General features: G+C 64.0%; 443 protein-coding genes, 3 tRNA genes, 2 other RNA genes, 1 pseudogene and 2 riboswitches (2 of these 451 running past the window's edge). Of the genes and pseudogenes, 206 read left to right on the top strand and 243 right to left on the bottom strand.

Features of this window, described 5'->3' with window-relative positions:
• Positions 1 to 798: the 3' portion of a uracil-DNA glycosylase gene (locus DSM104635_RS13135; RefSeq protein WP_228445687.1), read on the top strand. 15 nt of this gene lie to the left of the window's left edge; 798 of the gene's 813 nt are visible here — the last part of the coding sequence; its start codon lies off the left edge, out of view; the stop codon is at positions 796 to 798.
• A gap of 22 nt (positions 799 to 820) precedes the next feature.
• The gene (locus DSM104635_RS13140) at positions 821 to 2,407 is read left to right on the top strand and encodes a lytic transglycosylase domain-containing protein (RefSeq protein ID WP_158766638.1); all 1,587 of its coding nucleotides are present in this window, start codon (positions 821 to 823) and stop codon (positions 2,405 to 2,407) included.
• Positions 2,408 to 2,423: 16 nt separating this feature from the next.
• Here the strand turns inward: DSM104635_RS13140 and DSM104635_RS13145 are convergent, their stop codons facing one another.
• The 5 genes from DSM104635_RS13145 to DSM104635_RS13165 are packed head-to-tail and all read right to left on the bottom strand — an operon-like array spanning position 2,424 to position 8,452.
• Positions 2,424 to 5,651 (bottom strand): hypothetical protein, encoded by a 3,228-nt coding sequence (locus DSM104635_RS13145; RefSeq protein ID WP_158766639.1) that lies wholly within the window; start codon positions 5,649 to 5,651, stop codon positions 2,424 to 2,426.
• Between the two features lie 45 nt (positions 5,652 to 5,696).
• Positions 5,697 to 6,407: a MotE family protein gene (locus DSM104635_RS13150; protein ID WP_158766640.1), complete on the bottom strand. Its 711-nt coding sequence runs from the start codon at positions 6,405 to 6,407 to the stop codon at positions 5,697 to 5,699.
• The gene (locus tag DSM104635_RS13155; protein ID WP_158766641.1) at positions 6,407 to 6,727 is read right to left on the bottom strand and encodes a DUF6468 domain-containing protein; all 321 of its coding nucleotides are present in this window, start codon (positions 6,725 to 6,727) and stop codon (positions 6,407 to 6,409) included. The genes DSM104635_RS13150 and DSM104635_RS13155 overlap by 1 nt, the downstream gene beginning before the upstream one ends.
• Positions 6,724 to 7,797 (bottom strand): flagellar motor switch protein FliM, encoded by a 1,074-nt coding sequence (gene fliM / locus DSM104635_RS13160; RefSeq protein ID WP_158766642.1) that lies wholly within the window; start codon positions 7,795 to 7,797, stop codon positions 6,724 to 6,726. Before fliM ends, DSM104635_RS13155 begins: the two co-directional genes overlap by 4 nt.
• Before the next feature lies 1 nt (position 7,798).
• The gene (locus tag DSM104635_RS13165) at positions 7,799 to 8,452 is read right to left on the bottom strand and encodes a flagellar basal body-associated FliL family protein (RefSeq protein WP_158766643.1); all 654 of its coding nucleotides are present in this window, start codon (positions 8,450 to 8,452) and stop codon (positions 7,799 to 7,801) included.
• Positions 8,453 to 8,635: 183 nt separating this feature from the next.
• Here DSM104635_RS13165 and flgF point away from each other — a divergent pair, with 183 nt between their 5' ends.
• The 4 genes from flgF to flgH all read left to right on the top strand — a co-directional run bounded on the left by flgF (position 8,636) and on the right by flgH (position 11,508).
• Entirely contained in the window at positions 8,636 to 9,361 is a 726-nt protein-coding gene (gene flgF / locus DSM104635_RS13170) for a flagellar basal-body rod protein FlgF (protein ID WP_158766644.1), read from the top strand.
• A gap of 13 nt (positions 9,362 to 9,374) precedes the next feature.
• The gene (gene flgG / locus DSM104635_RS13175) at positions 9,375 to 10,160 is read left to right on the top strand and encodes a flagellar basal-body rod protein FlgG (protein WP_158766645.1); all 786 of its coding nucleotides are present in this window, start codon (positions 9,375 to 9,377) and stop codon (positions 10,158 to 10,160) included.
• An 11-nt stretch (positions 10,161 to 10,171) separates the two neighbouring features.
• On the top strand, positions 10,172 to 10,711 hold the full coding sequence (locus DSM104635_RS13180; RefSeq protein ID WP_158766646.1) for a flagella basal body P-ring formation protein FlgA: 540 nt from the start codon (positions 10,172 to 10,174) through the stop codon (positions 10,709 to 10,711).
• A gap of 113 nt (positions 10,712 to 10,824) precedes the next feature.
• Complete coding sequence (gene flgH / locus DSM104635_RS13185) at positions 10,825 to 11,508, top strand: flagellar basal body L-ring protein FlgH (RefSeq protein WP_407703513.1); 684 nt, start codon at positions 10,825 to 10,827, stop codon at positions 11,506 to 11,508.
• Positions 11,509 to 11,681: 173 nt separating this feature from the next.
• Here flgH and DSM104635_RS13190 read toward each other — a convergent pair whose 3' ends face one another.
• The 3 genes from DSM104635_RS13190 to DSM104635_RS13200 all read right to left on the bottom strand — a co-directional run bounded on the left by DSM104635_RS13190 (position 11,682) and on the right by DSM104635_RS13200 (position 14,249).
• Positions 11,682 to 12,032, bottom strand: a complete 351-nt coding sequence (locus tag DSM104635_RS13190) for a hypothetical protein (protein ID WP_158766648.1) — start codon at positions 12,030 to 12,032, stop codon at positions 11,682 to 11,684.
• Positions 12,033 to 12,161: 129 nt separating this feature from the next.
• Positions 12,162 to 13,760: a fatty acid--CoA ligase gene (locus tag DSM104635_RS13195; RefSeq protein WP_158766649.1), complete on the bottom strand. Its 1,599-nt coding sequence runs from the start codon at positions 13,758 to 13,760 to the stop codon at positions 12,162 to 12,164.
• A gap of 30 nt (positions 13,761 to 13,790) precedes the next feature.
• Positions 13,791 to 14,249, bottom strand: coding sequence for a DUF2214 family protein (locus DSM104635_RS13200; protein ID WP_158766650.1), 459 nt, complete (start codon positions 14,247 to 14,249; stop codon positions 13,791 to 13,793).
• Positions 14,250 to 14,325: 76 nt separating this feature from the next.
• On the opposite strand from DSM104635_RS13200, the gene DSM104635_RS13205 reads away from it, so the two are divergent.
• Positions 14,326 to 16,194, top strand: a complete 1,869-nt coding sequence (locus DSM104635_RS13205; RefSeq protein WP_158766651.1) for a tetratricopeptide repeat protein — start codon at positions 14,326 to 14,328, stop codon at positions 16,192 to 16,194.
• On the opposite strand, the gene dksA is transcribed toward DSM104635_RS13205, so the two are convergent.
• Both dksA and DSM104635_RS13215 read right to left on the bottom strand, forming a co-directional pair.
• Positions 16,191 to 16,607: an RNA polymerase-binding protein DksA gene (gene dksA, locus DSM104635_RS13210; protein WP_158766652.1), complete on the bottom strand. Its 417-nt coding sequence runs from the start codon at positions 16,605 to 16,607 to the stop codon at positions 16,191 to 16,193. The two genes, DSM104635_RS13205 and dksA, sit on opposite strands and share 4 nt — an antisense overlap.
• 112 nt (positions 16,608 to 16,719) lie before the next feature.
• Positions 16,720 to 17,148: a flagellar assembly protein FliX gene (locus DSM104635_RS13215; protein ID WP_158766653.1), complete on the bottom strand. Its 429-nt coding sequence runs from the start codon at positions 17,146 to 17,148 to the stop codon at positions 16,720 to 16,722.
• 114 nt (positions 17,149 to 17,262) lie between these two features.
• Between DSM104635_RS13215 and DSM104635_RS13220 the strand changes: the two genes are divergently transcribed.
• The 4 genes from DSM104635_RS13220 to DSM104635_RS13235 all read left to right on the top strand — a co-directional run bounded on the left by DSM104635_RS13220 (position 17,263) and on the right by DSM104635_RS13235 (position 20,533).
• Positions 17,263 to 18,366 carry a flagellar basal body P-ring protein FlgI gene (locus tag DSM104635_RS13220; protein WP_407703490.1) on the top strand — a complete coding sequence of 368 codons (1,104 nt, stop codon included), beginning with the start codon at positions 17,263 to 17,265 and terminating at the stop codon, positions 18,364 to 18,366.
• Complete coding sequence (locus DSM104635_RS13225) at positions 18,366 to 18,731, top strand: rod-binding protein (RefSeq protein WP_158766654.1); 366 nt, start codon at positions 18,366 to 18,368, stop codon at positions 18,729 to 18,731. Before DSM104635_RS13220 ends, DSM104635_RS13225 begins: the two co-directional genes overlap by 1 nt.
• A complete protein-coding gene (locus DSM104635_RS13230; RefSeq protein ID WP_158766655.1) occupies positions 18,715 to 19,158 on the top strand; it encodes a flagellar basal body protein in 444 nt (147 codons plus the stop codon). The genes DSM104635_RS13225 and DSM104635_RS13230 overlap by 17 nt, the downstream gene beginning before the upstream one ends.
• A 112-nt stretch (positions 19,159 to 19,270) precedes the next feature.
• On the top strand, positions 19,271 to 20,533 hold the full coding sequence (locus DSM104635_RS13235; RefSeq protein ID WP_158766656.1) for a hypothetical protein: 1,263 nt from the start codon (positions 19,271 to 19,273) through the stop codon (positions 20,531 to 20,533).
• Here DSM104635_RS13235 and DSM104635_RS13240 read toward each other — a convergent pair.
• From DSM104635_RS13240 to flbT, 5 genes are all read right to left on the bottom strand, one after another.
• Positions 20,530 to 21,261 (bottom strand): flagellin family protein, encoded by a 732-nt coding sequence (locus DSM104635_RS13240; RefSeq protein ID WP_158766657.1) that lies wholly within the window; start codon positions 21,259 to 21,261, stop codon positions 20,530 to 20,532. The two genes, DSM104635_RS13235 and DSM104635_RS13240, sit on opposite strands and share 4 nt — an antisense overlap.
• A 139-nt stretch (positions 21,262 to 21,400) precedes the next feature.
• Complete coding sequence (locus tag DSM104635_RS13245) at positions 21,401 to 21,703, bottom strand: hypothetical protein (protein WP_158766658.1); 303 nt, start codon at positions 21,701 to 21,703, stop codon at positions 21,401 to 21,403.
• A 62-nt stretch (positions 21,704 to 21,765) separates the two neighbouring features.
• Entirely contained in the window at positions 21,766 to 22,962 is a 1,197-nt protein-coding gene (locus DSM104635_RS20090) for a flagellin N-terminal helical domain-containing protein (protein ID WP_158766659.1), read from the bottom strand.
• A 203-nt stretch (positions 22,963 to 23,165) separates the two neighbouring features.
• Complete coding sequence (flaF, locus tag DSM104635_RS13255; RefSeq protein WP_158766660.1) at positions 23,166 to 23,513, bottom strand: flagellar biosynthesis regulator FlaF; 348 nt, start codon at positions 23,511 to 23,513, stop codon at positions 23,166 to 23,168.
• Complete coding sequence (gene flbT / locus DSM104635_RS13260; protein ID WP_158766661.1) at positions 23,473 to 23,904, bottom strand: flagellar biosynthesis repressor FlbT; 432 nt, start codon at positions 23,902 to 23,904, stop codon at positions 23,473 to 23,475. The genes flaF and flbT overlap by 41 nt, the downstream gene beginning before the upstream one ends.
• Before the next feature lie 333 nt (positions 23,905 to 24,237).
• Here flbT and DSM104635_RS13265 point away from each other — a divergent pair, with 333 nt between their 5' ends.
• From DSM104635_RS13265 to DSM104635_RS13280, 4 genes are read left to right on the top strand one after another with little or no spacing between them, the layout of a single operon-like run.
• Positions 24,238 to 25,161 (top strand): hypothetical protein, encoded by a 924-nt coding sequence (locus DSM104635_RS13265; RefSeq protein ID WP_158766662.1) that lies wholly within the window; start codon positions 24,238 to 24,240, stop codon positions 25,159 to 25,161.
• A 22-nt stretch (positions 25,162 to 25,183) separates the two neighbouring features.
• Positions 25,184 to 26,041, top strand: a complete 858-nt coding sequence (locus tag DSM104635_RS13270; RefSeq protein WP_158766663.1) for an AAA family ATPase — start codon at positions 25,184 to 25,186, stop codon at positions 26,039 to 26,041.
• Positions 26,041 to 27,213, top strand: a complete 1,173-nt coding sequence (locus DSM104635_RS13275; RefSeq protein WP_158766664.1) for a vWA domain-containing protein — start codon at positions 26,041 to 26,043, stop codon at positions 27,211 to 27,213. The genes DSM104635_RS13270 and DSM104635_RS13275 overlap by 1 nt, the downstream gene beginning before the upstream one ends.
• A gap of 31 nt (positions 27,214 to 27,244) precedes the next feature.
• The gene (locus DSM104635_RS13280) at positions 27,245 to 28,330 is read left to right on the top strand and encodes a S1C family serine protease (protein ID WP_158766665.1); all 1,086 of its coding nucleotides are present in this window, start codon (positions 27,245 to 27,247) and stop codon (positions 28,328 to 28,330) included.
• A 3-nt stretch (positions 28,331 to 28,333) separates the two neighbouring features.
• On the opposite strand, the gene DSM104635_RS13285 is transcribed toward DSM104635_RS13280, so the two are convergent.
• A complete protein-coding gene (locus DSM104635_RS13285; RefSeq protein WP_158766666.1) occupies positions 28,334 to 28,876 on the bottom strand; it encodes a lipocalin family protein in 543 nt (180 codons plus the stop codon).
• A 65-nt stretch (positions 28,877 to 28,941) separates the two neighbouring features.
• Between DSM104635_RS13285 and DSM104635_RS13290 the strand changes: the two genes are divergently transcribed.
• Positions 28,942 to 29,949 (top strand): serine hydrolase domain-containing protein, encoded by a 1,008-nt coding sequence (locus DSM104635_RS13290; protein ID WP_158766667.1) that lies wholly within the window; start codon positions 28,942 to 28,944, stop codon positions 29,947 to 29,949.
• On the opposite strand, the gene DSM104635_RS13295 is transcribed toward DSM104635_RS13290, so the two are convergent.
• Positions 29,946 to 30,251, bottom strand: a complete 306-nt coding sequence (locus tag DSM104635_RS13295) for a hypothetical protein (protein ID WP_158766668.1) — start codon at positions 30,249 to 30,251, stop codon at positions 29,946 to 29,948. The genes DSM104635_RS13290 and DSM104635_RS13295 overlap by 4 nt on opposite strands.
• 283 nt (positions 30,252 to 30,534) lie before the next feature.
• Here DSM104635_RS13295 and DSM104635_RS13300 point away from each other — a divergent pair, with 283 nt between their 5' ends.
• Positions 30,535 to 31,314: a hypothetical protein gene (locus DSM104635_RS13300; protein ID WP_158766669.1), complete on the top strand. Its 780-nt coding sequence runs from the start codon at positions 30,535 to 30,537 to the stop codon at positions 31,312 to 31,314.
• On the opposite strand, the gene DSM104635_RS13305 is transcribed toward DSM104635_RS13300, so the two are convergent.
• Positions 31,315 to 31,773 (bottom strand): NUDIX domain-containing protein, encoded by a 459-nt coding sequence (locus tag DSM104635_RS13305; protein ID WP_158766670.1) that lies wholly within the window; start codon positions 31,771 to 31,773, stop codon positions 31,315 to 31,317.
• 71 nt (positions 31,774 to 31,844) lie between these two features.
• On the opposite strand from DSM104635_RS13305, the gene DSM104635_RS13310 reads away from it, so the two are divergent.
• Both DSM104635_RS13310 and DSM104635_RS13315 read left to right on the top strand, forming a co-directional pair.
• Positions 31,845 to 32,633 carry an SDR family NAD(P)-dependent oxidoreductase gene (locus DSM104635_RS13310; RefSeq protein WP_158766671.1) on the top strand — a complete coding sequence of 263 codons (789 nt, stop codon included), beginning with the start codon at positions 31,845 to 31,847 and terminating at the stop codon, positions 32,631 to 32,633.
• Positions 32,634 to 32,657: 24 nt separating this feature from the next.
• Complete coding sequence (locus tag DSM104635_RS13315; protein ID WP_158766672.1) at positions 32,658 to 32,999, top strand: DUF4282 domain-containing protein; 342 nt, start codon at positions 32,658 to 32,660, stop codon at positions 32,997 to 32,999.
• Here DSM104635_RS13315 and DSM104635_RS13320 read toward each other — a convergent pair.
• The 3 genes from DSM104635_RS13320 to DSM104635_RS13330 are packed head-to-tail and all read right to left on the bottom strand — an operon-like array spanning position 32,996 to position 34,463.
• On the bottom strand, positions 32,996 to 33,397 hold the full coding sequence (locus DSM104635_RS13320; RefSeq protein ID WP_158766673.1) for an acyl-CoA thioesterase: 402 nt from the start codon (positions 33,395 to 33,397) through the stop codon (positions 32,996 to 32,998). The two genes, DSM104635_RS13315 and DSM104635_RS13320, sit on opposite strands and share 4 nt — an antisense overlap.
• A gap of 23 nt (positions 33,398 to 33,420) precedes the next feature.
• On the bottom strand, positions 33,421 to 33,735 hold the full coding sequence (locus DSM104635_RS13325) for an Hpt domain-containing protein (protein WP_158766674.1): 315 nt from the start codon (positions 33,733 to 33,735) through the stop codon (positions 33,421 to 33,423).
• Positions 33,736 to 33,758: 23 nt separating this feature from the next.
• On the bottom strand, positions 33,759 to 34,463 hold the full coding sequence (locus tag DSM104635_RS13330; protein WP_158766675.1) for an NnrU family protein: 705 nt from the start codon (positions 34,461 to 34,463) through the stop codon (positions 33,759 to 33,761).
• 89 nt (positions 34,464 to 34,552) lie between these two features.
• On the opposite strand from DSM104635_RS13330, the gene DSM104635_RS13335 reads away from it, so the two are divergent.
• A tRNA-Lys gene (locus DSM104635_RS13335) sits at positions 34,553 to 34,628 on the top strand.
• 336 nt (positions 34,629 to 34,964) lie between these two features.
• Here DSM104635_RS13335 and DSM104635_RS13340 read toward each other — a convergent pair.
• Positions 34,965 to 35,930 carry an AraC family transcriptional regulator gene (locus DSM104635_RS13340; RefSeq protein WP_158766676.1) on the bottom strand — a complete coding sequence of 322 codons (966 nt, stop codon included), beginning with the start codon at positions 35,928 to 35,930 and terminating at the stop codon, positions 34,965 to 34,967.
• A 101-nt stretch (positions 35,931 to 36,031) separates the two neighbouring features.
• On the opposite strand from DSM104635_RS13340, the gene DSM104635_RS13345 reads away from it, so the two are divergent.
• The gene (locus DSM104635_RS13345; RefSeq protein WP_158766677.1) at positions 36,032 to 36,958 is read left to right on the top strand and encodes a hypothetical protein; all 927 of its coding nucleotides are present in this window, start codon (positions 36,032 to 36,034) and stop codon (positions 36,956 to 36,958) included.
• A 53-nt stretch (positions 36,959 to 37,011) separates the two neighbouring features.
• On the opposite strand, the gene DSM104635_RS13350 is transcribed toward DSM104635_RS13345, so the two are convergent.
• Positions 37,012 to 40,260 carry an autotransporter outer membrane beta-barrel domain-containing protein gene (locus DSM104635_RS13350; RefSeq protein WP_158766678.1) on the bottom strand — a complete coding sequence of 1,083 codons (3,249 nt, stop codon included), beginning with the start codon at positions 40,258 to 40,260 and terminating at the stop codon, positions 37,012 to 37,014.
• Between the two features lie 274 nt (positions 40,261 to 40,534).
• Positions 40,535 to 42,835, bottom strand: coding sequence for a putative bifunctional diguanylate cyclase/phosphodiesterase (locus DSM104635_RS13355; protein ID WP_158766679.1), 2,301 nt, complete (start codon positions 42,833 to 42,835; stop codon positions 40,535 to 40,537).
• A 313-nt stretch (positions 42,836 to 43,148) separates the two neighbouring features.
• Between DSM104635_RS13355 and DSM104635_RS13360 the strand changes: the two genes are divergently transcribed.
• A complete protein-coding gene (locus tag DSM104635_RS13360; protein WP_228445688.1) occupies positions 43,149 to 43,892 on the top strand; it encodes a hypothetical protein in 744 nt (247 codons plus the stop codon).
• On the opposite strand, the gene DSM104635_RS13365 is transcribed toward DSM104635_RS13360, so the two are convergent.
• The 4 genes from DSM104635_RS13365 to DSM104635_RS13380 form a co-directional block, all read right to left on the bottom strand.
• Positions 43,889 to 45,715, bottom strand: a complete 1,827-nt coding sequence (locus DSM104635_RS13365; RefSeq protein ID WP_158766680.1) for a putative bifunctional diguanylate cyclase/phosphodiesterase — start codon at positions 45,713 to 45,715, stop codon at positions 43,889 to 43,891. The genes DSM104635_RS13360 and DSM104635_RS13365 overlap by 4 nt on opposite strands.
• A gap of 141 nt (positions 45,716 to 45,856) precedes the next feature.
• Positions 45,857 to 46,234, bottom strand: coding sequence for a response regulator (locus DSM104635_RS13370; protein WP_158766681.1), 378 nt, complete (start codon positions 46,232 to 46,234; stop codon positions 45,857 to 45,859).
• 12 nt (positions 46,235 to 46,246) lie between these two features.
• On the bottom strand, positions 46,247 to 48,970 hold the full coding sequence (locus tag DSM104635_RS13375; RefSeq protein ID WP_158766682.1) for a PAS domain-containing hybrid sensor histidine kinase/response regulator: 2,724 nt from the start codon (positions 48,968 to 48,970) through the stop codon (positions 46,247 to 46,249).
• 69 nt (positions 48,971 to 49,039) lie between these two features.
• Positions 49,040 to 49,291: a hypothetical protein gene (locus tag DSM104635_RS13380; RefSeq protein ID WP_158766683.1), complete on the bottom strand. Its 252-nt coding sequence runs from the start codon at positions 49,289 to 49,291 to the stop codon at positions 49,040 to 49,042.
• A gap of 245 nt (positions 49,292 to 49,536) precedes the next feature.
• Between DSM104635_RS13380 and DSM104635_RS20050 the strand changes: the two genes are divergently transcribed.
• The 3 genes from DSM104635_RS20050 to DSM104635_RS13390 all read left to right on the top strand — a co-directional run bounded on the left by DSM104635_RS20050 (position 49,537) and on the right by DSM104635_RS13390 (position 53,430).
• A complete protein-coding gene (locus DSM104635_RS20050; RefSeq protein WP_267129033.1) occupies positions 49,537 to 49,665 on the top strand; it encodes a hypothetical protein in 129 nt (42 codons plus the stop codon).
• A 110-nt stretch (positions 49,666 to 49,775) separates the two neighbouring features.
• Complete coding sequence (locus DSM104635_RS13385) at positions 49,776 to 51,449, top strand: hypothetical protein (protein ID WP_158766684.1); 1,674 nt, start codon at positions 49,776 to 49,778, stop codon at positions 51,447 to 51,449.
• A 166-nt stretch (positions 51,450 to 51,615) separates the two neighbouring features.
• Positions 51,616 to 53,430: a hypothetical protein gene (locus tag DSM104635_RS13390; protein ID WP_158766685.1), complete on the top strand. Its 1,815-nt coding sequence runs from the start codon at positions 51,616 to 51,618 to the stop codon at positions 53,428 to 53,430.
• On the opposite strand, the gene DSM104635_RS13395 is transcribed toward DSM104635_RS13390, so the two are convergent.
• The 5 genes from DSM104635_RS13395 to DSM104635_RS13415 form a co-directional block, all read right to left on the bottom strand.
• Positions 53,400 to 54,044 carry an ABC-type transport auxiliary lipoprotein family protein gene (locus DSM104635_RS13395; protein WP_158766686.1) on the bottom strand — a complete coding sequence of 215 codons (645 nt, stop codon included), beginning with the start codon at positions 54,042 to 54,044 and terminating at the stop codon, positions 53,400 to 53,402. The two genes, DSM104635_RS13390 and DSM104635_RS13395, sit on opposite strands and share 31 nt — an antisense overlap.
• Positions 54,041 to 54,892 (bottom strand): MlaD family protein, encoded by an 852-nt coding sequence (locus DSM104635_RS13400; protein ID WP_158766687.1) that lies wholly within the window; start codon positions 54,890 to 54,892, stop codon positions 54,041 to 54,043. The genes DSM104635_RS13395 and DSM104635_RS13400 overlap by 4 nt, the downstream gene beginning before the upstream one ends.
• A gap of 4 nt (positions 54,893 to 54,896) precedes the next feature.
• Positions 54,897 to 55,646, bottom strand: coding sequence for an ABC transporter ATP-binding protein (locus DSM104635_RS13405; protein ID WP_228445689.1), 750 nt, complete (start codon positions 55,644 to 55,646; stop codon positions 54,897 to 54,899).
• Complete coding sequence (locus tag DSM104635_RS13410) at positions 55,643 to 56,776, bottom strand: ABC transporter permease (protein WP_158766688.1); 1,134 nt, start codon at positions 56,774 to 56,776, stop codon at positions 55,643 to 55,645. The genes DSM104635_RS13405 and DSM104635_RS13410 overlap by 4 nt, the downstream gene beginning before the upstream one ends.
• A 119-nt stretch (positions 56,777 to 56,895) precedes the next feature.
• Entirely contained in the window at positions 56,896 to 58,098 is a 1,203-nt protein-coding gene (locus tag DSM104635_RS13415; protein ID WP_158766689.1) for an MFS transporter, read from the bottom strand.
• An 86-nt stretch (positions 58,099 to 58,184) separates the two neighbouring features.
• Between DSM104635_RS13415 and pip the strand changes: the two genes are divergently transcribed.
• Positions 58,185 to 59,165 carry a prolyl aminopeptidase gene (gene pip, locus DSM104635_RS13420; protein WP_158766690.1) on the top strand — a complete coding sequence of 327 codons (981 nt, stop codon included), beginning with the start codon at positions 58,185 to 58,187 and terminating at the stop codon, positions 59,163 to 59,165.
• Here pip and rodA read toward each other — a convergent pair whose 3' ends face one another.
• The 5 genes from rodA to DSM104635_RS13445 are packed head-to-tail and all read right to left on the bottom strand — an operon-like array spanning position 59,166 to position 65,022.
• A complete protein-coding gene (gene rodA / locus DSM104635_RS13425) occupies positions 59,166 to 60,311 on the bottom strand; it encodes a rod shape-determining protein RodA (protein ID WP_158766691.1) in 1,146 nt (381 codons plus the stop codon).
• Positions 60,308 to 62,311, bottom strand: a complete 2,004-nt coding sequence (mrdA, locus tag DSM104635_RS13430) for a penicillin-binding protein 2 (RefSeq protein WP_158766692.1) — start codon at positions 62,309 to 62,311, stop codon at positions 60,308 to 60,310. Before mrdA ends, rodA begins: the two co-directional genes overlap by 4 nt.
• Positions 62,308 to 62,826: a hypothetical protein gene (locus DSM104635_RS13435; protein ID WP_158766693.1), complete on the bottom strand. Its 519-nt coding sequence runs from the start codon at positions 62,824 to 62,826 to the stop codon at positions 62,308 to 62,310. The genes mrdA and DSM104635_RS13435 overlap by 4 nt, the downstream gene beginning before the upstream one ends.
• A complete protein-coding gene (locus DSM104635_RS13440) occupies positions 62,823 to 63,953 on the bottom strand; it encodes a rod shape-determining protein MreC (RefSeq protein ID WP_158766694.1) in 1,131 nt (376 codons plus the stop codon). The genes DSM104635_RS13435 and DSM104635_RS13440 overlap by 4 nt, the downstream gene beginning before the upstream one ends.
• Positions 63,954 to 63,975: 22 nt before the next feature.
• Positions 63,976 to 65,022 carry a rod shape-determining protein gene (locus DSM104635_RS13445; RefSeq protein ID WP_158766695.1) on the bottom strand — a complete coding sequence of 349 codons (1,047 nt, stop codon included), beginning with the start codon at positions 65,020 to 65,022 and terminating at the stop codon, positions 63,976 to 63,978.
• A gap of 345 nt (positions 65,023 to 65,367) precedes the next feature.
• Between DSM104635_RS13445 and DSM104635_RS13450 the strand changes: the two genes are divergently transcribed.
• Complete coding sequence (locus DSM104635_RS13450) at positions 65,368 to 66,942, top strand: S1 family peptidase (RefSeq protein WP_228445690.1); 1,575 nt, start codon at positions 65,368 to 65,370, stop codon at positions 66,940 to 66,942.
• Here the strand turns inward: DSM104635_RS13450 and DSM104635_RS13455 are convergent, their stop codons facing one another.
• The 3 genes from DSM104635_RS13455 to DSM104635_RS13465 form a co-directional block, all read right to left on the bottom strand.
• Positions 66,943 to 68,259 (bottom strand): PQQ-dependent sugar dehydrogenase, encoded by a 1,317-nt coding sequence (locus tag DSM104635_RS13455; protein ID WP_158766697.1) that lies wholly within the window; start codon positions 68,257 to 68,259, stop codon positions 66,943 to 66,945.
• Between the two features lie 77 nt (positions 68,260 to 68,336).
• Positions 68,337 to 69,107 carry a TVP38/TMEM64 family protein gene (locus DSM104635_RS13460; RefSeq protein ID WP_158766698.1) on the bottom strand — a complete coding sequence of 257 codons (771 nt, stop codon included), beginning with the start codon at positions 69,105 to 69,107 and terminating at the stop codon, positions 68,337 to 68,339.
• A 41-nt stretch (positions 69,108 to 69,148) separates the two neighbouring features.
• Entirely contained in the window at positions 69,149 to 69,586 is a 438-nt protein-coding gene (locus DSM104635_RS13465) for a GIY-YIG nuclease family protein (RefSeq protein ID WP_158766699.1), read from the bottom strand.
• A 94-nt stretch (positions 69,587 to 69,680) separates the two neighbouring features.
• On the opposite strand from DSM104635_RS13465, the gene DSM104635_RS13470 reads away from it, so the two are divergent.
• Complete coding sequence (locus DSM104635_RS13470) at positions 69,681 to 70,619, top strand: isopenicillin N synthase family dioxygenase (protein WP_158766700.1); 939 nt, start codon at positions 69,681 to 69,683, stop codon at positions 70,617 to 70,619.
• Between the two features lies 1 nt (position 70,620).
• Here the strand turns inward: DSM104635_RS13470 and DSM104635_RS13475 are convergent, their stop codons facing one another.
• The 5 genes and pseudogenes from DSM104635_RS13475 to DSM104635_RS13495 all read right to left on the bottom strand — a co-directional run bounded on the left by DSM104635_RS13475 (position 70,621) and on the right by DSM104635_RS13495 (position 76,476).
• Positions 70,621 to 72,291 carry a SpoIIE family protein phosphatase gene (locus tag DSM104635_RS13475; protein WP_158766701.1) on the bottom strand — a complete coding sequence of 557 codons (1,671 nt, stop codon included), beginning with the start codon at positions 72,289 to 72,291 and terminating at the stop codon, positions 70,621 to 70,623.
• A gap of 43 nt (positions 72,292 to 72,334) precedes the next feature.
• Positions 72,335 to 72,673 carry an STAS domain-containing protein gene (locus DSM104635_RS13480; protein WP_158766702.1) on the bottom strand — a complete coding sequence of 113 codons (339 nt, stop codon included), beginning with the start codon at positions 72,671 to 72,673 and terminating at the stop codon, positions 72,335 to 72,337.
• A gap of 103 nt (positions 72,674 to 72,776) precedes the next feature.
• Complete coding sequence (locus tag DSM104635_RS13485) at positions 72,777 to 74,375, bottom strand: sensor histidine kinase (protein WP_158766703.1); 1,599 nt, start codon at positions 74,373 to 74,375, stop codon at positions 72,777 to 72,779.
• Positions 74,376 to 74,483: 108 nt separating this feature from the next.
• Positions 74,484 to 75,479 (bottom strand): annotated as a pseudogene (locus DSM104635_RS13490) (serine hydrolase domain-containing protein).
• A gap of 31 nt (positions 75,480 to 75,510) precedes the next feature.
• Positions 75,511 to 76,476 (bottom strand): oxidoreductase, encoded by a 966-nt coding sequence (locus DSM104635_RS13495; RefSeq protein WP_158766704.1) that lies wholly within the window; start codon positions 76,474 to 76,476, stop codon positions 75,511 to 75,513.
• A gap of 216 nt (positions 76,477 to 76,692) precedes the next feature.
• Here DSM104635_RS13495 and DSM104635_RS13500 point away from each other — a divergent pair, with 216 nt between their 5' ends.
• Entirely contained in the window at positions 76,693 to 77,763 is a 1,071-nt protein-coding gene (locus tag DSM104635_RS13500) for a fatty acid desaturase (protein ID WP_158766705.1), read from the top strand.
• A gap of 30 nt (positions 77,764 to 77,793) precedes the next feature.
• Here the strand turns inward: DSM104635_RS13500 and DSM104635_RS13505 are convergent, their stop codons facing one another.
• Both DSM104635_RS13505 and purT read right to left on the bottom strand, forming a co-directional pair.
• Complete coding sequence (locus DSM104635_RS13505; RefSeq protein WP_323368362.1) at positions 77,794 to 77,988, bottom strand: DUF3140 domain-containing protein; 195 nt, start codon at positions 77,986 to 77,988, stop codon at positions 77,794 to 77,796.
• Positions 77,989 to 78,183: 195 nt separating this feature from the next.
• Positions 78,184 to 79,371 carry a formate-dependent phosphoribosylglycinamide formyltransferase gene (purT, locus tag DSM104635_RS13510; RefSeq protein ID WP_158766707.1) on the bottom strand — a complete coding sequence of 396 codons (1,188 nt, stop codon included), beginning with the start codon at positions 79,369 to 79,371 and terminating at the stop codon, positions 78,184 to 78,186.
• A 44-nt stretch (positions 79,372 to 79,415) separates the two neighbouring features.
• Between purT and DSM104635_RS13515 the strand changes: the two genes are divergently transcribed.
• Positions 79,416 to 80,027: a hypothetical protein gene (locus DSM104635_RS13515; protein WP_158766708.1), complete on the top strand. Its 612-nt coding sequence runs from the start codon at positions 79,416 to 79,418 to the stop codon at positions 80,025 to 80,027.
• A gap of 1 nt (position 80,028) precedes the next feature.
• Here DSM104635_RS13515 and ilvC read toward each other — a convergent pair whose 3' ends face one another.
• Positions 80,029 to 81,006, bottom strand: a complete 978-nt coding sequence (gene ilvC / locus DSM104635_RS13520; RefSeq protein ID WP_158766709.1) for a ketol-acid reductoisomerase — start codon at positions 81,004 to 81,006, stop codon at positions 80,029 to 80,031.
• 61 nt (positions 81,007 to 81,067) lie between these two features.
• On the opposite strand from ilvC, the gene DSM104635_RS13525 reads away from it, so the two are divergent.
• Together DSM104635_RS13525 and DSM104635_RS13530 are read left to right on the top strand one after the other, a co-directional pair.
• Positions 81,068 to 81,451, top strand: coding sequence for a hypothetical protein (locus DSM104635_RS13525; RefSeq protein ID WP_158766710.1), 384 nt, complete (start codon positions 81,068 to 81,070; stop codon positions 81,449 to 81,451).
• Between the two features lie 11 nt (positions 81,452 to 81,462).
• Positions 81,463 to 81,999: a DUF924 family protein gene (locus DSM104635_RS13530; RefSeq protein WP_158766711.1), complete on the top strand. Its 537-nt coding sequence runs from the start codon at positions 81,463 to 81,465 to the stop codon at positions 81,997 to 81,999.
• Between the two features lie 102 nt (positions 82,000 to 82,101).
• Here DSM104635_RS13530 and DSM104635_RS13535 read toward each other — a convergent pair whose 3' ends face one another.
• Positions 82,102 to 83,046 (bottom strand): DUF4440 domain-containing protein, encoded by a 945-nt coding sequence (locus tag DSM104635_RS13535; RefSeq protein ID WP_158766712.1) that lies wholly within the window; start codon positions 83,044 to 83,046, stop codon positions 82,102 to 82,104.
• A gap of 79 nt (positions 83,047 to 83,125) precedes the next feature.
• Complete coding sequence (locus DSM104635_RS13540) at positions 83,126 to 83,632, bottom strand: DUF6438 domain-containing protein (RefSeq protein WP_158766713.1); 507 nt, start codon at positions 83,630 to 83,632, stop codon at positions 83,126 to 83,128.
• Positions 83,633 to 83,754: 122 nt separating this feature from the next.
• Between DSM104635_RS13540 and DSM104635_RS13545 the strand changes: the two genes are divergently transcribed.
• A complete protein-coding gene (locus DSM104635_RS13545) occupies positions 83,755 to 84,690 on the top strand; it encodes a tetratricopeptide repeat protein (protein ID WP_158766714.1) in 936 nt (311 codons plus the stop codon).
• Positions 84,666 to 85,583 (top strand): hypothetical protein, encoded by a 918-nt coding sequence (locus DSM104635_RS13550; protein WP_158766715.1) that lies wholly within the window; start codon positions 84,666 to 84,668, stop codon positions 85,581 to 85,583. Before DSM104635_RS13545 ends, DSM104635_RS13550 begins: the two co-directional genes overlap by 25 nt.
• Here the strand turns inward: DSM104635_RS13550 and miaA are convergent.
• Complete coding sequence (miaA, locus tag DSM104635_RS13555; RefSeq protein WP_158766716.1) at positions 85,572 to 86,480, bottom strand: tRNA (adenosine(37)-N6)-dimethylallyltransferase MiaA; 909 nt, start codon at positions 86,478 to 86,480, stop codon at positions 85,572 to 85,574. The genes DSM104635_RS13550 and miaA overlap by 12 nt on opposite strands.
• A 51-nt stretch (positions 86,481 to 86,531) precedes the next feature.
• Between miaA and serB the strand changes: the two genes are divergently transcribed.
• The 3 genes from serB to DSM104635_RS13570 are packed head-to-tail and all read left to right on the top strand — an operon-like array spanning position 86,532 to position 88,845.
• Entirely contained in the window at positions 86,532 to 87,425 is an 894-nt protein-coding gene (gene serB / locus DSM104635_RS13560) for a phosphoserine phosphatase SerB (protein ID WP_158766717.1), read from the top strand.
• Positions 87,422 to 88,204, top strand: a complete 783-nt coding sequence (locus tag DSM104635_RS13565; RefSeq protein ID WP_158766718.1) for a hypothetical protein — start codon at positions 87,422 to 87,424, stop codon at positions 88,202 to 88,204. Before serB ends, DSM104635_RS13565 begins: the two co-directional genes overlap by 4 nt.
• Positions 88,201 to 88,845, top strand: coding sequence for an HAD family hydrolase (locus DSM104635_RS13570; protein ID WP_158766719.1), 645 nt, complete (start codon positions 88,201 to 88,203; stop codon positions 88,843 to 88,845). Before DSM104635_RS13565 ends, DSM104635_RS13570 begins: the two co-directional genes overlap by 4 nt.
• Here the strand turns inward: DSM104635_RS13570 and DSM104635_RS13575 are convergent.
• The 3 genes from DSM104635_RS13575 to hflK form a co-directional block, all read right to left on the bottom strand.
• Positions 88,842 to 90,215 carry a Do family serine endopeptidase gene (locus DSM104635_RS13575; RefSeq protein WP_228445691.1) on the bottom strand — a complete coding sequence of 458 codons (1,374 nt, stop codon included), beginning with the start codon at positions 90,213 to 90,215 and terminating at the stop codon, positions 88,842 to 88,844. The two genes, DSM104635_RS13570 and DSM104635_RS13575, sit on opposite strands and share 4 nt — an antisense overlap.
• Before the next feature lie 101 nt (positions 90,216 to 90,316).
• Entirely contained in the window at positions 90,317 to 91,171 is an 855-nt protein-coding gene (gene hflC, locus DSM104635_RS13580; RefSeq protein WP_228445692.1) for a protease modulator HflC, read from the bottom strand.
• Positions 91,168 to 92,289: an FtsH protease activity modulator HflK gene (gene hflK, locus DSM104635_RS13585; RefSeq protein ID WP_228445693.1), complete on the bottom strand. Its 1,122-nt coding sequence runs from the start codon at positions 92,287 to 92,289 to the stop codon at positions 91,168 to 91,170. The genes hflC and hflK overlap by 4 nt, the downstream gene beginning before the upstream one ends.
• A gap of 119 nt (positions 92,290 to 92,408) precedes the next feature.
• Between hflK and DSM104635_RS13590 the strand changes: the two genes are divergently transcribed.
• Positions 92,409 to 93,485 (top strand): Mrp/NBP35 family ATP-binding protein, encoded by a 1,077-nt coding sequence (locus DSM104635_RS13590; RefSeq protein WP_158766722.1) that lies wholly within the window; start codon positions 92,409 to 92,411, stop codon positions 93,483 to 93,485.
• Here the strand turns inward: DSM104635_RS13590 and DSM104635_RS13595 are convergent.
• Together DSM104635_RS13595 and DSM104635_RS13600 are read right to left on the bottom strand one after the other, a co-directional pair.
• Positions 93,482 to 94,612: a serine hydrolase domain-containing protein gene (locus tag DSM104635_RS13595; protein ID WP_158766723.1), complete on the bottom strand. Its 1,131-nt coding sequence runs from the start codon at positions 94,610 to 94,612 to the stop codon at positions 93,482 to 93,484. The two genes, DSM104635_RS13590 and DSM104635_RS13595, sit on opposite strands and share 4 nt — an antisense overlap.
• The gene (locus DSM104635_RS13600; RefSeq protein WP_158766724.1) at positions 94,612 to 95,886 is read right to left on the bottom strand and encodes a cytochrome P450; all 1,275 of its coding nucleotides are present in this window, start codon (positions 95,884 to 95,886) and stop codon (positions 94,612 to 94,614) included. Before DSM104635_RS13600 ends, DSM104635_RS13595 begins: the two co-directional genes overlap by 1 nt.
• A gap of 210 nt (positions 95,887 to 96,096) precedes the next feature.
• Between DSM104635_RS13600 and cysK the strand changes: the two genes are divergently transcribed.
• On the top strand, positions 96,097 to 97,545 hold the full coding sequence (gene cysK, locus DSM104635_RS13605) for a cysteine synthase A (protein ID WP_158766725.1): 1,449 nt from the start codon (positions 96,097 to 96,099) through the stop codon (positions 97,543 to 97,545).
• Positions 97,546 to 97,614: 69 nt separating this feature from the next.
• Here cysK and DSM104635_RS13610 read toward each other — a convergent pair whose 3' ends face one another.
• From DSM104635_RS13610 to DSM104635_RS13635, 6 genes are all read right to left on the bottom strand, one after another.
• Positions 97,615 to 98,163 carry an NADPH-dependent FMN reductase gene (locus DSM104635_RS13610; RefSeq protein ID WP_158766726.1) on the bottom strand — a complete coding sequence of 183 codons (549 nt, stop codon included), beginning with the start codon at positions 98,161 to 98,163 and terminating at the stop codon, positions 97,615 to 97,617.
• A complete protein-coding gene (gene pyk, locus DSM104635_RS13615; protein ID WP_158766727.1) occupies positions 98,164 to 99,576 on the bottom strand; it encodes a pyruvate kinase in 1,413 nt (470 codons plus the stop codon). It abuts the gene before it with no gap.
• Positions 99,577 to 99,663: 87 nt separating this feature from the next.
• Entirely contained in the window at positions 99,664 to 100,296 is a 633-nt protein-coding gene (locus DSM104635_RS13620) for a glutathione S-transferase family protein (RefSeq protein WP_158766728.1), read from the bottom strand.
• A 136-nt stretch (positions 100,297 to 100,432) separates the two neighbouring features.
• The gene (locus DSM104635_RS13625; RefSeq protein WP_158766729.1) at positions 100,433 to 101,344 is read right to left on the bottom strand and encodes an SMP-30/gluconolactonase/LRE family protein; all 912 of its coding nucleotides are present in this window, start codon (positions 101,342 to 101,344) and stop codon (positions 100,433 to 100,435) included.
• Positions 101,345 to 101,381: 37 nt separating this feature from the next.
• On the bottom strand, positions 101,382 to 102,023 hold the full coding sequence (locus DSM104635_RS13630) for a lysophospholipid acyltransferase family protein (RefSeq protein WP_158766730.1): 642 nt from the start codon (positions 102,021 to 102,023) through the stop codon (positions 101,382 to 101,384).
• Entirely contained in the window at positions 102,023 to 103,006 is a 984-nt protein-coding gene (locus DSM104635_RS13635) for a phosphatidate cytidylyltransferase (protein WP_158766731.1), read from the bottom strand. The genes DSM104635_RS13630 and DSM104635_RS13635 overlap by 1 nt, the downstream gene beginning before the upstream one ends.
• Positions 103,007 to 103,045: 39 nt before the next feature.
• Here DSM104635_RS13635 and DSM104635_RS13640 point away from each other — a divergent pair, with 39 nt between their 5' ends.
• The 3 genes from DSM104635_RS13640 (at position 103,046) to DSM104635_RS13650 (ending at position 104,665) form a co-directional block, all read left to right on the top strand.
• Complete coding sequence (locus DSM104635_RS13640) at positions 103,046 to 103,480, top strand: hypothetical protein (RefSeq protein ID WP_158766732.1); 435 nt, start codon at positions 103,046 to 103,048, stop codon at positions 103,478 to 103,480.
• On the top strand, positions 103,470 to 104,174 hold the full coding sequence (locus DSM104635_RS13645; protein ID WP_158766733.1) for a CDP-alcohol phosphatidyltransferase family protein: 705 nt from the start codon (positions 103,470 to 103,472) through the stop codon (positions 104,172 to 104,174). The genes DSM104635_RS13640 and DSM104635_RS13645 overlap by 11 nt, the downstream gene beginning before the upstream one ends.
• A 107-nt stretch (positions 104,175 to 104,281) precedes the next feature.
• Positions 104,282 to 104,665 (top strand): VOC family protein, encoded by a 384-nt coding sequence (locus tag DSM104635_RS13650; RefSeq protein WP_158766734.1) that lies wholly within the window; start codon positions 104,282 to 104,284, stop codon positions 104,663 to 104,665.
• Positions 104,666 to 104,713: 48 nt separating this feature from the next.
• Here the strand turns inward: DSM104635_RS13650 and DSM104635_RS13655 are convergent, their stop codons facing one another.
• The 4 genes from DSM104635_RS13655 to DSM104635_RS13670 all read right to left on the bottom strand — a co-directional run bounded on the left by DSM104635_RS13655 (position 104,714) and on the right by DSM104635_RS13670 (position 107,944).
• Positions 104,714 to 105,214: an SspB family protein gene (locus DSM104635_RS13655; RefSeq protein ID WP_228445694.1), complete on the bottom strand. Its 501-nt coding sequence runs from the start codon at positions 105,212 to 105,214 to the stop codon at positions 104,714 to 104,716.
• Between the two features lie 342 nt (positions 105,215 to 105,556).
• Positions 105,557 to 106,660, bottom strand: a complete 1,104-nt coding sequence (locus tag DSM104635_RS13660) for a hypothetical protein (protein ID WP_158766735.1) — start codon at positions 106,658 to 106,660, stop codon at positions 105,557 to 105,559.
• A gap of 122 nt (positions 106,661 to 106,782) precedes the next feature.
• Positions 106,783 to 107,138: a transfer-messenger RNA gene (ssrA, locus tag DSM104635_RS13665) on the bottom strand.
• Positions 107,132 to 107,944: a CmcJ/NvfI family oxidoreductase gene (locus tag DSM104635_RS13670; RefSeq protein ID WP_158766736.1), complete on the bottom strand. Its 813-nt coding sequence runs from the start codon at positions 107,942 to 107,944 to the stop codon at positions 107,132 to 107,134. Before DSM104635_RS13670 ends, ssrA begins: the two co-directional genes overlap by 7 nt.
• Positions 107,945 to 108,118: 174 nt before the next feature.
• Here DSM104635_RS13670 and DSM104635_RS13675 point away from each other — a divergent pair, with 174 nt between their 5' ends.
• From DSM104635_RS13675 to DSM104635_RS13690, 4 genes are all read left to right on the top strand, one after another.
• Entirely contained in the window at positions 108,119 to 108,829 is a 711-nt protein-coding gene (locus DSM104635_RS13675; protein WP_158766737.1) for an aquaporin, read from the top strand.
• Positions 108,784 to 109,515, top strand: coding sequence for a DUF2459 domain-containing protein (locus DSM104635_RS13680; protein WP_158766738.1), 732 nt, complete (start codon positions 108,784 to 108,786; stop codon positions 109,513 to 109,515). Before DSM104635_RS13675 ends, DSM104635_RS13680 begins: the two co-directional genes overlap by 46 nt.
• A 131-nt stretch (positions 109,516 to 109,646) precedes the next feature.
• On the top strand, positions 109,647 to 110,489 hold the full coding sequence (locus DSM104635_RS13685; protein WP_158766739.1) for a thymidylate synthase: 843 nt from the start codon (positions 109,647 to 109,649) through the stop codon (positions 110,487 to 110,489).
• A 38-nt stretch (positions 110,490 to 110,527) separates the two neighbouring features.
• Entirely contained in the window at positions 110,528 to 111,196 is a 669-nt protein-coding gene (locus DSM104635_RS13690) for a spermidine synthase (RefSeq protein WP_158766740.1), read from the top strand.
• Between the two features lie 294 nt (positions 111,197 to 111,490).
• Here the strand turns inward: DSM104635_RS13690 and DSM104635_RS13695 are convergent, their stop codons facing one another.
• The gene (locus DSM104635_RS13695) at positions 111,491 to 112,066 is read right to left on the bottom strand and encodes a hypothetical protein (RefSeq protein ID WP_158766741.1); all 576 of its coding nucleotides are present in this window, start codon (positions 112,064 to 112,066) and stop codon (positions 111,491 to 111,493) included.
• Positions 112,067 to 112,146: 80 nt separating this feature from the next.
• Positions 112,147 to 112,506: a hypothetical protein gene (locus DSM104635_RS13700; protein ID WP_158766742.1), complete on the bottom strand. Its 360-nt coding sequence runs from the start codon at positions 112,504 to 112,506 to the stop codon at positions 112,147 to 112,149.
• A 113-nt stretch (positions 112,507 to 112,619) separates the two neighbouring features.
• Here DSM104635_RS13700 and DSM104635_RS13705 point away from each other — a divergent pair, with 113 nt between their 5' ends.
• On the top strand, positions 112,620 to 113,141 hold the full coding sequence (locus DSM104635_RS13705) for a dihydrofolate reductase (protein ID WP_158766743.1): 522 nt from the start codon (positions 112,620 to 112,622) through the stop codon (positions 113,139 to 113,141).
• A gap of 102 nt (positions 113,142 to 113,243) precedes the next feature.
• On the opposite strand, the gene DSM104635_RS13710 is transcribed toward DSM104635_RS13705, so the two are convergent.
• Positions 113,244 to 113,597: a RusA family crossover junction endodeoxyribonuclease gene (locus DSM104635_RS13710; protein WP_158766744.1), complete on the bottom strand. Its 354-nt coding sequence runs from the start codon at positions 113,595 to 113,597 to the stop codon at positions 113,244 to 113,246.
• A 78-nt stretch (positions 113,598 to 113,675) separates the two neighbouring features.
• Here DSM104635_RS13710 and fumC point away from each other — a divergent pair, with 78 nt between their 5' ends.
• The 3 genes from fumC (at position 113,676) to DSM104635_RS13725 (ending at position 115,580) form a co-directional block, all read left to right on the top strand.
• Complete coding sequence (fumC, locus tag DSM104635_RS13715; RefSeq protein ID WP_158766745.1) at positions 113,676 to 115,061, top strand: class II fumarate hydratase; 1,386 nt, start codon at positions 113,676 to 113,678, stop codon at positions 115,059 to 115,061.
• A gap of 122 nt (positions 115,062 to 115,183) precedes the next feature.
• A complete protein-coding gene (locus DSM104635_RS13720) occupies positions 115,184 to 115,363 on the top strand; it encodes a DUF4169 family protein (protein WP_158766746.1) in 180 nt (59 codons plus the stop codon).
• A complete protein-coding gene (locus DSM104635_RS13725; protein ID WP_158768102.1) occupies positions 115,353 to 115,580 on the top strand; it encodes a ribbon-helix-helix domain-containing protein in 228 nt (75 codons plus the stop codon). The genes DSM104635_RS13720 and DSM104635_RS13725 overlap by 11 nt, the downstream gene beginning before the upstream one ends.
• Before the next feature lie 3 nt (positions 115,581 to 115,583).
• Here the strand turns inward: DSM104635_RS13725 and DSM104635_RS13730 are convergent, their stop codons facing one another.
• From DSM104635_RS13730 to DSM104635_RS13755, 6 genes are all read right to left on the bottom strand, one after another.
• Positions 115,584 to 116,615, bottom strand: a complete 1,032-nt coding sequence (locus DSM104635_RS13730) for a toll/interleukin-1 receptor domain-containing protein (RefSeq protein ID WP_158766747.1) — start codon at positions 116,613 to 116,615, stop codon at positions 115,584 to 115,586.
• A 62-nt stretch (positions 116,616 to 116,677) separates the two neighbouring features.
• Positions 116,678 to 117,616, bottom strand: a complete 939-nt coding sequence (locus DSM104635_RS13735) for a DUF805 domain-containing protein (protein ID WP_228445695.1) — start codon at positions 117,614 to 117,616, stop codon at positions 116,678 to 116,680.
• 54 nt (positions 117,617 to 117,670) lie between these two features.
• Positions 117,671 to 118,141 (bottom strand): SRPBCC domain-containing protein, encoded by a 471-nt coding sequence (locus DSM104635_RS13740; protein ID WP_158766748.1) that lies wholly within the window; start codon positions 118,139 to 118,141, stop codon positions 117,671 to 117,673.
• The gene (locus DSM104635_RS13745; protein WP_158766749.1) at positions 118,138 to 118,443 is read right to left on the bottom strand and encodes an ArsR/SmtB family transcription factor; all 306 of its coding nucleotides are present in this window, start codon (positions 118,441 to 118,443) and stop codon (positions 118,138 to 118,140) included. Before DSM104635_RS13745 ends, DSM104635_RS13740 begins: the two co-directional genes overlap by 4 nt.
• Positions 118,444 to 118,463: 20 nt before the next feature.
• Positions 118,464 to 118,637, bottom strand: a complete 174-nt coding sequence (locus DSM104635_RS13750) for a hypothetical protein (RefSeq protein ID WP_158766750.1) — start codon at positions 118,635 to 118,637, stop codon at positions 118,464 to 118,466.
• A 53-nt stretch (positions 118,638 to 118,690) separates the two neighbouring features.
• Positions 118,691 to 119,146, bottom strand: a complete 456-nt coding sequence (locus DSM104635_RS13755; protein ID WP_158766751.1) for a hypothetical protein — start codon at positions 119,144 to 119,146, stop codon at positions 118,691 to 118,693.
• A gap of 112 nt (positions 119,147 to 119,258) precedes the next feature.
• On the opposite strand from DSM104635_RS13755, the gene DSM104635_RS13760 reads away from it, so the two are divergent.
• Entirely contained in the window at positions 119,259 to 121,643 is a 2,385-nt protein-coding gene (locus tag DSM104635_RS13760; RefSeq protein WP_407703491.1) for a UvrD-helicase domain-containing protein, read from the top strand.
• Here DSM104635_RS13760 and DSM104635_RS13765 read toward each other — a convergent pair.
• On the bottom strand, positions 121,640 to 122,482 hold the full coding sequence (locus tag DSM104635_RS13765) for an SIMPL domain-containing protein (RefSeq protein WP_158766753.1): 843 nt from the start codon (positions 122,480 to 122,482) through the stop codon (positions 121,640 to 121,642). The two genes, DSM104635_RS13760 and DSM104635_RS13765, sit on opposite strands and share 4 nt — an antisense overlap.
• A 132-nt stretch (positions 122,483 to 122,614) precedes the next feature.
• Between DSM104635_RS13765 and DSM104635_RS13770 the strand changes: the two genes are divergently transcribed.
• Positions 122,615 to 123,460 carry a 50S ribosomal protein L11 methyltransferase gene (locus DSM104635_RS13770; RefSeq protein ID WP_158766754.1) on the top strand — a complete coding sequence of 282 codons (846 nt, stop codon included), beginning with the start codon at positions 122,615 to 122,617 and terminating at the stop codon, positions 123,458 to 123,460.
• Here DSM104635_RS13770 and DSM104635_RS13775 read toward each other — a convergent pair.
• Positions 123,457 to 123,906, bottom strand: a complete 450-nt coding sequence (locus DSM104635_RS13775) for a hypothetical protein (protein ID WP_158766755.1) — start codon at positions 123,904 to 123,906, stop codon at positions 123,457 to 123,459. The genes DSM104635_RS13770 and DSM104635_RS13775 overlap by 4 nt on opposite strands.
• Before the next feature lie 118 nt (positions 123,907 to 124,024).
• On the opposite strand from DSM104635_RS13775, the gene DSM104635_RS13780 reads away from it, so the two are divergent.
• Genes DSM104635_RS13780 through DSM104635_RS13795 form a run of 4 tightly spaced genes read left to right on the top strand, consistent with a single transcriptional unit; the run spans position 124,025 to position 127,328 of the window.
• Positions 124,025 to 125,836 (top strand): aminopeptidase P family protein, encoded by a 1,812-nt coding sequence (locus DSM104635_RS13780; protein ID WP_158766756.1) that lies wholly within the window; start codon positions 124,025 to 124,027, stop codon positions 125,834 to 125,836.
• A gap of 10 nt (positions 125,837 to 125,846) precedes the next feature.
• The gene (locus DSM104635_RS13785; RefSeq protein ID WP_158766757.1) at positions 125,847 to 126,251 is read left to right on the top strand and encodes a nuclear transport factor 2 family protein; all 405 of its coding nucleotides are present in this window, start codon (positions 125,847 to 125,849) and stop codon (positions 126,249 to 126,251) included.
• Positions 126,252 to 126,270: 19 nt separating this feature from the next.
• The gene (locus DSM104635_RS13790; protein WP_158766758.1) at positions 126,271 to 126,933 is read left to right on the top strand and encodes a hypothetical protein; all 663 of its coding nucleotides are present in this window, start codon (positions 126,271 to 126,273) and stop codon (positions 126,931 to 126,933) included.
• On the top strand, positions 126,933 to 127,328 hold the full coding sequence (locus DSM104635_RS13795; protein ID WP_228445696.1) for a nuclear transport factor 2 family protein: 396 nt from the start codon (positions 126,933 to 126,935) through the stop codon (positions 127,326 to 127,328). The genes DSM104635_RS13790 and DSM104635_RS13795 overlap by 1 nt, the downstream gene beginning before the upstream one ends.
• A 70-nt stretch (positions 127,329 to 127,398) precedes the next feature.
• Here DSM104635_RS13795 and ligA read toward each other — a convergent pair whose 3' ends face one another.
• The 3 genes from ligA to lpxC form a co-directional block, all read right to left on the bottom strand.
• Positions 127,399 to 129,729 carry an NAD-dependent DNA ligase LigA gene (gene ligA, locus DSM104635_RS13800; protein ID WP_158766759.1) on the bottom strand — a complete coding sequence of 777 codons (2,331 nt, stop codon included), beginning with the start codon at positions 129,727 to 129,729 and terminating at the stop codon, positions 127,399 to 127,401.
• Positions 129,730 to 129,752: 23 nt separating this feature from the next.
• The gene (locus DSM104635_RS13805) at positions 129,753 to 130,613 is read right to left on the bottom strand and encodes an outer membrane protein assembly factor BamD (protein WP_158766760.1); all 861 of its coding nucleotides are present in this window, start codon (positions 130,611 to 130,613) and stop codon (positions 129,753 to 129,755) included.
• A 113-nt stretch (positions 130,614 to 130,726) separates the two neighbouring features.
• Positions 130,727 to 131,653: a UDP-3-O-acyl-N-acetylglucosamine deacetylase gene (lpxC, locus tag DSM104635_RS13810; RefSeq protein ID WP_228445697.1), complete on the bottom strand. Its 927-nt coding sequence runs from the start codon at positions 131,651 to 131,653 to the stop codon at positions 130,727 to 130,729.
• Positions 131,654 to 131,792: 139 nt separating this feature from the next.
• On the opposite strand from lpxC, the gene DSM104635_RS13815 reads away from it, so the two are divergent.
• The 4 genes from DSM104635_RS13815 (at position 131,793) to DSM104635_RS13830 (ending at position 136,619) form a co-directional block, all read left to right on the top strand.
• On the top strand, positions 131,793 to 133,511 hold the full coding sequence (locus DSM104635_RS13815) for a hypothetical protein (RefSeq protein ID WP_158766762.1): 1,719 nt from the start codon (positions 131,793 to 131,795) through the stop codon (positions 133,509 to 133,511).
• A gap of 55 nt (positions 133,512 to 133,566) precedes the next feature.
• On the top strand, positions 133,567 to 133,959 hold the full coding sequence (locus DSM104635_RS13820) for a DUF2946 family protein (RefSeq protein ID WP_158766763.1): 393 nt from the start codon (positions 133,567 to 133,569) through the stop codon (positions 133,957 to 133,959).
• A 70-nt stretch (positions 133,960 to 134,029) separates the two neighbouring features.
• A complete protein-coding gene (locus DSM104635_RS13825; RefSeq protein ID WP_158766764.1) occupies positions 134,030 to 136,060 on the top strand; it encodes a TonB-dependent receptor family protein in 2,031 nt (676 codons plus the stop codon).
• A 10-nt stretch (positions 136,061 to 136,070) separates the two neighbouring features.
• Positions 136,071 to 136,619 carry a YcnI family copper-binding membrane protein gene (locus DSM104635_RS13830; protein ID WP_158766765.1) on the top strand — a complete coding sequence of 183 codons (549 nt, stop codon included), beginning with the start codon at positions 136,071 to 136,073 and terminating at the stop codon, positions 136,617 to 136,619.
• A gap of 72 nt (positions 136,620 to 136,691) precedes the next feature.
• Here the strand turns inward: DSM104635_RS13830 and ftsZ are convergent, their stop codons facing one another.
• Entirely contained in the window at positions 136,692 to 138,035 is a 1,344-nt protein-coding gene (gene ftsZ / locus DSM104635_RS13835; protein WP_158766766.1) for a cell division protein FtsZ, read from the bottom strand.
• A gap of 249 nt (positions 138,036 to 138,284) precedes the next feature.
• On the opposite strand from ftsZ, the gene DSM104635_RS13840 reads away from it, so the two are divergent.
• Positions 138,285 to 139,046, top strand: a complete 762-nt coding sequence (locus DSM104635_RS13840; protein ID WP_158766767.1) for a DoxX family protein — start codon at positions 138,285 to 138,287, stop codon at positions 139,044 to 139,046.
• On the opposite strand, the gene DSM104635_RS13845 is transcribed toward DSM104635_RS13840, so the two are convergent.
• From DSM104635_RS13845 to DSM104635_RS13855, 3 genes are all read right to left on the bottom strand, one after another.
• Complete coding sequence (locus DSM104635_RS13845) at positions 139,043 to 139,699, bottom strand: protein-L-isoaspartate(D-aspartate) O-methyltransferase (RefSeq protein WP_158766768.1); 657 nt, start codon at positions 139,697 to 139,699, stop codon at positions 139,043 to 139,045. The genes DSM104635_RS13840 and DSM104635_RS13845 overlap by 4 nt on opposite strands.
• Before the next feature lie 266 nt (positions 139,700 to 139,965).
• A complete protein-coding gene (locus DSM104635_RS13850) occupies positions 139,966 to 141,339 on the bottom strand; it encodes an Hsp70 family protein (protein WP_158766769.1) in 1,374 nt (457 codons plus the stop codon).
• A 174-nt stretch (positions 141,340 to 141,513) separates the two neighbouring features.
• On the bottom strand, positions 141,514 to 142,746 hold the full coding sequence (locus tag DSM104635_RS13855; RefSeq protein ID WP_158766770.1) for a hypothetical protein: 1,233 nt from the start codon (positions 142,744 to 142,746) through the stop codon (positions 141,514 to 141,516).
• 39 nt (positions 142,747 to 142,785) lie between these two features.
• Here DSM104635_RS13855 and DSM104635_RS13860 point away from each other — a divergent pair, with 39 nt between their 5' ends.
• Together DSM104635_RS13860 and DSM104635_RS13865 are read left to right on the top strand one after the other, a co-directional pair.
• Positions 142,786 to 143,604 carry a helix-turn-helix domain-containing protein gene (locus DSM104635_RS13860; protein WP_158766771.1) on the top strand — a complete coding sequence of 273 codons (819 nt, stop codon included), beginning with the start codon at positions 142,786 to 142,788 and terminating at the stop codon, positions 143,602 to 143,604.
• Positions 143,605 to 143,690: 86 nt separating this feature from the next.
• Positions 143,691 to 144,137, top strand: coding sequence for a nuclear transport factor 2 family protein (locus DSM104635_RS13865; RefSeq protein ID WP_158766772.1), 447 nt, complete (start codon positions 143,691 to 143,693; stop codon positions 144,135 to 144,137).
• 525 nt (positions 144,138 to 144,662) lie between these two features.
• Here DSM104635_RS13865 and DSM104635_RS13870 read toward each other — a convergent pair.
• The 4 genes from DSM104635_RS13870 to DSM104635_RS13885 form a co-directional block, all read right to left on the bottom strand.
• The gene (locus DSM104635_RS13870; protein ID WP_158766773.1) at positions 144,663 to 145,124 is read right to left on the bottom strand and encodes a DUF1801 domain-containing protein; all 462 of its coding nucleotides are present in this window, start codon (positions 145,122 to 145,124) and stop codon (positions 144,663 to 144,665) included.
• A gap of 65 nt (positions 145,125 to 145,189) precedes the next feature.
• A complete protein-coding gene (gene ftsA / locus DSM104635_RS13875; RefSeq protein WP_158766774.1) occupies positions 145,190 to 146,524 on the bottom strand; it encodes a cell division protein FtsA in 1,335 nt (444 codons plus the stop codon).
• The gene (locus DSM104635_RS13880; protein ID WP_158766775.1) at positions 146,524 to 147,483 is read right to left on the bottom strand and encodes a cell division protein FtsQ/DivIB; all 960 of its coding nucleotides are present in this window, start codon (positions 147,481 to 147,483) and stop codon (positions 146,524 to 146,526) included. Before DSM104635_RS13880 ends, ftsA begins: the two co-directional genes overlap by 1 nt.
• The gene (locus tag DSM104635_RS13885) at positions 147,471 to 148,391 is read right to left on the bottom strand and encodes a D-alanine--D-alanine ligase (protein WP_158766776.1); all 921 of its coding nucleotides are present in this window, start codon (positions 148,389 to 148,391) and stop codon (positions 147,471 to 147,473) included. Before DSM104635_RS13885 ends, DSM104635_RS13880 begins: the two co-directional genes overlap by 13 nt.
• A 300-nt stretch (positions 148,392 to 148,691) precedes the next feature.
• On the opposite strand from DSM104635_RS13885, the gene DSM104635_RS13890 reads away from it, so the two are divergent.
• On the top strand, positions 148,692 to 149,291 hold the full coding sequence (locus tag DSM104635_RS13890) for a hypothetical protein (protein ID WP_158766777.1): 600 nt from the start codon (positions 148,692 to 148,694) through the stop codon (positions 149,289 to 149,291).
• A 4-nt stretch (positions 149,292 to 149,295) separates the two neighbouring features.
• Here the strand turns inward: DSM104635_RS13890 and DSM104635_RS13895 are convergent, their stop codons facing one another.
• The 5 genes from DSM104635_RS13895 to murB all read right to left on the bottom strand — a co-directional run bounded on the left by DSM104635_RS13895 (position 149,296) and on the right by murB (position 154,711).
• Positions 149,296 to 149,484: a hypothetical protein gene (locus DSM104635_RS13895; protein WP_158766778.1), complete on the bottom strand. Its 189-nt coding sequence runs from the start codon at positions 149,482 to 149,484 to the stop codon at positions 149,296 to 149,298.
• A 6-nt stretch (positions 149,485 to 149,490) separates the two neighbouring features.
• Complete coding sequence (locus DSM104635_RS13900) at positions 149,491 to 150,648, bottom strand: cystathionine gamma-synthase (protein ID WP_158766779.1); 1,158 nt, start codon at positions 150,646 to 150,648, stop codon at positions 149,491 to 149,493.
• A 146-nt stretch (positions 150,649 to 150,794) separates the two neighbouring features.
• The gene (locus tag DSM104635_RS13905) at positions 150,795 to 152,162 is read right to left on the bottom strand and encodes a pyridoxal-phosphate dependent enzyme (RefSeq protein WP_158766780.1); all 1,368 of its coding nucleotides are present in this window, start codon (positions 152,160 to 152,162) and stop codon (positions 150,795 to 150,797) included.
• An 86-nt stretch (positions 152,163 to 152,248) separates the two neighbouring features.
• Positions 152,249 to 153,805 carry a cation:proton antiporter gene (locus DSM104635_RS13910; protein ID WP_158766781.1) on the bottom strand — a complete coding sequence of 519 codons (1,557 nt, stop codon included), beginning with the start codon at positions 153,803 to 153,805 and terminating at the stop codon, positions 152,249 to 152,251.
• The gene (murB, locus tag DSM104635_RS13915) at positions 153,806 to 154,711 is read right to left on the bottom strand and encodes a UDP-N-acetylmuramate dehydrogenase (RefSeq protein ID WP_158766782.1); all 906 of its coding nucleotides are present in this window, start codon (positions 154,709 to 154,711) and stop codon (positions 153,806 to 153,808) included. It lies immediately after the preceding gene.
• Positions 154,712 to 154,807: 96 nt separating this feature from the next.
• On the opposite strand from murB, the gene DSM104635_RS13920 reads away from it, so the two are divergent.
• Both DSM104635_RS13920 and DSM104635_RS13925 read left to right on the top strand, forming a co-directional pair.
• On the top strand, positions 154,808 to 155,170 hold the full coding sequence (locus tag DSM104635_RS13920; RefSeq protein WP_158766783.1) for a DUF6491 family protein: 363 nt from the start codon (positions 154,808 to 154,810) through the stop codon (positions 155,168 to 155,170).
• A gap of 27 nt (positions 155,171 to 155,197) precedes the next feature.
• Complete coding sequence (locus DSM104635_RS13925; protein WP_158766784.1) at positions 155,198 to 155,566, top strand: DUF6491 family protein; 369 nt, start codon at positions 155,198 to 155,200, stop codon at positions 155,564 to 155,566.
• Here the strand turns inward: DSM104635_RS13925 and DSM104635_RS13930 are convergent.
• The 19 genes from DSM104635_RS13930 to rnpB all read right to left on the bottom strand — a co-directional run bounded on the left by DSM104635_RS13930 (position 155,563) and on the right by rnpB (position 172,430).
• Complete coding sequence (locus tag DSM104635_RS13930) at positions 155,563 to 156,423, bottom strand: HAD family hydrolase (RefSeq protein WP_158766785.1); 861 nt, start codon at positions 156,421 to 156,423, stop codon at positions 155,563 to 155,565. The genes DSM104635_RS13925 and DSM104635_RS13930 overlap by 4 nt on opposite strands.
• Before the next feature lie 199 nt (positions 156,424 to 156,622).
• The gene (locus tag DSM104635_RS13935; RefSeq protein ID WP_158766786.1) at positions 156,623 to 157,060 is read right to left on the bottom strand and encodes a hypothetical protein; all 438 of its coding nucleotides are present in this window, start codon (positions 157,058 to 157,060) and stop codon (positions 156,623 to 156,625) included.
• A 114-nt stretch (positions 157,061 to 157,174) separates the two neighbouring features.
• Positions 157,175 to 157,525, bottom strand: coding sequence for a hypothetical protein (locus tag DSM104635_RS13940; RefSeq protein ID WP_158766787.1), 351 nt, complete (start codon positions 157,523 to 157,525; stop codon positions 157,175 to 157,177).
• On the bottom strand, positions 157,525 to 157,671 hold the full coding sequence (locus tag DSM104635_RS13945) for a hypothetical protein (protein ID WP_158766788.1): 147 nt from the start codon (positions 157,669 to 157,671) through the stop codon (positions 157,525 to 157,527). The genes DSM104635_RS13940 and DSM104635_RS13945 overlap by 1 nt, the downstream gene beginning before the upstream one ends.
• 75 nt (positions 157,672 to 157,746) lie before the next feature.
• The gene (gene murC, locus DSM104635_RS13950) at positions 157,747 to 159,162 is read right to left on the bottom strand and encodes a UDP-N-acetylmuramate--L-alanine ligase (protein WP_158766789.1); all 1,416 of its coding nucleotides are present in this window, start codon (positions 159,160 to 159,162) and stop codon (positions 157,747 to 157,749) included.
• Positions 159,163 to 159,209: 47 nt separating this feature from the next.
• The gene (locus DSM104635_RS13955) at positions 159,210 to 159,536 is read right to left on the bottom strand and encodes a hypothetical protein (RefSeq protein WP_158766790.1); all 327 of its coding nucleotides are present in this window, start codon (positions 159,534 to 159,536) and stop codon (positions 159,210 to 159,212) included.
• A complete protein-coding gene (locus DSM104635_RS13960; RefSeq protein ID WP_158766791.1) occupies positions 159,533 to 160,078 on the bottom strand; it encodes an RNA polymerase sigma factor in 546 nt (181 codons plus the stop codon). The genes DSM104635_RS13955 and DSM104635_RS13960 overlap by 4 nt, the downstream gene beginning before the upstream one ends.
• A 5-nt stretch (positions 160,079 to 160,083) precedes the next feature.
• On the bottom strand, positions 160,084 to 160,476 hold the full coding sequence (locus DSM104635_RS13965; RefSeq protein ID WP_228445698.1) for a hypothetical protein: 393 nt from the start codon (positions 160,474 to 160,476) through the stop codon (positions 160,084 to 160,086).
• A 173-nt stretch (positions 160,477 to 160,649) separates the two neighbouring features.
• A complete protein-coding gene (locus DSM104635_RS13970; RefSeq protein WP_158766793.1) occupies positions 160,650 to 161,741 on the bottom strand; it encodes a UDP-N-acetylglucosamine--N-acetylmuramyl-(pentapeptide) pyrophosphoryl-undecaprenol N-acetylglucosamine transferase in 1,092 nt (363 codons plus the stop codon).
• Positions 161,742 to 161,748: 7 nt separating this feature from the next.
• Positions 161,749 to 162,891: an FtsW/RodA/SpoVE family cell cycle protein gene (locus DSM104635_RS13975; protein ID WP_158766794.1), complete on the bottom strand. Its 1,143-nt coding sequence runs from the start codon at positions 162,889 to 162,891 to the stop codon at positions 161,749 to 161,751.
• Positions 162,888 to 164,321 carry a UDP-N-acetylmuramoyl-L-alanine--D-glutamate ligase gene (murD, locus tag DSM104635_RS13980; RefSeq protein WP_158766795.1) on the bottom strand — a complete coding sequence of 478 codons (1,434 nt, stop codon included), beginning with the start codon at positions 164,319 to 164,321 and terminating at the stop codon, positions 162,888 to 162,890. The genes DSM104635_RS13975 and murD overlap by 4 nt, the downstream gene beginning before the upstream one ends.
• Positions 164,322 to 164,459: 138 nt before the next feature.
• Complete coding sequence (mraY, locus tag DSM104635_RS13985) at positions 164,460 to 165,605, bottom strand: phospho-N-acetylmuramoyl-pentapeptide-transferase (protein ID WP_158766796.1); 1,146 nt, start codon at positions 165,603 to 165,605, stop codon at positions 164,460 to 164,462.
• Positions 165,598 to 167,004: a UDP-N-acetylmuramoyl-tripeptide--D-alanyl-D-alanine ligase gene (locus DSM104635_RS13990; protein ID WP_158766797.1), complete on the bottom strand. Its 1,407-nt coding sequence runs from the start codon at positions 167,002 to 167,004 to the stop codon at positions 165,598 to 165,600. The genes mraY and DSM104635_RS13990 overlap by 8 nt, the downstream gene beginning before the upstream one ends.
• 147 nt (positions 167,005 to 167,151) lie before the next feature.
• Positions 167,152 to 168,600, bottom strand: a complete 1,449-nt coding sequence (locus tag DSM104635_RS13995; protein ID WP_158766798.1) for a UDP-N-acetylmuramoyl-L-alanyl-D-glutamate--2,6-diaminopimelate ligase — start codon at positions 168,598 to 168,600, stop codon at positions 167,152 to 167,154.
• 9 nt (positions 168,601 to 168,609) lie between these two features.
• Entirely contained in the window at positions 168,610 to 170,250 is a 1,641-nt protein-coding gene (locus tag DSM104635_RS14000) for a peptidoglycan D,D-transpeptidase FtsI family protein (RefSeq protein WP_158766799.1), read from the bottom strand.
• A complete protein-coding gene (ftsL, locus tag DSM104635_RS14005; RefSeq protein ID WP_158766800.1) occupies positions 170,247 to 170,570 on the bottom strand; it encodes a cell division protein FtsL in 324 nt (107 codons plus the stop codon). The genes DSM104635_RS14000 and ftsL overlap by 4 nt, the downstream gene beginning before the upstream one ends.
• Positions 170,552 to 171,529: a 16S rRNA (cytosine(1402)-N(4))-methyltransferase RsmH gene (gene rsmH / locus DSM104635_RS14010; protein ID WP_158766801.1), complete on the bottom strand. Its 978-nt coding sequence runs from the start codon at positions 171,527 to 171,529 to the stop codon at positions 170,552 to 170,554. Before rsmH ends, ftsL begins: the two co-directional genes overlap by 19 nt.
• A 109-nt stretch (positions 171,530 to 171,638) precedes the next feature.
• Positions 171,639 to 172,034 carry a GFA family protein gene (locus tag DSM104635_RS14015; protein ID WP_158766802.1) on the bottom strand — a complete coding sequence of 132 codons (396 nt, stop codon included), beginning with the start codon at positions 172,032 to 172,034 and terminating at the stop codon, positions 171,639 to 171,641.
• Positions 172,035 to 172,055: 21 nt separating this feature from the next.
• Positions 172,056 to 172,430: RNase P RNA component class A (gene rnpB / locus DSM104635_RS14020), an RNA gene on the bottom strand.
• Positions 172,431 to 172,514: 84 nt separating this feature from the next.
• Between rnpB and DSM104635_RS14025 the strand changes: the two genes are divergently transcribed.
• Positions 172,515 to 173,060, top strand: coding sequence for a hypothetical protein (locus DSM104635_RS14025; RefSeq protein ID WP_158766803.1), 546 nt, complete (start codon positions 172,515 to 172,517; stop codon positions 173,058 to 173,060).
• Here the strand turns inward: DSM104635_RS14025 and DSM104635_RS14030 are convergent.
• The 3 genes from DSM104635_RS14030 to DSM104635_RS14040 all read right to left on the bottom strand — a co-directional run bounded on the left by DSM104635_RS14030 (position 173,041) and on the right by DSM104635_RS14040 (position 174,907).
• Positions 173,041 to 173,826 (bottom strand): N-acetylmuramoyl-L-alanine amidase, encoded by a 786-nt coding sequence (locus DSM104635_RS14030; protein ID WP_228445699.1) that lies wholly within the window; start codon positions 173,824 to 173,826, stop codon positions 173,041 to 173,043. The two genes, DSM104635_RS14025 and DSM104635_RS14030, sit on opposite strands and share 20 nt — an antisense overlap.
• A gap of 33 nt (positions 173,827 to 173,859) precedes the next feature.
• Positions 173,860 to 174,132: a hypothetical protein gene (locus DSM104635_RS14035; RefSeq protein ID WP_158766804.1), complete on the bottom strand. Its 273-nt coding sequence runs from the start codon at positions 174,130 to 174,132 to the stop codon at positions 173,860 to 173,862.
• 82 nt (positions 174,133 to 174,214) lie between these two features.
• Complete coding sequence (locus DSM104635_RS14040; protein WP_158766805.1) at positions 174,215 to 174,907, bottom strand: TerB family tellurite resistance protein; 693 nt, start codon at positions 174,905 to 174,907, stop codon at positions 174,215 to 174,217.
• Between the two features lie 86 nt (positions 174,908 to 174,993).
• Between DSM104635_RS14040 and DSM104635_RS14045 the strand changes: the two genes are divergently transcribed.
• On the top strand, positions 174,994 to 175,563 hold the full coding sequence (locus tag DSM104635_RS14045) for a fasciclin domain-containing protein (RefSeq protein WP_158766806.1): 570 nt from the start codon (positions 174,994 to 174,996) through the stop codon (positions 175,561 to 175,563).
• On the opposite strand, the gene DSM104635_RS14050 is transcribed toward DSM104635_RS14045, so the two are convergent.
• On the bottom strand, positions 175,560 to 176,462 hold the full coding sequence (locus tag DSM104635_RS14050) for an ion transporter (RefSeq protein ID WP_158766807.1): 903 nt from the start codon (positions 176,460 to 176,462) through the stop codon (positions 175,560 to 175,562). The genes DSM104635_RS14045 and DSM104635_RS14050 overlap by 4 nt on opposite strands.
• Positions 176,463 to 177,005: 543 nt before the next feature.
• Between DSM104635_RS14050 and DSM104635_RS14055 the strand changes: the two genes are divergently transcribed.
• Positions 177,006 to 177,257, top strand: a complete 252-nt coding sequence (locus DSM104635_RS14055) for a hypothetical protein (RefSeq protein WP_158766808.1) — start codon at positions 177,006 to 177,008, stop codon at positions 177,255 to 177,257.
• Here DSM104635_RS14055 and DSM104635_RS14060 read toward each other — a convergent pair.
• On the bottom strand, positions 177,254 to 177,925 hold the full coding sequence (locus DSM104635_RS14060; protein ID WP_158766809.1) for a CHAP domain-containing protein: 672 nt from the start codon (positions 177,923 to 177,925) through the stop codon (positions 177,254 to 177,256). The genes DSM104635_RS14055 and DSM104635_RS14060 overlap by 4 nt on opposite strands.
• Positions 177,926 to 178,137: 212 nt before the next feature.
• Positions 178,138 to 178,707: a CHAP domain-containing protein gene (locus tag DSM104635_RS14065; protein WP_158766810.1), complete on the bottom strand. Its 570-nt coding sequence runs from the start codon at positions 178,705 to 178,707 to the stop codon at positions 178,138 to 178,140.
• A gap of 108 nt (positions 178,708 to 178,815) precedes the next feature.
• Between DSM104635_RS14065 and DSM104635_RS14070 the strand changes: the two genes are divergently transcribed.
• The 6 genes from DSM104635_RS14070 to DSM104635_RS14095 all read left to right on the top strand — a co-directional run bounded on the left by DSM104635_RS14070 (position 178,816) and on the right by DSM104635_RS14095 (position 183,277).
• The gene (locus DSM104635_RS14070) at positions 178,816 to 179,355 is read left to right on the top strand and encodes a GNAT family N-acetyltransferase (RefSeq protein WP_158766811.1); all 540 of its coding nucleotides are present in this window, start codon (positions 178,816 to 178,818) and stop codon (positions 179,353 to 179,355) included.
• Positions 179,356 to 179,491: 136 nt separating this feature from the next.
• Complete coding sequence (locus DSM104635_RS14075) at positions 179,492 to 180,181, top strand: hypothetical protein (RefSeq protein WP_158766812.1); 690 nt, start codon at positions 179,492 to 179,494, stop codon at positions 180,179 to 180,181.
• Positions 180,182 to 180,295: 114 nt separating this feature from the next.
• Positions 180,296 to 180,970, top strand: coding sequence for a hypothetical protein (locus DSM104635_RS14080; protein ID WP_158766813.1), 675 nt, complete (start codon positions 180,296 to 180,298; stop codon positions 180,968 to 180,970).
• Positions 180,971 to 181,302: 332 nt separating this feature from the next.
• Positions 181,303 to 181,692, top strand: a complete 390-nt coding sequence (locus DSM104635_RS20185; protein WP_407703492.1) for an excalibur calcium-binding domain-containing protein — start codon at positions 181,303 to 181,305, stop codon at positions 181,690 to 181,692.
• 190 nt (positions 181,693 to 181,882) lie between these two features.
• Complete coding sequence (locus DSM104635_RS14090) at positions 181,883 to 182,920, top strand: ribonucleotide-diphosphate reductase subunit beta (protein WP_158766814.1); 1,038 nt, start codon at positions 181,883 to 181,885, stop codon at positions 182,918 to 182,920.
• Positions 182,921 to 182,929: 9 nt separating this feature from the next.
• Positions 182,930 to 183,277 (top strand): hypothetical protein, encoded by a 348-nt coding sequence (locus tag DSM104635_RS14095; RefSeq protein WP_158766815.1) that lies wholly within the window; start codon positions 182,930 to 182,932, stop codon positions 183,275 to 183,277.
• A 109-nt stretch (positions 183,278 to 183,386) separates the two neighbouring features.
• Here DSM104635_RS14095 and DSM104635_RS14100 read toward each other — a convergent pair whose 3' ends face one another.
• Positions 183,387 to 183,872, bottom strand: a complete 486-nt coding sequence (locus tag DSM104635_RS14100) for a hypothetical protein (protein ID WP_158766816.1) — start codon at positions 183,870 to 183,872, stop codon at positions 183,387 to 183,389.
• An 86-nt stretch (positions 183,873 to 183,958) separates the two neighbouring features.
• On the opposite strand from DSM104635_RS14100, the gene DSM104635_RS14105 reads away from it, so the two are divergent.
• Complete coding sequence (locus DSM104635_RS14105) at positions 183,959 to 184,315, top strand: hypothetical protein (RefSeq protein WP_158766817.1); 357 nt, start codon at positions 183,959 to 183,961, stop codon at positions 184,313 to 184,315.
• 211 nt (positions 184,316 to 184,526) lie between these two features.
• Here the strand turns inward: DSM104635_RS14105 and DSM104635_RS14110 are convergent, their stop codons facing one another.
• From DSM104635_RS14110 to DSM104635_RS14140, 7 genes are all read right to left on the bottom strand, one after another.
• Positions 184,527 to 185,357 carry an alpha/beta fold hydrolase gene (locus DSM104635_RS14110; protein WP_158766818.1) on the bottom strand — a complete coding sequence of 277 codons (831 nt, stop codon included), beginning with the start codon at positions 185,355 to 185,357 and terminating at the stop codon, positions 184,527 to 184,529.
• Positions 185,358 to 185,436: 79 nt separating this feature from the next.
• Positions 185,437 to 186,201 (bottom strand): tyrosine-protein phosphatase, encoded by a 765-nt coding sequence (locus DSM104635_RS14115; RefSeq protein WP_158766819.1) that lies wholly within the window; start codon positions 186,199 to 186,201, stop codon positions 185,437 to 185,439.
• Positions 186,202 to 186,252: 51 nt separating this feature from the next.
• Positions 186,253 to 188,478: a spermidine synthase gene (locus tag DSM104635_RS14120; RefSeq protein WP_158766820.1), complete on the bottom strand. Its 2,226-nt coding sequence runs from the start codon at positions 188,476 to 188,478 to the stop codon at positions 186,253 to 186,255.
• 59 nt (positions 188,479 to 188,537) lie between these two features.
• Complete coding sequence (locus DSM104635_RS14125; protein WP_158766821.1) at positions 188,538 to 189,980, bottom strand: AMP nucleosidase; 1,443 nt, start codon at positions 189,978 to 189,980, stop codon at positions 188,538 to 188,540.
• A 41-nt stretch (positions 189,981 to 190,021) separates the two neighbouring features.
• Complete coding sequence (locus DSM104635_RS14130) at positions 190,022 to 190,561, bottom strand: TadE/TadG family type IV pilus assembly protein (RefSeq protein ID WP_158766822.1); 540 nt, start codon at positions 190,559 to 190,561, stop codon at positions 190,022 to 190,024.
• Entirely contained in the window at positions 190,558 to 191,100 is a 543-nt protein-coding gene (locus tag DSM104635_RS14135) for a TadE/TadG family type IV pilus assembly protein (protein WP_158766823.1), read from the bottom strand. Before DSM104635_RS14135 ends, DSM104635_RS14130 begins: the two co-directional genes overlap by 4 nt.
• Positions 191,101 to 191,170: 70 nt before the next feature.
• Positions 191,171 to 191,608: a pilus assembly protein N-terminal domain-containing protein gene (locus tag DSM104635_RS14140; protein WP_158766824.1), complete on the bottom strand. Its 438-nt coding sequence runs from the start codon at positions 191,606 to 191,608 to the stop codon at positions 191,171 to 191,173.
• Between the two features lie 256 nt (positions 191,609 to 191,864).
• Between DSM104635_RS14140 and DSM104635_RS14145 the strand changes: the two genes are divergently transcribed.
• The 9 genes from DSM104635_RS14145 (at position 191,865) to DSM104635_RS14185 (ending at position 200,874) form a co-directional block, all read left to right on the top strand.
• Complete coding sequence (locus DSM104635_RS14145; RefSeq protein WP_158766825.1) at positions 191,865 to 192,032, top strand: Flp family type IVb pilin; 168 nt, start codon at positions 191,865 to 191,867, stop codon at positions 192,030 to 192,032.
• Positions 192,033 to 192,205: 173 nt separating this feature from the next.
• Positions 192,206 to 192,703, top strand: coding sequence for an A24 family peptidase (locus DSM104635_RS14150; protein ID WP_158766826.1), 498 nt, complete (start codon positions 192,206 to 192,208; stop codon positions 192,701 to 192,703).
• Between the two features lie 72 nt (positions 192,704 to 192,775).
• Entirely contained in the window at positions 192,776 to 193,585 is an 810-nt protein-coding gene (cpaB, locus tag DSM104635_RS14155; RefSeq protein WP_158766827.1) for a Flp pilus assembly protein CpaB, read from the top strand.
• Positions 193,582 to 195,243 (top strand): type II and III secretion system protein family protein, encoded by a 1,662-nt coding sequence (locus DSM104635_RS14160; RefSeq protein WP_158766828.1) that lies wholly within the window; start codon positions 193,582 to 193,584, stop codon positions 195,241 to 195,243. Before cpaB ends, DSM104635_RS14160 begins: the two co-directional genes overlap by 4 nt.
• An 8-nt stretch (positions 195,244 to 195,251) precedes the next feature.
• Positions 195,252 to 195,941, top strand: coding sequence for a CpaD family pilus assembly protein (locus DSM104635_RS14165; RefSeq protein ID WP_158766829.1), 690 nt, complete (start codon positions 195,252 to 195,254; stop codon positions 195,939 to 195,941).
• A 9-nt stretch (positions 195,942 to 195,950) separates the two neighbouring features.
• Positions 195,951 to 197,396, top strand: coding sequence for a CpaE/TadZ family protein (locus DSM104635_RS14170; protein WP_158766830.1), 1,446 nt, complete (start codon positions 195,951 to 195,953; stop codon positions 197,394 to 197,396).
• A 10-nt stretch (positions 197,397 to 197,406) separates the two neighbouring features.
• Positions 197,407 to 198,906 carry a TadA family conjugal transfer-associated ATPase gene (locus DSM104635_RS14175; RefSeq protein WP_158766831.1) on the top strand — a complete coding sequence of 500 codons (1,500 nt, stop codon included), beginning with the start codon at positions 197,407 to 197,409 and terminating at the stop codon, positions 198,904 to 198,906.
• Positions 198,906 to 199,886, top strand: a complete 981-nt coding sequence (locus tag DSM104635_RS14180) for a type II secretion system F family protein (RefSeq protein WP_158766832.1) — start codon at positions 198,906 to 198,908, stop codon at positions 199,884 to 199,886. Before DSM104635_RS14175 ends, DSM104635_RS14180 begins: the two co-directional genes overlap by 1 nt.
• A gap of 10 nt (positions 199,887 to 199,896) precedes the next feature.
• Positions 199,897 to 200,874, top strand: a complete 978-nt coding sequence (locus DSM104635_RS14185; RefSeq protein ID WP_228445700.1) for a type II secretion system F family protein — start codon at positions 199,897 to 199,899, stop codon at positions 200,872 to 200,874.
• 34 nt (positions 200,875 to 200,908) lie between these two features.
• Here the strand turns inward: DSM104635_RS14185 and DSM104635_RS14190 are convergent, their stop codons facing one another.
• The gene (locus DSM104635_RS14190) at positions 200,909 to 201,703 is read right to left on the bottom strand and encodes a tetratricopeptide repeat protein (RefSeq protein ID WP_158766833.1); all 795 of its coding nucleotides are present in this window, start codon (positions 201,701 to 201,703) and stop codon (positions 200,909 to 200,911) included.
• Between the two features lie 77 nt (positions 201,704 to 201,780).
• On the opposite strand from DSM104635_RS14190, the gene DSM104635_RS14195 reads away from it, so the two are divergent.
• Positions 201,781 to 203,160, top strand: a complete 1,380-nt coding sequence (locus DSM104635_RS14195) for a leucyl aminopeptidase family protein (protein WP_158766834.1) — start codon at positions 201,781 to 201,783, stop codon at positions 203,158 to 203,160.
• A gap of 2 nt (positions 203,161 to 203,162) precedes the next feature.
• Here DSM104635_RS14195 and DSM104635_RS14200 read toward each other — a convergent pair whose 3' ends face one another.
• Positions 203,163 to 203,537 carry a DUF6768 family protein gene (locus DSM104635_RS14200; RefSeq protein WP_158766835.1) on the bottom strand — a complete coding sequence of 125 codons (375 nt, stop codon included), beginning with the start codon at positions 203,535 to 203,537 and terminating at the stop codon, positions 203,163 to 203,165.
• Positions 203,534 to 204,079: an RNA polymerase sigma factor gene (locus tag DSM104635_RS14205; RefSeq protein ID WP_158766836.1), complete on the bottom strand. Its 546-nt coding sequence runs from the start codon at positions 204,077 to 204,079 to the stop codon at positions 203,534 to 203,536. Before DSM104635_RS14205 ends, DSM104635_RS14200 begins: the two co-directional genes overlap by 4 nt.
• A gap of 232 nt (positions 204,080 to 204,311) precedes the next feature.
• Between DSM104635_RS14205 and DSM104635_RS14210 the strand changes: the two genes are divergently transcribed.
• Positions 204,312 to 204,686: a MarR family transcriptional regulator gene (locus tag DSM104635_RS14210; protein WP_158766837.1), complete on the top strand. Its 375-nt coding sequence runs from the start codon at positions 204,312 to 204,314 to the stop codon at positions 204,684 to 204,686.
• A 75-nt stretch (positions 204,687 to 204,761) separates the two neighbouring features.
• On the opposite strand, the gene DSM104635_RS14215 is transcribed toward DSM104635_RS14210, so the two are convergent.
• Entirely contained in the window at positions 204,762 to 205,406 is a 645-nt protein-coding gene (locus tag DSM104635_RS14215) for a c-type cytochrome (RefSeq protein WP_158766838.1), read from the bottom strand.
• A gap of 124 nt (positions 205,407 to 205,530) precedes the next feature.
• On the opposite strand from DSM104635_RS14215, the gene DSM104635_RS14220 reads away from it, so the two are divergent.
• Entirely contained in the window at positions 205,531 to 206,247 is a 717-nt protein-coding gene (locus DSM104635_RS14220; RefSeq protein WP_158766839.1) for a 3-deoxy-manno-octulosonate cytidylyltransferase, read from the top strand.
• Between the two features lie 117 nt (positions 206,248 to 206,364).
• On the opposite strand, the gene DSM104635_RS14225 is transcribed toward DSM104635_RS14220, so the two are convergent.
• Both DSM104635_RS14225 and DSM104635_RS14230 read right to left on the bottom strand, forming a co-directional pair.
• Entirely contained in the window at positions 206,365 to 206,919 is a 555-nt protein-coding gene (locus DSM104635_RS14225) for a hypothetical protein (RefSeq protein WP_158766840.1), read from the bottom strand.
• A gap of 31 nt (positions 206,920 to 206,950) precedes the next feature.
• On the bottom strand, positions 206,951 to 207,823 hold the full coding sequence (locus DSM104635_RS14230) for an alpha/beta hydrolase (protein WP_158766841.1): 873 nt from the start codon (positions 207,821 to 207,823) through the stop codon (positions 206,951 to 206,953).
• A 51-nt stretch (positions 207,824 to 207,874) separates the two neighbouring features.
• Here DSM104635_RS14230 and DSM104635_RS14235 point away from each other — a divergent pair, with 51 nt between their 5' ends.
• From DSM104635_RS14235 to DSM104635_RS14280, 10 genes are all read left to right on the top strand, one after another.
• On the top strand, positions 207,875 to 208,711 hold the full coding sequence (locus DSM104635_RS14235) for a prephenate dehydratase (protein ID WP_158766842.1): 837 nt from the start codon (positions 207,875 to 207,877) through the stop codon (positions 208,709 to 208,711).
• Positions 208,712 to 208,752: 41 nt separating this feature from the next.
• Positions 208,753 to 209,295, top strand: a complete 543-nt coding sequence (locus tag DSM104635_RS14240) for a sigma-70 family RNA polymerase sigma factor (RefSeq protein ID WP_158766843.1) — start codon at positions 208,753 to 208,755, stop codon at positions 209,293 to 209,295.
• Complete coding sequence (locus DSM104635_RS14245; protein WP_158766844.1) at positions 209,292 to 209,927, top strand: NrsF family protein; 636 nt, start codon at positions 209,292 to 209,294, stop codon at positions 209,925 to 209,927. Before DSM104635_RS14240 ends, DSM104635_RS14245 begins: the two co-directional genes overlap by 4 nt.
• 33 nt (positions 209,928 to 209,960) lie before the next feature.
• The gene (locus DSM104635_RS14250) at positions 209,961 to 210,329 is read left to right on the top strand and encodes a hypothetical protein (protein ID WP_158766845.1); all 369 of its coding nucleotides are present in this window, start codon (positions 209,961 to 209,963) and stop codon (positions 210,327 to 210,329) included.
• Positions 210,330 to 210,429: 100 nt separating this feature from the next.
• Positions 210,430 to 210,978 carry a hypothetical protein gene (locus DSM104635_RS14255; protein WP_228445701.1) on the top strand — a complete coding sequence of 183 codons (549 nt, stop codon included), beginning with the start codon at positions 210,430 to 210,432 and terminating at the stop codon, positions 210,976 to 210,978.
• Between the two features lie 50 nt (positions 210,979 to 211,028).
• Positions 211,029 to 211,487 (top strand): YHS domain-containing (seleno)protein, encoded by a 459-nt coding sequence (locus DSM104635_RS14260; protein WP_158766846.1) that lies wholly within the window; start codon positions 211,029 to 211,031, stop codon positions 211,485 to 211,487.
• Positions 211,488 to 211,656: 169 nt separating this feature from the next.
• A complete protein-coding gene (locus tag DSM104635_RS14265) occupies positions 211,657 to 212,421 on the top strand; it encodes an electron transfer flavoprotein subunit beta/FixA family protein (RefSeq protein WP_158766847.1) in 765 nt (254 codons plus the stop codon).
• 1 nt (position 212,422) lies between these two features.
• Positions 212,423 to 213,367 carry an electron transfer flavoprotein subunit alpha/FixB family protein gene (locus DSM104635_RS14270; protein WP_158766848.1) on the top strand — a complete coding sequence of 315 codons (945 nt, stop codon included), beginning with the start codon at positions 212,423 to 212,425 and terminating at the stop codon, positions 213,365 to 213,367.
• A 5-nt stretch (positions 213,368 to 213,372) separates the two neighbouring features.
• Positions 213,373 to 213,582 carry a hypothetical protein gene (locus DSM104635_RS14275; protein ID WP_158766849.1) on the top strand — a complete coding sequence of 70 codons (210 nt, stop codon included), beginning with the start codon at positions 213,373 to 213,375 and terminating at the stop codon, positions 213,580 to 213,582.
• A gap of 93 nt (positions 213,583 to 213,675) precedes the next feature.
• On the top strand, positions 213,676 to 214,554 hold the full coding sequence (locus DSM104635_RS14280; protein ID WP_158766850.1) for a 3-hydroxybutyryl-CoA dehydrogenase: 879 nt from the start codon (positions 213,676 to 213,678) through the stop codon (positions 214,552 to 214,554).
• 380 nt (positions 214,555 to 214,934) lie between these two features.
• Here the strand turns inward: DSM104635_RS14280 and DSM104635_RS14285 are convergent, their stop codons facing one another.
• The gene (locus DSM104635_RS14285; RefSeq protein ID WP_158766851.1) at positions 214,935 to 215,537 is read right to left on the bottom strand and encodes a DUF938 domain-containing protein; all 603 of its coding nucleotides are present in this window, start codon (positions 215,535 to 215,537) and stop codon (positions 214,935 to 214,937) included.
• Positions 215,538 to 215,632: 95 nt separating this feature from the next.
• Between DSM104635_RS14285 and DSM104635_RS14290 the strand changes: the two genes are divergently transcribed.
• Complete coding sequence (locus DSM104635_RS14290) at positions 215,633 to 216,142, top strand: hypothetical protein (protein WP_158766852.1); 510 nt, start codon at positions 215,633 to 215,635, stop codon at positions 216,140 to 216,142.
• Here DSM104635_RS14290 and DSM104635_RS14295 read toward each other — a convergent pair.
• Positions 216,139 to 216,813, bottom strand: coding sequence for a Fe2+-dependent dioxygenase (locus DSM104635_RS14295; RefSeq protein ID WP_158766853.1), 675 nt, complete (start codon positions 216,811 to 216,813; stop codon positions 216,139 to 216,141). The two genes, DSM104635_RS14290 and DSM104635_RS14295, sit on opposite strands and share 4 nt — an antisense overlap.
• Positions 216,814 to 216,927: 114 nt before the next feature.
• Here DSM104635_RS14295 and DSM104635_RS14300 point away from each other — a divergent pair, with 114 nt between their 5' ends.
• The gene (locus DSM104635_RS14300) at positions 216,928 to 217,773 is read left to right on the top strand and encodes a hypothetical protein (RefSeq protein WP_158766854.1); all 846 of its coding nucleotides are present in this window, start codon (positions 216,928 to 216,930) and stop codon (positions 217,771 to 217,773) included.
• Here the strand turns inward: DSM104635_RS14300 and DSM104635_RS14305 are convergent.
• The gene (locus tag DSM104635_RS14305) at positions 217,770 to 218,288 is read right to left on the bottom strand and encodes a GNAT family N-acetyltransferase (protein ID WP_158766855.1); all 519 of its coding nucleotides are present in this window, start codon (positions 218,286 to 218,288) and stop codon (positions 217,770 to 217,772) included. The two genes, DSM104635_RS14300 and DSM104635_RS14305, sit on opposite strands and share 4 nt — an antisense overlap.
• A complete protein-coding gene (locus tag DSM104635_RS14310; RefSeq protein ID WP_158766856.1) occupies positions 218,285 to 218,905 on the bottom strand; it encodes a TlpA family protein disulfide reductase in 621 nt (206 codons plus the stop codon). The genes DSM104635_RS14305 and DSM104635_RS14310 overlap by 4 nt, the downstream gene beginning before the upstream one ends.
• A gap of 25 nt (positions 218,906 to 218,930) precedes the next feature.
• On the opposite strand from DSM104635_RS14310, the gene argH reads away from it, so the two are divergent.
• From argH to DSM104635_RS14335, 5 genes are all read left to right on the top strand, one after another.
• On the top strand, positions 218,931 to 220,304 hold the full coding sequence (argH, locus tag DSM104635_RS14315) for an argininosuccinate lyase (RefSeq protein WP_158768107.1): 1,374 nt from the start codon (positions 218,931 to 218,933) through the stop codon (positions 220,302 to 220,304).
• A complete protein-coding gene (lptM, locus tag DSM104635_RS14320; protein ID WP_158766857.1) occupies positions 220,301 to 220,498 on the top strand; it encodes an LPS translocon maturation chaperone LptM in 198 nt (65 codons plus the stop codon). The genes argH and lptM overlap by 4 nt, the downstream gene beginning before the upstream one ends.
• On the top strand, positions 220,495 to 221,754 hold the full coding sequence (gene lysA, locus DSM104635_RS14325) for a diaminopimelate decarboxylase (RefSeq protein ID WP_158766858.1): 1,260 nt from the start codon (positions 220,495 to 220,497) through the stop codon (positions 221,752 to 221,754). Before lptM ends, lysA begins: the two co-directional genes overlap by 4 nt.
• An 89-nt stretch (positions 221,755 to 221,843) precedes the next feature.
• A complete protein-coding gene (locus DSM104635_RS14330; protein ID WP_158766859.1) occupies positions 221,844 to 224,393 on the top strand; it encodes a DUF4175 domain-containing protein in 2,550 nt (849 codons plus the stop codon).
• A 59-nt stretch (positions 224,394 to 224,452) separates the two neighbouring features.
• A complete protein-coding gene (locus DSM104635_RS14335; protein WP_158766860.1) occupies positions 224,453 to 224,977 on the top strand; it encodes a hypothetical protein in 525 nt (174 codons plus the stop codon).
• Here DSM104635_RS14335 and DSM104635_RS14340 read toward each other — a convergent pair.
• Both DSM104635_RS14340 and DSM104635_RS19950 read right to left on the bottom strand, forming a co-directional pair.
• Positions 224,974 to 225,480, bottom strand: a complete 507-nt coding sequence (locus DSM104635_RS14340) for a phosphoribosyltransferase (RefSeq protein ID WP_228445702.1) — start codon at positions 225,478 to 225,480, stop codon at positions 224,974 to 224,976. The genes DSM104635_RS14335 and DSM104635_RS14340 overlap by 4 nt on opposite strands.
• A gap of 7 nt (positions 225,481 to 225,487) precedes the next feature.
• Positions 225,488 to 226,369, bottom strand: a complete 882-nt coding sequence (locus DSM104635_RS19950; protein WP_158766862.1) for an MJ0042-type zinc finger domain-containing protein — start codon at positions 226,367 to 226,369, stop codon at positions 225,488 to 225,490.
• Positions 226,370 to 226,436: 67 nt separating this feature from the next.
• Between DSM104635_RS19950 and DSM104635_RS14350 the strand changes: the two genes are divergently transcribed.
• The 5 genes from DSM104635_RS14350 to DSM104635_RS14370 are packed head-to-tail and all read left to right on the top strand — an operon-like array spanning position 226,437 to position 230,359.
• A complete protein-coding gene (locus DSM104635_RS14350) occupies positions 226,437 to 227,171 on the top strand; it encodes an ATP-binding cassette domain-containing protein (RefSeq protein ID WP_158766863.1) in 735 nt (244 codons plus the stop codon).
• The gene (locus DSM104635_RS14355) at positions 227,168 to 228,016 is read left to right on the top strand and encodes a hypothetical protein (RefSeq protein ID WP_158766864.1); all 849 of its coding nucleotides are present in this window, start codon (positions 227,168 to 227,170) and stop codon (positions 228,014 to 228,016) included. The genes DSM104635_RS14350 and DSM104635_RS14355 overlap by 4 nt, the downstream gene beginning before the upstream one ends.
• Complete coding sequence (locus DSM104635_RS14360; RefSeq protein WP_158766865.1) at positions 228,016 to 228,633, top strand: YdcF family protein; 618 nt, start codon at positions 228,016 to 228,018, stop codon at positions 228,631 to 228,633. The genes DSM104635_RS14355 and DSM104635_RS14360 overlap by 1 nt, the downstream gene beginning before the upstream one ends.
• Entirely contained in the window at positions 228,630 to 229,358 is a 729-nt protein-coding gene (locus DSM104635_RS14365) for a lysophospholipid acyltransferase family protein (protein ID WP_158766866.1), read from the top strand. Before DSM104635_RS14360 ends, DSM104635_RS14365 begins: the two co-directional genes overlap by 4 nt.
• Complete coding sequence (locus DSM104635_RS14370) at positions 229,355 to 230,359, top strand: DUF2125 domain-containing protein (protein ID WP_158766867.1); 1,005 nt, start codon at positions 229,355 to 229,357, stop codon at positions 230,357 to 230,359. The genes DSM104635_RS14365 and DSM104635_RS14370 overlap by 4 nt, the downstream gene beginning before the upstream one ends.
• Here DSM104635_RS14370 and DSM104635_RS14375 read toward each other — a convergent pair.
• Together DSM104635_RS14375 and DSM104635_RS14380 are read right to left on the bottom strand one after the other, a co-directional pair.
• Positions 230,356 to 231,276 carry a prephenate/arogenate dehydrogenase family protein gene (locus tag DSM104635_RS14375; protein ID WP_158766868.1) on the bottom strand — a complete coding sequence of 307 codons (921 nt, stop codon included), beginning with the start codon at positions 231,274 to 231,276 and terminating at the stop codon, positions 230,356 to 230,358. The genes DSM104635_RS14370 and DSM104635_RS14375 overlap by 4 nt on opposite strands.
• Entirely contained in the window at positions 231,276 to 232,091 is an 816-nt protein-coding gene (locus DSM104635_RS14380) for a chorismate mutase (protein ID WP_158766869.1), read from the bottom strand. The genes DSM104635_RS14375 and DSM104635_RS14380 overlap by 1 nt, the downstream gene beginning before the upstream one ends.
• Positions 232,092 to 232,214: 123 nt before the next feature.
• Between DSM104635_RS14380 and metX (DSM104635_RS14385) the strand changes: the two genes are divergently transcribed.
• From metX (DSM104635_RS14385) to DSM104635_RS14395, 3 genes are read left to right on the top strand one after another with little or no spacing between them, the layout of a single operon-like run.
• The gene (gene metX / locus DSM104635_RS14385) at positions 232,215 to 233,354 is read left to right on the top strand and encodes a homoserine O-acetyltransferase MetX (RefSeq protein WP_407703514.1); all 1,140 of its coding nucleotides are present in this window, start codon (positions 232,215 to 232,217) and stop codon (positions 233,352 to 233,354) included.
• Complete coding sequence (locus tag DSM104635_RS14390) at positions 233,354 to 234,001, top strand: methionine biosynthesis protein MetW (RefSeq protein ID WP_158766871.1); 648 nt, start codon at positions 233,354 to 233,356, stop codon at positions 233,999 to 234,001. The genes metX (DSM104635_RS14385) and DSM104635_RS14390 overlap by 1 nt, the downstream gene beginning before the upstream one ends.
• Positions 233,998 to 235,092 carry a T6SS phospholipase effector Tle1-like catalytic domain-containing protein gene (locus tag DSM104635_RS14395; protein WP_158766872.1) on the top strand — a complete coding sequence of 365 codons (1,095 nt, stop codon included), beginning with the start codon at positions 233,998 to 234,000 and terminating at the stop codon, positions 235,090 to 235,092. Before DSM104635_RS14390 ends, DSM104635_RS14395 begins: the two co-directional genes overlap by 4 nt.
• On the opposite strand, the gene DSM104635_RS14400 is transcribed toward DSM104635_RS14395, so the two are convergent.
• From DSM104635_RS14400 to DSM104635_RS14410, 3 genes are all read right to left on the bottom strand, one after another.
• Positions 235,089 to 236,354 carry an acetyltransferase domain-containing protein gene (locus tag DSM104635_RS14400; protein ID WP_158766873.1) on the bottom strand — a complete coding sequence of 422 codons (1,266 nt, stop codon included), beginning with the start codon at positions 236,352 to 236,354 and terminating at the stop codon, positions 235,089 to 235,091. The genes DSM104635_RS14395 and DSM104635_RS14400 overlap by 4 nt on opposite strands.
• Before the next feature lie 81 nt (positions 236,355 to 236,435).
• A complete protein-coding gene (locus DSM104635_RS14405; protein WP_158766874.1) occupies positions 236,436 to 237,053 on the bottom strand; it encodes a ChrR family anti-sigma-E factor in 618 nt (205 codons plus the stop codon).
• Positions 237,050 to 237,607: a sigma-70 family RNA polymerase sigma factor gene (locus tag DSM104635_RS14410; protein ID WP_228445703.1), complete on the bottom strand. Its 558-nt coding sequence runs from the start codon at positions 237,605 to 237,607 to the stop codon at positions 237,050 to 237,052. Before DSM104635_RS14410 ends, DSM104635_RS14405 begins: the two co-directional genes overlap by 4 nt.
• Positions 237,608 to 237,792: 185 nt before the next feature.
• Between DSM104635_RS14410 and DSM104635_RS14415 the strand changes: the two genes are divergently transcribed.
• A complete protein-coding gene (locus DSM104635_RS14415) occupies positions 237,793 to 239,142 on the top strand; it encodes an NAD(P)/FAD-dependent oxidoreductase (RefSeq protein WP_158766876.1) in 1,350 nt (449 codons plus the stop codon).
• A complete protein-coding gene (locus tag DSM104635_RS14420) occupies positions 239,139 to 239,918 on the top strand; it encodes a DUF1365 domain-containing protein (protein ID WP_158766877.1) in 780 nt (259 codons plus the stop codon). Before DSM104635_RS14415 ends, DSM104635_RS14420 begins: the two co-directional genes overlap by 4 nt.
• A gap of 40 nt (positions 239,919 to 239,958) precedes the next feature.
• On the opposite strand, the gene DSM104635_RS14425 is transcribed toward DSM104635_RS14420, so the two are convergent.
• The 3 genes from DSM104635_RS14425 to DSM104635_RS14435 all read right to left on the bottom strand — a co-directional run bounded on the left by DSM104635_RS14425 (position 239,959) and on the right by DSM104635_RS14435 (position 243,001).
• A complete protein-coding gene (locus DSM104635_RS14425; protein ID WP_158766878.1) occupies positions 239,959 to 241,800 on the bottom strand; it encodes a DUF885 domain-containing protein in 1,842 nt (613 codons plus the stop codon).
• A gap of 92 nt (positions 241,801 to 241,892) precedes the next feature.
• Entirely contained in the window at positions 241,893 to 242,237 is a 345-nt protein-coding gene (locus DSM104635_RS14430; protein ID WP_158766879.1) for a P-II family nitrogen regulator, read from the bottom strand.
• Positions 242,238 to 242,251: 14 nt separating this feature from the next.
• Complete coding sequence (locus DSM104635_RS14435; RefSeq protein ID WP_158766880.1) at positions 242,252 to 243,001, bottom strand: class I SAM-dependent methyltransferase; 750 nt, start codon at positions 242,999 to 243,001, stop codon at positions 242,252 to 242,254.
• 24 nt (positions 243,002 to 243,025) lie between these two features.
• On the opposite strand from DSM104635_RS14435, the gene gloB reads away from it, so the two are divergent.
• Positions 243,026 to 243,787 carry a hydroxyacylglutathione hydrolase gene (gene gloB, locus DSM104635_RS14440; protein WP_158766881.1) on the top strand — a complete coding sequence of 254 codons (762 nt, stop codon included), beginning with the start codon at positions 243,026 to 243,028 and terminating at the stop codon, positions 243,785 to 243,787.
• Between the two features lie 670 nt (positions 243,788 to 244,457).
• Here gloB and DSM104635_RS14445 read toward each other — a convergent pair.
• From DSM104635_RS14445 to DSM104635_RS14475, 7 genes are all read right to left on the bottom strand, one after another.
• Positions 244,458 to 245,228, bottom strand: a complete 771-nt coding sequence (locus DSM104635_RS14445) for a DUF4908 domain-containing protein (RefSeq protein ID WP_158766882.1) — start codon at positions 245,226 to 245,228, stop codon at positions 244,458 to 244,460.
• 88 nt (positions 245,229 to 245,316) lie between these two features.
• The gene (locus tag DSM104635_RS14450) at positions 245,317 to 245,652 is read right to left on the bottom strand and encodes a hypothetical protein (protein ID WP_158766883.1); all 336 of its coding nucleotides are present in this window, start codon (positions 245,650 to 245,652) and stop codon (positions 245,317 to 245,319) included.
• Between the two features lie 93 nt (positions 245,653 to 245,745).
• Positions 245,746 to 248,574: a M16 family metallopeptidase gene (locus DSM104635_RS14455; RefSeq protein WP_158766884.1), complete on the bottom strand. Its 2,829-nt coding sequence runs from the start codon at positions 248,572 to 248,574 to the stop codon at positions 245,746 to 245,748.
• A gap of 97 nt (positions 248,575 to 248,671) precedes the next feature.
• Positions 248,672 to 251,446, bottom strand: a complete 2,775-nt coding sequence (locus tag DSM104635_RS14460; protein WP_158766885.1) for a vitamin B12 dependent-methionine synthase activation domain-containing protein — start codon at positions 251,444 to 251,446, stop codon at positions 248,672 to 248,674.
• Positions 251,443 to 252,504 carry a homocysteine S-methyltransferase family protein gene (locus tag DSM104635_RS14465; RefSeq protein WP_158766886.1) on the bottom strand — a complete coding sequence of 354 codons (1,062 nt, stop codon included), beginning with the start codon at positions 252,502 to 252,504 and terminating at the stop codon, positions 251,443 to 251,445. Before DSM104635_RS14465 ends, DSM104635_RS14460 begins: the two co-directional genes overlap by 4 nt.
• A complete protein-coding gene (gene metF / locus DSM104635_RS14470; protein ID WP_158766887.1) occupies positions 252,501 to 253,409 on the bottom strand; it encodes a methylenetetrahydrofolate reductase [NAD(P)H] in 909 nt (302 codons plus the stop codon). The genes DSM104635_RS14465 and metF overlap by 4 nt, the downstream gene beginning before the upstream one ends.
• Complete coding sequence (locus DSM104635_RS14475) at positions 253,406 to 254,383, bottom strand: ArsR/SmtB family transcription factor (protein WP_158766888.1); 978 nt, start codon at positions 254,381 to 254,383, stop codon at positions 253,406 to 253,408. Before DSM104635_RS14475 ends, metF begins: the two co-directional genes overlap by 4 nt.
• Before the next feature lie 246 nt (positions 254,384 to 254,629).
• Here DSM104635_RS14475 and DSM104635_RS14480 point away from each other — a divergent pair, with 246 nt between their 5' ends.
• A complete protein-coding gene (locus DSM104635_RS14480; protein WP_158766889.1) occupies positions 254,630 to 255,529 on the top strand; it encodes an MlaA family lipoprotein in 900 nt (299 codons plus the stop codon).
• Positions 255,526 to 256,194 (top strand): MlaC/ttg2D family ABC transporter substrate-binding protein, encoded by a 669-nt coding sequence (locus DSM104635_RS14485; RefSeq protein ID WP_158766890.1) that lies wholly within the window; start codon positions 255,526 to 255,528, stop codon positions 256,192 to 256,194. Before DSM104635_RS14480 ends, DSM104635_RS14485 begins: the two co-directional genes overlap by 4 nt.
• Here the strand turns inward: DSM104635_RS14485 and DSM104635_RS14490 are convergent.
• Positions 256,191 to 257,258, bottom strand: coding sequence for a quinone-dependent dihydroorotate dehydrogenase (locus DSM104635_RS14490; RefSeq protein WP_158766891.1), 1,068 nt, complete (start codon positions 257,256 to 257,258; stop codon positions 256,191 to 256,193). The genes DSM104635_RS14485 and DSM104635_RS14490 overlap by 4 nt on opposite strands.
• A gap of 161 nt (positions 257,259 to 257,419) precedes the next feature.
• On the opposite strand from DSM104635_RS14490, the gene DSM104635_RS14495 reads away from it, so the two are divergent.
• The gene (locus DSM104635_RS14495; RefSeq protein WP_158766892.1) at positions 257,420 to 258,046 is read left to right on the top strand and encodes a S24 family peptidase; all 627 of its coding nucleotides are present in this window, start codon (positions 257,420 to 257,422) and stop codon (positions 258,044 to 258,046) included.
• 563 nt (positions 258,047 to 258,609) lie between these two features.
• Positions 258,610 to 259,158, top strand: coding sequence for a hypothetical protein (locus DSM104635_RS14500; protein WP_158766893.1), 549 nt, complete (start codon positions 258,610 to 258,612; stop codon positions 259,156 to 259,158).
• Here the strand turns inward: DSM104635_RS14500 and DSM104635_RS14505 are convergent.
• Entirely contained in the window at positions 259,155 to 259,652 is a 498-nt protein-coding gene (locus tag DSM104635_RS14505; protein WP_158766894.1) for a SixA phosphatase family protein, read from the bottom strand. The two genes, DSM104635_RS14500 and DSM104635_RS14505, sit on opposite strands and share 4 nt — an antisense overlap.
• A gap of 89 nt (positions 259,653 to 259,741) precedes the next feature.
• Between DSM104635_RS14505 and DSM104635_RS14510 the strand changes: the two genes are divergently transcribed.
• A complete protein-coding gene (locus tag DSM104635_RS14510) occupies positions 259,742 to 261,334 on the top strand; it encodes a lysine--tRNA ligase (protein WP_407703515.1) in 1,593 nt (530 codons plus the stop codon).
• On the opposite strand, the gene DSM104635_RS14515 is transcribed toward DSM104635_RS14510, so the two are convergent.
• Both DSM104635_RS14515 and DSM104635_RS14520 read right to left on the bottom strand, forming a co-directional pair.
• A complete protein-coding gene (locus DSM104635_RS14515; RefSeq protein ID WP_158766896.1) occupies positions 261,331 to 261,534 on the bottom strand; it encodes a hypothetical protein in 204 nt (67 codons plus the stop codon). The two genes, DSM104635_RS14510 and DSM104635_RS14515, sit on opposite strands and share 4 nt — an antisense overlap.
• Before the next feature lie 72 nt (positions 261,535 to 261,606).
• Complete coding sequence (locus DSM104635_RS14520) at positions 261,607 to 263,019, bottom strand: pyridoxal phosphate-dependent decarboxylase family protein (RefSeq protein ID WP_158766897.1); 1,413 nt, start codon at positions 263,017 to 263,019, stop codon at positions 261,607 to 261,609.
• 194 nt (positions 263,020 to 263,213) lie between these two features.
• Here DSM104635_RS14520 and DSM104635_RS14525 point away from each other — a divergent pair, with 194 nt between their 5' ends.
• Entirely contained in the window at positions 263,214 to 264,605 is a 1,392-nt protein-coding gene (locus DSM104635_RS14525) for a glycosyltransferase family 2 protein (RefSeq protein ID WP_158766898.1), read from the top strand.
• On the opposite strand, the gene DSM104635_RS14530 is transcribed toward DSM104635_RS14525, so the two are convergent.
• Positions 264,602 to 265,618 carry a threonine aldolase family protein gene (locus DSM104635_RS14530; protein ID WP_158766899.1) on the bottom strand — a complete coding sequence of 339 codons (1,017 nt, stop codon included), beginning with the start codon at positions 265,616 to 265,618 and terminating at the stop codon, positions 264,602 to 264,604. The two genes, DSM104635_RS14525 and DSM104635_RS14530, sit on opposite strands and share 4 nt — an antisense overlap.
• Before the next feature lie 161 nt (positions 265,619 to 265,779).
• On the opposite strand from DSM104635_RS14530, the gene DSM104635_RS14535 reads away from it, so the two are divergent.
• Positions 265,780 to 268,086, top strand: a complete 2,307-nt coding sequence (locus DSM104635_RS14535; RefSeq protein WP_158766900.1) for an ATP-binding response regulator — start codon at positions 265,780 to 265,782, stop codon at positions 268,084 to 268,086.
• On the opposite strand, the gene DSM104635_RS14540 is transcribed toward DSM104635_RS14535, so the two are convergent.
• Positions 268,083 to 269,504: a M20/M25/M40 family metallo-hydrolase gene (locus tag DSM104635_RS14540; RefSeq protein ID WP_228445704.1), complete on the bottom strand. Its 1,422-nt coding sequence runs from the start codon at positions 269,502 to 269,504 to the stop codon at positions 268,083 to 268,085. The two genes, DSM104635_RS14535 and DSM104635_RS14540, sit on opposite strands and share 4 nt — an antisense overlap.
• A 105-nt stretch (positions 269,505 to 269,609) precedes the next feature.
• Between DSM104635_RS14540 and DSM104635_RS14545 the strand changes: the two genes are divergently transcribed.
• Together DSM104635_RS14545 and DSM104635_RS14550 are read left to right on the top strand one after the other, a co-directional pair.
• Positions 269,610 to 269,684 (top strand) — tRNA-Gly (locus DSM104635_RS14545).
• Between the two features lie 100 nt (positions 269,685 to 269,784).
• Entirely contained in the window at positions 269,785 to 271,107 is a 1,323-nt protein-coding gene (locus tag DSM104635_RS14550; RefSeq protein WP_158766901.1) for an NAD(P)/FAD-dependent oxidoreductase, read from the top strand.
• A 6-nt stretch (positions 271,108 to 271,113) separates the two neighbouring features.
• Here the strand turns inward: DSM104635_RS14550 and thrC are convergent, their stop codons facing one another.
• From thrC to DSM104635_RS14580, 6 genes are read right to left on the bottom strand one after another with little or no spacing between them, the layout of a single operon-like run.
• Complete coding sequence (gene thrC, locus DSM104635_RS14555; protein WP_158766902.1) at positions 271,114 to 272,406, bottom strand: threonine synthase; 1,293 nt, start codon at positions 272,404 to 272,406, stop codon at positions 271,114 to 271,116.
• A 2-nt stretch (positions 272,407 to 272,408) separates the two neighbouring features.
• Positions 272,409 to 273,353 carry a homoserine kinase gene (locus tag DSM104635_RS14560; protein WP_158766903.1) on the bottom strand — a complete coding sequence of 315 codons (945 nt, stop codon included), beginning with the start codon at positions 273,351 to 273,353 and terminating at the stop codon, positions 272,409 to 272,411.
• Positions 273,350 to 275,833, bottom strand: a complete 2,484-nt coding sequence (gene thrA, locus DSM104635_RS14565) for a bifunctional aspartate kinase/homoserine dehydrogenase I (protein WP_158766904.1) — start codon at positions 275,831 to 275,833, stop codon at positions 273,350 to 273,352. Before thrA ends, DSM104635_RS14560 begins: the two co-directional genes overlap by 4 nt.
• A 60-nt stretch (positions 275,834 to 275,893) precedes the next feature.
• Positions 275,894 to 277,054 (bottom strand): cystathionine gamma-synthase, encoded by a 1,161-nt coding sequence (gene metB, locus DSM104635_RS14570; protein ID WP_158766905.1) that lies wholly within the window; start codon positions 277,052 to 277,054, stop codon positions 275,894 to 275,896.
• Positions 277,047 to 278,018, bottom strand: coding sequence for a homoserine O-succinyltransferase MetX (gene metX, locus DSM104635_RS14575; protein ID WP_158766906.1), 972 nt, complete (start codon positions 278,016 to 278,018; stop codon positions 277,047 to 277,049). Before metX (DSM104635_RS14575) ends, metB begins: the two co-directional genes overlap by 8 nt.
• On the bottom strand, positions 278,018 to 278,194 hold the full coding sequence (locus DSM104635_RS14580) for a hypothetical protein (protein WP_158766907.1): 177 nt from the start codon (positions 278,192 to 278,194) through the stop codon (positions 278,018 to 278,020). The genes metX (DSM104635_RS14575) and DSM104635_RS14580 overlap by 1 nt, the downstream gene beginning before the upstream one ends.
• 220 nt (positions 278,195 to 278,414) lie before the next feature.
• Positions 278,415 to 278,492: riboswitch (SAM riboswitch) on the bottom strand.
• Positions 278,493 to 278,644: 152 nt separating this feature from the next.
• On the opposite strand from DSM104635_RS14580, the gene proB reads away from it, so the two are divergent.
• Together proB and DSM104635_RS14590 are read left to right on the top strand one after the other, a co-directional pair.
• Positions 278,645 to 279,751, top strand: a complete 1,107-nt coding sequence (proB, locus tag DSM104635_RS14585) for a glutamate 5-kinase (protein WP_158766908.1) — start codon at positions 278,645 to 278,647, stop codon at positions 279,749 to 279,751.
• A complete protein-coding gene (locus tag DSM104635_RS14590; protein ID WP_158766909.1) occupies positions 279,748 to 281,010 on the top strand; it encodes a glutamate-5-semialdehyde dehydrogenase in 1,263 nt (420 codons plus the stop codon). The genes proB and DSM104635_RS14590 overlap by 4 nt, the downstream gene beginning before the upstream one ends.
• Positions 281,011 to 281,019: 9 nt before the next feature.
• Here the strand turns inward: DSM104635_RS14590 and DSM104635_RS14595 are convergent, their stop codons facing one another.
• The 6 genes from DSM104635_RS14595 to DSM104635_RS14620 form a co-directional block, all read right to left on the bottom strand.
• A complete protein-coding gene (locus DSM104635_RS14595) occupies positions 281,020 to 282,324 on the bottom strand; it encodes a TolC family outer membrane protein (protein WP_158766910.1) in 1,305 nt (434 codons plus the stop codon).
• A 13-nt stretch (positions 282,325 to 282,337) separates the two neighbouring features.
• Positions 282,338 to 283,579: an ABC transporter permease gene (locus DSM104635_RS14600; RefSeq protein ID WP_158766911.1), complete on the bottom strand. Its 1,242-nt coding sequence runs from the start codon at positions 283,577 to 283,579 to the stop codon at positions 282,338 to 282,340.
• Positions 283,563 to 284,276, bottom strand: coding sequence for an ABC transporter ATP-binding protein (locus DSM104635_RS14605; protein ID WP_228445705.1), 714 nt, complete (start codon positions 284,274 to 284,276; stop codon positions 283,563 to 283,565). Before DSM104635_RS14605 ends, DSM104635_RS14600 begins: the two co-directional genes overlap by 17 nt.
• Positions 284,276 to 285,865 (bottom strand): efflux RND transporter periplasmic adaptor subunit, encoded by a 1,590-nt coding sequence (locus tag DSM104635_RS14610; RefSeq protein ID WP_158766912.1) that lies wholly within the window; start codon positions 285,863 to 285,865, stop codon positions 284,276 to 284,278. Before DSM104635_RS14610 ends, DSM104635_RS14605 begins: the two co-directional genes overlap by 1 nt.
• 108 nt (positions 285,866 to 285,973) lie before the next feature.
• Positions 285,974 to 286,588 carry an EF-hand domain-containing protein gene (locus DSM104635_RS14615; protein ID WP_158766913.1) on the bottom strand — a complete coding sequence of 205 codons (615 nt, stop codon included), beginning with the start codon at positions 286,586 to 286,588 and terminating at the stop codon, positions 285,974 to 285,976.
• Between the two features lie 297 nt (positions 286,589 to 286,885).
• Positions 286,886 to 287,371, bottom strand: coding sequence for an EF-hand domain-containing protein (locus DSM104635_RS14620; protein ID WP_158766914.1), 486 nt, complete (start codon positions 287,369 to 287,371; stop codon positions 286,886 to 286,888).
• A 174-nt stretch (positions 287,372 to 287,545) separates the two neighbouring features.
• Between DSM104635_RS14620 and DSM104635_RS14625 the strand changes: the two genes are divergently transcribed.
• The gene (locus DSM104635_RS14625; RefSeq protein ID WP_158766915.1) at positions 287,546 to 288,268 is read left to right on the top strand and encodes a response regulator; all 723 of its coding nucleotides are present in this window, start codon (positions 287,546 to 287,548) and stop codon (positions 288,266 to 288,268) included.
• Complete coding sequence (locus tag DSM104635_RS14630) at positions 288,265 to 289,662, top strand: sensor histidine kinase (protein WP_158766916.1); 1,398 nt, start codon at positions 288,265 to 288,267, stop codon at positions 289,660 to 289,662. The genes DSM104635_RS14625 and DSM104635_RS14630 overlap by 4 nt, the downstream gene beginning before the upstream one ends.
• Here the strand turns inward: DSM104635_RS14630 and DSM104635_RS14635 are convergent.
• Genes DSM104635_RS14635 through DSM104635_RS14645 form a run of 3 tightly spaced genes read right to left on the bottom strand, consistent with a single transcriptional unit; the run spans position 289,634 to position 291,811 of the window.
• Positions 289,634 to 290,569 carry a TraB/GumN family protein gene (locus tag DSM104635_RS14635; protein ID WP_158766917.1) on the bottom strand — a complete coding sequence of 312 codons (936 nt, stop codon included), beginning with the start codon at positions 290,567 to 290,569 and terminating at the stop codon, positions 289,634 to 289,636. The genes DSM104635_RS14630 and DSM104635_RS14635 overlap by 29 nt on opposite strands.
• A gap of 10 nt (positions 290,570 to 290,579) precedes the next feature.
• Entirely contained in the window at positions 290,580 to 291,587 is a 1,008-nt protein-coding gene (locus DSM104635_RS14640; protein WP_158766918.1) for a 2'-deoxycytidine 5'-triphosphate deaminase domain-containing protein, read from the bottom strand.
• Positions 291,587 to 291,811: a DUF6980 family protein gene (locus DSM104635_RS14645; protein WP_228445706.1), complete on the bottom strand. Its 225-nt coding sequence runs from the start codon at positions 291,809 to 291,811 to the stop codon at positions 291,587 to 291,589. Before DSM104635_RS14645 ends, DSM104635_RS14640 begins: the two co-directional genes overlap by 1 nt.
• A gap of 85 nt (positions 291,812 to 291,896) precedes the next feature.
• Here DSM104635_RS14645 and apaG point away from each other — a divergent pair, with 85 nt between their 5' ends.
• Both apaG and DSM104635_RS14655 read left to right on the top strand, forming a co-directional pair.
• Positions 291,897 to 292,268, top strand: coding sequence for a Co2+/Mg2+ efflux facilitator ApaG/CorD (gene apaG, locus DSM104635_RS14650; protein WP_228445707.1), 372 nt, complete (start codon positions 291,897 to 291,899; stop codon positions 292,266 to 292,268).
• Positions 292,268 to 292,813, top strand: coding sequence for a cupin domain-containing protein (locus DSM104635_RS14655; RefSeq protein WP_158766920.1), 546 nt, complete (start codon positions 292,268 to 292,270; stop codon positions 292,811 to 292,813). The genes apaG and DSM104635_RS14655 overlap by 1 nt, the downstream gene beginning before the upstream one ends.
• Here the strand turns inward: DSM104635_RS14655 and DSM104635_RS14660 are convergent.
• Genes DSM104635_RS14660 through DSM104635_RS14670 form a run of 3 tightly spaced genes read right to left on the bottom strand, consistent with a single transcriptional unit; the run spans position 292,810 to position 295,859 of the window.
• Positions 292,810 to 293,697, bottom strand: coding sequence for an Hsp33 family molecular chaperone HslO (locus DSM104635_RS14660; protein ID WP_158766921.1), 888 nt, complete (start codon positions 293,695 to 293,697; stop codon positions 292,810 to 292,812). The genes DSM104635_RS14655 and DSM104635_RS14660 overlap by 4 nt on opposite strands.
• Positions 293,698 to 293,739: 42 nt before the next feature.
• The gene (argF, locus tag DSM104635_RS14665; RefSeq protein WP_158766922.1) at positions 293,740 to 294,669 is read right to left on the bottom strand and encodes an ornithine carbamoyltransferase; all 930 of its coding nucleotides are present in this window, start codon (positions 294,667 to 294,669) and stop codon (positions 293,740 to 293,742) included.
• A complete protein-coding gene (locus DSM104635_RS14670; RefSeq protein WP_158766923.1) occupies positions 294,666 to 295,859 on the bottom strand; it encodes an aspartate aminotransferase family protein in 1,194 nt (397 codons plus the stop codon). Before DSM104635_RS14670 ends, argF begins: the two co-directional genes overlap by 4 nt.
• 83 nt (positions 295,860 to 295,942) lie before the next feature.
• Between DSM104635_RS14670 and DSM104635_RS14675 the strand changes: the two genes are divergently transcribed.
• Together DSM104635_RS14675 and DSM104635_RS14680 are read left to right on the top strand one after the other, a co-directional pair.
• Positions 295,943 to 296,950 carry an alpha/beta hydrolase-fold protein gene (locus tag DSM104635_RS14675; protein WP_158766924.1) on the top strand — a complete coding sequence of 336 codons (1,008 nt, stop codon included), beginning with the start codon at positions 295,943 to 295,945 and terminating at the stop codon, positions 296,948 to 296,950.
• Positions 296,951 to 297,027: 77 nt separating this feature from the next.
• Entirely contained in the window at positions 297,028 to 297,375 is a 348-nt protein-coding gene (locus DSM104635_RS14680) for an endonuclease domain-containing protein (protein WP_158766925.1), read from the top strand.
• A 63-nt stretch (positions 297,376 to 297,438) separates the two neighbouring features.
• On the opposite strand, the gene DSM104635_RS14685 is transcribed toward DSM104635_RS14680, so the two are convergent.
• Positions 297,439 to 298,272 carry an ABC transporter permease gene (locus DSM104635_RS14685; RefSeq protein WP_323368325.1) on the bottom strand — a complete coding sequence of 278 codons (834 nt, stop codon included), beginning with the start codon at positions 298,270 to 298,272 and terminating at the stop codon, positions 297,439 to 297,441.
• Between the two features lie 255 nt (positions 298,273 to 298,527).
• Here DSM104635_RS14685 and DSM104635_RS14690 point away from each other — a divergent pair, with 255 nt between their 5' ends.
• Positions 298,528 to 299,034: a GcrA family cell cycle regulator gene (locus tag DSM104635_RS14690; protein ID WP_158766926.1), complete on the top strand. Its 507-nt coding sequence runs from the start codon at positions 298,528 to 298,530 to the stop codon at positions 299,032 to 299,034.
• A gap of 173 nt (positions 299,035 to 299,207) precedes the next feature.
• The gene (locus tag DSM104635_RS14695; protein ID WP_158766927.1) at positions 299,208 to 299,723 is read left to right on the top strand and encodes a hemerythrin domain-containing protein; all 516 of its coding nucleotides are present in this window, start codon (positions 299,208 to 299,210) and stop codon (positions 299,721 to 299,723) included.
• Between the two features lie 75 nt (positions 299,724 to 299,798).
• Here the strand turns inward: DSM104635_RS14695 and DSM104635_RS14700 are convergent, their stop codons facing one another.
• Positions 299,799 to 300,326 carry a glycine zipper 2TM domain-containing protein gene (locus DSM104635_RS14700; RefSeq protein ID WP_228445708.1) on the bottom strand — a complete coding sequence of 176 codons (528 nt, stop codon included), beginning with the start codon at positions 300,324 to 300,326 and terminating at the stop codon, positions 299,799 to 299,801.
• 83 nt (positions 300,327 to 300,409) lie between these two features.
• Positions 300,410 to 300,715 carry an MliC family protein gene (locus DSM104635_RS14705; protein WP_158766928.1) on the bottom strand — a complete coding sequence of 102 codons (306 nt, stop codon included), beginning with the start codon at positions 300,713 to 300,715 and terminating at the stop codon, positions 300,410 to 300,412.
• 126 nt (positions 300,716 to 300,841) lie between these two features.
• Between DSM104635_RS14705 and DSM104635_RS14710 the strand changes: the two genes are divergently transcribed.
• On the top strand, positions 300,842 to 302,548 hold the full coding sequence (locus tag DSM104635_RS14710; RefSeq protein ID WP_158766929.1) for a toll/interleukin-1 receptor domain-containing protein: 1,707 nt from the start codon (positions 300,842 to 300,844) through the stop codon (positions 302,546 to 302,548).
• Positions 302,549 to 302,590: 42 nt separating this feature from the next.
• Positions 302,591 to 304,336, top strand: coding sequence for a M14 family metallopeptidase (locus tag DSM104635_RS14715; protein ID WP_158766930.1), 1,746 nt, complete (start codon positions 302,591 to 302,593; stop codon positions 304,334 to 304,336).
• On the opposite strand, the gene DSM104635_RS14720 is transcribed toward DSM104635_RS14715, so the two are convergent.
• Positions 304,312 to 305,544 (bottom strand): flavin monoamine oxidase family protein, encoded by a 1,233-nt coding sequence (locus DSM104635_RS14720; protein ID WP_158766931.1) that lies wholly within the window; start codon positions 305,542 to 305,544, stop codon positions 304,312 to 304,314. The two genes, DSM104635_RS14715 and DSM104635_RS14720, sit on opposite strands and share 25 nt — an antisense overlap.
• 102 nt (positions 305,545 to 305,646) lie before the next feature.
• Here DSM104635_RS14720 and DSM104635_RS14725 point away from each other — a divergent pair.
• Positions 305,647 to 305,722 (top strand) — tRNA-Ile (locus tag DSM104635_RS14725).
• A gap of 68 nt (positions 305,723 to 305,790) precedes the next feature.
• Here DSM104635_RS14725 and DSM104635_RS14730 read toward each other — a convergent pair.
• Both DSM104635_RS14730 and DSM104635_RS14735 read right to left on the bottom strand, forming a co-directional pair.
• Entirely contained in the window at positions 305,791 to 306,246 is a 456-nt protein-coding gene (locus tag DSM104635_RS14730) for a DUF3861 family protein (RefSeq protein WP_228446063.1), read from the bottom strand.
• Positions 306,247 to 306,289: 43 nt separating this feature from the next.
• Entirely contained in the window at positions 306,290 to 307,171 is an 882-nt protein-coding gene (locus DSM104635_RS14735; RefSeq protein ID WP_158766932.1) for an SDR family oxidoreductase, read from the bottom strand.
• Between the two features lie 103 nt (positions 307,172 to 307,274).
• Here DSM104635_RS14735 and DSM104635_RS14740 point away from each other — a divergent pair, with 103 nt between their 5' ends.
• Positions 307,275 to 307,691 carry a winged helix-turn-helix transcriptional regulator gene (locus tag DSM104635_RS14740; RefSeq protein ID WP_158766933.1) on the top strand — a complete coding sequence of 139 codons (417 nt, stop codon included), beginning with the start codon at positions 307,275 to 307,277 and terminating at the stop codon, positions 307,689 to 307,691.
• A 213-nt stretch (positions 307,692 to 307,904) separates the two neighbouring features.
• Here DSM104635_RS14740 and DSM104635_RS14745 read toward each other — a convergent pair whose 3' ends face one another.
• A complete protein-coding gene (locus DSM104635_RS14745; RefSeq protein ID WP_323368326.1) occupies positions 307,905 to 308,741 on the bottom strand; it encodes an oxidoreductase in 837 nt (278 codons plus the stop codon).
• 71 nt (positions 308,742 to 308,812) lie between these two features.
• On the opposite strand from DSM104635_RS14745, the gene DSM104635_RS14750 reads away from it, so the two are divergent.
• The 11 genes from DSM104635_RS14750 (at position 308,813) to DSM104635_RS14800 (ending at position 319,857) form a co-directional block, all read left to right on the top strand.
• Entirely contained in the window at positions 308,813 to 309,451 is a 639-nt protein-coding gene (locus DSM104635_RS14750) for a TetR/AcrR family transcriptional regulator (protein WP_158766935.1), read from the top strand.
• Positions 309,452 to 309,481: 30 nt separating this feature from the next.
• Positions 309,482 to 310,075: a 2-hydroxychromene-2-carboxylate isomerase gene (locus DSM104635_RS14755; protein WP_158766936.1), complete on the top strand. Its 594-nt coding sequence runs from the start codon at positions 309,482 to 309,484 to the stop codon at positions 310,073 to 310,075.
• On the top strand, positions 310,072 to 310,770 hold the full coding sequence (locus tag DSM104635_RS14760; RefSeq protein ID WP_158766937.1) for an SDR family NAD(P)-dependent oxidoreductase: 699 nt from the start codon (positions 310,072 to 310,074) through the stop codon (positions 310,768 to 310,770). The genes DSM104635_RS14755 and DSM104635_RS14760 overlap by 4 nt, the downstream gene beginning before the upstream one ends.
• Positions 310,771 to 310,775: 5 nt before the next feature.
• A complete protein-coding gene (locus tag DSM104635_RS14765) occupies positions 310,776 to 311,249 on the top strand; it encodes a PaaI family thioesterase (protein ID WP_158766938.1) in 474 nt (157 codons plus the stop codon).
• Entirely contained in the window at positions 311,246 to 312,241 is a 996-nt protein-coding gene (locus DSM104635_RS14770) for an NADP-dependent oxidoreductase (protein ID WP_158766939.1), read from the top strand. Before DSM104635_RS14765 ends, DSM104635_RS14770 begins: the two co-directional genes overlap by 4 nt.
• Positions 312,242 to 312,260: 19 nt before the next feature.
• Positions 312,261 to 313,130: an alpha/beta fold hydrolase gene (locus DSM104635_RS14775; RefSeq protein ID WP_158766940.1), complete on the top strand. Its 870-nt coding sequence runs from the start codon at positions 312,261 to 312,263 to the stop codon at positions 313,128 to 313,130.
• A gap of 205 nt (positions 313,131 to 313,335) precedes the next feature.
• Complete coding sequence (locus DSM104635_RS14780) at positions 313,336 to 314,571, top strand: multidrug effflux MFS transporter (protein ID WP_158766941.1); 1,236 nt, start codon at positions 313,336 to 313,338, stop codon at positions 314,569 to 314,571.
• A 36-nt stretch (positions 314,572 to 314,607) separates the two neighbouring features.
• Positions 314,608 to 314,904 carry a YciI family protein gene (locus DSM104635_RS14785; protein ID WP_158766942.1) on the top strand — a complete coding sequence of 99 codons (297 nt, stop codon included), beginning with the start codon at positions 314,608 to 314,610 and terminating at the stop codon, positions 314,902 to 314,904.
• 482 nt (positions 314,905 to 315,386) lie between these two features.
• Positions 315,387 to 316,040 (top strand): TetR/AcrR family transcriptional regulator, encoded by a 654-nt coding sequence (locus DSM104635_RS14790; protein ID WP_158766943.1) that lies wholly within the window; start codon positions 315,387 to 315,389, stop codon positions 316,038 to 316,040.
• A gap of 113 nt (positions 316,041 to 316,153) precedes the next feature.
• Entirely contained in the window at positions 316,154 to 318,361 is a 2,208-nt protein-coding gene (locus DSM104635_RS14795; protein WP_158766944.1) for a TonB-dependent receptor, read from the top strand.
• Positions 318,362 to 318,378: 17 nt separating this feature from the next.
• Positions 318,379 to 319,857: an AMP-binding protein gene (locus DSM104635_RS14800; protein WP_158766945.1), complete on the top strand. Its 1,479-nt coding sequence runs from the start codon at positions 318,379 to 318,381 to the stop codon at positions 319,855 to 319,857.
• Here the strand turns inward: DSM104635_RS14800 and DSM104635_RS14805 are convergent.
• Positions 319,854 to 321,188, bottom strand: a complete 1,335-nt coding sequence (locus DSM104635_RS14805; RefSeq protein WP_158766946.1) for an MFS transporter — start codon at positions 321,186 to 321,188, stop codon at positions 319,854 to 319,856. The two genes, DSM104635_RS14800 and DSM104635_RS14805, sit on opposite strands and share 4 nt — an antisense overlap.
• Before the next feature lie 150 nt (positions 321,189 to 321,338).
• Between DSM104635_RS14805 and DSM104635_RS14810 the strand changes: the two genes are divergently transcribed.
• Positions 321,339 to 322,913, top strand: coding sequence for an AMP-binding protein (locus DSM104635_RS14810; RefSeq protein WP_158766947.1), 1,575 nt, complete (start codon positions 321,339 to 321,341; stop codon positions 322,911 to 322,913).
• Here the strand turns inward: DSM104635_RS14810 and DSM104635_RS14815 are convergent.
• Positions 322,910 to 323,710: an enoyl-CoA hydratase/isomerase family protein gene (locus DSM104635_RS14815; protein WP_158766948.1), complete on the bottom strand. Its 801-nt coding sequence runs from the start codon at positions 323,708 to 323,710 to the stop codon at positions 322,910 to 322,912. The genes DSM104635_RS14810 and DSM104635_RS14815 overlap by 4 nt on opposite strands.
• A gap of 313 nt (positions 323,711 to 324,023) precedes the next feature.
• Between DSM104635_RS14815 and DSM104635_RS14820 the strand changes: the two genes are divergently transcribed.
• The 9 genes from DSM104635_RS14820 (at position 324,024) to DSM104635_RS14860 (ending at position 335,568) form a co-directional block, all read left to right on the top strand.
• Positions 324,024 to 325,193: an NADH:flavin oxidoreductase gene (locus tag DSM104635_RS14820; protein WP_158766949.1), complete on the top strand. Its 1,170-nt coding sequence runs from the start codon at positions 324,024 to 324,026 to the stop codon at positions 325,191 to 325,193.
• Between the two features lie 151 nt (positions 325,194 to 325,344).
• Entirely contained in the window at positions 325,345 to 326,973 is a 1,629-nt protein-coding gene (locus tag DSM104635_RS14825) for a GMC family oxidoreductase (RefSeq protein WP_158766950.1), read from the top strand.
• Between the two features lie 13 nt (positions 326,974 to 326,986).
• Positions 326,987 to 328,417: an NAD-dependent succinate-semialdehyde dehydrogenase gene (locus DSM104635_RS14830; RefSeq protein WP_158766951.1), complete on the top strand. Its 1,431-nt coding sequence runs from the start codon at positions 326,987 to 326,989 to the stop codon at positions 328,415 to 328,417.
• A 226-nt stretch (positions 328,418 to 328,643) separates the two neighbouring features.
• Entirely contained in the window at positions 328,644 to 329,135 is a 492-nt protein-coding gene (locus DSM104635_RS14835; protein ID WP_158766952.1) for a MarR family winged helix-turn-helix transcriptional regulator, read from the top strand.
• Positions 329,136 to 329,244: 109 nt separating this feature from the next.
• The gene (gene cysQ, locus DSM104635_RS14840) at positions 329,245 to 330,039 is read left to right on the top strand and encodes a 3'(2'),5'-bisphosphate nucleotidase CysQ (protein WP_158766953.1); all 795 of its coding nucleotides are present in this window, start codon (positions 329,245 to 329,247) and stop codon (positions 330,037 to 330,039) included.
• A gap of 17 nt (positions 330,040 to 330,056) precedes the next feature.
• Positions 330,057 to 331,004, top strand: a complete 948-nt coding sequence (gene cysD, locus DSM104635_RS14845) for a sulfate adenylyltransferase subunit CysD (protein ID WP_228445709.1) — start codon at positions 330,057 to 330,059, stop codon at positions 331,002 to 331,004.
• Positions 331,004 to 332,899: a sulfate adenylyltransferase subunit CysN gene (gene cysN, locus DSM104635_RS14850; RefSeq protein ID WP_158766955.1), complete on the top strand. Its 1,896-nt coding sequence runs from the start codon at positions 331,004 to 331,006 to the stop codon at positions 332,897 to 332,899. The genes cysD (DSM104635_RS14845) and cysN (DSM104635_RS14850) overlap by 1 nt, the downstream gene beginning before the upstream one ends.
• Positions 332,900 to 332,920: 21 nt before the next feature.
• Complete coding sequence (locus DSM104635_RS14855; protein WP_158766956.1) at positions 332,921 to 334,180, top strand: sulfotransferase family protein; 1,260 nt, start codon at positions 332,921 to 332,923, stop codon at positions 334,178 to 334,180.
• A gap of 17 nt (positions 334,181 to 334,197) precedes the next feature.
• The gene (locus DSM104635_RS14860; protein WP_158766957.1) at positions 334,198 to 335,568 is read left to right on the top strand and encodes a DUF1254 domain-containing protein; all 1,371 of its coding nucleotides are present in this window, start codon (positions 334,198 to 334,200) and stop codon (positions 335,566 to 335,568) included.
• Here the strand turns inward: DSM104635_RS14860 and DSM104635_RS14865 are convergent.
• Both DSM104635_RS14865 and DSM104635_RS14870 read right to left on the bottom strand, forming a co-directional pair.
• The gene (locus tag DSM104635_RS14865; RefSeq protein WP_158766958.1) at positions 335,565 to 336,716 is read right to left on the bottom strand and encodes an epoxide hydrolase family protein; all 1,152 of its coding nucleotides are present in this window, start codon (positions 336,714 to 336,716) and stop codon (positions 335,565 to 335,567) included. The two genes, DSM104635_RS14860 and DSM104635_RS14865, sit on opposite strands and share 4 nt — an antisense overlap.
• A gap of 9 nt (positions 336,717 to 336,725) precedes the next feature.
• Entirely contained in the window at positions 336,726 to 337,946 is a 1,221-nt protein-coding gene (locus DSM104635_RS14870) for a DUF1214 domain-containing protein (RefSeq protein ID WP_158766959.1), read from the bottom strand.
• A gap of 155 nt (positions 337,947 to 338,101) precedes the next feature.
• On the opposite strand from DSM104635_RS14870, the gene DSM104635_RS14875 reads away from it, so the two are divergent.
• Genes DSM104635_RS14875 through DSM104635_RS14885 form a run of 3 tightly spaced genes read left to right on the top strand, consistent with a single transcriptional unit; the run spans position 338,102 to position 340,393 of the window.
• Positions 338,102 to 338,896, top strand: coding sequence for an SDR family oxidoreductase (locus DSM104635_RS14875; protein WP_158766960.1), 795 nt, complete (start codon positions 338,102 to 338,104; stop codon positions 338,894 to 338,896).
• Positions 338,897 to 338,904: 8 nt separating this feature from the next.
• Positions 338,905 to 339,726, top strand: coding sequence for an SDR family NAD(P)-dependent oxidoreductase (locus DSM104635_RS14880; RefSeq protein WP_158766961.1), 822 nt, complete (start codon positions 338,905 to 338,907; stop codon positions 339,724 to 339,726).
• A complete protein-coding gene (locus tag DSM104635_RS14885) occupies positions 339,719 to 340,393 on the top strand; it encodes an SDR family NAD(P)-dependent oxidoreductase (protein WP_158766962.1) in 675 nt (224 codons plus the stop codon). The genes DSM104635_RS14880 and DSM104635_RS14885 overlap by 8 nt, the downstream gene beginning before the upstream one ends.
• 3 nt (positions 340,394 to 340,396) lie before the next feature.
• On the opposite strand, the gene DSM104635_RS14890 is transcribed toward DSM104635_RS14885, so the two are convergent.
• The 7 genes from DSM104635_RS14890 to DSM104635_RS14920 all read right to left on the bottom strand — a co-directional run bounded on the left by DSM104635_RS14890 (position 340,397) and on the right by DSM104635_RS14920 (position 349,643).
• Positions 340,397 to 341,557, bottom strand: a complete 1,161-nt coding sequence (locus DSM104635_RS14890) for a sulfotransferase family protein (protein ID WP_158766963.1) — start codon at positions 341,555 to 341,557, stop codon at positions 340,397 to 340,399.
• Between the two features lie 16 nt (positions 341,558 to 341,573).
• On the bottom strand, positions 341,574 to 342,398 hold the full coding sequence (locus tag DSM104635_RS14895; protein ID WP_158766964.1) for a metal-dependent hydrolase: 825 nt from the start codon (positions 342,396 to 342,398) through the stop codon (positions 341,574 to 341,576).
• Positions 342,399 to 342,489: 91 nt separating this feature from the next.
• Positions 342,490 to 343,284 (bottom strand): SDR family NAD(P)-dependent oxidoreductase, encoded by a 795-nt coding sequence (locus tag DSM104635_RS14900; protein WP_228445710.1) that lies wholly within the window; start codon positions 343,282 to 343,284, stop codon positions 342,490 to 342,492.
• Positions 343,281 to 343,982 carry an SDR family oxidoreductase gene (locus DSM104635_RS14905; protein ID WP_158766965.1) on the bottom strand — a complete coding sequence of 234 codons (702 nt, stop codon included), beginning with the start codon at positions 343,980 to 343,982 and terminating at the stop codon, positions 343,281 to 343,283. The genes DSM104635_RS14900 and DSM104635_RS14905 overlap by 4 nt, the downstream gene beginning before the upstream one ends.
• 6 nt (positions 343,983 to 343,988) lie before the next feature.
• Complete coding sequence (locus DSM104635_RS14910) at positions 343,989 to 344,960, bottom strand: SDR family NAD(P)-dependent oxidoreductase (protein WP_158766966.1); 972 nt, start codon at positions 344,958 to 344,960, stop codon at positions 343,989 to 343,991.
• Between the two features lie 2 nt (positions 344,961 to 344,962).
• The gene (locus tag DSM104635_RS14915) at positions 344,963 to 347,302 is read right to left on the bottom strand and encodes an arylsulfatase (protein ID WP_158766967.1); all 2,340 of its coding nucleotides are present in this window, start codon (positions 347,300 to 347,302) and stop codon (positions 344,963 to 344,965) included.
• A 79-nt stretch (positions 347,303 to 347,381) separates the two neighbouring features.
• Positions 347,382 to 349,643 carry a TonB-dependent receptor gene (locus tag DSM104635_RS14920; RefSeq protein WP_158766968.1) on the bottom strand — a complete coding sequence of 754 codons (2,262 nt, stop codon included), beginning with the start codon at positions 349,641 to 349,643 and terminating at the stop codon, positions 347,382 to 347,384.
• A gap of 209 nt (positions 349,644 to 349,852) precedes the next feature.
• Between DSM104635_RS14920 and DSM104635_RS14925 the strand changes: the two genes are divergently transcribed.
• From DSM104635_RS14925 to DSM104635_RS14950, 6 genes are read left to right on the top strand one after another with little or no spacing between them, the layout of a single operon-like run.
• On the top strand, positions 349,853 to 351,142 hold the full coding sequence (locus tag DSM104635_RS14925) for a phenylacetate--CoA ligase family protein (protein ID WP_158766969.1): 1,290 nt from the start codon (positions 349,853 to 349,855) through the stop codon (positions 351,140 to 351,142).
• A complete protein-coding gene (locus tag DSM104635_RS14930; RefSeq protein ID WP_158766970.1) occupies positions 351,139 to 351,912 on the top strand; it encodes a hypothetical protein in 774 nt (257 codons plus the stop codon). The genes DSM104635_RS14925 and DSM104635_RS14930 overlap by 4 nt, the downstream gene beginning before the upstream one ends.
• On the top strand, positions 351,912 to 352,967 hold the full coding sequence (locus DSM104635_RS14935) for a phosphotransferase family protein (protein WP_158766971.1): 1,056 nt from the start codon (positions 351,912 to 351,914) through the stop codon (positions 352,965 to 352,967). The genes DSM104635_RS14930 and DSM104635_RS14935 overlap by 1 nt, the downstream gene beginning before the upstream one ends.
• 11 nt (positions 352,968 to 352,978) lie before the next feature.
• Positions 352,979 to 354,265 (top strand): acyl-CoA dehydrogenase family protein, encoded by a 1,287-nt coding sequence (locus DSM104635_RS14940; protein ID WP_158766972.1) that lies wholly within the window; start codon positions 352,979 to 352,981, stop codon positions 354,263 to 354,265.
• A 3-nt stretch (positions 354,266 to 354,268) separates the two neighbouring features.
• Positions 354,269 to 355,027: an SDR family NAD(P)-dependent oxidoreductase gene (locus DSM104635_RS14945; RefSeq protein WP_158766973.1), complete on the top strand. Its 759-nt coding sequence runs from the start codon at positions 354,269 to 354,271 to the stop codon at positions 355,025 to 355,027.
• A complete protein-coding gene (locus DSM104635_RS14950) occupies positions 355,024 to 355,794 on the top strand; it encodes an SDR family NAD(P)-dependent oxidoreductase (protein ID WP_158766974.1) in 771 nt (256 codons plus the stop codon). Before DSM104635_RS14945 ends, DSM104635_RS14950 begins: the two co-directional genes overlap by 4 nt.
• Here DSM104635_RS14950 and DSM104635_RS14955 read toward each other — a convergent pair.
• Together DSM104635_RS14955 and DSM104635_RS14960 are read right to left on the bottom strand one after the other, a co-directional pair.
• A complete protein-coding gene (locus DSM104635_RS14955) occupies positions 355,791 to 356,528 on the bottom strand; it encodes an SDR family NAD(P)-dependent oxidoreductase (protein ID WP_158766975.1) in 738 nt (245 codons plus the stop codon). The genes DSM104635_RS14950 and DSM104635_RS14955 overlap by 4 nt on opposite strands.
• 12 nt (positions 356,529 to 356,540) lie before the next feature.
• Positions 356,541 to 357,770 (bottom strand): MFS transporter, encoded by a 1,230-nt coding sequence (locus tag DSM104635_RS14960; RefSeq protein ID WP_158766976.1) that lies wholly within the window; start codon positions 357,768 to 357,770, stop codon positions 356,541 to 356,543.
• Between the two features lie 212 nt (positions 357,771 to 357,982).
• Here DSM104635_RS14960 and DSM104635_RS14965 point away from each other — a divergent pair, with 212 nt between their 5' ends.
• Both DSM104635_RS14965 and DSM104635_RS14970 read left to right on the top strand, forming a co-directional pair.
• Entirely contained in the window at positions 357,983 to 359,248 is a 1,266-nt protein-coding gene (locus tag DSM104635_RS14965; RefSeq protein WP_158766977.1) for a spinster family MFS transporter, read from the top strand.
• A 48-nt stretch (positions 359,249 to 359,296) separates the two neighbouring features.
• Positions 359,297 to 360,094, top strand: a complete 798-nt coding sequence (locus DSM104635_RS14970) for an IclR family transcriptional regulator (protein ID WP_158766978.1) — start codon at positions 359,297 to 359,299, stop codon at positions 360,092 to 360,094.
• Here the strand turns inward: DSM104635_RS14970 and DSM104635_RS14975 are convergent.
• The 8 genes from DSM104635_RS14975 to DSM104635_RS15010 form a co-directional block, all read right to left on the bottom strand.
• A complete protein-coding gene (locus tag DSM104635_RS14975; RefSeq protein ID WP_158766979.1) occupies positions 360,082 to 361,452 on the bottom strand; it encodes a DUF1214 domain-containing protein in 1,371 nt (456 codons plus the stop codon). The genes DSM104635_RS14970 and DSM104635_RS14975 overlap by 13 nt on opposite strands.
• 15 nt (positions 361,453 to 361,467) lie before the next feature.
• The gene (locus tag DSM104635_RS14980) at positions 361,468 to 362,637 is read right to left on the bottom strand and encodes a sulfotransferase family protein (protein WP_158766980.1); all 1,170 of its coding nucleotides are present in this window, start codon (positions 362,635 to 362,637) and stop codon (positions 361,468 to 361,470) included.
• A gap of 11 nt (positions 362,638 to 362,648) precedes the next feature.
• Positions 362,649 to 363,878, bottom strand: a complete 1,230-nt coding sequence (locus DSM104635_RS14985) for an amidohydrolase family protein (protein ID WP_158766981.1) — start codon at positions 363,876 to 363,878, stop codon at positions 362,649 to 362,651.
• 159 nt (positions 363,879 to 364,037) lie between these two features.
• Positions 364,038 to 364,964: an SDR family NAD(P)-dependent oxidoreductase gene (locus DSM104635_RS14990; protein WP_158766982.1), complete on the bottom strand. Its 927-nt coding sequence runs from the start codon at positions 364,962 to 364,964 to the stop codon at positions 364,038 to 364,040.
• 5 nt (positions 364,965 to 364,969) lie between these two features.
• Entirely contained in the window at positions 364,970 to 365,401 is a 432-nt protein-coding gene (locus DSM104635_RS14995; RefSeq protein ID WP_158766983.1) for an acyl-CoA thioesterase, read from the bottom strand.
• Positions 365,398 to 366,534: a thiolase family protein gene (locus DSM104635_RS15000; RefSeq protein ID WP_158766984.1), complete on the bottom strand. Its 1,137-nt coding sequence runs from the start codon at positions 366,532 to 366,534 to the stop codon at positions 365,398 to 365,400. The genes DSM104635_RS14995 and DSM104635_RS15000 overlap by 4 nt, the downstream gene beginning before the upstream one ends.
• 2 nt (positions 366,535 to 366,536) lie before the next feature.
• On the bottom strand, positions 366,537 to 366,965 hold the full coding sequence (locus DSM104635_RS15005) for a Zn-ribbon domain-containing OB-fold protein (protein WP_158766985.1): 429 nt from the start codon (positions 366,963 to 366,965) through the stop codon (positions 366,537 to 366,539).
• A gap of 5 nt (positions 366,966 to 366,970) precedes the next feature.
• A complete protein-coding gene (locus DSM104635_RS15010) occupies positions 366,971 to 367,777 on the bottom strand; it encodes a crotonase/enoyl-CoA hydratase family protein (RefSeq protein ID WP_158766986.1) in 807 nt (268 codons plus the stop codon).
• A 192-nt stretch (positions 367,778 to 367,969) separates the two neighbouring features.
• Between DSM104635_RS15010 and DSM104635_RS15015 the strand changes: the two genes are divergently transcribed.
• Genes DSM104635_RS15015 through DSM104635_RS15035 form a run of 5 tightly spaced genes read left to right on the top strand, consistent with a single transcriptional unit; the run spans position 367,970 to position 372,682 of the window.
• A complete protein-coding gene (locus tag DSM104635_RS15015) occupies positions 367,970 to 369,196 on the top strand; it encodes a CaiB/BaiF CoA transferase family protein (protein WP_158766987.1) in 1,227 nt (408 codons plus the stop codon).
• 15 nt (positions 369,197 to 369,211) lie between these two features.
• Complete coding sequence (locus tag DSM104635_RS15020; protein WP_158766988.1) at positions 369,212 to 369,997, top strand: enoyl-CoA hydratase; 786 nt, start codon at positions 369,212 to 369,214, stop codon at positions 369,995 to 369,997.
• Between the two features lie 11 nt (positions 369,998 to 370,008).
• Positions 370,009 to 371,196: an acyl-CoA dehydrogenase family protein gene (locus tag DSM104635_RS15025; protein WP_158766989.1), complete on the top strand. Its 1,188-nt coding sequence runs from the start codon at positions 370,009 to 370,011 to the stop codon at positions 371,194 to 371,196.
• An 11-nt stretch (positions 371,197 to 371,207) separates the two neighbouring features.
• Positions 371,208 to 372,122, top strand: a complete 915-nt coding sequence (locus DSM104635_RS15030) for a crotonase/enoyl-CoA hydratase family protein (RefSeq protein ID WP_158766990.1) — start codon at positions 371,208 to 371,210, stop codon at positions 372,120 to 372,122.
• Positions 372,122 to 372,682: a nuclear transport factor 2 family protein gene (locus DSM104635_RS15035; protein ID WP_158766991.1), complete on the top strand. Its 561-nt coding sequence runs from the start codon at positions 372,122 to 372,124 to the stop codon at positions 372,680 to 372,682. The genes DSM104635_RS15030 and DSM104635_RS15035 overlap by 1 nt, the downstream gene beginning before the upstream one ends.
• Here the strand turns inward: DSM104635_RS15035 and DSM104635_RS15040 are convergent.
• Positions 372,679 to 373,683: a GlxA family transcriptional regulator gene (locus tag DSM104635_RS15040; protein WP_158766992.1), complete on the bottom strand. Its 1,005-nt coding sequence runs from the start codon at positions 373,681 to 373,683 to the stop codon at positions 372,679 to 372,681. The genes DSM104635_RS15035 and DSM104635_RS15040 overlap by 4 nt on opposite strands.
• A 135-nt stretch (positions 373,684 to 373,818) precedes the next feature.
• Between DSM104635_RS15040 and DSM104635_RS15045 the strand changes: the two genes are divergently transcribed.
• The 3 genes from DSM104635_RS15045 to DSM104635_RS15055 are packed head-to-tail and all read left to right on the top strand — an operon-like array spanning position 373,819 to position 377,490.
• The gene (locus DSM104635_RS15045; protein ID WP_158766993.1) at positions 373,819 to 375,165 is read left to right on the top strand and encodes a hypothetical protein; all 1,347 of its coding nucleotides are present in this window, start codon (positions 373,819 to 373,821) and stop codon (positions 375,163 to 375,165) included.
• Positions 375,162 to 376,547, top strand: a complete 1,386-nt coding sequence (locus tag DSM104635_RS15050; protein ID WP_158766994.1) for an acyl-CoA reductase — start codon at positions 375,162 to 375,164, stop codon at positions 376,545 to 376,547. The genes DSM104635_RS15045 and DSM104635_RS15050 overlap by 4 nt, the downstream gene beginning before the upstream one ends.
• 13 nt (positions 376,548 to 376,560) lie before the next feature.
• A complete protein-coding gene (locus tag DSM104635_RS15055; RefSeq protein WP_158766995.1) occupies positions 376,561 to 377,490 on the top strand; it encodes a TauD/TfdA dioxygenase family protein in 930 nt (309 codons plus the stop codon).
• Here the strand turns inward: DSM104635_RS15055 and DSM104635_RS15060 are convergent.
• Entirely contained in the window at positions 377,487 to 377,987 is a 501-nt protein-coding gene (locus DSM104635_RS15060) for a PaaI family thioesterase (RefSeq protein WP_158766996.1), read from the bottom strand. The two genes, DSM104635_RS15055 and DSM104635_RS15060, sit on opposite strands and share 4 nt — an antisense overlap.
• A 5-nt stretch (positions 377,988 to 377,992) precedes the next feature.
• Positions 377,993 to 378,763, bottom strand: a complete 771-nt coding sequence (locus DSM104635_RS15065) for a FadR/GntR family transcriptional regulator (RefSeq protein WP_158766997.1) — start codon at positions 378,761 to 378,763, stop codon at positions 377,993 to 377,995.
• Between the two features lie 125 nt (positions 378,764 to 378,888).
• Between DSM104635_RS15065 and DSM104635_RS15070 the strand changes: the two genes are divergently transcribed.
• The 8 genes from DSM104635_RS15070 (at position 378,889) to DSM104635_RS15105 (ending at position 387,237) form a co-directional block, all read left to right on the top strand.
• Positions 378,889 to 379,977 carry an amidohydrolase family protein gene (locus tag DSM104635_RS15070; protein WP_158766998.1) on the top strand — a complete coding sequence of 363 codons (1,089 nt, stop codon included), beginning with the start codon at positions 378,889 to 378,891 and terminating at the stop codon, positions 379,975 to 379,977.
• Positions 379,974 to 381,131 (top strand): thiolase family protein, encoded by a 1,158-nt coding sequence (locus DSM104635_RS15075; RefSeq protein ID WP_158766999.1) that lies wholly within the window; start codon positions 379,974 to 379,976, stop codon positions 381,129 to 381,131. Before DSM104635_RS15070 ends, DSM104635_RS15075 begins: the two co-directional genes overlap by 4 nt.
• Positions 381,132 to 381,920 (top strand): SDR family NAD(P)-dependent oxidoreductase, encoded by a 789-nt coding sequence (locus tag DSM104635_RS15080; RefSeq protein ID WP_158767000.1) that lies wholly within the window; start codon positions 381,132 to 381,134, stop codon positions 381,918 to 381,920.
• Between the two features lie 13 nt (positions 381,921 to 381,933).
• Complete coding sequence (locus tag DSM104635_RS15085; RefSeq protein WP_158767001.1) at positions 381,934 to 383,571, top strand: MFS transporter; 1,638 nt, start codon at positions 381,934 to 381,936, stop codon at positions 383,569 to 383,571.
• Between the two features lie 121 nt (positions 383,572 to 383,692).
• A complete protein-coding gene (locus tag DSM104635_RS15090) occupies positions 383,693 to 385,249 on the top strand; it encodes an AMP-binding protein (RefSeq protein ID WP_158767002.1) in 1,557 nt (518 codons plus the stop codon).
• Positions 385,242 to 385,655, top strand: coding sequence for a Zn-ribbon domain-containing OB-fold protein (locus tag DSM104635_RS15095; protein ID WP_228445711.1), 414 nt, complete (start codon positions 385,242 to 385,244; stop codon positions 385,653 to 385,655). Before DSM104635_RS15090 ends, DSM104635_RS15095 begins: the two co-directional genes overlap by 8 nt.
• Positions 385,652 to 386,479 carry an enoyl-CoA hydratase-related protein gene (locus tag DSM104635_RS15100; protein WP_158767004.1) on the top strand — a complete coding sequence of 276 codons (828 nt, stop codon included), beginning with the start codon at positions 385,652 to 385,654 and terminating at the stop codon, positions 386,477 to 386,479. The genes DSM104635_RS15095 and DSM104635_RS15100 overlap by 4 nt, the downstream gene beginning before the upstream one ends.
• Positions 386,476 to 387,237 carry an SDR family NAD(P)-dependent oxidoreductase gene (locus tag DSM104635_RS15105; RefSeq protein WP_158767005.1) on the top strand — a complete coding sequence of 254 codons (762 nt, stop codon included), beginning with the start codon at positions 386,476 to 386,478 and terminating at the stop codon, positions 387,235 to 387,237. Before DSM104635_RS15100 ends, DSM104635_RS15105 begins: the two co-directional genes overlap by 4 nt.
• Here DSM104635_RS15105 and DSM104635_RS15110 read toward each other — a convergent pair.
• Both DSM104635_RS15110 and DSM104635_RS15115 read right to left on the bottom strand, forming a co-directional pair.
• Positions 387,234 to 388,385 carry an acyl-CoA dehydrogenase family protein gene (locus DSM104635_RS15110; RefSeq protein WP_158767006.1) on the bottom strand — a complete coding sequence of 384 codons (1,152 nt, stop codon included), beginning with the start codon at positions 388,383 to 388,385 and terminating at the stop codon, positions 387,234 to 387,236. The genes DSM104635_RS15105 and DSM104635_RS15110 overlap by 4 nt on opposite strands.
• Before the next feature lie 9 nt (positions 388,386 to 388,394).
• Positions 388,395 to 389,576, bottom strand: a complete 1,182-nt coding sequence (locus DSM104635_RS15115) for an acyl-CoA dehydrogenase family protein (protein WP_158767007.1) — start codon at positions 389,574 to 389,576, stop codon at positions 388,395 to 388,397.
• A 208-nt stretch (positions 389,577 to 389,784) separates the two neighbouring features.
• On the opposite strand from DSM104635_RS15115, the gene DSM104635_RS15120 reads away from it, so the two are divergent.
• The 3 genes from DSM104635_RS15120 to DSM104635_RS15130 are packed head-to-tail and all read left to right on the top strand — an operon-like array spanning position 389,785 to position 394,145.
• Positions 389,785 to 391,863: a 3-hydroxyacyl-CoA dehydrogenase NAD-binding domain-containing protein gene (locus tag DSM104635_RS15120; RefSeq protein ID WP_158767008.1), complete on the top strand. Its 2,079-nt coding sequence runs from the start codon at positions 389,785 to 389,787 to the stop codon at positions 391,861 to 391,863.
• A gap of 3 nt (positions 391,864 to 391,866) precedes the next feature.
• Positions 391,867 to 392,958 (top strand): acyl-CoA dehydrogenase family protein, encoded by a 1,092-nt coding sequence (locus DSM104635_RS15125; protein ID WP_158767009.1) that lies wholly within the window; start codon positions 391,867 to 391,869, stop codon positions 392,956 to 392,958.
• Positions 392,955 to 394,145, top strand: coding sequence for an acyl-CoA dehydrogenase family protein (locus DSM104635_RS15130; RefSeq protein ID WP_158767010.1), 1,191 nt, complete (start codon positions 392,955 to 392,957; stop codon positions 394,143 to 394,145). Before DSM104635_RS15125 ends, DSM104635_RS15130 begins: the two co-directional genes overlap by 4 nt.
• A gap of 3 nt (positions 394,146 to 394,148) precedes the next feature.
• Here the strand turns inward: DSM104635_RS15130 and DSM104635_RS15135 are convergent, their stop codons facing one another.
• Genes DSM104635_RS15135 through DSM104635_RS15170 form a run of 8 tightly spaced genes read right to left on the bottom strand, consistent with a single transcriptional unit; the run spans position 394,149 to position 402,363 of the window.
• Positions 394,149 to 395,078, bottom strand: coding sequence for an SDR family NAD(P)-dependent oxidoreductase (locus DSM104635_RS15135; RefSeq protein ID WP_228445712.1), 930 nt, complete (start codon positions 395,076 to 395,078; stop codon positions 394,149 to 394,151).
• 22 nt (positions 395,079 to 395,100) lie between these two features.
• Positions 395,101 to 395,913, bottom strand: coding sequence for an enoyl-CoA hydratase/isomerase family protein (locus DSM104635_RS15140; protein ID WP_158767011.1), 813 nt, complete (start codon positions 395,911 to 395,913; stop codon positions 395,101 to 395,103).
• A gap of 18 nt (positions 395,914 to 395,931) precedes the next feature.
• Entirely contained in the window at positions 395,932 to 397,155 is a 1,224-nt protein-coding gene (locus tag DSM104635_RS15145) for an acyl-CoA dehydrogenase family protein (protein ID WP_158767012.1), read from the bottom strand.
• 10 nt (positions 397,156 to 397,165) lie between these two features.
• Positions 397,166 to 398,230 carry an acyl-CoA dehydrogenase family protein gene (locus DSM104635_RS15150; protein WP_158767013.1) on the bottom strand — a complete coding sequence of 355 codons (1,065 nt, stop codon included), beginning with the start codon at positions 398,228 to 398,230 and terminating at the stop codon, positions 397,166 to 397,168.
• Entirely contained in the window at positions 398,230 to 399,045 is an 816-nt protein-coding gene (locus tag DSM104635_RS15155; protein WP_158767014.1) for an enoyl-CoA hydratase/isomerase family protein, read from the bottom strand. The genes DSM104635_RS15150 and DSM104635_RS15155 overlap by 1 nt, the downstream gene beginning before the upstream one ends.
• Positions 399,045 to 400,226: an acetyl-CoA C-acyltransferase gene (locus tag DSM104635_RS15160; RefSeq protein WP_158767015.1), complete on the bottom strand. Its 1,182-nt coding sequence runs from the start codon at positions 400,224 to 400,226 to the stop codon at positions 399,045 to 399,047. The genes DSM104635_RS15155 and DSM104635_RS15160 overlap by 1 nt, the downstream gene beginning before the upstream one ends.
• Positions 400,223 to 401,227, bottom strand: coding sequence for an acyl-CoA dehydrogenase family protein (locus DSM104635_RS15165; RefSeq protein WP_158767016.1), 1,005 nt, complete (start codon positions 401,225 to 401,227; stop codon positions 400,223 to 400,225). Before DSM104635_RS15165 ends, DSM104635_RS15160 begins: the two co-directional genes overlap by 4 nt.
• On the bottom strand, positions 401,224 to 402,363 hold the full coding sequence (locus tag DSM104635_RS15170; RefSeq protein WP_158767017.1) for an acyl-CoA dehydrogenase family protein: 1,140 nt from the start codon (positions 402,361 to 402,363) through the stop codon (positions 401,224 to 401,226). Before DSM104635_RS15170 ends, DSM104635_RS15165 begins: the two co-directional genes overlap by 4 nt.
• Before the next feature lie 155 nt (positions 402,364 to 402,518).
• Here DSM104635_RS15170 and DSM104635_RS15175 point away from each other — a divergent pair, with 155 nt between their 5' ends.
• Genes DSM104635_RS15175 through DSM104635_RS15185 form a run of 3 tightly spaced genes read left to right on the top strand, consistent with a single transcriptional unit; the run spans position 402,519 to position 404,818 of the window.
• Positions 402,519 to 403,289, top strand: a complete 771-nt coding sequence (locus tag DSM104635_RS15175; RefSeq protein ID WP_158767018.1) for an enoyl-CoA hydratase/isomerase family protein — start codon at positions 402,519 to 402,521, stop codon at positions 403,287 to 403,289.
• Positions 403,290 to 403,292: 3 nt separating this feature from the next.
• The gene (locus DSM104635_RS15180) at positions 403,293 to 403,667 is read left to right on the top strand and encodes a Zn-ribbon domain-containing OB-fold protein (protein WP_158767019.1); all 375 of its coding nucleotides are present in this window, start codon (positions 403,293 to 403,295) and stop codon (positions 403,665 to 403,667) included.
• Positions 403,664 to 404,818, top strand: a complete 1,155-nt coding sequence (locus DSM104635_RS15185) for an acetyl-CoA acetyltransferase (protein ID WP_158767020.1) — start codon at positions 403,664 to 403,666, stop codon at positions 404,816 to 404,818. Before DSM104635_RS15180 ends, DSM104635_RS15185 begins: the two co-directional genes overlap by 4 nt.
• Before the next feature lie 16 nt (positions 404,819 to 404,834).
• Here the strand turns inward: DSM104635_RS15185 and DSM104635_RS15190 are convergent, their stop codons facing one another.
• The gene (locus DSM104635_RS15190; protein WP_158767021.1) at positions 404,835 to 405,641 is read right to left on the bottom strand and encodes an IclR family transcriptional regulator; all 807 of its coding nucleotides are present in this window, start codon (positions 405,639 to 405,641) and stop codon (positions 404,835 to 404,837) included.
• Between the two features lie 104 nt (positions 405,642 to 405,745).
• The gene (locus DSM104635_RS15195; protein WP_158767022.1) at positions 405,746 to 406,585 is read right to left on the bottom strand and encodes a GntR family transcriptional regulator; all 840 of its coding nucleotides are present in this window, start codon (positions 406,583 to 406,585) and stop codon (positions 405,746 to 405,748) included.
• Positions 406,586 to 406,681: 96 nt separating this feature from the next.
• Between DSM104635_RS15195 and DSM104635_RS15200 the strand changes: the two genes are divergently transcribed.
• A complete protein-coding gene (locus DSM104635_RS15200; protein ID WP_158767023.1) occupies positions 406,682 to 408,157 on the top strand; it encodes an AMP-binding protein in 1,476 nt (491 codons plus the stop codon).
• On the opposite strand, the gene DSM104635_RS15205 is transcribed toward DSM104635_RS15200, so the two are convergent.
• Genes DSM104635_RS15205 through DSM104635_RS15230 form a run of 6 tightly spaced genes read right to left on the bottom strand, consistent with a single transcriptional unit; the run spans position 408,145 to position 412,969 of the window.
• The gene (locus DSM104635_RS15205; RefSeq protein ID WP_158767024.1) at positions 408,145 to 408,567 is read right to left on the bottom strand and encodes a MaoC/PaaZ C-terminal domain-containing protein; all 423 of its coding nucleotides are present in this window, start codon (positions 408,565 to 408,567) and stop codon (positions 408,145 to 408,147) included. The two genes, DSM104635_RS15200 and DSM104635_RS15205, sit on opposite strands and share 13 nt — an antisense overlap.
• 2 nt (positions 408,568 to 408,569) lie before the next feature.
• A complete protein-coding gene (locus DSM104635_RS15210; RefSeq protein WP_158767025.1) occupies positions 408,570 to 409,013 on the bottom strand; it encodes a MaoC family dehydratase N-terminal domain-containing protein in 444 nt (147 codons plus the stop codon).
• 3 nt (positions 409,014 to 409,016) lie between these two features.
• Complete coding sequence (locus tag DSM104635_RS15215) at positions 409,017 to 410,237, bottom strand: cytochrome P450 (RefSeq protein ID WP_187448152.1); 1,221 nt, start codon at positions 410,235 to 410,237, stop codon at positions 409,017 to 409,019.
• The gene (locus tag DSM104635_RS15220) at positions 410,234 to 411,274 is read right to left on the bottom strand and encodes an aldo/keto reductase (RefSeq protein ID WP_158768117.1); all 1,041 of its coding nucleotides are present in this window, start codon (positions 411,272 to 411,274) and stop codon (positions 410,234 to 410,236) included. Before DSM104635_RS15220 ends, DSM104635_RS15215 begins: the two co-directional genes overlap by 4 nt.
• Positions 411,275 to 411,324: 50 nt before the next feature.
• A complete protein-coding gene (locus tag DSM104635_RS15225) occupies positions 411,325 to 412,224 on the bottom strand; it encodes an NmrA family NAD(P)-binding protein (protein WP_158767026.1) in 900 nt (299 codons plus the stop codon).
• Between the two features lies 1 nt (position 412,225).
• Positions 412,226 to 412,969 carry an SDR family oxidoreductase gene (locus tag DSM104635_RS15230; RefSeq protein ID WP_323368327.1) on the bottom strand — a complete coding sequence of 248 codons (744 nt, stop codon included), beginning with the start codon at positions 412,967 to 412,969 and terminating at the stop codon, positions 412,226 to 412,228.
• 5 nt (positions 412,970 to 412,974) lie between these two features.
• Between DSM104635_RS15230 and DSM104635_RS15235 the strand changes: the two genes are divergently transcribed.
• From DSM104635_RS15235 to DSM104635_RS15250, 4 genes are all read left to right on the top strand, one after another.
• On the top strand, positions 412,975 to 414,903 hold the full coding sequence (locus DSM104635_RS15235) for a feruloyl-CoA synthase (RefSeq protein ID WP_158767027.1): 1,929 nt from the start codon (positions 412,975 to 412,977) through the stop codon (positions 414,901 to 414,903).
• An 88-nt stretch (positions 414,904 to 414,991) separates the two neighbouring features.
• Positions 414,992 to 415,417, top strand: coding sequence for a VOC family protein (locus DSM104635_RS15240; protein WP_228445713.1), 426 nt, complete (start codon positions 414,992 to 414,994; stop codon positions 415,415 to 415,417).
• A 519-nt stretch (positions 415,418 to 415,936) separates the two neighbouring features.
• The gene (locus DSM104635_RS15245; RefSeq protein ID WP_158767029.1) at positions 415,937 to 416,368 is read left to right on the top strand and encodes an RrF2 family transcriptional regulator; all 432 of its coding nucleotides are present in this window, start codon (positions 415,937 to 415,939) and stop codon (positions 416,366 to 416,368) included.
• 215 nt (positions 416,369 to 416,583) lie between these two features.
• On the top strand, positions 416,584 to 419,175 hold the full coding sequence (locus tag DSM104635_RS15250; protein WP_158767030.1) for a TonB-dependent receptor: 2,592 nt from the start codon (positions 416,584 to 416,586) through the stop codon (positions 419,173 to 419,175).
• A 114-nt stretch (positions 419,176 to 419,289) separates the two neighbouring features.
• On the opposite strand, the gene DSM104635_RS15255 is transcribed toward DSM104635_RS15250, so the two are convergent.
• The 16 genes from DSM104635_RS15255 to DSM104635_RS15330 form a co-directional block, all read right to left on the bottom strand.
• Positions 419,290 to 420,291, bottom strand: coding sequence for a cysteine synthase A (locus DSM104635_RS15255; protein ID WP_158767031.1), 1,002 nt, complete (start codon positions 420,289 to 420,291; stop codon positions 419,290 to 419,292).
• Between the two features lie 46 nt (positions 420,292 to 420,337).
• Positions 420,338 to 421,147: a ferredoxin--NADP reductase gene (locus DSM104635_RS15260; RefSeq protein ID WP_158767032.1), complete on the bottom strand. Its 810-nt coding sequence runs from the start codon at positions 421,145 to 421,147 to the stop codon at positions 420,338 to 420,340.
• A gap of 7 nt (positions 421,148 to 421,154) precedes the next feature.
• Entirely contained in the window at positions 421,155 to 421,940 is a 786-nt protein-coding gene (locus DSM104635_RS15265; protein ID WP_158767033.1) for a sulfite exporter TauE/SafE family protein, read from the bottom strand.
• Between the two features lie 12 nt (positions 421,941 to 421,952).
• The gene (locus DSM104635_RS15270; protein WP_158767034.1) at positions 421,953 to 422,501 is read right to left on the bottom strand and encodes a precorrin-2 dehydrogenase/sirohydrochlorin ferrochelatase family protein; all 549 of its coding nucleotides are present in this window, start codon (positions 422,499 to 422,501) and stop codon (positions 421,953 to 421,955) included.
• Positions 422,498 to 423,241 carry a uroporphyrinogen-III C-methyltransferase gene (gene cobA, locus DSM104635_RS15275; RefSeq protein WP_228445714.1) on the bottom strand — a complete coding sequence of 248 codons (744 nt, stop codon included), beginning with the start codon at positions 423,239 to 423,241 and terminating at the stop codon, positions 422,498 to 422,500. Before cobA ends, DSM104635_RS15270 begins: the two co-directional genes overlap by 4 nt.
• Positions 423,238 to 424,488: a sulfate adenylyltransferase subunit CysN gene (gene cysN / locus DSM104635_RS15280; protein WP_228445715.1), complete on the bottom strand. Its 1,251-nt coding sequence runs from the start codon at positions 424,486 to 424,488 to the stop codon at positions 423,238 to 423,240. The genes cobA and cysN (DSM104635_RS15280) overlap by 4 nt, the downstream gene beginning before the upstream one ends.
• 11 nt (positions 424,489 to 424,499) lie before the next feature.
• Positions 424,500 to 425,453, bottom strand: coding sequence for a sulfate adenylyltransferase subunit CysD (gene cysD / locus DSM104635_RS15285; protein ID WP_228445716.1), 954 nt, complete (start codon positions 425,451 to 425,453; stop codon positions 424,500 to 424,502).
• The gene (locus DSM104635_RS15290; protein ID WP_158767036.1) at positions 425,420 to 426,661 is read right to left on the bottom strand and encodes a phosphoadenylyl-sulfate reductase; all 1,242 of its coding nucleotides are present in this window, start codon (positions 426,659 to 426,661) and stop codon (positions 425,420 to 425,422) included. Before DSM104635_RS15290 ends, cysD (DSM104635_RS15285) begins: the two co-directional genes overlap by 34 nt.
• Entirely contained in the window at positions 426,658 to 428,310 is a 1,653-nt protein-coding gene (locus DSM104635_RS15295) for a nitrite/sulfite reductase (protein WP_158767037.1), read from the bottom strand. Before DSM104635_RS15295 ends, DSM104635_RS15290 begins: the two co-directional genes overlap by 4 nt.
• 114 nt (positions 428,311 to 428,424) lie before the next feature.
• The gene (locus DSM104635_RS15300; RefSeq protein WP_407703516.1) at positions 428,425 to 429,333 is read right to left on the bottom strand and encodes a LysR substrate-binding domain-containing protein; all 909 of its coding nucleotides are present in this window, start codon (positions 429,331 to 429,333) and stop codon (positions 428,425 to 428,427) included.
• A gap of 248 nt (positions 429,334 to 429,581) precedes the next feature.
• Positions 429,582 to 429,659, bottom strand: a riboswitch (SAM riboswitch).
• Between the two features lie 789 nt (positions 429,660 to 430,448).
• Positions 430,449 to 431,855 (bottom strand): glycoside hydrolase family 53 protein, encoded by a 1,407-nt coding sequence (locus DSM104635_RS15305; RefSeq protein WP_158767039.1) that lies wholly within the window; start codon positions 431,853 to 431,855, stop codon positions 430,449 to 430,451.
• 16 nt (positions 431,856 to 431,871) lie between these two features.
• Positions 431,872 to 434,508: a TonB-dependent receptor gene (locus tag DSM104635_RS15310; RefSeq protein ID WP_158767040.1), complete on the bottom strand. Its 2,637-nt coding sequence runs from the start codon at positions 434,506 to 434,508 to the stop codon at positions 431,872 to 431,874.
• Between the two features lie 104 nt (positions 434,509 to 434,612).
• Entirely contained in the window at positions 434,613 to 437,108 is a 2,496-nt protein-coding gene (gene galA, locus DSM104635_RS15315) for a beta-galactosidase GalA (RefSeq protein WP_158767041.1), read from the bottom strand.
• A complete protein-coding gene (araH, locus tag DSM104635_RS15320) occupies positions 437,108 to 438,067 on the bottom strand; it encodes an L-arabinose ABC transporter permease AraH (protein ID WP_158767042.1) in 960 nt (319 codons plus the stop codon). Before araH ends, galA begins: the two co-directional genes overlap by 1 nt.
• A complete protein-coding gene (gene araG, locus DSM104635_RS15325) occupies positions 438,064 to 439,572 on the bottom strand; it encodes an L-arabinose ABC transporter ATP-binding protein AraG (protein ID WP_187448153.1) in 1,509 nt (502 codons plus the stop codon). Before araG ends, araH begins: the two co-directional genes overlap by 4 nt.
• On the bottom strand, positions 439,569 to 440,552 hold the full coding sequence (locus DSM104635_RS15330; RefSeq protein ID WP_158767043.1) for an arabinose ABC transporter substrate-binding protein: 984 nt from the start codon (positions 440,550 to 440,552) through the stop codon (positions 439,569 to 439,571). The genes araG and DSM104635_RS15330 overlap by 4 nt, the downstream gene beginning before the upstream one ends.
• A gap of 151 nt (positions 440,553 to 440,703) precedes the next feature.
• On the opposite strand from DSM104635_RS15330, the gene araD reads away from it, so the two are divergent.
• The 8 genes from araD to DSM104635_RS15370 all read left to right on the top strand — a co-directional run.
• Positions 440,704 to 442,425: an L-arabinonate dehydratase gene (araD, locus tag DSM104635_RS15335; RefSeq protein ID WP_228445717.1), complete on the top strand. Its 1,722-nt coding sequence runs from the start codon at positions 440,704 to 440,706 to the stop codon at positions 442,423 to 442,425.
• The gene (locus tag DSM104635_RS15340) at positions 442,425 to 443,306 is read left to right on the top strand and encodes an SMP-30/gluconolactonase/LRE family protein (RefSeq protein WP_158767045.1); all 882 of its coding nucleotides are present in this window, start codon (positions 442,425 to 442,427) and stop codon (positions 443,304 to 443,306) included. Before araD ends, DSM104635_RS15340 begins: the two co-directional genes overlap by 1 nt.
• A 2-nt stretch (positions 443,307 to 443,308) precedes the next feature.
• Positions 443,309 to 444,220 carry a 2-dehydro-3-deoxygalactonokinase gene (locus tag DSM104635_RS15345; protein WP_158767046.1) on the top strand — a complete coding sequence of 304 codons (912 nt, stop codon included), beginning with the start codon at positions 443,309 to 443,311 and terminating at the stop codon, positions 444,218 to 444,220.
• Positions 444,217 to 444,843 (top strand): 2-dehydro-3-deoxy-6-phosphogalactonate aldolase, encoded by a 627-nt coding sequence (locus DSM104635_RS15350; RefSeq protein WP_158767047.1) that lies wholly within the window; start codon positions 444,217 to 444,219, stop codon positions 444,841 to 444,843. Before DSM104635_RS15345 ends, DSM104635_RS15350 begins: the two co-directional genes overlap by 4 nt.
• 56 nt (positions 444,844 to 444,899) lie before the next feature.
• Positions 444,900 to 445,631: a FadR/GntR family transcriptional regulator gene (locus DSM104635_RS15355; RefSeq protein ID WP_228445718.1), complete on the top strand. Its 732-nt coding sequence runs from the start codon at positions 444,900 to 444,902 to the stop codon at positions 445,629 to 445,631.
• 3 nt (positions 445,632 to 445,634) lie between these two features.
• Positions 445,635 to 446,558: a Gfo/Idh/MocA family protein gene (locus DSM104635_RS15360; RefSeq protein WP_158767049.1), complete on the top strand. Its 924-nt coding sequence runs from the start codon at positions 445,635 to 445,637 to the stop codon at positions 446,556 to 446,558.
• 116 nt (positions 446,559 to 446,674) lie between these two features.
• The gene (locus DSM104635_RS20095) at positions 446,675 to 447,496 is read left to right on the top strand and encodes an AraC family transcriptional regulator (RefSeq protein WP_323368329.1); all 822 of its coding nucleotides are present in this window, start codon (positions 446,675 to 446,677) and stop codon (positions 447,494 to 447,496) included.
• Positions 447,497 to 447,749: 253 nt separating this feature from the next.
• Positions 447,750 to 448,207, top strand: the beginning of a protein-coding gene (locus tag DSM104635_RS15370; RefSeq protein ID WP_158767051.1) for an efflux RND transporter periplasmic adaptor subunit. The gene runs 661 nt beyond the window's last position; only the first 458 of its 1,119 coding nucleotides appear in the window; it begins with the start codon at positions 447,750 to 447,752; the stop codon falls past the right edge of the window.

Consider the following 448,207-nt stretch of genomic DNA (forward strand, 5'->3'; position numbering starts at 1 on the left):
TCCCCCCAGCACGCCGCACGCGCCCTGCTCGCCTTCTGGCGCGCCGCGGGCGTGGACATGGATGGGGCAGAGGCGGTGTTCACGGGCGCCCCGGCGGCGACGGCCCCAGTTCGGGCGCGGGCGCCGGAGCCTGCGCCGATCACCACGCCGCGGCCGAAGAAGACAGTCTCGGCCCCTGTAGATAACGCTCGGACGCTGGCGGTGGCGGCGAATTCCGTGGCGGAGCTCAGGGCGGCGGTGGCGGCGTTTGACGGCTGCGCACTGAAGGCCACGGCCCGCAACACCGTGTTTTCAGACGGAATTGACGACGCTCCGGTGCTGATCATCGGCGAAGCGCCGGGCAAGGACGAGGACGAACAGGGCAAGCCGTTTGTGGGCCGCTCGGGCCAGCTGATGGACAAGATGCTGAGCCATATCGGCCTCAACCGACAGTCCAACATGATGATTTCCAACACGATTTTCTGGCGGCCACCAGGCAATCGAGACCCAACCCAAGGCGAGATCGTGGCTTGCCTGCCGTTCGTGGAGCGGCTGATCGCGCTCAAGCAGCCCAAGCTGCTGATCCTGATGGGAAAAAATGCCGGCAATACGGTATTGAGGCGCGAGGAGGCGGTGAGCCGGCTTCGCGGCCGGCGGCTGCTCTACACCCGCGACGGGTTGGACACGCCCGTCAACGCGATGGTCATGCTTCATCCGGCATATCTCCTGCGCCAGCCGCAACAAAAGCGGCAGGCGTGGGCGGACCTCCTGCTCGCCGAATCCTGGCTCGAAGAGCTGGGCGTCGCGCGGCACCCCTAAGTTTACAGAAAGACGGGCTCCGATGACGTTCCGCGCCGCCTTCGCCGCCCTCTCCGTCGCCGCCATCGTCGCCCCGGCCACGGCCGAGGCGCAGACGAGCATTGTGGCGCTCTCCGAACATGACGAAGCCGCGTATCGCGACGCGTTCGCAGCGATCGAGTCCGGCAATTGGCGCGGTGTTGGTTCGGCGCTGACGCGGACCGAAGACGACGTGCTGGAGGGCGCGGTGCGCGGACGCTTGCTCCTGTCGCGTTCCTATCGCGCCAGCTGGAGCGATTACACGAGCTGGCTCAATCGCTACGGCGAATACGGCATGGCGGAAGCGGTACACGACCGCGCCATGGATTCACGTTCGCGCCGAGCACGGCGCAACGGCACGCGTGCGCCTGACGCAGTCGCTGGGCCCGGACGTGTGCTGCCGGGTACGCCGCCGCCGATCCCCGGCGACAGCGCTTCGGCGCGCGCGGGCATCGAGCGCATCGTGCAATCGATTGCGGCTGGCGATTTTGAAGGCGCGCGCAACCAAGCGTACGCGCAAGTCGGCGGCGCGCGCAGTGGCCAAGCGCAATGGCAGCTTGGCCTGATCGCCTATCACCAACACGATTATGAGGAGGCGGCTCGTCAGTTCGAAGCCTCGGCGCAATGGGCGCATCATGGCGGGTGGGCGCGCGCGGCGACGCACTATTGGGCAGCGCGGGCGCGGCTGGCGGCCGGCGAACCGAGTGGCATCGCGGCGCACTTGGAAGCCGCGGCGGATCGGCCGTGGACGTTCTACGGTCAACTTGCGGAAGCACAGCTTGGGCGCGAGAGCGGCTTATCGTTTGAAGCGCCGGTCGTGGATTCGGAAACACTGCAGCGTTTCATCGAGCGCTATCCCGGCGCACGCCGCGCGGCGGCGTTGGCGCAGCTGGGGCGGCTTTCCGAAGTCGAAAGCGAATTGCGCCGGCTGCATGCTGATCTTTCGCGCGAAGACGATGTCACATTCCTCGGCCTCGCCATCGCCCTGCGGGCGCCGGCGGCGCAGTTGCGCGCGGCGGAGTTTGGCGGCCCGGAAGTGGCGGCGGGCTTCTGTCCTGCTACCTCGTTCGAGCCGGACGACGGCTTCTCACTTGACCGCGCGGTGCTCTACGCGATCGTGCGGCAAGAGAGCTATTTCAATCCGAAAGCGGTCAGCGTTTCGAATGCGCGCGGACTGATGCAGCTGCTGCCTTCGACGGCGCGCGACATGGATCGCTCCACCAACTATCGGCGCAATCCTTCGGCGTTGTTTGAGCCCGGGCTGAACATGCGCTTGGGTCAGAGCTACATTCGCTGGCTGATGACTGAGTTTCACAACGACGGCGATCTTGGCCGCGTGTTTGCCGCGTACAATGGCGGGCCCGGTTGGCTCTCGCGTTGGCTGGCGACACAACCGGCGGACATCGATCCGCTGCTGCTGTTGGAAATGCTGCCGCGCGCGGAAAGCCGCGACTACGCCGAGCGGGCGCTGTCGCACATGGCGCTCTGCCGCAAGAGCTATGGTCAGCCGACGCCGGAGCTGGATCGTCTGGTGAGCGGCGAGCCGGCGCTTTACACGCCGCTCGATGTGGCGCGGATCGCACAGCGCTGATTTTTTCTCTGAAGGTTTAAGCGCCCGGCGCGGGCGTTGGGCGTGACGCTTGCGGCGCGGGCAGCGCTGCTTGCGGCGGCGCCGTTGGCGCCGGCGTTGGCGCGCTTGGCGTTGCCGGTGTGTTGGCGGCTTGCGCGGCGGATGCGGCGGCTTCCGCGGTCAGGTTGGTGCGCAGGCGATCGACGAAGCGTTGCAAGAGATCGGTGCGCGCGACAGCGCGGGCGACGTCACGGATGGTGGCGCCATCGGCGCTGACGCCAGAGGCGATGACTTCGAAGGCGTCGGCCTCCGCCGTGTTGGCGAGGTCGCCGGCGTATTCGCGGTAGAGCGCGCGCACGCCCTCTTCGTTGCCAGCAAGCGTCAGCGCGACGCCGGTGCGGAGCACAGCTTGGCGGCCGTAGCCGTCGAGCGGCGCGCCGCGGCCGCGCATGTTCAAGAGATTGCGCAGTTCGACGGCGGCGCGTTCCCAGTCGCGTGCACGCCATGCCGCTTCCGCGCGCACGCGTTGCGCATCTTCGCTGCGGTCGCGCTCGACAAGTTCGGCGGCGCCGTCGAGGCGGCCGAGATCGAGTAGCGCGCGCGCTTCGAGGATGCGGCGATCCGCAAGCAGTGCTGCCGGCATGTTGGGTTGACGTGTCGAGGCGATGGCGACCAGAGCCTGGTCGGCCTTGTGATCCATCAGGTAGATGGCGGCGAGATCGGCGCCGGTTTGCGCTTTGCTCAGACCCTGCAGGCGTTCATCGACTTGGTGTTGCAACAGTTGCGCAGCTTGTTCGAGCAGATCGACGTGCACGAGCCGGCCGGCGAGCAAGCGCACGATGCGGTCACCGTTGGGACCGACCGGCGTCAGATCGCTGAACTCGTAGAACAAGCCGAGCGCCTGGATCGGTTCGAGTTGATCGGCTTCGCCGTCGAGGAAGAGGCGTTCGAACAACGTCGCCATGTCGGCGCGGAGTTGACGCGCGGCGGGATTGGTGGGGAAGCGATCTGAGGCGACGCGCATGGTGGCGAGCGCTTCGCGCCAGCGGTCGAGTTCGGAATAGGCTTCGCCCAGCATGCCGACGACGGCGAGTTCGGTTTCGTCGCCGCGCCAGCGGAAGCGCAGCGCTTCCAGCGGCTCGACGGCGTCGATGGCGCGCATCACGCCGGTGCTGCGGCGGATGCGAATGCCTTCGACTTGCGCGCGCACGGCGACTTCCTCGTCACGGACGCGGGCGAGTTCGTCGTACATCGCAAGCGCGCGGGCGGTGTCGCCACGGAGCGCCACGACGTGTGCTTCGGCGAGACGCGCGTGCAGGCGCATGGATTGGTCCGGCGCCTGGCCCATGGCGGCGCGCGCGGCGGCTTCGGCAGCGGCGGGATCATTGAGTTCAATCGCGGCTTGCGCCAGCGCGAGTTGGAAGCGCGCGCGCCAAGCTGGCGATTGCTCTTCGAGGGCGCCGCCGCCGCGTTCGAGTTCGCGCCGCGCGGTGGACCAGTCTTGCGCGATCGAGGCGGCGTAGCCGCGCCACAATGCGGCGGACGGATTGCTTGCAAGCGAAGAGGCGGAGAGATCGGTTTGCGCGGCGTGGGTGCGGCCCATCATGACGTTGGCGGCGGCGCGCATCAGTCGATACTCGGGATCGATCTCGACCAGCTCGCCTTGATTGATGGCGACGATACGGAGCGCGCCGAGCGCTTCGGCGGCGAAGTCGTGCTGCAGGAGATAGCGCGCGAGCGCCATACGGGCTTCGACTGGCGCGCCCTCGCCTACACCTTCGTCTGCAGCTTCGCGCATCAACCGATCGATGGTCTCGCGAACCTGCACGAGATTAGCGGCGGATCGCGCGGTGAGGGGCGCGTCGGCGCTGGCGCCTTCGGCGGCCATGGCGTCGGCGAGGCTTTGTTCGAGGTCCGATGTCGGCGCTTGCGCCGCGATCAGGCCCTCGCCGCCCCGCGTAACGATGAGAACACCGCCATTGAGCGTCACGTTGACGCCATCGGCGCGCGGTTCAATGACGGCGCCGTGCGCCGTGGGCAGCACCGCAGCCTCGAGTGTGGCGCGGCGGACATTGACGCCGCGCGCGGGACCGCCGACGAGCGCGACGGCGATGCGGTCGCCGATCTCTGGATCGTTGATCCAGCGCACGCTGCCTTCGCGACCGAACTGTGCGGTGAGACGGCCGCGGCCGTCTTGTAGCGTTTCACGCGTGAGCGTTGCGGGTGAGCCGGCGTCGGCGCGGGCGCCGAGCGTGAAGGTCCAGGAGTTTTCGTTTGCGGATGCGGAGACGAGCACGTCGGCCGATGCGGGGATGCGCAGGCCGATGATGCCCTCGCCGCGCACGACTTCGATGTCGTCGTGGCGGCGGCCGGCGCGGTTGATGCCTTGCAAGCCGATCTGGCCGCTCGCGTCGAACAGCACCCAAATCGCTTCGCCACGGCGGAAGGCGGCGGCGCGCGTCGGCGCGGGCCAGGTGACGGTGACGCGCGTGACGTTGGCTTCTTCCACCAGCTGCACGCGCGCATTGCCGCGCACCGGCTGCAATGCAGGCACCGGCGCTTCGCGGGTGGCGGCGTCGGCCGCGGTCGCGGGTTGGAGGCCGCCTTCGGGCGGCAGGATATCGACGACGACACGATCGCCATCAACGAAGTGACGCTGGCGTGCGCCGGGTTCGAGCGTGAGCGCAAGGCGCACCGGCGCGCCGGCGGCGCTGACGCGGCGCACTTCGCGGACGAGGCGCGGCGGCGTGGCGCGCAGTTCGGCGATGTCGATATCGGCAGCGCGCGAGAAGCGGAGATCGAGGCGGTTGCCTTGTAGTAGCGGCGTCACTGTCGTCGCGGCGGAAAAGCGGAAGACGATGCGGGTGCGATCTTCCTGCACGCCGACGGTGACTGTCGCCGTGGGCGCCGCCGTCATGCGCGGTGGCGGCGGTGGAGGCGGCGGCGGGGGTGGCGGCGGTGGAGGTGGAGGCGGCGGTGGTGGGGGCGGCGGTGGCGGAGGCGGCGGCGCGGTCGCGAGTGTGAGATCGTTCGGCAGCGGGCCGACAGGACCGCGCAGTTCGGCGGGCGGTTCAGTTGTCGCTATCGCAGGCGCAGGCGCAGGCGCAGGCGCGGCTTCCGCGACTTGCGGCGCAGGTGTTTCGGCGGGCGTCGGTTGCAGCGGTTGCTCACGAGGCGGCGTCAACGACACCGGCTGCGCGCCGACGGGCGGCGCGACCAGGGCCAAGGCCGCTGCGATCGCAATCGGGGGGCGCAGAGACTTCATCGCCGACGTGTGCTCAACAATCCTTCACTGCGCTTAAGCGCGCGTTTAACCGCCTGAATTCGGCGCCGGTGTCGTGCGCGAGCGGGCCAACAGATCGTCGCCGTTGGTCGGCGGCCGCGCTCGGTCGGCTAACAATTCGGTGAGCGCGCGGGCGCGCGCCGGCTCCATGCGGCCCATGACTTCGGCCAGGTTGGCTTGGCGCATGCGGCTGGCGACTTGGACCAGCACGCCATCGTCGAGCCCATCGAACACGGTGGCCGCGTCCTTGGCGCGCATGCGCTGATAGACATCGACGAGAGCGGCAACACGCGTTTCCTGGGCTTCATCGAGATGACCTAGGAGATCGTTGACGTGGGTTTCGAGCGTGCGCAGTTCGGCCAGGCGCTCATTCAATCGCTGTTCGGCGGCGAGCATAAGTGCGTCTTCGGTTTCGAGCTGGGTGCCGCGCAGGTCTAACGCTTCGCGGCGTTCGCCGAGGGCTTGCAGAACTTGCACTTCTGCTTGGCTCAAGCCCGCCATTTCCGCGAGCGTTGCTGGCGCGCAGGAGTTTGCGGCCGGCGCGGCGGCGGCTGCTGCTGGCGCCGCAGCGGCTTCGGCGTGTTCACCTTCGGTGGAGACGGTTGCAGCGACATCTTCCGCCATCGCCACGGCTTTGACGCCAAGCACGGCGGCGACCGTAATCATCGCGGCGGGGATGAGCCGCGCGCGCGCCGGTGCTTTCGGCGCTTGGGGTGAACGCTTTAGCAGATCGAGCATCAGAGCCTGCCGCGCACGGCGCCGACATCGGCGCTTGAGCGCAGACGCCCTGCGCCGAGGCCGAGGCGATCGGCGGTGGCGCGCGCGTCGTTGATGCGCGATTGCAGATCGCGCCCTGCTTCCTGAGCAGTGGCGCGGAGATTGCGCACGGCAGAATCGGCCGCTTGCGTGGCGTGCACGAGTTCGGCGGCCGCGGCGCGGATGCCGTCTTGGCCGGTGCGCAGCGCGGAGAGCGTGCGGTCGAGGCGCCAGAAGTAAAACAGGCACGCCGCGAGCATCACCGCGAGTACGATTTCGATGCCGAATGTGATCGGGCTCATGGTTTGCCTCCGAGTTTCATGACGGCTTGTTGCGATGCGGGCGCGATCGGTCGTTCGACGCGCACGGCGAGCGACTGGCCCATGCGGCCGACGCGGCCTTGGCTCAGTTCAACCGAGCCGCATTTCAGCATGACTGGGCTGTCAGGCGCGGCATCGAGCAAGAGCGTGTCGCCAACCTTGAGGTTCAGCACCTTGTGCAGCGGCTGCTTCAGCTCATCGAGCACGGCGCGGACTTCGAGTTTGGTGGCCCAGAGTTCGCTGGCGAGGTGACCCTCCCAGATGTTGTCGCGACCAAACTTCTCGCCCATGAATTGCTGCAACAGCATTTTGCGGATGGGTTCGAGCGTCGCGTAAGGCAACATCAGCTCGAGACGGCCGCCGCGATCTTCCATGTCGATGCGCAGCTTGACCAGGATCGCGGCGTTCGGCGGGCGCGCGATGGCGGCGAAGCGCGGGTTGGTCTCGATGCGGTCGAGTGAGAAATCCACTTCCGTCAGCGGTGCGAAGGCTTGGCTCGCATCCTTCAGCACCACTTCGATCATGCGCGTGACCAGCATGCGCTCGATGGTGGTGTAGGGCCGGCCTTCGACGCGGGTCGCGGCGGCGCCACGCCGGCCGCCGAGCAGCACGTCGACGACAGAATAAATCAGGCTGGAATCGACGGTGGCGAGGCCGAAATTGTCGAGCTGTTCGGCGCGGAACACGGCAATGATCGCGGGCAGCGGGATGGAGTTGAGATAGTCGCCAAAGCGGATCGAGCTGATCTGATCGAGGCTGACTTCGACGTTGTCGCTGGTAAAGTTGCGCAGGCTTGTCGTCATCAACCGCACCAAGCGGTCGAAAACGATTTCGAGCATGGGCAAGCGTTCGTAGGAGATGAGTGCGGAATTGATGATGGCGCGCACACCGGTGCGGCTTGCTGAATCTTCTTCGCCGAGGCCGAAGCCAAGAAGGCTGTCGATCTCGTCCTGATTGAGGATGCGCTCGTTTCCGGAGGCCGGCGCTTCAGCGCTGGCCTCCTCTGTCGTCCAGTCTTTGTCGGGCGCGGCTTCGGCCGCTTCGGCGCTCATGTTACTGCACCAGCATTTCTTCGATCAGCACGGCGTTGATCTGCTTCGGTGCGATGGTGAGATTGACGCGGCGCAGTAGCTCGAGACGCAAGCGATAGGCGCCAGCGGAGCCGGAGAGATCGTCGGTCCGCAGTTCGCGAAGGAAGCCGTTGAACTGATCGCTGACGCGCGGGACTTGCTCGGTGAGTACGGCGACGGTTTCGTCGTCCGACGCTTCGAGTGTCAGCTTCAGCTTGAGATAGGCCGGGCGTCCGTCTGGACCCTGGATGTTCACCAGCATTTCCGGCAGCTCGACGAAGACGACGTCTTCGCCGTGGCTGATCATGGTGCCGTTGGGGCCGGGCACGGCTTCGGCGGGCGCTTCGCCATGGCCGCCTTTGGCTTTGCCGTGATCGCCGCCGGCCTCAGCGTGCTGTTCGCCGCCGGGCTTCAGCAACAGGAATGCAGCAGCACCGCCGCCGCCGAGAACGAGAACCGCGGGCAGCACAATGAAGAGGATGAGCTTCTTGCCCGACATCTTCTTCTTGGCCGGCGCGCCCTCAGCGCCTTCCGCGCCCTCGACGCCTTCGCCTTCGGCAGGCGGCGCAGCACCCTCGGCCTCGGTATCGGCCTCCGGCGCATCGCCCTTCTTCTTTTTCTTGCCCTTACCGAACATGGAATCGCCCGCGCATTAATCCGTCATCCTTGGTGGCGCGCGCTGGTTAAGGATGTGTGGAGGCTAGGCAGAACTTGCCGGGGCGCGGCAGGTTTGGGGCCGGTGGTTCACCACGACGCCGACTCGCCGCCCTTGAAAATCAAGCGATTAACCACTGGCACGAAGCTTGCGTCGTTAACGCGAATGGATAACGCACTCATGCTCGGCCTGCAGACGCAACGCGTACTGCAACGACGCATGGATGTTGCGGCCAACAATCTCGCCAACGTCGCAACCTCGGGCTTCAAGGCCGATGCGCTGGTGTTGGAAGAAGCCGAAGAAACCCAAGCGCACGCCGAGGAAGATCCGCGTCAGATCCGCTTCGTTCGCGACATCGGCATCGTCCACCAGATGGAGCAAGGTCCAGTCGCGATGACGGGCAATCCGCTGGACGTCGCGCTCGAAGGCGACGGCTTCATCATGGTTCAAGGCCCGAACGGGCCGCAGTTTACGCGCGATGGCGCGTTCACTCTAACGGGGGAAGGACGGCTCGTGACCAGCGATGGCCGCGCCGTTCTTAGCTCCGGGGGGGCGCCGATCGTGCTCGATCCGCAAGGCGATACGCCTTCGATCGGGCGCGACGGCGCAATTCGCGTGGCCGGTGTCGAAGCCGGCCGTATCGGTGTGGTTTCGTTCGCCGCGCCGGGCGCGCTCTCAAAGGTCGGGGACAACCTTTGGGACGCGCAAGGACAAGCACCGGGTGAATTCGAGGGCGTCGTCGTTCAAGGCGCCCTCGAAGGCTCCAACGTACGCCCGGTGGTCGAACTGACGAGACTGATTGAAATTTCGCGCGCTTACCAAAACGCAGCCAAGATTGTTTCGGGTGCGGACGATTTGCGGCAGCGCGCGATCGAACGGCTTGGCCGTTAGGAGTTAGGTCCCCATGCGCGCACTATCGATCGCAGCTTCGGGCATGCAAGCCCAGCAGCTCAACGTCGACGTCATTTCGCACAACATCGCGAACATGAACACGACAAGCTACAAGCGCCAACGCGCCGAATTCCAGGACATGCTCTACCAGAACATGGAGCGGCCGGGCTCGACGTCGTCGGCGTCCGGTTCGATCCTGCCGCTGGGCATCCAGATCGGCGTCGGCGTGCGCGCCGATGCGGTTGGGCGCAACACGGAACAAGGCGGCATTGCCGCAACGGGCAATCCGTACGACATCGCCATCAACGGGCGCGGCTTCTTTCAGATCACGCTGCCGTCGGGCCAAACCGGTTACACGCGCGCGGGCAACCTCGCGGTGAACGCGGACGGGCAGATCGTGACAGCGGATGGGTATGCGGTGGAGCCCGCGATCACGGTGCCGCAAGAAGCGACGGCGGTTCAGATCACGCGCGACGGTCTCGTCGAAGTGACGACGGCCTCTTCGCCCGATCCGCAGCAGATCGGCCAGCTTGAAATCGCGAGCTTCATCAACCCAGCGGGTTTGGAAGCAATCGGCGACAATATGTATCTGGAGACGCCGGCTTCTGGTTCGCCGAACACGGCGACGCCGGGCTCTCCTGGTCTTGGCACGCTGATGCAAGGCTATCTCGAACTCTCCAACGTCAACGCGGTGGAAGAAATCTCGGCCCTGATCGTGGCGCAGCGCGCTTACGAGATGAACGCGCGGGTGATCACCGCCGCTGACGAGATGATGCAATCCACCACCAACCTGCGCTGAGGAGGATCGTCATGGGTATTCTTCGCGGCCTCGCCCTCTTCGCGGCGTTCTACATTCTCATCGGCGTTGGCGCTGCATTCGCGGACACGGTTACGCTGCGCACGCGTGTGGAGGCGAGCGGGCCGGCTGTCACCATGGGCGACATCTTCGTTGGCGCGCCTGCGAACATCGCGGCGCGCGCCATCGCGCCGGCGCCGCCTTCCGGACAAGCGTCCACGCTTTCTATGCCGGTGATTGCGGCGGCCGCTTCGGCCGCCGGCTTGGATTTTACGGTGCCGGCTGGCGTCAACTCGATCGTGATCGTCCGCCCCGGCGGAGCGCGCGCGACATTGCCGTCTGCAAGCGGTGCGCGGACGATTGCCGATGCGGCCGTGCGGCGCGGTGAGACGGTGAACCTGGTTTATGCCGCGCCGGGCATTTCGCTTTCGATGCGCGTGCGGGCGCTGGAGGACGGCGTCGTCGGCCAGAGCGTGCGCTTTCTCAATACAGCTTCCAACAGAACCATCGATGCTGTCGTGACCGGACCGGGTGCGGCGCAGGCTTCTCCATGAGCAGGGACAAACTCATGCGCACACTCGCTTTGATCGCGCTCGCCGTTAGCGCCAGTGGATGCGCAAGCGTCGACACCGCAGAGTTTCGCGAGGACGCGCTGGCGGCGCCGGGGATGGCGTACAACGCCGCGCGCCACGCGATGTCGGGCCCGCAACTCACGCCGGTGGGCACGCCTGCCCCGCTCACGGGCGGCGCGCAGCAAACCATGCCGCAGCCCGAGCCGGTGTCGTACGAGGCGGCGCGGCCGAATTCGCTGTGGCGTTCGGGTTCGCGCAGCTTCTTCAACGATCAACGCGCATCGCGGATTGGCGACATCATCACCGTCAACATCGAGATCGACGACCGGGCTGAGTTGTCGAACTCGTCCAACCGTTCGCGCGAGAGCTCGACTTCGGCCGGTTTGACCAACTTCTTCGGGCTTGAGGACACGATCGGCGACATCCTCGGGACCGATCCCACGACGTTGGTCGGCGCGGACGCGGAGTCGCAGCACAGCGGCACTGGCGCGATCAATCGCGAAGAGAAGATCGAGCTGACCATAGCTGCCGTGATCGTGGACCGGTTGCCGAACGGCAATCTGGTGCTGGCGGGCCGTCAGGAAGTGCGGATCAATGGCGAACTGCGCGAGCTTACGGTGTCGGGCATCATCCGGCCCGAGGACGTGACGGCGTCCAACACGATCAGCCAGACGCAGATCGCGGAAGCGCGAATCTCGTATGGCGGGCGCGGCCAGTTGAGCGCGATCCAGCGGCCGAACTGGGGTCAGCGCACAGCGGATGCGATCACGCCGTGGTGAGGAACACCAAGTCGCTCAGTTACGTTTCATGGAGATGAACGTGCGCGACCAACTGACCGGCATCTCAAACTGGGCGAAGTCACGGCTACGTGCGGGTTCGGAGCCGCCATGGACACACTACCGTCTGATGCAGCTCGTGGAAGCGGCGGATGAACTTGTTGCCGGGATGGACGCTAAGCAGCCCACGGCAGATTTACTGGAATCGCCTGCGTCGACGGAAAGCGATCGCCTACAATCGGCGCAAGTGTTTCCGCTAGATACCGTTCGACGCCGTCGATCGAAGTCGCCGGTACAGCTGCCCACGTGACGTAGAGTCCGTCGTGACCGAATGCGAGGATTTCATCGTCGAGGCGATGAACACACAAGCGATCCGCCACGTCCCCTTGTCCAACCCTAACCACACGCGGCGCTGGGCCGCCGTGCCAGATAATGTAGACCCCGATCGTGGTGACGCGCGTCAGGATCACCCGATCGAGAGATGCGTAGTCGCCGCCAGCCAACGCCGCCCATTTCAAATTCAACATCGAACTCAACTCCCCCGCAAAGCGCGGGCGATTGGGAATAGCGCGATTCGCCGAAACGCCGTGACTCTAGAACCACAGGCAAGGCGCCTAAGCCCGCAATCCCCACTAGTTTCGAATCGGAAACAACCCCTAGTTCACGCGGCGCTCTTTGCCGCTCCAATACGGTTCGCGGAGTTCTCGGCGCAGGATTTTTCCGGTGGCGTTTCGCGGCAGCGGCGCGTCGCGGATATCGACGCTCTTTGGCGCTTTGTAGTGCGCGATGCGTTCGCGCGCGTGCGCGATGATGCTCTCGGCGTCAGGGGTGACGCCCGGCTTGGCGACGACAATCGCTTTCACAGCTTCGCCCCATTTTTCGTCCGGGACGCCAATGACGGCGACTTCAGCGACGTGCGGATGGCCGTGGATCGCGTTCTCGACTTCGGCGGGATAGATGTTCTCCGCGCCGGAGATGATCATGTCCTTGATGCGGTCTTGGATAAAGAGATAGCCGTCTTCATCGAGATAACCGGCGTCGCCGGTGCGAAGCCAGCCTTCGGCGTCGACGGTTGACGTTGTTGCATCCGGTTTGCGCCAATAGCCGAGCATGTTGGCGGCGGAGCGCGTGCAGATTTCGCCGGTTTGGTTCGGGCCGAGGACGTTGCCGGCAGTGTCGATGATGCGAAGCTCGACCCCCGGCATCGGCAAGCCGGCGGAGGCCATGCGCTTTGCGCCTTTGGGATCGTGATCTTGCGGCGGCAGATAGACGATGGTGCCGGTCGTTTCTGTCATGCCATATTGTTGGCAGAACTGGCAGCCGAACACCTCCATGCACTCTTGCAGCAAAGCGACGGGCATCGGCGATGCGCCGTAGAGGATATGCGTGAGACTGGAATAATCGATCTCACGCGCGCGCGGCATGCGGATGACGAATTGGAGCGCCGCTGGCACCATGAACATCTTGGCGATGCGTTCGCTCTGGATGAATTCGAGCACGTCGACCGGATTGAACTCGCGCGTTACGACGTTCTTCACGCCATTGATCAGACCAACCAAGCCCCAGCCAGTGCCGCCGATGTGCGCGGCCGGCATAGCGACAAGATTGACCTCGCCCGCGCCCCACTCGTTCCAGCCCATGGCGTGTTCGGCGATCTTGCGGCGCGAACGCAAGAGGTTCGCGCTGGTCAGCATCACGCCTTTGGGACGGCCAGTGGTGCCAGAGGTGTAGAGGAGCAGCGCTGTATCTTTCGGCGCGACGGCGCGCGGTGTGCCCGGCGTTTGCGCGTTGCGCCATGCTTCGTATGCCGGCAGCGCGTGCTCGCCAGCTTCCATAGCGATGAGCTGCGGCTTGGTCTCGGCTTGCTTCAGAGCATCGTGCGCGCAGGCGATGCATTCGGAACCGACGAACAGCAGCTTGGCTTGGGTGTCGTCGATGATGTAAGCGGCCTCCGCCAGTGAGAGCCGCCAGCCGATCGGCGCCATGATCGCGCCGGCTTTCGAAGCGCCCAGCACGAGTTCGAAATAGTGGTCGCTGTTCTTGCCGAGGTAAGCGATGCACTCGCCGGGCTGGACGCCGCTGGCGGCGAGCGCTGCTGCGACTTGATCGGTGTGGCGGTCGAGCGCGGCGTAGCTGGTGAGCCGGCCTTCAAAACTCAGCGCGATATGGTCTGGACGCGTGCGGCCGTGATGGCGGGCGATATCGCCCAAAGTCGCCATCGCGTCGAATTCACTAGGCTGAAGCGACGCCGCCATGCCCTGCCTCCCGTCTTGTTTTGACGGAGCCTAGCTCTGGCCGATGCCGCGCGCCATCAAAGTTGCGAACAGCAGCAAGAGCGCAATCAGGTGCACTTCGATGGTGACGAGGCGGCGGACCTTCTTCACTTCCGCTTCGGGCGGTGTGAAGGCCGCATCAGCGTTGTAGGCTTTGACCCAGCGCGTGAAGGCGCGCGTCGGCGTGATGGAGAGAAGCGCGATGACGACAAAGGTCGCTATCTTGGCCCAGAAGAAAGGCTGTACCTGATAGTATTCCCACCCCTTCTCGCCCCACAGCACGCGCGAGATCCCGGCGAGGATCAGCAGCACCGCCGAGACACCGTAGAACATGTCCACGCGCAACAAGAGGCGTGCGACGCGGCCGTCGATGGGTAAGCGCAGAATAAAGGCTTCGGCCGCAAGCGCGCCGACTAGGATGAAGGCGAAAACGAAGTGGAGCCAGGAGAGGCTGGCGTAGTGCAGGAGCATACTGATACCCACGGGTCGCGTTCTATCTGACGTCCGGCGCAGCGAAGTCAATCCGTGGCTTGGGGCGGCGCCGCCGGTGTGCGATAATCGCGCGACGGAGATGATCGTGGAGCGCAGGCTGGCGGCAGTGCTTTCGGCGGACATCGTCGGCTACGGCGCGCTGATGGAGCGCGACGAAGCCGGCACGCTTGCGCGCGTCAGCGCGGTGCTGGTCGAGATCGTCGAGCCGGCTGTCGCCGCGCAGGGCGGGCGGGTCGTGAAGCTGATGGGCGACGGGGCGCTGATTGAGTTCTCCAGCGTCGTCGGCGCGGTGCGGTGCGCACTCGATATCCAGAGCGCGATGGCCGAGCGCAATCAGGCGGCCAAGGACGGCCAAGCGCTGAGCTACCGCATCGGCGTCAATGCGGGCGACGTGATCGTACAGGGCGAAGACATATTCGGCGAAGGCGTCAACGTCGCCGCGCGCCTCCAGAGCATGGCGCAGCCGGGCGGCATCACGCTCTCGCGCGCTGCGCGGGAGCAGATCGCGGGGCGGATCGCGGCCGAATTCGACGATCTGGGCGAACACCAGGTCAAGGATATCGAGAAGCCGGTGCATGTGTTCGCGGTCCGCTCCGGCATCGCAAACCGCGCCCCGGTGGCGACCTCGCGCGTAACGATCTGTGTGCTGCCGTTCGCCAATATCAGCGGCGATCCGGAGCAGGAATATTTCAGCGACGGCATCACCGAGGACATCATCACCGACCTGAGCAAGGTGTCCTCGCTCTCCGTGGTGTCGCGCAACACGGCGTTCACGTTCAAGGGCAAAGCCGTCTCAGTGGCGCAGGCGGCGCGGCAGCTTCGTGTCACGCACATCCTGGAAGGCAGCGTGCGCAAATCGGGCGATCGGGTACGGATCACGGCGCAGCTGGTGGAAGGCGCGAGCGACAGCCATCTCTGGGCCGAACGCTATGACCGCGAGCTCAAGGACATTTTCGCGCTGCAGGACGAGATCGCCCAGGCGATCGTGGCGGCGCTGAAGCTGAAGCTCGCGCCGGAGGAGAAGAAGGCGATCGAGATGCGATCGACGTCAGATCCCGAGGCGTACAAAATATATCTGATGGCGCGGCAGTTCGACCTGCTGGCGCATGCCCGCCACCGCGAACTCATCGTTCAGCTTTGCAAGAAGGCGGTCGAGATTGACCCGAACTACGCGCGGGCTTGGGCTTTGATGGCGATCGCGCAGAGCAATGTCGCGTTGTTCGTCGCCAATAGCGAAGAAGGCTGGGCAGCGGCCGAGCGCGCGCTCTCGTTGGACCCCGGTCTGGCGGAGGCGCATTCAGCCAAGGGCCGCATGCTGGGCGACTACGGCCGGCTCGAAGAGGCGTTGCCGTTTCATCAGACCGCGCTTCGGCTCGATCCCGAGTCTTATGAAGTGAATTGCGCGGCGGCGCGGTGCTTTGTGCCGATGCGCCGCTTTGAAGAGGCCATCGCATGCCTGGAACGGGCCACGCGGGACTTCGAAAACGACATCTGGGCGGCGGGAATGTTGATCCAGTGCTACGAGGCGATTGGCTCGCCGCTGACGGCGGCTTCCGCACGCCACGCGCTGGCGCGCGCAGAGAAGCTGATCGCGATCGAGCCCGATCACGGCTTGAGTTTGAGTTTCGGCGTTGGCGCTCTGGTTGTGCTCGGCGACATCGAGCGGGCTAAGGAATGGGCGCGGCGCGCGCTGCTCGTCGATCCCGGCAATCGCAACATGCTCTATAATATCGGCTGCGGGCTGATTAAGGGCGGCGAGATCGATTGGGGACTGGACATGATCGAGGCCGTCGCCAAGGCGACGCTGCGCGGCAGTTTGAATTGGATCGCAACGGATAGCGATCTCGATCCGGTGCGCGAGCACCCGCGCTACGTTCAGATGATGGCGGACGCTGAAGCGCGGCGGGACGCCAGAGAGCCTTAGTCGTCCCGATGCACGCGTTCGCGGCGTTCGTGGCGCTCTTGGGCTTCGAGCGAGAGCGTGGCGATCGGGCGGGCTTCGAGACGCGAGAGCGAGATCGGCTCGCCGGTCTCTTCGCAATACCCGTAGGTCCCGTCCTCGATGCGGCGGAGCGCTTGATCGATCTTGGCGATCAGCTTGCGTTGGCGATCACGCGTGCGCAGTTCCAAGCCCCGATCGGTTTCGCTGGTGGCGCGGTCGGCGAGATCGGCTTCGGCGACAGTATCCTGCTGAAGCGTCGCGATGGTGCCGCGGCTCTCCTCAAGGATCTCGTCTTTCCAAACCAAGAGCTTCTTGCGGAAGTAATCCCGCTGCCGCTCATTCATGAACGGCTCGTCTTCCTTGGGCCGATATTCTTTCGTCACGGTAGAGGCCATTTCCGCACTCCCGGCGCCGTCGCGAGGCGCCTTATAGCTGCCGTCCTTGGGCGCGTCCATCGAGCAAGACTGATGCCAAACATCCCCTGTTTTCCGACAGTTGGGTGACAAATCAGCCCCTTGTTAACCCGCGTTCAAGCTTGGCGACCTCGACGGCGAGTCGGATGTCGATCTCCAGCAACACCGCATCGAGACCCGCCTCCCCGGTGAGTTCGCCACCGTGCTGCAGGCTTTCCAATTCAACCTTGAGCGCGCCAGGCGCACTGCCCATCACTAGGCCGCGCTCCAGCTTTTCCAGCGCGTCCAAGGCGTCGCGGCCGCGTTTGGTTTGGCGGGCGCGGCGCTGGGCTGGTGGCTCATCTGTCTGCAGCGCTAGGATGGCGTCGAGCGCTGTAACGCCGCCTACAGATGTCGCCGCCGTCGTTTTGGCCGGCGCTTCAGCGGCTACCGTGAAGCCCGGCGCGGCCGACTGGCCTGCCTTCTTCGTGGTCGACGCCGCGCCGACGGGACGGCCGCTCTCGATCTTCATGAAGCGGGACACTCCGCTGCTCCTGTTTATGAGCGCTTAACGTTTCGGACTTGAACGGGTCGTTAACCGAACTGGTGGCGTGTCGGTCAGATGGGATTTGCATCACGTGCGGCGCGCGCGGGGCTCATGGCGGTCGCCTCGATCGCGGCCATGACCGCGCCGTTCGCGACCCTGGCCGCCTGGGCCGGGCCGCGGATCAAGGATGTCGCCGACTTTGAAGGCGTGCGGGAAAACCAGCTGGTGGGCTACGGCCTGGTGGTGGGCTTAGCCGGCACCGGGGATTCGCTGCGCAATTCACCGTTCACGCGCCAATCGCTGGCGGCGATGCTGGAGCGGCTGGGCGTCAACGCCTCGAACGGTAACCTGAACACACGCAACGTCGCCGCCGTGATGGTAACGGCCAACTTGCCGCCGTTCGCGAGCCAGGGGGCGCGGATCGACGTGACTGTATCGGCGCTAGGAGACTCGCGGAGTTTGGCCGGCGGGCAGCTGCTTGTCACACCACTGATGGGTGCGGACCAGCAAGTCTATGCTGTTGCCCAGGGTCCGTTGGCGATTGGCGGGTTTGCCGCCTCGGGTCAGAGCGGATCTTCGGTGACGCGCGGGGTGCCCACAGCGGGGCGCATTGCGTCAGGAGCGCTGGTTGAGCGCGAGATCAATTTCGACATTGGCGCGATGCGCGAGTTGCGGCTCGCGCTGCGCAATCCGGATTTCACCACGGCGCAGCGCATTGCGGCGGCGATCAACGGCGCTATCGGTACACCAGTAGCGCGCGCTTCCAACCCCGGCACTGTTATCCTCACGCGTCCGCAAGACTACGCAGGCGACATGGTTTCGCTGGTTGGTCGGATCGAAAATCTGGAAGTGGAAGTCGACACCGCGGCGCGGATCGTGATCGACGAAAGCTCCGGCATCGTCGTGATGGGCGAGAACGTGAAGGTTTCGACCGTCGCGATCGCGCAAGGCAATCTCACGATCTCGATCCAGGAAGACCCATTTGTTAGCCAGCCCGAGCCGTTCAGCCGTGGCGGCGAAACGGTTGTGGTCCCCTCTTCTGCTGTTGATGTTGAGGAAGAAGAAGGCGGCCTGGTCGTGGTGCCGGGTGGCGTGCCGCTTCGCCAGCTGGTCAACGGCCTAAACGCGCTCGGCGTCACGCCGCGCGACATGATCTCGATCCTGCAGGCGCTGAAAGCTGCCGGCGCGATCCAGGCTGAAATCGAAGTGATGTGATGACGGACGGACCGATCCCCCTTTCTGCTCCTCTCGCTGGTGCACCACTACCGTTGCGCACGGGCGTGAATGCGGCGCGGCCGACGGATCAGGGCATCGACGAAGCGCGGCGCGCGGCGGAAGAGTTCGAAACTGTGTTCTTGGGCGAGATGTTGGGGCCGATGTTCGAGAGCCTCGACACTGACGGGCTCGGCGGCGGCGGCATGGGCGAACAGATTTTCCGGCCGATGCTGGTGGAGCGCTACGCGGAGGCGATCTCGCGCTCCGGCGGCGTCGGCATTGCCGACAGCATCGTGCGTGAACTGATTCGGATGCAGGAAATGCAGGTCATGCCAGAGGAGAGCGACGATGGTGCTGCTCGCTGACGACGCCAAGGACCGCGCCGAGCAGCTGGTTCTAGTGACCGAGCGGCTCACCGTGCTGGTTGCGGAGGACACGCGGCGAATGGAGGCGCGGTTGCCGCCGCTCGACGGGGCGGAAGGCGACGAGAAGGCCCGGCTGGCGAACACTTACCGGCTGGAGCTTACCCGCATCAAACACGACCGCAGCCTGGTCGAAGGGGCGCCGCCGGCGACGCTGAGCCGGCTGCGTGAAAGCACGGTAGCGCTGAACGAGGTGCTTGCGGCGCACGAACTCGCGCTAGGCGCCATTAAGCTCGTCAGCGAAGGCTTGGTGCAGGCGATGGCGGAGGAAGTCTCGCGTCAGCGCACCGGCGAAGCGAACTATGGATCGACCGGCGGACGAGCCGCGGCGGTCTCCCCTAGTCCGACTGTTATAGACCGAAGCGCTTAACAGCCGCCGCAATGACACCCCGATCTGGGGACGTTTTCGCCTTTCCTGTAATTCATCTTGCGGACAGCCGTTTCCCACGGCTCTTTAGACGTGGCTGCGGTCCGGGACAGGAATGAAGCACGCGAGGGTTTCTGGCGCATGGCGCGCCGGTCAAGACTATGGCGACCGGCGATCCTCGTCGGGCGTGTTGACAGCGTTTGTCTTCAACGTCTGTCTGTTGGTGCTGCCGCTGGTGAGCGCCTTCGCAGTGCTCGTGATCGGGCGAGACCATCTCTACGCGTACGAGTATTCCGAAGCCGGCTCCCGCGCGATCGGCGCGCGGGTGGCGAAGATGAACGCCGACCTGATCCAGCTCGACTTCGACCGTGTGCGCCAATGGGACGATCTGGTCGCGATGGAGCTGATGGCGGGCGATATACCCGCCGCGCGCGGGTTCTTGTTGTCAGGCGGGCAGATGTTGCCGTCACGCTATGGCGGCGCGATCAATCGCGCCTCGGCGCGGGGCGATGCAGCCACCGAACTGGCGGCGCTGGAAATCCTGACGCCGGGCACGCGTGGGCGGTACGAGACCACGGTGCCTTTGCTGTCGCGGCGCGCAGCGAACACGACGGCGCAAGCGCTGCAGGCGGGCGCGGCGGCGCCAGTCGGCGACCGGCAAGACTTCGAGCTGATGTCGCGCAATCTGCTGGCGGAGCCGAATACCGACGCGACGCAGTTTGTGCTCACGGGTTTGACGCTGGGTCTTGCGGGCGACTTCAGCCGCGCCGCCAACGACGGCGCCTCCGCCCTGCTCGCGGCCAGCCGGCGGGCAGATTATCAGCAAGCGTTCGGCGAACAGATGGATGCGCTCATCAATCGCGCCGTGCCGATCGAAGAATTCAGAAGTGCGGCGCTGGCATCAGCGCCCGCTGACGAAGCGGGCGCTTTCGCCAATGCGGCGGCTGCGTTTCGCGCCGCGGCAAACCCACAGCGCGTGGCTCAAGTGCGCGCGGCGCTCGAAGAAATCGGCGGCATGAGTGAGGCGATCTCAGCGTCGGCGGCGACGGATCTGGTAACGCACGCGACGGCGCTGCGCGACTTGCCGCGGCTTCGCCTCATCGCGCAGGCCGCCGGCGACCGTGCGGCGGCGGCGGCGAAGCGCTTGCCGCGCGACGGCGAGTTGCTGCGCGCCGCGCGCGGCGACCTAACCGTGACGCGCGAACTGGCGATCGCACTGGCGCTGATGGGACTGGCGCTTGCGGGCTTGATCGGGATCGTCGCGTGGAAAGGCTACACCGCCGGGCGGCGCATGTTCTTTGCGCAGATCGAGGACGACGATTACAGCGATCGCGGCGATCTGGTCGAGATCGGCGCCAGCAACTGGCGCCCGCTCTAAGCTCTGAACAACGACAAGACGGCTTGCGGCTCGACGTTGGCGATCGCGGGGGAACCCACGGCTTCCAGCCCTTGGCGTACTTGCAGCGCCAGAAGGCGCGCGCTGTCAGCGTCGAGATCGCCGCGCACGTTGGCAGCACCCTCGACGGCGCCGAGGAAGCCTTGATGGGCTTCGAGAGCGCGGACGCTTTCGAGCAGGCGCGTCATCGCTTCTTGCAGCTTTTCCATCGAGCGCTGCACGGTTTGTGGCAACGCCGGATCGTCGGCTTGGGCGTTGGTGGAAACACCGATGACGTCTTCCTCGGCTGGATCCGCCTTCAGTGTGAGGTCAACGCCATCGATCACAACAGGCGCACCGCCCGGCTCGGCTTGAACCTGCACTTGCTCGCCTGAAACCAGCTTGGCGCCCCGCGCCATGGCGGCTTCGAGGCGCTCGGCGAACGCTGACAGCGCTGTGTCGAGGTCGGCCTGCGAGCCGCTTTTGGCGGCGGCTTGCGCTTGAACCAGCATGGCCTGGGCTTCGTGACCCAGCGCCAGTGCTTCCTGCACCTGCGCGATGCCGTTGCGGACGCTTTCGCGCGAACCGGCGACGGCAGCGCCGCTCAGCTCGACACGATCACCCTGGACGGCTTCATCGCGCCGCGGCGCCAGCGGCGTCGGACGGGTGTAACGCTGATCAACGCCGAGCGCGCCTGCGCCCGTCGTGCCTGGGAGAATGCTCGAAACCATGTATGCCCGCTCCTTCGGATCGCGCGTCTCAAGCTCAGAGAGACGCGCGGCGCGCTTCGCCGCAGGCGTGAAGAAAGCGTAAATGCGTTAACGAAACGTTAACGGCGCCGCTCTCGAAACGAATAAATTTACGTTCTGTTTACTTTGCGAGCTGCGCGCGGAGATACGCCATGACGGCGCGTGAGTACGCGAGCTGCGATTCACTCGGGTAGCGGCGCAACATTTCCGACGTCGCGGAGTCCGTCAAGGTCGCAACGAAACGCTGCGCGTCGGGATCGAGGCGCACCAGCACTTTGTCGGGCTGCAATTCAGCGTGCTGCATCGCTTCGTATTGCGCGATGCGCCGCGCCGCCGCTTCCGCGGCGGGACTAGGCTCAGACGGCTGCGCCGGCGCGGGCGCCGGCAGCGGGTCGATGGCCTTCGGGGGAGCGATGGAAGCCATGGCTCATGCTCGGGCTGGAAACTGGCGGGAGGCCGAAGCCTCCCGCCCCTTCCGTTATCCGCTTAGCGGAAGAACGACAGCACGATCGACGGCGCCGAGTTGGCGATCGACAAGGCTTGCGCGCCGAGCTGCTGCTTAACTTGCAGCGATTGGAGACGGGCAGATTCCTTGGCGAGGTCGGCGTCGACGAGGTTGCCGATACCAGCTTCGATCGAGTCCGACAGCTTGCCCAAGAACGTCTTTTGGACGTCCAGCGCCTTGGCTTGCGAACCGAGCGTGGCGAGCTGCTTGTTGAGCAGCGTGGCCGCCGTGTCGATGGCCGCCGACGCCGATTCAGCGTTGGAGACGTTCGACAGCGAGAGAGCGGATGTCACTGTGGCCAGCGCGCCAGCGCCATCGACGGTGAAGTCGAGGTCGGTGACGGACGTGGTCACGGCGGAGTTCGTCACTGCGCCAGCAGCGACGCCCTGGCCGAGCCACGAGCGGTTGTTGGCCGGCGTGCCGGTCGCGATCGACAGTTCGTTCGTGGTGATGACCGCTTCCGGCGCAACATACGTGAACTGGCCGTTGGTTTGGTTGTAAGAAGCCGAAACGCGGCCGCCCGTGGCGGTCGAAACCGCTGTCAGGTAGTCGGCGATCGTCATCGTAGCGGTGATATCGACGGTGCCGATGGCGACGCCGTTCAGGCTGAAGATTGAATCTTCAGCTGCGGTGACGCTGCCGTTGCCGACGACGTAAGCAGAAAGCGCCGGAACCGTGCCCGCGATGGCGGTCGATGCAACTTGGCGGCCCGTGGTCGCGCCGGACAGATCCGACATCAACACCGAGAGGTTGGCACCGCCAGCGGCGACAAGGTTGGCGCCGTTGAAAGTCGCCGCACCGGCGATCTGGTTGATCTGCGAACGCAGCGCGCTGAAGTCGGCAGAGAGAGCCGCGCGTTGATCCGTGGACAAGTCTCCGGCTTGCGCGGCGACGGCCTTGTCTTTCAACTGGATGAGCAGGTCCGAGATCGACTGACCGGCCGAGAGGGCAACGTCGATCGTCGAGCTGGCGCGAGCGATGCCGTCATTGACGGACGCGAGCGCTGCGACGCGGCCACGTTGTTGCTGGGCGATGGCGAAGACCGCGCCGTTGTCCTTGGCGGTCGCGACCTTGAGGCCCGTGCTGATCCGGTTTTGAACTTGGTCGAGTTCTTTGGTGGTTTGGTTGAGGCTTTGCAGCGCGACGAGCGCGCCATAATTGGTGTTTACGCTGGCCATAGTTTTTGGTCCTTCTGGACATTGTTAACCGGCCGTTTTGGCCGGCTGGGCTCCCCGCCCGGTACGCGCGGAAATTTCCGCACGCCCTACCCCTCATGGAGCGAGACGCTTTGCGTTGGCAGTGTTTGTAAGGTTGGACGGTTAACAACGCGTCACCACCGAAACGATCGTCGGTATTTTGCGATCGGCAAATTGTGCCTAACTCAGCGCGCGAGCAGGCCTTCCATCATGGTGCGGTTGATGTCGATCAAGGGTTCGACATCGGCGCCGTCGCGCAGCACTTCGCCGGAATAGCGCGCCACCCACATGGCGAGCGAGATGATCTGGCCGCGTAGCGCCAGCGGCAGCTGGTTTTCCGGCACGGCGCAATCGGCGGAGAACACGTTCCAGAGCCGGCGGTTGGCCTCGATGGCTTCGGCGACGACGGGCGTCGACGCCGCGTCCTCTTTCACGCGCAGCAATGCCGCGGTGACTTGGCCGAAAGCACGGTACTCAAGCTCGCGCGGATTCTCAGCCTGTGTGGCTGCGCGCTGGTACGCTTTGATCGACATGCCCAAGCCCCAGGCGCTCGGCCTCATAAGAGATGAGTTTCCGGCACCGCATCAGCGCACGGTAGTATTCGCCGCCCATTACTTCTTTGGAAACGCCGATGCATTCAGCCAGCACGGCCGGATCGCGGACAGCGCCCATGAATTCGGCAAGCCTGGCGGCGAACTCGCCATAGGCTTTGTCCCGGCCCATTTCGTCGAGATACATGAGCATGATCGGGAAATAGATCCGCTTGGCCGGCGTATCGGCCTCGTCGGGCTGCATGATGTCTTTCTCGCGCAGCACGGAGGCCTTGTTTTGCAAGACCAAGGCAGCGCGGCGATCGCCATTTTGCACGACCGCGCCGTTGACGACGAACTTCTCGCCCGGTCGCAGGGACAGTTTCAGCGGCATGAGCCCTCTCCTCCCGGTTCTGGGAGTCCATCGCGTTAACACTCGCCCACGATGGTTAATGCGGTGTTGCAAAGGTTGCGTTGGCGCATCGGTTCGCCTGCGAATTGCGCTCGGGCGCATGCGGCGCCCGTTTGTGCGTGTCGTGCGCGCCGCAAACGCACCGGATAACGCGCCAACAGCAGCGGCGCGATTGATCTCACCGTTAACCGGCGCAAAGGTTCGTCGACCGGAACAACCGGCAGCGCCGTGAGAGCGCACGCGCCGCGGAGATCGCGCCGCACCGAAAACAGAGCGCGAATTTTTGACCCTGCTTTTTGGCGGGAAGGAGACCACATGCCCAATGTGCTCGACATCGCACCCCTGCGCGCGCTGGCGCGGCGGGCGGCGGCGAAAATCAGGGACCAGAAAGTCGCCGCGCGGTTTGAGAAACTGGCGATCGGCGCGCTCTTGAAGGACGAGAACAATTTTCGCGCCGCGAACGCGATCGAACTCGAATACGCGGAGGAGTGGGCCCAGCGCGCGGCAGCGCGTGGCGAGGCGGTCGCGGTGTTCAAGCTGCAGCGCTCAGTGTCGACAAAACTACACGCGGTGGCGCGGCGCTTGGCCGAGACCTGCCGCATGGCGGCGATGGATGAATCGGCGCGGCCACATGATGCGGCTGTGATTACGGCGGCGCGGGAATTCTTGGCGAAGATGGATCGCATGAACTTCGCGTTCGTGGCGGCAAGGACTCAGCGATACGCGCGCCTGCTCGCGGCCTGGGAGGATCAGCGCGAGATCGAAGAATGCTGCACGCGGCGCGTCATCGATGCGACGCAGGGGCGGACTTGGCATCGCGTGACGTCGGTCGCCGAACTGCGGCTGATCGGGCGCGAGTTTCACAATTGCCTGGCGCGTACGACACGCGTCAGCGCCGCGTATGGCGGCGGGCTCTACAATGGCGTGAGCCAGTTCTGGGTTTTGCGCAGCGCGCAAGGCGACGGCTTGATCGTGGCGATGGCGACGGCGCCGTTGGCGACGCGGTTCGCCGAAGTGCGCGGACCAAACAATGCGACGATCTACAGCGATCATCCAGATCTCACGCGCCTCGCGCACGCGCTTGGCATGCGGCCCGGCTCCCCGCCTCCACCGCCGCCGATGAGCGGCGCCGCGTTGGCGTTGGCGGCGCGGCAGTTCTGCCAATGCTTGCGATGTATGCCACCGCCGAACGAAGGCTTCCTGCGCGTGAGCTTGCACCGGAGGGCCGCCCCGCTTTAAGTCGCTCCGACAAGGAGCGCAGATGCGGTTTGAAGGCACCAAGGACTATGTCGCTACGGAAGACCTGAAGGTCGCCGTCAATGCGGCCATCACGCTCGAGCGCCCACTGCTGGTGAAGGGTGAACCCGGCACCGGCAAAACCATGCTGGCGATCGAGGTCGCGAAGAGCTTGGGCATGCCGCTGATCGAGTGGCACATCAAGTCGACGACGAAGGCCGTGCAAGGCTTGTACGAGTACGACGCGGTGATGCGACTCCGGGACTCTCAGCTTGGCGACGAGCGCGCGAGCGACATCGGCAACTACATCAAGCGCGGCAAGTTGTGGGAGGCATTCGAGGCGCCGGTGCGGCCGGTGCTGCTGATCGACGAAGTCGACAAGGCCGACATCGAGTTTCCCAACGACTTGTTGCAAGAACTCGATCGCATGGAGTTCTACGTCTATGAACTCAATCGCACGGTGAAGGCGGCGGTGCGGCCGATTGTGATGATCACGTCAAACAATGAGAAGGAATTGCCGGACGCGTTCCTGCGCCGCTGCTTCTTCCACTACATCCGATTCCCCGACGACGAGACAATGCGCGCGATCGTGGAGAGTCACTTCCCTGGTGTGAAGACGCGACTGATCAACGAGGCGCTGAAGATTTTCTACGACATGCGCAAAGTGCCGGGACTGAAGAAGAAGCCGAGTACGAGCGAGCTGCTGGATTGGTTGAAGCTGCTGCTGACGGATGACGTCGATCCGGAGACGCTGAAGAGCCGCGATCCGTCCAAGCTGATCCCGCCAATGCACGGGGCGCTGTTGAAGAATGAAGCAGATGTGATGTTGTTCGAGCGCCTGGCGTTCTTGGCGCGGCGCGAGCAGCGAGGCGGCACGAACTAGTGTTCCAACGCTTCTTCACCGAACTGCGCGCGGCGCATTTGCCGGTCAGCCTCAAGGAATACCTTGTGCTGGTCGAGGCGCTGGAGAAGGACGCCATCGCGCCGAACGTGGAGGAATTCTATTACCTCTCGCGCGCTGCGCTGGTGAAAGACGAGCGGCATCTGGACAAGTTCGACCGCGTGTTCGGGCACGTGTTCAAGGGGCTGGATAAAACCGACGAAGCCATCAACGCGGAAATCCCGGCGGAATGGCTGAAGTTGCTGACGGAAAAATTCCTGACCGACGAAGAGAAGGCGCAGATCGAAGCGCTGGGCGGTTGGGAGAAGTTGATGGAGACGCTGAAAGAGCGGCTCGAAGAACAGAAAAAGCGCCACGAGGGCGGCAACAAGTGGATCGGCACTGGCGGCACCTCCCCGTTCGGCAATGGCGGCTACAATCCTGAAGGTGTGCGCATTGGCGGCGAAGGCGGCCAGCGCAAGGCCGTGAAGGTGTGGGAAAAGCGCGAGTACAAAAACCTCGACGATTCCGTCGAGCTTGGCGTGCGCAACATCAAGCTGGCGCTGCGGCGGTTGCGCAAGTTCGCGCGCACCGGCGCGCCGGATGAATTGGACCTCGGCGGCACCATCAAGAAGAGCGCGAAGGAAGGCTATCTCGATATCGTGCTGCGGCCGGAGCGGCGCAATGCGGTGAAGGTCCTGCTGTTCCTCGATATCGGCGGCTCGATGGATTCGCACGTGAAGCTCTGCGAGGAGCTGTTCTCGGCGGCGCGCACCGAGTTCAAGAGCCTCGAATTCTTCTATTTCCACAATTGCCTCTATGAGAGCGTGTGGAAGGACAACCGTCGGCGTCACGACGAGAAGACGTTGACTTGGGACGTGCTGCACAAGTTTCCGCACGACTACAAAATAGTGTTCGTCGGCGACGCGACCATGAGCCCGTACGAGATCACCTACCCTGGCGGCTCGGTAGAGCATTGGAACGAAGAGCCGGGCGCGCTGTGGCTGCAGCGGTTGGAGCAGGTCTATGAGCGGCTGGTCTGGCTCAATCCGACGCCGCGCGCGCATTGGGACCACACGCCGTCGATCCAGGTGGTGCGCGAGATCATCGGCGACCGCATGTTTCCGCTGACGATCCAGGGGCTCGACGCGGCGATGCGTGAACTCAGCCGGTAGCGAAGGCCGGGCGGAAATGCAAAATAGCGGCATGCAGAACGCCCCCCTCCGCGCCCTCGCCGCCCTTACCCTTGTCGCGCTCGCCGCCTGCGGCCGGCCGCAGGCGATTGATACCGAAGGCGCCGATCCGCGCGTAGTGCAAGCGCGGGGCACGCTAGCGGAGAGCGAACAAGCGACAATCGCGATCTTTCAATCGGCGGCGCCGTCTGTGGTGCTGGTGATCAGCGGCGATCCGAGCGGGTTCAGCGGCGAAGTTGGCGCCGGCACCGGATTCGTGTGGGACGCGGCGGGGCACGTGGTGACGAACAACCACGTCGTGCAAGGCGCGCAGACTGTGATCCGCTTGCCGGGTGGAGAAGACATTCCCGCCGAAGTGATCGGCCGCGCGCCGCAATACGACGTCGCGGTGCTGCGCTTGCAGCGCGCGGTGGGCTCGCCGGCGCTGCCATTGGGAACGTCGAACGATCTGCAAGTCGGACAAGCCGTGTTTGCGATCGGAAATCCGTTCGGGTTCGATCGCACGATCTCAGCGGGCATCGTCAGCGCGTTGGGACGGCAGTTGCCGACCCAAGAAGGCCGCGAGATCGCGGACGTGATTCAGACTGACGCGGCAATCAATCCTGGCAATTCCGGCGGACCTTTATTGGATTCTGCGGGCCGGGTGATCGGGATGACGACGGCGATCTTCTCGCCATCTGGTGCGTACGCTGGCGTTGGCTTTGCGGTGCCGATCGACACCATCGCGCGCGTCGTGCCGCAATTGATCGAGACCGGCCGCGCGCCGATTGCCGGGATTGGCATTGTCGCGGCGGATCAATCGGTGGCGACGCGGCTCGGCGTTGAAGGCGTGCTGGTCTGGCAGACCTCCGGCAGTTCGCCGGCGGCACGCGCCGGGTTGCGCGGCACCAACCCGCAAGCCGGCGAATTGGGTGACGTCATCGTCGCCGCCGAAGGCGCGCCGGTGCGGCGGCTTTCGGATCTCACCAACACGCTCGACCGCTTGGGCGTGGGCGGCACCGTGAATCTCACGGTTCGTCGCGACGATCGCAACGTGGATGTGCAAGTTCAGATCGAAGACATCGGCGGCCGCGAAACCGCGGTGACAATCCGGAAGTGATCGCTAGCGGCTCGCGGTCTCCGCGGTGGGCGGCGCTGCCCACACCAGTTCAGCGGGGCGATAGCCAAGGCGTACGATGCGGCTTTCGAAATCGCTGCGCTGATCGGGTGTGATGGTCTCGGCGCGCGTGAGCAACCAAAGGTAACGGCCCTCCGGTTCGCCGACGATACTCCACGAGTAATCGTCGGCGCGTTCGAGCACCCAATAGTCGGCCCAGAACGGACCGAAGAAGCTCACTTCAAGCTTTCCCTCGCCTGCTTCGCCTGCGGGACGTGCGCGGCCGTTGGCGACACGCTGTTGACCGCTGGCTTGGGTGCAGGTGTTCTTGACTGAGATCAGGCCATCGTCTCGGAGCGCGTATTCGGCGGTGGCGCGTTGGCAGCCGTTTTCGAACCTGTTGGGCAGCCGCGCTTGCTCATGCCAGAGGCCGAGATACCACTCCTGGGTAATGTAAGCGACGGGCAGCGGCTCTTCGGATTGACGATAAACCGGATTTTGCGAGCATGCGGCCAAAAACAGGGCGATGAAGGGAATCAGGAAACGCATAGCCGCTGGTACGCGCGGCTTGTGGGTTCGGTTCCCTTTTGGGAAAATATGCGCTGGGGAGTCGCATGGATCGCCGCGCCTTCATTGCAGCTGCAGCATGCAGCGTGGTCAGCGCGTCGACGACGCAATGGGCGCGCGCGCAATCGGCTGGGCGTTTCGCAGACGCCGCGCGCTATAGCGCCGACCGCGACGGCGCGACGTTCCTGGCGGTGCGCCACGGCGTCGTGCTGGCTGAAGAGTATCCCGGCGGTTCGCGCGAGGCGCGCTGGGGCGTTGGCGAAGGCACGCGCGCGTTTGCGCCTTTGCTGGCCGCGTCACTGATCGAAGACCGGTTGATGACGCTGGATGAGCCGGTTGCGTTGACGATCGGCGATTGGGGCGCGCACCCGGTCAAGAGCACAATCTCGATCCGCGCGCTGCTCGCGGGATCGAGCGGAATTGCGTTCGGGCGGCGTGATGAGCGAACGCTGGCGAACGCGATCGCGCTTGAGCCGTCCGATCCTCCGGGCGTGCGCTTCCATGACGACGCGGCGAGCTATCTGGTGTTCACGGAAATCGCGCGACGCAAATTAGAAGCGTCCGGACGCGAGCCGGATCCGGCGCGATATCTCACGACGCGCACATTGCTGCCGATCGGGTGCGTGCCGATCGGCTGGACGCGCAACCGCGAAGGCGCCGCGCGGTTTGACGACGGAGCGGCGGTTTCGGCGCGCGGCTGGGCTCAAGCGGGCGAACTGATCCGGCGCGAAGGCGTATGGCGTGCACAGCAATTGGCAGATGACGGCGCATTGCGTGAGGCCGTGCGTGGCTCGTTTGCGGAGGCGCGAGCAGGGTTCGGACTCTGGCTCGCGGCGCCAGGACGGACGCGCGATCAGCTCAGCGTCGATAGCGATCTGTGGCGCGGCTCATCGCCAGCGCCGACCGATCTTGCGATGGCCGCGGGCGCGGGTGGACAACGGCTCTATCTCTCGCCGTCGCAAGGCATCGTGATCGTCCGCCAAGCGCGGTCCCTGGACGGAAACGCGCAATGGTCGGACGCACAATTCTTGTCGTTGGTCTGGCGCGGGTTTTAGGCGCGTGGGCGGATTAGGAGCCCGCTGATCAAGCCGAGAATGCCGCCGCCAGCAGCGCCTGTAATCAAGTTCGAGAGGTGGACGCCGTTCTCGCCTTCGATGAGGTTGCTCCACATTGAGGTGACGCCGCTTACGGCCTCAACGTTGCCGCCAGCGAAGCCAGCCGCCACGCCGCCGAGCGCGCCGATAACGGTGCGGCCTACAATGCCGCCGCCGCCGCGCGTGAGTGCGCCCAGAACGTTGCCGCCGATCGCGCCGCCTACAGCCTGCACGATGAACGGAAGGATGGTCGCCAAATCCATTGTTATTCTCCCCGAGCGCGGCCCTACCCCCGCGCGCTGATGGGCAGCTTAGAGGTTCCGTGGTCGGACACAACGAAGATTGCGTGTTGGTAATCCGCCGCGCGAATGTATCGGGCGCGATACACCATCTGGGTGATGCGATTTCGCCTTTGTTTTGAAGGCGCGTCGTTTGCGCCATAGCTGTCACAGACCAGTCATTTATTCACAACAGCCTGCAATGCCACATCGTGGCGCGGCGTCAGGCGCATGCTATGCCAAGCCTCAACTTAGGCCCCCCGCCCTAATGACGGACGTTCGCATCATCTGCACATACGACGCGGCGAAGCTCGCGGAGACGCTGACGCGTCTTCTCGAGGCTGAGCAGCATCGCGTGCAGCTGACGATCGGGCGCCAAACCATGGGCGAACTCGAAGGCGCGCGCACATCGCGCGATGCGGTGATGCTGATCTGGTCGCCCGATGCGCGCAGCCAGAGTTACATGATCGAGTGGCAGCACAAGATTGATCCGGTGCGCCTGGTTGAGATCGCCGTGGCGCCGGGCGCACCGCGCTTTGCGCGTAAGGCCAATGTAATCGATTTCGCACACTGGCGCGGCGAACGCGGCGGCGGCGCCTGGCATGGCCTCGTCGATCGCTTGCGCGCGGTTGAAAACGTTCTCAATCCACCGAAGCCGCCATCGAAGTACGCGATGTTCGCCATGGGCATGGCAAGCGCGGCAGCGGTCACCGGCGCTGTCGTCATGCGTGTGAACGACACCTCGCTGCCGATCATGCCGCAAGACGCCGCGGACGAACAACTCGTCGCCGAGGATCCGAACACCGGTTTGGGCGGACCGCTGAGAGCCATCGAACCCGCATCCCTTGATGAAGATCCGCTGCGCATACGGCGCATGCCGCAGCTTCCACAATTGCGCGATACGCGGCGCGTTGCGCTGAACGACGTGCCGGAAGTGCGTTACATGGCACTGCGGGACGAAACGCTGCTTGAGCGCTTGAATGCGCTGAACCCGCTGCAGGGGATCGAAGACTTCATCGACGGCGACAACGAAGAAGAGCCGACCTGATTAGGCGCCGCGGCGTCCGCGCAGCCAATGCAGGATCGCCCACGCATGCGCTTCGTGGCGCATTTTGGTCAGCGCATCCGTTGGCGGCATCCAAACCAGTGCGTGGTCGGGTTCAGTCGGCGCGTTGTCGTCGGCGGAGAGTTCGACTTCGTAGAAGGTCGCCAATGAATTGCGCGGCTCGCCTTTGTTGATCCAGTACTGGCCGGCACGCCCGATGACGCGCGTGGGCCACACGGTGAGGCCGGTTTCTTCCTGGTATTCGCGCATTAGCGCCGCCGCCTCGTCCTCGTCCGCCTCGATGCCGCCGCCGGGCAAGTCGTACTCGTAGGGCGCCTTCTTGCCGATCTGGACGATGGCCAGATTGGCTTCGCCGCGCGGGCAGATGCCGTAGGCGGTCATGCGCTCCTGATAGGTGAGGCCGGACTGGGTGTTGCCGAATTGGAGCGCGAAACGGGTCATTGCGCGCGATATAGCGCGCGCGCCTGGGGCTGACCATTGAAACCAGCCCCGCCCCGTGGCGTAAGCGCTCCATGGATCTGGACCGTCTCAACGCGGTGGCGCTCATCACCGGCGCCGCCACCGGCATCGGCGCCGCGCTCGCGCGCGATATCGCTGGCCGCGCCGAGGGCGGGCTGATCCTGGTCGATTCCGACGAAGCGGCGCTTGCCGCACTAGCGGACAAGATCGAGGCCAGCACTGCCGCGCCAGAACGCATCTCCACCCTCGCCTTCGATGTCAGCGATCCAGACCGCTGGGCGCAGGCGACCGAGTTCGTGAAAGCGCAATATGGGCGGGTCGACTGGGCGCTGGTGCGCTCGGTGGAAGCGGCGAGCGCGGAAGAGAGCGATCTGGTCGATTGGGGGCGCGTGATGCCCACCAGCCTCGACGGCGTCCTCAACTCGCTGCGCGCGGTGATGCCGTTGATGCGCAGCAATTTTCAGGGCGGCGCCATCGTGGTCAGCGCGCCGGCGGCGTCGATCAAATTGGACAAGGGCGGCGGTTTCGCCCCGAAGGCGGGACTATTGCACTTGATCCAGACGGCGGCGCAGCAGGCTGCGCCGCACCCGATCCGCGTCAACGCCATTGCCCAGGGCGCTGGCGATGCGGCGCCGTGGAATGGGCTGCCATTGTTTCAAAAACTGGCGCAAGACGCCGGCGGCGCACGTGCCGCTTTCGAGAAAATTGCGGCGCTTGCGCCGCCGCTTGGGCGCTATGCGGCAACGGATGACATCACCAAGCTGATCGTCATGCTTTTGTCCGACGATAATCCCATGACGGGCGCCACGCTTGTCGCCGAGGGCGGCTATACGCTTTCATAAGCGACGCGATTCGCGGGGTTCGCCATGCAGTCCATCTTTCAGCGCTTCTTGAGCTTCGACCGTCTGATCGGGCCGACTTTGGTGCGCTTCGTGTATTATGTCGGCGCCGCCGTGATCGTGGTGTTTGCGTTGGGCGTTCTGCTGATGGCGGTGTTTTCCCTCGCGGGCGGAAATCTCGGCGCCGGCGCGATGCAGTTGCTCGCAGTGCCGGCGGTGGCAGCCGTGGCGCTCGTGTATTGGCGCTTCCTGTGCGAGCTCTTCATGCTGGCGTTCTTGGCGTTCGATCGGTTGGGCGAAGTGCGCGATCTGATGCGCATTGCCGCTGGCCTCGATGCGCCGTCGGATCCGAACCATCCTGAGTTCTAATCTTTAAAGCGCGCGACGAGTACTGGCGGCACGCGGTTTACGCGGCGCGTTTTTGCGTCGAGCATGGCCCAGTTTGATTTGATCTGAACGGCGGGCTTCTCGCTTCCCCCTTTGTAAATATCGACAAAGCGTCCCCATGTGGCGCCTTGCGGCGCATCATCAACATGCGTGCGAACTTCGACGTCGTCGCCAAGCGTGAGCGCGGCGCGATAATCCGCTTCATGGCGCAGCACGACCCAGACGTAGCGATCCACCAACTCCGCGCCCGCGCGGGCGCGCCAGTGTGCGGTGGCGATGTCTTGCGCCCAGCGCAGATAGACGATGTTGTTGACGTGGCCGAGTTCGTCGATGTCGGCTGCGTCGACGGGAAAACGCTGGATGAAGGTTTCAGCGACCATGGCGGCACGCTAGCGCGAAAAGCTCAGGCCGCCTCAGCGGCGAATTGTTCCAGTGCGGCGAGCGCGTCTTCGAGATGCGCCTGCAGGCTTTGCATGGCGTCGGCATGATCGGCGTTGGAGGCTTGTTCCGCAGCTTCGCAGGCGGCGGCGAGCGCCATCAGGCCGATGCCGCGCGCGGAGCCTTTCATGGTGTGCACGGCGTCGCGCCAGCTCTCGCCTGTCCCGAAGGCGGCGCGCCAGGCGTCGATCTGCATACGAAAGAGCCCCAGCACTTCGAGCTGCAAGGCGCGATCGGCGCCGGTCATGTGGTCGAAATGGGCGCGGTCGAGGACGAGCATTGGATTGTTTTCGCGCCGGTGCCTTAAGGCGAGGTTGAGAAGGCGGGCGCGCCGAACAGCGATTGATGGAAAAGCGCGATGCCGACAGCAATGGTAACGCCGGCGAGCCCGCGCCAGCCGATCTCTCCTAGGGCAAGCTTGTTGCGGCCCTGCACGATCGCCGCGAACGGGATGTTGGAGGTGACGGTCTCGAAGCGCGCGAACGCTTCTGGATCGCGTGCGCGGCCCTTGCGGTCGATCGAGCGCGTGCCGTAGAGCACCATCACGCCGAGTGCGCCAAACAGCATCAGCGCGAAGCGTTCGCCGTTCACGAGCAGGTGCCCAAGCGCCCAGAACGCCACGCCCCACATGAAGGGATGGCGCGTGATGCGCAGCACGCCATATGCGGGCTTGGCCAGACCGGCCTTTTCGTAACCGGCGAGCGTCGGGCCCGGCGTGAGCACGCCCGCGGCGGCAAGGGAGATGCCGAACAGCGCCAGCACCACAGCCGGCCAGTGCAGCCATGCCGGTGGCGCCCAAAACGGCGCGTTCAGTGCATCGAACGGATCGGCGCGCATCACGCCATAGCCGTGGATGAGCCAGAGCAGCAGGCCCAACGAAACCAAGGAAAAAGCGATCCGGTAGGGTCCGATACCGATGCTGCTGACCAGGCGCGTCCGGAGACCGGTGGCCGAGATCCCGACATGGATCAGCACGAACACCGCCAAGGCCCAGGCAAATCCGTTCATGGCCGCATCCTCCGCCGCTTTTGCCGCAATCTGCCCACACTGGACGGCGCGCGCCAATCCCCCTATGTCGGGCCGCTCTTCGAGTCTTCGGGTGATTAGCTCAGTTGGTAGAGCAGCTGACTCTTAATCAGCGGGTCACAGGTTCGAATCCTGTATCACCCACCATCTTTCGCTCGCGATAGCGAGAGAAGGATGTCCTCCGTGGCCTTTGCGTAGGAGGACTGGGCGTTCCACTTGCGAGCTTCGGATGGCAGGCCATCCACACTCTCGTTTGCAACAGCGGAGCGTAGATGCGGCGTCACGATCAAGCCAGACGGCGGATCGATCATTCAAGCCACGCGCGTCGCGCTCTAGCCCTGTAACCGCCGCTCCTGCTGGCGGCGCTGACAGGATAACCAACATGCTCGGCTCCCGACCGCCTGCCGCGTTTCGCGCGCTCGCCTATCTGGTTTCCGCGATGTTGTTCATCGGCGTGCAGATCGCCGTTGCGCATGCGCCGCTCTAATGCTGCGGCGCTTCGATCTGCTTGCGCCACGCCGCCGGCGGCTGGCCCATCTCGCGCCGGAAGGCGCGGGTGAAGGCGGCTTCGGACTCATAGCCAACGCCGAAGGCGATCTGCGCAATGGTCTGGCGCCGCTCACGCAATTTCACGGCGGCGACCTGCATGCGCCAGTTGGTGAGATACTTCATCGGCGGCGTACCAATGAGTTGCGTGAAACGGTCAGCGAAGGCGGAGCGCGACATGTTGACGGCGTTGGCGAGCTCTTCCGCGGTCCAATCGTGCGCAGGCTTAGTGTGCATCAGCGCGAGCGCGCGGCCGATATGGGGATCGCGCAGGCCGGCGAGCCAGCCCGCTTCCTGCGGCGGCAATTCGTCGATGTAGCGGCGCACCGCTTCGACGAACATAAGTTCGGAGAGCTTGCCGATGATGGCGCCCTCGCCCGCCTCTTGGCGCGCGAGTTGTTGAGCGGCGAAGGCGAAGGATTCGGCGATCCAGTTGCCAGCCGGTGTATCGGCCACGTTGAGCGTGAGCATTTTGGGCAGCGCTTGCAGCAGCGGATTGGCGCCGCCGTCGCTGCCGAGGAAGCCGCACACGATGTGTGTCTCATCGCCCCCGCCGCCGTGCGCTACGTTGAAGATTCCCGTGCCAGGCGGTTGAAATACGATATCGCCCGCTGGTTCCGGCGTCAGGTTGAGCGCGCTCGCCAGCACGTGCGCGTCGTTGCGCGGAAACAGGATGATGTCGCCAGGCTTCATCTCCGTGGGGGCGGCGCCGTCCATCGCGGCGACAAGGCGACCCGACACGACGTAGTGGAAACAGATCACTTGCTCGGGCGTGGGCAGGAATGGCTCAAGTTTGAACGGCTCAACGCGGCCCGCCACGCTCCAGGGCGCGGTGAAACGGGCGTCGAGAAAAACTCCGCCCGTCAAGCGCACCACGCGCAGCACATCCGAAAGCGCATCCATGCCGGCATTCGCCGTCGCGGACGCCCTTCGGTCAAGAGGCAGAGCGCACCAGTTCGCGCGCGAAGCAACGCCTATGCCCACCAACCTCCCGGAGAAGCATCATGACCTACCAATATTCATTCAAGGATTGCCTGGCGCGCGCCGAGCGCATCACCTGGCGCGTCGAGGATTTGATCGGCGGCGACAAGACGCTCGATTTCTCCAAGCCCTTCATGCCCGAAAGCTTTGCTCGGGTCGTGGATCTCGATTTCCTCAGCGCCGACGAGAAGCGAACGCTGAACCAGATCCGCGGCAACACTTATCTCGCCATGTTCGGGCTGATTGAGGAATTCATCCTGCCGTTCGTGATGGATCACGCCGGGCCGCTGATCGTGAAGCCGATGACGGCGGGCGACGACTATCAGGCGCGCGCCTATCTCGAATTCGCAGCCGAAGAAGCCAAGCACATTCACCTCTTCCGTCGCTTCCGCGAGGAGTTCACCAACGGCTTCGGCACGCGCTGCGACGTGATTGGCCCGCCGGAAGCAGTCGGCAAGGTCGTGCTGGCGAAACCGGCGTTGTCGGTATCGTTGCTGGTGCTGATGATCGAGTGGATGAGCCAGCGTCATTTCATGGACAGCATGAAAGACGATCAGACGCTCGATCCGCAATTCAAAAGCTTGCTGTTGCACCATTGGATGGAAGAGCATCAGCACGCTCAGCTCGACGCGCTGATGACGCTGGCGATCGCCGAGAAGCTCGACGCCGCGGCGATCAATGCCGGCATCGACGGCTTCTGGGAGCTGGGTACGTTCTTCGATGAGGGCTTGAAGCAACAGACTGCGTTCGATCTCGATGCACTCGAACGCGCCACAGGACGCAAGCTCGGCGATCCTGAACGCGCGCGATTCCTGGAGCAGCAGCACCAGGCCAATCGCTGGACCTATTTGGGCTCCGGCCTCACGCACCCGCGCTTCATCGATGTGATCGAGCAGATCGCGCCGGCGCGGCGGGCGGAATTCGAAGTTGCGGCGCCAGTGTTCTCGTAGGCAAAGGGCCGGCGTTTGCGCGCCGGCCCTCAAACTTTGCTCCGATCCGCCGCTTAGAAGCGGAAGCGGATCGAGGCGTTGACGCTGTGGCGCTCGATCTGATCGCCAAACTCGCCTTCGTAGCCCAACGTAAAGGTTGAAAAGCCGTTGGTGGCGTCGATACCGATGCCGACCAGCGGTCCGCCATCGCCCAAAGCCTCGTCCGTCAACGTGAACTCGTTGCCCGGCGCCGAGACGAAGCGGAAGGTGCGCTCGGCTTCTTCGTCGATCAGGTTGGTGCGATAGCCCGCGAACAGGCGCGGCGCGATGTAGCTGTTCTCGCCGCCAAGACGCAGGCGGCCGCTGAACTCGACGCCGGCATCGCCCCACAGACGCTGCGAGTTCGCGTCATCGACTTCGTAGTCGATCGCGGTGCCGCCACCTTCTTCGGTGTAACCCTCTTCCGTCAGGTACGCGTAGGTCAGCTGCGCCTGCGGCGTCATGATCATCCAGTTCGACACCTGCATCGGCGCCGAGAGGCGGATCGAGCCGTGGCCTTCATAGGTCCACCAATCGGCTTCCGAGAGTGCAGCAAACGTAGATCCGATTTCGACGTTGCGCTGAGAGCTAAACTTGCCGACGCCCGCACCCAGGATAACGTCCAGATCGAGCGGGCCCACGCCTGCGCCGAAATAGGCGTTGAACTGCCCAATCGAAATCGCGATCTCGCTGTCGGGACGGCCCTCTTCTTCGACTTCCGACGCGATGAACGAAGCTGAGAGACCAAAGAGCGCGCCGTTCTCAAGCGGGCCGTCGATGCCGGCGGCGACGCCGAAGCCATTGCCCGAGTATTCCTGGCCGTTCGAAGTCGGCGGCGTGCGCGTGAGGCTGTAGCCGATCTCCTGCGCCCACACCGATGTGTCGTTCAGATCGTGTAGACGCGTTGCGGCCAGACGGTTTGCCGTGGCTGACTGCATTTGCTGGATCGCCGTGGCCGACACTTCCGTCGCCGCCGACGAGAAGCTCGGCATCAGGTCTTCGTAGGCGTCGAAGAATTCGTCGGCGCTGTCGAGCGACGTCAGCGCGGCGCTGGCGTCGAGATCGGTGCGAAGCGCCTCGACGATAGGGTCAAATGCCGTCGTCTCATTGTCGGTGAGACCGAGTTGCACCGGCGTCTTCAACGAGTAGGTCGCTTGCAGCGAGTTTGGATCGCCAGAATTGGCTGCAGGATTCGTGAGGGAGACTTCGATATTGTAGACGAATGGCGTGCCCTCGCCGGTCACCAGACCGGTAACAAGGTCGCCGTTGTTCATGCTCGTGGTGGCCGTCATGAAGACGTGGGTGTCTTCCAGCAGGCCTGCAGGGATCGCCGGCAGGATCGAAGCGTGGTTGTTGATGTCACCGGCAAAAGTGATAGTGTCGGCAACGATTAGCGCCGGATCACCAGCGGCCAGCACGGGAACGAACGTGACGTCCGCGCCGAAATCAACAGTTGTGGCCTGAAGATTTGTGCCTTCGTTCAAGCGGAGGATCGATTCACCGAGCACGTCGAGGTCAAGCGTGCTGTCGAGGTCGTCGAGGACGCCGGCGAAGCTTGCATCCCCATTGAGCAGGAAGGTGTCGGCGCCATTGCCGAACGACCACGTCCCGGTTCCCGTCCCAGCAAGCAGGCTGATCGTGTCATTGCCATCACCCAAGAGCACGTCGCCGGTGATGATCGCTATAACATCTTCGTCGGCGTTCGCTGTTTGGGTGATCGTCACATCTTGGGTCGACGCGGACAGGTCGATGGCCCGGCTGAAACCGGTGGCCGTTTCATCTGCGGCCACAACGAACGCAATCCCGGAAATCGTGCCCGAGTTGTTGATCGTGGTGAGCGTATCCGACCCGTCGTAAATGGCCGTTGCATTCCCAAGCTCACCGACAAATTGCGACCGGATCGTGCTTGAGTTGTCAATCGCCGCCAACGACGCGTTTTCGTCGATGTAGATGGCGTAGGCATCAAAGGCGAGCTCGCCGCTCGAGATCGCCGAGATCGAATTTTGGTTGTGAAGGGTCGGAACGGTGACTCCCTCGCCCACGAACAACCCGTACGCGTCGGCGTTAGAAAACGCCGTAGCGGTGATAAGGCCATCGTTGAAGATGCCCGCGCTTGTGTCGACCGAAGAGGAGCCAAAAATGGCCTGGAGCCGGAGCCCCGTCGCGGAGAAGTCTTCATAGGCGCCAATGCCGCTGATGGTGCCGCGGTTCACAAAGCCATACCCACCGGCAGGAGCGCCAGGCCCCGTCACGGCGCCCAATACGATGCTGACCCCCGCCGCGGCGTTGATGTCCACGGCCGGCGCGGCGCCAAAGGAACGTATTGCGGCTGTTAGGTCGTCGTCGGTGTCGGCGTCGTCGCCTAAGTCGTCGATGCCGTCTCCGTCGTCGTCCGGGTCGTCGGCGAACCCAAGACCTTCGACATAGACACCGCCCGTCACGGACCGATTGATCGCGAGCGCAGCACCGCCGCTCAGCAAGTCGTCCGGATCGAGCACGGATGTGTCGGCCGGCGGGCTCGTACTGCGGAAGCCTGTCGACGCGTAGGTATTGTTGAGCCGCAGGAAGCCGCTGATAACGCCATCCACGATGACAGCCGACGCGCCGTCGCCCCGCGCACTGACTGAGCCTCGGAGGGCGACATCGCCTGTGACGCCGCCGGCGCCGTTGTTGCCAAGCACGATGCCGTGCGAGTTGTCGCCGACGACCACGATATTGCCGCTCGTGGTGAGATCACCGATGAGAGTCCCGCGCAACGCGATGCCGCCGGAATTGTTGCCTTCAATGCTGACCGAGCCGCCGCTGGTGATGTCGCCCGTGTAAGTGTCGCCTGCGTCCTGCAGTATCCCGAAGCGATTGATGCCCTCCGCAAAAGGTTCGTCGGCCTCAGTGTCAGTGTCGCCGGCCAGATCCGCGGGCGTGTAGTCTTCGGTGAACGTGATGTTGCCGATGCTGGAAATGTTTCCGGTGAAGCCGTTGCCCAGCAGGATGCCGATGACGTTGTCTTCGTCTACGGCGCTGATCGTGCCCTGGACTTGAACGAACTCGGAATCGGCGTCCGCGTTGCTCGAATTGACCGTGATAGCGGCTTCGCCATCCTCGATCGCGATCGACCCTGCGGACGTCACCGTGACGTCGCCAGGCGTGCCGTTCTGGGCGGTTGCGGTGAACACAGGGTCCGTGCGCGCCGTGCTTACGGTCAGATCGTCGGCCTGCGCGTTCGTGGCTGCGCCGCCGGCAAGTGCGGCCATCAGACCAGCCAAATGAACTTTGGAAATACGCATGCCGGCTCCGTCCCCTTCCGTGATGCGGTGTGCGGCGCCCTCAAGCCACCTTGCGGGCCTGTCCTGTCCGGACACGCCCGATGTCACCCCGCTTGACGCTGAGCCTATCCGGGCCCTCGCGCATCCGAGTGGCATGCAGGCTTAGCTTAATTTTGTCCAGAGCGGGGCGCACGCGCGAAGCGGTTGCAATGGATGCAGAAAAGCGACACCGGGCGGCGTTCGTCGCAGGCGCGAAACGGTGGAAAAGGCGCGCCCTTTTGGGGTGCAATTCGCCTTAGCTGCGGCGCTGGCCACGGAGGTCGGTCACAGACGCCGGCTGGGCCGTTTCGGCCTTGGGACCGAAGCTCTGCACCAGCGCCTCGACGCGGTCGGGCGCGACGGCATGAGAGAAGAAGAAGCCCTGCAACTCGGTGACGCCCACCAGACGCATGACCGAGGCCTCGGCTTCGGTTTCCACACCTTCGGCGACGATATCCATGCCAAGGCCGCGGCCCAAGGTGACCACCGACTGGATGATAGTCATGGCGCGCTTGCGCTCGTGGATGTCGGTGACAAAGGCGCGGTCGATCTTGATCTTGTCGAAGCGGAAATCGCAGAGGTAGCGCAGCGACGAATAGCCAGTGCCGAAATCGTCGAGCGCGATCTTGAAGCCCATGCCACGCACGGTTTCGAGGATCTGGCGATTGCGGTCGGTGGATTCCATCAGCACGCCCTCGGTGACCTCGAGGACAATGCGCTGCGGATTGATGTCGTGCTTGGCGACTAAGGCTTCGAGCAGCTCGACCAAGTCGACGTGCCGGAATTGAACCGGTGAGAGGTTGATGGCCACTTCGAGATCGGGCCAGCGTTTGGCTTCAGCGAAGGCGCGCTCCAGCACATAAGCGCCGAGCGCCGGCATCAGACCCGCCTCCTCCGCGATCGGCACGAACACGGCGGGCGAGATGTCGCCTTTGGTCGGGTGCTTCCAGCGCAGCAGCGCTTCAACCCCGGTGACGCGGCTCGTCGCGCAGGAGATCAGCGGTTGATAGTGCAAATGGAGTTCGCGCGCGAGGAGCGCATCGTGGAGTTCAAGTTCGATTTCGCGGCGCTGTTCGACCTCGGCCGCCATCTCGGCGCAGAACAGCATGGCGCGGTCGCGGCCCTGGTTCTTGCCCTGATAAAGCGCGATGTCGGCGTGGCGCATCAATTCTTGCGGAGAAGCGCCATGGTCCGGCGCCATGGCGATGCCGATCGAGGCGGTCATGCGCACGTGCTGGCCGTAGACGTCGAAGCTCTCCTCGAACGCGGCGCGCAGACGGTCTGACAATTCGTTGGCGGCTTCGGTCGTGTGGGCGCGGCGCAGGACAGCGAACTCATCACCGCCGAAGCGCGACAGGAAATCCTCCGGCGCCAACGCTTTCTGCAGGCGCGCGGCAACCGACATGATGAGCGCGTCGCCTGCGGCGTGGCCCATAGTGTCGTTGATGTCCTTGAACCGATCGACGTCGATATAGGCGACAACGACGCGCCCGTTGTTGCGAGACTGGATCAGACCATCGAGCGCTTCTTGCAGGCGCTCAACGAAGTGATGCCGGTTCGGCAAGCCCGAAAGTGAGTCATGCTGCGCTTGGTGGCGTGAAAGCTCTTCGCGGTCGGCGAGTTCGCTGGACGCTTTCTTCAGGCGACCGATCATGAGCCAGGTCAGCACCCCTGCTCCGATCACGCCGAGCGCGACCATGGGCAGGATGAAGAGCAGCAGCGACTGACCCGGACGGCGAGGCGTCCAGGCAATGTGGCCAACGGGAGCGCCATCGTCAGCGCTGAAACGCTCGGTGACGACGCCGCCGGCTTGGTTGGCGTGCGCGGAAATCGAGAGATCCGGCATCAGCAGCGAGCCGCCGACTTCGCCCATGAAGGCTTGGTCGATCTTGACCACGCTCAGCAGCAAATGCGGTTCGCCGTGCAGCAGGTTCGCGTCAAGGTTCGGCACGATGGAGAGCGCGGCGACAACGGCGGGTTCGCCATCGACCATCATGATGTGGCCTGCCCAACGGCCAAAGCTCGCACCAAGAAGCGCGCTATAATTGCCTTGGCTTTCAACGAAAGCGGTGTCACGGCGGCGCAAATGTCCGTCGGCGCCCTGGCGGGCCTCAGCGACGACTTGATCCCAGACTTCGCGGTGATTGGCATACGCCTGCGCGGCGTTGCTGAGTTCGCCTTCAACGTTGGCGTAGACTGGGCGGTTCTGGGCATCGACGATGATGACTTCGTCGTGGCCGTAGGTCTCGTAGAAATAGACGCCGACATTGGTCTCAAGCCACTCGATGTTCAGCGGCCGGCCCTGGGCGTTGATGACGGCGTCATCCCACCAGGCGATGGCCTTCTGTTGGTCGAGCACCCGGCTCACGCTCTGGTCGAGCGCGTTTTCCACCAGCTGGCGTTCACGAGCGACGGCGGTCGCGTTCGCCGACCAGCCGGCATAGGCGACAACCGCGACCATGACGGTTCCGAAGACGACCAGCGCCATGCCGATCATCGCCGTCAGACGGCGCAGATCGTTCTTATAGTGAACCGTCTTGGCGTTTGCGGGCGTCATTTTGACTAGCCAAAGTAAACAGGATTTCTGCCGATTAGGGATCAGATATGCCCTCGCCAATACCAAGATACCGTTACGAACAGCTCATTCTTAGCAAATAACGTTGGATCGAATACTTTGCTAACCACGTTGATGCGGCACCCCACCAAGCCGCGAAAATCCCTCGTTAATAAAGGTAAACACATATTCGGGCTTGTAATTTTCCAGTTTACGCTTTATTAGGGAACTCGCATCCGCTGAAGCATCGCTTGGGGCAATTCGGGTAATCGCGGCGCCGGGTGCAAATATTGGTTAACAAGAACTTGGGTGACCCATGAGCCGGTACGCCGTGAAAACGCGCGCCGACAGTCCAGAGCTGCGCAAAGCGGCGATGGCGATCGAACAAGCGGCCTGGGGCGCGCTTGGCTTTTTGAATTTCACGCGGGCGCATTTCCTCCACTACCAGGAGTTGCTGGAGGAGCACGCCGATTGCCAACTTGTCCTCGTTGATGAGCTGACCGGCTATCCGGTTGCCGTCGGCAACTGCGTGCCGCTGACGTGCGATTTCAACAATCTGCCGCCCGAGGGCTGGGACTGGATCGTTGAGACCGCCGCGAACGACCGCGCCCGCCCCCGCAACGCACTGGGCGCGCTGGCGATCTCGGTGCCGGGCATTCACCGCAGCAAGGGCTTGGCGCGGCGCATGATCGACGAATTCCAGGCTCTGGCCGTACGCAAGAGCCTCGACGGCGTCATAGCGCCGGTGCGGCCTTCGGCAAAACATCAACACCCGTTCATCTCGATCGACGAGTACGTCAGCTGGACCGACGACAAGGGCCGCTTGTTCGATCCTTGGCTGCGCAGCCATGCCGCCGCGGGCGGTCGCATCATCAAGCCGGCTTCGCGCTCCATGGTAGTCGAAGAACCGGTGGGCTTCTGGGAGATGTGGACCGGTCGTCCATTCGAGCAGAGCGGCGACTATCCGGTCGATGGCGCGCTTGTGCCGGTTTCGATCGATCTGGATCGCGGTGTTGGGCGCTACGTCGAACCGAACGTCTGGTTCGCTTACGCGGCTTAGCCCGTCGCGCGCACTTCCATGTCGCCGTAGTGCGGGAATTCGATGGCGGCGCCGAACAGGTAGCCCTGCGCCAGCTGGCAGCCCATGGCGCGCAACGCCTCGGCAGTCGCTTCGTCTTCGACGCCTTCGGCGGTGACCTCGAGGCCGAGCGCTTTGCCGAGGCCAACAAGCGCGCCGACGATGGTGGCGTTCTCGCGATCGGCGGTCATCGTGGAGACGAACGAGCGGTCGATCTTCAGTTTGTCGATCGGCAACGCGCGCAGCAGGAACAGTGACGAATAGCCGGTGCCGAAATCGTCGAGTGCGATTTTCACGCCCTGGTTCTTCAACGACATCAGCGCCAATTTCGCGCGCTGGATATCGCCGATCATGGCGCTTTCGGTGACTTCGATTTCGAGCCGTTGCGCCGGGAATCCGGTTTCGCGCAATGTGCGCAAAACTTTCTCGGGGAACCACTGATCGCGCACTTGGCTGGGCGATATGTTCACGGCCAGCATGAAGTTGCCCGGCGCTTCGAGCGCCTTGGAGCAAGCTTGAGCCAGCAGCGCCCAGAACATGGCGTCAACCAGGCCCGCCTCTTCCGCGACCGGGATGAATTGCGTCGGCGAAATCATGCCGCGTTCGCGGTGCGGCCAGCGCGCCAGCACTTCGAAGCCGGCGAGTTCACCAGTGTCGAGACGCAGCACCGGCTGAAAATACGGCACGATGTCGCCACTCGGGATCGCGGTGCGCAATTCTGTTTCGAGCGCGGCCTTGGACTTCAGTTCTTCGTCGATGGATGAATCGAAGAACTTGTAGGCGCCACGATCTTCCTTGGCGCGCAGCATGGCGGCGTCGCCGCGTTGCAGCAGATCAGCGGCGCTGCGGCCGTCTTCCGGGCAAAGCGAAATACCGATCGACGCGCCAACGGTAAGTTTCAGGCCGTTGACGAGGATCGGCGCGGAAAGCTCGTGCAAGATGCGCCGCGCCGCAGCTGCAACGCCTTCGCGGCCGCCTGGCCCTTCGAGCAGTACAGCGAACTCGTCGCCGCCGAGGCGGGCGGCGAAGCTATCGTCGCGCAAGCAATTCGAGAGCCGCGTGGCGATGACTTGCAAGAGCTGGTCGCCGATGGCGTGGCCGTGGACGTCGTTGATCGGTTTGAAGCGGTCAAGGTCGACGAACAGCAGCGAGAACGCGATTGCCTCTTCGCCAACCAGCGACAGGCGCCGGTCGAGATCTTCCAGAAAATGGCGGCGGTTGGCGAGGCCGGTCAGTGGATCGTGGCGGGCCAACGATTGGGCGCGCGCTTCGGCGGCTTCGCGTTCGCTGATTTCGGCCCACAGCGTTTCGTTGACGCTGCGCAGGTCCTGGGTGCGCTCTTCAACGGTGCGTTCCAGATCGTTGCGGATGGCGTCGAGATCGAGGACGGCCTGGCGGCGGTCGAGCTGAGCCTTTACGCGCGCGGTGAGCACGCGGAGGTCGATCGGTTTCGGGATGTAGTCATTGGCGCCGGCTTCCAGCGCGGTGGAGACGATATCGCCGTCATCCAAGGCCGTGACAACGATGACCGGCACGTGCTCGGCGTCGTGGCGGGCGCGGATGCCGATCAATGCATCGTGGCCCGAGCGCTCGGGCATCATCCAATCGAGCAGAACGAGTTCGATGTTTTCGTTGGCGATGACGTCTTCGATGTCGATGGCGCTCTCGCGCAACACGACTTCGTAGCCGCGACGCTCCAGGCGGCGGCCCAGCATGTCGCGGTTCTGCGACTGGTCATCGACCAGCAGAATACGTCCAAGGCGCGTCGATGCGGACGCGCCATCATCGCCTTGCGCCGGAGACATTCGCCCCACCTGCTTCCCTAAATCGGGACCACACCAAGGGACGAGATTACAATGCTTAGGTTGAAGGCGCGCTAATACGCGCGCCGACGATCACTTATTTGCGATACAGTTTTTGCTAACCTTAGCGCGCGTTAACCACGTTTAGACATTGCGGTTGGCGACGGGCGCGTGCTTTTCGATCAGCGCGATCAAACCGGCGAAATCCACGGGCTTGGTAGCGAAGTCATCGCACCCCGCTTCCATGCATTCCCGGCGCGCGCTCTCCATCGCGTGCGCGGTGAGCGCCACGATCTTCACGGCGCTCGTGTCCGGCGTCTGGCGCAGCATCTTGGTGGCCTCGATGCCCGACATCACCGGCATGGAGATATCCATCAGGATCAGATCCGGCAGACTCTCCTTGGCCATATCGACAGCCTCCGCGCCGTTTTCGGCGCAGCGCACTTCGTAGCCGCGGCGTTCGAGTCGGCGAGTCAACATCTCTCGGTTGTCCGGATGATCTTCAGCGATGAGTATGCGCATTGTTTATGCCTTTCACGCCGTCTTCGTTCGAGTTGCGATCACCGGCGCAATTGCCGGCTTGGAAAGTTCAGGTGCGCGCGCGAGGCGCAATGCTGCCGCAGCCAATACATCACGATCGGCCGGCTTGACCAGATGTTCGCACGCCCCCGCGGCTAACGCGCGTTTACGATTATCGTCGATTGAATGAACAAGGACGGGGATGTCGCCGGTATCGCCGGTGAGCAGAACCGTCAGGACGTCCCAACCGGTGACGTCCGGCAGATTGATGTCAAGCACGATGAGGCTGGGGCGCAGCGTGCGCGCGAGCGCGATGCCCTCTTCGCCGGTGATGGCGGCTTTAACCTTGAAGCCAAGACGCGTCAGTGAGCGCGCGGCGAGATCGCGCGCGCTTTCTTCGTCGTCGATCAAAAGCACGATGCGTTCGCGACCTTGACCGGCGACAGCGCTCGACTCAATACGCGCGGCTGGCGCCGGCAACGATTGGAGAGCGGTCGGGAAGCGCAACGTGAACGTTGAGCCCTTGCCCTGAACGCTCTTCACCGCGACATCGCCACCGAGGAGCTGCATCATGCGACGCGTCAGCGCGAGACCGAGGCCGGTGCCGCCGTAGCGGCGCGCCGTGAGCGCGTCAGCTTGAACGAAAGCGTTGAAGAGGCGCGAGACCTGGTCTTCGCTCATGCCGATCCCGGTATCGGCAACGGCGATCTCCACCCATTCGCCTTCGCGGCGCGCCGTGACGGTGATAGCGCCGTCGCGCGTGAACTTCGCGGCGTTGGAGAGAAGATTGAGCAGGCACTGATTGAGCTTGAAGGGATCGCTCACGCCCTCGCCGACGTCCGGCGCGATGTCGAGTTTGAGCGCGCTGCCGTTCTTTTCGATGCTTGGCCGCACCGTCGCGGCTGCTTCCTTAATCACTGAAGCGATTGCGAACTCAGACGCGACCACATCCATGCGGCCGGCCTCGATCTTGGACAGGTCGAGAATTTCGTTGATCAGATGCAGCAATTGGCGCGCGGCGCTCAAGACGCGATCGATGTCCGCGATATCCGTGGCGCGCTCGTCCGCCTCGGCTTCTTCGCGCAGAATTTCGGAGTAGCCGATAATGGCGTTCAGCGGCGTGCGGAGTTCGTGGCTCATCGAAGTGAGGAACTGCGACTTTGAGACGTTGGCGGCGTCAGCGGCCTCGCGCGCGGCGCGCAGGCTGGCCATCGTCTGCGCCAGCACGGAATCGCGCGTGTTCATCTCTTCCATCAGGCCGGCGAGGTGATCGTACATGTCGGCGACGCTGATATCGGCTTCGGCGATCGAGGTTTCGCGCTCGGGGATGACATCGCCGACGTCTTCGAACAGTGCGCGTTTGTCGCGCAACGCAGCCTCGGCGCGCTGCATGGCGGCGATGAAGGCGGCCTCCTGTGCTTTGCGGTCGGTGATGTCCTTCGACATCACGACGAACTTGCGCACGCTTCCGGAACGGCCAAGCACGCGACGCGCGTAACTCTCGACCCAGGCGACGGAGCCATCCACACGCATGACGCGGTGTTCGACGCTGTGGCTTTCGCCGGCCGCGATCTCCGTGAAGTACGCTGCGAGCATGTCGCGATCGTCGTTGTGGATGACGCTGGTGGTGTTGATGTCGAACTGTTCGAACGTGAACCCTTCCGGGCCGAAGATCGCGGTGTGATCGCCGTACCAGTGGATCTGCTGCTCTTTGTAGTCGACTTCCCAAACCACACTGCGGCCTGCGTCGAGCGCCATGCGGAGGCGATCCTCATTGGCGACGACAGCCTTGCGCGCTTCGACAAGCGAGGTGATGTCACGGCCCGCGGCAAAGACGCCGCAGATCTCGCCGGTCTGGTCGCGCCACGGGCGCGTTTCCCAATCGAAGTAGTGACGCCCGGTGGGGAGAATGATCTCGTCTTCCGGATGGCGCACACCCTCGCCACGCAGCGCGGATTCGAACGCGGCGCGCCAGCGTTCGCGCGGCATCGGCACGATATCTTCGAACGTAAGACCGCGCACGTCGTCGCGGCCGAGGTTCTTGAGCAAGCCGTCGCTTGCCGCGATGATGCAATCGTTGCGATCCATCAGCAGGACCGCGACGCCTTCTGTTTCGAGCAGCAAGTTCGCTAGCGTCTGTTGTGGCGAGAGAGCGAGCGTTGCAGTGCGCAGAGCGCGCTCTGCTTCACTGGCGCTTACACGCGCAAGCGTCACGTAAGCCATCAGCGCGCCACCGCCAATCGCGGCGATGACGGCGATATCCCAATCCGGACGGCTCGCCATGGCTGCGATCAAAAACGGGGAGACCAGCAGAGAGAGCGCAGGCGGCGCGGCGCCCGCGAGAGCAATCGGCCATGCGCCGGAAACGCCAGGGCTGAAATGACGGACAACGCCCGCGACCCACAGCAACATCGCAGCGGCGGCGCCGGCAGCTTCACCGTGGAGCCAAAGTGCGATGGGCAACGTGGCGTAAAACGCGGAACTCACGAACGACCACGCCGACAACGCGGTGATCGCACGGCCTTCGATCTTCACATCCGCGCTGTCGAGGCGGCGATAGAGTTCGGTATCGAGCACCAGCAGCAGCGACATCGCCGCCGCCCAGCCGACCGGCCCTGCCCCGCCCATGATCGCCGCGGCGATGCCGCCGGTCAGGATCACCAGCGCGACGGACGCCGGCATCTCGCGGCGGCGCGTTTCGGCCGCGCTGGCGAGCGCCGTAGGCGGTCTGTTGAACATAAAAGGCCCTGCGCAGCTGACGTCGGGGCGACGCTGCCAGGGTTCGGGTAAATTTCGCTTAAACCTGCGTCAGGCGCGATGGACGGCGATGATTACGACGTTGGCCAGGAAGCAGAGGGCCGAGAAGGCGAAGAGCCAAGGGAAGCCACGGCGATGCGTGCCGCGACGAGCCACAAACTCGAGGTATCCCCCTGCCGCCACAAGCGAGGCTGACAAGGCCAAGATCCACAGCTCGTGGGCGTGCAGGAACCGGTGAAATTCCGTAACAAAACCAGAGAGAAGCGTAAATCCGGAGGTCGCGCCGGCGGCGACAGCGATCATTAGCAGCGCAGGCAGGCCACAACACAACGCGTGCATGCCCACGACGGCGGCGTGGGCCAGGTGGGCCTGTCGCGGCGCCTGATTGTTATGTTGTAACATTACGCTGTAATTAGCGCTCTGAGCGCCTGCGATCAAGCCGAGGCTCGGTGTGTGGCGGCGAATTCGGCGCAACAAACCGCAGGCGCCGCTTGTCGTCGGAACAACGCGGGCGCACATACGCGACGCTGCTTTGAGGGAGGCAGGACATGCTGGCAGTCCTGATTTTGATCCGCGATGTGCTGGTGGCGGCGGCCCTGGCCTGGGTCGGCGTGAGCCTTGAGGCGCGCGAAGCGCCGTCTTGCGCGACGGCAACCTGCGAGCAGCCGAGCGAGTAACCAACTCGCGTAACTGCCGTTCGCCCTTGAATGGCCTCACTTCTTTCGTTTCCGTTGATGCTCGGCGCGTGCGATGACGCGCGCGCCTCCGTTGGTGGGAATTTCTCCGAATGACGACGCCTGCCCCAAACGCCGAACGCCCCCGCGACCCGGGTGCCCTGCTTGGGCTGCTGGCGCTCATCGTGGGTGGCGTCTGGATCGTCGGCGGACTGGCCGCAACGGTGGCGCTTTTGGGTATGGAGCGAGTCCAAGCGCTCACCGGCGTAGAGATCGCTGCCTTGGCGGCCGCTCTCTTCCTGCCTGCGATGATGGCTTGGTTTTCGGGGCTGGCAGCGCGGGATAGCGCCCGCGCACGGGCCGAGGCGAGCAGGCTTGCGGACGCCGCCGACCGGTTGATGAATCCCGAACGCAGCGCCGAGGATGCTGCGCGTCAACTCGCAATAACGGTGCGCGGTGAGATCACGACGTTGGATCGCGCACTGGAAGCGACGCTGGCGCGGCTGAAGGAAGTCGAAGGCCGGATCGCGCAGCAATCCGATGCGGTCGACAATATGGGCGACCGCGCCAAGGCCGGCGCTAACCAGATGATCTCCGGCATGGAGCACGAGCGCACCGAGCTGCTGCGCATCTCCGAAGACCTGACACGGCAGGCGCAGACCATCGGCAATAGTATCTCACGGCATACCGGCGCGATCTCCGAAGCGGCGCTGCAAGCCGAAGTGGAAGTGCGCGCGGCGGATCAGGCGCTTGACCATCGCTTAACCTCGTTCGGCGCGGCCGCCGCGTTGATCACGGACCGCACACAGCACCTCGCTGGCGCGGCGCAAGCGAGCGCGGACTCGGCGCTCCGTTTGGAGACTGCGCTCTCGAACGCGCTCGATATTTTGACCAAGGCGACAAGTCTGACCGACGCGGCACGGCAATCGGCCGATGCGGCATCGCTTGCGGCCAACTCCACAGCTGGAGCGATCCGCGACACTACGGTGCGCGCCATTGATGACGCCAAGCGTGCGGCGGACCTGATCCGCGGCGAAGCCGTTAACGTTGAACGCGAAGCGTCGATTGCGCTGGAGCGCCTGCGCGAAGCCGCTGAAGAAGCGCGCTCGGCCGCCATCGGCGCGCGCCACGCAGTGGAAGATATGCCGTCGCCGGGGACGCCGGCGCGCTCACGGCAGCCGGTGCGCATGCGCGAAGCGCCGGATGCCCCTGGCTACGACACCTCATGGCGCGATCAACCGGATTCGATGGAAAGCCGCCCTCTGCCGCGCGTGCGCAGCAGCGAACAACAGCCCTCCCCGTTTGGTGAACGCGGCGACCGTGAACCGCCGCAGGGCGATTGGACGTGGCGGCAACTGCTCTCCAATGTCGACGACGGCGGCGCCCAACAGCCGGCGCGTCGCGAGCCGGCGGAAGATCCGGTTGCGCACCTGCGCCGCCAGATTTCCGATCCGCGCGCCAATGCGCCGAGTTTGCCGATCGTCGCGGTGATCGAGCAGGCAGGGTTAAAGCTTGACGAGGTGTTTTCACCATCCGGCCTTGAGCGCATTGCGCAGCGCGCACGTTCCGGCACGCAATCGCGCCGCCGCGCGGTGCGGGATGCGGCGCCGGATGCGTCGCGGAAGCTGGGCGATTACTTCGCGCGCAATCCGCAAGCTAACCAAGATGCGATGCAATTCCTTCGTCACGAGGGCGGGCGCATTGCTGAACTGATCGGTCGTGGCCGCGCGGCGATGGGCGCGGAAGCCACGCGTGCGTTCCTGCTGATCGACGCCGCCGCGGGCTAAGCGGGACAGCCATTAAAGTTACTTTGAACGCGCGTTGGTGAACCGGCGCGCGTTTTGCTCCGATTTGGCGCACGCGCTCCGCGCGAACTCCACTCGCTCCGTTGGCATGGCCGTTGCAGCCAGGCGGGTTAACGCCTGTGAACCCGGGCGCTCGGGAGTTTGCGCAATGTATTTTAACCAAGACGACGACGAACGCGATCCGTTCGAGTTGTTCGGCGACGAAGTCGCTGAAGACTCGCGCGGCGACATCGCGTTGCAGGAGTTCGAGAACACGACCGAAGAGCCGGCCGTGATCGAACCGCAGCAACCTGCGAAGGTTAAGACCGGTTTCTCGTGGGCGGGTTTCGCCGGCGGCCTCGCGGCCCTGGTGTGGATCGCCGGCGCAATCGGCGGACCGCTTTCATATTTTGGCGTCACCGCCGTGTTGGCGATGGACCCGGCGATGCAAGCCGGTCTGCTCGCTTTGGCGTTCGGACCTGCTCTGCTGTTCTGGGTTTCTGCTTCGGCCGCCGGTGAATCGCTGAAGACGCGTTACCTGACGACTGAACTGACGCGCCTCAGCCAGCAAGCGCGCTTCCCGACGGAAGCGGCTGAGCTGGAAGCACAACGCGTTTCCAACACGGTGAAGAACGAGATCGAGTCGCTGAACGACGCGGTGTCGGCCGCACTGGATCGTCTCGCGGAACTGGAAACGGTCGCTCAGCGCAACGCCAACTTGTTCGGTGAAGCCATCAACGCTTCGCGCGATAACGCCGCTCAGCTCTCTTACGCCCTCAAGGTCGAGCGCGACGCCATCGTCGAACTCAACACCGACCTCAAGGGCCAGACCGAAGTGATCGCGCACTCGGTGGGCCGCCAGGTCCGCCTGATGCGTGAAGCGTCGAAGATCGTGAAGACGGAAGTCGGCGCGGCTGAGGACGCGCTGCAGTCGCACTTGTCCTCGTTCGCCGCTTCGGCGCACGAAATGGGCGAGCGCACTGCCGCCTTCCATCACGCCGCCGACAGCGCCGCTCACGCGACCGCTTCGCTCAACGGCTCGATGACCGAAATGCTGGACGGCCTAACGCAAGCCACGCGTCTGACCGAAACCGCGAAGAAGTCGACTGCCGAAGCCGTGCTGGCCGCCAACGAAACCGCGAGCGCGGTTCGTGAAACGACCCGCACCGCCGTGCAGGAGGCCAAGCGCGCTGCGCAGCTGATCCGCGCCGAAACGGTTGCGTTGCAAGACGCCGCCGCCGAGACGCTGGCCAAGCTGCAAGACGCCGCTCACGCCGCTCGCATGGCTTCGGAAGAAAGCCAAGCCGCCGCCGACTATCACGCCGCGTCGATCGAGAAGCGCCTCGGCGCCCTCGCCTCGGCCGCTGGCGCGAAGAAGGTTGCAGCACCTGCGCCGCGTCCGGTTGCACAGCGTCCGGTCGAGCGTCAGCCGGAGCCGGTCATGGTGCGCGAAGAAGTGACGACGTTGCACGCCGCGGCGACCGCTGCGGTGGGCCGTGGTTCATCGCGTGGCCGCGTTGACGTTGCCGAGCCAAAGCGCGTGTTCAAAGGCTTCGGTTCGTGGGGCAACTTCATGCCGCAGCGCGACGACGGGCCGACGCCTACCGCCGCCAACGAAAGCGCGTTCGAACTCGCTGACTTCGGTTCGTCCACGACCCGCAAGGATCCGGACACCGAGCTCAAGTCTGGCGCGATCGACCTGGTGACAGACGCCGGTGTTGATCTCGGCGACATTCTGAACGCTTCGGACCTTGAGCGCATCGCCCGCAATTCGCGGGATGGCGCTTCGGCCCGCCGCCGTTCGGTGATCGATGCCGCTCCGGGTGCGGTTACCCGCATCTCGCGCCACGTTCGCCGCAACGCGAAAGCGCACGATGTAGCAATTGCCTTCCGCGCCCGTCCCGATCTCGCCAAGAGCGAGAAAAAGGGCGAAGGCTCGGAGTTGGTCCGCGCTTACCTGTTGATCGACGCCGCGCTGGGTTGATCAGCCTCTTCGGCGATCCGGGCTTGTTCCTGGGTCGCCGCATCTGCCGCAAACATCCCAATGCGCGCGCTGCCTTCACGGGCGGCGCGCGCAAGCGCTTGAGCGGCTATCGATGACGAGCGGTCGGAGACCGGCGCTTCAGCGACAACCAGTTCCGACGCGATGATGCGCCGGCCTTGGGCGACAAGGCGCACATCCGCGGAGAAACGTGCAGTCATAGTCTCTTCGCGCACCTCGAAGTCGAGCACTTCCCAGCGAATTTCGTAGTCGGCACGCGCTTCTCCGGATCGCGTCGAGGCGCGGAAGCGGCCTTGGCGGATCACGGTTTCAGCTAACACTTGCTGCAGCGCGTCCGAGGCGCGGTTCGACCACTGCGATTCCGCCACGTAGGCGATGGTGTCGCCGGTGCGCCAGATCAAATCAGCGCCGAGCAGCGCGCGTTCGCCGGTCGGCGCCGCGACGGCCACCACAGCATCGAGCGGTTCGCCTTGCAGCTCTTGCACGTCCTGCGCTTCCAGCACGTAGGTGCGCGGCGGTGGCGGCGGTTTCGGCAGCAGAGAGATACAGCCGCCGAGGGCGCTCGTCGCGGCGAGAAGAAGGATGAGGCGCTTCATGGCCGCAGCTCCACGGTGGGCCGCGGCGCGCGCGGCGTAAGGACGGATGGGTTTTCTTCAAGATTGTTGGCGACGCGGCTGATGCCGGCGGCGGCGCGTCGAATTTCTTCCGCAGCGAGCGCCAGCTCCGGCAACGTTTCACCGGCTGCGACGCCGGCTGCGGCGTTGACTTGGCTCAGCACTTGGTCAAGTTCAGCCAGATCGCTCTGCATCTGGCGCGCGAGTGTGGCGACCTCGGTAGCGGCGACGCCGGATTGCGTGATGACGGAGCGCTGATCGGCAAGCTGGTTGGAAACCGTTTCCAGGTTTTCAACGATGCGCGTGACGCGCGCGATGTTTTCGTCGGTGAGGAGATCGCGCACGGCGGCCATGGCTTCGCTGGCGCGCAGTGCAATATCTTCCGAGCGCGCGAGCAGTTCGTCGACTTGGCTGCCGCGGCCGACGATGCGCGGCAGCGGGCCGCCGAACATGTCGCTGCGCAGCAATTCAGACTCAGCGCCGCCGGGTGAAAGCTGGATCAACGTCACGCCGGTGAGACCGATCGGCTCAAGCTGAGCCTCGGTGTCTGTCTTGACCGGCACATCGCTGGAGACGCGGATGCGGGCGATGACGCGGTTGGTGTTGTCGGGATCGATGCGCAGCGACTCCACTTCGCCGACCTTGATGCCGTTGAAGCGCACTTCGCCGCCTTCGGTGAGCCCGCGCACCGGGTCGTCGAAGACGACGTCGTATTGATTGAAGCCGCGGCGGAGGTCACCGGTCGACATCCACATCGCGAACAACATGATGAGGACGGCGCCGATCACGGTCGCCGCGCCTATCATTACGTAGTGTGCCTTCGTTTCCATCTCATCACCCTCCGGCGGCGCGCCCTGCTGCGCGTCCGCGCGGTCCTGAGAAATATTCCTTCACCCAGCCGTCAGCGTCGGCGACGATCTCTTCGATCGTTCCGAGTGCCGCGACTTTGCCTTCGTAGAGAACAGCGACGCGGTCGCAGATCGCGTGCAGCGTATCGAGGTCGTGCGTAACCAAAAAAACCGTGAGGCCCAGCGAGCGTGCGAGTTCCTCGGTCATGCGATCAAAGTTCTCGGCGCCGATCGGATCCAGGCCCGCTGTCGGCTCGTCGAGGAACAACAGTTCCGGATCTAGCGCGAGTGCGCGTGCGACGGCGGCGCGCTTGCGCATGCCGCCGGAAATTTGCGCCGGCTTTTTGTAGAACGCGTCAGGACCAAGGCCGGCCATGGTGAGCTTCAGGCCGGCGATCTCGCTCCGGAGGTGTGCAGAAATACGCGTGTGCTCGCGCAGCGGCGCTTCGACATTTTCGAGCACGGTGAGATTGGAAAACAGCGCGCCGTCCTGGAACATGACGCCGAGGCGCGGCTTGCGCTCGTCCTCTTCAAAACACGGGAAGCTGATCTCGCCTTCCGTCGGCGTCTCCAGGCCGACGACCTCTCGCAGCAACACAGACTTGCCAGTACCGGACGGGCCGACAACGCCCATGATCTCACCACGGCGCACATCGAGGTCGAGCCCGTTGTGTACGGTCTGCTCGCCGAAGCGTGTGACAAGACCCCGAACGCGGATGGCGATCTCCTCACTCACAGGTCCAACTCCAGGAACCAGAGCGCGAACAACGCATCCATCAGGATGACCATGAAGATGGCCTGCACCACGGACGACGTGACTTTGCGGCCGAGCGAGCCGACATCGCCGCCGACAGAGAGTCCCTGCTTGCAGGCGATGATGGTAAGCACGAGCGCGAACGGCGCAGCCTTGGAGAATCCGACCCAGAAATGCTGGGCCGGTACCACCTCGGAAATACGCGCGAAGAACATGTTGGGACTGACGCCGAGTTCGCCCCAGGTGACGAGCAAGCCGCCGAACATGCCGGCCATCATGGCGGCGAAGGTGAGAATCGGCGTCATGATCAGCATGGCGATGACGCGCGGTGCGACCAGCGCTTCCATCGGATCGATGCCGATGACGCGCATGGCGTCGATTTCCTGGCGCATCTTCATGGCGCCGATCTCGGCGGTGAAGGCGCTGTTGGTGCGGCCCGCGAGCAGCACGGCGGTGATGACGACGCCGAATTCGCGCAGCATCGAAAACGCCACGAGCTCGACCGTGAACACGGAAGCGCCAAAATCGCCAAGGATGCGCGCGCCGAGATAGGCAACGACCATGCCGATAAAAAACGCCAGCAGCGCAACGATCGGCATTGCGTTGAGACCCGCCACTTCCATCGTGTGGACGACGGAGACCCAGCGAATGCGGCGAGGATTGGTGACGAGGCGCGACAGCACGACGAGCGTTTCGCCTAGAAACGAAACGGTATCGATGATCTCGTGGCCGATCGAAGCCATAATGCGGCCGACTCGTTCGAGGAAACCGTTGAGGCCGGTCGGGCGCTGCGGTTTTTCCACGATGGGCGCGATGGATTTGCGCGCGGCGGCGAGCAAACGCATGGCGTTGGAGTGGTCGCCGCGAATGGCGATGCGGGCTTTGTCGCCGGCGGGGCTTTCGCGGAAGGTGCGGTCGAGCAGATAGGCGCCAGCCACATCCATGCGGCCGAGATTGGAGACGTCGACCACGGCGCCCGGCTTTAACCGGTTCGCAACCGCGCGCAGCTCGGCTTCCAGCGCGGCAATGGTGTCCACGGTCCAGTCGCCGGAGAGCGACAGGACCGGCCCACGGCCGTTCTCCTGGAAGTCGAATGCGGCCTCAGCGGCCATAAAACGCGTCCCTTCAGGCTTTCTGCCCGTCAACCATTAGGGGCTAACAGAAAATATTAGGCAAAGAACGGCTGCGCGCGCTGCTGGTTGGCGAAGTTCTCGCAGCAGGCGAAAAATAGTTAACGAGGTGTTGCTTTCGAGGCGCGCCGCTCGAGTAACAGAAGCGCTAACGCGCCGCCCGCGACAGCGATCCCTGCCATGGCCCAGTATCCTTGCGCGCCAACAGCATCGTAGAGCGCGCCAGACAAAAGCGTGGCCATGCCCATGAGCAAACCCGCGGATAGCCCTGCGTAGAGCGTTTGCGCGGTGGCGGCGGAGGATTCCGGCGTGTCACGGAACAATAGACGCATGGCGCCGATATGGGCGGCGGCGAAGCTGAACACGTGCAGCGCCTGAAGCGGCCAGAGGATGAAGCCGGTCGGCGCGAAGCCCATGGCGACCCACCGGATCACTGCGCCAATCGAGCCGATTATGATCAGCGCTTCCGGCGTGGTGCGGCGCTCGATCGGCGGCAAGCACCAGAGGAAGATGACTTCAACCGCGACGCCGAACGCCCACAACAGGCCGACAATCTCAGCGGGAATCCCCTGCTCGCGCCAGACCAGCGTCGAGAAGCCGTAGTAGAACGCGTGTGCGCATTGGATCAGGCCGCACGCGAAAATCAGGATCACAAAGCGGCGGTTGCGCATCAGCTCCGCGATGCGGCTGAACCCGGCGCGCTGTGTCACGACATGCTGCGGCGGTGGGTCTGGCAGCATCGCAAGCCACGACGATGCGCACACGCTCGCGAGCGACAGCAGCACCCAAGCGACCGTCGCGCCGACGCCGAAGCGCGCCACGAGCAGGCCGCCGACAATGTTGGCGAACATGAACGCGACCGAGCCGATGCCGCGCGCGACGCCGTATGGAATGCGCCCGTCCGCGGTGGCGCGAAGCGTCGCTGCTTCAATCAGGGGCGTCAGGGTTTGCGACAGCGATAGCGCGATGAGACCGAAGATAAGCAGCTGCCAGAAGCCGCTGGCGAGGAAGAAGAACACGGCGTAGGCGGCGACGGCGGCGATCGAGATAAGGCGCAACGGCGTGCGGCGGTCGGCGACGCCGTCGGCCCAATGCGCGATGGTGGGGCCGATGAGGATGCGCGCCAGTTGCGGCAGCGAAAGCACCGCGCCGATCTCGGCGCCGGTCAAGCCGCGTTCGGCCTCCAGCCAACGCGGCAGGAAAACCAGAATCACACCGGCCGCCGTGTAGAGACACGACATCACCAGCGTCACGCGCACAGCGCGGGAGGCGAGCAACGGTGTGGGGGTTGGTTCGGCGCTCACCCACAGCGCCTAGCACTTAGGCAATTTCAACGGGAGAGGTGAAACGGCGGCTTGCCCGTGGCGGCGCACGCTCCTAACCAAGCGTCATGTACGGACAATCCACGCCACCGCGCCGCGACCTCTACCCTGCCATCGAAGCCTCGCATGGTGAGATGCTGAAGGTTTCGGACCTGCATTCCATTTACATGGAAACGAGTGGCAACATGCGCGGGCGTCCGGTGGTGGCGCTCCATGGCGGACCTGGCGGAGGGCTGTCGCCGGAAATGCGCCGCTTCTTCGATCCGCAGCGCTATCGCATCGTGATGATGGATCAGCGCGGCTGCGGCCGCTCGACGCCGCACGCGGAGGTGCGCGAGAACACCACCTGGGATCTCGTCGCCGACATGGAGCGCGTGCGCGAGAAGCTCGGGATCGACAAGTGGTTGGTGTTCGGCGGTTCGTGGGGCTCGACGCTGGCGCTGGCGTACGCGGCAAAGCATCCGGAGCGGGTCGCGGGTCTGGTGCTGCGTGGAATTTTTCTGCTGCGGAAGAGTGAGATCGATTGGTTCTATCAGAACGGCGCGAGCCACGTGTATCCGGACGCCTTCGCGCGGTATGTCGGCGTGATCCCGGAAAACGAGCGCGGCGATCTGCTGACAGCGTTTAACACGCGGCTGACCTCCAACGATTGGGCGACGCGGCTGGCGGCGGCGCGGGTCTGGGCGCGCTGGGAAGGCGAGACGATCTCCATCGCGGGGCCGAGTGCGCTGCCTTCGCGGTTCAATGAGGATCGGTTCGTCGAAGCGTTCGCGCGGATTGAGAACCACTATTTCATGAACGGCGGCTTCTTTGAACACGATGGCTGGCTGTTGGATCAGGCGCCGCTCTTACGCCACATCCCCTGCCGGATCGCGCACGGACGCTACGATATGTGCACGCCGCTAACGTCAGCGTGGGAATTGAAGCAACGCTGGCCGGAAGCGGAGCTGGAGATCATCCACGACGCAGGACACAGCTCGCTAGAGCCTGGCATTGTCGATGCGCTGGTGCGCGCGACCGATTGGATGGCGGATCGCGCGGCCTGGTAATTACCACAGCCAGCCGCGCGCTCCGTGCTGGTCACGGTGCAAGTCGATGCTGAGCACGATCGTGTATCCGGCCATCAGCGTGAACATCGCGGTGCCGCCGAAGCTGATGATGGGCAGCGGAATGCCGACCACTGGTACGAGGCCGATCACCATCGCCGTATTGATGAAGACGTAGCACGCTAGCGTGGCGGCCACTCCGGCGGCGGCGAGTTTGCCAAACAACGAACGTGCGCGCAGCGCCACTTGCATCGTCAACGCCATCAGCGCGCCGAACAGCCCAAGCACCAGCGCGCCACCGAGCAGGCCGAATTCCTCGACGATCATCGTGAAGATGAAGTCGGTGTGCTTTTCCGGCAGGAAGTCGAGCTGGCTTTGCGTGCCTTGCAAATAGCCGCGACCAAAAAGTCCGGCGGAGCCGATCGCGATCTTCGATTGCAGCACGTGGTAGCCGGCGCCGAGCGGATCGTCGGTGATGCCGAGGAAGACGTTGACGCGGTCGCGCTGATAGCCGTGCAACAGACTTGTGTAGGCGAAGATGGCGCCGCCGACAGCGACGATCGCGCCCGCCGCAATGATCCGCCACAACAGACCGCCCAAGAACATCACGATCAGCCCCGCGAACATCACGAGCATCGCGGTACCAAGATCAGGCTGGTGCATGATCAGCGCGATAGGCGCGACGATCATCAGAAACGGCGGCACGATCCAGAGCACGGTGCCGGTGCGGCGCGCGTCGAGCTGATGGTAGTAGCGCGCCAGGGCCAGCACGATGCCAATCTTCATGATCTCGGACGGCTGCAGCGAAAGCGGCCCGATATCGAGCCAGCGCGTGGCGCCCATGCGCGTCGCGCCCGCGACTTCAACGCCGACAAGCAAGAGCAGCCCTACGGCGTAGAGCGGATAAGCGATCGCGAGCCAGAAGCGTGTATCCAGGAACATCGCACTGAGCAGCAGGATCGAGAGCAGCACGGCGAAACGCATGCCGTGCGTCAGCGGCATTTCCGTCCACGCGCCGGATGAAACCGAAAAGTGCATCAGCACGCCGACGAAGGCGAGCGCCACGAGGATCGTGATGATGCCCCAGTTGAGCTTGCGGAAGCGGTCGAAAATTGTGTTCGGACTTGAGCCGATGGAGAGCGCCGTCATGCCCGTGTCCCCGCTTCAAGCTGCGCCAGCCGCGCCGGCGGGCGGTTGGCAGTGTCACGCAGGAAAGCTTGGCGCAAGATCATGGCGGTGATCGGCGACGCGTCGAGCTGGTAGTTGAGGTGGCCGCCGTGCTCCATGACGACAGCGGCGGCGTAGCGCGGATTGTCGTAAGGCCCGAACGAAACGAACAGTGCGTGGTCGCGCAGACGCCACGGCAATTCTGAATCGTGGCGAACACCGCCGGCGCGCTCGGCCGCGGTAATGACACGCGCTTGCGCGGTGCCGGTTTTGCCGGCGATCTGGACCGGCGTGCAGCCTGGCGGCGCGCCCGCTGCGTCTATGATGACGCCATCCGGACGGCGAACGCATTGGATCATGTTGCCCGCGCGCGTGGCGGTGCCACCGCCTTCGTTGGCGACGCCGAACATGCCTTGGCGGATCGCAAGCAGATGCTCCGGCGATATGTCCGGCAAGATCGCTGGCGTGGGCGGATCAGTGACGCCGGGCGCTTCACGCACCAAGCGCGGCAGCACGGCGCGGCCATTGTTGGCGATGCGCGCCGCCATCGTCGCGAGCTGTAACGGCGTGACGACGAGCGAGCCTTGGCCGATGCCATAGTTCACGGTGAGGCCCGCGGTCCAGCGTTCGTGCCGGTTGGCTAGCCACCATTCCGGATCGGGCACCAGGCCGCGCTGAACGTTGGGCAGCGAGACATCGTGGGCGAGGCCGAAGCCGAACTCGCGCGCTGTGGTCGCGATACGTTCAGGGCCGGCGCGCAAGGCCGCTTGGTAGAAAAAGACGTCGCAGCTTTCCTTGATGGCGCGGTTCATGTTGATGCGGCCGTGGCCGCCGCGCTTCCAGCAATGGAAGTTGCGCCCGCCGAACGGGAAATAGCCCGGGCAGTTGATGTGCCAGTCGTCCTCGACGCCAGCTTGCTTGGCGGCGATGCCGACCATGAGCTTAAACGTCGAGCCCGGTGGATAGCCGCCGGAGATGGCTTTGTTGAAGAGCGGCTTCTTCTCGTCCTCGTTCAAAACCGCGAACGGCGCTTGCGCGATGCCGTTGACGAATTGGTTGGGATCGAACGTCGGTGTCGACGCCATCACCAAGATGTCACCATTGAAGATGTCCATCACGACTGCGGAACCCGCCTGATCGCCGAAGCTCTGCATCGCTGTGCGCTGCAGTTCGTGATCGATCGTGAGCACGACGCCCGAACCACGCACCGGCTCCCGACGTTCACTCTCGTCTTCGCCCTGCTCCACGCCGCGCGCGTTGACGATGACTTTGCGCCAGCCGGCTTCGCCATGCAGCACCGTTTCCATCGACGCTTCGAGGCCGGCCTTACCGACGCGCACATGGGGATTGCGCAAATACACCGAGCGACTCTGGCCGCCGACAGGATCTTCCTCGATCGCCCGCTCGAGATCGTGTTGCGTCGGCTTCTGCACGTAACCTATCGGGTGCGCGTACACGACATCGAACGGATAGGCGCGAACGTCAGCGGAATTGGCGACGATGCCGCGCAGTTCAGGCAAGCGCACGTTGATGGCGTTGAACTCTTCCCACGTCAGCCCTTCTTTCAGAGGCTGGGGCTCGTAGCGTGAACCGCTGCGCACGCGGATGATGGCGCGGCGCGCCCATTCGGCATTGAGCCCGAGAATCTGCGCGACACGCCCGACCACGTCCTCCATGTCTTCGACGTCATTTTGAATGACGGAAACTTGGTAATCCTTGCTGGTTTGCGCCAGCACGACACCAAAGCGGTCGTAGATGACGCCGCGCGGCGGTGCGATGATGCGGGTGTCGAAGCGGTTGTCGTCGGCGGCGGCGGTGTATTCGCGGCTGATCAGGTTGGTGGCCTGCAGCTGCGCCATACGAAACAGGATCGCGCCCATCACGCCGGCGCCGACGAAGCTCATCAAAGCGGCGCGGCGCGTGAAGATCACGTTGGAGTCGCGTTTCGGAAGCGTCGAGCCGACGCGCTTGCCGCGACTCATCGCCGTGCTCCCGGTCGCTGGCTGGCGGAGGCGCTCATGTAGAGCGGGCGCACCAGCGGGAAGATAACGGCGGTGATGATCGCGGCTTCGGCGTACGGCGCGACCGACACGTTGCGGCCAAGGCCGAGCGGCGCGACGAAGTATGCGATCCCAATGGTGATGAGCGCGGTGACGATGAATCCACCCCAAAGCGACACGAGGTTCGGCGCCGACATCGCGACAGCGGCGACGCGGCCAACGAGATAGGCGGAGAGATAAAGCACCACGAACAGGCCGTACGGTCCGCCTGCGAGTTGATCATGCAGCAGGCCGAGAAACGCCAGCGTGATCGGCGCGCGCCAGCCGCTTTCGTCTTCAGCGGCCCAGCCATAGGCGGCCCACAGCACAGCGAGCGGCAACGGCGGTTGCGCGAACACCGGGCCGAGCGGGAGCGCCGGCAGAATCACGCTCAGCACCGCGAACGCGAAGCCCCAAGCGCGCAGCGTGTCGCGGCTTGGAATGCGGAGCGCGTTCATTGTTGCGGCGCCGCGGGCGGCGCTTCCGGTTGTGGTTGCGGCGGCGCGGCTTCGGCCGGCGCGGGAGAGATCGTCGGCGTTGCGGCGGCGTCCTGCGCGGCGACGCGGCGCGGACGCGGTACCGGCGGCGCAGTTGGCGCGGTGGGCGGCGGCGCGACGGTTTCGCGGCCGATGGCGGAGACGGACGACGATGCCCCAAGCGGCGGACCTTCGTCCGCGACCGGCGCGTCCTCCGGGCGATCAATGCCGACGAACGGCAGGATGCGCACGAAATCGATCGGACGTTGCGAGGCGGCGAGCGCGACGCGCCATTGGCCGTCGCCGCTCGATCGCGCAATGCCGACCGGGATGCCGCGCGGGTAGAGGCCGCCGTCGCCCGACGTGACCACGCGCTCGCCTTCACGCAGGCTTTGCGCGCCGACGATGTAATCCAAGCGCGGCGCCTGCATCTGGAACGGGTGGGTATAGAGATCGGGCGGACGTGTCGCCTGCCCTGCCAGCACGGCGCGCACGCGAGACGCATCGCCCATTACCGGGATGCGCGAATTGTAGTCGTCCAGCATCAGCACGCGCGCCGAGCGGCGGCCGACTGAGACCACGCGGCCGATCAAGCCGTTCTCGTTCACGGCGATGTAGCCGACGCGGACGCCGTGATCGCTGCCGGCGTTGGCAACTAGCGTGCGCGTGAACGGTCCGCCGCTATCGAGCACGAGTTGCGCGGCGATTGAGTCATCGATGTCGGCGCCTTCGCCAAAGCGATCCGCCGGCATGCGGAGCAATTGTTCGTAGCGCGCGTTGCGCTCGGCAAGACGCTCGGCCAGTTCGCGCCAGGCTTGGAGTTCGCGGTTTTCGCGCTCGAGCTCTTCGATCCGGGACGTCGCTGTCCACATGCCGCCGAGACGTGAGAACAGATCTTCGCCGGCGCGCGCTGGACCGGTCGCAACGCGACCAGCCGCACCAGCTGCGCCATCTCCGGCTTGTTGCGCGGCTTGGCTGACGGTGTTGTTGTTGGCTTGGACGGCGACCAGGATCACGGCGCCGATAGCGAGCGCGATGCCCAGCATCACGCCTGGCGGGATGCGTCTGCCCGCACCTGCTCGCCGCACACCGCTTCTGCGCCTGGCCATGACCGCCCTTCGTTAGCCGCGCTTAGACTTCTTCGGATAGCAAACGGCGCGCTTCCGACGAATTTATGGTGTCGAGTGCGATTCCACAGCCCTTCACCACACACCGGAGCGGATCGTCCGCAACCGAAACGCGGATCGAGATGCGTTCTTGCAGAACCGTATCGAGATTGCGCAGCAGCGCGCCGCCGCCTGTGAGCATGAGGCCGTGGTCGTAGATGTCCGCGGCGAGTTCTGGAGGCATTTGCTCGAAGGCTTGGCGCACGGCGTCAACGATGCGGGTGACCGGGTCGGCCAGCGCTTCGGCGACCATGGCTTCGTTGACGGTGATTTCCTTCGGCACGCCGGAGAGATTGTCGCGGCCCTTGATCGGCATCGACATGCCCGAGCCGGTGTCCGGCGCTTTGGCTGTGCCGATTTCCTTTTTGATGCGCTCGGCGGTGCTATCGCCGATCATCAGATTCTCATGGCGGCGCAGATATTGGATGATCGCTTCGTCCATCTTGTCGCCAGCTTCGCGGAGCGAACGCGACCAGACTAGGCCGCCCAGCGAAAGCACAGCGATTTCCGTAGTGCCGCCGCCAATGTCGACGACCATGCAGCCCGAGGGATCGTCGATCTGCAGGCCGGCGCCGAGTGCTGCGGCCACCGGTTCTTCGATCAGCTTCACGCGGCGCGCGCCGGATGCTTGGGCGCTTTCGAGGATAGTACGGCGCTCAACTGGCGTTGCGCCCGTCGGCACGCAGATGACGATCTGCGGCGAGATCAGCGCGGGGCGTGGGAGCACCTTGCGGATGAATTGCTTGATCATCTCCTCGGCCACGTCGAAGTCGGCGATGACGCCGTCGCGGAGCGGACGGATGACTTCCATGTTGCGGTGGGTCTTGCCGAGCATGGTCTTGGCTTCGGCGCCAACCGCATAAACGACCTTGCGGCCGCCTTCGTTGACGTACGCAACCACGGACGGCTCATCGAGAACGATGCCGCGTCCTTTGACGTGGATCAGCGTGTTCGCGGTCCCGAGATCGATGGCCAAATCTGGCGCAACGAGACCGAACATATTGCCGAGCATTCTGTGACTACCCTCGCCGCTTGGCCTTCGGCCGAATCAAGCCCTTCCTTGGGCTTAACGCGGCATTCTTAACAATATTGAGAAGGCGCCGGCCCTTAGAGCGCAGTTAAGAGCCGAAATGAGGGCGATGGGGGCATGCGCCGCGGGAACCATGCAGCGCGGTTCGCGCGATCCAAGCCGCCGACCGCCCCCGCTGCCGACGCAGTGGACTTGCCGCGATGCTGACAGGGATGCAAGGCCCAGACCGCTTTTCATCACACCGGCGCCGTAATGACGGGTAAGACACACATCGCGCCCAACTGGCGCGCGTCCTTGCGGGGCGCGTGATGGCGCCCGATTATTACGGTGGGACAACCTGATCAGGGCGGGGAATTCTTGATCTCCAGGGCGTTAAGGTTTGTAGCGGCTGCGCTTTTTCTGGCGCTGGCGGGCTCGGCGGCGGCGCAAACCAGCGTCGATGAAGCCGAGCGCGGCATCGTGCGTGTCGTCGTTATCCTCGAAAGCCCCGACGGCCGGATGCTCTACGGTTCGGGCTCGGGATTTTTGGTCGCGCCAAACCTGGTTGTAACCAATGCCCACGTGGTCGCGCCGGCGCGGCAACGGCCGGAATATGGCGTGGCCATTATACCGCCGGATGGCGACGGACTGCTCTCGGCGCGGATCATCCGATATTCGCCGCTGACCGAACTGGCGTTGCTGGAATTCAGCGGCGGGCCCGACATTCTGCCGCTAACGATTTCCACAGTCGAACCGCACGCCGGCGATGGCGTGGTGGCGCTGGGCTACCCCGATGTGGACTACCAGGGCGCGAGCGGCGCCGACTTGCTGCGCCCTACCCCCGCTTCGCGCACGTCCGGCCAGATCGCATCGCTGCGCGATCGCGCGCCGACCGGCGACACGATCCCGACCATCAACCACCAAGCGGTGATTTCCTCCGGCTCTTCCGGCGGACCTTTGTTGGACGAGTGCGGACGCGTCATCGGTGTGAACGCCTGGCACGTCTCCGGCGCCGACACGCGCGAGACCCGCGGCGTCTCCACCCGCGCGGGCCAATTGCTGCAATTTCTCGATGAGGCCGGTGTCTCGCCGACCCTGAGCGACGAGCGGTGCCTCACCTTCACGGAGCGCGCAGAAGCCGAGCGCACCGCGACCATCAACGCGCTACAGACACAGAACGAAGAACTAGCGAACAAGCTCGAGACCGCCGATCGGCTGACTCGGATCGCGGTCGTCATCCTAATCGGCGGCACGTTGGCGCTGTTCGTAGCGGTGTGTGTGCTGGGCGCTGTGGTGCTGTCGCGCCGGCGCGGGCAGGCCAACGGCAATGGCCATGCCCAAGTGACAACGCCACATCACGACCCTGAGCCGTTCGAAGCGCCGCGACGGCGAGTTGGCGTTGTCGCGATTGTCGGCGGCGCGGCTGTGGCGGCGATCCTGATCGTGGCGGCGGGTATCGCGCTGCTGCGTGCGCAAGCGGAGAGCCAACCGGCGCAGGCGGAAATTCCCGAGGCGTTTAGCGGTTCAATTAGCTGTGCATTAGACCGCGAAGCCAGCGTCGGCTCTCAAGGCGTGTCCGACATGAGCTTCACCGCGTCGGGCAACCTCTGTGTCAACGAACGCACGCTCTATGCGCCAATCGAGGAAGGCCGCTTTCGACGCGCCATCGTGCTCGGCGAAGTACGCGCGATGGACATTCTAACCATCGATCCCGGCACCGGCGAATTCCGCCGCGAACGTTATCCGCTCGGCGACGAAGATTTCGCAGCGGCGACGCAGGCCGTTGAAGAAAGCGGCGCTGGCCGTGGTTGCAGTGGCGATGGCGCGGCGCCGGCTGTGTCGCGGCGCAACGAAACGTTGGCGCGGTTCGCGCAAGGCGAGCCGTCGCAGCGTCTGGTCTGGCATTGCGAAGCGCGAAACTAACTACTGCGCTGGCGCGGCCGGCTCATCGTAGCTGACGCGCCAAACGATATTCCCCACGTCATCCGCCACCAGCAACGCGCCGGTCTGATCCATGGCGACGCCGACCGGACGACCCTGCGCTTCGTTGCGCGCGTTCAGGAAGCCGGTGAGGAAATCTTGCGGCGCGCCGCTAGGGACGCCGTTTGAGAACGGCACGAAGACCACTTTGTAGCCGACGAGTTCGCTGCGGTTCCATGAGCCGTGCTGGCCGACGAAGGCGCCGCCCCAATAGCGCTCCGGAAAGCCATCGTAGTGATAGAAGTGTAAGCCAAGCGAAGCGGTATGGGCGCCCAGCGCATAGTCTGGCGTAAGCGCGGTCGCGACAAGTTCTGGCCGCTGCGGGGTGACACGTTCGTCGATGGTGCGGCCCCAGTACGAGAACGGCCAACCGTAAAAGCCGCCGTCGCGCACGCTGGTGATGTAGTCCGGCACAAGATTGTCGCCGAGCATGTCGCGTTCATTGACCGCCACCCAAAGCGCATTGGCGTCGCCACCCGACCAGCCCATGCCGACTGGGTTGCGCAAGCCGGACGCAAAGATGCGGGCATTTTCGCCGTCGGGATCGAATTCCCAGATCGCGGCGCGCCCCTCCTCCGCTTCGATGCCATTATCTGCGATGTTGGAGGATGAGCCCACGGAAACGTAGAGCTTCGTGCCGGCTTCGTTGGCGATGAGATTGCGCGTCCAATGTCCGTTGTCGCCGTCGCGATGCGGCAGGCGCAAGATGATCTCGCCCTGACCAGGGACGCGCACGGCGTCAGTGGTGTAGCGGAAGCGCACAACGGAATCGGTGTTGGCGACGTAGAAATAATCGCCCACCAGCACCATGCCGAGCGGTTGGTTCAAATTTTCTGCGAAGGCGTGACGCGCATCGACGTCGCCATCACCGTCAGAGTCGCGCAGCAATGTGATGCGATCAGCGCTTTCGTGCAGCGCTCCGGCGCTGCGTTGCACGCTGTTGCGGATCCAGCCCATGAGGCCACCGCCTTGCTGGGGCTCCGTTGCACTTTCAGCGACGAGCACATCGCCGTTCGGCAGCACATATATCCATCGTGGATGGTCGAGCCCCTCTACAAAGCGCGTGACTGTGAAGCCCGCCGGGGCGGTGGGCGCAGCGCCCTCAGGCCACGACGTTGCGTGCGCTGTGTTGATCGTCGGCAAGCCGCCTTGCGGCGCTGGTAGCGTTGGTTCTTCTCCGTAGCTTCCCGCGGGCGACGGCGCGCGGCCGCAACCAGAAAGCGCAAGGAGCGCGCACGCAAGCACCAGCCCCAGTCTCATGACTTGGGAACATACGCTTCAATATTTGGACGGGCTAATTCTTATTGGCGTTGCCAAGATAAATCGGCGTTTCGCCTTTACGCTTCGTCAGCTTCGACTTGGTTTTGCTCACGCCGCAACCAGCGCCGCACAATCACAACGACCAGCAGCCACAGCCCGACGGCAAGCACGCCCATCACGAGCGCGGCGAGGAATTCGCCCTGCAACGCGTCCATGATGCTATCGCCGGCGAACGCGATGATGACGGTCTTCGGCAGCACGCCAATCGCGAGGCCACACAAGTAAGCCCAGAAATTCACCCGCGCGGCGCCGAACGCCATGTTGACGACCACAAACGGTGCCGTCGGTACGAAACGGACAATGAGGCTGGCGAGAAAACCGTTCTTGCCCATGAAGCGCGTGAAGCGCCCGCCCGTGGCGCCGCCGAAGCGTTTCTGTGTCTGCGCGCTGGCGAGACGGCCGGTGGAGTACGTGGCCGCGCCAGAGACGATGGTGGCGAGCCAGGCGTTCCAAAAACCGAGCTCTGGGCCAAAGGCGACCACGCAAGCGCCGATCAGGACAATCTGCGGCGCGCCGACATACGCCGTGAGCGTGAAGACGACGATGGCGGCCACTAGGCCCCAATGGCCGCGGCGCGCCTCGCCCAATGTGCCGTCTATGAACGCTTCGACTTCCTCGGCGAAATAGAAGCGACCAATGATGAGGATGGCGAGCGCAACCAGGGCCATGACGATCGAAATCGCCACCGCGCGCCAGGCGCGGGAGTCCATGTTGTTGGCAAACTCGGAGAGCTTGTCGAACACGCTTTTCGGCGGTTGCGGCGGCTCAGAGGGCGCGTGGGTACTCATTCGTCCCGGCTGTCGCGCGCCGGGGCGGGCGGGTCAAGCGATCAAGCCTGCTGCGGGCGTTTGCCGAGGATGGCCGATAGGTCGAAAGCGCGGCTCGCTGCTGCGTTCCGTTTTGCCCGGGCCGCGCCTTTGGCCTGCGGAATCTCCATGTCGTTCATGCGCGGCTTGAGGCCACGGATGAGGTCTTCCTCGATGCGACGGCGATCCACTTCGTCGCGGATCGGCCCAAGGACGTAGCGCTCGGTGGCGCCGTAATACCAGAACGCGCGCGGCCACTTTTCGTGGCCCATTAGGCGCGAGCGCAATTCGTGCGCCTTGCCGACATAGAGCGGCTCCATCAGGAAACCGAAACGCCGGCGGACAAACACGTAGATGCCGCCAACACCTTGCGGCGGCAGACCCTGCTTGGTCAGAACGCATTTGAAACGATAGCGCCGGCCGCTCGCGCCGCGCCAGGAATGCGATCCGAAGAAAAACATGTGCGACTCCCTGAGCGTCCAGGCTCGACTGGAAATCGTAAACGCCACGTTAAGACATTGCGTCCGGTTCGCGGCGGCGCGATGCTTCGACTCGATGGCCCCGGACGCCCTCCCCGCCCTGTCGATGAAGGATCGCCGCACCGATCCCGACGGCTTCGCGCGCGCGATGGGCGAGAGCTATGCGCGCTACGGCTTCGCGATCGTGCGCGATCACGGACTCGACGCGGACCTGATCGCGCGAGCGCTTGATGCGACGAAAGCGTTCTTCGCTATGCCTGAAGAAGTGAAGCGACGCTCTCACGTGAAGGGCGGCGCCGGGCAACGCGGCTATGTGCCGTTCGGCATGGAAGCGGCGAAGGGCGCGGCGAAGGTTGATCTGAAAGAATTTTGGCACGTTGGCCGCGAGCTACCGGAAGGGCACCGTTACCGACCGCACATGCCGCACAATCTCTGGCCGAGCGAAGCGCCGGGGTTTCGGCGCGACGTTTACGGACTTTACGATGCGCTAGATCGGTTGGGCCAAGAGCTGCTGGTCTCAATCGCGCTTTTCTTGAATTTGCCGACAAACGCTTTCGCCAACGCGACGCGCGACGGCAACTCGGTGCTGCGCCTGCTGCACTATCCGCCGACGCCGCCAAACCCGGACGGTGTCCGCGCGGAAGCACACGAGGACATCAACACGATCACGCTGCTATTGGGCGCGGAGGAAGCTGGGTTGCAGCTGCTGACGCGTGAGGGTCAGTGGCTCGATGTGAACCCGCCGGACGGTGCGCTGGTGGTGAACATCGGCGACATGCTGCAGCGGCTGACCAACCACGTGCTGCCGTCCACCTCGCATCGCGTCGTCAATCCGGCGCCGGAGCGCGCTCACCTGCCGCGCTATTCGATCCCGTTCTTCCTGCACTTCGCGCCAGATTTCCTGATCGAGACGCTGCCGAGTTGCGTCACGCCGGACAACCCGAACCGCTATCCCGAACCGATCACCGCTCAGGATTTCCTGTACGAACGCTTGCGGGAAATCCGCTTGGCGTAAGTTAGCGCAAGAGCGCGGCGACGCAGGTCACGTCGTCGAACTGCTCCTGGCCGGTGGCGAAGGCTTCCACTTCGGCAACCACGGTTGCAACCAAGGCGTCGGCACTGTTGGTGCGCCAGCTGCGCGTTAGAATCTCGACGAGGCGGGAGTCGGTGAATTCCTCGCCCGCGGCGTCGATGCATTCGGTCACGCCATCGGTGAAGAGGAATACGCCCTCTCCTGGCTCAAGGTCGATCGTGTGCGAGGTCCAGCTGTGGTTGGCAAAGAGACCAAGCGGCGGGGCGGCCCCCGGCAGCTCAACAACGCCATCGTGGCGCAGCAGCAGAGGTGGATTGTGGCCGCAGTTCACGTACTCCAGGCGGCGCGTGTCCAGATCGAGTGCGCCATAGAACAGCGTCGTGAACATCGCCATGTCGTTGTTCGAACAGAGCGCGTCGTTGGCCTGCCCGACTAGTTCGGACAAATTCTGCGCTCCGCGTGCGGCAATGCGCAGCGCCGTCGCCGTGGCGCTCATGAACAACGCCGCCGGCACGCCTTTGCCGCAGATGTCGCCAACGACAAGAGCGAGACGCCGATCATCGAGCATGGCGATGTCAAACAGATCGCCGCCGACTTGGCGCGCTGGTTTCATGGCGCCGTGCACGTCGCAGCGACCAGCCAACGCGGCGGCTGGTATCGGCTTCGGCAGCAGCGCCGCCTGGATCAGCGCCGCACTCGCCATCTCGCCTCGCGTGCGCCGCTCCAGCGTCACTCGGCGCGCAAGGCCACGAAATGCGTCGGCGAAGTTTGCGAGTTCGGGCGTCGGGTTGTTTAGATCGCCCAACAGCGCCGAATTCAGTGCGTCGTTCTCCAGCGCGCCGAGACCGGCCGCGTAGAGGCCGATGGCGCCGTTGATGTTGTGAATCTGCTGACCGAGTTGCCCGATGACGGAGACCAACATATCGGGCGCATCGCGTCCGGCGACGAGCAAGGCGTCGCGGTCGATCCGAAGCGCCTCAACCACGGTAACTGCGCGAACGCCGGCCGTGCGGCGCAGCCCCGCAAGAGCGCCGATCTCTCCGATCAGCGCCGGCGCCGTAATCCGCGCGAGCGGCACGTCGCCGCGCGCGCTTTGGTTCACAACGGCGACCTCACCGCGAACAAGCAGAAGCGCAAACGTGCTCGGAACGCCTTCGGCGAGCAGGATATCGCTCGGCAGGTAGGTGCAGTGCTCGGCGGCCTCTGCCAACTTTTGCAACGCCGCGCTCGACAAACCTGAAAATGCAGGCACGCCGCGAATGAGATCGCTGAGGCCTGCGCCCGCCGCCGCCGCGCCGCTACGGAATGTCATGCGCAGCTCATTGAAAGCGGGTTCGCTGCGATAGGCGAGCGCCGTTGCGAACGCGCGCAACAGCCGCAGCCCCTGCCCGCCGATGCGTCCCTCGGTTTGGGGCTGGGCGACGCCCGCATCGGTGACGTCGAACGGCTCGCAGGCGTCGCGGACGACAATCTCAACTTCGCCAGGCGCAGCGCGCACCGCGATGCGGATGTCCTTCTCGCCGTCCCGCGCGCGGCCGTGCATGATCAAGTTCGCAAGCGCCTCTTCAAGGCACACCTGCAGGTCGTGCATCAAATCATCAGGCAGCGCCACGGCAGCCGCTTGCGCCTCTACCCAGACCGCGGCCGGGCGCACCGCGCTCAGACTGTCGGCGACAGCGTGCTCGGGAAGAAGCCGTTCAGCCGGCAACGGCGGCGATTGCGTCGTCGACAGACGCGGTGACGGGAACGATCTGGGACATGCCGCTGGTTTCCAGCACCTTCATCACATTCGGCTGAGCGCCGGCGATCGCCATCTTAGCGCCCTTTGACGCCATCGAGCGGGCGCACATCATCAGCGTGCGCAAACCCATCGACGCAATGAAGGTGACGCCCGACATGTCGATGACGAGCTTCTTTTTCGTGCCAGACAAAACGTTGAACTTCATATCAACGGCCTGCGCGCCCTCGATATCCATGCGCCCGTTAAGCCGCGCGGCGGTGACGCCGTCCGCCAAATCTTCGACTTCAAGATTCATCTCAAATTCCCCGCGCAAACCCGCTGAAAGGAACCTTTAGCCGGTGTCATCGTGCTGTCAAACAGAGGCGCGGCGTAAATAAAACTGTCACAGTGCTCGCGGCTTAGGCGGCCTTCAGTGCGCTCGCGGTCGGGGCGGGGACGCTGAGGCTGAACGTCGAACCTTCGCCCGGCGCGCTCACCACGGTGAGGTCGCCGCCCATGCCGCGCGCGAGATCGCGAGCGATTGAAAGACCAAGGCCGGTGCCGCCGTAGGTTTTGCTAATCGCCGCGTTGGCTTGGCCGAACGGGCGGAAGATGTTGCCGACTTCGTCAGCTCCGATGCCGATGCCAGTGTCGCGAACTTCGAAGACGACGAACGGACGGTCCCCCGCCTGGCGCCATGCCCGCAATTCCACGTCCCCGCCCGGCGCGAACTTTACGGCATTGCCCGCAATGTTCAGCAAGCACTGACGCAAACGGACATGGTCGGCAAAGACGTAGTCCGCGATCGGATCAGAGGTCGCCGTTAGCGTGACGCGCGCCGCCTTTGCGATTGGACGCATCAGGCCCTGCACCTCCGCGACAATACCCGCAACCGGAAGGACCTCGGCATTGAACTTGATGCGATCGGCGTCAATGCGGGATTGGTCGATGATATCGTTGATGAGCTGCGTCAAATGACGGGCCGCTGAAATGATCCGTCCAGTGTCTTCGCGGGTCGAAGGCGCCTCGGTCTCCTCCTGAACGAGTTCGGCATAGCCGATAATGGCGTTCAGCGGCGTTCGCAGCTCGTGGCTGACGCGCGCCAGGAATTCTGATTTTTCCCGGCTCGATTCGATCGCACTGCTCGCCCGCGCCATTACGGCGATCTGACGCGAGACCAGCATGCGCGCGATTAGGATCGTCAACGCCCCAATCAGGGCGAGACCGAACACGACCGGCCAGATGCGCGCCTGAAAGGCGACCGCGCCAGGATGCGCGTGACGCCAAGATAGCGTCCCCACAGGGTGTCCGCCCGCTGACGTCACAGGCAGCGCAACCAACGCCTCGTCGGCAAGGAGAGGCGCCGGCGAGAAGGTCAATCCTTGCAGATCGACGGCGGCGCCCATCTCGGACAACTCATCTGCCGTAAGCACATCGACAATGACCATGTAGGTCTGCGGCGCAGCAGCCTGGACGATCCGGTCAGCGTCGTCCTCGGGGCTGAATGGGGAGACGGCGATGACAAGCAGCTGGCCGTTCGCGTTTGTTAGTGTGCGCGCGACGGTTTCGGCGGGCGTTGGCGCAGCCGCAAGATTGCGAAGTCCCGGCGTGGCGACAATCGCGCGCACGGCGGCAGCTTGGATGTCGTCACTCTGCGAGGCGACACCGTCGCCAAACCACGCATAGCGCACCGAGCCGTTACCGCGCACCAGAAGCATGCCATCAGCAACATTCGAATAGATATTGTTCTCCACCCAGTCTGGGCGCCAAGCGACCGAAACTGCGTTGTAGGCCTCCGTCCAATTGGCGTAGTCCAGCGTGACGCTGCTCATGGCGCGCGCACGCCCGTCCAAGGCGCTTCCTGCGAGGCGGCTGGAGCTGCGTTCAAAGCCGCGATCCTGTTCCCGCGAGAAGCCGGCGAAGGTGGCAGTCGCCAACACGATGGTGACGAGCACGAGCCCGAGGATCGGCGCTCCAACGCCAATCCACGCGTTTCGCGCGGCGCTCTTCGCGTTCACAACTCCCGCCTTCATAGGTCGCTAACTTTCAGCCCTTGTGAAAGCGCAATAGCACATGGGACCTTGCCGAAGCGTTCGTGGTGAAGACCTGTTACAGTGAACGAAGTCCTAAGCGCCAAGCAACGTGTGGAGGAAAGCAGCGTCCGACCATGACGGCCCGTCGCGCCGCCCGCGCAGCGCGCGCAAGATACCGCTCGCTTGCCGCGCCACGACGAGATCAAGGCGTGGAATGAGATAAAGCCGCTGATCACCGGCGCCCGCCGCCATGTTGATGCGCCCGAACCGGGCTTCGAGAGCGGGATCGACATCAACCGATTGCACGCGCCCAGGCGGCACAAGGCCGTCGCGTAGCAGCCACCATGAAAGACCGTATCCCGGGTTGGCGCGGCTGGGCTCAAAACACTCGCGCAACGCCGGGGCATCGACGCGGCCCTCCCCGTCGCGCAACACGAACCAGCCGAAACGTGCCCAATCGCGCGCGGTAAGGCCTGCGCCGGACGGCATCTGCGGATTGCCATCGCGACCGCGCCGCCAATGAGTGGGACTCATATCGAGCGGATCGAAAATGCGCCGCTGCAGGTAAGCAAGCGGATCGCCATCGAGCTTGCGGCGCATGATCTCGCCGAAGACTTGGAATGGCGTCGGGCCGTATGCGAAACGCTCGCCAGCTGGTGCGCCGGCGGGCTAGGCGATTGCGTCTGCATAGGCAGGCGGACGCGCGATCGGGCCGCCCGCGACGCCGCTGGTAAGCGAAAGTAAATGGCGCAGCGTGATGCGGCGGCGCTCGTCATCGCGCCACTCCGGCAGCGTATCGGCGGCGGGCTCGTCCCATGAGCGGATCAGCCCGTCGCGGATAGCCGCCGCCACCATGATCCCCGTGAAGCTCTTTGTGCCACTCGCCAACTCCCAGCCACGCCCCGCGCTGCCTTGGTTGGGATAGTCTTCAAAGACGGTCTCACCCGCCCGCATGACCAACAACGAAACGCCGCGCCGTTGAGCCGAATAAGTCGCGGCCCCTTCAAAGTTGAGAGCTTCACTGCGTGCAGGCGTTGCTAAACAGACCGCCGCGGTGGCGGCGAGAAAGGTGCGACGGTTCATGATCATTTCAACGCGCCAATGCGGGCAATCCGTCGGCTCAATCGGCCGAGAACCGCACGCCCGTCATTTTCTCGCTGAGCGCCCACAGCTTGTCGGCCAGCGCGGGATCGGTCGCCCACGGGCGTACGCCGGAGAAACCTTTGTCATCGGCCGGCACGGCGACCGCGATATCGCAATCCTCGCAATAGACGCCGCCTTGGCCGTCAAGCTGCGCATTGGTCGCGCACCAGACGCTGGTCGCGGCGCCTTGCGATGGCGTCTTGAAGCGCTCGTCGACTTTTCCGTCAGCGTCGATCCAGCCCATGGCGCGCTTCTCTTCGTCCGGCATGTAGCGCTGCAAGTCGGTCATGATGCCGCCGGGGTGCACGGCGAAGGCGCGGACGTTGTGTGTCTGTCCGCGTTGATCAAGGCCGATGGCGAAGAGCGCGTTGGCCGACTTGGCGCGGCCGTAAGCAAGCCACTTGTTGTATTCGGTGCGCTCGAAGTTCGGGTCTTCGAGATCGGGTGGACTGATGCGGTGGCCGATCGAACTTAATGCGACGACGCGCGCACCGTGGGCGGCTTTCAGCGCAGGCCAAAGACGCGCGGTGAGCTGGAAGTGACCGAGATGGTTGGTGGCGAATTGCGCTTCGTAGCCGCGGGCGTCGCGCATTAGCGGCGACGCCATGATAGCGGCGTTGTTGATCAGGATATCGAGCGTCTTGGTGCGCGAGAGGAAACCGCCGGCGAACGCATCGATGCTCCTGGGGTCGGCGAGATCGAGCGCGGCTTGTTCGACGTTGGCGATGTCGACGAGCGCCTTTTGCGCCTTCTCCGGCGTGCGCGCTGGAACGATGACGATAGCGCCCGCCCCGGCGAGCGCCTTTGTGGTCTCAAGGCCGAGACCGGAATAACCGCCGGTGACGATGGCGACTTTGCCGGTGAGATCGCGCCCGCCGAGGGCGTCGCGCGCTTCGGTGCGCATGCCGTAGCCTGAGTTGATCGGCGTCTGCGGCGTCGGCATGCGCGTCTCCCGTGTTGAGAGACGCTATGCCGTTCGAACTAGTTTGGCCAGCATGCGGTGTTATGGAGCGCAATTTCAGAGGCCAATCTTGGCGCGGCTTTATTGGGCGCCGACAAATCCGCCATGCTAGCGCCGCATCCTTGCAGTATTAATTCGACAAACGCTTGCGACGCGCTGACTCTAGCGCCGGGCGCGCCTCCCCAACGACTCTGCCGCATGGCCACGGCTCACGCCGAATTGGCCGGAGAAATCACTCCTTTGACCGACACTCCCGAAACTCGATCCTGGCGCCAAGTGTTCGCCGCCTATCAGCGCCCGAGCATGTCGCGTTCGATCATCGAACTCGTTCTAACCGCCGCGCCCTTGGTGCTGCTTTGGTCCTGCGCTTGGGTGGCCGCAAGCTTTGGTCTGTGGTGGCTGGCTCTGCTGTTGGCGGCGCCGGCCGCGGGCTTCCTCGTACGTCTTTTCATGATCCAGCACGATTGTGGTCACAGGGCCTATTTCAAAAATCCTGCGCTCAACGACTGGACCGGCCGCGTCATCGGTGTGCTGACGCTTACGCCTTATGATTGCTGGCGGCGCAGCCACGCCATCCACCACGCCACGTCGGGCAATCTCGATCGCCGCGGCATCGGCGAAGTCGCGACGCTCACGGTGGAAGAGTATCGCGCACTTGGGCCGTGGAAGCGGTTCGGCTATCGGCTCTACCGTCACCCCAGCGTGATTTTCGGGATTGGGCCCGCTTTCTTGTTCTTGCTGCAACACCGCCTGCCAACAGGACAGATGCGCGAAGGCTGGCGTCCGTGGCTGAGCGCGCTCGGCACCAATGCGGCAATCGCTGGCCTGGTCGGGCTGGCGATCGCGCTCGGCGGCTGGAAAGCGCTGCTACTCGTGCACCTGCCGACACTGCTATTGGCGGCGTCCATTGGCGTCTGGTTGTTCTACGTGCAGCACCAGTTCGAGCACACGCACTGGGCGCGGCAAGCTGACTGGAACCCGACCGAGGCGGCGCTGCTCGGCAGTTCTTACTACGAGCTGCCGGCGCCTCTGCGCTGGATCACCGCCAACATCGGCGTGCATCACGTGCACCACGTCAGCAGCCGCATCCCGTTCTACCGACTCCCCAGCGTGCTGCGAGACCACCCGGAATTGAAGACAGTCAGCAAGCTGACGCTGCTCGAGAGCGTTCGTTCGACCGGCCTGTCGCTTTGGGACGAGGCGGAAGAGCGTCTCATCTCGTTCGCGGAATACCGGCGCGCGGAAAAGCTGCGTTCGCAGCGCGCTTAGGCGAGCATTTGCGTCACCGCTGCGCGCGGTTCAGCGCCAGGGGCTGTCGGTGTCGCTGAGCTTCAGCGGATCGTGGCCCCAGTTCATCAGAGCGTAGCGCCAACGCGAGGTCTCGCGGTTGACGCGCGGTGCTAGTGTGAGCTGGCGGCGGATGAAATTGACGACACGGCGCATGTGTTTGATGTCGTCAGCGTTCGGCGCGCGCTTGATGCGCAGAAGTTGGATTGTGCGTTAGCCGGCTTTGACGCCGACCGAAACGCCGTCACCGGAATCCTGACCAACTGATGCTGACGGCTCCGTCTTGTGCCACGCTTCAATCTCGCGCGCGTCATGTTGACGATCTCGGCGAAGGCAGCGCGGACTTGGGCGTCGGTGGCTTTTGGTTTCATGGGCGCGCTACGCGCCATCGATTGATTCGGATCACGAGGCGATGGGCTTCACCACCGAAGCGGCCCGCATTGCGCGAGCGCGGGCTTCGCCAACGTCTGCGCCGCGCGCGAGGGCGACACCCATGCGGCGCTTTTTGAAACTCTCCGGTTTGCCGAAGAGTCGGAGTTCGGTTTCGGGGATGGCGAGCGCTTCGGCCGCGCCGTCGAAAGCGATGCCTTGGCCTTCCATGCCGCCGTAGATCACCGCGCTCGCGCCTGGGGCGCGGAGAGTGGTGTCCACCGGCAGGCCGAGGATGGCGCGCGCGTGAAGTGCGAATTCGCTTTGCACTTGGGAGACCAGCGTGACGAGGCCAGTGTCGTGCGGGCGCGGGCTGACTTCGCTGAACCAGACGTCGTCGCCCTTCACAAAAAGCTCGACGCCGAAGATGCCGTAGCCGCCGAGCGCCGCGGTGACTTTGCCGGCGATGTCGCGCGAACGCTCGAGCGCTTTTCCGCTCATCACTTGCGGCTGCCAGCTTTCGACGTAGTCGCCGTCGACTTGGACGTGACCGATCGGTTCGCAGAAATGAGCGCCGCTTGCCGCGCGCACCGTGAGCAAGGTGATCTCGAAATCGAACATCACCTGCCCTTCCACGATCACGCGCGCCTGCTTCACGCGGCCGGCGCTCATGGCGTAATCCCACGCTGGCGCAACATCGGCTTGCGATTTGAGGCGGCTCTGGCCTTTGCCCGAGGACGACATCACGGGCTTCACGAAATTCGGAAAGCCGATTTTGTCGATGCCCGCTTGCAGCTCTTCCAGCGATGAGGCGAAGGCGTAGGGTGACGTTGGCAGCTTCAGCTCTTCTGCGGCGAGCACGCGGATGCGTTCGCGGTTCATGGTGGTGTGCGCGGCGTTGGCGGTGGGGATCACGGTGGCGAGCTTGTCGGCTTCGATGCGGACCAGTTCGTCGGTGGCGATCGCTTCGATCTCCGGGACGATGAGGTGCGGGCGCTCCTGTTCGACAAGCGCGCGGAGAGCTTTGGCGTCGGTCATGTCGATGACGTGGGCACGGTGGGCGACTTGTTGGGCTGGGGCGTCGGCGTAGCGATCGACCACGATGGTCTCGACGCCAAGCCGCTGCAGCTCGATGACGACTTCCTTGCCAAGCTCGCCGCCGCCGAGGAGCATGACGCGGAAAGCGGAGGGAGAAAGCGGCGTGCCGATGCGCACATTCATGTGAGGACCTTCTTGAATCGCCAACTCTCGATTAGGCTCACGCAATGATCCGCGCAATATCGGCCATCCTCATCGCAGCACTAGCGACTTGGTGCGAGCCTGCTTCTGCTCAAGCTCAACTCACGCCTGAGCAGCGAGCAGCCTACGACGCGCTCCAAGAGCGCTTTCGAATATTTCGCGAAGTTCGGAACGAAGCGATCCACAGCCCATACGGAAAGTGGTCAGTGGTGTTCAGTCGTAGCGACACGTGGGGAAACGCCTGGATCGTCGTTAGCTTTGGTGTCGACATCTCGCCGCCCAACCCCACCTACTTGTGGCAGGCCCAAATACGGACGAGTTCCTCAAGTGATATGCGCGAACTGAGCGCGGGGGACTGCCCTGCTCTACTAGATCAACTTGCGGCATTGGAATCACTGCCTCTGCCAACGATCGATCTGCCACGCGTGGGCAACGAACTACCTCCAACCGTTGTGCCGTCACCTCAGTTTGATGGAGACGACAACCGCCTTTGGACGCGAAGCGCAGGCTGGAATCGCAGGCTTCTCTTTACAAACGACATCGAAATCAGCGGCAATATTGGAAGTCCGGTCGCGTTATGGGCAGACGAGATGCTCGCGGCGCTTGAACCGTGCTGGCGTCCCACCCGCGCGAACTAAGCTACCCTTTCAAAAGCGTCCGCACACTCTCCCCCGCCGCCTCGATCGGATGCGCCGCCGCCGCTTCGCGCACGCGCGCTAAATTCGGCGCTCCCGCACGATACTCCGCCATCCACTGCTCCGCGAACTTGCCGCTCTGCACATCCGCCATCACGGCGCGCATCGCATCCTTCACGCGCGCGTCGATGATCCTGGGGCCGGTGACGTATTCGCCGTACTCCGCCGTGTTGGAGATGGCGAGGTGCATGCCGGCAATACCGCGCTCGTGGATCAAGTCTGAGAGCAGCTTCACTTCATGCAGACAATCGAAATAGGCGAGTTCCGGCGGCGTGCCGGCTTCGACTTGGACTTCCCACGCGGTGCGGATCAGATGCGTGAGACCGCCGCAGAGCACGACCTGCTCGCCGTAGAGATCGCCTTCGGTTTCGATTCTGAATGACGACGCAATCATGCCGGCGCGGCCGCAGCCGATGGCGGCGCCGTATGAGTACGCCAGCGCTTCCGCGCCGCCAGTATCGTTGGCGACGGCGACGATGGCAGGCAGGCCGCCGCCGCGCGTGAAAGCTTCGCGCAGCGCCTTTCCCGGCCCCTTGGGCGCGACCATCACCACATTCACGTCCGCCTGCGGTTTGATGAAGCCGTAGTGATACGCGAAGCCGTGGACGAACATCAGTGTTTGGCCGGCGTGCAGATACGGCGCGATTTCGGCGGCGTAGAGATCGGGCATCACTTCGTCGGGCGCGCACATGACGAGCACGTCGGCGGTTTGCGCGGCTTCCGCAACGGTGATCGGAGCAAAGCCATCGGCGCGCGCCTCCGCGGCGCGACGGGCCGTCGCGTGCAGCGCAACACGCACGTCGACGCCACTGTCGCGCAGATTCAGCGCGTGCGCGTGTCCTTGCGCGCCGTAGCCGATCACCACGACGCGCTTGGCCTTGATCAGCGCCGGGTCGGCGTCGCGCTCATAGGTAACTTGCATCGTTTCCTCGTGACGCGGGGAACGGACCCGCGCTAAGGACTCTCTAAACGACGGGGGTGTCATGCGCTACGATCTGATCTTCATCACCACGGCCCTGCTCTGCCTCCTGGTGGGCGAGACCCTGGGCATCCACATGGGCATTTCGCAGGACTTCACACTGGTCCCGGCGCACGTGCACTTGAACCTGCTGGGCTGGGTGACGCTGGCGGCGTTCGGCCTGATGCACCGCGCTTATCCGGCGCTTGGTGCATCACGGATGGCGCTGGTGCAGTGCGTGCTGGCCATCATCGCCAACATCGCCATGCCAGCTGGGCTGGCGCTGATGCTGCTGAGCGCCAACCACGACCCGACCCTGGTGAAGTACGCATCGCTCGCGGTGATCTTGGCGACAGTGCTGTTCATCATCATGTTCGTACGGAAGGTCGCGCTGGCGAAAGCGGCCTGACGGAGGACGGGATGGCGACTGCCGGCGAGATCGTACGCTTCTGGCGCGATGCGGGGCCGAAGGCCTGGTTCGTGAAGAACGAAGCCTTCGATGGCCGCTGCCGTGGGTTCGAAGCTGAGCACCACGCCGCTGCGCGTCGCGAGCTGTCGCATTGGGAATTGGACGCCGAAGGCGCGCTAGCGCTGCTGATCCTACTCGATCAATTTCCACGCAACATCTTCCGCAACAGCGCGCACGCGTTCGCCACGGACGCGCTCGCGCAAGGCGTGACGCTCAGGGCGATCGAGAAGGGCTTCGACACAGCGACGGACTCCGCGCTGCGCGTGTTCTTCTACATGCCGCTTGAGCACGCCGAGGAGCTCGCGTTGCAGGAGCGCGCCGTGGTGTTGGTCGAGGCGACGCGCGACCCGGAGTTTACGAAATACGCCAAGCTGCATCGCGACGTCATCGCGCGCTTCGGTCGCTTCCCACATCGCAATCCGGTGCTTGGACGCAAGAGCACGCCGGAAGAGTTGGCGTACTTGGCCGAAGGCGGGTTCGCGGGCTGACGTGCGTGGCGTCGCCCTTCGACGGGCTCAGGGTGACGCCAAGTCCAATGCCGGTGTCAAAGTAGCGTCAGCCTGAGCTTGTCGAAGGCGAAGCCGACCCTGCTATCTAATCGGCGCGTCGAAGGCGAAGCGCCAATTGCCTTCGTAATCGCGCGTCCACACCGAGACGTAACGGCCAGTCGTTCGCGTTCCGTCCGCCGCGGTGTGCACCGAATTGCCCCAAGTCCAGCCCATGTCGCCACGCGCCGAGACGCGGCCGGCTTCGGGCGCCCATTGCAGACGCGCGCCCTCTGGCCAGTTGGCGAAGCGCTGCGTCACGCCCTCGCGGCCGGAGGTGATCGCGTCGCTCGCAACCATCAGCGCGTCCGATGCGGCGTATTCGGTAAACGCGGCGGGCACGCCATCTGCGGCGGCTTTCGCGGCGAAGGCGCGATCAGCGGCCATCAACTCGGCTAAGCCGGCAGCCGCGAGTTCTTCCTCGGTGCGCGAACCGGCGAGGTCGGAGAGGCGCTGCGCTAGACGGCCAGCGGCGTCACTGTTGGTCACACAAGCGCGCGTCATCGACGTGGCGCGGCCTTCGACGGCGATCTCGATGAACGCCTGCTCGCCAGCGGCGCAAGCTTCGCCGACCACGCCGCCACCGATCGCGCCGCCAACGCCGATGGCCGAGCGCGCCAATGCGGCGAGTTCAGTACGTTGCGCAGCGGTGGGGGTGATGGTGAGCGGGGCGTCCGGCCCCCAAAGCCACCAACCGGTGGACGGATGGCCGGTAAAGCGGCGCACGGCGATGACAGCGCCATCGGCGCGTTGGTCGTAGCGGACGACGCGGGCGATGCCACCGCGCGGTGGCGCAAGCGTGACGCGCGCGGAAATGACGATGCCGTCGGCGGCGAGCGCGGCGCGCCCTCCGGTGGTGGCGATGATGTCCGATGCGATCAGCGGCGACGCCCAAGGCGGCGCGCGCAGCGAGAGATTCTGCGCCGATGCCGGCATGCTCAGCACGAGAGCCGCCGCGCACAAGGCGGCCGCACGAATTTGCTTGATCATCCCACCCTCGAACATGTGTCTGGCCCGCAGTTTAGGGCGCCCTTGCTTGGCTTCGCTAGCTGCAAAGGCGCCTCGAAGGCTAGTGTCCCGGCCCTGGCGTCCGCACCGGCTGGCCGTCACGGAGCACCCAGCGAGCGGTGTTGGCGGTGCGGTCGATTTCGGCCTGCAGATCGCGCACGGCTTCGGGCATACCGGCGCCCGTGCCGCCGTAGTCGAGCACGCGCTTGGTGCGCCCATTGCGTTCGAGCGTGACGATATAGGTCGGCAGGTCGGTGACGTGTGCGCGGTACTCGTCTTGGAGACGATCGAAACCAACGGCATCGAAGCGCGCGAGCAGACGCTCCACATCGGCGGCCGGGATGGCTGCGGTCTGTCGGCCGGCGACATTCACGAAGCGGCGGCCGTCGTAGGTGACTTGTCCCTCGTCCGTGATGGTAACGGTGTAGTCCGGGCAGAAACCGAAACAGACGCTACGCTCAAGCGTGATGCGCACCGGGCCGGAACCCGGCGGCGGCGCGCCGGGCGTTGTGCACGCGGCCAGCACGGCAGCGGCGAAAAAGCCAAGCAATCCACGCCGTAGGTTCATCGCATCCTCGTTTTCTCGGACCCTGCCCTAGCAAAGGGTCGGCGCGCCGGACGTCACGAAAACGTGCGCGCGAGCCGGGCGGAAGTGACCTAGGATCGCGGCAAATCCGGGGAGATTGTCAGATGAAGCTCACGCAATTCGTCTTTGCAGTGGCGGCCCTTGGCGTGGCCGGCGCGGCGCCTGTGGCAATGGCTGATGGCGGCGGTGGCGGCATGGGTCCCTCCACGGGCTCAAGCGGCGGCGGCACGAATGCGTCGCGCCCCGATCCCGCCGCGGCGTACCAGGCTGGCGTCGCGGCGCTACAAGCGCAGAATTATCGCGACGCCATCCGCTCGTTCCGCGAGGCGCGCCGTTCGGCGCCGAACGATTCACAAATCAATTTCGCGCTCGGCCTCGCTTATGTCGGCGCCGGAGAAAATGACGACGCACGCGGCGCGTTGGAGCGCGCGGTGCGCGACGAGAACGGACCGCCCGGTGCGTGGCTGCAACTGGGGTTGACCTATATCGAGCTCGGAAGACGCGACGACGCGGTGGCGCAGCAGGCTGCGTTAGCAGCGAAGGTCGCAGCCTGTGACACGGCCTGCGGCGATCAGCGGCGAGCGCAGCTGCAATTGGCGCACGATCAGCTCACGCAAGCGCTGGCGGCGCCGGCGGCCGCCGATCCGGCGACGACGGGCTGGAATTTCCCAAGTGTTGAGGAAGGCCGCGCGGCGTATGCCGAAGCGGTGGGCCTGATCAACCAGGATCGCTTCGCCGACGCGTTCACGGCGTTGCAGCGGGCGAAAGCAGCGGTGGGCCCGCATCCCGATGTGCTAAACTATATGGGCTTCGTCTCGCGCAAGCTTGGCCGCTTCGATGACTCGCTCGGCTACTACACGGCGGCGCTGCGGATCGATCCGGACCATATCGGCGCCACCGAGTACCTGGGCGAGCTTTACATCCAAATGGGCCAACTCGATCGCGCCGAGCGGCAACTCGCGCGGCTAGACGAACTCTGCGCCTATGGCTGCGAACAGCGTGAGGAATTGGCGCGTTGGATCGAAGCCTCCGGACGGTGAAGCTCCTCTTCGCGGCGGCGGCGCTGGTGTTTTTGACCGCCGCCGCGCCGAGCCAAATCATTTTGCGCGAGGAAGCGTGGACAGCGCCGGGCGCCAATCAAGCGCGCGCGATGATCGTAGCACCGGGCGAATGCATCGCGGCGCAAACGACGAACACCGAGATTGGCCGCGCGCTCTTCCGCAGTCCGAACCTGCTGGGCGGCCCGGCGGCTCGGGCTGGGTTGTCTTGCAACGCATGCCACAGCAACGGGCGCGTCAACGCGAATTTCCTGATGCCGGAACTAACCAACCGCGCGGGCGCGGCGGACGTGACGTCGGAATGGGCAAGCCACGCGCGTGGCGACGGCGTGATGAACCCAGTCGATATTCCAGATCTTGTCGACGTCGGTTCGCGGGAGGGCTTGGGGCATGTCCGTGACCCGTCGCTCGAACACTTCGTGCGCGGCGTAATCGTAGAAGAGTTTCAGGGCGAGGCGCTGACCGATCAGGCGTTGGTGGGCGTGGTTGCCTATTTGCGCGCATCCGTGATCGGCGCATGCACCGGGGAGAGCGCGATCACGCTGGCGAGCGCCGCGGACGATGTGCGGCGCGCCGTTGCGGCGGCGGAGAGCGCGGATGCGCCGACGGCGCGCCTGCTGCTGTTGGCGGCGCAGGATGGCGTCGGGCGCATCGTGGAGCGCCTGCCCACGCGCGGGTTTGCGCGTGATCGCGGGCGGTTTGAGCGGCTTTCACGCGATCTTGGCGCGTTGCGGCGCGAGGACGCGCACGCGAGATTGACCGACGCGGGGCCGGGATGGCGCGCGCGGTTCGAAGCCGCCGTGGGGCGCGTGGCTTCACGCGAACAGCGCACCTACTTCAACGAAACAACCCTACGAGCGGCGCTAGAGCGCTAATGCCGCAGCGATGCGAGCGTTGAGATCGCTCTCGGCGACGCGCGGCCAATCCGGCATTTGGTTTGCGATCCAAGTGAACTGCCGCTTGGCATAGCGGCGCGTATCGCGCTTGCCGATTTCGGCGGCGTCGGCCAGGGACATCTCTCCGCGCAGATGCGCGGCGAGCGCTGGGTTGCCGTGCGCCTTCATTGCGGGCAACGCGGGATCGAGACCGCGCGCGGCGAAGGCACGGGCTTCGTCGAGCGCGCCCTGCTCCAGCATCACGCCGAAGCGCGTGTTGATAGTGGCGTAAAGCGCTTCGCGGTCTGGCGCGAGCGCGAGGCCGCGCCATTCATCGGCAGCGAGCGCGGGTGTGGTGTTGGCTTGGAAGGCGGCGATACTTTCGCCAGTGGTCTCCAACACTTCGATGGCGCGCAAAATTCGGGGCACGTCGTTGGGCTCAAGCCGTGCTGCGGTTTGCGGATCGCGCGCGGCAAGCTCGGCGTGCAGCGCCGGCGCACCTTCTCGATCGGCACGCTCGCGCAGCGCGGCCCGGAGTTCGGGATCGGCGGCGGGGATATCGGCGAGGCCTTCGGTCAGCGCTTTGAAATACAGTCCCGTGCCGCCGACGAGGATCGGCGTTTTGTTGCGCCCTCGGATGTGCGTGATCGCCTCAAGCGCGTCGGTGAGCCAGCGGCCCGTGGAATAGAGTTCTGCTGCGTCGACGCGGCCGTAGAGATGGTGGGGCGCGCGCGCCTCCTCTTCCTGCGTTGGGCGCGCGGTGAGGATGCGGAAGTCTCGGTACACCTGCATGCTGTCGGCGTTGATGATTTCGCCGCCGAGACGCTCAGCCAAGGCAAGCGCCAGCGCGGATTTCCCGCTAGCTGTGGGTCCCATGATGAGAAGCGCGCGCGTCATGCGCTTTGTGCAGTAGCGCAACCGGGCGGGCTGACCTAGAGGGGGACTTGAATGACCGCCCACGCCCTCGTTTTCGTCGCCTCGCCGGAGGACAAGCCGGCCTACCGCGAAGCGCTGCTAATGCTGGGGCGCGTGGCGCTGAACCGCAAGCTGCCGCCGCCGGATGTGCTGTCCGGCTGGGAGAGCGCGCAGTGGATCTATGAAAGCGTCGATGGCGAGTTGCGCCAGGAGGCTGCCGCTGCGGTGGCGGAGATGCCGATCGATTGGGCGCTCGTGCCTGTCGAGGGACGGCGCAAGAAACTCCTCGTCGCCGACATGGATTCGACCATCATTAACGTCGAATGCCTGGATGAGCTGGCGGATTTCGCCGGCATCAAGGCGGAGATCGCGGCCATCACCGAACGCGCCATGCGTGGCGAGCTGGAGTTCGAACCGGCGCTGCGCGAGCGCGTGGGGAAGCTGAAGGGCTTGGCATTGGATGCGCTGCGGAAGACGTATGACGAGCGTGTGCGGTTGAACCCGGGCGCGGCGACGTTGGTGAAGACGATGGCCGCGCACGGTGCACGCTGCGTGCTGGTGTCGGGTGGGTTCACGTTCTTTACCTCGCGCGTGGCTAAGGACGCGGGCTTTCACGCCGATCGCGCCAACGTGCTGCTCGACGACGGCGCGGCGCTGACGGGTGCGGTGCAAGAGCCAATCCTGGGGCGTGCTGCGAAGCTCGAGGCGTTGAGCAGCGAAGCGAGCGCGGTTGGCGTTGGCGAAAGCGATGCGCTCGCGATCGGGGACGGCGCCAACGATCTCGACATGATCAAAGCGGCGGGCCTGGGCGTCGCCTATCGCGCCAAGCCGCTGGTTGCGGCGGAAGCGGACGCGAAGATCAGCTATATGAGTTTGGAGGCGGCGCTGTTCTTCCAGGGCTATCGGCGGGCGGAGTTTGCAGCATGAGAATGATGGTGTTGGCCGGGCTGTTGGCGCTGGCTGCGTGTCAGGACGCCACGGTTGGCGGAAGCGGCGCAACGGCCGCGCAGAGCGCCCCGCCACAGCTGGCGCCGATTGCGCTGCCGCAGACCGACGGCGCGGGAAACCGACTGGAAGCGCTGTCGCAGCTGGGTGACGGCGCCGTGTATTGCGTCGGCGCTGAGGACTGGTGCGTCGCTGCAACGAGCGAAACATCGGTCTCAGTGGCCCAGAATGCGGGTGCGCAGATTGCGTTGCCTGCGCGCGGTGTGATGTGGCCGAACATCATCGTGTCGCAAGGCTCGGCCATCGTCGGCGTGATCGAGACCGAGACGCAGAGTTACTCGGGCGGTGGCGGCAGCGCGGAGCACCTGGTTCTGTTCAAGGTCGCAGACGGCGGCGCGACCGAAATCGCGCGCCTGCCCTATTCAGGCAGCATCATGATCCGCGCTTGCTTCTCCGAAGAGAACACCGCGGCGCGTGCCGAGGCGTGTCACGATCAGTACGAGTTCGTGAGCCGCGTTCGGTTGGATGACACGGTGACGAGCGGCGCGCCGCAGATCGTGTTGGAGACGGCGGCGGCGACTTATCCTGGGCGCGTCACGCGGCAGGGGGATTCGCTGGAGCGGCCGGCGCTGACACCCGCCGATCTGATTTGGGCGACAGACGAAATGTGCTCGTTCCGCCGCACTTATCATGCGACGGCGTCGGGCCCATATCTGCCGGACACCGAACTCCCAGCCTGCACGGATTATCTCGAACCTTGAATCTACCGCGTAAGCCCAAAGCCGTCGTTTTCGATCTCGACGGCACGCTGATCGATTCCGAAGCGCTGGTAAAGGAAGCGCACTTCGCCGCCTGCGCTCAAATGGGCGTGGCGATGAGCGAAACGCAATTCCTGGCGCTGGTCGGCATGCACCGCGAGGCCAACGATCTGCAGCTGAAGACCTATTACGGCGATGATTTCCCGCTTGAGGATTTCATCGGCCGCACGCGCGCGCACATCGGCGACCGTGTCGCGCCGCTGAAGGCGGGCGCAGTGGAGTTGATGGATGCGCTGGATGAGCTTGCGCTGCCGTTCGGCTTGGCGACGTCGTCGCGGCGGCCGTGGGTGGAGAAACATTTCGCGGCGCATGGGCTGACGGATCGCTTTCGCGCTGTTGTGACGCGGCAGGATTGCGTGGAAGGCAAACCGCATCCGGAGCCGTATCTGAATGCAGCACGTCTGCTGGGCGCCGCTCCGATGGATGTGCTGGCGCTTGAAGATTCTCACGCCGGCGTCGCGTCTGCGCATGCTGCTCGGTGCATGACGGTGATGGTGCCGGACTTGCTTGCGCCAAGTGACCTCCAGCGCACGCAAGCGTTCGTGGTGATGTCGTTGCATGATGTGGAAGCGTTGCTGCGCTAGCTCCGCGCCCGTAAGCGCCGGAACGTGCGCTGGCCTTCGCGGTTGATGCGGACGACCACGGCGTGTTCGCCGACCGCGGCCTCCCCCGCGATGGCGCGGGCAGTGATCATGGTGTCGGTTTTCTGGAAACCGATCTGCTCGATGACGTCACCGGGGCGGAGCACGTTTTCGTTGGCGCTGTCGATATCGATCGAGAGCACAACCAGACCTTCGACATCCGGCTCGATTTGGAATTCTTCGCGTAGGCTTGGATCAAGCTCGGAGAGCGCGACGCCGAAGATGCGACCGCCGCGCGGGCCGCCGTCACGGCGCGGTTCGTTGCTTTCCTCGCCACTGGCGGCGCGAGAGGCCCCTTCGGCTTCTTCCAGGCGCTCGATGGTGGCGGTGAGCGTCATGCGCCGGCCATCGCGCACGATTTCGAGTGGCGCTGACGTTCCCACCTGCGCTTCGCCGACCATGCGCGTGAGCGAGCGGCTGTCAGTGACGTCGCGGTTGTTGAACTTCAGCACGATGTCGCCCGGACGCAGGCCAGCACTTGCGGCCGGGCCATCGGGCGTCACGCGCGTGACGACAGCCCCACCATCGCCGCGATAGCCGGCGCGTTCAGCCGCGGCTGAGTTCAAATTAGCGAGGCGAACGCCCAGCCAGCCGCGCCGGATCTCGCCGTAGCGCAGGATCTGATCGACGACGGGGCGGACAATCGACGTCGGCGTCGCAAAGCCAACACCGACGCTGCCGCCAGTCGGCGAGACGATCGCGGTGTTGACGCCGATGACTTCACCATCGGTGTTGAAGAGCGGCCCACCCGAGTTACCGCGATTGATGGCGGCGTCGGTCTGGATGAAATCGTCGTACCGGCCGGCGTCGATGTTGCGATTGCGGGCGCTGACGACGCCCACGCTGAGCGAGCCGCCGAGGCCGAATGGGTTGCCGATGGCGAGCACGATGTCCCCTACGCGCGCGGTGTCGCTATCAGCCATTTGCACGTAGGGCAGCGGATTGCGGACGTTCATGCGCAGCACCGCGATATCCGTCGCGGGATCGCGGCCGACGACGGTGGCTTCGAAGCGCTGGCCGTTTTGCAGGATGACTTCGATGGCGTCGGCGGCTTCGATGACGTGGTTGTTGGTGACGACGACGCCGTCAGCCGAAATGATGAAGCCCGAGCCCAGCGAGGTGACTTGCGCGGCGCCATCGGAGTTCAGCCGCTCCATCGGCGAACCGGGCGGGAAACGGGGCAGATCGTCGACGCCTTCGACGCGTTGGCTCGTTGCGATGTTGACCACGGCCGGCGAGAGCCGGTCGTTCAGGTCCGCGAAGCCCTCCGCCAGCAGGCGCGATTGCGCCAACGCTGGGGCGGCGATCGTCATGATTGCGAGGGCGGATAGAAGCGAGCGCATGAGTCGGGAGCGTAGCGAGCGGCTAAGTTCCTGCAATCCGGCTCCGCATTAAAAGCGCCAGCTTTCGCGCCTCAGTTCCCGCCTCTCCGCCGCTGCATATAGCGGAAGAAGTCGCTGTCCGGCGGCACCACGATCGGCGTGTTGGCGTCAATCGCGGTGTCGTAGGCGCGCATGGAGCGGTAGAACGCGGCGAATTCTGCATCGCGGCCATAGGCTTGCGCGAAGATGCGGGCGCGTTCGCCTTCGCCCTCACCGCGGAGCCGTTCGTTTTCCTGCCGCGCGGTGGCGAGAATGATCTGGGCGTCGCGTGCGCCTTCGGCGCGGATGCGGCCGGCGACTTGTTGACGCTCCGAGCGCATGCGTTCGTAGACGCGCTCCGTGTTCTCGGAAGGCAGGTCGGCCTGACGGATGCGAACATCGACCACGCGCACGCCGAGTTCAGTGGCGGCGGACCGGTTGAGATCGTCTTCGATGGCTTGCATCAGAGCGGCGCGGCGGCCGGAGATGATCTGATCCGACGTCGCGGCGCCGAGCACGCGGCGCATGGCGGACTCGGTGAACACCTTGAGACGCTCTTCGCCGCCGTCTTCGGTCAGCGCGCTTTGGTAGAAGCGGCGCGGATCGGTGATGCGCCAGCGCACCACGGCGTCGACGATCAAGCGCTCCTGATCGGACGGGACGATCGACTGGCCTTCGAGGATCAGGCCGATGTTGCGCTTGTCATACATGATGACGGTGTCGAAGAATGGGATTTTGAAATAGAGCCCGGGCTCGCTGGAGCCTGGTTCGTTGATCGAGGCGGTGTAGGCGCCGAAACGCAGCACGATCGCTTGGCGATCCTGGCGGACGATGAACACCGAATTCAAAAGGATGACGAGCGCGACGAACGCGACGCCCAGCACCAGCGGCAGATTGCGCGGCATCATTGGGCGTCTCCCGTCGTCGCGTTGCGGCGGATCATGCCGTCGAGCGGTAGGTACGGCACCGCGCCGCCACGCTGATCGAGGATGATCAGATTGCCGCGCTGGTACACGCGCTCCATGGTTTCGAGATAGAGCCGGTCGCGCGTCACTTGCGGCGCGGCGCGGTATTCGGCGTAAACCGCGTTGAAGCGCTGGGCTTCACCGGTGGCTTCGCGCACGGTTTGCTCTTTGTAGCCCTGTGCTTGGTTGACGATCGTCGCGGTTTCACGGTTGGCGTTGTTGATGGCGGTCTCGGCGTCTTGGCGCGCGTTGACGACATCGTTGAACGCTTCAATCACAGCTGACGGCGCGGCGGCGCGCAGCAGTTCGACCTGAAGCACCTGGACGCCGGTTTCGTACTCATCGAGCACTTGCTGCATCAGCTGCTCGACGGCGAGTTCGACGGCGCCGCGGTCTGTGGTGATGATCGGTTCGAGGTTGCGGCCGCCGATCACTTCGCGCATCGCGCTTTCGGCGATCTGGCGCACCGCGCCGGGTTCATCGTCGCGGCTGATCGGATCGCGGACGTTATAAACGAAGTCGCTAACGTCTTTGATGTTGTAATAGATGCGGAAGTGAATCTCGACGATGTTGCGATCGCCGGTGATCATCAAGCTTTCTTCCGGATTGTCCGAAATGGTTTCGCCGCGTGCGGTGAAGCCGATGCCTTCGACGCGCTGGCCGGTGACATTGATCACTTGGCTCGCCTCGAGCGGGTTCGGCATGCGGACGTGAACGCCTGGGCCGACAGTGCGATTGTAGACGCCCAAACGGCTGACAACCGCGCGTTCGCCTTCGTCAACGGCGTAGACGCCGGTCAGCAGCCAGCCGACAGCGATAACGCCAACGATGATCGGCCACGAAATCGGGCTGCGACCTCCGCCGGTTTTGCCGCCACCGCTTCCGCTGCCCATGCCGAAGCGTTCGCGCCACTGGCGCAGCATGTCTTCCAGGTCAGGGCCGCCGCCTTGCGGCTGTTGCGGCTGACGTGGCGGTTGGCCCCACGGACGGCGCGGACCACCGCCCCACGGGCCTTGGCCGCCACCACCCTGGTTGCCGCCTGACTGATCATTCCAAGGCATCAGAAAATCTGTCCCCGCCCGTTCTGGTGGTTTCGCGCGCGCCGTTCTGGCGGCCATGCTGGATGCTTGTGCTGCACCCGTGCGCGCCGATATGTGGCCACTGTGCTAAAGGATCAAGCATGAACAACCGGTTGGCGGCCCTCAAAGAACGTGTCGAACAGCGTCTCGATGCGATCGATGACCCTGTAACTGGCAAGGGTTTGTTCACGTCTGGCCGCGTTTTGGGCTTCGACGTGAAGGATGGCGGCAAGGTCTCGTTCACCATTGAAGCGCCGGCGGATGCACCGGAACGCTACATTTCCGTGCGCGATCGCGCCGAAGCGGAGGCGCGCGCGGTGCCGGGCGTGACCAGTGTGATTGCGGTACTCACGGCGCATGAAGCGAAGGCTTCGCATGCTGGCGGCGTTGCGCGCGTTAAGCACATTATCGCTGTGGCGAGCGCCAAGGGTGGCGTGGGAAAATCAACTGTCGCGGTCAATCTCGCGTGCGCGTTCGCGTCGTTGGGGATGAAGACGGGGCTGCTGGATCTCGATGTTTACGGCCCGTCGGCGCCGACTTTGTTGGGAACCGGCGCGCGCAAACCGGCGATGCTCGAGGGCAAAATTCTGGAGCCGCTGGAGGCACATGGGCTGAAGACCATGTCGATCGGCTATCTGGTCGAAGCGTCGTCAGCAATGATCTGGCGCGGCGCGATGGCGACCAGCGCGGTGCGGCAGATGATCGACGAAGTCGCCTGGGGCGATCTCGATGTGCTGCTGCTCGATCTGCCGCCAGGCACCGGAGACGTGCAGCTGACGCTGCTGCAGCGCGTGCCGCTGGCGGGCGCGGTGATTGTCTCGACGCCACAAGAGATGGCGCTGGCGGATGTGCGGCGCGGGCTGGCGATGTTCGAGAAAACGCACGCGCCGATCCTCGGCATCGTCGAGAACATGGCGTACTTCGAAACACCGGATGGAACGCGCACGCACATTTTCGGCGAAGGCGGCGCGCGGCGCACGGCTGGGCAAGCTGGCGTGCCGTTCCTGGGTGAAATCCCGATCGATGTGGCGCTGCGCGAAAGCTGCGACGCCGGCACGCCGCTGACGGCGGCAAAGCCGAAGCATCCGGTGAGCAGGCGCTTCCGCGAGATCGCGGAAGCAGCATTCGGCAACGTGGCGCGGCTGAACAAGCCAGCGCCGGCGATCCGCGTGATCTAGCCGGGATTGTACTCCCACCACCACGGCATGTTGGTGTCGCCGAGAACGAAACGCACCAGCTCGGGATAGATCAGCTCCGCGCGAACGCTGTTGGCGAGCAGCACGACGCAACGGCGGCGCGTCTGCTGGCAGACGATTTGATTGCCGGTCCAATCGTTGTGGCCGCCTTTGAAGAACATGGGGTCGCTCGCGTCGCTGAACGTGACGAGGCCGACACCGGCGGAGAGATTAATTTCGGTGTTGCGTGGGTCGGTCCAATCCAACAGCGTCGGAAACTGATGCGCTGAGCGGATGGCAAGCTGTGGCCGCGTGAGTTCAGCGCGCAGGGCCGCTGACAATCCCTCGCCACTGACGATGCCCGCCCACATCCGCGCCTGATCGGCAATCGTCGTGTCCATGGAACCCGCGGCGCTGGCGCGGGAGCGTTCGTCGTGCGGTTCGAAGCTTCCATCCAGCGCGTAGCCATCGGCGAGATTGGCGGCAAACGCCGGGCGCCATTGCATGTCGGTGTTGGTCATGCCGAAACGATCGAACACGCGACGTTGCATCTCGGCGCGGACATCGAGCCCCAGCCCCTCCTCCAGCACGAGTTGCAGGATGTAGAAACCCTCGCCCGAATAGCCGTAACGCTCGCCCGGCGCCCAATGGAAGCGCAGCTTCTCGTCCTCCTCCAGCCATCGAAAGTTCGCAAAGCCCGTGGCGTGGTTGAGGATGATGCGCGGCGTGAGCTGGCGCCAACGCTCATCGCTGGCGAGATCGGCGTAGTCTTCGTACTCAGGCAACGGACGCGGCAGATATTCGGCAATCGAGCGATCAAGATCGAGCCGGCCTTCGTCGACGAACTGCAAAACCATGTAGGCGAACGCCGTCTTGGTGAGGGAGGCGCCATACATGATGGTGTCGGTCTGAAGCGGCAGGTTGCGCTCGACGTTGCGCTGGCCGAAGGCGGCGACGTGCACGATGACGCCATTATCAATCACGGCGATCGCCATGCCCTTCACGTCTTGGCTCGCCATCAACCGCTGCGCCTCGGCGTCAATCGCGGCGGCGGAGGGTAGCGGCGGTGCGGCGTTCGTTGAGGCGCAGGCGGCGAGCGCCAGGGCGGCGGCGAGGACAAGAGAGCGCATCAATTCAACTCAAAGGCTATGGGCAGGCTCTTCAGCCCGCTGACGAAGAAGCTCTCGCTCAAGCGCGGCTCACCGGCAAGGCTGACGCTCTTTAGTTTTGGGATCAGTTCTTCGTAGAGGATGCGCATCTCCAGCCGCGCCAAATGTTGGCCCAAGCACAGGTGTGCGCCGTTGCCGAAGGCGAGCTGGCGGTTCGGTTTGCGGTCGATGTCGAACGTATCGGGATTTGGGAAGACCTCCTCGTCGCGATTGCCGGATGCGTAGCAGAGCATCAGCCAATCGTTCTCTTTGATTTGGCGACCGCGCAATTCAGTATCAGCGCTGGCGGAGCGCATGAAGGTTTTCACCGGCGTCGCCCAGCGGATGCTTTCTTCGACCAGCGCCGGCACCAGGGAAAGATCGGCGCGGACCCGGTCGAGCAAGCCCGGCACGGTGGCGAGCGCCCACATCGCGGCGGCGGCGGTGGAGGACGTGGTGTCGTGGCCGGCGGTGGCGATGATGGTGTAGTAGCCGGTGCGTTCGAATGGCGGCAGCGGCGCGCCGTCGATCTCGGCATTGGCGAGCAGCGTTGCTAGATCGTCTCGCGGATTGGCGCGGCGATCGGCGGTGATGGTCTCGAAATAATCAGTGAAGTCCTGCACCACGCCGATCAGCAGCTGCGCGAATTGCTCATCGCTCAGCGCCGCTTTGAAGCGCTCGGTGTCCGGATCGGAGGCGCCGAACAATTCCTGCGTCAGCCGCAGCATGCGGCCAAAATCCGCCTCCGGCACGCCCAGGATGTTCATCACCACGCGCAGCGGATAGTGCAGCGCGACATCCTTCACGAAGTCGCATTCGCCGGGCAGCGCGGCGAAGTGATCGACGGCCTGCCGCGCCAGCGCGCGGATGTCGTCCTCGCGCTTCTTCACGTTGGCCGGCATGAACCACGCTTGCGTCAGAAGCCGGTACTTCATGTGATCCGGCTCATCCATCTGCACCAGCGAGCGCACCAAGTGCGGCGTGCCGGTGATGGCGCGGGCGCGCGCTTCGCCGGACTGGCTGGTCAGCGTCGTCCCGCGCACAGCGCTCGGGTAAAGCGCGTTGTTGCGGCTAATCTCCAAAATGTCAGCGTGCTTGGTGACGACCCAGAACGGATCGAAGCCCTCGACCTCGGCCACGCCTAGCGGATTGTTGGCGCGCAGCCAGCGATAGGTATCAAACAGTTCGCCCGATGCGTATACCGACGACGTGACGAGCTTTTCCGCGAGGTCGGCAGGCAATGTGACGTTGGTCATCGGCGCTCCGGAGCTTTGGCGCGATGTGTACGCAAAGCTGAACCGCCCGCAACTGCGCGTCACGGCAACTTGCGGCGGCTCGGACAAGAATAGCGGCGGCTCGGCGATCGGTTCCACCGCCCGCCGTGCTAAGAGAGGTGGCGTTATCGCCCGCGAAGATTGGCAGTTTCGCCTCCGGGCGGCGACGACACGACATGCTAGAGGCGACCCATGAAATACGACAGCATTCTCGAAACAGTCGGCAACACGCCGATCGTGAAACTCAGCAGCATCGCCCCTGCGCACGTCTCGCTTTACGCCAAGGTCGAGGCATTCAATCCGATGGGCTCGGTGAAGGATCGCCTTGCGCTCGCGGTGATCGAGGACGCCGAGCGGCGCGGCGCGCTAAAGCCGGGCCAGACCGTCATCGAAGCCACCAGCGGCAACACCGGCATCGGGCTGGCCATGGTGTGCGCGAGGAAAGGCTACCCGCTCGTCATCGTCATGGCGGAGAATTTCTCGATCGAGCGGCGGCGCCTGATGCGCTTTCTCGGCGCCAAGGTGGTGCTGACACCGGCGGCGGACAAAGGCAGCGGCATGTTGGCGAAGGCAATTGAGCTGGCTGAGACGCACGGTTGGTTCCTCACCCGTCAGTTCGAGAATGAAGCCAACGCGGATGTGCACTCGCGCACGACGGCGCAGGAAATCTTGCGCGATTTCGAAGGCGAGCGGCTAGACTATTGGGTGAGTTCTTACGGCACGGGCGGCACGGTGAAAGGTGTGGCGCGCGTGTTGAAGGAGAAGCGGCCGGAGACGAAGATCGTCGTCACCGAGCCGGACAATTCTCAGGTGCTAGGCACGGGGCTGCCGGACCGCTTTCGCCCGCACCCGGTGCAAGGCACGTCGCCCGACTTCATCCCGAAGCTGACGGCGGACGCCAAGAGCGCGGGATATATCGACCAAGTGCTGCCGGTGAATGGCGGCGATGCGTTGCGACGCGCGCGCGAACTGGCAGTGCGCGAAGGGATTTTCGTCGGCATTTCCGCGGGCGCGGCAGTCGCCGCCGCGCTGAAGATTGCCGAGACGGCGCCGAGAGGCTCCACCATCCTGGCGATGCTGCCGGATACCGGCGAGCGCTATCTCTCAACGCCGCTGTTTGATGACGTGGCTGTCGACATGACGGCAGAAGAGGAAGCGATCTCGAAATCGTCTCCGTCGAACCGGTTCGACATCCGCCCCGCGCCCGCGCCTGCTGCGGCAACGGCGCCCGCCGCGGCTGTGGACGCGGAAGCGGCGGCGTTCGTCGATAAGCTGATCCGCGAAGAACCGGCGCTGCTGTTTGCGCTGGAATGGTGCGAGTTCTGCTGGGCGACGCGGAAGCTCTTCAAGGCGCACGCCGTCCCCTATCGCTCGATCGATCTGGATTCGGTGGCGATGCAGGAGAACGATTGGGGCGGGCGCGTGCGGCGTGCGGTCGGCGCGCGCGTCGGCGGGCCGACGATTCCGCAAGTGTTCATCGGCGGCGAACTGATCGGCGGCAATGCCGAGATGTTCGAGGCGGCGCGGAACGGAGAGCTGGAGCGGCTCGTGCGCGCGGCAGGCGTGACATTCGATGCGGAGGCGAAGGTCGATTACGGTTCGCTGCTGCCGAAGTGGCTGAAGCAGAAAAGCGCGGCCTAATATGGACCGCCGGCGCCCTCGCCGGCATCTACCGGTCCTGGCCGGCGAGGGCGCCGGCGGTCCATATTTTCATTTCAGCCGCAGCACCCAAGCCTTCAGCGCTTCGAGGTATTTACCCAGATATTCCGCCGTCTTGGCGTCGGTGAGATTGCCGGCGGCGTCGAATTTCTCGTGAGCGCGGAAGACCAGGATTTCCGGCTGCGTCATCGCGATGCAATCGACGAATTCGAACGTTTGACGCAGCTGGCTTTGGCCGCGCGCTGTGCCGGTTTGCGTGACCGACGCGCCGATGATGCCGACAGGCTTGCTCTTGAGCACCTGCGGCTTGCGCGACGCCCAATCGATGGCGTTCTTGGTGACGGCGGGAACGCCATGATTGTATTCCGGCGTCACCATCAGGACGCCGTCAGCAACGCGGATGGCGTCCTTGAACGCGGCGACCGCCGGCGGATCGCCTTGCGCCTCGACGTCGGCATTGAAGAGCGGGATGTCGATCAGATCGAACGCTTCGATCCTCATCCCTTCCGGCACCCGTTCTTGCGCCGCGCGAAGCAGAGCGCGGTTCAGCGACGCTTTGCGTAAGCTGCCGGCGAATCCGAGAATTTTGAGGTCGGCCATCTACTCTAACCTCAGCACGCGGATCGTATTCGTCTTACCCGCTCGCCCGAACGGTATCCCCGCGATGATGGCGACGCGGTCGCCGACTTCGGCGACGCCAAGTTTGCGGACGGCGGCGTCGGCCTTTTCGACCATTTCTTCAACGTTATGCACGTCGTCCGTCACCATGGAGCGCACGCCCCAGACCAGCGCGAGCTTGCGCGCCGTTTCGATGAAGGGCGTTAGACCGATGACGCCGCAGCGCGGGCGCTCGCGGGCGACGCGGATGGCGGATGAACCGGTGGCGGTGTAGGCGACGATCGTCTTGCAGCCGATGACATCGGCGATGTGGCGCGCCGAGAGCGCGATGGCGTCGGCGGTGGTGTCCTGCGGCGGGGTCATATCGCGCGGCAGCGAGGCCCAGTACTCTTCGTCGTCCTCCACGGCGCGGATGATGCGGTCCATGATGGCGACGGCGCTTTGCGGATGGCGGCCCACGGCGCTTTCGGCGGAAAGCATCACGGCGTCGGCGCCCTGATACACGGCGGTGGCGACATCGGACGCTTCGGCGCGCGTTGGCGTCGCGGCTTCGACCATGCTTTCCAGCATGTGCGTCGCCACGATCACCGGTTTGCCGGCGGCGCGGGCGGTGCGGATGATTTTGCGCTGCGCGATCGGTACTTGCTCGGGCGGGAGTTCGACGCCCAGATCGCCGCGCGCGACCATGACAGCGTCGGCGGCCTCGACAATCGCTTCGATCTGCTGAAGGGCCGATGGCTTTTCGATCTTGGCGATGACGCCGGCGCGATCCTTGATCAGCGCTTTGGCCTCGTGGACGTCCTCCGGGTGCTGCACGAACGAAAGCGCGATGTAGTCGACGCCAAGGTCGAGCGCGTAGGCCAGATCTTCGCGGTCCTTGTCCGTCAGCGCGCTGATCGGAATCCGGCGCGTGGGCACGTTGACGCCCTTCTGGTTCTTCAGCACGCCGCCGAAATCGACGCGCGCCTTCACCTGCGTGCGGCCGCGCTCGATGATGGTGAGCTGCATCTTGCCGTCGTCGAGCTTGAGGATATCGCCCTCCTCCAACGCATCGACCAACTCGGCGTGCGGCAGGCGGATGAGGCCTTGCTGGCCCGTTTCGGTGGAGGCCTCGAGCGTGACGGTTTCGTTGAACTTGAGCTTGATCTCACCGCCCTCGAACGAGCCGACGCGGATCTTTGGCCCCTGCAAATCGGCGAACACGCCGACAGCGGCGCCGGCATGCGCTTCAGCGGCACGGATCGACGCCATGCGGCGGGCGTGATCGTCTTTGCTGCCGTGGCTGAAGTTCAGCCGAAAGCAATCGACGCCCGCTTGGATGAGCATAGCCAACCGCTCCGGCGGATCGCTGGCCGGCCCCATCGTGGCGACGATCTTACAATCGCGTGCGCGCATGCGTTCTCCTGATGGCGGAGATGTTCAGTGCGTTGCGGGGAAAGGCAAGAGCTTAGCCTCCCCCTCGATGGAGGAGGCGCCGCGAGCTTACGCGCCCATTTTGTACGGCCCACCCTTCTCCAGCGCCTTTTGGTAGGCCGGCCGCCCTTGTTGCAGTTTTCTGACGCGCACCATGTTGGGGAAGCGATCCAGACCACCACGATTGTTACCGGCGTCGAGCACGAAGCTCATCTGAATGTCAGCTGCGGTGAAGCGGTCGGCGGCGAAGTAGTCGCGGCCTTCCAGATGCGCGTTGACGAAGCTGAAATGGTTGTCGATCTCCGGATCGACGCGCATCTGCATCAACGGCGCGCCCGCCTCGCCGAGCAAACTCACATAAAGCTTCAACAACAGCGGCAACATGGCCGAGCCTTCAGCGAATTGCAGCCAGTAGAGATAGTCGAACCGCGCCGCATCGCTGGCCGAGACGGCGAGCTTGCCGCCGGCTTCGTGCTCAGCGAAATATTCGATGATCGCGCCGCTTTCGGCGAACACTTTGCCATCGCGCTCGATGACGGGCGACTTGCCGAGCGGATGAATCGCCTTCAGCTCAGGCGGCGCGAGGCGCGTTTGCGGATTGCGTGCGTATCGCTTCACTTCGTAGTCGAGGCCAAGTTCTTCCAGCAGCCAGAGAACACGTTGCGAGCGGGATTCTTCGAGGTGGTGGACTACGATTGTCATGACATGCTCCGAGCTCTCGAAAAACCTAACTCGTCATTCCAGGGCTCAGCGAAGCTGAGAGCCCGGAACCCAGGGGCAACCAGCACGTCGTTTGCCCCTAGGTTCCGGATCGCGCTCCGCGCGTCCGGAATGACGACTAGTAAGGTGCAAAGTTCAACTTCAATCCCGGTTCCGGCCAGCGGACCTTTACCAGCTGACCCGTCCCGGACAGCGTGATGTATGCGTCGCGCATATCGGCGCCGCCGAAAGCAATATTGGTGACAAGCGGATCGGGCAGCGCGGTGTGGGTGGAGACGCCGTCCGGCGTGATCGTGGTGATGCCACCGTTCAGGATCGTGGCGACGCAAACGTCACCGTTGGCCTGCACCGCAAGGCTGTCGAAATAGCAATACGTCGTCTGCGTGGCGACGACGCGGCCCGGCGGGCCTAGCGGCGAACGAGCCACTTCGCCTTCGCCAGTGATATCGAACGCGAACAAACGCGCCGTTTCGGTTTCGGCAGCGTAGACCACGTTTTCATCGGGCGAGAGGCCGACGCCGTTGAGGCCGACATAGCCGTACGCCGCTTCCTTGATCAGCGAGCCGTTGGGCTTGGCGTAGTAGAGCCCGCCGCGATCGGTAGAGCGCGCATAGTTCTTGCCGAGGTCCGTGAACCAGATGTTCCCCGCCTTATCGAACACCAGATCGTTCGGGCCCGAGAGCTTGTTGTCGTCCACCTTGTCGTAGATGCGCTCGACTTTGCCGGTGCCGAGATCGACGCGCTCGATGCGGCCGGTGGTGTAGTCTTCGGCGGCGGTGGTCGGGATCGTGAAGCCGCCGGCCTCGTGATAGCGGAAGCCGCCATTGTTGGTGATGTAGACAGCGCCATCGGGGCCGAACGCCGCACCATTGGGGCCGCCGCCGATTTGCGCGATGACTTCCGCACGGTCACGCCACACGCGTGTCAGCGTTTTGCGTTTGATCTCGACCAGGATGACGCTGCCGTCGGGCATCACGATGGGTCCTTCAGGAAACTGAAGGCCGGTGGCGATGATTTCGATGTCGCTCATGGTCGCGAGCTAACCATTCTCGCCCGCGCGCCGCCAGTCATTTCCAACGCAGCGGCGGCGCTTGCGCTTTCAGCGCTTCGATGCGTGCGCGCAATTCGTCGACGAAGCCGTGGTGCGAGCCGTTCCATGTCAGCGGATCGCCAACGACGGCCGTGGTGTTGAACGGCACGAGCAACTTGGCGTCCTTCGGCAGCGAACGTCCGGCGCCTTGGAGATAGACGGGCGTGACGGTCGCTTGCGGACAGAACTCCACGAGCCGCGCCACGCCAGTCTTGAAGCGCGTCATTTCCTCCGGCTCACCGCGCGAACCTTCGGGAAACACAACCAGAATTTCACCGCGCGTCAGCGCTTCCTTGGCGCCCAGCAACACGTCCTCCGTGCGCGAGGCGCCGCCGCGTTTGATCGGGATGATGCCTATGATGTTACGGGAGAACCAAGAGCCGAAGCCGCCTTTATCGAAGTGATCCGCCGCGGCCACCGGTCGAAGCTTCGGCAGCAGCTTCGATGGAAACAGGCAAAGCATGACGATGGTATCGACGTGGCTGTTGTGGTTGGCGGCGACGATGGCGGGGCCGTCCTTGGGCAACTTGTCCTTGCCGATGACGTCGAGCCCGAACAACAGCCGCGCCAGCGGGCGGACCACCAGCATCAGTCCGTAACGGCGGATCGTCTGCAGCATCAGAAGCGCTCGATGGCGAAATACGCGAGCAAGTGGAAATAGACCGGCGCGGCAAATGTGAGGCTATCGAGCCGATCCAGCACGCCGCCGTGACCCGGGATAAGCCGCGACGTATCCTTGACGCCGAGATCGCGCTTCACTGCACTCATGGTGATGTCGCCGAAGAAGCCCGCCATCGGCATGATCACGCCCATAATCGCCGCGTGCGTGGGCGTGAGCGGCGTGAAGTATGGCGCGAGCACGTAGAACACGACGGCCGTCGTCAGCCAGCCGCCAATGGCGCCTTCCCAAGTTTTGTTCGGCGAGACGGTCGGTGTGATCTTGGTTTTGCCGAAGGCTTTGCCCCAGCAATATTGTGCGACGTCGTTCAGCTGCGTGATGAAGATGAGGAAGAAGACCAGCCCTGCCCCGCCCGCAGGCGCCTCGGCGTCCGGCACGCGCATCAGGAACGCGATGTATCCGATATTGTAGACGCAAACAACCATGCCCCAGTGCACGATGCCGACGGTCGCGAGATAGCCCTCGGTGCGGCCGATCCAAGCCATGGCGGCGGCGGCGATCAGGAAGCCGTAAACCGGAATGAAAACGAGATAGACTTGGTAGCTGTCCTCAAAGGTCGTGGTCGCAAAGATGAGCCCGTAATTGACGAACACCGAGAGATACGCGAGCAACACGATCAGCCGGTCTTCCTTCCGCGTCGGCGCCAGCGTGAGATATTCCTTGAGCGCGAGAAACGAGATCAGCGCGAACAGAATGGCGGTGGCCTGCCAGCCCAGCACCAGCGCGCCGGCGACCAGGATGACGATGATCCACCACGATTGCATGCGCGGCGCGAGGTCGGTCCACTTGCCCGGCTGCATGCGCGGCAGGATCAGCGCGGCGATGCTGCCTAAGACGAGCAGTGCGAGGACGACGGCGAAGCCGAACAGAAGCGGCAAGACGCCAGGCGCAACGACGACGAGGGAAGTGGTGTTCGAAAACATGAGACGTCGCCCATGTCGCCGTAACGGAGAGCCACGTCAATGAGTGCGCTTCAATCGCTGCGCCAATGGCTGGCGACCAGCACGGTTGCGCATGTCGGCTTCGGCTTTCTCGCCATGGGCGCCTGGGCGGTGTTTGCGAACCGCGATCACAGCCTGCCCCAAATGCTGCTCGCCGGGCTCGTACAAGGCACGATCTCGGGCTTGCTGACGTTGTTTCTGAAAAAGGGCCTCGAGCGAATGAACGCGATGTTCTTCCGCGCACCGCAATCCGACGAGCGCCAAGGCCGCGCCATCGCCGCCTTGATCGTGCCGCCGGCGATCACAGCGACCGCGATCCTCGCCATTCTCGTCACGGCGCACACGTTGGCCGGCACGCCGGAAATCTTCGCCACCATCGCCGTCCCGTTCACGGTGTCGACGAGCTACGCCATCATCTACAATCTCGGCCTCTGGAGACGCGCGCATGGTCGTTGAAGAGAACCGCCGCCCGATCTCGCAGCGCGAACGCGGCTGGGCCAAATGGCTGGCACGCGTGCTTGTGAAGAGCGGCGCATCGCCGAACTTCATCTCCTTCAGCAGCATCGTGTTCGCGGCATTGGCAGGCTTGTGCTTCTACGCCATCGGCATCGCAACCAGCGCGGGCGATCGCGTGATGCTGTGCCTGGGCGCCGCCCTCTTCTGCCAGTTGCGACTGCTCGCCAACATGATGGACGGCATGGTCGCGGTGGAAGCCGGCAAGGGCGGACCGGATGGGCCGGTTTGGAATGAGTTACCGGATCGCTTCGCGGATATCTTCATCTTGGTCGGCGCTGGCTACGGTGTAACCGCGCTCGGTTTGGCGGACGCTTCGCTCGGCTGGGCTGCGGCGGTGGCGGCGGTGATGACGGCATATGCGCGCGAAGTCGCACGCGGGGCCGGCGCGCCGGCGGATTTTTCCGGGCCGATGGCGAAACCTCACCGCATGTTCTGGATGACGATGGCGGCGCTGCTCACGATCTTCGACCGCCAGATCGGTGGCGCATTGATCGAAGCGGCGTTCACCGGTGATCGCGGCGCCGATGGCGAGGGCGCGTTCATTCTGCTTGCGCTTTGGCTGGTCGTGGTTGGCGCGACCGTCACCGCTCTCAACCGTACGCGGCGGGCGCTTGCGTTCCTCAATCGGAAGTGAACCTGGCGAGCAACGCGCGCGTCCCGCGCAGGGTAGTCCGGCCTCGTACGCGCCCTACGTCGCCTGTGTCGGCCTCATTGCATGCCGTGACTTGAAGGGGCGCCAACATGGAAACGCAACACGTCAACGTTCGCTACATGGTCAGCGACGTTCAGCAATCGGTGGACTGGTACACGAAACATTTAGGGTTCAGCCTGCTCTCCAACGCGGCGCCCGCATTTGCCGACGTCGAGCGCGGCGCGCTCCGGGTCTTGCTCAGTGGGGAGAAAAGCTCGGCAGGGCGCCCTATGCCGGATGGCGCGCGGCCCACGCCCGGCGGCTGGAACCGCTTCGAACTGGTTGTCGAAGACATCGACGCGGAAGTCGAAAAGCTGCGCGCGTCGGGGCTCAAGTTCCGAAACGACATCGTTCGCGGACCTGGTGGCGCGCAAATCCTGCTCGAGGATCCATCCGGCAACGTGATCGAGCTGTTTGAACCCAAGAAACACTAAGGGCGGCGGAGTGATCCGCCGCCCTTGGTTTCTCGAAGAGGCTCGCGCTCACTTCTTCCGGAACGCATCCAGACTGACGACAGAGTTGCCATCAGCGACCGGCGGGCCCGCGTCTTGCGCCGTTGCTTGAGCTTGCGCAGCCGGATGGCCCGTATCATCGCCCGACGCCATGCGCGCTTCGTCCGCGACGTGGTGCTGTTCGAACTGCAGCCCGAACTTCACGCTCGGATCGAAGAAGCGCGTGATCGCCGTCAGCGGAATGGTGATCGGCTGCGGCTGACCGGAGAATTTCAGGATGACGCGGAAGCGATCGCTGTAGACTTCGAGATCCCAAAACTGATGCTCGAGCACGATCGTCATTTCATCGGGATAGCGCGCGCGCAGATGATCCGGGATGATCACACCCTGTCCATGGGTACGAAACGTAATGTAGAAATGATGCTTGCCCGGCAAACCGCGCGGGTTCGCTGCTTCTTGAAGCGCGGCGCGAACCACGCTGCGAAGCGCGTCCTGCATCAGATTCTCGTACCCAATCATGTCGTCGGCCACGGCCGCCCCTCCTTGGCTCTTGTCCACACCCTTACCGGCTCGTTTCGGCCAGTCAATTGCTGATCCATGAGGCGCGAAATCATCAATCTTTCCAACGTCGCTTGGCGAACGCACAACCGCGCGCACAAGTTCGCCCCGCGCGTGCAAGCGCCGCGCCGCGATGCAGCGCGTCTTCGCGCACGACGCGAGCAAACACGGAACTGACTCGCCAACTAACTGCGCCACAACGGAAAATCGGCGAAGAGTTCGCGCACGCGGCGCCTCAATCCTCTGTGACAAGGGTGCGTGCGAGGTCACAGATGGTGGTTGTCGCGGCGACTCACCCGCTAAACGCGTCGCATCCTATCGCCCGGCGATCCTCAGGCCTGTTGCATCCGGTAACGCCGCTGACGCCGCCCAACCGCCGCCTATGCGGCCTTCGCCGCCTTCGGACACCACGAACACAATCTCATTGGCGCCGCGCCGCAAAGGAATGTGCAGCGCGTCGTACCAACCAACGGTGCCGAGAAACCGGTAATCACGGCTGTTCTGGCTATCGTCGCCAGCGTAGAGCAACGCGCCGTTGACATAGATGCGGACGCGGTCGCTGAAGCCGAACCGCATTTCGACCGACCGTTGACGATCCGACTGCACGGTTAGCCGCGCCATCGCGGCGGTGGTTTCCTGGGCATGGACTGCGACGCGTGCGAGATTGAGGACGCCGTTGCTCTCGACCTGCAGCGCCGTCCAGTTGACGGCGCTCAAGCGATTGCCGGCCGCCGCGGCAAAAGCATCGGCCTCGGCCATCGCGGCGCTGACACGCCACGTCCGGACCAGCCCCTGCGGCAGTTCTGGCGGCGTCTCGGGAGGCGCGGCCGCCGGGTTGCCTGGCGTGATATCGATGTTAGCGAAATAGGCGCCGCCCAGGCTGCCGCGGATCATGAAATACCCCGCGACCGGTTCGCGCTTCAGATCTCCGACGATCAGGACGGGCTCGTCAGACCCGAGGAAGATGCGCGCGGAATCTGCCGCGACCTCCATGCGAACGTGGAACCACGCATTGATCGGCAGCCGCGTCCGGGCGTTGTATTGCGAGTAGATCTGCCAGCCCGTCATGCCATTCATCACGGGCGTGTACTGCATTGTGTCCGGATTGCCGTTTTGGTGCGGACGGAAATAGAAATGCTCGTAATTGAAGTCGTCGACGCCACGAAAATAAACGCCAGGAAAGCTCTGGGCGTTGCTCGGCACCGCCATGTCGAACTCGATCACGCCGGTTTCGAAGTTCGCGTCGCCGAGCTTGGCGATGGCGCCGGTCAGATGCAGCGCCCGTTGCCCCTGAAACTCGACGACCTCCGCTTCCGCGCCCGCCAGCTCCCAACGCGGATCGTCCACCGCAACCGGCGCAGCGTACGCTTGTCCACAGACAAACGCGGCAACGACGGAGGCGCCTACGATAAACTTCATGTTGCAATCCCTCGCTGGCCAGGGACGACGGTTGCCACCAAAGGCGACAGCGGAATGCGATGAACGCGCCGCTCCCGCCGCCGAGCGGCACTCAAGTTTTCTTGAAGCAGGTGCGAGGAAGAAATCCCCGGCTTCTGTTGCCGGGCGCCGGGGGACCCCGCCTGAGGATGCTACTCGTCAGGACTTAGTGCGAGAACACTCGCGCTGCTTACGCAGCGAGGGCGAACTCTTCAGCGTTGTTGTCATTCGCAACTATGCTGTTTGGCCTGTGACGGGACCACCCGAGCAAAAGCAACAGCCGTCAACGTCCGTCGATCCTATTTCGGCCCCATACAATCCCCGAATGAGGGATGAAACTGGTGGAGCCGCCGGGCATCGCACCCGGGTCCGATCCGCCTATCTCTGCGCGTTTATCGCCATAGTCCGGGCAAGCCCGAACGAGTCGAATATAGGCGAGCCGTTCCCGCGCGCCTAGTCGAAGAAGGCGATGGTCCGGAACTCGATACTTTCGCGCGGCGGCGCGTTGGCGGGCGTGAGCGGACTTTCGAAGGCGGTGTGGGGCGTGAATTGGGCGCGGGACGCGTCGCTATCGTAGCATTTGATCAGCAGCGCCTCGTTGAGCTGCATGTTGGGATAATACCACCAGCGTTGCTCGGGCGATTGCACCAGCCCGTAAATCTCGCCGCGACGATCGGGATAGACGATGTCGGTCGAAATTAGGTGCTCGGGGCGCATTGTACGCGCGTCCGCGATCGCCAGCGGCCAGTCCTGCGCTGCATGCCGGATCGGGCGCCACACGTTGATCAGCGCGAAACGCTTGCCCAGCAGAACATCCGCTTCATCCGCCAACAAATCGCGCACACGCTGCGGCGCGGAGCGTTCGGTGTAGTCGTTGTGGACACGGGTGGAGGGCTGGCGCACCGCGTCCGGCGAACGGCGGCGCAAGGTGTGATCAAACACCACGACGCGGCTCGCGCCTGTGACGCTCCGAACCAGCGCGGCCGCTTCATCGCGAGCGAGCCCGCCAGCCTGCGCTTCGTCGCTGAAATCGCGGACGCGGGAGCGGTGTGGAACGAGTTCGAAGCCTTCGGCGTCGAGATCGGCGGCAATGGTGCGCGCGTCACGGATGGTCACGCGCCGGGGCGCATAGACGGCGGTCACCGTGCCTTCGCCGGCGCCGTAAGTGAATTCCACCACTGGCTTGCCGTCCTTTGGCGGCTCCAGGAAGAGCATCGAGCCTTCCACGGTGGCGTCGCGCGGGCGCTCCAGAACTTCGACGGACATGGCCTGATCTCCTTGGCTTCGCCGAGGAATCTATGCGCGGCCTGCGTGCAGTCCGACCGATAAGGGCTCACGCGGACTGTGAGCCCTTCTCACAACAGTGGTCATTTCGCGTCGCGCCCTGCTTGACGGCCGCGACTCGCTTTAAGCCGTGCCGCAGCCTGGGGAGAGGCGGTCATGGTCAAGAATCTCGTCGCGGAATTCATTGGCACGTTCACGCTCGTCCTGTTCGGCTGCGGCGCGGCTGTGCTGGGCGGATTTGGCATCGTCGGTCAGCTCGGCATCGCCTTCGCCTTCGGGCTGGCGATCGTGGCGATGGCGTACGGCATCGGCCCGGTGTCGGGCTGCCACGTAAACCCGGCCGTGAGCTTCGGCGTCTGGACTGCGGGACGGATGAGCACGGGCGACATGCTGGGCTATTGGCTGGCGCAATGTCTGGGCGCGATCGTTGGCGCCGGCGTGCTGCTGGTGATCGCCTCGGGCTCGCCGGACTACACGCTGGCGGAGCACGGCCTTGGGCAGAACGGCTACGGCGTGCGCACGCCGGCGGGCCAAGGCTCGCCAGGCGACTACAGCATGCTCTCGGGGGCTGTGTTTGAAGTGATCGCCACCTTCCTCTTCCTGGTCGTCATTCTGGGTGTGACTAAGAGCGCCGAGAGCAAATTCGCTGGACTCGCCATCGGCCTCACGCTCACCGTGATCCATATCGTCGGCATCCAAGTAACGGGCGTTTCGGTGAACCCCGCCCGCTCGCTTGGACCTGCTGTGTGGGTGTTAGGTGACGCGCTGATCCAGCTCTGGCTGTTCATTGCGATGCCAATGATTGGGGCGGGGCTCGCGGGATGTCTGTTCCGGGTGAAGCTGTTGAGCAGCGACGACGGCAACTAAGTCAACGGCCCGTCGCGGCGACGGTCTCGCTGATCGCCGTTGTTATCTTCGCGTACCTGTTCGCGCCGATCCCGGCGCCAAACGTGGCCGCGCCGACGCCGGGCGATTGCGTCGAGCTGCATCTCTATTCCAACGGCTATCACAGCGACATCGCTGCGCCCGCCTCGATGTTTCCGGAGAACCATCCGCTGCGGCGGCTCTATCCGCGGGCCGATAGCTTCCTGATCGGCTGGGGTGACGAGGCGTTCTACTATTCCGACGGCTCTGATCTCGGCATGGGTGTCGATGCGCTGATCCCGCCAAGCGCGAGCGTGATGCATGTCGCCTACAACGCACCGGAGGCGAGCGCTTATCTCGGGCCGAACGACGATCTGGCGATCGGGATTTCCGGCGAAGGTGCTGCGCGGTTCGTGGCGTACGTGGATCGCGCGCTCGTGTTGGACGGCGCCGGCGATCCGATCCATGTGGGCGACGGCAAGGTGGTGGGCCAATCGGCGTTTCTGCGCACGCGCGGATCGTTCCACCTACTCAATGTCTGCAATCAGTGGATGGGCCGGGCGCTGCGGGCTGCGGGTGTGGACGTGAACGCGCGCGCGGCTTGGTTGGCGGGCCCGCTGATCCGCCAGGCGCGGATCGTGGGGCGGACTTCGTGCGAGGCGATACCGCATTCGACAGGCTCAGGCTGACGCCGGAGGGGTGTCGCCGGAGGACGGGTGTCGCAGGCCCATCAATCGCGTCACCCTGAGCCTGTCGAAGGGCGTCGCGACGCACCGCAAGCGTAGGAAGCCGCGCCGAGTCGGCCCATATTGGCTCTGAAATGAGCGCCCAACCCGCACCCCTGCCCGCTGGCCCGCCGAGCCAGGCCGACATCGCCTATCTCGGCCTGCTCCAGGATATCCTCGACAACGGCGTCGATCGCGGCGACCGCACCGGCACGGGCACGCGCGGCGTGTTTGGGCGGCAGTTGCGCTTCGATCTGAGCGCCGGCTTTCCGCTGCTGACGACGAAGAAGGTGCACCTGAAGTCGATCATCCTGGAACTGCTCTGGTTTTTGCGCGGCGACAGCAACGTGCGCTGGCTGCAGGAGCATGGCGTCACGATCTGGGACGAGTGGGCCAACGAGGACGGCGAGCTTGGCCCGGTCTACGGCAAGCAATGGCGCTCGTGGGAGAGCAAAGACGGGCGCGTGATCGATCAGATCGCCAACGTGGTGCAATCGATTCGGACCAACCCGAACTCGCGGCGGCATATCGTGTCGGCGTGGAATCCCGCGGAAGTGGATCAGATGGCGCTGCCGCCGTGCCACTGCCTGTTCCAGTTCTTCGTCGCAGATCGGAAGCTGAGCTGCCAGCTCTATCAGCGCAGCGCGGACGTGTTTCTGGGCGTGCCGTTTAACATCGCGTCGTATGCACTGCTGACGCAGATGATGGCGCAGGTGACGGGGCTGGAGCCGGGTGATTTCGTGCACACGTTTGGTGATGCGCACTTGTACCACAACCACTTCGACCAAGCGCGGCTGCAGCTCACGCGCGCGCCGTACGCGCCGCCGCGCATGGAGATCAATCCTGCGCGCAAAGACATCTTCGCGTTCGAGTACGGGGATTTCGCGCTGAAAGATTACGTGGCGCACCCGACGATCAAGGCGCCGATCGCGGTTTAAGTCTGCTTTCTGGCGCCGGGTATGATAACTCCGTCGCCATGAAACCCCGCGAGCTCATCGCCACAGCGCAGATCCCCTACGGCGACGAGCTTCGCCTCTTTCGCCGCGACAGCGACTTCATGATCACGCTGGGCGGCAATGAGCTGATGTCGAGCCGGTTGAGCGGCTCGGAAGAAGCGCTCGCCACTATGACGTGCGAGCGGCTGCAAACCGATAGACCGCACCTCCTCATCGGCGGCTACGGCATGGGCTTCACGCTCCGCGCCGCGCAGGCAACGCTCGGCCCGCAAGCGCGCTTCACCGTTGTTGAACTCGTGCCGGAGATCATCGAATGGGCGCGCGGGCCGATGGCGGCGCTCACCGCTGGCTGCCTCGACGATCCGCGCGTCGAGCTTCTGGAGCGTGATGTCGCCAGGATCATCCGCGTCGCTAGCCGCAGCTACGACGCGATCCTGCTCGACGTCGACAATGGCCCGGACGCGCTCACGCGCGCTGACAACGACGAACTCTATTCCACGCACGGTTTGGTCGCGGCGCGACAGGCCCTCAAGCCTAGTGGCGTGCTGGCGATCTGGTCAGCCGCGCCGGATGAGCGCTTCACGCGGCGCTTGAAGCACGCTGGCTTTCAAGTCGAGGAAGTCATGGTGCGCGCGGGCCGCAACGGCAAAGGCGCGCGCCACGTGATCTGGTTCGCGCGCGCCGCCTAAGCTCCCCCACGCACCGCTACGCGATTTGTGTGGGTTTTCGCGCGGGCTGGTCGTAAGGCTGAGGCGCAATTGGCGCAGCGACGCCAAGGAGAGACGAACATGCGCTATGTGATAGCACTTACGTTCTTGCTCGCAGCTGCTTGTAGCCCTCAACCCGTCGCGGGAGGCGGGTCTGAAAATCCGGACCAGGCCGGAGAAACTGCCGCTCCGGCGTCTAATGCTGCGCCTCCGGCGTCTGAGAGCGACGGCGAGGCAGCTCCTAGTTCGCCGTAAACGCTCCGCACGCGCGTAAACTCAAAGCTCCGCAACGTCCGGCGCGACCATTTTGGCGCGGCCGATTTCGGTGCCGGCTTTCTGCGCCTCAACGCGCGTCGCCTTGATCACCGTGCCGACCATTTGCGGCTCGATCTCGAGCTTCAGCACGATCACATCGCCAGCGGCGACATTCAGGTCTTGCGTGTTGGCGCCAGGTTTTTTCTTGTCGGGCGTGCCGAGATAGAGCTCGATCTTGTGGACACCTGGCGTCAACGCGACGCGCGTGAAGCGCGGGCTTTTGATCTGCGCGGCTTGGCGGCCATCGATGTCGAGGTTCACGCCGACGGCTTTGCCGATGAACTGAGTGCGATAAACATAGAGCGCGGCTTTGCCTGCATCGGGCGCGAACGTGAGTGCTGCGGTGCGCTGCTGGGGCGTCGCGTCGGTGACTTTGCGGTTGAGCTGGAGATTGCGCCACACGATGACCACGCAAACCGCGACGATCACCAGCGTAATGAGGTTCACGATGCTGTCGCCAAACAGCGAGCGCATCGCGCCGAACACAACCAAGCCGACAATGACGGCGACGCCGACGAGAAGAAGATAACGAACCATGCGTCGCTCTTAGGGCGGAGAGCGGCGCACTTCTATCGTTCAATCGGGAGAGCCGCGCGAATATTCGCGCCCAAGGGTGATTAGCGCTTCACCATGCTCGCCAGGACTTGCGCCATCTTCGGCGTGTGCGTGGGTTTCAGCTTGAAGGAGAACTCGGCGCTCGATGGGGGAACGAAGGTGACGACGAGATCACCATCGTCGGCTGTGGCAAACTCCCAATAGTCGGTGTCGATCGGGTACTTGACGTTCGGGTTCTTCTTGAGCGCCTTTTCGCTTTGCGCGACGAGAGTCAGCAAGACTGTCAAGAGCTTGCGCGCTTCGGTCGCCGGCATCGTGACGGCTGTGGGACCAGACTGTGTTTCGAGGTCAAGCACAATCGACTTGTTGTCTTCGGTGAGCTTGGCGTCCTTCACGGTCTTTGCTGCAATAGTACTCGGCATGAATAGTCCTTCCTGCGACGTCTGCTAATGGGCGGCTCCCGCCAAGTCCAGCACGTGCTGCCGATAGACGATCGCTCCTTCCCCAAAGCGGATAGGACGGTTTAGTGAGGGGTGTGACAGCACCCAAACCCACCCCAAAGCTCACCCTTGTCGTCGCCGTCGCCAAGAACGGCGTGATCGGCCGCGATGGCGATCTGCCGTGGCGGCTCTCGTCCGACATGAAGCGCTTCAAAGCGGCGACCATGGGCAAGCCGGTGCTGATGGGCCGCAAGACCTGGGAGAGCTTGCCGAAGAAGCCGCTTGCCGGACGTCAGAACCTGGTGCTGACGCGCGACGCGACTTTCGTGGCGCAGGATGCGTGGGTCTACACCGATCTCGACGCGATGGTCGCCGCCGGGCGCGCGATGGCGCTGGAGGCTGGTGTGGACGAGGTGTGTGTCATTGGCGGCGCGCAACTTTACAATGCGCTGCTCTCACGCGCGGATCGGATTGTATTAACGGAAGTCGATCTCGCGCCGGAGGGCGACGCTCACCTGAAATTTGATCTCAGCACGTGGCGCGAAGTGAGCCGCGAAGAAGTGCCGCGCGGTGAAAAGGACGACGCGGCTTTCACGGTGCGTGTTTTGGAGCGCTGATATGGAGCGCCGGCGTCCTCGCCGGCATGAGACCGATCGAACAAGCGCAGGCGCTTGAACGTTCCAGCGGCGCTGTGCCGGCGAGGACGCCGGCGCTCCATATCATCCGCGCTTCACAGCCTTGATTGTGATGCGCTCGCGCTCACCCGCAATGCGCTCGCAGTGGAGCTTGGCGATCTGGCTGTCATCGAAGAAGACGTGGCCCTTGAGCGCGTCGAGCAGCGCCTTGGCCAGGTTGTCCAAATCCAGCCGCGGCACTTCGCCGATATATTCCATGATCAGTTCGACCTCGAACTCGCCGTGGCGTGGCCGGATCTGGAAGTCTTTGCGGAAAAATTCGTAGACCAGGGGCTTATAATAGCGCGCCTGGGTGGTGATGCCGTCGATGGCGATTTCGGCGCCGCCGGCGATCTCACGGGCGCGGACTTTGCCGCGGCCGGTCCACTCCCCCGCCATTTCTCGCACCTTCCGGCTTGATCGCCACAATCGGCGCCCATATCCCCTGCGGGAGCAGATTCCTCAAGCGAGCATCCCATGGCAACCCGCACCGAGACCGACAGCTTTGGCCCGATCCAGGTCGAGGCGGACAAATACTGGGGCGCTCAGGCGCAGCGCTCGCTGCAGAACTTCAAAATTGGCGAAGAGAAGATGCCGGCGCCGATCGTCCGTGCGCTGGGGGTCGTCAAGCGTGCCGCGGCCGAAGCCAATATGGAGCTGGGCGTGCTGAAGCCCGAAATCGGCGACACCGTGGTGAAGGCGGCGCAAGAGGTGATCGAAGGCAAGCTCAACGCGCACTTCCCGCTGGCGGTGTGGCAGACGGGGTCCGGCACGCAGTCGAACATGAACGCCAACGAGGTGATCTCGAATCGCGCCATCGAAATGCTCGGCGGCGAGATGGGCTCGAAGAAGCCGGTACACCCGAACGATCACGTCAATATGAGCCAATCGTCGAACGATACGTTCCCAACGGCGATGCACATCATGGCGGCGGAGATGACGGCGCGGCATCTGATGCCGGCGCTGGCGCATCTGGAAACGGCGCTGAAAAAGAAGCAGGCGCAGTTCGAGCACATCATCAAGATCGGCCGCACCCACACGCAGGACGCGACGCCGCTGACATTGGGTCAGGAATTTTCCGGCTACGTGCAGCAAGTGTCGAACGCCAACCATCGGCTGAAGGAAAGCCTCTACGGGCTTTACGAATTGGCGCAGGGCGGAACGGCCGTGGGCACCGGGCTCAATGCTCCGGTGGGCTTTGCAGAGAAGGTGGCGCAACGAATCGCCGCGATCACGGAGCTTCCGTTTGTGACGGCGCCGAACAAGTTCGAGGCGCTGGCCGCGCATGACGCGATGGTGTTCGCGCACGGGGCGATCAATACGGCGGCCGCGGCCCTGTTCAAGATCGCCAACGACATCCGCTTCCTGGGCTCGGGGCCGCGCTCCGGCTTGGGTGAATTGATGCTGCCGGAAAACGAGCCGGGCTCGTCGATCATGCCGGGCAAGGTGAATCCGACGCAATGCGAAGCGCTGACCCAAGTGTGCGTGCAGGTGTTCGGCAATCAGTCCGCGATCACGTTCGCTGGCGCCAGCGGGCACTTTGAGCTCAACGTGTTCAATCCGGTGATGGCGTACAATTACTGGCAATCGGCGCGGCTGCTGGGCGATGCGGCGATCAGCTTTGCCGACAATTGCGTCGCCGGCATCGAGGCGCGCGAAGACAACATCAAGAAGAACTTGGAGATGTCGCTGATGCTGGTGACGGCGCTAGCGCCGAAATACGGCTACGACCGCGCTGCCAAGATCGCCAAGACCGCGCACAAGAACGGCACGTCGCTGCGCGAAGAAGCGGTGAAAGACGGGATTGCGGTGGAGGACTTCGACGCGATCGTGCGGCCAGAGAAGATGATTGGGCCGGGCTGACGCGAAGGATTCGAGCAAGGTTCCATCGGAACCTTTCGCCTATCTGCCAATCTAATGTTTTCGCGTCCTATTTCGACGCGCACAGCTTGGCGCGAATCCGGTAGCGGCCTACATCCCCAATCATGGGCGATATCTTGAACCTGCGTCGGGCGCGAAAAGCGAAAGCGCGACAAGATGCTGAAACCGAAGCCGCCGCTAAGCGATTACAACATGGACAAAGCAAAGCTGGGAAAAAGCTCAGCAAGGCCGAACAGGAGGCCGCCGCGCGCAAGCTCGACGGACATAAACGTGATGACAGCTAAGGGCGCTCTGCTCAAACGATCGATGCGGATCGCCGGTCACCGGACGTCATTGGCATTGGAACAAGAATTCTGGTCAGCGCTTGAGCGGATCGCGCGGGCGCGTTCGCAGACTTTACCTGTGCTGATCGCCTCGATTGATGACGGGCGCGCCAAGGATGCGCCCGACGCCTCGCTCGCCTCTGCGGTGCGCGTCTTCGTGCTGGAAAACCGGGTTTAGCCGTTACTGCGCGGCCCGGGCGTACAGAGCGATCGCATAATAGCAGGGCGCGATCGAGCAATTGAACATCTGTACCTGAACCGTGAAGTTCGCCGTGTAGGCCGGCGCCACGGCCACGACGGGCTGGCTGCTGGTCGCCGTGTCCTGCGCGACTTGCACGCCGTTATTGTCGAACACGACGAGATCCATATCGGCGCAGTCGCGATCGCAGACGCCTAGCACGCGATAGTCGTAACCGGCGTGAAGCTCGGCCGGAATGTTCCAGCTCTGGCCCTGGGCCAGATTGCCGCTGAATGGTTGGCCGACGAGTTGGAAGCCTTGCTGCGCCGCGACCTGCTGAGCTGCCTGCAATTGCTGCAGGATGATCGCTTGAGGATTGTCCGCTGTCGTTGGCGCGGGCTGCACCGGCGCTGAACCGGCGACGGGCTGAGCGCCGTTCGCGATTTGCGGGTTCTGTGTCGTCGGCATCATGGAGCCGATGATTCCGAGAACAACGATCGTGGCGACGACGGCGCCAGCGACCCAAACCCAAACCGGCACGCCGGATTTCTTTTCAGGCGCGGCAGTGGCCGCTGGTCGCGGCGGCGCGGCGGCCGCGCGCGCCGGCGTGCTCATGGCCGGTTGCGGCGCAGGCGCACGCGGCTCCGCTTTGGAAAAACCCTGAACGGCATCGACAAAGCGCCGCCAGCCGGGATGATCCGCTTCGCCGTTCCAGGTCGCGAGGTTTGCGGCTTGCACTTCGCCGAACCCGAACGGCGGCGTTGACGCGTCCATCATCACCGGGATGAGCACGCCCTTGTCACGGCCCATGCGCGCTTCCTCGCGCACCCATTGCGACTTGGTGGAGTGCTCGCTCCACAGCACGATCAGCGCTTTGCACTGCGTCAGCTTCTGTTCGATGTAGTCAGCCCAGGTGGTGCCAGGCGGAATTTCGTTGTCCCAGAACACGTCGAGGCCGGCCTGCTCGAGGCCGCGCGCGACCTGCTCGGCGCGGGCGCTGTCCTCACGTGCGTAAGACAAAAAAACGTCGGCCATGTCCCCTCCTGCGGCCCCTTCCTAGCAGGGCCGGTGAGGCGATCAAACCGTCGAACGCTGGGCTATTGCCCCTTCGGGTTGGGCCCGTATTGGTTCGGCCCCGGCCGGGAAGGGATGACCGTGATAACGAGGCTGACCAGAATGGTAGCTCCGAACAGTACGGCGCCCAGCGGCATCATCGCCGCCATCATCATCCCGGCGACCAAGTAGACTCCGAACACGGCGGCGACGAGCCAGCCGCTCAACCCCACATCGTGGAAACGGCGACTGGTGACGGCGATTGACGGCGACAACACGGCGAGCGTCGCGATCATGTTGAAGACCTGATTGTTCGGCTGACTGGTGTAGGTGTTGTAGCCGAACGCCATCACGTCGATGAACGACGCGACGAACGCGAGCGCGACGGTGAACAATATCCACCACCAATACTCGGCGCGACGTGCGCGACCTTTTCCGTTGAAGTAAAACCGGAAGCATTTCTGGACGTAGCCGATAGGCGAAAGCGTCTCCGCTTCGCCGGTCGGCGCCGCCGCATACACAGGCGTTGCAGGCGCGATCGGCGGCGGACGATACGGCGAAATTGGCGCAGCCGGTTGCGGCGCGGCGGCGCCATCGCGCGCGGCGGCGTGCACGGCGTTGGCGAAGCGCGTCCATTCCGGGTGATTTGGTTCACCGCGCCATGTCGCGAGGTTCGCCGCCTGCACTTCGCCGAAGCCGAACGGCATCTGCGACCCATCGATCAGCGCCGGGATAAGTTTCGACTTGTCGCGCCCCATGCGCGCTTCTTCACGCACCCATTGCGACTTGGTGGAGTGCTCGCTCCACAACACAACGACGGCTCTGCAGGACGTGAGCTTGCCTTCGATGTAATCCGCCCAAGTTTGCCCCGGCGGAATTTCGGTATCCCAAAACGCTTCAAGCCCAAGCGCTTGCAAGCCGCGCGCGACTTGTTCGGCGCGCGCGCGATCTTCGCGGGCGTAGGAAATGAAGACATCGGCCATGGCTGCCTCGCGCTCGATTCTGGCGCGAGGCTAGCCTTGTTGGGTGGCAGCGGACTAGCGCGTGTTGACGTAATTTGCGAAACGTTCGCCGAACACGCTTTGCCAGCCCATATTGTAGCCTTCGCGCATCTGCTGGCCCTTGTCGCCCATGCGCTCCCAGGCGCTGTGAGTAAGCGTGACGCGGCACGTTTCGGCGCCGGTTGGTTCAAACACGACTTCGACGTCACCGGATTGCGCGCGCGGCTGGCCGAGTTGCCATGTCATGGCGAAGCGACGGCCGGGTTCGTAGGCAAGCACTTCGCCCCACTCGAACGTGCGGCCATCTTCCGCGACTTCGTACACGCGCCCGCCGATGCGCGGCTCGACGACGTGATCGATCGCCTTGGTGTTGTTTTCCGGCGAAAGCGCATGTGTATCGAGCGGCCACCACTTCGCGGCTTCATGCACATAGATGCGAAACGCGTCATCAGCGGAGCGCTTCAGCTCGAGCGTTTTCACGAGGGGTGCGAGTTCGATGACGCTCATTTCTTCTCCCCTTCCGCGTAGTCCTTGAAGCGCGCGAGCGCGTCGTCCCAGAATGTGTCCAGCCAATCGCGCAGTTCGCGCAATCCTTCAGCGTGAATGCGGTAGATGCGCGCCGTGCCGCGCGGCTCATCGCGCACGAGGCCGGCGTCTTTGAGTGCGCGCAGATGTTGCGACACCGCCGGCCGGCTGACTGGCATGCCGTCCGCCAACTGGCCCACCGTCATCGGGCCAGCGCGAAGCCGTTCAAGCACCGCCAATCGCGTGGGATCGGAGAGTGCCGCCAAAGCCTTTTGGTAAGCCATAGCTAACGGTAAGGGCACACTTACCGAGAGTCAAGACCAGGCGTGGGCGTTTTGTCGGAGTGTTCGATCTGCGCGGTCTGCGTTCGGGGTGTGGTATTGAGCGCAGTCATGGCCATCACGGCCAGGACAACAACTAAGATGACTGCAAGCAAACCGGAGAATGCGCCGGCGCGAAATTCTTTGTCGTCTGACACGGCCGCGTCCTCTCTGCCTATGACAACAGAGGAGCGACCGCGGAAGTTCCGATTTATTCTGGCGGCAGTGCGCCGCAATAGACGAGGCTGGTCGGTCCCGACCACGGGCCATCGGCGACCATCATGGCGCGCGCGGATTCCGCGAATGAAATCTGCATGTTGTGCGTGGTGGTGTCGCCTTCCGCGTGGCAGGTCGCGGCGATCGCGTAACCAGTGTTGGTGAGCTGGACATTGCTGAAGTCGCACGAGACTTCGCCTTGCGTGCTGACCTGACGCTCGCGCCAACGCCACGCCGGATTTTCGCACCCAGCCTGCGTCGTCGCCCAAAGCCCGACATAACGCGGCGTCGTCTCGCTCGGCGGCGGCAATGCTTGCGGTAGCGCTTCGGCTTCACCGACCTGCTCGGCGGCTTCCGGATCAGGGTGGGTGACGCCGGGATCGGTACACGCGATCAGCGCGACCGAGATCGCCGCAGCGGCGCAGCGGGCGATGAGGTTCGAGAGTTTCATGCGCGGTGAACGGGCACGGTAGCCGCGGGTTCCGGCGCGACCTCGCATGCTGTGGTTGCGGGCACTATGTTCTCGGTTCGTGCTAGGATGCGCGTTTACGGATCGAATCGAGTTGAACGACAGCGTGGAGAATTTGCCGATCTCGCAGCGCGCGGCCGCCGCGCCGCCGTACGTCGCGTCGCTCAATCCTGAGCAGCGCGCGGCGGTGGAGGCGTTGGATGGCCCTGTGTTGGTGCTCGCCGGCGCGGGTACCGGCAAGACGCGCGTTCTGACGACGCGGCTGGCGCATCTGCTCTCAAGCGGCCGCGCCAAGCCGTGGGGCGTGCTCGCGGTGACGTTCACGAACAAAGCGTCGCGCGAAATGCGCGAGCGCGTGGAGAAGCTGCTCGGCCCCGGCGGCGGCGGTTTGCCGTGGCTCGGCACGTTTCACTCCATCAGCGCACGCATGCTGCGGACGCACGCCGAACTGGTCGGGCTGAAAAACAACTTCACCATCCTGGATCCCGACGATCAGATCCGGCTGATGAAGCAGATCATCGACGCCGAAGGCATCGATGAAAAGCGCTGGCCTGGGCGGCAGCTCGCCGGGCTGATCGACAGCTGGAAGAACCGCGCGCTGACGCCGGAGAAAGTGCCGAAGAACGAAGCGTTCGCGTTCGCCGACGGCGCGGGCGTGAAGCTCTACGCCATTTACCAGGCGCGGCTGCGAATTTTGAATGCGTGTGATTTCGGCGATCTGCTGATGCACATGATTGACGTGTTTCAGCGCCATCCTGATGTGCTGCAGACGTATCACCGCAAGATCAGCCACATGATGGTGGACGAGTATCAGGACACTAACGTGGCGCAGTATCTGTGGCTGCGCTTGTTGGCGCAGGCGTCGAAGAATCTCTGCGTCGTCGGCGACGACGATCAATCGATCTATGGCTGGCGCGGCGCCGAGGTCGATAACATCCTACGCTTCGAGCACGACTTTCCGGGCGCCAAGGTGGTGCGGCTGGAGCGCAACTACCGCTCCACCGGCCACATCCTGGCGACGGCGTCGCATCTGATCGCCAACAATCGCGGCCGGCTGGGAAAGACTCTCTTCACCGACGATGAAGACGGCAATCGCGTGAAAGTGCGCGGCGTCTGGGATGGCGAAGCCGAAGCGCGGCTGATCGCCGACGACATTGAGCAATGGCGTCAAGGCAATCGCTCCTATGCGGAGTGCGCCGTGTTGGTGCGGGCGGCGTGGCAGATGCGGGCGTTCGAAGAACGCTTCCTGATGCTGCGGATTCCGTACAAGGTCATCGGCGGGCCGCGATTCTTCGAACGCGCCGAAGTGCGCGATGTGCATGCGTACCTGCGACTAATCCGCTCCGAGGACGACGACCTGGCGTTCGAACGCATCGTCAATCAGCCGAAGCGTGGCGTCGGCGAAGGCACGGTGCAGAAGCTGCACGCGCATGCCGGCAAGCCGCCGGTGCGCTTTGTCACCGATAATGGCCCGTTGTTCGACGAAGACACCGGCGAAGTCGTCACGGAGCAAGCCGAAGCGCCGGGCGGGGCGACGCGTTTTCGCACGCTGATCGGCGCCGCGCGCGAGATGACCATCACGGACGAGCTGCCGCTGAAGGCGCGTACGGCGTTGCGCTCGTTCCTGAGCGATCTCGATCGCTGGCGCGAGAAGTCGCGGGAGATCAGTCATGTCGAGCTGGCGGAAATCGTGCTCGACGAGAGCGGCTACACCGAGATGCTGCGCAACGACAAATCTCCGCAAGCGCAGACGCGGCTCGAAAACTTGAAGGAATTGGTCCAGTCGATGGGCCAGTACGACACGCTGGAAGCATATCTCGAACACGTCGCCCTGGTGCTCGACATCGAAGCCGAGAGCGACGGCGAGAACGTGCAGCTTTCAACGCTGCACGCTGCAAAGGGCTTGGAGTTTCCGCTCGTCTTCCTGCCCGGCTGGGAGGAGGAAGTTTTCCCCTCCAAGCGTTCGGTTGATGAGAACGGCGACAAGGGCCTCGAAGAAGAGCGCCGCCTCGCCTACGTCGGCATCACACGCGCACGAGAGAGCGCGCGGATCTCGTTCGCGGCAAATCGGCAGATTTACGGGCGCTGGCAAGTTGTGTTGCCGTCGCGCTTCATCGATGAATTGCCGGCGGCGAACGTCGATGCGGTGAGCGAGACTGGCTACGGCATGCAAGCGCCGGGCGTGCGCGACATGGCGGTGGAGCCCTTCTCCTCCGGCTATCAATCGCCGGGCTGGCGCCGCGCGCAGGAACGCGGTGCGTTCAAAGGCAAGCCGCCGGTGATCGACGGCGAAGCACGCCTCGTCGCGCGCAGCGGCGACGGTGACGCGCACTACCGCCGCGGCGACCGCATCTTCCACCAGAAGTTCGGCTACGGCCAAGTCCGCATGGTCGATGGCAACAAGCTCACCGTGGACTTCGACAAAGCCGGCGAAAAGCGCGTGATCGACAGCTTCGTCGTGCCGGCTAGCGCGGCTTAGCCGACCGCGTAAACAGCGCAGACCTGTGCGGTCAGCTCCAGCGGCGGTACATCCTCCGGCAATTGCATGCGCGCGATATCTTCGGACGTCAGCCTGAGTTCGCGCGCACGCGTCCCGGTGACGACGATCTCGTCTCCGCCCTCATACACGGCGGTCGGCGCATTCTGCACGCTGCCGCCGCGATCGCGAGCCGCGCCCGATTGCCAACGGCCCAGACACGGGCCCTGCCCGTCCTGAAGCACCAGCAAACCGCCCAACGAAGCACCGGACGCTTCCGCCGCTACGCGCGCTCGCGCCGCCGCGTCCTGAACCGCGGCGCGATACGCCCGCAAGCGGGAGGGCGCATTCTCGTCCAGTGTGTAGCTCAGGTCGCTCGTCTCTTCAGGCCCGACCGCCATTGCGGCAGCGCGGACGTTGGCCGCGCGAGCGACGTCATTGACGACAACGCTCAGCGTCACGCTAACGGCGTAGTTCTCGACCTGATCGGCGCGTTCGCTGGATAGTCGCTCGCCTTCGCGGTTACGGTACTCTTCGTGAATAGCCTCGACGTCAGCGCTCGATGTGATGCGCACGCCGTCACCGCCTCGCGAGCGAATGGCGGCTGCGGCGAGGCGTGCGCGATCAGACGCCGCGAACATCGCGTCTCGCGAACTATCGTCAACCTCGCGGAAAGTCACTGAAAACGACGCCGTATCCGCTGGCACGTCGATTTGCGCGCGGCCGATCGCTTCGATGACACTTCGATCTAGCCAATAGGGTCGCTCAAAAGTCGCCTCTTGCGCGAACGCTGGCGATAGCGCGCTTACGCTGATTGCTGCGGCAAGTATCGTGCGCATCATAGTGCACCCCCAAATGTCCTCCGAGAATGGCACGGTAGCAATTCGGCATACAGTGGCCCCTCACAATTTGGTGCAATCACTGAGTTGTGCGGCCGGGTGACAAGACCTGCCGAAATCCGTATGCGCTCCCCCATGCTCCTCCTCACCGCCCTTGGCACGTTCACCCAAATCCGCGCGGCGGCGGATGAGTTGGATCGGCATGATCCCTCGCCTGCCGACGCCGTAAGCTGGTTCGAAGAAAAGCCGGGCAAGTTTCGCATCGAAGTCTACGTGCCGACGAAGCAGGACGCGGCGAGCGTCGAGGCCATCGTCGGCGCCGCCGCGCCTGAGCTGCACATGAAGACGAAGAAGGTCGCCGCTAAGGATTGGGTGGCGATGTCGCTTGAGGGGCTGCCGGCGGTGCGCGCGGGGCGCTTCATCGTGGCGGGCGCGCATGCGCTCGCGAACGAAGTCGGCGGACGCACCAAAGTTTGGATCGAGGCGAGCGAAGCGTTCGGCACCGGGCATCACGGCACCACCTGGGGCTGCCTGATGGCCCTTGAAGGCAAGCTGCGTGAACGTCGCGTGGAGCGCGTGCTCGATGTCGGTGCGGGCTCCGGCGTACTGGCGATTGCGGCGGCGAAGTGCGGGGCAGACGCGCTGGCGATCGAGATCGATCACCGCGCGGCGGCAATCGCCGAGATCAACGCCAAGCAGAACAAAGTCGCCAACCGTATGCGGGTGATCGCCGGAGACGGCGCGCGCTACATTGCTGGCAAGCAGTTCGACCTCGTGTTCGCCAACATCTTGATGCGACCGCTGATCAGGCTCGCGCCGAAGCTCACGCGCGTTGTCGAGCCCGGCGGCACGCTTATCCTCTCCGGCCTGCTCCGCACACAAGCGCCGCTCGTGCGTGAAGCCTACGCCAATCGCGGGCTCATTCTGGAGCGCCAGATTCCGCGCGAAGCGTGGATGACGTTGGTGTGGAAGAAGCCCTAACGGCTGTAGACGTTGAACGCGTACCAACACGGCTGGCCGGCGCAGCGCTGCATCAATGCTTCGATGTCGTAATTGCCGGTGACGGTTGGCCGGATGTGCACGATCGGCACCGCGTCATCGAGAACATCTTGTCCGACCAGCTGTCCGTTGGGGCCAAACAATCTGAGATCCAGATCGCGGCAGCGCGCATCACACACGCCGAAGATGCGATAGTCCTGCCCCGCGCGTAGCATCACAGTGTTGCGGCGGGCGCCGCGCTCGGCCAAGCCGCCTGAGAACGGCCCGGCGGCGCGTGAGTAACCGTTCTGCGTGAGCAATTCTTCGCCACGCGCCAGGCGCTGGGCGAGCTCGCGCGCGAACGGGTCGGGCACCTGCGCGGCGGCGGGGATCGCCGTCAGCGCAAGCGCCGCCAGTGCGACCGCCGCTCTTTTGACCCACGAACCCATGCGATCTCCGCGGCCCCATGGCCGGATTTTCGGAGGTACGGTCTTATACCTCCGACCCGAAACGCCTAGACTCTTGGCACTGAACCAGCCCTGAACCCGGCTCTTAAGGACGCAAGACGTGTTCCAGACCTATGACGATCCCGGCGGCCCCGCACTCGGCCGTAAGCATCTGCCCCGCTTGAGAAAAGCTCTGAAGGCCGCGGGCCTCGACGGCTTCATCGTGCCGCACGAGGATGAATGGCAGAACGAATACGTGCCGCCCGCATATGACCGTCTGGCCTGGACCACGGGCTTTACCGGATCGGCAGGCGCAGCGGTGGTGCTGGGCGACGAGGCGGCGGTTTTCACCGACGGGCGCTACACGCTGCAGGTCCGCGCGCAGGTCGATGGCGCGCTGTTCGAGTATCGCGATCTGATCGATGGGGGTGTGCCGGCATATCTGCGCGAGCGCGGCAAGCCGGGCATGCGCATCGGCTATGACCCAAAATTGCACAGCCCGGACAGCTTGGATCGCCTGCGCGTTGCAGCCGAAGGGTCAGGCGCGCAGCTTGTGCCGCTCGCGCGCAATCCGATCGATGAAATCTGGGACGACCGCCCGCCTGTGCCGATGGCGAAGGTGGTGCCGCAGCAGGAGAGCTACACTGGCGAGAGCGCTGCTTCGAAACGCGCGCGGTTGGGCGATGGTTTGAAGGATGAGAGCGCCGACGCGGTGGTGATCACCTCGCCCGCTTCGATCGCGTGGCTGTTCAACGTGCGCGGCGGCGACGTCGCGCGCACGCCGCTGCCGCTCGGGGAAGCTGTGCTGCGATCGGATGGCACGGCGGATCTGTTTCTCGCTGACGAGAAGGTATCGCCCGAGCTGAAGCAGTGGCTGGGCAACCAAGTCGCGGTGAAGCCGAGCGAGGAGCTGCAGCCGACTTTGGCGTCGATGCGCGGCAAACGCGTGCGACTCGATCCTGCGACCGCGAGTGCTTGGTACTTTGAGGAGTTGAAAACGGCCGGCGCCGAGATCGTGCGCGGGACCGACCCGGTTGTGCTGCCGCGCGCTTGCAAGAATGCGGCGGAGATCGACGGATCGCGCAAAGCGCACACGCGCGACGGCGCGGCGGTGTCGCGCTTCCTGCATTGGCTCGCGACGGATGGCCAGACCGGCAAGGTGCAGGAGATCGAAGCGTGCCAGAAGCTTGAGAGCTTCCGCGCTGACACGCGCGCGCTGCAAGATTTGTCGTTCGACTCCATTTCCGGCGCTGGCCCGAACGGCGCCATCGTGCACTATCGAGTCACCACCAAGACCAATCGCCGCCTCGCGCGCGGCTCGTTGTTCCTGATCGATAGCGGTGGCCAATATCTCGACGGCACCACCGACATCACCCGCACCGTCGCCATCGGCCGCGCATCGCCCGAAATGAAGGATCGCTTCACCCGTGTTCTCAAAGGCCACATCGCGCTCTCGCGCGTGCGCTTTCCGAAAGGCACGACAGGACACCAGCTCGACGCGCTGGCGCGGATGAGCTTGTGGGAAGGCGGCCTCGATTACGATCACGGCACTGGCCACGGGGTCGGCGTTTATCTCGGCGTGCACGAAGGTCCGCATCGCATCGCGAAAATGGTCAACACCCAGCCGCTCGAGCCGGGCATGATCGTTTCCAACGAGCCCGGCTACTACAAGACCGGCGCCTACGGCATTCGCATCGAGAACCTGCAAGTCGTCACGCCTGCGTCAGACATTGAAGGCGGCGAGCGGCCGATGCTTGGTTTCGAAACGCTGACGCTGGCGCCGATCGCACGGGAGCTGATCGTGAAGAAGCTCCTGACCAAGGACGAAATCGCCTGGGTCGATAGCTACCACGCGACAGTCTGGGAGAAGATCGGGCCGCAGCTTGATGGCGAAGCGAAAACCTGGCTCGAGGCCGCGACAAAGCCGCTTTAGGAGATAAGTTGTGAGCACAGAGGCCAACGTCGCCGTCGCGCGGCAATTCTACGATTGCTTTAGCGCCGGCGACCTCGAAGGCGTGATGGCGACCATGAGCGAAGACGCGCGCTTTCGCGTGCCGGGCAAGCCCGATGAGTTCGGTTCAGCGGGCTGGTACGATAAAGCCAAGATCCGGCGCTTGTTCGAGTTGATGATCAGCCGGCTCAAGAACGGCCTGCGCATGGAAGTGCTGAGCGTGCTGGCTGATGGCGACCGCGTTGCGCTGGAAGTCGCTTCCGATGGCGAACTCGAAAATGGGCGGCGCTACAACAACGAGTACTTCGTGCTGTTCACGATCGCCAACGGCAAGATCAAGGAAGTGCGCGAGTACAATGACACGCTGCACGCGTACAAAACGTGGATAGAGGACTGAGCGGCCAAAGGGGGAGCGAATGTTTGTGGGCCACTATGCGGCCGCGATGGCGGCGAAAGCGATCGAGCCGAAGGCGCCGATGTGGACGCTCGCGGCGGCGTCTCAGCTGATCGACATCGGCTGGTCGGCGTTCATCATCACGGGCGTTGAACACGCGCGCGTCGATCCCGCCCTGCCCGGCTCGACGCTGGTGCTCTACGACATGCCGTGGACGCATTCGTTGCCGGCAGTGCTGGTTTGGAGCATCGCAGCGGCGTTGTTGGTGAAGCTGCTGCTGCGCTTGCCGTGGTGGGCGAGCACCGTCGTGGGCCTCACCGTGTTTTCGCACTGGGTGCTCGATTATCTCGTGCATCGTCCTGACCTCCAGCTTTGGCCAGGCGGCGAAAGCGTGGGCCTGGCGCTCTGGAATTATCCCGTGCCCGAACAGGCGGTGGAGATGGGATTGCTCGCGGTGTGCGGCGCCGTTTGGGTGGCGAGCCGCAAGGCGCTTGGGCGATTTGCTTGGCCGGCGATTGGGTTCATCGCGTTTCTGGTTGTGCTTCAGATCGTGGCGATGCTTTCGCCGCAACCGGCGGGTGAACTTGGGCCAGAGAGCGGCGTCACGATCCTGGTGATTTACGTTGTCGTCGCGGCGATCGCCGCGCTCACGGATTTGCGCGGCAAGCGCAAGGAGGCAAGCTGATGTCCAACATTGAACCGGTCCGCGCGCTCTACGCCGCATTCGCCAAAGGCGACATGCCCGCAGCGCTCGCCACCATGGCGCCGGACATCGTTTGGAACGAAGCTGAGAACTACCCCTACGCCGATCGCAATCCGTACATCGGGCCGGAAGCGGTGTTGCACGGTGTGTTCGCGCGCATTGGTGGCGACTGGGAAGGGTTCGCGGCGACGCCGGACGAATTTATCGACGGCGGCGATACCATCGTTTCGCTAGGCCACTACACCGGCACGTTCAAAGCGACCGGCAAGCCAATGCGCGCGCAGTTCGCGCACGTGTGTCGCGTCAAGGACGGCAAGATCGCGAGCTTTCAGCAATATGCGGACACACTGGGGACTGCGGTGGCGATGGGCCGTTAAGCAATATGGACCGCCGGCGCCCTCGCCGGCTTGCGCCGGAGCTGGCCGGCGAGGGCGCCGGCGGTCCATATTAGCGGCTGAGTTCGATCCAAGCGTCTTCGTCGATCACCTTGACGCCATGCTTTTCGGCTTCCGCCAGCTTAGAGCCGGCGCCTGGGCCGGCGACGACTAGATTGGTCTTCGCCGACACGCTGCCCGATACCTTGGCGCCGAGCGAAATCGCGCGCGCTTTGGCTTCGTCGCGTGTCATTTTCTCCAGCGTGCCGGTGAACACGATGGTGAGGCCGGCGACTTTGCTTGAAGTCGCCGCGCGCGGCTGATCCTGCGGCGTGACGTGCTTCAGCAGCCGCTTCAGCGCATCGGTGTTGTGCGGCTCGGAGAAAAAATCGACCAGGTGATCGGCAGCGACGGGGCCGACGCCATCGACTCGCTCGAGCTCGAGAAAATCCTCGCCAGGCGCCTGTTTGGCGGCAGCTTTGATCGCGGCGATAGCTTCTGGCATCGTGCCGAAGGCGCCGATCAAGCCATCCCAAGCCTTATGCGTCACGCCCTTGATCTTCGGTGCGTCACCGGCATCGAACAGATAAGCGCTCGCCTTCAACGCCGGTGCAGCCGTCAGCAATGCCGCACGCGCGCCGCCGCCGACACCAGGCACGCGCTCCAGCGCTTCATACGCTTCGCCTGGGCGCGCCTTCACAGCGGCCTTCATTGCCGCTTCGAACGCGCCCCAGCTTTCAAACCGTCGCGCAATGACGCCAGCGGTGGTTTCGCCGATGTCGCGGATTCCGAGGCCGTAGAGGAAGCGCGCGAACTCCGGTTCGCGGCGCGCGTCGATTGAGGCGAGCAAATTGGTGACGCTTTTTTCGCCGTACCCTTCGCGCGTGGTCAATTCATCGCGATGTTCGCCGAGGCGGAAGATATCCGCGGGCTCCTTGACCCAACCCAGTTCGTAGAATTCTTCGATCTGCTTTGAGCCCAGACCTTCAATGTCCAGCGCGCGGCGCGCGACGAAATGGATCAGGCGCTCCACCGCTTGCGCCGGGCAATTCAGGCCGCCGGTGCAGCGGGCGATGACGCCCTCCTCGCCTGGCTCAAGTTCGCGCGCGACATGGCTGCCGCAGACGGGGCACTTCTTGGGAAAATCGAAACGCCTACGACGTTTGTGTGCGTCGTCGTCCAGCACGTCAACGATCTGCGGGATCACGTCGCCGGCGCGTTGCACCGTAACAGTATCGCCAACGCGGAGATCCTTGCCGCCTCGGATCGGGCCGCCATCGGCTCCAACGCTGCGGATATAGTCGGCGTTGTGCAGCGTCACGTTGGTGACGGTGACGCCGCCGACGAACACCGGCTTCAAGCGCCCCACCGGCGTCAGTGAACCGGTGCGGCCGACTTGGATATCGATGCCTTCGAGAATGGTTTGCTGCTGCTCTGCCGCGAACTTGTGCGCGATGGCCCAACGCGGACTGCGCGAGACGAAGCCAAGGCGCTGCTGCAGCGCGAGCGAGTCTACTTTGTAAACGACGCCGTCGATCTCATAGGCAAACTTCTCGCGGCCAGCGAGGATGCTCTCGTAGATCGCCAGCAATTCTTCGGCGTTCTTGGCGCGCTTGATGCCGGCAAGGGGGAAGCCAAGCTTGGCCAAGCGCTGCACAGAATCGAATTGCGTATCGGCGAGCGGCTCGGACAGCTCGCCCCAGCCGTGGGCGAAGAATTTCAGCGGCCACGTCGCGGTTACTTTCGCATCGAGCTGGCGCAGCACGCCCGCCGCAGAGTTGCGCGGATTGACGTACGTCTTCTTGCCCTCGGCTTCGAACTTCGCGTTCATTTTCGCGAACGCGGCTTTCTCCATATAGACTTCACCGCGCACTTCGAGCACGGCGGGCGCGCCTTTGATGGTGTGCGGAATGTCGCCGATGGTGCGGAGATTGGCGGTGACGTCCTCGCCTTCGCGGCCATCGCCGCGCGTGGCGCCTTGCACGAACTTGCCGTTTTCGTAGCGGAGCGACGCCGAGAGTCCGTCGATCTTTGGCTCGGCGGTGATGATCGGCGGCGTGCCGAGATTGAGGAAACGCTGGACGCGCTGAACGAAGCTCCGTGCGTCATCGGCGTCGAACGCATTGTCGAGCGAGAGCATCGGCACGGCGTGGCGGACTTTGCCGAACTTCTCCGTCGGCGCAGAACCGACGCGGAGTGTGGGACTATCTTCGCGCACCAGATCCGGGAATCGCGCTTCGATCGCGTTGTTGCGATTGCGGAGTTTGTCGTACTCGGCGTCGGAAATTTCCGGCGCGTCCTTGCCGTGATAGAGCTTGTCGTGGCGCGCAATCTCGGCGGCGAGGCGCTCAAGCTCGCCTGCCGCTTCTTTTGCCGTGAGCTTATCGATTGCTTTGTCGCTCAACCGCCCCTCCCCGTTGGAGGCGCCTAGAACACCGCGCCGAAAGTGCGCCCGAACCAGCCGCGGCGCTCGGCTTCTTCAGACGCCACCGGCGCGACGCCCACTTCGGTCATTAGCGTGAAGGAACGTTCGTACCATTCATTGCCGGGATAATTGTGGCCGAGGATAGCGGCCGAGCGCTGGGCTTCTTCGGTCATGCCCATGGTGAGATACGCTTCCACCAAACGATGCAGCGCTTCCGGCACGTGCGACGTGCGCTGATAGTTCGGGTTCTCGATCACAGTGCGGAAGCGGTTCACCGCCGCCAGTTCCTGATCGCGCATCAGATAGAAGCGGCCGACTTCCATCTCCTTGCCGGCGAGCTGGTCATAGACCATGTCGAGCTTCAGCCGTGCGTCGCGCGCGTACGGGCTTTCCGGATAGCGGCGGACCACATCGTTCAGCGCCGCCAGCGCGCGCTCGGTGGTGCCCTGATCGCGGCCGACATCGAGGATGCGCTCGAATTGCGAGACAGCGACGAGGTAGTACGCGTAAGGCGCGCTTTCGTTGCCGGGGTGCAGCGCGATGAAACGCTGCGCGTCTTCGATGGCGTCGTCGTACTGGTTCGCCGAATAGTGTGTGTAGGCTTCCATCAGCATCGCGCGGCGCGCCCATGACGAATACGGGTGCTGACGCTCGACTTCCTCGAACGACGCCAGCGCCAGCGCGTAGCGGCGGCGGTCGAGCTGATCGGCGCCGCGGTTGTAAAGCTCCGCTACCGGCTCATCGACATATTGTTCGTTTTCGCGGGCGCGATCGCCGCCGCCCAGCATACTGCACGCTCCGAGGCTGCCGGCCATCATCGCGGTGGCGACGGCGCGCAAAAGGAGCGACTTACGAGAGTTCATTACCCGGCCTCTTTTTGCTCAGGACAAAGGGCGCGCCGAAGCACTTGCCCTGGCTGATACAGGAAGGCGCGCAGAGAGCAAAGCGCCTGCGGCTGTCGCACGAACGGTGAAAATCAGCCTACGGCGGCCACGAGAGCCGGTGCGACCTCGCGCAGGGTTTCTTCCGCCTCGCCGTGCTCCCAGCGCCACGCTTCTGGCGTGTCCAGGAGGGCGCGGACGAGCCGGGCGTTTAGCGCATGGCCCGGCTGGTCGGCCACAAAGCGGCCACAAATCGGAGCGCCAGCAAGGCTGAGATCGCCGACGGCGTCCAAGAGCTTGTGGCGGACGAATTCGTCATCGAAGCGAAGCCCTTCCGGGTTCATCACCCGGCCGGAATCGACGACCAGAGTGTTGTCCATCGAAGCGCCACGGCCGAGGCCAGCGGCGCGCATGGCATCGACGTCCGACATAAAGCCGAATGTGCGGGCGTCAGCGATGTCCGCAAGGAACGTGTCAGCCGAGAGCTGCACGGTGCGGCGCTGCACGCCGATCGCAGCGTCGGCGAAGCGGATGGTGACGTCGAGATCCAGGCCTTCGAACGCGTCAGACGGCAGCAGGGCAGCACTTTTTGAGCCCATGCGGACTTCGATCGCCTCAAGGATACGAATGTAACGCTGCGGTGCGTGTTGTTCTTTCAGCCCGGCGTTCAGCAGCACCTGAACGAACGGCGCGGACGAACCGTCGAGGATCGGCACTTCGGGGCCGTCCACTTCGACGATCATGTTGTCGACGCCCAAGCCGGCGCAGGCCGACATTAGATGTTCGACAGTCGCGATCTCGACACCGGCCTTGTTGGCCAGTGTGGTGCAATTGCGGGTTTCGGAAACAGAGTCAGCGTGGGCGCGAATGGCGTTATCGACGACGCCGCGCACATCGGTGCGGACGAACACAATGCCGGTATCCACAGGCGCTGGCGACAGCACCATGCGGACGTGGGAGCCGGAATGAACTCCAATACCCGCACACACAGCCGGGCCTGCTATAGTTTGCTGGCGACGCAACGTAGGCACCTTTGTGTCCCCCCAAAGGGATTTGGGCCCCCCGACCCAAGGCTTCAGATACGGGCAGGTTCCCGCCGCCACAACACACGTTGCGTTACGGTTTGTGACTATTAACCAGTGTGGCGGAAGTTGCTGAAATATGGACGAAAAACAGCCTCCACAAGTCAACGCAGAAGCCCTGTTTACAGAGGCTCAAACCGGCGGTCCAGGCGCGGCTTTGGCGGCACGGCGGGCCGCGTTATTGGCCGAACGGAGCGACCCTGCCCTAGCGCGAAAGGCGCTGGCCCTCGCCGCGAGGCTCGAGCCGCTCGATCCGACGCCGCGTCTGGCGCTGGCGCGGCTACATGCGGAGAGCGGCGATCTGGCGGCCGCGCGGGCAGAAGCGTCGGCGGTTCTGAAGGAGGCGATCGACAAGGCGGCGCAAGCGCGCGCGGCCTTCATGTTGGGCGAAATGGCGCGGGTGAGCGCCGACGCTGCAGCGGCGCGGACGCACTTCGAGCTGGTGCTGCGGATCGAGGACGGCTTGCTCGCCGCCAATCGCAGCGATCCCACCGCGGCGCGCTGGTACGCGCGGGCGCGGGGGCGGCTCGCGGAACTGGACGCTGGCGCAGGCCATCTGGATCGGGCGCGAGCCGGCGCTGAAGGCGCGCTCGCGATGCTGCGCGGCGCGGCGGCGCAAATCGGTGAGCCGCCGGTGCTGGCGGCGGACATCGCCGACGCAGAGATGCGGCTGGGCGCACTTGAGTTGGACACAGGCGAAGCCAACTCGGCGCGCCGTCGGCTTGGCGAAGCGATTGGGCGTTACGAGGCGTTGGCCATCACCGAAAAACACGAGCCGCATTGGCGCGCTGTGCTGGCGGATGCGTGGGCGCTCGCGGCGGAGGCGGATTACGTACGCGGCGCGGCAGATGCGGCGCGTGCTGCGATGGACAAGGCACTGCAGGCGCGCATTCGCTTGGCGACGAAGCATCCGGAAGAAGCGTGGGCGCTCGCGGGCACGTGGCGGTTGCGCGCCGCATTGCGCGCGGCGCTTGGCGACGCACAGGCCGCCGCTGAATCGTTGCAGCAGGCGCGGGCGCTGGCGGAAGCGTTGTGCTTGCAGTCCGCTGACGCGGACGTCTCGGCGCGGTTTTTGGTCAACACCCTGCTCGATCAAGCCGATCATGCGCTGCGCAGCGGCGAACTCAATCAAGCGCGCGAAGCCGCCGACACCGCGCGCACGCAGGCCGAAGGATTTGCGTCGGAGCGGGTCGCTGTCGGGTATTGGCTTGGCCAGACCGCGGCGTGTTGGGATCGGCTGGGCGAGGTGGGACGTGCGGCTGGCGTGTTAGCGCAAGCGCAGGACGCATTCGCGCGCGCCGTTGAATTTCGCCGTCTAGCGCTGGACCACGAGCCACAGAGCGCGCTTGCCGCGCGTGCAGTGTCGAGCGCGCTGCTCAAGGTTGGCGAAATCGCGTTGCAAGCAGACGCGCCGGAATCCGCCCGGGCAGCATTCGGTGAGAGTGCTGCGGTGCGCGTGCGGCTTGCTGAGGCTTCACCGAACGATCGAACCGCTGCGCTCGGCTTGGCGACTGCGTTGGAGCGGCTTGGGCTTGCCGCGATGGCGTGCGGCGATCGCAACGCGGCGCGTCAAGCTTGGGAAGATGAGCTGATGCTGGCCGACCGCATCTTCGGCGACGACGACAGCCTGGAAGGGATGCGCTTTCGCGCCATTGTCGAAGCGCATTTAGCAAACGCCGGCGGCCCGGGCAGCGACGATCACCGCCGCACCTCGATGGCGCGGTTCGACGTGCTGTCGAAGGCGGGCGCGTTGACCGAGCGGGAAGCCGCGCTGCGGCGGAAGCTCTGGGGCAACTAGCCTGCGGCGCCGCGCCGCCGTGCTGGCGAGCGGGATTGGCTCTAGGGCTGGCGGCATGGGGAGCGGACTTCTGATGCGCTTGCGTGCGGCCGGGCTTGTGCTCGCGTTGGCGGCCATCACGTTCAAGGCGTTCCTCCCGCCCGGTTTCATGCCCGCAGAGCACGACGGGCGCGTCGGCATTGTGATGTGCTCCGGAGTCACGAACGCGGCCTCGCTGGATCTCTCGCGCAGCGATCACGCGCCATCTTCGCCGCGGCAGGACACGGCGGGCCAACACTGCCCATTCGCTGTTGCTGGCGCTGCGGCGTTTGCGCCGCATTTGATTGAAGTTGCGGCGCCAACCGAAGCGCCAATTTTCGTTGTCGCGGCAACGCCCCTTGCTACCCGTCCGCACGCGACGCGGATCGGCCCGCCGCTGCCGGCGCGAGGCCCTCCACTCCAAGCCTGAACCAAACACCGCCACGCTTCAACGCGGCGAACAATAACGCGCGCCAACCGCGCCTTCAGGCTATGAACACATGCACAAGATCATTTCGAGCGCGCTGCTCGGCGCGCTGCTGCTGGCGCCCGGCATCGCGCACGCCGAAGACGAGCAGACCGACGTCATCATCGTAACGGCGCAACCCAATCCCGAGGATCCACCGGTCGTGGCCGAAGCGCGCGAGCGCCTGGCGCGCACGCCGGGCGCGGTTTCGGTTGTCTCGAACGAGAGTTTTGAAAACCGGACGGCGGTCGGCTTAAGCGACATTCTCCGCGACGCGCCGGGCGTGATGGCGCAGCGGCGCTACGGCGAGGAATCGCGCTTCTCCATTCGCGGCTCGGGGCTTGGGCAAAGCTATCACCAGCGCGGCGTGCTGTTCGCGCAGGATGGCGTGCCGTTCGCGGACGCCGACGGGTTCTCCGATTTCCAGAAGCTCGATCCGCTGACGGCGCGCTATGTCGAAGTCTATCGCGGCGGCAACGCGCTTCGCTTCGGCGGCGCGCAATTGGGCGGCGCGCTCAATCTGGTGACGCCGACGGGGCTGACGGCGGAATCGCCGAACTTGCTTCGGCTTGAGGGCGGCTCGTTCGACACAGTGCGCGGCGCGGCGCAAATCGCGCGCGCTGCCGGGCCGTGGGATGTGTTTGCGGCGGCCAGCGGAATGCGGACGGATGGCTTCCGTGTGCATTCCGGCCAGGATCAAGTGCGCGGCACGATCAATCTTGGCTACACGCTCGGCGGTGATCGCGCTGTGCGATTGATCGCCTACGCGGCGGACATCGATCAGGACGTACCGGGCACGGTGAGCCTCGCGACAGCGCTCTCCGACCCGGAGGCGCCCGGCGCCGGAGTAGTCACAACGGATTGGCGGCGTGATCAGACAATCTGGCGCACGACGCTGCAGACGCGCTGGCGAGTGAACGAGAGCACGGTGTTCGAAGGCGGCGTCTACGCGACGGCGACCGATCTCGATCACCCTATCTCATTGCACATTGAACAGCAGATCGAGACACAGGGCGCGTTCGGGCGCTTCGATTGGGAAGGCAAACTCGGCGGACGGCGCGCGGATTTGTACTACGGCGCTTCGTATCGCCAGGGCAGCACCGACCAACAGCTCGATCCGGTGTTCTTCCCGGTCGATGGCGACAACACGCAGGAAGCCACCGGGCTCGACCTGTTCGCGGAGGGACGCCTGTTCGTTGCCGATCGGCTCGCGCTGGTCGCGGGCGGCTCGTTCGGCCGCGCCACACGCGACTACGAGGATCATCTCAACACCGACAACGACGATGACGCGAAGTTCGAATGGTTCGCGCCGCGCGTCGGACTGCTTTGGGAGAGCGAAGGCGGCTCGCAAATCTACGCCAACGTCACGCGCTCAGTGGAGCCGCCGCACTACGGCGCGCTGGTGCAGGCGCCGTTCCCCGCCTTCACGCCGGTGCAGCCGCAGGAAGCGTGGACCGGCGAGATCGGCACTCGCGGGCGCGATGGCGCATTCATCTGGGATGTTACCTTCTACCGCGCTGAGCTCGAGAACGAACTGCTGACGTTCAACAATGTCCACGGCCTCCCCTCCGCGTTCGCCAATGCGGACGAGACGATCCCCCAGGGTGTCGAAGCCACACTCGATTGGACGCTAAGCGATGCGTTCGGCGGCGCGTGGACGCTGCGGCAGAGCTACACCTATTCTGACTTCGCGTTCGAGGGCGACGCGACGTTCGGCGACAATCGCTTGCCGGTGATCCCCGAGCACCAGTATCGGGCCACGCTGCGCTACACCAACGACGCGGGCTGGTTCGTCGCGCCGAGCGTGGAATGGCGGCCGAGCGATACGTTCGTGGATTACGCCAACACGCTTGAGGCGCCGGGCTACACGATCTGGTCGCTAAATGCCGGCGTCGATCTCGGCGATCGCGCTTCCCCCTTCATCGACGCGCGCAACTTGGCGGACGAAGCCTACGCGCCGGAGTTCGGCGCCATCACCAATGCCAGCGCGCCGGGCGCGAACACAGCCGTGTTCTATCCGGGCGAAGGGCGCGCGGTGTTCGTCGGTTTGAGCAGCAGATTTTGAGGAGATGATGATGAGACGTTTATTGTTGTTGGCGAGCGCGCTCGCCGTCTTCGCGCAAGCGCCGGCCTTGGCACACGTTGTGCTGTCGACGCCCGACGCGCGGCCGAACGCGTATTATGTGGGTGAATTCCGCTTGTCGCATGGCTGCGGCGAGAGCCCGACCGTGGCGTTCCGCATCGAGATTCCGGACGGGATCAACATTGCGCGGCCGCAGCCGAAGCCGGGTTGGGAAATCGAGATCGAGCGCGCGCCGCTGGCTGCGCCGGTGCGCACCGAGTACGGCGAGATCACCGAACGCGTGAGCGCGGTGACTTGGCGCGGCCTGTTGCCGTCGGATCAGTTCGACGACTTCGCGCTGCTGATGAAGCTGCCCGATCGCGCCGGGCCGATCTATTTCCGAGCACTGCAGACGTGCGAGCAAGGTGGCCGCGCGTGGGTGGAGATTCCCGCGAGCAGACAGGATGCGCACGATCTGGAAAATCCAGCGCCGGTGCTGATGGTGCGACGCCCATCAGCGCCTGCAGCGGCGCCGAGCGATCCGCATGCGGGGCATCATTGAGATAATATGGACCGCCGGCGCCCTCGCCGGCCAGCACCGGTGCATGCCGGCGAGGGCGCCGGCGGTCCATGTTTAGCGCGGATTCATCTGCCTGCGGAGGAAGGCGGGGATTTCCAGCTCTTCGTCGAGTGCGGGATCGCGGACGTCATCCTCGTGCGCGCGCGGCGGCGGGATGTCGTCATCCAGGTTGAACTCGCGCGGAGACGGTTCGTCGTCGCGTGGCTCTGGCTTCTTCCAGCCGAACATGTTGAAGCCGCCACCGCTTTTTGGGCGGCGCTCGGGTTCGATGTCGTTGGCAAAGCTTGGGCGCGGCTCTTCGTAGGACGGCGTGCGCACTGGTTGCGGCGCAGGCTCGCGCGCGACGTGCGGACGTGTCGGCACGACCGGGCGGCGGATTGGGGCTTCGGCAGCGCGGCGCGCGGGCTCGACCACGGTTTGCTGCGTCACGATGGCTTCATCGTCGATGCCGGTGGCGACGACCGCCACCCGGATGCGGCCTTCGAGCTGTTCGTCAAACGTTGAGCCGAGGATGATGTTGGCGTTGGCGTCGACTTCGGCGCGGATTTCGTTGGCGGCTTGATCCACCTCGTACAGCGTCATGTCGAAGCCGCCGGTGATGTTGATCAGCACGCCCTTGGCGCCGCGCATCGAGACGATGTCGAGCAGTGGATTGGCCATGGCGCCGTGCGCCGCATCGAGCGCGCGGTTCGGACCGGAGGCTTCGCCCGTGCCCATCATCGCAGTGCCCATCTCGGCCATCACGGTGCGGACGTCGGCGAAGTCCAGATTGATCAGTCCCGGCATCACCATCAGATCGGTGACGCCGCGGACGCCTGAGTAAAGCACTTGGTCGGCGAGTTGAAAGGCCTCGGCGAAGGTGGTGCGCTCGTTGGCGACGCGGAAAAGGTTTTGGTTCGGGATCACGATCAGCGTATCGACGTGCTTCCGGAGTTCCTGAACGCCTTGCTCCGCGAGTTGCATGCGGCGCTGACCTTCGAAGTGGAACGGCTTGGTCACGACAGCGATGGTGAGGATGCCGCGCTCGCGCGCTGTACGCGCGATGACGGGGGCCGCACCCGTGCCGGTGCCGCCGCCCATGCCGGCGGCGACGAACACCATGTGCGCCCCTTCGAGGAATTCGATGATCTCGGGCTGGCTCTCTTGCGCCGCCGCTTGTCCGACTTCCGGGCGCGCGCCTGCGCCGAGGCCTTCGGTGATGGCGTGGCCGAGCTGGATGCGGTTTGGCGTGCGGGCGCGCGTCAGCGCTTGTGCGTCGGTGTTCGCGACGACGAACTCAACGCCCTGCAAACGGGCGTCGATCATGTTGTTGACGGCGTTGCCGCCTGCGCCGCCGACGCCGAACACCACAATGCGTGGTTTCAGGTCGTGAACGACGGGCGCGCTGTACTGACTCATTTCCCGCTCCAAGGGCGACCGATTCTCACGATTCGCCCACGCTCGCACTGCACCCTCCACTGGGCGCTTTAAGTCTTCGTTAAGCTCTCGAAACGGACGGCGGCGCTTTTGCGGCAGAGGGGCGGCTAAACACAGCTGAGGCCAACGATTTTTCTTCCCCAAGGACACGAGAATTTGCATCGCGCTTGATCGCAACGAGATGGGGTTTGGTGTGGGCGATTGCTAGCGTTCCACCGAGGAGCGCGGGCGATGATCCAGCTTGGCAGACAGGTCTACGGGTTGGCGGCCATAGCGACCGGTGCGGTCGGACTGGCCTGGGGAGATTTCGCCGCGGTCTGGCAGCCATTCCCAGACGACGCCCCTGCTCGGCCGAGCTTCGCTTACGCCATCGCCGGCGTGTTCCTGGTCAGCGGCATCCTGCTGCAATGGCGGCGCACAGCCAGCATCGGCGCCGCCGCGTGCGCGGCGCTCGGGCTGATGTTCGCGTTTTTCTGGCTCAGCATGCGGCTGGTGACAGCGCCGCAGACGTACGTGTTCTACAACGGCGTCTCCGAGCAATTGGCGATCGGCTTAGGTGGCGTCGCGGCGTTTGCGTCGCTGAGCGCTGCGGCCTGGGCGCCGCGTTTGGCGCTTGTGGCGCGGATCGTGTTCGGCGTTTGCTGCGTCGTGTTTGGCGGCGCGCATTTCGTCTACGTCAACGAGACGGCGGCAATGGTGCCGAGCTATCTGCCGCTGGGCGGAACCATTTGGGCGCAGGTCACGGGCGTATGCCACGCGGCGGCGGGGTTGGCGCTGATTTCGGGCTTCTTCGCGCTGCCGGCAGCGCGGCTGTTGACGCTGATGTTCATCGGCTTCGGCGCACTGGTGTGGGCGCCGCAAATCTTGGTCGCATCGGCAGAAGGGCTCGGAGGCATCGAGCACATCGCGTGGGCCGGCAACGCGATCAATCTCTCGCTGATCGGCGCCGCGTGGATGATCGGCGACATGATTGCCGGTGCGCGCACGTCCTAGTGCGCGTGATCACTTTCCTTCCAGCCATGCGCGCCGATTAGAGGCACGAACGCAACGCCCCCGAGATCCTCCTCTTCCAAGTGCGTGGCGCTGGCGCGCGTAATCTTGAGCAGACGTTGCTCGCCGTCGCCGACTGGCATGACCAGGCGGCCACCGATTTCGAGTTGCTCCTTCAGCACTTGCGGCACGAACGGCCCGCCCGCCGAGGCGATGATGGCGTCGAACGGGGCCGCATCGGGCAAGCCCTCGGTGCCATCGCCAACGTGAAGCTCTACGGTGTCATAACCGAGCCGCTTCAGGCGAGCGGCGGCAATCTCCACAAGCTCAGCGTGTCGTTCGATCGCGTACACATGCGCGGCGATGCGGCTCATGACAGCGGCGGCGTAACCGGAGCCCGCGCCGATCTCGAGCACCCGATTACCCCGCTCGAGTTCGGCCGCCTCGATCATGGCGGCGACCATAAAGGGCTGCGAGATGGTTTGCCCGGCCTCGATCGGTAGTGGACGATCCTCGTAGGCATGCTGGGCGAGGTGCTCGGGCACAAACGCTTCGCGGGGCACTTCGCGCATGGCGGCCAAAACTGCCGGCGCGGCGATGCCGCGGCGTTTGAGTTGCGTCCGCACCATGTGCTGGCGGGCTTGTGCGTAGTTCATCGCTGCCTTCTCGACCTAACTCCTTCCCCGCTCTGTTTCCTTGGTTTAGCAGGCATCGGCTCATAAAAGGCCGGCGCGACATTGGTTTCGTCAGGGTGTCCGACATTGGACTCAGGCGTCTCCGCCCAACCTTTGTCGCCGAGACCGATGCGATCGGCGCCATGCAGGCGATGGCGCGCGGCGGGAACTTCGGGAGGCGCTGGCGAGCGTTCGGTCATGTTGACCAACCGCGCGCGGACAACGCTGTTCCTTGCTTGCGCGTTTGTTCAGATCATCTCCGGCGCGCGCGCAGGAACGCGCACTACGGGCGCAAGCGCGCCGCCCATGGCGATGGCGAGCTGCGGGAACACGCCGGCGAACGGGTGATGGCGGTGAGGCAATTGCCAGTTAGCGCCGAAGCGCTCGACCTTCAGCGGCAGCTTCACTTTTTCCTTTACCGCAGCGGCGCGGACGAGGTCGGCGAGGAACGGCAAGTTCGAACCGCCGCCCGCAAGCAGCACAGTGATCGCGTCGGCGTGGCCTTTTTTTGCGGCGACCGCGAGCGGTGCAAGGCTCGCGGCGATCGTGGCTGTCAGCGCGCGGCAATAGGCGCGGAAGGACGGGTCGTTTTCCAGTGCGTCGCGGGTGAGGCTGATGCGCGCGTTGCGATATTTGAAGACGCTCTTACCCTTCTGAAACAGCTCTTGCTTCAGCGACCGGGCCGCGAGCTTCACACCGCGCCAGAGCCGATCTTCTTCGGCTAGGCCGCGTTTGCCGGCACGGCGCGCGAAGAGATCGATCAGGATGTTGTCGAGTTCATCGCCGGCAAGCATGCAGCATTGGCGCGCTTCGGTGATTTCGATCAGGCCCGACTGGGCGACGCTGGCATCGCGTTGGAAGCCGGCGATATCGGTGGTGCCTGCGCCCATGTCGATGACGAGCACGTACGGCGCGGTGGCGCGGGCGAAGTTGGCGTATGCGGAGGCTGCGGACTGAGACTCGAACACGATGCCGTCGAAGTGTCCGCGGCCTTGTGCGCCTTTGGCGCGAACGAGCGCCTGCTTTACTTGTGGCATCGGCACGCCGTCTTGTGAGAGTAAGGCTACGCCGAGATCCATCGAGACAACACTCGCCTCTTCGACGAGGCCGCCGACGATGCGGCTGGCTTCTTCAAACGATTGCCAGTGCGGGCTTGTGAGCCGGCGTGGCGCATCGGCGATCGGCGCGGGCAATGAAGGCTCGGAGGCGACTGCCGCGCGGATAAGCTGATCCAGGTAGGCCAAGTAGAGCACGATGCCGTCGCGGTGCGTGAGCGTGCTGGTCGGATCGACGGTGCGGCTCAGCTTCAGCGCCAGCGTCGCTTCGATCTCGCGCGCGGAGAGCACGAGCTTGAACGACACGATAGGGTTGCGCCGCTTTGCGACGCCGGTTTCGGCGCGCTTCATGGCGGCGGGCCCGAACGTGATGCGGTCCTCGTCGACATACATTGCTGACGGCGTCAGCAACGGATGATCAGCGCCGGCGGCCGCGCCAATCGGCAGCGGCGCGACGTCCGTCGGGTGCGCGGAATCCAGCAGCACCGTCGCCTTGGACATTGCTGTGCCGAGGTCGAGACAAATGCGGGCGCCCTCACCCGGCGCGATCTTCTCATGCAGCGACATTTGGGCGTCCCCCACCCAGCTAATGACCAGTCGCGCGAAGTTCCGAGCCGCGGTTCTTCGCTGGGTTTAGGAATGCGCCGCTGGCGAGTGCGCCCGAAAGTGAACTCGCTTGGCAGGCGAGTTATTCACAGCTTATCCCCAGGCAACTAGCGTCGTAAGGGAATACCTCTGGGATCACTGTTGCGGCGCGAACACGATTTCTGCGTCGTCGCCCGGATCCCAGTTGGCGTCCTCCGGCGGATGTGCGCCGCTGACTTGGACGCGCACGCCGTCTGAATCGACGACGAGGATAGGTGTTTCTGGGTCGCCTTCGATGGTGACGTCGGAAAGTTGAATCTGCGCATTATCGCCGCCGATCCAGATGTGACACGGACTGGCGATTTCCACCGCGGCGCCGCGGAAGTTTGGCGTGCGGCTGGTGCAGTTGGTGAGCGTGGCGGTGTCGCCCCAGAGGCGGAAATTGCGTTTGTTGTCTTCGGCGACGCAGTTTTCGAGGACGACGCCGTTCGACTTGCAATCGAAGCCGCCATCGGTTGAGCCGCGCGCTTCGCAAGATTCGTAGCGGATGTTGCGATTGTCGCCTTCGTCGGAGAAGCCGTCGCCGTTCCAGTAATCGCCGGCATTGAGCTGCTGGAAATTTTCCATGATGCAGCGGCGGTAGGTGATGTTCTGGGCGCGATCGTCGAGCGCGCAGCCGACGGGAATGTCGCCGCCTTCGTTGCTGACGCCGACAGCGCGGCAATCTTCGAACAACCCATCGCGTGAGCCGTAGCGGATGCGGGCGAAGCCGCGTTGCACCCGTGTGGCGCTGCAGCGGCGGACGGCGAAGGTGCTGAGGCTGGCGGCGGTTTCGTCGCCGGACTCGGTGTTTTCGAGGAAGCGGTAGATGTCGTCGGCGGTGCAGTCTTCGATCGTGATGTTGCTGATCGGTGCGCCGACGCGGAAGCAGCCGTTGCCGATGGCGTGGAATTCGAAGTGCGAAAATGTGAGGTGGTTGGCGCCGCGCAGCAGGCGGAAGACGTCGGTCTCTTCTTCGCCCCGCACGCCGCGGATCATGGCGGGCATCGGCTCGCCCGTGGCGCTGTTGACGCCGCGGATGCGGATCGGTTTGCGGTTGCGGCCGCCTTGCGAGATTTCGATGGCGTCGGTCAGCGCGTATTCGCCGCGATCGGCGGCGATCAGGATTTCACCGCCGGGTTCGACGCTGAAGTCTTCGATTGCTTCGAGATTGGTTGGTGTTTCCCAGGACGCGCCGTCGCCTGTGCCGTCGGGCGTAATGTGCAACGTGGGCACGCGGGCGGTCGCGCAGCCGGCGGCGGAGACGAAAATGGCTGCTGAGGATGCGAGGAGCGCGCGCCGCGAGAGAGTCATAGGTGCATAGTGACGGCCTGCACGGCGCGCGTCCATCACGCGCCCGTTAGCGGGGTGCGGATAGCTTGGTGGTGCGTGCTCTGGTATCACTCCGGTATGGCGCGCATCATTCCGCTGTGGCGATCCCCGGAGGTCAGCGTTCACCGCTTCGATCATCCGGTGGAGCATGAGGATCAGCCGTACGAGGAGGTCGCCGGCGCGTTCAGGGCGAGCTTCGTGGAGTCCGGAACGTTCGATCTGCACGTCAGCGGCGGCAGCTGGCGCGTTAATCCGGGCGACGTGATGCTGAGCCATCCGGGCATGCGGTTTAGTGCTAGTTTTCAAGGCAAAGGCTTTAGCGACACGTGCCTTTCGCTGACGTATTTGGCGGCGAATGACGACGGTTTTGATGCGGCGCAATCGTGGGCCAAGCGCGCCGCGCCGGTGCGGATTGCGAGCAATCGCTTGCGCTATTTGCGCTGGGGCTTGCGGCGCGCGGTGGACGAAGGCGCGCCGATGCTGGCGGAATATTGCGCGACGGCGGTGTTTGCGGATGAGGCGAGCACGTCGCCAGCCGCGCTGTTCAGTGAGCATAAGTTCGCGTGGTACGCCGAGCGCGTGCATTTCGTGCGCGAGCGGCTGGATGCGGAATTTGCGGGCGAATTCAGCGTGTCCGCGCTGGCGCGTTCGGTCGGCATGAGCATGTTTCATTTCAGCCGCGTGTTCACCGAGCTGGTCGGCATGCCGCCGTACCAGTATTTGTTGCGCGCGCGGTTGAAGGCGGCGCGGGCGATGTTGCGCGATGGGCGCAGCGTCACTGACACGTGTTTTGCCTGTGGCTTCAGCAATTTGAGCCATTTCAGCCGTAGCTTCGCGCGGCGTTATGGGCATACGCCGTCTCGGGTTACCGCCTGAAATTCGCAAGATAGTGCAAGCGGCGCGGCGGGCCGTTTGCGAGACTCTTCGTTTGATTTTCGACGAGGATTCACATGGACATTCGAATGCCCCTGCTCGCTGTCGCGCTCAGCGCCTGTGCGACGACGGCGCCGCCGACCAGTTTGGAGGCCGATCGGCTTACCGTCGCGGCGCTCGACACGGCGTATCAGGCCGCTGTCGAGCGCAACGATGCGGACGCGATGGCGAACATTCTGCACGAGGACATGATCTTGGTGGTTGGCGCGGGGACTGTGTACACGCGCGAGGATCTGCTGCGTTCGGCGCGCGAGCAGGAGTTGATCTACGAGCATCAGGTCGAGGACGAAGGCACGCAGACGGTGCGGATGTACGGGCCGAACACGGCGATCGTGACGGCGCGGTTGTGGCTCAAGGGCACGCAGCAAGGCGGCGCGTTCGATCAGCGGCTTTGGTTCAGCGATACGTATGTGCGCACGCCGGAAGGTTGGCGTTATGCGTTTGGCCAAGCGTCGCGCGCGCTGCCGCCAAGCTGAGGCGCAACCGCTTCTCGTTTTTGGCTCTCCGCTTGGAGAGCCGGGGACGCGGGAGTGCGCGGCGCAAAGAGAGGCGCCGTTGGTTCGGCGCTTTATGACGGGCAAGCCCGCGTCCCCGCAGCTCGCTTTTCATCGGGACGGCACAAGGAGGTGTTTCACTCCTCTGGACGTTCCCCGATGGCGTGCGGGCCGGTCCTGCGGGACGGTCCCCGGTGCTTTCCTCGCGGTTTTGATCCCGCGGGCTTCTGCGGCCGCTGCGATACGCCAGGCTTATGAGGCTCGTTTTCGCCCTCAGGACCTTGGCGCCTTCTCTCGATGGTCTGAGAGAAACGTCGGCGCACCACGCTCAACTGCGACGCTCTCGTATTGGTTTAGCAGGTGGCCAACTGCTCTCCGCGAAAGCGTTGCGGCGAGTGTAACGGCGGTGTGGGATCGGTCGGATAGATTTTGGGGTGGTGTTGATGGGATTGGAGTTTCGGCGGGAACGTGCGGGATAGACAGATGCCTTATCCCCCGTTTCAGCCTTCATTCCTTGGCTCGCCTGGGGCGCTGTTTTGCGGAAATGGATTTGATGATGAGCTGATGTCGGCCCTGCTGAGACAACGGCGTTTTGGCTCGATCGAGCGCTACGGCTATCAAGGCTTCGACCTCCGGAATATCGAGCGTGTCAGCCGATTCAAGGGGAATGTTGCGTACGACGTTGCCGGAGCCTCGCAACAAGCGCTTTGGATCTGGCAACTTGGCGCCCTGCAGGAAGCAGAGACTGAGGCCCTTGGCCTGCGCGGCAAGTGAGAAAATGGCGTCACTCGCCTTTTCGTTGGGGCCATAGCCGATGACGAAGAAATTGTAGTTGTCGTACACGAGCTCCAACGCCTGCGGAATTCGCTGCCGCATCTTAGCGCGCGCCGATCGAATCCGCTTCGCCATCTCTGGCGTGAACTTGGCGATGAATCCGGCGAGTTGCTTTTCAGGCGTCAGCGGCTTCATGAAAAGCTCATTGCACCCGAAATCGGCCGAAGCCAATCGCTTTGAGCCATGAGCTGGCCGCGTGCTCAGAAATTATCGCGGAGCCAGTTCCACATGTCGTGGACGGCGTTCTTCACTGACGCGGCGGCCTGCGCGAGCGTGGGCTGGTAGTCGCCGTCGATGTCGTCGAGCGCGGGCGCGTCCAAACGTTGGCGCAGGAGGCCGGCGGCGTTGGCGTAGGCGGGGCCGGCTTCGCCGTGGTCGAAGCCGCAGAGTTCGAAGGGGCGGCCCAAGCGCACCGGCATGCCGAGCGCTTCGACGGCGAGTTCGCGCACGCCGGGGATCATGGCGCCGCCGCCGACGATGACGGCGCGTTGCGGGCCGTTGGCGCCGGAGAAGCCTGCGCGTGAGAGGCGCTCGCGCACCATCAGCAGCATTTCGTAGAGGCGCGGGGTCAGCGTATCGGCGATGACGCCGCGCAAGGTGGTGGCGGCCTCGAGGCGGCCGTCTTGGCCGAGGCGCGGCGCAGCGACAGCTTCGCGTGGATCGCAGGCGTTGGTGAGCGCGCCAAAGTGCAGCTTCACGCGCTCAGCGGCGGCGAAGGTGGTTTGCAGTTTGGCGGCGAGATCGCGCGTCAAGCGCACGCCGCCGGCGGCGATGGTTTCGCAATGCACCAGGCCTTCGGCGGCGAAGGCTGCCACACCGATCGAGCCCGCGCCCAAATCGATGACGAGTGCGCCCTCTTCGCGCTCTTCTTCGGTGAGCACGGCGAGGCCAGCGGCTTTGGGGCCAGCGATGATGTCTTCGACATCGGCGCCGGCTTGTCGGATGCAGGCTTTGAGCGCGTTCAGAGCTTCGGTCGGCGCGGTGACGACGCAGGCGTCAACGGCGACGAGCTTGCCGGGATGGCCGACGGGATCGTCGATGGCTTCGCCGTCGTCGATCGAATAGCGCAGCGGCTCGACGTGCAGGAAGGAGAGCTGCGGCGTCGGCATCGAGGCCATCGCGGCGGTGAAGGCGTTCTCGACGTCGCGCGCGGTGATGATCGCGCCTTTGACGCGGGCGGCGCCGCGGACGATGCGCGAGCTGACGCCTGGGCCGGAATACGACGCGACCACGCGGCGGATGGCGCTGCCGGCCATGAGCGACGCTTCTTCAAGGGCGACGTGAATCGCGCGGGCGCAGGCGTCGAAGTCGGCAGGCTTGCCGGAGGCGATGGCGGGCGCGGTCTGGTGGCCGACGCCGAGCACGCGCAATGGGCGATCCGGGTGCATGTCGAGCACGGGATCGCGGCGGGCGGCGAGGCAGACTGTTTTTGAGACGCCGACGTCGAGAACGGCGACGAGAGGCCCAACTTGTTGGTTCAGTTCGAGGACGTCCTCGTCGTCGCGCTCTTCGACGCGCTTAATTTGGGCGGCCATTATACGCCCCCCATCAGCGGGCCGCCGGCGAGAGCGGGATGAACGCGGATGGCGAGACGGCCAGGCGCGCGCATGTCGATGCGGGTGACGGGGCGATCGAGCAGAGCGTGGTCGGTTTGGAGTTGTTCGAGTTGGGCGAGCGCTTCAGGCGCGCCCTCTTCCGGCAGCGCGACGGTGGCGCCGGAGGCAAGCTCGACATTCCAGCGGCGATCATTGACGCGCACGAGCGCTTCGAGACGCGCGCGCAGTTGCGGCAGGCTTTCGAGCGCGATCAGCAGCGGCTCGGCGGCGGGGCCGGCGCCAATTCCGACAACGAGCGGCAGATCGGCGTGATCGGCGGCGCGCTCTGCGAGCATGCGTTCGCCGTTGACGTCGATGACGGAGACTTCGCCGTCTTCCTGCCAGAGCGCGTATTCCTGACGGCGCTCGACTTCGACTTTGATCGCGTCGGGCCACAAGCGCCGCACGCGCGCGGAGGCGACCCAATCGAGGCTTTCGACGCGGGCTTGGATTTCTGCGGGCTCGAGCGAGAGCACGGACTGGCGCCCTTCGGGCACGATCAGCGCGCGGATTTCGGCGGCGCGTGCAGCGGTGATGGCGGGCGCGCCTGGCATGGCGGCGACTTGCACATCGTCGATGGCGAAGCCGACATTGGCGGCGCCGGCGTCGGCGCTGCGGGCGAAGGCTTCGCTGGCGTCAAACAGAGATGAGCCGAGCCAGGCGGCGCCGGCGATGCCTGCGCCGAGGAAGAAGACGGCGCCGGTCAGCGCGAGGACGAGGCTTTTGCCGGTGACTTGCACGTCGTCGCCGGAGAGGCCACCGGACAGTTTGATGCGCGCGATGCGTGGCATGGATTCGTACGGCGACGGGCCGGACGGCATCTTCTTGCGGCGCTTCTTGCCGCGCTGCGGTTCTGGTTCGTAGCCGCGTCCGCCGCGGCGTGCTCTCACCGCGGCCATGATGCGTCCTCCAGGATCCAGGCGACGAGATCGTCGTAGGACATGCCGGCGTAAGCGGCTTGCTCGGGGGTGAGCGAGGTCGGCGTCATGCCGGGCTGGGTGTTGACTTCGAGGAGCGCGAGGCGATCGCGCTTGGGGTCGTAGCGGAAGTCGGCGCGGGTCACGCCGCGGCAGCCGAGCGCATGGTGCGCGGCTTCGGCAGCGCGCATGCATTGGTCGGCGACGGTTTGGGGAATGTCGGCGGGGACGACGTGGCGCGAGCCGCCTTCGGCGTATTTGGCGTCGAAATCGTACCAATCGCCGTCGGAGGTGACGAATATCTCGGTGACGGCGAGCGCGCCGCGGCCGTGCATGACGGCGACGGTGAGCTCTTTGCCGTCGATGAATTCCTCGACCAGCACTTCTTCGCCGAAGGTCCAGTCGGGATCGAGCAATTGTTCGGGCGGGCGGTTGGCGCCTTCGCGGACGATGAAGATGCCGACGGAGGAGCCCTGCGCGTTGGGCTTCACGACGTACGGCGCCGGCATCGGATGCGCTTTCGCGGCGTCGAGCCGATGCATCAGCTTGCCGTTGGCGAGCGGGAGCCCTGCTTGCGCGAACACCGCCTTGGACTTGTCTTTGTCCATGGCGATCGCGGAGGCGAGCATGCTGGAATGGGTGTAGGGGAGCTTCAGATAGTCGAGCACGCCTTGGGTGCGGCCATCCTCGCCCCACTCGCCGTGGAGCGCGTTGAAGACAGCGTCAGGCGCCACGTCTTGGAGTTCGGCGATCCAGCCGGGATTTTGTGGGTCGATCTCGATGACGTCGTGGCCAAGGCGACGCAGCGCGTCAGCGCAGCCGCGGCCCGAGCTGAGGCTCACTGGCCTCTCAGGGCTCAAGCCCCCTAATAGCACCGCCACCCGGGCCATGCGTCTTGCCTCACCAACCAACACCACCCCAGCCGACACGCCTTTTCTGCGCTCGTTCCGAGAGTGTCATAATGAAACGCTTCCGGGTTAAGGCATGATGAGGGCGAACGCATTAGTTGCTGATTTTTATGGTAAATTCTGCGTTTAGCGAGATTGAGCGCGCTTAACCACGATGCGCACTTTAGCGCTCTGCGCCTTAAGTTTACGCGCACGCCGCCGAATTAGGCGCCTAAGTCCTAATCCACGCTAACGAACGCGCGTCCGGTTGCCGCCGTTTGGCGCGCCCGCACACAAAGGCGCATGGCATCACGCATTCTGCTCGCACATCCTAATGGCGCGGCAACACAAGCGCGCGCGGTTACCGCCCAACTTGAGGCGCTCGGCTACGAGGTCGGCGCCCTGACCCCGCGGACGCGGCGGACGGGTGCGCAGAAGGTGGTCATGCTCTGGTCACGCGCGGCGTGGGGGACGCCTGCGCTGCGGGCGGCGGCGCGGAAGGCGCATGCGGCGGGGAAGCTTGTCTGCATTCGATTGGATTCCGCGCCGCCTCCCGTGCAAGGCGCGCGTGGGACAACGCTGAAGAAGGGCGTGGCGTGGCGGCGCTTGCTCAACGCTAAGGCGCGGCCGGCGGCAGTGGCGGCGAGCCGCCCTACTCGCGCGCGGATTTATACGGCGCGGGCCAAACGGGTGGCGCGACCGGCGGAAACGGTGGGGACTGACATGCGGGTTTATTCGGAAAGCAGCAGCCGCGCGTTCGCGGTTGTGTTGGCGGTGTTGTTGGTGGGCGCGGTGGGGTTAGGTGTGGCGTACACGCGCTACCCGGCGGTGGCGTCGCCGATCGATCAGGCGGCGACCGCTGCGTACGCGCAAGCGAGCGAACTGGCGAAGCTCGCGCCTTAGGCGCTCACCACTTCTTCGGCTTGCGCTGCGCGACAGAGATGGCGAGCGCGCCGGCGCCGACGAGCGCTAGCGGTCCGATGATGGCTTGGCCTGTGCCGCCATCGTGGGCGCCATTGCGGATGACCGTGAGGAGCAACAAGCCGCCGATGGCGATGAAGAGCACGCCGAAGCCGATCTGGAAGAACTTCTTCACGCGCGCTTAGCCCAGCGCTTCCTGGATGTCGGCGAGCAGGTCTTCGACGTCCTCGATGCCGACGGAGAAGCGGACGAGGCCGTCGCTCAGGCCGATCTGTTCGCGCAGGTGCGGCTCGACTGAGGCGTGCGTCATGATCGCGGGATGTTCGATCAGGCTTTCGACGCCACCGAGGGATTCCGCCAGCGAGAACAGTTTCACGCGTTCGAGGAAGCGGCGCGCGGGTTCGAGGCCGTCTTTGAAGTAAGCGGTGATCATGCCGCCATAGCCGCCGGTCATTTGCTTTTTGGCGATGGCATGCTGCGGGTGATCTTCGCGGCCAGGATAGACGACGCGCTCGATTTGCTTCTGCTCAGCGAGGAAGTCGGCGATCTTCGCGGCGTTCTCGCAGTGGCGCTGCAGGCGAATGTGCAGCGTCTTGGTGGAACGCAGCAGCAGGAAGCTGTCCCACGGCGCAGACACGGCGCCGACGGCGTTTTGCGTGAAGCGGAGGCGTTGGGCGAGATCGTCGTCGTTGCAAATGAGCGCACCGCCGATCACGTCGGAATGGCCGCCGATGTATTTGGTGCAGGAATGGCTGACTATGTCGGCGCCGAGCGCGAGCGGATTGGTGAGCACTGGCGTGGCGAAGGTGTTGTCGACGGCGGTGAGCGCGCCTTTGGTTTTGGCCAGGCGCGCGACGGCGGCGATGTCGATGACCTTCAGAAGCGGATTGGTTGGCGTTTCGAGCCAAACCAACTTGGTTTTCGAGGTGAACGCGGATTCGGTGGCGTTCATGTCGGTCATGTCGGCGCGGGTGTAGGTGATGCCGAACTGCTTGAAGACCTTGTCGTACTGGCGATAGGTGCCGCCATAGACGTCGTCGGACAGCACAACGTGATCGCCGGCTGACAGCAAGTGAATGCACGCCGCTTGCGCAGCGAGGCCAGAGGCGAACATCAAGCCGTGACGCCCCCCTTCGAGCGACGCGAGATTGGCTTCGAGCGCCTTGCGCGTTGGATTCGATGAGCGCGCGTAATCGTAATCGTCGATGATCACGCCCGGGCTTTGCTGGATGTAGGTCGAGTTTTGATAAACCGGCGTCATGATGGCGCCGGTGCTTGGGTCGGGTTGCTGGCCGGCGTGGATGCAGCGCGTGCCGAAGCGTTTGTTGTCGTAATGCATGGGCGGGTCCTAAAAACCTTCGTCATTCCGGACGCGCGGAGCGCGATCCGGAACCCAGGGGGTCACAGAGCGGAGTGTTTGCCCCTGGGTTCCGGGCTCTCCGCTTCGCGGAGCCCCGGAATGACGAGCGGGGGCGAACTTTGAGTTCAACGTCTGGCCGAAAGGTATTCGATCAAGTCGATCTTGGAGATGACGCCGACGACGTTGGAGGAATCGACGACGACGGCGACGTTGTCGGCGGCGAAGATGTGGAAGAGCTCCTCGATCCGCGCTTTCGGGTAGATCAGGCCGCCGATCGGCGACGACACCGATTTGGCGGGTGCGTTGAGATCAAACTCGCGCTTTTGCATCTTCTGGAGAATATCGCTCTCGTGGACGATGGCGTTGAGCTTGCCGCGTTCGATCAGCGGAATTTGGCTGACGCCGTTCTCGCGCATCAGATTGACGACGTCCCGGAGCGGCGCGTCAGCGTTGGCGGTGATCGGACGGGACTTGAGCCCCTTCATCAGCTCTTCGACGAAGCCCAGCTCGCGCTCGGTTTCGGTGAAACCGTGCTCCTTCATCCAATTGTCGTTCAAGAATTTGGAGACGTAGCGGTTGCCGTGATCTGGCAGCACGGTGATGACCACCTTGCCCGGACCGAGCTCCTTGGCGATTTCGACGGCGACGTGGACATTCGAGCCCGACGAGCCGCCGACGAACATGCCCTCTTCGCGCACGAGACGGCGCGCCATGACGAAGCTGTCGCGGTCGTTCACTTGGCGCATGTCGTCGACGACGGAGAAATCCATGGCGCGGCATTCGATGTCTTCGCCGATGCCTTCGACCATGTAGACGTGCGCGGTCGGCAGCGTCTTGGTGTGGAAGAGATGGTAGTGCACCGAGCCCAGCGGGTCGGCGCCGATGATCTTCACGTTCGGCGCGTGCTCTTTGAAGTAGCGGCCGACGCCCGAGACCGTGCCGCCGGTGCCGGTGCCGCCGACGAAGGCGTCGAACTTGCCGCCGTCGGTGTCCTCGAAGATTTCTTTGCCGGTGGAATGGTAGTGCGCGTCGATGTTCCACTCTGAGTGGTACTGATCGACGTAGAAGGCGCCCGGCGTGTCTTCGGCGATCTTCTTGGCGACGTTGACATAGTGTTCGGGGGAGTCACCGGGGACGTCGGTCGGCGTGATGATGACTTCGGCGCCGTAGGCTTTGAGCGAGTCTTGTTTCTCTTTGCTCATCTTGTCCGGCATCGTGAAGATGCAGCGATAGCCCTTGATCGCGGCGGCCATGGCGAGGCCCTGGCCGGTGTTGCCGGAGGTGTTTTCAACAATCAGCCCGCCGGGCTTCAGAAGGCCTGCCTCTTCGGCGCGCTCGACGATGTAGGCGGCCATGCGGTCTTTGATCGAGCCGGCGGGATTGAGGTACTCGCACTTGACCCAAACTTCGGCGGCGCCTTCGGGCACGACCTTGTTGAGTTTGACGAGCGGCGTGTTGCCGATCGCGGCGAGAATGTTGGGTTTCAGTTTCATCAGGAGTCCTTGGGCCTTACGGCTTTTGGGGCCGTCTTAGAGCGCGCTCCCATGGAACGGAAGCCCGCGCGGCGGCTGGCTGCCATTCAATCCGTGGTTAAAGGCTGGAAGTGGCCGGCGGGTGCGGCGCTAAGCTCGGCCCAGTCCAGCTCTTCCTCGAGGCGGTGGAAGGCTTCATCGCTGATTTCGCCGCTCTCGCGCATCTCGGAAAGTTTGGCGCGCTGCTTAGGTATGATCTTCAGTTTGAGTTTTTCATACTTGGTCGCGGCTTGTGGTGTCTTGCTGCCGGCGATGGTTTTCGCGGCGGTGTAGGCCGCGCGCGCAAGCGCTGCTTCTTCGGACTCGTTGTTGGCCAGAGCGTCGAGCGCCGTTTGCATGATGGCGACGCGGCCGCGCGAAACCTCCTGCTCGACGACGTTGTCGGCGCCGAACTTGAGCAGGCTCAGCAGCGGCTTCAGTGTCAGCCCCTGAACCACGAGCGTACCGATGACGACGACGAATGCGGATAGCACGATGAGATCGCGGCCCGGAAAAGCCTGCGGTAGGGCAAATGCGGTCGCTAAAGTCACTAGCCCGCGCATGCCGCACCACGACACCAGCAGGCCGCCGCGCACGGTGGGCGGTTCGAGTCCATCGCTCAGGTGAACGCCAAACATCCGGTTCTTGGCGCGCACGGCGACGCCGTAGGACATCACGTAAACGATGCGGATGATGATGACCGTAGCGAGCACCGCGCCACTGAACCAAAGCGCTTGCTCCAATTCGGCGCCTTGGAGGCGCGCGAGGATGGGCCGCACCTGTAGGCCCATGATGACGAAAGCGAGCACGTTCAACACGAAAATTACGGTTTCCCAGACCGAGTACGTGCTGACGCGCAAGCGTGCTGACGTGTTCAGCGGGATAGTGGCCGCGAGCGTCATGGCGTAGACGACCATGGTGATGATGGCCGAGAGGTGAAGGTGTTCGGCCAGAATCCAAACGCCGAATGTGCAGACGAACGTCATCACGGTGCTGCTGGCGGCGTCGGTGATGCGGCGGGTAGCGAATGTGTAAATGTGCGCAAGCGCGAAACCGGCGATGACGCTGCCGACGCCGGCGATCGCGATCGCTGGTCCGGCGCTGGCCCAGGTGAAGCCGCCGACGGCGGCTGACACGGCGAAGCGATAGATCAACAGCGCGGGGGCGTCGTTGAAGAGGCTCTCGCCTTGCAGGATTTGCGTGATGCGGCGCGGCAGCTTCAGCGAGCCGAGCACGGCGGAAGCGGCGACCGCGTCCGGCGGCGCGACGATGGCGCCGAGCGCGATTGCGGCAGCGATCGGCAGCCCACCCCACTTCCAGCCGACGAAAGCGACAGCGGCGACGGTAAGCGCAACCATGACGAACACCAGAGACAGCAGCGGCGCAAGGTTGCGCTTCAGATCGCGCGGCGAGGTATCGAATGCAGCGTCGAGCAGGACCGGCGCCACGAACAGAGCGAGCGCGAGTTCAGGATCGATCGCGATCTCGGGGCCGGCAGGCAGGAACGCCAAGGCGCCGCCCGCGAGCGCGAGCAGCGATGGGTACGGCACGCCGATGCGGCGCGAGAAGCCGGTCACGAGGACGGCGAAGAACAGCAGAACGAGGGTCCATTCGAACAGGACCATCTAGGGCCGCCCGGTCCGCTTGATTTCCCACTCGAGTTCGATGCCGTGCTTGGCTTTGACCGCGGCGCGGACGTCTTCGCCTAGGCCTTCGATGTCGGCGGCGGTGGCTTCGCCGGTGTTGATGAGGAAGTTGGCGTGGAGTTCGCTGACTTGCGCGCCGCCGCGCCGGTAGCCGCGCATGCCGGCTTCGTCGTTGAGCTTCCAGGCGGAAAGCTTTTCACCGTTAGCGTCGACTGGATTCTTGAAGGTGGAGCCGCCGGTTTTTTCGCGGATCGGCTGGCTGGCTTCGCGCTTGGACGTGATCTCTCCCATGCGCGCGGTGATGGCGGCGGGATCATCGGGCGCGCCTTGGTAGGTGGCGTTCAAGAAGATCAACCCGTCGGGCAGCGCGTTGTGGCGATAGGTGAAGCCGAACTCCGACGCTGGGATGACAACGATTTCACTTGTGCGCGTCATCACGGTGGCCTCGACGAGCACGTCCTTGGTTTCGCGGCCGTAGCAGCCGGCGTTCATGGTGAGCGCGCCGCCGATGGTGCCGGGAATGCCCGCGTAAAACTCAAGGCCGGCGATGCCAGCTTTGGCCGCGCCTTTGGCGACCATGGAATCCAGCACACCGGCGCCTGCCTTGATGCGCGCGCCGTCGAGCGGTTCGATTTGCGCGAACTGGCGGCCGGCGAGCCGGATGGTGACGCCCGGCACGCCGCCGTCGCGTACGATCAGGTTAGAACCGACGCCGATGGGAAGAACCGGAACGTCATTCGGCAGCGCCGCCAGGAATTGTGCGAGATCGTCGGTGTCGGCGGGCAGGAAGAGCGCGTCGGCGGGGCCGCCCACTCGGAACCAGGTGAATGGCGCTAGGCTTTCGCCTCTAAGGAGCTGGCCGCGCACGGCTGGAAAATCACTCATTGTTGATGCCTATGTCACGCTTCCGATGCACGGAAAAGCGGGGCGGGCTCGTAAAGAGGATGCAGGACAAGAGATCCTGACTTGGAGGTAACGGCCATGTTGCGCAGCAGCCTTTTCGCACTCGCCCTCATCAGCGTCGCCGGATGCGCCAGCGATGGCGCAACGCAAACGGCCGACAACGACCGGGATTGTTTCCGCAGCAGCCAAGTGCGCGGGTATAACGTGATCGACGACCGTCATGTCGAACTGCGCGTCGGCGCTAACGAGAGCTACATCCTGGAAACCGACTGGAACGCGCGCGATCTGAATTGGGACCAGCGCATCGGGTTGCGTTCGACCACAGGGTCGATCTGCACCGGGAATGGCCTTGGCGTCGACATCATTGGCGGCGAACCGCAGCGGCGCTACACCATCGTTTCGATCATCCGCGCGCCGGAGCCGGCAGAGCAGGCAAGTTAAGTCTTATTACTCACTCGGAGAATGTTCATGCGTTTTGCACTTTCAGCGCCTGCGGCAGTCGCCGCGCTCGCACTCGGCGCCTGCTCTACGACGGAAACGGCACGCAACGGCTCCGGCGCCGATTGCTTCCGGCCGGAGCAAGTGACGGGATACTCAGTGATCGACGAGAGCCATGTGCGCGTCATCGCCCGCGCCCATCAGTACGTCTTGACGATACAGGGCCGCGCCACTGAACTCGACTGGACGCGCGCGATTGCGTTGCAAACGACCGGTGGGCAACTGATCTGTCCGGGGCGCTCGACGCTTGGCGTGTATCTGGTCGGCGGGGACTCGCAGTTGCGCTATCCGATTTCAAACGTCGCGCTCGAGCAGGATAACACGCCGACCGGCAGCTAAGACGCGATCGGCAGCCCTGCGCGTAAGGCGATGCGTTGCAGGGCGCCCTTTACGATGACGTCGAGCTGGCTGCCTGGGAGGTAGTCAGCCGGCGCCACGTAGTTCACGCGGTCTTCCGCGATCAGCAAATGGATATGGCTGACCTTGAGCGGATCGTTCCAGCGATCGGGATCAAGCACGGCGACCGCCGTGCCGCCTTGGTCGGTGACCATTTTCATCGACGGAATGTCGGTGTCGCCGTCGCCGATGAAGATCATGCGCTCGAATGGCAGCGGACGTTCTTCAGCGCGCATCCAGCGATTGATCGCCTGGGTGTCCCACACGTTTTCAATGCCCTTGTTGATGCGGAACAAGAACTGCGTCTTGTTGGTGTAGTTCACCGCCACCGCCGGCCACACCGCTTCGCCCTTCTCGTTGTAGATAAAGCGCGACGCGAACACGCGCTTGAAGTGCGGATAAATCGAGCAGCCTTCGATCATTTCCTCGGTGCCGGACGAGACGACGTAGTGATCGAGGTCGAGGCCTTGATCCGAGGCGAATGAATCGAGACGCGGAAACCAGCTTTCGACGCCGTCGAAGAAAGATGGCGTCGCGCCGTGTTCGCGCAGGCGTTCGCGGGTGACGGCTTTGCCGAGCTTGCGCGAGCGCTCGATCATCTGCTGCATGTAGACGAGGATTTCGTCGGCGTCGGAGGTCTTGGCCAGACGCTTCACGTCCTTCCAGAACACGTCGTGATCGATGCCGAGATCGGGGATGAACGAGTGTTCCTGCAGGTTGCCGCGCGCGAGCGTGCCGTCGAAATCATAGATGATGGCGGCGCGCAGGGGTTTGGGCGCGCGGTGGGCGGTGTCTGGCATGGGTCTGGGCTGTGGGGAGTCGGGGCTCGGGTCAAATCGTTTCGGCTTCAACCCTGCTCGCCCTTGATGGGCGAGCTGTCAGCGCGCGAAGCGCGATGACTGAGTGGGTGGTTGCGCCGTCGCTTGCAGGACCGAGCCGCCACCCACTCCGTCCGCGAACGGTGTTCGCGGCCACCTCGCCCATCAAGGGCGAGGAGACTTATTCCTGCGGCTTCAGCCGATCGCGGAGGGCGCGGACGCGGTCCAGCAGTGGCTGAGCGGCGGGCAGCGACGCGCGGAACTCCAGGGAGACGCTTTCCGCGCCGCTGGGGCTCTCGATCGTGAGGGCCTCGGCGCCGCCGTCGGCGCAATCGGGGCAGCCGACGACGTCAGGCACGGTGGTGAGATCGGTGGCTGCGGCGAGGCGCTGGATCTCTTGCCACTCGGCTGCGGTGAGCGGCGTCGAGAAACGCTGCGGGACTTGCGCAGGATTGGGCGCGCCACGACCACCGCGCGCTTCGCGGATGAGCACGGCCTCGCCTTCGGTGATTTCGAGACGCGTCGTGCAATAGCCCACGCACATGCCGAAGGATGTGGTGGAGATAACGCGTGTGATGCTCGCTAGCGGAGGCGCAGCGGTGCTGGCGCAGGCGGTCAAGGCGAGCCAAGAGCGAGTGCGGTTAGCGCGTTGAGTTTGGTCGCGATCATTTGGGCTCGCTTCTGTTACGTAACCATCGCGCTACTCAGATGAGCGCGCGATGAACAGGGACCGCTAGGACACCCACAAACCTTGGTGACCCAGCAGCGTCCACTCGCCATTCACACGCTCGAATAGATAGTAGGCGCCGCCACCACACAGCCCGCCGCAGCTAAAGGCGCCGACCAGCAACGCGTGTTGGCCGTCTGGCGCGAAAGCGACGGGTGACACACGCCACACCACAACCACTTCGCGCTGAGATCCTTCAACCAAGCGAAGAACATCTACCCCATTGTCATAGAAGCGCGGTGCCTCCGACGTGAGGCATTCGGGAAGACTGATACGTTCTTCGGACCGCACACCCTCAAAATAGGCCGACGTATCCAGATCGAAGTGTTCGAGCGGACGCTCCGGATCAGGCGCCATCAGGCCATTGCCGCGCTCAAACCGCGTTGGAGGGGCCGGTTGCGCCGAATGACGTTCCACCAACGCAGGATCAGCGCGCGTGAGAAATCCCACTTGTTCTCGAACCGGTAGCTGAGCGTAAAAACTGCGATAAACGGCGCACGCATCGTTGTCTGCAACGGGAGCCGCGCACCCCAAGAAGGTTAGCGCCAATAGCGAGGCAAGCCCGACGCGAAGCACTCTCATGCCGCCGCCGCACCGAGCTTGGCGGGAAGCGCATTAGCGTACGCGGTGATGTCGCCCGCGCCTAAGCACACGACGATGTCGCCTGGTTTGGCTTCAGCGCGCACGAAGTCTGGCAGCGAGTCTAGGCTTGCGATACGCCGCGCGTCGCGGTGGCCGTGGCTTTTTAGCGAAATCACCAGCGCGTCGGAGTTCACGTCTTCGATTGGGGTTTCGCCGGCGCTGTAGACGTCGGCGACGCAGACGATGTCGGCGTCGTTGAAGCAGGTGGAGAAGTCTTGGAAGAGGTCGCGCAGGCGCGTGTAGCGGTGCGGCTGCACCACAGCGAGCACGCGGCCGCCTGTCATTTCGCGCGCGGCGGAGAGTACGGCGGCGATTTCGACCGGGTGGTGGCCGTAATCGTCGACGATGCGGACTTCGTTCCAGTAGCCGGTGGTGGTGAAGCGGCGCTTCACGCCGGAGAATTTCTTCAAGCCGGTGCGGATGCCGGCGTCGGTGACGCCAAGCTCACGCGCCACAGCGATGGCCGCGACGGCGTTCTGTACGTTGTGACGGCCGGCCACCGGCAAAAAGAGGTCGTGCATCGTCACGCCCGGGCCTTCGCCCTTCTTGCGCGCCACCACGTCGAAGGTTGAGCCTTCGCGCGAGGGGCGGACGTTGACGGCGCAAACGTCGGCTTGCGGGTTGAAGCCGTAGGAGATGATGCGGCGGTCGCGCACTTGGGCGGCCAGCGCTTGGACTTGCGGGTGATCGAGGCACATCACGGCGAAGCCATAGAACGGGATGTTCTCGACGAAGGTTTTGTAGGCCTCGTTCATCGCTTCGGCGGTGCCGTAATGATCGAGGTGCTCGGGGTCCATGTTGGTGACGACGACGGCGGTGGCGCGGAGACGCGTGAAGGTGCCGTCGCTTTCATCGGCCTCAACCACCATCCACTCGCCCTCGCCCATGCGCGAATTGGCGCCGTAGGCGTTGATGATGCCGCCATTGATCACGGTCGGATCTTTTTGGCCGGCGTCGAGCAATGCGGCGATCATGGAGGTGGTGGTGGTTTTGCCGTGGGTGCCGCCGACGGCGACGTTCCACTTCAGGCGCATAATCTCCGCGAGCATTTCGGCGCGCCGGACGATCGGCACGCCGCGAGCGCGCGCGGTGTCAACTTCCGGGTTGCCGTCCTTGATGGCGGAGGAAATCACCACGACGCCGGCGTTCGCCGTGTTCTCGGCTTTGTGGCCGATGGTGACGGTGATGCCGCATTCGCGCAGGCGATCGATGTTAGCGCTTTCCTTGGCGTCGGAGCCGGTCACCTCGTAGCCGAGGTTCTTCATCACCGACGCGATGCCGGACATGCCGATGCCGCCAATGCCGACGAAATGGATGGTCCCGGTATCGAAAGGAATGGCGCGACGGATCATGAAGTCCCCGAGTTGAAGCGCTCAGTATAGAGGCGCTTCCGGGCGCATCAAAGGCGGAAGCGGAGTTGCGAGAACGCGCGGGCGAAGGGTGAGCGGCGGCCTTTGACGGCTTCCATGGCCAGGAGATAGGCGGAGCCGACGGCGACCAGGGCGTAGAACAGCGGCTGCGCCGTTTCGATGCTGAAGCCGGCGGCTTGGGCCAAACCGAAGAAGGCGCCGACGCCGGACGAGGCGGCGACGATGTTGAGTGCGCGGGTGCGTGCGGCGCGGCGTTGCTTGTGCTGCGCGACGCGGGCGAAGACATCGATCCGGAATGCAGGATCGGGCGTGGCCGGCTTTTCGCCGAGCAGGTTGGCGAGATCGTCGTCGGTCATGGGGCGCTCTCCGCGCTGATGCCCAGCGCTGTTTGTAGACGCGCGCGGCCGCGCGTCACGTGCGATTTCACAGTGCCGAGCGGCAGCTTCAAAATCTCGGCGGCTTCCTGGTGCGTGAAGTCCTGACCGAGGCAGAGCGCCAGCACGGCGCGCTGATCCTCGGGAAGCTGATCCATGGCTTGGCGGAGCGCAAGGCGTTGCGCGGCGCGGGCGTGTGGCTCGGCCTCGGTGTCTGAGAGTTCGGCGTAGGCGGTGTCGCGCGCTTGGCGGCGCGACGAGGAGCGGCGTTCTCGGCGCCAGTATTGGAAGGCGACGCCGCAAATGAAGGTGCGCAAGCTGGACGCGCCGTCGAAGCGATTGAGCACGGCCCAGGTGCGGGCGAAGGCCTCCTGCGCCAGATCGTCCGCATCGGCGTCGTTGCCGGTGAGGCGGCGCAGGAAAGCGCGAACGGCTGACTGGTGCGCATCGACGAGGTGGCCGAACGCGCGGAAGTCGCCCCCGCGCGCCAAGCCGATCAAACGCGCCTCTTCGGCAGCGTCCATGCGCGTTACTTGCGGCCAAACATCAGGATGATGAGAGAGCCCGCGGCCAGCACGCACATGGTGACGGCGACGCTCAAGAACGCCCAGGCGAAGTCCTGGGTTTGGTTGAGCCACCAGGCCATGAAGAAGCCGCCGCCGAGCGCCGCGAAGATCACGAAGGTCCAGGCCGAACCGTTCTTGCCATCGCCCGCTTCGTCCACGCCGGCTTCGAGCGCCTTCGACACCGACTGCAGAAGCTCGGGCGGCGGCTCTTTGCCTTGGTCGGTGTAGGATTTGATCAGGCTGATCACGTCGCGCGTGCTGCGCTCGCGCGTGCTGTTGCCTTGGATGGCCATGTACATCCCGAAGATCGGGAAGATCAGCCACCAAAAATTGTGCAGGAATTCGGCCATGTTCACTCTTAGCTCCCCGGCTCACGCACGAGTTCGATAGCGGCCGCAACGCAACCGGCCAACGGAAAGGCGAGCCACCAATAGTCACGGAATACGTCTTCCAATCCAAATCCCTCCCCGTGGCGAAAAGCCCGGTTCAAGACTTAGCCGCCGCCAGGGGCGGGTTTGGATGCATCCGCCTAGGCGGCGACGGATTCGGCGAGATCAGCCAAGGTTTTGGCGGCTTCGGGCCTGGCCGAGGACCGGGCGGCGGCGGCGCGGACGGCGAGGCCATGGGGGTCGGCGAGGCGGCGCTCTAGCAGGTTGGAGAGCGCGATTGGTTCGAACTCGGCTTCGGTGAAGAGATCGGCGGCGCCGACGGCGGTGAGACCTTCGGCGTTGGCGGCCTGGTGATCGTCGGCGGCGGCGGCGAACGGGATCAGGATCGCGGGGCGGCCGGCGACTTGGAGTTCTGTGACGGACGAAGCGCCGGCGCGCGAGATCACGAGATGGCAGGCGCCGAGGCGCTGGCCCATGTCGGTGAAGAAGGGTGCGACTTCGGCGTTGACCTTGGCTGTCTTGTAGCTGGTGCGCGCTGCTTCGACCTGCTCCTCGCGGACTTGGTGCACGATGTCCAAACGCTGGCGAAGCGCGTCGGGCAGCTTCGCGATGGCGGCGGGGATGACTTCGCCGAACAAGCGCGCGCCTTGGCTGCCGCCGATGATGAGGATGTTGAGACGCCCACCGGCGGGTGCTCCGGGATACGGACGCTCGCGCACGGCGAGGATCGGCAAACGCACAGGGTTACCGACGACGTGTTTGTAGGACGCAGCCTTCTCCGGCAGACGATCGAGGCGATCGAAGCCGCAGGCGACGATCTTCGCACTGGTCGCCATCGAGCGATTGACGCGGCCGAGCACGGCATTTTGTTCGTGGATCAAGATGGGCGCCTTGTGCGCGCGCGCGGCCATCAGCGCGGGGAACGATGGGTAGCCGCCGAAGCCGGCGACCAAGTTCGGTGGCAGTTCAGTGAACCGGCGCTTTGCTTCGTTGATGCCGCGCATGATTTTGAAGGCGGCGGGCAGCGCAGTGATTGGGTTCGCTGAAATGCTAGCGGCGGGAACATCTTCGATGCGCTCGGCTGGAAAGCCTTCGGCATAGCGGCGGCCGCGCGCGTCCGTCATCAGCACGACGCGCCAGTCGCGGCGGAACATTTCTTCAGCGAAGGCGGCGGCGGGAAACAAGTGTCCACCGGTTCCGCCCGCAGCAATGACGACGACTTTCTTCGGCATGGCAGCCTTATGTGCGTGCGCGGCCCGCGTAGAGGAAGGCGCCGGGGCGATCGCGGAGCAGTGACAAGCAGAACCCCAAAGCCAGCGCCGAGCCGATCATCGAGGAACCACCGAACGAAATGAACGGGAGCGTCATGCCCTTGGCGGGCAGCAAACTCAAGTTCACAGCAATGTGGATAGCGGCTTGTGCAACGAGCAGGACGACGAGCCCCGCTGCGGCAAGTTGTTCGAACGGATTGTTTAAGCGGCTGGCGCGCGAGAGGCCGCGGAACGCGAGCGCGCCGAACAGCGCGATAAGGCCGATCGAGGCGAGCAGGCCGAACTCTTCAGCCGCTACGGCGAAGACGAAGTCGGCATGCGCGTCGGGGAGTGAGCGCTTGATGACGCCCTCGCCTGGGCCGCGGCCGAACACGCCTCCTGCAGCAATCGCGTCGAGCGCGCGGTTGACTTGGTAGGCGGCGTCGCCTTCGGGATTGAGGAAGGTGTCCACGCGTTCGCGGGCGTGTGGATAGAACGAATAGATCGCCCACGCGCCGAAAGCTGCGAGCACGCCGCCGCCGATGACATAGCGAAGGCCCATGCCGGACAAGATGAGCAGCGCGCCGAGGCAGAGGCCGAGCAGCGCGGTCTGGCCGACGTCGGGTTGTGCGAGGAGCGCGGCGGCAGTGAGCAGATAGAGCGCGATGGAGACGATGCGGCCGGGGAATTTGGCGGCGCGCTGGGTTTCGCCGAGCATCCAGGCCCAGACGACGATGAGCGCGGGCTTCAGCACTTCGGAGGGTTGGAACGAGAAGAAGCCAAGCTCGAACCAGCGTTGCGCGCCTTTGATCTCGGGACCGATCCAAGCTGCCAGTCCGCAGAGCGGCAGTGCGATGGCGGCGATGATGGTGGCGGCGCGGCGCAACCCCCGTGGGTCGAGCGACGCGGCGGCGAACATCACGACGATGCCGATGGCGGCGTAGGCGGCTTGGCGGCCGGCAAAGTAGAACGCTTCCTCGATGCGGATGCGGGCGGTGGCGGCGGGCGACGCGGCCATGGAGAAGAGAATGCCGAGCGCGAACAGGATGGCGGCGATGATCAGCAGCGGGCGGTCGTAGGTGCGCAGGCGATCGTAAGCCGCGCCGAAGCGGTCGGCGATGGCCGCGTTCACTTCTTCGCTCCCGCCTTGGCGCCGTTGGCTTTGGGCGCTTCGTTGAGCGCGGCGACGAACGTCTTGAACTGGTCGCCACGATCTTCGTAGCTCTTGAACTGATCGAACGACGCGCACGCGGGCGAGAGCAGCACGACAGGGTGCGGTTCACCGCTGGCTTTCGCGTCGTTGAACGCGAGCTTCACGGCGGCTTCGAGATTGCCGGCCATCACGACCGGGACCTTGTTGCGCAGCACGTCAGCGAAATCGCCGGCGCTCTGGCCGATGAGATAGGCTTTCGCCATGCGCGGATAGAATTCGGCGAGATCCTCGATGCCGCCCTCCTTGGCGACGCCGCCCGCGACCCAGTAGACGCGCGGGAAAACCGCGAGCGCTTGGGCTGCGGCGTTGGCGTTGGTGGCTTTGCTATCGTTGACGAAGCGCACGCCTTCGATCGTGCCGGCGCGTTCGAGACGGTGCGGCAGGCCGGCGAAGCTGTTGAAGGCTTGCGCGATGATGCGGTGATCGACGCCGAGCGCGCGTGTCGCGGCGTAGGCGGCGGCGGCGTTCTGGGCGTTGTGTTTGCCGGCGAGTGCCGGCGCTTGGGTGAGGTCGGCCACGATCTCGGAGCGGCCGGACAAGCCGTCGATGATCTTGCCGCCAAGCGCCGAGACGCCGCGGCCAAGTGCTTGGCCGGCGGAGATCGGAGCGACGTGCTGTGCGGCGTTGCGGGTGAGTTCGGTGCAGATGCGCGCGCAGTGCGGATCGTCGACGCCGATGACAGCCCAATCCGCCGCGCCTTGGTTCAAGAAGATGCGCTTCTTGGCGGCGACGTAATTGGTCATGTCGCCGTGGCGATCGAGGTGATCGGGCGTGGTGTTGAGATAGACGGCGACGTCGAGGCGAAGGCTCGAGGTGAGGTCGAGCTGATAGGAGCTGAGCTCGATGACGTAGTACGCGCCGGCGTGCAGCGGTGGCTGTTCGAGGATGGCCGCGCCGATATTGCCGCCGAGACGTGTGTCCTTGCCGGCTTCGCTAAGGATGTGCGCGATAAGCGCCGACGTGGTGGACTTGCCGTTGGTGCCGGTGATGCCGATGAGCTTAGGGCGCTGCGTCGCGGGCAGCGCGTTCACGGCGCGCGCGAACAACTCGATGTCGCCAATGATCGGCACGCCGACGGCTTCGGCGAGCGTGACGACGCGATGCGGCTCGGGGAATGTCAGCGGCACGCCGGGTGAGAGCACGAGGGCGGCGAAGCTGCGCCAATCGCGGGCGTTGATGTCGGAGACGGGTACGCCAGCCGCTTCGGCGGCGGCGCGGGAGACGTCGTTGTCATCCCACGCATGCACGCGAGCGCCGCCCGCGGTCAGCGCGCGCGCGGCGGCAAGGCCGGTTCGCGCCAAGCCGAACACCGCAACGTCTCTGCCTTTGAATTCGGTGATCGGGATCATGGCGTCGCTCGGCAATCGGCAGTCGGCAATCGGCAATCGAATTGATCTGCCGCGCGACTGCCGACTGCCGACTGCCGATTGCCGATTTTCAAAAACACGAACGCCTCCGAAGCGCTTTCCCTGCGCTGCTTCGGCCCGTTAACGCAACTTCAGCGTCGCAAGGCCGGCGAGCGCGAAGATCACCGAAATGATCCAGAAGCGGATGACGATGGTAGGTTCCTGCCAGCCCAGCTTCTCGAAATGGTGGTGTACGGGCGCCATCAAGAACACACGTTTGCCAGTGCGCTGGAACACGGCCACCTGCACCATCACCGACAGCGTTTCGAGCACGAACAGACCGCCGACGATGGCGAGGACAATCTCGTGCTTCGAGGCGACGGCGGTCGCGCCGAGCAAGCCGCCAAGCGCGAGCGAGCCGGTGTCGCCCATGAACACGCGGGCGGGCGGCGCATTGTACCACAGGAAGCCGAGTGAAGCGCCGAGCAGCGCGCCGAGAATGGTGGCGACTTCGGAGACACCGGCGACGTGAGGAATGCCGAGATAATCGGAATAGTCGACGCGGCCGACCAGGTAGCAGATCACGCCGAACGTGCCACCGGCGATCATGACGGGCACGATGGCGAGACCGTCGAGGCCGTCTGTGAGGTTCACCGCGTTGCCGAAACCGACGATGACGATCATCGCGAACAGCACGTAGAACGCGAGCAGCTGGATGCCGTAGCCGGTAAGGAACGGCACTGCGACCGCTGTGAGCGGATCGCCGGACATCAGTGCGTTGATGAAGCCCATGGCGTCGTGGGTTTGGTCAGGCGTGGTCGAGACCCATTCCGCGACGAGCATGGCAAGTGCGGCGACAAGCGCGATGGTGAACTCGAAGGCGAGACGGAGTTTCGCCGAGAGGCCGCCGTGATGTTGCTTGGTGACCTTGGCGTAGTCATCCACGAAGCCGATGGCGCCGAAGCCGAGTGTCACGACGAGAACGGCCCACACGTAAGCGTTCTCAAGATCGGACCAGAGCAGCGACGAAATCGTCAGCGGAATGAGAATGATGAGCCCGCCCATCGTCGGCGTGCCCTTCTTGGTGAGCAGGTGGCCCTGCGGGCCGTCTTCGCGGATCGGCTGACCTTTGCCCTGCTTCTTGCGCAGCCACGATATGAAAGGCGCGCCAAACGCGAACGCGAAAATCATCGCGGTGAACATCGCGCCGCCGGTGCGGAACGTGATGTAGTTGAACAGGTTGAAGAATTGCGAGCGCTCTTCCCACGACCCCAAGAGCTCAAGCATTCGCGTTTCCCTTTAGCGCGGTGAGCGCCGCAACCACTTTGCTCATCTTCGACCCGTTCGAGCCTTTGACGAGCACGATGTCGCCTGCCCGTAACGCCGGCGCAATGATCGGAATCAGCGCGTCGGATGTCTCGGCATAGCCGCCGCGGCGCGACGCGGGAAGCGCCTCCATGAGGGCGGCCATGCGCGGGCCGGATGCGAACACGAGATCGACGCCAGCTTGTTCAAGGGGTTGCGCTAAGCCTGCGTGATAGGCGCGCTCGTCGCGGCCGAGTTCCAACATATCCCCAAGTGCTACGATACGGCGGCCGCCGTCTGCGGGCTTACGCGCGGAGAGTGTGGAAAACGCGGCGGCCATCGAGGCGGGGTTGGCATTGTATGAGTCATCCACAAGCATGAAGGCGCCGAAGGCGGCGTCGATGCGGGTGGCGACGCCGCGGCCATCGAATGCGCGCAAATGTTCGAGCGCGTGTGCTGCGGCTTCAAGATCGCCGCCGACAACATCGGTGGCTGCGAGAGCCGCGACAGAGTTGAGCGCCCAATGCGCGCCTTCGACGCCTATCCTGTATCTGATCACGCGGCCGAGGATTTCCGCTTCGGCGGTGGAGCCGGTGTCGTCCATGTCGAACTTGAGCAGGCGCGCTTCGCACTCCGCGCCACGGCCAAAGCGCACGAGATTGGCGCCGTTGCGTTCGGCGGCAGCGATCAGCCGATCGGCGTGCGGCGCGTCAGCGGGGACAATGGCGGAGCCGCCTGGTTCGAGGCCAGTGTAGATGTCGCCCTTCTCGTCGGCGACGGTTTCGAGTGAGCCCAGGTTTTCCACGTGCGCGGGCGCTATTGTGGTGACGAGCGCGGCGTGTGGTTTGACCAGTTGCGTCAGCGGCAGGATTTCGCCGCGATGGTTCATGCCGATCTCGAACACGGCGAACTGGCTTTCGCGCGGCATGCGCGAAAGCGTCAGCGGCACGCCCCAGTGGTTGTTGTAGCTTTTCACGCTGCGATGAGTTTGGCCGCTGGCGGAGAGGCAAACGGCGAGCGCTTCCTTGGTTGAGGTCTTGCCGACGGAGCCGGTGACGGCGATGCGCTTGGCGGCGGAGCGATCGCGCGCGGCTTCGGCGAGTTTGCGCAGGCCATCGAGGACGTCGTGCACGGCGAGCGCTGCGCCGAGGCCCTCAACTTTGCGCGCGTCGGAGATGAGCGCGGCGGTGGCGCCGGAGACGAAGGCTTGCGCAAGGAAGTCGTGGCCGTCGCGGACGTCCTTCAGTGCGACGAAGAGATCGCCAGGTTCGCAGGTGCGCGTGTCGATGGAGACGCCGGTGCATGTCCACGTGTCAGCGTTCAGCAAACGGCCGCCCGTTGCGGCCTGTGCTTCTTCGGATGTCCAAAGTTCAGACGCCATATTCTTGAACTCCACAGACAACGCTTCCCGGACGCATCCCCGGCGAAGGCCGGGGTGCGATCCGGGACCTAGAGCCGAGCGCAACGATCTCTGGGTCCCGGCTCTCGCCCCGCTTTCGCGGGGCATTCGGCCGGGAAGCGGGAAAAATCATGTTTGCGCATCCAGCGCATCACGCGCGACGTCTTGATCTGAGAACGGGTGGGTGACGCCTTTAATGATCTGGCCGGTCTCGTGGCCTTTGCCGGCGATCATCACGGCGTCGCCGGGTTGCATCATGGCGATGGCTTCGCGGATGGCTTGGGCTCGATCGCCGATCTCGGTGGCGTTCGGCGCGGCCTTCAGGATTTGCGCACGGATCGATGCGGGTTCTTCGCCGCGCGGGTTGTCATCTGTGACGATGACGACGTCGGCGTGACGTGCCGCGATGGCGCCCATCTTCGGGCGCTTATCGGTGTCGCGATCGCCGCCGCAGCCGAACACGGCGATGATGCGGCCCGGCGCGTGCGGACGCGCGGCGCGAAGCAGAACGTCGAGGCCGTCTGGCGTGTGCGCGTAATCGACGAAGACGTGGCCGCCGGTTTTGCTTTGGCCGATGTGCTCCATACGGCCTTTGACGGGCTGTAATTTTTCCATGCCGGCGAACACGGTTTCGGGGTGCTCGCCGATGGCGAGGGCGAGTGTCGCGGCGGTGACGGCGTTGATGGCTTGGAATTCGCCGATCAGCGGCAGTTCGACTTTGTACTCTTTGCCTTGCCAGAGCAGGTTCATGGTTTGCGCATTGGGGCGCGGCTGGATTTCGATGATCTTCAGCGCGTGTTCGCGCGGCGCGCGCCAGCCGCAGAGGATGATGTCGAGGTTCTTGGCTTTGGCGCCGACTTCGAACGCTTCGCCTTCGGCGGCGTCCGCGTTGATGATGGCTTTGCCGTTTGGTTTCACCAACGCCCAGAGTTTCATCTTGGCGTCGCGATAGCTCGCCATGTCTTGGTGATAGTCGAGGTGGTCTTGTGTGAGATTAGTGAAAGCAGCGGCGTCAAACGTAAGGCCATCGACGCGGTGTTGTTCGAGGCCGTGGCTTGATGCTTCCATCGCGGCGTGCGTTACGCCTTGCTCGGCGAGCGCGGTGAGCGTGGCGTGCACGGCGGCGGGATCGGGCGTGGTGTGGCCGAGATCGATCACGCCATTCGGGCCGATGGCGCCGAGCGTGCCCAGACTGGCGGCGCTTTTGCCGGCGTGGGTCCAAATCTGGCGGAGGAAATCCACCGTCGAGCTTTTGCCGTTGGTGCCGGTGACGGCGACGATGGTTTGCGGGCGCTTGGGGTAGAACGCTGAGGCCGCGAGCGCGAAGGCGTTGCGTGCGTTGTTGGCGACCACGTGCGCGATGCCGGGATCGGTGTTGAGATCGCCAGCGCTCAGCACGGCGACGGCGCCGTTTGCTTTGGCTTGCGCAACGAAATCGCGGCCGTGCGCGGCGACGCCGGCGAGTGCGGCGAACAAAAAGCCCGGTTTGATTTTGCGCGAGTCCGCGGTGAGTCCGGCGATCTCGATGTTGGCGGCTTCAACAGGGACGCCGGTGTGGAACAAATCGCCGAGCTTCATGCCCTCTCCCTAGCGCGTCGGCGGGCGAGGCTCCACACGCAAACCGAGCATGGGCGCTATGCGCCGCAGCGTCCGCGCAACGACCGGCGCCGCGACCCGACCGCCGGCCGCGCCCTCACCCGTATCGTCGAGCGCAACGACGATGACAAAGCGCGGATCGTTGGCGGGAAAGATGCCGGCGAACGAGGAGAAATTGCGGCTTTCATCGTAAGTCGCGGTGTCGGCGCCGAGTTTTTCGGCAGTCCCGGTTTTGCCGGCGATGGCGAGGCCGGGCACATCGGCGGCGCGGCCGGTGCCGCTGGTGACGACGGCGCGCAGGTAGGCGTTCACTTGGCGCGTGACGTCGGGCGAGAAGATCACGCTGCGTTCGATCTCGGCGTCGGGCGCTTGGGCGATCAGCGTGGGTGCGACGCGGGCGCCGTTGTTGGTGAAGACAGTGTAGGCGCCGGCGAGCGACGCTTGCGTCGCGGCGAGGCCGTAGCCGAAGCCAAGGCCCGCGACATCGCGGCGGCCGCGTGCGTGCGGCGCGAGCGGCGCTTGGTTGCGGCCAAGTTCGAGCGTTGCGGGCGATGTGAGGCCGAGGCGTTCGAGGTAGCTGCGTTGGCGCGCGCCGCCGAGGCGGAGGGCCAAGCGCGCGGCGCCGATGTTGGAGGAATGAGCGAGGATGTCGCGCAACGTGGCGTTGGCGGGGACTGGGTCGTGGTCTTCGATGAGGCTGCCGTCGATGTCGAAGGGGCGTGTGAGATCGAACAGTTCGCCGCTGGTGGTCACCTCTTCCTGCAGCGCCATGGCGACGGTGAAGGGTTTGATGGTGGAGCCGAGTTCATGGAGATCGCCGGCGACGCGGTCGCGGCGTGCGGTGTCGATGGCGGCGCCGGCGGCGTTGGCGTCGTAGGTTGGCCAAGAGGCGAGCGCGTAAACTTCACCGGTGCGACCGTTGAGCAGAATGGCGGAGCCACCAGATGCGCCGGAGGCGCGGGCGGCGGCGTCGAGTTCTTCTTCGAGCGCGAATTGCATGCGCACGTCGAGCGAGAGCTGCACCGGGCGCCCCGCTGCGCCGGCGGCGCGGATTTCTTCGTCGAGGCCGCGCTCAACGCCGGAGAGTGGATTGAGATCGACGTCAGTGAAGCCCAGTGTGTGCGCTGCCAACGTGTTCTGCGGATAGACGCGGCGATCTTCTGCTTCAAAGCCGATGCCGCCAAGGCCGAGCGCGATGACTTGTTCGCGCTGGCTCGGCGTGAGGCTGCGGCGGAGGAAGACGAGCTGGCGCGAATTGTCCGAGAGACGACGGATGGTGGCGGCGCGATCGAGTTCGGGGAAAATCGTGCGCAGCGCGTCGGCGGTTTCTTCCGCGTTCCAGACGCGGCGCGGTTCGGCGGTGAGCGCGAATGCGCGGACGGTGGTCGCCAAGAGCACGCCGTTGCGATCGACGATGTCAGCGCGGGGGATCGAGACGATGCCGGCGCGGCGCGGTTCGGCAAGCGGATCGCCGCTGAAGGCAAGTTGCACGGCGCGGCCGGCGAGCAAAAGCAGAAGCGCGAACACAGCGAGTGCGAGAAAGCGCACGCGGTTGCGCGCGGGCGCGGCTTCGGCCGGAAACTCAGGCAGCGCCTGATCGGCCGCGAACACAGTGGGTCCGAACGGTCTCACTCGCGTGCGGCGCGCTGTTGCGGCGCGGGCAGTTTGGCGTCTAGCGCGGATTCCGGAAGCGCCTCGGAGCTTGAGCCGGTGGCGCTGCCGAGATGCTGTTCGGCCAGGTGTTCGACACGGCCTGGACTCTCAAGATGCGCGATCTCGGCGCGCAGCGCGCGGAGATCGGCTTCGCGCTCGTCGACGTCGTTCTGCAGCTGGCGCACATGCGCTTCGGCGCGCGCGGCGTCGGTCTTGGCTTTGTACAAGCCAATCGCGAGCACGACGACGAGCACGCCCGCCGCGATTTGCGCGTACCGGATCAATCTAGCTTTTGCCATTCGGCCTCCGCGCGCGGCGCGAGCGCCGGCGGTTCGAGTTCATCCCAGGCCGGCGCGTCGGTGCGCGTGGCCCAGCGCAAGCTGGCGGAACGCGCGCGCGGATTGACCGCGGTTTCGGCGTCGCTGGAAACGGTGGCCCGCTTGCGGTCGATGGCGAAACTCGGCGCGCGTTCGGGCGGGAGATCCGGCGCATAGCGCGAGCCCCGACCCTGCGCGTCGGCGCGTTCGGTGATGAAGTGCTTGACCATGCGGTCTTCGAGCGAATGGAACGACACGACGACAAGGCGTCCGCCTGGCTTCAGTGCGCGCTCGGCAGCGGAAAGCCCGCGCGCGAGTTCGCCGAGTTCATCGTTCACCAGCATGCGCAACGCTTGAAATGTCTTCGTCGCCGGATGTGTGCGCGCGCCTCTGCGGCCGCCGACGGAATCCTCCACCAGCTTCGCGAACGGCAGCGTGCGCGTGATCGCGCCGGCGGCGCGGGCTTGCACGATGGCGCGGGCGATGCGGCGGCTGTCGTCGTCTTCGCCGTAGCGATAGATCAGATCGGCGAGCGCACCTTCGCTCAGCCGGTTCACGGCGTCAGCGGCGCTCAGGCCTTCCTTCTCCATCCGCATGTCCAAGTCCGCGTCCTGCTGGAACGAGAAGCCGCGTTCGGCTTCGTCGAGCTGGAAGGACGAGACGCCGAGATCGAACACGACGCCGTCCACCAATTCGTCAGCGGCTAGATCGCCAAAGCGGCCTTGATGAAGCGTGAATTTACCTTTGGCGGACGCAGCTAATTCGGCCCCGCGGGCGATGGCGTCTGGGTCGCGGTCGTACGCAACGACGCGGCAATCCGCCTTGCCCAGCATTTCGCGGCTATAGCCGCCGCCGCCGAAGGTAGCGTCGACGTAGACGCCGCCATCCGTCAGCGCGAGCGCTTCCATCGCTTCCGCGAGTAGGACCGGGGCGTGGCTCAAAGGACACCGCCCGCGCGCCCAGCGCGCCGTTTGCTCCACTTGCGGATCGACATTGGCCAACACTACAGCGAGTCCGGCTGCGCGCCCGCCTCGCCCGGCAGATTCACACCTATTCGTTCAGGCTGCTGCGCGGCCTGTTCGGCAAGGCGGCATTGAGCTGCTCCCAGGCGAGCTTGTTCTCGACCCAGATTTCGACGGTAGGCGGGAACGCGTTGGGATCGTCGAATGTAACGGTGGTTATGTCGGTGTGATCCGGGCGCGAGTCGCGGCAGTAGAGCACGAGCGAACCGCAATTGGCGCAATGGCCCCAGCGAATGCCGGGTGACGAGGAATGCCACGCGACGTCGCCGCTGAGCTGTTCGAAAGCGGCGTTCTCGAAAACGGCCCAGGCGACGTTCACGCCGCCGGTGGCGCGGCGGCAGGATTGGCAATGGCAGAGCGTCGCCGCCAGCGGCGCGCCGTCAACGCGATAGCGCACGCGACCGCAGAAGCATCCGCCTTCCATCGTGTCCTCCGTCCGCTCAAAAATGCCAGTCGGCCTGTAAGCCGGGTTCTGTTCCGCTTGCGCGGTGACGACCATTCCTCTGGACCGCGCGTCGCCGCACGGTTCTCGCGACCAACCCGAGCACAATCCGCGGACGGACCTGAGCCGAAGCTCGTGTGCTCCTATTCGGTCTTGCTCCCGGCGGGGCTTGCCGTGCCACCTTCCTTACGGTCGGCGCGGTGGGCTCTTACCCCACCGTTTCAGCCTTGCCTGTGCGTCTTGCGACGCCATCGGCGGTCTATTCTCTGTGGCGCTATCCCTAGAATTACTTCCGGCGGGCGTTACCCGCCGCCGTATCCGCGTGGAGCCCGGACTTTCCTCGAATGCTTGCGCACCCGCGGCCGTCCGGCCGACTGGCGGGCGGAATATAGGCGCTGTCGTTGGCCGGCGATAGCGCGAACGTTCTCGACGCGCTGCGGGCGGAGGCGCACAGCTAGGTCCATGCGGTCTCCGCGGGGCTTTACTGGTGCATTGGTGCTTTTGCTGGGCGTGCCGGCGACGATCGCTGTTGGCGCGCTGGGCGGCAGCGTCGAAATAGCGATCCACATCGCGCTAGGCGTAAGCTTCCTGCTGTTCGCCTCGGCAACGTTCGATTTCCCACTGCCGCGACCGATCACCTGGATCGCCTGCGCCGCGATCGGATTGCTTGGCGCGATCTTCTTGCTCCAAGCCATCAGCGAAGGTGTTCGGTCGCCGGCCCTGCACAACCTCGCTTTCGACATTCTGGGGCAACGCCTGGAAAAGGTGTTGGGTTATACGTTCTTGGTCTGGTGCGCGGCCGCTGTGGTGATGGATTCATCCGGTTGGCGGCGCGTGCTCGGCGCCGTCGCGCTCGCTGCAACTTTCTGTGCTGAGAGTTACGCGCTCTACGCCGCGTCGACGGGCCAACAAGCGTCCGAAGCGCTGAAGCTCATCTATCTCGCGGTTTTCGTTTGGCTGTTGATCGAGTCCGCACGCAAGCGCGAAGCTAAATCACCACCGGCTTAAGCCGCAGCACGGCGCCGATCAGGTTTAGGGTTTCTTCGTCGAGGACACCGTCGAGATTAGACGGGCGGAAGCGGCGCTGAAAGGCGACCACCGCGGCCTTCGTTCCAGTGTCGACGATGCCGCTTTGGGTGACGTCGTAGCCGAACGCGGCGAGTTGGACTTGCGCGCGCGAGATGACGTCGTCGCTCGGTTCTTGCGCGGGCGCTTTGTCAGGCCAGATCGCGACTTCGGCGTCGGCTAAGCGCTTCCAGGGAAACTTTTCGCCAGGGTCGGCTTTGCGTTCGGTGGCGATGTCGGAATGGCCGACGACGCGGGAAGCATTGAGCGCAGGCCAGCGGGTGAAGATGTCTTTGATGAGCGCGATGACGCTGTCGATCTGGGCATCGGTGTAATCAGGCAGACCGAAATCGTGGCCGCCGTTGACGATCTCGATGCCGACCGAGCGCGCGTTGACGTCGCCCTCGCCTTCCCAGCTGCCGCGCCCGGCGTGCCAGGCGCGATGCTCTTCCGGGACGAGGCTGTAGATCTTGCCGGCTTCATCGACGACGTAGTGCACGCTGACTTTGGCGAGCGCCGCGTCCTTCATCACGTTCGCGCTTTGCCAGGGGCCTGGATAATTGCCGGCGACCGGTTCGGGATCGGTGAGGCGCGCGAGCGCGATCTCGGCGTCCTGCATGCCGGTATAGTGCAGCACGACGAGATCGATCGGGCGCGAGCGCGCGTCGAAATTGGGCGATGGGCGCTTGATGTAGGAAAGCTCAGTCACGACGCGCCTTATAGGGCGCCTCTCGCGCGAGCGTTACGACTTCCGTGTCGAGGTTTCGACAACCCAGCCATTCGGCGTGCGATGGGCTTCGAACACGCCAGGCGTGGACGGTTGCGGCGCACGAGCGCGGCGCGGCCAGATGCGCATCGCGAGTGCAGCGCCGGCGATCATCAGGCCGACGACGACGGCGGCGAAGAAGGCAAACACGAACGCCAGAGCTGCACCGATCGCGAGCGCCAAAAGCCCTGCCGCGCGCAACAGGGCGCTTAGAGTGGCGGAACCAAAGTCGGCGGCGTTTGCGGTCATGGGCGGGGAGCTCCTCTGGACCAATATGGATGGGAAGCGTCAGTGATCAATGCGGCGCGCTTGGAGCGTGCTGGGGGCGTGGTTATTTCGCCTCTACACTCAACTCTTCACGGATGCGTGCGTAGGCGGCGTTGATTGCGGCGGTCTTGTCCCGCGCGATTTCCACAAACTCCGGCGGCGCGCCGCGCTGGAGCATGCGGTCGGGGTGGTTTTCCGCCGCGATGCGCCGCCAAGCGTGGCGGACTTCGTCCATGCTCGCGCCGGGCAGCAGGCCCAGGATCGCATAGGGATCGCCAGCGTTGGGACCGAGATTGGTGGCCTTGATCCGGCGGAATTCCATTTCGCTGAAGCCGAAATGGGAGGCGACCTCTTCGAGGTAATCGATCTCGGCCTGGGTCACGACGCCGTCGGCGCCAGCGATGTGGAACAGGCCGTCGAGGACGTCCTCGAGCAGGCAGGGCCGGGCGCGGTACTTGCGGCCGATCTGCTTTGCGTAGGATTCAAATCCTAGGACGGTTTGCTGGGCCAGGACAAAGGCGCGCCGGAAATGCTCTTCCTCGCCTGGGGGCGGACGAAAGACTTGGGCGGCAGCGGCCATTTCGGCTTCCGTGGTCATCCCGTCGGCCCTGGCCATTTTCGCGGCCAAACCGATCACGGCGGCGGTAAAGCCGACGTCATTGGGGCGCGGGGCGCATTCTTCGTTGAATTCAGGCGGATCGGCCTCCGGATCGAAGGCGTGGGCAGCCATTTCAACGATGTTGGACCAGACGGACATAGGGATATTGTCGCTGATGCTGCGCTGCAGCGCTAGTCCGATGCGATGGGCATGAAACCGCAGGCGACCGGCGGGGTTCCCCTCCCATGAAGCTGCACCCCCTCTCCCGCGCCGCCCTGATTGCTCTCGCGATTTGCGCCGCGCCCCCGGCGATCGCTCAAGTCGGCGATCGCTTCTTCGTTGAAGTCGCGCAGACGGAAACGCCCGTGCCGCAAGGCGATGTGCTCGATGTCGCCGCGGCGACGGGCCAGTACACGCAGTTTCTCGCCGCGGTTCAGGCCGCGGGCTACGAAGAGACGCTACGCGGTGAAGGGCCGTTCACCATCTTTGCGCCAACCGACGAAGCGTTTCGTCAGATGCGCCGCTCCGAACGTGAGCGGTTGATGCAGCCGCAGAACCGCGAAGAGCTATTAGCGCTGCTCGCGTATCACGTCGTCGCCGAGCGCGTGACGACGCAGACCGTCGGCGGCGCCGTGGTGCGGCCGGAAGCGTCGAGCGGCTACCGCGTCACGATCGATGGGCGCGATGGTTTGCGCATCAACGATCAGCTGGTGGTGATGCCGGATGTCGAAGCGTCGAACGGCGTGATCCAAGGCATCAACACAGTGCTGTCGCCGCCGACGCTGATCGCGGACGCTGGCGAGAGCGGCCGCTAGGCCGGCGGCGCGCCACCTCCGCGAAGGGCCGCCACATCGGCGCGGAGCGCGCGGACTTCATCCAGGATGCGCTGCTGCACAACGGCGGCGTCCTCCTGCGCGGTGGCGATCACTTCGACATCTTCCTGCACCTCGTCGATGTCTTGCTGAATCGCCTCGCGCGGCGCGTGTTGCACGGCTTCGACGATGACGCCAACGAACAGGTTCAACACTGCGAACGCCGCGATGATGGTGAAGCCCATGATGAACACCCAGGCCCACGGATAGCGGGGCTGGAGTTGGTTGATGGTGTCGCCCCAGCCGTCGAACTGAGTGAGCGCGAAGAGTTTCAGTGCGCTTTCGCCGAGATCGCCGAAGCCGGGCTCGTTGTGAAAGAGCGTCGTCGCCATCACGGCGCCGATGTAGAAAACGATCGCGAGGATCGCGAACGTCGCCATGATGCCCGGCAGCGCGCTGAACAACGCTTCGACGACGCGCCGCATCTGCGGCACCGCGCTGATCAGACGGAAGACGCGCACCACGCGCAGCGTCCGCAACGCGGAGATGGCGGGGTTCACCGCGACGTAGCTTAAGCCGACGACGATGATGTCGAAGATGTTCCAACCGCTGCGGAAGTATTTCGACGGACCTTGTGCGAAAAACTCAAGCACGAGTTCGGCGGTGAAGATCCAGAGGAAGTACATATTCCACTGCTCGATTTGAGCGTGGTACGCGTTGGTCTCGCCGAAGTGCGCGTCGTAGCCGAGGATCGCGGCGTTGGCGATGATGCAGGCGAGGATGAAGAGCTCCCACACGATGTTCTGTGTGAGCCAACGGAAAAGCGGAATGCCGCCGCGGTGCTTTGCTTTTGCCTTGCGCTTCACAGGCGCCTGCACGCCCGCCGCCGCCACATTGGCCATGTCGCTATCCCCTCGTTCGCGCGCCGAAATCCCCATTCCGGCGGCGCGAAGCTAGCGCGAGATCAAGTGCGATGAAACGGCGCGTTACTCCGGCGCGCGAGGTTCCCGGCCGGTGCGTGAGAGAATTTCCGAGATCGGCTGCAGCTTGGCTGAGCCGCCGCGCATTGAAGAGGGACGCGGACGAACGACACGCCCAAGGGCGTGAAAGACATTAGAGACCCAGGTGACCGGGCGACTGGACGTTTCAGTAGACATCAAGCTCGCGCCTTTGCGCGCGCCCAAATCCGAAAATCGCGAACTGCGACCACTGATTCAGATCGAGGCAAGACTGATCATAGGTCTCGGCGGAAGAGAGTCGATTCAATTATTTTCCATTTTACTGTGAAGCCGCGGATTAATGCTGTGTCTATTAGTGATTTATCTTGTTTTTAGCCTCTGAATACTAATACGGATTGAATGCTAACAGTGCCGATTGATCACTTGGGAACTTCTGCTCATCTTACTCATTGTTAGCATCGGAACTTTGGAGACCGAGGAATTCCCATGGCTGATCTCACTCGCGGCGAGCGCCTTCAGATCATGCTGACAGAGGAAGAGCTGAGGGCTGTGGACGATTGGCGTTTTCAACGCCGGATGCCGAGCCGGGCCTCGGCTGTGCGCGAACTGCTTAAGCGCGGGCTTACGGCTGAAGGCTTCACGATGGCTGGGGGCGGCTCGAAGTCAGAAGACTTCGGCGTCACCAACGGTTCGGCGCGAGAAAAGCGCGCGCCGAAGCCGGACGGCGCTGAAGGCTAGCTCAGCGGAACGTCGCCGACGTCGGCGATGTTCTGGTTGCGCGGCGGTGCATCGCCAGCGGCTTCCGCGAGAATGTTCAGAATGAAGCCCTGCACTTGGTAGGTGCGCCCGCCCCAATGACGGCCGGGCACATGCCACACTTGCACTTCGCTCCAATCGCCAGCCGCTGACACGTCGCGGATCGGCACGTCGCGCGTGATCTCGCCGCCGTTCAGCCAATTGGCGTGATCGACCACGATCAAACGCGAAGACACGATCTCGCGCACGACAGCGACATGGCCGCGCGCGGTGGTGTTGTAGCCTTCGAGCACCATCACGGCCTTCTCTTCAGGCTCCTGCGTGGTCTCGTAACGATCTTCTGCCTGGCGCCACCAGGTGTTGGCGTTGCCATAAAGCTCAACGCCGGACTCGCGGCGCGCAAACGGCACGCACTGCAAACGCGCACGACGGTTGGTGATGCGAGCGGTTGGCTCATAGGCCGCATCCGGCAGCGGCGCGAACTCGCGCGGCGCCATGGTGGCGTAGTTCGACGGCCCATCGGTGACAGACGGATCGACGGCCATGTCCATATCCATGGACATTGGCGTCAATGCGCTGGCTTCGGTCGGCAGACCGGCAAAGCCGGTGACGGCCGCAGCAGCGATGAGTAGCGCGCGGGAATCCAACATGCCCATGTTGCCCAGACGGGCCCTTGACCCAAACTGGGACACAGAAAGCGGCGGGGCCAGTAAAGAACTACTTAATTTGACAGCTGAACTTCTAGAAAGGTGCGGTTCATATGGTAAACAAACGACAGGTTAGACTAGATGTTGTCCAATCCGCGAGTAATACAGGTTAACGCTAGACTGCTCCCGGCATCAATAATGCTTAACGGGAACCTTCAGCTCAGGGCAGCGTGCAGCGTGAAGGGGTGGATAAAGCCTTCCCCCTGGTAGATGCGCCCACCCCAATGGCCGCCGGGGATGTGCCAGACGCGGATTTCGCTCCAGTCGTTGTTGGGCGAGACGTCGAGAACCGGCACGCCAACGCTGATTTCACCGTTATTGAGCCAGTTGGCGTGATCGACCCGGATCAAACGGCTGGAATCGATGTGGGTCACCACCGCGACATGGCCGCGGGCCGACGTGTTGTAGCCCTGGATCACGAAAACCGAGCCGAAAGCCGGCTGGTTGGACCGCGGATAGCGGCCGGCGGCCTGGATCCACCACGTATTGGCGTCGCCGTAGATTTGGACGCCGGAAGCGTTTCGGGCGAACGGCACGCACTGGAGGTTGGCGCCGTAGTCCGCCACGCGGGGCTCTTCGCCGTTGTAGACCGGCAGCTGCGGTTGAGGACGGGAGTACGCCCGGCCAGGGCCAGTCGAGATCGGCGCGGGCGTCGATGCGCAGGCCGCCAACGCAGCCAGTCCGAAGCCCAGAGCTAACGCCCGGATCGGATTGATCCCACCCATACCCATTTCGAAGCCGATCTTATCGCGGTTGGGTTGGCATCCCGTGAATGACCATTCAGCAAGGGGCCGAGACTTGACCCAGGCCGCCAACCGGAGGACCGGAGGCAGATGGCGCCCCACCCCAGCCCCCTCATCATCCGGCCCTGCTTCCAGCAGGACCTGGAATATGTGCAGCTCATCTACGCCCATCACGTGCTGACCGGGACCGGCACGTTCGAGATCGAGCCGCCCTCGCTGGAGGAAATGACGGCGCGCTGGGGCAAGATCGTCGAGCGCGGCTGGCCGTTTTTCGTGGCCTCACCGAGTTCTGATCTGAGCCGGGTGCTGGGTTTTGCCTACGCACAACCATTCCGCGATCGCGAGGCATACGCCAAGACCTTCGAAGTCTCGATCTATGTCGGACCGACCACGCAGCGCCAGGGCGCGGGCGCGTTGCTGCTGAAGGAATTGCTGACGACTTTGCGAAGCGACGGTGTGCGCGAGGTGTTGGCCGTGATCGGCGATAGCGCCAACGCTGCGTCGTTCGGATTGCACCGCAAGCTGGGGTTCGAACACGTCGGCACGATGAAGAATGTCGGCGAGAAGTTCGGGCGGCTGCTCGATGTCATCGTGATGCAGCGCACACTGCCGCCGCTTCCAAAGAGCTAATCCGCCATGCAAAGTCAACGAATGCAGTGTGTTCGCACGCGCACACTGCTGTTCGACTGCGTTTCAACCGCACAGCCATTAGGACTTCGGTAACCTTACTTACAGCAATCTCATCTGACATTAGGAGGAGATCGCGATGCTTTTACGCAAGCTCGTGGTCGTTGGGTTGGTCGGGTTCGTCAGTTTCGCAGCTAACATCGCAACCGCCGAAGATGCGGTCGGTCCAAACGCTTCCTACGCCGCTCTTGATGGCGTTGACTTCGCAGATCCTGCGACGGCGTTTGGCGACCGGTTTTCCTTTTCCGTGGGCGAGCCGGGCGCGCAGCGCTTTATAGGCCTCGCCCCCTCCGAGCCGCGCGCATCGCGCGAAGCCAGTCAAAACCGCGACTACGAGCTTTCGATCGTCACCAGCGCCGTTTCGGGCTTCGACGTAGCGTTCGCTCAGCGCGGCGGCGTCGGCTTTAACGAACAGGGCGAAATCGAACGCGAGAGCCGCGGTTCGGAACTCCGGCTTGGCCGGGGCTTGCGCGACATGCCCCGCGACGTGCCCTCATCAGAGCCTAAGTGGTACATCTTCGCCGCTTCAGAAGATGAAGCGCTGATCTGGCAGCCGGGCGTTAGTAGTGAATTCGGCGGCTCAGGCGCGTCGTTCGCGTTGCAGGACCGCGTCGAGATCGGCGACATCCAAGCGGGCGTCACCTACGAGCGCTACGGCATTCAGGCGTCGCTGGCTTACGTCGAGCGGGAATGGAGCGTCCGTCAAGGCGCGCGCACCTATACCGAGGAAGAGGCCTTCGCCGGATTCACCTTAACAATGCGGCACTGAGCGCGCCGTGCTGGAGAAAATTTCGGATAGCGGTAGCAATCGGCTTAACACAGAGTGGAACCTGTGGCAGCCAATATGCATTGCCGCTCCGAGAGTATCGGAACGAGGCTGTTAATGGGTAGCTCGAGTTCTTTCGCCAAAGTGATGCTAGCGGGCACCGCGCTCGCAGCTTCGCTCATGGGCGTGACGATTGCGGCGGCCCAGGAAGGCCCGCCGGTTCCAGTTTCCTTTCATGACCCCGTGGCGGCGCTTGGCGAAGGTAGCGCCCCGGCCATTGGCGTGACCTCCCAGCGCGATATCGCGCCCCGGTTTGAATTAACGCCGACGTCCGAAAATGGCCCGGCGCCGCGTCGGCTTGAGCTGGAAGTCTCGGCCGGCGGCGGCAATTCGCCAGTCGATGTCTCGGTGGCGCAGCGCGCGACCCTGAATGCGGACGACGATTCTGATCGCCGCGGCAGTGGCTCGGAATTGCGCATTGGCCGCGGCATGGTGGAGCGCCGTGAAGGCGGCAGCGAGCCCTCCGTTTACATGTTCGTGGCGTCGGAAGACGAAGCCCTGACCTGGCAGCCTGGCGGTGGCCGCAGCGAGTTTGGCGGCCGTAGCGGTGGCGGGCTCGCGCTCGAAGACCGCGTCGAAGTGGGCGATATGGCCGCTGGCGTCACCTACGAGCGCAACGGCGTGCAAGCTTCGCTGGCCTATGTGGAACGCGAGGAATCCACCCGCGTCGGCCGTGAAAGCTACACCCAAGAGCAAGCGTTTACCGGCGTTACGCTGACGATGCGCCGCTAGGCGCGTCGGACTTTTATCCCTAACCAAACGTTGCCACGGTTCTTGCAAGGCGTGCCCCATGAGCACGCTTTGGGTCCGACGGCAGCTTAGACGATCGCAGCGGCGCGAGGCCTGGCAATTGGCAGCTTTCGCGTTGTTTGGGGTCGCCTTTGGCGTCGCGGCCTTCCTCAGCTTTGACGATGCGGCGCGCGACTCTTTGTGGACGTTCGCGATCACTCCAGCGCGCTAAGCGCCGCCATCGCCGTTAAGGCTGCCGCTTACCCAAGGCTTAATCGATCCGCGCGACGCTTCCGCTGGAGGTACATGCGGTCGCCCATCACTCTTCGCCAAGCATGGCGCATGCGCGGCATTGTTGCGCTCGGCGCGATGATTGGCGTTGTCGGCTTCTTGGCCGGCGAGGCCGTGCTTGCGAACGGCGCTCCCGCCGACGGCGCCGGCTCAGCGCGCCCTCCGTCGCCAGCTCTCGCGACAACGAGCCCCGGTCCGAGCGCGTCGGCCCCTTACCCCCGGTTCGGGCGCGCGCCTTCGTCGCTAGCTCTCACAACAACGAATCCCGGCTCGAGCGAGTCGCCCCGCCACCCCAGGTCTGGGCCACGCCGTTCCGGAATTGCGCCGAGGCCCGGGCCGCAGGCGCAGCGCCAGTTTATTTCGGTGATCCGGGCTACGGCGAGCACTTGGACCGCGATCTCGACGGCGTCGGCTGCGAGCCCTATCCGCGCTAGAACCAGCTTCTCCACAACGCCGCCAGATACGCTCTCTTCCGCCGACCCTGAATCACTCCATGGTCGCCGGCCGGGGCTGGTAACCATTCTTAAACGAGACTCAGCCCGAAATACGCCAGATGTAGTGGCCACTGGGCCGCTGAATCCCTATATCTAGGGTTATGTTCTGGCTTCGAAAGGGAGTTTGCGAATGGCTGGCGACAACGAGGGCAAACTGACGGGCCTTCGCACCCCTTCGATTGGCTACAAGCCGTTCCGCTATCCGTGGGCTTACGAGTTTTGGCGCCGCCAACAACAAGTCCACTGGATGCCGGAAGAAGTGCCGCTCGGCGAGGACGTGAAGGATTGGGCATCCAAGCTCAACGACCAGGAACGCAATCTGCTGACGCAGATCTTCCGCTTCTTCACCCAGTCCGACATCGAGGTGAACGACAATTACATGGAGCGCTACGCGCGCGTGTTCAAACCGACCGAGGTCAAGATGATGCTCGCGTCGTTCTCGAACATCGAGACGATCCACGTCGCCGCCTACGCGCTGCTGCTTGAAACCATCGGCATGCCGGAAAGCGAATTCGCGGCGTTCTACGACTACCAAGAGATGCGTGATAAGCACGATTACATGGGCAAGTTCGGCGTCGAGAGCGACGCTGACATCCTGCGCACCGTCGCGATGTTTGGCGCGTTCACCGAGGGCCTGCAGCTCTTTGCGTCGTTCGCGATGCTGATGAACTTCCCGCGCTTCAACAAGATGAAGGGCATGGGTCAGATCGTGACCTGGTCAGTGCGCGACGAAAGCCTGCACTGCGAAGGCATGATCAAACTCTTCCACGCCTACGCGAAGGAAACGGGCGCGCTGACGCAAGAAGTGAAGGACGACATCGCCGAGTGCTGCCGCACTGTCGTATCGATGGAAGACAAGTTCATCGATCTGGCGTTCGAGATGGGCCCGGTGCAGGGCATGACGCCGGACGATATCAAGCAATACATCCGCTACATCGCGGACTGGCGCTTGGGGCAGCTTGGCTTGCCGAAAATCTACGGCGTCACTGAACACCCGATCCCGTGGCTGACCTCGATCCTCAACGGCGTCGAACACGCCAACTTCTTCGAAGCGCGCGCGACCGAATACTCGAAAGCCGCCACCAAAGGCGATTGGCACGGCGACACCGGCGTCTGGTCGAACTTCGAAAGCATGATGGAAAAGCGGAAAGCCGGCGCGGCGAACTAGAGAACAAAAATGGCGCTTATAAAAATCTCGGGCATCGGAAAGGCCGTCGTCACGAACAACACGAGCGTTGGCTATCCGACACTCCTGGAGGCTACTGATGTCCAAGAACTTCACGCGGACCGCAACATTTCCGTTGGCCTCGAAGCTCTCCGAGAACTTAGAAACGGACGCGGCTTCCTTTCGGACACCTCTGACACGGAACTCGTAGCCTTAGTTCGCGCCCTCGATGGCAAGGCTGAGGACGACAGGACTGCTATCCTAAAGGCAACGCCCTTGTGGGAGCGCTGGCTACAAAACGGAGGCAACGCGGCTTCGATTGCGGCACTGCTGACCCAGCTGGCACTGTTGATTCCTTAACCCGGCTCGGGCGAGCAGGCGCGTTTCGCGTCACGGGTTGCACGCGCATGCGGGCGCGTGCGGCCGATATCACAGCAGCAACTTGCGCGCGCGTGGCGCGCGCGGCGAACTAACGCTCCTCGTTGCCTTGTGGCGCCGAGCCGGTGACACGCGGAACGATGAGCGCGTGCACCCGAGCCCAACGTACGGTCGTCGCGGTGGAGGCGCCGGCATTCCTGCAGCGCATTTCGATGTGTGCGCCGATTGGGGCGGTCGCCGCCGCGACACCGAGCAGGGTGATGTCCTGGCGCGTGTGTGGCGCGACGGAAATGGAAGAATAATCGATCTCGCCGCCATTCATTGTCAGCCTGCAGGCGACGGCGCCATCGCCTTCGCGATCGTTGGCGATAACGGCGCGGGCGGACACCTGATATGTGCCACGGGGTGCGGCCAGCCCAACAATCAAAGTGTCACCGCTAATGGCGACGCGATCGGCGCCGGCGACGTAGAGCCCCTCGCCCGCGACGCCTTGCGGCGTCGGCACGGTCGATGGGAGTTGGAGCACGGGCGGCCTGATCGTTTGCGTTTGTGCGAACGCCACGCCTGCCAGAGCCATGCACCCTGCCGCCAAAAGAGCAAATCGCGTTCTGTGCATGCTTTCCTCCCGCTGGCGCCATGATACGCTGCCCACGGGAGAACACCATGACCCGTTTCCTCGCCCTGGTGGCGGCCGCCTTTGCGATCACGGCGTTCGTCGCGCTGACGCAGCCAACCCCGGCCGTCGCACAATTCGGCGAGCAGGGCGCTCAAATTGGGCCGGGATGCACGCGCAACAGCGAGTGCCACAGCCCGCTGGTGTGCATGGCCGGTCGGTGTCGGTCCGAGTGTGTCGAGAATCGCGATTGCCCGATTGGCGCCCAGTGCGTCATCACCCCGAGCGGCGTCGGATCATGCCAGCTCGATACGCCCGGCTATCTGCCGCCGGACGCGGCTTATTGCGTGACAGCGCGGGATTGCACGCGCGGCGCATGCGCGGCCGGCAATCAATGCGGATCGTAGATTTAGCCGGACGGGGTGTCGCGCAGGCGTGCGCGCTCCGGCGCGCCAACGCCGAGCACTTCTGACAGATAAGTGTCCGCCGAGCCGTGGCGCTCCTAAGCGACGAGATTGCTCCGTAAGGCCGCGTTCGCGCGCACCAACGCCGAATACTTGTTCCACCGAGCTGGAGCGCTTCGAAGATTGAAGCGGGCCCGAAGGCCCGCTTTTCGTTTCAACCTTTTACGAAAGTCATCAGATCGGCGTTGATAGTGTCGGCGTGCGTCGTCGCCATGCCGTGCGGAAATCCTTTGTAGACTTTGAGATCGCCCTGCTTCAGCAACTTGATGCCGAGCAGCGCGGAATCCGCGATCGGTACGATCTGATCGTCGTCGCCGTGCATGAGTAGAACCGGCACGTTGATCGTTTTCAAATCCTCGGTGAAATCGGTTTCCGAGAACGCCTTGATGCAATCGTAGTGCGCCTTCGCGCCGCCCATCATGCCTTGGCGCCACCAATTGTCGATCACGCCTTGATCGACCTTCGCGCCCGGGCGGTTGTAGCCGTAGAACGGCCCGCTCGGCACATCGACGCAGAATTGCGCGCGGTTGGCGGCGAGCGCGGCGCGGAAGCCGTCAAACACTTCGATCGGTAGGCCGCCCGGATTCTTGTCGGATTTCACCATGATCGGCGGCACGGCGCCCATCAGCACCGCTTTCGACACGCGCCCAGCTTCGGCGCGCGCCACGTAGTGCGCAACTTCGCCGCCGCCCGTGGAGTGGCCGATGTGTACCGCATTTTTCAGATCGAGCGCCTTCGCGAGTTCGGTGACGTCGGCGGCGTACGTGTCCATCTCGTTGCCGGTGTCGGTCTGTGTTGAGCGGCCGTGGCCGCGCCGGTCATGCGCGATTACGCGATAGCCTTTCAGCCGGAAGAACAGCATTTGGTTGTCCCAATCATCGGCGCTGAGCGGCCAGCCGTGATGGAAGACAATGGGTTGCGCGTCGCGCGGGCCCCAATCCTTGTAGAAAATCTCTGCGCCGTCTTTGGTGGTGATCGTGGGCATGGGCAGACCTCGTTGCAGCTGCGCGTTGCTCCCCCGGGCGCACCATAGGCCGACGCCGTGGGCGCGACACCAAAAAACATCAAACCGTGAGTTGCGCGCGTAAGGATTCCCGCTCCGCGGCGCCCACGCCCAAAACATCGGCGAGATAGGCGTCCACGCCGCCATGCTTGAACGCAATTTCATCGAGCGCGGCGCGCAGGTAATCGATCTCAACGCCAAGCATCGGCCGAAGTGCGGCGGGGTCTAGCTTGCGCGCGAGCCGCTCTTCCATGCGGGCTTGAATTTTCGGCATGCGCTTCTCGATGTCGACGGCTTGGTTGGTGAAGTCGTAGTCGGCGAACACGGTCTCTTCATCGACGCCGAGCGTCATCAGCGTCAGCGCGCAGATGATGCCGGTGCGGTCTTTGCCAGCGGCGCAGTGCACAACGCCGGCGCCGCCCTCGCCGAGCGCGGCGAACCAATCGCGGTAGAGCCGGATCAAGCGCGGATCGTAAGGGATCTCGCGGTAGAGGCTGAGCATGTAGGCGCGTGTCGCTTGCGGCGTGAGATCGCTTTGCAGCAGTGCAACCAGGTGCGGCGGCAGCGACGACCCGCCCGCCCCTTCGTCATTGAAGATGACGCGGCAGTTTTCGTTGCTCCACTTCGTTGGCTCATGCGCGCGTTCTTCGGGGCGGCGCAGATCGACCACGAAGCGCAGATCCATCGCGTTGAGCCGCGCGATATCCGCGTCGGTCGCGTCGTGAAAGGACGCGGAGCGGTAGAGCTTGCCGCGCGCGATTCTGCCGCCGGCTGCGGTGTCCCAACCGCCGAAGTCGCGGAAATTCAGGATGCGGTCGAAGTTCACTAGCCTATCGTGCATACGCGCTAGATGGCGCGTGCACGCTGCCGCGTCAAATCAGTGAGCTTGCAGTGGATGCTGGATGCGCTGGATCAGCGGCTCGAGGATGTTCGAGTAGTCGTCGGTCCAGGCGCGGCCAGGCGGCGGGGCTGACATCTGCCAAGCCGGATCGGCCAGCAGCGGCTCGAGCGCTTCGCGTGTCCGCGCCATCGCTACCACTTGCGAGCCGAAGTTCGCGTAGCTGCGCTCTTCAGGCAGGTAGAGACGCTGGATCACGACAGCTCCGGCCGCGAGCCCAGCGCGGGCGGCGACATCGGCCATGGCGAGGTTGCGGTTGGAGACATGCACCAGGACGACGCCGTCTTCATCGACGCTGTCGAGATAGAGCCGCATAGCTTCGGCGGTGATTAGGTGCGTCGGCACGGCGTCGGACGAAAACGCGTCGGCGGCGACAAGATCGTAGGCACCGCGCGGCTGCATCGCGAGTTCGAGGCGCGCGTCGCCGACGATCACCTGCGCGTCCGGCGTGCAGTCGGAGAGGAACGTGAAGAGGCGGCGATCTTGCGCCACCTGCACGACCAGTGGATCGATTTCGTAGAAGGTCCAGCTCTGCCCTGCCCGCGCATGGCACGCCATCGCGCCGGCGCCGAGGCCAAGCACGGCGACGTTTTGCAAACCGCCGGCGTTGTTGAGCGCGGTGAAGGTGCTGCCGATTGGGGTGAGCGGGCCGTAGTAGCCGGTTGGGGTGTGCGCGAGTTCGGGATCGAGACTTTGCACACCGTGCAGCGTGGTGCCGTGCACGAAGCGACGCCAAGGGCCGTCATCGGTGACGCGCACCGCGCCGTAGAAGCTGCGGTCTGCGAAGGAAACGCCGCGATGCTGGATCGTTGCGCCCATCAGGATGATTGCGGCGCACGCAAGCGTCATCAGCATGCGGTTATCGCGGCCGACGATGATGGCGCTCAATCCGGCAACAAGGCCGGCGGCGACGAGTTGGCCGCCAGAGATATTGAGCGCGGCAAGCAGCGCAGCGAGCAAGGTGATCGCGAGGCAGGCGCCAAAGATGATCAGCATCGGGCGCGAGAGTGTCTTGCCGCCGGGCAGCGCAAGCAGGCTGAACGCCACGGCGATCGGCCATTCCAGCACGCCGTGGAAGACGACCGGCGCAACCAGCGCGGTGAGCGCGCCGCCGACAACGCCGCCAAGCGACATCCACAAATAGAAATCCGTCAGCAGCCGCGCTTCAGGACGAATCTCGTAAAGCGCGCGGCAGCAGACGTACGTGCCGAGCCAGAGCGTGCCGAGCACGGTCACCGAAAGAATGCGCCAATCGCCAGCGGACCAGCCGGTCACCAAAGTGACGGCGGCGAGCGCGGGCAGCGCGATGGCGGCGACTTTCGCAGGCACCCAGGTGCGCTGATTAAAGGCGAGGATGAAGGCGGAGAGATAGAGCGCGAGCGGGATGACCCAGAGCAACGGCGCCGAGGCGACGTCGGTGCTGATGTGTGTGGTGGCGGCGACGAGCAAAGCTGACGGCAACAGGCCAAACAACGCCCATTTCGCGCGCAACATCCACGGCGCGACAGCGCCGGCGACGGCGTGCGGTTGTTCGGTGAGCGAAGCGCCAGTGCGCCACACAAGCACGGCGCAACCCATGATCGCCGCGCCGAGCAAGCCGAAGCCGAGCGACCACGTCACCGATTGCGCGTTGGCGCCGAGCGCGGGTTCAATCAGCAGCGGAAACGCGAGTAGCGCAGCGAGGCTGCCGAGATTGCTAGCGCCGTAGAGATAGTAGGGATCGCCGGCGTCGGCGCGGCCGGTGCGCGCGAACCACGATTGCAACAGTGGCGCGGTGGCAGAGACAGCGGCGAACGGCGCGCCGACGGACGCGCTGAACAGCGCGATGAGCCACAGGCCCTGCCCTGAGTCCGGCGGCGCTTCAAAGCCGCCAGCGACGGCGATCGGAAGGAAGAAGGCGGCGAGCAGCAGCACGCAGGCATGGACGATGATTTGGCGCGCGAAGCTCAGGTGCGAGGTGAGAAAGTGCGCGTACGAGTAGCCGGCGAGCAGCGCGCCTTGGAAGAACACAAGTGCGACCGTCCAAACCGCGGCGCCGCCGCCGACACGGGGCAGCACCATCTTTGCGAACATCGGCTGCAGCGAAAACACCAGCGCCGCCGAGAGCAGCATGGCGCCGCCAAAGGCCCAAGGCGCCGCCGCGCGCGCCCATGCAGGCTTGGCGAGTCCGGTTTCGTTAAGGCTTGTGGCAGTGTGATCGGTCATGACCTGACGCTAGGAGCGGCAGGGCTAAAATCGCGCTAACTCTGCACGTATTTTTCGAGTTATCGGAACGGCGGTTCGTCGAAGGCGCGGAGTTTGCGGGAGTGCAACCGGTCGCGGTTTTGCTTGAGCAGCGCGATGGTCTCCAGACCGATGCGGAGGTGCGCGCCGATGGCGCTGTCGTAGAACCGGTCGGCGACGCCGGGCAGCTTGATCTCTCCGTGGGCCGGCTTGTCGGAAATGCAGAGCAACACGCCGTACGGCACGCGCATGCGGAAGCCCTGGGTGGCGACGCAGGCGCTTTCCATATCGACGGCGATGGCGCGCGATTGCGACAGCAGCTGGCGTTCCTGGTTGTAGTTCAGCTCCCAGTTGCGGTCGGCGTACGAGACGACCGTGCCGGTGCGCAGGCGGCGGCGGAGGTCTTCCTTGTCGCCCGACACGGAGGTCGCCGCCTGCTGCAGCGCAATTTGGATTTCGGCGATCGCCGGGATCGGCACTTCGAGCGGGACGCGATCGTCCAGCACTTTGTCGCGGCGAAGATAAGCATGCGCCAGCACGTAATCGCCGATGCGCTGGGTGTGGCGCAGGCCGCCGCAATGGCCGATCATGAGCCAGCAATGCGGACGCAGCACGGCGAGGTGATCGGTGATCGTCTTCGCATTAGAAGGCCCGACGCCGATGTTTACGAGCGTGACGCCGTCACCGTCTGGCGTCGTCAAGTGATAGGCCGGCATCTGGTATTTGCGCCAGGGCGCGGCGAGCGCTTTCAACTCCGCGTCCGCGTCTCCCGCTTCGATGCGCACTTGGCCTGGGCACGAGAGCGCCCAGCCTTTCGGGCCATTGGTGACGCCAGCAGCGGCCCAGCGCACGAACTCATCGACATAGCGCTGGTAGTTCGTGAAAAGAATCCACGGCTGCACATCCTGCCAAGGCGCGCCGGTGTAGTGCTCGATCCGCTTCAGCGAATAGTCGGTGCGCGGCGCGTCGAACAGCGCGAGCGGCCGCGACCCATCGAGGCGTTCGATGCGCAGGCCGTCGACGACCGCATCGCCGACTTGCGCCAAGCGCGGGCTCGGGAAGTGACGCGCGAGGTCTTCCGCTGGCACGGTATCGAACGCGACGGCGCCCGCGGCGTCGAGCACGAATGAGTACGGAATTTCCGTGTCACTGACGCGGACGCTGAGCTCGACGGCGTAATCCTGCACAAGCAATTCGAGTTGCTCGATCAAGTAGTTACGAAAGAAAGCCGGCTGCGTGATTGAGACGACGTACTCGCCGGGCCACATCAATTGGCCGTAGGCGCGCGCGAGCCGCGGGATTGGGCTGCCTGGCAGGTAGGTCACGCGCAGTTCGGGATAGCGAAACAGCGCGCGCTCTTCGGCGGTCGGTGGAACGCCCTTTTCGGCGAAGCGCTTAACGGCCGCGATAAGCGCTTCAACGGCGCGCTTATGCAGAGCCTCGAGCCGATCGACGGCTTCAGCGGGTGTCTTGGGATCTTCCATCGCGGGAGTGTCCCGCGATCACCTGCCCCGTCAAGTGACGATCACGGGACGCGCGGGATCGGGTCCACGAGGCGCGAGCGGCGATAGGATTCGTGCTCGAGGTTTCTCGATCCCGTGTGCAGGAAGCCCAGTGGCGCCGTGTAAGGGTACGTCGATTCCGTCATGATGACACTGGTGCCCGGCGTCATCATTTGTGCGGGCAGATCAACGGTCGTGTTGGCGACACGGGCAGTCATGCCGTGCCCCTCGCTCCAAACCACGCGCGCGCTCGTTGCGGTGTCGATCTGGACACTGGTGACGCGCATTTGCATGCTCGCGCCCTGGTCCGGGTACATGAGCACGTCGAGCGCCGCCCAGAGGCCGTCGATTTCCGCATTCGACACCGCATCGTCGCGCGCGACCACGTCAGCGATGGACGAGGCGGCGTTTTGCGCCCGCTTGTTGGCGCCCAGAGTGTCGATCAGGTCCACCGAACCGAACACGAGCAAGATCATCATCGGCGCGATGATCGCGAACTCGAGCGCGGCCAAGCCGCTCTTTTCGTCCACCGCAAAGCGGCGAAGGGTGCGAACCAGGCTCATTGGTAGGGCTCGTTGCGGAACATCATCGTCGAAACCAGGATTCGTTCGCCGCCAGAAACGTTCTCGAAGACCGGCTCGAACAGCGGCGTCATGATTTCCCAGCGATAGTAAGCGCGCACGACAACGATGTCAGATGGGGCGCCCGGGTCATAGCCAAAGCCGGTGTCCTCGAATTCGCCGCCCTCGATCGGTTCCTGGTTGTCATTGTCGGCATCGACGAAGGAGTCGAAACGACTGACGTCGAGAAACAGATTGCCATCGCAAGAGAGCACGACGAAGTTGTTCACCTGATCGCAGAGGCGCTGCTGGATCTGGTCTTCGTCGAGGCCGCCCATTTGGGCCTCGCCCGTCCGAATTCCACGGGCTGTTTCTGAAACGGCATAATCGAGGCTGGTCTGCGCGAAGCCGATCATGGAGATTTCCGCGAGGCCGATCGTCAGCAGAAAGAACGGCAGCACGACGATGGCGAATTCAAGCGCGGCGATGCCCTCGCGCGCGCGGCGAAACGCTCTCAGCTTGGCTCTAGTGCGCGAAAACATTGGCTCTCCGAAGCGCCGATCTTAGGCGCCGAAGGGCTTATTTTCCGTCAAAAGACTACGTAAACGCGCGTTAGCGAACGCCGCCGCGGCCCGTGATCTGATCCTGAGCGGCCGCCGAGCGCTCACCGTCGCCAATATCCGGGCGCGGACGGCAGAGCGGCGTGCACTCAAGACGCGCCGTTTCAATGCCGCGCGTGACCATGACAACGTCGGTCTCGTCCGGGGTGACCACGACGCGGCCGGAATAAAGCACGCGGCCGTTGGCGCCTACGACCACCAAATTGGTGGAGCCGTAGGAGCGGCCGGTCACAAAGAGAAAGTGATCGTTCTGCACCGAGACGCCGGCGATGGTGGGGTTGCCGATGGCCACGCCCTCCGCCGCTTCACTCAGACGGATCGGAAAAGCCTGGTCCAGCGCAACGCGGATATCGCGGGCCTGCGCGACGCCAGCACTGACGAACATGGCCGCCGCGGCGAGCGCGGAAATGAGAAAGCGCGAGGCGCGCATCAGCTCTTCCTTCTCTTCTTTATAGTAGAGCTACCCGCGAATTGGTTTCGGGATCGCTAAGAACGCACGCTCGCGGACGATGTGACAAAACGGCAAGCCGTGCAGAAACAGCATTGCAGTTAACCCAACCTTCACCTCGTTGCATGGCCGCAATCTTTACCGTTCTCCCGTAGTTTCCATCCTGCGTCTGGGTTGGGTGTCGGGTGCGACATTCCACCGGGCCGGTGAAAAGCACTCGACAATCGGAGAGAATATTATGTTGAAGCGTTTCCTGAATAACGAAGACGGCGCCACTGCCATTGAATACGGCCTGATCGCTGCTCTGATCGGCGTCGCCATCATCGTCGCCGTTGGCGCGGTGGGCGAAGAGCTGACCACGACCTTCGAAACCATCGATACGAAGCTCGGCGCGGCTAACACGTAAGCGCTAACGCGGCGCGCCGCCTTAACTGGCGGCGCGTTTGCGTCCTTGTTTTCCCTTCCTGCAAACGCCGTCCCCCTCGGGGACGGCGTTTTTCTTTGGCTCTACTCGAACAACTTGCATTCCACGCCGACTCTTCACGCTTTTGAAAGACGGCTCAGGTCACATCTTACCGGATGATTGACGCTCTGAGCCTGGCTGCGTTCGCGGGACTGCTGATCTATGCGGCCTGCTCCGACATCGCGCGCTTGATCATTCCGAATTGGGTATCAATCGCGCTGACGGCCATTTTTCCCATCGCCGCCCTCGCCTCCGGCATGGCGCCAATCGAGATCGGCTGGCACTTGCTGTTCGGCGTAACCGTCCTCGTGGTCGGATTTTTCCTTTTCTCCGCCAACATTATCGGCGGCGGCGACGCCAAGCTCTTCGCTGCCACCGCGGTTTGGGTCGGCTTCCAAGGCTTCTTTATGCCGTTCATGTACTGGACGGTTGTCGCGGGGGGCGTGATGGCGATTGCGCTCTTGGCGGCGCGGCAAGTCGTCAAGGTCGAGGAAACCGGTCGGCCGTTCCTCAATCACCTGCTCAAAAAACAAAACGGAATTCCATATGGCGTCGCCATCATGTTCGGCGGCCTCATGGCCATTCCATCTCTGTCATTCGTTTTGGCGCGTTAACCATGCTTTAGGCGCGCCATGCTCTGTTCGCCTGGGGTGCTTCGGGATCAATCGCGCGGGGAGTAGTGCATTATGTCAGCGCGTCAGCTGATCGTTCTGGTCGTCGCAGCCATCGCAGCTATTGGCGCGCTTCTACTTATTCGCAGCATGGGGCAGCGGGAGGCCGCGGCCCCCGTCGCTGACGCCGCCGCGATTGCCGGAGAACAAGTGCTTGTCGCCGCGCGCGACGTGCCGCAAGGCGCGGCGCTGACGCCGAGCGATCTCGCGGTCGTGCTTTTCCCAACGGATTCATTGGCGCCGAGCTTCGTGCGCCTGTCCCACCAGCCTTCGGCGCAAGCGGATTTCGTTGGCGCCGTGACGCGCCGTTCGTTCGCCCAGGGCGAGCCGTTCACCACCGGCGCCGTTGTGCAGCCGAACGGCGGCGGCTTCCTGGCGGCTCAGCTTGAGCCGGGCTTTCGCGCTGTCGCCATCGAGATTGACGAACAAACCGCCGCCGGCGGCTACATTCAACCGAACGATCGTGTCGACGTGATCGTCACCACGCGCATTCAGAACCGTGATGGCGGCTCTGGCGAGCAAGTCACCAGCAACGTGGTGCTCGAAGACATCCGTGTCATGGCGCTGGGTGAAACGACGCAGACACAGACCGAAGGCGAAGCGCCTGCCACCATCGAAGCCGGCGTCGCCGTGCTCGAGCTGATGCAAGAAGATGCCCGTCAACTCGCGCTCGCGAGCGAACTCGGCACGGTGAGCCTGGCGCTTCGCGGCGTGCAAGTCGAAACCGTCGGCATGACCGGCCGCTCCAGCGGTCGCACGCTCGGTCAGCAATCAGGCTCGGTGAAGATACATTCATTTGGCGCCGTCTCCGGGGGGAGCAGATGAGCCCGCGTAAGTCACTTCGGGTAACACTCGCCACGGCGCTGTCCGCGGCAATGGCGTTGGCGCCGACTTATGCCAGCGCGCAGGTCGAGCCGCCGGATGCGTCACCGACGATGCGCATCAACAATGGCGGCGGCACGCAATCGGCGTCGCTGGTTCTCCCCTTCGGCAAGTCGGCGATCATCGATCTGCCGGCCGATGCGCGCGACATCCTGATCTCCAACCCGGCCATCGCCGACGCCACGGTGCGCACGGCGCGGCGCGCTTATGTCATCGGCCGTCAGCTCGGACAGACCAACATCTTCTTCTTCGACGCCAACGGCCGTCAAATCGCGAACGTCGAAATTCGTGTCGAGCCGGACGTGGCGCCGCTCAACGACATCCTGGCGCGGCACTCGTCGGAATCGCAAATTCGCGCCGAGGCGGTGAACGGTTCGATCGTGCTGTCGGGTAGCGCGCGCAGCGCCGCTGACGCCGATCGCGCGCGCCTCATCGCGACGCAATATCTGGCGACAACGGGCGCCGGCGGTGCGGCCGGCGGCGCTAGCGCCGAACAGCGCATCGTCAACCTGATCCAGGTGCAGGGCAGCGAGCAGGTGATGGTTCGCGTGCGCGTTGTCGAGATGAGCCGCACCCTGGTGCGCCAACTCGGCATCAACGCCAACTACGACGAGATGATCAACCAGCTGATCGGCGAAGACGACTTCCTGAACCTCGCGACGGCCAACGGCTTCTCGATCAACGGACAGATACTCGGGGGCCTCTCCGCTGCTGGCGGCATCGCCGAAAACATTCTGCGTCCGAACAGCTATGCGTATCCCACCGGCAACGTCGATCCGAACATTACGACGGCGGACGCCGGTGTTGGCGGCTACCAAGTCGCAGCTGATGGTACTGTCACTTACGGCCCGGCGCACGTTGAGCAATCGCGCAGCACCGATGCTTCGATCGAAGCGTTCGAACGCGCGGGCTTGTTGCGCGTGCTGGCTGAACCGAACCTGACAGCGATCTCCGGTGAATCCGCGCGCTTCCTCGCGGGTGGTGAATTCCCGGTGCCGGTCAACTCCGATGACGGGCAAATCTCGGTCGAGTTCAAACCGTTCGGCGTCGGCTTGGCGTTCACGCCGATTGTCATGTCCGGCGGCAACATTTCGCTGAAGATCAACACGGAAGTGAGCGAACTCACCTCGGAAGGCGCGATCTCCACCGGCGACACGCCGATCCGCAACGATGACGGCACCACGACCGTGATCCGCGGCATCAACATCCCTGCCCTGCAGGTACGCCGCGCGGAAACGACATTGGAAATGTCGTCGGGCAGCTCGATCGTGTTGGCCGGCCTGATTCAGGAACGCACGCGTCACGCGCTCGAAGGCGTACCGGGCGTCATGAACACGCCGATCCTTGGCTCGCTGTTTCGCTCGCGAGACTTCGTCAACAGCGAGACCGAGTTGGTCATCATCGTCACGCCGTACCTGGTGCGGCCGACGAGCCCGGATCGTCTGCGCACGCCGGCTGACGGCTTCCGCAACCCGAGCGAAGGCGAAAGCCTGCTGACGGGCCGCTTGAACGCACTCTATCGCCCGGCGTCCGCACAAGGCGACGCCGACGAGCAAAACGCTCAAACCCTGCACGGCCCGCATGGGCACGTGATCGAATGAGGCACGCCATGAAATCCCGCTTGCCCCTCTTGTTGATCAGCGTGAGCGCGCTCACGGCGTGCGCAAGCGTGCCAGATCCCATTCCCGGCATGGCGCCGAACCCGACCGCGGCCGACAATCACCGCATCGAGGTGACGCAAACCGCCCAACGCATGGAAGTGCCGGTCGCGCCCGGCGATGTCGCGCTTTCGTCGGCCGCGCGCGCGCAATTGCATGCGTTCGCGAACAACTATCTGCGCTACGGCCACGGCGCGCTGGTGTTGAGCACGCCTTCTGGCGCCGGCAACTCGGATGCAGCCTCAATCGTCGCCAATGAAACGCGGATGTCGCTGGTTGAGGCGGGCGTTTCGTACGCGGCCGTCGCCGGTTCGTCCTACGACGCGTCGGGTGACGCGGCTTCGCCGATAATCGTGAGCTTCTCCCGTTACGAAGCGCAGGCGCCAGAGTGCGCGCCGCTTTGGGAGCAGGATCTCGCGCACCAGAGCAACAACCAGCCGTGGGAAAGCTTCGGCTGCGCCACGGTGTCGAACCTCGCCGCGATGATCGAAGATCCTGCCGACCTGCTGCATCCCCGAGCGCAAGATCCGCGTGACGGCGCGCGCCGCACCACGGTCATGGATGCTTACCGCGCCGGCGAACAGACACACGCTGAACGTACTGCCGACGAACGCGTCTCCATCAGCAATGCGGTTCAATAGGGCCAACGCATGAGCAATCCCGATCCCGCCTGGAGCCTTGGCACGGACGACGAGTTCGTGCTGGAGGATGACGAAACCTTCGGTCTGGGCGACCTCGAAGGCGCAGAGCTGCCGCCGTTCGATGGCGAGCCCGCGCCGGCGCCGGCCAATCAGTCCGCGCCGACGCTTGAAGGCGACGACCCGTTCGGTTTGACCGCGTCCACGCTCGCGCCGGTGCATGCGCCGGCGGCTTATACCCGCGAGGAAAGCCGCACCACCGAACAACCCGTGCCGCGGATCACCATTCACGCGGCGTGCGATCGTCATGAGATTGCGGACCTCGTGTCCGGAATCACCGCTGACCGGCGCATGGCGCGCGCGGAGATCACCGTGGAAACAGGCGGCATCGACGCCGCCGTCACGCGCTTTGCATCGCAAGCCAGCCCGAACCTCTTGATCCTCGACACGCTGATGCAGGGTCCGGCCATGCTGCATGCGCTCGATCGCCTCGCGACGGTGATCGAGGAAGGCACCAAGGTTGTGATCGTCGGCGCAGTCAACGACATCTCCCTCTTCCGTGAGCTGATGAGCCGCGGCGTGAGCGAATACATCGTGCCGCCGCTGCAGCCGATCGACGTAATCCGCACCGTGTGCGGGCTCTATGTGAACCCGGACAAGCCGTTCGCTGGGCGTGTGATCTCCGTGATCGGCGCACGCGGCGGCATCGGCGCTTCTACCATCGCGCACAATCTGGCCTGGTCGATCGCGGAGCGCCAAGAATCCAGCGCGACGCTGCTCGATCTCGACTTGTCATTCGGCACGGCGGCTTTGGACTTCAACCAAGATCCGCCGCAATCGATCGCAGACGCGCTGATGGCGCCGGATCGCGTTGACGACGTGTTCCTGGAGCGCGTCACGACAAAGCAAACACAGCGCCTCCAGATGCTGACCGCGCCGGCGACGCTGGAGCGCGAGTTTGAACTCGATCCGCAATCCTACGAAATCGTGATCGAGCGCGTGCGCCGCACCAGCCCGTTCGTCGTGCTCGATCTGCCCCACGCCTGGTCGTCCTGGATCAAGCACACCCTGCTCGCGGCCGATGACGCAATCATCGTCGCCGGCCCCGATCTGGCGAGCTTGCGCAACACCAAGAACATCATCGACCTCCTGAAATCGATGCGGCCGTATGACTCTCCGCCGACGGTGGTGCTGTCGATGGTGGGCGTGCCGAAGCGTCCAGAAATCCCGTTCAAGGATTTCGCGGAAGCGCTGGGCGCTGAGCCCGTGGCGTCGATTCCGTTCGATCCCCAGCTGTTCGGTATGGCCGCGAACAACGGTCAAATGGTCGGCGAAGTGGCGCCGTTGTCGAAGACAGCAATAGCGCTCGATGCGCTCGCCGCATCACTCACGGGGCGTAAGCCGGTGGAGGCGAAGAAGGCGTCTTTCACCGACAAGATCCCGTTCCTCAAGCGCTAAAGGCTAGTTGATGTTCGGAAAGCGAAGCCTGGGCGATGCTCCGAGCACTGAGGCTGCGCCCGCAGCTCCGGTCGCGCGCGTGCACGCGGCTGTTGGCGCAAAACCGTTAGCGACGGCGCCCGCGGCGCCTCGTCCGGTCGCGCCTGCTCCGCGTCCCGCCGCACCATCCGCCAGCGCGCCTAACCCGCGCATGCAACCGTCGGCCGATGTCGCCGATGGCCCGGAGTATCGCTCCGAGGCGTATTACCGCGTCAAATCCACGATCTTCAATGCACTGATCGAAACCATCGACTTGACGCAACTCGCGCAGCTCGATCCAGAAAGCGCGCGTGACGAAATTCGCGACATCGTCGCCGAAATCATCTCGATCAAGAACGTCGTCATGTCGATCGCCGAGCAGGAAGCCCTGCTCGACGACATCTGCAACGACGTGCTGGGTTACGGCCCGCTTGAGCCGCTGCTGGCGCGCGACGACATCGCCGATGTCATGGTCAACGGCGCCAACGCGGTCTTCATCGAAGTCAACGGCAAGATCTCAAAGACGGGCATCCGCTTCCGCGACAACGGCCAGCTGATGAACATCTGCCAACGCATCGTCAGCCAAGTCGGCCGCCGCGTTGATGAAAGCTCGCCGATCTGCGACGCGCGCTTGCCAGATGGCTCTCGTGTCAACGTCATCGTGCCGCCGCTGGCCATCGATGGCCCGACGCTCACGATCCGGAAGTTCAAAAAGGACAAGCTGAAGCTCTCCAACCTGGTTGAGTACGGCTCGATCTCGCCCGCGGGCGCGAAAATTCTGCAGATCATCGGCGCCTGCCGCTGCAACATTCTGATCTCCGGCGGCACCGGTTCGGGTAAAACCACTCTGCTCAACACACTGACCGCGTTCATCGATCCGACAGAGCGCGTCATCACCTGCGAAGACGCGGCCGAACTGCAGCTGCAACAGCCACACGTTGTCCGCCTCGAAACGCGGCCGCCGAATCTGGAAGGCTCCGGCCAGGTCACGATGCGCGACCTGGTCAAGAACTGCCTGCGTATGCGCCCTGAGCGGATCATCGTCGGCGAAGTCCGGGGCCCTGAAGCGTTCGACTTGCTGCAAGCCATGAACACGGGTCACGACGGCTCGATGGGCACGTTGCACGCCAACACGCCGCGCGAGGCCCTCTCCCGTCTGGAATCGATGATCACGATGGGCGGCTTCTCGCTGCCGGCGAAAACCATCCGCGAAATCATCGTCGCCGCTGTCGATGTCGTCATCCAGGCCGCGCGCCTGCGCGACGGTTCGCGTCGCATCACGCAGATTACTGAAGTGCTGGGTCTCGAAGGCGATACGATCATCACGCAAGATCTGATGCTGTACGAAATTCAGGGCGAGGATCAGAACGGCCGCATTACCGGACGCCACAAGGGCACCGGCGTTGGCCGGCCGCGCTTCTGGGAGCGCGCGCGCTACTTCGGCCTCGAGAAAGAACTGGCGCAGGCACTCGACGAGACGGAGCAAGCCTGATGGATCCGGCGCTCATCGCCGCTGTACTCGCGTTTGTCGCCATCGGCGGCGCTGGGTTCGTACTCGCCCCCGGCAATCATCAGCCGGCGACGGCGACCAAACGGGTCAAGGCTGTCGCGGGCGGGCCAAAAGTCGACCGGCGCAAGCAGGCCGTCGAGGTGGCGGCGCTGAAGCGGCGCCAATCGACGCAAGAAGCGCTGAAAGAGATGGCCAACAACGAGAAGCAGTCGCGGCGGCGGCGCTTTTCGATCAAGGGCCAGATCGCCCAGGCCGGCATCACCCTGACGCCGACGATGTTCTGGATGATGGCGGCCGGCCTCGGCGCTGTGCTGGCCCTTATCGGTTTGCTTGTTCAAGGTCCGATCGGCGCCGCGATGGGCTTCTTCGTCGGCTTGCTCGGCATTCCGCGCTGGGTGCTCGGCATGCTGGTCAGCGGACGTCAGAAGAAGTTCGGCAATCAACTCGCGGACGCCATCGACGTCATCGTGCGCGGCGTCAAATCCGGCCTGCCGCTCAATCAATGCTTGCGCATCATCGCCGCGGAAAGCCCCGAGCCGCTGGCGAGTGAGTTCAAGGCGCTGTGCGATTCCCAATCGATGGGCGTGCCGCTCGATCAAGGCATGGCGCGGCTCTACGATCACATGCCGTTGCCGGAGGTGAACTTCTTCTCGATCGTGCTGATCATCCAACAGAAGACGGGCGGCAACCTCTCGGAATCGCTGGGCAACCTCTCAACCGTGCTGCGTTCGCGCAAGCTGATGAAGGAGAAGGTCAAAGCACTTTCCGCGGAAGCGAAAGCCTCGGCCATGATTATCGGCGCGCTGCCGCTGATTGTCATGGGAATGGTCTATTTCACGCGCCCTGCCTACATCTCGATTCTGTTCATCGAGCCCACGGGCCACCTCATCCTGCTTGGTAGCGCGGCGCTGATGTCGACCGGCATCTTCGTCATGCACAAGATGGTCAACTTCAAATTCTGACGGGCGGGCCATGGACATCGTCGATACCCTCACCGATCCTCTGAACGTCGCAGGCGCCCTCGCCGCGATGGCCTGCTTCGGCACCGTGGTGACGCTGGCGGCGCCGGCGATGTCGGAGAACAAACTTGGCTCGCGGCTGAAGGAAGTGGCGAAGAAGCGCGAAGAGCTGCGCAAACGCTCGCGTGCGGACCTGGCTAAGGGCGTAGGCTCGCTGCAGCACAAGGACGCGAACTCGTTCGCCAAGAACCTCGTCAACAAGCTCAATCTGCAGAAGGCGCTCGCTGACGACACGCTGACCGAGAAGCTGATCCGCTCGGGCCTTCGCGGCAACGCCGCGCAGACCATGTTCTATTTCTACCGCGCGGCGTTGCCGGTCGGCTTCGGTATCGCGGCGCTGGTCTACATTGTCACGCTGGGCGCCGACCTTGCGCTTCATATGAAGGCGGCCGCCGTGGTTGGCGGCATCGCGTTGGGCTTCTACGCACCGAACCTCTATTTGAAGAACCTCGCCGACACCCGCCGCACCAAGATCATGGAGGCGTTTCCGGACAGCCTCGACATGATGCTGATCTGCGTCGAGAGCGGCATGTCTGTCGAAATGGCGATGCAGCGCGTCGGCCAGGAAATCGCCCCCGCCTCCGTCGAACTGGCGGAAGAGTTCGCGCTGACGACGGCTGAACTCTCGTACCTACCAGAGCGCCGCATGGCGTACGAAAACCTGGCGCGCCGCACCGCGCACCCTGGCGTCAAGGCTGTCGCGATGGCGCTGACGCAAGCTGAGAAGTACGGCACGCCCGTTGGTCAGGCGCTGCGCGTTATGGCCAAGGAGAACCGCGATCTGCGTTTGGCGGAAGCCGAGAAGAAGGCCGCGTCGCTGCCGCCGAAGCTCACGGTGCCGATGATCGTGTTCTTCCTGCCGGTGCTATTCGCCGTCATCATCGGCCCGGCAATGATCCAAGTCAGCCAAATGCTGGCCGAGCGCGGCTAAGCGCGGCTCTATCTGTAACTGAATGTAACTGCGCTTAGCGCGAGCGGCCGACGTCGCCCCAGCGGCGCGGGTCACTGAGCAGGCCGCGCAAATAAGCGATGTTCGCGGCCGCTTGCTGTGGCGGGAGATCAACGCGCTCGATCTGCTCGGCTTCGGCGAACTTGCCTTGCAGTGCGAGCGAGATCGCCAGGTTCTGGCGCGCTTCCGGCGGCGCACCGCGAATGTCCGAGGCTTGGCGCAGCAATGTCTCCGCGGTTTCCGGTTCGCCGGCCATGATGTGGGAGACGCCCATATTGGTGAGCACGCGCGCGTTGTTGGGTTCGATCACCAGCGCTTCCTGGTAGGCGGCGCGCGCTTCGGTGAAGCGGCCGAGCTGATCGAGCGCCGCGCCCAACGCCGAACGCACGCGCCAGTTCTGGGGCTCTGCTTGCGCAACAAGCGCTAGAGGGCGCAGCGCTTCGTGGGCGCGCCCGAGAGAGATCTGCGCCAACCCGTACGTGGTGAGCAGCTGGCGGTCCTCGGGGAAGCGGCCCAGGGCTTCCGCGGCGATGGTCACAGCGCGATCCGTGCGGCCGCCCCTGCGCAGACTTTCGGAGAAACGCTGCGCGGCTTCGAGATCGTTCGGGAAGGTCTGATACTCGCCGGCCCAGAACGCCATTTGCGTCAGCATGTCTTCGCGGCCTACGCGTTGGCGCGCCTCGCGATCGACGCCCGCACCGGAGTTGAGCGTCGCCGTGGCGTCAGCGGAAGCGCCCCCGCCAGTGCTGGCGCAGGCGGCAAGAGCCGAGAGCGCAAGCAGTGTTGCGGCGAGACGGGATATTGGGGGCATGGGGCCGAATCCTAATAAGCGGCTAATGCTGCCCCGACATGCTCAACAAAGGGCTAATGACGGACTAGGAAGAGCCAATGACCGACCTCCCCTTCCTGACCGACGCCGCGACGGCGACAGTTCCGATCCACGCCATGCGCACGGGCGAGTGGCGCGACTGGATCGAGCGTCACGCCGAAAACCTGCGACGTCTCGCGGCGGCGCATGACTTCCAGGCGCAGAACGGGCGCATCCTGCTCGTTCCGGCAACTGACGGTTCGATCGAGCGCGTGCTGTTCGGGATTGGCGACAAAGCCAACGTGACGGCCATGGGCGCGCTCGCGCAGCATTTGCCGAGCGGCGATTACCGCATCGCCGCCGCACCGCGAGATTTCACCGCCACCGCCGTCGCGATCGCTTGGGGTTTGGGCGGCTACGTGTTCGACCGCTACAAGAAGCGCAAGCGCCCGGCGCCGCGGCTCGCGCCGCCGGAGGGCGCGGACATGGCGGACGCGGCGCGCATCGTGCGCGCCTCCTGGCTGGCGCGCGATCTCGTCAACACGCCAACCAACGACATGGGACCGGAGGCGTTGCACGCCGTGGCTGAATCCGTCGCGCGAGACCATGGCGCAAGGTTTGAAGCCATCGTCGGCGATGACTTGCTGGCGCAGAACTATCCCTTGATCCACGCGGTCGGCCGCGCGGCGGCGCAAGCCCCGCGTTTGCTGCATCTCTCGTGGGGTGACGCCGGCGCGCCGCGCCTCGCGATCGTTGGCAAAGGCGTGTGCTTCGACACTGGCGGGCTCGACATCAAGCCGTCCGCGGGTATGCGGCTGATGAAGAAAGACATGGGCGGCGCGGCGCACGCACTGGCGCTGGCGCAGATCGTGATGGAAGCGAAACTCAATGTGCGGCTGGAGCTGTTCTTGCCGGTGGTCGAGAATTCCATTGCCGGTGATGCCTTTCGCCCCGGCGACGTGATCCCCTCGCGCAAGGGACCGACAGTCGAGATCGACAACACGGACGCGGAGGGACGCTTGATCCTTGCCGATGCGCTCACGCGCGCGTGTGAGGACGAGCCTGCTCTGTTGCTTGACTACGCGACGCTGACAGGCGCCGCGCGCACGGCGTTGGGGCCGGACATTCCGCCATTTTTCTCAAACGATGACGTGCTCGCATCAGAGTTCGCGCAAGCTTCAGCTGACACCAGCGATCCGATTTGGCGGATGCCGCTGTGGGACGCCTACGAAGGCGACATGGATTCGGGCATCGCGGATCTGAAGAATACCGGCGATGGCGCGTTCGCCGGCGCGATCTACGCGGCGCTGTTCCTGCGCCGATTCGTCAGCGTTTCAGCGTGGGCGCATTTCGATGTTTTCGCCTGGGCGCCCAAGGAAAAGCCAAGCCGTCCCGCTGGCGGCGAAGCGCAAGCGCTGCGCGCCAGCTGGGCGGTGATCAAGAAGCGCTTCGCTGCGTGAGTTCACGCCGCATCGCGCGACGCAGCGCGCGCGATTTGAAGCTCGAGGCGCTTCACTTCGCGCAACACGACATTCTTGTTCATCTCCATGAAGAAATAGATCTTCAGCATCGCGACTGCGAGTGAGGCCCAGATCGCGCCGGTGCTCCAGATCACGGTCGCGCGTACATCGCTGGCAGTGAGGGCACTCCACGCGCAGTACGCGAACACGCAGAACAGAGCGAAGCTCATGACCACAGCAAGGATGTTCATTGCCCCCCAACGCCCGCTGAACGTACCGAGCGCTTCGCCGATCGGATTGTTGTCCTCAAAGCGGGCGAGAAATTCCGCGTCTTCCTTTGAAAGCGCGTCGCGGATGGCGCTATCGATATTGGTCATTGCTCTGCTCCAAGACTTTCACGCAGCGCTTTGCGCGCGGCGAACAATCGGGACTTCACCGTGCCTTCCGGCGCACCGGTGATCGCGGCGATGTCAGCGACACTCATTTCCTCACCAAAATAGAGGCTGACGGCGATGCGCTGCTCCGGCGGCAATCGTTTCATGGCGGCGCGCAAATCGAGACGATCATTGCTGTCGCTCTCGGCGTCCGGCGGCAGATCGCCCATCGCTTGCGCGCTCTCCGCGATCCGCGCGACGCGGTACTTGCCGCGCAGCGCATCGGCGCACTTGCGTGCCGCGATGGCGTAGATCCAGGCGCGAAAGCGTTCAGGATCGTCGAGCCGCGACAAGCCGCGGACGGCGCCTTCCCAGGTATCCTGCACCACATCTTTCGCGACCTCCGCGTTTCCAAGAGCGCGCGCGGCGAATGCCAACAGCTTCGGCGTCCAGCGTGCGGCCAGGCGGGCGAACGCTTCGCGCGATCCGCCCTGTGCGAGGAGGACGAGGTAATCGTCGAGCGCCTGGTCTAGTCCGCGCCTCACGCTGGCCCGCCCTTCTCAGCCTCTAAGTCGCTTCAAGAGGCCCGCCGGTTCGATCCGACTGTAGAATTTTTCGACGCCGCGCCGGCCTTGTTTCGCTTGGCTCGTTTCGGACTCGCGGCTCAAGATTTGGTTAATCATTTCGCCTTTCCCACAACATCTTGTGGTTCCGGACTTGCACCGACCACCAAATCGGCGAATCCTCTCACTTGCGATTCAACAAAAGGGGAGCGACATGGAGCTCGGGCGCGAACAGACAGAAGCATTGGATTTGTGGCGTCGGGTTACCGTCACCACGGTGCGCTCGGACGCGCCAGACCTCACCGCACGCCAACTGGCCGTGCTGATGACGGTCCGGCTGCAGCCGGCGCCACACACGGTGCGGGGCCTGGCCTCGGCGCTGAACGTCGGCAAGCCGGCTATCACGCGGGCGCTGGATACGCTCTCGCGCCTGGGCTTCGTCCAGCGCCGCCGCGATCCGAAGGACGGCCGCAACGTGTTCGTCGAGCGCACCGAAAAGGGTGACGCATTCCTCGACATGCTGGGCTCGACGATCCTGGGCGGCGAAGCGCCTATCCAACGTCCGGTGCAGCTGGCCGCCGTTTCGTAAGCACGGCGCCGCCATCGAAATGAAAACGGCGTCCGCGTGAGCGAGACACCGTTTTTGTTTGTCCAGCGAAACGCCTTAGCCCGGCGCGGTGGGCGTGTTGGCTTCGGCCGGCGCCGCCTCGCCTTCCGGAGGCGCTACGCCTTCGGAGGCTTCCGCCGCAGGCTCCGGCAACGGCGCTGGCAGCGACACGCTGTTCGGCGAAATCGAGCGCAAATACGCGATCATCGCGACGCGCTCTTCGTCGTCGCGGAGACCCGCGAACGCCATCTTGGTGCCGCGCACGGTGGCAGCGGGCGACCGTAGGAAATCGTTGAGCGCCAGATAATCCCAATTGCCGCCGTGGCCCTGCATGGCTTCGGAATATTCGTAACCGGCGTGGCTGGCGGCGGGGCGACCGAACACGTCGTGGAGGTTCGGGCCTTGGCCGTTGGCGCCGCCGGCGTCGAAGGTATGGCAGGAAACGCATTGTGCGTGCACGCGCTCGCCGCGCTCGACCAAGGCGGTGAGCTGCGCTTCGTCAGCGAACAGGCGCCCGAAATCCGGTGGGCCGGCTGGACTGGCGGGGCCGCCGCCGGTTTCGAGCGACACTTCCGGTAAGTAGCCGGGCGTTTCGGGATAATTCGGATGGATCACGCCCTCGGCGAGGACGCCGACGCCCATCACGCCCAGAACCGACGCCAGCAACGCGCCGAGAATCGAGTTGTTTCTGAGATCGCTCATTTTTGGCCCTTGTTCGCGGGCGGTTTATGGCCTGCGTTGCGTCCGCCGCCAAGTCGCCGATAAGCGCGGAGATGGCCGTTGGCGCCCTTGCGCGTCGAACCGCCGCACGGCAAGGCGTGCGGCAATGAACTCCGTTGTCGTGATCCCCGCCCGCATGGCGTCGACCCGGCTGCCCGGTAAGCCGCTGGCCGATATCCACGGCAAGCCGATGATCGCCTGGATGGTTGAGATCGGCCGCGCCGCCAATGCCGGGCCGGTGCTGGTGGCGGCGGCGGAGGAAGAGATTGCGGAAGCGGCGCTGAAGGCCGGCGCAAACGTGACATTGACGGACCCGGATTTGCCGTCGGGCTCGGATCGTGTGCACGCGGCGCTCGAAGCGTTCGATCCAGAGCGACGCTTCGATGTCGCCGTGAACCTACAGGGCGACATGCCGACGATGCGCGCCGCCGATGTGGCGCGCGCGGTGGCGGCGCTGCGTGCGGGCGCGGACATCGCGACGCTGGTTTCGCCGTCGAACGATCCGGCCGATCGTGACAACCCCAATGTGGTCAAGGCGATCCGCGCTGCAGACGGTCGCTGTCTTGCTTTCACGCGCGCGGCCGCGCCTTGGGGTGACGGGCCGGTGGAGCGCCATGTCGGAATCTACGTTTACCGCCGCGATGCGCTGGCGCGCTTCGTCGCGGCGCCGCCCTCGCCGCTTGAGCTGCGCGAAAAGCTTGAACAATTGCGCGCGCTTGAGATGGGCATGACGATTATGGCTGACGCCGTGGAAGCGTTTCCCAAGGGCGTCGATAGCCCCGCCGATCTCGACGCCGCGCGCGCTGCTTTGGCCGCGCGCTAGCCAATTTCACGCCGCGCTGCGCCTCGGGCGCACGGCCGAAGGCCAAGGCGACATCGCCGCAGCAACGGCGATCTCAGCCGGTATCGCTGAAACCTACGCGGGCTACGACGTCGCGCCTTAACCTGGGAAGGTTTGAACGCCGACTTTTTCGAGCTGGCCGTTGCGCAGCGCGAGGCACGCTAAGCTCTCCATGCCCTGCACGAAGCAGAGCAACGGGACGTCGGCTTGACGGAGGCCGAGGTACGTGTCGCGATCCACGCTCTCGTCGGCATAGAACGGAAACTCGCCGTTCTCCGGCCCATTGGCGCGCGCGGGCCAATCGGGCAGCGCTGACGTGGTCGCCATGGTGGTGCTGTTGGCGGGATCGGTCCACGTGCGTAGCGCCGTTTCCATTGCTGCCGTGTCGGAGACATCCGCGAGCACCATGACGTGCTGGGCCAAGTAGGCTTCAGCGTAGATCGGCGCGCCAGAGGCATCGCGAACGACGAACGTCGCGACCGCGCGCGCGCAATCGGGGCCTGCGCTGGCCGCTTCCACTGAATATTGCGCGTCGCTTACCGCCCACGCGCTCGCGGCGCGTGCGTCACAGCTTGGCGCAAGATTTTCGGCCTCTTCCGCCGCCGGTGAACACGCCGCAAGCGCAAGCGCTCCCGCGATCAAAATATCACGCATGACCCATCCTCCCCGATAATTCAGGCGGATGTTAGCGGGCGAAGGCGGCGCGCACCAGTTCGCCGACTTCCTGCAGCGCGGTGGTGGCGGTTTTGGAATAGTTCGTGAAGTTCAGGCCGCCGTGCATCAGCATCGGATACTTCTTCTCGGTCACCTCGACTCCGGCGCGGCGGAGCGCATCGACGAAGGCTTTCACGTCGCTACGGACAGGATCCATGGCGCCGCCGCCGGCGACGATGGTTGGCGGCGCGGCAGTGAGATCAACGTCGAGCAGAGACGGCAACGCCTCTCCGCCCAGGCTGCGCGCGATGTAGCGGACGGCGACGCGGCCGAGGAAGCGGAAGTTGCGTAGCTCCTCTTGCGACCACAGGGAGTCCTGTATGTGCACCAGGGGATAGAGCAGCACTTGCAGAGCGATCGCGCCCGGCGTCGCGCGATTGATCTCGAGCGTCATCGTCGCGGCGAGATAGGCGCCGGCGGAATCGCCGGCGAGCACCAGCTTGTACGGCGCGGCGCCGAGGCGTTGTGCGTTCTGAAACGCCCAAGCGCACGCAGCGCGGGTGTCTTCGATCTGACCAGGAAAGCGGCTTTCCGGCGCGAGGCGATAGCCGACGGAGAGCACGCGACCGCGCGACGACTTGGCTAGCCATGAGCAGATGGAATCGTGCGTGTCGATATCGCAGCAGATGAAGCCGCCGCCGTGGAAGTAAACCATCAGCGGCGCAGGCTCAGCGTCGGGAGCCTCGTAGTAGCGAGCACGCAGCGGTCCGCCTGGACCCGCAATTTCCAGATCTTCGACGCGGGCCAAGCCGGCGGCGCGCGCGGCGGGGACTGCGAGCAGCGTACGCAAGCCTCGGCGCGTCTGCGCCAAAATCGCGCTCTCGACGGATTGCGTCATACTCATGAGGCGACGCCCCTACCCGAAGCGCGGCGCATGCGCTAACGCTCGCCACCTATGACCGACCGCATTTCCTTTCAAGGTGAACCCGGCGCGAATTCGCACCTTGCCGCGCGCGAGGCCTTCCCCGATCTCGAGCCGATGCCATGCGCGAGCTTTGAGGACGCCTTTGCGGCCGTCATTGAGGGGTCAGCGCGCTATGCGATGATCCCGGTTGAGAATTCCGTGGCAGGACGCGTGGCCGATGTGCACCACCTCATTCCGGAAAGCGGTCTCTACATCATCGGCGAACGCTTTGTGCCGATCCGGCACCAGCTGCTTGGCTTGAAGGACGCGACGCTCGCGGGTCTCACCCACGTTCGCTCACATCCGCAAGCGCTTGGCCAATGCCGCAAGGAATTGCGCGCGCTTGGCGTGACGGCGGTGAAGACTGCAGACACAGCCGGCGCGGCGCGTGAAATCGCGGAGCTTGGCGATGCGCGCGTTGGGGCGTTGGCGTCCACGCTCGCGGGTGAAATTTATGGGCTGAAAGTGCTGAAGGCGGACATCGCCGACGCGCCACATAACACAACGCGCTTTCTGGTGTTCTCGCGGGAAGAGCAGAACGCCGCGCTCGGCGCCGGACCGTGCATGACCAGCTTCATCTTCCGCGTCCGCAACGTTCCAGCCGCGCTGTTCAAGGCAATGGGCGGTTTCGCCACCAACGGCGTGAACATGACGAAGCTTGAGAGCTATCTCGAAGGCGGCGGGTTCTCGGCGGCCATGTTCTACGCGGAGATCGAGGGCCATCCCGAGGAGAACCACGTGAAGCTGGCGCTGGAAGAACTGGCGTTCTTCTCTAGCTCGCTGACCATGCTCGGCGTTTATCCCGCGGACCCGTTCCGGCGGGCGTAACCGGCGGCGCGCTCCGCGCGTAGGAGGCTCAAAGGGGAGAATTGGCCGACGAAGCCCACCTCCGAGCCCTGCTGCTCCAGGGTCTCGCCGGCGACGACGCCGCGCATCGCGCGTTTCTAACGGAAGCGGCGGGGCTGCTGCGCGCCTATTTCCGCAACCGTCTGCGCGGACAGGCCGAGGACGCGGAGGACCTGGTGCAGGAAACCTTGGTCGCGCTGCATACGCGCCGCGACACTTACGATCCGAACTACCCCCTCACCGCCTGGATGTACGCGATCGCGCGCTACCGGCTGATCGACTTCCTACGCCGCGCCAAGCATCGCGCCACAGCGCCGTTGGATGGCGTCGAGGTTGGTGACATCGATCCGCAATTCGACGCGAGCGACGCCAAGCGCGATGTCGCGGTGTTGCTGGATAAGCTACCTGAAAAGCAAAGAACCGCGATCCGGCTGGTGAAGTTGGAAGACCGCAGCATCAAGGAAGCTGCGTCGCAAACCGGGCTCAGCGAATCCGACATCAAGATTTCCATTCATCGCGGCCTGAAGACGCTGATGCGGCTGATGGGCCAGGAGCAGACGACGTGAAGACCGATCACCTCATCGACGCGCTTGCGCGCAACGTCGAGCCGGCGGAGAAGCCGCGGTGGCGGATGAACCTCGCCATCACGCTGCTGGTTGGGCTGGTTGTCGCTGTTGCGCTGGTGGCGATTGGACTGGGCGTGCGACCCGATCTCGGCACAGCGCGCATGCCGATCATGATGAAGGCGATGTTCTCGGCGCTCGCTGCCGCCGTGGTGTTGCCGCTGGCGCTGCAGCTGATGAAGCCGGGGCGGCCGCTTGGGTGGCGGATCGGCGCGGTGGTGGCGTTTGTGGCGCTGTGCGCGGTTTGCGTTGTTGTTGCGCTGATGGGCGAAGAGCCGGGCGAGCGCATGGCGATGTGGATGGGCAACGGCGTGCCGTGGTGCGTCGTGCTGATCCCGGTTCTGGCTGTGCCGACGGCCGTGCTGCTGGTGTGGTTGATGCGCGCGTTTGCGCCGACGCGGCTGACGCTGACGGGCGCGGCGATTGGCGCTTTGTCGGGCGGCGTTGGCGCTATGGCCTACGCGATGTACTGCCCGGTCGATTCCGCGGCGTTCGTGATGACCTGGTACGTGCTGGGGATTGCGCTCAGCGCCGCCATCGGCGCGCTGGTTGGGGCGAAATTTCTGCGCTGGTAAGTTGAGAGCGGCAACTCGTGATAGCGTGTCCGCATGTACGCGTACGATGACGAACTGCTCCCTTTGCTCAAGCCGGAACTCGGCGAGGCGATCTATCAAGTCGGGCTGGGAGCCCACGACTTTCAGTTCTCGTTCGGCGGTCTGCGTGTTCAAAACGTGTTTCGTGTGGATTTCTGCCTTCAGGGCGCTGAATACGCCTGGGAAGGAGGGCCGTGCGCCATTCCGGCATGGCTTCTCGTCGGCCAGATTCCGAATGACGCGGCGCTAGAGTCTGCAACGGCGCTGAGAATTACCTTTGCCAGCGGCGATTGGCTGCGGCTGCATACTGACGAAGGTCAGTACGAGAGCCAAACATTCCAATGGCCGGACCGCGAGGGCAAAATGGTCTTGCAAATCTACTAGGCGAACCGGCGGCAAAATTCTGTAACCGCGTGACACCTTCAAACGTCATGGCCTGCATCAACGATGCCGGCTGAAAGCCGGCGGTTCTTAGAGGGCAACCATGCTCGACCGTATCAAGCGCTACGCGCCCGCCGGGATTTCGGTGTTCGCCGCGATCGTGTTTCTCGACAGCCTGCGCTTCAAGTTCACCGACCATCCCAACACGCAGGAAATTTTCGGCCGGCTTGATGGCTGGGCTGGCACGCTGGGGCTGCCGGGTTTGTTCGGCCACACCGGGCTCTTCAGCCAGTATGTGATCGGCTCAGCGGAACTCGCAGCATCTACGTTGCTGCTCGTTGGCCTGCTGCCGCGCTTCGTCCGGCTCAATGCGCTGGGCGCTTTGATCGGCTTGGCCGTGATGACCGGCGCCGTGAGCTTTCACCTGTTCACGCCGCTCGGCATCGACCCCAACAATGATGGCGGCGGCTTGTTTGCGGCGGCGGTCACGATCTGGCTGACGTCGGTCGTGCTGCTGATCATCCGCCGCAACGAACTTGTTGGCCTCATTCGCGATCTCGGCCGCGCGTTTGTGCCGGAGCGTAACGTCGCCCTTCGACAGGCTCAGGGTGACGCCAATTCAAACGCCAACACCAAAGTAGCGTCAGCCTGAGCTTGTCGAAGGCGAAGCGGGCCACGTTCACCAAAAGCAAGGACCTCGAAATGCGCAAACTGCTCGCCGCACTCGCCGTCTCGACCGTCGCCACATTCGGCGTCGCCGCGCCGGCCTACGCCGATCACGCGCCGGTTTATACCGGCCTGCTCTCCCGCGTCGCCGTCAGCGGCTACGATCCGGTGGCATACTTCACCGATGGCCGCCCGGTACGCGGCACGCAGCAATTCACCACCACGCATGGTGGCTATGAGTACCGCTTCGCCTCGGTTGAGCACTTGGCCGCGTTCCGCGCCAACCCGGCGCGCTACGTGCCGCAATACGGCGGATACTGCGCCTGGGCCGTGAGCCAGGGTTACACGGCGTCCGCCGACCCGACCAATTGGCGCATCGTCGATGGGAAGCTCTACCTCAACTACAACGACGAAATTCAGGAGCGCTGGGCACGCGACATCCCCGGTCACATCCGCAGCGCCAACGCCAACTGGCCGAGCGTGCTGAGCCGCTAGCCCACGCACCTCCTCCCAAAACCAAGAGCCGCCCTGCTTAGGGCGGCTCTTTTTGTTTCCGTCGCGGCGCCCGGAGCGAAGGTCGCATTGACGCGGCGGGGGCGAGGCTCTTTATAGGCCCGCGATTTTGGCGCCTGGCGCTGCTGCGAATGCTTCAAGGATTTCAACGATGAAGGTCCTCGTCCCGGTTAAGCGGGTGCTCGATTTCAATTTGAAGGTCCGGGTGAAGCCGGATGGGTCGGGGGTCGATCTCTCGAACCTCAAGATGTCGATCAATCCGTTCTGTGAAATCGCGATCGAAGAAGCGGTGCGCATGAAGGAAGGCGGCGGCGGGCACGCCAAGGACGCGGCGACGGAAGTCGTGGCCGTTTCGATTGGCCCGGAGCAAGCGCATGAGACGCTGCGCAATGCCCTCGCAATCGGAGCCGACCGCGGCATCCTGGTGAAGGCCGAAGGCGAAGTTGAGCCGCTGGCGGTGGCAAAGATTTTGAAGGCTGTGATCGAGGCCGAGAAACCGGACCTGGTCATCCTCGGCAAGCAAGCCATCGACGATGACAACAACGCAACGGCGCAAATGCTCGCCGCCCTGCTCGACTGGCCGCAGGCGACCTTCGCCTCGAAGATCGTGCTGGCTGGTTCGAAGGCGACGGTGACTCGGGAGGTCGATGGCGGGTTGCAGACGATCGATGTCGATCTGCCGGCGATCATCTCGACTGACTTGCGCTTGAACGAACCGCGTTATGCGTCGTTGCCGAACATCATGAAGGCGAAGAAGAAGCCGATCGACGTGAAGACGCCGGCGGAACTGGGCGTCGATACCACGCCGCGCCTGCAAGTCGTAAAGACGGCTGAGCCTGCGAAGCGCTCTGGCGGCATCAAAGTGAAGACGGCTGGCGAACTTGTCGGCAAGCTCAAAGAAGCGGGAGTGATCTGAGATGGCCGTTCTCGTTATTGCCGAACACGACAACACGTCGGTGAAGGACGCCACCAACAAAGTCGTTACCGCCGCCAAGGCGATGGGCGGCGATGTTGACGTGCTGGTCGCGGGCTCGAACGCGGGCGCCGCTGCGGCGGCCGCCGCGAAGATCGATGGCGTGCGCAAGGTGCTGCACGCCGATGGCGCGACTTTGGCCAAGCAAATGGCCGAGCCGATGGAAGCGCTGATCGCGCCGCTCATGAGCGGCTACGACGCCGTCCTCTTTCCCGCCACCACAACCGGCAAGAACGCCGCGCCGCGCGTGGCGGCGAAGCTCGACGTGATGCAGGTGTCGGGCGTGATCGGCATCGAGGGCGCGGACACATTCGTGCGGCCGATCTACGCCGGCAACGCCATCATCACCGTGAAGGATAGCCAGCCGAAGAAGGTTCTCGTGGTGCAGGCGACGGCGTTCAAGGCGGCAGGCAATAGCGGCAGCGCTTCGGTCGAGACGACGGCGGCGCCAGCCGGGCCGTTCAAGTCGGCGTTCGTCAGTGAGGAAATGGCGAAATCGGATCGGCCGGAACTCACCGCCGCGAAGCGGATCGTGTCGGGCGGCCGTGCTCTGGGGTCGAGCGAGGAATTTCATCGCGTACTCGATCCCCTTGCCGACAAGCTCGGTGCGGCTGTCGGCGCTTCGCGCGCAGCGGTTGATGCCGGCTACGCGCCCAACGACTACCAGGTCGGCCAGACCGGCAAGGTGGTTGCGCCGGAGCTTTACGTCGCCATCGGCATTTCGGGCGCCATCCAGCACTTGGCTGGCATGAAGGACTCGAAGGTCATCGTCGCCATCAACAAGGACGAGGAAGCCCCGATCTTCCAGATCGCCGACTATGGCTTGGTGGGCGATTACAAGACGATCGTCCCGGAGCTGATGGACGAGCTGACCAAAGCTGGCGTGTAACGGACGTGATCCCGGTCATCGTCGCGTTGGTGGTGACGGTCGTCGTGATCCCCACCGCGATGCTGGTTTTTATGCTCGGCCATTTCCGTGACCGCCATTCGTGCGCTGGGTGCGGCCAGCTTTTGCCCCGCGAGCGAAACGCCGCTGGCGGCTGGACCTGCCCGGCCTGCAAGGCCGAATTGGACAAAGACGGGCGCGCCCTTCCAGCGGCCTAGACCCGCACTGCCCCTTGCGCAGCGCTCACTGCTATGCTGCACTGCAACAAGATTTGCATTCCGATTAGGCCTTAGGGCCTTATGGCTGGTGAAATGAGCACTATTCGCACTGTCGGCGTCGTAGGCGCCGGCCAAATGGGCAACGGCATCGCGCATGTCTGCGCATTGGCCGGCTACGATGTGCTGCTGAACGACGCAGATGCCACCCGCATCGATGCGGCGATTGAGATCGTCCGCAAGAACATGGCGCGCCAGGTTCATCGCGAAATCATCAAGCAAGCCGACATGGACGCAGCGCTAAAGCGCATCAAAGCCGCGCCAAAGCTCGGCGCGTTCGAAGCGGTCGATTTGGTGATCGAGTCTGTCGTTGAGCAAGACGACGCGAAGAAGAAAGTCTTCGCCGATCTGCGCACCACGCTGAAGCCGACCGCGATCCTGGCCTCGAACACGTCATCGATTTCGATCACGCGCCTCGCGGCGACGACGGATCGACCGGATAAGTTCATCGGCGTTCACTTCATGAACCCGGCGCCGGTTATGGAGCTGGTGGAAATCATCCGCGGCTTGGCCACGAGCCAGGAGACCTACGACACCTCGCTCGCGTTCATCGATAGCCTTGGCAAGAAGATCGCCAACGCCGAAGACTTCCCGGCCTTCATCGTCAACCGCGTGCTGGTGCCGATGATCAACGAGGCGGTCTATACGCTCTACGAAGGCGTGGGCTCGGTTGAGGCGATCGACAAAGCGATGAAGCTCGGCGCGCACCACCCGATGGGCCCGCTTGAGCTTGCGGATTTCATCGGCCTCGACACCTGTTTGTCGATTATGCAGGTGCTCTACGAGGGGCTTGCGGACTCCAAGTACCGTCCCTGCCCGCTGCTGGTAAAGTATGTCGAAGCCGGCTGGCTGGGCCGCAAGACGGAACGCGGCTTCTACGACTACCGGACCGATCCGCCTACTCCCACAAGATAGCCGCCGTCGCGCTAACAACCGTCGGCTTTTTACACCTGGGTTTCGCGAGGGCGCGTACATTCTGTACGCGCCCTCGCTCCATGCATGCATCACATAACGAGCCGCAATGTCAGCGCCGCGCCGTCGATGGCGATGGCGAGACATCCGATCAGAAGCACGCTTCCGATCATGAGCTCCAACGCAGTGATAGCTTTACGCATGAGTGTCCCCAGTTGCGCGGACGGGGAGGTGTCCGCGCCGGGGATATAGGCGCGCTGCACAACGCGAATGTGGCGCGGAGCTTAAATGTTGGTGACGTGCGGCACACGCGGCGCGCAGCTTGTATTTGCAACACACATACGCGCAGCAGCGGATACGAGCGTTGCAGATTTCATTGGCTGCTAGCGCACAAACACGAGCGCGAGATTGTTCGCGGGCATTTCAATGATGTCACGGAGCGCCAATCCCTGTTCACGCGCAGCGGCTTCCACGGCATCGAGGTCACGCACGCCGAAGCGCGGATCGCGTGCTTTCAGCCATTGGTCGAAACTCTCGTTCGATGGCGCCGTGTGTTCACCGTCGCGCTTATAGGCGCCGTAGGTAACGAGAACGCCGCCGCTTTCAATCAGGCGCCCGGCGCCCGCCATCAGGCCGAGCGTCGCGTCCCAAGGTGAAATGTGGATCACGTTGATCGCGACCAGCGCGTCGTATCGCTCGCGCGGGGTGCGCCAATCAGCGCTCGCAAGATCGATCGCGAGCGGCGCGAGGACATTCGGCAACCCTTCGAACTGCCGCCAAGCGTCAATGCTGGCGCGCGCATCGCTATCGGGATCGGACGGCTGCCACGTCACGCCCGGCATCGCGCGCGCGAAGAAGACGGCGTGCTCGCCCGTGCCGGAGGCGATCTCCAACACCTGCGCGTCCGGGCGCAGCACACGTTGCAGCTCGGTAAGAATTGGCTCGCGGTTGCGGGCGGCTGACGGCGAGGATTGGCGGAGATCCATGCCCAACTGAAATCACTCTTGCGCGGCTGGGGAAAGTCCTCGCCCAACCGGACGCGCCTCAGTGACGCCGCGTTGTTTGCCATTACAGTGCGCCCATGGCCGCCCCCGCCATTCCGCAACGCATCCCGCCGCTCACGTGGCGCAAGCCGGTGTTCATCTGGACGCCGATCGCGCTGGCCATGGCGATTGGTTGGCCGGCCGCGCTGTTTTACGCCGATGGCGGACCGCAGCGGCTCACACTGATCGCCGGCGCGACGGTGTTTGCCATTGCTTTGATTTCTCTCGGCGCCATGTGGGCGGCCGGCCGGCCGCCGCGCTCGCGGCGCATCGTTGTGCTGCACGTCGTCATGGCGGGCGCGATCACATTGCTGCTGGCGCCGATCGTGGTGGGCGAACTGATGACGTTTCTCGCCGAGTCCACCGAGCGCGCCGGGACGCTCACGTTCAGCATGTCGCTGGCGATGATTCCGCTGGCGATTGTGCTTGGTTTGCCGATCACTCTGGTTTCGGGGATTGTATTTGCGTGGGTGGCGCTCTCGCACCGGCGCAAGCACGAATTGCTCGACGACGGCGTGTTCCGGGAAGACGTGCAACCCTTTCGCTAACCGCGCGCCCACATCCGCATCAAGTTCGAGATCGACTTGTCCAGCGGCAGCAGATCTTCGCGCGCAACACCGGCCTGCGCTAGGCGCGCGCGCGTGACGGAAAGATCGAACAACAGCTCGCGCTGGCCGGGATCGGCGATAAAGCTCTGCACCCAGCCCACCGCCGCCAAACGGGCGCCGCGCGTTACGGGCGCAACGTAGTGGATCGAGCCGGCCGGATAGAGGATCGCATCCCCTGCTTCCAACGCGATCTCCTGCTCTCCGAGCGCGGTTGTGACGACTAGCGCGCCGCCTTCATACGAGGCCCGATCCGCGAGGAAGATCGTAAAGGCTAGATCGGTGCGGAGCTTGTCCTCGCTTGGGCCCATCAGCGCGTCGTCCGCGTGGGCGCCGTAGGTCATGCCCGGCTCATAGCGCGAGAACATGAGCCGCGTGACACGCGCCGGCCGCGCCGCGATGTCGAACATCGGATGACGGCGAAGCGCCTCGGCGACGAATTGCTCGAGCGCCCGCACCTTTGGATCTGAACCATCGGCCTGCAGATTTTCCTTCACGCCGCGCGCCGCGGCGCCGGCCGTGCGCTTACCTGATGACCACACAACCCCGTCGAGATCCGCGCGCACCCGCGCAACGTCCTCGGCGGGCAAGACGCCTTGAAGGATTAGGCTCATAGACCAATCCATACGGCGCCCACGGTCCAACATGAACCGGAGTGAGGCACCTCGGCTTATTGCGAACGAGTCGCACTTCGTCCACTGTGCGCCCAGCTTGTCCCGGAGAGGCGAATGATCGGCTGGAAACTAAAACTTTGGCGCAGCGTCGGCGCGGCCGCGACCTTGAGCTTGGCAGCCGCTTGCAGCGAAGGCGGTGAAGCCGGCGGCGAAGGCGGTGATGCGGCGCCGAGCACGACTGCCGCAGGCGGCGAAGCCGGCGAAAGCGGTGAAGCTGGCGAGAACGGCGAGGCCGGGGCGGTAGCCGCAGCTGCGGGTGGAGAATCTGGCGAAGCTGGTGCGGCGAGCGCTTATGCCGGCTTGGCAGGCGATCAGCTGACGGCGCTGCGGCTGCTGCACCTCAAGGGCTTCGTCATGGCCGCGTCTCGCATCGCTGACGGCAATCAGATTCCGGAAGCGGGCGTGCTGGTGCAGCAAGGGCTGCTCGAAGTTTATGATCTGGCGCCGGATCAATTCGGCAGCCTCAACGCCGATATTATTCGCAGCGCGGCCGAAGGCGGCTCGGTCAATCGCGCGCAATTGCTGCAACGCTTGCGGGCAGCGGAAGGCGAAATCGACCGCGCGCTCGGCGCGCTTAGCGAAGTGGACTACGCGATCGCGACGGCGCGTATGACCGACATCGCAACAGGGCTTTATCAAAACGTCGTGCAGGCCGATTTCGTCGACCCGATCGAGTATCAGCACAGCATGGGCGCAGCGCTAGCGGCAGAGTACGCCTTGGAGCGGGGCCGGGATGTGCTGCGCCAGCGCAACGCCGCGGCCTACAATGAAGCCGCTGCGGAGGCCTCGCGCTTTACGGCGCTGTGGCGTGATGCAAACGCGCCCGAACGGCCGCCGGCGTACCGTGAGGTGCTGGCTCAAGGTTCGCGCGTGCGGCTGGCGCTTTCGCCGTACCTTTAAGGACGGCGGAGCAAGATCGACGGCTCGCCTTTGTAGTCTGTGCGCGCGAACTCGCGGTAGCCGAGGCGTTCGGCGACGCGGATCGACGGTGGGTTCTGCGGCGCGATCAGGCAGACGAAATCGGTGCGGTCGAAGTGCTTTTCGGCCCAAGCGATCTGCGCTTGGCAGGCTTCGGTGGCGTAGCCTTTCCCTTGCATCGCAGGTGAAAGCGCCCAACCCTGCTCTGGCGCGTCGAAGTCGTGAGCGCCGACATCGCGCTTGAACGTGCCGAAGCCGGCATCGCCGACGTATGCGCCCGTCGCCTTCTCTTCGATCAGCCAATAGCCGTGGCCAAGCAGCGCCCACGAGCCGCGGAAGCTGACGAAGCGGCGCCAAGAATCCTCACGCGACGACGGCTTGCCGCCGATGAATCGGGTGACGTTCTCGTCGCCCCACATCGCCGCACTCTTCTCGAAGTCGGGCAGTTCGTGAGCGCGCAGGCGCAGACGCGCCGTTTCGATCATCGGTATCGTCATGCGTCTCCCGCCAGCAGCGCCTCGATCAGACGGGCGGCGTCATCGCTGCCCCAGTCGGCGCCGCCGGCCAAGCGGGCCACCTCCGCGCCGCGCATGTCATAGATGATCGTGACCGGCATGCCAGGCGCTTGGGCGTCAAACAGCACGCCTCGGCTAATATCGATGTAGAACGGCAGGGTATTGTCGGTGAGTTGGGCGAGTTGAGTGCGCGCCTTCTGACGGTCGGCCTCGGAGTCGGCGCTGATGGCAACAACGCGAATGCGGTCGCCAAACCGGCGCTGGAGCGCGCCAAGCGTGGGCATCTCCTCGACGCATGGCGCACACCAGGTGGCCCAAAGGTTGACCACCATGACTTGGCCCCGAAAGTCGCCAAGCGTCACGTCCGCGCCCGAGCCGTCTTGCAGCGTCCGCGTCGGCAATGGCGGCGGCGCTTCCATGACCGTGAGACGTGTCAGTTCACCGGTCGCGAATCGGCTCAAACCGGAGGCGGTCTCGGGCTTTGAAGCGGCGGCGAAAAGCACGTAAAGAACGGCGATCGCGCCTGCCGCGACCATCGCCAACGCCGCCCACAGCGCCCAGTTTCTTTGTCCCCCGGGAGTGCCAGTACTCGTGTCCAACTTCACTCCTCCACGCGGCCAGAAGATGTGGGGCGGCCGCTTCGCTGCTCAACCCGACGACGCCATGCAAGCCATCAACGCTTCAATCGATATCGACAAGCGCTTGTGGCGTGAAGACATCGAGGGCTCGAAGGCTCACGCCGACATGCTGGCCACTCAGGGCATTATTACGAACGAAGACAATGCGGCGATACAAGCGGGATTAGACGAGATCGCCGGGGAAATCGTCGCAGGGACGTTTCCGTTCTCGGCTGAGCTCGAGGACATCCACCTCAATATCGAAGCACGGCTGACCGAGCGCATCGGCGAAGCCGGCAAGCGCCTGCACACCGGCCGCTCGCGCAACGATCAGGTCGCGACGGATTTTAAGCTTTGGACCATGCGCGCCTCGCGCGAGGCCGCCGATGGTTTGCGTGTACTGCAGCGGACGCTAGTGAAGCGCGCCGAGGGCGTGGCCGACTGGATTATGCCAGGCTTCACGCATTTGCAGACAGCGCAGCCGGTGACGCTTGGGCACCATCTGTTGGCGTACGTCACCATGCTGGAGCGCGACCGCGTGCGCATCATTGGTGCAGCTTTGGAAGCGGCTTGGGAATGTCCGCTGGGGTCTGCGGCGCTCGCGGGCACGAGTTACAAGATCGATCGCGACGCCACGGCGCATGCGCTGGGCTTTCATGCACCGGCGTCGAACTCGCTCGACGCCGTTGGCTCGCGCGACTTCGCGCTGGCCGCGCTGGCCAATCTAACAATCTCCGCGACGAACCTTTCGCGCCTGGCCGAAGAGATCGTGCTGTGGACATCACCACAGTTCGGTTTCGCAACGTTGAGCGATGCGTGGTCGACGGGCTCATCGATCATGCCGCAGAAGCGCAATCCGGATGCTGCAGAACTGATCCGCGCCAAGGCCGCGCGTGTTAGCGCTGACTTTGCGGCGCTGAACGCCGTCATTCAGAAACTGCCGCTCGCCTACGCCAAGGATTTGCAGGAGGACAAAGCACTGACGTTCGCGGCGTTCGACGCGTTCGCGCTCTCGGTCACCGCCATGATCGGCATGATCGACACGATGCGCTTCAACCGCAGCGCCATGCGCGAGGCGGCTGCGCGGGGTTACTCGACCGCGACGGACCTGGCCGATTGGCTGGTGCGCGAGCTTCGCGTGCCCTTCCGTGAGGCGCATGAGATCACGGGCCGCGTCGTCCGCCGCGCCGAGGAAACCAGCGTGGCAGAACTGTCCCTGCTCCCGTTGAGCGAATATCAGGCCATCGATGGCCGCATCACCGAAGCGGCGCGGGCGCTGTTGACGGTTGAAAAATCGGTCGAGAGCCGGGATAGCTATGGCGGGACCGCCCCGCAGCGCGTGCGCGAGCAAATCGAGCGGTGGAAGGAGATGTTCGCATGAGCCGCCTGCTGTTGGGTCTTGTTGCGCTGACTTTGGTTTCGGCCTGCGGTGTGAAGGGCGGCCTCGATCGCCCCGATCCGCTCTGGAACAGCGAAGATGCGATCCGTCGCGAGTGTCAGCGTCAGATCGAGAATAACGAAGAGCCGGACGCGCGCTGCTCGCAATATCAAACCGGGGCGCCGTCGACGCCGTGAACCACTTCGAGTATCGCGGCGGCGCGTTCTGCTGCGAAGATGTGAAGCTCGCGGACATCGCGGACGCCGTTGGCACGCCGGCGTACGTGTATTCAACGGCGACGCTTGAGCGGCACTACAAGGTGTTCAAGGAAGCGTTCGCCCCGCGCGACGTGCTCGTGGCGTTTGCGGTGAAGGCCAACGCCAACGTCGCCGTGCTAGCGACGCTCGCGCGCCAAGGCGCAGGCGCCGACACGGTGAGCCAAGGCGAAATCGAACGCGCACTGCGCGCGGGCGTGCCCGCGGAGCGCATCATCTTCTCCGGCGTCGGCAAGACGGAGGCTGAACTCGCGTTCGCGGTGCGAACGGGCGTGCATCAGATTAACGTCGAGAGCACCGCCGAACTCGACATGCTTGCGGACGTGGCGAAGCAGCTCGGCGCGACCGCCAACGTCGCCATTCGCGTCAACCCCGATGTCGGCGCCGGTGGGCACGACAAAATCTCCACCGGCAAGAGCGACGCAAAGTTCGGCGTTTCGCCGGATATGGCGATCCAGCTCTACAAACGCGCCGCCGCCGACGCGCATCTCGCGCCACGAGGCTTGGCTGTGCACATCGGCAGCCAGATCAAAGACCTCGCGCCGCTTGAGGCGGCGTTTCGTGTGCTGCGCGGTTTGGTCGAACGCCTGCGCCGCGACGGATTGACGGTCGAACGCCTCGACTTGGGCGGCGGCTTGGGTGTGCCGTATTTCAACGAGCCTGATCCGCCCGCGCCTGCCGAATACGCCGCGATGGTCAATCGTGTGCTCGAAGGGCTCGATATCTCTATCGCTTGCGAGCCCGGCCGCATGATCGCGGGCAATGCCGGCGTGTTGCTGTCGCGTGTGATCCGCATTCAAGAGCGCGCGGCGCGACCGATCATCGTACTCGATGCCGGGATGAACGATCTCATCCGCCCCGCGATCTACGACGCCTATCACGGCATCAAGCCGCTGGTTGAACGCAAAGGTCCGGGCGTGGACTACGACGTGGTCGGCCCGATCTGCGAAACCGGCGATACGTTTGCGCGCAAGCGCTCATTGCCGCCGCTTGAAGCCGGTGACCTCGTTGCGTTCATGACTGCAGGCGCCTACGGCGCCGTGATGGCCTCGACCTACAACGCCCGCGATCTGGTTCCCGAAGTTCTCGTCGCGGGCGACAAATTCCAAATCGTGCGCCGTCGTTGGACGCTCGAGGAGCAGCTGGCGCTGGAAAGCCTGCCCGACTGGCTGCGTTAAGCGCAGGTTAGCGACGAAACGCTGCAGCGGGGCGGTTCCGGTCATGGTTTGGCCAGAGGGGCGCTGTTAGGGTCGGCCCAGCGGAGGCCATGAAGCACCAAGACGCCCTCGACCAACTCGCCCGGGAGACGAGCCGCGCACGGCAGCGGCTTGCGTTGGAGCGAGCGCTGCGCGCGGGGCTGGTGCTGTTACTGGCGGTGGGCGTGTGGGCGTTGTTTGCGCTTGTCGGCGTCCACGAGCGCTTGCCGATCCTGCTGCAAAGCTTGAGCGCGATCGCGGCGTTGGCCGGCCTGATCTGGCTTGGCTTGCGGGCGCGGCGCGAGTGGCAGGCGCCGACGGAAGACGAAGCGCGCACACGGTTGGCCGCGGACTCGCGGCTCGACGCCGGCGCGTTCGAAGCGCTGCGCGACCGCCCTGCTCGCTACGACGCCTTCTCGATGGCGCTCTGGGCGCGTGAGCGCGAGCACGCGATCGCGCGCGCAGAGCATGCCAAAGCTGGGCCGCCTCGGGCGCGGCTGGATGAGCTCGATCCGTACAAATTGCGCTTTGTGTTGGCGGCTGCGCTGCTTGGCGCGCTGGTGTTCGCTGGTGGCGATGCGCCGGACCGCCTGGCGCGTGCGTTTCTGCCCGATCCTGGGCCGCTACTAGGCGATCAGGAGATGGCGATCGAGGCGTGGGTGACGCCGGCGGAGTACACGCACGCCGGGCCGATCTCGCTGAGCGATGTCGTTGGCGAGCGCGTCGCGACACCGCCGACTGTGGAAGCCACCGTGCGCGTGACCGGGCCTGTTGGCGCGCCCGTGCTCGTCTTCGAAGGCCGCGGCGGGCGCCGTGCAGTTCGGTTTGAGCGCGCGGCCGATGGCGCATGGCAAGCGCAACTGGCGTTGCCCGGCGCGGGGCGGCTGAAGATCGTACGCTTCCACACCCGCGCGCATTGGCGCATCGCCCCCGCGCCAGACGCACGTCCCACGGCGTCGTTCTCGGCGCCAATCACGACACTGACGGATGAGACCGTATCGCTCGCATGGCGTGCTGCAGATGACTTTGGCGTTCGGCGCTTGGTGTTGCGGGTGCGTCCACTGCATCCGCCCGAGGGGCTGGCGCACGCTGACCCTGTGGACACGCCGCTGGAATCGCCCGCTGGCGACCCGCGCGAGGCGGAGGCGGAGAACGAAGTCGATCTTGGCGCGCATCCCTACGCTGGCATGGAGGTCGAGGCGCGCATCGTGGCGATCGATGCATTGGGCCAGGAAGGCGTAAGCGATCCGCTGCGCTTTACGTTGCCGGAGAAGATCTTCCTGCAGCCGTTAGCGCAGGCAGCCATCGAAATCCGACGCCATATCCTCGCCGAGCGCCGCGCCTATCGCCCCGCGCGCCGCGCCGAACGACGCACGATCCCCGCTGGCGACATCGTACTCGGCAACCAACGCATCGAAATCCGCGACTACGAGCGCCGTCCGAACCTGCGACGCGCGCCGGAAGGTATTCGCCGCGCGACACGTTTGCTCGATGCGCTGACGATGTCGCCTGAGGACGGCTATTTCCGCGATCTCGCCGTGTTCTTGGGTTTTCGCACCGCGCGGTCGCAGCTCACCGTGGCGCGCACCATCGAGGAAACCGACATCGCGGCCGATACGCTGTGGCGTACCGCGCTGCGCGCTGAGTACGGCGGCGCGGCGGATGCACGGCGTGCGCTGGAGGAGATTCAACGCCAGCTCGCCGAGGCGTTGGCCGCTGGCGCGCCGCAGGAGCGCATCAACCAGCTGCTCGAAGCGCTTCGCCGCGCCACCGACAACTACATGCAGGCGCTGGTGCAGGAAGCGTTGCGCAACGGCGAACGCGAGAACATGGAGGACACCGAGGACCAAACCAGCATCAGCGAGCAGGATATCGAAGAGCTGCTGCAACAGGTGCAGGAGTTGAACGAGCAAGGCCGCAACGCTGAAGCGCAACAATTGCTGCAAATGCTGGCGGGCATCCTCGCCAACATGGAAGTGCAGCTCGGTGAGCAGCAGAGCGGCGGTGAAGGCGAGCAAGACCAGCAGATGCAGCAGAGCATGGACGAGCTCTCTGAGGCCATGGGAGAGCAGCGCCAGCTCCGCGACGAAACCCAACAGCAGCAACAAGACGGCGGCGGCGGTTCTGGCGGCGAACAACAGGGCGGCCAAGGCGGCGACGATCTCGCGCAACGCCAAGCTGAAATCCGCCAGAGCCTGGAAGCTGCGCAGAATATGGCCGAGCAGTCAGGCGCCGCGCCGAGCGAAGACTTGAACGCCGCTGGTGAAGCGATGCGCCGTGCTCAGGACGCGCTGCAGCAGGGCGATTTCGAAGGCGCCGAAGCGGCGCAGACGGCGGCGCTCGATCGGCTACGCGAAGGGGCTGATGCGTTAGCGGCCGAGATGCGCGCACGCGGGCAGCAAGGCAACGAACAAGGCCAAGGCGAAAGCGGCCGCGATCCACTCGGTCGCGCCACTGGCGCGGGCAACGGGGACGGAGAAGGCTCGGTGCCGGACACCGCGGATCCGGTGCGCGCGCGAGAAATCTTCGACGAAATCCGACGCCGCGCGCAGGATCCCAACCGTCCGGAAGCGGAACGCGAATATCTGCGCCGCCTGATGGATCGCTTCGGCGACAGCTAGCCTTGAAATCGCCGCGCCGGGCTCCACACTCATGCCCGGGCGGACGATGTGGAGGGTTCATGCGCAAGTTTCTCGTTTCGGCCGCAGTGGCCGTCCTGCTCGGCGCATGCTCGCCGCCCGCTCAGGATACAGCAGAGACGCCAGCGCCACCGCCGACAATGATCGCGTGCAACGCGCTGTCACCCAACGCGGCGCGACAAGTCGCGGTCGGCGAAGAGGTGGTTGCCGCAGCAGCCGCATCCGATCTGCGTGGCGGCAGCATCGCGCCGGGCGCCTACGATCTCATCAGCGCCACACGCGTCGGCTCACCCACGGGTTGGATGGGCACGCGGGCCGTGGCGCTCGATGTAGGCGAGGCGACGTCAGGCGTGGTGACATTCAACTGGGCCGGCGCGGCTCCGGGTGGCGAGTCTGATCGCTGGACAGCGTCCTTCACCGACACGCCGCAACCGCACATGACCTTTACCTGCGGCCGCATGGGCGAAGTGGAGGTGGATTTCGCGGCACAAGGCAACGGCCTCCAGTTGCGCTTGCCGGACGGCGCGAACGGTTCATTGCTGTTGACGTTCGAACGGCGCGCTTAGTCGAGCGCGGCGATGTACGGCAGGCCGCGATAGCGGCCAGCATCATCCATGCCGTAACCGACCAGGAAATCGTTGGGCGCGTCCCAACCGATCGCGTCGATGGCTTCGCCCATGGCCTGGGGCTTGCGCACGAAGGCGCAGGCGAGTGTGCGCGTGGCGCCTTTGGCCATGAGGTGTGCGCGGGCGTAGGCGATGGTGCGGCCGCTGTCGAAGACGTCATCGACGATGAGCGCGGGCCGCCCTTCGATAGCGCGGGAGATATCGGCACGAACGACGACCTTGCCTGAGCTCTCGCGCGCGTCGTGATAGCTTTCGAGCCAGAGTGAATCGTAGATCGGGTGACGGCCGCGCCGCTCAATGGCGCGCATCAAGTCAGCAGCAAATGGAATGGCGCCCTGCAGCAGCGCGACAACGGTCCAGCCGTCATCGACTTGCCCGGCAAAGCCGTCAGCGAGCGCTTCTACGCGTTCGGCAATCTCTTCAGCGCTGAGGAGAACGCGCAAGCGCGTCTCAGCTGTTGGAGAAGCGCAGGCCTTCGATCGGGCCCATCTCACTAGTGGTCGTCGCCGGCTCAGCGAGGTGGCCCTCTTCGACCGGCGTATCGAGCAACAGCGGCTCTTCCACTTGCGGCGCTGGCGAAACGTGCGCGGGGCCGCCCGCAAACGTCGAGTCCGAGAAGTTCGCGAATGTCGCTTCGAGATCGACGGCATCGCCCGGCGGGTTCTCGACGCGAATTTGGAACGGCACTGCAGCGCCAGCCGCGATCGGCTGATCGGTGATCGCATTCACGAGTTCGAAGATTTCGTGCGAGCGCGTGTCGCGCAGCGAGATGCGTACCGGCGGCACGAGCTTCTCGTCGCGGCCGATGTTGCGGACTTCGCCCGACACCACCAGCACCGGCGTCGCGCCTTCGAAATCACGCTCAACCGCAAGGTCGTAGAATTCGAGGCCATAGACGTTGACGTCCAAGCCCAATGCGGCAAACGCGCTGGCCGAACGCGGCCACAGCTCGGCAACGTCCTGACGGAAGGCGACCATGCCGGTCGCGCTTGCCGCGAGGGCAGCACCGGTCGCGCCCCACACCACGACGGCGGCGCGCATGCGTTCACGGCGCATCCGCTCGGCCTGTTGGGCGCGGAATTTCGCGGCGGCTGACGGAGCCGGCCCCGGCTGTTCGGCGGCGCGGCGCAATCTTTCGACACGTTCGCGTGTCAGGGGTTCTGAGGCAGGCGCCTCGGGCGTCACGGCCACGGCTTGGGTTCGAAGCTCCAGCTGCGGCTCGGCAAACCAGGAGAACCCACAGGCGGCGCAGCGCACCGTACGGCCCGCCGGACCGATCGCGGCGTCATCCGCATAGTACCTTGTCGAGCAAGACGTGCAGGTCAGGATCATGTTAACGATATGCCCATTAGCCCAGTAACTGTCCTTGGTGCATTGATTCTATTTAGCTTGTCCAGACATGCCGCGTCCGAACACTCCTGAAATAGACCTGTTCGAGCGCGGCGTACTCGTCCGCCTTTCGGGCGTAAACGCCGGCTACGGCGCCGCCACCGTTCTGGTGGGCCTTGAGTTCGAATCCCGCGCCGGCGAGGTAGCGTTGGTCACCGGTCCCGCTGCTGCCGGCAAGACTACGTTCATGCACCTCTTGCGGCTAGCGCTGGAGCCGCGTTCTGGACGAGCTGTAATTCTGGGCCAAGACGTCGGCCGCGCCCGCGCTCGGACACGCGCCGCGGTGAAGCGCCGGATTGGCTATGTGGCTGAAAACCCAGTGTTCATTGAGCAATGGACGGCGTTCGACAACATCGCCATGCCGCTGCGCATGCTTGGCAAGAAACCCCGCGAATATGCGGATGACGTGCGCGAACTTGTGGATTTCGTTGGCCTCAACGACGCCGCCGACCTGACCATCGAAAAACTTTCGGGTGCGGAACGGCATCGCGCCGCCATCGCGCGCGCGCTGGCCGCTAAGCCTGACTTGATCCTCGCTGACGACCCTACGGCGGGCATGTCGCCGGCTGACGGACGCCGCATCGTTCGCCTGTTGGCGGAGATGCGCCGGGTCGGCGCTGGCGTGGTGATCGCCAGCCAGGACGATTCTCTGGCCGACTGCGCGCCTCTGAACCACTGGCGGATGGACCGGGGCCGGCTCACGCCCGCCTTCGGCGTCCCCGCCCAGGCGGAGGCGATGGAATGATAAACGCGCTGACTGGCGTCGAGCGCGCCCTGTTCTGGACCTTGGCCTTCGCGGTTTTCGCGGCGGCGGCGGCGGGCCTGGCCGCGCGCGCCGTGGATCGGGTAGCGGCAAGCTATGAGGAAGCGCGCTCGAACTACGCCATCGTCCGCGTCATCGCCCCCGAGGGGCCTGCCGGCGTCGCTGGCGCTGAGTTGGCGCTGGCGCAGACGCCGCTAGTGACGAGCGCCGCTCCGATGACGGCGGGTCGTGCGGCGGCCCTGCTCGGCGGCGAGGTTCGGGCGGAGGATCTGCCGGAACTGCGCCTGATCGAAATCGAACTCGCGCCGATTGGCAGCCGAGTGGATGTTTCTGGCGACATTGTCGCCGTGCTGGCGCAAGGCGGCGTCACGGCCGAGGTGATCGAAGCGCCGAACGATTCCAGCGGCGCGGGGCTCGCGACACGCGTGCGGAATGCGGCGTTCTGGGGTTCCATCGCGTTTGCGCTGATCATGGCAGTTATCGTCTCGCTGGCGGCGCGCGGGCTCGCAGCGCGGCGGCGCGAGATGGTGACAGTGATGGCCGATCTCGGCGCGACGCGAAGCCAGACCGCCGGACGCATCGCGGATGAAGCGGCGGTGCTTGGGCTTTACGCTGGATTGGCGGGCGGCGCACTCGCGGCTGTCGCGGGTTTAATCGTTCTGTTCCTAGCCATTCCTGGTCTTTCGATTGATCAATTGCAGACAATGATTCTGCCGATCGATCTCGTTCCCGTTGCTGCTGCGCCGTTAGGTGCAGCGATTGCCGCGGGCGCCGGCGCGCGTGCAGCGGCGGGCTACTTTCACGGTCAGGCCGCGAGGCTCGGCTGATGCGCTCGATCGGCTTGTGGGCGATCGTGATCGCCGCGATCGCGTTCATCGTTGGCTTCTGGAATTTCGCGAACGACGTGCGCCAAGACGTGGTGGAAGAGCCGCCGCCGGCCGAGGCTATCGTCGCGCTGACCGGCGGCTCACTCGAGCGGCTCTCAACCGGCGTGCGTTTGCTGGAACAGCACAAGGGTCAGCGGCTGCTGATCTCCGGCGTCAACCGCATCGTCACCGACGCGGAATTGTTTGAAGTGCTGGAGTTGGATGGCGAACTCGCGGAATGCTGCGTCGATCTCGGTCGCAGCGCAGACGATACACTGGGCAACGCGGCCGAAACCGCGGCTTGGGCGCGCGAGCACAATTATACGCGGCTAATTCTCGTCACCGACGACTATCACATGCCGCGCTCGCGCGCGGAGCTGACGCTCGCGATGCCCGAAGTCGAGATCTATCCGTATCCGGTGCAAACGCGCTGGACGGATCCGGACCTCTGGCGCAGCGACATTGGCGCGGCGAGTCGGATTGGCGCGGAGTACGTCAAGTATCTCGTCATTCGCGGGCGCGAGGCTCTGATCGGCCTTGGCAGCAATGCAGAAGACGGCGATACCGAGCCCGCATGATCCTGCTGCGCTCGATTATTTTCGTCATTTGGTTCTATGGCACGATGGCCTTCTGGGGCCTGCTCTACATGCCCGCCGTGTTGCTCGGCCACGACCGCTTCATTTGGCATTCGATGCGGGGCTGGGGGAAGTCGACCGTTTGGGGGCTGCGTTGGATCGTTGGCGCGAAGATCAAGTTCGAAGGTCTAGAGCACGTCCCGAAAGGACCGGCGCTGATCGCGTCCAAACATCAAACCACGCTCGACACAGTGTTGCCGGTGCTGTTCGTTTCCGAGCCGGTGTTCGTTGTCAAAAAAGAACTGATCAAGATGCCGGTTTTCGGCTTCTACATGAAGCGCATGATCCCGGTTGATCGCGACGCAGGCGCAACGGCGCTGAAGAACATGCTGCGCGCGTCACGCGCCGCGATCGCGAAGGGACGCCAGATCGTCATCTATCCCGAAGGCACGCGCCAGGAATTGAACGCACCGCCGGATTACAAGCCAGGCATCGTCGCGATGTATCGCGATTTGAATCTGCCGGTGACGCCGATGGCGCTGAACACCGGCCTAGTGTGGAAACCGAGCGGCATCATTCGTCGGCCGGGAACCGTGACCATCAAATTCTTGCCGCCGATTCCGCCGGGGCTTTCGCGCGAAGATTTTATGCGGGAACTCGAAAACACGATTGAAACCGAAAGTCAGGCCTTGCTGCCGCCCGATCGGCGCCGCAGCGTGGCGGCATGAAGATACGCGGTCTTTGGCTCGCCGTTCCCTGGGTGCTGTTCATTCTCGCAGCGCTCGGATGGGTGTTTTACTGGAACTATCTCGCCGGCGAGAGCGAACGGCGCTTGCAAAGCTGGGTGACGCAACAAAACGCGTCCGGCGGATCGGCCGAGATCGGTCGCATCGTGCGCCACGGCTTTCCGGTGCTGATGCGTTTGGAGTTACAGAACGTCGCGTACGCCCCCGCGCGCGGAGGCTGGCGCGCCGCGACGCAGCGCGCTGACTTGAACGTCGATGTGCTGAACCCGCAGCACTTGATCCTTGAAGCGGAAGCGCCGATCGCGATTTCGCGCAGCAACGGCGCAGTCACCAACATCACCGCCGACAAACTGATAGCAAGCCTGCGTGCGTCGCGCCGCGCTCTCGCCGTGGCCGGCGTGGAAGCGGATAATCTGGTGCTGGATGATCCGGCGCAAGAAGGCGTGCTCAACGCCACAAAACTCGTCATCAATGTGCGCCCCGATGCGCGCGCGGCCGGCGAATACCAGCTCGCGTTCGACGCTCAGGCGCTGACCCTGCCGCGCCCGGTGCGCAGCTTCGAGGCGTTCGGTCAGAACGTCGCGCGCTTGCGCGCGGCGATCGTGATCGAGGATGGCGCGGCGCTGCTGGAGTCCTCGCGGAACGACCCACTCGGCCCGTGGCGTGAAGCGGGCGGACGCTTGCGCTTCGACGCGCTAGAACTGAACTGGGGACCGCTTGCGACGACCGGCACGGGCGAAGGCGGATTGGACGAACAGCGCCGCCTGAATGGCCGCCTAGTGCTTCCGGTCGAACGGCCAGCGCCTGTGCTGAACGCCATCGCCACCGGCCCGAACGTTGACGACGACGCGCGCCAAGCGCTGCAGTTGCTGGCCGCCGGCTATCTCGTGACAGGCGACGACATCACGCTCGATATCGGCGCCAACGACGGCTTGCTGAACATTGAAGGGCTGCCGGTGCGACCGCTGCCGCCGGTGTACTAGTTCTCGCGGCCCCAATTCGGAGCGGGCGTGTCTTGGCCCGCTTCGATGACTTCGCGGCGCATGCGACGGGCGCGGTCGAACAAATCGTAGAGCGTATCGCCTTCGCCCCAACGGATGGCGCGCTGCAGCGCCGCCAAGTCTTCCGAGAATCGGCCCAACACTTCGAGCACGGCTTCGCGGTTGTTCAAAAATACATCGCGCCACATCGTCGGGTCGGAGGCTGCGATGCGGGTGAAATCGCGAAAGCCGGAGGCGGAATATTTCACCACTTCGCTTTCGGTGACGCTCTCCAGATCCTCCGCCATCGCCACGATGTTAAACGCGATCAAGTGCGGCAGGTGGCTGACGACGGCGAGCACGACGTCGTGCCGTTCCGGGTCCATACGATCGACATTGGCGCCGAGTGCGCGCCAGAACTCTTCGACTTGGTCAACGGCCGCGCCATACCCTTCGCGCTCGTCGCCGGGCAACGGCGTGAGTATCTGCCAGCGATTGTGGAACAGGCTGGCGAAACCCGCGTCCGGCCCGGAATGCTCGGTGCCCGCGAGCGGATGGCCGGGTACAAAATAGACGTAGGTTGGGAGCAGCTCTGTGAGAGCGCTCACCACGGCCTGCTTCACCGAACCAACGTCGGTGACGATGGCGCCGATCTTCAGCCCTTGTTTGCACGCAGTGACGGCCTCAGCCATGGCGCCAACCGGCACGCAGAGCACAACAAGCTCAGCCTTCGCGACGGCCTCTTCCGGATCATCAATCACTTCGCCTAGGTCCAGTTCGCGCGCCCGCGCTCGCACGTCGGGGTTCGCGTCGTAAAGCTGGATCGTGTTGGCCGCGCCGAACTCACGCGCCGCGCGCGCGATCGACGCGCCGATCAAGCCAATGCCGATGATGGCGATACGGTCGTAGATCATGGCCATCAGATGCGCGCGTACGAGCCGAGGACACGGACGCCTTCGACGCCGTAGCTCGTCAGCGCGCCAGCGCGCGGATCGTTGACGGCGACGAAGCCTTCGATCCGCAACAGCACACGCGGCTCGGAGCGCGCCACTTCCTTGCCGGTCAGCCCCGCCTCGTTCAGCGCGCGCTGCGCGCGGTGATGTTGGTCGAATGCGATCAGCAAGGTGATGTCGTTGCCGGCTTGATCCGTCGGTGTCGCGGCGAAGACGCAGGCTTCTGGATCTTCCGTGGCGGGCCCAAGCAGCGGCAGGCCGGCGATAAGATGCAGGTCGTGGAAGCGCCGTTCCGAGAGCGCCGGCCACCACGAACCGACGCCTGGCGCCGCTGGCCACGGCGTGACCGCGACGCACGATTGCGGGTTCTCCGCAGCCTTCTGCAACGCGGCCTGCGGTTCCGCGACGTGCGAGATCCGCGTTCTCGAACCGAAATGACGGCGCGCCACGTCAAAAAGCCGCGTCGGGTCAGCGCGCCCGCCCCCGACAATCACATCGACAACCCGCTGCCGACGCACGTTCGCGCCGATCAAAGCGCGCCAAAGTTCAAGCACGAGCTCTCGTTCCAGCGGCGCCGGCGCCTCGGCAATCAGACGCCGCAGCATCGCCACTTCGCGCCCGCTACGGATCGGCAGGCCTTGCGGCGCCTTGGTCGTTGCGAGTTTGTCGGCCAATTGCAGGCGCTGCGCGAACAAGGACAGCAGCGTCTTATCGATGCCGTCGATGTCGCGCCGAATCAGGTCGAGCGGATCGCCTTCGGTCGGGGGGCCGAGATCGTTCATGAGGCGGACCTTAGGGACTTTCCTCACAGCCGCCAATGTCTGCGCGCTGCGCTTGTCATCAACAGCCGCCACTCACCCCGGGGGATGCATCGGCGCGGGCGAAGCCTGTACACTCGGCACATGATTCATGCAGCGGCAAAGATCCAGGCGGCCGGAGGCGTGCGGACGCTGGCGTTCGACGCCTCAGCGCCGCTGCAACTGGCGAACGGCGAACACGTCGCGCCCCTCACCGTCGCGTTCGAAACCTATGGTGCGCTCAACACCGATCGCACCAACGCCGTGCTGGTGTGCCACGCACTGACGACCGATCAGTTCGTGGCGAGCCCAAACCCGATCACCGGCCGCCCGGCGTGGTGGCCGCGCATCGTCGGCCCCGGCCGGCCTATCGACACCAATCGGTTCATTGTCATCTGCGCCAATGTCCTTGGCGGCTCGATGGGCACGACTGGTCCCGCAACGCTGGGTCCGGATCACCAGCCGAACGGCCTGCGCTTTCCGCCCATCACCATCGCCGACATGGTGCGCGCGCAATCGATGCTGATCGAAGCGCTGGGCATCGAGAGTTTGTTTCTGGTCATCGGCGCCGGCATGGGCGGTATGCAGGCGTTGAACTGGGTGAGCGCTTATCCGAAGCGCGCGTTCGCGTGCGTGACCGTGGCGGCGGCAGCGCGGCAATCGGCGACGAACATCGCCATCTCCGAGTTGGGCCGCCAAGCCGTGATGGCCGATCCGGATTGGCGCGGTGGCGGCTACACGGCGCACGGCGTGCGGCCGAGCAAGGGCCTCGCGGTGGCGCGGATGGCGGCGCAGGTCGCGAGCCTCTCTGAGCAAGGCGTGCGGTCGCGCATCGAAGACGCACGCCAACGTGAGCGCTTCAAGTTCGATGCCGACGTCGGCACGCACGGCGCGATTTTCGTCGAGCGCTTCGACGCCAACTCGTATCTCTATCTTTCCCGCGCCATGGACGGCTTCGACCTCGGCGCCGATTTCGGCGGCCGGTTGGCCAACGCGTTCCAGGGCGGCTCGACGCGGCACGCGGTATTCTCGTTCTCAAGCGATTGGCGCTTCCCTCCGGCGGATGGCCGCACTGTGGCGCGTGCGTTGATCGCGGCGGGCGCTGATACGTCGTTCGTCGAGATCGACAGCGAAAAGGGCCACGACGCCTATCTGCACGAAGAACCAGAGTTCGAGGCGACTCTAACCGGTTTTATCGATTCCGCCGCGTCGGCGCGCGGGCTTTCCTTGCAAGGCGGAGGCGCCTGATGGCCGCGCAGCTCGAACTGGTTCACGCCGCGCCACTCGATCTCGATGCGCGCCCGGGGCGTGGCGATCACGACATCATTGCGCGCATGGTCGATGACGGGGCGAGCGTCCTGGACGTTGGTTGTGGCGATGGCGCGCTGATGCAGACGCTGACGCGCCAAAGCAAAGCGCGCGTGCGCGGACTGGAGCGTGACAAGGCAAAAGTGCGCGGCTGCGTGGTGCGCGGGCTCTCCGTGGTTCAGGGCGATGCGGAATCGGACCTGGCCGAATTTCCCAGCGCGTCCTTCAACTACGTGGTGCTCTCGCACAGCCTGCTGGCAATGGCGCGGCCGCGCGACGCGTTGCGCCAAGCGGGCCGCATTGGCGAGCGCGTGATTGTCTCGGTCGCCAATGCCGGGTTCTGGCGCACGCGGTTCAAACTGGCGACGAGCGGACGCGTGCCGCCGCAACGTGGCGCGAAATGGTCCGACGGCGACTTGTACCGCAGCTGCAGCTTGCGCGACTTCGCGGAGCTGGCGCGAGAGATGCGCTTCGGCATCGAGACTGCGGTGCCGCTGACGCAAGGCCGCCCTGGCGCGCCGTTCGCCAAGACGCTGTGGCGCGCGAATGTCTTCGCTGAAGAGGCCGTGTTCTTGCTCGCGCCATGAAGCGCCTCATCATCTGTTGCGATGGAACGTGGCAACGCCTCTATGGCGATAGTCTCACCAATGTTGCGCTGACCGCTCGCGCTGTCTCCTCACGCGATGGCCAAGGCCGGCCGCAGATCGTTTATTACTCTGCGGGCGCCGGCGCCTCGCTCAGCGGTCTCAACCTCTGGAACGGCATGACGGGCGATGATCTCGACGATCATCTGCTGGACGCTTGGCTCTTCATCAATCTGAACTACGAAGCCGGCGATCAGCTCTACCTGTTCGGCTTTTCGCGCGGCGCCTACACGGTGCGGAGCCTGGCGGGGCTTTTGCGCAAAGTCGGCGTGCTACGGCGAGAGAGCGTGGACAAGGCGCGTGCAGGTCTAGACCTCTACCGCAACAAGGCGTTCGCCGCCGATAGTCCGGAAACCGAACGTTTCCGAACGGCGCACGCCATCGCCTGGCCGCGCCTCACCGCGCCCTTCACTGCGCCGCCAGTGGATTTGCGCATTCGATATCTCGGTGTGTGGGACACAGTCGGCGCATTGGGCATCCCGCGGCTGTTGCCGATCTCGATCGGCATGAACAAGCAATACGAGTTTCACGATACCGCGCTATCGCGCTCCGTTGAGTTCGCGCGTCACGCCGTCGCGATCGATGAGCGCCGCGCGCCGTTCAAGCCAACGCTGTGGAGCAATGTCGAGAACTTCAACACGCCGGGCGCGCCGGTGCGCGTGGCGCAGTCGTGGTTTCCCGGCGACCACGGCGGCGTCGGCGGCGGGCCATGCCGTGGATTGTCGAATTGCGCGCTGCTCTGGGTGCTTGAAGGCGCGGAGCAAGCGGGGCTGACATTGTCGCGTGAGCCTGGTTCGGTGCTTTCGAACTGCTTGGCGGAGATCGATCCGATCACGTGTTCGGTGCGCTCGAACAATCGGCCGTCGCTGATGAACGTGCTGGGCGCGCGTTGGCGCAAAGGGTTGACGCGGTTCGAGGACATGCACGAGACGGCGCGACTTCGGTGGGCGGCGAATGCGTCGTACCGGCCTGCCCCGCTCGCGCCGTTCGCAGACGACATCATGAATGCCGTCCGCGAAGAACGCGCCGCTTAGAGATACGACAGCCACCAATCGCGCCGCCGCGCCTTCAGCTGCTGCCAATAGCGGCAGAGCGGATAAAGCAGCACCAGCACGGTGAACCAGGCGACGTAGACCCACGGCAGCGAAAAGCCGAGGCCTGCGAGCCGTTCGGGGTGGATGAAGACGTTGATCATGTAGTCGAACAAGCCGCCAACATTGCGCCCCATTGCGGCATTGGCTGCGATGGCCAGCAGGTGGATCAGATAGACGTGCAGCAAATAGAAGAAGAACGGCACCGCGCCGAACGTGGTTAGCACCGACGCCACCGGCCCACGCAGCCGTGTGAGCAGCGGCCACAACGTCAGCATGATGCCAAGCGTCCCCAGCGTGAACTGCAGCGACGGCGGATATTTCTGCACGTCGAAGAACACCATGATGGCGGCGCCGAGCGACGATTGCTCGCGCCAATCCTTCCACTCGGCCTCCGGCCCGGTCGGAAATGCGGGATCGCCATAGACCATCGCAAAGCGCAGCAGAAAGAACGCCGCCAGCATGCCGAGACCGATGAAGAAGATGGTGCGGTTGCGCTTCTCGGGCGCCTCCGTGAACACGCCCCCCAGCCCGTAGCCCAGTGCGATGATGCCGATCCATGGCAGCACGGGATAAGCGACCAGGCCAATCGGCGTTTCACCGACGATGATCGGCCCGCCTTCGTGCAGCACCGTCCACAACAAGCCGCCGCCCTGTTCAGTCGTAATCGGATCGAGCAGGTTGTGGCCGGCAATGATCGCGACGCCGATCGCCAGCACCGCCATGCGCGGCAGCCACACCAGAGCGGCAAGCGCCAGCATGCAGATCCCGATCGCCCAGATCACTTGCATGAAAAAAGCGTACGGAAAGCCAAACGACCAGCCGAAGCTCAGCACCGTGGCTTCGAGAAAGATCAGCCACAGACCACGCGTCAGTAGAAAGCGCGACAGTTGCGGGATCGGTTTGCCTTTTGCGAATTGGAGATAGGCCGAGACGCCGGCGAGGAACACGAACGTCGGCGCGCAGAGGTGCGTGATCCAGCGCGTGATGTAGATGGCGGGCGTTGTCGTCGCCGGATCGAGCAACGCGCCGCCGACGCCGACCATCCCTGCGCCGTTGAAGAAATAGTCGCGCACATGGTCCAGCGCCATCAGGACGATGACGAGGCCGCGCATCATGTCGATCTCGGAAATGCGCCCGCCCGCGGCAATCGCCGCGGAAGGACCATGCGCCTGTATGCCTGGCGTGGCAGTCGTTTCAGTCATGATCGCACTCCGCCATGGCGTTCCGGCGGAGCCTATGCCCTAGGTCACGGGCGGGCGGCGAGTGAAAACAGCTAGCGAGTGCTACACATCCGCGTAAGCGAACGCGATCCGACCGAGCAGACCCTTTGGTTTCAGCCGGCCTTCGGTCGCGAAGAGGCAGATGCAGTCCTCATCGCCCTGCACCACCGGCTGGTGGTTCACGTCGGTGTCCGTCGCCGCGAAATCGCCGGTCGAGAACAGCCCGAGTTCGTCGCGGTAGGCGCCTTGCAACACCGTGCAAAACTCAGCGCCGGAGTGCTCGTGCCGCGCAGTCGGCATGCCGGGTTTCACCGAGAGCAGGTAGACGCGATTGTTCGGCGCGTGCGGCGTATCCACTGCTGCCACCCAGACACCGGGTGCGATCCACTTGCGCGGCTTCAGCGGCAAGCGCTCCAGCAACGGACGCGTGTCACGCGCCAGGACAGGCGCCGGCGCCTCATCGAGCCGGCTCATCACGCGCGTCAGCGCATCGGCGGCCACATCGGCGCTCGGCAACTCTTTCAGCGCAGCGCCTGACGCCGCCTCATACGTGAGCACGCTAGCCCGGCAAGCGGAGCACGTCTCCACATGCGCGCCGACGACAAGACCAAACCCAGCCTCAAGCGCTCCAGCGGAATAGGCGGCAAGGACATCGGCGGTGGGGTGATGACGCGGGTTCACTTCAACTGCTCCCAATGCGCGCGCAGCTTTATAAGCGCAAGACGCAGACGTGATTTTACAGTGCCGAGCGGCAGATCGAGTCGCTCAGCGATTTCGGAGTGCGGCCGATCCTCGAAGAACGAGAGCTGCACCACTTGGCGCTGCTCGTCTGAAAGCGCCAAGAGCGCCGCCGAAATCCGCTCTTCGGACTGCGCACGCGCCGCGGCATCGTCCGGAGATTCATCGCCGCTCTCTTCTGGCTGATCGACGAACGCCCGATAGGCGAGTTCGACCTTCTCCCGCCGCAGCCGATCGATCCAGGCGTTGCGGGCGATAACGAAAATCCAAGTCGACGCTTTGGCTTTGTTCGGATCAAACGAAGCGGCGCGCCGCCAGATGTTCACCATCGCATCTTGCGCCAAATCCTCGGCGATGGCGCCGGCGGCCCCGAGGCGGATCAGATAGCCCTTCACCTTCGCCGCATACTTGCAGAACACGAGCGCGAACGCGTCGCGGTCGCCGCCGGCGATCCGCACCAGCAATGCCTCGTCCGTGTCCTCGACGCGGCTATGCACGGCGCGGCGCTCCCTCAAGCGCGGTGGAAACGCCATTCGGACCCGGCCCGGTGAGAGTTCCAACGCACGCATTTGACGTCATACGGACAAGGCGGTCGCCCGGATCACTCTGATCCGCGCGGCTCCGACGCCCGTATCGCCTAGCGAACCAGCCGGTAGCACGCGCGCTGGAGCGAGACAGTGCGATGGCTTTTTCCTCCAGTGGTGCAACGCGCCGGCAAAATATAGCCGTGATCGGCTCGGGCATAGCCGGAATGTCGGCGGCGTGGCTGCTGAGCCGGAAACACGAGGTAACTCTGTTCGAGAAGAACGATCGCCTCGGCGGGCATTCGAACACGGTGAATGTGAAAACGAGCCTTGGCGATACCCCGGTCGATGCCGGCTTTATCGTATTTAACGACCTCACCTACCCGAACCTCGTCGCATTGTTTGAAGAACTCGGCGTTGCAACGAAAACCTCCGATATGTCGTTCGGCGTTTCGCTGAACGGCGGGCAGATGGAATACTCCTCTGTAGGCGCTTCGGCATTCCTGTGCGGCGGACGCAATCTGTTCAGCCCGCGTTTCTGGTCGATGACGCTCGACTTGATGCGCTTCTACAAACAGGCGCCGCTGGAATTGCTGGCCACGCGCGAGAGCATGATCTCGCTCGGCGAATATCTAAAGCTCGGCGGCTATGGCGATGCGTTTCAACGCGATCACTTGCTGCCGCAAGCCGCCGCGATTTGGTCCGCCTCGCTGGCGGAAATCCATCACTATCCGGCCTGCGCGTTTGTGCGGTTCTTCGAGAACCACGGCTTGCTGAAGCTCAAGGGGCGGCCGCAATGGGGCACGGTCGTCGGCGGCAGCCGAGCTTACGTGGAGAAGATCACTGCACCTTATGCCGAACGTGCACGGATCAACGCCGGCGCCGTTTCGATTCGCCGCGATGGCGCGGGCGTCTGGGTGCGCGATGCGCAGGGTAACGCAGAGCGGTTCGACGATGTGGTGATCGCCGCGCATGCTGACGAAGCGCTGGCCATGCTGGAAGACCCAAGCGCCGAAGAGCGCCGCCTGCTCGGCGAATTCCGCTACGCGAAAAACCGCGCCGTACTGCATAGCGACCGCACGCTGATGCCGCGCCGCCAAGCGCTGTGGGCCAGCTGGAACTATGTCGGCGACAATCCGGAGGGCGGCTGTGTCGTTTCGTATTGGATGAACAAGCTGCAGGAGATCGACAGCAAGGAGCAGATCTTCCTCACGCTCAACCCGCAAACCATGCCGCGCGAAAGCACGATCCTCTACGAGACAGAATACGATCACCCGCTCTTCAACGCCGCCGCCATCCGCGCGCAGGAACAGCTCTGGTCCCTGCAAGGCGCGCGCAACACTTGGTTCTGCGGCGCTTACTTTGGCGCCGGATTTCACGAAGACGGCTTGCAAGCTGGCCTCGCTGTCGCCGAGCAGCTTGGCGGCCTGCGGCGACCCTGGAATGTAACGGAAGAATCCGGACGCATCCATTTGCCTGCGCCGATGCCCGGCGCGATCGCTGCATGACGCGCTCGGCGCTCTACACGGGCCACGTTGCCCACATGCGCCCTGGCAAACACCGGCTGCGCTACAGCGTGTTCATGCTCGCGCTGGACTTGGAAGAATTGGACGCGCTCGACGGTGCGTTGCGTCGCTTTTCACTAAACAAGGGCGCGCTGCTCTCCCACTTCGACCGCGATCACGGCGCCCGCACCGACGCACCGCTGCGTCCGCAGATCGAAGCCAAGCTGCGCGAAGCCGGCATCGCGTGGGACGGCGGCCGTATCGTGCTGCTCGCGATGCCGCGGCTGCTGAACTACGTGTTCAACCCGCTCAGCGTCTATTTCTGCTACCGCCGCGACGGCGCGCTCGCAGCCCTCGTGCACGAAGTGAAGAACACTTTCGGCGAGCAGCACTTCTACGTTCTCCCCCCGAGCGTCGCCCCCAACGGCGCCGCGGCGCAGGCCTGTGACAAGAATTTCTTCGTCTCTCCGTTCTTGGAGCAGGACCTGCGCTACGAATTCAACATCACGCCGCCCGGCGAACGCGCGGTGGTGGCGATGACGGTGAAGCGCGGCAAGGATATCGCGCTGACAGCCTCGTTTGCGGGCGAACGGCGCGAACTCACCGACGCGAATATCTTGCGCGCCGTCGCGGGCAATCCGCTGATGACGCTCATGGTTATCGTCGGCATCCACTGGGAAGCCTCGAAAATGTGGCTGAAGGGCGTGCGCTACCTCGGCCGCGGCAAACGTCATGGTCCGCAGACTCCCTCCGTGGATCATGAAAAAGCGGCGGCGTGATCGCTCACGCCGCCGCTCCGTCCGTTCGGTTTTGCGATGCTTACGCTGGCGCCTGCACCGATGCGACCCACTGGTTCACCAACTGCTCGGTGACCGTCAGCGGCGTAGAGCCGTTGGTCAGCAGCGTGTCGTGGAAGCCCTTGAGGTCGAACGCCGCGCCCAGCGTCGTGCGTGCGCTGTCGCGCATGCGCAGGATGGCCTGGCGGCCGACCATGTAGCTGCAGGCTTGGCCGGGGATGACACAATAGCGTTCGATCTCGGTCGTCGTCGAGGTGCGGTCCTGACCGGTGGCCTGCATCATGGAGTCGATCGCTTGCTCGCGAGTCCAGCCTTTCGAGTGGATGCCGGTGTCGACGACAAGTCGCGAGGAGCGGAATGCGGCCGATTGCAGGTAGCCGAGCTTGTTCAGCGGATTGTCGGCGAACATGCCCATCTCGTCGGCGAGCATTTCCGAATAGAGACCCCAGCCTTCGATGAAGGCGCCGAAGAACGACAGCGCCGTGCGGAAGAACGGCAGACCTTCGGCTTCCTGCTGGATCGCGATCTGCCAGTGGTGACCCGGGACGCCTTCGTGATTGCTCAACGCCGGCAGCGAGAATTTCGGCCACTCCGCCGTGTCGCGCAAGTTGATGTAGTACGTGCCCGGGCGCGTGCCATCGAGCGACGCGGGCTGATAGTAGCCGCCCGGCGCGCCGGCCTGGATGTATTCCGGCACGCGCTCGATGCGCAGCGGCTGCGTTGCGAGTACGCCGCACACTTCCGGCATCCGCGCCGTCATCGCCGCGACTTGCGCGTTGAGATCCGCCAGCAGCTGCGTACGGCCAGCGTCGGTGTTCGGGTAAACCTGATCGCGACGGGCGCCGAGCGCTGTCATGCGCGCGGCGACTGTGCCACTGGTCAGGCCGTTGGCGCGGAGGATGGTGTCCATCTCCGCGTTGATCGAGGTCACCAGCTCGACGCCCATATTGTGGATCTCGTCGGCGGTCATATTGGTGGTGGTGTAGTTCTGCAGCGCCACCTCATACATTTCCGCGCCGCGCGGACGGCCCGAGATGCCGGCGTCATGCACCGCGCGCGCACGGATCGCCGTCAGCGCTTCGATCTGACGTTGATACGCGGGCAGCACTTCGTCGCGGACGATAGTCTCGGCGCGCGTGAGGAAACCGGCGCGATCGGCTTCCGGAATTTCGCTGACTTCCGGCAGACGGCGCACCAGCGACGTCACCAGCACTGTCTGTGCCGGCGCCGTGCCGGCAAAACCGCGCAGCTGGTTCACGGCGCCATCGATGCAGAAATCCGGCGGGATCATGCCGGCGCCGGCGTCAGCGGCGATCACGGCAGATTCTTGATCGAGCTTGCGGGCATAGGCGGAGAGACGCGAGAGATACGCTTCCGTCTCGTCGCGGGTGGTCACCGGATGGCGGCTGTCGAGGAAGTCCGGGATCTCTGTATAGGCGCCGCCGAGCTGCGTGACGACGTAAGGCGATTGCGCGCCGCCGCCGAACTCGAACTGTTGCGCGGCGACTTGGTTTTGCATCGACGTCAGCGCCACGTCGTAGGTCACCGGCTCCTGGCCCGTCAGCTGCGCGCGGTCGATGCCTTGTAGCGCGGTGATGGCGCGCTCGGCGATGCCGCGCTGACGAATGAACGCTTCGCGCGAGCTCTCATCGAGCTTGTCGATGAAGCGGCCGCCAGCTTGTTCTTCGCTTACACCGAGGCTCGTCGAACTCTCCGGCGACTCCTTCAGGATATCGATGCAGAGTTGATCGAGCAGCGCGGTGAAGCGCGCGCTGGCGTTGCCGCCGGTCTGGCCGCAACCGGCCGCGGTAATGGCGATGCCGGCAGCCGTAGCGCCCATCAGAGCGCGCCGCGTCATATGCATGGAAAGTCCCCTCGAAACTCTGTTGGATTGAGCCAGGGGCTTAGCATAGCGGGGCAGCGCCCGCCCACCGCCTGGGCTGCGACGAACAGCCGTCAGGACTCGACGGCGGCCTGCCCGGTTTCGCCAGTGCGAATGCGCTGAATGGCGTCCAGGTCAACCACCCAGACCTTGCCGTCGCCAATTTTGCCGGTTTTGGCGGCATTGGCGAGAGCGTCCACGACGGCGTCGACGCGCTCAGCCGGGACTGCGATTTCGACCTTCACCTTGGGCAGCAATTTCACTTCGTACTCGGCGCCGCGATAGACCTCGGTCTTGCCCTTCTGCCGTCCGAAGCCGCGCACTTCAGAAACCGTCAGCCCGCCAACGCCGGCGTCCTTCAGCGCGTCGATCACCGGGTCGAGGCGGCTCGGCTTGATGATGGCGGTGATGAGCTTCATGGCGCGTTTAAACGTCAGCCATCGCGCTTGGGCAAGCTTCCCGGCGCGCCCTCGCGCGATCTGTCCGGCGCCTTGGCTAAAAGGACACGACCCTGCGAGCGCGCAGTGCTGGCGTAGAGCCGCTTCACCGCCTCCATCAGCACCAGCCCGCCCTGCGCCGGCCACACCATCTCGCCCACCCGCTCGAACGCCTCCGCCGCACGCACGAAGGGCGTCCATGTCGATGGTGGCGCGTAAAGCGCGCGTGCGGAGACAACCGGCTCGAACATGGCGTCGCTGAGGAGCGTGACGAGCTGCGTGCGAGAATATGGGCGACCGTGTCCAAACGGCGTTGCGCCCGATTGCGCCCACAGGCTCCACCGGTTGGCTGCGATGACGACGAGCCGGCCTTCCGGCGCCATGACGCGCCAGACCTCGCGCAGCATGGCGTGCGCGGCGCTGGTCTCTTCGAGCGCGTGCACCATGAGCACGCGGTCAAACACGGCGTCCATGAAAGGCAGCCGCGCCTCGTCGGCGAGAGAGCTGAGCGTCAGCCCTTCGCCCGGCCACGGCTCCACACCCTGCTCGGCCGGCATCATCACCACGGCGCGCCGCGCGGTTTGGCGCACACGGCCAAGGTACGGGACCGGATAGCCGATACCCAGAATGTCCAGCCCTTCGACATTGGGCCAAAGCGCACCGAGCCGCCGCGTCGCCGCACGGCGCACGACGTCGCCAAGCGGCGACGCGTAGAAGCGTTGGAGGGCTAGAACATCGACGCGCATGGGTAGAGAGGGCTAAGCTAGGACATGCTTCAAATCCATCAATTCCCCTGCCTGTCGGACAATTACGGGTTCCTCATTCACGATCCCACCAGCGGCGCGACCGCGGCGATCGATACGCCTGACGCTGACGAGATCATGCGCCAGGCCGACGCCAAGGGCTGGCGCGTCACTGATATCTGGAACACCCACTGGCACCCCGATCACGCCGGCGGCAACGCCGCCATCAAGGCGAAGACCGGCGCCCGCGTCACCGGTCCGCGCGAGGTGGAGCGCATCAGCGCAGCGCCCGATCGCGTTGTCGACGAAGGCGACCGTGTGCAGCTCGGCGGCATCGAAGCGTGCGTGCTGAATGTCGGCGGGCATACGTTGGGGCACATTGCTTACGTGTTCGACGCGGAGAAGGTCGCGTTCGTCGGCGATGCCCTGTTCTCAATGGGATGCGGGCGCTTGTTCGAAGGCACGCCGGAGCAGATGTGGACCAGCCTGTCCAAGATCGCCGCCCTACCGCGCGACACCACGCTCTACTGCGCGCACGAATACACCGAGGCCAACGCGCGCTTCGCGATCTACTACGATCCGATCAACCAGGATTTGCAGGCGCGCGTCGCCGAAGTGAAGCGCCTGCGCGCTGAGGGCAAGCCGACTGTGCCGATGTCGCTCGATTTGGAGCTGCGCACCAACCCGTTCCTGCGCGCGCCGTTGCTGAAGCATTCAATCATGAAGCCGGAGGCCACAGACGTCGAAGCGTTCGCGGATCTGCGCGCGCGTAAGGACAGCTTCAAATGAAGGGGATTTTCAGCGCCGTTGCCGTTTTTCTAGCTGTATCCGCCGGCTTTCCGCCGGCCGCTCATGCCTGCGCTCCGCCATCCTACGACACGCCCTTCATCGCGTCGGCACGCACGCTCAACCCGGATGGCACATGGCGCACCGTGCGCATCAGCGCTTATGGCTTTGATGAGGATCAACGGAACCCTGTCGGATCGATGTATTGGCTTCGAATCGAAGCCGCCGACGCTCGATCGTCAACCGGTCACCTAGCAGCTATCCTCGATATCGATCGGGGCAGCGCGCAACTCTTCCCATCTGGCCGAGCGCGGTCAGCGGCCGATCGTGTTTATTGGGTGAGTTCGATGCAGGCTGCTGCAACCCAATTCGGCTTGTCCACTGGCTTCATCGATCCGGATCGAGCGTGGGACACAGAATATCCGGGAGGACCGGAGATACGCCGCTACGCAAATCGCCCGTGCGCCTTCCACACGGAAGCGAGTGGGGCTTGGTCATGCTTTGATCAAGTCGGCGTCCCGTTGGCGATGGGGCCACGCGTAGGTGAGATCAGCTTTCGAGTGGTATGGCTCAGAGAGGAGCAACAGCGCTCGACATCATTTGCCGTGCCGAGCGGCTATGTGCGCTTGGAACGCCCGCCCGCATCAATGCAAGGGGTGACCTGTTAGGCGGCTTACTGCTCCGGCCCCTGCACTTCGCCCGTCACCACGTTGCGCACGGTGTTGGACGACGGGCGCCCTGCGTAGCCCATTTGCGGCGCGACCTGGATGAAAAGCTGATCGCCCCGCATCGCGATGCGGGGCGTGTTGCCGACGGTGATGACGACGCGGCGCACGTTGGTCATTGGCGCGGCAGCCAAGCCCTCCGCCGCGCGCTCGGCGGCGTCGACCACTACACCCGCGACGGGCGCCGACATTTGCGCCGGCACCGTGAACGTCACGGTCTGCCCGACACGGCGGCGTGCCTGCGCCTGGAGCGCGCGGAAACGCGCCTGCATGTCGGCGACCGCAATCGCCTGAGGCGTCAACCGCGCGACGCGGCCTTCTTCGGACGCGGCAGCGCCCGTGCGTATCGCGCGCGTGTAAACGATGACGCCGCCATGCGGCGTCACCCGCAGCATGAGCCCGCCGTCTTCGGTTCGGTAGATTTCGCCGCCGCCAGCCGCCATCGCCGGGCGCAGCACGTGGACTTCGTCGTCGCCCTCAAAACGGAGCAAGGCGGCGCGACCGCCGGAGCGGTCGAATACGAAGCGGACACCGCCGTCCGGCGTGGCATAGCGGGTCGCGCCCGCGGCGCTTTGATAGAGCCCTTGCACCGGCGGCGGCGCGGGGGCCGCGCGTTGGTCCTGGGCCTGAGCCAAGCCCGGCACGGCTGTCAGCGTCAGCGCAGCGGCAACTGCCGCGGCGCCGCGCCCTGTCAGACTCGGCCCGAAGGAATGGCTCATGGGTGTTGAGAAGAGCGCGGAGACCTGGGCGCTTTTTTGGCGCTGTTGCAGGCCCTGGGCGCCAGTGTTGCGGCAAAGCCGCACCGAACTAGGCGTCTTTGCGTCTTGGATCGGGTTTAGCCGAGAAATATGCTGCTTCCTCGGTCAGAGCCGCCAGTTCGACCGCGCTGGACTCCCAGACCATGGGTTCGAGCCGCAGCGGCTCGAACGTGACCGGCACAAAGCGCGGCCGAGTCGGCTCACTGGCTGCCGCCATCGCCACAAGCCGTGGTAGCGGCGCGGCGCGTGGCGCGTCAGCCGGAAGTTCAGGCGGGAGCCGCAGAACCACGCGTTCGCCGAAGTTCGGCGGATCGGCCAGGGAGAGGTCCCCGGCTACGCCGACCGCGAACGACAAGGTGCTGAGCACCAAGGCGGTCCCGACCACGCGTATGAGGTTCGAAACGTTCAAGCGCTCAAAGTTAACTGAGTCGCGCCCGAGCGTCACGCCACGACAGGCGCGACGCTCGGGGAAAAGGTCCTATCGCAGCGTTTCGCTGTCCAAGTTTAGGTCCGACGCTGGAATGCGCTCAACCTCACGCCGCACCCGCCGGAAGGCGTCGTAGAATAGGTCGGCGTCGCCCACGATGACCACGTCCGCCCGCGCCGGATCGAAATATCGCGCCGCGGCCGCTTGGGCTTGCTCTGGAGTCACGCTCGAAACGTCGGACACGTAGGTGCTGAGCCGTTCCGGCGGCAGGCCGTAGAGCGCCAACGTCGAGATTTGGCCCGCCAGACCGGCCGTGGTCTCAACGGCGCGGCCGAAATTGCCGATCAGCACGGCCTTGCGCGCCGTGAGTTCGTTTGCCGGCACCAGTTCGTCGCCGATGCGATCAATCTCGCCGGTCATGAGCTGATAAACCTGCACAGCCGCATCGTTCCGCGTTTGCGCGCTCGCGATGATCGGCCCCGCCGCCACGCGCGCCGCGAGGCTTGAGCCTGCGCCGTACGAGAGACCGCGGCGAATGCGTATCTCGAGATTGAGCCGCGCCGAGTAACCACCGCCCAGCACGTTGTTGGCGACGAGCAGCGGGAAATAATCGGCATCAGTCCGCGCCACGCCGCGCAGGCCCATCGAAACCGCTGCCTGCCCGGTATCCGGCAGATCGACCACGATCGCACGCACCGGCTGAGCCCATGCGCTCGCATCCGGTTGTGCGGGACGCGCACCGGTCGTCCGCGCCCAATCGCCAAAGTAGCGTTCAGCCAGCGCAAAGCCCTGATCGGCGGACACATCGCCGGTGATGACAAGCACCGCCGCATCCGGTCGCCAATACGTGCGGTGGTAGCCGCCCATATCGTCACGCGTGATGGCGCTGATGGTCGACTGCGACGCAATCGCGCCGTAAGGCGCGTCGCCGTAAAGCGCGCGCGTCATGGCGAAGCCAGCGATAGAGCCCGGCTCACTCAGCGCGACTTGCAGGCCATCGAGCGCTTCCTGTCGCGCGCGTTCCAGCTCTTCCTGCGCGAAGGCCGGATTGCGCGCGACATCAGCGAACACCGTGAAGGCGTCGTTGACGCGATCGGAGCGGGTTTGCAGCGACACCGCAGACGAATCCGCGCCTGCGCCCGAGCCGATGGTGGCGCCCAGTGATTCAATCTGGCTCGCGATCTGCGTCGCACTTCGTGTGGTCGTACCGCGCGTCAGCAGGTCGGCGGTCATGCCAGCCAAACCAGCCCGGCCACGCGGATCGGCGCTGCCGCCGTAGCCGACGCGAAGGTCGGCGCTAACGAGCGGCAAAGCACGGTTTGGCGCGACGATGACGCGCAAACCGTTCGCCAGCGTCCGCTCAGCCGTTTGCGGAATGCGCGCATCGACGGGCGCGCCTGGCGTCGGCGGCGCTTCGCGTTGCGCTTCCGGCGCCAGTTCAAACACCGTGATCTCGGACGCCGGAATGTTGAGCGCACGCGCCTGGATCGTTGACGACGTCGCGATCGCATCGCCAGTGACGCCTTCCTGCTCCGGCAGGTAACGCACCACGACGCGGCGGCCGTCATTCAGGATCGAACGCGCCACGCGCTGCACATCGGCGGCGGTCGTGTTCTGGATCGCGGCCAGCAGACGATCAGCGTAAGCCGCATCGCCATAGCGAATGACGGAATCCGCCAGCTCTTCAGCACGGCCATATGCTGTCTCGCGACCTTGGATAGTGGCCGTAACGATCTCGTTCTTGGCTTCGTCGAGCTCGGCCTGGCTCACCGGCTCATCGCGCATGCGCGCGATCTGCGCCGAGAGCGCCGCAACGCCGGCTTCCGCGGTTTGATCGCCAGAGAGGATCGCAAATAGCGAATACGCGCCCGGGTCCTGTGTGGCTTCGAGATTGGTGAAAACCTCCGCCGCGACCTGCTGGTCATACACCAGCGATTGATACAGCCGCGACGACTCGCCGTTCGACATGATGGCATCAAGCACGAACAGCGCGGGCAGATCGGAGCTCGTGGATGCAGGCTGCGGATACGATATCATCACCGCCGGCAACGGCACATTCGGCGCATAGACGGTGTACTCGCGCGGCTGCGTGCGTACAGGCTCAGTCGGATAATCGCGCGGAATGGCGCGCGACGGCCGTTCGATGTCGCCAAAATACTGGTTCACCCAAGCATCGAGCTGCGCTTGGTTGAAATTCCCGGACACGACCAGGATGGCGTTGTCCGGGCGATAATATTGTTCGTGAAACGCGCGAACATCATCGACAGTCGCCGCATCAAGATCCTCGATCGAACCAATGCCAGGGCGGCCGTACGGGTGCACTGTGAAATTGGCTTGCGACATGTAGAGGCCGAACAAGCGGCCATACGGCGACGCCAGAATGCGCTGGCGCAGCTCCTCTTTCACAACATCGCGCTCACTGTCGAACGTAGCTTCGTTCACCACCAGCGAGCTCATGCGGTCCGCTTCGGCCCACAGAATGCGCTCGAGGTGATTGGCGGGGACGGCTTCGTAATAGTTGGTGAAGTCGTCGTAGGTGGAGGCGTTGTTGAAACCGCCGACGTCCTCGGTCAGGCGGTCGAACTGTTCCGCCGCCATGTTGCGCGTCGACTTGAACATGATGTGCTCAAACAGGTGCGCGAACCCGGAGCGCCCGATCGGATCATCGACCGAGCCGACATCGTACCAAACCTGAACCGAGACGTTCGCCGCGTTCGCATCCGGCATCGAATAGACGCGCAGCCCATTGTCCAGCGTGCGCGTCGTGTACTGAAGCGGCTCAACCTGCAGCGCGCCTTCACCGCCGCTTTGCGGCGCCGACGACGTGGCGCACGCGGCCAGGGCGAGCGCAGCGGCCAAGAGCGAGATCATCTTTTTCATGGTCGTCCCCGAGTTTCGGGGCCGGTCTTAGCAGGGCGCGCGAAGCCCCGGCTAGTCGATTGCGACAGGCATCGCGCCCTTGCGGACGAATGGAACCTTAGCCCGCCTTCGCTATCACAGGGTGATACGCGAGGATCGGCGACAACCAGCGCTCTGTCGTCGCGATGTCCCAACCCTTACGGCGTGCATAATCGGCCACCTGATCGCGATCGATCTTGCCGACGCCGAAATACTCAGCCTGCGGATGCGCGAGATAGAGGCCCGAGACGGAAGACGGCGGCGTCATCGCCAAGCTTTCGGTGAGATCGATGCCAGTGCGCACGCGTGCATCGAGCAGATCGAAAATCGTGGTCTTCTCGGTGTGATCGGGTTGCGCCGGATACCCGGGCGCCGGCCGGATGCCTTTGTACTTTTCAGCGATGAGGTCGTCCGTGCTCAGACCCTCGTCTTTCGCGTAACCCCAAAGCTCACGCCGCACCTTCGCGTGCAGCGCTTCCGCAAACGCCTCCGCCAAGCGATCGCACAACGCTTGCGCCAGAATCGCGGAGTAATCGTCATTGGCGCGCCTAAAGCGAATGGCGACGTCTTCCTCGCCAAGCCCGGCCGTCACTGCGAACGCGCCGATGTAATCAACGACTCCTCCTCCCCCTTGCGGGGAGGAGGTTGGGAGGTGGGGGGCGTTCAAACGATCAGGCGCCTGAGCGTCTGCACGCCCCCCTTCACCCTGCCCTCTCCGCCGCGAGGGGGGAGAGGGTTCTAGTGGAGCGATAAAATCCGCCAAAGCGAGACTCGTCTTGCCTTCGCCTTTGTCCATCTGCTGCCGCAACGTGCACAGCCGCGCCAATTCTTGCGCGCGCGTTTCATCCTGCCAAAGCACGATATCGTCGCCGTCACGATTTGCCGGCCAGAAGCCGACGACACCCGACGCCCGCACCCAGTTTTCGGCCACGAGTTGATCCAACATCGCACGCGCATCGGCGTACAGCGAGCGCGCGGCTTTGCCGACGATCTCATCCTCGAGGATCGCCGGATAACGCCCAACCAAATCCCACGACGCAAAGAATGGCGTCCAGTCGATGTACGGCACCAGGTCGGCCAGCGGGAAATTGTCGAACGATCGCACGCCAAGAAAACTCGGCTTCACTGGCGCAAAGTCCAACTTCAGCGCCCGCTCCCGCGCTTTCGCGATCGGCAGACGCGGACGCTTGTCCTGACCGGCGAGATAGCTCTCGCGCGCCGCGTTCTGATCCGCCTTGGCTTCCGCGATCAGCGTGTCGCGGTCAGCGCCGAGCAGCTTTTGCACCACGGGCACCGCGCGCGAAGCGTCGTTTACATAAAGCGTGAGCCCTGAATACGCTGGCGCGATCTTCACGGCAGTATGCGTGCGCGACGTCGTCGCCCCGCCGATCAGCAGCGGCAGCTTCATGCCCCGCCGTTGCATTTCGCTGGCGACGAACACCATTTCGTCGAGGCTCGGCGTGATCAGCCCCGACAGCCCAATCGCATCGGCGCCGATCTCGTTGGCGCGATCCAGGATCTTGTCGCATGGCACCATGACGCCGAGATCGTCGATCTCGTAACCGTTACATTGCAGCACGACGCCGACAATGTTCTTGCCGATGTCATGCACGTCGCCTTTCACGGTCGCCATCACGATCTTGCCGTTCGATTTGCCAGCCATGCCGGTGCGCTGCTTTTCCTCTTCCATGTACGGAATGAGGTGCGCCACCGCCTGTTTCATCACACGCGCCGACTTCACCACTTGCGGCAAGAACATCTTCCCAGCGCCGAACAGGTCGCCGACGATGCCCATGCCGTCCATCAACGGACCTTCGATCACATGCAGCGGACGCTCCGCTTGCAGCCGCGCTTCTTCCGTATCTTCGACGATAAATTCGTTGATACCATGCACCAGCGCGTGGCTGAGCCGTTCGCGCGCAGGCTTCTCGCGCCACGCCAAGTCTTTCGTCGTATCGCGCTTCTTGCCGCCGCCTTTGACCTGCTCGGCCATCTCCAGCAGCCGCTCTGTTGCGTCGTTGCGGCGATTGAGCAGCACGTCTTCAACGCGCTCGCGCAATTCCGGTTCGACATCGTCGTACAGCGTCAGCGACCCAGCGTTGACGATGCCCATGTCCATGCCGGCGCGGATGGCGTGGTAGAGAAACACGGCGTGCATCGCCTCGCGCACCGTCTCGTTGCCGCGAAACGAAAACGAGACGTTGGAGACGCCGCCCGACACATGGGCATGTGGTAGCTCAGCGCGGATGTAAGCCGTCGCCTCGAAAAACGCCTTGGCGTAGTCGGCATGCTCTTCGATTCCCGTCGCCACCGCGAAGATGTTGGGATCAAAGATGATGTCTTCCGGCGGGAAGCCGTTGTCCGTGAGCAATTTGTAGGCGCGCGTACAGATATTGATCTTGCGCTTGGCTGTATCGGCCTGCCCCTGCTCGTCGAACGCCATCACCACGGCGGCGGCGCCGTAACGGCGCACCTTGCGAGCGTGCAACAAGAATGCGTCCTCGCCTTCCTTCATGCTAATCGAGTTCACGATCGACTTACCCTGCGCGCACTTCAATCCCGCCTCGATCACCTCCGACTTGGAAGAGTCGATCATCAGCGGAATCTTCGCGACGTCTGGCTCTGACGCGATCAAGTTCAAGAACCGCGTCATCGCCGCCGGGCCATCGATCATTGCCGCGTCGACGTTGACGTCGAGCACATTGGCGCCGCTCTCGACCTGCTGCAGCGCCACTACGAGCGCGCCGGCGTAATCGTCGGCTTCGATCAGCTTCCTAAATTTCGCTGAGCCGGTGACGTTGGTACGCTCACCGACGATGACGAAATTGGCAAAGAGGTTGGTATTCTCGCTCACGCGACCGCCGTAAACGGTTCGAGGCCGGCGAGACGCATGCGCACATCATGCGCCACAGCCACACGCGGTTTCACGCCTTCAACCGCATGCTTCAGATGCGCGATGTGATCGGGCGTCGTCCCGCAGCAGCCGCCTGCAATGTTGAGCAGACCGCACTTCGCCCACTCCGCGTAGTGCGCTTCCATCGAATGCGCGGTCTCATCGTACCCGCCCATCGCATTCGGCAAGCCCGCGTTCGGATATGCGCTCACAGCGCAGTCCGCCACGCGCGCGAGATCGGCGAGGAACGCGCGCATGTCGGCGGGGCCGAGCGCGCAGTTCAGGCCAATCGCCCACGGATTGGCGTGGCGCACCGAATTGTAGAACGCCTCCACTGTCTGCCCCGACAGCGTGCGGCCAGAGCGATCCGTGATCGTACCGCTGATCCAGATCGGCAGTTCCACCCCGGTTTTGTCGAACGCCTCCCACACGCCCCACAGCGCCGCCTTGCAGTTCAAGGTGTCGGTGATGGTTTCGATCAGGATGAGATCGGAGCCGCCCTCGATCAGCCCAAGCGTCTGTTCTTCGTAGTTCGCGGCCATCGTGTCGAAGTCGCAATCGCGCCGGCCGGGATCGCCAACCTCCGGCGACATCGACAACAACTTCGTCGTCGGCCCCAGCGCGCCAGCGACCGCGCGCGGCTTGCCGTCAATCTTCTCGAACTTAGCGCAAGCCTCACGCGCCAACCGCGCGCCCTCGACGTTTAATTCATACGCAATGTCCGCCAGCCCGTACTCCGCTTGACTGATCCGCGTCGCACTGAACGTGTTGGTTTCGATAATGTCGGCGCCGGCTGCGAGATAGGCGTCGTGCACCTGCGTGATGACCTCAGGCTTGGTTAGCGACAACAGGTCATTGTTGCCCTTCAGCGCGCTCGCATGATCGGCGAAGCGCGCGCCATGGAAATCCTCGGACGTCAGCCCAAAGCCCTGCAGGTACGCGCCCATCGATCCATCGAGGATCAAAATACGCTTCGCCAATTCCGCGTTCAGCGCGGCCAATCGCTGCTGCCGGTTCATTGCACCGCCTCCTTCACGCGCACGCCCAGAATGCGGCAGATCGCCAACGCCAAGTCGGCGCGGTTGAGCGTGTAGAAATGGAAATCCCGCACGCCTTCCGCCGAAAGCCGCGCGCAGAGCTGCGCCGTCGTCACCGCCGTCACCAGCCGCCGCGTTTCGGGATCGTCGTCTAGCCCTTCGAACAATTGGATCATCCAGCGCGGCAACGTCGCGCCGCATGCATCGGTCATCTTCTTCAAGCCCTTCACATTGGTGACGGGCATTATGCCGGGCAAGATCGGCGCATAGACGCCCGCGCGCGCAAGGCGGTCGCGGAAGCGCAGAAACACATTCTCATCGAAGAAGAATTGCGAAATGCCGCGCGTCGCGCCTGCGCCGAGCTTGCGTTTGAACGTCTCGATATCGTGATCGAAGCTCGGACTCGACGGATGCTTCTCGGGATGCACCGCGACCGAAATGTCAAAATTGCCGATGCGCGCGGCCGTCTCAACCAGCTCCACCGCGCTCGCATAACCGTTAGGATGCTGCAGGTACGGCATGCCGACGCCGCCCGGCGGATCGCCACGCAGCGCCACGATGCGCCGCACGCCCGCGCGCCAATAGTCGCGTAACACGCCATCCACTTCCGCTTTGCTTGCGGCAACGCACGTCAGGTGCGCGGCGGGCTTCAGTGAAGTGTCGGTGACGATGCGCGCGACGGTGCGGTGCGTACGGTCGCGCGTTGACCCGCCCGCGCCGTAGGTGACCGAGACAAAGCTCGGCCCCAGCGGCTCAAGCTTGCGGATCGACTCCCAAAGCGTCGCTTCGAGTGCGTCTGACTTTGGCGGAAAGAACTCGAACGACACGCTCGGGCGCTTCACGCGTTCGGCAGCGTTCGCGAGCAGTGTTGGTGCATGCGCGCTCACGCTTTGCTCCCCGCCCAAATTTTCACTGTGAGAGAGTCGCGCTTCTTCGGCGCCAACGCCGTCGCCTTCACGCTCCGCACGCCCGCACCCTCACACCACTCTACAACTTCCGCGTCGTCAAAGCCCAAACGTCGATGGGCGTGCTCTTCGCGCAAGAATTCCAAGTCGTGGCGCGCGAAATCGACGATCACCAAACGCCCGCCCGGCTTCAGCATGCGCGCTGCCTCAGCGATGGCGCGACCTGGGTCGGAGAGGAAGTGCAGCACTTGGTGGATCGTCACCAGATCCGCCGCGCCGTGCGGAATCGGGGGCGCATAGGCATCACCGAAACGCACGACCGCTTTCGCTTTCAAATCATCCAACGACGCCCGCGCAATCGCGAGCATTTGGCGCGACGTGTCGAAGCCTTCCGCGCGGCGCACGCGATCGGCAAAGAGCTGGATCATCCGCCCCTGCCCGACGCCGACGTCCACCATCAGATCAAATGGCCCCGCTCCCGCAGCGGCGAGAATCGCGCTGTCGATATCCGCTTCCGGCAAGTGCAATGCACGCACGCGATCCCAGTCCGCCGCGTTACGCTCGAAGTAGGCCGCCGCCGCTTCGTCGCGCGCCGAGCGTATCGCACCGAGCCGTTCGGCATCGCGCACCAAGATCGGATCGCCCGGATCGAGCATCGCCAGCGCCGCTTCGGCCAGGTGCCGCTCAGTCGAGTGCAGACGGGGCAAACGATAGAACACCCACGCCCCCTCCGGCGCGCGCTCCACCAACCCGGCCTCAGTCATCAGCTTCAGATGCCGGCTCACGCGCGGTTGGCTCTGATCCAGAGCTTGCGCCAGCTCCCCTACCGCGAGTTCGCCTTCGGTGAGCAGCGCCAAGGCGCGAAGCCGGGTTTGCTCCCCGGCCGCCTTCAGCGCACCAACCACGCGGGACGCATCGCGGCGCTCTGGCACCGGCAGGGTTGGAGATATAAACATATCTTTATATCACACGGGCGAAGAGGTTTTGGAAGTCCCTTCGATGGGCGCGCCCGAGAGCTTGGGGAAAACTTAATCTGGCTGTTGCGCTGGCGCCGCGCCGATCCAATTACAAAGATATTTCAAAGATTTAGCTGGCGCAGCCTGAGCCGCAAGCAAGCGCGCGTATTCACGCACCACACAGCTGAGTTTGATTAACCCTGATCCGTTATTATTTGGCGCGTGGACCAAACGGGACGTCTGCGAATGCGGGGACTTATTTCAGCGTTGAGCTTTGCAGCGTGCCTTGCCACGCCTGCGCTCGCGCACGCCCAAGAGGCGGGGCCCGCTGATCCGTGGGAAGGCTTCAACCGCCAAATGTTCGCGATCCACGAAGGCGTGGACAAAGCCGTGCTCGAACCGGTTGCGCGCGGCTATCGCGCCATCACACCCCGGCCAGTGCGCCAGGGCGTGCTGAACCTGCTGCGCAATCTTCGCGGCCCCGTGATTTTCGCCAACGATGTCTTGCAGGGCGAATTCAGCCGCGCCGGCACAACGGCCGTGCGGTTCGGCGTGAACTCAACAATCGGCATCGCCGGCATTTTCGATCCCGCTACGAGCATGGGACTCGATCGCCACGATGAAGACTTTGGCCAAACCCTTGCGGTGTGGGGTGTCGATTCTGGCCCCTACCTGTTCATCCCGCTGATGGGACCGACGACGTTGCGCGATGGCGCTGGCAGCATTGTGGATGTCGGCATTGATCCACTTACGTACGCCGATTTCGACGAAGCCGATGACGTGCGCATCGCGCGCGTAATTCTCTCAGGCGTTGCAGCGCGCGAACTCGTGCTCGACACCGTTGATGATATTCGCCGGGATTCTTTGGACCCATACGTCACCATCAGGACTTCCTATGGATTACTGCGCGAAAGCGCGATCCAGAACGGTCCCGCCGATGTCGAAGATTTGCCGGAGTTCGAGGACATTGATGAACAACCGGCAACGCCCGGTGACGTCGATGCGCCAAGTGACAACGGTGTGACTGGGGACAATTCGCAACAGGTTGGCGCGATCCAAAATGAGGACGCGACCGTAACCTTGGCGGAAACACCCGACGCACCCACCTCGAAGAAACGTCAAAAACCATCAGGAGAGCAGCAGTGATCACTCGCCCCATTTCCCGCGCCGCACTTCTTGCCGGCATGTTGGGTGTCGGGCTGCTGGCCGCGGCGCCCAACGCGTACGCGGCGCGCAACACTGAAGCCGAGACCTACGTTCAGGCGAATGCCGCGAGCGCGTTGCGCACGCTGGGCGACAACAACATCTCGTCGACGCAGCGCCGGCAGACATTCAATACTTTGATGGCGCAGTTCTCGGACATGCCGCGCATCGCCAATTTCGTACTCGGCCGCTACAGCGCGCAATTGCGCTCCGACGCGACGCTTCGCACGGAGTGGACGCGCACGTTCCAGGAATACGCGATCGCCGTGTACGAAGATCGCCTCGCCCGCTTCAGCGGCAGTGCCATACGCGTCACCGGTTCGACCGAACGCGTCGCCGGCCGCGACGTGATCGTCACCAGCGAAATCGAGCCGCGCGGTGGCGGTCGCGCCATGACGGTGCAGTGGCGCCTGCTTCGCTCCGGCAATGCGTGGAAGGTTGTCGACGTTTCGCTCTTGCTCGAGGGCAATCAAATTTGGTTGGCCCAGCAACAGCAGCGCGACTTCCTGGCTGAACTCGATAGCAACAACGGCGACATTCGCGCCCTCATGACCGACATCCGCGGTATGACTACGGCAATGCGCCAGCGCGTTGTCGCCCGCAGCTAAGCGCGCGCTTCGGCGCCGATAATTTCGCTCACTGAATCGACGCCCTCGGCGGCCAACAGGCCGTCGAGTTCGTCCAAGATGCGGGCAACGAGGCTCGGCCCCTGATAGACCAGCGCCGAGTAGAGCTGCACGGCGGTTGCGCCCGCTTTCAGCTTGGCGAATGCGGTCAGGCCGTTTTCCACGCCCCCGACGCCGATCAGCGGCAGACGCCCGTCAAGCACTTGCGCAAAAAGGCGCAGAACGTGCGTCGAAATCTGAAACAACGGCTGACCGGATAGCCCGCCCTGCTCTTCGCGGTTGTCCGACGTCAAATGCGGCGGACGCTGCAGCGTAGTGTTGGAGACGATGAGCGCATCGAGGCTGTACGCCAGCGCCAGTTCGGCAATGTCGCGCACCGCCGTTTCATCGAGATCCGGCGCCACCTTCAAGAACAAAGGCCGCGCGCCGTGAGCCGCTTCCAGCATGCCGCGCGCTTCGCGCAGGCGCCCAAGCAAATCCTCCAACGCGCCGCGTTCCTGCAAGCCCCGCAAGCCCGGCGTGTTGGGCGACGAGATGTTCGCTGTCACATACGCGGCATGCTTCCAGACCCGGCCCATGCCGAGCACATAATCAGCCGCGCGATCGGTGCTGTCCCTGTTGGCGCCGACATTGGCGCCGACCACACCTTTGCGATGCGCCCGCGCGCCGAGATGATCCGCGAAGGCGTCCAGGCCTTTATTGTTAAAGCCCAACCGGTTGATGACAGCGCGGTCTTCGCTCAAGCGAAAGATGCGCGGACGTTCATTGCCCTCTTGCGGGCGTGGTGTGACGGTGCCGCATTCGACGAAGCCAAAGCCGGCGGCAAGCAAAGCGTCGGGCGCTTCGCAATTCTTGTCGAAGCCCGCCGCCATACCGATCGGGTTAGGAAGCTCGAGCCCCGCCAAGCTTGTCTTCAACCGCGGCCAGCGATCGGCGCGCGCGCGCGAGCCAAGCCCCGAGCGCAACGCTACGAGCGCGGCGTGATGCGCCGTTTCCGGATCGATCAAGCGCAGCGCGCTGGTGACGAGGTCTTGGGGCGAACTCACGTGCGGTTTGGCTTGGCCGATTCCATCGCGCCTCGCCTAGCACAGCCTTCGCGCCGCGCCGTACCACACGACTTTAGATTGCAATTTTTACGCCACACAACTCGGAATAATATCCTATCTATGGGTTGAAAGTCCTCGTCCAGCAGGTATAACCGTCCGCCATGCAGCACAGCCAAATCTGGCGCGCGATTGATGCGCTGGCGGCACGCCGAGGGCTCTCGGCTTCGGGATTGGCGCGCGCGGCGGGCCTCGATCCCACCACCTTCAACAAATCCAAGCGCCAAGCGCCTGACGGCAAGCCGCGCTGGCCATCGACCGAAAGCGTATCGCGCGCGCTCAACGCGGCGGAGACGACCTGGGACGAATTCGCGGCGCTTCTAGCGGGCCGCAGCGGTGCAGCAGGTCGCGCAATTCCGATTGTCGGCATGGCGCGCGCAGGCGCTGACGGTTTCTTCGACGAACAAGGCTTTCCCGTCGGCGCTGACGAGACCGTACGCTTTCCCGATCTCGGTGAAGACCGCGTCTACGCGCTCGAAATCGCCGGCGACTCCATGGAGCCGATGTATCGCGCCGGCGATGTCGTCATTGTTCAACCAGGTAGCGCTGCCGTGCGGCGCGGCGACCGCGTCGTGGTGCGTTCACGCGCCGGCGAAGTGATGGCGAAGCTTCTGGGTCGCCGCAACGAACAGATGGTCGAACTCATCTCGCTCAATCCCGCACACAAGCCGCGCGAACTCCCCGCCGCCGACATCGACTGGATCGCGCGCATTCTCTGGGCCAGCCAGTAGCGCCGAATAGGAGGATAGAGGCGGCCTCTATCCAACGCATTCGCCAAACTGAGCAAGTTGGAGCGCGCGCCTTCAGGCGCGCATTTTCGCTACATACTCGAGCGTTTGCATCGATGCGGGGCTGAAGCCCCGCGCTCAACCTGCAAATATTCACGCCAATCTATCCGACCGATCTGAACCACCCATACACTGACTGCATCTCTCACACGGGAGGTTCAAGTGCTAGCCGAACACCTGAGCGTGAGAGACGTGATCGAACGTGAGGGCGCAGACAAAGCGTCGGTAGCCAGCGGGGCCTGAAACCGCTGGGGTCCGGACGAAGGCATCGTCCGCACGTCTCAAGCGTCCGGCTCCGGAGTGAAAAGCTCCTCACCCGGTGCGCCAGAGCCAAACGATTGCGCGGGACGGTCGTGTGCGCGAAAACACTCACTCTCCCTCTGGTCCAGCGCCCACGGCGCGTCCCGCTCTCCCGACGGGGAGCAACCTCAATCCGCCTCAGCGGCGACGCCGCTGGGTGACGAAACGCGCGCGCTGTGCAAAGGTCGCCGCCTTGGGGGCTCTCCATGCGTATTTTCAAAGCCATTTCCGTTTCCATGTTTTTCGCGCTCGCAGCGTGCGGCCAAGCTGCGGCGCCCAACGATGCCGACGCGCAAACCGCCGGCGCAGCAACGTCGGCAACCGGCGAAGCAACAGCCGACGAAAAGAGCGCCATCCTCGCGGCGCTGAACTTGAGCGCTAACGCGCAAGGCCATGTGCAGAACGAATGCGGCGATATGGTCACGCCGCAATTCATCGTCGCCGATGTTGGGCCCGGCGTTGGGCGCGCGATCGCCTTCGTGATAGGCGGCGGCCCAAGCGCGGCCGCGTGCTACGGCGACGGTCCCCTCGTCGTGCTCTATCGCAGCACTGAAGGTGGATGGCGCGAAATCTATCAGAACCGTGGCGGCGGCATCATTATCCTGCCGACCCAACACAACGGCGGCAACGATTTCGCCGATGGCGGTCCGGGCTTCTCGTTCCCGGTGTGGGAGTGGAACGGCACGACGTACGTGAACGCCAATCGCACCGTTGCGGACTCTGCATTGGGCGACGCCCGGTTCATTCCGAACTAATCGCGATCAGGCTTCCAAGCCGTCAGCAGACGCGGCCCCGCGGCGCGCAGCAGTTCGCCGCGGATTTCAAACGCCGCGAATGCCGCGGTCGGAAAATGCGTGCTGAACTCGCGCGCGAGCTTGGAGCCGTCGTGGGCTTGATGCACCAGCGTCGAGACCAATTCGCCGATGCCAGGATTGTGGCCAACCACCACGACGCTCTCCGCGTCGCTCGCGGTGAACGCGTCCCAAATGCCCTCAAGCGCGGCATGGTACAGCGCGTCTTCGATGCGCGTCTCCAGCGCGAAATTCTGCAAGCCGACCTCCGCCGTCTCCCGCGTGCGCTGCGCGCTGGAGACCAGCGCCAGCACAGGCTTCAGCCCCGCATCCTCCACGGCCGCGCCCGCCAGCGCCGCCTCGCGTTTGCCCCTGCCCGTCAGCCCGCGCGCTTCGTCGCTATCGGCCTCGTGGGCGCGGACGGCTTTGGCGTGGCGGAACAAGATCAGCGTGCGCATATGGATGAATGTGCCTTTCCTCGCGCTCGCCGCAAAGGGCCGCTTGGCGAAAATGCCATGGGCGCGTTATCCGAAGAGTATGAGATTCGCTGATGTCTGACCTCGCCACACTCGCCGCCGGCGCAAAGGCCTGGCCGTTCGAACAAGCCCGCCTGGTGGCCGAGCGTCTGAAACGGCAGCCGAAGGACGTCGTCGTGTTCGAGACCGGCTACGGCCCCTCGGGCCTTCCGCACATCGGCACCTTCGGCGAAGTCGTGCGAACCAGCATGGTCCGCCACGCCTTTCGCGTGCTCACGGACGACAAAATCGCGACCAAGATCATTTGCGTCTCGGATGACATGGACGGGATGCGCAAGATTCCGGATAACGTCCCGAACCACGCGCTGCTCGAACCTTACCTGCAACGGCCGCTGACCGACGTGCCCGATCCGTTCGGCACGCACGAAAGCTTCGCGCATCACAACAATGCGCGGCTGCGCGCGTTCCTGGATGGCTTTGGCTTCGAGTACGAGTTCAAGTCGGCGACCGAACTCTACAAGTCAGGCGCGTTCGACGCGACGCTGCTGAAGGCGCTCCAAGTCTACGACAAGATCATGACGATCATGCTGCCGACGCTCGGCGAAGAGCGGCGTAAGACGTACAGCCCCTTCCTGCCGATCTCGGCGAAGAGCGGCCGCGTGCTCTACGTGCCGATGAAAAAGATTGACGCCGCCAACGGCACGGTGACGTTCGACGACGAAGACGGCGAAGAGATCACGCAAACCGTCACCGGCGGCCGCGCCAAGATGCAGTGGAAGCCGGATTTCGGCATGCGTTGGGCGGCGCTCGGCGTCGATTTCGAAATGTTCGGCAAGGATCACCAGCCGAACCAGCCGGTCTATGCGAAGATTTGCCAAGCGCTCGGCGTCGAGCCGCCGATTAACTATGTCTATGAGCTCTTCCTCGATCAGCACGGCGAGAAGATCTCAAAGTCGAAGGGCAACGGCATCTCGATCGAGCAATGGCTCGCCTACGCCGCGCCGGAAAGCCTCTCGCTGTACAACTTCCAGAAGCCGAGAACGGCGAAGAAGCTCTATTTCGACGTCATCCCGAAGGCGGTGGACGAGTATCTCACATTCGTCGATGCCTACCAGAAGCAGAATGACGCCGAACGGCTCGAGAATCCTGCTTGGCACATTCATTCCGGCAAACCGCCGACCAACGCATCACCAATCTCGTTCGCGCTGCTCATGAACCTCGTCTCCGCGTCGAACGCCGAGACGAAGGATCAGATCTGGGCCTTCATTCGCAAATACGCGCCAGGCGCCACGCCGCAAACGCACCCGTTCCTGGACACCCTCACCGATTACGCACTCCGTTATTTCAACGACTTCGTGAAGCCGACGAAGCAATTCCGGGCCGCCACCGACAAGGAACGCGCGGCGTTCGAAGACATGATCAAGCGCCTCGACGCATTGCCAGCGGATGTCACCGACGGCGAAGCGATCCAGGCCGAGGTCTACGCCGTCGGCAAGGAGCATGGATTCGAGCCGCTGCGCGACTGGTTCAAGGCGCTCTACGAAGTGCTGTTCGGCGTAGAAAGCGGCCCCCGCTTCGGCCAGTTCGCTGCAATCTTTGGCGTGCGCGAAACCGCGGCGCTGCTGCGCAAAGGGCTGGCGGGCGAGCTCTTGAAAGCGGCCTAAGCCGCGTTCGACGCTTTCGTCGTGGGGTTCTGCACCAGCCTGAACGTCGGCACACTCCGCCCATGCCAACGCTCCACCACTTCGCCACAGACTTGGCATTCGAATATGCCAATGTCCTTGATCGGCAGCTGCGCCTCGGCGCGCTCATACTTGGCGCCGCACGCGCAGGCCACGCAGGCGGAATAAGCAGGAAGAGGCACGGGCAAACTCCGTCTGCACCATGGCTGGATCAGCGTTACCAAAGCATTGTGTAATGCGCCCTTCGTTTCGTGTCAGCCGTTCAACGCACGCTCCGCGCGCCACGCCGCGATGACCGCACTAGCGCTGCGGTCGATATCGGCCTCAGTCGTGCCCGCGCCAATCACTGAAACGCGGATGATCTGCCGCCCGCCCCAAACAGCCCCGCCAACGAAGCACTCACCCTCGCGCTGGATGCGCGCTATGGCGCGTTGTGTCAGGGCATCGGCGCGTTCGCCGTCGAAATCCGTCCCGCAACGCACCGCGACTTGGTTCAGCACGACCTCATTCATAATCTCGATATCGCCTTCGCTCGCGAGCCGATCGGCCATCCGCCGCGCCAACGCGCAGTGGCCACTGACCATGTCCGCGACGCCGGTGCGACCGAGCGATTTGATCATCGCCCAGGTCCCGAACCCACGCGCCCGGCGCGACAACTCCGGCACGTAGTCCGCAGGATGGCGCTCATTGCCCTCAGGCAGATAGCTCGCCGCGATCAGCATGGCCCGGCGATGGGCGTCGCGGTCGCGCACGATGGCGTAGCCGCTGTCGTATGGCGTCTGCAGCCACTTGTGCCCGTCAGTGCCCCACGAATCCGCCAACTCAACCCCAGCCCCAAGCGACGCCAACTCACGCGAAGCGCGCGCCCACAGGCCAAACGCGCCATCGACATGCAGCCAGGCGCCCTTTTGCTTGGCGATTGGCGCTATTTCAATGAACGGATCGAACGCGCCGGAATTGATGTGCCCCGCTTGGGCAATGGCGATGATCGGGCCGTCCAGGTTTCGCATCGCCGCTTCAAACGCCTCGGCGCGCATGCAGCCCTCGCGGTTGATGGCCACGGACACGACGCGCGACGTGCCGAGACCGAGGTATTTGAGAGCGGAAAAGACCGTCGAATGCGCCTCTTCGCCGAGCACAACATGGATCGGCGGCGCGCCGAACAAGCCTTGCGCTTCGCAATCCCAGCCGGCGCGGCGCAGCACCTCACCGCGCGCCGCCGCCAAACAGGTGAAATTCGCGATGGTGGCGCCGGTGACGAAGCCGACAGAACTCTCGCGCGGCAGGTCGAGCAGATCGAGCAGCCACTGCCCCGCAACCTCTTCGATCGCCGATGCAGACGGCGTCGCGTGTGCATTGCCAGTGTTCTGCGCCCATGTGCTGGTGAGCCAGTCGACAGCCATCCCCGCCGGCGCGGACGCGCCGATCACCCAGCCGAAGAAGCGCGGGCCCGTCATGGCGGCGAGCCCCGGTTCGGCGCGCTCGATCAGCTCCGTAACCAGAGCATCAATGCTCGCGCCGCGCTCGGGAATAGCGCCGCCAAGCCGCTCAAGCATGTCCGCGTAGCCGATCTCAGGACGATGCGACCGCGCCGGCGCACCTGCTCGATATGCGGCGGCGTATTCCGCGATCCGCGTCAGCACGCTGGCAAAGTCGTTCTGGGTCATGCGCGCTCCATTTGATGTCGTCCTGTACTCTGCAGTCGACCGCCGCGCGAGGCGCGCGAAGGGCAGATGGCGCTTTCCCTTTTGAGTTGTATCTTGACAACCCTTCGTTGGTTGTGAGTAACCACCTCCTACAATCCTGTGTTGAGCCGATGGGGATGGATGGGGGCGAGCCTCGGTTAGACGGCCTGCGTCCCGTGGCGACTGTCAGCGCCGCGGAGTTGGACGCCGCGCGCCTCGCCTTTCACCGCGCCTTCCCCGCACGCTCGTCCAAGCGCGTGTTTTTTGCGACGCAGGTCCTCGCGCTCACCGCGCTGATAGGCTTGATCGTCTGGGCGTTTGCGGCGGCCCCTGCGCTTTCATTCGAAGTCGCGCATATCGCGGCGCTCTGCTTGTTCGCGCTCGCCATTGGCTTGCGTTTGGTAGCAGCGGCCAGCTTGGCGCCGATCTTGTGGCGGTTAGCTAAGCCGCAGCAATGGCCAGTCTATACGGTGTTGTGCCCACTCTACCGTGAAGCAAATATAGTCCCTGACCTGGTGGCCGCGCTCAATGCGCTGGACTACCCGGCGAACGCACTCGATGTGAAGCTATTGGTAGAGGGCGACGACGTCGATACGATCGCAGCGGCGCTAGCCGCTTCAAGCGCGCCGCATATTGAAATCGTGATCGTACCGGCGGCAGCGCCGCGGACCAAACCGAAAGCACTCAATGTCGGTTTAGCCCGCGCGCGCGGCGAGTTTGTCGTCGTCTACGACGCGGAGGATCGTCCGCACCCGCAACAGCTGCTCGCGGCTCTGGGCGCATTTGAGGACGGCGACGGCAGGTTAGCCTGCGTGCAGGCTCCGCTCGTGATCGATAATGCCGACGCTAACTGGATCGCGCGCCAGTTCGCCTCCGAGTATGCCATCCAGTTTCGCGAAGTATTGCCTCTGCTGGCGCGCATGCGCGTACCCGTATCGCTCGGCGGCTCCAGCAATCACTTCCGCACCGAAGCGTTGCGCACGGTCGGCGGCTGGGACAGCTACAACGTCACTGAAGATGCCGACCTGGGCTATCGCTTCGCCCGCGACGGCTATCGCATCGATGTGATCGGTCCACCGACTTACGAAGAGGCGCCGGTCACGTTCGCAGCCTGGCTCAATCAACGCACGCGCTGGATAAAGGGACACATGCAAACGTGGCTCGTGCTGATGCGCGATCCGATCCGGACGGCGCGGGAAATGGGCGTGGTGTCCTTCGCTATGATGCACCTGATGCTTAGCGGCGGGCTGGTCGCGGCGTTCCTGCACGGGCCGATCGCTTGCGTGATCGCGATCGCCGCGCTTTCGCCCTACACGCTGCTCACCCCAGCAGATTTCGTGCTGGCGCTCTGCGGCTATTGCGTCGCCATCTTCGCCGCACTTACGGCTTGCGCCTTGTCAAATAGTTTGAGTCACGCCCGAGCGGCGTTGACTATGCCGGCTTACTGGCCGCTCGCATCTATTGCCGCATATCGCGCGCTATTCGCTTTACTGTTTCGCCCGCACCGTTGGGCCAAGACCGCCCACGGCGTGTCGCCGCGCATACGTATGCTCGACCCGGCGCGTTAACGCAGCGACACGAGCAAGGCGCACATCCTTTTGACGTCGGCCTCGTCCTGGTTCCAGGAAACGACTAGGCGCGCTTCGCCTGATCCCTCCTCGGCCCAATCGTAGAAATCGGCGCCACCGGCGCGCAACTTGGCCAAGCCCGCCACGCCCGGCTTGATGAAGACCTGGTTGCTCTCGACGGGCGCGGACAGAAACGGCGCTGCTGCTTCGCCCAGTTGCGCGGCCAATGCATTGGCGCGCTCCGCCAAGCGGAGCCAAAGCCCACCTTCGAAATACGCCAACAATTGCGCCGCCGCGTAGCGTCCCTTGCAGAACAGGTGTCCGCCGCGCTTGCGGCGGCGCGCGATCTCTTCGGCACGATAGAGATCGAAGCAAACGATAGCCTCGGCGGCGAGCGCGCCATTCTTCGTCGCTCCAAACGACAGCACGCCGACGCCGCCGCGCCAGGAAATGTCAGCGGGGGCGCATCTGAGCGCCACCAGCGCGTTCGCGAACCGCGCGCCATCCATGTGCAGCGCAATACCGGCTTCTTTGGCAATAGCGCCGAGCGCTGCGACCTCGTCTGGGCGGTAGATCGCCCCGCGTTCGGTGGCTTGTGAGATTGAAGCGGCGGCGGGTTGGATCGAGTGAATGCCGCGTGCATTGCGCGCGATGCCCTCCTTCAACGCCACCGCCGACATTTTGGCGTGCGCGCCTTCCACCAAAACCAGCTTGGCGCCGCCGGAATAGAATTCCGGCGCGCCGCATTCGTCGCAGGCGATGTGCGCTTCGGCGTGACATATGATGCCGCCCCATGGCGGCGTCACGCTTGCGAGCGCGATCGAGTTCGCCGCGGTACCTGTCGCCACAGTGAAGACGCGCACCTCGCGTTCGAACACTTCACCGAATTTTTCGTCCAGCTGCTTTGACCACGGATCTTCGCCGTACGCCGCGACAGGCTTGTCGTTTACGGCGCTCAGTGCAGCCAAAATCTCCGGCGCGGCTGCGGCAGTGTTGTCGGAACGAAAGTTCATGTCTCTTTCACCTCTGGCCGCCGCGCGGCAATATCTCATTCACGCTTACACGCACGGACAGTCAATATTCGTTTCAAAACGACACGAAACGCAACGCGTGCGAACGCTTGCTTTACAGAGCCGCGATAGTCTTACCGTGAAATTATCCATCGGGGTGGGCGTTGCAATACTTCATCAACCATGCGGCGATCGAACGCGCGGCAGAAGAAGCCTTCACGGGCCCGCGCGCACGATACGTGCTGTTCGGCGTGATTGCGCTTGCCGCCGCCGCCGCCGCTGGCCTCGCTGTTGGCGCCATTTGGCTAGGCCTCGCGCTGCTTGTTGACGCCGGCCGCAACGCGTTCGCTGCACGGCTGCAAGATTTTTCAGTCGCGCAAATGCGCGCTGCTCACCTGGCGCTCGATATAGTGAGTGCAACGAGCTTGGTGTGCGCACCGGCAATCGCGTGGTATGCGCGCGGCGAACTCGGTGTCGCGTTGGCCGTCGCCATGTTGTTCGTGTTGTTGACGCACACTGCCTTCAGCGCCCGCCGGGGCCGCATGCACACATTGGCCGCCTGCACCCCGTACGCTTTCGTGGGTCTGGTTTTCCTGCTCGAGGCCGCCGCCGCGGACGCCTTTTGGCTCATCACCGCGTGCGCCCTGATGGTCGGTTATGCCTTCGCCGCGACGTTGCATCACAGCCACCGCGCCGCCCATGCCCGCATGCAAGACGCCGAATGGGTGCGTCAGCTCAACATGAGCTTCGGCGACGCCGCATCCGCGGCCTGGGAGATCGATTTCACGCGCGAACGCCTCGTCGGCGCGCCGCGGCTTGCGGCCCTGCTCGGCCGCCCGGTCACCTATCGCGACGTAGTCGAGAACGGATGCTTTGCACCCGCCGCTGACAAAGCCCTGGTCAGCGCCGCGTTTGCGCCTTCGCGCGGCGCGGTGCGCCGCATCGCGCTGGAACACGAAGTGCTTGGCGCCGATGGGTCACGCAGGCGCGTGCGTCATCAGGGCTTCGTTCGCACCACGCCGGACGGCGCGCCCGTCCGCCTCACCTGTGTCACCCGCGACGCAGCCGCTGTCGCCGCCAGCCCGGCTTTGCCGCGCGATGTTACCGAGGCTGCAGCCGCCGCTCTCGTTTCGCAGAATGAGCAACTCAAGACACTCAGCAACGAACTTACGGCGAATTTTGACGACATCATTGCCGACGCCGGCGGAACGCTAGCGCAAATTCTGCGAACGTTGGCGGAACGCAGCCCTATGGTCGAGCGCGGCATCGACGATCTCGCGCACGCGCGCGACGACGCGGAAACAGCCAATCTGGCCAAATCGCAATTCCTCGCCAATATGAGTCACGAGTTGCGCACGCCTCTGAACGCCATCATCGGCTACGCCGAGATGTTGCAGGAGGATGCTGAAGATAGCGGCGACAAGGCGACCGTACAGGATCTCAACCGCATCCTCACCGCCGCCAAGCATTTGCTCAGCCTCATCAACGAAATCCTCGATCTCTCCAAGATCGAATCCGGACGCATGGATGTGACCGCCGCGCCGTTCGACGCCACCGACATGCTGAAGGATTTGATCGAAACTGTGCGTCCGATCGCCGAGCAAAACGGAAATACGCTCCGGCTCAACGCAGCCTACGTGCGCGCGGTCAACAGCGACTCGATGAAGCTCGGACAGTGCGTCCTCAATCTGCTCTCGAACGCCGCCAAGTTCACCAAGAACGGTCGCATCGACATCGAACTCAGCCAGCGCGCGTGCAACGGCGTCGAACAAGTGTTCATTGTGGTGCGCGACACCGGCATTGGCATGTCCAAAGAGCACATGTCGCGCCTGTTCCAGCCGTTCGTGCAGGCCGATCCTTCCATCACACAGCAATATGGCGGCACCGGCCTAGGTCTCACCATCACGCGGCGTTTCGCGCAGTTGCTCGGCGGCGATGTCACCGTGCAAAGCGCGCTGGGCGAAGGCGCGGCATTCACGCTCCACGTTCCAGTTGATTTCTCTGATGCCTCCGCCGCGCTGGGCGCCGCCGCCAAGATCGACGAAGTCCAAGGCGCCGAGGGCGCGCCGCTTGTCATCGTCATCGAAGATGAACCGGACGCCCGCGAACTCGCCGCCCGCGCCCTGACGCGCGCCGGCTTCGCCGTGCAAGGCGTCGGCGGTGGCGAGGCAGGCCTGGCGCTCGCGCGCGCCAAGTCTCCGGCATTGGTGCTGCTCGACATCTTCCTGCCTGATCGATCAGGCTGGCGCGTGCTGCAAAGCCTGAAGCACGATCCGAAAACGCAAGACATCCCGGTCGTCGTGCTCTCCGTGAACGAGGACCGCGCTCACGCGCTCGCACTCGGCGCAGCCGAACATATCGTCAAGCCCGCCGACCGCGACATGCTCGCGGCCACCGTGATGCGCTTCGCGCGCTTGCCGGCACGCCAAGAAGCAGCGCCCAGCCCAACCGCACAAAAGGCAGCGAGCTAGCGCTCGTAGTGCGCGGCGAGAACGCGTGCGACGACTTCCGTGACGCGCTTGCCCATCGGAATGTGCAGGAACTCGTTCGGACCGTGGGCGTTGGAGTGCGGACCAAGCACGCCCGTCACCACGAACTGAGCATCCGGAAACTTCTCACCCAGCATGCCCATGAACGGGATCGAGCCACCCTCGCCCATCATCGCAACCGGCTGACCAAAGACGGCGTGTGAAGCGTCCTCCAGCGCCGCTTCGAGCCACGTCGCGGTCCTTGGCGCATTCCAGCCGGAGCCTTCTTTCTCGCCGTCGTAGTGCACGCGCGCGCCATAAGGCGGATCACGCTCCAACATGTCCTTCAACACGCTATTGGCCTTCTTCGCGTCGGCCGTTGGCGGCACGCGCAGCGAAAGCTTCGCTTCGGTGAAAGGCCGCAACACGTTGCCGGCGTCGCGCGGCGCCGGCGCGCCGGCAAAGCCGGTCACCGAGAGCGCCGGCCGCCAGGTGCGGTTCAGCACTAGCTCGGAGAGTTCGTCGCCATTCGGTTTCATGCCGGCGACAAACGGAAACTTGGCGTAGACCTGATCGCCAAGCGCTTGGGCCGCAACCTTCGCTTGCTTCTGCCGGTCCGCGGGAATTTCGACGTTGAATGCAGCGCCTTTGATCGCACCCGTGTCGACATCTTCCACCCGCGCCAACAACTGGCGCATCACCCTAAAGCTCGACGGCACGACGCCAGATGCGTCGCCGGAATGGACGCCCTCGTCCAATACGTCCACCCGCAACGTCCCGCCAACCATGCCGCGCAACGATGTCGTCAACCAAAGCCGATCGTAGTCGCCGCAGCCGCTATCGAGGCAGATCACTAGCGACACGTTGCCGATGCGATCCGCCAACGCGTCCATGTACGCCGGCAAGTCGGGCGAGCCACTTTCTTCCGACGCTTCGATTACGATCACCGAGCGCGCATGCGGCACGCTTTGATCCTTCAGCGCCAACAGCGCCGCCAGCGCGCCAAACATGGCGTAGCCGTCATCGGCGCCACCGCGACCGTAGAGCTTATCGCCCTCCAGCACCGGGACCCACGGCCCCTTGCCGTCGGCCCACCCCGTCATTTCCGGCTGCTTGTCGAGGTGACCGTAGAGCAGCACGGTGTCGTCGCTCTTGGCGCCTGGCACGTCGATGAAGATGAGCGGCGTGCGCCCCGGCAAACGCTCCACGCTCAGGGTAGCGCCAAGAGCTGGCAGGCGTTCGGTCGCCCACGCCACGAACAGATCAACCGCCCTGTCCATGTGGCCGAGCGTCTGCCAGTCCGGCTCGAACGACGGCGACTTGTTCGGGATGGCGATATACTCGACCAAGGTCGGCACGATCGCATCGCGCCAAATCTCGTCGGTGAATTTGCGCAACTGTGTCTGAACGATCTCGGCCACGGGCGGCTCCTTTTCGCTAGGAACCTAGGGCGTTCGGCGTAGGACTTCCATCACGGCCTGCCCCTCGACAACGCCAGCCCACCTCCCTTAAGCCTGCTCCCGCTCGCGGGCGTAGTTCAGAGGTAGAACGTCAGCTTCCCAAGCTGAATGTCGGGGGTTCGATTCCCCCCGCCCGCTCCAATATCCGCACCGGTCCACAATGACGCAGGCGGGTTTTCAGGCTCCCTGCGTCGTGGGCGCCGTCGCCGCTGTGCTTATATCTGTGGGTGCGAGGATAACGATGACGCATCTCGACGCCAACCGCCGCGACGACGACGCGCCGCTGCCGAAGGTCGTCATCATTGGCGCTGGTTTCGGCGGGCTAGCCGCGGCCAAGACGCTGGCGCGCGCGCCTGTCCGCGTCACCGTGATCGACCGGCGCAACCATCATCTGTTTCAACCGCTCCTGTACCAGGTCGCGACCGCGGGCCTCGCGCCGAACCAGATCGCGACGCCGATCCGCGCCATCGTGCGCAAGCAAAAGAACGCGCACGTAGCACTCGGCATGGTCGAAGGCATCGATACGGCCAATAAGGCCGTCATGCTCGGCGCCGGACGCGTGTCGTACGATTATCTCATCGTCGCCACCGGTGCGCGCCACGCTTATTTCGGTCACGACGAATGGGAGCGTTTCGCGCCGGGCCTGAAGACGCTTGAGGACGCTACCGAACAGCGCAAGCGCATCCTGCTCGCGTTCGAGCGCGCCGAACTTGAGGACGATCCCGCCGAACGCGCGCGTCTCACTACCTTTATCGTCATAGGGGGCGGCCCCACCGGCGTTGAAACCGCCGGCGCCATCGCGGAACTCGCGAAGAAGGCGCTTGCGCGCGACTATCGCCGCATTGATCCTAAGAGCGCCCGCATCGTTCTGATTGAGGCGGCGACGCGCCTGCTTGGCGCTTTCCCCGAAGATCTCTCAGAACACGCCCGCCGCGCACTGGAAAAGCTCGGCGTTGAAGTTCGCCTTGGCCACGCCGTCACGGACGTGGACGAGGAAGGCGTCACTCTTGGTGACGAAGGCATCGACTCGCGCACCGTGATCTGGGCCGCCGGCGTGCAATCCTCACCCGCCGCGCGCTGGCTCGACATTTCCGCAGACCGCGCCGGGCGCGCCATCATCGACGCTGACCTGCGCGCGCCGGGGCACGATGAGATTTTCGTCATCGGCGACTGCGCCGCCGTCAACGACGCCAACGGCAAACCGCTGCCGGGCGTCGCGCCCGTCGCCAAGCAGCAGGGCGCCTATGCCGCACGCGCGATCCTGGCGGCGGTTAAGGGCGAGCGTTTGGATAAGCCGTTCCGCTATGTCGATTACGGCAATCTGGCCACCGTCGGCCGCCAAGCCGCGATCGCCGATTTCCGCGGCTTCCACTTGAAGGGCTTTATCGGCTGGCTCGTCTGGTGCGCGGCGCACATTTACTATCTGATCGGCTTCAAGAACCGTATCGCTGTCGCGCTCGATTGGACTTGGTCCTATCTCACCTTCGAGCGTGGCGCCCGGCTGATTACGGGAGACGTAGTGACCGAGGCGCCGTATCATCGTGACAAGCGCGAAGCGGCGTGACCGCTATCAAGAGAGCAGCAGTGATTGGCGCAACGTCGCGAGGCGCGGTTCGATTTCAGTCGGTGAGCCTGCCGGCGGCAAAGCGGCCAGCGCAGGTGGCACAGGAATCGTCTGGCCAATGATCGGTTCGACGATCTCCGGAAACTTCGCCGGATGCGCCGTCGCCACAATCACCCAACGTCTTGCTACGGCGCCATCCTGCGTGTGTCGCGCAAACGCTTCCGCGGCGGCGGCTGTGTGAGGACACCAAATCTGCGCGTGCTGTTCCCAGCCGGTGCGAATGCGCGCGCGGATCGCTTCGTCATCCACCACGTACGCGGTGACCGCGCACCGCAACTCCGCGAGGTTTGGGTAGAGATGGCGTAGACGTTCGCCATTGCTTGGGTCGCCGACATCCATGGCTGACGCCAAGGTGGGGATGGTGGCGCGCGGGCGCCATTCGCCGGAGGTGAGATAATCCGGCATGGTGCGATTGGCGTTGTGCGCCAGAACGATCTGATCGATCGGCAAGCCCAGCTTGCGCGCCCACAGGCACGCGGTGGCGTGGCCGAGGTTGCCGCTCGGGATGACGAAGGACGCCGGCGCGCCGTGTTCGTTCCAGATCGCCAGGCTAGTCGCGGCGAAGTACGTCATCTGCGGCAACAATCGCGCGACGTTGATGCTGTTGGCCGACGACAACGCGAACTTGGCGCTCAGCGCAGAATCCACGAACGCCTCCTTCACCAGGCGCTGGCAATCATCGAATGCGCCGTGCACGGCGAACGCGTGAACATTGCCGCCCCAGCACGTGAGCTGGCGTTCTTGCGCCGGCGACACCATGCCCTTCGGGTAGAGCACGCTGACTTGCACGCCCGGCCTACCATGAAAAGCGGAGGCGACGGCGCCGCCTGTGTCGCCGGATGTTGCCACAAGGATGTGTAACGGTCGCTCGCCTTCGGCCCGCGGGACGCGCGCCTGGCACGCCGCCAGAAACCGCGCGCCGAAATCCTTGAACGCCGCCGTTGGACCGTGAAAGAGCTCCAGCACTTGGGCAGGATGGCCATCGATGCTGTTCAGGGGCGCAGGAAACGAAAATGCGTCCGCGGTTATCGCAGCGAGCTGATCGGCCAGCGGATCATCCGCAACGAAAGTCTCCAGCAACGCAGCCGCAAACACTGGTAGCGCATCGGGCGCTGCCCGCGCGTCGAAGCGCGGCCATTGGGCAGGCACATAAAGTCCGCCATCGGGCGCGATGCCTTGCATGAGTGCCGCGCTAAACGAAACCGGCGCCGCTCCGCCGCGCGTGCTGACGTAACGCATGGCTAGATCTCAACGAGCCGCGCGCCGGCGGACTCTATGTCGACGACCCAGCCATCCACGCCGATCTGACGCGACGCGAACTGCGCCTCCATCGCCGCCAGAGCGCTCTGCGCCTGCTCGGCCAACGCCCAGGCGAAAATGGTCGGCCCCGCGCCCGATATCGAGCAACCGAGCGCGCCTTGCGCCATCGCCGCCGCTTTCACGTCCGCAAAGCCCGGTATCATCGATTGACGCTGCGGCTCGATGAGCACGTCTTCGAAGGAAGCTCGAATCATATCCACATCGTTCGAGTAGCAACCGGCAATGAACCCCGCGAGGTTTGCCGTCTGCCACACGAAGTCCGACATGCCGATCGTTTTGCTCAGCACCGCGCGCGCTTCCTTTGTCGCCAGATACAAATGCGGGTGCACCACGACTGCGCGCACACCCTTCGGCACCGGAATCTGCTTCACGCGCGGATGATCGATGCCGACAGTAAGAACCAGGCCGCCGAATAATGATGGCGCGATGTTGTCCACGTGAAGCGATCCGCTGGCGACCGCTTCGCCCTGCATCGCGAACTTCAGAAGATCGAGCTTGCTGAATGGCGTTTGCAACAGTCGGTTCGCCGCCACTACCCCGGCAACAGCTGAGGCCGCCGAGCCGCCGAGGCCCGAGCCAAGCGGAATACCCTTCTCGATCTCGAGTTCGATGCCGAACGCTGGCGCCGCCGCTTCGACAAGCGCCTGAACCGCGCGGCCCGCAGTATTCTGCGCGGCTTCCAGGGGAAGATCATCGGCGACGCCCCTGATCGCTTTGATCGTAACGCCGGGCGTTGCCGATACGGACGCCGTGACGCGATCACCCAGCACATCAACCGAGAAGCCGAGAATATCGAAGCCGACGCCGACATTGCCGACCGATGCCGGCGCAAACGCCGTCGCGCGCTGGGCGGCTGCCGCGCTCACATGCGCGCTCCAAGGTAGGACGCGAGGCGCAGAAGGTCGGCGAACACGCCACCGGCCGTAACTTCCGGTCCAGCGCCGGGCCCTTGCACGATGAGTGGGTTGGCGCTGTAGCGGCGCGTTGAATAGCGCACGATGTTGTCGGTGAGCGCGGTGTTCGCCAGCGGCGCTGAGGCGTCGAGTTCGACAACGCCGACGCGCGCTTCACCCGCAGCGGTAACGCGTCCGACATGGCGCAGCACCTTCCCGCGCGCGCGCGCGGCTTCGAGCCGTTCGCGCATCGCCGCATCGTGTTCCGGCAACTTCTCCATGAACTCCTCGACGCCGACGTCCTGCAGCGCTTTCGGCGCCAAGCTCTCGACCACGACGTCGGAGAGCTCCAGCGCCAAGCCCATCTCACGCGCCAGGATGATCAGTTTGCGCGCCACGTCCATCCCCGAAAGATCGTCGCGCGGATCGGGTTCTGTGTAGCCGCGCTCCTTGGCGTCGCGCACGACGGCCGAGAACGGCGCGCTGCCGTCATAGACATTGAACAGATACGCCAGCGTGCCTGAGAAGATGCCTTCGATGCTGGTGATTTCGTCGCCGGTTTCCCTCAACTCGCGCGTCGTGCGCACCACGGGAAGCCCCGCGCCAACGGTGGTTTCGTAAAGATAGTGCGCTCCGCTGGCCTGCCGCGCCTTCGCCATGTCCTGGAAATACGCGTAGTCGGCGCTGTGAGCCTTTTTGTTGGCCGTGACCACGTGGATGCCACGCTCGAAGAATTGCACATAGCGGCGCGCCACGTCCTCGCTGGCGGAGCAATCGATGATCACACTGTGCGGCAAGTGCTCGGCGCGCACGTGATCGATGAACTTGTCGATATCAAGAGTGCTGCCGGCACTATCCCGCTCGCCGCGCCAATCGCTCAGCGCCGCGCCGCGATCGAACAACGCCATCTGTTTCGATGACGCAATGGCGCGGACGCGGAAGTCGAGATTGAACTCCTCGCGCAGCCGCGCGCTCTGTGACGCAAGCTGATCCAGAAAAACGCTGCCCACCGAACCCGGCCCGATCACGCCGATCGAGAGCGTGTGCGGCGAAAGGTAAAAGCTCGCATGCGCCGCTCGTAGCGCGCGCGTCGTGCTGGCGGCGTCCACCACAGCGGAGATGTTGCGTTCCGACGCGCCTTGCGCGATGGCGCGGACGTTCACGCCAGCGCGGCCGAGCGCAGAGAAGAGCTTTGCCGCCACACCCGGCATCCCAGCCATGCCGTCACCGACAATGGCTAGGATCGCTAAGTCACGATCGATTGTGACGTCTTGAATCTGCCCCGTGCGCAATTCGCGATCGAACGCGTCGCGCACCACGGCGGCGGCGCGCTCCGCTTGCGCTTCCGGTATCGCGCAGCAGATCGAGTGCTCGGAACTGCCCTGCGAAATCAGAATGACGGAGACGTCGGCCTGCCGGAGCGCGCCGAACAGACGATGCGCTGTCCCCGGCACGCCGATCATGCCGGCGCCTTCGAGATCGATCATCGCGACGCCTTCGATGCTGGTGATGCCTTTCACCGGCAGCGTCGATTGTGGATTGGCGCAAATCAGCGTGCCGCTCCCTTCGGGAGCAAACGTATTGAGAATGCGGATAGGGATCGCGTCGGCAATTGCGGGGCCCATCGTCTGCGGATGGATCACCTTGGCGCCGAAATACGCGAGCTCCATCGCTTCGTTGTAGGAGAGTGAGTCGATCACCGTCGCGCCCGGCACGCGGCGCGGATCGGCGGAGAGCACGCCGTCGACATCGGTCCAGATACAAATCTCGCGGGCGCCCAGCAGCGAGCCAAAAATGGACGCGGAGAAATCGCTGCCGTTGCGCCCAAGCGTTGTCTGCGCACCCTGTTTGTCGGAGGCGACGAAGCCCGTAATGACCAAGAGCGTCTCAGCTCCCGCGTCAATGACCTGCGCTAAGCTCTCCCGCGAGCGCGCCCAATCGACCATCGGCCCCAGCGGCCCTTGATCCACGACGATTACCTTGCGCGCATCCACCCACGCGACCGGTGTCGCCCTGCTCCGTCCGCGCTCACGAAGAAAGTACGCGAACAATTTCGACGACCAAATCTCACCGTATCCGGCAACCAGATCGCGCACATTCGGTGCGGCCGTGCGCGTCAGCTGCACCGTGTGCTGCACGCCGCGAATATCGCGCAGATCGCTGTCTAACTCATCGCCATAGCGCGCCACCGCTTCGGCTGAGAGCAGTTCGCTGGCAATGCCGGTGTGGCGCTCGCGCAGGTCGGAAATCGCGCTGTCGATGTCGCCGCGCTGCTCCGCCAAGCTCACCAGCGCGTAGAGCGCGTCCGTTACGCCACGGCACGCCGATAGCACGACCGCCGAGCGTTCGCCCGTCCGCGCCTCCACGATATCGGCGACGCGGCGAAGGCACGCGGCATCGGCGACGCTGCTGCCGCCGAACTTGTGCACTACCCAGGCCGCTTCACCCGACATCCATTCCTCGCGCACCAATGCTAACTAGCGGCTCCGCGCCGCGCAAACCCAGTCGCCTGCTCACCGCGCTCTCGCCACAGCATGGCTCAAAGCCAATTCCAGATCAGCGATGAGGTCGTCCGGATGCTCCAACCCGACCGACACACGCAGCAGGTTGTCCCCAATGCCCGCCGCTCGACGCGCTTCCGGGCTCATGGCGGCGTGGGTCATGGTTGCGGGATGCGCGATCAGGCTCTCGATGCCGCCGAGCGACTCTGCCAACGCGAAATGGCGCAGGTTGCGCGTCAGCGTGCGAATGTCGGCGCCTGCCGCCAACTCGAAGCTCAGCATGGCGCCGAAGCCGCTTTGTTGACGCGCCGCAAGTTCGTGATCGGGATGGGTCTCCAGGCCGGGATAATGCACCACCGCCACCGATGGCAGTTCGCTGAGCCGAGCGGCCACGCGCGCAGCCGTCGCCTGCTGGCGTTCAAGGCGCACGTGCAGCGTCCGCAAGCCGCGCAGTGTGAGCCAGGAATCGAATGGCGCACCAGTGACGCCAGTGCAATTCGCCCACCAGCGCAATTCCTCCGCGTCCGCCGCCGCCGCCGCCACAACCGCGCCACCGACAACGTCCGAGTGACCGTTCAGGTACTTCGTCGTCGAATGCACGACATAGTCGGCGCCCAGCGCGATCGGCTTTTGCAGGACCGGCGAAAGGAACGTGTTGTCGACCGCCACCTTCGCGCCGGTTGCTTTCGCGCGCTTGGCCAGCGACGCGATGTCCGCAATCCGCATCAGCGGATTGCTCGGCGTTTCGATCCACAGCAACGCCGGCTGCTGCGCAAGCGCTGCTCCCACTGCGTCGGCATCGCGGAGGTTGGCGTACTGAATACGGATCTGCCCCTTGCGCGCCCGCGCCTCGAACAGTCGCCACGATCCGCCGTAGCAATCATGCGTCGCGATCACGAGCGCATCTTGCGGCAGTTGCGCCAGCACCAGATCCACGGCCGACATGCCGGAACTGGTGATGACCGCGCCCGCACCGCCTTCAAGCTTGGCGATCGCATCCGCCAGCGTCGAACGCGTGGGATTGCCGGAGCGCGTGTAGTCGTATTCGCGCTTCTCGTTGAAATCCGCGAAGCTGTAATTCGCCGACAGATAGAGCGGCGGCATCACCGAACCGTGAGCGGAATCCGAATCGACGCCAGCACGACAGGAAATGGTTTCGTCACGGTCAACCATGAGCGGGCGCCTCCAAGCATTTTCTGATGATCGGCGCGATGCGTGCGGGCTCTTTGAGAAACGCATCGTGGCCGTAGATGGACGGAAGAGTGTGAAACCCGCGCAAGTGCGGCAGCCGTTCAGCCAATTCGCGAACGAGGCTGATGGGAACGAGCTGATCGTCGAGGCATCCGACCAGCGTCACTGCGACGCGGACATCCACAGGATCAACGAAAGCGCGGTCAATTGATTCGCTGAGCGTCAGCCACCGGCGCGGCGCGCCTGCTTCGGCGTATGTTTCGCCGCGCGCTTCGAGATAGCGGTCAACGCCGCCACGTCCTTCCGCGTCGATGCCGGCGCCAAACCGCGCTTCGAACTCGTCGGCGGTGCGATAGGTAATCATTGCAAGTTGCCGCGCCAGCGCGAGACCGCCAGCGGCGTCGCCATGCTCCAGCCCAAACGCCACGATGCGCCGCTGCACGCCGCGCCACGCCAACGCCTGCGCGGCGGGCCGATGCGCCGCCGAGATCACGCACAGCCGCTCGATCCGTTCCGGCGCGAGCGCCGCCAGCGCGAGCCCAACCAATCCGCCATAGGAAGCGCCGACAAACCCGTGCAGCTTGGGCACGCGGAGCCGGCCCAAAGCAATCACGATCAGACGCGCCTGATCCTGCGGGGTCAGCCGCACGCGATGATTGCCGGCAGGCGCGAAATCCAGTCCAATCAAGCCGAACCGATTGAGATCGACGGCGCCGTGGTCGCTAATCGTCTCGCGCCACCAGCCGTCCTCGCCGCACACATTCAAGCCGGCGGAAATGCCTCCCAACGCCAGTATTTGAGGCGCTTCGCGCGGACCGAAACAGCGCAAGCGCACGTGCGTATCCGGCAGCAGATCGCCGCTCTCAAGCACGAAATCCTTCGGAATCGGCGCAGCGACATCCTCAAATGGCGCGCTTGGCAGCCGCGTTAGAGCTAGCGCCGTCATCACGCCGCCGCCACGTCGCGTTTGGCCAAAACCAAGTGCTCGATGCTGCCGCGTTCCGCGAGGCCGTCATCCAGCAGCGTATTGAGGAGGTCGCGGGCCGATTGTGCCGATACCTGCTTCAGCCGACATCGCACATCAAAGCCGCCGTCACTGCGGGCTAGCTGCAGCGCAAGCACGTCTGCGCCGGCGCAGGAAACGCGCTCAGAAACGGCCGTCCACGCGGTCCAATCCCGGACCGCAAGATGCACATCATGCTGAAATTCAACGCCCGGGAGGTCGGCTAACGCCGCATCCCCGCTTGCCCGACAGGCGCTATTTGAAAGTCCCATAGCCAAACTCCGCGCATAAACGCAGCGTCGAATTGGATGGGAGCTTGCGGGCCGAGGGCGGACGCGCCGAGGCGCACTCACCTCCGCTTTAGCTGTATTTATAACGCGCCCGCAAGCTGAGCATCAAATCGGCGCGACCAAACCAATAGTGCAGTGCAGCGCGCTTGTCACCATGCAATCTAATCTCCGAATGAAATCCAGCCGATCACGTGTTCGAGACCCGAAAGCAGGCGCCGCAAAAAGTGGCAGGCCCGCCGCAAGGCCTTGGCGTGCGCCCGGCGGCGCCGGTAACGTGAGATGATGTTAGCGACCGCCAAACGCGTCGTTGTGAAGATCGGTTCGTCGCTTCTCGTCGATGGCGAGAGCGGCGAGCCAGCCCGCGCCTGGCTCGCCAGCCTGGCCGACGACGTCGCGGCGATGCGGGCAGCTGGCAAAAGCGTGCTGATCGTGTCGTCTGGCGCCATCGCACTTGGGCGGCGCGCGCTCGGCCTGGAGCGCCTGCACCGGCTCGAACACAAGCAGGCCGCCGCCGCCGCCGGTCAGGCCCGGCTGATGGGCGCCTACGAGGAAGCCTTCGCCCGCCACGGCATTCCGGTTGCCCAGGCGCTGCTGACCACAGACGACACCGAGCGCCGCCGCCGCTGGCTCAACGCGCGCGCGACATTGGAAACCCTGCTGGAACTCGGCGCGGTACCGATCGTCAACGAGAACGACACCGTCGCCACCGTCGAAATCCGATACGGCGACAACGACCGCCTCGCCGCTCGCGCCGCGCAGATGATCTCCGCCGACGCGCTCGTCTTGCTCTCGGATGTCGATGGACTCTACAGCAGCGATCCGCGCCATGACGCTAGCGCGGCGTTCATCCCTGAAGTCGCCGGGATCACGCGCGAAATCGAAGCCATGGCTGGCGATCCCGGTGCGCTGGGCTCGGGCGGCATGCGCACCAAGATTGAAGCGGCCAAGATCGCCACCAGCGCAGGCTGCGCCGTCGCCATCACGCGCGGCGACGTGGCTCATCCGCTTGCTGCGTTGGAAGCTGGCGCACGGGCGACATGGTTCCTCCCCCTCGCCACCCCGCGCGCGGCCTACAAAGCTTGGATCGCCGGGACGCTTGCCCCGCGCGGTGCACTGACAGTGGACGCCGGTGCCGCCGCCGCACTTCGTACCGGCAAGAGCTTGCTCGTCTCGGGCGTCAGCCAAGTCAGCGGCGCATTCGAGAAAGGCGACGCCGTCCGGATCTTGGACATTGATGGCGCCGAATTGGCGCGCGGGCTTGCGCGCTACGACGCGGCTGACGCTGCGCGTATCCGTGGCTTGAAGAGCGCCGATATCGCGCAAGCACTCGGCTACGACGCCGGCGCTGTCATCATCCACGCCGATGATATGGTGGTGACGTCATGACCTTCCTCGAAGCGCAAATGCGCGATATCGGCCAACGTGCTCGTGCTGCTGCTACAGCGCTCGCCTTAGCCGACCCTGCGCAACGCACGACGGCACTGCGCGCCATGGCGCAACATTTGCGTGCAACCAGCGCCGCTATCCTTGCCGCGAACGCCGCAGATGTCGCGCGCGCCAAGGAGAAGGCGCTGGCGGAGAGCTTTATCGATCGCCTTGCACTCACGCAGCAGCGTCTGGAGGCGGTCGCAGCCGGCGTTGAGACGATCGCCGCCCTTCCCGATCCCGTCGGCGCCGTCATGGCCGAATGGACACCTCCCAACGGCCTCACCATCCAGCGCGTACGTACGCCGATCGGCGTGATCGGCATGATCTTCGAAAGCCGCCCCAATGTCGCCGCCGACGCCGGCGCGCTGGCGCTCCGCGCCGGCAACGCCATCATCCTCCGCGGCGGCAGCGACAGCGCCGACAGCGTCGCCGCGATTGTCGCGGCATTACGCGTCGCGCTGCTGAGTGCTGGATTGAGCGAAGACGCTATTCAAGCCGCGCCGACCGCCGATCGCGCGGCCGTGGGTATGATGCTGGCGGGCTTGGACGGCGCCGTTGATGTGATCGTTCCGCGCGGCGGCAAAACGTTGGTCGCTCGCGTGCAGGAAGAAGCACGCGTCCCGGTGTTCGCGCACCTTGAAGGCGTCTGCCACACGTACATCCACACCGGCGCCGATCGCGCCAAGGCCGTGGCGATCACCGTCAACGCGAAGATGCGACGCGTCTCCGTCTGCGGCGCCACCGAAACGCTGCTGATCGATCGCGCCATAGCTGCCGCAGTGCTGCCGGAGATTGTCGCCGCACTCAAGGCGCAGGGTTGCACCCTACGGGGCGACGACGAAGCGCGCGGCATCGTCGCGATGGAAACCGCGACCGACGAAGATTGGCGCACGGAGTACCTCGCGCCGATCCTTGCCGTCCGCGTCGTCTCCGACCTGGAAGAGGCCATGGCGCACATCGCCACTTACGGCTCCCAACATACCGATTGCATCGTGACAGAGGACGAAACGACCGCTGGACGCTTTCTACGCGAGGTCGATAGCGCAATCGTTCTGCACAACGCCTCGACGCAGTTCGCGGATGGCGGAGAGTTCGGATTTGGTGGAGAAATCGGCATCGCCACCGGCAGGCTGCACGCGCGCGGGCCTGTCGGCGCAGAACAGCTCACAACGTTCAAGTACGTCGTGCGCGGGTCTGGTCAGATACGTCCGGGCTGAGACGAACGCTTAGCGCCCACGCAAGTCGTCGTTGTCGATCGAGCCGCCGCCGCTGGTTGGCACGTCGAGTTGGCCGACCGAAGCGAGCAGCTGACGTTCCGCCACCACGAGATCGCGCTCCGCTTGGGCCAGAGCAAGGCGCGCGATCAGCAGGTCCTGCTCCTGATCGAGCACTTCGACAGTGGAGCGCAGGCCAGTCTCTTGTTCGAGCGTCACGCCTTCGTAAGCAAGTTCCGCCGCCTGGACTTGCTCGCGGGCAGAATCCACGGCGGCGCGCGCGCTGGCGAGGCCGGTCCAGGAATTCGTCACCAGCTCCTGCACGGCGCGCTGTGTCGCCGCGAGGTCGAGATTGGTCGCCGCGCGGAGAGCGCGCTGCGCCCGCGAGCGCGAACGGATCGCGCCGCCTTGGAACAACGGCACCGACATGCGCACGCCGATCGAGTCCGTCGTCGCTTCGGTAGCGTCTTCGTCGTCAAAATCCGCGCCGATGGACTGGCCGCCTTCCAGCGTCACCCGCAACCGTCCAGCGGAGTCAGCGATATCGACGTTTGCATCGGCCAACACAGTTTCCGCCTCGGCGCTCTGCAGAATTGGGCTCTCGCGCACCGCGATTTCCAGCGCCGAACCGAGATCCGTAGGCAATCCGCCAGCAGGCTGCGGCGCTTGCAAATCCGACGGCGGCGTGCCGACCAGCCGCTGATAAGCCTGCACGGCCGCGGCGAGCGCGCCTTGCGCCTGAACCAGCTGCGTACGCGCCTGCGCCTGTCGTGCTTGCGACTGCGCAACGTCGGTGCGCGTCACGACGCCAGCGTCGAACTGCGCTTGCGCGTATTCGAGAAGCCGCGTCAGGTTGGATACGGTCGTCTCGCGCGCCGCCACGACAGCCTGCGCTTGGCGCACGTCGGCGTACGCGCGTGTCACATCGAGCAGCAGCGACTGCAAAGTGTTGTCATAGTCGGCGACAGCGCCTGCGATCTGCGCACGCGCGCCGCGTGTGGTGGCGACCACGCGGCCGCCGCCAAAGACGAGCTGCGAAGCGCCGACCGAGCCCGACCAAGTCTCACTCGACGGCGTGTCAATACCTGGCCCCTGTCCATCGCGATTGCTGCGCGTCGCGCCCGCGGACAGCGAAAGCTGCGGTAGCGCTTCGGCCCAGGCTTGCGGCAGCGCTTCACGTGTGGCGTTCAGGCGCTGACGTGTCGCCGCGAGGGTCGGATTGGTTTCCACCGCCGTGGTCATCGCCTCGGTCAAGGTATCGGCTTGAGCCGGCATCGCCGTCGTCAGAGCCAACAAAGACGCCACTACAAATCGCATGAGAACTTCTTCCTCATTCCCGCCGCAGCGCCTCGATCGGGTCGAGCTGGGCGGCGCGCCACGCGGGGTAAGCGCCGAACACCACTCCAACCAATCCAGAGAACGCAATCGCCAGCCCCGCGTTTAACGGGGACACCACCAAGGGTAGGTTAAATAGCGATGTCATCCCCCATGCGCCAGCGACCCCGATAACTAACCCAATTACTCCCCCGGCCACGGAAAGTGTAACAGCCTCCAGGCCGAATTGATGAAGAATATCTGACTGACGAGCGCCCAACGCCTTGCGAAGCCCGATCTCGCGTGTCCGTTCGGTGACGCTGACCAGCATGATGTTCATGATCCCGATACCCCCCACAAGAAGAGAGACCGCTGAAATTCCCCCCAGGAGGTAGGTGAACACCTGCGTGGTCTGCGCCGCGGTTTCGGTGATCGAGCTTAGATTCTGCACCGTGAAATCATCCTCGCCTTCACGCGTACGGTGGCGCTGGCGCAACAGGTTCTCGACGTCTTCCTGCATTGTCGTCAGCGCATCTTCGCTGCTCGCCTTCACCGAGATCTGGCTGACGGAATCCCCCCGCCCGCGACGGCCGGAGATACGACGTTTCACCGTCGTCAACGGCGCCAGCACGATATCGTCTTGATCCATGCCGAAACCGGATTGACCTTTCGATTCCAGCACGCCGATCACGTCGAACGTGCCGCCATTCATGCGCACGGTCTGGCCGACTGGATCAATGTTCGGGAATAATTCAGCCGCGACCGTTGCTCCCAGAACGACGACACGGCGCGCTTGGCGTTCTTCCGTGTCATCGAACATGCGCCCCGACGAAATCTCCCAATCGCGCGCAATCAAATAGTCGGGCGTCACGCCTTCGACTTGCGGGTTCCAGTTGAGGCCGTTGGCGATCACCTGTGTGCGCGCGCGTTGCGACGGCGCAACGGCAACGACGCCGTCGATTTGCTCGGCGATGGCGTTGGCGTCATCCATCGTGAGCGTATCCCAGCCCTGACCACCGCCGGCGGCGCCGCGCAAACCGCCCGCACCGCGCTGCGCGCCAGGAACGACGATCAGCAGGTTCGACCCCAAGCTCGCGATCGAGCGCTCTACCTGCGCTTGCGCGCCGGAGCCCAGCGCCACCATCGCCACCACCGAGGCGACGCCGATGATGACGCCCAGCGCCGTCAGCGCTGAGCGCAACGGATTGGCGCGCAACGCACGGCCAGCACTGGAGACGAGGTCAGACGTGCGCATCATGGCGCGTCTCCTGAGAATTGAGATGATCGGCAACGATCCTGCCGTCCCGCATTTCGATGGTGCGCTTGGTCGCCCGCGCTATGTCGTGATCGTGCGTGACGAGCACGACTGTCGCGCCTTCCTGGTTGAGCTGACTGAACAGCGCCAAAATCTCGATGCCGGTATTGGTGTCCAACGCGCCCGTCGGTTCATCCGCCAGCAACAAAGCCGGCTTGCCCGCCAGCGCTCGCGCAATGGCGACACGCTGCTGTTGGCCGCCGGAAAGTTGTGTCGGCCTGTGCCCCATGCGCTCGCCCAAGCCGACGCGCTGCAGCAATTCCGCCGCGCGGTCCTTGCGCTCCTTCGGCAGCACGCCGCCATAGATCATCGGCAGCTCGACATTCTCGAGCGCCGTCAAACGCGGCAGCAGGTTGAAGCTTTGAAATACGAACCCAACGGTCTGGTTTCGGAACACAGCAAGGTTGTCATCGCTCATCGCTCCGATATCGTTGCCGGCGATGGTGATGCGACCATCGGTGGGCGTATCGAGACCGCCGAGAATGTTCATCAGCGTCGACTTACCCGAACCGGACGGTCCGACGATCGCGCAATAATCGCCGCGCGGAATGCTAAAGCTCACGCCATCCAGCGCGTGCACTGTCTCATCGCCCATGCGGTAGAGCTTCACCAACGCCTGGGCTTCGATCAGTGTGTCCATCACCCGCCCCGGATGCGGACACCGCCGCCAGGACCGCCGCCACGGCCACCGCCGCCGAACGGACTGCTGGAGTTCTCCTCCTCCGCGCGCGGACCGCCACCGATGATGACTTCGTCGCCTTCGTTCAAGCCGGAGTGCAGCAGCGTGTAGCCATTGTCGGCAACGCCAATCTCAACCAGCACCGGCGCCGGCTTATTGTTGCGCAGCACCCAGACTATCGCTTGGTTGCGCACCTCCTGCCGTGGCCCGGCGCCTGAGCGCACCTGCGTCAGCAATTCGCGCTGCTGAGCGGTCAGCGTTGGCTCGATCGCTTGGATCACTTGATCGCGCATCCGCCGCATCGCCGCGCGCCGATCACCACCGCCGCCTTGTCCCCGGGCCGGCATCGTCGCCATTGCATTTTCGAATGCGGTCTGCGCCGCCGCACGTTGTTGCTCGTTGAGCTGAAGGCTCTCCGCGAGCTGCGCCACGACGCGGCCACGTCCTTGCCCACCACCGGCGCGCCGGCCTTCGCCGCCTTGTCCGCGTTCGCCACGCGTTTGCGCGACAGCTTCGCCAGAACGCTCGCGCCGCTCACCGCCACCGCTCACGAGCGCCTGACCTCGCGCCACCAATTCAGGATCGGCCGGACGGAACCGGAGCGCCGTGTTCGGCACGCGCAACACGTCCTCGCGCTGCTCCAGCACGATCTCAGCGTTCGCCGTCATGCCCGGCAACAATTGGCGGCCCGGATTGTCTGCCTCGACCACAACTGTGTAGCTCACAACGCCAGATTCAGCGACGCCCTGCTGACGCACTTGGCTGACGACGCCTTCAAACTCGCGATCTGGAAACGCATCGACTGTGAACTGCACGGCCTGGCCTTCGTTGACCTCGCCAATGTCGGCCTCGTCCACCGTGATGTTCGCCTGCAGGCGCGACAAATCCTGCGCGATCACAAAGAGCGTCGCCGCTTGCAAGCTCGCCGCCACCGGCTGCCCGACGTTCACTTGCCGGTCCACTACGACGCCCTCGATCGGCGAGCGGATCACGCTACGCTCCAGATCGGTGCGCGCCGTCGCCACCTGCGCCGCACCCGAAGCGACAGCGGCCCGCGCCGTATCGCGTGCGGCGCGTTGCTGCGCCATCAACTGCTCCGACGCAAAGCCACGCTGCTGCAACAGCACATAGCGCTGGTAATCCGATTGCGCGACGGCGAGCTGGGCTTGCTGCTGCGCCAATTGCGCTTGCGCTTGGACAATGCGTTGCTGGAACGGCGTCGGGTCAAGGCGCGCCAGCACTTGCCCCGCGCGAACCTGCGAGTTGAAGTCGACCAGCACTTCCGACACCGGCCCCGACACCGTCGCGCCGACGTTTGCTGAAACCAGCGGCTGCAGCGTCCCCGTCGCGCTCACCACCCGCGTAATCGCGCCACGATCCACCGCGGCCGTGCGATACGGATCGGCGTCGCTCTTGCCGTTCATCAGGCTCCAGCCGATGAGCAGCACCACTGCTGCTGCGCCGCCTGAAATGTACAAGCTGCGGCCACGCAGAAAGCCTGGCCGTTTCGACCAGAGTTCCATCGCCTTCTGCTTCAGTTCGGCAAACATCGTGCTTCCTCAATTGGCTGCGGCCTTCGCCGCGGCAACACTCTTCCCCTCTTAACGCGCGAAGAGCGCGGCCAGGTGAGCCATCCCCCGGCCGCGCAAGCCGCGCCGTTAGCGTCCGCGACGATGCGGGCGTGCGGCGTCAGCTTCTTCGCGTGTCACGCGCCCGTCACTGTTGGCGTCGAGACGCTCGAACATGCCCGACCCCATGGTGGCGTACTCGCTGCGCGAGATTTGGTTATCGCCGTTGGCATCGGGATTCACACGCTCTGGACGTTGACGTTGTTCACCTTCCGCGCGCTCGCGCCGTTGCGGGCGTTCCGCGGTGGAGATGACGCCATCGTCGTTGGCATCGAGACGATCGAACATCTCGGTAGGACGCGCGAGAAATTCGTCCCGCGTCACGTTGCCATCGTTGTTGGCGTCGGCACGTTCGAGGCTATGCATGCCGCCGCCATGACGGCCACCGCGTCGGCCGCGACGATCGCCCGGTTCAGCGCGACGTTCTTCGCGCGTGAGTTGGCCGTCATTGTTCGCGTCGAGCCGCGCAAACGTGGCGTCACGACCGGTGTCGAATTCCTGCCGCGTCAGCACGCCGTCGCTGTTGGCGTCGGACTGGAATACGCCGTGCTGGCGCTGGGGCGCAGCCTGGTCTTGGGCCAGGGCGAAGCCGGCCGCACCGGCAAGCGCCGCGAAGCCGGCGGCGGCGAGCAATATCTTTCGCATTTGAAAAACGTCTCCTTCCGGCCGACCCACTCGCCTCGGCCATGGTTCCCAATTAGCTGTCCGGCTTTTCCCGCGTTGGTCGTGGTTGCGCCAAAGTGTGTCTGGCCAGCAAAAAAAAGCGGCCGGCGCACGGGAGATGCGCCAGCCGCTGGTCTTCGCCTGACGCCGGGGAGGGAGACCGTGGCGTCGGCAGGGGTAAATCGGGCGTCTTGGGGAGGGATTAGCCCGATGATTGAAAGTTAGCCCGAGGATGTGTCCTGCATTTTTCGGCCAGGGCCGAATTGGCGCCAAGACGTGTCAGCGGCGATCCTCAATGCCCAACCGAGGCCGTTCCACCGGCGGGCGCGCCTGATTGACGAGGCGCACGAACTCGCCACGCGAGAGCGCACCGCTTTGATCTTCGTCATAGTCACTGACGCGGCCACGAATTTCGGTTTCGAACTCCACGCGCGTGATGATGTTGTCGACGTTGCGGTCGAAATCGAGCCGATAGGGGCCAAGCTGCCCGCCGCCAAGAACGCCATTGGCCCACGATTGGAACTCGATCGGCGTCAACGCACCATCGCCACCGCTGTCGGCGCGTGCAAATTCGCGTGCGATGCCTGCCTCGATCTCAGCCGATGTCGTGCTGAGATCGCCATCCGCATCGAAGCTCACGAACATCATGGCGTCGCCCGACAGCAAGGCGCGCACCGGCTCGCCCGTAAACCCGCCGCCGCCACTCGCGCAGGCCGTCAACGCGGCAGCGCCGCAAGCCGCGAGCGCCAAGGTCTTCAAAGCCATGAATCGTCCCCTCTTCGTCTTGCCCACCAAGCCAGCCAGCCTGTGGCGGCCATAAGGCGACATAGCGCCTGTTCTTGCCCAAGTTTGTCGCCCGGGCCGTCCGCCAATCTTTGGCACAAATCCGGCACGCGCACTGTGTAGATTTTTGTCGTCCGGCGCCGCACATCAAGACCCATGACGCTGGAGGACCCCCATATTTTGGTCGTTGACGACCATCGCGAGATCCGCGAGTCGCTGGCGCAGTTCCTGAAAAAGAACGGCCGGCGCGCCACCGCCGTGGAAAGCGCCGAGGCCGCCCGCAAAGCGATCAAGGAAAACCGCGTCGACCTCATCATCCTCGACATCATGATGCCTGGCGAGGACGGGCTCTCTCTCGCCCGTCACATCCGCGAGACCAATCACATCCCCGTCATCCTGCTCTCGGCCCGCGCGGAGGAGCTCGACCGCATCATCGGCCTCGAAGTCGGCGCCGACGATTACGTGGTGAAGCCCTTCAATCCACGCGAGCTGATGGCGCGCATCGACGCTGTCCTCCGCCGCACCCACGCGCTCCCGCCCGAAGCGCAAGCGCCCACGGGCGAAGCCATGCGCTTCGATCGCTGGACGCTGAAGGTGGCCGAGCGCGAATTGGTCGATGACGACGGCAACACCCACGAACTCAGCACCGGCGAGTATCGCCTGCTGCTCACTTTCCTGCAGCGTCCAAAGATCGTACTGACGCGCGACCAGCTTCTCGACCTCGCCTTTGAGCGCGGCACTGACGTGTTCGATCGCGCCGTCGACACTCAAGTCAGCCGTCTGCGCCGCAAGATCGAGATCGACGCGCGTTCGCCCAAGCTAATCAAGACGGTCTGGGGCGGCGGTTACGTGTTCACAGCGCCCGTGGAAAGGGCGTGACCAACCCGCTGAACACGCTGACCGGCCGACTGGTCCTCGTCACCATCATGGCCGTGCTGCTTTCGTACACCGTCGCGTTCTTCATTTACGCCAATGAGCGTGGCGCGGCGCTTCGGCGCGCGGCCGAAACCGCCGTGATCGAACGCGTCGCCTACACCGCCGAACGCCTGCGCGAAACGCCATCCTCGCAACGCGCCTTCATGGCCGAGACCATTCGCGATTTCTCCATTCGCTACAGTGTCGATGAAACGCCCAGCATCACCGCGTCCTCGCCTTCCGGCCCCGGCGCGCGGGTCTCGCGCGCAGTCGCCCAGCGCATAGGCGGCGACGTTCGCGGGTCATCACGCACAGTCGAAGCGCCTTCGCGACGCTGGCGCGTTCTGCGCGACGGCCCACCCGGCGAGGGGCGCGAATTTGGACACCGCGAGCGTCGTGACGATGCAGGCGAAGGCCCAATGGTCCGCAGCACCGAAGTCAGCCTCTCTGTGCAACTCGACAACGCAACATGGCTGAACGCCCGTGCGCGGCTCCCCGGCCCGCGGCCTGCGCCCTTCAGCGTCCTCGTTGGCGCACTCGTATCGATCATCGCCGTTGGCATCGGCGCGGCGCTGATCTCACGTCAGATCGGTCGGCCTCTCGCCGATCTCGCGAACGCCGCGCGCGCACTCGGGTCAGGTCAAGCCAATGTCTCCGCACCGGTCAGCGGCCCGGACGATGTCCGCCGCGCCTCGACCGCGTTCAACGCCATGGCCGAACGCCTTGGCCGCCAACTCAATCGTCAGCGCCAGATGCTGTGGGCGCTGAGCCACGACTTGCGCACGCCGATCACCGCGATCCGCCTGCGCGCCGAACTGATTGAAGACGAAGCCACGCGCCAGCGTTTGCTCGGCTCGGTTGAAGAAATGGAACGGCTCACCGAGCAGGCGCTCTCCCTCGCCCGCGCCGGCGCCAGCGAAGAAGCGCGCTCAACCGTCGATCTCGCCGAGATCGCGCGGACGCTCTGCGGCGAGTTGCAAGACATGGGCGTCAACGCCACCGCCGACGCGCCGCAAGCCGTGATGGCCGAGTGCCGCCCAAGCGAACTCGCACGCGCCATGCGCAACCTGGCGGAAAATGCCGCGAAGTACGGCGGTGGCGGCATGATGCGGGTTTATCGCTCACCCGCCAACGAAGTCGTGGTTGAAGTCAGTGATGACGGACCTGGCGTCGCCCCAGACCAGCTCAGCAAACTCGCAGCGCCCTTCTTCCGCGCGGACGATGCACGCAGCGAAGCCAACGGCGCGGGCCTTGGCCTCGCCATAGCCCAAGCCATCGCCGAAGCGCATGGCGGCCGTCTTGTGCTGGAAAACCGTATTCCGCGCGGCTTCAGCGCGAAGCTTGTTCTGCCGGGCTGACGCGCTCGACGGTCAGCCCACGCGCTCGAAACTGCTCGATCAGCCCATCCGGCCCCAGCATGTGTCCCGCACCAACCGCAACGAAATCGACGCCCGAGCCATCAAGCTCGCGCGTGAGCACATCCATCCAAGCGTTGTTACGCTCTGCAAACAGCACGCGGTAGACGTCCGGGTAATCATGGCGCGTATCTTCGACGACGAGACGCTCGAGTGTTTCGATATCGCCCTGCTCCCAAGCCCTCGATAAGGTATCGACTTGCTCAGCGCCCATCTCCGTCTGTTCGAGAGAATCGACGAGCATCTGACGCTGGACCTCCGGCGAGAGATTGGCCAGAAAGCCGATCTGCTGTTCGATGGTCTCGAACGCACGCGTTCGTTTGCCAAGCGCTTCAGCGGCGGCGTCGATTGCGTTGTCCACGCCTGCCGCCGTTTCGTATCCCGCCTGCAGCATCGGCATCATCGACAGCGTGATCGCCGCGAGCCACGGCCGCATCCGCTCGAACATCGCCGGCGGCGCGTTGAGGCGTTGAAGCAAAGCCGTCAGCTTCGCGTTCTCTTCCACCGTCAGCAAACCCGACAACGGTTGATCCGATGGCGCCATGCCCAGCTGCAGCACCAACACTTGCGCGCGCGCCTGCGCATCGTCGGTGATCTTCAGCTCAGTCCAAACCTCATCCGACTCCGCCAGCGCCGCGCGCGCATTGGCGCCGCCCCATTGCGAGCCGGGCCGGCGAATGTGCACGGTGCCAAAGAGATAGATCGTCGAATCCGCATCGCGCACCGCGAACAGCGCCGGCTCGACTTCTGTCAGCACTGGCGCAGGCGCTGGCGCCGCGGGTTGATCGGCGCGCGCCGGCGCGACCAACGCAAGCACAGACACAGCAAGCAATGCAGCGCGCAGTTTCATTCTGAAAGCCTCACCGCCAGGGCGCGAAGTTCTTCGAGAGCTTCAAGCCCTGCCCCTGATAGTTCGATCCAGACTCCCCATAAAGCCGCTCAACCGGTCCGCAAAGCGGCTCGAACACGAGCTTGCCCACGGGCTGGCCATCCTCAACGAAGAACGGCACATCACGCGAGCGCACTTCCAACACGGCGCGCCCTTCGTTCGGCGCAATGCCAAACCCAGGATCGAAAAAGCCCGCATAATGCGCGCGAAATTCGCCCAGCTCGGGGCGGATCGGCGCCATCTCCGCCGCTTCGTCCGGCGGGATCACGACGTTTTCCTTCGACGCAAAAATGTAGAACTGCCCGGGATCGAGCACGACGCGCCCCTTACGCGCTTCCATCGGCTCCCAGAAATCGCGCGGATCGTACGCGCCGACGCGATCAAGATCGATCACGCCTGAGTGGCGCTTGGCGCGAAAGCCAACCGGACCCGTCATCGCCAGATCCATCGTGAAATCAATCTCGCGCTTCGGATGCTGCGGCCCGCGCCGCAAGCGCACTTGGCTCAGTCGCGTGCCTGTCCGGACCAGCACCGAAAACGTGCACGGCGAAATCTCCGCCCACATCGGCCCGCGATAACCCGCCGGCACGTGATCGAACGACGACGCGCCGTCTAAAATCAGCCGCGTGAAAACATCGACACGCCCGGTCGAACTTTTCGGATTGGCTGCGCCCGCAATGTGCTGCGGCAGCGCCAGTTCTTCCTGCACCTGCACGAGATACACACAGCCCGTCTCAAGCACCGCGCCGGCACGCAAATCGATCTTGTGCATCACAAGCTGGTCGTCGAGCCGATCCTGCACCTTCGCGCCCGCTCCCGGCAGAAAGCTCGCGCGCAACCGGTACGCGGTTTCCCCCAGGCGCAGATCGAGGCTGGCCGGCTGAATCTGGTCGTCAATGAACGGCGTATCCGCAACGATCCAGCCCTGCTTGATCGCGCGTTTGAGCTCCGAGTCGGACAAAACGCCGTGAGTCGTCATTATTCCGTTCTGCCACGTGATTGCAGGTTCGCGCCACACCATGGGCAGAAGGCAATGGTCATCGCCGAGCTGCCACCATCATGGATGATCAGGCCATACCGCTTGGTTTCAGAGTTGAACGTGATCAGCGCATCGGGGCAGTCGAAACGATCCGCGTGCTGACCACATACCTGCGCCAGATCCCGTTCCATGCTGTCGCAGCAATGGTTCATTTCACTCTCCACCGTTCGCCTTCTAGCATTACCCGGCTGGCCTTGGGCTAGGGAGAGCCGCTAGATTGGCCCCATGTACGAGCAGGAAACATCAGGAATGATCGTGCGGGTCGAGCCGCAATTCCTGCCGGCGGAATCCGCGCCGGACGAAGGCCGTTTCGTCTGGGCTTACACCATCGAGATCGAAAACCGCTCGACCAACCCGGTGCAGCTGCTCTCCCGCTTCTGGCGCATCACCGACGAGAACGGCATCACCCAGGAAGTTCGCGGCAGCGGCGTCATTGGCCAGCAACCGGTGATCAATCCCGGCCAGAGCTTCCGCTACACCAGCGCCGCGCCACTCGCCGCGCCCTCGGGCGTCATGCTTGGCACTTACTCAATGCAGCGCGTCGAGAACGGCGAAGCCTTCGACGTCGCCGTACCCGCATTCGCGCTCGAAAGCCCGCATCAAGCCAAACTGGTGAACTGATGATCTTCCAAGGCTTCGAAGATGCCATGCGCCGCATCGTCACCGGCGATGACGCAGACGGCCGTTCTGTCATCATTGTCGACGGCCCGCCCTCCGGCGGCATCGGCGATCCAGCGCTCGGCGGCCTCGCGGAAATCTGGCACGAAGCCGTCAACGGCGCGATCGATCCGAAGGATTACACCGATCGCGGCGAGACGACGTCCGTGCTTTCACCCAGCGGCGGCAACGTGAAAGTGCGCTGGTTCATGATCCAGCCGCCGCCGGAAGGCGCGCCACCGGAAATGTTGAAAGCCGCCGCACATCAACGCTTCGGCGATTTCGGCGCCGCGCACGAATTGCGCGACCAGGATCGCCACCCCGCGATGCACCAGACGCAAACACTCGACATCGTCTGCCTGATCTCCGGTGACGCGTCTCTCGTGCTCGACACCACCGAAACCCGCATCAAACCAGGGCAAATCGTGATCCAGCGCGGCACGAGCCACGGCTGGACAGCGCACGGCGGGCCTGCGCTTTTTCTAGCTGTGCTGATCGACCGGCACTAAAGCCCAACGCGCTGGGGCGAGATCACGTAGGTCCGCGCGCAAAACTGACACTTCGCGTGCAGCATGCCGTCCGGCTCAACCAGATCGCGCAACTCCTCATGCGGAAAATTGCGCATCACGCCGGCCAAACGCTCCTCATCGCATGAGCAGCGATCCGAGAGCGCCGAAGCTTCGCCCATCCGGGCGCCTTCTTCGTGAAAGAGCCGATAGAGCAATCGATCCGCCGGCAGTTCCGGATCGACCAATTCTTCGTCCGTCACCGTCGCAAACAGCATGGACGGGCGCACCCAATCTTCCACTGTATCGCCGCGCTTATCGTCACCCGCCACGCGCTGCATCAACACGCCGCCCGCGCGCCATGAGTGCGGTGCATTTGCGCCCATCATCTCGCCGACCGCGAGACGAATGCCCGTGTCGGTTTGCTCGCTGACGCGAAAGAAAGCCTCGGCGCACTCAGCCAGCGTCTCGCCCTCAAGCGCAACGATGCCTTGGTACGGCTCCTGCCCGGGACCGAGATCGAGCGTCATCGTCAGACTACCCGCGCCCAACAATTTCGCTGGCGGCAACCGGTTGGCGTTCTTCAGCGCGTCTGCCGCGCCGTCCGCCAAGCGCGCGTAACCGCGCAAGCCGCCGGCGCCATGCTCCGCCACGAGGAGCGTCACCGGCCCCTCACCTTGCGCCTGCACCACCATGCGTCCGTCCGCCTTCAGCAGCGAGCCGACCAGCGCAACCAAAGTCAGCGCCTCGCCCAGCAACAGCGCCACCGTCCGCGGGTAGTCATGACGGTGCAAAATCGGATCGAGCGCGCCGGCGCCGAGCCGCGCGATGCGTCCGCGCACGGGCGCGTTGTCCAAGCTGAAAGACGCGATCAGGTCGTCAAGCATCGGCGCGATGTGGGATGCGGCGGATCGCGAAGCAACCCGCCATCACAGCTTGCCGAAACACCAGAGCAGCACGGCCTTTTGCGCGTGAATGCGGTTCTCGGCTTCGTCCCACACGCCAGAGCGCGGACCGTCGATGACGGCGTCCGTCACTTCCTCGTTCCGGTGCGCCGGCAAGCAATGCAGGAACATCGCGTTCGGCGCCGCGGCCCTCATCGTGTCTTCGTTCACCGCAAACGGTGGAAACGCCGCCATGCGCGCGTCTTTGTCGGTGTCGCCCATCGACACCCAGGTGTCGGTGACAACCACATCCGCGCCGGCAATCGCCGCCTTCGCGTGGGTGGAAACCGAAACATCCGCGCCCGCCGCCTTCGCCGCTGCTACTTCCTGCGACCGCAGCGCGTATGACGCCGGCGTCGCGATCCGCATCTTGAAGTTCAGCTTCTCCGCCGCGTGCACGAACGAAGCGCAGACATTGTTGCCGTCGCCTAGCCACGCGATCGTCTTGCCCTCAACGCCGCCCAGCCATTCCTCGATCGTCATCAAATCCGCAATGATCTGGCAGGGATGCGAAAGATCGGTCAGCCCATTGATCACCGGCACGCTCGATGCCGCTGCGAAATCCAGCACGTCCTGATGGTTGTTGGCGCGGATCATCACCGCATCCACCATGCGCGACAGCACGCGCGCGGTATCTTCAACGGTCTCCCCGCGCCCCAGCTGCGTGTCGGCCGCATTAAGCACAATCGACGTGCCGCCGAGCTGGTGCATGCCGATTTCGAACGAGACGCGCGTGCGGGTCGAGTTCTTCTGGAAGATCATCGCCAGCGCATGACCATCGAGCGGCGCATCTTCATCCCACGCGCCCTTGGTCGACGATGCGCGCGCCACTTTGCGCCGGCGCGCTTCGTCGAGAATAGCCCGAAGGTCGGCCTTCGAGAGCGCGGAAATGTCGAGGAAGTGCCGCGCGCTCACGCGCCCGCCTGCGCCATTTGCTCGGCGAGCACGGCATCGATTGCATCGATCGCGTGGCTGATCTCGGCTTCGCTGATCACCAGCGGCGGCGCCAAGCGCAGCACGTTGTCGCCGGCAACGCCGACCAGCACCTTGCGCGCGCGCAGTTTGGCTTGAATTTCCTTCGGATTGATCTTGAGCTTCAGCCCGCGCAACAGACCTTTGCCGCGCGTCTCCACCACCAGGTCCGGATGGCGATCCTTCACGCCTTCCAGCGCCTGGCCGAGGAAGTTCGCCACCACGTTCACGCGCTCCATGAATTCCGGCTTCGAGAGCTCATCGTAGCAAGCGTTGCCGACAGCCATCGCCAGCGGATTGCCGCCAAAGGTTGTGCCGTGCACGCCGACGACCATGCCCTTCGCCGCCTCACGCGTCGCCATGAACGCGCCCATCGGGAAGCCGCCGCCGACGCCTTTGGCCACCGCCATCACGTCCGGCGTCACGCCCGACCATTCATGCGCCCACATCTTGCCAGTGCGGCCCGCGCCCGACTGCACTTCGTCGAAGATGATGAGGAAGCCGACTTCATCGGCCAGCTTGCGCAGACCGCGCAAGAATTCGTCGCTCGCCGCGCGCACGCCGCCTTCGCCCTGCACCGGCTCGACAATAAGCCCAGCCGTCGTCGGCCCGACCAGCGCTTTCACGCTCTCCAGATCGCCGAACGTCGCCTGCAGATAACCCGGCAGCTTCGGGCCGAAACCATCGAGGTAGCTCGGATTGCCGCTCGCATTGATCGCCGCATAGGAGCGGCCATGGAACGAGCCTGCGAAGCCGATGATGTCGACGCGCTCAGGATTGCCGTTCGCGGTGTGATACTTGCGCACCAGCTTCAGCGAGCCTTCGATCGCCTCGGTGCCCGAGTTGGTGAAGAACACGACGTCGGCGAAGCAATCACGCGTGTACTTCTCGGCCAAATCGAGCTGGCCCTTCACCTTGAACATGTTCGAGGTGTGCCAGAGCTTCGCGGCTTGCTCAGTCAGCGCCTTCTGCAACACCGGCGGCGCGTGGCCCAACGCGTTCACCGCGATGCCCGCGATGCAATCCAAATACTTCTCGCCCTTGTCGTCCCAAATCCAGCAGCCTTCGCCGCGCACGAAGATCTGCTCCGGCGGCGCATAGACAGGAAGAAGCGGGCTTTCGGCGGCGGCCATATTTTGAACTCTCGCGAAAAAGAAAGGCGCGGTTTTGATCCGCGCCGCTTGCAAGGTCAAGCTGGCCGTATATTCACGATTTCATGAGAAAAGACCACACCCTGCCGCGCGGCGAATTGCACCGATTGCAACACAAATCCGTCGTCTTGGAAGGCAATCCGCAAGGCGATCCAACCGCGCGCGAAATCCATGTCTGGACCCCGCCCGGCTGGACGCCGGACGAAACCTTGCCGCTGCTGGTGGACCTCACCGGGTATTGGGGCGCAGGCCCCGGGCATACCAACTGGAAAAATTACAGCGAGAACGTGCCGGAACGGCTCGATCGCCTCGTCGCCGAAGGCATGCCGCGCGTCGTCGCTGCCTTTCCGGATTGCTTCACCAAGCTCTACGGCAACCAGTATCTGAACAGCGCAGGCTCCGGCCGCTACGCTGACTACATTTGCGACGAAGTGGTCGCCACCGTCGAAAGCAAGTTCAAGTGCGGCGGCAAAGGCCGGCGCGGCGTGTTCGGCAAAAGCTCCGGCGGCTACGGCGCCGCGTGGCATGGCCTCAACCGCAGCGACTTCTGGGACGCCATTTCCATTAACAGCGGTGACATGGGCTTCGACGCGCTCTACCAGCCCACGCTCTACGATGACGTCGATCAGCTCCGGAAATTCGACTACTCGATCGAGAAATGGGTCCGCCACGTCGAGAGCCAGCCGAAGCTCAAAGACAAGGATCGCATGATCCTCATGGATTTCGCGCAAAGCGCCTTCTATGACCCCGATCCTTCGGCGTTTCGCTGCATGCAGCTCCCACTCGATCCGCGCACTGGCGAATTCATTCCCGAGCGCTGGAACAATTGGATGGCGCACGACCCTGTCGTGATGTTCGACACGCTCGGCGAAAACCTGCGCAAGCTGAAGCTGATCTACATGGACTGCGGCTGGTCAGATCAATTCCGCATCCATTTCGGCATGCGGCGCTTTGCAAAAAAGCTCACCGCCGCCGGCATCGCGCACACCTACGAAGAATACGACGACGACCACAGCGACGTGGACTATCGCATGGATGTGTTCCTGCCGCTGATGGCGAAAGCGCTGAGTTAATCGTCCCCTCTCCCGCTGTGCGGGAGAGGGTGCCGCGAAGCGGCGGGTGAGGGCGCGCGTAGAAATAGGAGACGGTTATGCGCGATCCTAACGCTCACAAACGCGCCCGTGAGATGCGCAAAAATCCAAGCAGCGCCGAGGAGAAGCTGTGGTCGCTGCTGCGCGATCGTCGCCTGATCAAACGCAAGTTCAGACGTCAATATCCAATCGGTCCATGGGTTGCAGACTTTGCATGCCCAGCAATCCACCTCGCCATCGAGGTCGATGGTCCATCCCACGACGACCCCGATCAACAGAAATGGGATGAGATGAAAGAAGAATACTTGCGCGCTTCGGGGTGGCAGTTACTGCGCATCAAGAACGCGGACATTTTTCAAGCATTCGGCGAAGTCGAAGCGCAGATCATTTGTGCGATCGGTGACTAGGCCCTCACCCGGTCGCTTCGCGACCACCCTCTCCCGCGCAGCAGGAGAGGGTTGAAGCAACGCTCAACTCCGCAGCCGATATCCACTCTTCAGCATCGCCCAGCACGCCCAGCACAGCGCCAGCGCTAGCGCACCGGACACCAGCGCGCCCATCAGCAGCGGCGCATCATGTGCGCCGATGAAGCCGTGGCGGAAGCCGTCGATCAGGAAGAACACCGGATTGTAGTGCGAGAAGGTGCGGAACGGTTCGGGCAGCGCGTCAGTTGAATAGAACGTGCCGGAGAGAAACGTCAGCGGCACGATGATGAAGTTGGTCACCGCCGCGAGGTGATCGAATTTGTCGGCCCACACGCCGCCCAGCAAACCAATCGCGCCAAAGATCACCGACGCCACGATCGCATAATAGATCGCCCACAACGGTTCGGCCGGCACGATGTTCGCCATCCACGCCACCGCAATCAGCGACGCGGCGCCCACCAAGATCCCGCGCGCCGCGGCGCCGACGATAAATGCAATCGTCAACTCAAGCGCACTCAACGGCGGCATCAGAAAGTCGACCGAATTGCCCTGCACTTTCGCGATCACGATCGACGACGACGCATTTTGAAACGCATTCGAGATGATCGACATCATCACGAGCCCCGCCGCGAGCCCGTCCGCGTAAGCCCGCGTGGTGCCTGGCCAATCGCCATCCCGCAGCACCAGCCCGAACACCATCATGAACAGCAGCGTCTGGATCAGCGGCGCGAACACCGTCTGCGCGCCGACCTTCAGAAAGCGCCGGACCTCCCGCCAGATCAGGGTTTGCAACCCCAACCAATTCACAGCTCCGTAGCGCCGCGATGTCAGCGGCGGCGTGGTCACGCGCGTGTCCATACCGAGAACAGAGCCTTTCATAAATTCTTAACGGTTGTGAGCGCCCGTTAACTAAGAGGAACGAGCTAAGGCCCGATCCTCACGACAGATAATGCGTTTCGGTCGGTTGATCACCCTCTGGAGAAGCAGTGAGTAAGTCAGCCAGTTTCGGGGATTATCCACTGGATATAGTATTCCCCACCATCTTACGGCCCTATAAGTTGACATCTTCGTCAGAAAGGCGAGTAGTCAAGTCGTCCTGCCGAGAGGCAGGCCATGGGCCAAGGGGGCTTGATCATGGGTTGGACTGACGAGCGTGTTACGCTCCTTCGTAAGCTATGGGCCGAAGGCCTGAGCGCGAGCCAAATAGCTAAGCAACTAGGCGGGGTAACCCGCAACGCCGTAATCGGCAAAGTCCACAGGCTTGGACTTGCTGGCCGCGCGACACCGTCGCGTCCGGCCAAGCGTCCGGTCCGTACCGCGCGTCCGCGCGTGATGGGTCCGAGCGTTCCGCGCCTGCGGATGCCTTCGACGATGCCGACGGTGGTCATTCCGGATCTCGAACCGCTTAAGTTCGAGGATGGCAAGGCCGCCAACGTGCTCACGCTCAACGAGAGCATGTGCAAATTCCCGATCGGCGATCCGACCGACCCTGACTTCGCCTTCTGTGGGCGCGGTTCAAGCGGCGGCCCGTATTGCAGCGATCACGCACGGCTGGCCTACCAGCCGAGCCAAGCCAGAAAGCGGCGCACCGCCGGTGCGCCCGACGAGCTTCGTCGCATGCTACGCCTCGCGGCGATGTGATACGCGACCCCTCGTGACTGCAAAGACGCCGCGGCGAATGGGCCGCGGCGTTTTTGTTTGAGCCAACGGCGCGCGTGTACCTCCGAATTTGCGAGCCGCTTGCAACACCTGCCTGCGCGGAACTTCACGCCCGTTTGCGCTGTTACTCAGCGCAATCACGGGAGATTTTCACGATGGCCGCCACACAGACGCATTCCGAAACCAAACGCCGCACCTCGACGCGCAAAGCCGCGCCAGACGCGATCAAGCTGCTGAAGGACGATCACCGCCAGGTCGAGGAATGGTTCGAGGCGTTCGAGAAAACCAATAGCGGCTCAAAGAAACAAAAGCTCGCCGACGACATCTGTCTCGCGCTCAAGGTTCACACCCAGATCGAAGAAGAGATATTCTACCCCGCGTGCCGCGAAGCCGGCCTGGAAGAGGATTTGATGGATGAAGCCGATGTTGAGCACGACGGCGCGAAAAAGCTGATCGCCGAGATCGAAGCCGGCAAACCCGGCGACGACCACTGGGACGCGAAAGTCAAAGTGCTGTCCGAGATGATCAAGCACCACGTCAAGGAAGAAGAGCAACGCGACGGCATGTTCGCTAAGGCGAAGAAGAAGGCCGATCTCGATCTCGATGCGCTCGGAGAAGAGATGCAGGCGCGCAAGGCAGACCTGATGAAGCAGAAAAAGAACGGCGGCTAGGCCGGTTCGCTCACGCAAAACAAAACCGGCGGCCACAAGCCGCCGGTTTCACTTTTAGGTCAGTACCGTCGCGCCTTAGGCTGGCGTCCACTGTCCAGCGCCGTTGCGGCAGAACGTTTCCGGCGGCAGCTGCTGGTTGCCATATTGCGGATCGTTGATCGTCGCGCGCACCGTACGGCATTCTCCGCCGTAGCCAGAAGCCTGTTGCGGGCTCGACACCGAAAGTGAGCGCGGCGCGCCTTGATCAGATTGCCAGCTTTCGTTCACTGGCCCGCCTGAGTTCAGCGACTGGTAGTAGGCGTTTTCGACACGCTGTTGCTCGCGCGCCGTCAGCCAACGGCAAACGCCGTACGTGCCGAGGCCGCCCGCGGCCGCGCCAAGCGCAGCGTTCTCACCGCGATTATCTTCATCGCCGATCAACGCACCCGCGACCGCGCCAACGCCAGCGCCAATCAGCGCGTTGCGCGTGCACTGTGAAAGCCGCGTACCGCCCGTGCCGCCGCCGCCGTAACCGCCCCCGCCAGAGCCGTAACCGCCAGTGCTTTCGCACGCGCCCAAAGTCAGGGCCGCCGCGAACACGGCGCACATCAATTGCATCTTCATCGTGACACTCCGTTCATGTCGCCCCAACGGGCGTTGTCCCCTGCGCTCTTAGCCACTCTAGCAGGTGCGAAGTGTGACCGCAGCTACTGCTGACGATCGCAAAGCGTTTCAGCCGCGCCGGCGCGGGTCCAGCGGGTCTGATCCATGCGCCCGCGCAGTTCCGCGCCTTGGTCGGCATAGCGATAGCCGGCGCTCGAAATCCGCGATGGCAGTGTCAGCGTGGTGTACCCTTCTTGTACGACAACCACCTGTTCGAGCGTGAAGGTCACTTGAAGCTCAGAGCCATCCTCGCACTCGAACCGCGCCACGATCGTTTCCGACGGCCCAGGAGGGCAAGGCGTCTGGCATGCCGCAAGAGCCAAGCAGATAAGTGCAATCGCAGCGCGCATGGAAATCTCCTCAGCGGCTCTCTTACGCCATTTTGACGGTCCGATGAAAGCCCGCCTCTTACGCGGCTTTTTCTTGCCCCGCGTGTATCCCACAGCCTAAGACACGCGCCTTGTCAGGGGGACGCGATGTCAAACGGCTATCTGATTGCGGCGTCGGGCGACGTCAGCGCAGCGCATGAGATCGGTGAAGGCTTCGGCCTCGATGTCATTGACGCCGGCTCCGTCAGCGATGTGGAAGCGACGGCGACCGAATTCGCCAACGCGGCGAATGTCGGTTTGCTGCTGAGCATCGCCGCGGCGAGCGACGCAAGCTTCGTCGCACTGGTAGAAGCGCTCACGCACCGCGTTAATCGCGTGCAGCTGATCCTTGTTGAGGCGGAAGCGCACGCGGCGTTTCCGTCATTGCCCACGATGTGGCCAGCCATGTCGCTCGATGACGCCCGTGCACGCGCCAGCGCACTCGCGCTGCAACGCCAGGAAAGCGACGGCGCAACCGGTGGCGAACCGCCACACGCGCACCCGCTGCCGCCTACAGAAGCGCCGCCGATCCGTGAGCGACCTGAAGAACCCGCGGCTGACACGAGAGACGAACCCGCAGCGGAAGAACCTGCTCTGGATGGCGCGCCGCTTGAGGATCATGTCGAGGCGCCCACCAGTGACGATGAAGCGCCGACAGACATTGGAGCAACGCCGGACGAACCGGTGCCATCAGAAGAATTACTCGGCGGCGCGGAACGCGAACGCGCGATCGACATCGAGGAGCGCGCCGAAGATTCCTTCGGTGCAGGCGCGCCCGAACCCGCGCCACAAGAGCAACCCGCGGACGAACCTGTCGCCGCCGCTCCGCCACCAGCCGCTAGCGCGCCAGAGCCGCCGCCTGCGGTCAGCGCGCCGGCGCCGCCACCACGTGTCGAACCGCCGGAAGCGCCACCACCTCAGCCTGCGCCTAAGCGCACTGAAGCACAGGACGGCGCACGCGCTGCGCCTGGTGCTGGCGCCGCCGCGCCAAGCGCGCCCGCTGACGCTACCGCGTTTGCACCAAAGAAGCTGCGTCGTGGCGAGGCCGAACTCGTGCGCATCGTCGTGCACCAGCCGAAAGATCTGAACGACGTCATCAAAGCGGCGAAGAAGATCGACCCTCGATCCGATCCCGCGCCTAGCGGCGTCAGCATCGGCGAAGTCGCCATTGGCGCCAGCATCGGCGTTGCGCTCGAAGTCAGAGGCGCTACGGCTGATGGCACAGTGCAGCGCCGCACTTGGACCGGCGATGCGATCGACTTCTCCTTCGTTGTCGAAGCCGACGCGAGCGTGAAGCAAGTCGTGCTGCTCGCGCGCGTATTCGTGAACGACGCGCAAATCGGCGTCCTCGCTTTCACCCGCAACGTCTCCGGTCCAGCCAAGAAGCCACACTCCGCCGGCGACCGTGTCCGCCTGAAACGCCACAAGCGCGTCTTCCTCTCCTATTCAAGCAAAGACCGCGAAACCGTCTCCCAAATCGCCACCGCCTACCAAATGGCCGGCGTCGAACACTTCTGGGATCGCGCGTCGCTCAAGTCCGGCGAAGAATGGCACCCACGCCTGCGCCGCGAGATCGATCGCGCCGACTTGTTCCACCTGTGCTGGTCGAAGTCCGCCTCTGAATCCGAGTGGGTGCAGAAGGAAGCCGAGCACGCGCTGACACGCCGCAAGAAGAACAGTGGCAAGCCCGACATCACGGTGCAGATGCTCGATGGCCCACCCTGGGCGCCTCACTCGGCGGAACTCGACACCATCAATTTCGACGACTTTGTCCGCGCCGCTATCGTCGGCTATGCCCGCGGCGACGGCTCTTAAGCGCCGATGGGCGGAGCGACAAATGTGCTAGGAGCGGTCCTCATGAGTGCACAACTCTCCGCGGCCCCGCTGCCGCCCGCGCCAGAATGGCATGGCGCCAGCGAAAGCCTCATCGTCGGCGCCGATCATCCTTGGATCACGCCCGCTGAAGCCAACGGCTTCACCGAGACGCCGAACTACGCCGAAACACGCGCGTGGATCGAACGCCTCGCCGCCGCATCGCCGATGATCCGCATCGAATCCTTCGGCCGCTCGCCGCAGGGACGCGAGCTTTTCGTCGTGTTCGCCACCGCCGACGGCGAAGACCTCGATCACGACAAACCGACGCTCTTTGTCCAAGCCGGCATCCACCCCGGCGAGATCGACGGCAAGGACGCAATGTTCATGCTACTGCGCGACATCGCCTTCGGCGAGAAGCGCGCGCTGCTCGATCGCGTCAATCTCGTCTTCGTGCCGATCTTCAACGTCGACGGCCACGAGCGCGCCTCACCCTACAACCGTCCCAACCAGCGCGGCCCCAGCAACCAAGGCTGGCGCAACACCGCGCAGAACCTCAATTTGAACCGCGACTACACCAAGCTCGACGCGCCCGAAACACGCGCCATGCTCGCGCTGCTGCAAAGCGTGCGCCCCGATCTCTACATTGATGTCCACGTCACCGACGGCATGGATTACCAGTACGACATCACATACGGTTTCATGGGCCGCGATCGCTCGTACGCCGCCTCACCCCACATCGCACGCTGGCTCAACCAGCACTTCCGCCCAGAAGTCGACGAAGCGCTCGATCGCAACGGCCACGTCCCCGCCGACCTCATCTTCGCCAACAACGACCGCGATCTCGCCGAAGGCCTCGCCGCCTTCACGTTCTCGCCGCGCTTCAGCCAATCCTACGGCGACATGGTCGGCATGCCGTCGGTGCTGATCGAGAACCACTCGCTGAAGCCGTACCGCCAGCGCGTGCTCGGAACCTACGTGTTGCTCGAAGAAAGCCTGCGCCTGCTCGCCCGCCACGGTGGATCGCTCCGAAGCGCCGTCGCTGCCGACGCGCGCGAACGCCCGCGCACGCTTCCCGTTGGCTGGACTCAAACAGAGGCGCCGATCTCACAACGCCCCTTTCTGCCAATCGAGCACGAAAGCTATCGCTCCACCGCCTCGGGCGCCGAAGAAACCCGCTGGATCGGCCGCAACGCCGCGCCAACGCGCATGCCGCAATACGGTCAGGAATCCACAATCACGCTCCAACGCCCGCGCGCCTATTGGGTGCCGGCGACGAAGCAAGACGTGATCACCGTGCTGCGCCTTCACGGCATACAATTCGAAACCATCACCGAAGCGCGCACCGTCAACATCGAGCTGCTGCGCCTACCGCAGGCCCGCGCTGGCGTGGCGCCGGTCGAAGGCCGCACCCGCGTCACCGCCGGCGAGCCGGACCGGATCACACGCGAAGAATGGATGCCACCCGGCTCGATCCGCGTACCCACCGATCAACCACTCGGCGATCTCGCCATGATCCTGCTCGAACCGCAGAGCGAAGATTCCTTCTTCGCCTGGGGCTTCTTCAACGAGATACTGCAGCGCGTCGAATATCTCGAAGCCTACGCACTTGCGCCGATGGCCGACGAAATGCTGGCGAACGACGCAGCGCTCCGCGCCGAATTCGAAGCAAAGCTCGCCACCGATCCCGCCTTCGCCGCCGATCCCGACGCGCGCCTCGCGTGGTTCTACGCCCGCTCGCCATACTACGACACGCGCTATCAGCTCTATCCGGTCGGCATCGAACGCTGAAGAAACACGAGCACTTGCTCGGCCGCTTCATGCCCCGTTTCAAACGCGCCATGCGCCGTCGAGTAGCGATGTTTCGAGCACGCCTCGCCAGCAAAGAACAACGGCTCGCGCGGCGCGGCTAGGACAGCGCGCATCTCCGCACATCCCGGCTTTGCATACGAATACGATCCCATTGCCAGCGGATCGACCGCCCACGCGGACGACGCCAGCGTTGTCAGCCGCGCCGGAAACGAAGAGCCCAGCAAGCTCGCCAGCTCTTCCTTCGCGTACGCTACCATCGCGTCCGCGCCCGCCTCCGCGAGCCCACGCGCGAGATCGCCGCCAAAGTAAGACTCCACCACCGGCTTTCCCGACGGCCTCAAATGGTACGAACCCATGTCCGCAGTGTCGAAGCGTGGAAACAAGTGCCCATCGACTGGAAATTCCTCAGGCTCAGCCAGCGCGAAAAACACCTTCTCCGCCGTTCCCAAAGGCAATCCCGCCGCCGCCTCCAATTTCTCCTGCATCTCGGGCGCAAACGCGATCGTATGCAGGATCGATGTCGGCACGGTGATGATGGCGCCCCGCGCCTCCACAACACCACGCGATGTCTGCAAGCGAACGCCCGCGCCGCTCTCAACGCCCGTCACCCGGGCATCCAGCACGACCGGCAGCTCAGCGCCCAACGCCGCGAACACCGCGCCATACCCTTCGCGCACGCGCCAGTTCTGCCCTGTGTCTTCGTAGCGCGCATAGTCGCGCGCATCGATGCACTCAAGCGTCGCGCCGCTGATGTACGAGAAGATGGCGTGCAGCATCGGATTCCAGCGATTGCCAGATTCCAGATATGCACTCGCCGCCACGGGCGGCATTTTTTCCGCTTCCGCATCGATGCGATTCTCAAACACAGCGAACGTCTTGCGAAAGTCCTCAAGCTCAGCGTCAGTCACGCCGACATGCCCACTCTGCCGCGTCCACGGCGCCGGCGTTCGATCCACAGTAAAACCAGACGCCTCCGCGAGCGCCACCATCGGGTTGCGATCCGCCGAGTGCAGCCAGCCACACCCCAAATCGAGCGCCTGCTCGCGCTGAATCGTGTGCGCCCGGCCGCCGACGCGATTCCGCGCCTCCAGCAATACGAACGACACGCCCGCCTTCGCCAGTCGCCGCCCAGCGGCAATGCCCGCCGCGCCCGCTCCCACCACCACGACGTCATAGAAATCGCTCATGGGCGATCATAACGCGCCGAACGCCCTTCCGGCGCCCCCTCCGCGATGCTAACTCGGCCCGCTTGGCCAAGCGTAGCTATGTTTCGCGGAAGCCAAAGCTACGGGCGCGTAGCTCAATGGTTAGAGCCGGCCGCTCATAACGGTCTGGTTGCAGGTTCGAGTCCTGCCGCGCCCACCACGTTTCCCTCTGATGCCGCGTGCCTCCGCGAGTTGTCCGAAGTTGCTTCGGCGGTCCCGCTGGCTGATTTATTGCGCCGACGGCGACAAGCCCTTCAGCTTGACGATAAACTCGCGCACCCCGTTTCGAAGCGGGTCGAAAAGTGGATTGTGCTTTTCTCGGATCATCACCTCGCTAAGCAGCTTCAATCCGATCGCCGCCTCGGCGGCGGCGTCAGGCGCAAGCCCGGTGCTTCCTCGCATCCGCTCGACGATCGCGAACAGATCGTCATGATTCACATGCTCGAACGTCAGAGTGGCCGGCTCCTCCGGCCGTTCGCCGTCGCGTGCGCGCAAGAGTTGCAGCGACACTTGATAGGTATAGCCCGTTGACGGCACGGCATATCTCCTTAGCTTCAATTGCACAAAGACTCGGGTCGCTGTGCTTGCGCCACGAGAGATGATGATCGCCCCGTCACCATGCAAGGCATTGGGGTCCCTCTGGTTTGCATCGACGCCATCACAGCCTGCGCCAACAGAAAACACGCTCAAGGACGAACCGCGCTTGATCGAGCGTCGCCCTTCTCTCCTATGCCGCCATTTGTAACGCTGCGCGGTTCGATACGAGGAATTCGCGCACGGAGATCGGCGCACGGCCCGTCAGCGTGTCGACTACGTCAGTGCGCACTGCGTGCTTGCCTTCACTCGCCGAGACATCGAACGCGACCAGCAGATCTACGACCGCCGGCGGCAGACCGGCATGCGCAAGGCCTTCGCGTAAACTGGCAGCGGACACGTCAACATGCGCCACCGGGCGACCGCTCAATTCGCTCGCGATTGCGACGAGTTCAGCCTGCGTCACCGGATGAGGTCCGGTGACATCCAAAACCTGGCGCCCTTTCGCCGAAACCAGCGCCGCCGACGCGACGCGCGCCGCATCCTCACGCGCGATGTAGGTGCGTCCGCCGCCATGCGTTGCGCTGATCAACTCACCCGATTGCACGGCGTGCGGCAGACCCATGAGGATTGTTTCTGCATAGAGATTGTTGCGCAGGATGGTCCAGTCGAGCTTGCTCGCGAAGATGGCGGCTTCGGTCCAGAAGTGATCGCCTTCGACGGACGGCCGTTCCGTCGGCGCTGGCGACGGCGCCGAGGTGTAGACAATGTGCTTGACGCCCGCCTTCTCCGCCGCCGCGACGGCATTGCGATGCTGCTTCACGCGGCGGTCCGTGCCGTCAACCGCATCCGTGCTGATCAAAAGCAAACGCTCCGCGCCCTTGAACGCGCGCGCGAGCGAGCTTGGATCATCAAAATCAGCGCGGCGCACCTCGACGCCGCGCGCAGCGAGATCGGTGAGTTTCCCGGGGTCTCGGGTGGTGGCGAGGATCGGCCCCGCCTTGGCTTCGAGCAGGTTTTCGACCACCAGCCGGCCCAAATGCCCGCCCGCGCCCGTCACAAGTAGCTTCTTCATTATCTTACCCCGGTCTCTATTTGAGAGTAGGGCTTAGATGGAGAGTGCCCAGAGGCCGCCAAGAAGGCAGTTTTTTGGGAGATGGGCACATCGAGGTAACTAGATGAAGAGCAAAGCGTCCGCTTCGACCGCCGCCGATGGCTGCTTGACCGATGCGATCAAAGCCTACCGCGACACTGGCGCGCCACTCGAGCAATGTCCGGTGCGCGACGTGCTCGATCAGATCGGCGACAAATGGAGCACGCTGCTGATGCTCACGCTCGCAGAGCGGGCGCATCGTTTCGGCGACTTGCGCCGCGCGGTGCCTGATATTTCGCAACGAATGCTGACGCAGACGTTGCGTGACTTGCAGCGTGACGGCCTGATCAGCCGCACTGTTCACCCCACTGTGCCACCGAGCGTCGAGTACAAACTAACGACACTCGGCCAATCGTTGTTGGAGCCGCTCGCGCACCTGATCCGCTGGGCCGAAGCCAACCACGCCGCCATCCGCACGGCGCGGGCGGCGTTCCCGGCGTAGTGACCGCCTACGCCAGTCTGAACCAATCACCGCCAGTTCGAGGCTCGCCAAATCGACTACCAGCGCGCATGCGAGCGGAGCGGACGTCGCGGCGCTCACTCCGGCTTCGTCGGCGCTGGCACGGTCAGAGCCCAGTGCCCTGTTTCGTCCTTCCCGGCCCACGCCATGCTTCCGGGCGTTGCCGCTTGTTCCTGGCGCTTCTTGCACACTGAGTCACACAGGCAGACTCATCTCCTTGCGCAGGCTCATGTCGAACAGCTGCGCTGGCATGAGCCGCCGGAGCATGTTGAGCTGATGGGCGTTTTTTCCAGCGAGGTAGCGGGTTTTCGGAGAACGGTCTTGGGCTGCCTTTAGCACGACATCCGCCACCAACTCTGCGCTGTCGCCGGTGGCCGCGAGCTTGCGGAAATACGCATCCACTTTCGCGCGTGCGCGATCATAAAGTGGCATGGGCTGGTCCGGCAGCGTCCTATTCTGTTCAAACGATGTATTCGTGAAGCCCGGCTCAACGAGCACGACGCGGATGCCGAACTCGCGCACTTCGTGGTCGAGAGATTCTGAATAACCTTCCACGGCGAACTTGGTTGCCGAATAGAGCGCCATGTAGGGTGTGGGCACCAAGCCGAGAACAGAACTGATGTTGACGATGCGGCCCTGACCTTGCGCGCGCATCGTGGGCAACACGGCGCGCGTCATCCGGGCGATGCCGAACACGTTGACATCGAATAGCGCCTTGGCCTCTTCAGTTGAGAACTCCTCGGCGCCGCCGGACAAGCCAGAGCCCGCGTTATTGACGAGAAGATCAATGCGGCCGGTCTCGTCGATAACTGATTTGACCACGGCCGCGACCGATGCGTCGTCCGTTACGTCGCCCGTCAGCATGATGACCCCGCTCGGACCCTTGCTGGTTGTCCGGCGGCTGGTCCCGAAAACGGTGAACCCAGCCTTCGCGAGGGCCTCGGCGCTAGCGCGGCCAATGCCGGAGGATGCGCCGGTCACGATCGCTGTCTTTCCTGAGTTCCGTTTCATTTGATCCTCCGAAGCCGGCATCCGGCCTATTGCATTATGCTCGTACGATCATATAATGATCATAATGCAATCGGAAAGGGCCGGAGACGCAGATGCGATACGAAAAGGGTCGAAAGGATGCCTCGCGCACCCGGATCATGGAGGTGGCGGCCGAGCGCTTTCGGAGCGACGGCATCGCCGCGAGCGGCCTCGCCGGCATCATGAGCAAAGCCGGGCTGACCAACGGGGCCTTCTATCCGCACTTTGAATCCAAGGCCGACCTTGTGCGTGAAAGCGTTGCGGCAGCTTTGGACGATCGGGCGAAGGCGATGCACGAGCTGGCGTCCGCTGGCGGACTAGAAGCCGTCATCGCGGCCTATCTCTCGCCGCAGCACCGGGACAGTCCGGGCAATGGCTGCGCGTTGGCGGCGCTCTTGCCCGAACTCGCGCGCCAGCCTGCTGACACGCGCACCCTGTGCGCCAAGAACTTTCAAGCGACGGCGCGTCAGATCGCGTCGGCCTTGCCGCCAAAGACCGAGAACCCAGAGAGCATTGCGATTGGCGTTTACGCGACGCTCATCGGCGCGCTGCAGCTCGCGCGCGCTGCGAAAGGCTCGCCGCTGTCGGACCGCATCTTGGCTGCTGGCGCCGATGCGGCGCGGGCGCTGATCGGATCGCCTCAGTCCGATGGAGGTGCGTCGTCACCGCCGCGGGCGCGAGCCAAGCGCGCGGCGAAGCGCCGTCCCAACTAGGCCGCGCCACTACGCTGGAGCACTCCTCAAATGACGCAGAACATCGAACTCTTTTACGACTTCCGCAGTCCCTACAGCTATCTGGCGTTCACGCAGTTGCGCGAGATGGACATCGACATCGCGCTCCGGCCGATGAGCATCCTCAAAGTCATGGAAAAGGTCGGCAACGTGCCGACCACGATCACCTGCGCCGCCAAGGGCCGCTACGCGCGCGCGGACCTGGCGCGCTGGGCGCGCCGGTACGGGCTTGCGCTAAACCCATCGAACATGCGCGACAATGACGGCGACGCCTGCTCGCGTGCGGTACTGGCGGCGGCTTCGCCCGCTGATGCGGCCGCGATCACGCTGGCGCTCTATCGCGCCGGCTGGAGCGAGAAGAAGACGCTCGCGACGACGGACGACATCGTTGCAGCGATCGCAGCATCGGGCCTCGATCCGACCCTGATCGCCGCGCGGATCAACGCCCCCGACGTGATCGCGCAACTCGACGCCAACACCGACGAAGCGGCCGAGCGCGGCGTGTTCGGCTCGCCCACAATCTTTGTCGGCGACGCAATGTTCTTCGGCAACGACCGGCTCGATTTCGTGCGCGAGGAACTCGCAGGCCTGGAGAAGGCATCATGACCAACAAGAGCAAGCCTCTCGCCCTCGTCACCGGCGTCGGTCCGGGCACCGGCGCAGCCGTCGCGCGCCGCTTCGCCCAAGGCGGCTACCGCGTGGCGATGTTGGCTCGCGATGCGGAACGGTTGGCCGCACTGGAGAAGGAGATACCGGATTCGATCGCCGTGCCGTGCGACGTTGCCGACGCGGCTGCGCTGGAGCGCGCGATTGCGGCGGTCGGCGATCCTAAAGTGGTCGTCCACAACGCCGTGGGCGGCGCGTTCGGCACGTACATGCAGATCGAGCCCGACGTGCTCCAGCGCAATTTTGAGATCAACACGATGGCGCTGCTCCACCTCGCGCGGCTGACGACGCCAGCGATGATCGCAGCGGGCGAAGGCGCGCTGATCGTCACCGGAAACACTTCGGCCCAACGTGGGCGCGCCGCTTTCGCGGGATTTGCGCCGACAAAGGCCGCACAGCGAATCCTCGCGGAATCGCTCGCGCGCGACCTGGGACCGAAGGGCGTGCACGTCGCCTATCTCGTCATCGACGCTGTGATCGACGTGCCATGGCAGCGCCAGCGCCTGCCCGACGCGGCGGACGATTTTTTCATTTCACCCGCCTCTATCGCGGCTGAAGTCCATCATCTCGCGCATCAGCCGCGCGACGCCTGGTCGTTCCTCGCCGAGGTCCGCCCTTTCCACGAACAGTGGTGAGCGCGATGGCCGACCACGCCGAAGGCGCGCTCGACGGCTTGCAACAGCTGCATGCGATGCTCGCGGGCAATCACCGGGCGCCGATGGGCGAGAAGCTTGGCTTCAAACTCGTAAAGGTCGAGCGCGGCCGTGTGGAGTTCGAAGGCGCACCCGACCGCAGCGTCTACAATCCGCTGGGGTCGGTCCACGGCGGCTATGCAGCGACGTTGCTCGACAGCGCGTGCGGCATAGCAGTGCATTCAGAGCTTGAGGCCAATCGCGGACACACCACGCTGGAACTCAAGGTTTCATACTTGCGTGGCCTCAGCGAGCGCAGCGGGACGGTGCGCGCGACGGGTCGCGCCGTTTCGGTCGGGCGCCGCGTGGCGTTCGCGGAAGCCACGCTTCACGACGGCGAGGGACGGTTGTGCGCGACCGCCACATCGACACTGCTCGTATTCGAGATCGAACCCAGCTCGAGCGGAAAGAAAATTCCATGAAGGCGTTCATCCTCGATCGCTATGGGAGCGCGCTGCGCTTTGGCGATATGCCGGAGCCTGAGCTGCGCGACGATGAGGTGCTGGTTCAAATCCACGCTGCTGGCGTCAATCCGGTGGATTCCAAGATCAGAGACGGCGAGTTCAAACTCATTCTGCCTGCTCGGTTGCCGCGTATTTTGGGCAATGACCTGGCCGGTATCGTGCTTCGGGTCGGCGCGCGTGTGCGGCGATTCAAGCCCGGCGATGAAGTCTATGCGAGTGCTCCGACTGAGCGCATTGGCGCCTTCACGGAATTGATCGCGATCCAAGAAGGCGCTTTGGCGATCAAACCGAAAAACCTCACCATGGAAGAAGCGGCGTCCATCCCGCTGGTCGGCCTTACGGCATGGCAGGCGTTGGTTGAAAGAGCCAACTTAAAGGCGGGCCAGAAGGCGCTCATCCACGCGGGCGCCGGCGGCGTGGGCACATTCGCGATTCAGCTCGCGAAGCACCTTGGCGCGACCGTCGCGACGACAACGAGCACGGCGAATGTCGAACTGGTCAAAAGCCTCGGCGCGGATGTTGTCATCGATTACAAGAAGGATGCCTTCGAAGCGATCCTGCGCGACTATGATGTCGTCTTGAATAGTTTGGGCACGGACACGCTCGAGAAATCTCTGCGCGTGCTGAAGCCCGGCGGAAAACTCATCTCAATCTCGGGTCCGCCCGATCCCGCTTTCGCGAAACAGATTGGTGCGAGCTGGCCTTTGCAATTGGTGATGGGCCGCTTGAGCGCTCGGATTCGCAAGCAGGAAAAATCTCACCGCGTCGAGTATTCCTTTCTGTTCATGCGCGTGAACGGCGATCAATTGCGCGAGATCACGTCTCTCATCGAAGCCGGCGTCATCCGCCCGGTCATCGACCAGGTCTTTCCGTTCGAACGAACAAACGACGCCCTGGCCTACGTCGAGACCGGACGCTCCAAGGGCAAAGTCGTCATCAAGGTGAGATAGGACTCAAAGGAGGAGAGCAATGAATACGACCACCAAGCAGATATCCGGCTCAAGCGATGCGTGGAAGAGAGCGCCGACCAAGTTTGTCGATGTTGGCGGCACGCAATTCGCCTACCGGCAACTCGGCCCGGACAACGGCGTGCCGGTGATCTTCCTCAATCACCTCGCGGCTGAATTGGACAGGTGGGATCCTCGTGTCGTCGACGGCATCGCCGCGAGACGCCGCGTGATCGTGTTCGACAACCGAGGCGTCGGCTTGTCAGAAGGATCGGCGCCCACATCGGTGGAGGCAATGGCGCGCGACGCAATCGCCTTCATTCGTGCTTTGGGTTACAAGCAAGTCGATCTGTTCGGCTTCTCACTTGGCGGCTTCGTCTCGCAAGTGATCGCGCTCGAAGCGCCAGAATTGGTGCGGAAGATCATCCTGGCGGGCACGGGACCCGCTGGCGGAGCGGGCATCGACCAGGTGACGTCGTTGACCATTCGCGACATGATCAAGGCCGGCCTCACCTTCAAGCATCCGGAATACTATCTCTTCTTCACCGGCTCTCCCAACGGCCGAAGATCGGCTCGCGACTTCCTGCAACGCCTGAAAGAGCGCGCCGCCAATCGCGACAAGGGGGTCTCAATCAAAGCGTTTCGCAACCAGTTGAAGGCAATTCACGCGTGGGGCGTTCAAACGCCGTCCGATCTGTCGCGTATTCGCCAGCCGGTGCTGGTGGCGAATGGCGATCATGACAGGATGGTGCCGAGCGGCAATTCGGTCGATCTGGCGCGTCGGCTGCCGAATTCCGAACTCGTCCTCTACGACGACGCGGGACACGGCGGAGTCTTCCAACACCACGGCGCTTTCGTGAAGAAGGCCTTGGAGTTCTTGGAGGCAGCTTGACTTGGGCTTTGCCTGACTAATCGGGCGCACCGCGTGGGAAGCGTTTGAGCGGCCTCGTGGTGTCCTGGCGTCCGGCTTCGTCAACGCCCCACCGGCGGCGCGCTATCGAGCCTGACGTGTACGGCGCCGGCGTCCTTCCGACCCTGAGGCCATTCCTCGACGCTTCCGCCATCTCACCAGCCGTTGCCAAGAGCGTTTCGCATCGATGACAAACTCCATCACTTTGCATTCGTCAGCCAGTTCGGCGGCGCGCTTAACGCCCGCTCTGGTGACGTTGCTTGCCTGCCTGGCTGCGCTTGGCGCTCTCTCCACCAATATCATCCTGCCCTCGTTTCCAACGATGGCCGCCGATCTTGGCGCGACCACGCGCGAGTTAGGCGTGACGGTGAGCGGCTTCTTGCTGGCTTTCGCGCTCGGTCAAATCGTGGTGGGTCCATTGTCGGATCGCTACGGACGCAAACCGTTCGTGCTAGGCGGGCTCGTGGTCTTCGTTGCTGGCAGCGTCGTGGCGGCCAGCGGTGACAGCCTCGGGCTCGTTGTCGCGGGGCGTGTCATACAGGCGCTCGGCGTTTGTGCGGCGTCAGTCCTGTCGCGCGCCATCGCGCGGGACTTGTTTGACGGCGCCGCACTGGGACGCGCGCTCGCGTTTACAATGGTCGCGATGGCGGCAGCGCCAGGCTTCTCCCCACTGCTCGGCGCGGCGATCGACTCAACGCTTGGCTGGCGCGCATCGTTTCTGTTTGTTGGCGCGCTTGGTTTTCTAGTCGCGCTGTTCTATGGCGCCGCTCTGGGAGAGACCAATCCGCCCGCGCGCCGATCCTCAGCGCGCTTCGCCGATATCGTCGGCGCGTACGGGCAATTACTTGTCAACCCGAGCTTTATCCCGCCGGCGCTCAGCGTCAGCCTCATCGTGGGCGGATTGTACGCCTTTTTCGCTTCGGCCCCGGCAATCCTGATCGACGACATGCAGCTCGACACCATTGAGTTCGGCATGTTTTTCGCCGCGACCGTTTTGGTCGTGTTTGGCTCCGGCATGATCGCACCGAGACTCGCGAAGCGTTTCGGTCAAAAGCAAATCGCTCTCGCGGGCGCGGTCATCGCGCTGGCGGGCGCCATAATCTTGCTTGCGTCCGGCCTGGCTGACTTCGGTCTCGCGGGATTCGCTGTCGCCATCACCATCTTCCTGCTTGGCATGGGGATGGCGAACCCACTTGGCACGGCGATCACGCTTCACCCGTTCGGCCATCAAGCCGGGATCGCCTCGGCGCTGCTCGGTTTCCTGCAAATGGGATGCGCGGCCGTCGCGATAACGTCCGCAGCGCTGTTTGCGACAACGGCGGCAATTGCTCTGGCAATTGTGTTGCTTGTCTCGACCGGCATTGCCGTCGTGTTCTTCATGGCCGCGCCCAACGACCGACAAGAAGACCACCATGACGCTTAAGTGTCGAAGCCCATCACTTATCGGAGGATACAGCCGATGAAATGCTATCTGTGCAAGTACATCCCGCCGCGCGCGGACTTCCTCGCAACCATGACTGCGGAAGAACGCGACTGGATGAAGCAACATGGGGCCTTCTTGGATGAACTCCTCGAACAGGGATTGATCGTCGCGCATGGGCCCGTGGCCGATCCAAATGGCGGCTACGGCGTGTCGCTGTATCGGATCGCAGATGATCAGAATATCGAGGCGATAACCTCCAACGATCCCATCGTTAGAAATGGCGCCGGCCACTACGAGCACCATCCAATGCCTCATTTGAGGACGCGCGACTAACACACTTGCCTGTTGCCAAACTCATCCAAGAACAGAAAGTGGAGCAACGCGACGACCCATTCCGACGTTAGTGCGCCTTCCATGCCGAGCGGGTGGTCGACCCAATGGACGCGCCGGCACGCTCTTTTCACCGCGCCGCGTTCTCCACGATTTCCTTGTCGACGCCTGCGCTGGCGCAGGACTGAGGGCTGGCTCCGCGCCCAATCGCTTCGGTGACGTTGGGGGTCGTAAGCTTGCCTATCGGTCCGTGGGCGAGGGCAAACCTACCGTGCTCGCGCATCGCTTTCGCGGTGGGTGCCATTCTCAAGCGTGAGGCCCCGCCGGCTTACCTGAATGAGGCGCTTGGAGCCTTTGCCCGTGCGCTCCGAGGCCGAGCGTTGATGCCGCCCCGACCGCAGGCGCTCTCGCGAGACGCGCGTCTTGCGAGAGCGCGTGAGGCGCCGCATACTGGCTTCGTCCTTTGAACGGATTGCGAGTTCGCGTTGAAAGTCTCAGGCGCCAAGCGCAAGGCCCTTCCACAAGACCTGCCGGCGCGAACCAAGCGCGACGAACAGCGCGACGCCACGCGTCAAGCGCTGAAGGCGGCGGCGCGTAAACTGTTCCTCAACGGCGAGTATTTCACGACCAACGTGCAGTCGATCGCCGTCGAAGCCGGCGTGACACGGGCCACCTATTATCTCCACTTCCCCACGAAGCAGGCGATCCTGTGGGAGCTGCTTCGTGAGGAGATCCAACGCCAGCGGGGGATGTATCTGCGTCTCGCCGCGCTCTCTGAACCGTCGATTGCTGACGTGCGCGACTGGCTTTCGCATTTCGCCCGGGCGACGCAGCGCAGCCGCCGCATGATCAGCTTTTCGCAGATGGCTGTCGGCCTGCATCCCGAGCTGATAAACGTCTTCTCCGAGGCGCGCGACGAACTCCTCGATATTCTGAGCAACGCGTATCCGACGCTGCGGCGTTCCGAGACGCGTGGCGCACGCGTGAACCCAAAGCGCATCGAAGGTCACCTCCTCATCATGCAGATCGACGAGGTTTGCCTCAATCTCGCGCTCGGCGTTTGGCCGCTCGACCGCCAAGCAAGCATCGATTTCCTCGCTGCGCGCGTGGCGGCGTTTCTGGCGAGCCTCGATCAGTAGGCCGCGTCCATCGCATTCGCGATAACGACTTTTCGCAAGACAGCTGTCTTGTCAATGCGTCTCGCAATGCTACCGTCTGAGATAACGAGAAAACGACATGGGAGGATTATGAAATGGCTGGCGAAGCCTGGCGCATCATGTTGTGCGCGACGACACTCTTTGCGGGATTGGACACCGTCGCCCTCGCCCAATCGGCGGCTGAGGAGGAAGACATCGTCGTCACCGCGCGCCGGCGCGAAGAGGCGCTGCAATCCGTCCCGATCACGGTAACCGCCTTCACCGGCGAACAACTGCGCGAGCAAAGCATCTCGACAACGGAAGAGCTCCAATTCCATACGCCAGCCTTGCAGGTCGTCGGCACGACGTACGGACCGTCCGTGCCGAGCTTCACCATTCGCTCGCAACGCCAGCTCGAGCCGATCATTACGCAGGATCCCTCCGTCAGCATCTATTTCGCGGACGTGGCGCAAGCTCGCCCACACGGCGTCAACGCGTCCTTGTGGGATCTCGATTCAGTGCAGGTGCTGAAAGGCCCGCAAGGCACTCTGTTTGGCCGCAACACGACCGGCGGCGCCATTCTGATTACTCCGGCGCGGCCCGATCTTGAGGCCTTCGGCGGTTACTCGGCGCTGCGGGTCGGCGACTACGACATGCTGGGCGGCACGTTCGTCTTCAACGTGCCCTTGAGCGACGAATTCGCCGTCCGAGTCGGCGCCAACGCCGACACGCACGAGGGCTACAGCACCAACGTTCTCACCGGCGAGAAGCTCGACAACCAGAACGCCTACTCTTGGCGCCTCTCCGCGCTGTGGCGCCCCACGACGACGTTCGAGACGCTGTTCATCTATTCCGCTTTCGAAGACATAAATAATGGCGTCGCGCAAAGATTGACGGCCACCCGCCTCGCGTCGCAGGCGGACGACCTCGCCCGCGCGCAGGCGTTGGATTTCCACGAGTTCGAAAGCAATCTCGATCCGCGCTTCGCCAAGGCGCAATCCTCGAACCTGGGCAACATCACGACGATTGACCTCTCCTCCACGCTCACGTTCAAGAACATCGTCGGGTATCGCAGCGTCAGCGCTCATACGTCGGAAGACACGGACGGCTCGAGCGAGGCGATTTTTGAATCCTTCTACGAACTCGACGCCGATCAATTCAGCGAGGAGGCGCAACTTCTGGGGCGTGCGCTGGACAACAGGCTCGATTGGATCGTGGGCGCCTATTACTTCCAGGAAGACGGCAACGATATGCAGGATTCGCTGCTGTTCGGCCTCCGGCACAGCGAAGCGAGCGCCACCAACACGTCTTACTCGGTCTATGCGCAGGGTACTTACGACACGCCTTGGCTCGAAGGCCTCTCCTTAACGGCCGGCCTGCGGCAAACCTGGGACGAGCGCGAGATCACGGCGCGGAACCGAACCAATGGCGTCTGCCGCATCCTCACGGCCAATATCGGCGGCGTACCGATATCGCCATGCGAGAAAACCGTGTCGACGGAGTTCGACCAACTGACCTGGACGCTGACGGCGGACTACCAGGTCAATGAGGACACGCTCCTCTACGGTACGGTGCGCACTGGTTATCGCTCCGGCGGGTTCAACCTCCGCGCCGGCATCCCGCGCGAATTCGAGCCGTTCAGGCCGGAAACCGTGACGGACTACGAAATCGGGCTTAAAGCGGATTGGTCACTCGCCGGCGCCCCGGTGCGGACCAATCTCTCCATCTACTACGATCAGTACGAGGACGTGCAGCGCACCAATTCCTTCATCGACCCCGACATTGGCGCCTTCACCACCATCGTCTTCAACGCGCAGCAGGCCACGATCCAAGGCTTCGAAGCCGACGCAACCATCGAGCCGATCGAAGGGCTAGAGCTGCGCGCCTATTATTCTTACTCGGACGCCTCCTATGACGAATGGCGCCTGCCCAACGGCGTCGATCTCTCGGCCAACCAATTCTCGTTTGCGCCCGAGCATTCCGGCGGCGGCTCGATCCGCTATGAATGGCCGCTCGGCGGCGACATGGGGCAGATAGCGGCGCAGATCGACTATTTCACACAAAGCGAAATCCAGTTTACCGACGTCAATGAACCGACAGGCGTCGGCGCGGCTTACGAACTCTGGAACCTGCGCGCCGATTGGAACGATCTTGGCGGCCAGCCCGTCGATCTCTCTCTCTTCGTCAAAAACGCGCTTGACGAGGAATACCATCCGGCCGGCAATACCACCTATGTCTCCGTCGGCTTCAGCAGCGGGTTCCTCGGCGCGCCGCGCACGATTGGCGCGGAATTGCGCTACCGCTTCGGCGCGGAGGCCGACTGACGGGTTGAGCTAGCATCATGAAGCGTCGCGAGATCACGCTGCCGCCGCAGGACGCCGTGAAGCTGCCCATGGGCGTGCTGCCGGCTTATCATGCGGCGCGCACGCCCAAGGCCCCCGCGATCACGGTGGATCACCACACCGTCACGTTCGGGGAGCTTGAAGCAAGCGCCAATCGACGCGCCCGCATGATGGCGGCGCGAGGCGTTGGTCAAGACGATCTGGTGATGTTGTCGGCGCCGAATGGGCTTGCGTTCTACGAAACGGCATTCGCCGCTTGGAAGCTCGGCGCGTCGGTATGCCATGTGAACGCGCGGCTTCCCGATCCCGAATTATCGGCGATCGTGGACCTCGCGCGCCCGAAACTGATCGTCGGCGCCGCGCCGGCGGGCTGGTCGACGGAAACGCATCTCCTCCCCGATGCGCCCGTCGACCAGAGCCTGTCTCCAGAGGCGCTCGAGCCGAGCGTCGCACGGCACTGGAAGGTGTCCACCAGCGGCGGATCGACGGGGCGGCCGAAGCTCATCGTCGATCGCATGCCGAGCCTGTGGAGTCCGGAGTTCGGATCACTTGGCCAAAGACCGGGCGACGTCACCGTCAATCCGGCGCCGCTTTATCACAATGCGCCCTTTGGGCTCATGCACGTCATGCTCTTCATCGGCGGCCACGTCGTCGAGATGAAGCGCTTCGAGCCGTGCCGCATGCTGGAGCTTGTCGCGCGCTGGCGCGCCACCTGGCTCTATCTCGTGCCCACGATGATGCACCGCATCTGGCGGATTGCGCCTGAAAAGCGCGAGCGCCACGACCTCTCCTCGCTCGAACTTATCATTCACATGGCGGCGGCGTGCCCCGTCTGGCTGAAGGAGAATTGGATCGATTGGCTGGGGCCGGATGTGCTCTGGGAATTGTACGGCGGCACCGAAGTGCTCGGCGCCACGATCATCAACGGCCGCGAGTGGCTCGAACACAAAGGCTCCGTCGGCCGGTTGTGGATGGGCAAGGGCATGAAGGTGCTCGATGAGCGCGGTGACGAATGCGCGCCCGGTCAGATCGGCGAAATCTATTTCGACGTGAGCGGAGGCCAGCCCTATGAGTATGTCGGCGCCGAAGCCCGCCGGCGTGGCGATTGGCAATCATTCGGCGACATGGGTTATCTCGACGCGGACGGCTACCTCTACATCGCCGACCGCCGCACTGACATGATCATCTCCGGCGGCGCCAACGTCTATCCGGCGGAAGTGGAGGCCGCGCTCGAAGAGCATCCGAACGTCGGGTCCAGCGTCGTCATTGGCTTGCCTGACGACGATCTTGGCCATCGCGTGCATGCGCTCGTCGAGCTTGCGCCGAACGCCAAGGCGGATGCGCACGGGCTCAAAGTGTTCCTTGCGACGCGCATCTCTGGCCACAAGATCCCGAAGACGTTCGAGTTCACTAGCGAACCGTTGCGTGATGAGGCTGGCAAAGTGCGCCGTTCGGCGCTCCGCGACGAGCGGCTCTAGCTCCAGGCCTTCGCCGCATCGACGGCTTCGCGCAATGGCTTCATGCCAAGCGCCAGCAGCAGCGCGGCTATAGGCGCGAGCAGAGCGACGCTTGCCGCGATGGCGTAGCCTACGGCAGCGGCATCTTTGAACACGAAGTCGGTGAACATGGCCACGACCAGAGGGCCGAGCCCCAATCCCATCATGTTGAACACGAAGAGATAGAGCGCAGACACCTGGCCGCGCATATGGCTCGGCGTCACGATCTGCAGCGCCGCGGACGCGACTCCGGAAAACGGCAGCACGAACTGCAGCAGCGCCATGAGCACGAGGAAGATAATTGCATCATCGACGAAGAATGCACCGACGCCGATCGTGAGCGGCACGACCATGGCGAACGCAAAATAGCGCAAGTGCGCATCCTTACGCCCGGCCGCGAACATGCGATCGACCATGAAGCCGCTGAACAGGCCGCCTGGGATCGCGCCTAAGAGCAATACGAGCGCCAGTGCGCCACCAACATTACCAGGAATCCAGCCGAAATGACGTATGAGGTAGCTCGGCGTCCAGGCGCCGACACCGTAGCCGATCATGGAAAGGCAGCCGAAACCGACGAAATGGCAAGCAAACAAACGCCAGTGCGATCTCAGAAACGCGACGAGCTCCGCGAATGAGCGCTTGCCGCCACCAGCGGGAAGGTCGCGTCGCCGCGGCTCGTGCATCGCGAACGCAGCAAACGCCAGGACCAATCCGGGTAAGCCCGTTACGATGAACACAGCTTGCCAGGGTCTCACATCGCCGATGAGCGGCAGCCGTACGAACGCGGCGTCACCGATTGCGGTGATGATCCAACCGCCGACGGCGACAGCGACCGCCGTGCCGATCGTGGCGCCAAGGGCAAACACGGCGATGGCCAACGCCAAGCGTCGCGGTGGAAACATGTCCGCGATCAGCGAATACGCGGCCGGCGAAAGCGCGGCCTCGCCCGCGCCCACCCCGAGGCGTCCGACGAAGAGCTGCAGCCAGTTCTGCGCGAAACCACAGGCGCTCGCGGCCAGCGACCAGATCGTCACGCCACCAAAAATCACCCACCGCCGCGACACGCGATCAACCAGCCAGCCAATCGGAAACCCGAAAATCGCATAGAACGCGCCGAACGCCAGACCATGCAACAAACTGATCTGGAAGTCGGTGATGCCGAGATCGCTGCGAATCGGGTCGACCATCAAAGAGATGACCTGCCGATCTAGGAACGAGACAGTGCATAACACGAGCAGGATCGCGACGGCCGGCCATCCGGTAAGACCGGCCACGCGCGCCCGGCCATCGCTAACTGTGCTGTCCTGCGCCATAGATCGCCGCCTTCGCTTGAGAGCGACGCAAATGCTAGTGCAATCGCGTGTCATACGGGCGCCGACGCTCTTGTCATCGAATAGGCGATTGCCGCGTACGGCCACCACGCGACACTTGATTTTCGCCCTGGCGGCGTGAACCAATTTCGTATGACCAATTGTCCAACGCCGCACACATGGCTCGCGGACGCACGCTCGCTCTATCACGCATTCGAGATGGCGGCCGATCGCTTTGGAGAGCGGATCGCGATCATCGACGGCGATGAACGGCTTACTTGGCTTGATCTTCGGCGCGAGAGCTGCCTCGTCGCGCGTGCCCTGATGGGGTCAGGCGTCGCGCGCGGCGATCGCTGCTGCATTTGGGCCGCCAACCAAGCGCGCTGGATCGTGACGGCGCTTGGCTTGCACGCCGTCGGCGCAACGCTTGTCCCAGTCGGCGCGCGGCTCAAGGCGCGCGAAGTCGGCGACATCCTACGCCGCACGCGCGCCAGACTCTTGTTTTGCGATCCGGGGCTTGTCCATGACGAGTCTATCGACGGCGGTGACGACCTCAAGGCGATTGTCGCCTTCGGCGGCGCGGACGACCACACTTTGTCGTGGGCGGAATTCCTGCTCCGCGCCGAAACCGTCACCGAAGCGGATCTCGACGGTCGCATCTTGGCCGACGCGCCGGATGATTTAGCCGACATCCTCTTCACCTCAGGCACGACTGGCGTTCCCAAGGGCGTGCCAATGACTCACGCGCAAAGCCTCATCGCGTGCGCGCAGCAGCAGCTCTGCGTGTCGCGATTCATCGCGGGCGACGTGTTCGCCGTCGCCTATCCGTTCGCGCACAACGCGGGCTATCGCGCCGGCTGGCAGGCGGGACTGCTGTTCGGCGCCACGGTTATCGCCGTGCGCAACACGAAGGCGATCGATTTTCTGCGCCTCATCGACGAGGAGCGCGTCACCATCCTGCCCGCCGTGCCGACAATCCATCAGGCCATGCTGGCGCATCCCGATCGCGCTCAGTTTGATCTCTCCTCCATCCGGAACGTTTCAACGGGCGCGACCGTCATCCCGGTCGAACTCATTGCCGACATGCGCGTATTCTATGGCGCGGAAGCCGTGTCGACAGGCTACGGACTGACAGAGGCCGCCGGCTCAGTCAGCCACACCCGCCCGGGCGACAGCGCCGACGTGATCGCGACGACGACAGGTCGCCCGCTCGACAATCTCGAAGTGAAGCTGGTGGACGCTTCGCACAACGAGGTCCGGCGCGGCGACGCCGGTGAGATCGCGGTGCGTGGGCCTCAGATCATGCGCGGCTATTTCGAGGATGCCGAAGCCACACGCGCCGCCTTCACCGAGGACGGTTTCCTGCTCACAGGCGATGTCGGGAAGTTCGACGCCGCAGGCAATCTCAAGATTACCGATCGCATCAAGGACATGTTCATTGTCGGCGGTTTCAACGTCTATCCGGCAGAGGTCGAAGCGCAGATCCGGCGCATGGACGGTGTGGAAGACGTCGCCGTGATCGGCGTGGAGGACCATCGCCTCGGCCAGGTCGGCCACGCCTTCATCGTCCGCGCGGCGCGCTCGACGTTGGATGAAGCCGCAATCATCGCCTGGTGCCGCGGCGCGATGGCGAACTACAAGGCGCCGCGCAGCGTCACCTTTCTTGACGCACTCCCGCGCAACGCAACCGGCAAAGTGTCAAAAGCGGCGCTACGCGTTCCAGGCTAACCGCGCCATTTGGGCGGTCGCTGCTCGCGGAAGGCAAGCGCTGCTTCGTCAACGTTGCCAGTCATCGCGCACAACACTTGCGTGCGGTTCTCCAAGTCGAGCCCACCGGCCAATGTCGGCGTTTCGAGATTGCGCCAGATCACTTGCTTGCTCATGCGGACGCCGAAGGGTGAGAGCGCCGCGATCTGCCGCGCAAGCTCGATCGCCCGCGTCAACAACGCCTCCTCCCCGGCGATTTCGCTGACGAGCCCGATGTGGTGGGCCTCCTCTGCAGTCATGGTACGTCCGGTAAGCAACATCTCGAAGGCGCGGCTCGAACCGACCATGCGCGGCAACAACCAGCTCATGCCGGCGTCGCCGGCTGAGGTTCCGACCTTCACATTGGTCGCCGCGAAACTTGCCGATGGCGACGCGAGGCGAATATCCGCGGCGAGCGCCAACGCAAATCCGCCGCCTAGAGCCGGCCCGTTCACCGCCGCGATTGTCGGCTGAGGGAGGCGCGACCAGCCGGTGATCATGGCCGCGAAGGCTTCCTGGGAGCGCATGCCGTTGATCACCGGCCCGGCGCCGTCATGGTCCAAGGTCGTGGCGCTTTCTTTCAGATCGTAGCCCGAGCAAAAGCCGCGCCCGGCGCCAGCAATCACGATCACACGCGCGTTGTCCGCCTTCGGCAGGCGATCCATCGCCTCGTCCAACGCCGCTATCAGATCGGGGCTCAGCGCATTTAGCCGTTCCGGCCGATTGAGGCGCAACACGATCACGCCCCCGCCCTCGTCGCGCCATTCCAACACGCTCATGGCTACACTCCACGCCTCCACGCGGGGCAAGCTTGCGCTGAAAGGAGACCGCTCCGTCAACTGGACGGCGGGTCATTTCGCCCTGCCGATATCGCGCGGGAAGGCTGTGACGATTGGCTGGTTGTTCATTTGCAGGTTCATCGGCGCTGCTCCATCCCCGCGGCTGAGCAGACGAAATTCGTGCGTCGTTCAGAAGCCCGACGACGGACCGCTAGACCTGTGAGGGATATGGGCAATCGTGGACGCGATGCCTGCGCGGGAAGGCAGCGGCTCGGGTTTGACGTGGCTTGGACCGTCGTCATGGTGATTGGCAATGTTGACCTCCGCCACAGCCGCCCAAGCGAATGAGAGCCCGCTCTTCGGCGCATTTGACGCTGGCCATCTGCGGCTCTCCAACCGCGTCGTCATGGCGCCGATGTCGCGCTACCTTTGTCCCGATGAGGCGCCGCACGACGCCGTCGTTGAATACTACCGCCGCCGCGCGGCTGCAGGCGTTGGCCTGCTGATTAGCGAGGCGACCTACATTCCGCACGCGTCGGCGCATTCCTACGAGAACGTCCCACTCTTCTATACCGGTGCGTCACTCGCGGGATGGAAGCGCGTCATCGACGCCGTCCACGGCGAAGGCGGGCGCATGTTTCCCCAACTCTGGCACACTGGAAGCTTTCGCCAGATTGGCATGAAACCCGATCCCAGCGTTCCGGGCTTTGATGCGTCCGAAAATCTCAACGCCTTCGAGCATACGACCCATCAAACCAAGGCCATGACAGAAAGCGACATCGCCGATGTCATCGCGGCGTACGCAACCGCGGCGCGCTCCGCCCAGCAGATCGGCTTCGACGGTGTCGAACTGCACGGCGCGCATGGCTATCTGATCGACAGTTTCTTTTGGTCGGAGACCAACCGGCGCACCGACAATTGGGGCGGGGACATTGCGCAACGCACACGGTTCGGCGTGGAGGTCGTGAAGGCGATCCGGCAAGCCGTGGGGGCGAACTTCCCCGTGTCGTTTCGCTGGTCGCAATTCAAGCAGCAGAACTATCGCGCCAAACTGGCCAATTCTCCAGAGGAGCTGGAGAGATTCCTGCATCCGCTGGTGGACGCCGGCGTCAGTATTTTTCACGCTTCGACGCGCCGTTATTGGGAGGCGGGATTCAAGGACCTATCGCCGCTCACACTCGCGGGCTGGACCAAGAAGATCACAGGAAAGCCCACCATTGCGGTGGGCAGCGTCGGCCTGGGCGGTGTTGCATCGACAGCCAAGACGTCTCCAACCCACGTCGACAGCACGACCATAAATTTTGCCGACGCGCCCCTGGACGGTGTCGAAAAGGTCGAAGAGCTGCTTGAGGGAGGAGAGTTCGACCTCATCGCTGTTGGCCGCGCCCTGCTCGCCGATCCGGAATGGGCGCTGAAGGTGAAGGAAGGACGGCTCGCCGAGCGACGACCCTTTGCCAAGGAACTCCTGCGCACGCTGGAATAGCCTGTGTCAACAGATCAGTTCGCACATGCGATCATTGGGCGACCGCCGCTGGAGCGCGGGACGGCGGCTGCGGATAAAGATGTTCGTTATTCGGAAAGGCGCGCGCGTCCAATGGACGACGTCAAGCATGTGCTGATCGGAGCGCGCCCAGATGCGTGAACTGGGCGGTTTCGACTATATCATCGTCGGCGCCGGCTCTGCGGGCTGCGTGTTGGCGAACCGCCTGAGCGCCTCTGGCGGTCACAAGGTGTTGCTACTCGAAGCCGGCGGACGCGACACCAATCCGTGGATTCACGTCCCGCTTGGCTACGGCAAGCTCTTCCGCGACAAGTCAGTAAACTGGCTGTTCGAGACTGAGCCACAGGCGGAGCTCAACCAGCGGCGCATCAGCCAACCGCGTGGGAAAGTGCTCGGCGGCTCGAGTTCGATCAATGGCCTCGTCTACATGCGCGGCCAGCGCGAAGACTATGATCAGTGGCGCCAGATGGGCGCGGTCGGGTGGTCGTTCGACGATGTGTTGCCCTACTTCCAGAAGGCGGAACGGCAAAGCCGAGGCGGCGATGATTATCACGGCGTGGATGGACCGCTGCCGGTTTCAGATCAATCCGAGCCACACCCGCTGTGCGACGCCTTCATCACCGCCTGCGAACAGGCAGGCCATCCTCGCAACGACGACTTCAATGGCGCCGTACAAGAAGGCGCAGGCTATTACCAAACCACGTCGCACCGCGGCGTGCGCGTCAGCGCCGCGGTCGCTTATCTTAATCCCGCTCGCGGTCGCCCAAACCTCACGATCGTCACGAACGCGCATGCGTCGCGTATTCTGTTCGAGAGGCGCAGAGCAACGGGTGTTGAATGGCGGCGCGGCGATGAAACGTGGCGGGCGCAAGCGGATGGCGAAGTGATCTTGAGCGCTGGCGCGATCGGATCGCCGCACCTGATGCAGATTTCAGGCATTGGGCCGGCGGCGTTGTTGAAGTCACGCGGCGTTGCGCCGCTCCACGACGTTGTTGGCGTCGGTGAGAACCTGCAAGATCACCTGCAAGTGCGGATGGTGTTCGAGTGCACGCGTCCGATCACATTCAACGACGATCTCGCCAGCCCGTGGCGCACAATGCTGGTTGGGCTCCGCTACGTGATGCAGCGACGCGGCCCGCTGACGGTGAGCGCCGGCTACGCGGGCGGCTTTTTCCGCACCGATTCCGCGCTCGCTTCGCCTGACATCCAAGTGCATTTCATCAATTTCAGCACGTCCAAAATGGGCGACGCACTGCATCGTTTCTCGGGCTTCACAGCATCGTCTTGCCAGCTGCGCCCGGAGAGCCGCGGTTACGTCCGGCTTAAGAGCGCCGATCCCTTCGATGCGCCGGCAATCAATCCGAACTATCTCGGCACGGACGGAGATCGCCGGTCGACGGTTGCTGGCATTAAACTCTTGCGCCGAATCATGCGCGGGCCTGCGCTGGAACCGTTTGTGAAACTTGAACGGGAACCGGGGCCGGATGTCGAGAGCGATGCAGAAATCCTGGCGTATTGTCGCCAAGCGGGGTCCTCACTCTATCACCCCACGTGCACGGCGCGCATGGGCGAAGATCCCGGCGCCGTGGTTGATTCACGACTGCGCGTTCGCGGACTGGACAAACTTCGCGTCGTGGACGGTTCGATCATGCCTTTCGTTATTTCCGGCAACACCCACGCCGCGATTGTCATGATCGGCGAAAAGGCGGCGGACATGATCCTGGCGGACGCGACGCGCGCAAATACCGCGCACGCGGCCTGAGAATGGAATGCACATGACCTATCCCGAACTCGCCCTTCTGATTGACGGCGCCTTCATCACCGGCGCGGGCCGCAAGAGCGAGCCCGTTTTTAACCCCGCCACGGGCCGGGTATTAGCGCAGCTGCCGCACGCAAGCGCGAGCGATCTCGAAGCGGCCCTGGAAGCAGCACAGCGGGGCTTTGCTATCTGGCGCGCCGTCTCAGCTGCCGAGCGCGGCAAGATCATCAAGCGCGCGGCCGATCTCATCCGCGAACGGATCGATACAATCGCGGTCGCCATGACGCTCGAGCAAGGAAAACCCTTGGCGGAATCGCGTGGCGAAGCGGCGTACGCAGCGGACGTGATCGAGTGGTATGCTGAAGAAGGCCGCCGCGCGTACGGCCGCATCGTGCCCAGCCGCGTACCCGGCGTGCGGTTGATGGTCGAACAAGAACCTGTCGGCGTTGCCGTCGCCTTCACGCCGTGGAATTTCCCAGCGCTCACGCCCGCCCGCAAGATAGGCGGCGCCTTGGCCGCTGGCTGTGCGCTGGTGCTAAAGCCGGCTGAGGAAACACCCGCCACCGCTATCGAACTCGCACGCGCTTTCGTCGATGCTGGTTTGCCAAAGGGTGTCCTCAACATCGTCTTCGGCGCGCCAGCTGAGGTGTCGCAGCACCTGATTGCTTCGCCGATCTCCCGCAAGGTCTCCTTCACGGGCTCGGTGCCGATCGGCCGACACCTGATGCAACTCTCCGCCACGCACATGAAACGAACAACGATGGAGCTCGGCGGCCACGCACCGGTCGTGATCTTCGACGACGTCGATCTGGAAAAGACCGCGGCCGCCTGCGTTACGGCAAAGTACCGCAATGCCGGGCAAGTCTGCATCGCGCCCACGCGCTTTTACGTGCAGGAGAAAATCTACGAGCGTTTTGCTGACCGTTTCGCCGCAGGCGCGCGTTCGCTCGTGTTGGGAGACGGAATGGACCCGACCACTCAGATGGGGCCGATGGCGAATGCGCGACGCGTCGAAGCCATGGAAACCATGGTGGCCGACGCTCGCGACCAGGGCGCCACAATCACCGCTGGCGGGGCGCGACGCGGCAATCATGGCCTCTTCTTCGAGCCGACCGTCATCGCCAACGCGCCCGACGAAGCGCTGGTAATGCGTGAGGAGCCATTTGGCCCGATTGCGCCGATCGCGTCCTTTCGGGATTTCGATGACGTGATCGCACGGGCCAATGGCGTGCCGTACGGCTTGGCCGCTTATGCGTTCACGACCTCAAACCAACGCGCGCTGGACGTCGGCCGCGCGCTCAAAGCGGGCATGGTCGGCGTGAACAGCTTTGCGGTCTCGCATCCCGAAACGCCATTTGGCGGCGTGAAAGAGAGCGGCCACGGACAGGAAGGCGGCGTGGAAGGGCTGCAGGCCTATTTCGACGTGAAGCTGCTCAGCCACGGATAACAAAACAGCGGGCCCGTTTCCGGACCCGCTGAAGTCGATATGTCGATATTAGGAGGAACGCTGTCGCGCTACGGATTGTTCGTGCCGCGAGCCTACGTGTCGCGTCAATCGATCCTGACGGAGCCCGCTGATCCATCACGAGCGCGATGAGGCGACAGCTTCTTGGGCAAGCCGCGCCCAGCGTACTGGCTAGCGAGCACGGCGAGCAGGCTGATACAGTGAACACATGCCCGTTTCCGCCGACCCAGATCCTCTCTGGCCGCCGACCGATCCGCTGACCGCCTCGATCCAAGCGCGCCTCTTCGCACTTTCGCGCTTGATCGACGCCGAGATCAGCCGCATCGCATCGGAAAACGGCTTGAACCCCGGTGAACTCGTCATTCTCGGCGCGCTGAAACGCATGGGTCCGCCACATCAGAGCACGGCAAGCGATTTGTTGCGCCTGCATTGGGTCTCAATGCCGGGGCTGATGAAGCAATTGGCGCGTCTTGAGGAACAGGCTCTGGTTCAGCGTGAGACTGATCCGGAGGATCGCCGGCGGACGCTCGTTCGCCTAACACGCAAGGCGCACGGCCTGTTCTCAAGGCTTGAACGCCGCCCTCAGGACCGCCTGTTCACCGCCATATCGAGCCTTCCCTTGGAGACCCGTCGGCGCATCCACGGCGCATTGGGCGAGCTCATGGACATCGCGCGGCCAGAGCTCAGAAAAGACGACTGAAATTCCCCCAAATCGCCCACACGATCAGCGCCGCGAAACACGCCCAGGCAATTGACCTACTAGGCCTCCCGAGATTTACTTAACTCGGACACTATTTTGCGGTGCTGCGATGCTGGACAAGCTTGTCGATATCGCGCTGGAAGCCGGCGCCGCGATCATGAGAATCTATGCCTCCGAGACGGTCGCGGCGCGCAGCAAGGACGATGGCTCGCCCGTCACCGAGGCCGACGCGACTGCTGAAGCCATCATCCTGGCGCGGCTCCATGAGCTCAATCCCGAAACGCCCATCATCGCCGAAGAAGAAGCGTCCGCCGGGCGTGCGCCCATCGCTGCAGCGCGATTCTTTCTGGTTGATCCGCTCGACGGCACCAAGGAATTCCTCAGTCGCAACGGAGATTTCACCGTCAACATCGCGCTGATTGAGAACAATCGGCCAGTGTGCGGGGTCGTCTATGCTCCAGCGCACGGTGTGATCTATGCCGGCGCCGAAGGCGACGGCGCACGCAAGGCGATCGTGGCAGAAGGCGCCGCACTCGACTGGCGACCCATCGAAGCACGCAATCCGCCGCAGGCCGGGCTGGCTGTTGTCGCCAGCCGCTCGCACATGTCCGAGGAGACGCACGCTTTCGTTGGGCGCTTCTCCGTTGCGAATCTTGTTCCTGCCGGATCATCTCTGAAGTTCTGCCGCGTAGCTTCGGGCGAAGCCGACCTTTACCCACGTCTGGGCCGCACCATGGAGTGGGACACCGCCGCTGGCGATGCCGTCCTGCGCGCGGCGGGCGGACAGGTTTGCACCATGGACGGGCAGCTGCTTCGCTACGGCAAACGGCTGCAAGCCTCGGATGTGGACTATGCCAATCCGTGGTTCGTAGCGGCCGGCCGCTTCAATCCGTTTCAGGCCTGAGGCGCTGGAGGATGAGCATGCCGCGCAGCTTTGCCGCTCACACCGAAGCGCCTTCGCCCTCCTCCGCGCGGCTGACGCATCTACAGCGCCTTGAGGCCGAGAGCATTCACATCATGCGCGAAGTGGCCGCCGAGGCCGAGAAGCCGGTGATGCTCTACTCGATCGGCAAAGACAGCGCGGTCATGCTGCACTTGGCGGCGAAAGCATTCTACCCATCGCCCCCGCCGTTTCCCCTCCTGCATGTCGACACGACGTGGAAATTTCGCGCGATGTACGAGATGCGCGAGCGCGTGGCGAAGGAACTGGGCTTTGAGCTCCTCGTCTACAAAAACCCGGACGCCGTCGAAAAGAACATCAACCCGTTCGAACACGGCTCGGCCTTGCACACGCAGATATGGAAAACCGATGGGTTAAAGCAGGCGCTCGATAAATTCGGTTTCGACGCCGCCTTTGGCGGCGCCCGCCGCGACGAGGAGAAGAGCCGCGCCAAGGAGCGCATCTTTTCCTTCCGCTCGGCCAATCACCGTTGGGACCCCAAGAGCCAACGGCCCGAACTATGGCGCCTCTACAACGCCAAGAAGCACAAGGGCGAGTCGATCCGCGTCTTTCCGATCTCGAACTGGACCGAACTCGACGTCTGGCAATACATTCACCTTGAGAACATCCCGATCGTCCCGCTCTATTTTTCCGCCACGCGCCCGGTCGTTCGTCGCGATGGCGCACTGATCATGGTCGATGATGAGCGCTTTCCGCTTAAGCCCGGCGAGGCGCCGGAGCTGAAGAAGGTGCGCTTTCGCACCTTGGGCTGTTACCCCCTCACGGGCGCCGTCGAAAGCGAAGCCGAGACGCTTCCGGCCATCATCCAGGAAATGCTGCTGACGACGACCAGCGAGCGACAGGGGCGGGTCATCGACCACGACCAGGCCGCTTCGATGGAGAAGAAGAAGCAGGAAGGCTATTTCTGATGGCCCACGTTTCCCAACTCATCGCAGAGGACATCGACGCCTATCTTCATCAGCATCAGCACAAGTCGCTGCTGCGCTTCATCACCTGCGGCAGTGTCGATGATGGCAAATCCACCCTGATCGGGCGCCTCCTCTACGATTCGAAGATGATCTTCGAAGATCAGATGGCCGCGCTCGAGGCGGATTCCAAGAAGGTCGGGACGCAGGGCGGTGAGCTCGACTTTGCCCTTCTTGTCGATGGCCTTGCCGCCGAACGCGAGCAAGGCATCACTATCGACGTCGCGTATCGTTTCTTCTCCACCGACAAGCGGAAGTTCATCGTCGCCGACACGCCTGGCCACGAACAATACACCCGCAACATGGTCACCGGCGCCTCCACCGCTGACCTCGCCGTCATCCTGATCGATGCGCGCAAGGGCGTGCTCACGCAAACGCGCCGGCATTCGTATCTCGTCTCGCTCATGGGCATCCGCCATGTCGTGCTCGCCGTGAACAAGATGGACTTGGTCGATTGGTCGAAGGACGTCTTCGACGCCATCGTTGCGGATTACACGGAGTTCGCGCACCGGATCGGTCTAAAGGACGTCCTCGCGATCCCGATCTCCGGTTTGAAGGGCGACAACATCGCCGGAACCAGTGACGCCTCGCCGTGGTATTCAGGTCCGACGCTGATGCAGCATCTCGAAGATGTCGAGATTGATGAAGAGCGTCGCGCCACTGAAGCGTTCCGCATGCCGGTGCAATGGGTTAATCGCCCCAATCTCAATTTTCGCGGCTTCTCAGGTCAAGTTAGGAGCGGACGCATCAGGCCGGGCGATCGCATTCGCGTAACGCCCTCGGGCGTGACCAGCGTTGTAGCGCGCGTAGTCACCCAGGCCGGCGACCTGACCGAGGCTGTTGCGGGTCAATCCGTTACGCTCACTCTGACGGACGAGATCGATTGTTCTCGTGGCGACGTGATCGCAGATGCCAGTGATCCACCTGAATGCTCGGATCAGTTCGAAACGACATTGATCTGGATGGCGGAGGATCACCTCCTGCCCGGGCGCCCCTACTGGCTCAAGATCGGCGCAAAGCTGGTTTCGGCGCAGATCACGGACATCAAGTACAAGATCAACGTCAACACGCTCGAACACCTCGCGGGTAAGGTGCTTGAACTCAACGAGATCGCCATCTGCAATATCAGCCTCGATCAGCCCATCGCGTTCGATGCCTACGAGCGCAACCAGGACATGGGCGGCTTCATTCTGATCGACCGGATGACAAACGCGACGGTCGGCGCTGGCCTCATCCACTTCGCGCTGCGCCGCGCTCAAAACGTTCACTGGCAGGCGCTCGATATAACGCGCGAGTCTCGCGCAGCGCTGAAGGCGCAGCATCCCGCTGTGCTCTGGTTCACGGGCCTCTCGGGCGCCGGCAAGTCCACCATCGCCAATCTCGTGGACAAAAAGCTCAGTTCGCTCGGGCGCCACACCGTCCTTCTCGACGGAGACAATGTCCGCCACGGCCTCAACCGTGATCTCGGTTTCACGGATGCCGATCGCGTTGAGAACATCCGGCGTGTCGCCGAAGTCGCAAAGCTCATGGCGGATGCCGGTCTGATCGTGCTTGTCTCGTTCATCTCGCCGTTCCGCGCCGAGCGGCGGATGGCGCGAGACCTGATGAACGACGGGGAGTTCTTTGAGGTGTTCATCGACACGCCGCTCGCCGAGGCGGAGAAGCGCGACGTCAAGGGTCTCTACAGGAAGGCGCGCGCCGGCCAGCTGAAGAACTTCACGGGCGTCGATAGTCCGTACGAAACTCCGGAGACGCCGGAATTTCATGTCGATACGACGAAAACAGCGCCCGCAGATGCGGCCGCCGCGATTGTCGACGCGCTCGTCGGCGCGCCCTGATGCAAAATTAGGAGCGGCCCGATGCTTCGCGACCTACCTCTTCCGCCACCTGAAGCGCTGACGGCGCGGGCGCGAAGCAACGCCTATCCAGAGTTTTCCAAGGCCGCGCAACGGCTCTTGGAAGACGCCACCCAGCATCCGCGACCGCCCCTTGATGCCGAAAGGCTCGTAGCGACTGCGCGCGGCCAAACTGGCCTTTCGGAATTTGGCGATGGGCCGCTTGAAGAGCCGCTTGCAATCCTTTGCCGTTCATTGAACGACGAAGTCGAGTTGCATGCTTTGGGCGCTCAATATGCGCATCGCCAATTGCTGGGCCTTTTGACGACGCGCCTCCGGCTCATGGATTTATGGCGGAAACATCCAGAGATCCTCGAAATCCCGATCGAACGGCCGATCATTGTGATCGGGTTGCCACGCAGCGGCACGACGATCCTGCACAAGCTCTTGGGTCATGACCCGATACGGCGTAAGTCGCCGTTCTGGGAACAGGTGATGCCATTGCCGATCGCAGCCGCGCCGGAGTCCGGGCCTGACCCTCGCATCGCCATCGCTCAAGCGTCGATCGACACGCTTTATACCCTGGCGCCCGAGTTTAGATTGGCGCACGAGATCACCGTCGACGAGCCTGACGAAGACATCATTCAGCTCACATATGGCTTTGCCTCAAAGCAGTTCGAATGGAGCTACGTCGTCCCATCCTTTGTTCGCTGGTACCGCGAGGCGGACCACACCATCGGATACCAGTGGTTCAGGCGCATCCTGCAAACATCGCAGTGGCTGCGGCCGGGCCCGACACGCTGGGTGCTCAAAGCGCCACAGCATCTTGAGCATTTGGAAGCGCTGACAGCCGCATTTCCAGACGCAGTCTTGGTGCAGACGCATCGCGATCCAACCGACGCGATCATTTCGCTCGCAAACATGACCTGCTGCGGCCAGCGCCGCTACTTTGATCATCCGAACCCGCATTTCGCTGGCCGCAATATGGCTGACATCATCGAACGCATGCTCAGCAGGGCTGAGGAGACCCGACCGCGCCTCAACCAGCCTGTCATCGACGTTGCGTTCGATGATTTCCGACGGGATCAGATGGGGTGCGTCAAGCAGATCTATGATGTCGCCGGAGACACTCTGAGCCAAGGCGCGGAACGGCGTATGTCCACCTGGATCGCCGAGAACCAGCTGAACAAACACGGCAAGCACGAATATGCCGCTGAAGATGTCGGACTCGATCTCGACGCGCTACGGCGGCGCTTCGATTTCTATCGCCATCGCTACACATGACGGATGGGCAGCACGCCATGACAGGCCAGGTTGATCCCTCGCTGAGCGATGCCGAAGTTGCGGAACTCGCCGAGGAAGCATACCTCTACGCCTATCCGATGCTGGTGGCGTACGGCTTCTTCCATCGCCAAGTGGCGGGACCGGCCGCGCCAGAACGGCAAGCGTTCAACCGTTTCACGCACTTCCGTGAGCTCGCGAGCCCTGCACTCAACAACACCATCCCATGGGTGAACACGGACACGCTCTACTCGGCAGTCTGGCTCGACCTTCGCGCCGAGCCCTTCGTGCTCACCAATCCCGCGTTCGAGGATTTCCGCTTTCACGACATTCAGGCGAACGATTGGTACACGATGTGCTTCGTCACGCGCGGCACGCGTGATGTCGGCAATGGATCGCGCACCTATCTCATAGCGGGTCCCGATTGGACCGGACCGAAGTCAGATTTCGTCGATGAAGTGATCAGCGCCGAAAGCTCGATCGTGAAGCTCTTCGTTCGCGTCGTGGTCGAGAACGACGGCGATGTCGCGGCGATCCATCGGCTCCAAGATCAGTACGACCTGCGGCCGCTCAGCGCCGTGCTCGGTGAACCCACGCCGGCAGCAACACTTCTCAACCTGCCGTCGCCCGAATCCGCCTTGTTTGAAGGCGGCTTCTATGAATGCCCCACGCCGGCGTTTATACGCGTCTTCAACGCCCTGATGATTGTAGCGACGATCCATCCTAGCGAGCGAGATTTGTTCGCGCGCTTCGCTCGCATCGGCGCGACGCCGGGCGCGGCGTTCGATGAAACTGCACTGCGTGAGCATCATGTCGCGGCGATCATGCGCGGCATTGGCGCGGCGCGCGCAAGAATCACCAAGCGGCTCGCTCATCTCGGCGACCCCATCAATGGATGGACATACCCCCTCGACTTGCGCGGCGGGCGCGACGTGCTCGCCGGCAGCACGCGCGCGTTCGAGTGCCGCGCCGTCCTTGCGAAATACGCCATATGGGGTCCGCCGGCCGAGGAAGTGGTGTACATGAATTGCGACGTTGATGCCGACGGCGCGTTGCTCAACGGCGCCGATGCTGCGTACACCTTGCGCTTCGATGGCCCGGTCCCCGCGAAAGGTTTCTGGTCCTTCACGGTCTACGACGCGGAAACGCGGCTGCTCTCGCCGCATCCAAGTGGCCGCTACAAACGCGGCGATCGCGATCGCGACATGGTGCGCGCCGGCGACGGCTCGCTCACACTCTATCTGCAGAACCAACCGCCGGCGCCGGATCGGCAAGCGAATTGGCTGCCGATTCCGCTTAAGGGCTTTCAAGTCGTGGCGCGCCTCTACTGGCCAACGCCGGACGTGCTTGATCTATCCTATAAGCCGCCACCGATCGTGCGCGTGCGCTAGCGCAGCGACCGAAAGGCCTCCGTGACGTCCGCGGCGAAAGCCTCCGGTTCTTCGAATGCAGCAAAGTGACCGCCGGACTTCATCTCCTCCCAGCGCGTGATGTTCCAAACGCGCTCAGCGACACTGCGAGGCGGGTGCGGCAGGAATTCAGCGGGATAAAGCGCGCAAGCTGTGGGCACATTCACTCTCAATCCTGCGTGCTCGCCGCGCCGTACTTCCATGGCCGCGCCGACATAAGACCAAATCATCGACGTCACGGCGTCATTGGTCAGGTGGATCATCAGATTGGTGATCAATTGATCCTTGCTGAAGCGGGTTTCGATGTCGCCCCGGGTATCGCCCCAGCCATGGAATTTCTCCAGCACCCAGGCCGCATACCCCATCGGGGAGTCGGAGAGCGCGATGGCGATCGTCTGCGGCTTGGTCATGTGCAGCATCATGTACGCCGAGGCCTGGCGTTGCACCGCCTCGAACCGTGCGCGCCATTCGCGTTCCTCGGCGCTCATCTGTTCCAGTGCGATTGCCGGAGGCACGCACAAATTGAGGTGTATCCCCGCGACCTCCGGCGCCGTGGCGCCAAGCCAGGATGTAACGGCGCTACCCCAGTCGCCGCCTTGCGCCACGAAACGCGTGTAGCCTAGCGCCTCGACCATAAGTTTGTGCCAAAGGCTCGCAACGTAGCGTGGGCCAACGGGCGTCGCGGGCCGTTGCGAGGGCCCATATCCGGGCAGAGACGGCACGATGACATCGAACGCGTCGCGCGGATCTCCACCGAAACGCGCCGGATCGCTCAGCCGCTCGATCGCGCCAAAGAATTCGTAGGTCGAGCCGGGCCAGCCATGCGTGAGGATCAGCGGCAACGGCGACGGACCCTTGCCGCGGATGTGGTAGAAATGCACATCCAGGCCTTCGACGTTCGCCTTGAATTGCGGGAAGCGATTGAGTTCGGCCTCCGCCGCGCGCCAGTCGTAGCGTTCTAGCCAATAGGTGACGAATTCCTTGAGATATGCCACGTCAGCGCCGTAGCGCCAATCGCCGTCATCGGTGGGCGCGTAGGTGAAATGCGCCGCTGCCAGTTTGCGGTGAATTTCGTCCAGCCGGACTTGCGACGTTTCAATGCGGAACGCGCGGACCTCGATCGCACCCATGCTGCTCCCTCAGATGCCGAACCGGCGCAGCACAGCCTTCGCTCGCCGATGAATGATCTCACGGCGCTGTGCGGGCGTCACCACGGGTGTATCCGCGGGCAAGTGTTCACGTAGTTCCGCGAGCTTGACTTTGCGCGCCGTCGGCATCGGATGACGATCGGCCACGTACCAGCGCCACTGAAACACTCCAGTGCCATTGTCGACCGTGTCGATCCAATTCGGCACGCCGGGATCTTTCCGCGCGATGACAATGCGGGCCTTGCCGTCCGCATCGAGCTGCGCCTGATGACCGTTGAGCGAACTCTGATGGTAGGCGTAATCCACAGTCTGAAAGAACGGATCGGCCACCTGCACGCTCCAGAAGCGAGCGTTTGGAATCTCGCTTTCGCAGATGATCGCCTCGTCCTCTTCAAGCTCGAACACGATCTTCGGATAAACAGCGCGCGGGTTGCCGCCGACATTCTTTGTCTCAGCCATGTTTTCCGCCCAGAAAGTGTTCTTGTCGCCACCTTCGGCCAGAATGCGATCCACGAGCTTCAAAAAGAAATCGACGGAGAACTTAGTCAGGAAGCCAATCGCCTTCACGCGCCGCTCCACTTCGGCCTGGCTGAGCGCTACCGGCTCATTCGCGTCCCGATCGAGGCATTCGATATGAATGTCGATGCCCTTCTCGTTTTCCCAATCGTACCAAGCCTCGCGCAGCATCACAGTGATGTTCGGCGCGGCGGGATCGAGTTCGATCCAATTGCCATCGTGTCTTTTGGGCGAGGCGATGATCTCGAAGCTGCCGTCCGCGGCGATGTTGAAATCGTCGAAATCCCAGGTTCCGAGATTGGATTGGTTAGCGTCGCCCCAGAAGCCGCGTTGCGCCTGCAGTTCAAGCCAGCGCGTGCTGCCCACTTTTCCCTTCAGCCGATAGGTTTTCGAGCCGTCGACAAACGTCCAGCGATAGTGGAAATCGGGGCACGGCGCCCCGAAGCCGGACTCGAACGGCAAGAAGATCGTCTGCATGTAGAAATGCGGATAACGCTGCCGCGGCGCCATGTAGACGCTAAACCCGAACGCTTGCAGCATCTGGATTAGGTACTGCGCCTGCGCGCACCCGACAGGGTCATCGGCCCAACGCGAATTGAGCACCAGCGCGCGCGCTTCGTCGATTGTCGTCAAATAGTCTTCCCACACCCGCTGCGATGTGGCGGTCGCGAACTTGGGCGTGGGCGAAAGGTTCATGTCTGGCGCTCGAGTGATTGGCCGGGCAAGCACATTAAGGCACGGCCTCGCAACGCCAAGCGCCGTCTCAGTTGTTCATCGCGGATACGATGGCTCTGCTCGTCCGCTCTGCTTATGCGTCGTCGCGCCTACACTGTGGCGAGGAGACCTAAAGCGTGGATCTCGGCCTCAAGGACAAGGTCGCCATCGTCGCCGGCGGCAGCCGAGGCTGCGGGCGCGGCATCTCGGAAAGTCTCGCCGCGGAAGGTGCGAGTGTGCTGCTCAGCGGACGCAACACGGACGCGGTCGAAGCCAGCGTAGCCGCCATACGCAACGCTGGCGGACGCGTCACGGGCGTCGTCGCCGATATGCTAACCGAAGGCGGCGTCGCATCGATCACCGAAGCCGCGAAGAGCGTATTCGGCGACGCCGACATCCTCGTCGTCAATCCGCCTGGTCCTGTGCCCGACAAAGCGACGAACCGCTGGCGCGGCTTCGAGAACTCGTCGGACGAGGACTTTGAACTGGCCTATTCCATGTTTATGATGACGCAGGTCAGGCTTGCGCGCGCCGTCCTCCCGGCCATGCGCGCCAAGAATTGGGGACGATTGGTCAATATCGGCTCGATCGCGATGAAGACGCCACACCTGGACGATCCGATGCCGGCCACGAACATTCGCGTCGCCGCAGCCGCGCTTATGAAGACGCTGGCGCAAGAGAACGGTCCGTATGGCATCACGGCGAACACCATCGCCACCGGTCCCTTTGAGAGCGAACTCTCGCACCAGTATCGCGCATCCGGCACGGGCGTGAAGACCGCTGAATGGTACGCCAAGATGCTTCCCGTCGGCCGCTGGGGCGAGCCGCGTGAAATGGGCGATCTGGTTGCATTCCTATGTTCGACGCGAGCCGCGTTCATCACCGGCGAAACCATCCGCATCGACGGCGGCTACACCAAGAGCTTGTTCTAGGAGGGCGCGTGGGCAGGTTCACCGGCAAAGTCGTGATCGTCACCGGATCGACACAGGGTCTAGGCGAAGGCATCGCTTTGCGCTTCGCGAAGGAAGGCGCGCGCGTTGTGATCAATGGCCGCTCACGCGCCAAAGGCGAGGCAGTGATGGCGAAACTGCACGCCATCGGCGCCGATGCACTCTTTCTGCCGGCCGACCTGTCGAACAAGCCAAGCGCTCAAACCGTTGTGAGCGACGCGGCGACGCATTTCGGCCGTGTCGACATCCTGGTCAACAACGCGCAGGCGCAGACGCCGCACATTGAGACGCTCGATCCCGCCAACGACGGCCATTTTGAAAGCACGATGCGCTCTGGGCTCTACGCCTCACTCTGGACCGCACAGGCGGCGTTTCCGCACATGCGCGCGGCGGGAGCCGGCCGCGTCATCAATTTCGCCTCCACCAACGGCGTGTTCGGTGCGAAATACGGCGCTGCTTACAATGCCTGCAAGGAAGCCATCCAGGCGCTGACGCGCACGCTCGCCAATGAATGGGGGCAATACGGGATCACAGTGAATACCGTTCTGCCCTCCGGCATGAGCCCCTCCTACGCCGCATTCTTCGAGGGCGATCCAAAACGCGCGGAAGCCTCCGCCAACGCCATCCCACTGCGCCGGCATGGGCGCGCCGAGGAAGATATCGGCGCCGCGATCGCGGGTCTCTGCTCGGACAGTGGCAGCTTCATCACCGGGCAAGCGCTTTTCATCGATGGCGGCCAGAGCCTGCTCGGCATGCCGCAATTGCATACGCTGGGTTACGATCCTCATCGCGCGGCGGGTGCACATGGCTGAGCTCGCGGGCATGCACGTATTGGTCGTCGGCGGCGACGAGATCGGGCGCGGAATCGCCAAGCGCTTCACGCGCGAAGGCGCATCGGTGTCACTCGCGGACGCCATGGACAACGCGGCGCCGAATGCACTCGATATCCTGGTGCTGAACATTCTCGGAGCGCCCAATCTGGCGCCGCTTGAGACGCAATCGCCGGCGGCGTTCGACGCGGCGCTGCAACGCGTCGTCGCTTGCGCGCGCATGATGCAAGCGGCGGCGCCGGCAATGCGCGCGCGTGGCGGCGGGCGCATTATCCTGATCGGACACCGCTACGGCGAAACTGTGGGCGAAGGCATCGGCGCTTACAATGCAGCCGCGTACGCGCTGGTCGGACTAACACGCACGGCTGCCATCGAGTGGGGCAAATGGGGGATCACGACCAACTTGCTGCTGCCCTTCGCCGATACGTCCGAGCTGCGCGCGGCGCGCGAGAAGCGACCGAAGATCATCGACTTGTTCACCGGCCAGGTTCCGCTTCGGCGCGCCGGCGACCCGGTGGAAGATATCGGCGGCGCTGCGCTCTTTCTGGCATCGGCGGATAGCGCGTTCGTGAATGGCCAGATCGTCCATGCCGACGGCGGCCAGCATATCGCCGCGCCCGTGCTCAACCCCATCAAGTACGCCACCTAAGACTCAGCGTTCCTTGCCGACGTTGAAGTCGGCGTAATAGTCCGCATAAACACGGTCAATTTGCGCCAGGTCGAGTCCGAAATCGGGCAGAGCGTAGGCGTGCTTCGGCCCCTTTGCGTGCGACGCGCGGTCGGCTTCCATCCACGCGCGGATGGCGGCCTCGCGCTGCGGTGAAAACGAAATGCCGAACTTCTGATAGCAGCCGCGGAACACGGCGAGCGGATCAGCTTGCACGTCGAGATAGTGCGCGTCGTAGAAGCGCTCGGCCATGCCCGGACGCTTGCGCATCGCCGCCAGCTTGCGCAGCCCTTCGGCTTGATGCTCCATCATGCCGAAGTCGCTTGGTTTCACGTTGCCTGAAAACGTGCTGCGCCAGACGGTGAGGTTATTCGAGAGCGATGGAATGATCTTGGCCGGATCGCGGTGGCACTGCACGAACAGCGCATCGGGAAACACCGCGATCAGCTCATCCATCCAAGCGATGTGCGCGGGCGTCTTCAGCACCCAACGGTCGCGCCGGCGTCGCGATTGCAGCAATTGGAGCAATTGCCGCTCTTCCTGATACACGCCGGTGAAATCGACGCTGTAGAGCAGCTTCGTGTAGTTCGGTACGTTCCACCACGCCGCATAGTTTACGGTGAGGAAAGAAAGCTCCCAGAGGAAATTGCACTCCTCTGGTCGGAGCGCGTCAAACGGATGAATGGCCAGGAGCTCGGGCGCCATGAAGCCTTCGAACGCCATCGCTTCCGATGCACGTGCGATACGGGGGTCGGTGTCGAAACTCTCCTCCTCCGGCGGCGGAGAGGGATACATGATCTCCCACGTGAGCGGCGAACGGTTCACGGGATCGGCGCTCAGCATATTGTGAAAGAACGTGGTGCCTGCGCGCGGCAGGCCGATCACGAAGATTGGACGCTCGATCTTCTCCTTGGCGATATCGGGAAAGCGCTTGCGGTCCTCGGTTGTTTTGAGGCGCATGCAGAGATTGTCGAACAAGCGCCGGTGCGCGCGCTCGGCGCCGAGCGGCGTCAGGTTCGCGATGGTGTTGAGATCGTCGATCAGAACCTCGAACGGTTCGCGAAATAGACTGTCCCCCCAATCGGAAAGACCAGTCGCGGCTTGCGCCGTGCGCATCATCGCCGCTGCCGGAGGGAGTTCTTTCATCGCCTCGACACTCCGCTCATGTCGGCTCGGTTTCGTATTGGGTGAGGTAAGGCCCGACGCCTTCGGGCGCCCGCGTGTTCGCCGGATTGTAAGTGGGTGAGAGAACCTTCAGCAGTTCGGGGATCGCCTTCTTGCCGGTTGTCTTCGCGAACTCTTTCTCGCGCGCAATCGACGCCTCGCGCTCGGCCGCGGACATGCGCTCACGATCCTTGCCGAGCAAGTACGCGCCAACGCGCTTGCCATAGCCTATCAAATGCACGATCGCGAATAGGAAGCCGTAAGCGCGATAGAGCCAGCCGTTCAGCAGGTCGTTCTTACCATAGAGCTTCTGGTAAATTTTGAACGCGACCTCGCGGTGTTCGTACTCCTCAGCCATGTGCCAGCGCCAAAGGTCAACGGCGTCCTGGTCGGCGCCTTCGAGATATTTGTTGTAGGCGTCGAACCACATGGTCGCGCCAAGCGCCCCCATGGCTTCGAAGCCGTCGGCGTACGCCAGATTGAACTTCAGAGATTTGGTCTCGAGAAAACGGGTAAGATCAGCGTCGAGCTTGGCTTCGTGATCTGCAAGCTCCGGATAACCCGATGAACGCAGGCGTTCGTTGAACGCATTATGCTGTTTGCAGTGCTGAGCTTCCTGCTTGATGAAGATCGCTAGTCCGCGGTGCAGCTCGGTCTCGCGCGGATCGAGGACGGCTTTGGCCTTCAGCATCACCTTCACGAGGTAGGGTTCTACGTACGACGGTATGGTCGAGCTTGCGTTGGCGCGCTGGACGAACTCGATGTGCGGCGCCCAGTGCGGGCGTATCTTCGAGAAGTCCATCTTGGGGTAGCGGACCTTCATGTTCCCGGCTCCATCGGTCGGCGAAGCCCTATCGTATCGCGCGCTAAGTCGCTTGCCGACGCTGCGGCGCACTCATCGCCCCAGCGATGAGCTAAAGCGCCGTGTAGTAACCACCGTCGGCGTTGATCACCTGCCCCGTCACGTAGCGCCAATAGTCGCTGCACATAGCCACGACCATCGCTCCGATATCGTCGCGCATGTCGCCCATGCGGCCGAGCGGAAAGCTCGCGAGCGCCTGGGCCGAGCGCTCCGGATCGCGGGCGAGATAGTGGCGCGCGCCGTCCGTCAGCGCGGCGGGCGCCACCGCATTGACGGTGATGCCGTGCGGGCCCCATTCACGAGCCAACGCCTTGGCGAAACCGCGCTGTGCGTTCTTCGTCGCCGCATAGACCGGGTTCATCGCGCCGCCGTGCAAGCCTTGCGAGGACGTAAAGATGATGAACCGGCCACGCCCACTGTCGCGCAGGTGCGGGAAGGATGCCTGCGCCAGATGAAACGCCGCCCCGAGCGCCGTGCCGCATTGTTCGTCCCAATTTTCATCGTTTACGTCTTCCAGTGCGAACGCCTTCCCCGACAGAGCGCTGGACGCGTTGTGAATGACAATATCGATGCCGCCATAAGCGGCGACGCTTCCCTCGATAAGCGCGTCGATCGCCGGACGTTGGGCGACGTCGGTTTCGACGACCAGCGCCTCTCCGCCATCGGCGCAGACGAGTTCGGCCGTCTCTTCGCCGGTTGAGCGGCGGCGCGCGGCAATCACCACGCGGGCGCCCGCCAGCGCGAGCGCGCAAGCCAGACCGCGGCCAATGCCACCGCCAGCGCCCGTAACGATCGCGACCCGCCCATTGAGGACGCCGCGGGAATTGGACCAATCCATCGCACTCATGGGACCATCCATTCGCCGCCATCAACCATCAGCGTGGCCCCGGTTATCGACCGTCCCGCTTCGCTGGCGAGAAAACCCAGGATCGGTGCGATCTCGGCGCGCGGATCGGGTGCGCGCCCGAGCGCCACGCTCACCGCGTCCGGCTTAGCGGCCAGCGCCACGTCCTCGAATGGCGCGAGCGCACGCGGCGCGGCGGACACCCAGTTCAGCGTGACGCCCGAGCCGCCCCATTGGCGCGCCACAGCCTTCATCAAGCCGCGCTGGCCTTCGAGCAAAGTCGAGAGCGCGACCATGCCGGGCGCGCCGACCAGCGACAGCGACGGCGCAACGAACACGATCGCCCCACCGCGCGGCTTGAGGTGCGGCCCGAGCGCCTGCAGCAGCCGCGTCGTGGTCCGCAATCCGTCCATTGCCGCATCACGCCAATCGGCCTCCGCCATCGCCGCTACGGTTTCGACACGCATGGCTTGGAGTGGGATCACGCTTATCGCGACCAATTCCGGCGCGCCGTGCTTGGCGATCGCCGCGGCGATCCCGGCGGCTACCGTCTTGCGCGACGAAAGATTGATATCCGCGCCGATCCGTACGACCTCGGCGCCGGCGTCGCCCATGCCATTCGCGACGCCCGCCAGCATGTCGTGTCCGATCGAGATCGCGAACACGCGCCGCCCGTTCAGCCAGGATGCGTCAGAAGTCATTTCGGCTCATTGCGACTCCGGCCGCGGCTTGGCGAACGCGGACGCCGGCAAGGTCTTGGCCACGCGTCCATCGGCCATTGGAAAGGCACGCATGTACAATTCTATCTCCGCCTGCTGGCTGTCCACCAGCGTGGCGCCCGACATATCTGAGGCGCGGTCGATCAAATCCGCTACGCGCTCGGGCGCAACGTCGCGCTCGATCACGCCCTCCGCCTCAACCCAGGCCACGCGCGCGAGCCGCCCGCCGCCGGTGCTGAACACGGCGCCCGTGGCGCGCGCCTCGGAGCTGACAAGATAAATCGCCACCGCCGCCACGCTCTCCGCCGGCAATTGCTCGCGCATCCAGTCGATGAACGTGCGATCGGGGACCGCCTCGATCATGCGGCTATAGGCCGAAGGCATCAGCGCATTCACATGAATGCCCAGCGCCGCCCCTTCCTTGGCGGCATCGAAGGTCAACCCGATGAGCCCGGATTTGCTGGCTGCGTAGGCCGAGCTGCCACCCATGCCCAGCGCAGCATTCGAGGCGATGTTGAGGATGCGGCCATAGCCCTGCGTCGCCATAATCGGCCAAACCGCGCGTGTGAGATGGTGCGGCCCGATAACATTGGTGCGATACGCGTTCTCGATGCGCTCGTCGCTCACCGCGGTGAGCGCGCCCGATGCCGAAATGCCCGCGTTGTTGATCAAGACATCGACGCGCCCATACGCCTCAATCGCCGCCGCCACGATCGCGCGCGCCTCGTCAGCGGCGCCAACAGGGAGATTGCTCGCAATCGCGTCGCCGCCGTCCGCTCGAATCTCCGCGACGACAGCGTCCGCCACCGCGGCAGCTCCCGCGTCGCGGCCGAACATGTCGCCGCCATAGTCATTGACCACCACGCGCGCGCCGCGTCGCGCGAGCTCCAGCGCATAACAGCGCCCCATGCCGCCGCCCGCACCGGTGACAATCGCGACTTGGTTGTCGAAGCGGATCATTGTCAAACTCGACGCGGCGGCCGCAGCGCCGACGCGATCTCCTCCGGCGTGTAGGGCGAGTTGTCGAGGTCGATGATCACCGAACGAATGGCGCCGCGAAACTCGAATGGTCGCTCATACGCCTTGCTCGTCGGCGTCGAACCATTGCGGCCGATCTGTAGCCCTTGCATGGCTCGACCGAACAACAAAGGTTCGTGGTGCTGACGGATGAGGCTGCGATCATCTGCGAAGAGTTCGACCAAACCCTGCCATGGCCGCGATGTCACCTCGTGCCGAAGGACGATCCTGGATGCGCCGACGGGCGCGGGCGCTTCGGTGCGCAGCGAACGCGGCAAGCATGAGAACTCATGGACGAGCTTGCCGCCTTGCAGATAGAGCACGCAACCGAGAAACACGTTGCCTGACGCGAGAAGCACGCCGTCTTGGCCGGCGCGCAACGGCGCTTGCAGCACGATCTCGATTGTATGGGAGCGGCCGACGAGAGCGGGCGCTGCTTCTTCCGGGATCAAGTCGATCGGGGGTGTGAGCACCCACCGCGAACGTTCGCCGCCGCGAAAGAACGGGCCCCACGACTTTTCCTTGATCGTGCGCGTGTCGATCGGAAAGACGTCATAGCGGTGAGCGGCCTGGATCCAGCGCTGCTCTAGCTCGGCCACCTTTTCCGGGTGCGCGGCGGCCACATCTTCCAGTTCGTTGCAGGCCTCGGCGAGATTGTAGAGCTCCCAGCCATCGCCCTCCTGCCGAAACGGCGCTTTCGACACCAGCCGCCACCCTTCTGCGTACATTGCGCGCGTGCCGTTGAGTTCGAAGTGCTGCGCGGTTCTCGTCTCCGGCGCCTCCGCGCGAGCGAATGTCGGGCTAAAATCGATTCCTTGGATCGACTTGGCGGCACGCCCGTTTCTCGCCTCCAGCGGCCGAACTCCAGAGCAGGCAAGGATGGTCGGAAGGACATCGCTGACATGCGCGTATTGCGGGCGTACTTCGCCGCGAGCCGCAATTCCGCGTGGCCAATGCACGATCAGCGGATCGGCAACGCCGCCGAGATGGGTATCATGCTTGTAGGACCGAAACGGCGTGTTCGACGCCATCGCCCATCCCATCGGGTACATGGGATAGGTGCCCGGGCCGCCCAGCTCGTCGATCAGCGGCAACACTTCGGCGAGAGGCACGCCTCCGACTCCGGACGCCAACAAGTTGGGCGTCCCGGTCAATGCGCCGTCGGGCGAACCACCATTGTCCGAGATCAGCATGATCATCGTGTTGTCGAGCGCGCCCGTCTCGCTGAGCGCCGCGATCAGCCGGCCGATGTTCGCATCCAAGCGTGCGACGACCGCTGCGTAGAGTTCCATGTAGCGGCTGTAGAGACGGCGTTGGTCGGGCGACAATTCACTCCACGCCGCGACACCCCGGTTGCGGGGCGGCAAGCGCGTGTTTGGCGGCACGACGCCCAACTCGATTTGACGCGCGAGGCGCGCCTCTCGCGCATGGTCCCAGCCTAGCTCGTATCTGCCCCGCTGCGCGGCGATATCTTCCGGCGTGGCGTGCAAGGGCGAGTGCGCGGCGGCGTGAGCCAAAGAGAGGAGGAATGGACGGCCATCGGCCACCGCGGCGTGCTCGCGCAGGTAGCGGATGGCGTTGTCAGTGAACGCATCCGTGGCGAAGTACGACTGGTCTGAAATTTCTACGCGCTGATTTCCATCGTAGACGTTGGACGGCTGATAATAGTGAAGCGAGTGACCTTGAAACCAATGCGCGCGCTGATAGCCGCGCTGCAACGGCCAGTTCTCAAACGGTCCCACCGCGGTCGCTGACGCCTCGGCGTTCACGTGCCACTTGCCACAATGATAGGCCAAATAACCGTGCGCGCTGAGCGTCTCCGCCAACGTGATGGCGTCCGCGGCGAGATCGCCGCGATAGCCGGGATAGCCCTCATCGGCGAATGTCAGCCAGCCAAGACCGGCGCTGTGCGGATTGAGGCCGGTCAGCAAGCTCGCGCGTGTTGACGAGCACACGCCCGTCGTCCGGAAACTGGTGTAGCGTAGGCCGCCCGAAGCCAACGCATCCATCGCCGGCGTGGCGATCTCGCCGCCGTAACAACCCAGATCTGAGAAACCCACATCGTCGAGAACAATAACGACCACGTTCGGTGCGCCCGCAGGCGCGTCGCGCTCACGCGCGAAGTTCGGTGCCGACTCATCGAACGTCGCGCCAATACGGCCCTGAAATGTTTGCTCCTGGGCGACGCCGGCGGCGCAGGAGGCCGCGCCAGCGCCGCCCAATGTCAGCGCGCCCGTCAACGCTGTCCGCCGCGATATGCCGGAATGCGAACGACGCTTGGGCATGGCGCGGTCTCTCCAAAAAAAAGCCGCCGCGCCCGGGAGGGAGGGCGCGGCGGCCGATATCGGCGTTTGGCCGAGCGCCTTATTCGCCGCCGAAATTGTACCGGAGCCGAACGCCGTACGTGCGCGGTTCGGCATCGACAACGGCGTTCACAGTCGTCACCGAGTTCTGGAAGTACGGATTCACGTACTCATTGTCGAAGGCGTTGCGCACCCAGGCCGAAAGATCGACGCTGGAGCCGAAAACCCCGTTCCATTCCGCAGTGAAGTCCACCAAGTCGTGCGCCTCCATCCAGTGAATGGCGGGATTGAAGGAGTCGCTTCCGCTATATCGATCTTGGTGGAAGAAGCTCACGCCGACATTCGCCTCCCCGAGTGAAGGATCAATCGGCAAAGTCACGATCGCAGATGCGCTGGAGATGTTTCGCGGCGCGCGCGAGAACGGGTTTCCGGACAAGTCCACGTTCCCGGGCGGCGGCCCGATGAACTCGAGGAAGTCAGAGTCGGTGTAGGCGTAGAAGCCGCTGAACTCCAACCAATCCGTTGGCCTCACCAGGAACTCGAGTTCGATACCCTGAATTTCGGCTCGACCCGCATTCCATGTGACCGTGGTGGGTGGGACCGTCAACGCCGTCAGCAAGCGCTGAATGTCGGTGTATTCGGCGTGGAAGATCGCGACATTCGTACGCACGAATACACCGCCGATATCCCAGTCCGACTTCATCCCGAACTCGTAGTCTGTCACCAATTCCGGCTCAAAAGCGTCCCGCAGCGTGGCCTCCGTGCCGCCGCGCGCACCGAAACCGCCACTGCGATAGCCGTGGCGCGTCGCCAGGTAGAACATCAAATCGTCGGTCGCCTGATATTGAACCCCCAAATTGTAGGTTGGCTCTTCAAAGCTCGCTTCGAGGTTCAGCTGGCAGCCGGCGAGGCCTGGGTTGATTTCAGGCGTTGCCGTGTTGTTGTCGTGGTCCACCGTAAAGCGGCACGTCGCGGCGGTGCGATTCCTGACATAGGCGTCGCGCTCATCATGGTTGAATCGCGCGCCCACTGTCGCCGACAGACCAGCGAGGATGGCATCCAATTCGAAATTGCCCTCCGCGAAGATCGCCCAACTGGTGTTGCTCCCGCCAACCCAAGTGTCGCTGAAGGCCGGGAGATCTCGCAGATCCTCGAAGGTTTCCAGGACGCCATCTGCGGCGGGATTTGCGGCGCCGGCGCCGGAGCCCGCGCTCAACCCTTGATCATCGCCCTTCTCACGGAAATAGAAGCCGCCGAAGATGACATTGCCCCAGTCGTAGTCGAGCTGAAGCTGGAGTTCGTTCGAGACTTGGTTTTGCTCCGTCACCCGTTGAATCGTCAGATAGAGCACATCGCTGCCGTCGGTGTCCTCCAGCGTGTTATTTTGCAGCTCCCGATAGCCGGCGATGTTCTTGAACGTCACGTGCTCGTTCAATTCCAGCGTAGAAATATTCTCGAAGCTGAAGACATCGATCTCGCTGCGTGCGTTGACGAGGCCGCTGCGCGTTTCATGGCGCCCGTGCGCAAATGGCGTGCCGGCGCCCGTGCGATTGTACCCGCCCGTTCCGCCATTGTCGGATGTGGCGGACATTACCGTGAACAGCGAGTTGAAGCTGTCGGTCGGATGGAAGTCGAAACCGACACGGAAGGCCCGCTCGTCAACGCTATTGATCTCGTTGCCCGTCACGAGGTCGGTGATGTAGCCGTCGCTTTGGTTCCACATGCCCGCGACGCGAATGCTTGCGGACCCGTCCAGCGGCACGTTGATGAAGCCTTGCGTTTCGTAGGTCCCGAAATTGGCGGCGGATTGCGAAATCGCACCTTCGAAGTCGCTGGTGGGCGCCGCAGGCGTCACCAGAATGGCGCCGCCGACAGTGTTGCGGCCGAACAGCGTGCCCTGAGGCCCGCGTAGCACCTGCACATTCGCCGTATCAAAAAAACCAAGGTTCGCCCCGATGGGGCGTGGCACAGGGACTTCATTCACGTAGAGCGACACCGACGGATCCGACAGCATTGTCAGATCTTGCTGGCTCAATCCCCGGATCGTGAACACGGGCGTCGAACGACCCGAGCCGAGCCCATTGCTGACTACGAGGTTCGGCACCGAGCCGTTCAGGTCCATGATGTTGGTAATGCCTTCGCGCTCAATCTGCTCAGCGCCGAGGGCTGACACCGCGAGCGGGACATCTTGGATGTTTTCCTCGCGACGCCGGGCTGTAACGACGATTTCGCCTTCTGTTGTTTGGGCTTCGGCGATGGCGGGGGCCGCCAGGCTCAAAACCGTTGTCGCCCACAAGAGCGCTCGCTTCGCACCAATCTTCATAACCGTACTACCTCCCCTGAGCCCGGCTAGGTCCGTTTTTCGAACGCTGTATGTAATTCCGTGGCGAGTGTGACGCTCTTCTTTGCGGCGGCGGTTTTCAATATGCCCTGCTTCGTTATCGCCGGTGCGATGTATGCCCTGATCGCCCTTGGCCTTTTCTGGTGTCGCTTGGAGAACACAAAAGGCACCCGACTGAAGGACGCAAACCCTTGGACCGCAGATACTTCGATCCAATCGAGACGGCACCAAGATCGGAGATCGATCGCGTTCAAGAAGAGCGCCTCATCGAGCAGGTGGGGCATGTATATGAGAGATCACCGCTCATTCGGCGGGAGTGGGACAAGGCCGGCGTTACGCCCAACGACATTCGCTCCATAAGCGATTTCAAGCGCCTCGCGCCGTTCATCGAAAAGGCGACGATCCAGAATTTCCGCGCCGAGACCGGCGACCCGATGGGCGGCGTGCTCGCCGGCCCTCTTTCAGAAGTGGCGCTCTACGGGACCAGTTCGGGCACCACAGGTGATCCCACCTTGTTCGCGGAGAGCTGGACCGCGCGCGGCGAAATGATCTTTACAGCGCGAGATATCTGGGAAACCGGTCTGCGTCCTGGCGATCACCTGATCGATGTCCAGATGGTCATCCGCTCGATCGGGCGGCTCTACTTTCTAGACATGGGCGCCACGCCAATCTTCTTTCATCACGACGCCAGCGATGTGCCGCGCCTGATTCAAGCGTGTCTCAAATACCGCCCGAGCTGGATGTTTCACATCAGCTCGCCGCTCATCTACGCGCTCGAACGCCTCGAAGCCGAAACGAAAGTGGATCTTCGCGACGTCTTCTCTTCGTTCAAGGGCGTCATCTATGGCGGCGAGCCGATGGGCCGGCACAACAAGGAATTGATGAAGCGCTGGGGCGTCCCTGTATTCGAATTCACCAGCCTCGGCGACTGCGGCACCGCATGGGAATGCCAAGCGCGCGACGGCTTCCACGCATGGGAAGATCTCGTCGTCTTCGAAGTTGTCGATCCCGAAACGGGCGATCCCGTCCCATCTGGCGGGCGCGGCGAGATGGTATGCACCGCCCTCGTCGACAAGGTCGATCCGCTCATCCGCTTCCGTTCGGGTGATCTCGTGCGCTGGACGAATGAACCGTGCGCGTGCGGCCGCACGCATGCGCGCTACTGGCCACTCGGACGCGCAGGCGACGAACTGATCGTCGATGGCCGTAGTGTGATGCCGGCGGACGTCTGGAGCGCGGTCGAAAGCGTGCCCGAAACCGCATCCGGCCTCTTCCAGATCATTCGCCCGCAACGCGAAGTGTCAGAGCTGAAACTGCGCGTTGGCTACGACGGCGCGCCGGACATGGCTGATCTCGCGCGCCGCGTCGCGGACGCGGTGGAGAAGAATACCGGACTTCGCCCGAGCGTCGAACTGATGCCCAACACGGAAATCGTGAAGTTCGGGCCGCCCCATAAGATTCCACGGACGGCGAAGCAATGAGTCAAACTTCTCATTTCGGTCTGCTCGGCGGCGCGCCGAGCAATGCGAGCGCCGAGACGCTGAAATTGCTCGAAGGCTATAATCGCGGCCATCGCAAAAACCCCGTGGTGGAAGGCGCTTCCAATACTTGGGGCATCGGTTGTGCTGTGATGGCGGACGGCCCAATCGACTATCCGATCTCGTGGACCGACATCATCGCCGATGAAGCGTGGGCCAACAGCATGCTGGGCGACGCCGACGTGCAAGCCGGCGATTTCGTGTTTTTCTCCTACATCTATCCGCAGTCGGGACACACTTGGCCTTGGCTCAAGTCCGGCTTTGATCGTGGCGCAAAGCTCGCCACCGGAATGCCCACGCAATGGGACGCGTATCGGCTCGAAATGTATTGCCGGTTGTTTCCGATGAAGCTGATCTTCGGCTTGATGCCGGAAGCGTTGGACGGCCTCGAAGGCGCGGGCCACAAGCCCACGACGGTGTTCGGGAAGGTTCAGCGCATCATCGCCGTTGGCTCGGCGTGGGAGCGCTTGAGCGCCGCAGGCCTGAAGCCGTGGAAGCTTCACTGGCTCGGACCAATCATCGCTGTCGACCCGTGCGATGGCCGCGGCGCCCGCTTCGATCATGCGCAATGGACGCTTGAGGACGACAACGGTCGGCTGCTGATCTCAAACAAAAGGCCGCGCGAAGCGTCGCTCACGCGTGCAGCGCTCGCCACGCGCGGACGCGTCGAGACGGTGGATGGCGAACCGCGTTTGTTCGTAACGGAGAGCTGATGGCCGAGGCGGATGCATCGGTCTTCGATCCCGTTCGCTTTGCGGTGTGGGCTGATGCGAACTTGCCGGGTCTCGGCCAAGGCTCGGTTTCCAGCACGATCCTCGCCGGCGGCGCCAGCAATATCGTCCTTTGCATCGCACGCGACGGTGCGCCTATGGTGCTACGCCGCCCGCCGCGCACGCCGCGCCCGGATAGCTCCAAGATCATAGCACGCGAAGCGCAAGTGCTGGCGGCGCTAAAGCCGGCTGACGTGCCGCACCCGGAATTCCAGATTTATTGCGAAGACTCATCTGTGATCGGGGCGCCGTTTTATGTGATGGCGATGGTGGACGGGTTTTTGGGCTACCCGCTTGAGAACTTACCAGCGCCCTATGACCGACCGGGCGAGGCCCGACGCTCTCTCGCGTTCGCGCTTGTCGAAGGCATCGCGCGTTTGGCCAACGTCGACTACCAAGCCGTCGGCCTAGAGGGCTTCGGCAAGCCGGAAGGCTTCCTTGAGCGCCAAGCCACGCGTTGGATGTCTCAACTCGCTTCTTACAAGGAAAGCGAAGGCTACGAGCAGCGCGACATTCCCGGGCTCGCTTATGTCGCCGACTGGCTCAAGGCCAACACGCCGCCGATGTCCAAGCCCGGAATCATTCACGGCGACTACAGCTTAGCCAACGCGATGTTTCATCACGGCGCGCCCGCGCGCCTGGCGGCGATGATCGACTGGGAGCTGGCGACGATCGGCGATCCGCTGCTGGATCTCGGTTGGGTGCTCTACGCCTATCGCGGACGTGATGAACGTACCCCGCCCTCTGGCTATTTCGACCCGACGGACTTCCCCTACCGCGAAGACTTGGCGGAGTATTACGCCGAACGCACCGGCCGATCGCTCGATCACCTCACCTATTACATGGTGCTCGCGCAGTTCAAACTTGGTGTGATCATGGAGCGCCAATACGCGCGCATCCTGAACGGCCGACAAAGCATCGAAGTCGCCGGAGACGCCGGCGCCTTCGTGGTGCGGCTCATTGGGAAAGCGCACGCGATGGCGCGAGGCGAAGCGTAGAAAGCAAAGCAATGATCGACTTCTCGCTCGATGCCGAATTCCAAACGAAAGTGGATTGGGCGCGAGAGTTCGTGCGCACGAAGGTCGAGCCTCTCGACCATCTCTGGCCCGAGCCGACCGCGCCCTATGATCGTTCGCTGACGAAAGCACGCGCCATCCTCAAGCCACTTCAGGACGAGGTTCGCCGCCAGGGCTTGTGGGCCTGCCATCTCGATCACGAACTTGGCGGCCCCGGCTACGGCCAAGTGAAGCTCACCTACATCAACGAAATCCTCGGCCGCACCAACTGGGGTCCCGTCGTGTTCGGGTGCCAAGGGCCCGACAGTGGCAACTCCGAAATCCTCGCGCGCTTCGGCACGCCGGAGCAGAAGGAACGCTGGCTCAAACCGCTGCTCGATGGGAAAGTCTATTCTTGCTTCTCGATGACCGAGCCCACGGGCGGCGCTGATCCCACTTTGTTCGTGTGCAGCGCTACGCAGGACGGCGACGACTACGTTATCGACGGCGAGAAATGGTATTCCTCGCATGCCAACTTGTGCGACTTCCTGATCGTGATGGCGGTGACCGATCCGCAAGCGCCGCCTTATGAGCGCGCCAGCATGTTCATCGTGCCGGCTGATTCACCAGGCATCGAGTTCGTGCGCGAGACAGGCGTCTTCACAGAGCCGCTCGGCGCCAAAGGCGGTCACCCGTACGTCCGATACAAAGGGGTTCGCGTGCCCAAGACTGCGATGCTCGGGCCACGCGGTCAGGGCTTCAAGGTCGCGCAGTCGCGGCTCGGCGGCGGACGCATCCATCACGCCATGCGCACGATCGGCCTCGTACAAAAGTGCCTCGACATGATGGGCGAGCGTGCGCAAAGCCGCCTACTACGCAAGGGTCCGCTCGCCGACATCCAAGGCGTTCAGTACGACATCGGCGATACCTGGATCGCGTTGCAGCAGTTTCGTCTGCACGTGCTCTACGTGGCCTGGCTTGTTGACCAAGGCCGCGAAGACGACCTTCGCCTGGCAATCTCCGGCCTGAAGGTGGCGACGGCCAACATCTCGAAGGATGTGGTCTGGCGGGCGATGCACCTGCACGGCTCGCTCGGCGTGTCGAACGAAATGCCGTTCGCGCACATGCTGATGACGGCGGCGATGCTTGGACTCGCCGATGGGCCCACGGAAATCCATCGCTCCGTTGTTGGACGTCTGGTTGCGCGTCAGTACGCCCCCGCCAGCGGTCCAAACCCAAGCGAGCATCTGCCGACACGCCGCGCCGAAGCGCTGCGCACCCATCCCGACGCGCTGGATTGAGCCATGAGTTACTCGATCGATCTCACCGGCAAAATCGCGCTCGTCACCGGCGGCAGCCGCGGTCTGGGTAAATCGATAGCACTAGGCCTCGCTCGAGCTGGCGCTGATGTCATCGTCTCGAGCCGAAAGCAGGAGGCTTGCGCCGAAGTCGCCAAGGAGATCGAAGCGCTGGGGCGACGCGCCTTACCGGTCGCCGCGCATGTTGGCCGGTGGGAAGATATCACGCACCTGGTCGATGCCAGCTACGCCACCTTCGGCCGTATCGACGTCCTCGTGAACAATGCCGGCATGTCACCGCTTGCCCCGTCGAGCGTCGAGACGAGCGAAGACTTGTTCGACAAGATCGTCGGCGTGAATTTCAAAGGGCCGTTTCGGCTGACCGCGCTGGTTGGCTCACGCATGGCGGCCGGCGACGGCGGCAGCATCATCAACGTCAGCAGCATCGGCGCGCTGAAGCCCAACCCGACCGTCACACCGTATTCCGGCGCCAAAGCCGCGCTGAACGCCATCTCGCTCGCCTTCGCGCAGGAATATGCGCCGAAGGTGCGCGTCAACGTCATCTCTCCCGGCGGCTTCCTGACGGAGGTCGCGAAAGGCTGGGCTACAGACGAGGAAGCACGCGCGGCCACGGCGCTCTCGCGTTGGGGCGAGCCGCAAGAGATCGTCGGCACGGTTCTCTATCTCGCCAGCGACGCCTCTTCCTACACGACTGGCGCGAACATCCGTGTCGACGGCGGCGCGTTTTGGGATCGAAAGCCATGAGACTGGCCGGAAAAATCGCCGCGATCACCGGCGGCGCCGGCGGCATCGGCCTCGCCATCGCTCGGCGCTACGCGGCGGAAGGCGCACACGCCGTCATTCTCGATCTGCTGGAGGAGAACGGCGAGCGCGAAGCGGCCGCCATCCGCGAAGCAGGTGGCCGCGCCACGTTCCTGACCCTCGACGCCGCCGACGAGGCCGCGGTGAATGCGACCATCGCACAGATCGAGGCGTCGATCGGACCGATCGACATTCTGGTTTGCTCCGCCGGCATTTCCGGCGCGCCCGGTCCGTTCTACAAAACCGACAAAGCCGAGTTCGAACGAACGTTGCGCATCAACCTGATCGGCCCGTTTCTCATCGGCAAAGCCGTTGCGGCGCGCATGGTCGAGGCAAAGCGCAAAGGCTCGATCATCAACATATCGTCAGTAGGCGGGCAGTTGGGCGTGGCGGAGTCCTGGCCCTACTGCACCAGCAAAGCCGGCCTCGACATGCTGACCAAGACGATGGCCTTGGCGCTGGCGCCGCACGGCATCCGCGTCAACGCTATCGGCCCTGGCCCAACAGAATCGCCAATGACCGCGCATCTCCCAGAGGCGGCGCGCGACACGATGATCTCGCGCACGCCGCTTGGGCGTTTCGGCACGACCGAGGAAATGGCTGGCGTCGCACTCTTTCTGGCGACGGACGATGCGGGTTTCGTCACTGGCCAAACCATCTACGCCGACGGCGGCCGCCTGGCGCTGAACTACGTGATGCCGAAGCCCTAGACGATGGTCGCGCCGCCATCGACGCAGATGGTCTGTCCGGTCATGTAAGACGCCCGCGACGAGAGCAGGAACGCAGCGACTTCGCCGATTTCCTGCCATTCGCCTGGCCGCTGCATTGGCATCTTCAGCGCGCCCTTCTCGAAGGTTCGTCCTGGTTTTACGCCGATCAGGCCGGGGCTAATCACATTGATCCGAATGTTCTTCGCCGCGCTTTCAACAGCCGCCGTGCGCGTCAGCCCCAGAATGCCCGCCTTGACCGCGCTATAAGGAGCGATCGTCGCGACGCCGCGCAACGCGGAATTCGAACTGACATTGACGATCGCGCCGCCCCCGACGCGCTCCATCTCAGGGATCTGATGCTTCATGCAAAGGAAGACGCTGAGCAGATCGATCTCATAGACACGCTGCCATTCCGCCACCGTGTGATCCACCAACGGTTTCAGCGGCGGGCCGACGCCCGCATTGTTGAACGCGCAATCGAGCCGGCCGTACGTTTTCAGCGCCGAGGCGACGACCGCCGCCACATCGGCTTCCTTTGAAACGTCACAGCGCACGAAGATCGCCTCGCCGCCATGACCGCGCACCGCTTCCGCCGCCGCTTCGCCTTCGGCCTCGTTCACGTCAGCAAGCACCAGGCGCGCGCCTTCGCGGGCGAAGACATCGACGGCGCCGCGCCCAATGCCGGTCGCCGCACCGGTGATGATGGTGACGCGATCATGAAGCTCGCGCTCCATTGCAAAATCTCCCTAACCTCGCACGCCGGGCTCGGCTGGATAGCGCCCCATGAACAAATAGCTTGCCGCGCCCAATCCGAACATGAGCGCCGCCCCCATGAGGGCATAGTCGTAATTGCCGACACGGTCGAAGACGGCGCCGAAAAACACGCTGGCCCCTGCCGTTGCCCAGATCATGATGAAAACGGTCAAGCCATATATAGCGCTATAGGCCGTCATCCCGAAATAGCGCGCAATCATGTACGCCACGACATCGATCTCGGCGCCCTGCGCCAACCCGATCATCACAATGGCGATCATGATCGCGTTGAGCCCGGGGTCTGGTGTCAGCAAGAGCATGCATCCCGCGACCGGCGCCAGCGTATAGATGCAACCGACCAACGGCGCCCAAACACGATCAACCAGAATGCCCGAAGTAAGCGTGCCAATGAGAACGGAGATCGCCAGTAGCGCAGCTAAGTTCGCCGCCAACTCCGGCGCCACGCCCTTTGACGTCAACAACGGCTGCATATGGCCCAAAAACGCGAGCACGGGCGCGTAGGTCAGCGCCGAGGCCGTGCACAAGATCAACACTCGGCGATCGCTCAACAACCGAAACCAGAGTTTCCAATCCAACAGCGGCGTATTCTGGGAATGCGGCGCGGGCGCATCCGGACGGCGATCACGCACCAGAAGCCAACTGATCGGCAACGCTGCCAACGCGGCGATCGCCGCCATCAAATAAAAACCCGCGCGCCACCCGAACGCAGCGATGACATGGAACATCAGGATCGGTAGGATCGCGCCGAACAGCGACAGACCGATGCGTGAGACGGCCAGCGCCGTGCCGCGCGAGGCGCCGAACCAGCTCGCCACCGCACGCGTATAAGCGATGCCGGTCGAGCCCATCCCGATCGTCACCAGCGCGAGGCAGAGAAGAAGGAACAGCGGATAGGAAGAGGTCGCGTTCGCCAACAGTACGTAGCAAAGCGCGAGCAGGCTAATGCAAACCGTCACCACCGGGCGCACGCCAAAATGATCGACAATGCGTCCATAGGCCGGCGCCATGAAGCAGACGAACAGGTTGATGTGGAAGGCGAACGATATCTGCGCGCGGGTCCAGCCAAACTCCGCCTGCAGCGGCGCCATGAATTGGCTCTGCGTGAACGAGAAGGCCGGATAGGCCAACGCCATGCCGAAGAAGGTTCCGACCACCACGCGCCAATGGTCGCGCCATTCCTGCTTCACGGACTGGGAAAGCATTGACCCTCTAGTTATCGACCGCGCCAAGCGTTGAGCGGCCGCTAGTGTTCACACATTGCACCTTGGCGTCATGGCAGAGGCGCGACCGGTAGGCAGCCATCGCCCGTGCGATGAGCGTTGCGCGCACGCGCGAGCCCGACGAAGGCGAGGCATACTGACCTGCCTGCGCCTGTGAGGCGCCGACTATTTTGCAGTGCAGCAAGGAGCGCTTCGTGACTCAACCTTCAGAGGGCGGCGCATCTAACTATCGCTGGTACGTCCTCGCCATCCTGGTGAGCGTCTACATGATGCACCACCTCGACCGCGTGGTGTTTTCGCTGCTGCAGGAACCCATCAAGGCGGAGTTCAATCTATCCGACAGCCAGTTGGCGCTGGTATCGGGCACAGTGTTTGCGATTGCGTTCGGCGTCGCCGGACTGCCGCTTGGCTATCTGGCCGACCGCACGCGCCGCGTAACGCTTCTCTCCATCATCGTAGCGACATGGAGCAGCCTGACGGCGGTTGCGTCATTCGCCACGAATTTTGCGCATCTGCTGTTGCTGCGCGTCGTAATCGGGGCGGCGGAATCAGGCAGCACGCCGACCAATCTGTCGATCCTGAGCGATTACTTCAAGGACAAGCGCTCGACGGCGATCGGCATCTACCTGATGGGCTCGCAACTCGGCACATTAGTTGGCTTCGCGATCACCGGCGTCGTCGCCGTGCACTTTGGCTGGCGCGCAGCGTTGTTGGCCGCCGGCATTCCTGGCCTGTTCCTAGTCGCGCTGCTCTTGCTGACAGTGCGCGAGCCACCGCGTCAAAGCGATCACAAACCGGTTTCACTCCGCAAGGGGTTGGCCGAGATTGGCAGCAACGCACCCCTCGTCCATCTGATCGCTGCCACGACCATCGCCAACGTCGTGGCGCCTGGCATCTCCATGTGGCTGCCTTCGCTGTTGATGCGCGCGGGCGGGCAAGACATTGGCTGGACCGGCCTCGCCATCGCCTTCACCACAGCGCCGATCGGCATCGCCGGGACATTGTTGGCGGGCGCGGTCACTGAGCGGATCGGCGCCACCCAACCAGCACGCATGGCCCGACTCATGGCGTTGATGGCCTTTCTCTACATCCCCGCCATTCTCTTTGCCGTGAGCGGCGGGCCCTGGATCATGCTCGCGGGCTTCTGCGCTCATCTTTTTTTGCACATGTTCGTCAGCACGCCCGGATATGCGATGTGCATGAATATTTCCGCGCCACACCTGCGCGGCAGCACGACCGCCGTGTTGCAAGTGCTCTCGAACCTGATCGGCTTCGGCGTCGGCCCCATGGTGGGCGGCGTGCTCAGTGATTTGCTCAAACCGCAATTTGGCGACGACTCGCTGCGATACGCCCTCGGCATCTATGTATTCCTGATCTTGTGGGCCGTTTATCACTTGCTTCGCGCCGCCAAGATTTTCTCCAGCGAGACGACTGCGCCACCGCAACCAGCGCCCGCCTAGGGGCGACCGTCCTTGCCGGGGAGCGTCCGTCCCGGTAAGCGCTGAGTCATGACCACAGTCGCGCCGCGTCCCGAGAAGGAAGAAGCTGGCGGCCCGCGCGCTATGTCGCGCGTGTTGCGTCTGATGAGCGTGCTAGCGCAGGCGCCAGAAGGCCTTTCACTCACCGACCTCGCCGCTGCGCTCCACACAGCCAAGAGTACGCTGCTCGCAAGCCTCAAGCCGCTCGCTGCCGACGACTTCCTGGTTACGGAGGGCAATCTCTATCGTCTCGGCCCGCGCGCGTTTCGGCTCGCCGCGGAGATCGGCTCCGCCTGGTCGTTGCCCCGAACCATCCGCGGCTATCTGCGTACGCTCGCCGATCGCAGTGGCGAAAGCGCGGGCCTCGCGGTGCTTGACGCCGACATGCGCCGCTCCGTGTACGTCGATGTTATCGAGAGCCAGCGCCCGGTGCGCTATGCCCTCAAGATCGGGATGAGCGGGCCCCTCCACTCGACAGCCGCAGGCCGCGTGTTGCTGGCCTACCAGTCCGAAGCCTACCAAGCTGGGGCACTAAAGTCGGGCAAGCTCGCCGCAATCACATCGCGCACCACGACCGATCCCCAGAAACTCGTCCAGCAACTGGAGAAAGTGCGCCGCGACGGCTACTGGGTGAGCATCGGCGAGTCGATCGAGGACTCCGCGGCGATCGCCGCGCCCGTCTTCGGCCCCAACGGCGACATCCTGGCGGCGCTTTCGATCGGCGCGCCGTCTGATCGCATGCAAGCCAATCTCGACATGATGCGCGAGATCATCCTGGAAGTCTCCGCGCACGCATCCGGCCGTGATCCAGAAGGTCAAAAACCGTAGAGACCAGCGTGGAAGTCGCGACGGCGGCGCAGCTGGGCGGCTCGCTCCGCGGCAGTGACGCCACGCGACTCCGTCGGAAGGTACTGGCGTACATCGACGCGCTTCACCCTGCGGATTGTCGGCGTCTCGACGTGTTCCGCGCCGTACCAGCGCCACACCACACGCCCAAACACCGAGCCCATGGCGTCGAGCCAGTTGGACGTCCCAGGATCGCCAGAGCACAGCACGATGCGCACGCGCCCGTCTGCATCGGCGACCGCCGTGCGGTCATTCACATGGGTGGCGTGATGCACGAAGTCGCGCGTTTGATTCAAGATATCGCCGAGTTGGACGCTCCAATAACGCGATGGCGGCGGGGCGACCTCGAAGATGAGCGCCTCTTCCGGCTCGATCTCGTAGACCGCGATCTGGTAGGCCGCGAGCGGACTGGCGCCGTCCTTGGCATCCTTCTCATCGCGGCCGACGACGGTGTGGAACGCGTTGGTTCCACCCGCCTCCCTGAGCACAACTTCTTGCACCCGGGCGTAGGTCATGCGCGTGACGATGTATTTGACGATCTCTCCGCCAAGCGCGAGCCGACGCCCGAGTTCGCCCTCGCTTAGGATCATGGTGTCGGGGCGCAACCCGTCAGCGGCCTCGATGCGCAGCGGGGGTAGCGACTGGCCCTCGTAGACGAGGTGGCGCACTAGCAACCAATTGTTGCGACTCTCCGGGTCGAGCGGAATCCAGTTGCGCTCGCGTTGTGGCCCACCGACGAAAATCTCCAACTCGCCGTTGGCGTCATCTACGAAGCCGTCAATGTCCCAATTGCCGAGCGCGCGCGGGTTGGCATTGCCGACTCCGCTGAAGCTGTTGAAGGCTTGGAAATTCACCCAAGCGCAGTCGCCTCGACGGCCCACGATGCGGTAGATGCGCCGGCCGTCGAGAAACGCGGTGCGATAGACGAAGTCCGGATTGGGCAGGTTGTAGGAAAAGATCGAGGGATCGAAATACTCGTGCAGATAGAAGCGCGGATAGTCTTGCCGCGGTGCGACCGCGAGCAAGTACGCCTGCGCTTGAATCTGCGGCAGAATCGCCAGCGCCTCGGCGCGCGTCTGCGGATCGTGGTTGGTGAGCGGCGATGTGAGGATAAGTTCGCGCACCTCCTCGATCGCCGCATTGTAGCGGCGCCAGCCATCCGCTTCGCTGATCTCTCCATGCTCAAGTTCGGGCGCAGTGGCGCCGCTGCCGGGTGGCGCGTAGCGCCGCCAGGGCGGGAGTTCGTCAGCCATGCCCGCGCCCTCCGTGGCGCACGCAGCCGCAGCGCCGGCGGCGCCTTGCAGTGCTCCGCGTCTGGTGACGCAGATGGCTTTTGTCATGCGCCGCTCCGTCTCTCATGCGCCGCTTCCCCGCTCGAGCACGACCTGGTTGTCAGCGATGTAGGGGGCGAAGGCACGGTCGATGTCTTCGAAGCTCAAGCCGAACTCCTCGAGCCCATATTTATGGCGCCCGAATTTGTGCCGCGGGTTATCACTCATGTAGGCCAACAGCGGGGCCTCGTGCTCCGCGCCGAACGCTAGGCTCATCTCATCGTAGAGCTTCGCCAGGGTCCCGAGAGGATCGGCGTTGAGATCAACGAACTGCACGTCGAAGAAGCGGCCTGGGCGTGCGAGCGCCTCTCTGATCTCGCGAAGGCGATTCATGATTTTGTGATAGCCGAAGCGCGACCTCGTCACGGCTTCGCGATCGACGTCGTCGCAGAAGAGACCGCGCATCTGGGTGACGATGCTGATGAGCGAGGCGATCGAACGCGCCGGATCGCGGTGCGCGAAGACGACGATGGCGTCCGGATAGGCATCGAGCAGCTCGGGCAGATGGAACATGTGCTCCGGCGCTTTCAGCACCAGACGCCCTGGCGGGCCACGCCAGGCCAAAGTCTGCAACACCATGCGGTGTAAGCGATATGACGCGTGGAAATCCGTCGTCTCACGATAAGCTGTGTAGCGCGGCACGTTCGCTACCGCGCCGAGATAGCCACCGACGCCGGCGAGTTCGAGGATGGTGCTGCATTCCTCCATGCGCGCCGCGCCGTAGGCATGCTTGGCCATCGCTGACGCCGCCTTGAAGCCCTGGCGCGCGAGCATCGCCTCGATTTCGCCGATGCGTGGATCGCTTGTGTATGTCGCCGCCTGCGGCGGCGGAGAAGGACGCATCATCTCCCAGTACTGGACGCCACGATGCCCAGGCGCGGTCGCCAGCAGATTGTGCAGCAGCGTCGTGCCGCTGCGGCCATTCCCGGTCACGATGATCGGCCGTTCGATGCGGACATCGGCAATTTCAGGGAAACGCTTGTGGTCCTCCAGCAGCAAGAGACGTTGGCGCATCGTCTCGTAGAGACGCAGCGTAAGTTCAGCCCTACCCTTCGTGTTGAGGTGCGCTTCCTCGTTAAGCGAGCGCGCCAGGATGTCGATCCCGGTGAAAAAGTCCGGATCGCCCCAATCGGAGAGCCCCGTGCTTTCCTCGGCGGCTTGCTGCAGCGCCGTGCGATCGAGGCTGAGCGCCATGTTCGGCGCCGTTACGGAGTGAGACCCACGAAGCGCATGCCGTTTTCGTACATGATCTTGCGCGTATCCGACGGCTTCAGCGTCTTGCACGCCTCGTCTGCAAAGAGACGAGGCTCCTCCACGCCTTCAGAGTGCGGATAATCGGACCCCATCATGATCCAATCGGCCGACCCGGTTTGGTTCACGAGCTGCTCGAGATTGTCCTCGGGATAGGCGACGACGCCCACGTGGCGCATGAAGATCTTGCTTGGCCGCTCCTTCAGCTGCCCGCCCGGCCAGAAGCCGTTTTTCGCCATGCCGCGGCTCTTATCCATCTTCACCAAAGTTGACGGCACCCACTCGGCGCCGTTCTCGGCCGAAAGAATCTTGATGTTCGGGAAGCGCTCGAAGAAATTCCAGAAGATGAAGCTGGAGATCGTCTCGATCACCGGGCGCTCGCTATAGCCGTGCATCCACACGAACGCGCTCTGGCGCAGCCGCGATTTCTGCATCGGCTCGCCCCACACCGCCATGTGGTCCTTGAGATAGATCGCCTCGGAGACGTGGAAGACGACGCTGATTTTTGCTTCGTTGAGGATCGCCCAGTAGGGATCGTGATCGGGATGCGCCGGCGCCTTGCCGTTGAACGGCCCCATCGGCATCAGCACAAGCCGCGCGCCGTTCTCAACCGCCCATCGCGCCTGCTCACAGGCCTTGTTAACGTCAGCCAGCGTGATGACGGGGCATGAGAAAATCCGATCCGCGTAGTTCAGTCGCCACTGATCGAGCATCCACTGATTGTAGGCGTGGAAGGTCGCGTGGGCGGCGGCCGGATCGTCAAAGTAGCTGATCGCGCTGACGAAGTTGCCGCAATAGAGAATGCTCGAGCGCACGTCCCACTTGTCGAGGTACTTCACGCGCTCTTCGGGGCCGGTCATCTCCGCAGTGATCGGCACGCGCATATCGACTTCGGCCTTGCCCTCCTTTTGTGCGCGCAACCACTCGTGCAGCTTGCCGGGCGGCGGAATCATGAAGTCTTCGGTCATGTAGTCGGCGCTGATCTCGACCTTGCGCGCGCCGACATAGAGCGCGAACTGACCGTCATCACCGTGCTTGTAGTGAAGGCCCCATTCCTTCTTGAACTTCTCGGGGAGGTAGCGCGTGAAGGCGTCCGGCGTTTCGTAGAGGTGAGTGTCGGCGTCGAAGATCGGCCCGTTGTAAAGGTGCTCGGCGTTTTGGGCGGCTTTGGTCGCGACGGCCATAGTTCACTCCCGAGGCGGTGGGACCGCCTTTATTCCATTTTTCGTACAATGTTCGTTTTTTCGAACCCCTGTCAAGGGTCTGGGTAAGCAAAGTACCCGCGCCGGCTAGCTCGGAAGCATGAGATGACGCTCAAATCGCCCGGACGATGAGGCGCGCCATCAGTTGACGATGCCGCTCGCCTTCAGCAAGCGCATCACCTCGGCCTTTTGCTTCAGGTCGCCGGTTTCTGAGACGTCGCGCGGCACGCGATAGTCCGTTTCGGCGCGGACGGCGTCCCATCGCTGCAGCACCGCTTCGGTGGTGAAGCCATCCGCAGGCAGCGTCAGGCCTTGAGTTTCGCCGGTGAACGCTCGGCTCACATGCGCGCCGCCGGCAAGATACGTCTCCCCGGTCACCGGACAGGACTCGTGCACCAGGAGCGCTGCAACCGGCGCCACCAGATGCGGCGGCTGCATAGCGCGCAGCATGTCTAACGCGGCAGGATCAGTGACCGTCTCTTCGGTCAGGCGCGTCGTCGCCGCCGGCGCGATCGCATTCACCTTGATGCCGACGGAGGCGCCCTCGTGCGCCAAGGTGCGCATCAACCCGATCAGCGCTGCCTTCGCTGTCGCATATTCCGCCAAGCGGGGCATGCCATACAATCCGGCTTGCGAGGTCGTGAGCAATATTCGCCCGCGACCTGTCGCCGCCAAATGCGGCCAGGCCGCCTGCAGCAATCGCCAAGCGCCAAACACGTTGACCGCCAGCATCCGCTCAAGATCATCAACCGACAGCTCCGGAAATGCCTTTCGTTTGCTGTTGATCGAGGCGTTGACGATGACGGCGTCCAAGGCGCCGAAATGCTCAAGCGATTGGGCGACGATTGCCGCACCGGCGTCTGGGTCGGTCAGGTCCGCGACAATGGCGCGCGCCACGCCGCCAGCCGAGTTGATCTCCTCCGCGACGGCGTGCGCGGGCTCGGCGCTGATGTCATTGATGACAACGCTCGCACCGCGTCGGCCCAGTTCCATCGCGTAGCCGCGGCCAATGCCCCGCCCTGCTCCGGTAATGACGACGCACCGTCCGGTGAAATCAAGCGGGGACATGGGGCTCACACCACGAGATCGGTCAACGCCGCGCGCTGCTCCGGCGTGAGCGCCAACGGTTTGCGCGTGGCGCGATCGACGTAGACGTGGACGAAATAGCCGACCGCAGCCGGCGCCTCGGCGCCCTCGCGAAAGAGTCCAACTTCGAAGCGCAAACTCTTGTCGCCCATGCGCCCTATGCGCACGCGCGCATCGATCGTTTCTGGAAATTCCACCGGTTGAAGAAACTCGCACTTGCTTTCAACGCATAGCCCGATCGACGGCGAGTCCGGCAGCCAAATAATGCGCCGTTCGAATAGCATCTTGGTCACGGCCGTATCGAACCAGCTGTAGTAGATCACGTTGTTGACGTGTCCGTAGGGATCGCCGTCGGCCCAGCGCGTCGGGATGTCGACCCGCCAGCGATAGTTTTCGCGGCGTTCGTCCTTGCTGGTCATGCTTTCTCCAGCACGTGCACTGCCGATGCTGTGCCAAGGCCGACGACATGTGTTAGCCCGATCTTGGCGCCTTCGACTTGGCGTGCGCCGGCTTCGCCGCGCAGATGAAGCGATACTTCGTACATGTTGGCGATGCCGGTGGCGCCGAGCGGATGGCCTTTGGAGAGCAATCCGCCCGACACATTAACCGGCACTTTGCCACCGAGCGTCGTCTCACCAGCGTCGATAAATTCGCCCGCTTGGCCCTCACCGCAAAGACCGAGGTTCTCGTAGTGCAACAGCTCGGCGGTCGCGAAGCAATCATGCAACTCGACAAGACTCACATCCTCTGGACCAATGCCGGCTTGCTCGTACGCAGACTTAGCCGCGAGGCGCGTCACGGTGTTCACATCCGGCATCATCGGATTGGAGGGATTCCAGGGGTCCGATTGCAGCGCCGACGCCCGCACGCGGATGGCGCGCGACAGGCCCAACTCTCGCGCCTTTCGCTCAGACACCAACACCGCCGCCGCCGCGCCATCGACGTTCACGGAGCACATGAGCTTGGTGTTGGGATAAGCGATCATCTCCGCGCCCATCACCTGTTCGAGCGGCGTTTCCATTTGATAGAACGATTTCGGATTCATCGTCGAATGATGGTGGTTCTTGACTGACACCTTGGCGAATTGCGCAAAGGTGGTGCCGTATTTCGCGGCATGCTCGGTTCCGGATTCCGCGAAAACCGCGGGCATCGAGGCTGATCCGAATAGGCCCTCAAGCGGAATGCCGGTCTCCGCGCCGCCGCCCAGCATCCCGCGCGGCGTCTTCTCCACGCCAACGGCGAGCGCCACGTTGTACACGCCAGACTTGACCGCCAGCCAAGCTTCGCGAAACGCCGAAGCGCCGCTTGCGCAGGCATTGACGATATTGGTCACTGGGATGCCGGTCTGCCCGATCTCACGCATGATCGCTTGGCCGGTCATCTCGTAGGCGCCGAAGACGGTGCCGCAATACATGATCTGCACGTCGCGCGCGCCGAGCCCGCAATCGTCGAGCGCCATCAGCGCGGCTTCACCGCCGAGCTGCGCAAAGGTGCGGTCCGGATAGCGCCCGAAGCGCGTCATATCGATGCCGAGGATATAGACGTCTGCCATGGTCAGCTCTTCTGCGGTTCAAACTGATAGCCGACGTACGCACGCCCCTCAGCATCCGTGCGGCCAAGCGCTTCGTTGAAGGTCAGCCGCACCTCGATGTTCGGCGCGATCGCCTCGGGTTCAAACCCCACGCCGACAAGATTGGCTTTCAGCGCAAGCCCGCCATCGAACGCCGCGATCGCCGAGACGAACGGCGTCGCAATGCCTGGATAAGAGCGCTTTACGATTGAGTACGCGATGAGCTTGCCTGTTTGCTTCACGCGGAACGCGTCAAAGCCATCGCGCGAGGCGCAGGCCGGACACGCCAACCGCGCGTCCGCCGTGACCGCGCCGCATGCGCGGCAGCGATGCGCCTCGATGAATGGCTTGCCGTCTGGATCAAACTTGATGTGCGGCTTGGCCGCGATCGGGCCGGTTTCAGGTTGCGCCATATGCCTCAGGCTCCAGTAAACACGGGCGCGCGTTTTTCGACGAAGGCCTCGACGGCTTCCTTGTGGTCCGCGGTTTCGTGAGCAAGCGCTTGAAACGCGGCGGAGAGTTCAAGGATGTCTGTCAGCCGCGCGTGCTGCGCCTCGCGAAGCAGGCGCTTGGCAAGTCGCACGCTGCGCGGCGGATTGACCGCGATCCGCGCGGCCAGCGCGCGCGCCTCTCTCATGACGTTCTCGGCAGGCACAACTTTGTTTACTAGCCCAATGGCGGCCGCCTCTACCGCGGTGATCGTGTCGCCTGTAAGGACAAGTTCGGCGGCGCGGCTGTAGCCAACAACCCGTTGCAGCACCCAAGCGCCCCCATCGCCTGGCGTGATGCCCATCTTGATGAAGCTCGCAGCGAACTTCGCATTCTCCGCCGCCACACGCAGGTCGCACAAGGCGGCGAGATCGCAACCCAGACCAATGGCGTGGCCGTTGACCGCTGCGATCGTTGCAATCTCAAGTTCCGCGAGAACGCGCGGGATCTGCTGCACGCCGCGACGATAGTTGGCGCGCGTGTCGGCCGGCGTCGCGAGCGGCCCGATGCCGTTGCGATCGCGCATGCCTTGAATGTTGCCGCCGGCGGAGAACGCGGAGCCGGCGCCCGTCAGGATCAGCACACTGACGCCTGGATCGGCGTCCGCCGAGCGGAGTGCCGCGATCAACTCCTCGCAGTCGGTGTGTTCGCCGATCGCGTTGCGCGTTGCCGGACGGTTGAAGGTGACGATCGCGACGCGGCCCTCACGTTCGGTCAGGACAAAAGGCTCGGACATCCCAGGTTCACCGTTGCGCCTAGCGGCTCGCCCAAACGCCATGAACCCGCCGTCGCGAGCAAGGGCGAGCCAAAGCGGCGACGGGACATATCGACCACACGATACCACCCGCTGGTTGCCCGGCTCGCGCTTGCCGGGGTCGGCGCTTTCCAGACATGCAATAGGCGGAAGTTTTAAACGAGGCTGGCGGCAATGCCCTCTGCGGCGCTATCGGGCGTACGGGTTCTGGATCTCAGCCGTGTCTTGGCTGCGCCGTTGGCCGCCCAGATGCTCGGCGATCTCGGCGCCGAGGTGATCAAAGTCGAACGACCCGGCGCCGGCGACGAAGCGCGTGACTATGGTCCACCCTTCCTCAAGGACCGCGACGGCGAACCAACGCGCGACGCAGCTTTCTATCTGAGTGCAAACCGCAACAAGAAATCGATCACGGTCGATCTCGCCAAGCCCGAGGGCCAAGAGATCATTCGCGCGCTGGCGCGGAAATCGGATGTCGTCCTTGAGAACTTCAAGACGGGAACGCTCGCCAAGTATGGACTCGACTACCAAAGCCTGAAGCAAGTGAACCCAAGGCTGATCTATTGCTCGGTCACCGGCTTCGGCCAGACCGGGCCGCTCGCGCAGAAGCCCGGCTATGACGGCGTCTTCCAAGCCATGAGCGGCCTGATGAGCGCGACTGGCCATCCCGACGGCGCGCCGGGCGGCGGGCCGCTGAAGATCGGCATCTCGATGGTGGACATTCTCACCAGTCACTACGCGACAAGCGCCATTCTATCGGCGCTCTACCATCGCGACGTGCACGGTGGCGGTGGCCAATACATCGACATGGCGCTCCTGGATTGCGGTCTCGCTTCGCTTTCGCATTATGCTATGAATTACCTCGTCTCCGGCGTACTGCCGCCTCGGCGTGGCAATGGCGGATTCGGCGGCGTGCCGTCGCAATCGTTCCGCTGCGCCGATCGCGACATCTTCCTCGTCGCCGGCAACGATGCACAGTTCGCGCGCTTCTGCGGCGCCATCGAGCGGCCTGATCTCTGCGCCGACGCGCGTTTCTCTAGCACCCGCGCGCGCATCGAAAACCGCGACGAACTCTTGCTCATCCTCGACAAGGAAATGGTCCGTCGCACTGCCGCCGAGTGGCTGGATCGCCTGGACGCGGCGGACGTACCTGCAAGCCCGGTCAACAATCTGCAGGATGCGCTAGCACATCCCCAGGTACAGCACCGGGACATGCTGCAAACGGTTGACCACCCGGTCGCCGGCGACCTGCATCTCCTGCGCAATCCGATCAAGCTTTCCGAAACGCCGATCGGAGAGGCCACTGCGCCGCCGGTCGTCGGTCAGCACACGACCGAAATTCTTCAATCCCTGGGCTTCGATGAAGCGAAAATTTTGGCGCTGCGCCATTCGCGCGCCGTTTGAACGAAAGAGCAAGCCATGACCGACAAGATCATCACCGAGAAGGACGGCGCCGTCGGCCGCCTCATCTTTAACAACCCGGAAAAGCTCAACGCCATCTCGCTTGAGATGTGGGAGGGCCTCGGCACAGCCGTTGCCGTTTTCGAGGACGATCCTGATATCCGCGCGATCGTTGTCTCCGGCGCTGGCGGCAAGAGCTTCATCGCAGGCGCCGACGTCTCCAAATACGGCGACGAACGCATGGGACGCGAAGCGCAAGAACACTATGCGGCGACGGGCGAGAAGTCGCTCAAGGCGCTCTACAATTCTAAGAAGGTGACGATCGCCGCCATTGACGGCTGGTGCATCGGTGGCGGCGTCTCGGTCGCGGTGTGCTGCGACCTTCGCTATTGCTCCGACAAGTCCAAGTTCGGTCAGCCAGCGATGCGCTATGGTATTGGCTATCGCTATTCGAGCTTGCGGCGGCTTGTGGACCTCATCGGCGTGCCGGCGACGAAGGACATGCTGCTGGGTGGCCTGCAGTTCGACGCCGAGGAGGCGCTCAAGAAGCACCTCGTCGGCCGCGTGATCCCGGAAACCGACTTCAACGCCTGGATCGAAAAAACCGCGAAGGGCATTTCCGAAGGCGCGCCGCTCACCGGCTATCAGATCAAGTACACCCTCAATGAAATCTGCAAGGACCCGGCCGACCGCAAAACCGATCGCTGCGAGGAGTTGTTCCAGGTGTGCTATGCCTCGGACGACTACAAGGAGGGCGTCGCGGCCTTCGCGGAAAAACGCAAACCTCAGTTCAAGGGCAAGTAAGCGCCGCGCCAATGGACCTCGATTTCTCACCGGAAGAACACGCGTTTCGGCGGGACGTCCGCGCCTTCATCGATGCTCATCTGCCCGCGGAGACGCGCGCCAAGGTGATGGGCGATCGCCCACTCGACAAAGCCGACATCGTCGGCTGGCAGCGCATCTTGAACACGCGCAGCTGGGCCACGCCCTCTTGGCCAAAAGAGTATGGCGGCCCCGGCTGGGACGCCGTACGGCGCTACATCTTCCTGGACGAACTCCACCAAGGCGGTGCGCCGGAGCCGATCTCATTCAACGTCGCCATGCTCGGCCCCGTCATCATCGCGTTCGGAACGGATGAGCAAAAGCAACGCCTGCTGCCCCGCCTCGCCAATCTCGACGATTGGTGGTGCCAGGGCTTCTCCGAGCCGGGCGCCGGCTCCGACCTGGCCAACATTTCAACCACCGCGCGGCGCGAAGGCGACCACTACATCGTGAACGGCCAGAAGATGTGGCAAGGCATGGGCCACTGGGCCGATTGGGGCTTCTTCCTCGTCCGCACGGATCCCAGTGCGCCGAAGAAGCAGGCTGGCATCACCTTCCTGCTGATCGACATGAAGTCGCCTGGTGTTTCGCTTTCGCCGATCATCACGCTCGACGGTCGCCACGAAGTGAATTCCGTCTTCCTCGACGACGTGCGCGTGCCCATCGAGAACCGCGTCGGCGAAGAGAACCAGGGCTGGACCGTGGCCAAGTACTTGCTCTCGAACGAGCGCACAAACATCGCCCGGGTCGGCGTCACCAAACGCATCCTGGCCAAGACACGCCGCGCCGCCGAGGCGAACGGCCTCATCGCTTCGCCCTCCTTCCGCGCCAAGCTCTCGCGTGTCGAGATCGGCCTCCAGGCGGTCGAGACACTTCAGATGCGCCTACTCGCCGCGTTGGCGAAAGACAACCGCGCTGATCCGCGTTCTTCGGTCCTCAAGCTCAAGAGCGTTGAAGTGCGCCAAGCCGCCTCGGAATTACTGATGGAAGCCAACGGCGCGCTGGGCATCTCTTTCGTCGCGTTCGAACAAGGCCAAACGCCGCCCTTTGACGAAGCCGACGAGGGCTGGTCGGCGAGCGCCGTTTGCTTCAATCTGCGGGGTGCTTCCATCTATGGCGGCGCGAGCGAGGTCCAACGCAACATCGTGGCGGACACGCTTTTGGGCCTGACGCGCGGCTGAGCGAGGTTGCCATGACGTACCAAGGCAAGTGGCTGAACAAGCCGGAGACCATCCTGTTTTCCGTGGGTGAGCGCGTGGCGCACATCACGCTCAACCGGCCCGACAAGCGCAACGCGATCAGCCCGCAAATGCTGCAGGAACTTCACGACGCTTGCCTCGAAGCGGACGACCGCCAGGACGTCAATGTCATCGTGCTCGAAGGCGCCGGTAAGGATTTCTCCGCCGGGTTCGATCTTGGCGGCGTTTATGCAGGGCGCGCCAACGAGGACGCCGCGCGCGCAGCCGGTGAGCCGGAAATCGCCTATCGCAGCTCAATTAATTCATACGACGACGATTGCTGGTTCCTCGAACGCCAACAGGCGCTGATGGCGCTCATCTTTCAGATGCACAAGCCGGTGATTTGCAAGGTGCACGGCAATTGCCTCGCTGGCGCCAACGACATTGCACTGCAGTGCGATTTCATCATCGCCGCCGACGACGCACGCATCGGTTTTCCGGCCGCGCGCGCCAATGGCACGCCGCCCAACCACATGTGGGTGTATCATTTGGGGCCACAGTGGGCGAAGCGTCTGCTCATGACCGGCGATTGCCTGTCAGGCCGTGACGCGGCTCATGTCGGCCTCGTGCTGGAGAGCGCTCCTGCCGATCAGCTCGATGCAGTCGTCAACGAACTCGCGCGGCGCATCTCCCACGTCGATGCGGAACTTCTCTCCGCGCACAAACGCATCGTCAACGTCGCACTCGAACTCATGGGCGCTGGCGTGCTGCAGCGGATCGCCGCGGAATCCGACGCGCGCGCGCACCTCACCAAGGGGCCGCGCCGCACGCAGTTCAAAGCCGACATGGCCGAGCACGGCTTGAAGACAGCCTTGAAGAACCGCGACGAGCCGTTCGGCGACGGCATGGTGCGCGTGCGGAGAGAGTGATGAACGACCTCACCGCCCGCCTCGACCGCGTCGAGTCAACTCTGGCCATTCAGCAACTGCCGATCCGCTATGCGGTAGCAGTGGATTCCCGCGACATCGACGCTTGGCTCGTGCTGTTCGCGCCGGACATCGATTGCGGCCGCCGAGGCGTTGGCCGCGACGCGCTGCGCTCCTTCATCGAACCACTGCTGGCGGATTTCTACCGCACGGCGCACCTGATCTGTGGCCACATGATCGATTTTCAGGATGCGGATCACGCCACCGGGCGCGTCTATTGCCGCGCTGAGCACGAGTACGGCGATCAATGGATCGTCCAGGCGATCTGCTATTTCGATACTTACGAGCGCATCGACGGCGTCTGGTTCTTCCGCCGCCGCGAGGAAGATTTCTGGTACTCCGCCGATCTGCTCGAACGCCCGCAGAAGGCAGATTTCGCGCGCTGGCCCGGCCCGGCGCCCAAATTCGTACCGAAAATGATGGTCGATCGTTTCCAGAGCTGGCGCGACTACTGGGCCAAGTGCGCGCCGGAGAAGATCACCGCGGCGACGAGAAAGCCCTAAGCCGACGGCGCCTGCCCGCCACGCCGTCGATACTCACGCGGCGAGGTTCCTGTTTGCTCGCGAAACACCTGCTTGAAGAACGGCACGTCGCCGTAGCCGACGAGCAGCGCCACACGCTCCACGCGGCGGCTCGAACGCGTCAGCATGTGCTTGGCGGCCTCAACCCGCAACAATTGCAGATACTGCAGCGGCGTCATGCCCAGGCTCTTGCGAAAGCGCCGCTCCAGCGTGCGTTCACTCACGCGAAGAAAGTCCGCCAGCTCCGACATGCGCGCACGCTGCGAGAAGCGCTGTTGCAGCCAGTGTTGCGCGCGTCCGACCAGGCCGTCTTGTCGGATCACGCGCGGTGAGAACACGCTCCAAGGCGCTGGGCCGTCTGGATACGGATCGATCAACGTCGCCTTCGCTAGCCAACTCCCGACATTGGCTGAAAGCACGCGCTCGGCCATGCGCAGCGCCAACGCAGGCTCGGCCCTTGTTGTGCCGGTGCAAATGAAGCCATCGCCGTCGGCGATAATGCGCGGGACGTCGAGCGTTACGCGCGGATACCGGCGCGAAAACAGCCGCTCCAGCCACCACGGCGCCGTCGCCACGTGATCGTCGAGAATGCCCGTCTCCGCCAACTGGAAGACGGCTGGACCGCTCGCTGCCAGCAGCGCGCCTTGCTCGCGTTGCGCCCCGAGCCAAACATGCAGCGGCCCGTCATGGTCAATCCGTGCGGTGACTTCGTTCTCGTCGTCAGCTTGATACGCCGCGACATAGACCAGATCGAGCTTCGGCGCGTCCGTCCAGGCGGCGTCAGCCTTCAACTCACGCCCACCAGTCGTGCGGCAGGGCCGACCATGCGCCGTCAGTACGAGCACCTGGCTTGGGTTGTTGACGACATCGACGGCGCCGTACTGGCGCACGGTGTAGCGGTTTGCGCGTTCGAACATGTCGAGCACCGCGCCCACCGCGCCAAGCTCAGCGCCGTCCAGCGCAACGATGCCGATCGTGGGCATTGAGGGCTCCCATCGCATCTGAGATCAGTGATGCAGCGTGTCGCTTCCGCCGCTGATATTGTCGTAAACACCCCTAGTTGTCCAGCGGACCCGGGATCAGTGTCCGATCAAACAAGAACGCATAGGGAGACGCGGGTGTCTGTTCGGCGCGACCTGATCGAGTCCATCCTCGAACCCGGCGTTTTCGACCGCGCCGATCCCGACATCGAGGCCAAGCAGCTCGAAGCCGCGCGCGAGGTGTTTGCCGAGCGCCGGGGCCAGATCGGCCTGCTCCGCCGGCGTGCCGAGGAAGCGGGCGTCGATGAGATCAAGTCGATGCGCGATCTCGTGCCGCTCTTGTTCGCGCACACCGCCTACAAATCCTACCCGCAATCCTTCATCGACCAAGGCCGCTGGGACCGCATGCTGCAATGGATGCAGACGCTCTCGGTCGACCGCACCGACAACGTCAATGTCGATGGCGTGCGTGGTGTAGACGACTGGATCGATCGTCTCCGCGAGGGCGGCCACATTGTGCTCGCCACGTCGGGCTCAAGCGGCAAGTGCTCGTTTCTCAACCACACGCGCGGCGACAGCGCCATGAAGCGACGCCACGCGTCAGTCGCCGTGGGATGGCCGTTCGTGCGCGGGGCCAAGGATCGCGCTTGCTTCTTTCTTGGCCCCAGCGAGGGCCCCAACAGCGCAATCGAAGCGTCGCAAAACAACGCCGCCAATTTTGGCAGACCCGGCGATGTCCATTTCCTCACAGACGAACCGCTGCTGATCAGCGAAGTCAGCCGCGCCGCCGCGCTGCGCACGCGCATGGCCGACGGCACGGCGACCCCTGGCGAGATCGAAGCGTTCGAGAATGAAGCGCGCGAAAAAGCCGCGCGCATGGATGCGGCGCTTGACGCAATGACGGAAAGCATACTCGCCCGCCGCCACGAGCCGATCTACCTCACCGGCATGTGGGCGCAGCACATGATGATCATCAAGCGCGCGCGGAAGTTGGGCATTCCGGATGGCGATTTCAGTCCGAAATGCGTCGTCAGCGCCGGCGGCGGGGTGAAGGGCGTGTCGCTACCGCCCGACTACAAGGAGCAGGTTGCGAAGTTCTATGGCGACGTGATCCGTCCGACTGCCTACGGCATGACGGAAATGGCGCAAATGATGCCGCGCTGCCAGTGCATGCGCTACCACCGCCCGCCCGGCCTGATCTGGCTGCTCCTCGACGCAAGCGGCGAACGATTGCTCGGCCCGGAGGATGGGCCGAACGGCGTTGTCGAAGGCCGCTTCGGCTTTCTTGATCTGATCTATGAAGGCCGTTGGGGCGGCTTGATCACCGGCGACAAAGTCACCATCGATTTCGCCGCAACGTGTCCGTGCGGGCGGCCCGGCCCGACCATTCTCGACAACATCACACGCTTCGCGCAGGCCGGAGACGATCACATCGGCTGCGCGGGCACGATCGATTCCTATATCCGGAGTTCGTTGACCGAATGAACGCGCCCGCACCTGTGCCGCCGCTCCCGGTTCCTCATGTCGTCAAGGGCACGACGATCTTTGGCAATGAGCAAGATTACGGCCGCTTCGCCACGCCGAAACTCAACCTCGATTCAATGGTGTGGCCCCGGAGTGAACCGGCGCCCGCCGCGGATGTGCCTGTCGCCGAAATCATCGACGTGCTCGTTCAAACCGGCGAGCGCCTCACGCGCGACCCTGACGGCGCGTTGGCCGAAGCACTCGAACGCAGCGTGAAATCCAACCCGCTGCCGCGCGATGTGCTCGAACGCTCCTACGCGAGCCTTGGCCGCATTTTCAATCGCGCGATGATGGAATTCCAAATCGAGCAGGAACTCGGCGGTGCCGATTTGATCGACGGCTGGCGCGAGGTGGCGACCACATCCGGGCGACCAGCGCGCATCCGCGCGTTCCCGACGCGCCTGGTCCATATCATCGCCGGCAACGCGCCCGGCGTCGCGGCTCAATCCGTGATCCGCGGCGCGCTGACCAAATGCGTGAACCTGTTCAAGCTGCCGTCGAATGATCTCTATAGCGCAACGGCCATCCTGCGCGCGCTTTCGGCCGTGGCGCCGGGCCACCCCATCGCGCGCTCGTTCTCGGCCGCCTATTGGCGCGGCGGCGACGCCGCCATCGAAGGCATGCTGTTTCGCCCGCAATTCTTCGACAAGATCGTTGCTTGGGGCGGCGAAAGCACCATTCGTGGCGCGCTCAAATATGTTGGCCCCGGTTTCGAACTCGTCGCGTTCGATCCGAAGACCTCGATCTCTATGATCGGGCGCGAAGCGTTCGCATCGGAGGAAACGCTAGATGAAGTTGCCACGCGCGGCGCCTTCGACGCCACAGTCATGAACCAGCAAGCCTGCACCTCCAGCCGATTCCAGTTTATCGAAGGCACGGTCGAACAGGTCGATCGCTATTGCGCGAAGCTGCAGGCGAAGCTTGGCGAGGAACGGCCTACTTCCTCCTCAACCCCCATCCCGTTGCCGAGCAATATCCGCGACGAACTCGATGGCCTGCGCGCATTTGAGGACGATTACCGCGTCTTCGGCGGCTATGAAGGCCGCGGTCTCGTCGTGCGCTCCGATGCGCCGGTCGATTTCTATCCTGACAACAAGATCGTCAATGTCGTGCGGGTCGCCGACCTTCGCGACGCCGTTCGCCACGTCAGTGTCGCGACTCAAACTGTCGGCGTCTATCCCGCCGCGCGCCGCACGGAACTGCGCGACGCACTGTGCTCAGCCGGAACGCAGCGCGTCGTCGCCCTAGGTCTCGCCCAGCCGGAATCCGGATTGCCGCACGACGGCTTCTATCCGCTGCACCGTTTCGTGCGCTGGGTCACCGACGAAGGCGGGAACAACTAAGGAGCATGCCGCCATGAAAACCAAACAGCTCGGCTCGTTCGGCGTGGAGATTACGGATCTCGATCTCTCCGGCGACCTCGACAGGACGACGATGAAGGAGATCGTCGAGGTCGTGGCCAAGAACGGCGTTGCCGTTTTCCGCAACCAACATCTCGACAAGCCGGCTTACGCCCGCTTCGGCCGCCTTTGGGGCGAACCGATCGACTTCTTCTTCACCCCCGACCTCGATCCGGAATTTCCGCATCTCATTCGCATCTCAAATTCTCCCGACCTCGATCCTGGACGCCGCGACGGCGCTGCGTTCTGGCATACGGACGGGTCATACGAATACTTGCCCGCTGCGTTCACGATGCTGCTAGCGCTCGAAGCGCCTGACGTCGGCGGTGAAACACGGTTCGCGGACCTTGTCGGCGCCTATGAAGCGCTTCCGCCCGAAACCAAAGCTCGCATCGACGGGCTCACCGTCAAACACATGCTCGTCGGCGGCAAACGCGGCGCCGACGAGGTTAAGGTCAAGCTCGATGCAGATGACAAAGAACGCGACGGCGGCATTCGCGCGCGCAAGCGCGCCGCGGAGCAGCCCGAGCACCCCATCGTGCTCACGCACCCGATCACCGGCAAGAAGGGCCTCTACGCGATTTCCGGCTCACCCATCGGCATGGTCGGCATGAGCGAGGAAGAAGGCCTCGCTCTGCTTGACGAACTCAAACGCCACGCCCTGCAGCCGCAATTTCGCATCGAGATCAAGGCTGGCGCGGGCGATATCCTCATCTGGGACAACCTAGCAACGCTCCACTCCGCCACGCCACTCGAGTACAGCCACGAAGACGGAAAACGCCGCGTGCTTTTGCGCATCAGCACGAACGGCCTCCCGCCGACGCACGCCGATCGCCGCCCGGCTTTCGTGAAGCCGGAAGGCGTAACATCGCTGAAGCTCGCCTAACCGCCATTCTCCTCGGCGGCGATCCATTCACGGAATTTCTCGAAGTGGCGTGTTTGATCGCGCATGGCGAACTCGCCGTGGGCGCGCGCAAGCACCACTCCCGTGGAGACAAGCGTCAGTTCCCCGGCGTTGATCCAGCGGTTGCGTTCCACGCGTTCGCGCCACGCAACTAATTTCAGCGGCCGCTCGATCGGCACGGGACGCACGAACTCGACGCTCAATTTGGCGGTGACCGTCATTTGCCCGCACAGCAGTGGCAGATGGCCAAGCGCCTCGTCGATCACCGACGCCGTCCAGCCGCCATGAGCGACGCCCGCGCCGCCTTCGTGATCCTTGGGGCACATGAGCAGCGTCTCCGTCCGATGCTCACCGATGATCCCTTCCTTGGTGATGCCAAGCCGGCAGCCGCCGCGCCTGATGCATTCCGCACACAGGATCACTTCGCCGCCCGGCGCGCGCGGCAAAATGGGAGGCTTTGACGGCAAGGCATCGTTCATTCGGCCTACGCTCCTCGTCTCGGAGATTTCACGGTGAGGTCGCCCCGCCCGCTCGCCACCACCTCATCCAGTTGCGCTTTTAGGTGACGCCGCCACCACTTTTCGGCGCTCTCACGGTCACGCTCACGCAACAGCTCAATCAGCTTCTCCTTAGCGCGAACATGGGCGCGGCGTCCCCGCAGCGCCTCCTCGCCCCCATACATGAGCGCATTGCCGATCAATTCCGTCTGCGCGTGCATCAACTCACGCAAGATCAGCACGAACATCGAGAGCGTCGTATTGGCGCAAATCTCCGCCAAGGTTTGGTAGAATTGTTCGTGCTCCTGCGTGAAGCGTGAGACGTCGTCGATCAGGCCGCCTTGGCGTTCCACCGACGCCGCCAAACGCTGGATGTCCTTCATCGCCACCGTGTCGGCGATGAAGCCCATGATGCTGGGCTCGATCGTGAGGCGCGCGATGGAGAAATCCGCTTGCGTCGCGCCGTGGGCCTCGAGATAGACGCCAGTGTGCTCGGCCACCATCGCCGCGCCAGGCACATTGTAGCGCGCCCCGCCCGAGGCGCCGCGCGAAATGCGGACCAGGTGCTTGGTCTCCAGGATGCGCATGGCTTCGCGCACCGTCGGGCGCGAGGCGGCGAACCGGTCCCGCAGCTCCACCTCGGACGGCAACGCGTCACCGGCACGGAGCTTGTTCTGGCGCACGTACTCACGCACCCAATCCGCAATCAATTCAGCGGTCTTGGGCACTTTCAGCCCGCCGCCGAGGGGGTGCCGCATCTGTTTCGCCGCTGCCACTGAGCGCACCGCCTTCGTCCCTTAATCGCACTGTCGATGCAATTATATATATAATTGACAAATCCGCCAAGGGGGATCATTTCGACCCCATTCAGGGAGCCTTGAGCATGATCGCCGCCGACAAGAAAATCTGGGTCAATTCCGCCGACAGCCACGTTTGGGAGCCGCCCAAGCTGTGGGAGGAAAATCTGCCGAGCCACCTGAAGTCGCGCGGCCCCCGCGTTGACCGGCGCGAGAAGCATGATGTCTATATCGTGGACAATGAAGAGGTGATCTTCATGAAGCCCGACATGCTCGATGCGATCTCGCCGCCAGGCATGCTCAACCTCGACCTCCGCATGGCCGATCTCGACGAACAAGGCATCTGGGCCGAAGTCGTGTTCGCCTCCACGGGTCTGTGGATGACCGTTATGAAGGATCGCGAGCTTCAGCGCGAAAGCGCGCGGGTCTGGAATGACTGGGCGTACGCCGACATGATTAAGCGGTCGGAGCGCTACCTGCCCGCGGCAATGCTCTCCTCGATCAGCACGGAGGACGCCGCCGCCGAAGTCGAGCGCGTCGCGAAGCTCGGATTCAAAGCGCTTGCTTTCCCAACCACGCTCCCGGAGCCGCTCGAATACAACGCCAAGGAATGGGACACTGTTTGGGCCGTGGCCGAAGAAGCCGGCATGGTCGTCACCTTCCACGTCGGCACCGGCACTTCAGAGCTCGTCGTCACGCGCGGCCCGGGCGGCGCTCTCATCAATTACTGGGAAACGACCGTTCCGGCGCAACGTTGCGTGGTTCACCTTGTCTCGAGCGGCGCGCTCGATCGCTTCCCGAAGCTCAAACTGATGACCGCCGAAGCGGGCGCGTCCTGGATGCCGGCGCTGGGCGACCGCTTGGACGAGGCATTCCGTCAACATGCGCGCTGGATGCATCCGAAGCTGGAACGCTCACCGAGCGAGATTCTCAAGGCGCAGGTCTATTCGTCGTTCCAGCATGACGAGACGGCGATTCCGACTGCCATTCACACACCCTACAAGAACGTCCTCTGGGGCTCGGACTATCCACACCTCGAAGGCACGTTCCCCCATACGCAGGAAGTGCTGCACGAACTGTTCAAAGATGTGCCCGACGCCGTGCGCCATCGCGTGACATTGGGCGCGTTCGAGGAATTGTTCGGGGTCAGCATGCCGAAAGCACTCGCCGCATGACCAGCCGCCCGCGGCAGGCGGCGATCGTCGGCCTTCACGTCACTAAGCAAGCGCGCCGGCTGGAAGGACGCACGCCGCTCGATTTGCTGATGGAAGCCGCCGACGGCGCGCTCGCGGACGCAGCCGTCGATGCACGCGATGTTGATGGGGCGGCGATCGCATGGCCCGGCCCCGGCGGTGTGCCGAACGAAGTCGGCAGTTGGGCCCGTTACTTCAAGTCGCCGTTGGCGTTCACCAATGAGCATTGGAGTGATACCGCCGGCGCGCGCGGAATCTTGAAGGCCGCCGCTGCTATTGAGATGGGCCTTTGCGATACCGTTGTTCTCGGCAGCGGCACCGTTGGGCAATTCACGTCTGGCGCCGTCGGTGTCGGCGACGGCATTGAATTTGCCGACGTATACGGCTCGACCGCGATGGCGCAGTTCGCGCTCGTGATGCGCCGCTACATGCACGAATACGGAATAGGCCCTGAGCCCTTCGCGCACGTCGCGGCGACTATCCGAAATCATGGTCACGTAAACCCGGAAGCCGTGATGTTTGGCGCCGGGCCATACACAGTGGCGGACATCCTGGTCTCTCCGCTTATCGCGGCGCCGTTGCACCGGCTCGAATGCGCGCTCGTCGCCGAAGGTGCGTGCGCTATCGTGATGACGACCTTGGAGCGCGCGCGCGACTTGCCGAACACGCCAGTCCTCGTCCTCGGCGGCGGCATGGAATTCTACGGCGCCGCCTACGCCAACCCGCCGCTCCTCTCCGACATGGGATTGATGGGCCAAGACGCCGTCAAACGCACATTCGGCTTGGCGGGCGCCGATGTCTCTGACGTGGACGTGTTCTGCCTCTATGACGCTGTTGCCTTCGAGGTCGTGCGCCAGTTCGAAATGCTCGGCCTGTGTGGGCCCGGAGAGGGCGCGGCCTTCACCGCCGGAGATCGGCTGACTTTAGAAGGCGATTGCCCAACCAATCTCGACGGCGGCATCCTCTCCCATAGCTGGATCGGCACAGGCCAACTCACGCTCAAGGCCGTCGAATGCGCTCGACAGTTGCGGCACACGTGCGGAGACCGCCAGGTCAAGGGCGCAGAACTCGCACTCGCAACCAATGCTGGCGCCGGTGCGCGCCACATTGAGATCGCGCTGTTCGGCCGCGCCTGAATGACAGCGCTCCCCAGGCCACAGGACTTATTCTCACTCGCCGGGAAAGTCGCCGTCGTCACCGGCGCCGGATCAGGCATCGGCGCTAGCATTGCCGCACATTTCGCCGGCGCCGGCGCGCATGTGATCTGCGTCGGCCGCGATCTCTCGAAGCTGGAAACTCAGGTCGCTCTCATCAGAGATGGCGGCGGGCGCGCCGACGCAGTTTCGCTCGACGTGTCGCGTGATGCCGATGTCGATAACGCCTTCTCTGAAATCGCCGGCCGTTGGGGCGGCCTTCAGGTGCTGGTCAACAACGCCGCCATCATGGCCAAGCACGACTTTCTCACTACGACCGCCGACGATTGGGACGCCCTTCAAGCGACCAATACGCGCGGCGCCTTTCTGTGTACGCGAGAGGCCGTCAAGATCATGCGATCTGCCGGCGGCAGCATCGTCAACATTGCCTCAGTCGCCGCCATTCACGCTTCGGTGTTCGGCAATGCGCCGTATGGCGCGTCCAAGGCCGGCCTTCTGGCGCTGACACGATCGGTCGCCGTGGAGTTCGCGAGCGCGGGTATACGCTGCAACGCCGTCCTACCCGGCGCTATCGCCACCGAGGGCGGCCGCGAGGCGGCGAAAGCCACTTACCCTCCCCAGGGGCCGTTCGCACAGAAAGACCGCATCCTGCTCGGTCGCATCGGCGCACCGGATGACATCGCCGCCGCTGCGCTCTATCTCGCCAGCGAGGCTTCGAGTTACGTCACTGGCCAAACGCTGATCATCGACGGCGGCTTGATGGTCAGCTGAGAGGGCATCCCAAGTGACGAGCGCCGTCGAGCAGTTGCAATCGGGCTTTGACTCCTGGCGCGCCACGACGCTGAAGCCGCTGCGCTTTCCCGTGTTCCGCGCGCTGTGGCTCGCGACCATGGCGGCGTATTTCGGCGCGGTGATTCAGACCGTCGGCGCCGCGTGGCACATGACAAGCATGGGCGTCTCCGCAGACTGGGTCGCTTATGTGCAGGCCGCCTCCTTGTTACCTACAGTGTTGCTCGCATTGCCCGCCGGCGCCTTGGCCGACACCGGCGATCGCCGCGTGCTCATGCTGATTGCGCAGATCTTCGGCGCGGCCGCGTCTGTTCTCCTCGTGGCGACTGCGCTCTTCAGTGCGATCGGCCCCGTCGTTCTGCTCGTCTTCACGCTGCTGATCGGCTGCGCCGCCGCGCTAGCGCAGCCTGCATGGCAAGCGGCGGTGGGAGATTTGGTGGAGCGGGATGATCTTCCCGCCGCCATCGGCCTCAACGCCCTTGCCTTCAACGCCGCACGCAGCCTCGGGCCCGCCATCGGGGGCGCCATCGTGGCTCTGGTCGGCGCTGTCGGCGCGTTCGCCGTCAACGCATTCTCCTACCTCGCCCTGATCGGCGTCTTGGCCGGCTGGAAGGCGCCCAAGCCGGCCGACACTTTGCCGCCAGAGCCCATTGGCCGAGCGATCATGTCGGGCATCCGCTATGCACTGCTCTCGCCGGCGCTGCTGTCGCTGTTTGCGCGAGGAGCCTTGTTTGGGCTGTGCGCAAGCAGCGTGCTTGCTCTCCTGCCGCTTGTCGCGCGCGACAAGCTCGACGGCGGACCCCTCACTTACGGCGTGCTCCTCGGCGGCTTCGGACTTGGTTCGATGGCGGCGGCTCTGTTTACCGCCAGGACGCGTCAGTGGATGAGTTCGCAGCGTCTGGTTGGCGCGTGCACGCTCGCCTACGGTGTAATGGCCATATTCCTGACGCTGAGCCCTTTCGTGGCTCTTTCTATGGCGATACTGGCTGTCGCGGGCGCCGCCTGGATTCTCGCACTGGCGACGATCAGCACTTGCGTTCAGATGTCGTGCCCACGTTGGGTCGTTGGCCGCTGCGTGGCGATGGGCCAGGTGGCCACGCTCGGCGGGCTCACCGCCGGCGCCATTGTGTGGGGGACGATCGCAACGCACGCGGATCTGGAGCCTGCGCTGATCGCTTCCGGCCTCGCGCTGCTCGCCACGTTGCTGCTCGCAGGTGCGCTGCCCATACCCAACACCGACGCCCTGGATTGGAGCGTCGGCGCCCCCTACCCAATTGCCCGCCCCGGCGTGACCATCGACCCACGCTCCGGCCCGATCATTGTGACGATCGAGTACCGCATCGCTCGCGACAGCGCCGACGCCTTCCTGCGAGCCATCCACGAGGTAGGCCGGATCCGGCAGCGCGACGGCGCGCGCCGTTGGAGCATCGCGCAAGACCTCGATGACCCGGAAATCTGGCGAGAGCGCTATCAGAGCCCGACCTGGACCGAGCATTTGCGGCGCGTCAGCCGCGTCACCGCCGCCGACCAAGCCCTACGTGAGAGCGTTCTGCAGTTTCACGAAGGTCCGCCTCCGGCGATTAAGCGCATGCTCGAACGGCCACCCGGGGCAACGCCCATCGCCGAACAATGATCGAGATGCCGATGTTTCCGCGGACCGATAGTGTTTGGCGGGGATTGTGGTTCGAGTGGCCGCCCAAACAGGCTAAAATGCGTTTGGGTGCGCTGAGCGCCCCCAATGCAGCAGGTGTGGCATGAGCGGTGGGTTGCACGAACATACGTTGCCGAGCGTGCTCGAAGAGCTCTCCCGCGCGCGCGCAAATCACACCGCCTATATCGATGGCGCGGCGCGCATCACCTACAGCGAGGCGCTTGAGCGCGCACATCGCCTCGCCAACGCTTGGCGAAAACTGGGTGTCGGCCCGGGCGATCGCGTGCTGTGGCTGGCCCAGAATTCCTACCGCATTGTCGAAGGCGTCTGTGCGGCGTCGCTGATTGGGGCGATGTTCTGCCCGGCCAACTGGCGCCAGACCGCCGAAGAGATGGCGTTCGTCATCGACGACTTCTCACCCAAGGTCGTGATCTGGCAGGACGAGGAGATCGGCGAAGCCGTGCGCGGCGCGCGCGGAATCGCAAGGCGGAGCGGCGCGACTTGGATCCAACATGACGGGCCCGACGAGTACGAAGCCCTCCTGACCAGCGCCGACGCTTCACGCGTCGAACGCGCCATCGATGCCGCAGGCCCCACGCTCGTCGTTTACACAGCAGCCTTCGCCGGCGTCCCGAACGGCGCGATGCTCAGTCAACGCGCCATCCTCACGCAGAGCCTCGTCGTCCAGTTCGTTCAGCATCTGACGCCGGGCTCGGTGTTCTTGAACTCCGGCCCGATGTTTCACGTCGGTACGCTGATGACGACATTCGCGGTGTTCACGCAGGGCGGAACCAACGTGTTCGTGCGCCGCACCGACGCCGAGCAGCTTTGCCAAGTCATCCATCAGGAGCGCTGCACCTTCGCGTTCCTGATGATGAAGGTCTGCGAGGACATCGTGCGCCTGAACAAGGACGGCCGTTACGACTTAAAATGCCTCACCTCGCCCGCCTTCTTTCCGGAATGGGACGCGATGGTGACGATCAATCCGCGTGACACGCGCAACACCGCCTACGGCTACGGCCAGACCGAAGTGAACGGCCTCGTCACCTGGACGTTCTACGGCGCGCCCGGAGACAAAGGCGTGAGCGGCCGAAGCGCGCCGGGCACGCAGGTCCGCATTTTCGATCCGGACGACAAGGAGGTCACGGACGGCCAAGTCGGCGAGATCGTCGTGCGCGGTCCGACGGTGATGTGCGGCTACTGGAACCGCGACGAACTCAACGCCGAGCGCCAGCGCAACGGCTGGCACCACACCAACGATCTGGGACGCCGCGAGACCGACGGCTCACTCTCCTTCGTCGGCCCCAAGACGCAGATGATCAAATCCGGCGCTGAAAACATCTATCCGGCTGAAGTGGAGGGCTGCCTGCGCCGCCACGCCGCCGTGGCCGACGCCGCCATCATCGGCATCCCCGATCCGGTGTTCACGCAAAGCGTCAAGGCGATCGTGCAACTGCGCGAAGGCTCCGCCTGCGCACCAGCTGACCTGATCGAACACTGCCGCGCGCATCTCGCGTCGTATAAGAAGCCACGCATCGTGGAATTCATCGATGCACTGCCGCGCACCAAGCTGGGCGCGATCGACTACAAGGCGCTCGATGAGCGCTTCGGCGGCGGCAATTACCCGGGCCAAGCGTGGCAGACGGCCCAACGTGCTTGAAGCGCCGCTCACCACCTATGAATTGACGCCCACGCCGCTGACGCAGCCGTTCTGGGACGCGGCGCGCGCGGGCAAACTGCTGGTGCAGCAGTGCAACGCGTGCGCCAAGAAATTCTTCCGCCCCGAAATCGCCTGCCCGCATTGCCGCTCCCGAGATTGGGAATGGGTTGAGAGCAACGGCCGTGGAAAGCTTTACAGCTTCTCGGTGATGCACCGTGCGCCGTCGCCAGCGTTCAAGGCGCCGTTCATTTTCGCCGCCGTCGAAATGGATGAGGGTTGGACGCTTTTCTCCAACCTGATCGGTCTCGAAATAGAGGACGCAGCAATCGGCATGCCCCTGGAAGTCTGCTTCCACAAGCTCTCCGACGATTTGACTGTGCCTCTGTTCCGTCCCGCCGCACCATGAGCGTCACGGTTCGCGTTGAGCAGCGGATCGCGTTCGTCGCCATCGCCAATCCGCCCGTGAACGGCCTCAACCACACGGTGCGGGCGGGTCTTTTCCAGGCGTTCACACACATCAGCGCAGACAGCGCGATCGAAGGTGTCGTACTGCACGGCCACGGGGCCTGCTTCTCGGCCGGCGGAGACATTCGGGAGTTCGGCACGCCGCAAGCCGCTACTGACCCAGGGCTCTCGAAGGACGTTCATCCGGCGATCGAAAACTGCGGCCGAACGGTCGTCGCCGCAATTCACGGCTACGCCTTGGGCGGTGGATTGGAAACCGCCATGGCCTGCCATGTCCGCATTGCAACGCCGGATGCGCGGCTGGGTCTACCGGAAGCGCGTCTGGGCGTGATCCCGCTCTCGGGCACGCAGCGCCTGCCCCGTCTCGTCGGCCTCGAAACCGCGATCGACATGATCGCCACGGGCAGCGAGGTGCGCGCTGAGGATGCCCCGCCTGGCCTGGTGGGCGCGGTTGTCGTCGCCGGTGATTTGCTGACACGGGCGGCGGAGCTTGCGCGCGCGTCGCCACCGCCTCTTGCCCGAGACACGCCATTCCCAAGCAACGGCGCCGAGACCATTCTTGCGCGGGCGCGCGAGAAAATTGCAGCCGGCGCCTTCGTGCCCTTTGCCCAACATCTGCTCGAAGCGATCGAGGCGGGTGCGGCCACTGCATCGTTCGATGAAGGGCTCGCGAGAGCGCGCGCGATCTATGACGCCACGGTCAGTTCACCAGAATCCAAAGCGGCGCGCGCCGCTTTTCTCGCAAAATCCAGGGAGCCCCGATGACCACCGATCTCCGCGGCCGCGTCGCCCTCGTCACCGGCGCCTCCTCTGGCCTCGGCGCTCGCTTCGTCGCGATTCTCGCCGCCGCGGGCGCGAAGGTGGCGGCGTGCGCGCGCCGAATCGACCGCTTGCAGGAACTTGCCGCGCGCGTTCGTCAATCGGGCGGCACGGTCGAGCCCATCGCGATGGATGTGGAGGATCCCGCCTCCGTCGTTACGGGATTTGACGCGGCGCAAGCCGCACTCGGCCCGATCGAAATCGCTATCGCCAACGCGGGACTGAACGCGCAGGGCGCCTCGACGGATCTTTCCCCCGAGGAATTAGGGCAACTTGTGCGCGTCAATATCCAGGGCGCGTATCTCACGGCGCGCGAAGCAGCGAAACGCCTGATCGCCAGCCCAAACCCGGAACGCGGCCGCATCATTCTCTTGGGCTCCGTAGGCAGCCAAAAGCCGCTGGCGGGCCTTACCGCGTATTCGATGTCAAAGGCCGCCGTTGCGATGATGGGCAAGGGCTTTGCGCGCGAATGGGCGCGCAACGGCATCACCGTCAACACAATCTGCCCAGGCTGGATCGCCACCGAACTCAACTCGGAATGGCTCCAAAGCGAAGGCGGACAAAAGCTCGTGAAAACATTCCCGCGCCGCCGCGTCATGGATGCAGAAGGGCTCGACGGCCTCGTGCTCTTCCTCGCGTCGGACGCCTCCGCCTCCATTACAGGCGGTGTGTTCGCCGCCGACGAAGGCCAAGTGCTCGCCTAAATCGGCGATAACTCTTCCTCGTTCTGCCCCTCGGCGCTCTCGGCGAAGCGCGTCAAATGCTGATCGGAGCTGCCATAGAGCCCGCGCACCAGCGCGAGCCGCTTGAAATAATGGCCCACGATGTACTCTTCCGTCACGCCGATACCGCCATGCAGCTGCACCGCTTGGCCCCCGACGAAAAACCCAGCCTCGCCGATCTGCGCCTTCGCGGCCGACACACCGCGCGCGCGTGCGCGTTTGTTGTCCAGCGAAAGCGCGGCAATACCGCGATAGAGCATCGAGCGCGCCAATTCCGTTTCCACCAGCATGTCGGCCATGCGGTGCTGCAGCGCCTGAAAGGTGTTCAACGAAACACCGAACTGCTTGCGTGTTTTCAGGTAGTCGCGCGTGATCCAAAGCGCGGCGTCCATCGCGCCAACCGCTTCCGCGCATAGTCCGATGACGCCGTAGTCGAGCGCATAGTCGATGGCGTCCTGCGCCTCGCCTTCGTCACCGATCAGCGCATCGGCGGGGACTTCCACGTCCTTCAGCGTGATGTCGCTCACGCGCCGGCCATCGACCGCATGGTAGTTCACTCGCTCCAGCCCCTTCGCCTCGGCGGGGACCGCAAACAGACTAACGCCTCCCCCGCCAGTGGTCGCCGAGACCAGGAACAAATCGGCGGCCTGTCCGCCCAGCACGAATGTCTTGCGGCCGGTAAGTCGATATCCGCCCCCGCTCGCGGCGGCCTTCGTCTCGATATCCGGCGCGAACGCATGCTGGGCGGTTTCACCATGCGCGAGCGCCGCTATTCGTTCGCCCCCGATGAGCGGCGTAAGCAACGCCTCGCGCTGCGCGCCTGACGCAAGCTGCGCGATCGCCTGCGTCGCGATGACGGCGCTTGATAGGAAAGGCGCCACCGACAGTCCGCGCGCGAGCTGCTCCAAGATGATCGCGTTTTCAATCGGTCCGCCGCCGAAGCCACCTGCGTCTTCGGCGACCGCCGCGCCTAGCCAACCAAGTTCAGCGAACGTCGCCCAGTTCGCCCGATCGAACCCATCCTCGGTCTTAAGCAACGCCTGGCGTTTCTCGAAGGAATATTCTCGCTCACAGAAACGCTTCACGCTGTCCTGCAGGCTTTGCTGTTCGTCGGAATACGTGAAGTCCATGGTCCGCCCTTAGAGGCTCAAAACGGCTTTTGCGATGATGTTGCGTTGGATCTCGTTGCTGCCTCCGTAGATCGTGGTCGCGCGGCGGAACATGGAGCGCGCCAGCCATCCAACGGCGTGGTCAGGCCCCGGAGGCCGCGCTGCTGGATGGTCGGTCGCATCGTGGCCCGTCGGATCGGGATTCACGGCGAGCCCGACATTGCCAAGCGCCTCCACACCCAGTTCGGCCACGCGTTGACGCAGCTCGGCTCCGCGCAGCTTCAGCACGGACGCCACCGCGTCCTGCGCGCCGCCCTCCGCGTGCAGCACGCGCAGAACAGCGAATTCCAGCGCCATCAGGTCAACCTCCAACTTGGAGAGCTTCGCGCAAAAAAGCGGCTCGCACGCCTTCTCGCCGGCAAAGCCCTTGAGTTGGAGGAGATCGGCGCGCGTGTGCGCGGTCTCAGCGCTCATCGCGCGCTCATTGGTGAGCAGAAACTTGGCGTAGCTCCAGCCCTTGTTGGGCTCGCCCACGATGTTCTCCGTTGGCACACGCACGTCATCGAAGAATACTTCGTTCACGCTGTGGCCTTCATCGATCGAGTAGATCGGCCGCACGCGAACACCCGGCGATTTCATGTCGATCAGCAGGAACGAAATGCCTGCTTGCGGGCGCGCCTCAGCGTCCGTCCGCACCAGCGCAAACATCATGTCCGCGCGTTGCGCGTCGGAGGTCCAGGTCTTTTGCCCGTTGACGACGTAGTGATCACCGTCAAGCACGGCGCGGGTGCGCAGCGACGCCAAATCAGAACCGGCGTTTGGCTCGGAGAAGCCCTGACACCAGAAGGTGTCGGCGTTCAGGATGCGCGGCAGGTGAACGCGTTTCTGCACCTCGTCGCCGAAGGTGTAGATCACAGGCCCGACGAGCTCCATCGCGGACTGGTCCTGCACCGGCGCGGCCGCCGCGCGGAGCTCCAGCTGGAACAGGTAGCGTTGCAGCGGTGTCCAGTTCGTGCCGCCATGCGCCTCAGGCCATGCGGGCGCGGCCCATCCCTTTGCATTCAGCCGACGCGTCCATGACTCGACGTCGCTCCGCGTCGCGTGAAATCCGCGACGTCCGCGCGTGGCGATTTCTGACGGCAAGGTCGCGCCGATCCACGCGCGCATGTCGCGGCGGAACGCTAGGTCGTCTGCGCCTATGACGAAGTCCATCTGTGCGTCCTAGCCGAACATACGGCGCACCCAATGCAGCGCCTCTTCGCGCCCGGGTCAAATCGCATACATGATCCGCCCTCCCTGCGGCTTGCGCGCGTGTCTCAATCGTATGCACGATTTGTCCCAGCTTGCGGCGCCGGGGCGGCTTGGCGGGGGCCCGCTGACAGCTACACCAGGACGTGTTTGCAGCGGGAGTTCCAGACCAATGAGCGTCGATTATGCCATTGAGGGCGACGTCGCGGTACTGACAATCAACCACCCGCCGGTGAACGCGCTCAGCCTCGTCGTGCGCGAAGGCTTGAAGGCAGGCATCCAGAAAGGTCTCGCCGACCAAAACGTGAGGGCCATCGTCGTGCTTGGCGGCGGCAGAACTTTTATCGCCGGCGCCGATATCAGTGAATTTGGCACCGAGAAGAGCCGCCAGGGTCCGCGCCTACAGGATATCCAGCGCGCGCTCGAAACAAGCCCGAAACCAACCGTCGCAGCGATCCACGGCACGGCGCTCGGCGGGGGCCTCGAGATCGCGTTGGCGTGCCACTCGCGCGTGGCGGTCGCCAGCGCCAAGCTTGGACTTCCAGAAGTGAAGCTGGGGCTCCTGCCCGGCGCCGGTGGGACCGTGCGCACACCACGCCTCATCGGCGTCGAGGCCGCGCTCAGCCTCGTGACGTCAGGCGACCACATACCCGCCGCCAAGGCACATTCACTCGGCCTCGTCGATGCGATCATCGACGATCTGCGCTCAGGCGGCGTCGCCTACGCGCGTAAGCTTGTCGCGGAAGGCGCCCCGCCCCCTGTCATCGAGCGCAACGAAAAGGTCACTGGCGTCGATCCCGCCCTCTTCCGCGACTTCCGCGAGAAGACGGCCAAGAAGTCTCGCGGCCAGCTGGCGCCGGCTAAGATCATCGATTGCATTGAGGCAGCCTGCACCAAGCCTGCTGCCGAGGCGCTCGCGTTCGAAACCGCGGCGTTTCAGGAACTGTTCCAGAGCGACCAGCGCAAGGCGCTCATCCACTATTTCTTCGCCGAGCGCGAAGCGCGCAAAATTCCGGACATTCCGGAGAGCGTACAACCGCAAAAAATCGGCAGCGTCGCCGTTATCGGCGCCGGCCTGATGGGCGGCGGCATTGGCATGGTGTTCGCAAACGCCGGCATCCCGGTGACGCTGCTCGACGTCAGCGATGAGGCAGTCGCGAAAGGGCGCGGCATCATCGAGAAGAACTACGCGACCTCGGTCTCGCGCGGGTCGATGACGCAGGCGCGCATGGATGACGCGCTCGACCGCATGCGCTTTGTGACCAAATACGAAGACATCGGCCCGGTCGATCTCGTTGTCGAAGCCGCCTTCGAGGACATGGACCTGAAGAAGAAGATTTTCACCGAACTCGATCGTGTCATGCCGGACAAGACGATCCTCGGCAGCAACACCTCGTCACTCAATATCGACGAGATCGCCTCGGCCACCAAGCGCCCGGACAAAGTCGTCGGCGTTCACTTCTTTAGTCCAGCCAACGTCATGAAGCTTCAGGAGAACGTGCGCGGCAAAGCGACGTCGCACCAGACGCTGGCCGATGTCATGGCGCTAGCAAAGGACATCGGCAAAGTCGCCGTGCTCGCTGGCAATTGCGACGGCTTCATCGGCAATCGCATGCTGCAATACTATACGGGCGAGGCCGAGTTCATGCTCGAAGAAGGCGCAACGCCCGAGCAGATTGACCGCGTCGCGGAAAGCTTTGGCATGGCCATGGGCCCGCTTGCGATGCGCGACCTCGCCGGAATGGACACCAGCGTCCGCATCCGCGCCATCCGCCGCAAAACACTGCCGCCGGATGAACGCATGACCGACATCGTCGAGCGCTTGGTCGAAGCGGGCCGCTACGGGCAGAAAACCGGCAAGGGCTATTATCGCTACGAAGGGCGCACCCGCATCGCCGATCCGGAAGCCATCGCCATCATCGAAGACGCCTCGCGCGCAGCTGGCGTCAAGCGTCGCGCGTTCACCGATGAAGAGGTGCTCTATCGTCTCTTCTTCCCGATGGTGAACGAAGCCGCCAAGGAACTTGAGGAAGGGATAGCTATCCGCGCCAGCGATATCGATGTGGTGTGGGTCAACGGTTACGGCTTCCCCGCCCATCGCGGCGGCCCAATGTTCTGGGCCGAGCAGGTCGGGCTCGACAAAGTGCTCGACACGTCGCGCGAGCTTGCGCCGAGGCGCGGCGTCCGCTGGGCGCCGGCGAAGCTGCTTGAACGCCTCGTCGCCGAAGGCAAAGGCTGGTCGAAGGCCTGATCCATGGCGCTGAGCTACACGGCCGACCAAGAGCAAATCCGAAACGAGGCGCGGCGGTTTCTCGAAGACACTTTCGAGTCGGAGAAACAGCGCGAGCTTCTGCGCTCGCGCGGCAACTATGACAGCGCGCTCTGGAAAGCCTGCATCGACATGGGCTGGACCGGCGCTGGCGTTCCTGAAGACCATGGCGGCCTTGGCCTTAGCGCACTCGAAGTCTGCATCATCGCCGAAGAATGCGGCCGCGTCGTCGCCGCCATCCCTTTTCTCGCGCCAACTTACGCCGCCAGCATGGCGCTGCGTGAATTCGGCTCAGAGAAGCAAAGGTCGGAATTGCTGCCGCGCATCGCGACCGGCGACGCGACTTTCGCCCTCGCGGTCTTCGAAGACGAAGACGGCCTGCCCGAGGCGCCGCTAACAACGTTCCAGGACAATCGTCTAACCGGCCGGAAGATTGCCGTCGCCGGTGGTGGAGCGGCTTCGCACGCCATCGTGCATGCGTCGAACGCCATTGTGCTTGTCGACTTGACGGCGTCCGGCGTGAAACGCGAAACGGCCGACACGATCGACAACACACGTTGCGCGGCCGACATAAATTTCGACGGCGCTCCCGCGCAGACCCTCAACGCCAGCGACGCCTACGCGGCCGCGCTCCGCCTCATCGCCGTCCAGGCGACCATCGCCGCCTTCGAGCAGATCGGCGGCGCCGAGGGCGCCATGGATCGTGCGCGCGAGTACGCCAACACGCGTGAGGCCTTCGGGCAGCTCATCGGCAAGTTCCAGGCGATCAAGCACCGGGTCGCGGAGATGTATGTCACGATTGAACTCGCCCGCGGCAATGCGCTCCGAGCCGCCGCAAGTTTGAACAGCGGCGCCGCTGATTTCGTCGCGCAAGCGGGTGCCGCGCGCCTCGCCGCGAGCCACGCCTTCGAGTTCTCGGTCGCGCACGCAATCCAGACGCACGGCGCTATCGGCGTCACCTGGGAGCACGATCTGCATCTCTTCCTCCGCCGCGCCCGTGCGCTGGCGCTCGAATGCGGTGCGCGCCCGTTCTGGGAGGACGTGATCGTCGAAGCCCTCCAACGCGGTCGCGCATGACAACCACCGATCATCTCGGCACCTATCGCAGCAAGGCTCGCGCCTTTCTCGAAACGCATGCGGGTCAGTACGGCTGGGAAGCGCGCCGCAATCTGTCTCTTGCCGAAGAGGTCGCCCTCGCCAAACGCTGGCAAGGCGTCAAGGCCGCCAACGGCTACGCCGCCATCACCTGGCCCAAGGAATTTGGCGGCGCGGGCGGCACCGAACTAGAGAAGATAATCTTCTCGACGGAAGAGGCGCAGTTCGGCTTCCCCGCGGGCTTGCTGGCGATCACGCTCGGCATGCCCGTGCCGATGATGCTCCATCACGCCACGCCCGAACAAAAGCAGCGATACGTCCCGCCGGCGGTCCGCGGCGAAGAGATGTGGTGCCAGCTCTTTTCGGAGCCCGGCGCCGGTTCCGATCTCGCAGCCGCACGCCTCCGTGCACGCCGCGACGGCGACGATTGGCTGCTTGACGGCCAGAAAACCTGGACCAGCTACGCGCAGTTCTGCGACTTCGGCATCCTCGTCGCGCGCACCGATCCGGACGCGCCCAAGCACAAAGGCCTCACCTTCTTCTTCGTCGATATGAAGGCGCCGGGGGTCACCGTGCGGCCCATCAAGCTCCTGCACCAGCATGAGGACGTGAACGAAGTTTTCTTCGACAATGTACGCATCCCGGACGCGAACCGCCTCGGCGCCGTGAATGACGGTTTCCGCATGGCGATCCTCACCTTGATGATGGAACGCTATGTCGCCGCGGCCTCCGACGATGGCCCGCCACTCCAAGCGCTCATCGACCTCGCCAATGCACGCAAACTGCGTGGCAGGCCGGCCATCGAGGACGGCCGGGTACGCGCAGCGATCGCCCACGCCTATGCAACGCAGCGCGGCCTCTCCGCGATCCACGAGCGTGCGCTGGAAGAACTCACCGCGGGCCGTGAACCCGGCGCCGAGGGCTCAATCCACAAACTCGCCGCCGCGCGCGAGCGCCACGCCATGGCGACGCTGGCGCTTGATCTCATGGGTCCAAGCGGCGTGGCCTACGACTCTCACGCCAAGACGCGCACCGACTATATGATGTCCTGGATCGACGGTCCGACGCTGCGCATCGCCGGCGGCACCGACGAAATGCTGCTCAATACAATCGCGGAAAGGATTCTCGGCCTGCCGCAGGATCATCGCCCCGATAAAGCGCCGCGCTAAGAATTAGGCTTGGCCGGTCGCCTTCTGGATCATGTTCCAATAGTCCGTCCCGTCGCGCGGCACGCGCAGGTTGGCCGCATCGCGGATTACGCCCCAGTGCACGGCGACTTCCTCGGGCGTGTATTGGCTCAGCACAACGCCGTCGTTTACAGCCATCACTGTCCGGCTGATCCAGCCGCAGCCGGCGTTGAACACCTCTCCAGAACTCGGGCAGCTCTCGTGCGCGAGCGCCAGCACGAGTGGCGACACACGCCGCACGGACATTGCGTCCGACGCAGGATCATCTTCGCCAGCCTGCTCTCCTGGCATGCCTGCCGTCGCCGTCAAGCGTGTTGCCGCAGTGGGCGCGAGCGCGTTGATCTTCACGCCGCCCTTCGCGCCTTCGATCGCAAGCGTGCGCATCAAGCCCACGATGCCCATCTTGGCCGCGCAGTAATTGGCCTGGCCAAAGCTGCCGAATAAACCTGACGGCGACGTCGTCACCACGATCGTGCCGCCGCCATTCTCGCGCATCCAGTTGAACGCCGGCTGCACCGTGAAGAACGTGCCGCGCAGGTGGACATCGAGAATGATGTCCAGTTCCTCCAGACTCATCTTTGCGAAGCTGCGGTCGCGCAGGATGCCCGCGTTTGCGATCACCGAATCGACGCGCCCGTAGGCCTCCAGCGCCGTCTTGAAGATGTTGGCGCCGCCCGCTTGCGTCGCCACGCTGTCGAAATTCGCGATAGCCTGGCCGCCCTTCGACTTGATCTCATCGACGACCTTCTGCGCAGCGGCGGAATCGCTGCCTTTGCCATCGGTCGCGCCCCCCAGGTCGTTGACGACGACTTTACCGCCACGCTCCGCGATCTGCAGCGCATAGGCGCGACCCAGTCCATTACCGGCGCCGGTGACGATCACGACCTTGCCGTCAAATCGCATCGATTGCGTCATTCCGTGGCGTCTCCGTGCTCGATCAGGTTTGCGTGAATTTGGGTTTGCGCTTTTCCCGCGCCGACGTGCGTTTCTCGGCCGCATCCGCCGTGGATTGGCTAGCGAGCACGGCGCGGTTCTCCAACTCAATCGCCGCTTCGAGGCTGCCGGCGGCCTGGTTGAACCAAAGCGATTGCTTGGTCAGCCAGATTCCGATCGGGCTGTTCACCGCGATCGCGTCCGCCAGCGCCAACGCCTCGCTCATCAGCGCTTCGTCGGGAACGACCTTGAGCGCCAAACCGATGCGCGCAGCCTCGTCAGCGCCGACAGCGCGCGCGGTCAGCAACAACTCCGCCGCGCGCTGCACGCCCACCGCGCGCGGCAGCATATAGCTCAAGCCCAGTTCGGCCCCGGTGCCTGCATTATGGATCACGTTGACGAACTTGGCCGATTGCGCCGCGAGACATAAGTCCGCGGCCAAAGCCAGCGCATAGCCGATGCCCGCCGCGGCGCCGTTCACCGCCGCGATGATCGGTTGCGGCATCGCCCGCATCAGCGGCGGAATAAGGCCGAGCTTCGCCATCGTGAACGCGCCAGTCTGAATGCGCCCGAGATCCGGCGCCACCCACCCGGGTTTCGAGCCGCCGCGCGTGTCATGGCCGCTGCAGAACCCCTTGCCCGCGCCGGTGATGATGATCACGCGCGCCTTCGGATCGTGACGCACCTGTTCCAGCGCGCCGATGAAGGCTTCGTACATCGGGAAGTCGAACGCATTGAGCACGTCGGGACGGTTCAACGTGATCCGTTTCACCCCTTCGGCCGGTTCGTCCATTTGTATGGAAACGCTCTCACTCATAGTTCGTCTCCGTTGCGCTCAGCGCGGCAGGCCAAGCACACGCTCCGCGATCAAAGTCTTGATGATCTCATTGGCGCCGCCTGCGATGGTCCAAGAGTACGACCACATGAAATCCTGCAAGCGGTTTCCGGTCACATGCCCGCCGCCGGTCAGTGGCGGCGAATACTTTTGAGCCTCCAGCCCGCCCGCCTTGAGCCAGAAGTCGGTGTGCCGACGCAGCAGCTCAGACCATTGAACTTTGATAAGCGGAGGCAGCGAGGACGCGCCCGTCTCGGCGTTCGCTTCCAGCTCTCTTAGCATGCGCTGGATCATAAGCCGCAACGCCTGCAAGTCTCCGTAGTGCGCCACGAACGCTCGGCGCAGTTCGTCATCCTCCCACCACGCGGGCCGCGCCACACGCGCCGCCGCGATCTCGCGCTGAAAGGCGTCGTGCATACGTTCTGCTAGATCGAAAATGATGAGTCCGCGCTCCGCGGACAGCGTCGATTGCGCGATCATCCAGCCCGCGTTCTCAGCGCCGATAAGATTCTCAGCCGGAATCTCGACGTTATCGAGAAAGATTTCGCAGAACTCGCTTTGTCCCGTCATCTGCTTGATGCGGCGAACAGTGACGCCCGGCGCCTTCATGTCGAGAATGAAGTAAGAGATGCCCGCTTGCTTCTTCGGCGCATTCACGTCCGTACGCGCCAACAGCAAGCAATAATCCGCATGCGCGGCGAATGACGACCAGACCTTTTGTCCGTTGACCACGAAGATGTCGTCGCGCCGCTCGGCGCGCGTACGCAGACTTGCCAAATCCGACCCCGCGTTCGGTTCGGAGAAACCTTGACACCAAATCTCGCCACGCTCGGTGACGCCCTTGAGATAGCGCTCGCGTTGCGCGGGCGAACCGTGCGCGAACAACGTCGCCGGCAAATGGTAGAGCGAGATGACGAAAAGATCCGGGTTCGGCGCGCCGGCGCGAACCATCTCCTCCGAGACGATGACCTGATGGCGAAGCGTCAGCTCTTCGCCGCCCCAATCCTTTGGCCAATGCGGCGTCGCCAGCCCCACTTTCTGCAACTCATCGAACCACCAACGCTGGAACGCGAGGTATTCGCCTTCGGGTGCACCCGCCGAGCGTGCGAACCAGCCCTCAGGCACAATCGCCTGGAGCCACGCCCGCACCTCGGCGCGAAACGCGTCGAGATCGTCGCGATGCGCCATCGGGCTGAAGCGGCGGCTTTTGTCTGCGGGGGCCATTGTCATCGCCTCAGGCCGCCAACAACAAGCGCGCGGCCAAATCACGATGCGCGGCCGATCCGCCGAACAGCGCCTGGTTGAGCTTCGCGCGCTTCAGATAGAGGTGACACACATGCTCCCACGTGAAGCCGATGCCGCCGTGCAATTGCACCGCATCCGTCGCCATCGCCGCATAGACATCGCACGCTAGCGCCTTGGCCAGCGGCGTCAGCAATGCAACACCGGGATCGTTCCGCGCCCAGTGAGCTACGGCCTCTTGCACAAGCGCATCCGCCGCTTCGATCGCCACCTTGTGCTCGGCGCATCTGTGCTTCAGTGCTTGGAATGATCCGATCGGCTTTCCGAACTGCTCGCGCGTCTTGAGATACGCGACCGTGAGGTCGAGCACCGCCTTCGCGCCGCCGACGGAATCGCACGCGATCGCCAGGCTCGCGTGCGTAAGCACGTCGGACGCCACAATGTCTGGATCGGCGGTGAGCGCTGCGCCCTGCACGTTGTCGAACCGGGCTGTGGCGAGGCCTCGTGTGCGATCTACGAGCTCTTCAGTCTCAACCGTCACGCCATCGGCCGCAGCAAGCACCCATCGCGCTGCATCGCCCTCGCGCGCCGCCACAACCAACAACGCAGCGGCGTCACTATCCAGCAATTCACGCGCGTGACCCGTCAACGCGCCCGCGGCGAAGCGTGAGTCATCCCAGTTGGGCGCCACACCGCTTGCACTTAGCGCCGCCCCCTCGCCCGCCGCCAATCTTGGAAGCCAAGCCGCCTTCTGCGCGGCATCGCCATGCGCCGCAATGATCTCCGTGGCGATCATCGCGCCCATCATCGGCAACGGCGCGATCACGCGGCCAAGCTCCTCGTAGAGCGCCGCCGCCGCCGCGCGGCCAAGTCCAAGCCCGCCAAACGCCTCGGGCGTCATCAGTGAAAACCAACCGAGTTCGGCCGCCTTCGCGCACAGTGGTTCGCACCGCGCCGCGCCTGCATCGACATGCCGGCGGATATCGCCTGCCGCATCTTCGAGCACAGCCCGAAAGCTCGCTCGCAATTCTTCGATGTCGGCGTCCGTTTCGCTCATCAGAAATACGTCTTGTCGGGAAACTCAGGCGTGGATTTCTCGCTCACTGCCTTGATCGCCGCGCGCGATTCCGCGCCTTGGAAATTGATCATCTCCAGCGCCGCCGAAAGATCGAACACAGCCTGCTGCTGGCGTAGCCAATGATTTAGAACGTACTTCGTCATGCGCACCGCGGTTGGTGCGCTGCTGGCAAGCTTCTCCGCAACCTCCAGCGCCTTCGCCTGCAAGTCTGCCGCATCGACGGCAAGTGACACCAGGTTGTTCCGTTCGGCTTCCTCACCCGTCATCGTCTCATTAGTCAGCAGATAATATTTGGCCTTCGCCATGCCGCAGAGCAGCGGCCAGATCAGCGCCGCGTGATCGCCGGCGGTCACGCCGATGCGCACGTGGCCGTCAATCAGCTTGGCCTGTTTGGCGGCGATCGAGATGTCGGCGAGCAGCGCCACCGCCAGGCCCGCGCCAACAGCGGGACCATTTATCGCCGAAACGATCGGCTTCGAGGCGTTGACCATCCCCATCACCAGATTGGTCGCGCTGCGGAAGCTGCGCGCGCCTTCCTGGTTAGGATCGAGCGCCCCTCCTATCGGCATCGAGGCGAAATCGCCGCCGGCGCAAAACGCCTTGCCCGCGCCCGTGATGATCGAAACGCGCGCTTCGGGATCCGCATCGATCGCCGCCCAAACCCTCTCGAGCTGATCGTGCCCCTCGGCGTCTAGCGCATTCATTTTCTCCGGACGATTGATCGTCACCCGCAACACGTGCGGCGCGGGCCGGTCAAACGCGAGCCGGTCAAAGGAGGCGTAACGATCCACCATCACAAAACCTCAAAGAGAGCAGCTGCGCCCATGCCGCCGCCCACACACATCGTCACCACCGCCCACTTGGCGCCGCGCCTTTTGCCTTCGATCAGCGCGTGCCCGGTGAGGCGCGAGCCGCTCATGCCGTACGGGTGCCCGATCGAAATAGCGCCGCCGTCGACATTGAGCCGCTCGTTCGGAATGCCGAGCCGATCGCGGCAATAGACAACTTGCACCGCGAACGCCTCATTCAACTCCCAAATGTCGATATCGTCGATCTTCAGCCCCGCCCGCGCGAGCAGTTTCGGCACGGCGAACACTGGGCCAATGCCCATCTCGTCGGGTTCACAGCCAGCGACTGCAAAACCGGCGAAGCGTCCCAAGGGCGCCAAGCCGCGCCGTGTCGCCTCATCTTCGGCCATCACCACGCAAACGCTAGCGCCATCTGAAAGCTGGCTCGCATTGCCGGCGGTAATGAACGCATCCTCGCCCGCGACCGGCTTGAGCTTCGTGAGCCCTTCAAGCGTGGTATCGGGCCTATTTCCCTCGTCGCGTGCGAAGTGAAGCGTTTCCTCTCCGGTGATCGTTCCGGCCTTGTCGATCAACTGCTTCACAACATCGATGGCGACCATCTCCTGATCGACCCGGCCCGCGGCCTGAGCCGCGGCCGTCCGCCGCTGGCTTTCGAGCGAATACTCGTCTTGAACATCGCGGCCGATCTTGTAGCGCCGCGCGACGTTGTCCGCGGTGGCGATCATCGACCAATACAACTCCGGCTTGTGATCGTTGACCCAGGTGTCTCGTGCGTGGTGCCGATTGGCCTGGTTCTGCACCAACGACACGCTCTCCAAGCCGCCCGCGACGAACGTCTTGCCTTCGCCCGCCATCACACGTTGCGCCGCCAGCGCGATGCTTTGCAGGCCGGAAGAGCACTTCCGGTCGAGCGACATGCCCGCTACCGTCACCGGGCAGCCGGCGCGGATCGCCGATTGACGCGCGACATTGTTGCCGGTGGCGCCTTCGAGAAATGCCGCGCCGAGGATCACATCCTCCACTTCGCCGCCTTCGAGCCGCGCGCGATCTAGCGCCGCGCGCACGACGTGGCCGCCCATTTCAACGCCATGGGTGTTGTTGAGCGCGCCACGGAACGCCTTGCCGATCGGCGTACGCGCCGTGGAAACGATAAAAGCCGCACTCATGCCAGTTCACCTTTGCTATCGCCGCGCGCGGTCAAGAACGGCCAGAACGCCTCGGCGCCGCGCGCGCATACGTCCGCACCGAGCGTTTCAGCCCAATAGCGTTCGCCGCCGAACTCCGAACGCCACGAAACCAGCCGGCGTGTGTATTTGTGCAGATTGTGCTCCAGCGTGAAGCCGATCGCGCCGTGGACCTGGTGCGCTGTCGAAGCGCCGATGCTGGCGGCCATGTTCGCTCGCAGCTTCGCAGCCGCGATCTCGAAACCGCCGTCACCGCGGTCAATCGCCAACGCCGCGGCCTGCGCGGCGCAGTTCACGGCGGCCGCCTCTTCCGCGAACACCGCCAAGCTCTGCTGAACCGCCTGGAACTTGCCGATAGGCTTGCCGAACTGGCTACGCTCATTCGCATAGTCGATCGACATAGCGAGCGCCGTGTCGAGCGCGCCGGCGATTTGCGCGATGCGCACAAACGCCCCTACCGCGAACACGCTCATCTGCGCCTCGCCGCGCTCTATCGGGACGCCATCGCACTCCAGTACGTCTCGCGGTTCACCGGCTGGGTTCTGGCGCTGCTCGACACGCCCATCCGTTCTCGCGACGCGCGCGACCGCGCCATCAAGGTCGAACACAACCGCCCCCGCGTCGCGCCCCCATGGCGCCGCTTCAATCCGGCCCGAGAACCGTCCACGCGGATCAATGCTTCCTTTGGCGCGTGAGGCGATCGTGGTGACGCCCGCCACATCGGAGAACCCGGCGCTCTCGCAAAGCCACGCCGCGACAATCGCCTCTCCCACCGGCGCTGCAACAGCGTGCGCGCCGGCTAGGCGCATCACCGCGAACGCATCAACCCAATCGCCGCCGAAGCCGCCTCGACCTTCGCCGACAAGCAAACCATCGAGGCCGATCTCGGCGACCTTCGCCCACCCATCGCCGCCATCGGCGCGCACTAACTCGGCGAACAGACGCTCCGCGGTTTCGAGCAGCAGGGGCTGGCTCTCGCTCATCTCAGCCCCAATCCCCGCGCGATGATCCCGCGCAGAATTTCTCGCGTTCCACCGCGCAGCGAAAAAGATGGCGAAACTTGCAGCAAGAACGCCAGTGCCCGCGCGAAATCACTATCCGCGGCGAGATCGACGTCACTCGCGGCCTGCACCAATCGCGGCAGCGCCTGCTCGAAGCTGTTGCCAAGATCCTTGACGATCGCCGCATCCAGCGCCGGATCCTCCCCGCTCGCCAGCTTCGCAGCCGTCGATCGCGACATCTGCCGCAACGTCCACAACTCGGCCGTCAGCTGACCGATTAGCGCCGCGGCCGCCGACGCAGGGCTTGGTCCCGAGATCCGGATAAATTCCAGCAGCAGCGAGAGGCTTGAAAGATAGCGCTCCGGTCCGGAGCGTTCGAGCGACAATTCCGCCGTCACTTGCTTCCAGCCCGCGCCGTCATCGCCGACGCGCAAGCTATCGGGCACCAGCACATCATCGAGAAACACTTCGTTGAAATCGTGCCCACCGACGAGATCGATGATCGGGCGCACGCTGACGCCCGGCGCCTTCAGATCGATCAAAAACTGCGTCAACCCTTCCTGGCGCTGGCTATCCTCGCCGGTGCGCACCAGCGCGATCATGTAGTGCGCGTTGTGCGCGTTGGTGGTCCACACCTTTTGGCCGCTGATGCGCCAGCCTTCCGGCGTACGCCTGCCGCGCGTGCGCACCGAAGCGAGATCAGAGCCGCTGCCGGGCTCGCTCATGCCGATGCAGGTATAAAGCTCGCCGGCCGCCATGCGCGGCAGGAACTCTGCGCGTTGTCCTTCCGTACCATAGCGCAGCAGCAGCGGCCCGCCTTGGCGATCAGCGATCCAATGCATGCCAACAGGCGCGCCCGCGGCCAGCAACTCTTCCAGCACGATGTAGCGTTCGAGCGGGTGGCGCGCGCCGCCGCCATACTTCCTCGGCCAGATCATGCCGACATACCCGGCCTTGGCGAGCGCCTTGGTGAAGTCCGCGTCCGCAACCGCCCAACTGTTCGCGCGCGACGCCGCGTCAGCCTTGGGCTGATGCTTCGAGAGGAACGCACGCACCTCCTTGCGCAGCGCCGCCGCATCGACGGGCGGCTCAAACGGGCGGATGGAGAACGTCTGCACGTCGTGAAATTGCCCTCGCGTGCGATCCGAACAAAGCGATCAGAGCTCGCCCGCAGACGCTATCGCAGCCGCGATATGCCCTGCGCGTGGATAGCACGCCTGTCACGCCGTCGGCGAAGGTAGTAAGCACCAACCCAAGTCATTGGAGCCGTCGCATGGGCATTGAGTACAGCGTTTCCGAGGGTGTCGCGACCATCACGATCAACCGCCCCGAGCGGAAGAACGCAATTCTGCTGGCGATGCGCACCGACATCCAGCACGCCTTCGAGAAGGCTCAAGACGACGATGAGGTGCGCGCAATTATCCTCACAGGCGCTGGCTCTGACTTCAGCGCCGGCGCCGACATCAGCGAAATGGGCGGCGGCGGCACGCGCGGCGCGCTCATGCGCATGCGCCACATGCATCGCATGAGCCGCGCCGTGGCGATGACGAATAAGCCGGTAATCGCCGCCGTTCGGGGCGTATGCATCGGCATGTCCTGGTCGCTCGCGTTGTCATGCGACATGATCGTCGCGGCCGAGGACGCGCGCTTTCAGTTCGCGTTCCGCCATATCGGACTTGCGCCCGACGGCGGCGCCGCCTTCTTGCTGACGCGCCATGTGCCGCTGCAGCGGGCCAAGGAAATTCTCTACTCGGGGCGCTTCGTCAGCGGCGCGGAAGCCCAGCAGCTCGGCTTGGCGCTTTACGCACTGCCCGCCGATGACGTGTTCGCCAAAGCGCAAGAGCTTGCACAGGGCTTCGCGCAATCGCCCACGATCGCGCTTGGCATGGCGAAACGGCTGCTCGACGCCGCGCCCGCGCAAACTTTCGAACAGGCGCTGGATTTCGAAGCCAACATCCAACCGCTGATGGTGACGACCGACGATTTCAAGGAAGGCACAACCGCCTTCAAGGAAAAGCGCAAGCCCACCTATCGCGGGGGCTGAGCCGTGGCCGATGCAGGGCCGGACGAACAGTTTCGCGCCTTCCTGCGGGAAGGCCGCTTCATGCTGCAGCGCGCCGCAAGCGACGGGCGCTTTGTCTTCTATCCGCGCGCGGTCGCACCGGGCGACGGTGCGGCGCTTGAATGGGTCGAAGCCTCGGGGCGCGGACGCGTCTATTCAACCACGGTCGTTCGCAAGAAACCGCCTGAACCAAGCTACAACGTCGCCCTCATCGATCTCGCCGAAGGCCCGCGCATGATGAGCCGCGTCGAAGGCGTCGCGCCCGAGGACGTAAAGATCGGCATGGCCGTGCGCGCCAGGATCGTGGTCAGCGGCGATGAACCCTTTGTCGTGTTTGAACCAGAGGTCGACGCGGAATGAGCGACGCCTTCCCACGCGGACGCACCGCCATCGTCGGCGCGGCGACGTTCGGCATCGGCAAAGCGCCCGGCTTTGAGGCTTCCGACCTCGCCGCCAAGGCGAGCATCGCGGCGCTCGCGCAAGCTGGCCTGAAGCCGAGCGATGTAGATGGGCTTTTCTTCTGCCACCCCACCGACACGCTCGGCGGCCTCTCCTTCGCTCAATATCTCGGCATCCAGCCAAAATTCGTCGATAACAACCGCCTCGGCGGCTCGTCCTTCCAGGCCTATGTGGAGCTTGCCGCCTGGCTGCTCGCGGCCGGCGCGATCGAAGTCGCGCTCATCGCGTATGGCAGCAACCAGGCCACCGCATCCGGCAAGCTGGTCAACACCGTGCGGCCGATGACCTACGAGGCGCCCTATGCACCGCTCAATCCGGTGAGTTCGTATGCGCTCGCGGCGGCGCGCTACATGCACGAATTCGGCGCGCGACGTGAGCAATTGGGCGAGGTTGCGTTGGCTGCGCGCGGGTGGGCGCAACTGAATCCGGAAGCCTTCAAGCGCGATCCGTTGACGATGGAGACCTATCTCGCCTCGCGCATGGTCTCCGATCCGTTGTCGGTGCTCGATTGCTGCCTAGTCACGGACGGTGCCGGCGCCCTGGTGATGACGCGCACCGATCGCGCGCGCGACATCGCCGCCAAACCGGTCTTCGTGCTTGGCGCGGCAAGCGAAACAACACACCGCGAAATCGCTTGGATGCCCGATCTCACCACCACAGGCGCCGCGCGCGCCGGCGCCCGGGCTTATGCTCAGGCCGGCGTCAAGGCGTCGGACATCGACGTGGCTGAGACCTATGACGCGTTCACGATCAACACGATCTTGTTCTTGGAAGATTTGGGATTCTGCCCGAAGGGCGAAGGCGCGCGCTTCGTCGAGGGCGGGGCGATCGCGCCCGGCGGCGCCCTGCCGGTCAACACCCACGGCGGCGGTTTGTCCTGCGTTCACCCCGGCATGAACGGCATTTTCACGCTGATAGAAGCGGTGCGCCAGCTGCGTGGTGAAGGCGGAGACCGCCAGATCACCGGCGCAAAGCTCGCGCTGGCGCACGGCAACGGCGGCGTCTTGTCCAGCCAGTCCGTAGTGATCCTGGGCGCTCCAGAAACACTCTGAAGCGCCCAAACCCGGATCAGCCCATCATTTGCATCGGCACACGTTCCGCGACGCGTGTCGGCGCGTAGCGCTGCGCAGGCGCCTTCACCGCCAAGCGCGCGACCGCGCCGCGCAGCAATTGCACGAAATACTCCGGTTGAGTCTCGTGCTGCTCCTGCGTCAGCAGCATGCCGAGCGCGAGACCATCGTCCTGGCCGCCGTGCGAAAGCAGCATGGCGATCATGCGCCCGCCATGCTCGCTGGCGGTGGCGAAGCCTCGCCCGCTGGTTTCGTCACACTCTTGCGCGGCGTCCTCGAACGACACGCGCTGCTCTGCTTCACTCTCCGCGTTGATGCGATGCAGGAGCTTGCGCATGTAGTTGCGGTCCATGGATGCCAGCACCGCTTGGCCCATCGCCGAATGAGTGAGCGACGCCGCTTCGCCCTCAGAGACGTTCATTTGCAGCCCTGGCGGCGCCACAGCGTGAATGTACTGGATCTCGAGGCCTACGCGATTTCCGAGCACGACAGTCGTGCCAGCTTCGCGCGCGAGTTCATCCATCGCCGGCAGCAAACGCCCTTCGCGAAACAGATTGGGCTGTACCCAAGCGCCAAGCACGGCGACGCGCGCCGTCGGCCGATATGTTCTCGCGGAGCGATCGCGCGTGAGATAACCGAGCGCGACAAGGCAACTCAGCAGCTCAGACGTGCTCGACTGCGGGTAGCCCATCGAACGGGCGATATCCATCACGGTGGCCTCGGCGCGGCCGCCTCGGAAATACTCAAGCACTTCAAGCGCGCGCTGCGCTGACTTGATCTTCTTGGGGTCCAGAGACCGTGCCATTTTTTTCCTCCCATGGCATTTATTATGACGGCATGTTGTCATAACAACTCAAGGGACGGCAAGAGCTTTCGACAGATTTTTTGAATGGGGCGCCGTTTTTCGAACTAAACGATCCGGGGCTTCGCGACGAAGTCGATGGAATACCGGTACCGTTCGGGGTGGTTGCGCGCGACAATCATTTCTACCGGCGCGCCAGTCATGTCGTAATAGATCCGAGTCACCTTCAGCACCGGTGTATTTTCCTGCAAGTTCAAATACTTCGAAGCAATCGGCCCCGCGATGTCGGCCTCCAGAAACTGCTCGGCGCGCACAACCCGTGCGCCTGCTTTGCCCTCGACCATTCGGATCACTGGCAGCTTCTGGCCAACGTCGACGGGTTTGATCTTCCGCCCGATCGCCAAGGGCAGATAGAGATTGTGGTATCCGAGCGGGGCATCTTCCAAAAAACTTAGCAAATCCAAGCGCGTGCAGGCTTCTCCTGGCGCCAGGCGCAAGCCACGAACCGCCTCGTCCGGCGCTTGAATCTCCTGCATGGAGAGCACCTTCGTGGCCAGCGCGCCGGCCGAAGCCAGAAATTCGTCCAACGAACCCGACAAGCGCACGGACCGCACACCTGATTCCGGCGGCGGCGTCACAAATGTGCCAACGCCGCGGCGCTTGGTAATCAGCCCCTCGGCGATCAGCGTTTCCAGCGCACGACGCACGGTGATGCGGCTCACGCCGTATTCCCCACAGATTCGCTCCTCAGTAGGCAGCGCTTCGCCGGCCTTGAATTCACGCGCGTTGATGCGCTCGCGCAGATCCTGCTCAAGCTGATGATAAAGCGGAACCGGGCCGGGACTGAGCGTCATTTGCTTTCGCACGATCTTCTCGTCTCTCACGCCTGTAGGAGTGACTACGCTATCGCATGCCTCGCGTCGAGCCGACGTGCGCCAGCCATCCATCGCATCAGCGATTGGCGCTCCGACGCCAATCGCGCCAAGCTTGGCGCGATCATGCAACGAATTGGTGAAACCTTGCGCCGAACAAGCTGAAGTCGCGTGACCTTTCCTGACCTGCTCCTTGATTCATCAGGCGCCGCCAAGCTTGGCGCGCCGCTTGCGCTCCTTCTCGGGGCGCAAGCACAACGCGCGCCCACGCGTGACGCGCTGACGCTGCCCGACGCCCAGCTCACGCGGCTTGATCTCGACCGGCGCTCCAATCAGCGCGCACGCCAACTCGAACGAGCCGGCGCCGGTCACGACGACATTGTCCTCATCGCGATCCCCAACAGCGCCGCCTACTACGAGTTCGTCTACGGCGCCTGGAAACTCGGCGCGACGCCCATGCACGTCTCGCATAAGCTGACGCCAAGGGAGTTCGCCGAAATCGTCGCGCTGGCGGAGCCAAAGCTCGTGATCGACGCCACCTCGCCGCTGCTTGATCGGCAACGCGATTCACGCTCCGACGCGCCGCTTCCGTTGCGCATTGCGACGCGATGGAAAATCTCCACCAGCGGGGGCAGCACGGGCCGACCGAAACTCATCGTTGACCCCAATCCGGCGCTATGGAGCATCGAGAAACAAGCGCACCGCCGCCATCCGGACGCAACCATCATCAACCCCGGTCCGCTCTACCACAGCGCCCCGTTCGGCCAGATGATTCCAGCGCTCTGCGAAGGCGCGCACGTCGTCGAGATGGGTAAATTCGATGCCGAGAGATACATAGCGCTCGTCGCGCGCCACCGCGCCACATGGGCTTATCTAGTGCCCACAATGATGGCGCGCATTGCCAACCTGCCGCCTGAGACACGCGCGCGTTACGACATTTCCTCGCTCGACACCGTCGTCCACATGGCCGCGATCTGCCCGCCGCCGGTGAAACGCGCATGGATCGCCATGCTCGGCGCCGACGCCATCTGGGAGATCTATGGCGGCACCGAACGCATCGGCTCCACCATCATCGGTGGCGCGGATTGGCTCGACCGTCCGGGCTCGGTCGGGCGCCCGCGCGAAGGCATCGAAGCCCGCGTGCTCGACGAGCATGGCTCAGAGCTTCCGCCCGACGCGGTTGGTGAAATTTATTTTCGGCGCGCAGGCGGACCCGAATCCACCTTCCGCTACATCGGCGCTGACGTACGCCAACGTGGCGATTGGGCCTCGTTCGGCGATCTGGGCTGGCTCGATCAGGACGGCTACTTGTTCATCGCCGACCGCCGCACCGACATGATCGTCAGCGGCGGCGTCAATCTCTATCCCGCCGAAATCGAAGCGCAAATTGATGCGATCCCCGGTATTGCCGACAGCGTCGTCGTCGGCGCGCCACACGCGGATTTGGGCGCTGTCCCGCATGCGTTCGTTCAAGTGCGAGAGGCGTCGAAATGGAGTGAAATGCGCCTTCTCAATGCGCTACGCGAACGGCTCGCCCCCTACAAATTGCCCCGTGGCGCAACATTCATAGAGGAATCCATCCGCGACGACTCCGGCAAGATTCGCCGCGTCGCTTGGCGCGACCGCCTGATCGCTCAATCGAGCTGAACCAGCCCCTCGCCCGTCAGCGTGACCGTGCCGTCGCTCAGCGTTGTTTTGAGCTTGAGCCGAGCAAGGCGCAATCCGCCTTCGGTAACGATCTCCGCCACTGTTCCGCTACACATCACCACCGAGCGCAGCGGCGTGATGGAGATGAAGCGAGTGGTAAACTCTCGGATGCGCTCAGGCGGCGCCCAGTTCGACAACAACCGGCCGAGATAGGCCATCGACAGCATGCCGTGGGCAAACACGTCATCGAAGCCGTTCGCTGCAGCGAATTGGCGGTCGAGATGGATTGGATTGTGATCGCCCGAGCCGCCGGCGAACAAGGCGAGCGTCAGCGGCTCGATCGGCGGCGTCACAAGCAGCGGCAGCTCTGCGCCGGACGCAGCTTCGCGATAGGTGGCGGCGATGGTCATCTTCAGTTCCGCAGCACGGCGACGGTGCGCATGGTGGCGCACAATTCGTCGTCTTGGTTGGTGGCGCTCGTTTCCAGGACCACGAACTCGAGTGCGCCGCCCTTCTTGTCATAAATGTCGATGATTCGTTGCCGCAGGCGAATGCGATCGCCCACATAGATCGGCTTCACCTGCGTAAAGCTCTGTTCGCCGTGCAGCATGCGGCCGAGATCAGCGCCCAACACGCCGATCACCAGATCGATCTTCGCAGGAGCGAGGTTCGCAAGCACCGAAGCATAAGTCGGCGGCGTCGGGATGGCGCGGTAGCCCGCGTCGCGCGCTGCGTTCTGGTCGCGATAGATCGGATTGGTTTCGCCGACGGCTTGGCAAAACAGCGCAAGCATGCCTGCTTCCACTGCGATCTCGCGTTCTTCGGTCTCGGCGCCGATTTTTCCTTTGTCGAGCATGGCTCAGCCCCAAGCCACCGGCAGCTTCACTCTGCCCCAATGCATCCACGACCCGATGCGCTCCGTCGGCCCATCGAGCCGCAGCTTCGGCAGCGCCTTGGCCAACTTGCCGAACGCGATCTTTGCCTCCAGCCGCGCCACCGGAGCGCCCAAGCAGAAGTGGACGCCCGCACCGAAGGAGAGATGCTTGCGCGCCTCGGTCAACGGCCGATCGATTCGGAACGTCTCCGCGTCCTCGAACACGGCTGGATCGCGATTGGCGCCGACGATCGAGAACATCAATTTCGATCGCTCCGGTAATTCCTCGCCGTGCATCGCGACCGGGCACAAGCTGGTGCGGAAGTGCGCCAGCACTGGCGGATCGAAGCGCAAGCTTTCCTCCACGGCATTTTCCACGAGTTCTGGCTCTTGCTTCAGGCCTTCCCACAGCGCCGGCGTCTCCAGTAAACGCCACATCAGGTTGGCAATCAGCGAAATCGTCGTCTCCTGCCCGCCAGTGAGGAAGGCGAGGCAAACATTTAGCTGCTCGTCGCGCGTCAGCGGCCGCCCTTCCACGCGAGCGATCAGCGTTCGCGACATGAAATCGTTCGGCAACACCTCGCCCAGCGCCGACAAATCCGGCTCAGTTATTCCAGCCGCGTCCAGCTTGGCCTGACGGGCGTCCAGGTGGCTGTTGAAGTGGGGATATATTTCCTTGAGGATCGGTTCGAACGAGCCGGGTTTCGGATCGTGGAACAACATATCCTGTAGGATATCGGCCCAGTGCTTGTAGTGGAGATTGTCCGCCTCAGGCGCGCCTAGCATCACGCACATGATCCGCGACGGCAGCGGCAGCGCGAAGAGATCATGAAAATCCCCGCGTCCTTCTGGCATGGCGAGCATCTTGGCGATCAGTTCGTCGCAAATGCGCTCGATATCGCCTTCGTACGTTTTCAACTGGCGCGGCGCGAAGCCGGACGCGAGCGACGCGCGAAACGCCATGTGAAACGGCGGGTCCGATTTAAAGCCGACGTCGCTGATCGTATCCTTCGCCGCGTTGCCGAAGCGAAAGCTCCAAGTCGGATTGTCCTGGAGGATTTCCTCCTTGATTTCGCGATAGTCGCTGGTGATCGCGAACTTGAAATCCGGGCCGTCATAACGATGAAACGGACATTTCGCGCGCAGCTCGGAATAGGCCGCGCCCGGATTCTCCAGCGTCTCCGGCGACATCGGATCGAATTTCATGCCTGACCTGCGGTGGATGCTGCTAGTCCGTCTTTAATCTTGGCGTCCGTGAGGCGAGCGTTGAACCAATGGGGATAGATCGCAGTCGGCGCCGTCAGCTCATCTAGCTTCGCCGTGATCGCCGGATCGAGCTTCACGGCCGCCGCGCCTATATTGTCTTCGAGCTGGCTGAGCTTCGCTGAGCCGATCAGCACGCTCGTCACCACGGGCTTGGTCAGCAGCCACGCCAGCGCCAATTGCGCCACCGTGCAGTCGGCGCGCTGAGCCAACGGCCGCATCGCGTCCACCAGAGCGAAGCCCTTTTCGCGATCGAACGGCACGATATCGAACGCCGCGTGGCGGCCCTCTTTTGTGATGTTCTCGCGCGTATACTTGCCGCTCAAAAATCCTCCGCCAAGAGGGCTCCACACCAGCATGCCCAACCCGCCGGCGCGAAGGAATGGCGCCAGATCGTGTTCCACTTCCCGGTTGAGCAGTGAATAGTGCAGCTGCCCCGAGACGAACCTCGCCCAACCGCGCTCCTTCTGCATTTGCAACGCGGTCGCCGCGCGCCACGACGCCCAATTCGAAAAGCCGAGGTAGCGAACCTTGCCCGCCCGCACGAGCCGATCGAACGCTTCGAGCGTCTCTTCCAGCGGCGTAAGCGCGTCTTCCTTGTGCGCTTGGTAAAGGTCGATGTAGTCGGTGTTGAGCCGCTTCAGGCTGGCTTCACACGCCGCAATCACATTGTGACGCGAAAGTCCCGCATCCGTGATGGCCGGGCCAACACGAAAGCCAAGCTTGGTCGCGATCACGACATCCTTGCGGCGCGCGCCGAGCGCCCGACCCAGCATTTCCTCGGACTGCCCGCCCGAATATACATTCGCCGTGTCGAAAAAGTTGATCCCGGCCTCGATCGCCGCATTGACCATCACGGTCGCGCCATCCTGATCGACCTTGCCCAGAGCGGCGTTCACGGTGTTCACACCGAAAGTCATCACGCCCATGCACAGGCGCGAGACGATCAATCCCGTATCGCCGAGTTTTGAGTACTGCATGCGAGCGATAGTGCCCACGCAACCGCGCATCGCGCCAGCGCGACGCCACGTCATCGCATCGGCGATGCCTGACGCCCCTGCAACCAGCGAGAAAATGGCGTCGGTTGCAAGCCAATCTCTTCCATGTGGGAAGGGCGCGCAGGGTAGCCGAACTCGTTCAGCCACTGCTGACTCAGCACCCACCCCGCACTCCGCCCTCGCGCGATCTCCGCGTCCGGCGATTTGGTTTCTGCCACGACCGGCGTGCCGCTAGCGGCTGTGAGCAGCGCCGCGACCTGCGGCAGCGTCAACACGTCACCTGCAAGCTCCAGCGCGCCTCCGGAAAAGCGTGATGGTTTGGCGATTGCGGCCGCAACGGCGCTGCCGATGTCATCGGCGGCGACCAGCGCGAGCGGTGTATCCTCGCATATCGCTGAAACAATTCGCCGCTCTGACAGCTCAGGGAACATACGCTCCACCTTGGGCGACGCGAAGTTCTCCATCATGAACGCCGGACGAAGCACGATTGTAGCTGCGAAGCCGGCGCCAAGCGCCATATCCTCCACGGCGGCCTTGTTGTCCCAATACACGTCGTCCCATTGCGCGCCCCGCCATGTGTTCCGATCATCGACACCAGACACGGATGTTTGCACGAACGTGCGGACACTTGCGGCTAGCCCGGCCTCTATCAAAGCCTGCGCATGGATTCGCTCCGTCGAAGCGCTGCCGGGGTTGTAGAGCTGAACTGAAAAGATCGCGTCCGCGCCGCCAGCGGCGGCGGCCAGAGAGTCCGCATCGTCGAAAGAACCCTCAACCAGCTCCACGCCGGCGCCAACAAGCGCTTGGGCGCCCGGGCTCGATGCATTTCTGACCAACGCGCGCACGCGCATACCATTCGCCAGAAGCGCGCGCGCCACAGCGCCGCCCTGGGCGCCAGTTGCCCCTGTCACCAGAACGCGTGCAGTGGTCACGCTAGACTTGCCCCACCACAGGAACCAGTGCGCCCGTGATCGCGCGCGCTTCCGCGCTCGCCAAGAACAGCATCACCGCGGCCAGGTCATCCGGCGTCACCCATTTGGAAAAGTCAGCATCCGGCATGTCCTTGCGGTTGGCTGGCGTGTCGATGATCGAGGGCAGCACGGCATTGACTGTCACGCCGCGCCCCTTGAGTTCCTCGGCCAGACTTTCCGTCAGCCGCATCACACCGGCCTTCGACGCCGCATAGGCGCCCATGCCGGCGGCGGCCTTCAGCGCCCCGGCAGCGCCAACATTGACGATGCGCCCGTCACCGCTCGCCAGGAGGTGGGGCAACGCCGCCTTGCATGCTGTCGCCGCTGTCTTCACGTTGAGATTGTAGAGCACGTCCCAGCCCGCGAGATCGCCGTCTTCCAAGGTCTGCCACCGAAAGCCGCCTGCGATATTTAGCAGTGCGTCGAGCCGGCCGGTCTTGGCCTTCGCCTCATCCATCGCCTGCTTCGCCGAGGCGAGGTTAGTGAGATCGACATGGCCAAACCGAAGGCCAGGTCCTTCCGGCAGAGCCGTTACATCGACGAGCACTACTGTGGCGCCGCGCGCCTCCGCGACGCGGCCGACCGCGCTACCCAACACGCCGCCGCCGCCCGTGATCACCACCGTCTTGCCCTGCATGTCCCCTCGCGTTTTCACCCGCTCATCTGACGCAATGACGCCAGTGACGCCAGAGCCGTTCCATCGCATATGAGATGGCGCGACCGCCGGACAAACCCGCGCCATTGGCCGGCGTCGGGCCGCACGCTACCGTGACAAATGTGACCAACCTCGCCGATCCAAGCGCGTCCGTCCCGACACGACCGGTGCGCCTCGCGCCCAAATCCGGCCGCGCCGAGATGCGATCGGACGGCGCAATCGTGCTCACGTCCACGGCGCCGCTAGCGCCCTATCCTCAGAGTTGGAACGCCAAGATCGAGCAATGGGCGCAAGAAGCCCCCTCACGGGTTTTCTTGACAGAATCGGATGGCGCTGGAGGCCGCCGCACAATCACCTATGCCGAAACGCTCGCAGCCGTAGAGAGCATCGGCGAAGGCCTGCTCAACCTCGGTCTTAACGCGGAAACGCCGCTCGCTGTTCTCGCCGAGAACAGCATCGAATGCGCGCTCATCACTCTCGCCGCCATGTGGGTGGGTGTACCCGCGTCGCCGGTGTCGCCGCCCTACGCGCTCAAAGCCACGGACTTCACCAAGCTGTCTGGCGTGTTCGCAGCGCTCCAGCCGGGCGCAATCTACGTCGCCGATGGCGCGCGCTATGGCGCCGCCATCCAAGCCGCCGCGCCTGTTGACGCCGTCATCATTTCCGGACGCGCGCCGATACCCGGGCGCGAGACAATCGCGTTGACCGATCTGCGAAATTCGACGCCGAGCGCGCGCACAGCGAAAGCCAATGCGGCCGTCACCGGAGACACGATTGCGAAGATACTGTTCACGTCCGGCTCCAGCGGCGCGCCCAAGCCGGTAATCCTCCCGCATGGCATGCTCGCCGTGAACCGCCAGCAATGCGCCCAGGCTTACGCCTTCTTGAACGACGGGCCGCCGGTCATGGTCGATTGGCTGCCATGGCATCACACCTTCGGCGGCAACAACAATCTGGGTCAAATCCTCTGGTGTGGCGGCGAACTACACATTGATGATGGCGGGCCAACGCCCGCCGGCATTGGCCGAACGGTTGAGTTGCTCCGCGCTCATCCGCCGACTTTCTACATCAACACGCCAGGCGCCTTCGAAGCGCTCTTGCCGTATCTGCGCAATGACAAGCATTTCGCACAACGTTTTTTCTCGCGCCTGCAATTGCTCCAGTACGGCGGCGCCTTGCTCGCCCAGCATGTCTGGCGCGCGATTGATGAGATCGCCGTCGCCACAACCGGTGAACGCATCCTCATGGTCTCCGGTCTCGGGTCCACCGAATGCGGCCCGACGCCGGTGCAAAGCACGTGGGAGCAGCATCGCAAACCGGAAGCCGGGCTGCCGTTAGCTGGCGTTGAAGCAAAGCTGGTCCCAGTGGAAACGACATGGGAGCTTAGATTGCGAGGCCCGTGCGTCACGCCCGGCTATTGGCGCCGTCCAGATCTCACCGCCGCCGCGTTCGACGATGAAGGCTTCTTCAAAACCGGCGACGCCGTCCTCCCACTCGACCCTGAAGATTTCTCTCAAGGCCTGCTCTTCGATGGGCGCATCTCGGAGAACTTCAAGCTCAGCTCCGGAACCTGGGTGCAAGCGGTCGCGCTGCGCACGCGCCTGCTAGCGGCTCTGGCGCCGTTGGTGAACGACGCCGTGATCACTGGACACAACCAAGGCCAAGTCGGCGCCATCGCCTTCCCCGACATGAACGTCGCCCGCAAAATCGCGAGCGCGCATACGGACTTGACGGATGAAGAGGTGCTCGCCGCCCCGGCGCTTCGCGATTGGGTGCAAACGCGGGTCAGCACGCTTGCCGGCAGCGCAGTCGGCGCCAGCGAACGTATCGCCAGGCTTGCCCTCGAAACGGAGGCGCCGTCCTTCGACAATGGAGAACTCACCGACAAGGGCGCAGCGGCTTCGCGCATTGTCCTGTCGCGGCGTATCGACGTCGTGACGGCGCTACACGCTGTGACGCCGCCTGCCGCCATCTTCATCGCGTGACGCTATCGCATTGACGATCCCTGCCTAAAGCGTCTCGTTCCGGCCCCTCGGACTGCTAGCTTCGCGACCGCAGAGAGCGGAGGCTGGCATGGTTGGGATGCGTTTGCTCCATTTTGGTTTCAAAGTGCACGACATCGAGCGCACGATGCAGGCGTACAATGAGTTGTTCGGCATCGATTGGGATCCTGTCGCCGAATTCGCCCTGCCACGCGGTGACAACAACGCGCAACTCAGCCGCACGAAAGTGACCCATGGCAAGACGGGCGATGGCGTCGAGATCGAACTCGTTCAGTACGTCGAGGGTCCGCCTGTCGATGACATGGTGATGGGCGAGCGCGAGGGCATCTCGCACGTCGCTTTCCTTGTCGACGATCTCGCTGCCGAACGCGCCAAGGCCGAGGCCAAGGGCATTGCCATCGTCAACGAGGGCACGGCGCCCCGCGCATCATGGATTTTCCTGCACGACCACCGGCTCGGCGGTGCGCTGGTGCAACTGGTGCAGCTCAACAAATAGATCTTGGGGCGCGGCGCGCTTCGACTTTGCTCGCGCAGAAGTGGGATCGCAGGGTTGCCGGACGCGTCGGGTGACTCGTTATCGGCGCCTGCGTCGCGGTACTCGTTCCGGCTTCGCCGGCGCCGGCGCTACCAATTCCCAGTTGTCAGCTTCGTCCTGCCGCGCCCACACTTTGTTTCAGGTCGTTTCCCGACGTTCCGTTCGTTTCCGCTTTTCGCCGGGGCGGACACCCAGAAATTGCGTCTTGTTGCCAAAGAGCGATCAGAGGCGTTCCGCATTTGTTGGGCTCGTTCGTCTTAGGCGCGGCATGTTGGAAAGCTCTAGGTTTGGGCGTCGCCGCCCTTGGCGCGACAGGATCTCGCGCCGTGCGCGGTGTCGCGAAGCGTCGCCAGGCATGGCGCAAAGCGTCATGTAGTGGCCGCTCCGTCTCATCCACCGACGGTGGACCGACGTCGCGCGTGCTGTTAGGTGCGAGGTTCTCGGCGAGTAAGCCTCAGATAGCGAAGTATTGGCGAATTCATGCTCACCAGCAAAACCAAGTACGCGCTGCGCGCCATGATAGATTTGGCGCGCGCTGCGGCCACCCGTCCGGGCCAGCCGGTCGTGATCGGCGACATTGCCGAGCGGCAAAGCATTCCGCCGCGCTTTCTAGAGGCCATCCTGCTTGAACTGCGCGGCAACGCGTTGGTCACCAGTCAGCGCGGCAAGGCGGGCGGCTATCAGCTTGCAAAACCTGCGTCTGCAATCAGCTTCGCCGACGTCATCCGCGCCATCGAAGGCCCATTGGCGCCCACGCCTTGCACCAGTCTGACGGCGTACAAACGCTGCGCTGATTGCTTGGATGAAGGCGAATGTGCGCTCCGCAAGACCTTACAAAAGGTGCGCGACGCGAGCGCTGCAATTTTGGAAAAGGCGACACTCGCTTCTGCATTGCGCGGCGCAATGCGCTGACTTCTTTAGGTTTCAGCTGCGCGAAAACGTCGGTTCAACGGCGCGCTTAAGCCAGACTTTAGTAAATCCCCATTGCTCCAGTCGAGATTAAAGGTTGCAGTCCGATTACCCGGTCGGGTGCGGCGCAACTCTCTCCCTCGTCCTTGCGCTGCCAACTAGGCCCGCGCTCCCCGTCGGAGCGCGGGCCTAGTTGGGGACATGGTTGGGGACGTCGCATGAAGAAAAGATTGGCCACGGCGGTTGGCGTCGCTGCGCTGCTTTGGACGCCACACGCCTTCGCGCAAACCCCGCCCGATGGCGCCGCTGCTTCAGATGATCAGGCCATCGTCGTCACCGCGCGCCGCGTCGAAGAAAACCTGCAAGATGTTCCCATACCCATTTCGGTCATCAACGGCGAACTTCTCTCCGACAGCGGCGCCTCGAATGTTCTTCAGATCGAACAGCTCGTGCCATCGGTGCAGATTTTCTCGTCAAACCCGCGCAACACCGCACTCAATATTCGGGGTCTCGGCACCACGTTCGGGCTCACCAATGACGGCGTTGAAATCGGTGTCGGGCTCTATGTCGATGGCGTCTTCTGGGCGCGCCCGGGCCAGGCCGCGCTGGACTTCATCGACGTCGAACGCGTCGAAGTACTGCGCGGACCACAAGGCGTCCTGTACGGCAAGAACACCACGGCCGGCGCGATAAATGTCACGACACGCCGCCCGAGCTTTGCGCCGGAAACCAACGTTGAGATTTCCTTCGGCGATTATGGGTATCTGGCGACCCGCGCTTCGATCACTGGTCTCCTCATCGGCGACCGCGTCGCCGGGCGGCTCTCTTTCTCCGCCTCGCAGCGCGATGGCTTCCTTGACCAAGTTAATCGCGGGCTTGGAGACGCGAACAATTTCGGCGACGATCTCAATGACCTGAACAATATCGGCGTGCGCGGCCAATTGCTTTTCCAGGCGAGCAATGACCTCGATATCGTCGCCGCGGTCGACTACACGCAACAGCGTCCCGAAGGGTATGCGCAAGTCCCAGTGCGCGTCGCACCGACCTATCGCACGCCCAACAGGCAGTTCTTCGGTATCATCGACTCAATTAACGCCACCATTCCGGGCACGAATTACGCCGTGCCGGTCGATGAAACCTATCGGGAGATCATCCCGGTAGTCACGCAAGTGGTGAATATCGCAGGCTCCAATGTGAACCTGCAGCAAGCGCCAGCGGGCATCTACGCAGAATTCAACGCGTTCGAGCGCGTCAGTGACGCCGACGTTCCTCATCGGTCGTATCAAAACGTCGACGGCGAATCCCTAACCGTCAATTGGGGCATCGGACCGGGGACGTTGACCTCGATCACCGCGCGGCGATTCTGGGACTGGTTCCCGTCCAACGATCGCGACTTCATTGGCCTACCGATTACCACGGCCTCCAACAACCGCTCCTCACAAGAGCAATGGTCCCAGGAGATCCGCTACGCGGGCGATCTCTCAGAGACCCTCAGCTTTGTGACGGGGCTCTTTTATTTCACGCAAGAGATCGAGACGCACAATCTGCAGTCCCAAGGTTGGGCGGCCTCGCGCTGGCTGATCGATCCGCGCGCATCCAACGTCTATACCGGCAGCGACAGCACCACGATCGCCGGCAACGTGGCGGCTTTTATTCCAGAACTGCTGGATGGGCTGACGCAGATCCAAAACGTCTACACCCAAACCACGAGTGCGGCGGTGTTTGGTCAAGCCGAATGGTCCGTCACCGACCGGCTACGCATCATTCCCGGCATCCGCTTCAACTACGATGAAAAGTCGGTGGATTACGATTCTCCGGTGACGGGCGGTCTTGTCCCCGCTGATCGCCCCGACCTCGGCGCCGGCGCGATCCGCGCCGCGCAGAACTCAATCCTATCGCGTCAGACCTATGCGGCGAACACCGACGACACCAACATCTCCGGGCAGCTTACCGTCGCCTACGATGTAACCGACGACGTCAATGCCTACGCAACCTATGCGACCAGCTTTAAGTCGTTCGGCCTCAACGTTGCGGGCGTGCCGGCCAACACACCCGTCGTTGTCGAACCCGAAAGCGTCACGCACTACGAAGTTGGATTGAAAACGCAACCTTTCGATGGCGTCACGTTCAACATTACAGCCTACAACACCAACATCGAGGACTATCAAACCTCGGTCGTCGCCAATGTCGTTGGCACATTGCGCGGCTATCTGGCCAACGCCGAAGAGGTCCGCGTCCGCGGCGTCGAGATCGACACCGCCGCGCGCATCGGCGAAGGGCTTTCGCTCTATGCAGCGGCTGCCTGGACGGATGGCGAGTATGTCAGCTTCCCCAACTCGCCGCTGCCGATCGAACAAACCGGGCGGCCCATTCCCAACCCGGCGCGCATTGCCGATCCGAGCAACACCAGTTTGCCGCTCACCATCACTGCACCATTCACCGATATCTCAGGAGAGCGGCTGCCGGGCATCTCTGAATGGTCGGCTTCAGTTGGCGGAGAGTACGAGTTTCCAGACGCGTTCTTCGGCCGCAACGGCGATTTCTTCATCGGCGCGGACGTGAGCTGGCGCACCGACTTCTCTTCCGACCCGGCGGGCTCGGACTATCTAGAAATCGAGGGCTACGCGCTGATCAATGCGCGGTTAGGCTTCAAGGCCGCTGACGGCTGGGATGTCTTTGTGTGGGGACGCAATCTCGCGGACACCGAGTATTACGAGATCCTCGCTGCTCAATCGGGCGGCTCGGGTCTGGTCGTTGGCTCACTAGGCGATCCGCGCACGTTGGGCGTCACGCTGCGCGGCACGTTCTAGCGGGACGCAAAAGCACAGGCTTCGATGCTCGCCCTTGGTGCGTTCAAAACCTTAAGTCGGCACGACCGCGCCAATCTGAACCCTCATCTGAGCACGGATCCGAAAGCGGCATTCTCACTTTAACCACGGCGGCAGCGGCAAGTCCTTGGATGCCAGGAACTCAGGATCGAACAGCCGTGATGCATAGCGGTTGGCGTAGTCACACAGCACGGTGACGATGGTCTTTCCCGGCCCGAGCTTCTTTGCCAGCGCGATCGCGCCCAGCACGTTGAGCGCCGAAGAACCACCGAGTGAAAGCCCCTCGTCCTGGATCAGATCATAGAGCACCGGCAGCCACTCACGGTCCTCGAAGCGGAACGCCTCATCGACTTCGACGCCTTCCAGGTTGGCGGTTACGCGGCCTTGGCCGATGCCTTCGGTAATAGACGTCCCTTCCGCGTGGAGCTCGCCGTTCTTGTACCAGGAATAAAGAGCGGCCCCCGCCGGATCGGCGATGCCGATCACGACATTCTTGTTGCGCGCTTTCAGCGCCATCGAAACGCCGCCCAATGTGCCCCCCGAACCGACGGCGCAGATAAAACCATCCACCGCGCCATCGGTATCGCGCCAGATCTCGGGCCCCGTAGTCTCAAGGTGACCCTGACGGTTGGCGATGTTGTCAAACTGGTTGGCCCAGATCGCACCGGCAGGATGGGTCTTGGCCTTCTCCTCCGCGATACGGCGCGCCACCTTCGGATAGTGATTTTCACTCGCCGCCGGCGCCGCATCGACCTCCACCAGCTCGGCGCCGAGCGCAATGACGGCGTCCTTTTTCTCTTGGCTCTGTGTGCGCGGCATCACCACGATCACGCGATAGCCCTTGGCGGCGCCGATCAGCGCAAGCCCGATGCCGGTATTGCCAGCCGTGCCTTCGACGATGATGCCGCCAGGCTGCAACTGCCCCTTGGCTTCGGCGTCCTCGACGATCGACAGCGCCGCGCGGTCCTTCACGGATTGGCCTGGGTTTAGAAACTCTGCCTTGCCCAGAATGGTCGAGCCCGTCAGCTCCGACGCGCGCTTTAGCTTAATCAACGGCGTATTGCCGATGGCGTCGAGGACGGAGGCATAGGACTTCATTTTTAACGACCCTCGGCGCGCAGGCTTAGTGCTGACGCCATCTCGTTTAAGACCCTGCGAACGCGCGCTCAATGACAAAGCTTCCGGGCTCATGATTCGAGCCTTCGATGAACCCGGCGCCCAGCGCGATCGCCTTTAGATCCTGCAGCATCGGCGCCGAGCCGCAGATCATCATCCGATCAAGCGCCGGATCGAATGACCGCCCCCTGAACGACCGGAATAGCTCGCCATTTGCAATCAACGCCGTCACACGGCCCTCAACCGGATGCGCTTGGCGCGTCAGACTAGTCACCAACCGGAGCTTGGACTTGGCTTCCTCGCTAACCAGTGGATCGGCGTAGGTATCAGCAACAATTTCGCGGCTGTAGTTCAGCTCAGCATCGGTACGGCAGGTGTGGGTGACAATCACCTCGTCGTAGCGCTCATACGTTTCCGGCTCCCGGATCAGGCTGGCGAATGGCGCTACGCCGGTTCCCGTCGATAACAGAAAGAGACGCTTAGCCGGCGTCAGCGCGTCAAGCACGAGCGTACCGGTCGGCTTGCGGCCGATCAGGATCTCAGCGCCCGGTTCGACATGCTGCAACTTGCTGGTGAGCGGACCGTCTGGGACTTTGATCGAATAGAACGATAACCGATCATCCCAAGCCGGGCTCGCAATCGAGTACGCACGCAACAACGGCCGCTCACCATTCATCAGCCCGATCATCACGAACTCGCCGGAGCGGAACCGAAACGCAGCCGGTCGCTCGCACGTGAACGCGAACAGCTTGTCAGTGTAGTGTCGAACGCTCTCAACGCGGGCGACGTAAAGGTTAGGCGGCGGCGCGGCGCGAGCGGCCGTGGATTGGTCAGACATGGGAGGATCACCCAGCCGGGTGCGCGAAAGCGGACAGGAACGTCATCTGAGGGTCTATGGCGACGGCAATCTGCCAAAGCGACAGCGACACAACGAAGCAACCAATGCTGCCCATCAGGACACGCGGTTTCGTAATGCTTACCGCAAACGCGGCGACCGGCGCCGCCAGCACGCCCCCAATCAGCAGGCCGAGGATGTCGGTCCAGCGCACGCTACCAAGCGTCAAGAAGAACGACGCCGAGATCGCCGCCGTTACCAGGAACTCCGAAGTGTTCACGCTGCCCACGGCGTGCCGTGCGCCGTGCCCGCGGCCGAGCAACGACGTCGTCACCACCGGACCCCAACCACCCCCGCCCGCCGCATCAAGAAAGCCGCCGATCAATCCAATTTTCCGCACACCCTTCGGCTCATCCGGCGCCGCCTTCGGCCCACGCAGCGCCATGCGCACGACAGCCACGCCCATAATCAGCAGGTACAGTGACACCACCGGTTTCATGATCGACACCGGCAGGTATGAAACGGTGAGCGCTCCAGCGATGCCGCCCGCGATACCGGCCGGCGCCAGACGCCACACCAAGTCCCACTTCACGTTCTTGCGCCAAATGTGCGCGGCGCCCGATGCCCCAGTGGTGAACATCTCAGCGGTGTGAACCGCAGCGCTCGCTGCCGCGGGCGGTACGCCGAAGGCCAGCAGGAACGATGTCGACACCAAGCCGTAAGCCATCCCCAGCGCGCCATCGACGAGCTGCGCTATGAAACCCACGAGCATGGATTGCCAGAAAAACGGATCCATGAACCCCAGCCCTCAAACCAAACCGTGATGCGCAAGCCGCGCACGTGCGTCCGCCACCAGTGTCTCAAACGCAGCGCCATCGCTCCGCAGCACAGCACGCGCTTCGGCAATTTCGACGAGCGCATCCCCCCACACTTTCGGAAATGCTTCTTCCAGTCGCTCGCGCGCCGCGCGAGCGACTGCTGGACTGGCGCCCCCCGTTCCCGCCGTCAGCGTCAGCTGACCGCGCCGCACGACGGCCGGCGTATGGAAATCACAAAGCGGGATCACATCCTCGACATTCACCAACACGCCCGCAGCGCGCGCCCACTGCGCTAGCGTCGCCGCTTCCTGTTCGAGATCAGCGATCCAGATGGCGTGGTAGCCTTCGATGTCCGTCTGCTTCGGCAAACGCGGCGAAAGCTCAGGGCTTGCAGCAGCAAGATCAATTGAAGGCGCATCCGACCATACATCCGGCTTGGCGCCGCCCTCTCTCAGCCAGGCCAAGCGCCGCACTGTCAGGCGCCCGCGCCCAACCAACGCGATGCGCGTTGCCGCCGGATTGAGGTAGATCGGGATCATGCCGCGTCCGCGGCGGCGATTACGGCGCGCGCTTCGGCCACCGCCTCGCCGATGACCATGATCGCGGGGCCTTCACCCAGTTCTCGCGCTAGTTCGACCAATTCATGCAGCGCGCCCCGAACGATGCGCTCGCCAACCAGAGAAGCACTCTCAACGAGAGCAACGGGGCGATGCGCCGGGACGCCGCGCGCCAGCAACGCATCGCGCACGCGCTCCGCTTGCAACGCGCCCATGTAGATGACAGCGGTCTCCGCGGCAGCCGCCGCTTCAGCCCAATGAGCGGTCTCGACACCATCGCGCGCTACGGTCGGCGTCACGAACGCCACCGAGCGCGAAACGCCGCGCGCCGTCAGCGAAACACCGAGAGATGAGGCCGCCGCGAATCCCGCGCTAATGCCGGGGACGCTAACCACCGGCACGCCCGCCGCTCGGCACGCGCGCGTCTCTTCGGTCGCACGGCCGAACAAGTTTGGATCGCCACCCTTCAGGCGAACGACCACACCGTGCCGCCCAGCCAACCGCACCAACAAGCGGCAAATAAAGCGCTGATCTACAGAGGGCCGGTTTGCGCGCTTGCCGACATTGTAGAGTTTGGCTTGCGGCGCTAGCGCCAACACCTCGGCGCCAATCAAAGCGTCATGGACGACGACATCGGCCTGCCCCAACAGCCGCGCCGCACGCACCGTCAGCAAATCCGCCGCGCCTGGGCCTGCGCCCACAAGATAAACGGCGCCGCTCACGGAAACACCTCCCAGATCATGCCGGCGCCGCAGGTCTGGTTGGATTGCGGATCAAACAATGCAAACGCGCCAGTACCCACCGAGTCCGCATAGAGGTCGGCCAGCACCGGATCGCGTGTCGCGATCCGCACGCGTGCTATGTCGTTCAAAGCCAGCGCCGAGGCTGCCGCGCTGCGCGAGAAGTCCGCGATATCGTGGATGAAGCTGATTTCTTCGATCAGCGCTTGCGTCTCCAGCGTGCCCTGACGCAAGACATAACGGCGGCCCTTCACGAGAGGCGCTTCGTCCAGCCAGCACAAATCCGCGGCGAACGTGCGCACATAGTCAACATCAGCGCTCGCAATCACATCGCCGCGCGTGACATCGTGCTCACCGGTGAACTCAATGGTAACGGCAGCGCCCGCCTTCGCCGCGGGCACGCTCCTCCCGCCAACGCGAACCGTTGCAACCGTTGCTGCCTGACGTCGCGGCCCGATCACAACCTGGTCGCCAGGGCGCACCGCGCCTTGCTCAACGCGCCCGGCGTAGTAGCGCGTCTGCACGTCGCGCAACACCGCCTGTACCGGAATGCGCAACGCGCGCTCCGTTTGCGCGCGCGGCGCGCGGCTTTGATTAATCACCTCCGTCAACGTCGAGCCACGCCACCAAGGCGCCGCGCCCGCGAAGACCACATTGGCGCCGCTCCGCGCCGAAATCGGGACACATGTCACCGCGCCTATCTTCAGCGACGCTGCAAGATCGCCGAACGCTGTCTCCACGTCCCGAAACCGCTCTTCGGACCAGCCAAGCAGATCCATCTTGTTCACGGCGACGATGAGATCGAGCCCCATTAGCGCTGCGATCGCGGCATGACGGCGCGTCTGCGGCTTCAACAGGCCGGAACGCACGCCAGTCGCATCGATGACAATCACCGCCACGTCCGAATTGCTGGCCGCGGTGACCATATTGCGCGTGTATTGCTCGTGCCCCGGCGCATCGGCGATCAGAAAGCTCGCCTCCGGGGTCTCAAAGTAGCGATAGGCCACGTCAATGGTGATGCCCTGCGCGCGTTCGGCCTCGAGGCCATCGGTAAGTTCGGCCAACCCTTCCGGATTATTGTCGTGAATGCTCGCGGCCTGGTCGCGCATCAACACGCCGGAATCTAGCAACAAACGCCCGATCAGCGTCGACTTGCCGTCGTCCACGCTGCCCGCCGTCATGAAGCGGATCTGGCGCGGCCCGGCGCTTAGTCTCGAATGCTGGAGCACTCCGCCATCCATCAGAAGTAGCCCTCGATCTTGCGGCGTTCCATCGCCGCGGCGTTGGCGCGATCATCCATGCGCGTGGCGCCGCGCTCGGACACGGTCGCCGCCAACGTTTCGGTCAGCACCTCCTCCGGCGTACGCGCTTCGCTCTCGACCGGGCATGTGCAGGTGACGTCGCCGACCGTTCTGAACCGCACCGACACGTGCTCGATCGCGTCGCCCTCAGCGGCCGGCGTCAGTTCCGTGACGGGGAAGAGTAATCCATCGCGTCGGATTACGTTGCGCGGGTGCGCGTAATAGAGGCTGGGCAGCGCGATCGCTTCTTGCGCGATGTAGCGCCAGACATCGGCTTCGGTCCAATTCGAGAGCGGGAACACGCGCATGTGTTCGCCCACGCCAAGCCGGCCGTTATAGAGCCCCCACAATTCCGGACGTTGCGCGCGCGGGCGCCAGCTGCCGAACGTATCGCGGTGCGAGAACACGCGCTCCTTCGCCCGCGCCTTCTCCTCATCCCGGCGTGCGCCACCGATCAGCGCGTCAAACTCGAATTCCTGCTGCGCCTCGAGCAACGTCACCGCCTGGGCCGCGTTGCGGCTGGCGTCTTCCGCCACCTGAACACTACCGCGGCGGATCGAATCCTCCACGCTCCGCACGATCAGCGGCAATCCGGTTTCCTTGGCGCGCGTGTCACGGAAGCTCAGGACCTCCGCGAAATTGTGCCCGGTATCGACGTGCAACAGCTTGAACGGCGGCTTGACCGGCGCAAACGCCTTCATCGCCAAATGCAATAGAACGGCAGAATCCTTGCCGCCGGAAAACAGCAAAGCGGGCCGCACGAACAACGACAGTTCCCGCAGAATGTAGATCGCCTCCGCCTCCAAACGGGCGAGGCGCGCCGCGGCCGGCGCTTCATTCAGAACCCCCGCGCCAGCCATCAGCGCGTCGTCGAATTTGTGTGCAGGCCGCATTCTCTACTCTCTTGATTTTCCCACCACCAACGTCCCGCGCGCGGGTCCTCGCCCGGGCGGATCGCTTTCGTGCAGGGTTCACATCCAATCGAGACGTAGCCGCGCGCGTAAAGCTGGCTCATTGGGATATCGAAGCGCTCGGCATAAGCGCGGACATCATCCCACCGCCAAACTGCAAGCGGATTGTACTTTTCCATGCCGCGTTCGGCGTCGTGCTCGGTCTCCGATAACGCGGCGCGAGTCACTCCCTGTTCACGGCGCTGCCCCGAGATCCATGCATCACGCCCGACCAACGCCCGCGCCAGCGGCTCTACCTTGCGGATCGCGCAGCATTGTTTGCGTAGCGCGACGCTCTCGTAGAACGCGTCGGCGCCACGTGCTCGGGTGTAGGCTGCCACATCCGCCGCGTTCGGCTCAAACACCTCAAGCGCGATGCCATAGTGCGCGCGCGTCTGTTCGATCAGCTCGACCGTCTCTTGATGCAGCCGCCCTGTGTTCAGCGTGAACACATCTATTGGTAACTTCAACCGCGCGATCACATCCGTGATCACCATGTCTTCGGCCGAAAGGCTTGACGCCAAGGCCGGGCGTTCGTGCGCCGCGGCGATCTCTGTCAGTTGTCGCTCAAGCAGCCGCACCAACGCGTTGAAGTTGGCGGCGTCGCGATCGAGGATGGCGCCCGCGCGTTGTGGCGTGCCTTGATAGGGCACGGCGAACGTGTTCACCGCGGCCAACGCCGTCTCGGCGTCTTGGTCGGCACGCAAGCCAAACGAGGTGAAGCCAACGCGCGTCAGCGCATACACTTGATCCGCCGTCACCGCACCGACAGCGCGAAGCGGGCCGGCGTATCCAAGCCGCTCACGCAGCAACACCGCATGCGAATAGCCACGCCCGTCGCCGATGCGCGGAAAGTCCACCGCAATCAGCGCGACGCCGTCTAAGCGCTCCGCGAGAGCGAACGTATCATCCGCCGGCTGCAGCAAGATGGCAGCGCCGTCCTCCGGCGACTCCAACCACTGCGCCAACGAGAGGTAAGCGCCGCCTTCCCAGTGCGTCGCCGAAGGCCCCGCGGGCGGCTTGATGACCGGCACGATCTTCTTACGCACATCGCCGTGGCCTTCGTTCGCGGGCTTCGCCGGCACCGCCGCAGCACGCTCGCTCTTGCCTTCGACATGCAGGCCACGATTGAAATCGATCAGGACGCTCATGCCGCGGCCACCTCTCCGGCTTCGAGCGCGGCCTTGAACGCCGCTGCGCCCGTGCGTTCGACGGTGTCGATGAAACGCTCGTTCGCGTGCCGCACCGCCAAGTAATGACGCGCCAGCCGCGAGATGAGGCCCGGCACCGCGTCACCGCGCACCGACTTGCCGATCAGCACGGCCAACTTGCCCTCGCCATCGGCGCGGCCGCCGAGCATGATTTGATACCAGTCCTCGCCCGCCTTCTCGACGCCGAGCACGCCAATGTGGCCGACGTGATGGTGACCGCACGCATTGATGCAGCCGGACACCTTGATCGCGAGCGGACCCAGATCGTCTTCGATGTCGTCAAGCGCGTCCGCGATCGCCGCCGAGAGCGGGATCGATTTGGCGTTTGCCAACGAGCAGAAATCACCGCCCGGGCAGCAGATGATGTCTGACGCGAGCCCGATATTGCCGCGCGCCAGATTCAGGGCATCCAGCTCGGCCCACAGCGCAGGCAGCGCCGCGCGCTGAACATACGGCAACACCAGGTTTTGCGTGTGCGCCACGCGCAACTCGCCGTGACTGTACCGATCCGCGAGATCGGCGATGGCGTCCATCTCGTCAGCCGTCGCATCGCCCGGCGCAACGCCTTCACGCTTCAGGCTAAGCGTAACCGCCGCGTAATCCGGATGACGGTGCGGAGCGACGTTACGGCTCTTCCAGCCACGGAAACGCGGATCGATCGAGAGCGACGTCGACGGCGCCTCAGCCCACGCAGCCAAATCCGGATCAACGAAGTGCGCCGCGACGCGCGCGAACGCCTCGTCGGTCAACGCGTTCGGCCCGTCACGCAGCGCCGCCCAATCTTCTTCAACAAGCCGCCCGAACTCATCGGCGCCCAATGCTTCGACTTGGATCTTGATGCGCGCCTTGAAGATGTTGTCCCGCCGGCCGAGGCGATTGTACGTGCGTAGCACCGCCTCGCTGTAGGTCAGCATCTCGCGCCAGTGCAGGTCACGCTTGATGATCGAGGCGATGCGCGGCGTGCGGCCCTGCCCGCCGCCGACTTTCACGACAAGCCGAACCTCGTCCGCGTCATCGCGATAAAGATCAAACGCCAGATCGTGCACCGGCGTCGCCGCGCGATCTTCCTTGGCGCCGTTGAACGCCACTTTGAACTTGCGCGGCAGATGCGCGAATTCCGGATGGATCGTCGACCATTGACGCATCAGCTCGCAGTACGGCCGCGGATCTACGATCTCGTCCGCCGCGACGCCGGCGAACACATCCGTCGTCACATTGCGCACGCACGAGCCGCTGGTCTGGATCGCGTGCATGCTGACCTTGGCGAGATCAGCCAAGATGTCCGGCACCTCTTCGACCTTCACCCAATTGAACTGAATGTTTTGCCGCGTGGTGAAGTGGCCGTAGCTGCGGTCATACGTGCGCGCGATAGTGGCGAGCGCACGCAGTTGCTCTGACGAGAGCACGCCATACGGGATGGCGATGCGCAGCATCGGCGCATAGCGCTGAATGTAGAGCCCGTTCTGCAGCCTCAGCGGCTTGAAGGCGTCTTCGTCGAGCAGACCAGCAAGATAGCGCTGGGTTTGATCGCGGTACTGCGCCACGCGTTCCTCGACAACGAGGCGATCGACGGCGTCATAGCGATACATGTCGTGGAAGTCCCAAGAGGACGGGTCTCTGGCCCCAGCAGGACAGGACTGTCGGCGCGCGCAGCACGACGAGAAAGACGGCCAGGCTAAAGTGTGCCTTTAGCTCAGCGGCGCTTAGGCGGTTTGGTCCGCGACAGAATCGCCCTCAATCACCTGCTCGCGCAACCACGACAGAAACGCACCTTGCGCAGGCTCAAACCGGCGTCCACGCGGCCACACCAGCCAATAGGCAAAGCTCAGCGGGGCATCACCCTCCTGCAGCGGCGTGACGAGCCGACCTTGGCTAATGTCGCGCAACGCCAGCTGACGCTTGGCTAGCACCAGACCCTTGCCGGCGACTGCAGCCTCAAGAGCGAGGCCAGAGTGATTAAAGCGCAGGCCGCGCTCGGCTTCCTCGCGGCGCTCACCCCGCGCCGCAAACCACATCGACCAAGTCGGGCAGGAAGGATCGCGCTCTGGCGCTTCGTCGTGGATCAACGGCAGACTGAGCAAATCAGCCGCGGTTTTCACTGACTCGCGCCCATCCAGCAGTCGGGGGCTCGCCACCACCACCACCGATTCCGACATCAGCCGCTCGCAATGCAGCCCTTCGTAGCCGCCGGGCCCATAGCGAATAGCCAAATCGATATCGCTGCCGGCAAAGTCCACCAAAGTCATGTCTGCCGACATGCGGACTTCAACGTCTGGAAAGCTCTCCTGGAATTTGCCGAGGCGCGGGATCAGCCATTTTGACGCGAAAGACGGCGCCGTGGACAACGAGATCCGGCGTCCACGCAAGCTCGCACGCATGGCGCGTCCAGCTTGCAGCATCTCGGCCATCGCTGCGTTCGCGTGCCCGTACGCAGCTCGACCTGCGTCTGTCAGCTCAACACCGCGCCCGAGCCTGCGAAACATGGTCTGCCCCGCAAACTCTTCAAGCACGCGGATGTGCTGGCTGACGGCGCCGGCAGTGATGCGCAATTCTTCAGCCGCGCGCGTGAAGTTACCGAGCCGGGCGGCCGCCTCGAACACGCGCAGGCTCAAAAACGGGGGCAGGAGTTCGCCGGGTTCAACCGACCCCTCGCTCCTCGACCGTGTGGACTTGAGGATGGGATTTCCGGCCACGGTTTCTAAAGGCGGCGTGAATGAAGACTCGCGCGTCATGCCCGGCCCCGCCGCGCACGTCGCTCGCCCAACCTGAACCCGGCCAATAGGCGTCTTTGCACACTCATAGCCACGCTCCTCGTGCGACGATCCTTTCACATGGGGCTTGCGGGCGGAGGGCGGCGTGCAATCCACGCTTCGCCTTCGCTTTAGCGGCATTTTTAACGCGCCCGCAAGCTGAGCTTCAAATCGGCGCAACCCATGCCTTACCTGAGGGCGTGCACTTTGCAAGCGCATGTGCCGCATTCAGGGCTGCGCTAATGTGACAGTTTAGCGCCACTTAACGCTACTGCCGAAAACAGCGGCGGAGGGATGGTCTGATAGACGCGCCTCGCATGGACGACTGTAGCCGCCCTTTGTCGCGGCGATCAGGTGCGTGCCTCCGCGTCCACGTTCCCGGAAGTTTCCGCTCGTTCCCGATTGTTTCCGGGGAGTTTCGTGACACGAACTCAGTGCTCTTCCGATCCATCCCGTGACTGTGTGGATACGCGAACCGGTTTAGCCTGTCGGCATGATGTCGGAGGGCGACATCGGCCAGTTAATTCAAGGCGAAGATCGCACGCAGCAGATGCTCTTTCCGGGATGTCTCGATGATCGGACGCAACTGGGCGCGCCAACGTTGGCTGAGCGGTCCAAGAAGTTATCAGAGAATGTCAGGCCTGCCGCTTCGAGATTACCGCGAGCATAGGCGATCCTTAGACGCTCATAGGCGTCACTGAGGCGCTCGTCTGCTTGCGGCGACGGCAAACTGCGCCCGAGGCCCGCCGTGTCGAGCAGTAGCAACGCATCCCAAGCCGCACCGCGCAGGCCCGCATAGGTCTGGTTCGTAAACACGAAAACGGCGAGCTTTCGGTCGGGCGAGAGCAAGACAACGACTGGCGCATCCTGGACGCCGAAGCTCGCCACCGCGCGTTCATGAATCAGTCGTTGCAGCACAGCGCGCAGCCTGACACGCCGCGCCACTATCGATTGCGTCTTCGGGGCCTCGTTGTTGCTCAGTTGGAAAGAGTGAATGAGAGCGTCGTCGGTCCGTCCGACACCCGTACCACGACCGCGCGCGTCGTTGCTTCGGTGGGCGCGATCAAACCCTCGCCGAGCGGCAGCCGATCGTAGACCTGGAAGCGCACTTCTTCCCCGGCGCGCAGCCTCGTCTCGTAGACGAAGGCGCCATCGGCGCCGCGAGGCACCGACGCGACGAACTGACGCGAGCCGAGGAAATCACCCCAGAGGTAGAGCCGCTCTACGCCTCCGGCCACACCTTCAAAACGGAATGTCACCGGCTGCAGCCACTCGTACTGATGGCGTGCGTAGAGCGCTGCCGGCAGCAATTCGTTGTTGCGATGGAAGTCGAAATAGGTCGCGTTCTCCCAGTGCGAGCCTTCGCCCCATCGCGTGCTGCAGCGGGTGGAGACCCAGGCCGGCTCCCAGTACACGACGCCGATGCCGCCGTTCGAGATCACGGTCTGGGTGATATCGACCATGTAGCGGCGCTGGCCTTCGATCGTCGCGGGGTAGCCTTCGAGGAGCGTATCAGGCCCAAGCAGATTGGCTGCGTTGTCGGCACTGTCTTGCGTCCAGGGGTAAGACGTCTCCACCAGGATGACGCCCTTGTTGTAGCGATGGCGCACGCGGTTGATGACTTGGCCGAGGCCATCGGGTCCCTGCGTGGACCATTTGCGATAATAAGAAATGCCGATGAGATCGTAGTCGGTGACGCCGGCCTGCGTGGCGGCCACGAACCAGGGCTCGACATTCTCGGGCTGCGCGACGTGCAACATGATCAGCGGCTGCGCCGATGCGCCTCGGCTCGCTTCGCGCACGCCGCGAATGCCGGCGTTCAGAATGGCGGCGTTGCGCGTCCAATCGATCGGGCGATTGGCCCAGTCCCAGTCGGCGCGGCCGAGCATCTCGCGGTTGGTCTCGTTGCCGACCTGAACCATTTCAGGCATCAGGCCTTCGGCATTCAGCGTCTGCAGCGTTTGCAGCGTGTAATCATAAACCGCCTGCGCCAATTCTTCCGTCGTCGCGATATTCGCCCATGCGGCCGGAATCCATTGCTTCTCGCCGTCGGCCCAATCGTCCGAGTAGTGGAAGTCGAGCAGCACTTCCATGCCGGTGGCGCGGGCGCGGCGAATGCTGCGGCGGACATCGTCGAGCGTGCTGTAGCTGGTCCAAGTCGGCGTGTGGAAGAGACGCAGGCGGACCAAATTGTGGCCGCTGGCATGGAAAATCTCGTACGGATCGCGCTGGACACCGTCGACGCGATAGGTTGCGCCGCAATCCTCCATCTCGTTCACATAAGAAAGATCGGCGCCGAAGTAGAAGTCTTCGGCGCGCGCAGTTGGAGGGTGAACGAAGAGAGCGAGAGCGAGGATGAGCGCGCGACAATCGAAGTGAAGCATCGCGCGCTCCTCGCCCCTAATTAATGCGGTAGGTGAAATCGAGCAGGTAACGGCGGCCGTAGACATCGTAGCGGCCGAGCCGGTCAGGATCGTTGTCGCGATAGATGCGAGCGACCTCGTCGAATAAATTGTTCACTTGGAAGCGAACACCCAAGCGGTCGGTGAACTGGTATGACGCGCTTGCATCCCAGATCGACTCTTCTTCCAACGTGCGCACATCGGAGCCATTCCAGCCGGCGATGACCGTGAACGGGCTGTGGTACTTGTAGCCGAGTCGCGCTTCGAACGGTCCGTTGTTGTACCAGAGGTCGACTGTCGCGGTGTGTTCGGCAAAACCGCTGCCATCGACCGGATCGTAGAAGGGATAGAATTCCTGGATGTCGGAATCCACGAACGCGTAGTTCGAATAGATACCGAAATCGTCCATGCCCGGTATGAAGTAGAACGGCGTTTGGAAGGTGAGTTCGACACCGGTGATCCGACCGCCGTCGCCATTGGCTGGGCCAGTCATCTGATAGATGTCGCCATCGATATCCACCGGCGAGGTGAAGTAGCCGATATTGGTCTCGACATCCTTCACATAGACGGCGACCGCCGCGAGCGCTTCCTCGTGGAAGTAATACTCGAGCGACAGATCGGCCTGATTTGCAAGCAGCGGATCGAGCTGCGGGTTGCCGCCGAAACCGGTGAGCGGCGGCGGATCGCCGGGATCCTCGATCGAACGGCCGGCGCGCAACTCGTCAAGCGGCGGACGCGCAATGACGCGCGCCAAGCCCAAGCGCAAGAGCAGATCGTCATTGAGCTCCCAGGTGACATTCAAGCTTGGCAGCGCTTCAGCATAGTCGTGTTCGATCGTCAGCGGCTGTAGCGGATCGCCGCCAACGGACTCGAAACCCGAACTGCTGGTCTCGACGCTGACAAACCGCACACCGACATTGCCGCGCATCGGCGCGCCGAAGTTGTCGGAGGCGAACTCCGCCATGGCGAAGCCCTCGACCACCTCCTCATCGACAGACCAGCGATCTGCGAGATTTTCCACCGGTGTGGTGACGGTGTACAAATCCCAGATCGCGTTGAAGTCGCCATCGAGAATCGCCGGTACGGTGAAGGCGTCGATTTGGTAGTTCCACAACAGATCGGATGGAATTGGCGTGTACGCAGCGACGCTCGCCGTGGCTGAAAAGCGATTATGCGCCTTGGTGCGCGTCGATACGCGAAGACCCCCGTCGAACCCGGAGAAGAGATTTCCGTCACCGAGGTCGTAACTCACCGTCAGCGCAGCGGCCGTCAGTTCGTCGGAGACCGACTCGGGGCCGTCGTGGCTGCCATTGCGCCAAGTCTGTAGCGCTTGGATCGACGTGTCAGCGGGATTTGAGCTCGTTGTCACGAACGGCGTGATGCCCGCGCGCGTGTCGAAACTCATCGAAGCTGGAAACACCGGCGATTGAATTGCGCGCCACGTATTGTCGCGCTGTGCCTCCGAATAAGAGAGATCGCCGACAATCGTCCACGGCCCGTTCGTCCATTCACCGTTCAGGCCGGTGACAAACAGTGTCTTGTCCTCATCGTACTGGGCGATGATGTTGTTGACCTGCGCAAACGAGTTCGCCAGCGTCGCGGCGACGACGTTGCCATCGCTATCGAACGTGTAGGACGAGCCCGGCGCGTTGTAGTTGCCAAAGTTGCCGTTGGCCCAGTTTCCGCACGTGCCGTCGCAATACCACGCCTGGTTCTGGTGTTCGTTGATTGTCACCTCGGACCACAGCGCATCGAACTGCAGTTCGAAATTGCTGCTCGGACGCCATTGCGCGCCGCCCATGAAGGCGGTGCGCTGCTCTTCGAGCATCTTGATCTCGGTTTGCATGCCCCACGGCGTGTAATCGAGGACAAGGTCGCCGTTGAGGTCGCCCGGATTGCCGCCGAGACGATCGTCGTTGTAGCCCCAGCCTTGGAACGACGCGTAGCCGTTCTGCTGATCCTGGAACGTGGCGCCGAAGACAACGGCGAATTCATCACTCAAACGCGCGACGTACGAACCGCTGATCCGGCTGCCCCAATTGTCGTAGTTCGGGAATTCCACGCCGCCGTCGTAATAGACAGGACCGGCGCGCAGCACGGCGCTCGGGCCTTCGTAGTCGAGCGGCGCCAATGTGCGGATGTTCACGGTGCCGGCGACGCCGCCGGCGATGAGGTTGGCGGATTGCGCCTTGTAGACTTCGACGCCGTTGACGACCTCGGAGGGATAGATTTCCCACCGAATGTTGCGGTCGGGCTCCGACGACGCGACTTCGCGGCCGTTCACGAGGCCAAACACAAGGCGCGGGCCAAGACCGCGAATGGCCGCTTGGCTCGAATTGCCGCGATCGCGCGACCCGTTGAGGCCGGGCAGGCGCACCAGCGACTCAGCGATGGTCACGTCCGGCAACTGGCCGATGTCCGCCGAAGAGATCGCCTCCATCACCAGCGGCGACTCGCGCTTCACTTCGATGGCGTCACGCAAACTGGCGCGGACGCCGGTGATGACAATGTCGTTGCCATCTTCCGCGGCCTCGGCCGGCTGAGGCGCATCTTGCGCGAAGGCTGGGCTGGCGAGCGCCGCCGCCAATACAAACAAACTGCTCGCGCTAAACCGCGCGGCGCGGGAACGCCCCATGACTTTCCTCCCCTACAATTCGCTCTCCGGGCCTTCGGCCACTTACCGCGAACTCATTTATCATATTAATCTGTCATAAGGCGTCAAGCACTGGTTTTCCCCTTTTAAATTGCGGGGCGCGCGCGTGTCCGCGTTGCAGCAATGGTCAAATTGGCGGGCGCAAGTCCCGGAGCGGACGCTGTAATCCTAATTCTGCCGGCAGCCTTTCGCGCTTGCACAATGGCCATGCAGAGCCCGTTGAAGGCCCGGCGCGCTTGCGCTTTGTCCGGCTCGAGGCTGGTCGGATTGCCATTGCCAACGCCGATGATCGCGCCCGGGCCGCGCACCGCGAAACTCACTTCGTGGTCCGCGCGTGGAGCGATGCGGCCTTGCGCATCCACCACTTGAACGCTGACAACGCTGCAATCCTCGCCATCGCCCGCAATCGAAGCGCGATCGGCGCTCAGCACAAGGCGCGCAGCGGGCCCCGCGGTTTCGCGGCGAACAGTTTGCACCAACGCGCCATTGCGGAAGCCGCGCGCTTCGAGCGAGCCCGGCGCATACGGCACGCGCCATTCGGCGTGACCGTTGCGCGGCACGGGATGCGACCCGAGCGGCGCGCCGTTCAGGAAGAGTTCAACGGTGTCGCAATTCGAATGGCACCAGACCTCGATCTCCTGACCTTCGCGCCCTTCCCAGTTCCAGTGCGGCAGCACATGCAACACCGGCTCACGCGACCACCAAGCCTTGTAATAATAGTAATTGTCCTTCGGGAATCCGCACGTATCCATCACACCGAAATACGATGAGATCGACGGGAATTGATTGAACGGCGTGGGTTCGCCGCGATAGTCGAACCCGGTCCAGATGAAGCCGCCTGCGTTGAACGGCTGGTCTGCGATGATCTTCCACCAGAACTCTGCCGTCGTCGCCCACCACGGATGCTCGCGGTCATACGCGGGCAGAATGTGGCGCACATCGTCGCGCGCATACTCGCCGCGTGTGCACACCGTGCTGCCAGTTTCCGAGCCGTAGATGGGCTGGTTCGGCACACGCTCGTGATAACCGGCCATCAGTTGCGTGCGATAATTGAAGCCGCGCACATCAACGACGGGCGAGGCGCCTTCAATGTTATCGTTGTCGATCGCGATCGTCGTCAGTCGCGTGTCGTCCAGCGCGTTCACCAGCCGCTTCATGCTCGCAGCGATGCGCGCGCCGCGCTCTGTGGTCTGGTGGTTCTGCTCTTCGTTGCCGATCGACCACAGGATCACAGACGGATGATTGCGGTCGCGCCGGATCAGGCGTTCGAGCTGATCCATCCCTTCAGGCGAGGATGTCATCGGCCGCGTTTCGTCGATCACCAGCATGCCGAGCTGGTCGCAAGCATCGAGCAATTCAGGCGTCGGCGGGTTATGGGCTGCGCGATAGGCGTTCGAACCCATCTCTTTGAGCTTGCGGATGCGGAAATCCTGCAGCGCGTCTGGCAAGGCCGAGCCGACGCCCGCGTGATCCTGATGGTTGCAGGTGCCCAATAGCTTCAGCGGCTGTTCGTTCAGGAAGAAGCCCTGTTGTGCATCAAAGCGGATGGTGCGCACGCCGAACGGCGTCGTGACCACGTCGATCAACGCGCCATTCGTCCAGATTTCCGTGCGCAGTGAATACAGGTACGGCTCTTCAAGCGTCCAGAGCCGCGCGCCTTCGATGCGCGTGCGCTGCTCAACCGCACTGTTTCCCCAGGCTTCCAACCGGGAGCCTTGCCTGGCGTCCGCTACGACACGCCCAGTCGCATCGTGCACGACACAGCGCACCTCGCAGACGCGCGGCACATCGCATTCGTTCGTGAGATCAGTGGTGACAAGGATCTCTGCACCACCCGCCCGCGGCACGGCGCGCACAAACACGCCCCATTGCGGTACGTGTAGCGGATCGGTCTTGGTCAGCCAGACGTGCCGATAGATGCCGGCGCCCTCGTAAAACCAGCCCTCACCTAAAGTGGCGTCGGCACGAACGGCGAGCACGTTGGCGCCGCCACAATTGGCGAAGTCAGTGATATCGACGCGGAATGGCGCATAACCGCTTTGGTTGCGGTGAACGGCGTAGCCGTTGAACATCACGAGAGCATCGCGAAACACGCCATCGAACTCGATCGCGATGCGCTTACCCCGATCGTTTTGGGGAAGATCGAACGTCTTGCGGTACCAACCGACGCTGGTATCGGGAAATTCACGCCCGAGAGGCTTGAAGCCATGATCGGCGCGCGGGTCCCACTCCGGAATTTCGCCCGTACTTGGAACGAACGGCAGTTCAACGGCCCAATCGTGCGGTAGCTGGATGGCCCGCCAAGCGCTGTCGTCGAAATCGGCGGCAGCTGCTGCGGAGACGCTCACGCCCTGCTTGGCGAACGTCCGTTGATTGAGGCCGAAATCGAAATCACGTGCGATGTCCGATGCGTGGCCAAGCGCGAAGCGCCAGTCGAAATCCATCAGCAGACGTTCGCGGCGACCATTCGCGCCCGCTGCTCCGCGCCGGGTCTGCGCTTGTGCGCTCGCGGGGCCTTGCGCACCAAGCGCGCCGATCGCGGCGCTAGAGCCAATCAAACCGCGTCGGGTGATCTTGCCCATCAGGCCGCTCCGGGTTTCGCCTTCGCTTGCGTGCGCATGCGCTGACGCATCTGATCGAGGATGACGGCAAGCAGCAGAATGCCGCCGCGCACGACGTATTGGTAGAACGTTGGCACATCGAGCAGATTGAGCGCATTCTGCGCCGCCCCCATGATCAGCACGCCGACGATGACGCCGCCGATCGTCGCCACGCCGCCCGACAACGAAACACCGCCCAGCACGCACGCCGAGATCACTTGCAGTTCGAGTCCAAGCGAAGTGTTAGGTTGACCGCTGGTGATGCGCGCGGCGAGCACGATGCCGGCAAGCGCCGTCACCAGGCCGTGCACCGTGAAAACAATAATCTTGACCCGATCGACCGGCACGCCCGCCAAGCGCGCGGCTTCCGCGTTGCCGCCAATCGCCAGCACGTTGCGCCCGAACACCGTTGCGTTCAGCACAAAGCCAAAAGCGAGAAAGCACATCAGCGTGATCCAAACTGGATACGCGATACCCACGAACGTCCCGGTGCCGAGCACATAGAAGCTCTCCTCCGGGATCGCCACCGCCTCGCCGCCGGAGACGAGGAAGGCCAAGCCGCGCACGATCTCCATCATCGCCAGCGTCGCAATCAGCGAATTGATTTTCAGCCGCGCGACGACGAAGCCGTTGATCAGCCCCACAACTGCGCCAGCGCCCAGCCCAGCCACGACGCCCAGCGCCACGCTGCCTGTGTTGGACATCACCTCCGCGGCCAGCACACCCGAGAGCGCCACCAGTGAACCCACGGAGAGATCCACTTCGCGCATCGCTAGCACGAGCATCATGGTGGTCGCCACCGCGCCGACGAGGCTCACGGCGAGCACCAGGCCCTGCGCGTTGCGGAACGAGAGGAAATCCGGAACGAAAATCGAGAGCGCCGCCATCAGGACGACGAGCACGGCCAGCGGGCCCAACGCGGTCGTGAATCCAGCCTTCATGCGCGCACCGCCGTCCGTTCATCGGGCAGCGCCAGCCTCAGCAAAGCGTCTTGCGTCGCTTCATCCCGCTTCAGTTCGCCGGCGATGCGTCCCTCGCGCATGACGATCACGCGATCGCACAAGCCCAAAATCTCCGGCGTATCGCTCGACGCCACGAGGATCGTCCTCCCCTCTTCGGCCAACTTGAACAGCAGCGCGTAGATTTCGCTGCGCGCGCCGACATCGATGCCGCGCGTCGGCTCGTCCATCAGGAAGATGTCCGCGCCCGCCGCGAGCCAGCGCGCCAGCACGACTTTCTGCTGATTGCCGCCGGAAAGTGTGCTGATCGCCGCCTCGGCAGATGATGTTTTCACCTTGAGCGCGGCAATGCTTTCCGCCGCCTGCTTGCGTTCGCGCGCTGGATTGCGGAGAGCGCTGTGCTTGGCCGCGTTGCGATCGGCGAGCACCAGATTCTCGCGCACCGACAAAAGCGGCACAATGCCCTCGTCCTTCCGATCCTCGGGACAGAGCGCGAGACCCGCCGCGATCGCCTCGCGCGGATGAGTGAAGAGCGCCTCCTTACCGTGTACGCGCAGCATGCCACCCTTGGCGCGCTCCGCGCCAAAGATCAGCTTGAACAACTCGGAGCGCCCGGCGCCGACCAAGCCGAAAAAGCCCAAAATCTCGCCCTTGTGCGCCGTGAACGAGACCGGCGCCGCCAAACCCGGCCCCATCAAGTTCAGCGCCTCCAGCGCCGCCTCACCATGCGTACGCGCGCGATAAGCATAGATGTCGGCGATCTCACGGCCCGCCATTTCGGAGATCAAGCGATCCTTGCTGACTTGCGCGAGCACATCGTGGTTCGCCACCAGCCGCCCGTCGCGCAGCACTGAAGCGCTATCACACAGCGCGAAAATCTCCTCCAACCGATGGCTGACATAGAGGATGGCGCGGCCCTCCTGTTTCAGATCGCGCACGATCCGCATCAGCGTCTCGGTTTCGCGAGCAGAAAGCGAAGAGGTCGGCTCGTCGAAAGCAATCACGCGCGCATCGCGCAGCAGCGCCTTGCCGATCTCGACCATCTGCCGACGCCCGATCGGCAAGCTCTTGACCAGCGCGCGCGGATCAATGTCTTCGCCCAGTCGTTGGAGCACCGCGCCCGCGCGTCGGTGCATTTCTCCGGCATCCAGAAATCCGCCGCGCGCTGGCATCGCCCCCAGCATCAGGTTTTCCGCAACGCTCATGTCCGGTGCAAGTTGCAGCTCTTGGTGGATCACCGCGATCCCCGCGCCCGCTGAAGCGCGAGGACCGGCGAAAACGCGCGCCTCGCCCGAGACGCGCAGCACGCCGCTGTCAGGCTTGTGCTCGCCGGAGAGAATCTTCAGCAGCGTCGACTTGCCGGCGCCGTTTTCGCCCATCAGCGCGCGTATTTCGCCGTCGCGCACCTGAAGCGACACGCTGTCCAGCGCCATGACGCCGGGAAACCGCTTGCCGACGCCTGCAAGCTCGAGCCGCGGCGTGCTCACGCCGCCTGCTCCGCCTTTAACGTTTCCCAGTTCTCGCGCGTCATCACCTTGCCGTCAGTATAGGTCAGCAGCGGCGGCTCGACGTTTTCAGTGATCCAGCGATACATGGCGAGCGTGGTTTCGAAGCCGTGGCGGCGCGCATCGAGCAGGATCGAGGCGAAGAACGCGGTCGGCTGCGCCTTCTGGAATTCGCCCTGCGCGCTGGCAGAACCATTGATGCCGACGGCGATGACGTCCGCCGCGCCAAGGCCTGCGCCTTCGGTTGCACGCACCGCGCCCAACACGGTCTCGTCATTCATGCCAACGACCGCCCATCGCCGGATCGCGCCTTGGCGCATCAGCACCGGATTGGCCGCGTTGAAGCCGCCTTCGGTGTCGCTGGTGCGCATTGGCGCATCGAACACACGCGCAGCCGGCAGCCCAGATTCGATTAGAGCATCGCGCGCGCCGTCTGTCCGCTGTCGCGCTGTTTCAAGATTGTCGAACGTCGTGCGCAGCAGGCCGATCTCGCTCAGAGCCCAGCCGCGCTGCGCTGCCTCGGCCGCGATGGTTTCGCCAACCTGGCGGCCGATCTGTGTGGCCGAGATGCCGACATGGGGGATGCTTTCGATCGGCAGTTCATCGGCGCCGAGCAAGCGATCGTCCACCGACATCAGTTTCAACTGGTTCGCGGTCGCGCGCTGCTGGATCGCTGCGCCAAGACGCGTATCCGGCGCACAAATGATCATGCCTTGCGCGCCGCGCGCGCCAAGATTGTCGATCCCCGCCAGCACGCGCTCGCCGTCAGTGCCGCCAATCTTGATCAGCTCGAAATTGTTTTCTCTCGCGGCGCGTTCGGCGAAACGCCACTCGGTCTGGAACCACGGCTCTTCAGGCTGCTTGACGATGAAGCCGATCTTCGTTGTCGCCGCATTGCGATTGCATGCAGTTGCGGCGAGGCTCGCAAAGGCCGCGCCGATGAAGCGCTTGCGTGTCAGCATGCGTCCCTCCCACCGTTGCGCTCTTGCGGCGCTGACCGGTCTCCTTCGCCGCATAAGATACGCCCAGTTGCGCGTCAACGCTTTTATCATATAAATGACTCGAGCCGGGCTTGGGCGCCCGATTGGGCGAACGCGGCGGCAGGAGAAACGCTTGAAGGACGGCAAGCCTCTTCGATCTCAGGCTTGGTTCGGCGGCGCCGATCGGGACGGCTTCATCCATCGCAGCTGGATGAAGAATAGCGGCCTGCCCGACGACGCGTTCGACGGTCGTCCCATCATCGGCATCTGCAACACCTTCTCAGAACTGACGCCTTGCAACGCGCACTTCCGCGGCCTCGCCGAACACGTGAAGCGCGGCGTGCTGGAGGCTGGCGGCGTGCCTTTCGAATTTCCAGTGTTCTCATGTGGCGAAACCAACCTACGCCCCACGGCAATGCTGTTCCGCAACCTCGCATCTATGGACGTTGAGGAATCCATCCGCGGCAATCCGATCGACGGCGTGGTGCTGCTGGCGGGCTGCGACAAGACCACGCCCTCGCTCCTGATGGGCGCCGCGAGCTGCGATCTGCCGACGATTCTGGTATCTGGCGGGCCCATGCTGAACGGACGCTTCCGCGGCCGCACGCTGGGCTCCGGCACCGACGTGTGGCGCTTCTCGGAAGAAGTCCGCGCCGGCAGCATGACGCAAGCCGATTTCGCCGCTGCCGAAGACGGCATGTCGCGCTCGGCCGGCCATTGCATGACGATGGGCACGGCCTCGACCATGGCCTCGCTCGCCGAAGCGCTGGGCATGACGCTGCCGTACAACGCGGCTTTCCCTGCCGCCGATGCGCGCCGAAACAGGCTGGCGCAGCTCTCAGGACGGCGCATCGTGGACATGGTGCGCGAAGATATTCGTCCGTCGCAGATCATGACTCGCGAGGCATTTGCGAACGCCGTCCGCGTCACCGGCGCAATCGGCGGTTCGACCAACGCCGTCGTGCATTTGCTCGCGATTGCAGGCCGCGTCGGCGTCGATCTCTCACTCGATGATTGGGACAAACTCGGACGCAATGTGCCGACGCTGCTCGATCTCATGCCGTCGGGACGATTCCTCATGGAGGAGTTCTGCTATGCGGGCGGTTTGCCAGCGCTCATGAAAGAAATCGCCGACTTGCTCGATCTTGACGCTATGACCGCCAACGGTCGCACCATCGGTGAAAACATCGCGGACGCTGAAGTCTACGACCGCGAGGTGATCCGCACACGCGACAACCCGATCGCCGCACAAGGCGGCCTCGCCGTGCTTCGTGGCAATCTCGCGCCGCAAGGCGCGGTGCTGAAACCCTCGGCGGCCAGCCCCCACCTGCTCAAGCATCGCGGTCGCGCCATCGTGTTCGAGACCATCGAGCACTACAAATCGCGCATCGACGATCCCGATCTCGACGTGGATGAAGACTCCGTCCTGGTGTTGAAAAATTGCGGCCCGAAAGGGTATCCGGGCATGCCGGAAGTCGGCAACATGGCGCTGCCAAGGAAGCTTCTGAAGCGCGGCGTGCGCGACATGCTGCGCATTTCGGACGCGCGCATGTCCGGCACCGCGTTCGGCACGGTGGTGCTTCATGTCGCACCGGAAGCGGCGATTGGCGGACCGCTCGGGCTGGTGCGCGACGGCGACATGATCGCGCTTGATGTCGAAAAACGCACGTTGGAGCACAACATTTCCGCCGTCGAGCTCGAACGCCGCCGCGCCAAGTGGAGCGCGCCTGAGCCTGCAATGAAGGGCGGCTACCAAAGCTTGTACGTCGAGCGTGTGCTGCAGGCCGATCGCGGCGCCGATTTCGACTTTCTCGTCGGCTGCCGAGGCGCCGACATTCCACGCGAGAGCCATTGATGGCCGCGCTAGCGCCAACACCGGCATCCGCGATCACGTACACATGGCCCGTGCGCGCGACGCTTGGAGAAGGTCCGGTCTACGATGCTCGTGAGGATGCGCTCTATTTCGTCGACATCAAAGGAAAGCGTCTGCATCGCCTGACGCTCAAGGGCCGCGCGCAAACGACATGGGACATGCCGGAAGCGATCGGGTGGGTGCTGCCGCGTGCGACTCGCCCCGGTTTCATCGCGGGCTTCAAGAGCGGATTCGCCGCGCTGACGCTGGATCCGCTCACGATCCATCGGATCGGCTCGCCAGAACCCGATCGCGCGAACAATCGCCTCAACGACGCCAAGGTCGATGCTCACGGCCGCATCTGGGCCGGCTCGATGGATGACGACGAGAAGCAATCTTCCGGCGCACTCTATCGTCTCGATCCCTCAATGCACTGGACGCGCATGGACGATGGGTACGGCGTCGCCAACGGCCCAACCTTCAGTCCTGACGGCGCCACGCTCTATCACACCGATAGCGCGCGCCGCATCGTCTACCGCTTCGCACTGTCGCGCGACGGCGCGTTGTCGGAGCGCGGTGTCTTCGTGCGCTTCAAGGATGAATGGGGCTATCCGGACGGCATGACCACAGACAGCGAAGGCGGCGTTTGGATCGCGCACTGGGACGGTGCGCGCATCAGCCGCTTCACGCCTGACGGCGCACTGGACCGCTCGATTGCACTGCCTGTCTCGCGCCCAACGAGCTGCGTGTTCGCCGGCGAGGCGCTCAACCGGATGTTCGTCACGTCCGCCTCGATTGGCCGCGAGGGCGAACCGCTCGCCGGCGGCCTGTTCGAAGTGGACGCCGGCGCGCGCGGCGCTCCATCATTTGCGTTCGCGGGGTAAGCATGGCGAAGCCATCGATCGTGGGCGTGGACTGGGGCTCCACCAACCTTCGCGCCTTCCGTTTCGACGCCGAAGGCGAGATCGCTGAAGTGCGCCGGGCCGAATCCGGCGCGCGCACGCTTCGGGGCGCGGCGTTTGCCGACGTCCTGGAAACCCTCATCAGTGATTGGATCGACGATCAGAGCCGCATCGTAACGTGCGGCATGGCCGGCGGACGCGAGGGGTGGACCGAGGCGCCGTACGCCAATTGCCCCGTCGATATGCACGCTCTCGCCGGCTCGGTTATCCGCGCGCCCGCCAAGTTCGCCGACGTCTGGATCGTGCCGGGCGCAAAATCGATCCGCGACGACGGGCGCGTTGAAGTGATGCGGGGCGAGGAGACGCAAATCCTCGGCGGCCTCGAGAACGAGCGCGCGCCAGCCATCGTGATCGCGCCCGGCACACATTCGAAGTGGGCTCGTGTCGAAAACGGCCGGCTCGTGAGCTTCCGCACTTACATGACCGGCGAATTGTTCGCGCTGCTGAAGGCGCACTCCATCCTCGGCCGCACCATGGATGTCTCGGCGCCGCACGATGCGGCCGCGTTTGATCTCGGCGTCCACCGCGCGCTCGAAGACAAGGGCTTGCTCAATTTGATCTTCAGCACGCGCTCGGAAGTGTTGTTCGAGCATCTCTCTCCCGCGGCAGCGCCCTCATACCTCTCTGGGGTGCTGCTCGGCGCCGAGGTCGGCGAAGCGCTGGATCGCACGCCTTTCACCCGCGATACGCCCATCTTCCTGGTCGGCGATCCCGGCCTTGCCGGCCGCTACGCCCAAGCGCTTGCCATTGCCGGCCACAATCAGGTGCAAACACTCGACGGTGAACGCGCCGCAGCGCGAGGCCTCTGGCGCATCGCGCTGGAGCGCGGCGCATGAACCTAGCGCACATCATTGAGGTGATGCCGCTCGTTGCGATTCTGCGCGGGCTCACCCCCGCGGACGCAGTGCCCGTCGCCGCATCGTTGCAGCGTGCGGGCATCATCTGTCTGGAAGTGCCGCTCAACTCGCCGCAGCCGTTCGACAGCATCGCCGCCATTCGCACAAAATTTGGAGACGCCTTGTTCGTCGGCGCTGGCACCGTGCTCGCCACCGAGCAAGTCACCGAAGCCGCCGCCGCCGGTGCGGAATTCATCGTGTCCCCAAATACGGATATCGAGGTCATTCAGAATACAAAGGCGCGCGGCCTTTCGAGCGTACCAGGCTTCTTCACACCGACGGAGGCGCTGACAGCCGCAAAAGCGGGTGCCGACGCGCTGAAGCTTTTTCCCGCAGACGGCGCGAGCCCCGCGCATCTGAAATCAATGAAGGCCGTGCTGCGGGGCGATTTGCCTGTTCTCGCGGTCGGCGGCGTCAGCGAGTCAAGCATGGCCGATTGGATGGCTGGCGGCGCTGCCGGTTTCGGCATCGGCGGCGCGCTCTATAGGCCCGGCGCCTCGCCGGAAGACGTCGAAGCCAAGGCCCGCGCCCTTGTCGCGGCCTTCAAGGCGACATGCAAATGAGGCCCTCGCCTCACTCCCCCCGTCGCGCTAAACTGCCCGCCCCTAAGGGACAATCCGTGCCGAGTCATCCTCCCACCCAGAACTTGACGACCAGTATCGTCAACGACTTGGGCATCGCCATCGTTACCGGAAAATACTCGGAACAGAATCCGTTCCCGGTCGAGGGCGAACTGTGCAAGCAATATAAGGCGAGCCGCAGTGTGTTGCGCGAAGCCGTCAAGATGCTGACGGCGAAGGGCCTGCTCAAAGCGCGGCCGCGTCAGGGCACCTGGGTGCAAAGCGAAGAGCACTGGAACCTGCTCGACCCGGACGTGCTGCGTTGGATGCTCGAGCGCAAATTTTCACTTCGGCTGCTCATCGAGTTCACGCAGATCCGCCTGGCGGTCGAACCCGGCGCCGCTGCGCTCGCGGCTCAATTGGCCGGCCCGGCCGAACAGGCCGCCATCACGCGCGGCATCGAACGCATGCTCGCCGCCGACCGCGGCGAAGACGATCCACTCGATTCCGACATCGCCTTCCACTCGTCCGTTCTGCGCGCGAGCGGAAATCCCTTTTATGCGCAGCTGCGCGAGTTGATCGAGACAGCTCTCCGCTTCTCAATCCGCCGCACCAATACTTACAAAGGCGTGAAGTTCGCGAGCGTGCTTGACCATAAGCGGGTCGCCGACGCCATCATTGCAGGCGATGCGACGGGCGCCGAGCGGTTCATGCGAGCGCTGATCCAAGAGGCGCTGGATCTGATGATGGCCGAGGAGCGCAAACGCAAACGCGACCGGCGCTCCGCCTAAAGCATGATCAAGCTCGGCCTCGTCGGCGTCGGCAAGATCGCACGCGACCAGCATTTGCCGGTCATTGCCGCGAGCGCCGAGTTCGAACTCGTGGCCGCCGCAAGCCGCAACGCTTCGGTTGAAGGCGTCCGCAACTACGCCTCGCTCGAAGCCATGCTCACTGCCGAACCGTCGGTCGACGCGGTGACACTCTGCACGCCGCCTGGCCCGCGCGAAGCGGACGCGCGACTCGCGCTGGCGCGCGGGCTTCACGTGCTGCTTGAGAAGCCTCCGGCCGCGACGGTAGCGGCGGCGCACGATCTCGTTTCCCGCGCGAACGGATGCGCGTTGCACGCCTCCTGGCATTCACGCCACGCCCCGGGTGTCACGCCGGCCCGCGACTGGCTGCACGGCCGCCGCATCCAAAGCGTGGAGATCGTCTGGAAAGAGGACATCCGCCGCTGGCATCCGGGCCAGGACTGGATTCTGGCGCCGGGAGGCATGGGCGTGTTCGATCCCGGCATCAACGCGCTCTCGATCCTAACCGAGATCATCCCGTCGAGGATCAACCTAATCAGCGCCGAACTGGACATCCCCACAAATCGCGAGATGCCGATCGCCGCGCGTTTGCTGGCGCATACGAGCGATGGCGCCGCTATCAGCGCTAAGTTCGATTTTCTGCAGACCGGCGATCAAATCTGGGAGATTGCGATCGAAACCGATCGCGGCGTGCTTCGTCTCATCGACGGCGGAGACCGGCTCTTGATCGATAACAACGAGCAAGTGCTTGGAACGCTCAGTCGCCATCACGAGTATGCTGGAGTCTACCAGCACTTCGCCACCCTCATACGCGAACACCGCGTCGATTTTGATTTGCGCCCGCTTGAACTCGTCGCGGGCGCTTTCACCTTTGGTCGTCGCAACGAAAAGCCCAATTTCGAGTTCTAGTTGGCGAATAAATGTTTCCGAGGGCCGTTTCTACACGGAGGGCCGAACAATTATCTGCCCACGGACTCCACGGTGTTTCCTGCCCGTTCCGCGCACAATTTCAGGATCCAGCGCCGATGGCGGAAATGTTCTACGCGCAGGTCGCGGAAACATCGGTGCTTCGCTACCACGGTGAGACCAGCCGCATTTCGCGCGGCGTCAACGAGCTCGCAGCCGCGACACCGGACAATCTCGCAATCCTCGCCTACGATGAGTCCGTCGATCTCGTGGAAGGAGGCCAGCGCCTCTCTCTGAGGCCCGGCGATCTTTATCTTTATCATCCTAGCCGGCCGGTCGAGGTCATCGGCGACGACTGCCTGGGCCTCAGCGCGTTCTGCGTGGCGACAGGGCTGATCGAGTCTGCGCATGCCGAGATGTGGAGCCCGTCAGGCGCTGTGCTCCATCGCGAAAGGGCGACGACACGGCTGCTGCGCGCCGTGCTCCTGCCGCTGCTGGACCTAGCACGAGATCTGCCCGAGACGACCTTCCTCTCCACGCTGCGCCACGCAGCGCAGGTGGCCGCACTGGAAGTTGGCGGACGAACGCACGAGCGCGGACGGGAGGCGAAACGCAGCCTGCGGCTCCACCGCGCGCAGGCTCTGATCGAAGTCCGCCATCGCGATCCCGCATTCGGGCCCGGAGTGGCTGCCCGTGAACTCGGATGCTCTGTGCGCTTGATCCACCAGATTTTTGAAGCCGCGGACCGCAGTTTCGGTGCGCATCTGCTGGAAGCGCGGCTCCGCACAGCGTGGAAGTTGCTGGCTTCTCCAGACAATGACCAGCGGGCAATCACACAGATCGCCTACGACTCGGGGTTCAACGATCTATCGACATTCCACCGCGCATTCCGGCGGATGTTTGGCGTCTCTCCGCGCGACGTCAGGTCTGGACTCATCTAGCAGATCGCCGCCGTCGTTCGGCGCGCTGCCCCGGGCTTCGGCGGCGCGGGTGCACCAGTGTGCGAGCAGAAACCCCATCCGCTTCCAGTTGTCATCGGGCGTGCAAGGGGCAAGCTGCATCAGAAATTCCCCAACCGATCACTATCCCTTGAATGACACTCGCGCGTTCGCGCGAGTAGCGTATGCACTACCGAACGCGTCGCGGGCGCCTATGTTGTGGGGCGCAAACGGATCGACGGCGCGGAACTCTCGTATGAATTCTAAGAAAGACTATCGCGGCCGCACCCTGTGCGCGATGCTGCTCGCGCTCACGCTTGCGAGTTGCAGTCAACCCGAACAGCCAGCGCCGCCGCCAGCGGAAGTCGGCATCGTGGTGATCGCGGCGCAACCGTACGAGCACGTCATTCGGCTGCCCGGCCGCGTCAGTGCGTTTGAAGTTTCCGAAGTGCGTCCGCAGATCGGCGGCATCGTGCGCAGCCGCAACTTCCGCGAAGGCGCCAGCGTGCGCGCTGGCCAAGTGCTCTACGAAATCGATCCCGCACAAGCGCGCACGCAGTACGCCGACGCGCAGGCCGCGTCCGCATCAGCACAAGCACGATTCGAGCGCTACGAGCGCCTCATCGACATCAACGGCGTCAGCCGCCAGGAGTATGACGACGCCCGCGCCGCCGCCAACCAGGCGCGCGCCGGCGTCGATGCTGCACGCATCAA

The organism is Terricaulis silvestris (genome assembly GCF_009792355.1).
Classification (GTDB): Bacteria; Pseudomonadota; Alphaproteobacteria; order Caulobacterales; family Aquidulcibacteraceae; genus Vitreimonas; species Vitreimonas silvestris.

Coding starts and splice junctions, on each gene's coding strand:
- DSM104635_RS13140 (WP_158766638.1), top strand. CDS start 821: ATGACGTTCCGCGCCGCCTTCGCCGCCCTCTCCGTCGCCGCCATCGTC.
- DSM104635_RS13145 (WP_158766639.1), bottom strand. CDS start 5,651: ATGAAGTCTCTGCGCCCCCCGATTGCGATCGCAGCGGCCTTGGCCCTG.
- DSM104635_RS13150 (WP_158766640.1), bottom strand. CDS start 6,407: ATGCTCGATCTGCTAAAGCGTTCACCCCAAGCGCCGAAAGCACCGGCG.
- DSM104635_RS13155 (WP_158766641.1), bottom strand. CDS start 6,727: ATGAGCCCGATCACATTCGGCATCGAAATCGTACTCGCGGTGATGCTC.
- fliM (WP_158766642.1), bottom strand. CDS start 7,797: ATGAGCGCCGAAGCGGCCGAAGCCGCGCCCGACAAAGACTGGACGACA.
- DSM104635_RS13165 (WP_158766643.1), bottom strand. CDS start 8,452: ATGTTCGGTAAGGGCAAGAAAAAGAAGAAGGGCGATGCGCCGGAGGCC.
- flgF (WP_158766644.1), top strand. CDS start 8,636: ATGGATAACGCACTCATGCTCGGCCTGCAGACGCAACGCGTACTGCAA.
- flgG (WP_158766645.1), top strand. CDS start 9,375: ATGCGCGCACTATCGATCGCAGCTTCGGGCATGCAAGCCCAGCAGCTC.
- DSM104635_RS13180 (WP_158766646.1), top strand. CDS start 10,172: ATGGGTATTCTTCGCGGCCTCGCCCTCTTCGCGGCGTTCTACATTCTC.
- flgH (WP_407703513.1), top strand. CDS start 10,825: ATGGCGTACAACGCCGCGCGCCACGCGATGTCGGGCCCGCAACTCACG.
- DSM104635_RS13190 (WP_158766648.1), bottom strand. CDS start 12,032: ATGTTGAATTTGAAATGGGCGGCGTTGGCTGGCGGCGACTACGCATCT.
- DSM104635_RS13195 (WP_158766649.1), bottom strand. CDS start 13,760: ATGGCGGCGTCGCTTCAGCCTAGTGAATTCGACGCGATGGCGACTTTG.
- DSM104635_RS13200 (WP_158766650.1), bottom strand. CDS start 14,249: ATGCTCCTGCACTACGCCAGCCTCTCCTGGCTCCACTTCGTTTTCGCC.
- dksA (WP_158766652.1), bottom strand. CDS start 16,607: ATGGCCTCTACCGTGACGAAAGAATATCGGCCCAAGGAAGACGAGCCG.
- DSM104635_RS13220 (WP_407703490.1), top strand. CDS start 17,263: ATGGCGGTCGCCTCGATCGCGGCCATGACCGCGCCGTTCGCGACCCTG.
- DSM104635_RS13225 (WP_158766654.1), top strand. CDS start 18,366: ATGACGGACGGACCGATCCCCCTTTCTGCTCCTCTCGCTGGTGCACCA.
- DSM104635_RS13230 (WP_158766655.1), top strand. CDS start 18,715: ATGGTGCTGCTCGCTGACGACGCCAAGGACCGCGCCGAGCAGCTGGTT.
- DSM104635_RS13235 (WP_158766656.1), top strand. CDS start 19,271: ATGAAGCACGCGAGGGTTTCTGGCGCATGGCGCGCCGGTCAAGACTAT.
- DSM104635_RS13240 (WP_158766657.1), bottom strand. CDS start 21,261: ATGGTTTCGAGCATTCTCCCAGGCACGACGGGCGCAGGCGCGCTCGGC.
- DSM104635_RS13245 (WP_158766658.1), bottom strand. CDS start 21,703: ATGGCTTCCATCGCTCCCCCGAAGGCCATCGACCCGCTGCCGGCGCCC.
- DSM104635_RS20090 (WP_158766659.1), bottom strand. CDS start 22,962: ATGGCCAGCGTAAACACCAATTATGGCGCGCTCGTCGCGCTGCAAAGC.
- flaF (WP_158766660.1), bottom strand. CDS start 23,513: ATGTCGATCAAAGCGTACCAGCGCGCAGCCACACAGGCTGAGAATCCG.
- flbT (WP_158766661.1), bottom strand. CDS start 23,904: ATGCCGCTGAAACTGTCCCTGCGACCGGGCGAGAAGTTCGTCGTCAAC.
- DSM104635_RS13265 (WP_158766662.1), top strand. CDS start 24,238: ATGCCCAATGTGCTCGACATCGCACCCCTGCGCGCGCTGGCGCGGCGG.
- DSM104635_RS13270 (WP_158766663.1), top strand. CDS start 25,184: ATGCGGTTTGAAGGCACCAAGGACTATGTCGCTACGGAAGACCTGAAG.
- DSM104635_RS13280 (WP_158766665.1), top strand. CDS start 27,245: ATGCAGAACGCCCCCCTCCGCGCCCTCGCCGCCCTTACCCTTGTCGCG.
- DSM104635_RS13285 (WP_158766666.1), bottom strand. CDS start 28,876: ATGCGTTTCCTGATTCCCTTCATCGCCCTGTTTTTGGCCGCATGCTCG.
- DSM104635_RS13290 (WP_158766667.1), top strand. CDS start 28,942: ATGGATCGCCGCGCCTTCATTGCAGCTGCAGCATGCAGCGTGGTCAGC.
- DSM104635_RS13295 (WP_158766668.1), bottom strand. CDS start 30,251: ATGGATTTGGCGACCATCCTTCCGTTCATCGTGCAGGCTGTAGGCGGC.
- DSM104635_RS13300 (WP_158766669.1), top strand. CDS start 30,535: ATGACGGACGTTCGCATCATCTGCACATACGACGCGGCGAAGCTCGCG.
- DSM104635_RS13305 (WP_158766670.1), bottom strand. CDS start 31,773: ATGACCCGTTTCGCGCTCCAATTCGGCAACACCCAGTCCGGCCTCACC.
- DSM104635_RS13310 (WP_158766671.1), top strand. CDS start 31,845: ATGGATCTGGACCGTCTCAACGCGGTGGCGCTCATCACCGGCGCCGCC.
- DSM104635_RS13315 (WP_158766672.1), top strand. CDS start 32,658: ATGCAGTCCATCTTTCAGCGCTTCTTGAGCTTCGACCGTCTGATCGGG.
- DSM104635_RS13320 (WP_158766673.1), bottom strand. CDS start 33,397: ATGGTCGCTGAAACCTTCATCCAGCGTTTTCCCGTCGACGCAGCCGAC.
- DSM104635_RS13325 (WP_158766674.1), bottom strand. CDS start 33,735: ATGCTCGTCCTCGACCGCGCCCATTTCGACCACATGACCGGCGCCGAT.
- DSM104635_RS13330 (WP_158766675.1), bottom strand. CDS start 34,463: ATGAACGGATTTGCCTGGGCCTTGGCGGTGTTCGTGCTGATCCATGTC.
- DSM104635_RS13340 (WP_158766676.1), bottom strand. CDS start 35,930: ATGGATGCGCTTTCGGATGTGCTGCGCGTGGTGCGCTTGACGGGCGGA.
- DSM104635_RS13345 (WP_158766677.1), top strand. CDS start 36,032: ATGACCTACCAATATTCATTCAAGGATTGCCTGGCGCGCGCCGAGCGC.
- DSM104635_RS13350 (WP_158766678.1), bottom strand. CDS start 40,260: ATGCGTATTTCCAAAGTTCATTTGGCTGGTCTGATGGCCGCACTTGCC.
- DSM104635_RS13355 (WP_158766679.1), bottom strand. CDS start 42,835: ATGACGCCCGCAAACGCCAAGACGGTTCACTATAAGAACGATCTGCGC.
- DSM104635_RS13360 (WP_228445688.1), top strand. CDS start 43,149: ATGAGCCGGTACGCCGTGAAAACGCGCGCCGACAGTCCAGAGCTGCGC.
- DSM104635_RS13365 (WP_158766680.1), bottom strand. CDS start 45,715: ATGTCTCCGGCGCAAGGCGATGATGGCGCGTCCGCATCGACGCGCCTT.
- DSM104635_RS13370 (WP_158766681.1), bottom strand. CDS start 46,234: ATGCGCATACTCATCGCTGAAGATCATCCGGACAACCGAGAGATGTTG.
- DSM104635_RS13375 (WP_158766682.1), bottom strand. CDS start 48,970: ATGTTCAACAGACCGCCTACGGCGCTCGCCAGCGCGGCCGAAACGCGC.
- DSM104635_RS13380 (WP_158766683.1), bottom strand. CDS start 49,291: ATGATCGCTGTCGCCGCCGGCGCGACCTCCGGATTTACGCTTCTCTCT.
- DSM104635_RS20050 (WP_267129033.1), top strand. CDS start 49,537: ATGCTGGCAGTCCTGATTTTGATCCGCGATGTGCTGGTGGCGGCGGCC.
- DSM104635_RS13385 (WP_158766684.1), top strand. CDS start 49,776: ATGACGACGCCTGCCCCAAACGCCGAACGCCCCCGCGACCCGGGTGCC.
- DSM104635_RS13390 (WP_158766685.1), top strand. CDS start 51,616: ATGTATTTTAACCAAGACGACGACGAACGCGATCCGTTCGAGTTGTTC.
- DSM104635_RS13395 (WP_158766686.1), bottom strand. CDS start 54,044: ATGAAGCGCCTCATCCTTCTTCTCGCCGCGACGAGCGCCCTCGGCGGC.
- DSM104635_RS13400 (WP_158766687.1), bottom strand. CDS start 54,892: ATGGAAACGAAGGCACACTACGTAATGATAGGCGCGGCGACCGTGATC.
- DSM104635_RS13410 (WP_158766688.1), bottom strand. CDS start 56,776: ATGGCCGCTGAGGCCGCATTCGACTTCCAGGAGAACGGCCGTGGGCCG.
- pip (WP_158766690.1), top strand. CDS start 58,185: ATGTACGGACAATCCACGCCACCGCGCCGCGACCTCTACCCTGCCATC.
- rodA (WP_158766691.1), bottom strand. CDS start 60,311: ATGACGGCGCTCTCCATCGGCTCAAGTCCGAACACAATTTTCGACCGC.
- mrdA (WP_158766692.1), bottom strand. CDS start 62,311: ATGAGTCGCGGCAAGCGCGTCGGCTCGACGCTTCCGAAACGCGACTCC.
- DSM104635_RS13435 (WP_158766693.1), bottom strand. CDS start 62,826: ATGAACGCGCTCCGCATTCCAAGCCGCGACACGCTGCGCGCTTGGGGC.
- DSM104635_RS13440 (WP_158766694.1), bottom strand. CDS start 63,953: ATGGCCAGGCGCAGAAGCGGTGTGCGGCGAGCAGGTGCGGGCAGACGC.
- DSM104635_RS13445 (WP_158766695.1), bottom strand. CDS start 65,022: ATGCTCGGCAATATGTTCGGTCTCGTTGCGCCAGATTTGGCCATCGAT.
- DSM104635_RS13455 (WP_158766697.1), bottom strand. CDS start 68,259: ATGAGACTGGGGCTGGTGCTTGCGTGCGCGCTCCTTGCGCTTTCTGGT.
- DSM104635_RS13460 (WP_158766698.1), bottom strand. CDS start 69,107: ATGAGTACCCACGCGCCCTCTGAGCCGCCGCAACCGCCGAAAAGCGTG.
- DSM104635_RS13465 (WP_158766699.1), bottom strand. CDS start 69,586: ATGTTTTTCTTCGGATCGCATTCCTGGCGCGGCGCGAGCGGCCGGCGC.
- DSM104635_RS13470 (WP_158766700.1), top strand. CDS start 69,681: ATGGCCCCGGACGCCCTCCCCGCCCTGTCGATGAAGGATCGCCGCACC.
- DSM104635_RS13480 (WP_158766702.1), bottom strand. CDS start 72,673: ATGAATCTTGAAGTCGAAGATTTGGCGGACGGCGTCACCGCCGCGCGG.
- DSM104635_RS13495 (WP_158766704.1), bottom strand. CDS start 76,476: ATGCCGACGCCGCAGACGCCGATCAACTCAGGCTACGGCATGCGCACC.
- DSM104635_RS13500 (WP_158766705.1), top strand. CDS start 76,693: ATGGCCACGGCTCACGCCGAATTGGCCGGAGAAATCACTCCTTTGACC.
- purT (WP_158766707.1), bottom strand. CDS start 79,371: ATGAATGTGCGCATCGGCACGCCGCTTTCTCCCTCCGCTTTCCGCGTC.
- DSM104635_RS13515 (WP_158766708.1), top strand. CDS start 79,416: ATGATCCGCGCAATATCGGCCATCCTCATCGCAGCACTAGCGACTTGG.
- ilvC (WP_158766709.1), bottom strand. CDS start 81,006: ATGCAAGTTACCTATGAGCGCGACGCCGACCCGGCGCTGATCAAGGCC.
- DSM104635_RS13525 (WP_158766710.1), top strand. CDS start 81,068: ATGCGCTACGATCTGATCTTCATCACCACGGCCCTGCTCTGCCTCCTG.
- DSM104635_RS13530 (WP_158766711.1), top strand. CDS start 81,463: ATGGCGACTGCCGGCGAGATCGTACGCTTCTGGCGCGATGCGGGGCCG.
- DSM104635_RS13535 (WP_158766712.1), bottom strand. CDS start 83,046: ATGATCAAGCAAATTCGTGCGGCCGCCTTGTGCGCGGCGGCTCTCGTG.
- DSM104635_RS13540 (WP_158766713.1), bottom strand. CDS start 83,632: ATGAACCTACGGCGTGGATTGCTTGGCTTTTTCGCCGCTGCCGTGCTG.
- DSM104635_RS13545 (WP_158766714.1), top strand. CDS start 83,755: ATGAAGCTCACGCAATTCGTCTTTGCAGTGGCGGCCCTTGGCGTGGCC.
- miaA (WP_158766716.1), bottom strand. CDS start 86,480: ATGACGCGCGCGCTTCTCATCATGGGACCCACAGCTAGCGGGAAATCC.
- serB (WP_158766717.1), top strand. CDS start 86,532: ATGACCGCCCACGCCCTCGTTTTCGTCGCCTCGCCGGAGGACAAGCCG.
- DSM104635_RS13565 (WP_158766718.1), top strand. CDS start 87,422: ATGAGAATGATGGTGTTGGCCGGGCTGTTGGCGCTGGCTGCGTGTCAG.
- DSM104635_RS13575 (WP_228445691.1), bottom strand. CDS start 90,215: ATGACGATCGCCGCCCCAGCGTTGGCGCAATCGCGCCTGCTGGCGGAG.
- hflC (WP_228445692.1), bottom strand. CDS start 91,171: ATGATGCCGCGCAATCTGCCGCTGGTGCTGGGCGTCGCGTTCGTCGCG.
- hflK (WP_228445693.1), bottom strand. CDS start 92,289: ATGCCTTGGAATGATCAGTCAGGCGGCAACCAGGGTGGTGGCGGCCAA.
- DSM104635_RS13590 (WP_158766722.1), top strand. CDS start 92,409: ATGAACAACCGGTTGGCGGCCCTCAAAGAACGTGTCGAACAGCGTCTC.
- DSM104635_RS13595 (WP_158766723.1), bottom strand. CDS start 94,612: ATGCGCTCTCTTGTCCTCGCCGCCGCCCTGGCGCTCGCCGCCTGCGCC.
- DSM104635_RS13600 (WP_158766724.1), bottom strand. CDS start 95,886: ATGACCAACGTCACATTGCCTGCCGACCTCGCGGAAAAGCTCGTCACG.
- cysK (WP_158766725.1), top strand. CDS start 96,097: ATGAAATACGACAGCATTCTCGAAACAGTCGGCAACACGCCGATCGTG.
- DSM104635_RS13610 (WP_158766726.1), bottom strand. CDS start 98,163: ATGGCCGACCTCAAAATTCTCGGATTCGCCGGCAGCTTACGCAAAGCG.
- pyk (WP_158766727.1), bottom strand. CDS start 99,576: ATGCGCGCACGCGATTGTAAGATCGTCGCCACGATGGGGCCGGCCAGC.
- DSM104635_RS13620 (WP_158766728.1), bottom strand. CDS start 100,296: ATGACAATCGTAGTCCACCACCTCGAAGAATCCCGCTCGCAACGTGTT.
- DSM104635_RS13625 (WP_158766729.1), bottom strand. CDS start 101,344: ATGAGCGACATCGAAATCATCGCCACCGGCCTTCAGTTTCCTGAAGGA.
- DSM104635_RS13630 (WP_158766730.1), bottom strand. CDS start 102,023: ATGCTGCAGACGATCCGCCGTTACGGACTGATGCTGGTGGTCCGCCCG.
- DSM104635_RS13635 (WP_158766731.1), bottom strand. CDS start 103,006: ATGTTTTCGAACACCACTTCCCTCGTCGTCGTTGCGCCTGGCGTCTTG.
- DSM104635_RS13640 (WP_158766732.1), top strand. CDS start 103,046: ATGAGTGCGCTTCAATCGCTGCGCCAATGGCTGGCGACCAGCACGGTT.
- DSM104635_RS13645 (WP_158766733.1), top strand. CDS start 103,470: ATGGTCGTTGAAGAGAACCGCCGCCCGATCTCGCAGCGCGAACGCGGC.
- DSM104635_RS13650 (WP_158766734.1), top strand. CDS start 104,282: ATGGAAACGCAACACGTCAACGTTCGCTACATGGTCAGCGACGTTCAG.
- DSM104635_RS13660 (WP_158766735.1), bottom strand. CDS start 106,660: ATGAAGTTTATCGTAGGCGCCTCCGTCGTTGCCGCGTTTGTCTGTGGA.
- DSM104635_RS13670 (WP_158766736.1), bottom strand. CDS start 107,944: ATGTCCGTCGAAGTTCTGGAGCGCCCGCGCGACGCCACCGTGGAAGGC.
- DSM104635_RS13675 (WP_158766737.1), top strand. CDS start 108,119: ATGGTCAAGAATCTCGTCGCGGAATTCATTGGCACGTTCACGCTCGTC.
- DSM104635_RS13680 (WP_158766738.1), top strand. CDS start 108,784: ATGTCTGTTCCGGGTGAAGCTGTTGAGCAGCGACGACGGCAACTAAGT.
- DSM104635_RS13685 (WP_158766739.1), top strand. CDS start 109,647: ATGAGCGCCCAACCCGCACCCCTGCCCGCTGGCCCGCCGAGCCAGGCC.
- DSM104635_RS13690 (WP_158766740.1), top strand. CDS start 110,528: ATGAAACCCCGCGAGCTCATCGCCACAGCGCAGATCCCCTACGGCGAC.
- DSM104635_RS13695 (WP_158766741.1), bottom strand. CDS start 112,066: ATGGTTCGTTATCTTCTTCTCGTCGGCGTCGCCGTCATTGTCGGCTTG.
- DSM104635_RS13700 (WP_158766742.1), bottom strand. CDS start 112,506: ATGCCGAGTACTATTGCAGCAAAGACCGTGAAGGACGCCAAGCTCACC.
- DSM104635_RS13710 (WP_158766744.1), bottom strand. CDS start 113,597: ATGGCGGGGGAGTGGACCGGCCGCGGCAAAGTCCGCGCCCGTGAGATC.
- fumC (WP_158766745.1), top strand. CDS start 113,676: ATGGCAACCCGCACCGAGACCGACAGCTTTGGCCCGATCCAGGTCGAG.
- DSM104635_RS13720 (WP_158766746.1), top strand. CDS start 115,184: ATGGGCGATATCTTGAACCTGCGTCGGGCGCGAAAAGCGAAAGCGCGA.
- DSM104635_RS13725 (WP_158768102.1), top strand. CDS start 115,353: ATGACAGCTAAGGGCGCTCTGCTCAAACGATCGATGCGGATCGCCGGT.
- DSM104635_RS13730 (WP_158766747.1), bottom strand. CDS start 116,615: ATGGCCGACGTTTTTTTGTCTTACGCACGTGAGGACAGCGCCCGCGCC.
- DSM104635_RS13735 (WP_228445695.1), bottom strand. CDS start 117,616: ATGGCCGATGTCTTCATTTCCTACGCCCGCGAAGATCGCGCGCGCGCC.
- DSM104635_RS13740 (WP_158766748.1), bottom strand. CDS start 118,141: ATGAGCGTCATCGAACTCGCACCCCTCGTGAAAACGCTCGAGCTGAAG.
- DSM104635_RS13745 (WP_158766749.1), bottom strand. CDS start 118,443: ATGGCTTACCAAAAGGCTTTGGCGGCACTCTCCGATCCCACGCGATTG.
- DSM104635_RS13755 (WP_158766751.1), bottom strand. CDS start 119,146: ATGAAACTCTCGAACCTCATCGCCCGCTGCGCCGCTGCGGCGATCTCG.
- DSM104635_RS13765 (WP_158766753.1), bottom strand. CDS start 122,482: ATGATGCGCACGATACTTGCCGCAGCAATCAGCGTAAGCGCGCTATCG.
- DSM104635_RS13770 (WP_158766754.1), top strand. CDS start 122,615: ATGCTCCTCCTCACCGCCCTTGGCACGTTCACCCAAATCCGCGCGGCG.
- DSM104635_RS13775 (WP_158766755.1), bottom strand. CDS start 123,906: ATGGGTTCGTGGGTCAAAAGAGCGGCGGTCGCACTGGCGGCGCTTGCG.
- DSM104635_RS13790 (WP_158766758.1), top strand. CDS start 126,271: ATGTTTGTGGGCCACTATGCGGCCGCGATGGCGGCGAAAGCGATCGAG.
- DSM104635_RS13795 (WP_228445696.1), top strand. CDS start 126,933: ATGTCCAACATTGAACCGGTCCGCGCGCTCTACGCCGCATTCGCCAAA.
- DSM104635_RS13805 (WP_158766760.1), bottom strand. CDS start 130,613: ATGAACTCTCGTAAGTCGCTCCTTTTGCGCGCCGTCGCCACCGCGATG.
- DSM104635_RS13815 (WP_158766762.1), top strand. CDS start 131,793: ATGGACGAAAAACAGCCTCCACAAGTCAACGCAGAAGCCCTGTTTACA.
- DSM104635_RS13820 (WP_158766763.1), top strand. CDS start 133,567: ATGGGGAGCGGACTTCTGATGCGCTTGCGTGCGGCCGGGCTTGTGCTC.
- DSM104635_RS13825 (WP_158766764.1), top strand. CDS start 134,030: ATGCACAAGATCATTTCGAGCGCGCTGCTCGGCGCGCTGCTGCTGGCG.
- DSM104635_RS13830 (WP_158766765.1), top strand. CDS start 136,071: ATGAGACGTTTATTGTTGTTGGCGAGCGCGCTCGCCGTCTTCGCGCAA.
- ftsZ (WP_158766766.1), bottom strand. CDS start 138,035: ATGAGTCAGTACAGCGCGCCCGTCGTTCACGACCTGAAACCACGCATT.
- DSM104635_RS13840 (WP_158766767.1), top strand. CDS start 138,285: ATGATCCAGCTTGGCAGACAGGTCTACGGGTTGGCGGCCATAGCGACC.
- DSM104635_RS13845 (WP_158766768.1), bottom strand. CDS start 139,699: ATGAACTACGCACAAGCCCGCCAGCACATGGTGCGGACGCAACTCAAA.
- DSM104635_RS13850 (WP_158766769.1), bottom strand. CDS start 141,339: ATGTCGCTGCATGAGAAGATCGCGCCGGGTGAGGGCGCCCGCATTTGT.
- DSM104635_RS13855 (WP_158766770.1), bottom strand. CDS start 142,746: ATGGACGCGCGCCGTGCAGGCCGTCACTATGCACCTATGACTCTCTCG.
- DSM104635_RS13865 (WP_158766772.1), top strand. CDS start 143,691: ATGCCCCTGCTCGCTGTCGCGCTCAGCGCCTGTGCGACGACGGCGCCG.
- DSM104635_RS13870 (WP_158766773.1), bottom strand. CDS start 145,124: ATGAAGCCGCTGACGCCTGAAAAGCAACTCGCCGGATTCATCGCCAAG.
- ftsA (WP_158766774.1), bottom strand. CDS start 146,524: ATGGCCGCCCAAATTAAGCGCGTCGAAGAGCGCGACGACGAGGACGTC.
- DSM104635_RS13880 (WP_158766775.1), bottom strand. CDS start 147,483: ATGGCCGCGGTGAGAGCACGCCGCGGCGGACGCGGCTACGAACCAGAA.
- DSM104635_RS13885 (WP_158766776.1), bottom strand. CDS start 148,391: ATGGCCCGGGTGGCGGTGCTATTAGGGGGCTTGAGCCCTGAGAGGCCA.
- DSM104635_RS13890 (WP_158766777.1), top strand. CDS start 148,692: ATGGCATCACGCATTCTGCTCGCACATCCTAATGGCGCGGCAACACAA.
- DSM104635_RS13900 (WP_158766779.1), bottom strand. CDS start 150,648: ATGCATTACGACAACAAACGCTTCGGCACGCGCTGCATCCACGCCGGC.
- DSM104635_RS13905 (WP_158766780.1), bottom strand. CDS start 152,162: ATGAAACTGAAACCCAACATTCTCGCCGCGATCGGCAACACGCCGCTC.
- DSM104635_RS13910 (WP_158766781.1), bottom strand. CDS start 153,805: ATGGTCCTGTTCGAATGGACCCTCGTTCTGCTGTTCTTCGCCGTCCTC.
- murB (WP_158766782.1), bottom strand. CDS start 154,711: ATGAGTGATTTTCCAGCCGTGCGCGGCCAGCTCCTTAGAGGCGAAAGC.
- DSM104635_RS13920 (WP_158766783.1), top strand. CDS start 154,808: ATGTTGCGCAGCAGCCTTTTCGCACTCGCCCTCATCAGCGTCGCCGGA.
- DSM104635_RS13925 (WP_158766784.1), top strand. CDS start 155,198: ATGCGTTTTGCACTTTCAGCGCCTGCGGCAGTCGCCGCGCTCGCACTC.
- DSM104635_RS13930 (WP_158766785.1), bottom strand. CDS start 156,423: ATGCCAGACACCGCCCACCGCGCGCCCAAACCCCTGCGCGCCGCCATC.
- DSM104635_RS13940 (WP_158766787.1), bottom strand. CDS start 157,525: ATGGCGCCTGATCCGGAGCGTCCGCTCGAACACTTCGATCTGGATACG.
- DSM104635_RS13945 (WP_158766788.1), bottom strand. CDS start 157,671: ATGCGTGCGCCGTTTATCGCAGTTTTTACGCTCAGCTACCGGTTCGAG.
- murC (WP_158766789.1), bottom strand. CDS start 159,162: ATGATCCGTCGCGCCATTCCTTTCGATACCGGGACCATCCATTTCGTC.
- DSM104635_RS13955 (WP_158766790.1), bottom strand. CDS start 159,536: ATGACCGACGACGATCTCGCCAACCTGCTCGGCGAAAAGCCGGCCACG.
- DSM104635_RS13960 (WP_158766791.1), bottom strand. CDS start 160,078: ATGGACGCTGCCGAAGAGGCGCGTTTGATCGGCTTGGCGCGCGGGGGC.
- DSM104635_RS13970 (WP_158766793.1), bottom strand. CDS start 161,741: ATGCCGAAGAAAGTCGTCGTCATTGCTGCGGGCGGAACCGGTGGACAC.
- murD (WP_158766795.1), bottom strand. CDS start 164,321: ATGATCCCGATCACCGAATTCAAAGGCAGAGACGTTGCGGTGTTCGGC.
- mraY (WP_158766796.1), bottom strand. CDS start 165,605: ATGCTTGAGCTCTTGGGGTCGTGGGAAGAGCGCTCGCAATTCTTCAAC.
- DSM104635_RS13990 (WP_158766797.1), bottom strand. CDS start 167,004: ATGGCGTCTGAACTTTGGACATCCGAAGAAGCACAGGCCGCAACGGGC.
- DSM104635_RS13995 (WP_158766798.1), bottom strand. CDS start 168,600: ATGAAGCTCGGCGATTTGTTCCACACCGGCGTCCCTGTTGAAGCCGCC.
- ftsL (WP_158766800.1), bottom strand. CDS start 170,570: ATGGCAAAAGCTAGATTGATCCGGTACGCGCAAATCGCGGCGGGCGTG.
- DSM104635_RS14015 (WP_158766802.1), bottom strand. CDS start 172,034: ATGGAAGGCGGATGCTTCTGCGGTCGCGTGCGCTATCGCGTTGACGGC.
- DSM104635_RS14025 (WP_158766803.1), top strand. CDS start 172,515: ATGCGGTCTCCGCGGGGCTTTACTGGTGCATTGGTGCTTTTGCTGGGC.
- DSM104635_RS14035 (WP_158766804.1), bottom strand. CDS start 174,132: ATGACCGCAAACGCCGCCGACTTTGGTTCCGCCACTCTAAGCGCCCTG.
- DSM104635_RS14040 (WP_158766805.1), bottom strand. CDS start 174,907: ATGTCCGTCTGGTCCAACATCGTTGAAATGGCTGCCCACGCCTTCGAT.
- DSM104635_RS14045 (WP_158766806.1), top strand. CDS start 174,994: ATGAAGCTGCACCCCCTCTCCCGCGCCGCCCTGATTGCTCTCGCGATT.
- DSM104635_RS14050 (WP_158766807.1), bottom strand. CDS start 176,462: ATGGCCAATGTGGCGGCGGCGGGCGTGCAGGCGCCTGTGAAGCGCAAG.
- DSM104635_RS14055 (WP_158766808.1), top strand. CDS start 177,006: ATGGCTGATCTCACTCGCGGCGAGCGCCTTCAGATCATGCTGACAGAG.
- DSM104635_RS14060 (WP_158766809.1), bottom strand. CDS start 177,925: ATGTTGGATTCCCGCGCGCTACTCATCGCTGCTGCGGCCGTCACCGGC.
- DSM104635_RS14065 (WP_158766810.1), bottom strand. CDS start 178,707: ATGGGTGGGATCAATCCGATCCGGGCGTTAGCTCTGGGCTTCGGACTG.
- DSM104635_RS14070 (WP_158766811.1), top strand. CDS start 178,816: ATGGCGCCCCACCCCAGCCCCCTCATCATCCGGCCCTGCTTCCAGCAG.
- DSM104635_RS14075 (WP_158766812.1), top strand. CDS start 179,492: ATGCTTTTACGCAAGCTCGTGGTCGTTGGGTTGGTCGGGTTCGTCAGT.
- DSM104635_RS14080 (WP_158766813.1), top strand. CDS start 180,296: ATGGGTAGCTCGAGTTCTTTCGCCAAAGTGATGCTAGCGGGCACCGCG.
- DSM104635_RS20185 (WP_407703492.1), top strand. CDS start 181,303: ATGGCGCATGCGCGGCATTGTTGCGCTCGGCGCGATGATTGGCGTTGT.
- DSM104635_RS14090 (WP_158766814.1), top strand. CDS start 181,883: ATGGCTGGCGACAACGAGGGCAAACTGACGGGCCTTCGCACCCCTTCG.
- DSM104635_RS14095 (WP_158766815.1), top strand. CDS start 182,930: ATGGCGCTTATAAAAATCTCGGGCATCGGAAAGGCCGTCGTCACGAAC.
- DSM104635_RS14100 (WP_158766816.1), bottom strand. CDS start 183,872: ATGGCTCTGGCAGGCGTGGCGTTCGCACAAACGCAAACGATCAGGCCG.
- DSM104635_RS14105 (WP_158766817.1), top strand. CDS start 183,959: ATGACCCGTTTCCTCGCCCTGGTGGCGGCCGCCTTTGCGATCACGGCG.
- DSM104635_RS14110 (WP_158766818.1), bottom strand. CDS start 185,357: ATGCCCACGATCACCACCAAAGACGGCGCAGAGATTTTCTACAAGGAT.
- DSM104635_RS14120 (WP_158766820.1), bottom strand. CDS start 188,478: ATGACCGATCACACTGCCACAAGCCTTAACGAAACCGGACTCGCCAAG.
- DSM104635_RS14125 (WP_158766821.1), bottom strand. CDS start 189,980: ATGGAAGATCCCAAGACACCCGCTGAAGCCGTCGATCGGCTCGAGGCT.
- DSM104635_RS14130 (WP_158766822.1), bottom strand. CDS start 190,561: ATGAGCCTGGTTCGCACCCTTCGCCGCTTTGCGGTGGACGAAAAGAGC.
- DSM104635_RS14135 (WP_158766823.1), bottom strand. CDS start 191,100: ATGTTTTCGCGCACTAGAGCCAAGCTGAGAGCGTTTCGCCGCGCGCGC.
- DSM104635_RS14140 (WP_158766824.1), bottom strand. CDS start 191,608: ATGCGCGCCTCGCGCTTTCTCATTTCCGCGCTCGCCGCGGCGGCCATG.
- DSM104635_RS14145 (WP_158766825.1), top strand. CDS start 191,865: ATGTTGAAGCGTTTCCTGAATAACGAAGACGGCGCCACTGCCATTGAA.
- DSM104635_RS14150 (WP_158766826.1), top strand. CDS start 192,206: ATGATTGACGCTCTGAGCCTGGCTGCGTTCGCGGGACTGCTGATCTAT.
- cpaB (WP_158766827.1), top strand. CDS start 192,776: ATGTCAGCGCGTCAGCTGATCGTTCTGGTCGTCGCAGCCATCGCAGCT.
- DSM104635_RS14160 (WP_158766828.1), top strand. CDS start 193,582: ATGAGCCCGCGTAAGTCACTTCGGGTAACACTCGCCACGGCGCTGTCC.
- DSM104635_RS14165 (WP_158766829.1), top strand. CDS start 195,252: ATGAAATCCCGCTTGCCCCTCTTGTTGATCAGCGTGAGCGCGCTCACG.
- DSM104635_RS14170 (WP_158766830.1), top strand. CDS start 195,951: ATGAGCAATCCCGATCCCGCCTGGAGCCTTGGCACGGACGACGAGTTC.
- DSM104635_RS14175 (WP_158766831.1), top strand. CDS start 197,407: ATGTTCGGAAAGCGAAGCCTGGGCGATGCTCCGAGCACTGAGGCTGCG.
- DSM104635_RS14180 (WP_158766832.1), top strand. CDS start 198,906: ATGGATCCGGCGCTCATCGCCGCTGTACTCGCGTTTGTCGCCATCGGC.
- DSM104635_RS14185 (WP_228445700.1), top strand. CDS start 199,897: ATGGACATCGTCGATACCCTCACCGATCCTCTGAACGTCGCAGGCGCC.
- DSM104635_RS14190 (WP_158766833.1), bottom strand. CDS start 201,703: ATGCCCCCAATATCCCGTCTCGCCGCAACACTGCTTGCGCTCTCGGCT.
- DSM104635_RS14195 (WP_158766834.1), top strand. CDS start 201,781: ATGACCGACCTCCCCTTCCTGACCGACGCCGCGACGGCGACAGTTCCG.
- DSM104635_RS14200 (WP_158766835.1), bottom strand. CDS start 203,537: ATGACCAATATCGATAGCGCCATCCGCGACGCGCTTTCAAAGGAAGAC.
- DSM104635_RS14210 (WP_158766837.1), top strand. CDS start 204,312: ATGGAGCTCGGGCGCGAACAGACAGAAGCATTGGATTTGTGGCGTCGG.
- DSM104635_RS14215 (WP_158766838.1), bottom strand. CDS start 205,406: ATGAGCGATCTCAGAAACAACTCGATTCTCGGCGCGTTGCTGGCGTCG.
- DSM104635_RS14220 (WP_158766839.1), top strand. CDS start 205,531: ATGAACTCCGTTGTCGTGATCCCCGCCCGCATGGCGTCGACCCGGCTG.
- DSM104635_RS14225 (WP_158766840.1), bottom strand. CDS start 206,919: ATGCGTGATATTTTGATCGCGGGAGCGCTTGCGCTTGCGGCGTGTTCA.
- DSM104635_RS14230 (WP_158766841.1), bottom strand. CDS start 207,823: ATGAGTATGACGCAATCCGTCGAGAGCGCGATTTTGGCGCAGACGCGC.
- DSM104635_RS14235 (WP_158766842.1), top strand. CDS start 207,875: ATGACCGACCGCATTTCCTTTCAAGGTGAACCCGGCGCGAATTCGCAC.
- DSM104635_RS14250 (WP_158766845.1), top strand. CDS start 209,961: ATGTACGCGTACGATGACGAACTGCTCCCTTTGCTCAAGCCGGAACTC.
- DSM104635_RS14255 (WP_228445701.1), top strand. CDS start 210,430: ATGCTCGACCGTATCAAGCGCTACGCGCCCGCCGGGATTTCGGTGTTC.
- DSM104635_RS14260 (WP_158766846.1), top strand. CDS start 211,029: ATGCGCAAACTGCTCGCCGCACTCGCCGTCTCGACCGTCGCCACATTC.
- DSM104635_RS14265 (WP_158766847.1), top strand. CDS start 211,657: ATGAAGGTCCTCGTCCCGGTTAAGCGGGTGCTCGATTTCAATTTGAAG.
- DSM104635_RS14270 (WP_158766848.1), top strand. CDS start 212,423: ATGGCCGTTCTCGTTATTGCCGAACACGACAACACGTCGGTGAAGGAC.
- DSM104635_RS14280 (WP_158766850.1), top strand. CDS start 213,676: ATGAGCACTATTCGCACTGTCGGCGTCGTAGGCGCCGGCCAAATGGGC.
- DSM104635_RS14285 (WP_158766851.1), bottom strand. CDS start 215,537: ATGGATCTCCGCCAATCCTCGCCGTCAGCCGCCCGCAACCGCGAGCCA.
- DSM104635_RS14290 (WP_158766852.1), top strand. CDS start 215,633: ATGGCCGCCCCCGCCATTCCGCAACGCATCCCGCCGCTCACGTGGCGC.
- DSM104635_RS14295 (WP_158766853.1), bottom strand. CDS start 216,813: ATGAGCCTAATCCTTCAAGGCGTCTTGCCCGCCGAGGACGTTGCGCGG.
- DSM104635_RS14300 (WP_158766854.1), top strand. CDS start 216,928: ATGATCGGCTGGAAACTAAAACTTTGGCGCAGCGTCGGCGCGGCCGCG.
- DSM104635_RS14305 (WP_158766855.1), bottom strand. CDS start 218,288: ATGACGATACCGATGATCGAAACGGCGCGTCTGCGCCTGCGCGCTCAC.
- argH (WP_158768107.1), top strand. CDS start 218,931: ATGTGGGGCGGCCGCTTCGCTGCTCAACCCGACGACGCCATGCAAGCC.
- lptM (WP_158766857.1), top strand. CDS start 220,301: ATGAGCCGCCTGCTGTTGGGTCTTGTTGCGCTGACTTTGGTTTCGGCC.
- DSM104635_RS14330 (WP_158766859.1), top strand. CDS start 221,844: ATGAAGCACCAAGACGCCCTCGACCAACTCGCCCGGGAGACGAGCCGC.
- DSM104635_RS14335 (WP_158766860.1), top strand. CDS start 224,453: ATGCGCAAGTTTCTCGTTTCGGCCGCAGTGGCCGTCCTGCTCGGCGCA.
- DSM104635_RS19950 (WP_158766862.1), bottom strand. CDS start 226,369: ATGATCCTGACCTGCACGTCTTGCTCGACAAGGTACTATGCGGATGAC.
- DSM104635_RS14350 (WP_158766863.1), top strand. CDS start 226,437: ATGCCGCGTCCGAACACTCCTGAAATAGACCTGTTCGAGCGCGGCGTA.
- DSM104635_RS14355 (WP_158766864.1), top strand. CDS start 227,168: ATGATAAACGCGCTGACTGGCGTCGAGCGCGCCCTGTTCTGGACCTTG.
- DSM104635_RS14360 (WP_158766865.1), top strand. CDS start 228,016: ATGCGCTCGATCGGCTTGTGGGCGATCGTGATCGCCGCGATCGCGTTC.
- DSM104635_RS14365 (WP_158766866.1), top strand. CDS start 228,630: ATGATCCTGCTGCGCTCGATTATTTTCGTCATTTGGTTCTATGGCACG.
- DSM104635_RS14370 (WP_158766867.1), top strand. CDS start 229,355: ATGAAGATACGCGGTCTTTGGCTCGCCGTTCCCTGGGTGCTGTTCATT.
- DSM104635_RS14375 (WP_158766868.1), bottom strand. CDS start 231,276: ATGGCCATGATCTACGACCGTATCGCCATCATCGGCATTGGCTTGATC.
- DSM104635_RS14380 (WP_158766869.1), bottom strand. CDS start 232,091: ATGAACGATCTCGGCCCCCCGACCGAAGGCGATCCGCTCGACCTGATT.
- DSM104635_RS14390 (WP_158766871.1), top strand. CDS start 233,354: ATGGCCGCGCAGCTCGAACTGGTTCACGCCGCGCCACTCGATCTCGAT.
- DSM104635_RS14395 (WP_158766872.1), top strand. CDS start 233,998: ATGAAGCGCCTCATCATCTGTTGCGATGGAACGTGGCAACGCCTCTAT.
- DSM104635_RS14400 (WP_158766873.1), bottom strand. CDS start 236,354: ATGACTGAAACGACTGCCACGCCAGGCATACAGGCGCATGGTCCTTCC.
- DSM104635_RS14415 (WP_158766876.1), top strand. CDS start 237,793: ATGGCTTTTTCCTCCAGTGGTGCAACGCGCCGGCAAAATATAGCCGTG.
- DSM104635_RS14420 (WP_158766877.1), top strand. CDS start 239,139: ATGACGCGCTCGGCGCTCTACACGGGCCACGTTGCCCACATGCGCCCT.
- DSM104635_RS14425 (WP_158766878.1), bottom strand. CDS start 241,800: ATGCATATGACGCGGCGCGCTCTGATGGGCGCTACGGCTGCCGGCATC.
- DSM104635_RS14430 (WP_158766879.1), bottom strand. CDS start 242,237: ATGAAGCTCATCACCGCCATCATCAAGCCGAGCCGCCTCGACCCGGTG.
- DSM104635_RS14435 (WP_158766880.1), bottom strand. CDS start 243,001: ATGCGCGTCGATGTTCTAGCCCTCCAACGCTTCTACGCGTCGCCGCTT.
- gloB (WP_158766881.1), top strand. CDS start 243,026: ATGCTTCAAATCCATCAATTCCCCTGCCTGTCGGACAATTACGGGTTC.
- DSM104635_RS14445 (WP_158766882.1), bottom strand. CDS start 245,228: ATGAGCCATTCCTTCGGGCCGAGTCTGACAGGGCGCGGCGCCGCGGCA.
- DSM104635_RS14455 (WP_158766884.1), bottom strand. CDS start 248,574: ATGAAAAAGATGATCTCGCTCTTGGCCGCTGCGCTCGCCCTGGCCGCG.
- DSM104635_RS14465 (WP_158766886.1), bottom strand. CDS start 252,504: ATGAACCGGCAGCAGCGATTGGCCGCGCTGAACGCGGAATTGGCGAAG.
- DSM104635_RS14475 (WP_158766888.1), bottom strand. CDS start 254,383: ATGTTTATATCTCCAACCCTGCCGGTGCCAGAGCGCCGCGATGCGTCC.
- DSM104635_RS14480 (WP_158766889.1), top strand. CDS start 254,630: ATGCGGGGACTTATTTCAGCGTTGAGCTTTGCAGCGTGCCTTGCCACG.
- DSM104635_RS14495 (WP_158766892.1), top strand. CDS start 257,420: ATGCAGCACAGCCAAATCTGGCGCGCGATTGATGCGCTGGCGGCACGC.
- DSM104635_RS14500 (WP_158766893.1), top strand. CDS start 258,610: ATGCGTATTTTCAAAGCCATTTCCGTTTCCATGTTTTTCGCGCTCGCA.
- DSM104635_RS14505 (WP_158766894.1), bottom strand. CDS start 259,652: ATGCGCACGCTGATCTTGTTCCGCCACGCCAAAGCCGTCCGCGCCCAC.
- DSM104635_RS14520 (WP_158766897.1), bottom strand. CDS start 263,019: ATGACCCAGAACGACTTTGCCAGCGTGCTGACGCGGATCGCGGAATAC.
- DSM104635_RS14530 (WP_158766899.1), bottom strand. CDS start 265,618: ATGAACTTTCGTTCCGACAACACTGCCGCAGCCGCGCCGGAGATTTTG.
- DSM104635_RS14550 (WP_158766901.1), top strand. CDS start 269,785: ATGACGCATCTCGACGCCAACCGCCGCGACGACGACGCGCCGCTGCCG.
- thrC (WP_158766902.1), bottom strand. CDS start 272,406: ATGCGTTACGTCAGCACGCGCGGCGGAGCGGCGCCGGTTTCGTTTAGC.
- thrA (WP_158766904.1), bottom strand. CDS start 275,833: ATGTCGGGTGAAGCGGCCTGGGTAGTGCACAAGTTCGGCGGCAGCAGC.
- metB (WP_158766905.1), bottom strand. CDS start 277,054: ATGGTTGACCGTGACGAAACCATTTCCTGTCGTGCTGGCGTCGATTCG.
- metX (WP_158766906.1), bottom strand. CDS start 278,018: ATGACGGCGCTAGCTCTAACGCGGCTGCCAAGCGCGCCATTTGAGGAT.
- proB (WP_158766908.1), top strand. CDS start 278,645: ATGATGTTAGCGACCGCCAAACGCGTCGTTGTGAAGATCGGTTCGTCG.
- DSM104635_RS14590 (WP_158766909.1), top strand. CDS start 279,748: ATGACCTTCCTCGAAGCGCAAATGCGCGATATCGGCCAACGTGCTCGT.
- DSM104635_RS14595 (WP_158766910.1), bottom strand. CDS start 282,324: ATGCGATTTGTAGTGGCGTCTTTGTTGGCTCTGACGACGGCGATGCCG.
- DSM104635_RS14600 (WP_158766911.1), bottom strand. CDS start 283,579: ATGATGCGCACGTCTGACCTCGTCTCCAGTGCTGGCCGTGCGTTGCGC.
- DSM104635_RS14605 (WP_228445705.1), bottom strand. CDS start 284,276: ATGGACACACTGATCGAAGCCCAGGCGTTGGTGAAGCTCTACCGCATG.
- DSM104635_RS14610 (WP_158766912.1), bottom strand. CDS start 285,865: ATGTTTGCCGAACTGAAGCAGAAGGCGATGGAACTCTGGTCGAAACGG.
- DSM104635_RS14615 (WP_158766913.1), bottom strand. CDS start 286,588: ATGCGAAAGATATTGCTCGCCGCCGCCGGCTTCGCGGCGCTTGCCGGT.
- DSM104635_RS14620 (WP_158766914.1), bottom strand. CDS start 287,371: ATGGCTTTGAAGACCTTGGCGCTCGCGGCTTGCGGCGCTGCCGCGTTG.
- DSM104635_RS14625 (WP_158766915.1), top strand. CDS start 287,546: ATGACGCTGGAGGACCCCCATATTTTGGTCGTTGACGACCATCGCGAG.
- DSM104635_RS14635 (WP_158766917.1), bottom strand. CDS start 290,569: ATGAAACTGCGCGCTGCATTGCTTGCTGTGTCTGTGCTTGCGTTGGTC.
- DSM104635_RS14640 (WP_158766918.1), bottom strand. CDS start 291,587: ATGACGACTCACGGCGTTTTGTCCGACTCGGAGCTCAAACGCGCGATC.
- apaG (WP_228445707.1), top strand. CDS start 291,897: ATGATCGTGCGGGTCGAGCCGCAATTCCTGCCGGCGGAATCCGCGCCG.
- DSM104635_RS14655 (WP_158766920.1), top strand. CDS start 292,268: ATGATCTTCCAAGGCTTCGAAGATGCCATGCGCCGCATCGTCACCGGC.
- DSM104635_RS14660 (WP_158766921.1), bottom strand. CDS start 293,697: ATGCTTGACGACCTGATCGCGTCTTTCAGCTTGGACAACGCGCCCGTG.
- DSM104635_RS14670 (WP_158766923.1), bottom strand. CDS start 295,859: ATGGCCGCCGCCGAAAGCCCGCTTCTTCCTGTCTATGCGCCGCCGGAG.
- DSM104635_RS14675 (WP_158766924.1), top strand. CDS start 295,943: ATGAGAAAAGACCACACCCTGCCGCGCGGCGAATTGCACCGATTGCAA.
- DSM104635_RS14680 (WP_158766925.1), top strand. CDS start 297,028: ATGCGCGATCCTAACGCTCACAAACGCGCCCGTGAGATGCGCAAAAAT.
- DSM104635_RS14685 (WP_323368325.1), bottom strand. CDS start 298,272: ATGAAAGGCTCTGTTCTCGGTATGGACACGCGCGTGACCACGCCGCCG.
- DSM104635_RS14690 (WP_158766926.1), top strand. CDS start 298,528: ATGGGTTGGACTGACGAGCGTGTTACGCTCCTTCGTAAGCTATGGGCC.
- DSM104635_RS14695 (WP_158766927.1), top strand. CDS start 299,208: ATGGCCGCCACACAGACGCATTCCGAAACCAAACGCCGCACCTCGACG.
- DSM104635_RS14700 (WP_228445708.1), bottom strand. CDS start 300,326: ATGAAGATGCAATTGATGTGCGCCGTGTTCGCGGCGGCCCTGACTTTG.
- DSM104635_RS14705 (WP_158766928.1), bottom strand. CDS start 300,715: ATGCGCGCTGCGATTGCACTTATCTGCTTGGCTCTTGCGGCATGCCAG.
- DSM104635_RS14710 (WP_158766929.1), top strand. CDS start 300,842: ATGTCAAACGGCTATCTGATTGCGGCGTCGGGCGACGTCAGCGCAGCG.
- DSM104635_RS14715 (WP_158766930.1), top strand. CDS start 302,591: ATGAGTGCACAACTCTCCGCGGCCCCGCTGCCGCCCGCGCCAGAATGG.
- DSM104635_RS14720 (WP_158766931.1), bottom strand. CDS start 305,544: ATGAGCGATTTCTATGACGTCGTGGTGGTGGGAGCGGGCGCGGCGGGC.
- DSM104635_RS14735 (WP_158766932.1), bottom strand. CDS start 307,171: ATGAAGAAGCTACTTGTGACGGGCGCGGGCGGGCATTTGGGCCGGCTG.
- DSM104635_RS14740 (WP_158766933.1), top strand. CDS start 307,275: ATGAAGAGCAAAGCGTCCGCTTCGACCGCCGCCGATGGCTGCTTGACC.
- DSM104635_RS14745 (WP_323368326.1), bottom strand. CDS start 308,741: ATGCCGGCTTCGGAGGATCAAATGAAACGGAACTCAGGAAAGACAGCG.
- DSM104635_RS14750 (WP_158766935.1), top strand. CDS start 308,813: ATGCGATACGAAAAGGGTCGAAAGGATGCCTCGCGCACCCGGATCATG.
- DSM104635_RS14755 (WP_158766936.1), top strand. CDS start 309,482: ATGACGCAGAACATCGAACTCTTTTACGACTTCCGCAGTCCCTACAGC.
- DSM104635_RS14760 (WP_158766937.1), top strand. CDS start 310,072: ATGACCAACAAGAGCAAGCCTCTCGCCCTCGTCACCGGCGTCGGTCCG.
- DSM104635_RS14765 (WP_158766938.1), top strand. CDS start 310,776: ATGGCCGACCACGCCGAAGGCGCGCTCGACGGCTTGCAACAGCTGCAT.
- DSM104635_RS14770 (WP_158766939.1), top strand. CDS start 311,246: ATGAAGGCGTTCATCCTCGATCGCTATGGGAGCGCGCTGCGCTTTGGC.
- DSM104635_RS14775 (WP_158766940.1), top strand. CDS start 312,261: ATGAATACGACCACCAAGCAGATATCCGGCTCAAGCGATGCGTGGAAG.
- DSM104635_RS14780 (WP_158766941.1), top strand. CDS start 313,336: ATGACAAACTCCATCACTTTGCATTCGTCAGCCAGTTCGGCGGCGCGC.
- DSM104635_RS14785 (WP_158766942.1), top strand. CDS start 314,608: ATGAAATGCTATCTGTGCAAGTACATCCCGCCGCGCGCGGACTTCCTC.
- DSM104635_RS14795 (WP_158766944.1), top strand. CDS start 316,154: ATGGCTGGCGAAGCCTGGCGCATCATGTTGTGCGCGACGACACTCTTT.
- DSM104635_RS14800 (WP_158766945.1), top strand. CDS start 318,379: ATGAAGCGTCGCGAGATCACGCTGCCGCCGCAGGACGCCGTGAAGCTG.
- DSM104635_RS14805 (WP_158766946.1), bottom strand. CDS start 321,188: ATGGCGCAGGACAGCACAGTTAGCGATGGCCGGGCGCGCGTGGCCGGT.
- DSM104635_RS14810 (WP_158766947.1), top strand. CDS start 321,339: ATGACCAATTGTCCAACGCCGCACACATGGCTCGCGGACGCACGCTCG.
- DSM104635_RS14815 (WP_158766948.1), bottom strand. CDS start 323,710: ATGAGCGTGTTGGAATGGCGCGACGAGGGCGGGGGCGTGATCGTGTTG.
- DSM104635_RS14820 (WP_158766949.1), top strand. CDS start 324,024: ATGTTGACCTCCGCCACAGCCGCCCAAGCGAATGAGAGCCCGCTCTTC.
- DSM104635_RS14825 (WP_158766950.1), top strand. CDS start 325,345: ATGCGTGAACTGGGCGGTTTCGACTATATCATCGTCGGCGCCGGCTCT.
- DSM104635_RS14830 (WP_158766951.1), top strand. CDS start 326,987: ATGACCTATCCCGAACTCGCCCTTCTGATTGACGGCGCCTTCATCACC.
- DSM104635_RS14835 (WP_158766952.1), top strand. CDS start 328,644: ATGCCCGTTTCCGCCGACCCAGATCCTCTCTGGCCGCCGACCGATCCG.
- cysQ (WP_158766953.1), top strand. CDS start 329,245: ATGCTGGACAAGCTTGTCGATATCGCGCTGGAAGCCGGCGCCGCGATC.
- cysD (WP_228445709.1), top strand. CDS start 330,057: ATGCCGCGCAGCTTTGCCGCTCACACCGAAGCGCCTTCGCCCTCCTCC.
- cysN (WP_158766955.1), top strand. CDS start 331,004: ATGGCCCACGTTTCCCAACTCATCGCAGAGGACATCGACGCCTATCTT.
- DSM104635_RS14855 (WP_158766956.1), top strand. CDS start 332,921: ATGCTTCGCGACCTACCTCTTCCGCCACCTGAAGCGCTGACGGCGCGG.
- DSM104635_RS14860 (WP_158766957.1), top strand. CDS start 334,198: ATGACAGGCCAGGTTGATCCCTCGCTGAGCGATGCCGAAGTTGCGGAA.
- DSM104635_RS14865 (WP_158766958.1), bottom strand. CDS start 336,716: ATGGGTGCGATCGAGGTCCGCGCGTTCCGCATTGAAACGTCGCAAGTC.
- DSM104635_RS14870 (WP_158766959.1), bottom strand. CDS start 337,946: ATGAACCTTTCGCCCACGCCCAAGTTCGCGACCGCCACATCGCAGCGG.
- DSM104635_RS14885 (WP_158766962.1), top strand. CDS start 339,719: ATGGCTGAGCTCGCGGGCATGCACGTATTGGTCGTCGGCGGCGACGAG.
- DSM104635_RS14890 (WP_158766963.1), bottom strand. CDS start 341,557: ATGAAAGAACTCCCTCCGGCAGCGGCGATGATGCGCACGGCGCAAGCC.
- DSM104635_RS14895 (WP_158766964.1), bottom strand. CDS start 342,398: ATGAAGGTCCGCTACCCCAAGATGGACTTCTCGAAGATACGCCCGCAC.
- DSM104635_RS14900 (WP_228445710.1), bottom strand. CDS start 343,284: ATGAGTGCGATGGATTGGTCCAATTCCCGCGGCGTCCTCAATGGGCGG.
- DSM104635_RS14905 (WP_158766965.1), bottom strand. CDS start 343,982: ATGACTTCTGACGCATCCTGGCTGAACGGGCGGCGCGTGTTCGCGATC.
- DSM104635_RS14910 (WP_158766966.1), bottom strand. CDS start 344,960: ATGATCCGCTTCGACAACCAAGTCGCGATTGTCACCGGTGCGGGCGGC.
- DSM104635_RS14915 (WP_158766967.1), bottom strand. CDS start 347,302: ATGCCCAAGCGTCGTTCGCATTCCGGCATATCGCGGCGGACAGCGTTG.
- DSM104635_RS14920 (WP_158766968.1), bottom strand. CDS start 349,643: ATGAAGATTGGTGCGAAGCGAGCGCTCTTGTGGGCGACAACGGTTTTG.
- DSM104635_RS14930 (WP_158766970.1), top strand. CDS start 351,139: ATGAGTCAAACTTCTCATTTCGGTCTGCTCGGCGGCGCGCCGAGCAAT.
- DSM104635_RS14935 (WP_158766971.1), top strand. CDS start 351,912: ATGGCCGAGGCGGATGCATCGGTCTTCGATCCCGTTCGCTTTGCGGTG.
- DSM104635_RS14940 (WP_158766972.1), top strand. CDS start 352,979: ATGATCGACTTCTCGCTCGATGCCGAATTCCAAACGAAAGTGGATTGG.
- DSM104635_RS14945 (WP_158766973.1), top strand. CDS start 354,269: ATGAGTTACTCGATCGATCTCACCGGCAAAATCGCGCTCGTCACCGGC.
- DSM104635_RS14950 (WP_158766974.1), top strand. CDS start 355,024: ATGAGACTGGCCGGAAAAATCGCCGCGATCACCGGCGGCGCCGGCGGC.
- DSM104635_RS14955 (WP_158766975.1), bottom strand. CDS start 356,528: ATGGAGCGCGAGCTTCATGATCGCGTCACCATCATCACCGGTGCGGCG.
- DSM104635_RS14960 (WP_158766976.1), bottom strand. CDS start 357,770: ATGCTTTCCCAGTCCGTGAAGCAGGAATGGCGCGACCATTGGCGCGTG.
- DSM104635_RS14970 (WP_158766978.1), top strand. CDS start 359,297: ATGACCACAGTCGCGCCGCGTCCCGAGAAGGAAGAAGCTGGCGGCCCG.
- DSM104635_RS14975 (WP_158766979.1), bottom strand. CDS start 361,452: ATGACAAAAGCCATCTGCGTCACCAGACGCGGAGCACTGCAAGGCGCC.
- DSM104635_RS14980 (WP_158766980.1), bottom strand. CDS start 362,637: ATGGCGCTCAGCCTCGATCGCACGGCGCTGCAGCAAGCCGCCGAGGAA.
- DSM104635_RS14985 (WP_158766981.1), bottom strand. CDS start 363,878: ATGGCCGTCGCGACCAAAGCCGCCCAAAACGCCGAGCACCTTTACAAC.
- DSM104635_RS14990 (WP_158766982.1), bottom strand. CDS start 364,964: ATGTCCCCGCTTGATTTCACCGGACGGTGCGTCGTCATTACCGGAGCA.
- DSM104635_RS14995 (WP_158766983.1), bottom strand. CDS start 365,401: ATGACCAGCAAGGACGAACGCCGCGAAAACTATCGCTGGCGGGTCGAC.
- DSM104635_RS15000 (WP_158766984.1), bottom strand. CDS start 366,534: ATGGCAGACGTCTATATCCTCGGCATCGATATGACGCGCTTCGGGCGC.
- DSM104635_RS15005 (WP_158766985.1), bottom strand. CDS start 366,965: ATGGCGCAACCTGAAACCGGCCCGATCGCGGCCAAGCCGCACATCAAG.
- DSM104635_RS15010 (WP_158766986.1), bottom strand. CDS start 367,777: ATGTCCGAGCCTTTTGTCCTGACCGAACGTGAGGGCCGCGTCGCGATC.
- DSM104635_RS15015 (WP_158766987.1), top strand. CDS start 367,970: ATGCCCTCTGCGGCGCTATCGGGCGTACGGGTTCTGGATCTCAGCCGT.
- DSM104635_RS15020 (WP_158766988.1), top strand. CDS start 369,212: ATGACCGACAAGATCATCACCGAGAAGGACGGCGCCGTCGGCCGCCTC.
- DSM104635_RS15025 (WP_158766989.1), top strand. CDS start 370,009: ATGGACCTCGATTTCTCACCGGAAGAACACGCGTTTCGGCGGGACGTC.
- DSM104635_RS15030 (WP_158766990.1), top strand. CDS start 371,208: ATGACGTACCAAGGCAAGTGGCTGAACAAGCCGGAGACCATCCTGTTT.
- DSM104635_RS15035 (WP_158766991.1), top strand. CDS start 372,122: ATGAACGACCTCACCGCCCGCCTCGACCGCGTCGAGTCAACTCTGGCC.
- DSM104635_RS15040 (WP_158766992.1), bottom strand. CDS start 373,683: ATGCCCACGATCGGCATCGTTGCGCTGGACGGCGCTGAGCTTGGCGCG.
- DSM104635_RS15050 (WP_158766994.1), top strand. CDS start 375,162: ATGAACGCGCCCGCACCTGTGCCGCCGCTCCCGGTTCCTCATGTCGTC.
- DSM104635_RS15055 (WP_158766995.1), top strand. CDS start 376,561: ATGAAAACCAAACAGCTCGGCTCGTTCGGCGTGGAGATTACGGATCTC.
- DSM104635_RS15060 (WP_158766996.1), bottom strand. CDS start 377,987: ATGAACGATGCCTTGCCGTCAAAGCCTCCCATTTTGCCGCGCGCGCCG.
- DSM104635_RS15065 (WP_158766997.1), bottom strand. CDS start 378,763: ATGCGGCACCCCCTCGGCGGCGGGCTGAAAGTGCCCAAGACCGCTGAA.
- DSM104635_RS15070 (WP_158766998.1), top strand. CDS start 378,889: ATGATCGCCGCCGACAAGAAAATCTGGGTCAATTCCGCCGACAGCCAC.
- DSM104635_RS15075 (WP_158766999.1), top strand. CDS start 379,974: ATGACCAGCCGCCCGCGGCAGGCGGCGATCGTCGGCCTTCACGTCACT.
- DSM104635_RS15080 (WP_158767000.1), top strand. CDS start 381,132: ATGACAGCGCTCCCCAGGCCACAGGACTTATTCTCACTCGCCGGGAAA.
- DSM104635_RS15090 (WP_158767002.1), top strand. CDS start 383,693: ATGAGCGGTGGGTTGCACGAACATACGTTGCCGAGCGTGCTCGAAGAG.
- DSM104635_RS15100 (WP_158767004.1), top strand. CDS start 385,652: ATGAGCGTCACGGTTCGCGTTGAGCAGCGGATCGCGTTCGTCGCCATC.
- DSM104635_RS15105 (WP_158767005.1), top strand. CDS start 386,476: ATGACCACCGATCTCCGCGGCCGCGTCGCCCTCGTCACCGGCGCCTCC.
- DSM104635_RS15110 (WP_158767006.1), bottom strand. CDS start 388,385: ATGGACTTCACGTATTCCGACGAACAGCAAAGCCTGCAGGACAGCGTG.
- DSM104635_RS15115 (WP_158767007.1), bottom strand. CDS start 389,576: ATGGACTTCGTCATAGGCGCAGACGACCTAGCGTTCCGCCGCGACATG.
- DSM104635_RS15120 (WP_158767008.1), top strand. CDS start 389,785: ATGAGCGTCGATTATGCCATTGAGGGCGACGTCGCGGTACTGACAATC.
- DSM104635_RS15125 (WP_158767009.1), top strand. CDS start 391,867: ATGGCGCTGAGCTACACGGCCGACCAAGAGCAAATCCGAAACGAGGCG.
- DSM104635_RS15130 (WP_158767010.1), top strand. CDS start 392,955: ATGACAACCACCGATCATCTCGGCACCTATCGCAGCAAGGCTCGCGCC.
- DSM104635_RS15135 (WP_228445712.1), bottom strand. CDS start 395,078: ATGACGCAATCGATGCGATTTGACGGCAAGGTCGTGATCGTCACCGGC.
- DSM104635_RS15140 (WP_158767011.1), bottom strand. CDS start 395,913: ATGAGTGAGAGCGTTTCCATACAAATGGACGAACCGGCCGAAGGGGTG.
- DSM104635_RS15145 (WP_158767012.1), bottom strand. CDS start 397,155: ATGGCCCCCGCAGACAAAAGCCGCCGCTTCAGCCCGATGGCGCATCGC.
- DSM104635_RS15150 (WP_158767013.1), bottom strand. CDS start 398,230: ATGAGCGAAACGGACGCCGACATCGAAGAATTGCGAGCGAGCTTTCGG.
- DSM104635_RS15155 (WP_158767014.1), bottom strand. CDS start 399,045: ATGGTGGATCGTTACGCCTCCTTTGACCGGCTCGCGTTTGACCGGCCC.
- DSM104635_RS15160 (WP_158767015.1), bottom strand. CDS start 400,226: ATGAGTGCGGCTTTTATCGTTTCCACGGCGCGTACGCCGATCGGCAAG.
- DSM104635_RS15165 (WP_158767016.1), bottom strand. CDS start 401,227: ATGAGCGAGAGCCAGCCCCTGCTGCTCGAAACCGCGGAGCGTCTGTTC.
- DSM104635_RS15175 (WP_158767018.1), top strand. CDS start 402,519: ATGGGCATTGAGTACAGCGTTTCCGAGGGTGTCGCGACCATCACGATC.
- DSM104635_RS15185 (WP_158767020.1), top strand. CDS start 403,664: ATGAGCGACGCCTTCCCACGCGGACGCACCGCCATCGTCGGCGCGGCG.
- DSM104635_RS15190 (WP_158767021.1), bottom strand. CDS start 405,641: ATGGCACGGTCTCTGGACCCCAAGAAGATCAAGTCAGCGCAGCGCGCG.
- DSM104635_RS15195 (WP_158767022.1), bottom strand. CDS start 406,585: ATGGATGGCTGGCGCACGTCGGCTCGACGCGAGGCATGCGATAGCGTA.
- DSM104635_RS15205 (WP_158767024.1), bottom strand. CDS start 408,567: ATGACCATCGCCGCCACCTATCGCGAAGCTGCGTCCGGCGCAGAGCTG.
- DSM104635_RS15210 (WP_158767025.1), bottom strand. CDS start 409,013: ATGCTCGACAAAGGAAAAATCGGCGCCGAGACCGAAGAACGCGAGATC.
- DSM104635_RS15215 (WP_187448152.1), bottom strand. CDS start 410,237: ATGAAATTCGATCCGATGTCGCCGGAGACGCTGGAGAATCCGGGCGCG.
- DSM104635_RS15220 (WP_158768117.1), bottom strand. CDS start 411,274: ATGCAGTACTCAAAACTCGGCGATACGGGATTGATCGTCTCGCGCCTG.
- DSM104635_RS15230 (WP_323368327.1), bottom strand. CDS start 412,969: ATGCGATGGAACGGCTCTGGCGTCACTGGCGTCATTGCGTCAGATGAG.
- DSM104635_RS15235 (WP_158767027.1), top strand. CDS start 412,975: ATGGCGCGACCGCCGGACAAACCCGCGCCATTGGCCGGCGTCGGGCCG.
- DSM104635_RS15240 (WP_228445713.1), top strand. CDS start 414,992: ATGGTTGGGATGCGTTTGCTCCATTTTGGTTTCAAAGTGCACGACATC.
- DSM104635_RS15245 (WP_158767029.1), top strand. CDS start 415,937: ATGCTCACCAGCAAAACCAAGTACGCGCTGCGCGCCATGATAGATTTG.
- DSM104635_RS15250 (WP_158767030.1), top strand. CDS start 416,584: ATGAAGAAAAGATTGGCCACGGCGGTTGGCGTCGCTGCGCTGCTTTGG.
- DSM104635_RS15255 (WP_158767031.1), bottom strand. CDS start 420,291: ATGAAGTCCTATGCCTCCGTCCTCGACGCCATCGGCAATACGCCGTTG.
- DSM104635_RS15260 (WP_158767032.1), bottom strand. CDS start 421,147: ATGTCTGACCAATCCACGGCCGCTCGCGCCGCGCCGCCGCCTAACCTT.
- DSM104635_RS15265 (WP_158767033.1), bottom strand. CDS start 421,940: ATGGATCCGTTTTTCTGGCAATCCATGCTCGTGGGTTTCATAGCGCAG.
- DSM104635_RS15270 (WP_158767034.1), bottom strand. CDS start 422,501: ATGATCCCGATCTACCTCAATCCGGCGGCAACGCGCATCGCGTTGGTT.
- cysD (WP_228445716.1), bottom strand. CDS start 425,453: ATGCGGCCTGCACACAAATTCGACGACGCGCTGATGGCTGGCGCGGGG.
- DSM104635_RS15290 (WP_158767036.1), bottom strand. CDS start 426,661: ATGAGCGTCCTGATCGATTTCAATCGTGGCCTGCATGTCGAAGGCAAG.
- DSM104635_RS15295 (WP_158767037.1), bottom strand. CDS start 428,310: ATGTATCGCTATGACGCCGTCGATCGCCTCGTTGTCGAGGAACGCGTG.
- DSM104635_RS15305 (WP_158767039.1), bottom strand. CDS start 431,855: ATGCTTCACTTCGATTGTCGCGCGCTCATCCTCGCTCTCGCTCTCTTC.
- DSM104635_RS15310 (WP_158767040.1), bottom strand. CDS start 434,508: ATGGGGCGTTCCCGCGCCGCGCGGTTTAGCGCGAGCAGTTTGTTTGTA.
- galA (WP_158767041.1), bottom strand. CDS start 437,108: ATGGGCAAGATCACCCGACGCGGTTTGATTGGCTCTAGCGCCGCGATC.
- araH (WP_158767042.1), bottom strand. CDS start 438,067: ATGAAGGCTGGATTCACGACCGCGTTGGGCCCGCTGGCCGTGCTCGTC.
- DSM104635_RS15330 (WP_158767043.1), bottom strand. CDS start 440,552: ATGCTGACACGCAAGCGCTTCATCGGCGCGGCCTTTGCGAGCCTCGCC.
- DSM104635_RS15340 (WP_158767045.1), top strand. CDS start 442,425: ATGGCCGCGCTAGCGCCAACACCGGCATCCGCGATCACGTACACATGG.
- DSM104635_RS15345 (WP_158767046.1), top strand. CDS start 443,309: ATGGCGAAGCCATCGATCGTGGGCGTGGACTGGGGCTCCACCAACCTT.
- DSM104635_RS15350 (WP_158767047.1), top strand. CDS start 444,217: ATGAACCTAGCGCACATCATTGAGGTGATGCCGCTCGTTGCGATTCTG.
- DSM104635_RS15360 (WP_158767049.1), top strand. CDS start 445,635: ATGATCAAGCTCGGCCTCGTCGGCGTCGGCAAGATCGCACGCGACCAG.
- DSM104635_RS20095 (WP_323368329.1), top strand. CDS start 446,675: ATGGCGGAAATGTTCTACGCGCAGGTCGCGGAAACATCGGTGCTTCGC.